This is a genomic window from Lentzea atacamensis, assembly GCF_003269295.1.
In the GTDB taxonomy this organism is placed as follows: domain Bacteria; phylum Actinomycetota; class Actinomycetes; order Mycobacteriales; family Pseudonocardiaceae; genus Lentzea; species Lentzea atacamensis.
In genome coordinates this window covers 113,945-569,527 of record NZ_QLTT01000002.1, presented here as the reverse complement: position 1 = coordinate 569,527, position 455,583 = coordinate 113,945, and the positions used below count along the sequence as shown (strand labels likewise).

Sequence of the window (455,583 nt, the reverse complement as noted above, 5' to 3'; positions counted from 1 at the left end):
ACACGCTTCAGAACAGCACGTTGGCCACCGTGTAGATCACGAGGCCGGCGAGCGCGCCGACCACCGTGCCGTTGATGCGGATGAACTGCAGGTCCCTGCCGACCTGCAGCTCGATCTTGCGCGAGGTCTCCTCGGCGTCCCAGCGCTCGACCGTGTCCGTGATCAGCGTGGTGATCTCCGCGCGGTAGTTCTGCACGACGTACCCGGCGGCCTGCTCCAGCCAGCCGTCGACCTTGGCGCGCAGCGACTCGTCGCTCGTCAGGTTCGTGCCGAGCGTGATCAGCCCCTGGGTGACGCGCTTGCGCAGCTCGCTGGACGGATCCTCGGCCGCGTCGATGAGCATCTTCTTCGCCGTGCCCCACGCGCTGCTGATGAGCTTCTGCACGTCCGGGTGGTTGATCATCTGCTGCTTGACCTGCTCGGCCCGCTGCATCGTGGCCGGGTCGGTCTGCATGTCACTGGAGAACTCGAGCAGGAACTGGTCCACCGCGAGGCGCATGGGGTGGTTGACGTCGGTCTTGACCGCCCACGCGAAGTTGACCAGCTCGGTGTAGACCTTGTCACCGAGCAGAGAGTCGACGAACTTGGGCGACCACGTGGGCGCGCGGTCCGTGACGATCAGGGTCACCTTGTCGTAGTTGTCCCGCACCCACTCGTAGGCCCGGTCGCACATCAGGTCGACGAGCTTGTGGTGCGCGCCGTCCGTGAGCACCTGGTTGAGCAGCTTGCCCAGCGGCGGTCCCCAGGGCTGGTCGGTGAGCCGTTTGACGATCGCGTGCTCCAGGACGGCCTGGACCTCTTCGTCCTTCAGGACCGTGATCGCGCCCTTGATGACGTTCGCGAGCTCGTTGGTGACGCGCTGGGCGTTCTCCGGCTCCTTGATCCAGGCACCGGCCCGCTCCGCGATGCCCGCCCGCCGCAGCTTGTCCTGAACCACCGCGGGACTCAGGAAGTTGACGCCCACGAAGTCGCCGAGCGTCTTGCCGAACATGTTCTTGCGGGTGGGGATGATCGCCGTGTGCGGGATCGGCAGCCCCAACGGCCGCCGGAACAGGGCCGTCACGGCGAACCAGTCGGCGAGCGCGCCGACCATGCCGGCCTCGGCGGCGGCTCTGACGTAGCCGACCCAGGGCCCCTCGAACGCGTGTGTGGCGAAGAAGATGACCGTCGCGCCGACGAGGAAGCTCGTCGCGACGAGCTTCATCTTGCGCAGGTCTGTGCGCTTCTGCTGGTCAGCGGCGGTCAGTTGCTCCACACAGCCATTGTCCGTCAACTTCTCGACCTTGAGGTTGAGTCGCAGCTCAAACTCCTTCAAGCCGGGTCGCGTTCTCCGCACGCCACTGGCTGTGGCGGACAGGCCGCATCAACCGTCCGCCTTCAAGCGACAGGTCCGGGCACGTTGACAGGTACCCACACTGAGCGTGCGCGGTTGCGCACGTTGATCCCAGCGACGTGGTCGGCTGGCCCAGCGAGGCCGCACATGCGACAACGAAAGCCTGCGAAGACGACGGGTTGCCGATTTGGTATGCCGAGTCTTCAGCTCGGCGCGCTTTCGAGCCTGCCAACGCCGACAGCGTCGCAACCTGCCGCCCTGGAAGTTCATCCCGCGGCGTCGTACTGCCACGAGAGCATGCGATCGTCAAAAGGCTGTGCCGCGTTCTCCCGGAACCTGATCGGTTTGCCTTCAGCCTTGGCTCGTCGCAGCCCGGTCAGGTTCCCGGTTCGGACACTCGCCCGCAGGCTGGCGTAAGCGTCAACGACCTTCTTCACCCGTGCGCACTGCGGCCAGAGCCCCCAGCCCAGATTCCCGCATCTCGCCGTAGACCAACTTCTGCAGGTCATTGCGCGAACGCACGTCTCGTTCGAACGCCACTCGCGACGCGCGGTCCGCGGCCGAGTTGCACATGTGCAGAGTCGCAGCCATCGCTGCCGCCTGTGCCTCATTCGCCAGCAAGCGCATCTGCACAACGACCTTGACCACGATCACGGTAGAACATGCGTTCGATTCAAGGCTCGCCGGGCACCCGACGACGTGGACTTCACGAGCTCCAAAGGATCAGACTTCCCTAGACACGAGATTCAGGTGAAGATCCTGCCTTGTGCGGGTACCAGCGCTAGTCCCCCGGTTGCAGCCGTTCACGTCGACCATCTTCGCGGAGATGACGGCGCTGGCCGTGCAGCACGACGCAGTCAACCTCGGTCAGGGCTTCCCAGACACCGACGGCCCCGAGTCGATGCTGGAAGCCGCGCGTTCGGCGATCTCGTCGGGCGTGAACCAGTACCCGCCCGGCCCCGGCATGCCGGTGCTGCGCAGGGCGATCGCGGCGCACCGCTCGCGGTACGGGATGTCGTACGACCCGGACACCGAGATCCTGGTGACGGTCGGCGCCACCGAGGCCATCGCGGCTTCGCTGCTGGCGCTGGTCGAAGCCGGCGACGAAGTGATCCTCATCGAGCCCTACTACGACTCCTACGCCGCCTCCGTGGCAATGGCCGGGGCCACGCGCGTGACCGTGGGCCTCCGCGAGGACGCTTCCGGACGGCTGGCTCTGGACGTCGACGCTCTGCGCGCCGCGGTCACGCCGCGGACTCGTGCCATCTTGGTCAACTCGCCGCACAATCCGACCGGGACCGTCTTCCGGTTGGAGGAGCTGCAGGCCATCGCCGCGCTCTGCGTCGAGCACGACCTGCTCGCGATCACCGACGAGGTGTACGAGCACCTGGTGTTCGACGGTCTGATGCACATCCCGCTGGCCTCGCTGCCCGGGATGGCCGCGCGGACGTTGTCGATCTCTGGCGCGGGCAAGACGTTCAACTGCACGGGCTGGAAGATCGGCTGGGTGTGCGGGCCCGCCGAGCTGGTGTCCGCGGTGCGGGCGGCCAAGCAGTTCATGACCTTCGTGGGCGGGGCACCGTTCCAGCCCGCCGTCGCGCACGCGCTGACCGCCGAGCTGGACTGGGTCACGTCGTTGCGGGACTCGTTGGCCTCGAAGCGCGCGCGTCTGGCCGAGGGGCTGCGTGCGGCCGGTTTCGAGGTGCGGTCGTCGGAGGGCACGTACTTCATCTGCGCTGACGTCCGCCCGCTCGGCTACACCGACGGCTGGGCGCTGTGCCGCGACCTCCCGGCCCGGATCGGTGTCGCCGCGGTGCCGGTCCAGGTGTTCACGGACCACCCGGCGGACTGGCAGCACCTGATCCGTTTCGCCTTCTGCAAGCAGGACGCGGTGATCGACGAAGCGGTGGAGCGCCTCCACAAGCTGTAGTTGTCCACAGGTGTGGATGAGTTTCTCCACAACTGTGGACAACCCTCTTTCGGGTGAGGCATGGAGCCTTGACGCGCGGGTTCGACTCCAAATGGCATGGACTCGAACACTGAGGTTCTCGCGGGGTGGCGTTCCGGTGTGTGCGGCTGGGACGCCTTGGTCGAACGCTATTCGCGCCTGGTCTGGTCGGTGCCCAGATCCTTCCGCCTGAGCCACGCCGACGCTGCCGACGTCTACCAGTGCACCTGGCTCTGCCTGGCGGAACACCTGACACGCATCCGCCAACCCGAGGCGCTCGGGGTGTGGCTGGTCCGTACCGCCACCCACCAGTCGATCGCGGTGCTCCGTGCCCGCGGGCGTGAGGTTTCGCTCGACCGGTGGGAGCCGGAGTCTTCGCTGCCGACGCCGGACGAGGTCGCTGTCGCCAACGATCGCCAGCGGCGGTTGTGGACGGCGTTGATGACCTTGAACGAGCGGTGCCAGCGGTTGCTGTGGATCGCTGCCCACAGCCCTGAGCTGAGTTGTGCACAGGTTGCCGAAGCCCTGGGGATGAAGGTGTCGAGCGTGGGGCGGACCCGCGCCCGGTGCCTGACGGCGCTGCGCCGGAAGCTGGAGGCGCTGCGATGAGGGATCCGCTGCTCGACGAGATCGCCGACCTGTTCAGCGCGGACGTGCCGCCGCCCGCCCTGACGCCGCGCCCGACCGGCCTGGCACCGATGAAGGCCGTGGACGAGCCGGTCAGGGGCCCTTCCCGCCAGCTCGTGTTCCACGTCGGGGCCGGCCGGATGTACCTGCAGCTCGACGCTGCTCAGGCCGGGCTCCGGCTGACCGGCGTGCTCGACGACAAGGGCGTCTCCGTCGAGGTCCGGTCGCCCGACTCCGCTCAGGCGCTCCGCCCCGACGCCGAGGGCTGGTTCCGCGCCGACGTCGCGCCTGGCCCGTTGTGCGTGACCGTCCCCGAGCTGGGGCTGACGACGGGGTGGTTCGTCGCATGAGCGCGAGCGCCGATCCACGGGCCACCATCGACAGCACCGAGGTGCGCGGCACCAAGGCCCAGCGTGCCGATGCCCTGCACGACCTCAGCATCGCCCACGTCGAGCTCGGGCGCCTCGACGTCGCCGCCCGGTTCGCCCGGCGCGGGTTGCGGCTCACCGGTGAGGCCCGGTTTCACCTGACGCTCGCGTGGATCGACCTGGATCGGGGGCGCCGGAAGCAGAGCCTGCAGCATCTCGACCTCGCGACGCCGCACCTGCGGGGCCGGGAGCTGGCGAGGGCGCGATGCCTGCGTGGGCTCCACCTCTGCCACTCGGCCGAACCGCGGCTGGCGATCGCGGAGCTGACCGCGGTCATCAGGGAGTTGCGGCGGTACGGCGATCAGCGGTGGCTCGCCAACGCGCTCGTCGGCCGCGGGATTGCCCGGTGCAACGCCACTCAGCTGGCCAAAGCGGATGCCGACTTCACGTCCGCGCAAACGTTGCTGCACGCCATCGGCGAACCTGGACGTGCGGCGATGTGCCTGCACAACCGGGGGTTCGTGGCGATGCTCGCCGGTGATCTGCCGCTGGCTCTGCGGCGCTACGAGGACGCGGCGAAGGCCGGCCTCGACTCGACGAGCCGGCCGGAGGCCCTGGTCGACCGGGCTGAGGCCCTGCTCGCCGCCGGGCTCACGGCGGAGGCGCGGCGAGTGCTGGCTCCGGCGTTGGAACTGCTGCGGAGGTGCAACCGGCACGTGCCGGAACTGGCGGTGCTGAGTGCGCGCTGCGCGTTGCGCGACGGGGATCCGGCGCCCGCCTTGCGAGTGGGCGGCTCGGACGTTGAGTTCATGCTCGCCGCTGGAAAGCTGGATGCTGTTGCCGCGCACCGGTTTCGCGGACCGGCGCAGACGCGGGCGCTCGGCTGGCTCGCGCACGCACGCCGGTCGGACCGGCGTGGCGCGCTGGTGGCTTGCCGGGCCGGGCTCAAGGTGCTCGACGAGCACCTCGGCGACTGGCCACGTCGCGAACTGACCGGACACGCACTGGGGCTCGCCAGGACGGCGCGCGAGGTGTTGCACTGGTCGGAGCAGCATCGCGCGTCGGTTCCCTTGCCTCCCAAGGAACCTGAGCTCGCGCAGGCACTCGCGCGACTGAGGCGGGCCAGGGCGTTCGGGCTGCCGTTGGACGCGCTGGAGCGGGACGTGCGCAGGCTGACGCTGGCCACTCCGCCGCGATCTCAGCGCGCCGGGTCGGCACTTCCCGATCTTCCGCTGGTCAGCTTCACCTTCCACAACGGACGGATGCTCGCCGTCACTGTCATCGACGGCCGCGCTCGCCGGAGGGAGGTCGGGGATGCCGCCTGCCTGGTGCAGTCAGCAAGGCTTGCTGTTGCCGCGGGCAAGGAACTTCCGGGACGAGAGCAGCTCGTTCCGGCCGCAGATGAAGTGGTCGTGATACCCGACGGAGTGCTGCACTCCATGCCGTGGGCGGCTTTCGGAGGCCGGGTGCACGTCATCCCGTCGCTCAGGCATTGGCGCACACCGGGCAGGGGGAGAGGGCGGGTGTGGATCACGGGACCACGGCTTCTTCGCGATGAAGTGCCCGCCCTGCAACAAGAACACGGTGGCCGCCGCGTCAGACCGGTCGCCGACGACGTGCTGGCCGCGATGGAAGGCGCCCACATCGTGCACATCGCCGCGCACGGCGAGGTGAACGTGGACAACCCGTTGTTCTCCTACCTGGAACTGGCAGACGGTCCGCTCTACGGCTACGACATCGCCCGCATCGAGAACCCACCGGAGATCGTGGTCCTGTCGGCCTGCGAGTCAGGACTGGCTTGCGCGTTCCTCGACGCCGGAACCAGAGCCGTGATCGCCAGCGTGTTGCCCGTGCCGGATGCGCAGGTGAGCGAGGCCATGGCCGAGGTTCACCGCCTCCTCGACCACCCTGCCGAGGCCGCGGCGGCCGTCGCGCACCTCGGTTTCAGCTGCTACGGCAACGGCACACCCGCACGCGCCGGCTAAGGCACCGGGACCAAAGTGGCTGCGTGCAGGGCCGCGGCGAACGAGGTACCGGTGCACAGCGCCTGTCTTGAGCCCACCGTGGCAGGCACGTCCACACCATCGACCACGACGTTCACCCACGAGCCGCGACCCGAGAAGGAAGCCGAGGCACCCACCGCGATCACCGCGGGCAGGGCGGCCGGCCACCAGGGGCGTGAGGAGGCACCGTTACCCGCCGACGCCACCACGTTGCGACCGGCGGCGGCCAGGACCGGCGGGCATTCGTCGTTGAACGAGTAGGCGCCGGACGCGACCAGCACGACGGGCAGCGAACGGGTGGCGCGCAACGCGGCGGCGAGGGTCAGGTCGTCGCCGAAGCCCGAGGCGGTCAGCACGGGGAACGGGCGCACCAGGGCGCCGTGGTGGCGCAGGACGCCGGCCACCAGCGCGCCGTGCGGGGCGTCCAGCGGGGTGTCGAGCAACGCGACGGTGCCCTCGCCGAGGAGGTCGGGGATGTGGCCGCCCACCACCGGGCGGGAGGTGCCGATCATGATCGGGCAGGCGAGGTGCACGTGGTTCGGGGTGGCGCCGACCTCGCGGGCGATGTCAACGACACGGAGGCGATCTGGAGCTTTCGTGTACATCCGGATGGCTCCGGTGGCGATCTCCTCGTGGGAGTAGACACCTCGCAAGCGTTTGCGCACAGTGGGTGCGTCTGCCGGGAGGACGATCAGTTCCCCCGAACGGACCAAGCACTCGTTTGGGCCCTCCGGGTCGTGGGCATGCACCGGACCCAGGGCCGCGGAGGCGTGATCGGCCAGCTCAGAAAGGCTGTTGACCTGCTTTGGCGCGTCCACATCGGACACCATCCCCCGGCGCGACACGGTCCACAGGGGAGCGAGGCGCAATGTCACTCGATCCGATGACGACACAGACGGTGTTCATGCCTGATCAGGGCAACCCGGACAGCCGCACGCGAACGCCCTTCCGAGTGTTTTGTGCCGAGTTGGTTCGCAAACTCACTCACCAGTGCTAGACATAGCTCAACGTCGACCTCCGACGGCGCTGTGCGTTGGCGGTGACCTGAACGGTGGACGGTGGTGATCCTGTGGCTGGTGGTGGAGCTGGTGCACTGCTGCTGCGGGCCGCTGCGCTCGGCGGGTTGACCGCCGCCGCCTGGTTGCTGGGCGGGACCGACGCGTCCGCCAGCCCGGAGGAACCGCCGGCCGCCGAGATCACGATCGAAGCCCCCCGCCTGCTCGAAGACCCCCGCCTGCTCGAAGACCCCCGCCTGATCGAAGCCCCCCGCCTGCTCGAAGACCCGGCGGGCTGGGCGAAGGCGCTCACGAGCATCGTGCTCGAACGGCACCAGCCGGCCAGGGTCATGCCCCCGCCCGCGGTGACGAAGCCGGAGGAACCGGAAGAAGAGCCCGAGGACGAAGGTCCGGTGCTCGACTTCACCGGTGGCTCGCAGACCAACACGCGTTCCGGCACGGTGACGAACCAGGCGCCGCCCGAGGTGATGCAGGCGAAGGCTCAGGCCCGCGCCGCCGCCAAGGCCGCGAGGGCCGCAGCGCAAGCGCCGCCGCCGCCTCCCCCACCTCCCCCTCCTCCCGCGCCGCCCGTCGTTCCGGTCAAGAAGGTCGTGCCGCAACTGCACGATTTGCCCGTACCGCCCCCCGTCAAGACCGAGCCGGCGCCGACGAGCGACTACAACTGGACCGCACCCGGACCTGACATGCCGCTGCCCGCACCGCAGCAGGCCCCCGTGGTCGCGACGGCCTCAGCGTCGTCCGGTCACTCCGACAACTCAGGCGGCACGCGCGGCGTGCTCGCCGTCCTGACGTCGCACAACTCGCTGTTCCCGCCCTCCACGTGGTCGGTGGGGGAACGCCGCGACGGTCGTTCGCCGGGCAGTCTTCCCGGCCTGCCGAGCACGTCACCCGACTGAGTCAGACGGGACAGCTCTGCCCTCTGCGCGATTTGTGACCCTCTAGTTCCGTCGCGCGCATAACTCCTCCTCGCATTTCCCGTTGTACGCAAGGAACCCAGTCTTCCTGACCTGCCAACCGCGCCCTGGCAGGTCGGGTCTGGTCCGAGTGCCGCGCTGCCCCCGCAGCCTCGGACCGCACGGGAAACCTGCGGACGGGGGACGTCAATCCCTGGGACGTTCCCCGTCCGCAGGCCACCCGGTGGCAAGTTCGTCGGCCCGGTCTCCACCGCTGCGGGAGACCGGGCCGACGTGTCTCACGCGACCGGCACCGAGACGTCGGCATCCGCCGGAAACCCTGTTCCTGCAACGGATGCAGCCACCACACCCAAACGGCCGATCGCTTCGCGCAGCACTTCGGGCGACTGCGTGTACGGCACTCGGAGCATCTGCTCACACCCTCCGTGCACCGCGAACCGAGGGCCCGGCACGAGCCGCAGGCCGTGGTTCTGCGCCACGACGGCGATTCGCGTGCTCACCGGCCCGTCGAGCGCGCACCACACGCCGAGCCCGCCGGAAGGCACCGAGAAGCTCCACTGTGGACAGTGCGCGCGCAGAGCCTCGACGGCCACGTCCCGCTGCTCCAGAGCTTCCGCACGTCGTTGCCGCAGAACGGCTTCCGGATTCTCCAGCAACGACGCGAGCACCAGCTGCTCGAACACCGGCGTGCCCAGGTCGATCGCCGCCCGCGTCGACAGGAGCCGGTGCACGATGTCGAGAGACGCCCTGATCCACCCGATCCGCAGACCGCCCCAGTGCGACTTGCTCGCGGAGCCCAGCGTCACCACGGAATCCCCGCCGAACGCGGCCATCGGCAACGGCGGCGCGGGAACGTCCAGCCCGAGCTCCACCAACGTCTCGTCGACGACCACGGGCGTGCGGGCCTTGCGCAGCACCGTGGAAAGCGTTTCCCGTTGCGATGAAGACATCAGCAACCCGGTCGGGTTCTGGAAGTCCGGGATCAGATAGGCCAATCGGGGGCCCGCCTGACGCAACGCGGCGTCATACCCGTCCACGTCCCAGCCATCGCCCAGCATCGGCACCGGCACGGGAATTCCGAACGACGCCCGCACGGCCTCCAACGCGTTGGGATAGCTCGGCTGCTCCACGAGGACACGGTCACCGGGGCCGACGAACAGCCGCAGCACCAACGCCCACGCGTGCTGTGCCCCCGAGGTCACCACGATCTGGTCAGGTGACGTCGGCAGCCCTCGCGCCGCGTACCGGTCCGCGATCCGCTGCCGCAGCAACAACAACCCGCGCTCGTCGTACCCGTGCGACGCCAGGTGCTCCGGCATTTGGGTGAGAGCGACCTCCATCGCCGCCCGCACCGACGGCAACGCGGGCGGCGCGGCCCGGGACAGGTCGATCAACGTGTCGTCGAACCCGGTGATGCCACCACCGGTACCGACCGGTCCGTTGATCCACGACCCGGCCCCGCGCCGCGACTCCACCACTCCCTCGGTACGCAGCTGGTCGAGGGCCGCGGTGATCGTCGTCCGGCTCACCGGCAGCGAGTCGGTGAGCTCGCGCTCGGACGGCAGCCGGGTGCCGACGGGCAGCCGGCCGTCCATGACCAGCAGTTTCAGAGCAGCCGCGAGATCAGCCGAGCTCTGCCGCGCACCACCCCGGCGCCACGACCCGAGCAGCCGGGCCAGCCGAGGTCCCGATATACGTCCACCTGGTGGGAGCATGAGGCCAATTATCCTGAATTGGCTATGGATTGCCAGGCCAATCACAACCCAGTATGGCCACATGGCCACATTGACCGCACTCCACCAGGTCCCCGTGAGGATCGCTCCCATCCGTCGTCTCTCCCAGCTCTTCGCAGGTCTGTGGCTCTACGGCGCGAGCATGGGCATGCACATCCGTTCGACGCTCGGCCTCGATCCCTGGGACGTGCTCCACGAGGGCCTGGCCAGACGCACCGGCCTGAGCTTCGGCCTGATCACCGCGATCACCGGCGTGCTGGTGCTGCTCGTGTGGATCCCGCTGAAGCAGAAGCCCGGCGTCGGCACCATCGCCAACGTGGTGGTGATCGCGATCAGCGTCGACGTGACGCTCGCGATCATCCCCGCACCGCAGGAACTCCTGCCCAGAATCGTGCTGCTCGTGCTGGGCATCGTGCTGAACGCGGTCGCGTTCGCCGCGTACGTCGGGTCACGCCTCGGACCGGGCCCGCGCGACGGCATGGTCACCGGGTTCTGCCGCCGCACGGGTGTTTCGCTGCGCCTCACCCGCACCGTCGTCGAACTCCTCGTGCTCGGCACCGGCTGGCTGCTCGGCGGCACGGTCGGCATCGGCACGATCCTCTACGCCGTGAGCATCGGCCCGCTCGCGCAGCTGTTCCTGCCAGCACTCACCTGGCGCGAGCGCTCGCAGCCCGCTTCCTGATCTCGCCGTAGGTGACCCCGCGTTCGTTCAGCACCTCGGCCACGATTCCCTTGCTCTGCAACAAAGCCAGCACGATGTGCTCGTTGCCGAGGTAGCTGTGGCCGAGGTCGCGGGCTTCACGCAACGAGTTCTCCAGCGTCTTCTTGAACGCCGGCTCCAACGGCAGGCCGAACCACCGCCGGCGCGGTCCCGGCCGCAGCACGCCGGACCCGAGCGACTGCTCCACCGAGTCGATCACCTGGTCGACGTCGATGCCCAAGCCCCGCAACGCCTCCGCGTCGGCCTTGGTGAGCCCGCCCTTGCGCCGGTAGTCGCGGAACGCCGCCTCCAGCTCCTCGCGCGGCAGGTCGAACCCGGCCAGCACCGGCGCGTCGAGCAACGCCAGCAGCAGATACTCCACGCCGACCTCGCCCGCGTGGACCCGTTCCGCGTCCCGCACCGCAGCCTTCACGGCCTCGCGGGCCTCCTTGGTGAACCGTTCCGCGATCATCATCGCCCCCCGTGCTTCTTGTGCACCGCCTGGCGAGACACTCCGAGCTCCGCCGCGATGTCCTGCCACGACCAGCCCTGAGCCCGCGCACTGCGGACCTGGACGGCCTCCAGATGTTCCAAAAGTCGCCGCAGCGCGCTGACGGCCCGCAACCCGACCTTCGGGTCGCGATCTCCAGCCGCCGTGGCGAGATCAGTCGCTTCAGTCATGTTGTCAACGTACGTTGACAACATGAGGATGTCAACGCAAGTTGACACGTACGGTGAGATCGTGAGGATCGAGACCGCTGAGCAGGGGGCTCCCGGGCGAGTCACCGAGGATCGGATCCGCGTGCTGCCGAACGCCGTCGTGGTGCTCGACGGCGTCACCTCACGGACCAGGCCACCGAATCGCAACGGCGGCTGGTACGCCACACAGCTCGCCGACGAGCTCGCCCGGTTGATCAACGACACGGATCCGCTCGCGGACCTGCTCGCCCTGGCCATCGCAAACCTCGTGCGGCAGCACGCCCTCGTGCCAGGCGACTCCCCGTCCTCGACCGCCGCGATCGTGCGGTGGACCGAGGACACGATCGACGCACTCGTCCTCTGCGACACCCCGGTGGTCGCGTTCGGACACTCGACGCACGTGCTCGAAGACACCCGGCTCGAAGATCTGCGACCGGACCCGGACATCCTCAGGTGGAAGAACAGGCCGGGCGGCTACTGGGTCGCCGAGGCCGAACCCGTTGCGGCACACCAGGCCCTGACCGCGAGCTGGCCACGGGCGGAGATCGGCAAAGTGATCGTGGCCACGGACGGCGTCTCATGTGGAGTGTCCGAGTACGAGCTCTTCACGTGGGAGGAGCTCGCACAAATGCCGTTGGGCGAAGCGCTCGACCTAATCCGTGAAGCCGAACGCGGTGATTCGGAACACAAGCGTTGGCCGCGCTTCAAAACGCATGACGACCAGGCCATCACCCGGCTCACCACATGACGAAAAAAGCCCCGCAGCGTTCTGCGGGGCTTCTTTCGAAGAAGGATGGCCAGGGGCGGGGTCGAACCGCCGACCTACCGCTTTTCAGGCGGTCGCTCGTACCAACTGAGCTACCTGGCCATGAAACTTAAGGAAGCGACCCAGACGGGACTCGAACCCGCGACCTTCGCCGTGACAGGGCGACGCGCTAACCAACTGCGCCACTGGGCCTTGCTCTTGCAGATCTTACTGTACTACGTGCCCCCAACGGGATTCGAACCCGCGCGACCGCCTTGAAAGGGCGGGATCCTAGGCCGCTAGATGATGGGGACTAGCTGGTCTCTGGAAGCATCGTAAGCATATGGCATAGGTCCACGCACCTCCAAAACGGGGGTCCCACTTATGCCCTGACCTGCCCAAACCACCTCCGGTCCCGAAGCGGTCAGATCGACAAATGCCTGCTCACGCCTCCGTGACCCCGTCAGCGGTGTTTTGTGATCCAGACAACTTCCACTCGGGAGACGCGACGCAGGGCAGCACGTAGCCCAGAACCTCGCGGATCCGACCCGGGAAGTCCGCACACGCCGTCGTCGCCGACGAGATCAGCCGGGCACCGAGGGCGGCACCGCACAACGTCCGTGCCACCGCGTCAGGATCGACGCCGGGACGCAGATCCCCGCGCTCACCCGCCTCCACGACGTACGAAGCGATCAGCTTCTCCCACATGATGTGCGTGGAGGGCACGCCCGGATAGCCGATCTCGCGATCGGCGGCGAGCCGGACGCCCGCGCGCAGCACGACGTCGGCCGCCATCCGGTCGGCGGACTCGGCGAACATGCCGTGCAGAGCGCTCAGCGGGTCGACGCCGCGTGCCCGCCACGTCTCCCTGACCTGCGTCCACAGCTCGCTCTGGCGGTCGATCAACGCACTGGCGACCGCTTCCTTGGAAGCGAAGTGGAAGTAGAAGGCGCCCTTGGTGAGCCCGGCGCGAGCGAGCACGGCGGTCAGCGACGTGCGCTCGTAGCCGAGCCGGTCGAACTCCTCCGCCGCGGCGTGGAGTATCGCCTCGCGGGTCGCATACGCCCGGTCCTGCTGGGGCATGGGTGAAGGTTAGCCGTTGCCGGTAAAGAGACCCGTGGGTATGTTTCGAGATGCGGCCCTGTTCTGCAGACGCGCTCCGGGGGGTGCGCGTCTGGAGTCAGGGCCGCAACCGCGTTCGCATCACGTCACCGCTGTACGGGAGGCGCACCGCCGTCCTCGCCCGGTGACAGGCCCAGCATGTCGAGCAGCATCCTGCAGTCCTCGGTACCCAGGGCGCTCCGTGCGACGGCGAGCCTGGCCCGGTGGACCTGATCGTCGGAGATCCGCGAGGGTTCTCCGCTGCGCTGGGCCGGCACGTTCGGCCCACCCTGCCTCGACATGCCGTCGTCTTGTGTGAACAGGAACTTCCGTACTTCCAGCGACCCGCTCATGAGCGCCCTCCCCGACTTGAGATTGGCGCGAGGCTAAGCGACCTGGGACAACGGCCGCAGCCCCCCGCAGAGTGATTCCACCGCCACCGAGCGTTACTTTCCGTACAGGTGCGGTGCTTGCCGCGTGGGGATCTCGCCAAGGGAAGATGGACCGATGACTGATCCCACGCCGGAGCCTTCCCCCGATGCAGAGGGCCAAAACGCGGAACAGATACCGCCCGCGGTCGACCCGCAGGAGATCCTGAAGGCCATCAGCGGCATCAACCTGGACACCATCGACGCCGACATCGAGTCCGCGTTCGGCTCCAGGATGGCCGAGCTCGACAAGATGCTCGAAGGCCTCGACGACCTGGTCAACAAGATCGAACAGGACATCCAGAACCTGGACCAGCCGAAACCCGACGGTCCTCAGTAGACGCTTTACCCCAGGGGGGTATGATCGGTGTCCCGTAGAGAAGAAGGGACCCCGATGTCTGTCACTGCCACCTACACCGTCACCGGCATGACCTGTGGCCACTGCGTCAGCTCGGTCAAGGAGGAGCTGGGCGAGGTCGCCGGCGTCACCGGCGTCGACGTCACCCTGGAGACCGGCGCGGTGACCGTGACCAGCGACCGCGAACTGGACCGCGCCGAGGTCGTCGCCGCCGTCACCGAGGCCGGGTACCAGGTCGCCTGATGACCACGACCGAGCCGCGCCACGTCGAGCTCAGCATCAGCGGCATGACCTGCGCCTCGTGTGCGCGGCGCATCGAACGCAAGCTGAACAAGCTCGACGGCGTCTCCGCCACGGTGAACTACGCGACCGAGAAGGCCAGCGTCCAGTTCCCGGACAACCTGCGCGTGGACGACCTGGTGTCGACCGTGCGCGCGGCCGGTTACGACGCCGAGGAGCCCGCACCCGAGGCTCACGACGATGACGAGGCCGGTGAGCTGCGGCTGAGGTTCGGCCTCGCCGCGGCGCTCGGCGTGCCGGTGATCGCGTTCTCGATGATCCCGGCACTGCAGTTCCCCGCCTGGCAGTGGGTGTCGCTGGCGCTGGCCAGCGTGGTCGTGTGGGTGTGCGGCTGGCCGTTCCACCGTGCGGCCGCCATCAACGCACGTCACGGCGCCAGCACGATGGACACCCTCGTGTCGATGGGCGTCACGGTCTCGTACCTGTGGTCGCTCTACGCGCTGGTGTTCGGCGAAGCCGGGATGATCGGCATGCGGCACGAGTTCAGCCTGCTGCCGCGTCCCACCACCTCCGGTGACATCTACCTGGAGGTCGCGGTCGGCGTGACCGTGTTCCTGCTGCTCGGGCGATGGCTGGAGGCCAGGTCGAAGCGCAGCGCGGGTGCCGCCCTGCGCTCACTGCTCGCTCTGGGCGCCAAGGACGTCTCCGTGCTGCGGGACGGCGTGGAGACGCGGATCCCGGTGGCGGCGCTCCAGGTCGGCGAACAGTTCGTGGTCCGTCCGGGTGGGCGGATCGCCACTGACGGCCTAGTGGTCGAGGGCAGCTCGGCCGTGGACCGCTCGATGGTCACGGGTGAGTCCGTCCCGGTCGAGGTCGGCGCCGGCGACCAGGTCGTCGGCGGCACGGTCAACGCGGGCGGCCGGCTGGTCGTCTCCGCCACCTCCGTCGGCGCGGACACTCAGCTCGCCCGCATGGCGCGGCTCGTGGAGCATGCCCAGGCAGGCAAGGCCGAGGTGCAGCGCCTGGCCGACCGGGTGTCGTCCGTCTTCGTCCCCGTCGTAGTGGTGATCGCACTGGTGGCGTTCGGGGCCTGGCTGCTCGCCGGGCGGCCGCTGGAGTTCGCGGTGACGACGGCGGTGGCCGTGCTCGTGATCGCGTGCCCGTGCGCGCTGGGGCTGGCGACGCCGACGGCGTTGCTCGTGGGCACCGGGCGCGGCGCCCAGCTCGGGATCCTGGTGAAGGGTCCTGAGGTGCTGGAGTCGACGCGGCGCGTGGACACCGTCGTGCTGGACAAGACGGGCACCGTGACGACCGGCCGGTTGACGCTGGTCGACGTGATCCCCGCGGACGGCGTGTCGCGCGAGGAGGTGCTGCGGTTCGCTGCGGCCGTCGAGAACGCTTCCGAGCACCCGATCGCCGCGGCGATCGTCCGCGAGGTTCCGGAACTCCTGCCGGTGTCGGACTTCGTTTCCACGGACGGTGTTGGCGTCAGCGGTGTGGTCGAAGGTCGACGCGTTGTCGTCGGCCGGTTGCGGAACGTTTCTCTTCCGATGGAATTGACCGAGGCCGCGGTTGCACAGGGCACGGTGGTCGCAGTTTCCTTTGATGACAAGGTTGTCGGACTCGTCGTCGTGTCGGACGTCGTGAAACCCACGTCGGCACAAGCGATTCGCTCGCTGCGCGAACTGGGGCTGCGTCCGGTGCTGCTGACCGGCGACAACGCCGAAGTGGCCGCCTCCGTGGCCGCCGAGGTCGACGTCGACGAGGTCATCGCCGACGTCCTGCCGGCCGGCAAAGTCGACGCCATCCGGAATCTTCAGGCACAGGGCCGAGTTGTCGCGATGGTCGGCGACGGCGTGAACGACGCGCCGGCGCTCGCCGCCGCGGATCTGGGGCTGGCCATGGGAACCGGCACCGACGTCGCCATCGAGGCGAGCGACCTGACGCTCGTGCGCGGCGACCTGCGCGTGGCAGCGGATGCAATTCGCTTGTCCCGCAAGACTTTGGGCACGATCAAGGGGAATCTCTTCTGGGCGTTCGCCTACAACGTCGCTGGACTTCCACTCGCGGCGCTGGGGCTGCTGAACCCCATGATCGCGGGGGCCGCGATGGCCTTCAGCAGCGTGTTCGTTGTTACCAACAGCTTGCGACTACGGGGATTCCGTCCATCGGCAGCTTAAGAATCTCCCTGGGACCTCTCCCCAATCGCCTTGTGCGCGTGCAACAATCCGAAGTAGCTGACACACCCCCGGTCAGCGCCTGTGGAGATCCCCTCCGGCCCCCGCGTTCCTCCCCCTGGCGCGGGGGCCTCCGCAGCTCTGCGCCGCAGTTACACGTTGGGGTGACTCAGGTCACAGGTGTTTGGCTTCCGTGTCCGAACCGTTATCGTGTTCCGGTGCCTATCGGATCCCTCGGACGCTCCAAGTCCGGCCGTCACCGCCCAGCGGACGAACCGCAGGAGACGTTGCCCGACGAGGAGCTGACCTCTTACCTCGCAGCGCTGGCCCCGGACTCGGACAACGAGACCACCGCCTCCGGCTTCGGCAACGCGCAGGTTTACCAGCTGCGACTGCAGCTCATGGCGAACGAACAGCTCAAGGAGCTCGCTGCGGAGCGCCAGACGTCCCCGCAGGCGCTCGCCACGGAGTGGGTCATGCAGCGACTGGAGTGGGAAGCGCGTCAGCGCGGCCACTAGAAAGCCCGTGAACCAAGAAGGACCCTCGGCCGAGCCCGGCCGAGGGTCCTTCTCACGTGCGACTAGATTTGCGGCGAATCAGATCGCACGGACGTTCTGAGCCTGCGGACCCTTGGTGCCCTGTCCGACCTCGAACTCCACGCGCTGGTTCTCTTCCAGGGTGCGGAAGCCCTGACCCTGGATCTCCGAGTAGTGGACGAAGACGTCTGCGCCGCCGTTGTCCTGGGCGATGAAGCCGAAGCCCTTCTCGGAGTTGAACCACTTGACAGTGCCCTGTGCCATGTACCTGCCTCCATCGCAGGAAAGCTTGGGGCTGCACCGTGCAACCCCGGCCGTCCCGGGGGCGTTCAGCTCGCTCGGTGAGAGCGCACAGCACGCCCGCGTGTCGTTCCGCGAGCGTGTGAAGCACGAACACAGAAACCACGGCCTGCGCGGGTCAGCCTAACGTGTGATGCGTCATAGCACTACAGGTCATTACTGGCCAGTTCGGTGCCTCAATAGGAGGAAACCGCTGGTCCGGGTGGGTGATCGCGTTCTCCCATGCAACGTGTCTGTACCCCTGCGCGTCTCTTGTGCGTTGACCGAGGGGATCTTGGGGAGAGAGCGTGTTCCGGCCACTGGCTTTGGCTTTACTACTGGGGTTGACCGCCTGCAGCACCGCGCCTGACGTTCCGGCGCCGCCCGCTGCGCAGGCCGTGGAGAACAAGGCGAAGGCGGTGCTGACCGTGACGCCCGCGTCGGGCGAGGGGATCAGCCCGGCCGGTCCGTTCGAGGTTGGCGTGACCGGAGGTTCGCTGACCGCCGTCAAGCTCACGGGCGCGAACGGCACGGTGGTCAAGGGGGAGCTGACCGCCGGCAAGTGGGTCGCCACCGAGGACCTGGGCTACGACAAGGTTTACACGTGGTCCGGGTCGGCGAAGGGCGAGGACGGCGCGGAGGTGCCCGTCAGCGGGTCGTTCCGCACGCTCAAGCCGCAGCGGCTCACGAACGTGTCGGCGAACGTCGGTGACAACGAGACCTACGGCATCGCGATGCCGATCAAGATGACGTTCAGCGCGCCGGTGCAGGACAAGGCCGCCGTGCAGAAAGCCATGACCGTCACGACTTCCGTGCCCACCGAGGGTGCGTGGGCGTGGCTGTCCGACACCGAGGCGCACTGGCGGCCGCGCGAGTACTGGAAGCCGAACACCGAGGTTTCCGTTGACGTCAACGTGTACGGGGTGCCGTTCGGGGGCGGCGCCTACGGTGCTGCCGACCTGCACGTGAAGTTCAAGATCGCGAATCGCGCGCTGGTGGCGAAGGCCAACACGCAGACGCACCGGTTCCAGATCTACCGCGACAACGTGCTGCTGCACGACTTCCCGGCGTCGTACGGCGCGGAGAACGACCAGCGCACGATCAGCCGGTCCGGCATCCACGTGGTGCAGGCGAAGTGGGCCGAGCGGCCGATGGTGAGCCAGGTCTTCGGGTACAACGTCCGGGTCACGTGGGCGGTGCAGATCTCCGGGAACGGCGAGTTCGTGCACGAGAACAACAAGACGATCCCCTCGCAGGGCAAGGAGAACGTCTCGCACGGCTGCGCGAACCTGTCCGGCCCCAACGCGAAGATCTTCTACGACCTCACGATCGCGGGCGACCCGGTCGAGGTCGTCGGGTCCTCGATCCCGCTCGGGCAGCAGGACCTCGACTACTGGGACTGGACGCTGGACTGGGCGGCCTGGACCGCCAAGTCCGCGGTCCGGGGCTAGGACTTCTCCGTGATCTGGGGCGGCGCTGGGATCTCGTAGCCCGACGGGCCGACGTTGCGTTCCAGCGCCCGCTTCCACTCACCGCTCGAAATCATCTTCTCGATGGCCTCGTTGACGGCGTCACGCGACTTGTTGTCACCCTTGGCCACACCGATGCCGTAGCGCTCCTTGGAGAACGTCTTGCCGACGAGCTTCAGCAGCTCGGGGTTCTCCGCGGCGAACCCGGCCAGGATGACCTCGTCGGTCGTGACGGCGTCGACGTTGCCGGCCATCAGTGCGATGACGCAGTCGGAGTACTGGCCGTACTCGACGATCTGCACGCCCTGGGCGTAGTCGGTCTTCACCTTCTGCGCGGACGTGGAACCTTTGACCGAGCACAGCTTGCGACCGTTCAGGGTCTCCGGACCCTGGATGGACTGCTCGGTGAAGCGGACCAGCATGCCCTGGCCGGTCTCGAAGTACGGCCCGGCGAACGCGACCTTCTCCTTGCGGGCGTCGGTGATCGAGTAGGAGGCGACGATCAGGTCGGCCTCGCGGTTCTCGAGCATCGACTCGCGGGCGGCGCCGCGGGCCTCCTTGAACGTGATACCGCTTTCCGGCACGCCGAGCTCGTTCGCGACGTACTTGGCGACGTCGACGTCGAAGCCGACATACCGCCCGTCGAGGCGCCTCTGACTCATGCCCGGCTGGTCGTAGCGGATGCCGATGGTCAGCTTGCCGGACTCGGCACGCCCGATGACTGTGCTCGTGTCACCGCTCCCACAGGCGGTGGCAAGCACCGCTACGGCGGTCAGGAGCGCAGCACGACGGATCACGACAGGCCTTCCGGAGGGGTTGTTCGATATTCGTGCGCAATGCTACGTACCTGCGGCGATGATCGACTGTGATGTGTGACAACTACGGCAGGCGAGCCTTACTTGGTGTCACATGCCGGCCCTCACGCGCAATGGCTCGGCGGATGTGTCCAGGGGGAACCAAACGGCGCAGGCCAGGCGGGATGAGCAGGGCTGTTCGGCGCAGCATCCGCAGCCGAAGGGTCGCGTTCCGGTACGGGGCGTGACCGTGCAGATCTATTGCCCAATCGGGCAGCACCGAGTACGCCAGGTGCCCCACCAGCACCCGGTAGATCGGCATGCCGTGGCGGAGAACACCCTGCGTGGCCGGGCCGTGCAGGAAGTTGTAGATCAGCTCGGAGTCCTGCGTCCTGGCGAGAGCAGGCCGGACTTCCTCGAAGTACTCCGCCATCTCGCGGCGCGAACCAGGTACCTCGTCGGCGTGCAGGCCGACGAGCGCGGCCGCGAACCGTTGCTCTGCGTAGTACCGGTCCTTCTGCCGGTCCGTCAACCCATAACCGGCACGGTCGAGAACGGTCTCGAAGCTGTAGACCTCCGAGCAATGCACCCAGAGCAGCAACTCGGGCTCGTCCACCCGGAACGTCCTGCCGTCCACGACCCCGCGCAGCTCGCGGTGCGTGGCGCGCACCCGCGCCGCAGCAGCGGAAATGGCCTCGTCGGTGCCGTACACGCCGAGTCCCACGAAGTCCGCCGTGCGCCGCAGCCGTCCGAACGGGTCGGTCTTGAAGTTGGAGTTCTGCACGACGCCCGCGACCGCTTTCGGGTGCAGCGACTGCAGGTAGAGGCTGGAGATTCCCGCGACCCACATCATCGGGTCGGCGTACATCTGCCAGCTCACGGAGTTCGGGTCGTTCGGCGCGAGCATGCGAACATCGTCCCGTCTCGCGAAGATGATGGCCATGGACCTGGACCAGGCACGGGAAGTGCTCCGCAGTCAGCACCGCGCGGTGTTCTGCGCGTTGAAGTCGGACGGCACGCCGGCGATGTCACCGGTGCTCGTCGCGCTGGACGACAACGGTGATGTGCTCGTCTCCACGCGAGCAACGGCCTACAAGACCAAGCAGGTCCAGCGCGATCCGAACGTCGCGCTGTGCGTGCTACCGGACAGCTTCTTCGGGCGGTGGATCCAGATCAACGGGACGGCGACGATCATTCCGCTGCCGGAGGCGATGGATCTGCTGGTGAAGTACTACCGGACGGTCTCCGGCGAGCACGACGACTGGAACGACTACCGGGCCGCGATGGAACGCGAGCAACGGGTGATCCTGCGCATTTCGCTGACCGGCGCGGGGCCGGACAAGACAGGTTGAGCCAAACCCGTAACACCGTTAGCGGGCGCAACGATTCCACGGGGACGGCGGCTACCGGGCAGGCGGAACCTGGGGAGCGAAAGCGATGACTCGTGTCAGACGCCGCGGCTACTTGGCAGCCGCGGTGGCGGTGATGGGCGCTGCCCTGGTCGCGGCGTTGTTCGCGGCCCCTCCGGACAAACCGGTGGACATCCGGCTGGTGGCTCCGCCACCCCTGCCACCGGAGACCATCACCGCCACCGCCACCACGACCGTCTCCGCCGTCGGTCCTGTGGTGGTCACCACCACCGCACCGCCACCTCCTCCGGTGGCCGCCAAACCGCTTCCCCGGCAGAAGCCGGCGCCCACCTCGTCTGTGCCGACGACGACGTCGCGGCCACATGACGTCTTCGACCTGCTGCGGTGCGACTACAAGCACTTCGAGCGCTGCCTGCCGTGGCCGCTCACGCCGAAGGAGCTGTGCGAGTACGTCGAGAACCACCACCTGATCGATTTTCGCGACCACAAGGGCCGCGAGCTCGACGAGCTGGACTTCGACTGCGATTAGCTCTTCAACTCGGCCAGTCGGCGGAGGTTCTCCTCCGCTCGGGTGCCGAGCAGCTGGGCCTCGCCGAGGTAGTGGTCGTCGATCAACGCCTCGACCTCGTCGTCGTTCATCGCCGGGACGATCCTGGCCGCCATCCGGTTCATGTTGCGATAGCTGCCCTGCAACAGGAACGAGCCACCGCTCGCCGCCGACGCGATGTACTCCTGGTTGACCTTGAGCACGACCTCCTGGATCCGCTGCAGCTTCCGCACCACGGACAGCATCCGTTCCAGCTCGACGGTCTCGTGCTCGTGGCGGACGCTCTCGCCGTTCGCCAGTCGCACCAACGGTTCCACGTCGACGCCGTTCAGCGTCGGGTTGGCGGCGGACGCGTTCTCCAGGTAGCTCAACGCAAACAGGGCGTCGCGACCGGACAGCACGTCGCCGAGGTTCCACACGTCCGCGCGGTTCGCGAGCATGTCCGGAACGCGGAAGGCGCGGCCCGTCTCGGTGTACGGGTTCCCTGCCATCGACACCGCGAACCGCTTGCCCCGCAGGTCGAACGTGCGTGCCTCGCCGTCCCACACGCCGTCAACGCGTCGTTGTGCGTCGCACAGCGAGATGAACTTCTGCAGCAGCTCAGGCGATGTGTGCTGGATGTCGTCGAGGTGCAGCAGAACGTTGCTGCCCAGGGCGAACGCGAAGTTGATCCGCTCGACCTCCTGACGGGCCGTGGCATTCGGTGCCTCCTCCGGGTCGAGTGACGTGACGCCGCTGCCCAGTGCGGGGCCGTTGACCTTGACGAACACCATGCCCAGGCGGTTCGCGACGTACTCCATCAGCGTCGTCTTGCCGTAGCCGGGCGGGGAGATCAGCATCAGCAGGCCCGTGCCGTCGTTCAGCTGCTTGGCGAGGTTGTCGCCGATCAACGGCAGGTAGACCTCGTTCAGCAACCGGTTGCGCACGAACGTGTTCAGCACCGCCGGGCGGTAGTCGTCGAGCCGGAGCCGGCGGCGTTCCTGTGCGATGAGCTCGTCGCGTTGCCGCTGGTAGGCGCGGAACGCGGGGACCTGTTCGCGGTGGAAGTGGCGCAGCCTGGTCAGGGTCTCGTCCAGGCGGAGCTCCATCGACTGGCCTTCGATCCTGGGATGCGTGCCGAGCAGGCCGGTGACCGGCTCGGTCAGCGCGGCGCTGGAGTCGTAGCGCGGAAGGTCGGTGAGGAGGACGGCGACGACCTCGGGGAACTCCGGGCAGTCCTCGTCTCCGAGGAACGCCCGCAGCCACGCCTCGATCAGGTCGCGATCGGACAGGTCCTCGGTCACCACCGCGCGGAACCTGTCGATCACCGCGCGGGCGGCCTTGCTGGTGACGAATCCCTTCGGCTCGCAGGCGAGTTCCTCGAACAGGTACTCGGAAGCCAGTTCGTCCAGGCCGAACTGCCTTGTCAGCTCCGGAATGCCATGGGTGCCACCGAAAATCATGCGCGCACGGGCCAGTGACTCGGCCTTGCGCGCCCACACCGCCCGCTGGTCTTCCGGCTGTTCGGACCAGAAGATCTGCGCTGCCGCACGGGTCGCCGGCGGATACCTCAGGAGTCCGGCACCGGCGTGAAGTCGTTGCAGGACCGCGAGAATCTTCGCGGCGTCGTGGTCGTGGACGCCCTTCTCGTAACCCTCGTCGTAGCGTTCGGCAGCAGCGTTGGCGACGTCGGTGCGGCCTTCGGCGAGCAGGCAGGCGGCGAGGTGCTCGGACCGGTAGACGTCCTGCGTTTCCGAGACCAGCAGCTGGTCCCAGAACCTCTTCGTCCCTGCGAACTCCGGGTCGGTGACCTCGCTGCGGTAGTCGGTGCCGGTGACCGCGTAGAACAGCCGGCCGTCGCGCGGCACCAGGGTGAGGTTCATCGGCTCGGTCGTCACCGGGAAGCGGTGACGACCGAGCACGATCGACGCGCCGTCGTACAGATCGGCCCGGTCCCGCAGTGCCCGGCCTCCCTCTTGCCGGGCATCGCGCAGACTCGCGTCGAGCTCGTCCGCCCGCACGTCGCCGAGCCGGCGCAGCTCGTTCGCGACGTTGCGGACCTTGGCGACCATGGGATCGCCGGCGAAGTATGTATTGATCTCGTCGGTCGAGGTGAGCTTCCCGACGCGACGGCGGATCGTACCGAGTACGCGTTCGGCCGACTGCACGAGTCTGTCGGCCTTGCGCGCCCGTTCGTCGAGCAGCGTCTGCTTGCGGGCGGAGAAGGCCTCGTAGACGTCCGTCCGCCTGGAGCCGATCTGGGCGAGGAAGTCGTCGAACTCGCCGAACCGCGACTCCAGGTTCTCCAGCTGCAGCAGCAACCGGCCGAGCTGGTCGTCGCAGCGCTGCGGACTGTCCGCGGCCGCGAGCGCGCCGGTGATGGCCTGGCCGAGCAGTGCGAACTCGGCGGCGAACTCCGCCCGGCCCTCCGCGGAGGCGAGATGAGCCCTGCGACCGTCCACTGTGGCGCGTGCGCGGTTCACCGCGGCCAGGACCTCGCCGATGCTCGCGAGGATCGTCGTGCGGGTGGTCGTGTCGGCGGCGTCGAGCGTGCTGACGACCTCGGTCAGCACCTCCAGGCCGGCCTGCTGCTGCGCGAGCCGTTCGCGCAGCGGCTTCGCCTCGGCGGCGGTCTTCAGCTCCGCGGCCGCGATCTGGTCGATCTCCTCGTGGTACTGGGTGAACGCGCCCTCGCCGCTGAGGAACGCGACGGCGCGGCGTGCTGACGCGCCCAGTTCCTCGACGAGCTCGGCTTCGCGGCGGTCGATCTCGCCGAGGTCGACGTACCTGAGGTCCTTGAGGGTGATCAGGCGGCCCTGGGCGGACCGCAGGTCGGCCAGCAGCCGGACCCACTCGTCGGCACTTCTCGGCGCCGCAGACCTGGCCCGCCGGACCAGCGAGGCGAGCTTCTCGGAAGCGGTGCGGAGCTGCTCGGCGGCGTGCTCGGTGAGCTTGCGGACGGCCTCGAACTCGTCCAGCACCTGTTCCGCGGTGGCGCGGACGGCCAGGACGTCTTCCCTCAGCCCCAGCTCAGCCAGCCAGTGGACGCTGTCGATCACCCTGGTGCACAGGGCGATCAGGCCCTCGAACACCGGCGCGTTCGGGGTCATCTCGGCGGCCATGCGCGTGATGCTCAGGCAGTCCGAGATGCCGCGGACGAGTTCGGCGTTGCCGATGCGGGCGAGGGGGCCTGCCTGCTCGGGCAGCACCTCGTCCTGCAGGAACGGCGTGCGCCAGACCTGCATCGGGTGCACGCGCACGGGTTCGGAGCCGGTCTCGCGGAAGATCACCAGCGTGCCGTCGGCGAAGAGCGAGTAGCCGTGGCACACCAACGGGGTGGCGACCTCCTTGCGGATCACGTTGTAGGGCAACAACAAGCTGCGACCCTCGCGGCGGGCGTGGTAGACGAACAGCACGTCCTCGCCGTTCGCCGACCGGATGACCCGCTCGAACTCCAGGTCGTCCGTGTCGATGTCGAACGTTTTGTCCGCACCTGTGACGAGGTAGTAGCCGCCGGGGAAGATGATCCCCTGGTCCTCCGGCAGCCGCTGGCACGCCTGGCCGATGCCGTCGAGCCTCGCCACCGCCTTGGTGCGGGTGTTGAAGACCAGGTGCCGCCACACCGTCTCGTTGTACGGGCGGATGCGCAGCAGGATCAGGGGACCGACGCGGGCGTAGTGCACGTCCGCGTCCGCGAGGCTCTGCAGCGGCTCGTCGACGGGCTCCTCGTAGACGCCCTCGCCGGTCTCGGTGTTGTTCTCGATCTTGACGGTCAGCGTGCCGCCGACCGTCTCGACGAAGACCTCGTTCTCGATCGCGATGTGCGGGTGGCGGCCGAGCACGTGCTGCTCACGGGTGGTCTCGACCCACGTGACGTCGTGCGACGGCGGGAACACGTGGTCGCGGTCGCCGCGGTTGTCGAGATAGGTGACCGTGCCGTCGACCGCGATGTCCCAGCGCAGCACGCGGATGTCCTCGATCCGCGCACCGGTCTGGAACACCGCGAGCAGCCGTGACTCGACGATCCGCAGCTGGAGCAGCCGTGTGTCGCGGTAGTACCGGTAGAGCTCGGCGAAGTCGTTGCGGAACTTGGGATCGTTCAGGAACTCCGCTTCGACCGCGCCGAAGTCCTTGCCGTGGACCGCGAAGACGTCGTTGACCGTCGTCTCGGGCTTGAGGCCCATGAACACGTTGTAGCCGAACAGCATCAGGTCACCGAGAGGCACGATGTCGCGCGGTACGCAGTTGTTCTCGGTGCGAATCCGTTCGGTGGCAACGAGTTCGAGCGCTGTGCTGCCGAACGTCTCGACGCGCCGGTCGTTCAGCGCCTCGGTGCTCCTGGCGAGCCCGGTGGCCTGCTCGGCCAGCCGGGCCCGCAGCACCTCGTAGGTGCCGGCGTCGAGTTGCGTCATGCGTTCTGCCCGTTGACCTTGGCCATCTGGGTCAGGGCCAACGCGGCCGCGAGGTTCTGCGCGTCACCGGTGGTGAACGAGCTTAGGATCCTGGTCAGGTCCTCGGGGAAGCTCTGCGACCCGTCCATCCACTTGGCACCGAGCGCCTGCACGACGTCCGAGCTGCCGACGAACCCGTCGACCTGCTTGCCGGCGGTGATCGCACTGGCGATCTTGTCGAAGAACATCGTGTCGCCGCCGACGATGTCGATGTCGGCCTTCTCCAGCCCGGCGGCCAGCACCATCGCCTGCGCCTCGGCGATCTGGCGCTGCACGTCGATGCCCCTGAGCCTGATCTCCTTCTCGGCCTCCAGGCGCAGGCGGTACTCCTCGTGCTCGCGGGTCGCGGTGTCGAGCGCGGCCATCGCCTCCGCCTTGTGCGACAGGCCTTCCGCCTCGCCCTTGAGGCGTTCCTTGATGCCCTCGGCGTCGGCCAGGGCCTTCTCCCGGTCGACGACGGCCTCGGCGCGGCCGACCTTCTCGATGGCCTCGGCGTCGCGTTCCCTGACCTGGACGTTCGCGAGGCCGGCCGCGGCGGTCTCGGCCTGGATGCCCTCGGCGAGCCGGATCTTGGCGCGGGCGTCGAGATCCGCGGCCTGCTGGCGGGACTCGGCGAGCACGACGACCTCGCGAGCCTTGTGCTGCGCGGCCTGTTCCGCGGCCTCTGCGGCCTTGATGTCCTTGACCAGCGACTGCTGCGCCTCGGCCTCCGCCATGATCACGATCTGCTGCCGCTCGCGCTCGGCCTCCTCGACCGCGCGCAGCCGCTTGATGTTCTCCTCCTGCTCGGCCACGGTCTTCTCGACCGCGACCCGCTCGCGCACCAGGTCGGCGATGGCGCGGCGCTCGTGCTCGAGCTCCTTGTCCTTCTCGATCATGCGCAGCGACGTCTCGCGTTCGCGCGCGATGACCTCCAGCAGGCGGTCCTTCTCGATGCGCTCGGTCTCGACGGCGATCACGCGCTCGCGGTTCTTCTCCGCCACGGCGATCTCGCGTGCCTTGTTCTCGGCCTGGATGCCGAGCTGCTCCTCCGTGCGGATGAACGCCGTGTTGGCCTTGAGGCGTTCCTCTGCCTGGACCTTCTGGGTCTCCGCCTCCTGCTGCGCGCGGGCGGTTTCGATCTCGCGCTTCTGCCTGATCTCCGCGTCCGCCTGGCGCCGTTCGAGCTCGAGGATCGCCTCACGCGCGCTGACGTTCTGGCGCGTGATCTCCTTCTCCTCGTTGCGGGTGAACTCGTTGGTCTTGACGTGCTCGATCGCGGTCAGCTCGGTGATCTTGCGAATGCCCTGCGCGTCCAGGATGTTCGCCGGGTCCAGCTGCTTGAGCGGCGTCTGCTCCAGGTAGTCGATGGCCGCGTCCTCGAGGCTGTAGCCGTTGAGGTCGGTGCCGATGACCTGGACGATCCGGTCGCGGAACTCGTCGCGGTGGGTGTAGAGGTCCACGAAGTCGAGCTGCTTGCCGACGGTCTTGAGCGCCTCGGAGAACTTGGCGTTGAACAGCTCCTGCAGTGTCGCCTCGTGGCTCGCGCGTTCGGTGCCGATCGCCTGCGCGACCTTGATGACGTCCTCGACGGTCTTGTTGACCCGCACGAAGAACGTGATGCGGATGTCCGCGCGGATGTTGTCGCGGCAGATCAGGCCCTCGTTGCCGGCCCTGCGGATCTCGATGGTCTTCACCGATATGTCCATCGTCTCGCATCTGTGCAACACCGGTAGCACGACCGTGCCGGTGAAGGTCACGTCGACCTTGCGCATCTTCGAGACGATCAGCGCCTTGCCCTGCTCACACTTCTTGAACAGCCTGCTCAGCGTGATCATCGCCAAGATCAGCACGACGACGATCACCGCGATCAGCACGAGCAGCCCCGTTGAAATCGCACCCATGTCAGCCCCCTGTGGTGATGTCCACGACCCAGAAGAACTCGCCTTCCGCGTCGTAGTCGAAGATCAGCGCGGTTTCGCCCGCTTTCAGTTCGGTGCTGCTCGCGGCTCGCACCTGCACGACAGCCGTTCCGCCGTCGTCGGCGGTGACCTCTGCCTGGCCGTAGTTCTCGGTGACCCGCGTCGTCTTCACGATCGCCGTGCGGCCCACGAAGTCGTTGCGAGAGGCGGGTTTCTCCGGCTTCGCCCAGTTCCGGACCGGGATCAGGACGATCTTGGTGAGGAGCGCGCCCACCAGAAGCGCGCCGGCGAGGACGGCGTAGCGGAGCTTGCCCTCCGGCGTCAGCACCGTGCCGACCAGCGCGGCGAACCACGTGATCACGACGAAGACCGAGATCGAGATCGGCAGCACCGGGGCGTCGAAGTCCAAACCCACCAACGCGACGGTGAGCCAGTACGCCAGCACCACGAGCACCAGCAAGCTGAACAGCACCGTCGGAAAAGCCAGCGCGGCAGCCACGAACTCGGTCATCATCGCCCCCTTCTTGCTGACTCAATGCCTCGTGAGGCGGATTTGTTGAGTCCGGGGGAATGACCGGCGTCACCATCGCGTTGAAGTGATCATGGACATGGGGGTTCAGGGACTGAACATGGGCGACACGATCGCCCCCGCCGAAACGCTCCGCCTGGCGGAGCTGGTGGAACAGCTCGGCTACCGGTCGTGGTGGACGTCCGAGCACGTCGTGCTGCCGAGCCCGCGGGTCGACCCGTCGCCGTCGGAGCCGGACACGCCGCTGCTCGACCCGCTGGTCAGCCTGGGTTTCGTGGCCGCGGCCACGACCCGGCTCGAGCTGGGCACCGGCATCGTGATCCTCCCGCAGCGCAACCCGGTCGTGCTCGCGAAGCAGGTGGCGTCGCTCGACGTGCTGAGCAACGGCCGGTTCACGCTCGGCGTCGGCGCGGGCTACCTGCCCCAGGAGTTCGCCGCGGTCGGCGTGCCGTTCGCTGGCCGCGGCCAGCGCACCGACGAGTACATCGACGCGATGCGGGCGTTGTGGCACTCACCCGAGCCGGCCTTCGAGGGCAAGCACGTGTCGTTCAGCGGCATCGACGCCCACCCGCGGCCCTCCAACGTCAGGATCGCCGTCGGCGGAGCTTCCGACGGGGCCTTGCGACGTGCACTGACGCGCGGAAACGCGTGGATCGGCATCGGCACCCCCGAGGAGACCGCGGCGAACCTGAAGCGCATCCGCCGGCTCTCCGCGGTCACCGAACGACCGGACGAACTCGGCGCACTGGCCATCAACATCGTCGCGACAGCTCCGCTGGACGCGTCGGTGGTGCGGCAGTACGAGGACCTCGGCGTGGACCAGCTGATCGTGTTCCCCGCGGCGACCGACATGCCGCTGGACGAGGCACTGGCGAAGCTGATCGCGCTGCGGTAGGTAGCCTGGACGGCCGTGATCCCCGTCGTAGTGCTCGCCGGCTTCCTCGGTTCCGGCAAGACCACCCTGCTCAACCACCTGCTGCGCACGTCAGGCGGCACGCGGATCGGCGTCGTGGTGAACGACTTCGGGCGGATCAACATCGACGCGCTCGCGGTGTCGGCGCAGGTCGACTCGATGGTGTCGCTGTCGAACGGCTGCCTGTGCTGCGCGGTGGACGGCACCGAGCTGGACGCCATGCTGGTGAAGCTGGCCTCGGCGGACCTCGACGTCATCGTGATCGAGGCGTCCGGCCTTGCCGAGCCGTCGACGCTGATCAGGATGGTGCTGCAGGCGCCAGGCGTCGAGTACGGCGGGCTGATCTACGTGGTCGACGCCGTCGAGCTCGGCGCCGTGCCGCATCTGGACCGCGATCTCGCGCTGGCGGATCTGGTGGTGCTGAACAAGGTCGACCGGGTCGACTCGTTGCCGTCGCTGCCTTGCGAGGCGCCGGTGCTGCCCGTGTCGTACGGGCGGATCGACCCTGCGTTGCTGTTCGAGGTGCGGCCACCGGACATGGGCCCGCGCCAGCTGTCGTTCGACGATCTGGACGACCACTCGACGCACGCGCACGCTTCCTACGACAGCGTGACGTTCGAGTCCTCGGAGTTCCTGCATCCCAAGCTGTTCATGGACTTCCTGCAGGCGCGGCCCGAGGGGTTGTTCCGCGCCAAGGGCTTCGCCCGGTTCGAGCACGGCACGTTCATGCTGCACGTCGTCGGCGGGTACATCTCGTTCACCCGAGTCGACGACGCCCCGACTCAGCTGGTGCTGATCGGGGCGGGCATCGATCCGGACTCGCTGACGGACTGGCTTTGGGCGTGCATCGCGGACGGACCGGTCACCGAGCAGGACATGCTCTGGGTGCTCCGGTACGCCCGCGAGTGATCATTTCTTGCAGAGCGCGGTGTCCATGACCTGGACGATCTGCTGGTACGTCCTGGCCGGATCCTTGCCGAACGTGCCGGGCAGCGCGGTGAGCGTGACCGCGGCACTGCGTCCGTTGTCGGTGGCGGCACCGAGCGACGCCCAGCCGTGGATCGCTCCGCCGTGCCCCCACGAGACCCCGCCGCAGCTCAGCTTGGTGCTCTCCAGGCCGAGTCCGTAGCCGCTCTTCTCGTCGACGGCGACGGTCCTGCGCATCTCGTCGAGCTGCTTCGCAGGCAGCAGACCACCCTTGAGCAGCGTCTCGTAGAACTTGGCGACATCGGCGGGCGTGGAGACCATCGCACCGGACGCCCAGGCGACGGACGGGTCGAACTCGGTGGCGTCGACGACTTCCGACTTCGGGTCCTGCAGGTCGCTCAACGCGTACGCGCGGGCGTGCCTGCCCCGGATCCGTTGCTCGCCCTGGTTCGGCCAGTACGTGTGGTCGAGTCCGGCCTCGCTGATGACGGCCTGGATCGCCTCGCCGACCGGCCGCCCGCTCACCTTCTGGATCAGGAGGCCGGCGACGACGTAGTTCGTGTTGCTGTACTCGTACTTCTCGCCGGGCTGGAACGACGGTTGTTGCTTCAGCCCCGCGTCCAGCAGTTCGTGCGGCTCGAAGTGCACGTTCCGCACGTCACCGATCTTGGCTACACCAAGTGCCCGCGTGTAGTCCGGCAATCCGCTGGTGTGCTGCAGAACCTGGCGCACGGTGACGCGACTGTCCTTGACCTGCGGCACGTACTTGTTCACCGGCCCGTCGAGCTCGACCTTGCCGTCGGCCACGAGCTGCAGGGTCGCCACCGCCACGAACGACTTGGTGATGCTGCCGATCCGCACCCTGCCGTTGACCGGCGCGTTGCCCGCGGCGAAGTTGCGGCCGTTGGCGTGCGCCTCCACGCCGGGCGTGCCCTCCTGGACGATCTGGTCCAGCTGCTGGGGAATCGCCAGCGACAGGGCTGTCAGTGCCGCTACGAACATCATTTCGCACCGCACAGAGCACTGTCCACAGTGGCCAGGACCGCATCGTGCGCCTGCGCCGCTTCTTCCGGCGTGTCCAAGAACGTGCCGGGCAATGCCGTGACGGCAACGGCGAACGCCCTGCCCTGCTCAGTCACACCACCCCGCGTCTCGTACCCGTGGATGTCGCCGCCGTGACCCCAGTACTGGCCACCGCACGTGAGCGAGAAGCTGGCGATGCCGAGCCCGTACCTGACACCCGGCCACATCTCTCCCGCGGTGTCGACGGTCTTGCGCATCTCGTCGAGTTCCTTCTGCGGCAACAGATCACCCTTGAGCAGGCCGCGGTAGAAGGCGTTGAGGTCCTTGGTCGTCGAGATGATCTGCCCGGCCGCCCAGCCCCACGAGGGGTCGAGCTCGGTGACGTCCTCGACACCGTTGCCGGTCTTGGCATATCCGTGCGGGTGCTTGCCGTTGATGTCCTGCTCGCCGACGCCGGGCCAGTAGGTGTCGCGGAGGTTGAGCTTCCTGACGATCCGCTGGTCGACGTTCTCCGCCACCGGCCGGCCGGTGAGCTTCTGGATGAGCAAGCCCAGCAGCACGTAGTTCGTGTTGCTGTACTTGAACTTCGCACCGGGCTCGTGGGTGGGCGGGTGCGCGTTGCCGATGTCCAGCAACTCGCGCGGCTCGAAGTACCGGTGCCGAAGCTCCTCGAACTTGTCGAGCCCCATGTACTGCGTGTAGTTCGCGAGCCCGCTGGTGTGGTTGAGCAGCTGCCGGACGGTGATCCGCTCGTCCTTGATCGCGCCGGGCAGGTACTTCGTGACCGGCGCGTCCAGCTCGACCTTCTTCTCCGCGACGAGCTGCATGACCACGGCGGCGACGAACGCCTTGGTGTTGGACCCGACCCGCACCTGCCCGTTCCTGGGCACCGGCACGTTCTTGCCCAGCTCGGCCGTGCCCGACGTGTACGCGGTCGTCCTGCCGTTGCCTTCGGTGGTGGTCGCGAGCGCAGCCGGAAACTCGTGCTGCTTGGTGAGCCCGTCAAGCTGCTTCTGCACCGTGGTCGCAGGCGCGGCCATGGCCGTTCCCGTGAACAGCATGGCCGCTGCCAGCACTCCTACCAGCGTCTTCTTCATCCTGTGCCTCCCCTTTTCGGCTTGAACACAGGTTTCCAACTGCGGGCTTCTCGCACAGTCACGTGCGCTGCCGTTGATCAGGTGGAGCAGGCTCTACCTCAGTAGCGAACGCTGCTCTGGAGCAACGGCGGGTAGACGCCCGACGCCTCGCCGTCCACCGTCGTGCCGGCGAACTGCAACATGGCCCTGAGCTCGCCGTGCAGCGGCGCGGGGTAGTTGAGGTCAGGCGCGGAGACGTCGTTGAGCACATCGATCTGCTCCTGGCTGAGCGTGACCTCCTCGAGGTTGCTCTCCAGGTGCTCGAGCTTGCGCGCGCCGATGATCGGCACCACCGTGCCCTCCCGCGCCCGGAGCCAGGCCAGCGACACAGCCGCTTCAGTGGTGCCGTGCTGCTCGGCGATCGCGGTGACCACGTCGATGACCTTGAAGTCGTCCTCGGTGGGCGCATTGACGAACTTGGCCCTCGTCGAGTCGCTGACCTGCACGTTCCTCTTGTACTTGCCGCTGAGGAACCCGTTCTTGAGCGGACTCCACGGCACCAGCGCCATCCCCGTGTCCCGCGCCATCGGCGCAATCTCGCCCTCCACCGTCCGCGCCAGCAACGAGTACTCGACCTGCAACGCGATCAACGGCGTCCACCGGTTCAGCTCGGCCATCGTCTGCGCCCTGGCCGTCACCCAGGCCGGCACGTTGGAGAACCCGATGTACCGCACCTTGCCCGATCCCACCAGATCGTCGAGGGCCCTCATGGTCTCCTCGATCGGGGTGTTCCGGTCCCAGTTGTGCAGCCAGTAGAGGTCCAGGTAGTCCGTCCGCAGCCGCCGCAACGTCTCGTCGAGCTGCTTGCGGATGGCACTCCGCCCGGCCCCGCCGCCGTTGGGATCGCCGGGGTGCATGTTGAAGAAGAACTTGGAGGCGAGCACGACCCGGTCGCGGTTGCCGCGCCTGCGGAAGTAGTCGCCGAGGATCTTCTCGGAGTGGCCGTTGGTGTAGAAGTTGGCGGTGTCGATGAAGTTTCCGCCGCGGTCGAGGTAGGCGGTGAGGATCTTCCCGGACTCCTCGACGCTGCAGCCGGCTGATCCCGGGTCCTCGCCGAAGGTCATGGCGCCCAGTGCGAGCGGGCTTACTCGGAGGCCGGATCGGCCCAGGGTGACGTAGTGGTTGAGCGGCATGTGCTGGCTCCTCGGAGTCGGTGTTCTGACGTACTCCGATGGAAGCCGGTTCTGAGTGGTCAGCGGTACTTGGATCCGCTCTCGCTCTTGCCCAATCCTCCCACTGCCGCTCTCGTGATCGTTTGGGTTGGCGAGATCCGTCAAGCGTGAGGTTGGCAACCCGTGCGACACCCGCCGACCACGATCGGTAGGCTGTCGCGGCGAGGGCTGCTAGCTCAATTGGCAGAGCAGGAGACTTTTAATCCACAGGCTTTTGCCACTCCAAAGTGGATAGTCAGATAGATCAACATTGCTTTCACCTGCACAGACACCCGCCCACAGACTCACTCGTTCTGGTGTTCGAATGGATCTTGTCCTGCCGTTTGTCCTGTAAATCCGGCGTACCGTGCCTGTTCATGGGCAGGAAGAAGCTGGTCAAGGACCTCACCGGCATCCGCAAGCGCGGCAACACCTACCAGGTGCGCGTGTACGGCCTCGGACAGGACAAGGTCACGGGCAAGGACATCGTCCTGTCAGGTCAGGCCCCCACTGAGGACGAGGCGATCGAGCTGCGTGACAGCTTCCGCGCGCAGATCGCCACGAAGAAGACCAGCCGCAGCAATGCCAAATTCGGCGAAGTCCTGGATGAATGGCTATCCGGCCACGACATCGAAGAAACCACTCTCAGCGGATACAAGATGTACGTCCGCAGATATCTCCGTCCTGCATTCGGCGACGTAACGCTGACTCGCCTCCTCCAGCTCGGGCCGAAAGCCTTCGAGGACTTCGCCACCGACGTGAAGCGATGCCGCCGTCGCTGCAAGCCACGGATGAAGCTGATCGATCACCGCACCGAGAGGGACCACAATTGCGATGACCGGTGCAAGCCGCACTCTTGCAAGCCGCTCGGTCCATCGTCTATCCGCCAGATTCACGCTGTGATGTCCGGTGCGCTGAACGCAGCTGTACGTTGGAACTGGATCGCCTTCAACCCTGTGGACGCCGCAAAGAAGCCTAGGGCACCTCGACCGAATCCCGATCCTCCGACTCCCGAGCAGGCTGCACTCCTCGTCAACAAGGCGTGGGAAGAAGACGAACAGTGGGGCACCCTGGTTTGGCTCACAATGGTCACTGGGCTTCGCCGTGGCGAGCTGCTCGCACTCCGCTTGCCACGGGTCGTCTTCGACCATGCCAAGCCCGATCCGCACAATTGCGAGACTGAAGGATGTCGCGCTGTTGTGGAAGCGCGCACCAACATCGTGATTCGCGACGGGAAACTGATCGAAAAAGAAACCAAGTCGCACCAGATTCGGCGGATCAGCGTTGATCCAACCACAACCGACCTGCTCGCCACGTGGATTGAGCGTGTACGCGCTCGCTGCGAAGCAGCAGGCGTCCCAGTTACGAACGAGACTTTTCTTTTCTCCTATGCCGCTGGACACGACCGGCACGCAGACCCCGACGGCGTCACACATCGGTATTCGCGGATGGCCGCAGGTCTGGACTTGAAAACCCATCTGCACGAACTCCGGCATTACAGCGCGACAGAGTTGCTCACGGCCGGCGTGGACCTCCGAACCGTCGCCGGTCGCCTCGGCCACGGTGGCGGCGGTGCAACAACACTGCGCGTCTACGCGGCGTGGGTTCCAAGCGCAGATAAGCAGGCAGCGGACCTGCTGGCGTCCAGAATGCCTAGCCGACCACGGCGAGACGGTCAGTAGCCGAGGCTCTGCTGCATAACAGCGAGGCGCTTTCCTTGACGCACCGATCCAATCTGGGCAGCAAGCAGCCGCGCACGCTCCGCATGTGCGGCTGCTTCTTCTTTCTCGTCATTAACCGCCAGGACCTGAACGAGGTCGACCCTGAGTGCCGTCTCGGCTCGCGCGAATGTCGGATCAAGTCGACGCAGGACGTCGGTTAGTACATCGATCGCTTCCCGTGCGCCGAGGCGAGCGAGCGCATTGCCTCGCCACCGCGCCAGGTGGGTTGAGTCAAAGACCAGATACGGCGTGTCGGAGTTGTCCACCGTATCCGATATTGAGTGCAACGCCTCATCGAACACTCGTATGCATGTCTGTTTCTCTCCGTCTGCCGCGCAGGCTTCACCGTAGCCCGCGGTCAGCCATGAATAGAGAAGCTTGGGCACTCGCCCCTTCGCGATTGTTCGGGCGTATTCAGTGAGTTCGACGGCTGCTCGTGTTTCTCCAATGTCGAGCAGTACGACAGCTTGCCCTGCGCAGGCGTACGCCTCCAATGCGTACGAGCCTGCTTCGCGTGCCGCCATTCTCGCAGTGTTGTAGTGCTCCCACGAGTCCTCGACCAGACCTTGATCTAGTGACTGCCATCCGGCGAGTGCGGACGCGTCGACCAGAACTTCTGCAAGTTCTGAACGGACCTGTTGATTCAGTACGTCGCACAACACGCGCTCGATCTGAGCGATTTGGCCGCGAAGCTCGCCGAGTAGTGCCGATGCTCCGAGTCGGCGATCAATAACTCGGGTTATGTCGAGTTTGCGCCGAAGCAAGGAGACAGTCTCGGTATCGAGGTTTCGCCCTGCTGCAATCCTCGCACGCAATCCAAGATCTTCTTCGGTGGGATGTCGCCAGTTCTTCTCTGACTTCCGCACCGGCTCAAGTAGTCGGGCAATGGGGACCCCGAGCATTTCCTCAAGCAGTCGGCGCGTCGACTGGTGCACGCTCCGGACTGGCCGCCCCTCAGACGTGACGCCGGACGCGAGGCGCTGCACATGGCGCGGGCTGAGCGTTGCGTCCAGGCCATGTTCACGCGCGAAAGTCTCGGCCTGCTCGCTGAACTCCTGCGCGGTCTGTCGCCGCTGCCGGAGCAGCTCACCGAACAACGTGCGTGGCTGCCCGTTCCGAGGTGAGGAACTCATCGGCCGACCCCTCCGTCTCGCTAATGTCAGCGCCGATGAGTGTAGGTCGCGAGAAGTCGCTTTAGGTCTCTGCCTGGTCATTTACACCCGATCTGCCGTCCAAGAAGCTGATGTCGGCGGATCTGAGGCCTACGGAGGCGGTGACGCATGGTGTGGGACGCAACGGGGATCTTTCTGTTCCTCCTCTGGCTGGTGCTGCCTCCGCTCTACGTCGTGCTGCTCGGCAGGCACTACCTCCGTCGCTGCACTGACGCCGCACAGAAGGCTGTGTGGGCGCGTGAAGAGCTGCGCATGGCACTCGAAGGCGTCCGGGCCATTCTCCGAACCAGCGCGAGGAACTAGACACATGCCAAAGAGGACTTCCACCGCGTGTGGACGGGAGTTCGGCGCCGGCGTCCGTGCGGCCATCGCGGGTGCAGGCCTGACCTCGCGCGCGGTCGCCGAAATCGTGGACTGGGACGAGGCCAAGCTCTCGGATGTGGTGAACGGCAAAGGCGGAGCGAGTCAGATCGAAATCGCGACGTTGCTGGGCGCCTGTCGAGCCAAGGCCGCTGAAGTCGCCCACCTGCTGTCGCTGTATCCGGTAGCGCACGTCAAGGGGTGGTGGCAGCAACACGGCACCTGTGCGCCGGTCTGGCTTCGCACCGCCGTCGAAAACCTGGCGGTGGCCGAGACGCTGACGAGCTGGCACACGCACGCGGTGCCGCTGCTTCTTCAGACGGTCGACTACATGCGTGAGGTGCTACTCACTTCCTCCACGGTGCCGGAGTCCGAGCTGCAAGATCGGGTGAAGGCGCAGCTTGCGATGCAGGAGCTCCTTCGCGGCGGCAAGAAGTGCACGTTCTTCATCCACGAGTTGGCGCTGAACCTGTGCGTCGGTGGCGCCGAAGTGCACGCCGGACAGCTGCTCCATCTCCTGCTCATGGCGAAGTGGGCGAACACGACGATCCGGATCGTGCCCGCTGCTCTTGGCGCGCATCCGGGCATGGCGGGGCCGTTCACTCACATGACCTTTGCGAAGTACGAACCGCTGGTGTGGGTGGATACGGAGAACTCCAGTCTCTTTGCCGAAGCGAAGGACGCGATCAGGGGCTACGAGAAGGTCATTCGCGCGCTTGACGCGAGAAGCTTGGACGAGGCCGCTTCCAAAGCGCTGATTGTCCGTCTGTACGACGCCATATGTCCTCCCGGCGACGAAACGGCAAGACGTAAGTCTGTCTCTTGAGGACACAAAGCCGCCAGCCTCCGGACTCCGTCTCACACAACCGGGGTTGGCAAGGGGAGCTGACGCGGTGTGCGGCACCGCGTCAGCTTCACAACTTACCGAGCGAGCCGACTATGCCCAAGAACTTCAAATCCAACCTTCAGAACCGCGCGGTTGGTCGTGCACTTGCGTTGTGGCGCAAGGAAAGCGACTTGAGCCTGGCGGAGGTAGGCGAGCGTGTGGGTTGGTCGTCGGCCAAGACGTCCATGATGCAGAACGCGCTTGTCCCGATCGTTGACGTTGACGTCGTCGCGCTTGCTCTGGTGTATAAGGTCAGCGACGAACGACGGAAGCCCGTCGTACTGGGAGCGCAGCGCGCACGTGATCCTCTGAGGTTCGATCTGCTGTCCGGTGATGCCTCGTCCTGCGTCGGGTGGACACACGCCGAAGTTGAGGCCGAAGCGAGCTACGTGCAGGTGGTCGGGCTCGACGTGTTGCCCCCGGTCGTCTGGACATCGGAGTACGAGGCTGCGTTGCGCGGCGTCCAGGTGGACGCGGTGTCAGAGCAGGGTCACCGCCACTACGGCGACGCTTACCGCAAGCGCGCGGCCCTCCACCTCAGCAAAGGGCCGTCGCTGCGACTGGATCTCGTGGTGGGAGAGGCGGTTCTGCGGCGGCCGGTTGGCGGTGCGCTCGTGATGGCGGATCAGTTGCTGCGCTTGGCTGCGTTCGCTGAGCTTCCGGGCGTACGGGTGTGGCTGGTACCGGATGAGCTGGGCGCGTTCGCGGGCATGACGTCGTTCACCCTGCTGTCGTTCCGTGAGGACGAGTTCGAGGACGTGGTGTACCTCGACAGCCTGCACGGCGGGACGTGGCTGGAGGCGGAGCGCGAGCGGCGGCCGTACGCCGAGACCTTCGAGCGGCTGGTGACCGAAGCATTTCCTGCCGACGACACCATCGGGCGACTGATCGAGGCCGCGCAGTCCCTGAAAGACACCGCCGACCAACTTTCGTGACGCGTTTCGTGACGTCCCCTGCTACGCTCGGCGTGCGTCACGAAACTTGTCACGAATCGGGTGGTGCGTCGTGGACTGTGCGGGATGCGGGCAACCGTTGTCGCTGGGGGCGAAGCGTGGGCGACCGGCGCGTTACCACAACGCGACGTGTCGGCAGCGTGCCCGCCGTGCGCGACTGGTCACGGACCACGGTGACGTGCTGGCGGCCGTGGCCGCAGTGGAGGCGGCGGCTGCCGAGGTACGCCACGCCGTACTGGCGAACAGTGACACGGAGCAGGCCGCGAGTCGACTTGCGGATGCCGCTGCCGAACTCGCCCGGCTCGTGACGCCAGCCCCCGCCATCCCGGCGGACGAGCCGCCCGCACCGCCTGTCACGAAACCCGTCACGCAAGACAAGCCGCGAACGAGCCGCGCGAAGCCCCCTGCGCGGACTGCGCCGCTGGATCTGGATACGGTCCGGCTTGAGCGGTCGTCAGACCCGACCCGAACCGGGTGGCGGGTGCTGGCAGGTGCTGAGGACGCTCCGGTCCTGGTGGGGTTCCTGGAACCGATGTTGTCTGTGACCGGTCGGCGTAGCAGTCGCTGGGAGGCGCAGACCGCGAGCCTGATGCGCGTGCATGGCGGTCCGTGGCGAAACCGGACGGAAGCGCTGGCCCGGCTCGTGGACGACTACCAGCGTGCCGCGTCGCGGCCACGGCGGCGCACGATCACGTAGTGACGGGTCGGCCGTGTGCCGCGCCTGTGTCGAGATGGCGCGGCACACGGCCGTTTTCCTGCGGTTGTGACGGGTCATCCGTCACGCGTCACACCCGTCACGGTGGCCCGTTTCCACTGGTGAGTACCGGTTTGGTACCCGTCACAGGATGTGTGACGGGTGACGGGTCCGATGGGACGGGTTGTGACGGGTCAGTGATCATCGTCGATCACCTCTGCCTCGATCACTGCGGCGTCGCGGGCACGCCGGATCGCCGCCCGGATGTCGGCGACGGCGTAGCCGCGTACCTGCTTCACGCCGTCCTCGGTGGGCACGCGGTCACGGGTGGGACTACAGCCGAACTCGGCCATGTCGAGCCCGAACCCCTTCGGCTCGACTCCCAACGCGTCCACGAGTTCGGCCGTGGGTACGAAGTCCCGTCCGTTGTCGCTGCCGAGATCATCGGAGAGGTAGTCCGCAACGGACGCCAGCGGTTCCGCTAGCTCGATTTCGTCCACGCGTTCGGCGGCAGCGGGTGCGGCTGCCCCGCCGCCAATGGCCTTCGCCACGGCCGCGTGGTCGAGCACCGGTTGCGATGCCTGCCCCGCCGCGTGTCCGGTGAGCGTGCCTTCCGCCTCGCGCAACGCTCGCCCTCGTTGGCAGATCTCCCTCCAGTCCTCGTTGGGCATGTAGAACGTGCGCACGGTCAGCGCGAGCACATCCGCGCCGGCTTGGGTCTCTCCGTCGGGTCGCAGGATGCCCACGCCCTTGTGGGAGGGCAGGAGACGACTGGAGTCGTACCCGCGTGTGTTCATCTGTTCCCCGAGGATGATGTTGCTGTCGCGCCAGTCCATCACCCGCAACGCGAACCGCGACCCGAGCACGGCGCGCAGGCTGGACGGGATGGTCTTGCTGTCCGGCCGTTGCGTCGCGAGTACCAGGATCACTCCGGCGGCCGGCGCCTTCTTCGCCAGCCAGGTCAGCAACTCGCCGATGTACTCGCCAGCGGTGAGCTTCTTCCCTTGCACCTCAACGGGAGTACGGTCCTCCAACGGAATCTGAACCTCATCCACGACCAGGGCCGTGATCGGCATGTCCAGCGCTGGATCACGGGACATGTCCGGCGTCACCTTCGACTCCGGGCACGTCAGGTCATCGAGATCCTGCATCCGCCGGTAGCGGCCCTGGACATCGGCGACCAGTTCCACGAGCCAGTCCAGGAACGTCAGCACGTGCTCGCTGCCGTCGCCGGACATGAACCGGTGCGCGACTTGCTCGGCTGCCTTCCAGTCCTTGCCGTTCTTGAAGTCCGCCACGTACAGCCTGGTGTGCGGGTCTAAGATCAAGCCCGCGGCCGCCAACCGTTCAGCCATTGTCTTGCCCTGCCTAGGAATCGCGCCGATCAGAACCGACGTCCACACCAACGGCAGGTCGATCCGGCGTCCGCGTGCGTCGGTGCCGAACGGCACCGGCCGCCACGCGTCCCACCGATGCACCGCCAGCAATGGTGTCCGGATGGGTGGCTTGGCGTAGGGGTCCTCATCGGCCACCCACATCGCCACCCGTCCGGCGTGCCCGCCGTTGCCGCGCACCCGCTCCACACTGAGCTGGATCTCATCCACCGCGAGCGCGGAGGCGAGCGCTTCCCTGTGCTTGACGACGTCGGCCGCCTTGCGGGTGGCGGGCAGGTCGACGGTGACCGCCCATCCTTCGCCCCTGCGCGTGGCCCGGTCGACCAGGCGCAGCGTCTCGTCCTTCCCGATGAGCTTGGCGTCCCGGAACGCGTCCACGAGCACCTGAGGGTCCATCGTCCACGTCAGTGTGCGCGGACCGGCGAGCACCGCCTTACGTCCAGGGCTGCCATCCTTCCGGCGACCGAGGATCGCCAGCGCCACCGCGCAGATACCTCCGGCGATCCACAGCATCCGGTGCCCGTACACGAGATCGAGCACCGCGAGCACGACCGCCACCGTGACCACCGTGGCCCCGGTGACCTTCCACCGGAACAACGTCAGCTCCCGAATGTCGGTGAACTTGTCCGCGAGCTTCTCCGACTGCTCGGCAGCCTCCCGGTAGTCCCGCACAGTGACCCACGAACGCCACCACCGGACCGCGACCACCAGGCCGCGCACGACCGCGCCCATGAACCGGAACGGTGAACGCAGCAAGGCCACCACGAGATCCTTCACGGCCTGCACCGCGTGAACGCGATCCTTCGCCCACAACGGCACACGCGGTGAACGCCGCCACCAGTTCACGGCCCGCCCACGCCACGACGTCCGCTCGACCGGCGGGACGTCGTTCACGAACTCGCCTTCGAGCACCGCCCGCACAGGCAGGGAGGAGTCCACGCCGACGAGTTCTCCATCGCGCTCACTCATCGCCGTCACCACCCTGCACCTCGGCCGCGAGGGTGGCCGCCAACCGCGACGACAGCCCGCGCGAGCAGCCAGTGACACCGCGCACCCACGCCGGACTCACCACGACACCAGGCGACCACGCTTCACGTGCCATCGTCAGATACTCGGAGAACGACACTCGACTCTGCGGACGCTTGTTGTTGCGCTGCTTGGGTTTCACGGGTTCATGAACGGCCTTCGTGGGCAAGTCCGCGGTGACTGGCACCGTGCGCCTGGACGCTTCCGTGAACGCCGCCGCAACCGCCTCGGTCAGCTTGTCGCGCAGATCCGTGACCGCTTCAGCGGCGACGAACACCACCAGCGGCGGAACCGAGTGCAGCACCACGCCCGACACCGACCCTGCCGCCCACGAGTGCCACGTGTTCATCACGTACGTGGCCGCGAGCGTGAACCACTTCGCCCGACGCGTCCACGCACCCGTGCGCACCTGGTACCGCGCGGTCACCTGCTCGGCTCGCAGGATGGCCAGCAGCACCAGCGACACCGTGGGATCGAGCAACCACGCCGCCAGCCACGGCAACGACCACGCCGGCGTACCCGCCGCCGCGAACGACTGCACGTTGGTCATCGTGAACCCGAGACCGAGCACGATCCCGACCCAACACAAGCGGTCCACCTGAGCGCGCACCCGCTCGACCCGCAACGCGATCACGTCCGGATGCGTTGCGTACGCGCGCAGTTCCGCCGCTTCCGCCGCATCGGCGGCTAGCTTCGCCGCCGGGGCGGGTGGCCGCCCGAAGGCGGCCGCCCCTTCCCGAACCTTCTGCAGTGCCGTCCTCATCGCCGGTCACCCCGGCTACGAGGACTCTCGTACGAGGTGATCGTGAGTGCTTTCGTGAGCGTGTATGCCGCGAACAACGCCGGCAGTCCGAGCACCACCAGCAACAACACCGTGTCGCCCCGATGCGTGATCACCAGCCACTGCACGCCCACGATCACTCCGGCCATCACCAGCACTCGGCCAGTCAGCGACAGCAGTCGTGCACCAGCACGCGCCGCGTTCGCCGCCGCCTTCGCCCGCCGGGCGCTTGCCCGCCAGACCCACAGCAGCACCACGACCACACCCAGCACAGCGAGGATCTGCGTCGGAGTCAGATTGATCGTCACGACGGCCCACCGCCTTCACGGCGGGCACGCCACGCCCGGTAGACCAGGCGGCGGTCCTCTTGCGACAGACCACCCCACACACCCACGGTGTCCTCACCGGCCGTACGCAACTCCAGCTCCAAGCACACGCCACGGATCGGGCAATCCGCACACAACCGCGCGGCAGCCTCCCTGTCGCTGATCTCCTCCTCCCACTCCGGGCCGTCCTCGTTGGCCCACAACCACATGCACGCACCGTCCCGCGTCACGATCTCCAGCAGGACCTCATCCGGCACCTTCGCGTAGCGGTCGAGCTCCGCCGCCACGAGCTCGTAGTAGTTCTCCTGGTTCACCACACACCGCCGATCCGCTGCTGGTACTCGCGGAACTCGCGCTGTTCGGCGGCCCACTTCGCGACGTCGACCACGCCGCCGGTGTCGGATGCCTGCTTGGCCAGCTCCTCCACTGCTCGGGCGGGCACCACGTATCGCGTCCGCAACCGGATCGCAGGGAACGAGTTCTCCCTGATGGCCCGGTAGATGGTCGCTGCATCCACTCGCAAGATCTGTGCCGCTTCGGGCACTGTGTAGAAGGTGGGCGGGGAAGCCCCCGCGCCCGTTGCTGTACTCATCAGAGTGTGCCTTTCGGAAGACTGATTTCTTCGTCGAAGGCGCTGACATTGGCGTCAATAGCTGCCGATTCTCCGCTGATGTCTGCGCTAAGTCCGCTTTCCGCCTGCAAGCCGCGCTAATGTCGGCGCCGAGGCGGAGCACGGAGGCACACGTGACGGAGGATTGGTCGGCGGTCGCGGAGGCAATCAATGCCCGCGCGAACGAGCTGACTCTGAAGCAAAAGGAAATCGCCGAGAGATCCGGCGTGTCCCTCGCGATCGTTCGCGAGATTCAGCAGGACCGGATTCAGCGCCGGCGGAGTCCACGCACCCTCGAAGCGCTGTCGATCGCGCTCGACTGGCACCCGGAGCACCTGTCGGCTGTGCTGCAAGGGAAGCGACCGCCTGAGATCGGTCCCCCTGCCGAGACCTTCGACCCAGTGGTTCCGCTGTTGCAGACGATCATTCGCGAACTCCGGGGACTTCGCGCCCAAGTCGGAACGCTGGCAAGTCGCATTGACGATGGGAGCCGTCAAAAGGACTAGCCGGAATTCGCTAATCGGATTCGGTGTCGCTGTCATGGGAACAGCAGACCGTTTAGGGAGGGTGAAGATAATTGCCCGCAGTTAGCAAGCGGGCTGTTAGGAGGAGTTAAGTTCGCAGGTCACGGCCGTTAGGAACGGGGGAACGTGACGAGAAGAAAACGCGGCGAACCGCCGCGAACGCGGTTGCAGGCGGTTCGCGAAGAGCTGGGACACACGCAGGACCACGTAGCCAGGTACTTCCTGAAGCGTGGCCCTCAGATAGGCGTTGCGGTGGCGTCTCCATCAGCGCTGGGCATCATGATCTCGCGCTGGGAGAACGGCCACGTCGAAGTCACGGAGCCCGGCTACCAGCGACTGTTCCGTGAGGTCTACGGCCGTTCAAACGAGGAACTCGGCTTCCCACCCGAGGTGACGAGCCAGTCTGCCGAGGAGCTGCGTGATCGCCTTGTCGTGGCGCGCAACATCGACACGGCGATGCTTGATCTGTTCCAACGCCAGGTGAACGACCTACGCAGCTCAGACCGCCACTTCGGCGCGCAGGTCGTCCTCGACCAATTGAACAACCTCGTCCGCCAGATCGAAGACGTACGGGTGTTCAGCGTCAGCTCCAAGCATCGCGAGCGCCTTGCCGCGATCCTCACCGACGCACGAACGCTTGCCGGGTGGACGGCACTCGATCGAGGCTCGCAGCTCCAAGCGTGGCAGTACCACGAGGACGCGAAAGTCTCTGCGAGAGAAGCGGATTCGCCGCAATTGCTCGCACACGCCACCGCACAGCAGGCCGTCATCCTGCTCGACATCGGAGAGCCGGCCGCAGCGGTCGAACTGCTGGAGTACGCGCGCTACGTGGCGGAGAACCGGGCGCCGTCGCTGTTGCAGAGCTGGCTCGCCGCCGCGCACGGCGAAGGCCTTGCGGCTGCTGGCCACCGTGACGCCTCGCTCCGCGCCTTCGATGACGCAAGCTCTTTGCTGCCAGCGAATCCGGTTGATCCCGAGATGCCGTTCCTTCTCCTCAACGATGGCCAACTCGTGCGATGGCGCGGCAACGCTCTTCTCCGGCTTGGAGATCCGGACGCGATCACGCAGCTTGAAGCCGCCGTTGCGGACCTCGTCCGGCCAGAGCGGTCAGCGGTACGTGGTCTGACGAACACGTACGTCGATCTCGCATTCGCGTACGCCGCCGCCGGCGACGGCCGAGGAGCGCTTGAGTACGCGCGCAAGGCACGGCAACTCGCAACGCGCATCGGCTCTGATCGCCAGCGGCAGCGGCTCGCGAACCTGGAGCTACCTGTCCCCAGGGGTGGTCGCGACATTGCGTGAAGCCAAGTAGTACAGCAGCGGAATGATCGCGCCGGAGCCAAGGACTTCGCCGCGTTGCACCAGTTCGAGAACGCGGCTGACCGGAATCCACTCGATCCGAGCGGCTTCCTCCGCGTCTGTGGGCTCTCCCACCTTCTCTGCAGTCCTCCACACGTACGCGTCTACGGGTGCGTCGATGATGCCGGGCAGGGGCTGGAAGGTGCCGATGTGCTCAGGCTCGCCGATCGGACGCCAGCCGGTCTCTTCTTCCGCTTCGCGTGCGGCCGTGGCCGCTGGCTCCTCGCCTTCCTCCACCAGGCCGCCAATCAGCTCATAGCCCCACTGGTCCACTGCGAACCTGTAGCGCCAGAGCGTCAGCACTTCCTCGTTGTCGTTCACGAGGAGCGCCACCGCCACGTGGTCAAGTCTCACGACGTGGTGCTCGAACCGGCTCCCGTCTGGCGGCTCCACGTCAACAAGGTCAACCTTTACCCAACGATTGTCATAAACGACCCTCGAACCATGGACTTTCCACTTCAATTCCTCCGGATGCTCCGTCACGCAAACAGCATACGAGACCGAGACATGCACTGCCTACACATCCGGCTCAACGACCATTTCAGGAAAGCCCCCGAGTAGAGCAATCTTGACGTTAGGTAGCATGTCTGCGATTTTGGGTCGAAGCGCATTACTGCTAGCATTAATGAGGACATGCCGCAACGAGGTTAGTCCACGAAAGAACTCGATACTCTCCAGCGGATCCCCATCAATGGTCAACACCCTCAAATTTGAAAGACTCCCTAGAGGAGTCAGGTCCAACCCGCTTGCAAACGTAAGGGACAATGCCTCCAGGGATTCAGCCCAACGCGCCAGACCTGAAACATTCTCCAATGAAGCACAGCGCTTCAACGCGATCGACTCTGGCTTATCAAGAAAGAACAGCTGATCTACACTCCGCAGATCTTCTGCCGCCTCAAGACGCAAGGAACTTAGCGCCCAGTTCGGCTCAATCTTGGCAAGGTCATCCGCCTTCACTCCTCGCGCCACGCCAATAGACTTCAGATTTGGAAGCAACCGAAGAGAGTTAAAGTTTGCAACCTCAACAAAACCGAAGAACTCCAAAGCCTTCAGGCTTTTCAGACCAGTAAACTCACTAGCGTCAAGCACCAAAGAGTGGGTGTTACCGAGTAGCCAGAGTGAAAGCTCCTCGACAAGCGGAGGAAGAAGCCCCATTGGAAATCTAACCCTGGGGTCAAGAGACAAGGTAAGGCTGCGAACTTTCTGCATCCTCTCCAGTGCCACCACTTTAACAGGATCGTCGATATACATCCACGTGGGCGTCATTTCCGAGATGATCGCCTGGGCGTAGATTTCTTCATCGAACCTTCTCCAGGAGCGAAACAATTCGTCCTGCACGCTCTTACGGGCATCGCGAATGAAGCGCTTAAGCAGAGGAATTGCTTCGTCAGACCCCGTCTCAACAATTGCTCGGATAGTATTAACGGTTTCCTTAGCCGTCTCAGGGCGAGATCTTGCCAACAGATCGAGCACGAAAGCACCAGCGGATGCAAATGATTTAGCGGCCGTTAGCGTCTTAGGCGGAAGAAGTGCGGCCGCTCGTTTGTGGATCGTGGACCGCAGTTCCGCACTCAACGTCGGCGCAGTTTCCAAAGATGCCAAAGCCAGCAGCACAAGGGTGTCGTGCTTTTCGGGTTCCGAATCGGCTCGCTCCAGAAGTCCAGAAAGTAGTTCCTCTCTCTGCTGACTGGACGCGTGTCCTACAGCCATAACAACGACTTCATGCCATTGATCAACATGCGCATTGGCTACCAAGGTTCCGACATCGTCAGAATCCAGAACAGCACTGCGCGCGCAGAGGTATTCCTGGAAGGTGCGATGAATGAAGTCAACTCTTCCGTGAACCGGTTCCCTGAGAAGACCGGATCTTTCGAGAAGGTTTCGATATACGTCACCTGCATTGTGCTTGACCTGCGGCATCAAGACGAGTTGCCGCCTCAACTGCTCTATGGCTCGCTCAGTCTCAATGTCGCTGCGACCGTTACGGATAAGCCAATATGCGAGATGCCCCAAGAGAAGCGTCTTAGCCGTCCTACTGAATCCTTCGAGCCCGGAAATTTGCCGCTCCAGGTCTCGCCGTTCAAGCATCATTTGCATCGCGACGTCGTATAGCTCGATCCGATTTTCAGGCAAGACCGCTCGACGATCCTTATGCAGCGCGCAAATAAGAGCGCATAGCAGCGGGTAGCCAGCCAGCCTTCTCAGATGACTGTTCGTTTCTAGCTTGTCCAGGAGCCCGTCTTTATACGCTTCGATCTCAGATTTATACTCTTCATCCACACTCAAGGAGCGCATCGCATCGTGCCAACGCTCGATAAATACTCGCACATCTCGAACTGCCATCGGCTCGAGGTCGAGGACATTAAACTCTTGGTCACTTAGCCACTCAGGTGCCGCAGCACCTGGACGAGAGGTGACGATGAATCGCGCTGCGGGAAACTGCTCAACAATATCCTTCAGCCAATTTCGTACTTCGAGTCTCCTGGCAGAGGGAAGCTCGTCTACACCATCAACTAGCACGACCGCCCTGCCGCTTCGCAACAGTCCTTGAACCCACCCCTTAGGCATCTCATCAGCAATGTGCCTGCCAACTTCGTCGAGAAAACGTTCGGGCGCCGGAAAGTCTTTGTCGACATACCGCCTAAGAGGGATGAGAAACGGAATAGTCTCATTCCATTGGGCGAGCACTTCGGGGAAGTCTCGTAGGGCACTGCGAACTGCGATCCAATAGAGCAAGGTCGTCTTGCCGAGACCCGCTTCACCACGAATGAAAAGACGTTTATTACTTACGAGCAGTTCTTCGATTCGGGTACTTGGATTCGATCCCTCGTCTACATCACTGCGGGAAGCAGTCAGGCTGATGTACGCGACTGTGAGGGGGTACCTTCGGCTCGCATCCGTCAGTGTCACCCCGAACATTTCGATATTGTCTAGCTTGCGAGCAACCAACTGGCGATAGTCGTAATCAAACCCAAAGGATCGATCCCTTTGCGGAAGGCGGGACAGAACTTCCCGAATTCCATCTATTATCTCACGGTCACGACGCAAAAGCTCCGTCAGCGCACTAGAGGAAAACTGTGGTAGGCCGCGGGATATCTCAATTACATACCCGCAACTCTCCCTCAGGAGCAAATTGTAGAAGCTGGTCCCGTCGCTCGAAAGGAGGCCGACTTGATTGCTAGCGCGTTTGCGAATTGCTCGATCTAGGTGACCGGCATCCAAGTCTGCAGCAAACAGATCACTGTCGACTATAGGAGCTTCCTCAAAGGTTGCACGTACTGCTTCGATCGCAGCAAGCTTTTCGTTATCAGGGAGGCTCCGAAACTCTACTTCGACCAGCGGTTCCAGACGCTCAGCGATCGCTTCAGCAAAGTCATCCATGAGCCGACTGAACTTGCGCTTGTCTCGATGCTTCGTTAGCCGTGCGGACGCAACGTCGACCGCACTTGCGGTCACTTCTGCGGCGACTTTCTGATCACCTAGCCAAAGCTTGGCTGCCGTCCGAACTGCGACGGTGCCGAGCTGGATAAGTGCGGCTTCGAGCGACATCGCACCATCTAAGCGCAGCACACAGGCTCTTGCGCAGAGTTCGCCCCAAACGGAGTATTCAGGCGAACCTTCGCGACCGTCATGCGAAGGTCAGGCTTCTCCGCCTGCTAAGTGGGCCGCCAGGGACTCGAACCCTGAACCCGATGATTAAAAGTCACCTGCTCTGCCAATTGAGCTAGCAGCCCTTGGGGCACAGCCTACCGACCCCCGCATCCGAGTTCAGCAGGGTGGTCCGTCTAGGGCTGTGGCGGCGCCCACACACGCCCGTCGGCGCTGCCGGCAGGCCCCGTACACTGAGGGACGAGGTGCAGGTCAGACCGAGTGGATCTTGTCCTGCCGTTTGTCCTGTAACCGAGGTCGTGAGGGGCACCTGGTGCCTGTCCAGGACACCTGCGGAGCCTCAAAGTAGCTGGTAGGCGTGCTCCGATGGAGTGAACTTCGGTCTTTTAATCTTCGGGTTCAGGGTTCGAGTCCCTGGCGGCCCACCAAACCCCCAGGTCACAGGCCTGGGGGTTTCGTACTTCACGGGGCCTGCCACACCATTGCCGCACTTTTCGCCCTGACTTTCAATCTGCATCCTCGTCGGGTTCGTCCTGGTCAGGCCTCTTCAGGACGTCTTCCAAGGCCTCCGCCGCCCTCTTGTCGATCGCCTTCCGGGCGAAGTAGACGTCCTGCGTCATGGACGGCCGAGCGTGCCCGAGCTGGTCCGCGACCAGACGCGGCGTGAGCCCTGCCTCATCGAGGATGGTCGCCGCCGTCTTTCGGAAAACGTGCGAAGTCACCCAGGCGAACTCTTCCCCGCCCCTCGCTTTCCGGAGGTCCCTCCGCGTGTTCGACGGGTCGCGCAGGCCGCCGAGGGCATTCGGGAAGATCGGCCCGTTCGGGAAGCTGGTCGTGGCGTGTCGCCGCTTCAACATGTCCAGCGCCCAGTTGGGCAGCGGAAGCGTGCGCTCTCCCGCCTCGGTCTTCGTGGACTTCCGGATGAGCCCGACACCCTTGGCCCGGATCACCGTGTAGTTCACGGCGACCGTGCCGGCTTCGAAGTCGACGTCCTCCCAGTAGACGGCCAGCGCCTCACCGATCCGGACGCCCGTGGCCATCATGAAGCGCGACAGGTCAGGAAGGTCCCGCTTCACGGCCTGCTCGTCCGACTCCAGCATCTCCAGCCACAGGAGCCGTTCTTCCAGCGTGAGCGCCCGCGGACTCTTCTTCCGCCCGCTCTCCAACGGGTCGGTGTCTCGCACGGGGTTCGTGTCCAGCGCCTTGTGAGGAACGCATCGATCCTGGCGACCGTCATCTCACGTATCCGCAGCTCGCCAAGGCCCTTCACCACATGGCGGTCCAGGACGCTGCGGTAGGTGTCGAGGCTGGACGGCGACCGCTTGCCCATGTCGACCATCTTTTGGAACTTCGCGAGCCAGAGCGCCAGCGCTTCGTTGAACCGGCTATCTGGCGTGAGCGAGTCGCCGCGAGGCCCCTTGCGCTCGGTCAGAGCCTTCTTGAGGTTCCTCTCGGCTACCGCCTTGGTCTTGCCACGTCGCTCCACCGGCCGCGTCTTGCCGTCGTAGTCGCGAAACTTCGTCGTGGCACGCCAGCCAGAAGCCGTTTGATAGCAACGAATCGAGCCGTAAGTGCCGATATCAAGCGGTGGGCGAGGCATCACGCCACCCCTTCATGCAGATGCTCGAACCAGCCGCGGACTTCCGAAGGCAGGTACCGCAGGTGCTTGCCAACCCTCCGAGCAGGCGGACCGTAGTTCTTCGTTCGCCACCCGTAGACCGTGTGGACCGGGACGTTCAAGAAGGCCGCAACATCGCCGACTGTCCACAACGGCTCGAACTGGTGTGTCTCCATGGTTGTTCTCCCCCTAGATCACGCAGCTTGCGGAGTTACCGAACTCCCCGGAGGTCCGGCAGACGCGAGCAGCGCAGCTGTGTATTCGGCCTTCCACCTGCGGCGCTCTGCGACAGCGCTCAGAAGCAGATGAGCCCTTGGCGGCACGCTGGGATCACCGGGCTGGAGGTTGTTCCAGACCAGCCGCTTTGGTTCCTCGTCCGGTTTGATCCCGACGTCCGCGAGCAGTTGCCGAACGAACGTCCTCCGGTCGTGCTTGTGGTCCGCGAGCGACTTCCCCGACCACTTCCGCGACACGAGCACCCGCCGCCCAGCAACGCCGAGCGTGGTTCGCTTGTGCGCCTTCCCCTTGCACTTGCCCGGCACTGTCGACAACCGAGCCCCGCGAGGCTGGACGCCGTAGAGCAGCCACACCGCACACTGCGGCGAACAGGGAGTCACCGCGAGCTCAGCGCACAGCCGTTCGGCGTGGTCTTCCTGCCGGGCGGTCCGTGCCTCGAAGCACTCATCGATGCTCTTCGTGAGGTACTTCGTCAGGTAGCCGATGTGACGGCCGGCTTCCTCCGTCCCGCCGAGGATGCCCTTGGAGTGCACCTGCACCCCGAACCGCGCCACGTGAGCCGGACGCTCGACCTGGTCCAACGCTTCGTCCCAGGTAGGCAAGGCCCTTCGCGTCTGCGGGTCGACGAACCCGTTGGCCCGGACATCCCACACCGGCAGGTTGTCACCGCTGTACTTGATCTCGTCATGCTCAGGCCACCAGACCTGGTGGTACGTGGCCTCAGCGACCGCCCGCAGCTCAGCGCGGGAGATGCTGCCCCGGACGGCTGCGTGCCAGTGCGGAGCCAACCGGCGCTGCGGCTCGACCGTCGAGAAGTACTGGACGTCCCAGCCCACGCAGCGCCGGAGGTTCTGCACGAACCGGTCCAGGAGCGCCGCGAAGTGCACCGCATCTCGAGCAGCCCGCCGGTAGTTGTATGTCGCCGGATCAACCGGAGTGCCGTCGCTGCGCACCTTGCCGTAGGTGTCGAGCGTCAGCGTGAGGAACGTCGAGGGCTGGTATTTGCCCCCGAACACCTTGCCGACCGTGCGCTTGCTGACCGGCCGCCGAGGCAGGTTCGGCGCGTCCTGCCGCCGCCTGGTCGACCTCTTCCGTGCCGCCTTGAGCGGAGCTTCCAAGGAGGGAAGCGAACCGCGGACTCCGAGTTGCCGAAGTTCGGCGTCGACCTCCGCGACCTCGTCCCGCACCTCTTCCGCGCCGACCTCGTCACCCTCATCGAGGGCCAGGCGGTAGGCCTTGACCAGGTCAGCCCGGTACGCGGTCAGCTCCCGCTGATCGTTCGTCGGCATGTCCGGCGTGAAGTCGGGTTCCTCGGTGAGGTGCCATCCCTCGCGGCACTGCGCCATCCGCAGACGCCGGTTCTTCTCGGCGCAGGTCGGGCACACACTCGCGACAGTCGAGCCGCACGGCACGGGCACGATGTCCACGCGTCCGGTGTCGAGGTCGATTCGTTCTTTGGCCAGCGGCCGGACGCACACGCCGTGTTCTTCGGCGACAGCGCGAGCGACGTCGAGCGCGGCCGGCTGCTTCATCCGCTCCGAGCGAGTCAGGTACTCGGTCACGCCGCCGCACTCCCTTCAGTCCTTTCGGGGAACTCGTGCACCGTGGCCGGGGCGAGGTAAACGCCCAGCTCAACCAGGTCCGCATCCGTGACGTGGAAGGCCCTCGCACGCTCCGGTTCGCGCTGTCCGTCCTCCTTGAGCCAGGCAACACCGGGCGTGTTCTCGCTGATCTCATGAGCCGCCGCGCCGCGTTGCCGAACGCCGTCGCCCAGGACCATGTCCACCTGCACCGGCTCGTCCAGGCGCAGTGCCACCCGCGTGGTGAACAGGTGCCGGAAGCTCACGACCTCCTTGCGCGGGTCCTGGACCAGGCCCACGACGGCGTAGCCGGGTGCACGTCCCTGCGAGGTGATCGTTTGCACGGCACGCGTGGCGCGTTCGCGGAGGTTCCGGTCTGGCTGATAGGCGATCAGGTCCGCCAGCTCATCCACGATCAGCACCGTGAACGGTTCCCCCGTGCTCCGCGCCCAGAGCCGCCGAATGCCCCTGTAACGAGCCGCGCGTTCCTTGACCTCAGCGACGATTTCTTCAAGCAGGGCAACAGCTTCTGGCCCGTTGTCATAGATGACCTTCTCGAATGCGTCCGGGCACTGGCCCAGCTCCATACCGCCCTTGGGATCGATGCCGACGAGCCGGACGAGCCCAGCCTTGATCGCCGGGGCGAGCTGCCACACGATCGACCACAACACCGAGCCCTTGCCCGCACCAGGCACGCCGACCACGAGGACCTGAGAGCCGAGCAGCTTCAGCCGCCAGGGCTTACCGGTCTCGGTACGCCCGACGATCACGCGCTTGAGGTCGACCTCTCCGACGTCGGCGAGCGATGGCACAACAACCGGCCGCGACAGCGGGTCGGAGTGGATGAAGTCGAGTTCGAGCACGCGCGGCTTGAGCACCCGCACCCGGCAGGATCGGGCGTTGAACGAGTGCGCCAGGTTGTCCCGCCGCGCTTCCCACTGCTCCGGCGACTGCGCCGGGATCATCCGCACCCGGACCTTGTCCCGCCAGCCCTCAGACCGGACGCGACGCAGCTTCGGCCGGTACTCCCGTCCCCGGTTGTCCTTGGTCAGCTCCGCCAGCCGCATCACCGTGCGCCACTGCGGCACGTAGACCGTGGGCCGACGCCACTCCGTCAGCAGCCGATACCAGCCGTGCCGCAGGAACGAGTCCCGATCGAGGCCGTACCAGACGGTCAGCGCACACACGAGCGACAGCAAGGCCAAGACCAGCGGAGACAGCCCGAACTGCCGGTAGCCGGCATAGCCACCGAGGCCGAGCATGACCGTCAGCGGGTAACGCACGGCGAGAACCGCGAGCTTCACCACCAGGCGGACAGCCAGCCACAGCAGCGCAAACGGCGCGAGCACGACCTTGACCCAGCCAGGAAGCCATACCCACCAAGGAAACTGCGGACGTGCGCCCTCGAAGGGCGCGGGGTCGATCCACCGGTTGCCCTTCATCGCGCACCGCCCAAGCACGCGATGCACTGAAAGACACTGCCAACGCTCGGAATGCGTCCAACAGGCTGGAAAGCTCCAGCACCGTTCGAGCACTGCGCCTTACAGGTCAGGCACTCGAAGCCCTCGGCCTGCGCGGCGGTGAGTTCCAGCGTCTCCACGGTGCCCCCGTCGAGAACCACGACGTAAGTGGAGATGGTTTGCTTGCCGGAGATCATCCGATCCCACAGCAGTTGCTTGGTAGTCCCGTCTAGCGCACGACTGCGCTCAGGCTCTACGCTCATCGTTGTTCACTCCCAGTTGGGTGAGCAACGCAGGAGCGGCGAGGTTGGTAGCCGGTTTCCGCTCCTGCGTCTCAGGTTCTCGTTACGCCGCAACAAGGCGTGCGGCATCGCCGCGTGACCCCGCAGAGTCACGCGCTCTATCCAAACAGGACTGATCTAGCGCTTGCGAGTCTTGATCGCCTCGCCCTTCTCGCGCTCACGGTTGGCCCAGTAGAGGGCTTCGTGGTGGTGAGCCCGATCGATCTCGGCGACCCGCGCGTACACCTCCGCAGAGCGCAGGTAGTAGTCCTTCAGCACCTGCGGTTTGGACCTTGGATTGGGCAGGAGCTTGCTCAGCACGTCGTGCGCTTCGCTCAGCGTCGTGACCTGGTCAGCCATGCCCCAGTGCACGACCTCAGCCGCGGGCATCCTGTTCTCCCTCCGCGAGCGCGTGACGCCCTTCCTGGCTGCCGAGGTGATCGGCCAGCTTGGATGCCTCGCGCGACAGCTCCCGGCAGAACCGCATCAGTACGTCGGACCCGCCGGGGAAGGGCGGGAGTTGGATCGCGATGTTGACCGGGTCCAGGTAGATCACCAGCGCGGGAACCTGCGGCGTAACTCGAACCATCGCGGCAGCAGCGTCACGCCCAGGCGTGCAGGTGGCGTTGAACCCCATCACTCTCCGCCTTCCTGCCGCGCCGCCGAGGCCTGAAGCGCCTTCCATCCCTCCGCCAGGACTTCCTGGAGTCGCGGCACCGCGTCGCGGTCGATCACGAGCACGGCCGGGAAGGCCTTGCCGAACCGCACTTCGACCCGGTCGGCGAACGGCATTGCGAGGGGACGCATCGGGAGATCGGCGGTCACGTGGACCCGCACCATGTCCGGCATCACGCGGCCTTGGCGGCTGGCTTAGCACCGACCGGCTTCATGCCCGACGCGCGCAGGCTGTATCCGAGCTTCGCGCGGCACCGGTGACGCTCGCCCGCGTGCACTCCACGGCAGCCCTTGTCATCGATCCATGGAGTGACCGTCAGTCCCTCGAAGACCACCGGCCGCACATCGGTGCCGGGAATCGCCTCCGGCGGGACCGGCTGGTGAGGCGCGGAGATCTTGACCGTGACGACCGCGTCCGTCTTGCGCTCGGCCGCCTGGTCAATCACCAGGACCGACCACACCAGGAGGCCGGTCTCCTTGTCCTTCTCCTGTTCCGGCGGCAGCCCCTTCGCCCGTTCCTCAGCGCTCTGGAACTTCAGCACCGGCTCGACGCCCATCACGAGCGCGCCCCTCGGGAACACGAAGTCGTGACCCGCCGGGAGCCTGCTCCCACCTGTGATCGCCATCGTCTTGCTCCTGTCGTCTGTGCCGCCTGACCTGCTGTCAGCCGTTCTCGACACCTACGACTTTCGGCGAAATGCGAGGACGCAAGCACCGCATAGCAGGACATCTCAGGACGTCTCTGTTAGGTTGAAGACGTCCCTAGTCATCCCTCGGGAGGCCCAATGGCCAACGACCGCCTACGCGAAGCCCTGCTACGCAACGGCTTGAGCCTCGACCACGTGGCCCGCGCGACCGGTGTCGACCCGAAGACCGTCGAACGCTGGATCACTAAGGGCCGCATCCCCTACCCGCGCCACCGCAACGCCATCGCCTCGATGGTCCGCGAGACCGAGCACTACCTCTGGCCCGACGCGGTAGCCGCGGAACGCAAGGCCGAGATCGCCGAGTCCGAGGTCGTCAAGGTCTACCCGCACCGCAACAACATCCCCGCGGAGCTGTGGGACCGGCTGCTCAGCGACGCCACCGAGCACATCGAGTGCCTGTCGCTCGCGGCGCTGTTCATCGTCGAGCGGCCGATGTTCGCGAAGGAACTGCGCGCGAAGGCCGAGAACGGGGCGAAGGTCCGCCTTCTGTTCGGAGACCCGGCCGGCCGCGAGGCGTCCCGGCGGTCCGAGGAAGAGCAGCTAGGCAAGGGCACCGTAGCCGCACGCATCCGCAACGCCCTGGCGTTCGTCCGGCCGCTGGTCGACGTGCCCAACATCGAGATCCGCCTGCACAAGACCACGCTCTACAACTCGGTCTTCCGCTTCGACGACGAGATGATCGTCAACACCCACGTCTACGGGTTCCCCGGTGCCCATGCGCCCGCGCTGCACCTGCGTCGGTTGTCGGCCGGGGACTTGTTCGAGACCTACTCCGAGAGCCTGGAGACCGTCTGGGCTTCCGCCAAGCGCGCGACGTTCTGAGGAGCCGCACTGTGGCCCGCACCGACTACTACCACGATCCGAACGCCCCGAAGGCGACCAACATCGTCGTCGCGGTGAGCGCGTTCGTGCAAGACGAGCACGGCCGACTGCTGATGATCCGGCGCACTGACAACGACCTCTACTCGATCCCCGGCGGAGCACAGGACGTCGGCGAGACCATCGGCCAGACCGTCGTCCGCGAGGTCAAAGAAGAGACCGGAATCGACGTCGAGCCCATCGACATCGTCGGCGTCTATTCCGACCCCAAGCACATCATCGCCTACACCGATGGCGAGGTGCGGCAGCAGTTCTCCATCTGTTTCCGGGCGCGACCGATCGGCGGCAAGCTGCGGACGAGCAACGAGTCGAGCGAAGTCCATTGGGTCAACCGGGAAGACCTCGACACCCTGAATATCCACCCATCGATTCGGCTCCGAGTCGGGCACGGGTTCGAGGACCGATCGACGCCCTACTTTGCGGTTTAACTGAGCCCCGCCGACCGGAGACGGACTTCTGTGCGCTCGACGGCAGCGATCAACTCAGGCTTGGCTTGCCGAGTGAAGAAGGTAACGAGGTCCTCCGGCCCATAGCGGCCTTGGATCTCCTCGATCCGGTCGTGCACATTGGTTCGACTGCCATCCGGTGTCGTCGTCATGTCCGCCCACCAGAGAGCGTCTCGTAGAGGCGTCTCCTCGTCTCTCCACTCGGCAAGTTCTCCAGACAACCCGCGGAGCTCTGCTTCCCGATAGGCACAAGAGTGGTGTGCGACCAGGGCACACAGCCGTTCCGGTGCGCGCTGTGCCGCCAGGTATCTGGCTCCGTCCAACGCATGAAATCCGGTCACCTTCACAGACGGTGCGTAGCCGATGTCGTGCAAGATGGCAGCTGCAAGCAGCAGATCTGCCTCCGCTTGCCCGAAGAGCGGGGCAGCTAGGCTAGCCCGGCCGCGCACGCCTTTGACATGCAGCCACCGCTGCGGCAGCTGCACAGCGAGTGCGCCCTCGGCCAGCTCCGCCGCCCACCGAACTACATTGGCCTCCACCGTCTACACGGTAGCCGGGCGTGCGCCACGGATGCCGTCTGCCAGCTGTAACTCTCCCGCATCCGTCTGCGACTAACGGATACACGGCACGAGGCAAGGGCGGACGGATGAGACTGATTCAGGCGGTAAGGATTGAAAACTTTCGATCAATCCGCTTCACAGAGGTAAAGGATGTCGACGAATACAATCCGATTGTAGGACTCAACAGCTCAGGAAAATCAAACCTCCTACGCGCCCTAAACCTCTTCTTTAATTCCGTCGTAGATGAACGTTACCCTAACCTGAGCATGGTCCGCGACTTCTCGTCCTACGCACCGGCCGGCAAGAAGAAGTACGTGTCAGTTTCAGTTCAGCTCGATCTAACCAAAAACTTCAAAGTTCGAAAGCAAGACGACTTTCTCGAAAAACATCAGCTCAGCGACAGTATCGCGATCCAGCGGACCTGGACCATTGACGCTCAGACGCAAAGCGTAGTAGAGGCGTTCTCATTCGGTCCCGATCTGGACAACCTGACCCCAGCCGACAGTTCGAACGTGCCGAACCTACTACTCTTTATTCGGGCGATCAAATTTCGCTACATACCTAACCACACCCAGCCGTCAGATCTAATCAGAGAATACGCCCAGCCTCTGCGCAGCGAATTGATCAGGCGACTACAGGGAACGCAGGAGTACAAGCAAGGCGAGGTCGAACACCTGATGCGGGCACTAGCGCGCACGGGCGATCAGATGTTTACAGAAGTGTCCAAAAATGTCGGATCGGGAATATCGAGTCTTTCGGTCAGCCCCGCCTTGCCAACAGACTTCGCCGAACTCGCGTTCGACGTGGCAATCCAATCCGTCTCAAACGGCTCGGGCCGCTCACCAGAGTTTGAGGGCTCTGGAGCACAAGCGTTTATCCTGCTCCACTTCCTTGATTTGGTCGATCGCGTTTCAAGGGGGCGCGCATTTGGCTGGGTACAAGCAAGTATTTGGGCACTAGAAGAGCCAGAGTCATTTCTTCATGCTGGCCTCCGGAATCGATTCGCCCAAGATCTATTCATCTATGCAGCCGACAGTAGACGACAAGTTTTCCTCACGACGCATCAGGACGAGTTTGTGCGCGTTGCATCAAACGCATGGATGGCAACTCAGACTGATACGGGAACACGCATCGACGACATGCCGGCCAAAGCGGCGCTTACGCGATCCGCGCGGCTCGCCATCACGACCTACCGCCATCCGCTACTGGAGTATCCGGATCAGCCTATGGTCGTGGTCGAAGGAGCATTTGATGAGGTGCATATCGGCGCTGCCGCACGCGAGGCAGGGATTCGACCGCGGTGGCGACTCGTGTCGCCAGATTCCACCTTCGGAGCAGGAACAGCCGGAGATGCACTCAAACAGTATCTGAAGTACAACCAGACGGCACTTGCTTCCCGTCCGAGCGCAGCGCCAGTTCTCATCGTGCGAGACTGGGAAAGTAAGGACATTAACAGCTACAAGACGCTGACCGCAATTCATGGATACTCAGAAGCTATGATCGCACCACAGCATCTATTGAACCCAGCGCTTGGCCCCTCGTTTGCAGGCGTTGAACGATACCTTTCTACAAGCCTGATTGAATCAACTATCGAGGGTGACCACTTGCTCGTAAGCAAAGGCGCAAAAGGAACTATCGAGATCCGAAAGGAGTCACTTTCAGACGCGAAGAAGAAGCTTGCGACTGCCGTTCAAGATGGCGCAGCGGTAGGAACCCACGCGGTCCAGCTAGCAAAGTGGGTTGATACGCAGGTCTCCTCACTTATAGCAAAGATCCCGGCGAGCGAGTTCTTTATTTAATACCTAGTTCTCAACTCCGGCTTGCCCATGATCAACGGCAACACTTGCATCCGCAACATGGGCGCCAGCAAGGTCGTCTCGCATCGCTTCCACAAGCTTGCCCCACTTCATGCGAACAGACAGGGCAGTTTTGTGACCCTCTTTAACATGCCACTCAAAGCGTAAACTGAAGCTAGATGAACTTCGCCATAAATAAAGCCAACGACTTCAACTACACGACCTGTGCACAGAAGCCGAATTCGTTGCGTCAACAGGTTTGCCTGTTCGGCCGATCTGACAACAGCCTCATGGTTATTTTCCATTGCCCAGACTGTTATGTCACCCGGAATACCGCCTGCTTGCCCCTCCAACACTTCCGCAAGGTATGAGCACATCGTCTCAATCTCGTCACGCCAAGATCCGACGAGAGCGAGAAACTCCGCAAACGTTTTCCTCTTTTCCTCCGCGAACCTGTAGTAATCGTCCCGCTTCCACATCTCACGGTCTCGACTTCGCTGCTGTTTCCATTGCAGTTCGTCACGCTCACGTTCCTGCTGCCATCGCGTTCGTTCCCGCCGCGATTGCCACAACTGCGTCAGCCCAACTCCGCTCAATGCGGCGCCTGCTGAAATGATAGCCGTCCACGCATCAGCCATAGAGGCATGCTACAAGTAGTTTCGTCTGGGTCCGCATGCAGATCAGCCTGTCGAACTGCATGCACATTGCCGAATTCGGCTCTAAAGGATCAAGGCGCCGCCGCTGGCGGCGCGTGCGGTCTGTCGCTGCACCAGCACCCATCCCGGCACTCCCGGCATCCGCTTCGCTGCGCCGGTCGGCCGGGCGGCGCTCCGCGCCGGACCTCAGGCACCAGCTGACGGTCCCACCCGATCCGAGCCTGATTCGTCCCCGGATTCCCACGAGCGCCAGCGCAGTCACCACTGGTCGGCTGTGCACGGCGCTCGACTGCCGCGACGGCTGCGCCGCCTTGCCACCGATCAGGCCCCGGACGAAGCCGCGGGAACGCTCACCGAGCACCAGGCCGAGCCACCCCGACGCCGCGAGCATGACAACGGCCGGCGACGCTGCGTCAAGGCTGGAACGAGTACCTTGACCCAACGCCACCGGCCGTGTTCGAGGCCCAGTGTCGGGATAGTGGCAGGGGTGTGGGCGGGTCTAGAAGACCAAGATCAACCCACACTTAACTCTCACAAAACGACGACAGACGTCGAGAAGCGACTGTCCACAGTGCTCAGATCAAGAGTACATCCACACAGGTAGTGAGCATTGTCGAGGAAGATCGACGAACAACGCCAAGCGAAGGCTCTTACTCTTCGGGTTCAGGGTTCGAGTCCCTGGCGGCCCACCAAACCCCCAGGTCACAGGCCTGGGGGTTTCGCATTGGTAGAGCGCTGATACGCCTTTGATGCGCTTTAGTCTCTGACTCTCAATCTGCAGGGCCGGCGGTTCGCCCTGCTCAGCCCGGTCGAGCGCCCGTTCCAATGCGCCTGCGGCCTTCCGATCCACCGCCTTCCGGGCCAGGTAGGTGTCCTGGGTCATCGACGGCCGGGCGTGCCCGAGCTGGTCTGCGACGACCCGAGCGGAGAGCCCCGCCTCATCGAGAATCGTTGCCGCCGTCTTCCGGAAGACGTGCGAGGTCACCCAGGCGAACTCATCCCCTCCACGGGCCTTCCGGATGTCCCTCCGGGTGTTCGACGGGTCCCGCAGGCCACCGAGGCTGTTCGGGAAGACCGGCCCGTTCGGGAACAGCGTGACCTCACGTCGCCGCCGCAACATGTCGAGCGCCCACCTGGGCAGCGGTAGCGTCCGTTCACCCGCTTCTGGCGGTCCAGCGGATGCGAGCAGCGCGGCGGTGTATTCGGCCTTCCGCCTCCGCCGCTCAGCGACAGCGCTCAACAGCAGTAATTGCAGTATCACGGCACTGGATCCGGAACAGCACGATCGAACACGTATATCAAGGATATCGAGTCGATATCTCAAACATGATGAAGCCCCGACACGGCCTTTCACATGGGACGCAGCACGCGCAAGTTGAAGCACGCGCAACGATGATCACCTTGATCCTGCCCATAACTACGGCTCAATTGGAGAGTTTCTGCTCGCTCGTCCTACCGTGAGTGATCCCCCGTGGATAGACCTCCTACTTGGAGATCTATATAACCTTGCATGTCTGATATCTCCGTAGCTGCACCACGCTAGTAGCCATAGATCTCAACGTCACAGCGCTCTCAACTGTCGCTCTCAACTGTCGTGTTTCGGCTGATGCGTGACACGTTGGCTTCACCTGATGCTTGACACCGCCGGTTACAGGCTCCGTCGCCGCTCTGGCGGTTGGTCTCCGGCCTGCGTCGACACGGCGGGAAGTGGTCAGTCCAGTACGCCACCGCTTTGAGGTGCCCGCCCGGCCAGCACGATCCACCGCTTCACAGCGGCGACAGGATCGTCTGCCGCAGCCACCATCTCGACGCATAGCGGCGTCGTCGCTGCACGGAGCCTGCCGTCATTTGCATAGCCCAAGACCAAGCAGCGCAACCGCCGCCCTACCTCGGGCCACGGCTCGCCCGGCTGATCCGTGACGTACGAGCTGTCCACGAAGCCACGCTCGCCGTCCTCAGATTCGATCAGGAGCCCGTACTGAACATGCCCGATCACCAGGCAGTGAACGACGTCGTACCTGTTGCGCGCCTGAGACTTCATGACTCCCCCGCATCCCCATCGCTCGCCTGATGTACCAACGTAGACACGTTCGACCGCAGAGCACGACAAGCTGCCGCTGCATCGACTCGACCAGGCCGGATGTCAAGGATCAGGTGAAGCCGAACCGTCAAGCATCTCCTGAAGCTCGACAACTGTCGCTCTCAACTGTCGCTCTCAACTGACTGCCGAATTTGGCTCTACAGGATCAAGGTCGCCGCTGGCGGCACGCTCCGCGCGTACAGCGAACACCTTCCATCCCGGCACTCCCGGCATCCGCTTCGCTGCGCCGGTCGGCCGGGCGGCGCTGCGCGCCGTCCTCCGGCCTTGCCCCAACCGACGGGCTCACCCGTAGAGCCATACCGGCCAGCAGCTCCCTACGAGCGCCAGCACGGTCACCACAGGCTGCTGGGCACGGCGCTCGACTGCCGCGACGGCTGCGCCGCCTTGCCATCGGCTGAGGGCTAGGACGAAGGCGCGCAAAGCTTCAACGAGCGCGAGGCCAGGTACCCGACGCAGCGAGGGACAGCGGCCATTTATTCCTGCCAGATACGCTCCCGCTTACAGCCATCTGTACGGACAGTGACGCTGTCCAGCTTCCGCTGAGCCTCCGCAGCGGGCACTGAGGGCACGGGCGGGGGTATTTTCACCGGATGACGGACGTCCGCAACTTCCGGCACGCCTGTTACGAGGCTGCCTGTCGCACCGGCGGCACTGTGACCGAGTTTCGCCTCGCTGGCGACGTGACACCCAATTTCCACCAGGGGCTTATTGCCTACCGCGAGCGTACGGTCGCCGTGGCCTGTACGCGCGAATCAGCGGTGCTGGCTCTCGCAGAGCCCAGGACCATAAGCTTTGTCGACGGCGTCCAGGAGTCGGGCCCACTGACGTTTGTCGACGCCCCTGAACTGGTAGCTGTACTGGCCGCGCTGTTGCCGGGGTCTCAGGTGCTCACCCCGTCCGAGCTGAACGGCCCGTTCGACGCCACAACTTGGCCCCACATCTCGTCAAACGACATCACGTACTGGCGGCCCGCCAGCCTCGGCGAAGCGCTCTTCAACTACTGGGACTGAGGAACGCCGAACCTCACACGCTCCGATTGCCGTCATGCACCGCGCTCACACTGCGGTCAGATAGCTCCCCGCTAGGCGACCACTAGCGGGGAATCCGAAGTGGCCACCGACAACGCGAGCATGACAACGGCCAGCGACGCCACGTCAAAGCTGAAACGAGTGCCTCGACTCAACGCCACCGGCCGCGTCTAGGCTCAGCGTCGGGGATGGTGGCAGAGCTGCGGGCGATCAGAGGACAAGATCGACGGCACACTTTAGCCTCAGAAAACGACGGCAAGCGTCGAGAAGCGATTGTCCACAGTGCTCAGATCAAGACCGTATCCGCGCAGGTAGCGAGCACTGTCGGCGAAGATCAGCGAACAACGCCGAACGACTTCCGCAAATCTTCGGGTTCAGGGTTCGAGTCCCTGGCGGCCCACCAACCCCCCAGGTCCTGGACCTGGGGGGTTTCGCTCTGTCTACGCATTCTGTGTGAGCTGCGAGCGTCAGCCGTACGCAATCTCCGTCTCGAACCTGCTGACTCCCGCCGCTGCGGCCAGCTGAAATCGCGTGCAGGCACGGCTTTTCAGTGAGTAGGGTGCGCGAGACCAAAGGGGGGTGCGGCATGACGAAGCTGAACCAAATCATCGCGGTGGAGAAGAGTGTCAAGGGAGGCACGCTTCGGGACCTCACCGACGCGCATCACGGGCTGCAGAAGCCCGCGTTGCTGGCCGGTATCTCCCGGACGTACCAGCCCAAGGACGAGGACGGCGAGGTGCTGCCGCCGGAGTCCACTCGCGTGCAGGTCAAGGCTGAGGACGTGCTGCGGAGGACCGCCGCTGTGATGACTCGGCTCTTCGACGTCACGGCGACCAAGGACTGGGCCAACTGCGTTGCGAAGGCTGATGTCGTGGTCGACGGGCAGACGTTGCTTCGCGACGTGCCCGTGTCGTACCTGCTCTTTCTCGAGAAGCAGCTGACCGACTTGCACACCTTCGTGAAGAAGCTGCCGCTGCTGGACGCGGCCGAGGACTGGAACTTCGACGAGTCCGCCGACTACTGGCGCACTGAGCAGGTTCGGACCATCCGCACCAAGAAGGTGCCGCGCAACCACGTCAAGGCCGAAGCCACGGAGAAGCACCCGGCGCAGGTCGAGGTGTACTACGAGGACATTCCGGTGGGTTACTGGACCACGGTGAAGTTCTCGGGTGCTCTGCCTGCCCGGCGGGTGAACGAGCTCGTCGACCGGGTGGAGAAGCTGCAGCACGCGGTGAAGTTCGCCCGGGAGGAAGCCAACAGCCTGGAGATCACCGACCAGCGTGTTGGTGGCGTGGTCTTCGACTACCTGTTCCGATAGCGTCCACAGACTCCCCCGCTGGAGCGCGGGGGTGCGCTCCCGAGGGGAGCGTGAAAGCTGAAACTGAAACGTCAGCCTGAACCACTCGGTCACAAGTGGGGGTTCGAATCCCTCTCCCGGCACCACCACGCCGGGGTAGCCCAATTGGCAGAGGCAGCCGGGATCAAGCTCAGACTCTCGCTCCAGATTCAGCATTACCGCCGAACGCCAGATCGCCTGAGACCGGACAAGACTCGCTGAGGTGCAGGTTCGAATCCTGCTGGCCGCTCCACCATGCGGCCGTAGCTCAACGGAAGAGCGCGGCGACCTAAGGACTGATCCGACTCTTAAATGCCGCTGGTGTGCGCAAATGGGCGGACAATCGGGGCCCTGGACGGGACATGTCCAGGGCCCCACCTGCGTTCAGGCCACTGGGCGGGTCGTGATCTCAGGACACGCCGACACCGGCCAACGCCGCACGGAGCTAGGTGTTGGCCTCCAGCCAGGGGACGATCGCGGAGATGAAGCCGTCGGGGCTGGTCATGGGGCGGCCGTTCATCGTGGCGACCAGGTGCTCGACGCCGAACAGGGCGTCCCAGGTGCGGGCGCGGTGGTAGGTGGTGGCGGGGACGGCGCGGCGGACGTTTTCCCAGCCGTGCCAGGCCATCTGGGCGGCGTCGATGGCCGGGTCGGCGGGCATGGCCGTGTCCCAGTCGAGGATGCCGAGCAGTTTGCCGTCTGCTGACCAGTGCACGTTGGCGCCGTTGAGGTCGCCGTGCACCAGGGCGTCGGGAACGGGCTCCAGGGCCAGGGCGGCGTCCAGGCGGCGCCGGCCCTCGGACTGCCAGCGCTGGGGCAGGCGGGGGAGGATCTCCTCGGCGGTGATCGTCGACCACGACGGACCCAGCGCCCGGCCGTCCACGGCTGCCAGCAGCGAGTCGTCGAGCGGCACGGAGCGCACGGCTTCCAGGACCTCGGCCACCTGCGACGGGTCGCCGACGCCCTGTGGCAAGGCCACGCCGTCGATCCACGACACGGCGACGGCGGCCCGCTCGTCGAACATCGTCACGGGGGTCAGCGGCTCCGGCACCTGGAACGGCAGGCCGGCGGAAGCCAGGTGCCGCAACACCTCCGCGTGGCGGGGCATCGACGCGGCGGCCAGCGGTCGCCTGCTGACGCGGACGGCGGCTACGCCTGGGATCAGCAGCACGTCGTGGATGTTGCCGTCCGCCGCGGTGAAGGCGTTGTCCAGCCGTACGCCGGGCAGCAGTGCGGAGGTGATCGCCAGCAGGTCCGGGGCGGCCTTGAGCATGCCGGAAACCTACCTTCGGTGTGACAGCACAAAGCCTCCCGTTGGGGCGCGTGGGCCCGAACGGGAGGCTTGCGGGTTGGTTCAGGCCTCGACGGCCTCGGTGCCTTCGGCGGTTTCGGTGACCCGGCTCGGCAGCATGGCCGCGATCGCGATCGTTGCCACGGCGAGCACGGTCGCGACCACGAAGGCCAGCTTCATACCGCTCAGCTGTGCCGCGGAGGTGGCGGCGCCGTCGGCGACCAGTTGGCCGGTGCGCGCGGACATCACGGTTACGACGAGGGCGGTGCCGAGGGCTGCGGCTACCTGCTGCAGGGTGCCGAGCATCGAGCTGCCGTGCGGATACATGTTGGGCGGGAGGGCGCCCATGCCCAGCGTGAAGATGGGCGTGAAGGTTGCGGCCAGGCTCACCATCAGCAGGGCGTGCAGGGCCAGGATCTGCCAGTACGGCATCGTCATGGAGACCTGGGTGAAGCCGGCCAGGGAGAGCACGATGCCGATGGAGCCCGGCAGGATCAGGGGGCGGCCGCCGAGGCGGTCGTAGAGCTTGCCCACGGTCGGGCCCAGCAAACCCATGGCCAGGCCGCCCGGCATCAGGAGCAGGCCGGTTTGCAACGGGGTCAGGCCGCGCAGGTTCTGCAGGTAGAGGGGCAGCAGGATCATCGAGCCCATCATGGCCAGGAAGGCGATGCACATCAGGGCCAGCGACAGGGCGTAGGTGCGGTGGCTGAGGGTTCGCAGGTCCATCAGCGGGGCGCCGGTGCGCTGCAGCTTGAGCTGGCGGAAGACGAAGATTGCGATGGTGGCAACGCCGGCGATCACGATGCCGATGCTCGGGCCCAGACTGCCGCCGCCTTCGCCGAAGAGGCTCAGGCCGTAGACCAGGCCGCCGAAGCCCAGGGTCGCGACGGCTGCGCTGAACCAGTCGATGGAGCTGACCTGGGGTTCGCCGATGTTGCTCATCTGGCGCAGGCCGAAGTAGGTCACGGCGCCCGCGATCGGCAGGACGGCCACGAAGAGCAGGCGCCAGGAGCCCAGTTGCAGGATCAGGCCGGACACGGCTGGGCCCAGGGCGGGCGCGACGGAGATCGCCAGCGTCACGTTGCCCATCACGCGGCCCCGGTCCTGCTCTGGCACCACGGTCATCAGCATGGTCATCAGCAGCGGCATCATCACGGCCGTGCCCGCGGCCTGCACGATCCGGCCGACGAGCAGCACCGTGAAGGACGGCGCGATGGCGGAGAGTGCGGTGCCCGCGAGGAAGACGCCCATGGCGATCGCGTAGCCCTGGCGGGTGGTCACGCGCTGGAGGAACCAGCCGGTCACCGGGATCACGGCGGCCATGGTGAGCATGAAGGCGGTGGAGACCCACTGGGCCGCGTGCTCGGTGACGTGCAGGGACTCCATCAGACGCGGGATCGCGTTGATCATGAGCGTCTCGTTGAGGATCACCACGAACGTGGCCAGCACCAGGAGGCGCACCACCAGCGGTGTTCGGCCCGCTTGCGTGGTCGGACGGTCTTGGATCGCAGCAGGCATGTCAGGCCCTCACTAGGTTGCTGGCACAGTCGTGTTGCGGCCAAGGCCGCCGGTATCGATGTTCGTGACACCGGTGGAGACCGGCAGGTCTGACGAAACTCATCGGTTTGCCCGAGTCTTCCTCATCGCCGTGCCCGTCTCACCCGAATTTCGCCGTTGGCGGACTCGGGTGCTTGTCCGTCTACCCACTCGTCGAACGGCGTCGGCGCGAATCGACACGTGGGCCGCAAAAATCTGGGACCCGGTCGGTCGTGCCAGACCGGTAGCGCTCGGACTGTGGTCTGAGGGTGCGGGTCGGCCCGTGGGCCGATCTGGCGCGGCGGTCGCGCTGGCAGCGTGACCGGGCATGGGGTTCAAGTTTCCGAACGGGTGGATTGGCGGGGCTGCGCTGGTGCTCGGGCCGGTGTTGCTCCTCGCCGGCACGTTGCTGCGGGCGCCGTTCAACTTCTTCTTTCCGGACCAGCTGCGGGCGGTGGCCGAGCATCCGGCGCTCATGACCGCGGCGTACACGGCGTTCCTGGCCGGGAACGTGGTCATGTGGGCCGCGGTGGCCTTCCTCGTTCCGCTGATCGGGACGAGGTGGGCGGCCTGGGCCGGGGTGCTGGTGACGGTGGGGCTGTTCGAGCGGACGTTTCACGCCGGGGTGGACCATGCGGCGTTCAGCGCCACGAAGCATCTGGGGGCCTACGGGGCCACGGAGCTCGTGGCCGCGGGGTATCAGGAGCTGCACCTGTTCAGCTTCCTGTCGTTCACGGTGATGTTCGGCTGGTTCGTGCTGGCGGTCGCGGCCTACCGCGGACGCGTGCTCGGACCGGTCAGGGCCGTGGCGTTGGCGGCCATGGGGTTGCTGCCGCTCGGGGTGTTGAAGGGCACCGAGGCGCTGTCGGTCGTGGGGACCGTCGGGCTGTGCGTTGCGTTGGTGCCGTTGGGGATTCGGGTGATCCGGCGGCAGCCCAGGCCTACCAGGCGCAACGTCCTGACAGTGGTGCCGGTGGCGGTCGGGCTAGGGGCGCTCGCGGTTCTGAGCACGCTTGGATGAGGCGTACGGCAACGCGAACCAGAGGCCGGAGAAGATGGCGAAGGCGAGCACGCCCACCACGATCGAAGCCCAGTCCTGGCCGATGATGACTTCGGCCAGCAGGAGGACCGTGCCGGTCATGGCCAGCGCCAGGAAGGCCAGGCCGACGAGGGCGAAGGTGTTGCCCGAGTCCACCACGTCCTCGCGGCGGCCCTGGCGGAACAGGACGCGGTGCCACGCGGCCGGAGCGGTGAGGAACGCTACGGCGACCGCGGCGCACAGCACCGTGACCAGGTGGGTGACCCGGATGTAGGTGCTGACCGAGGAGTACTTCTCGGTGAAGGCGATGGAGAGCAGGAATCCGAAGAGGATCTGCACGCCTGCCTGGGCGACGCGGAGTTCCTGGAGCAGCTCGTTGACGTTGCGGGCGAGTCTGCGTTGGTCGGATTCCTCGGCTTCACTCACTTCAGACACCTACCCGGAACCCGCCGGTTGAAACGCCGGTCTCGTCTCAAAACGGCGGGGACAAGGCCGTCCTAGATGTGCTGCTGACGCTGGTCGTTGACAACCTGGGCGTGGGTGGGGGTCTTCTGTAGCAGCCTCTCATACGGAGTCTGGCCGCCAAGGCCGCCGTGTGGGCGGTGGTAGTTGTAGTAGTCCTCCCACTCCTTGAGGCGTTCGTTGAACACGCCGGCGTCACCGATCACGACGCCGTCAAGCAGCCGATAGAACTCTTCGGCGTCGATGCGGTGGGAGCGCTCGACTTTCCCGTTGAGCCGCCCGGCTGGTCAGTGAGTGGCTCGACGAACTTGACGTCGATCTGCAGCTGGTGGCCGGGACGCTGCTTCTCATAGCGCTTCCACCGCTGCTCGCGGCGCTTGTATCGCTGCGACGCCGGTAGCCGGCTCATACCCAGGCGTTTGAGGATGCGATAGATCGTCGAGTGCCCGATCTGCACGTCGTGGTAGCGGCGCAGGTACATCTCGATTTTCAGCGGCCCGAAGTGGTAGTGCTGCCGTAAGTGGATGATCTTCCCGACGACCTCGGGATGAGTGAGGTTCGGGCAGTGCAACGGAGCGCTGGAGCGGTCTTTGAGCCCGTCGAGTCCTTCCTCCTCATAGCGACGCTTCCAGCGGTAGAACACCGTCCTGCTGATGCCGTAGTAGCGGCAGGTCGAGGCCACATTGCCGCTGACCTCGTCGACGTGTTGCAACACGGCCAGGCGCCGACGAGCACGCCTGGCCAGGTCCTTCTCGCTCCATACCCGCTCAGACATGGGCCTCCTCCGGTTCAGGAGCCCAGACTGTCAACAACCTCAGTCAGTTTTAGACCTAGAACCGGTTGATGACGAAGAAGTCGGTCACGAACGCGACCGGATCGCCCGCGGTGTTGCGGCCGACCCAGGTCGGGTAGACGCCGTCACCCCAGCCGGTCGAGAACGCCACGACGTTCAGTCCGGACTGCGGGTCGGCGACGTTGGCGGGGCCGCGGCCGCCACCCACCTTGCCGAGGGCGTCGATGAGGTCGCAGTTGCCCGCCTCGTCGTCGCTCGCCAGCCGGTCGACGGCGGGAGCGGCGGCCAGGTCGAAGAACGCGCCGGTGCTCGACTTCACCTCGTAGCCGAACTCCTCATGCATCGGCACGAGCTGGCCCGGCAGCACGGCGGGCGTCCACGAGTACGCGGGCTCGTCCTGCACCGTCACCTTCGCGGCGGCGACGCGGTAGCCCTGGCGGAGGTCGGGGAAGCCGTCGCTGTCCACCCACGAGACCAGCGAGACGGACACCGGGTACGTGCCGGGCTCGACCGTCGTGGTGAACGCCTCGGCGTCCTCCGGCCAGACCACGAACGGGTCTGCCGCCACGAGTCTGCCCGTCGGCAGTGCCAGCTCACCCACCTGTTGCACGGCAACGACCTGCTGTTCGCCACCGCCGGTCGGCTTGCCGACCGGCCCGTCGACGAAGAACCGCTCGAACCCGGACCTGATCAGTTGAACCGCCCCCACGCGTAGGCCACCTCCAGGGGCATGTTGGCAGAAGGCCCCGACGCCCGATCGGGGCACCGGTGGGTAACGCGTAGTGCCTGCGGTGAAGCGGCAGCCGGTGCCATTTTCTGGCATGGGGCTGATTGAAGTGGTGATGGGCGACAGCACGGCCTGGGATGCGACCGCCATGGAGGCCACCGACGAACAGACACTCGAGGACTACTACGTGAACTCGCTGCTCACGGCCGAAGAGCAGGAGCGGGACGACGTCGCGATCCCCGTCATCAGCACCGGCTTTCCGACGGAACGGGCGGTGCAGATCGCGGCGACCACGATCCGTTCGCTGGCGATCATCGACCGGATCCGGCTGGTCGCCTTCGACGACGAGACCCACCGGTCGAGGAACGCTGGCCGGCGTGCGGCGCAAGGGCGGTCCCGATCGCTCACGGCGCGTGGAACGACCGCAACACGGCGGCGAGGGACGCCGGGCTGGTGTCGCTCGGCGGCTGCCTGCGGGTGGGCGACGGCACGGATCCGCAGTGGGAGTGCACCGCGGACGGCGAGCACCGGTGGACCAACGGTGAACGTGACGAACGTCGCAGCCAGGTAGCGGTTCTGGACGCCCTGGCGGTGCCGCTCGGCGAAGATCGTGGCAGGTCAGTGCCGTAACCTGAGGGGCGTGTCCGTTCCAGCCACCCTCAAAATCGGCCCGTTCGCCGTCGATCCGCCCGTTGTGCTGGCGCCCATGGCCGGCATCACCAACGTGGCGTTCCGGCAGCTGTGTCGTCGGTACGGGGCCGGGCTGTACGTGTGCGAGATGATCACGGCGCGGGCGTTGGTCGAGCGCGACGCGATGACCATGCACATGATCACGTTCGACGAGGACGAGCACCCGCGGTCGATGCAGCTCTACGGCGTGGACCCGAAGAACGTCGGTGAGGCCACGAAGATGATCGTGGACGAGAACCTCGCCGACCACATGGACATGAACTTCGGCTGCCCGGTGCCCAAGGTGACGCGCAAGGGCGGCGGGGCGGCGTTGCCGTACAAGCGGGAGCTGTTCCGGCAGATCGTGCGCGCTGCCGTGCGCAACGCCGGAGACATGCCGGTCACCGTGAAGTTCCGCATCGGCATCGACGACGAGCACCTCACGTACCTCGACGCGGGACGCATCGCGCAGGACGAGGGTGCACAGGCCGTGGCACTGCACGCGCGCACGGCGTCGCAGCGCTACTCCGGCAAGGCGGACTGGACGGCCATCGCGCGGCTCAAGGAAGCCGTCACGAGCATTCCGGTGCTGGGCAACGGCGACATCTTCAGCGCACAGGACGCGCTCGACATGGTTGCCGAGACCGGCTGCGACGGCGTCGTCGTCGGGCGCGGATGCCTTGGCAGGCCGTGGTTGTTCCGCGACCTGCAGGCGGCGTTCAGGGGCGAGGAGATCCCCGAGGGGCCGACCCTCGGGGAGGTCGCGAACGTCCTGCGCACGCACGCCGAGCTCCTCGCCGCGCACTACGGCGAGGACAAGGGATTGCGCGATCTCCGCAAGCACATGGCCTGGTACTGGCACGGCTTCCCGGTCGGCGGCGACACGCGCAGGGCGTTCGCCATGGTGTCGAGTCTGCAGCAGCTGGACGACCTGATCGGGCAGCTCGACCCCGCGGTGCCGTTCCCCGAGCACGCCGAGGGACCGCGCGGCAGGCAGGGATCCGCTGCCAAGGTCGTGCTGCCGGAGGGCTGGCTCGACGACCCCGAGGACGCAACGGTTCCCGCCGGCGCGGACGTGATGCACTCCGGTGGCTGAACGCGTCGCGGTTCTCTTCGCCTCGCTCGCGCTCCTCGCGGGCTGTGCCGGTCCGATCGCGGGCACGGCGCGGCCGGTCCAGCTGACCGACGGCCACCGCGCCAAGTTGAAGGAGTTCTACGAACGCCTCAACAAGGCGGGTGACGAGGGTCCGTCCCAGCAGCAGAAGTTGCTGCAGGACACCCAGCACCCGGACTTCCGGCAGAAGACGTGCGATCTTCGCGGTGCGACGATCAAGGTCGAGCCGACCTGGTCGACGCTTCGGACGGACGCCGACTGGGCACCCCCCGGCGAGAAAGCACATCCGCGCGGGGAGGTCTACGTCGTGGCGGTCACCGTCACGCTGCGCCAAGAGGACACGGTGATCGGCAGCCAGATCGGATCGCTGCACGTCGTGCTGCTGGACGACGAGGTGTTCGGGTTCGCGCCCTGCCTCGGTGGCTGAGCGGATTGTTGATCACTTTGGCTCACTGGATCGGAGCAGCGAACGGTCAACCGGACGGGGGAAATCCCACCTCCACGCGTCCTTCTAGCTCAAGCGTCGCCTCTTCAGAGACGACACCTGGCAGGTAAGGAGGTGACCGCGATGACCGCACTGCGACCTGAAATCGCAGAGACCCCGCAGGCCGGCGAGACCGCGACGGGCGACCAGCAGGGCCCGGGACTGGTGGGGCTGCACGAGTCCATCGCGGCGTTGCTCGCCTCCCGCGGTCAGTGGCGCCAGGCGTACCAGCACCTGCGCTCCGCTCTCGATCTCGTCTACGCCGACCAGGTCGAGGAACCGCAAGTTCCGGAACAGCTGCGCCGCGAGGTCGACAGGCTGCGCCGGGAGCACGCGGAGGCACGCGAGCAGAGCCTGCGCGACAGCCTCACCGACTCCTACAACCGCCGCTACCTCGACCAGCGGCTGATGGATCTGCTGGCCGAGCACGGCGCGTGCCGGCACGGGCTCGCCATCGCACTCATCGACCTCGACTGGTTCAAGCAGGTCAACGACTCCTTCGGGCATCTGCTCGGCGACCGGGTGCTGCAGCGCGTGGTGGAACTGCTGCAGCAGGGCCTTCCCGAGGGCGCCTTCTGCGCCCGCTACGGCGGCGAGGAGTTCGTGCTCGTGCTGCCGCGGGTGGACGCCGCGACGGCCGTGGAGATCGCCGAGAAGGCCAGGGAACGTGTCGAGCGTCACCCGTGGCAGGAGATCGCGGACGGGCTGCGCGTGACGGTCAGCGCCGGCCTGGCGTACGAACCGCCCGCGGACGAGGCTCCGGAACGCCCCGCGGTCAGCGCCGAGCAGCAGCTGCTCCGCGCCGACAGCCTCCTGTACACGGCCAAGCAGTCGGGTCGCAACGCGGTGGCGTACCGTGCCGACGGACGGGTCCGCCTCGCAGGCGCGGCGGCAGGTAGGCGTGCTATCACCGAGACACGTGTTCTCGGTTACTACTGAGTGAGCTGGCTCACCCGTTCAGCGCAGACGGACTGCGCATAATCGCGTACAGATCGAATCCGTATCACCCGGAGTGGTCGTCAGAAGTCGGCTACATCCGTAGTATCGCGGGCGCAACTGACACGCCCGGTGATGCAACCCTTGTGTCCCGGTCGTCGTCATCTCGTAATGACGAACCGCTATTAGCTTCTGACCCAGAAGGGAGATTGGGTGCCCGACGACCCCCGACGTGGCGGCCCCTCTTCCCGCGGTGATCAGGATCCCCAGCACCACGACCAGCCGACCGGCCGTAGACGTCGCTCGATGGAAGGCTCTGGGGGCCTGAGCGTCTCGGACCTCATCGAGCAGCACAGCAGGACGAACATCCCCCGACCCGTCCCGCCAGGCTCGCCCGACACTCCCACGACAGGCAGGCGTGCCCTGCCGGACCCACCCGCTACGGGCAGGCGTGCGCTGCCCGACCCGCCTGTGCAGCAGCCACAGCAACCGCGGCAGCAGCCGCCCGTCCCTCACCGGCCTGGTGAGCAGACGGGTACGCGCCCGCGGCCGCCGATGGCAGACCAGGCACCACCGCAGAACTTCACCGGTGAGCAGACGGGCAGGCGCCGCCTCCCCGACGCCCCCGCGGAGCCGAACGGAGCCCGCGCCCACGTCGCGGAGCAGACCGGAACGCGGCCGCGGCCCGGTGAGCAGACCGGCGCCCGGCCCAGGCCTGCGAACGGCGCCTATCCGCCTCCTGGTGAGCAGACCGGAACACGCCCGCGTCCCGACGCGACCGGCATGCAGCGTCGTCCGGTCCCCGGTGAGCGGCGCGGCGAGATGGGTCCCAACGCCCGCAGCGCACCGCCCTCGAACGGCGTCCAGCGGCCCCAGGCACCTGCGGACGCGACGGCCAACGGCATGCCACGCCCGCCGGCGCCCGTCGACCCGCGCCGGATGCCTCCCGGTGACGCGCCTTCGTCCAACGGCATCCCCCGGCGTCCCGCGCCGAACGGGGTCACCGAGGCGAACGGCATGCCCAGCGGCACGATCCGCCGCCCGGCACCCGACGTCAACGGCGCACCACCGCGCAGGCCCGGTCCCGGCGACGCACCGTCGTCGAACGGGATCGCACGCCCGCCCGCACCAGGCGACGCGACGTCCAACGGCATGCCGCGCAAGCCCGCACCCGGCGACGTGACCTCCAACGGCATGCCACGCAAGCCCGCACCCGGCGACGTGACCTCCAACGGCATGCCACGCAAGCCCGCACCCGGCGACGTGACCTCCAACGGCATGCCACGCCCGCCCGCACCCGGCGATGTGCCGCGCCCCGGCGCGGCACCGGACGGTCCCGAGCCCGGCGCGCCCCGCCGTCTCCTCGGCGGCGACGCGCCGTCGACCAACGCCCCGCGCCCCCCCGCGCCCCCGAACGGGCCGATACCGGCCCGCGCGGAGTCCAGCGGACCCCGGCCGATGCCCCCCAGGGCAGAGTCGAACGGCCCCCGTCCCATGCCGGGCGGTCCCGCCGTCTCCAACCGGCTCGGCGCTGCAGCCCAGCCAGGCCCCGCGGTCAACGGCGCACCGGCGCAGCCGGAAGAGCCCAAGGCCGACGCACCAGAACCGGAAGCCACCCAGATCGCCTCGGCGGCGGGCGTGGCCAAGGTCGAGACCCGCGACGAGATCGACCCGGCCTGTCTCACCACCGAGATGGAGGCCATCGGCGACGACGTGAAGAAGCGTCGCGAGGTCGACCACACCCTCGCGCGGTTCTCCGCGGTGCACGACGAACTCCTCGAGCAGGAGCGCCAGCGCAAGGAACGGCGCGCCAAGCTCATGCCGTGGGTCAAGGACGAGGACGACCTCGAGGAGGCGACCCAGTTCGCCGACCCGGTCACGCTCGGCGAGACCGAGGAGGACGGCGAGCAGAAGGTCGTCGGCCGCACGCCGCAGCAGCGCAGGATGATGCGCGCCGCCAGGATCGGGGCGATCGCCGCCGCGGCCGTGGTGTTCGCGTCGACCGGCATCGGCTGGGCCGCGATGAAGTGGGCCGACTCGAAGATCCCGAAGATCGACGCGCTCGGCGGCAACTCGCAGGCCGTGCAGCAGGCCGAGAAGCAGCTCGGTGACGAGAACTTCCTGCTGGTCGGCTCGGACACCAGGGCGGGCGCGAAGCCCGAGGACAACGTCGGCACCCAGGCCAAGGAGGGTGGCGCGCGGTCTGACGTGATCATGCTCGCGCACATCCCCGCGGACCGGAAGCGCATGGTCGTCGTCTCGCTGCCGCGTGACGTGCGGGTCGACCGGCCCGCGTGCCGCAGCTGGAACCCGGACAACGGCCAGTACGGCGGACCTCTGGCTCCGGCGAAAGAGGTCATGGCGAACTCCGTCTACAACGACGGTGGGCCCGAGTGCGTCGTCAACCTGATGACCCAGCTGTCCGGCCTCAAGATCAACCACTTCGTGAGCATCGACTTCGTGGGCTTCCGCGAGATGTCCACGGCGATCGGCGGCGTGGAGATCTGCACCCCCACGGCGATCAAGGACGGCGAGCTCGGCGTCGTGATCGACAAGCCCGGCAAGCACCTCCTCAAGGGCGACCAGGCGCTGCAGTACGTGCGGGCGCGCTACGTCCAGGGCGACGACGCGTCCGACTTCGCCCGCATCAAGCGTCAGCAGCAGTTCCTGTCGGCGATGCTGCGGCAGGCGCTGTCCAACGAGGTGTTGCTGAGCCCGACCAAGCTCAACAACTTCATCAACGCGCTCACGAAGACCACGGTCGGCGACAACATCGACGTGGCGTCGCTGCTGGAGCTCGCGAACTCGTTGCAGAGCCTCGACGCCGGCCGCGTCTCGTTCGTGACGATGCCGCACTGGACCGACGAGGGCCGGACGAAGTCGAACGACGACAACATCGAGCGGCTGCGGGACGAGGACGTCAGGAAGCTGTTCCAGACGATCATCGACGGAACTCCGCTCCCGCAGGAGAAGCCCGCCGAGCCGACCCCCGGCGACGCCAACACCCCGGTCCAGCCCGGCACGGTGATCGACCCCAAGGAAGTCTCCGTCCAGGTGCTGAACGGCGACCCGACCAACGCCGGTGCGGTGGCCAGGACGGCGAACGCGTTGCAGCAGCACGGGTTCAAGATCACTCGTCGCGGTGACGCGCCGAAGCAGGCGAAGACCACCATCAAGTACGCCAAGGGCCAGGAGAACCGGGCAGCAACGGTCAAGGCTTCGGTCCAAAAGGCGGAGTTGGTGGAGTCACCGGACATGGGCGGGGCGATCCTGCTGACGCTCGGCGAGGACTTCGACGACAAGGTCGTGGCACCGCAGCCGGGCACCCAGCCCGGCACTCAGAGTCAGGGCCAGGGGCAGACCAGCACGAAGCTGGACGTCGTGAACGCGGCGCAGGACCCCTGCGCGAAGTGATTCGCCTGGGGTTCACCTGCGGTTCATGCTGGAATGTCGCTGCGGCGGTGGTCGGGACGTAGGCTGAGCGCCATGCGCGAGGCCTACCATGACCAGCTAGAACAGCTCGCCGACCGACTGGCCGACATGACCGGCATGGTCGCCGAGGCGATGGAGAACGCGACCGCCGCCCTGCTGCAGGCCGACCTCGGCCTCGCGGAACAGGTCATCAGCGGTGACCAGAAGGTCGACGACGTCCGCTCCAGCATCGAGGAGCAGTCGTACGCGCTGCTCGCGCTGCAGGCACCGGTCGCGACCGACCTGCGCACCGTGCTCGCGGTCATCCACGCCGCCGAGAGCGTCGAGCGCATGGGCGACCTCGCCCTGCACGTCGCGAAGGCCGCACGGCGCCGGCACCCGGCGTCGGCCGTGCCCGACGACGTCCAGCCGTACTTCGCCGAGATGGGTCAGATCGCGGTCAAGCTCGCCCGCGAGGCCGCGGAGATCATCCGCCACAAGGACGTCGACCGCGCACGCAACCTCGAGGACGAGGACGACGCGATGGACGACATCCACCGCCACCTGTTCTCGGTGATCATGGACAAGGAGTGGCAGCACGGCGTCGCGTCCGCTGTGGACACGACGCTGCTCGGCCGCTTCTACGAGCGCTACGGCGACCACGCCGTGTCGGTCGCCAAGCGCACGGTCTTCGTCGTCACCGGCCGGATGCCCGGCTACGGTGGCGACGAGAACCTCTAAGCGCGGCGACCACCAGCCTTTGCCCGCTCTTTCGACGTTCAGACGGGTGCATCGCAGTGCTGGGCACCGAAAGAGACGGTGAAGGTTGGTGGTCGCCCCGCTCCCTTCCTAGCGGAACTGCCCATCGCGTTCGGCCGCGAGCTCCGGATCGGCGTAAGCCTCGGAGAACTCGGCGAGCACGGTGGGCAGTTCTTCGTCCCACGCCGCCCGCGCCTCGTCACGCGGCAGATCCCGTGCGTCGGCGGTGAAGTACGCCCACGCCCGCACGATGTCCGGCAGCAGCGCCAGATCCGCGTCCGAGACGTGCAGCCGCGCTGCCACGTTGAGGATCAGCACAGCGGTGAGCGACGCCGGCCCGTACACGACCGGATCGCGGTTCTGCTCCACCGCGGCACCTGCGACGATGCGCGCGAACGCCCGCGCGGCCTCGACGTCGGCGATCCCGTGCTCTGACGCCAGAAACGCCTCGACGACCTCGTCCGTCCTCTCCGGACTGACGACGGGAATCTCGTGGTCGTCGGTCACCAGCGCGCTCACGCGCGCGTCGGCGAGGGCGATCAGCTGGATCGGGTGCCGCACGTCCTCGGAGCCGATCAGCCCTTCCTCGGCCTCCTCGTCGGGGCCGTCCTCCCAGAACTGCTCGACGTCCGGCCACACCCGGTCGAACGCCTCGGCGGCGCTCAGCGGCGTGATCAGGTCGCGGAACGCCTCGGGCGTGGAGGCGATCATGTCCTCCAGCAACGCGGTCGTGCCCTCGTCCGGCGTGGCGAACAGCTCGATGGCGGTGGCCCCGAGCACGGGCTGACGCATGAACAGCACGGTCTCGCGAGCCGAAGCGCGTTCCTGGGTGATCGCGACGACTTCCACGTCTCCCAGCAGGTTCGTGACGAGGAACGCCTCGCGGAACTCCAGCGCAGCGCCCGGCACGTACCAGGACGGCTCGGCAACACCCCGTGCCGCAACGGTTTCCGCGGCCGCCGCGGCAGCTGCGCGGGTTTCCTCGTCGCCCACGCCGGACAACGCGCGCAACGCGGTGAGCGCCGCCGGGTCGTCCATCGCAGCGAGTGCCTCGATCATCTGTGAGCGGCCGGATCCGGCGAGCCAGAGCGTGGCGTACAGCTCGCTCGCCCAGGCGTCCGCGAGCAACCAGGACTCGGAACGCAGCGCGGCCGCCGACTCGAGCAACGCCCCGTACGGGGACTGCTGCTGGGGCCGGCGGCCGGGCGCCTTGCCTTGCTTCTTCTTGCGGGGCTTGCTCTGCGGGCTCACCCGCAGGAATCTAGTGGCACGTCCACAGTCCTCGCCAACCTGGTTCACACTCAGCAGGGCACCAGGCCGACGAGGATCAGTGGACGCACCACTAGCCGAATCGGCCGGAGATGTAGTCCTCGGTCGCCTTCTGGCCGGGGTTGGAGAAGATCTTCTCGGTGTCGTCCACCTCGATCAGCTGCCCCGGCTGACCGACACCCAGCAGGTTGAAGAACGCGGTCTGGTCGGACACACGCGCGGCCTGCTGCATGTTGTGAGTCACGATGACGATCGTGTACTCCTTCTTCAGCTCCGTGATCAGGTCCTCGATCGCCAGCGTGGAGATCGGGTCCAGGGCGGAGCAGGGCTCGTCCATCAGCAGCACGTCCGGCTGCACCGCGATCGCACGTGCGATGCACAGACGCTGCTGCTGACCACCGGAGAGGCCACCGCCCGGCCGGTCGAGCCGGTCCTTGACCTCGTTCCAGAGGTTGGCGCCGCGCAGCGAGCGCTCGGCGACCTCGTCGAGCTCCCGCTTGTTCTTCATGCCCGCGAGCTTCAGACCCGCCACCACGTTGTCGCGAATGGACATCGTGGGGAACGGGTTGGGCCGCTGGAACACCATGCCGATGGTGCGGCGCACCTCGACCGGGTCCACAGTGGACGCGTAGATGTCCTCGCCGTCGAGCAGCACCTTGCCCTCGACGCGCGCGCCGGGGGCGACCTCGTGCATGCGGTTCAGCGACCGCAGCACGGTCGACTTGCCGCAGCCGGAGGGACCGATGAACGCGGTCACGTTCTTCGGCGGCACCGCGAGCGAGACGTTCTCGACGGCGTGGAACTTGCCGTAGAAGAGGTTCAGGTCCTTGATGTCGAGTCGCTTGGCCATGTCCCGCTCACTTCGTCTTCGGCGCCAGCGCCCGCGAGATCACGGTCGCCAGCAGGTTGAACAGGGTGATGATCAGCACGAGCGTGATCGCCGCGCCCCAGATGCGCTCGAAGCCCGCAGGCGTCGGGTTGTTGCGCTCGTTCGTCATCATCAACGGCAACGACGCCATCGGGCCGTCGAAGAGGTTGTAGTTGATGAACGGCGCGTACGACGCGAGCACCAGCACCGGTGCGGTCTCACCCATGACGCGGGCGAGAGCCAGCATGATGCCGGTCAGGATGCCGGACAGCGCGGTGGGAATGACGATCTTGACGATCGTCTTCCACTTCGGGATGCCCAGCGCGTACGAGGCCTCGCGCAGCTCGTCCGGGACGATCTTGAGCATCTCCTCGGTCGTGCGCACCACGACCGGCACCATCAGCAGCACCAGGGCGAGCGACACGGCGAACGCGCTGCGGCCGAAGCCGAAGTACGTGATCCACACCGTGTAGACGAACAGCGCCGCGACGATCGACGGGACACCGGTGAGGATGTCGACCATGAACGTCGTGGCCTTCGACAGCTTCGAGCGGCCGCCGTACTCGACGAGGTAGATCGCGATCATGATGCCGATGGGCACCGAGATGATGCCGCAGACCAGGCCTTGGACCAGGGTGCCGTAGATCGCGTGGTACGCGCCGCCGCCCTGCTGGCGGGCGAGCAGGCCGGACAGCGACTTCTGCCACCAGTCACCGTCGAGGATGACAGGGAAACCGCGCTGCACCACGGTGTAGAGCACCCACACCAGCGGGATGATCGCGACCAGGAAGGCGCCCCACACGAGCGTGGTGGCGAAACCGTTCTTGATCCGGCGAGCGAGGCTGACCGCCTGGAAGGTCGGCGGCGTCGCGAGGCGCGTGGGATCCGCGAGGTTCGTGCTCACTCGTACTCCTTGTGGCCGGCGACGATCGAGCGCGCGATGGCGTTCACGACGAAGGTCAGCACGAACAGCACGAGACCGGCCGCGATGTAGGCACCGGCCGAGCGCGGGTCGTTGAACTCCGGTGCGGCCAGGGCGATCTTCGAAGCGAAGGTGGCACCACCGTCGAAGAGAGACCAGCCGAACGCCGCCGACGTGGTGCTCAGAATGATCATGACCGCGATGGTCTCGCCGAGCGCGCGGCCGAGGCCGAGCATGGACGCGCTGACGTAACCCGCCTTGCCGAACGGCAGCACCGTCGTCCGCACGACCTCCCACTTGGTCGCGCCGAGTGCGATCGCGCCCTCGATGTGCATCGTGGGCGTGCGTTCGAAGACCTCGCGGGTGACGGCGGTGATGATCGGCAGGATCATCACGGCGACGACGATGCCCGCGGTGAAGATGGTGCCGCCGAGCTGCACGTTGACGTTGCCCTTGGCGAAGATCGGGATCCAGCCGAGGTTCTCGATCAGCCACTCGGAGAACGGGAACAGCACGGGCCCGAGCACGAACAGGCCCCACAGACCGAAGACGATCGAGGGGACGGCCGCGAGCAGGTCGATGACGTACGCGAACGGCCGGGCGAGGTTGCGCGGCGCGTACTGCGTGAGGAACAGGGCGATGCCCAGCGCGATCGGCATGGCGATCAGCAGCGCCACCACCGAGATGACGATGGTGACGAGCAGCAGGTCCAGGATGCCGAACCGCAGGTTGGCAGGGTCCGTGGTGTTCCACTCGCGACTGGTCAGGAAGTTGACGTTGTTCAGCCCGAGCGACGGGATCGCCTGAATGATCAGGAACAGGCCGATCGCGCCGATGAGCGCGACGATGAAGACGCCCGAGCCGGTCGCCAGGCCGCGGAAGATCCGGTCACCGGGACGAACGTGCGGTGTCTTGGTTGCTACTGGAGCTTCCGGCGTCGGGGGAATCGGAGCCTCCGGGGCGGTGGGAGCAGCCGCAACGCCCCGCGCGGCTCCGGGGTCACCGGAGCCGGCGGGGCGCTTGGCCGCGACGGGATCGTTCATCGCGTCAGCGTTGGTCGCAGTCTCGCATCAACCTCAGGCGATCGCCTTCACAGCGGTGAGCAGCTTCTCCTGGAACGCCTTCGGCAGCGGCACGTAGCCGGCCTCGGTGAGCTGCTGCTGGCCGGTGGTCGCGGCGACGGTGAGGAACGCCTTCACGGCCTTCGCGGTGTCGGCGTCGTAGCCCTTCGAGCAGACGATCTCGTAGGTCGCGAGCAGGAGCGGGTACGCACCGGCGGCCTTGTTGCCGTAGATCGAGTCGAGGTCGAGGACCAGGTCGTTGCCCTCGCCCTTGATCTTGGCGGAGTCGATGGCCTTACCGGCGGACTCGGCGTTCAGCTCGACGGCGCCGGCACCGGAGTCGATCTTGGCGATCGAGAGCTTGTTGTCCTGCGCGAACGACCACTCGACGTAGGTGATCGCACCGTCGATGGAGCCGACGGCCTGCGCGACGCCGGCGGACTTCTCCTTGCCCTCGCCGACGCCACCCTTGAACTGCTTGCCGTCACCCTTGGTCCAGCCACCGGCGACCTTCAGGTACTTCTGGAAGTTGTCGGTGGTGCCCGACTCGTCCGAGCGGTAGATGACCGCGATGTCCTTGTCCGGCAGGTTCGCGGAGCCGTTCAGCGCCTTGATGGCCGGGTCGTTCCACTTCTTGACCGCACCGCTGAAGATCGCGGCCGTGGTCTTGGCGTCCAGCACGAGGCTGTCCACACCGGAGACCTTGTAGCCGATCGCGACCGGGCCGAACACGAGCGGGAGGTTCCACGCCGGGTTGCCCTGGCAGCGCTTGGCGGCCGCCTCGGTCTCGGCGCCTTCCTTCAGCGCGGAGTCGGAGCCACCGAAGTCGACCTGGCCGGCGGTGAAGTTCTTGACGCCCGCACCGGAGCCGGAGGGGTTGTACGCGAGGTCGGTGCCGGGGCAGGCAGCCTGGTACGCCTGGACGAACGCGTCGACCGCGTTCTTCTGGGCAGAGGAGCCCTCGGCGTTCAGCTTGGTCTTGCCACCACACTCGACACCGGACGCAGCGGGCGTGTTGGTGCCACCCGCGCCCGCGTTGTTGTCGGAGCCACACGCACTGAGAAGAAGCGCACTGGCCGCGACGAGGCCGAGCACGGCGCCGTGCCGCTGGATCTTCACCTTGGTCCTCCACCTTGCGGAAGCGTTAGCGGTTTCGCGACGGACGTCGCCGCTCGCTTCGGAAGGTAGGTATCCATGGTGGACAGCCCACCTAGTCGGGGTGAACGGCAGGTGAACACCGAACGGGAAGTGACGGGTCACACGGCCGAAAGAGTGACGCCGTGACCAGCGCGTATGCGTTTTGTGACGGTCTGTTGACTACTTGCCGTACTGGACGTCGGCGTCCCAGAGCGTGAAGCCGAGCTTCGTGTACACGCGCACGGCCGCCGCGTTGTCCGACTCGACGTACAGCATGACCTCCTTGACCTGCTGTTTCCGCAGGTGCTGGAGACCGGCGAGGGTCAGCGCCTTGCCCAGGCCGCCACCCTGACGGTCCGGGTCGACGCCCACCACGTACACCTCGCCCAGCTCCGGCGTGTGCACCTTGGTCCAGTGGAAGCCCGCCAGCCGGTCGTCGGCGTCGAACGCGAGCAGGAAGCCGGCCGGGTCGAACCACGGCTCTTCCTCCTTGGCGCGGACGTCCTCGATCGACATGGAGCCCTGCTCGGGGTGCCAGTCGAACGCGCGGTGGTTCACGTAGACGACCGCGGCCTCGTCCTTGCCGGGGACGAACGGCCGGATGGTGATGCCCTCGGGCAGCTGGGGCTCCGGCAGGTCGCTGTCGACCCGCAGCCGCATCCGCAGCAGCTCGCGGACCTTGCGGAAGCCGAGCTTCTCGGCGAGCTTCTCCGCGTCCGGGTGGCCGCCGTGCGCCCAGACCCGCAGCGAACCGTCCTGCGGGAGGGCCTTGACCAGCGCCTCGCCGACACCCTGATGGCGGTACTTCGGGTGCACGGCGAACTCGGCGACCTTGTGGCCGCCGGAGTCACCGATCATGTCGACGTGCGCGTACCCGGCGAGCTCGCCGTTCAGGTGCGCGAGGAGGTGCCTGCTGCCGGTGGCGCCGGGGCGCATCCGCAGCCGGACGGCCTCACCGACCGGCGCGACGCCGTCGGTGTGCTCCGCAGCCGTCAGCAGCTCCCCGACTTCGGCAGCCTGGTCGGTCGTCAGCTCGTCGTACCAGCTCAGTTGCGCCACACAGGCGAACCTACCGCGCGATCAGATGCTCATCCAGGACACGGACCGAGTCATCCAGCTCGGTCACCTCGGCCGGACGACGGGACGAGCCCGGACGCGGCGGGCGGACGAACTTGTAGCCCACGTTGCGCACGGTGCCGATCAACGCCTCGTGCTCGGGGCCGAGCTTGGCGCGCAGCCGTCGCACGTGGACGTCGACGGTGCGGGTGCCACCGAAGAAGTCGTAGCCCCAGACCTCCTGCAGCAGCTGCGCGCGGGTGAACACCCGGCCTGCGTGCTGCGCGAGGTACTTGAGCAGCTCGAACTCCTTGTAGGTGAGGTCGAGCGGGCGGCCCTTGAGGCGCGCGGTGTAGGTGGCCTCGTCGATCACGAGGTCGCCGAGCTGCAGCGCGCCGTCGCCACCGGGCTGGGTGGCACCGCGGCGCGAGCGGACCAGGCGCAGGCGGGCGTCGACCTCGGCGGGGCCGGAGGTCGGCAGCAGGATCTCGTCGACCGACCAGTCCGAGTTCACGGCGACCAGACCGCCCTCTGTGACCACGGCCACCACGGGCACGTCCACGCCGGACGAGTCGAGCAGGCGGCACAGCGAGCGGGCGCCGACGAGATCGGTGCGGGCGTCGACCAGCACGATGTCGTGGGGACCTGCTTCGAGAAGCGCGGAGACCTCGGGACGCAGCGGTCGCACGGCGTGCGGGAGCAGTGCCAGCGCGGGCAGCACGGCCTCCGGGTCCTGGTCTGTCGTCAACAGCAGCACGTCGATGCTCATCGCGGCGCCCTCCTAATCGGCCGTGGTCAGGTCACCTCGACCAGACCAGCGGCGTACGGTGACCGGGCCCCGTTGCCTGCGGATGACGGAGACAATACCGGTGCACCCCCAGAAAGTCCCAGGTCAAGAAGCCGTGCTCACAGTTGTTTCCACAAGCGTCACGCCTGTTACATCCATGTCACATGACGGCGTACGTCTGCACGGCGTCCACTACAAGGGTGAAAGCGACCTCGCTTTCGTTGTGGGGCATGGATTCACGAACAACGTGCAGAAACCGTACGTCGCTCGGCTGCTTGCCCGATTGGCCACGCACGCCGGTGTCGTCGCGTTCGACTTCCGCGGTCACGGACGCTCCGAAGGACGGTCCACGGTCGGCGCGGACGAGGTCCACGACATCGAGGCCGCGGTCCTCAAAGCTCGCGAGCTCGGTTACTCGAAGATCGCCACCATCGGGTTCTCCATGGGCGCTTCGATCGTCATCCGGCACGCCGCACTGGGTCAGACCAGGCCGGACGCCGTGGTCGCCGTGAGCGCTCCCGCAAGGTGGTGGTCGCGTGAGACCGCGCCAATGCGGCGGGTGCACTGGTTGCTGGAGCAGCCGCACGGCAAGCTCGCGGCACGGGCGATCGGGGTTCGGCTCGGCGACAGCTGGGTACAACCGCCCGAGAGTCCGCTGGAGGTGGTGGCGCGCATCACGCCCACCCCACTGCTGATCGTGCACGGTGACCTGGATCACTATTTCGGTCCGGAGCACGCCATGTCACTGCACCGCGCGTCCTTGGGACATGCCGAGTTGTGGATCGAGACCGGCATGCGGCACGCGGAATCAGCCGCGACTCCAGACCTGGTAGACCGGATGGCGGCATGGATCGCCGGCAACGTCGAGGACGAGGAATGACTGCGCACACTCCGACCCACCCACGGCCGAAGAAGAAGTCGCGGCGCGGCAAGTTCCTCATCATCACGGTGCTCGTGCTCGGCGTGCTGCTGGTGGCCGCCGACTTCGCGCTGGCCGCGGCCGGCGAGTACCAGATCGCCCAGCGCATGCGGGAGAAGCTGCAGCTCAACGAGGACCCGTCGGTGCGCATCAACGGCTTCCCGTTCATGCTGCAGGCGGTCCGCGGCGACTACAAGCACGTGCGGATCGACGCGAACGGCGTGCCGATCAGGAACGAGCAGCAGGGCCTCGACCTGCGCGACCTCGACATCTCGGCCGACCTGCGGCACACCCGCGTCGAACTCGCCGACCTGCTCGCGGGCAACGTCTCCAAGGCGACCATCGACCAGGTCGACGGCAGCATCAAGATCAAGGCGCTCGACCTGAACCGGCTCGCGAACCAGGTCACGCCGTTCGACAAGCTCTCGATCGAGCCGGACAACCGCCTCGCGACGCCCACCCCGGCCGCCGGCGCCACCACCACCGCGCCCAAGACGACCGCGGCGATCAAGCTCTCCGGCCAGACCAACGTCGCAGGCAAGGTCGTCACGCTCACCGCGTACGGCCAGATCGCACTGGCCAGCGGCGCCATCCAGATCACCGTCGACGACATCGAGCTCGAGGACGCCTCGCTCAAGCAGATCATCCCGCAGCTGCGCCAGGCCCTCGCGATCAAGATCGACCCCGGCACGCTGCCGTTCGGCGCGACGCCCACCGCCGTTGAGGTGGAAAGCGGTGCGTTCATCCTCCGCGGTGTGATCACGGATGTACCGTTGGTCCAGCGATGACTGGTGTGTGGGCGCTGCTGGGCGCGCTGGCCGTGGCCGGTGCGATCGGCGTGCTGCTCAAGGCCAGGGAGGGCCGCATCTCTCGCAACGAGTCCGTCGACCTGCCGGCTCCCGTGCGCGACCTGCTCGCGCCGGGAGTGACCCTGGTCCAGCTCTCCACCACGTTCTGCGCGCCGTGCCGGCACGCGAAGGTGATCCTCTCCGATCTCGCCGACCGCACCGACGGCCTCACCCACGCCGAGCTCGACGTGACGAACCTGCCGGACGTCGCAGCCGCCCTGGGCGTGATGCGCACGCCGACCACACTGGCCCTGACCGACGACGGCACCGAGGTGTTGCGAGTCGGTGGCGTGCCGAAACGCGACACACTCCTGGCTGCTTTGCAACCACATCTGCGGTAATCCGGTCGAGTGAACCTGAGTTGTTCCACCTGATGGACATGACTCCCGGACCGAGGGATCGAGTACTACCCTCGCTGGCATGACCATGCTGCTCACGAAGCGACGCGCGGTTGACCTGTGCCGCGTGCGCAGCAGCCTGTGTCGCACGACGAGCTGATTGGGCCGCTTGACGCCCAACAGCCACCTCTGACGGACTGAATTCTCCTCGTCCGAATGTCCGGAGGTCGTCGTGCCCAAAGATGCCCCAGTAGACCCGCGCGGACCGCGCTTCTCCGCCTGGATGACCACCGTCGTCCTGGCCATCGTCCTGCTCACCGGCTGGTGGCGCCTGCTCGCCGCCCAGACGGTGCTCTTCGCGATGTGCGCGTTCATCTCGCTGAAGCTCAACCCGTGGGGGCACGTCTACCGCTTCGCCGTCCAGCCCCGCCTGACCCCGACCACCGAACGCGAAGAAGCGGCCCCGCTGCGCTTCGCCCAGGGCGTCGGTTTCGTCTTCGCACTGATCGGCACCCTCGGCTACGCCACCGGCCTGACCGCGCTGGGCACCGTGGCCACGAGCCTCGCACTGGTGGCAGCACTGCTCAACGCCGCGTTTGGCCTGTGCCTCGGGTGCGAGGTGTACCTGCTGCTGCGCCGGTACGCACCCGCGCTCGCACGTCCGCAATAAAACACGCACTACTACAGGAGCAACTTCCCATGAGCCGTGAGAACGTGCTGGTCTCGGCCGCCTGGTCCGAGGAGAACCTCCAGACGCCCGGCGTCGTGTTCGCGGAGGTCGACGAGGACACCACCGCGTACGACGGCGGGCACATCCCCGGCGCCGTCAAGATCGACTGGAAGAACGAGCTGCAGGACCCGATCCGCCGCGACTTCGTCGACCGCGAGGGCTTCGAGAAGCTGCTCTCGGCCAAGGGCATCTCCAACGACGACACCGTCATCCTCTACGGCGGCAACAACAACTGGTTCGCCGCCTACGCCTACTGGTACTTCAAGCTCTACGGCCACAACGACGTCAAGCTTCTCGACGGCGGCCGCAAGAAGTGGGAGCTCGACGGCCGCCCCCTGGACAAGGAAGAGGTCACCCGCGAGGCGACCTCCTACAAGGCCCAGGAGCAGGACCTCACGATCCGTGCCTTCCGCGACGAGGTCGTGGACGCCATCGGCAAGAAGAACCTCGTCGACGTCCGCTCCCCCGACGAGTTCTCCGGCAAGCTCCTCGCCCCGGCCCACCTCCCGCAGGAGCAGGCCCAGCGCGCAGGCCACATCCCCTCGGCCGTGAACGTGCCGTGGAGCAAGGCCGCGAACGAGGACGGCACCTTCAAGTCCAACGACGAACTCCGCGAGATCTACGCCGAGGCAGGCTTCGACGGCTCCCGCAAGACCATCGCCTACTGCCGCATCGGCGAGCGCTCCTCGCACACCTGGTTCGCCCTGCGCGAGCTGCTCGGCCACGAAGACGTCAAGAACTACGACGGTTCTTGGACGGAGTACGGCTCGCTCGTCGGCGTGCCGATCGAACTCGGTTCCGGCAAGGAGGCCTGATCATCATGAGTGATTCCTGCGGCGCGCCCGTCCAGGGCGGCACGGTGGAGGTCTCCACCACGGAGACGGTCCTGCAGGGCAAGGTCGTGTCCGGCGGCGCCCCCGTCGGCGGCGCCTACGTCCGCCTGCTCGACTCGACCGGCGAGTTCACCGCCGAGGTCGTCTCCTCCCCGGAGGGTGACTTCCGGTTCTTCGCGGCGCCGGGCAGCTGGACCGTCCGTGCCCTGCACCGCACGGGCAACGGCCAGGCCGACGTGTCGGCCGAGGGTCCTGGCGTCCACGCGGTGGAGATCGCGGTCGCCTGACACGCTTGGTCGGTGTGACGAACGCCCCGGCGGTGCACCACCGCCGGGGCCTTCCACGTGTTGGCGGTGGTCGGACACCATCACCAGCACGCGGGCCTCTCGGCGCCTCGTGTCCTGCACCACCACAACAGTGCACGTCAGACCACGCGAGATATCCTCTCCCGGTGGAACACATCTTCACCGGACTCCTGGTACTAGTGACGATCGCGGTCATGTGGTTCGCGGGCTACGTCGTCTACCGCCTCTACTCCGACCAGCGATGACGACTCCGATCCCTGGCAGCGGCGACGAGGCCATCCGCCTGGCGGAAGAGCGTGCCGCCGCCACGAGAGCCCGCAACCTCCCGCAGTTCACGGACATGCCCGTCCCGGGCGACACCGCGAACCTGCGCGAAGGCGCCAACCTGAACGACGCCCTTTTGAGCGTCCTTCCGCTGGTGGGCGTGTGGCGAGGCGAAGGAGAGATCGTCTACCCGACGATCGACGGCCCGTTCCGCTTCGGCCAGCAGATCACGTTCGCCCACGACGGCCGTCCGTTCCTCGTCTACGAGGCCAGGTCGTGGCTGCTCAACGAGGTCGGCGAGGTCATCCGCCCGGCGGCTCGCGAGCAGGGTTTCTGGCGTCCCCAGCCCGACGACACGATCGAGCTGCTGCTGACCCACAACACGGGCATCGTCGAGCTGTACTACGGCAAGCCGCGCACCCAGACGTCGTGGGAGTTCGAGACGGACGCGGTCATCCGCACCGCGAGCGCGAAGGACGTCACGGCCTCGCAGCGCCTGTACGGCATCGTCAACAACGGCGACCTCGCGTACGTCGAGGAGCGGGCGATGGTCGGGCAGAAGTTGCAGCCGCACGCGTCCGCGCACCTCAAGCGCGTCGTCGGCTGAAAGACACGCGATTTCGGGTCGTGGGATTGTTCAACAATCCCACGATTCCCCGTAGCATGTGTTTATGTTGCTGCGGCGCTGCGGAACTGATGCGCTCCTCGTCGAGGTCGACTCGCTGACCGAGGTCGCGGCCGTACGTGCGGCGCTGCAGCACCTCGACGGTGTCGAAGAGCTGGTTCCCGCCGCCAGGACAGTGCTGGTCAAGGGCGCCCTCCCGCAGGTCAGGGAGGTGCTGGCCACCGTCGACCTCAGCCACGCACCGGAGACCCGGTCCCGCGAGGTCACCATCCCGGTCACCTACGACGGCCCCGACCTGGACCTCGTCGCCGAGACGGCGGACATCACCCCGGACGAGGTCGTCAGACTCCACTCCGCAGCCACCTACGAGGTCGCGTTCTGCGGTTTCGCGCCCGGCTTCGGCTACCTGACCGGCCTGCCGGAAGTCCTCCAGCAGCCGAGACTCGACTCCCCGCGCACGAAGGTCCCGGCGGGTAGCGTCGGCATCGCGGGCGAGTTCACCGCTGCCTACCCCAGAGCCACACCGGGCGGCTGGCGGCTGATCGGCCGGACGGAGATCACGCTCTTCGACCCGAAGGCCGAGACGCCCGCGCTCCTCCAGCCCGGCGACAGCGTCAGGTTCGTGGTCGCGTGAAGCGCAGCGTCACGGTCATCCGCACCGGCCCGCAGGCCCTGGTCCAGGACCTCGGCCGGCCCGGTCACGCCCACCTCGGCGTCCCGCCGTCCGGCGCGGTCGACCCGGACTCCCTCAAGCTCGCCAACCGCCTCGTCGGCAACCGGGAGACCGCCGCCGGGCTCGAGCTCCTGCTGGGCGGCGCGCGCATCACGGCCGAGGCGTCCTGCACGATCGCGGTGACCGGACCGGCGGTGCGGGTCTGGATCGACGGCAAGCTCGCCGACTCGCACCAGCCGGTGCACCTCGCCAAGGGGTCGACGCTGGAGATCGGCACCCCGGACACCGGCCTGCGCAACTACCTCGCCATCTCCGGCGGCATCGACACGCCAGAAGAACTGGGCAGCCGCTCCACCGACCTGCTCTCCGGGATCGGTCCAGACCCGTTGCGGGACCACGACGTTCTCGAACTCGGTTCGCCGGGCCCGGCAGCCGGCGCCGACGTCGTGCCACCGCTGCGAGCGCCGCAGGAGCTCCACGTGCCCATCAGGCTCGGCCCCAGGGACGACTGGTTCGACGACGCGGAAACCCAGCTGCGGCAAGGGTTTTGGACGGTGTCCGACCGCAGCAACCGGGTCGGCGTGCGACTCGGCGGCACGAAGCTGAATCGTCGTGACGGCGAGATTCCCAGCGAGGGCATGATCACCGGCGCGGTCCAGGTGCCACCGGACGGGCAGCCCGTGGTCTTCCTGAACGACCACCCGACGACGGGCGGCTATCCGGTCATCGGCGTCGTCGACCGTGATCACCTGCGGTTCCTCGGGCAGGCGCGGCCGGGGACGAGCGTGCGGTTCCGCCCGATCGGCTGAGGACCGCGGCGTTGACGCCAGTGGTCCAGACCAAATACCGTAACCGTCAGGCCGCCGCGGACCTCTACCAACCTGGAGTTCCGCATGCGCCGAATCCCTGCACTGCTGGCTGTTCTGGTCGCTGTACTCGCCCTGGCGGTCCCTGCACACGCCGGCACGGGCATCACCGCGACCTTCTCCCGCACCGGTACGACCGGCAAGTTCGTGGTCGCCAACGCGAGCACGACCGCGCTCAACGGGTGGTCGATCAAGTTCGACCTGCCCGCCGGTGTCACGGTGAGCAACGTCCAGAACGCCACGACCACCCAGAACGGCACGAGAGTGACGCTCACTCCTGCCTTCTACATCAACAACATCCCGGCCGGGCGCAACACCGAGCCCTACAGCCCGGCGTTCACGCTGAGCGCCGCAGCCGACCCGACCACCTGCACGATCAACAACATGGCGTGCGACGGCAGCGGTGACCCCGCGCCGGCACCGACCGGCGTCACGGCCGACTACTCGGTCGCCGGTGGCACGGCGAAGTTCATCGTGCGCAACCACACCACCGCCGCGATCAGCGACTGGTCGATCGTCTTCACGCTGCCCTACGGCGTGACGGTCAGCAACGGTCAGAACGGCACGGTCAGCCAGAGCGGCAACCAGGTCACCGTCGCCCCTGCCCACTACAACAAGACGGTCGCGGCGGGCGGGAGCACCGAGCCGTACAGCCCGACGTTCTCGATCAGCTCGAACGCCGACCCGGTGACCTGCCGGATCAACAACACGAACTGCGACGGCAGCGCGGACACACCACCAAGCACCCCAACGGGTCTGACGTCACCGACCAAGACCACGCGCACGGTGACGCTGCAGTGGAACGCCTCCACCGCGGGCTCGCTGCCGATCGCCGGCTACGAGATCTACAACGGCGCGGCGCTGGCGACCACGAGCACCACGACGTCCGCGATCGTCACCGGCCTGAACCCGAACACCGCCTACTCGTTCACGGTGAAGGCCAAGGACACCAAGGGAACGCTGAGCGCACCGAGCGGCGTGCTGAGCGTCACGACCAACAACCCCGCCGACGACACCACGCCTCCGACCGCACCGGGCAACCTGCGCGTCACGGCGAAGGACGCTGGCAGCATCTCGTTGGCGTGGAACGCATCCACGGACAACCGCGGTGTCGCGAACTACGACGTCCACGTGGGCACGGCCGTGAAGATGACGGTCTCCGGCACCACGGCGACGGTCACCGGCCTCGCGCCGTCGACGAGCTACACGTTCACGGTCAGGGCAAGGGACATCTACGACAACCTGTCGTCGCCGAGCAACGCGCTGACCGAGAGCACAAGTGACATCGTCGGCGGATACGCCCGTGTCGGGTACTTCGTGCAGTGGGGCATCTACGGGCGCCAGTACTTCGTGAAGGACATGGACGCCGCGAAGCTGACTCACATCAACTACGCGTTCGGCAACATCGATCCCGTCAACCTGACGTGCCTGCACGGCGTTACGAAGGGCACCACGCCGAACCCGCAGGACCCGAACCAGGGCGACGGCGCGGGTGACGCGGAAGCCGACTACAGCAGGCCGATGAGCGCGGCGCAGTCCGTCGACGGTGTGGCGGACTCCGGCTGGGAGCCGTTGCGCGGAAACTACAACCAGCTCAAGAAGCTCAAGGCGAGGTTCCCGCACCTCAAGGTGCTGATCTCACTCGGCGGCTGGACGTACTCGAAGTACTTCTCCGACGTCGCGGCCACGGACGCGGCGCGCAAGAAGTTCGTATCGTCGTGCCTGGACATCTACATCAAGGGCAACCTGCCCGTGTACAACGGCGCTGGTGGTCCCGGCACAGCGGCGGGCATCTTCGACGGCATCGACCTCGACTGGGAGTGGCCGGGCGCCGAGGGACACCCCGGCAACCACTGGGGCCCGCAGGACAAGGTGAACAACTCGCTGCTGATCGAGGAGTTCCGCCGTCAGCTCGACGCGCTGGGCGCCTCGACCGGCAAGCGCTACCAGCTCACCGCGTTCACCCCGGCCGACCCCGCCAAGATCGCGGCGGGGTGGGAGCTCGGCCGGGTCGCGCAGTCGATGGACATCTTCAACGTCCAGGGCTACGACTTCCACGGCGCGGGCAGCGACAACTCGTGGGAGCCGAACCGGACGGGCCACCAGGGCAACCTGTACGCCGACGCGGACGACCCGTACCCGTTCCACTTCAGCGTGGAGAGCGCGGTCCAGCAGTACCTCGACGCCGGTGTGCCGCCACGCAAGATCACCGTCGGGCTCGCGTTCTACGGCCGCGGCTGGCAGAACGTGACGGCCGGCGGCAAGAACGGTGAGTGGCAGGCGGCGGGTGGCGCGGCTCCCGGCCAGTTCGCCGAGGAAGCGGGCACGCGTGGGTACAGCAATCTCATGGCCAGCGTCCCGAACTGCACCGTCCACCACGACGAGCAGGCAGTGGCGACGTACTGCTACACCGGCAACCAGTGGTGGACCTTCGACGACGCGTGGTCGATCCAGCGCAAGACCGCGTGGCTCAAGTCGAAGAACCTGCTGGGAGCGATGATCTGGGAGATGTCGGGCGACCGCGGCCCGTTGATGACCGCGGTCGATTCCGGACTCCGTTAGTGCTCAGTGCTCAGTACTCGGACTCGTACAGGCCCTGCAGCTCGGTCAGCAGGGCCGACGAGTCGGGCAGCTGCTTGCCGTCCAGCACGTTCACCCGCGTGATCTTGCGGACGCTGGACGCGAGGAACACGCCCTCGGCGTCGTAGAGCTCGCCGGTCTGGATCGGCTCCACGAGCACGGTCCAGCCGGCGCGCTCGGCGGCGCGGAACAACGCGTACTGCGTGGTGCCGGGCAGGATGCCGAGCTTCGACGGTGGCGTGACCAGCGTCTTGCCGCGCACGAGGATCACGGTCGAGGTCGGGCCCTCCAGCACGGAACCGTCCGACGTCGTGAAGATGACCTCGGCGGCACCGCGGCGCTCGGCCTCGCGGATGGCGGCCATGTTGATCGCGTACGACAGCGACTTGGCGCCCAGCAGCAGCCACGGCGCGCGGTCGGCGAGGTCCGCGTCGATGCCGCGGTCCAGCGTCACCGCGGACAGGCCCTCCGCGCGCTGCTTGAGCACCTTCGCGCCGATCTCCATGCCGAGCGCGAAACCGGTGGGCGTGCCGTCGCCGCCCTCGACACCGCGGGTGTAGACGAGCTTGAGTGCGAACTCCCTGCTGCCGGTCCAGTTGCCGAGAACCAGCTCGACAGCGCGTTCGAACTCGGCGCGCGGCGGCGGAAGCATGTCGAGCATCGCGGCGGACCGGTCGAGCCGGTCCAGGTGCGGCGTGAGTTCGCGGGGCTTCCCGTCGACCACGAGGATCGTTTCGAACACGCCGTCGCCACGCATGAGTCCGAGGTCGTCGACGCGGATCTGCGGCGAGTCGGGGTCAGCGAGGGTTCCGTCGAGCAGTGCCAGCACGCGCATGAGTCGGAGCCTACTAACATCGGTGCTGTGGAGACCGCAAGAGGCCTGCGCAAAACGCTGCACGACCGCGGCATGCGGATGACGCCGCAGCGCCAGCTCGTGCTGGACGCGGTCCGCTCGCTCGGGCACGCGACGCCGGAGCAGATCTGTCAGCGCGTCCAGGAGACGGCGCCGACGGTCAACATCACGACGATCTACCGCACGCTCGACCTGCTCGACCGGCTCGGGCTGGTGCGGCACACGCACCTCGGCCACGGCGCGCCGAGCTACTCGGTCGACGAGCACCAGCACGTGCATCTGGTGTGTCACGCCTGCGGGCGGATCGACGAGATCCCGTGTGAGCTGCTCGACCCGTTGGTCGGAACATTGCGGGAGCGCGACGGGTTCGAACTTGATGCAAGCCATCTCGCGCTGTCCGGCACGTGCCGCGACTGTTTGAAGCAGGAGCAGGAGACCGAGTGACCCTCCCAGGAGCCGTCCCACCGCCCGACGATTCCACCGACGCAGGCGTTGCCTGGCACTACGGCGACCCGTTCGCCGAGCAACGTTCGGCCGCGCGTTCGGTCGTCGTGGTGGACCGCTCGAACCGCGGTGTGATCGCGGTTCCGGGTGAGGACCGGCTCACGTGGCTGCACCAGCTGACGAGCCAGCACTTCGAGCAGCTCGGTGAGGGTGCCTCGACCGAGGCGCTGATCCTCGACGCGCAGGGCAGGCTCGAGCACCACATGGTCGTCGCGAACGTCGGCGGCACGGTCTTCCTAGACGTCGAGAAGGTCGACGACCTGCTGGCGTACCTGAAGAAGATGGTCTTCTGGTCGAAGGTCGAGCCGCGGGACGCGACGGCGGAGTTCGCGCTGCTGTCGATCGTCGGACCGGACACGGCCGCGCTGCTCGAGAAGCTGGGCATCCCGGTGCCTTCGGACGTGGAGGCGCTCGGCGAGGGCTTCGTGCGCCGCATGTCGTGGCCGGGTCAGGACGCGGCCGACCTGCTGGTTCCGCGCGCCGAGCTGGCGCAGTGGTGGCAGCGGATCACCGACGCCGGTGCGCGCCCGGCCGGCAGCTTCGCGTTCGAGGCGCTTCGGGTCGAGGCACTGCGACCGCGCGTGGGCATCGACACCGACGAGCGCACGATCCCGCACGAGGTCAACCTGATCGACCCGGCCGTGCACCTGAACAAGGGCTGCTACCGCGGTCAGGAGACGGTCGCCAAGGTCCACAACGTGGGCCGTCCGCCGCGCCGGATGCTCCTACTCCACCTGGATGGTTCTGCCGACGCGCAGCCGGAGACCGGTGACCCGGTGACGCTCGACGGGCGAGTGGTCGGCCGGGTGGGCAGCGTCGCACTGCACCACGAGCTGGGCCCGGTCGCGTTGGCGCTGGTCAAGCGGTCTGTTTCGGTCGATTCCGACCTCGTCGCCGGTACCCCCGAGAGGGAGTGCCAGGCCAGGATCGACCCCGACTCGGTGCCGCCGGACACCCCGGGACTCGGCCGGGAAGCCGTTCGCAACCTGCGGGGATGACCCCCTAGAGTCCTGCGCATGTCCCAGGGCACGCTCATCACGGTCGCTCCCACCGGAGCGGAACACGCGAAAGCCGACGTCCCGCAGCTTCCAGTGACCCTGGAAGAGCTGGTCGCGACGGCCCAGAGCTGCGAGCAGGTCGGCGCGGCGATGATCCACGTCCACATTCGCGGCGAGGACGCCAAACCGACTCTGGACCTCGGCCGCCTCAAGGCGACCGTCGAGGCCCTGCGCTCGGAGACCAGCCTGGTCGTCCAGCTCTCGACCGGCGGGTCGGTGCACGACCCCGAGTCGGACCGGCTGCGCGTGCTCGAGGCGATGCCGGACTCTGCGTCCTGCACGATGGGCACGGTCAACTTCGGCGACGACGTGTTCATGAACCGCTGGGAGTTCATCGTCGCGCTGCACAAGGGCATGCAGGAACGCGGCATCGTGCCGGAGTACGAGATCTTCGACATCGGCCAGCTCGCGTCGTTGAAGCGCCTGCTGGACCAGCACGGCCTGCCCGCGGGTGGTCACGTGCACGTGGACTTCGTCATGGGAGTGCCCGGCGGTATGCCGGGTGACGCCGCCACGCTGGTCGCGGCGGTCAACGCTCTGCCGGATGGGGCAACGTTTTCCGCCACCGGGATCGGCAGGACCACGATTCCGGTGATGTTCACCGCACTGGGTGCGGGTGGCCACCTTCGAGTGGGTATGGAAGACACGATCAGCTACTCGCGTGGCGTGCCGGTGCGGGACAACGCACAGCTCGTAGCACGCGCGGCGGGTCTGGCGAAGATCGCGCAACGACCGGCTTTGTCACCAGATGAGACGCGAAAGCTCCTGGGCGTGCACATTTGAGACAAGTTTGGTGCATGGGATGTGTTGGCGGGTGAGGAGGATCTACCGCAGGATGGACACGTGATCGAGGTGCGTCCTGGCGGGCGCCGCCGAATCGACCGGGTGCTCGCCCCCGACTACACGGAGGGCGTCGAGCAGCGCCCGCTCGTCGAGGTGCGCGAACTCCGCGACGAGGCAGCGCAGGAAGAGACCGACCTGTCCTACCTGCGGCGGCTGCTTCACGCGCGCATCGACATCGTGCGCGCGGAACAGGAACGCCGCAGCTCCGGCGGTTCGGCGGTGGTCGAGCAGCTGGCGACGATCCTGTCCACGAACGCCGTCGGTCCGGCGACCGGTCTCGGCCGGTACCAGACCCACGAGCCGTCACGTGCTGATGCGCATCAACGGCACGTCGAGGCGCTCATCTCCGACGTGGACCTCTCCGACGTGAGCTCGTTGTCCGACGCCCGCCTCGGCGAGGTGCTGGAGACGCTCATCTCGGAAGAGGCCTCGGTGTCGGTGCGGCGGCGTGAGGTGCAGGTGGTCGTGGACAAGCTCAACGCCGAGATCGCCTCGCGCTACCAGCGCGGCAGTGCGTCGGTGGACGAGTTGCTGGCAGCGGAGCGAGGGCACCACCACCGTCCCAAGAGATAAGACAGGCGTTCCACTTTCTGAGCTGCGGACCTAGCGTGCCCTCATGGGGTACCGCTGGGTCGTGCTGTCCGTCGGTGCGCTGGCGCAGGGCACGAACGCGGCGGTGTTCCTCGGTCTGCCGGCGATCAGCCCGCAGCTGCAGCAGCACTTCTCCCTCTCGTTGCCCCAGGTCGGGCTACTTCTCGGGGCCGTCAACCTCGGCACGATGATCGCTCTCGTGCCGTGGGGAGTCGTCGCGGATCGGCGCGGCGAACGGCTCGTCATGACCATCGGTGGTCTCGGAGCCGCCGGATGCCTGCTGTCGGTCGCCTTGGGCAACGCCTGGGTCGCCGGTCTCGCGCTGCTCGGTGCCGGACTCTTCGGGGCCAGCGTCAACGCGGCGAGCGGCCGTGCGGTGATGTCGTGGTTCAGCAGCGGGTCCCGCGGGCTCGCGATGGGTGTCCGGCAGACGGCGACCCCGCTCGGTGCCGCGCTCACCGCCGCGTTCCTGCCCGGCATCGCGATCTCGGCCGGGGTGCCCGCGGCATTCGTGGCTTTGGCGGGCGTCACGGCGTTCGTGGCGGTCGCGGTCGCCTTGCTGGTGCGGGAACCACCGGGCGCGGTCAGAGCGAGCTCCGACCACGGGCTGGTGCTCAAGGACCCCCGGCTGCTGCGGCTGTCGCTCGCGAGTGGGCTGCTGGTGGTGCCTCAGTTCACGGCCACCGCCCTGCTGGTGCCTCTCCTGCACGATCACCGCGGCACGAGCGTGACCGCGGCCGCTGCCGTGTTCGGTGTCGCCCAGGCGATCGGCGGGGCCGGACGGCTGGCCGTGGGGGTGTGGTCGGACCGGGTGCGCAGCCGGATCGGACCGCTGAAGATCGTCTCGGTGCTCACCGCGATCGGGTTCGTGCTGGTCGCGGTGCTGGATCAAGCCCCGTTGCCACTGCTGGTGGCGGTCCTGGTGCCGACGAGCGTGCTCGCGCTGTGCTGGAACGGCCTGGCGGTCACCGAGGCGGGTGAGCTCGCGCCGGACGGCCGCAGCGCCACCGCGATCGCCATGCAGAACTCGGCGAACTACCTCTTCGCCGCCGTGACGCCCTTCGTCGCGAGCTTCGTCGCGGTGCACGTGGCGTGGCCCGCGGCGATGGTGCTGGCCGCCGTGGCGGCCGTGACCGCTCGGGTGCTGCTTCAGCCGTGGCGTTCCCTGCGGGCCAGCTCGCTCCAGAACTCGCGCAGCGTCTCGTAGCGCAGCGCGACCTCCTCGGCGTCGCCCGTCTCCAGCGCGTCGACGATCGCGTTGACGTCGACCGCCGAGGTGTCCTCGAGCAGGTCCTTGTCGTTCAGCAGCTGCACCAGGCCGCCGTAGTCGAGCTCGACGGCCGAGAGCGGGTGGAAGTGCTCCAGCCACCGGCCGGTGTCGGCGAGGACCTTGGCCGGCCCCTCGTCACCCAGCGAGGCCTTCACGACCTTCAGCGCCCGTGCGATGCGGCGGCGGGCGTCCGCCATCGCGACCCGCCACGACACCTGTCGTTCCGGGTCGTCCTGGGCGCTCGCCAGCACCACGCGGCGCTGGGCGGGGTCGACGAGGGCGAACCACGGCAGCGGCACCGTCCACGTCGTGGAGATCACGTGAACCGCTCCCGCCGCGAGCTCCGCCATGACGGCCGAGGCACGAGACCGGACGGTCTCCGCGGCCACGTCGAGTGCCGCGTCCTGCAGGATCGGCTGAGAAGAGGCCAGGAAGCCCACCAGAGCCGCCGCGGACCGCGCCCTGAGGTCGAGAGGACAGACCAGGGGACCGGGGCCCACACGGGCGGTGTCAGAGGTCGGCACCTCGGCGGGACTGATCGTCATCACGTCGAACGACTCGCCCGGAAGCAGCTTTTTCCTCAACTGTGATCGCAACCACAGTTCCCGTTCCCGGTCGCCTACCTCCGCACGGGGCATCGGGCCGGTTTCCAGGGCTTTTCGGACCTTGGCCGCTAGCGGTGCGTCCAACTCCGATAACGGTTCGTACACCCGTAGGTAGGCGACGAACGGTCTGGGCACCTGTGCATCCTTCCACGCGAGGGCGGCCGCGAGATTTGGCGGTACGTGTCACGCCTACCGCGTCGCGAGGAACCCCATCGGCACGGTACGGTAGTTACCAGGAACTAGTTGTCGAGACGAGTGGGGCCGCCGTTCCCCCGGCCGCCCCCGTCCCTGTGCGAGGGGGTCGAGCCATGGGGCGCGGCCGAGCGAAGGCCAAGCAGACGAAGGTCGCCAGGGAGCTCAAGTACAGCTCTCATGAGACCGACTTCGCTGCGCTGCAGCGCGAGCTGTCTGGTGGCGACACGTCGCCGAACGGGAGTGGTGGCGAAGAGCGCCACGACGACCCGTACGACGACTACGACGACTACCGTCGCTGAATTCAGCCTGAAGAGTTCAAGGGTTGGGCAACCGGATCATCGGTGCCCAGCCCTTGAACTCTGAGGGCGCTTTCAGAACGCCCTGGCGTACTGCCTCGGTGCCTTGACCTCCGCACCCAGCTGCCGTGCCGCGTGCAACGGCCAGTACGGGTCGCGGAGCATCTCGCGCGCGAGCAGCACCAGGTCAGCGGAACCGTCGTTCAACACCTGTTCGGCCTGCGTCGCCTCGGTGATCAGGCCGACCGCACCCGTGGGCACGTCTGCCTTGCGTCGCACCGCCTCGGCGAGCGGCACCTGGTAGCCGGGCCCGATCGGGATGTCCGCCTGCGCGGTGTTGCCACCGCTGGACACGTCGATCAGGTCCGCACCCGCGGCCTTGAGCGCCTGTGCCAGCACAACGCTGTCGTCGGCGGTCCAGCCGTCCTGCACCCAGTCGGTGCCCGAGATCCGCACGAGCACCGGCACGTCCGGGCCGACCGCTGCCCTCACCGCGGCGGTGACCTCGACGGGAACGGCGATGCGTTCTTCGAGGCTGCCCTCGTTCGTGAGCGGCGAGTAGAACTCGTGGAGCAGGTAGCCGTGGGCGGCGTGGATCTCGATGACCTCGAAGCCCGCTTCCACGGCTTTGATGGCGCCTTCGACGAACGCCCTGACGATGCTTCCGTGGTGTTCGAGCTTCTCCGGGGGGTTCAGGCCGGGGAACGGCTCGGTGGTCGGCGCGACCGGAACCCAGTCGCCGAACGCCTTGCGCCCGGCGTGCGCGAGCTGGATGCCGGGGACCGAGCCCTGCGCCTTGATGAACCTCGTGATCGGTTGCCAGGCCTTGACCTGCTCGTCGTTCCAGATGCCGACGTCTTCCGGGGAGATGCGGCCGCGCGGCTCTACCGCGGTGGCCTCGGCGATGACCAGGCCGGCGCCACCTACGGCGCGGGAGCCCAGGTGGACCAGGTGCCAGTCGTTCGGGATGCCGTCGGTCGCCGAGTACTGGCACATCGGGCTCACCGCGATGCGGTTGGACAGGGTGACCGAGCGCAGGGTCAGCGGGGAGAACAGCAAGCTCACGGGAAGCTCCCTTGAACGGTTCGTAGGCCTACGAACCGTTCAAGGAGGCGTTGGCGGCGTGTTGTTCCCCGAGGTGAGGTCGTCTCAGTCACCGGGAGGTGACGCTCAGCTCAGGTAGCGGACCTGCCTGGCCTTGCCCTCCAGCACTTCCTCCCGAGCCGCCGCGATCTCCGGCCGGTGCGAGGTCTCCGGCACGCCGACCTCCCACCACGCCCCGGCCTCGGTCCACGACGACGGGTGCGTGCGGATCACCACGACGGCCGGCCGCTTCTCGCCGACCGCCACCTCGCGGGCCTTGCGGTAGGCGCCTTCGAGCTCACCCAACGACTCCACCGGGAAGACCGCGCAGCCCATCGCGGCGGCGTGACCGGCGAAGTCGGTGCGCGGGGGTTCGGCGTGGGTGGAGAGGCAGTCGCCGTACAAGTTGTTGAAGCCCGCGCCGCCCTGGCCCGTTTGCAGGCGGTGGATCACCGCGTAGCCGTCGTTGTCGCAGACGACGGCCACGAAGCCGTGGCCCGCGAAGGCCGCCGAGAACAGTTCGGAGTTCAGCATCAGGTACGAGCCGTCGCCGAGCAGGGTCGTGACCACGCCGTCGGTGTGCGCGATCGCGGCGCCCCAGGCACCGGCCAGTTCGTAGCCCATGCAGGAGAAGCCGTACTCGACGTCCATCGTGGCCTCGCCGGACGCGCGCCAGCCGCCGATCAGCTCGCCCGGCAGGCCGCCGGACGCGGTCATGACGTAGTCGGTCGGGCCGCTGACGTCGTTCACCACGCCGACCACCTGCGCGTAGGTCGGGAGGCCCGCGGACGGCTTGCGCAGGGCGGTGATGTGCTCGTCCCACTTCGCGCGTTCGGTCAGGGCGCGCCGGGCCCAGTCCGGCGGGGCCTGCCAGGAGCCCAGGACGTCGGTGAGTTCGCGCAGGCCCTCGTCGGCGTCGGCGACCAGGGCGGTCGAACCGTGCTTCACCGCGTCGAAGCGGGCGGCGTTCAACGAGATCATCCGCACGTCTGGCGAGAAGACGGTCCACGAGGCGGTGGTGAAGTCCTGCAGGCGGGTGCCCACCGCGATGACCAGGTCGGCCTCGCCCGCCAGGACGTTGGCCGAGGTCGAGCCGGTGATGCCGAGCGGGCCGGCGTGCAGCGGGTGGTCGTGCGGGACGAGCGTGCGGCCCGCGGTGGTCTCGGTGATCGGGATGTTGTGCTGCTCGGCGAAACGCAGAGCGCGTCCGGCGGCACCTGAGTAGCGGACGCCGCCGCCGAGCACCAGCAGGGGGCGGGAGGCACCTCGGACTGCCCTGGCGGCCTCGGCCAGCGAGTGCAGGTCGGGGCGTTGACGCAACGGGCGGTGGACGACCTCGGCGAACAAGGACTCCGGGAAGTCGTAGGACTCGGCCTGGACGTCCTGCGGCAGAGCCAGGATCACGGGTCCGCAGTCGGCCGGGTCGGTCAGGATCCGCGCCACCTGCGGAAGGGTCGACAGCAGCTGCTCGGGGCGGGTGATGCGGTCGAAGTAGCGGCTGACCGCGCGGAAGGCGTCGTTCACCGTCGTGGTCGGGTCGTGGAAGTGCTCGACCTGCTGCAGCACGGGGTCGGGGGCGCGGCCGGTGAAGGTGTCGCCCGGCAGCAGCAGCAACGGCAACCGGTTGGCGTGGGCGACGCCCGCGGCGGTGACCATGTTCAACGCGCCGGGGCCGATCGACGACGTGGCGACGCCGACCTGGCGGCGGTGCGAGGCCTTGCCGATGCCGACGGCGGCCAGCGCCATGCCCTGTTCGTTGTGGCCGCGCCACACCGGCATGCGGTCGCGGACCTCCTCCAGCGCGTTGCCGAGACTCAGCACGTTGCCGTGGCCGAAGATCGCGAACACGCCGGGGAACAGCGGCGCGTGCGAGCCGTCGAAGAGTTCGGTGCGCTGGGCCAGCATCCAGCGGACCAGTGCCTGCGCGGTCGTGAGCTTCACTTGACCCGCCCCTCAGCAGTCGTGACCGGGCAACGGGGATCGAGTTCCTGCGTCGCCCAGCTGTCGCGGACCCACGTGTGCGCCGGGTCGTCGCAGAAGGCCATCGAGCGCTCGGCACCCGGTCCGGCGAGAACGTTCAGGTAGTACATGGGATATCCCGGCGCCGCGACGCACGGACCGTGGTAGCCGCGCGGGATCAGGAACACGTCACCGTCGCGCACGGTCACGTCCTCGTCGATCGTGCCGTCGTCGGTGTACGTGCGGTGGAAGCCGAAGCCGGTGCGGGAAGGCGTCACGCCGTCGCGGTCGGCGATGCGGAAGTAGTAGATCTCCTCGTTGTTCACCTCGCACGGCTCCGAAGAGTCGTGCTTGTGCGGCGGGTACGAGGACCAGTTGCCGTCCGGGGTGATCAGCTCGCACGCGTTGAGCTTGTCCGCGTGGTCCCACACGCCCGGCACACCGAAGTTGGTCACCTGTCGGGTGGCGTTGCCGGAACCGCGCACCTCGACCGGAACCGCGTCGGCCGGGCCGTACTTCGGAGCAAGACGCCGGGTGCACCGAGCCATCGGCAAAGCCACTTCACAACCGTCTGCAGAGGACAGAGCGACCGAGGCGTCGCGCGGAACGTAAGCGAAGTCCGTGACACGAGTGAACACCGAGTCACGGCCCTGCAGTTCGTAACGCTCGGAATCGACTTCAACCGTCAAGGACCCGGCCAGCGGCAGCACGAACGCCTCGAACTCGCCGGTCTCGACGATGCGCGACCCACCGGCCTCGATCCGCAGCACGCGAAGTCCCGTGTACGCCCAACCCGCGTCCTCCGGCGTCAGCGAAATGACGTCCGAGGAAGTCGAGAGCGTCCCCTGTGGACGGTGCAACGTCATACCGTGACTCCCTTTGCGGTACGCAGGATTTCGGCAGCGGCGGCAACGGCGGCGGCGACATCACCGTCCGGCGGGTAGAGCAACGCACGGCCGACGACCAGGCCGCGCACGGTCGGGTGGCGCAGCGAACGGCCCCACGATGCGAGGTCGTCCTCGGGATTCGCCGACGGCACGCCGCCGAGTACCAGAGCGGGCAGCGCCGTGGTGTCCAGCACGATCTCCGGCTCGTCCGGCGCGGGCAGCTTCAACCAGGTGTACGCGGAGGTCGCTCCCAAGCCCGCAGCCACGGCCGATGCCCGCGACAAGGCCGCGGAATCCTTCTGCAGCACCAGCTTGTCGTTGTGATCGCGCTTGTAGGGCAACGGCTCGACCATCGCCATCAGGCCGTGTTCAGCGAGTTCGGTGACGGCTCGCGCGCAGCCTTCCAGGGTCGGGATCGTGCCGGGGTCCGAGTCGACCAGGCGCAGCAGCATCTTGCCGCCGTCCAGCCCGAACGTCGCGATGGACGCCGCGTCGTAGGCGGTGAACCTGTCGTCGATCTCCCAGTCCGCACCGGCCAGGCCACCGCGGTTCATCGAGCCGATGACCACGCGCTCGTTGAGGCCGTCGAGCAGCAGCAGGTCCTCGATCACGTCCGGTGTGCCGAGCACACCGTCGACCTCCGGATTCGCCAGCGCTGTCAGCAACCGGGCGAGCAGCGACCGTCGGTCGGCCATCGCCAGCGGATCACCGCCGACGCCCAGCGCGCCCCGCGCCGGGTGGTCCGCCGCGACCAGGAACAGCGTGGACTTGCCGTTCAGCAACGAATTGCGCCGCTTGCGCGACTGGTACGCCCGCCTGATCGAGCCGGGGTCCTCAGCCCGCCGCCACAGCAGTTCGCGCCACTGCCCATCAGTGATCACAGCAGCTCCTCGATCTCTTTCTGGTCCGGCATCGCGTCGGCGCAGGCCAGCCGGGACGCCACGATCGCCCCGGCCGCGTTGGCGTAGCGGGCGATCTTCACCGGGTCCCAGCCCGACAGCAGGCCGTGCACCAGCGACCCGCCGAACGCGTCACCGGCTCCCAGCCCGCAGACCACCTCGACCGGGTTGGGCTCGACGGTCCACCTGCCCTCCGGCGTGGCCACGAGAACGCCCTCTGCGCCCTTCTTGACCAGTGCCAGCGACAGTCCGCGGGCCAGCAGGCGGTCCGCGGCCTCGTCGGGGTCGGACGTGCCGACCGCGACCTCGACCTCGGTCCGGTTGCCGACGGCGACCGTGACGTGGTCGAGCATCCAGCCGATCTCGGCGCGCGCGGTCTTGACGTCCGGCCAGAACATCGGCCGGTAGTCGAGGTCGAGCACCGTGTGCGACTTGCGGTTCCGGCTGGCGAGCATCATGCGCTGGGTGCCACGGGCGGGTTCGGCGGAAACGCCGGTGCCCGTCACCCACAGCAGCGGGACGTCGCGCACGAGGGACCACGGCACGTCGTCCTCGTTCAACGTCAGGTCCGGCGCGGTCGGCAGCCGGTAGAACAGCAGCGGCGGGTCAGCCGGCGGGTTGAGCTCGCAGAACACCACCGGGGTCAGCAGGTCCGGAGAGGTGCCGACGTGCTCCGACGACACCCCGAAGCCCTCGAGCGCCTGGCGGACGTAGGTTCCGAAGCCGTCAGGACCGACCTTGGTGAGGACGCCGGCCCTGCGCCCCAGCCGCGCGGCGGCGACCGCGACGTTGGTCGCGGTGCCGCCGAGCGACTTGGCGAAGGTGCTGACCTCGGCCAGCGGCACCCCCGACTGCTCGGGGTAGAGGTCGACGCCGACCCTGCCGACGGTCAGCACTTCCAGAGACGACGTCACGCCTCGACACTCCTCAGCTCGTGCGCGAGGGCTTCGAGTTCGGCGCCACCGGCCATCTGGCGCGTGAGCTCCTCGATGCCGATCTCCGACTTCTCGTAGCTGCCCAGCGCGCGGCCGCGCTTGAGCAGCAGGAACCGGTTGGCGACCGGGTAGGCGTGGTGCGGGTTGTGCGTGATCAGCACGACGCCGAGGCCGCGATCACGGGCCTGGGCGACGTACTTCAGCACGACACCGGCCTGCTTCACGCCGAGAGCCGCGGTCGGTTCGTCCAGGATCAGCACCTTGGCACCGAAGTGCACCGCGCGGGCGATGGCGACGCACTGCCGTTCACCACCCGACAGCGTGCCGACCGGCTGTTCCACGTCGCGCAGGTCGATGCCCATGTCGGACAACGCCTTCTTGGTGATCTCCCGGCCCTTCCTGCGGTCCAGGAAGCCGAAGCGGGTGGTCGGCTCGGAACCCAGGAAGAAGTTGCGCCACACCGACATCAGCGGCACGACCGCGAGATCCTGGTACACGGTCGCGATGCCGCGGTCCAGCGCCTCGCGCGGCGACGAGAACCTGACCTCGTCGCCCTCGACCTTGAACGAGCCCTGGTCGTGCTGATGGACTCCGGCCAGGATCTTGATCAGCGTCGACTTGCCGGCGCCGTTGTCGCCGAGCACGCAGGTGACCTCACCCGCGTTGACCACAGTGGACACATCGCTCAGCGCGATGACGCTGCCGTAGGTCTTGCCGATGTTCTCGACCTCGATGAGTGACGTCATCGCTTCACCCTTTCCGCCCGACGGCGAAGCATGTTGTTCACCAGCACGGCCGCCAGCAGCATCACGCCGAGGAACAGCTGGAACCAGTCGCTGTTCCAGCCCGCGTAGACGATGCCCTGCCGCGCCATGCCGAAGATCAGCGCGCCGATCGCCGCGCCCACCGCGGAACCGAAGCCACCGGTCAGCAGACAGCCGCCGATCACCGCCGCGATGATGTACTGGAACTCCAGGCCGATGCCCTGGTTCGCCTGCACGCTCGCGTACCGCAGGATGTTGATCGAGCCGACGAGCCACGCGGCGAACGCCGTCGTCATGAACAGCAGGATCTTCGACCGCACGACCGGCACACCGACCGCGCGCGAGCTCTGCGCGGCACCACCGATCGCGAAGATCCAGTTGCCGAACTTGGTGCGCACCAGCACGGTCGAGGCGATGACCGTGAACAGGACCCACCAGATGATCGACACGTAGAAGCTGGCGCCACCGATCTGGAACGTCGAGGCGAACAGGAAACCCGCCGACTCGTAGCCCTCGGTGGCACGCATGCCCGACACCTGCACGCTGCCGGTGACCAGGCGGGTGACGCCGAGGTTGAGGCCCTGCAACGCGAGGAAGCTGCCCAGCGTCACGATGAAGCTCGGCAGGCCCGTGCGCATCACGAGCCAGCCGTTCAACGCGCCCACCGACAACGCGAAAGCGAGCGACACCAGCAGTGCCAGCCAGACGTTGAGGCCCAGCTGGGTGGCGAGGAGAGCAGTGACGAGCGCGGTGGACGCGGTCATGACACCGGCGGACAGGTCGAACTCGCCACCGATCATGAGCAGCGCCACCGCGACCGCCATGATGCCGAGCATGGAGGCGTCGTCCAGCCACGTGGCCGCGCCGCCCAGGCTCAGGAACTGCTCGGTGACCACGGAGAAGAACAGGAACACGAGCAGTGCGCCGAGCATGGCGCCGATCTCCGGACGCACGACCAACTGGTCGAGCAGCCTGGGCTTGCTCAGCCGTTCGTCGGCAGCCGGTGGAGCCTTGGCCGTCACGGTCATCTCCCCGCTCACTCCCTACCGCTTGCCGTTCTTGGCGTACTCCGCGACCTTGTCCACATTGGACTTGTCGACGAAGCCGGGACCGGTCAGGACGGGCTTGCCACCGCCGAGCGTGTTGGCGTTGTCCTTGAACAGCTTCAGCATCACGATCGGCAGGTAGCCCTGCTGGTACTGCTGCTGGTCGACGGCGAAGAGCACCTCGCCCGCCTTGATCGAGTTGACCACGTCCGCGTTCAGGTCGAACGTCGCGACCTGCGCCTTCGAGCCCGCACCCTTGATGGCGGACGCCGCGTTCACGGCTACCTGCGGGTTCAGCGTGAGCACGCCGTCAACCGCGGTGTCGGACTGCAGCTTGGCCTTGATGCGGGCCTCGATGTCGGTCGGGTTGCTGATGTCGACCTGCAGGTTCTCCACCGCGCCGCCGAAACCGGTGCGGGCACCGTCGCAGCGCTGGTTGAGACCCGTGTTGCCGGCCTCGTGGATCACGCACAGCAGCTTGGTCCGGCCGGCCGCCTTGAGCTTCTTGCCGGCTTCCTCGCCTGCGATCGACTCCTCCTGGCCGACGTGCGCCATGGCACCGAACTCGGCGCTCTTCGCGCCGCCGGAGTTGATCGTGATGACCGGGATGCCCGCCTTCACCGCGTTCTCGATGGAGGTCTTCAACGCGTCCGGGTTCGCCATCGACACCACGATGCCGCCGACCTTCTGCGACACGGCGTTGTCGATCAGCTTGGCCTGGGCGCCGGGGTCGCCGTCGGAGTTGTAGGTGACGCCGACGCCGAGCTGCTTGCCCGCGTCCTCCGCACCGACCTTCACCACGCTCCAGAACGCGTCACCCGCGGTGCCGTGCGTGACGACGGCGACCTTGAGATCACCGCTCGCCGGCGCGCTGTTGTTCTGCGTGTTCTGGGTGTTGGTTCCCGTGGGACCGCTACAAGCGGCGAGTAGAGCAACTGCGAGTACGGTGCTTACTGCACCCGCGCGGATGACCAAGCGAGACTTCATCGTCTCCAGTCCCTTCAGAGGATCTTGCTGAGGTGCGCGAGGCTGCGCGCGGTGTCCTTCAGTGGCTTGTCCACTGGACTTCCGTCCTTGAGCCGCGTGTCCTGCTCAAGCACGAACCATCCGGTGTAGCCCGCCTCTTGAACGAGCTTCACCAGCGCTTCCACGTCCACGTCGCCGTCCCCGAGCGGCACGTAGATGCCCTGTTCCACGGCATCGGTGTAACTGAACTCGCCGCTGCGCACCTTCGCCGCGATCTCGTCACGCACGTCCTTGAGGTGCACGTGACCGATCCGGTCCGGGTAGCGGCGCGCCAGCTCGACCGGGTCCGTGCCACCGATGAGGAGGTGGCCGGTGTCCAGGCAGAGCTGGAGATCGGAGTCCGCGAGGAACCTCTCGACCTCCGCCTCCCGCTCGACGTGGGTGCCCACGTGCGGGTGCAGCACGGTCTTGAGACCGTGCCCGGCGGCGATCTCACGGATCTTCGCGCAGGTGTCGACGAGGGTGGTCCACTCGTCGTCGGTGAGCTGGGGGCGCTCGTCGTAGCCGTCGAGCCCGGTCGCGGCGGCGAGCACGAGCACCTCGGCCCCGCCGGCCCGGAGGATCCCGGCCACGCGGTCGGCTTCGTCCAGACTGGACTGCACGTCCGTGTGGAGCGTGACCGCGAGGAAGCCGCCGACCAGCGTCAGCTCGAACTCGCTGAGCATCGCCTTCAGTGCACCGGGGTCAGCCGGCAGGTAGTCGGGCGGGCCGAGCTCGGTGGCCGACAGCCCCAGTTCGTTCATCTCGGTGAGCACCGTCGTCGCGGGCAGGACGTTGCCCCAGCCGGGAACCTCGCACACGCCCCACGAGATCGGTGCTCCAGCGATCTTCGCCATGCTCTCAGTTCCCCTCGATCCGCACCGGTGCGCCCGTGCGGCGCGACCGCTCACACGCTTCAGCCAGACGGAGGCTGATCAGACTCTCCCGCGCCGGTGACGGGTTCGCGACTTCGCCCGTGATGACCTGCGTGAACAGGTTCATCTCGTTGACGTACGCACGGTGGAAGCGCTCGGGGAAGCCGGGGTAGGCGTCCGGTCCGGCCACGTGGCCACCGGGCTCCAGCGAGTTCAGCGGGGTGCGCGGGTCGACGCCCGCGACCAGCGAGTCCTTGCTGCCGAGCACCTCGATGCGGTGGTCGTAACCGACCGGATCGTGGCGGCCACCGGCCAGCGTCGCGTGCGCACCGCCCGCGAACTTCAGCATCACGACCGCGTTGTCCACGTCGTCGGCGTCCGCGAACGCCTGGTGCACCAGCACCGAACCGCTCGCGTAGACCTCGACGACGGGCTCGCCGACCAGCCACGGCACGCAGTCCAGGTCGTGGATCAGCAGGTCGCGGAAGATGCCACCGGACGCGGGCAGGTAGGAGAAGTCGGGCGGGTTGGCGTCGTTGCCGACCGCCCTGACCAGGCAGATGTCGCCGACCTCGCCCGCGCGGATGCGGCGGTTCAGCTCGTAGATGGCCGGGTCGAACCGGCGCTGGAAGCCCACGAGGACCTCGACCCCGAACTTCTCGACGTCCTCGACCAGCGCGGTCATCTCGGCGAGGTCGCTCGCGATCGGCTTCTCGCACAGCGTGGGGACACCCTGGGCGATCGCCGCACGCAGCATCTCCGGGTGGGTGTTCGTCGGGGTGGCGAGCAGCACGCCGTCGACGTTGCCGAGCAACGTGTCGAGGTCGTCCACCGCCTTGGTTCCGCTCAGCTCAGCCGACGCCTGCGCAGCGCGACCGGGCACCGGGTCGAAGAGGAGCACCTCGTCGACTCGATCCAGTGCGGCGAGGTTGGTCGCGTGCATGGTGCCGATCCTGCCGACACCCGCTACTCCGATCCGCATCGCAGGTTTCCCCTGTTCTCGGCCGTGATGTATTAGAGCGCTCTATTGGTTGGAGCGCTCTAATGCTGTAACTTCGGCCACAGGGTGTCAAGAGGGGAGGTGGTTCCAGATGGTCAGACCGACGATGGAAGACGTCGCTCTGCGCGCGGGCGTCTCCCGTGCACTGGTGTCACTGGTGATGCGCGGCTCACCCAAGGTGAGCGAGATGCGACGCACTGCTGTGCTGAAAGCCGCGGAGGAACTGGGGTACTCGCCGCACGCGATGGCGCGGTCGCTGGCTTCACGCACGTCGACGGTGCTCGGCGTGATGGTGTCCGACCTGCACAACGCGTTCTTCGCCGAGGTCGTCGACGGCATCGACGAGGTCGCACGCGAGCAGGGGTTCGACATCATCATCAACACCGGCGGCCGCTCGCCCGCCCGCGAACGCCGCGCGCTGGAGTCACTGCTCTCCTTCCGCCCCGCCGGGCTGATCCTGCTGTCGCCCGTCGTCCCGGCGACGGCGATCGGCAAGGCCGCTGAACAGCTGCCGATCGTGCTCGTGGCCCGATCTTCGCGCGTGTCCACAGTGGACACCGTGAACGACGATGGCGAGCAGGGCGCCCGATTGGCCGTTGATCACCTGGTATCGCTGGGGCACAAGAGAATTGCCCATTTGGACGGCGGTGAAGGCACCCAGGCCGGACCTCGCAGGCGCGGCTACATCGCGGCCATTGAGGCGCATGGGCTCACGCCGCAGGTCGTGTCGTCGGAGTACACCGATGCGGCCGGTGCGCGGGCGATCCGTTCGTTGCTCTCGGACGGCGCCCTGCCCACGGCCATCCTGTCCTGCAACGACTTCAACGCCGTCGGCGCCATCTCGGCGCTGGAGGACGCCGGGTTGCGCGTGCCTCAGGACGTTTCCGTCGTGGGGTACGACAACACTTCGCTGGCGGCACTCCGCCACGTCTCGCTGACCACGATCGACCAGCCCCGTGCCGAGTTCGGCCGGCTGGCCGCGGTCGCCCTGCTGCAGCGGGTCCGCGAAGAGCGCACCGAACCCGTGCGCCACCTCCTCAATCCCTCTCTCGTCGTCCGCAACACGACCGCTCCTCCAGCGACTTCGCGTCGGTCGTCCGGTCCCCTCCTCTCGTCAACCGCCGCAGGCGATTCGGCGGGAAGCGGGGACACGACGGCCGACTCACAGGCGAGGTCGCCGGAGCGGCGAAGCCGCGACCAATAACACGGAGGCGCAAGTTGAGCACCATCCCCCACTGGATCGACGGCGCCCGCACCACTGGGGTGTCGTCCCGGACGTCCGACGTCTTCAACCCGGCCACCGGAGAGGTCGCCGCGCAGGTCGTGCTGGCCGAGCAGGCCGACGTCGACCTCGCGGTGTCGTCCTCGCTGAAGGCCGCGCAGTCCTGGTCCGAGTCGTCCCTGTCGACCCGCAGCCGGATCCTGTTCGCCTACCGGCACCTGCTGCACGAGGCGCGCGACGAGCTCGCCGCGATCATCACGTCCGAGCACGGCAAGGTGCTGTCCGACGCCGCCGGCGAGGTGCAGCGCGGTCTCGAGGTCGTCGAGTTCGCGTGCGGCATCCCGCAACTGCTGAAGGGCGAGCACTCCGAGCAGGTTTCGCGCGGGGTCGACGCGTACTCGCTGCGCCAGCCGCTCGGTGTGGTCGCGGGCATCACGCCGTTCAACTTCCCCGTGATGGTGCCGATGTGGATGTTCCCCATCGCCATCGCGACCGGGAACACGTTCGTCCTCAAGCCTTCCGAGCGCGACCCGTCCGCGTCGATCCGCCTGGCCGAGCTCTTCCAGGAGGCGGGCCTGCCCGACGGTGTGCTCAACGTGCTGCAGGGCGATGCCTTCGCGGTCAACGCGTTGCTGGACCACCCGGACGTCTCCGCCGCCTCGTTCGTCGGCTCGACCCCGATCGCGAAGCACGTCTACTCGCGCGGCACCGCGGCCGGCAAGCGCGTTCAGGCCCTGGGCGGTGCGAAGAACCACATGGTCGTGCTGCCGGACGCCGACCTGGACGTCGCCGCAGACGCCGCCGTCTCCGCCGGTTACGGCTCGGCGGGCGAACGCTGCATGGCGATCTCGGTCGTCGTCGCCGTGGGCGAGACGGGTGACGCGCTCGTCGAGAAGATCGCCGCGAGGACCCGCGACCTGCACCCGTCGGTGCTGCCCGGCACGGATCCGTCCGCCCAGATGGGCCCACTGGTCACCGGCGTGCACCGGGACAAGGTCCGTTCCTACGTGGACGCGGGCGAAGCTGCCGGCGCGACGCTCGTCGTCGACGGCCGCGGTTACGCGCCGGAGGGTGCGGAGAACGGTTTCTGGCTCGCCCCAACGCTCTTCGACCACGTCACCCGCGACATGACGATCTACACCGACGAGATCTTCGGGCCGGTGCTGTCGGTCGTGCGCGCCGACACGTTCGAGGACGCCGTGGAACTGGTGAACGCCAACCAGTACGGCAACGGCACGGCCATCTACACCGGTGACGGGCTGGCCGCGCGCGAGTACCAGCGACGCGTGCACGTCGGCATGGTCGGCATCAACGTGCCGATCCCCGTGCCGATGGCCTACTACTCGTTCGGCGGCTGGAAGGACTCGCTGTTCGGCGACACGCACGTGCACGGCGCCGAGGGCGTCAAGTTCTACACCCGCGCGAAGGCGATCACGGCTCGGTGGCCGCAGCAGCACGGCGTGAACCTGGGCTTCCCGACGCACGGCTGATCCGTTCGGCCCAACGGTGGCCCTGTCCGCATTCAGCGAACAGGGCCACCGTTTGTATTTGGTACGAACCAATTCACACACCCGCGACCCGCTGATCTGGGCCGACGAACTAAGCGAACGATTGTCCTGCTGCAAATTTCCGAAGTTCGCTGATCATGGAATATTCCGACACAGCTCGTCCGTTCGACAAAGGTGCTGGACACGGCGGTAGGATCCGCGCTCACACAGCCGAACAACGCTTCCTTTCTCGCGGGCGCGATCCCGTTCGTTACAGCGCTTGCGGGAAAGGAAGAAGAACGCCGCAGCAGGAGGACCGAACACGATGTCGCCCAGCGAGGACGACAGTCCGTTCGCGACAGCACGCCGCGCCACCACATGTACCGAGTTCATCTGCGCGCTGAACCAGCTGCGCCTGGCGAGAGGTTTGTCGTACCAGCAGGTGTCGGACAGCGCAGGTACCGGAGTGCTGCCGAAGAGCAGCGCTCACGCGCTGTGCACCTTCCGGTTCCCGAAGCGGGAAGACCAGCTCCGGGTCTTTCTGACCGGGTGCGGAGAGCCGGCCGACGCACGCGACGAGTGGGTGGAGCAGTGGCGGCGCGTGGCGGCCTCCCGCGCCAACAGGAGGCCGCACCCCGCTGCTCAGCTGGTCCAAAGCTCGGCCAGGGGTTTCTCACCACCGGAATGAGCATTCCGGCACGTTCGCGAGCCTAACGGCCCGCAACGGTGCCCACCAGACTGTTGGACGGCATTGGACGTGGTCAATACGACCAATTGCCCACCGCATGGTCAAGGCCACCGGAAAAAGTGACAAAAACTGGTCAGTTGGACTTCGTTGGACGATGCCGGACGCCGTTGCACGGGACATGAAAAACCTGGACGGAGATTCGGTTGGCAATCACCCGTGTGAGTGACAGGATCGTGGTCGAGCCGTTATGTCGCGGAGTTTCTGCAGCAACGCCAATTGCCCGCACGGACGCTTTCCGCACATCCGGCTTCTCTCTGTTCCGCCAACCCAGCTGGTCCGCCCGGCGCACGGTGCCGCCCTGCGCCGGGTCCCCCCATCCAGGAGTTCGCATGACCACCACCCCGTACCACGGGGCACTGCACCCGCGGCGAAAGTGCACCACCTCCACCGCCAGCACCGTCCTGCTGGCCGCGACCGCGTTCGTCTTCACCGGCTGGATGCTCGCGCAGGGTCACTCGCCGGTCGTCGCCGTCGCCACGACGAGCGCAGTTCTGGCCGTGACCACCACGGTGAGCCGCAGCCGGTTGTTCAGCGCCAGGTTCGGCCCGCTGCCGCCGGCCAACCCGATGGTGATCTGGCAGGGCGAAGAGCGATGACCTACCCGGAGGGCGATCCGCTCGAACGCCTGAACCGGCTCTGGTCGCAGCTCCTGCTCGGACTGTCCAGGCCTGGCAGGCGGGCCGAGGCGCTGGCGGCGTACCGCGAGGTGCGCGTGATCCTCAGGGCCGAGCTCGGCATCGACCCCGAGCCTGCGTTGCCGTTGGTCGCGACGTCGACCGCCGAGCTGCGGGCGGCGACGGCGGCCGAGTTCATCGAGCTGCTGAGGACGATCCACGTGCGGTCCGGGTTGACCCTGCCGGAGGTTTCCCGGCGGGCGGGCCAGGTGCTGCCGCGCAGCCAGGTCTACTCGTTGCTCAAGCGCGGCAAGCTGCCGACGAAACCCGAGCAGGTGCAGGCGTTCGTCACGATCTGCGGGCTGCCGGAGCCACAGGTGGCGCGTGTGATGGAGCTGTGGGCGACGTTGCGGGAGCAGACCGAGTTGGCGGTCAGCGCCACGGAGGACGACAAACCGTTCGCGATCCTGATCGTGCGCAGTGCTTGACGCACGCGGGGCCCGGCGTTCCCAGAAGGAAACGCCGGGCCCCCGCCTGCCGTTTTCAGGCGTCGACCTTCTCGCGCTCCGGAGTGGGAGCGGCAGGAGGCGTCGGCTTCGGCAGGAACTTCCTGATCAGCGGGAAGAACACGATCACCAGCACGACGATGTAGACGATGACCGCCATCGGGCTGTTGACCAGGCCGGTCAGCGAGCCGTCCGAGAGCTGCAGCGAACGGCGCATCTGCTGTTCCGCGGCCGGGCCGAGGATCACGCCGATGATCGCGGGCAGCACCGGCAGGCCGTAGCGGCGCATCCCGAAGCCCAGCAGGCCGATCACGAACATCAGCAGCAGGTCGAAGATGTCCGCGTTCACCGCGTAGGCGCCGACCGAGGCGAAGAACAGGATGCCCGCGTAGAGGTACGGACGCGGGATGCGCAGCAGCTTCGCCCACAACGGCGCCAGCGGCAGGTTCAGCACCAGCAGCAGCGTCAGGCCGATGAACAGCGACGCGATCAGCGCCCACACCAGGCCGGACTCCCGCTGGAACAGCAGCGGGCCCGGCTGGATGCCGTACTGCTGGAACGCCGCGAGCATCACGGCCGCGGTGGCCGTCGTCGGCAGGCCCAGGGTCAGCATCGTGACCAGTGTGCCCGCGGCGGAGGCGGAGGCCGTGGACTCCGGGCCCGCGACGCCTTCGATGGCGCCCTTGCCGAACTCGTCCTTGTGCTTGGAGAGCCGCTTCTCCGTCACGTACGACAGGAAGGTAGGGATCTCCGCGCCACCGGCGGGGATCGCGCCGAACGGGAAGCCGATCGCCGGGCCGCGCAGCCACGGCTTCCAGGTGCGCTTCAGGTCCGCACGGGACAACCACGGCCGCCCCACCGGGATCGGCTCGAACGGCTTGCGCCGCAGGTGAGCCGCGACCCACAGTGCCTCGCCGACCGCGAACAGCGCCACGGCCACCACGACGATGTCGATGCCGTCGGCCAGGTGCAGCGAGCCGAACGTGAGGCGCTGCTGGCCCGTCATCTCGTCGAGGCCGACCAGGCCGAGGGTCAGGCCGATGAGCAACGACGCCACACCGCGGATGCGTGAGGAACCGAGCACCGAGGTCACCGCGATGAACGCGAGCACCATGATCGCGAACAGGTCCGGCGCGCCGATGTCGACGGCGTGCTTGGCCACGAACGGTGCCAGCAGCACGATCAGGAGCGTGCCGATGATGCCGCCGGTGAAGTGGCCGATGGCAGCTGCTGCAAGCGCTTGCGCACCACGTCCCTTGCGGGCCATGGGATTGCCTTCGAACGCGGCGACCACCGCCGCGCTCTCACCCGGTGTGTTCAGCAGGATCGACGTCGTCGAGCCGCCGAACATGCCGCCGTAGTAGATGCCGGCGAACATGATGAACGCGCCGGTCGGCTCCATGCCGTAGGTGACGGGCAGCAGCAGGGCCACCGCCATCGCCGGGCCGATGCCGGGGAGGACACCGATCGCGGTGCCCAGCAGCACGCCGATGGCGGCGAGCAGCAGGTGTGTCGGCGTCAGCGCGGTCGCGAAGCCGTCGAGCAGTTGTTCCACCTAGAACACCTCCATCAACGGGCCACCGGGGAGCGGGACGCCGAGCAGGTTGTTGAAGATCACGAACGTGAGGATGGAGAGACCGGCTGCGATCAGCGGGTCCCGCACGTACGCCCTGCTGCCGAGCGCGTAGGCCGCGCCCCAGAACAGGATCGCGCCGGAGATCGGGAAGCCGACCACGCCGATCAGCGCGGCGTTCGCGAGGAAGGCACCGCACAGCAGCAGAACCGTGCGCCAGTCGGCGGGTGCGGACAGGTCGACGTCCTCGCCGGCCTCCGCCTCGCCACGACCGCCGCGCAGCACGTCACGGGCAAGCAGCGCCGCGACGAGCAGGAGCAACGAGCCGACGAGGATCGGCACCGCCTTCGGGCCGACCGGGCCGCGCTGGGCGAAGTCGGTGGGGATGCGCAGCGCGTCGGTCAGCACCAGCACGCCGAGCACGACCAGCAGGGCGCAGATGCCCAGCTCAGAGCGTTCTCGCAACCAACTCTTAGTCGCTGTCATGCCAGCCCCAAGTCCTTCAGCACCGTTGCCACCCGCTTGTTCTCGTTTTCCAGGAAGGTCTTGAACTGGTCTCCCGGTGCGAACGCGTCGGTCCAGCCGTTGCGCTGCAAGGCCTCTGTCCACTGCGGCGTCTTCTGCAGCCGCGCGAACACGTCGACCAGCTTGTCGCGGTCGGTCTGCGTGATGCCGGGCGGCGCCACGATGCCGCGCCAGTTGGTGAACTCGACGTCCACACCGGCTTCCTTGAGCGTCGGCGCGTCGATGCCGCTGATGCGCTTCGCGCTCGTCACCGCGAGCACCCGCAGGGTGCCGGCCTGGATCTGGTCGCGGTACTCGCCGATGCCGGAGACGCCGAACGCGACCTTGCCGCCGAGCACCGACGCCAGCAGCTCGCCACCGCCGTCGAACGGGATGTAGTTGACGCTCTTGGGCGCCAGCCCGACGCCCTTGGCCATCAGCATCGGGGCCAGGTGGTCGGGTCCGCCCGGTGCCGAACCGCCGCCGACCGTGACGGTGCCGGGGTTGGCCTTCCACGCGTCCACGAGTTGTTGCAGCGATGTGTACGGCGAGTCCTTCGAGACCACGACGATGTCCGGTTCCTCGATCAGCCTCGCGATCGGGGTGGTGTCGAGCAGCGAGTTCGGCGACTTGTTCGTGTACACCGCGCCCACGACACCCAGGCCCATCGACATGATCAGCTTGCCGTTGCCGCGCTCACCGACCGTGCGCCCCAGTCCGACCGTGCCGCCAGCGCCGGGGAGGTTGAACACCTCGGCGTTGCGCAGCAGGTCAGCGTCCTCCATGGCCTTCGCCGCGGTGCGGGCCGTGATGTCGTAACCGCCACCCGGCTGGTTCGGCACCAGCACGCGCAGTGACCGCACCTGGCTGGTCTCGCCGCTGTCCGCACCCGGCGTCAGCAGCGGTGGCACCAGCAGGACGGCGAGCAACGCCGTCGCCACCGCCACCCACACCTTCACCGACACTGTGATCCCCGCCTCTCGTCTGCGTGGTTCGACATGTTGCTCTGGTGTAAACCTTGATGTCGCTCTTGCGCTTCTAAGGTTTCTTTCGGTCTTTCTGGTCACGGGAGGTCTCATGCGCCGCCGCCGTTCCCTGGCCAGCCAGCTCCTAGTGTGGCAACTCGTCGTCGTCACGTTGCTACTGTGCGCGGTCGGCGCGCTGACGGTCGTCCAGACGGGCAGCAACTTTCGCTCCAACGAGGAACGCCGGATGCTGTCCGTCGCGGAGACGGTGGCGGCCAACTCGCTGGTCCAGGAGCAGATGGGCAACTGGCGTCTGCTGTCCGCGCCCGCCGAGACGGCCCGCAGCCTGTCCGGCGCCTCCTACGTGCTGATCCTCGACGACCGGCGGCTCGTGATCGCCTCGCCGGACCCGGCCCAGATCGGGTCCACTCTGGACACCAGGACCACCGCGCTGGAAGGCAGGTCGTGGACGGGGACGGTCGGCGACTCGATCGAGGCGCACGTGCCGGTGTTCGATCCGGTCAGCCGCAAGGTCAACGGCATGGTGATCGCGGGCGCCGAGGAACCGGGGATCTTCGCGGGTGCGCTGTCCCAGCCGGTCGACGTGCTGCGCTACCTGGCGATCGCGCTGGTCATCGGCGTGACCGGGTCGCTGCTGCTGGCCCGCCGCGTGAAGAACCAGACGCTCGGGCTGGAGCCGCACGAGATCACCGCGCTGGTGGAGAACCGCGAGGCGTTGCTGCACGGCATCAGGGAGGGCGTCGTCGGACTCGACGCCCAGAACCGGATCACGCTGGTCAACGACCACGCGAGCGATCTGCTGGCACTGCCGGACGACGCGCTCGGCCGCTCTGTCGAGGAGCTGGAGCTCAACGACCGGCTGCGCGACGTGCTGACCGGACGCGCGACCGGTGTCGACCAGCTGGTGCTGCGGCAGGGTGTCGTGCTCACGCTGAACCGCATGCCGATCGAGGGCGCCGGCGCGGTCGTGACGTTGCGAGATCGCACGGAACTGCTTGCGCTGCAACACGAACTGGACGCGTCGCAGCACGCGACGGACACGTTGCGGGCGCAGGCGCACGAGTTCGCGAACCGGCTGCACACGATCGCCGGCCTGATCGCGCTGAAGGAGTACGACGAGGTCACCAACTACATTCACCAGATCAGCTCGGCCCAGGACCAGTGGAGGGCCGAGGTCAGCGCGTGCATCGGCGACCCGGCCGTGGCCGCGTTGCTGATCGCCAAGGCCTCGCTGGCCGCCGAGCGCGGCACGGCGCTGCGGATGGAACCGGACAGCGTGCTGGGGCGCGTGGACGAGGCGTTGTCGGCGGATCTGGTGATGGTGCTGGGAAATCTCGTCGACAACGCGTTGGATGCACTGAGTTCGCTGAGCGCCGACGGAGCTCAGAAGTGGATCGAGGTGGGTGTGATGCAGTTGGACGACGAGGTCCAGGTCGTCGTGCGCGACTCCGGCCCCGGTGTGGCGCCGGAACTGGCGGAAGAGGTGTTCCGGCACGGGTTCACGACCAAGGCGGCATCGCACGGCGAGCGCGGCATCGGCCTCGCGTTGATCAGACGGGCGTGCCTGCGGCGCGGTGGCTCGGTGAACGTGTCGGGCTCGGTCTTCACCGCAAGGCTGCCCTGGTGATCCGGGTGCTCGTCGTCGACGACGACTTCATGGTGGCCAAGGTGCACAGCGGCTACGTCGCGCGCACCGAGGGTTTCGAGGTGGCCGGGGTCGCGCACACCGGCGGGGACGCGTTGCGGCTGGTGGCATCGTTGAAGCCGGATCTGGTGCTGCTCGACATCTACCTGCCGGACCAGAGCGGCCTGGATGTGCTGAAGTCGTTGCGCGCCAACGAGGACGTGGACGTCATCGTGATCACCGCCGCGACCGACGTGGACACCGTGCGCAGTGCGATGCGCGGTGGCGTGCTGCACTACCTGATCAAGCCGTTCGACTACTCGGCACTGCGCGACCAGCTCGCGCACTTCGCGTCGTTGCGGGACAAGCTGCACCGGCTGGACACGGCGGGACAGGCGGACGTGGACCAGGTGTTCGGGGCACGACCCACCTCGAAACCGTTGCTGCCCAAGGGTTTGACACCGGAGACAGCGCGGCTCGTGGAGAACGCCCTGCGCTCGCACCCGGACGGGCTGTCGGCGTCGGAGTGCGCGTCGTCGACCGGCGTCGCGCGGGTGAGCGCGCGCCGGTATCTGGAGCACTTCGTGAGCACTGGACGGGCCGAGGTTCGGTTGCGGTACGGCGGAACCGGTCGGCCGGAACGGATCTACGGGCTAGTCCCAGGAGCCTGAGCGGCCGCGCTTGGTCTCCGCGCGCCGCTTCTTGCCGGCGATGCGGCGTTCCTTCGAGCCCTTGCTGGGCTTGGTCGGCTTGCGCATCGGCGGCGGCGGAGCGGCCGCCGCCCTGAGGATCGCGGCGAGGCGTTCCCGTGCGGCTGCGCGGTTCTGCAGCTGCGCACGGTGCTCGGACGCGGCGATCGTGAGGACGCCGTCGACCAACCTGTTCTCCAGGCGATCGAGCATCCGGCCCTTGAGGTGCTCGGGGACCGACGGCGAGGCAGCCAGGTCGAACGAGAGCTCCACGCGGCTGTCCGCAGTGTTCACTCCCTGCCCGCCCGGCCCACCTGACCTGGAAAAACGTTCGCGCAACTCAGACGCCGGGATCACCAGCGTCCGAGTCACGGTCACGTCGTTCATGCCTCCAGGCTAATAGGTGAGGCCCGGCAGAGTCGCGATCTTTATCAGCTCCTCGCGGTCCAGCACCGGTTCCGGCCGCTGCGCGGCACCGAGCAGGTCGGCCTTCCCCCAGAACCTGGAGTCGAACCTGCCGACGTTGTCGCTGGTGACCTGGATGTGCGTGCCGTCCGGGCGCCACGCCTCAGCCAGCAGCACCTTCTGGTTCGTCATCCCCGGCAGGGTCATCAGCGCGATGGTGACCTTGATGCCGTTGCGCTCGTACACGTGACATTCGTTGATGGTGTCGTTGCAGTCGCCGGTGCTGAGCCGGGGTTCCCGGTCGAGCCAGATCGTGACGCCACCGACACCCTGCGCGTCTCGCAGCCGTGCCACGGCCCAGCGCTTGCTGTCGCGGTCGCGGAACTCGAACGCCGTCGCCCGGATCTCCGCGACGTCCTCCACCGCGAAACCGGTCGGGATGACGTCGGCGGTGCGCAGGATCTGGGTCAGCACCACGTTGCGGTCGACGGATCCGGACGCCGCCGACACCCCCTCGTCCTTCATCGTCACCTGCGACTGCAGCACATAGCCTGTCGAGCCCAGGCCGACCAGCAAGACCATCGACAGCGCGCCCGCGATGGCCGTGCGCCTGCGGGTGAGCTTGGCCCTGCCCTTGCGGATGACCTCCGAGCGGTAGATCCGCAGCTGCGGCTCATCCTCCAGCAGGTCGCGCAACGCGGCGAGCCCCTTGGCCGCCTGACTCTTCACCGTGCCCTCCGTCCTGCCGAGGATGCGGGCGGTCTCGGTGATGCTCAAGTCCTCCCAGTACCGCAGCACGACGACGGCGCGCTGGCCCGGCGGCAGGGCGTCCAGCGCCAGGCGCAGGTCGAAGTCCGCCGAGTTGTCTGTCACCGCGGGCTCCGGCACGGCGTCAACCGTGCGTTCACGCTGGAAGAATCCGCGCCTGGACTCGTCGACGGCGGTGCGCACCAGCACCTTGCGCGCGTAGGCGTCGACGCTGTCCTTGCGCACGCGTGACCAGGCCACGTAGAGCTTGATCAGCGCGGTCTGGACGATGTCCTCGGCGCGGTGCCAGTCGCCGCACAGCAGGTACGCCGTGCGGCGCATGACGAGAGCGCGTGCGTCGACGAACTCCCCGAACTCGCGGTCGCGATCCAAGTGCCCCCTCCTCGGTCGCCGCTTAGTACGCAACGACGACCGTAGGGGGTTGCCTCAGAACCGAGGATGGTCGCCGACGACTTCGGCGCCGCCCACCTCGGACTTGGTGACCTCGCCGAGCACCCACGCCGGGACATGGCGAGCGGTGAGCACGGCCAGCGCGCGGTCGACGTCCTCGGGCGCGACGACGGCGACCATGCCGACGCCCATGTTGAACGCCTTCTCCATCTCCTCGCGCTCCACCCGGCCGCGCTGGGCGATCAGCTGGAACACTGCGGGCGGCGTCCAGGTGCCCCGGTCGAGCTTCGCGTGCATGCCCTCCGGCAGCACACGGGCGAGGTTCGCGGCCAGGCCACCACCGGTGACGTGCGAGAACCCGCGGACCTCCGTCTCGGCGATCAGCGCGAGGCAGTCCTTGGCGTAGATCTTGGTCGGCTCCAGCATCTCCTCGCCGAGGGTGCGGCCGAACTCCTCGACGTGGCCCTCGAGCGGCATCCGCGCGATCTCCAGCAGCACGTGCCTGGCGAGCGAGTAGCCGTTGGAGTGCAGGCCGGACGAGCCCATGGCGATCACGACGTCGCCGTCGCGGACCCGGTCCGGGCCGAGCAGCTTGGACTGCTCGACCACGCCGACGCCGGTGCCGGAGATGTCGTAGTCGTCGTCGCCCATCAGGCCGGGGTGCTCGGCCGTCTCGCCGCCGAGCAGCGCGCAACCGGCCTGGACACAGCCCTCGGCGATGCCCTTGACCAGCGCCGCGATCTTGTCCGGCACGACCTTGCCGACCGCGATGTAGTCCTGCACGAACAGCGGCTCGGCACCGCAGACGACCAGGTCGTCGACGATCATGGCGACCAGGTCGATGCCGATCGTGTCGTGCTTGTCCAGCGCCTGCGCGATCGCGATCTTGGTGCCGACGCCGTCCGTCGACGACGCGAGGATCGGCTCCTTCCAGCGGTCGAGCTTGAGCTGGAACAGGCCGGCGAAGCCACCGATGCCACCGAGCACCTCTGGCCGGTGCGCCTTGGCCGCCCACGGCTTGAGCTTCTCCACCGCCTCGTCACCTGCGGCGATACTGACTCCGGCGGCGGCGTAGGTGGCCTTGGCGCTGTCGGTCACGTCAACTTCTTCCACTTGGATCTGTCAGCTCAGGGACGACGCAAGGCGTCTTCGGCACCATAGCCGTTCGGCAGAACAGGAGCGGCCGAGCCCGACACGCCCTTGAGTCCCTCGAGCAGGTGCTTGCCGATGAGCGCGTCCGGCGGCAGCTCGATCGGGTACTCGCCGTCGAAGCACGCCGAGCACAGCCGCGTCTTGGGCTGCTCGGTCGCGGCGACGAGCTGTTCGAGCGACACGTAGCCGAGCGAGTCGGCGCCGACCGAGCGGCGGATGCCGTCGTCGTCCAGCCCGTTCGCGATGAGCTCCGCCCGCGAGGCGAAGTCGATGCCGTAGAAGCACGGCCACTTGACCGGCGGCGACGCGATCCGCACGTGCACCTCGAGCGCACCGGCCTCGCGGAGCATGCGCACGAGCGCGCGCTGGGTGTTGCCGCGCACGATCGAGTCGTCCACGACGACCAGCCGCTTGCCGCGGATGACGTCGCGCAGCGGGTTGAGCTTCAGCCGGATGCCCAGCTGGCGGATGGTCTGCGACGGCTGGATGAACGTCCGGCCGACGTAGGCGTTCTTGACCAGGCCCGACCCGTACGGGATACCGCTGGCCTGGGCGTAGCCGATCGCGGCCGGGGTGCCGGACTCCGGCACCGGGATCACCAGGTCGGCCTCGACCGGGTGCTCCTTGGCCAGGCGGCGGCCGATCTCGACGCGGGTGGCGTGGACGGACCGTCCGGAGATCGTCGTGTCCGGCCGCGCCAGGTAGACGTACTCGAAGATGCAGCCCTTGGGCTCAGGCGTCGCGAACCGGCTGGACCGCAGCCCGTCGCCGTCGATCGCGATGAGCTCACCCGGCTCGACCTCGCGCACGAAGCTCGCGCCGACGATGTCGAGCGCCGCGGTCTCGCTCGCCACGACCCAGCCGCGCTCCAGCCGGCCGAGCACCAGCGGACGCACACCGTGCGGGTCACGTGCCGCGTAGAGCGTGGACTCGTCGGAGAACGTCAGGCAGTAGGCGCCTTTCACGGTGGGCAGGAGCTCCAGCGCAGCCTGTTCGATGCCCTTGTCGGCCGCCGCGTGGGCGAGCAGGCCGCAGAGGATGTCCGAGTCGGTGGTCGCGCCGTTGCGCTCGACGATGCCGAGCTCCTTGGCCTTGTCGAGCAGCTCGGCGGTGTTCACCAGGTTGCCGTTGTGGCCGAGGCTCAGGCCCGATCCGGCAGCGGTGGTGCGGAACGTCGGCTGCGCGTTCTCCCAGGTCGTGGACCCGGTGGTGGAGTAACGGCAGTGCCCGACGGCCACGTGGCCCTTGAGCGACTGCAGGACCTGCTCGTCGAAGACCTGGCTGACGAGACCGAGGTCCTTGAAGACGACGACCTGCGCTCCGTCTCCGACCGAGATGCCGGCGGCCTCCTGGCCGCGGTGCTGCAGGGCGTAGAGCCCGTAGTAGGTCAGCTTCGAGACGTCCTCACCTGGAGCCCAGACGCCGAAGACGCCGCACTCCTCACGGGGTTCCTGTTCGGACTGGGACTGGTCGGCGACCACCGAGTGGCTCCCTCACGACGGGGCTGGCTACTTCCCGAGTGTAAGTGGAGCAGGGGGCCAACTACCCCCTCCGAACCCCTGGTGAGGTGACCAAACTCATGCCTTCAGACGCAGAAACGGCCCGGTGGAGATCGAGTTGGCGTGTCAGGCCTTCTTGCACCCGCTGAGCCTGGTCTGCATGGTTCCCGTCTGGATCGGCCCGTCCTTCTCCTGCCGGGCGGTGCAGGTGAGCTCATCACCGACCTTGACCTCGCCGCCCGAGACCTCGGCCAGAGCCACGCCGAAGCCGTCCCAGTTCTCCTTGCTCAGCGCGTCATCAGGGATCGAACCGACCAGCTCGAGACGCGCCTTCTTCTCGACCGGGCTGTCCTGCGAGAACTGGTAGTCGTTGATCTCGGTGACCTTGAACTTCAGGTCGGCCTGCCAGCTGGAGGCGCAGCCGGCCAGCACAAGGCAGCCGAGCAGAGCAGCTGTGATCCTGCGCATCAGTGGCCCTTTCCGACCTGGAGCACCTGCAGCAACTGGGGATCGCCGGACGCGGTGTTGATCGTCATCCGGTTCCACAGCCAGTAGTAGAGCAGCTCGGCCTCACCGCTGACGGAGGCGTCGCCCTCCTCACCGGGCGCGGCGGCACGCACCTCGGGCACCTCGCCAGGACTGAAGGCGACGTGCCACGACTCGGGCACATCGGCCGGCCGCACGACGGCCACACCAGAAGCCGTGTTGGGCACGTCGCTGTCGAGCTTCGCCGCGACGATCGTGGTGAGCACCTCGTCGATGCCGTCGGCCGCGAGGTCCGGACTGGTCGGGACGAGCTGGCGCAGCGTCGCCTGGACGTCGAACCGGCGCAGCGTCATCTCGTGCGCGATCCGCCGGTGCCACACCCACGCGAGGTCCGGTGCGGCGGGCGAGAACGTCCACACGGGCCGGTTGCCCGGCACGGCGGGCATGATCTCGTTCGCCGCGGTGAGCTGAAGATCGAGGTATTCCAACGGGGACAGGCTGCCGGGGACGGGAGGCGGTCCCATCTGAACGCGGCTGCCGGTGCGCAGGTAGCCCGTCGCGGTCTCCAGGAACCGGGCGACGTGCACGACGAGGTCCTGCAGCGTCCAGCCGACACGGGTCGACACGGCCGTGGTCAGGTCGGCGTCACCGACCGCCTTGCGGAACATGTCGGCCTGCTCCGCGAACACCGCGGTCCAGCGCTGCGCGGTCCATCCTGTCTGCACCATGCGCGACATCGTGCCCGAAACGGATCACGAGTGCGGGTGGAACCGTCCATGATGTGACTGCGTCGCAGGATCAAGAACCAGACAGTGGGGGGTGGCGATGTTCCGCGTTGAGCCGGAGCAGCTGCGCAACGCGTCCAAGGAGTTCGGCAACGGCTCCGACGCGGTGCGCGAGGCGGCGGAGATGATCTCGATGCTCAAGCTCGACGCGGGTGCGCTCGGCGAGGTCGACGCGGCTGCGGAGTTCGCGGACGCCCTGTCGAAGTTCGTCGGCACGCACGCGCAGGACCTCCAGCGCGGTTCCGCCTGGATCACCGACGCGGCGGAGGGTCTCGTGTCGAACGCCGAGGCCTACCAGCGCACGGACGACGACCACGCGACCGCGCTGACGAAGCTCATGCAGGGACTTGGGGGCGGCAAGTGAGCTACACGGATCCGGAGAGCCTGTACGGCAAGCTCGCGGCCGGGGACGCCGGCCGGATCGCCGCGGCCGCCGACCCCATCACCGGTGCGATCAGCGCGGTCGGCCGGGCGGGCGAGCTGGTCGCCAAGGGCGGCAAGACGGCGGTCAGCAGCTGGAGCGGCGAAACCGCGACGAAGTTCACCGCACGCGCCGACCTCTCCGCGACCGCCGCCAAGGCCGCCGGTGAACGGCTCGGTGCGGGTGCCGAGATCGTCCGAGCCGCGTCCCAGGCCTACGGCCAGATGCGCACCGCCGCCGACCAGGCGATCGGCGTGTGGCGCAGCCGTCCGCCCGGCCTGGACGAGGAGCAGACCCGCACGCTCGCCAACCAGGTCAACGACTCGCTGAGCAAGGTCAAGTCGGGTTACGAGAACGTTCTGCGTTCCTACGCGGGCGCGCTCACCAAGATCCCGCCGGGCTTCGAGGAGTCCGCCCGCACCGACTGCGGCTGGGGCCGCGCCGCATCGGGTGGAGCCACCGGACCGCAGATTCCGGGCCCGAACACGGATCCGAAGGCCGTCGCCGAGTGGTGGAAGTCGCTGACGCCGGAACAGCAGCAGGCGTTGCTGGGCGACCGGTTCCAGGAGCTCGGCAAGCTGCGCGGTCCTCCGTCGGACGTGCTCGACACGGCCAACCGCAGGCGCATCAACGACGACCTCAGCAAGGCCAACGCCACGATCGACCAGTCCACGAAGGCGATCAACGAGCGGGCCGCTCAGCTCGGGCTCGACCCGAACAACGAAGCCGCGCTGCGCAACAGCAACGATCCGCAGCTGGCGAAGCTGCTGGACGAACGGCTCGCTGCCACGAACGTCAAGGAAAACTGCGAGAAGGCCAAGAACAGCCTGATCGAGGCCGACGAGACGTCGCGGGACAAGTTCAACGGCGAAAACGCCCGTGTCATGGCGTGGGACCCCACCGGCCCCCGCGGCGACGCGCAGATCGCGGTGGCGTTCGGCAATCCGGACACCGCGAAGAACCTCGCGGTGTGTGTGCCGGGCACCGGCTCCGACGTGGGTGCTTTCAGCTGGAACCAGGCGGCCAACCTGCGTGAGGAAATGGGCGGTGGCAAGGACAACGCCACCATCCAGTGGCTCGGCTACGACGCGCCCGGCTGGTCTCCCGGCGAGGTGGACAACCCGGCTCAGGCCCGTGAAGGCGGCCAGAACCTGGTGAAGGACGTCGACGGCTACCGCGCCGCCGGTCCCGACGGCCAGCACCTGACCGTGATCGGCCACAGCTACGGCAGCGCCACCGTCGGCTACGCGGGCATGAACGGCCTGAAGGCGGACGACATCGCGTTCGTCGGTTCGCCCGGCGTCGGCGCGTCGAACGTCAACCAGCTCTCGGCCGGCCCCGGCCACGTGTACGTCGGTGGCACCGAACACGACCCGGTCGTGCAGGGCACCAGCTCGAACTGGTTCACCGAGGACGGCTCGTCCACCGGCCCGTACGACAAGGAGTTCGGCGGCACGCACTTCGGCACCACGTCGTCGAAGGGCATCGCCGAAGCCCACTCCGCCTACTACGACGAGAACAGCGAGTCGCTCGACAACCTCGCCAAGATCGCGACCGGTCGCGGCAACGAGGTCAGCAGCGACCCGTGGTACGACCGCCCGACCTCGCCGAACCTGCCCGGCTCCGACCTCCCAGTGGTCGGCCCGGTGCTCGACTGGGGCAGCGGTGTCGTCAAGGAGGGCGTCGACATGGCGGGCGACGCCTACCAGGGCGGCAAGCAGGTGGTCGGCGACATCAGCCGCGGCGACTGGGGCGCGGCGGGCGGCCACGCCTGGGACACCGCGAAGGAGGTCGGCAGCGACGCTCTGGACGCCACCGTGGACACCGTCGGCAAGGCCACCGAGCTCGGGCGTGACGTCTACGAGGGCGGCAAGGCCGCTGGTGGCGCGATCGTGGACGGCGCGAAGTCGGCCTACGACAACACGATCGGCCGGATTTTCTAGAACTTCACGACCGGCAGCAGGTGGGAGAGATCGGCTCGGGTCCCCGACGCGGTGACCCGAGCACCGTCCAGGGCTTCGTCCCACGCCAGCGCTCCGGTCGCCAGCTCCAGCCACGTGCGGGGGTCGGTCTCGATCACGTTCGGGGGCGTGCCTCGGGTGTGGCGCGGGCCCTCGACGCACTGCACGGCGGCGAACGGCGGGACGCGGACCTCGACGCTGCGGCCCGGCGCGATCTGTTCCAGGGCGCGCAGGCTCAGGCGGACCGCGCTGGCCAGCACCGGGCGTTCCGGCTGGTCGGCCTCGCCGCGCAACCAGGGTAGAACCGCCTGCACCGCGGCTCGCATTTCGGCGGGGTCGACGGCTTTGGCTGGCACGTCGCCCACATTAGCGAAGGGGCAGCGGCGTTCCCCCGGCTGTTGGTATATCTGGACGGTGATCAGGAACTTCGCCGTCGTCGGTCCCTGGCAGGCGGCCAGGGACCGGTTGACGGCGGCTCTCGCGGCCGCGCCGGACATGGCCGTCTACCGGATCGGGCGTGGTGCCGACCCGTTGCCGGTGTCGGCGACCTTCGACCCGTCCGACCAGCCGGGGTGCCGGAGTCTGCTGGACTGGTTCGAGCGCGGTGCACCGTCCGGTGCGGTGTTGCTGGTGGACGACTGGAGGCTGTGCTTCGAGCAGGACCCCGGCCTCGACCGGGTGGTCGAGTGGATAGCGGCGTTCGGGCCGTCGCGGGGCGTGCAGGTCGTCGTCACGGCTCGGGACTGGAATGACCTGCCGGACCGGTTGCGGCGGCAGCTGCACGGCGAGGCGACGGACTTCCTCGCGCTGCATGGTGTCGACACCGATCTCGGCAACAAGTACCAGCGTCACGATCTGAAGGCCGCGGTCGGTGTCGACGAGCGCGGATGGCCGGTGTACCTGGACATCAGCGTGGACGGCGACGGGCTGACGGGTACCTATCTGGGGCCACACCGTGGTCAGAAGCTGCTCAGTGCGTTGCTGGGACTGATGGTCACGCATTCGCCGGAGGACCTGAACTTCGGCTTCTTCGACATGAGGAGCACCGGGATCTTCGACGGCCTGAGCGCCGCGCCGCACGTCTCGTTCGCGCTGAAGAGCGAGGACGAGGACGAGTTGTTCGAGCGGTTCCAGGAGGGCCTGGCCGGCGAGCTCGACCGGCGTCAGCAGCTCGTGCACACCAAGGGCCGGTGCCGGAACTTCACCGACTACCAGGAGAGGCTCGACGCCGGCGACGACCTCGACCCGCTGGCAGCCCTGCTGATCTGCGTGGACAGCGCCGAGGTGCTGATAGAACGGCACCCCGGCTTCCAGAACGTCCTGGAGGCGCTCACCCGAGCAGGCCGCGTTCTCGGCATCCACCTGTTGTACTCCGGCGACGCGTTCCCGGCGCAGCTGCCGTTCAAGATCCCCGAGTGGCCGTCGGCGACACCGCCGTACGACTTCGCAGAATGGGCGGAAATGCTGCCGCACGCGCTGGCAGGTTCCGCACCACCCGCCCACCAGATCGTGTTGCCACCGCTGCACAAGAGCTACGCCGACCTCACGCTGGAGATGCTGCCTCCCGGCGCCCTCGGCCTCGTGGACAAGCCGTTCGAGCAACGCCGCGACGTCCTCGTCCCCGGCTTCACCGAGGAGCTCCGGCACGGCGCCATCGTCGGCAAACCCGGCACCGGCAAGAGCACGACGCTGCGCACCCTGGCGACCGTCCTCGGCGACGACCTGGCGCGCTGCCAGCTCCTCGACGGCCCCGGTGAACCGCTCGACCCGCAACGCCACATCGTCGTCACGGCCCGCTCGTGGGACCAGGTGCCCCCGTTCATCAGGAACAGCCTGGCGTTCGGCATCGAGTTCCGGCTCGACGACCCGGCGACGTCACTCGTCGACGCCCGCCAGGCCGCGCGCGTGCCGGACAGGCCGGGCTTCTGCCTGTCCGTTCCCCACCGCCTCCACGCCCAGATCGCGCTTCCGTGACCCATCTCGCCCTCGTCGGCCCATCGCACCTCACCGCACCGCGAATCCCTGCGGCGCCAGGCATCTACCGCATCGGCCAGGGCCCCCCGCCCACTCCGGTCGCCGTCAGCTTCGAGCCCTCCGACCGGCGGCGCTGCGAGAACCTGCTGACGTGGTTCGAACGCGGCGGCGAACCCGGCGCGACGCTGCTGGTCGACGACTGGAAGCTGTGCGCGGAAAGCGATCCAGGGCTCGCCGAGTCGATCCGGTGGATCACCGTCGCGACACCGGCCCGAGTGATCATCACGGCCCGGTCGCTCGATCACCTCCCTGAGCGCGTGCGGCTGCGCGTCGAGGTGCTGGACTTCCTCGCGCTGCACGGCCTGAGCACCTTCACCAAGGCCCTCGCGTGGAAAGGCCGGTGGTGGAAGGTTCCGGTAGGCACCGACGCCCACGGCAGGCCGGTGGTCGCCGAGCTCACCCACCTCGCCGACGGCAAGTGGAGGACGGGATCGCACCTCGGCGTCACAGCACCGGAGACCTTGCGGAGCCTGGTGCTGGGGCTGATGACGACACACTCGCCCAAGCTGTTCCAAGCGGTCTTCGTCGACGCGCACGACTCGGACGTGTTCGCCGGGTTGGACCAGGCCCCGCACGTGCAGACGCATCATCGTGGCGTGGCAAGGGATCCCGCGTTGATCCGGCACGTCGCCGACGCACTGCTGGCCGAGTCGGAACGCCGGCTCGAAGTCGTGGGCAACACCTGGACGATCTTCCACCACCGCGGCTTCGACCAGGTGCTGCCGCAGCTTCTGGTCTGCGTCCACGGTCTCGACGCCATCGTCGCGGCGGAACCGGAGTTCGCGACGACCCTCGCCACCATCGCCCATGACGTCGGCAAGTCCGGTGTGCAGCTGCTGCTCGACAGCCCGCACGACGTGGTGACGCGGCAGATCGACGACTGCACCGTGCCCGCGAATCTCGACGAGGCGACGAAGTCGTTGCCACAGCTGATGTGCCAGGCCGAGCCCGCGCCCGGATTCTTCGACCTGCACGAGGTGCCGAACAGGTTCGACCGGTCGCACGCGTGGCGCCCGCGGCCGGTCAAGATGCAGTACCGGGTCGCGGTCGGCACCGACGAGCACGGCCAGCCGGTCGAGATCGACCTCAAGTCGGGCACCCTGCAGGACGGAATGGGGCCGCACGGCGAGATCGTGGCGCCGCCGGAACGACGTGCGGAAGGCCTCCGCGCGCTGATCCTCGGCCAAATGCTGCGGCACTCACCGGACGAGCTCCAGGTCGTGCTCATCGACTTCCACGGCACCGGGGTGTTCGCGGGTCTCGACAGCGCACCGCACGTGCAGCCCGCGCTCGCGGAAGCGCTGATGGACGACCACGAGCGGCGCATCAGGATGTTGGTGGACAGCGGCAACTACCGAACCACCTGGGACTACCGCACAGCACGGTCCAACGGCGCACAGCTCGGCCCGCTGCCGGAGCTGCTCGTCTGCGTGGACGGCGTGCACGGCCTGGTCGAGGCACGCCCGGACTTTCTGCAGGTCCTGCAGACCCTCGGACGCACCGGGCGCAGCTACGGCCAGCACCTGCTGCTGTCCGACGCCACACCGCCCAGTGACCTGCAGGGCAACGACTTCATGTCGTACCGCCTGGAGCTCACCGGCAACGGCTGGGCACGACGAATCGGCAGATCGGTGGAGAGCTTCACACTCCCCACCGATCTCGACTCGGTGGCGTGGTCGCTGCCGCAGGCGATGCGGGCTACCTCATGACCGGCGGCGCAACCGCCTCTGCGCGTCGTAGAGGTTGCGAGGCGTCACGTCGGTGGTGCCGTAGAGCTCCAGCCGGGAGTTCAACGGGCCGGTGAAGTCCGGCTTGTCGATCTGGCCGAAGTCGCGGACCTCGGAGATCGCGACGGTGGCACTGCACGGCGCGACCTGGTCGATGCGCACGTTGCCCGCGCGCTGGTTCGTGACCGTCACGTTCCAGTGCGTGAAACGGGCGCCGTACAACGGTCCCGCGTTGGCACTGCCGCCGTGGGCACCGACGTTGTTGATGGTGATCTCGGTGCGGACGTTGGCGAACGGCAGACCGCGGTGGGTGTCGAAGACGTCGTGGTCCATGCGCCCGCGCGTCCAGACGTTGCCGCAGGACAGGCCCTCGACGTTCAGGCCGTGGTTGCCCGCGCCCGCCTGCGAAGGCTCGGAAGGCGCCTCGATGGCGAACCCGTCGGTCAGGTTGTCGTGCGACTGCTCGCGGGTCGCGTAGGCGTGATGGTGACCGCGGCCGGACACACGCGTGTTCAGCAGCGAGATTCCCTTTGAGGACACCAGGAGGAACCCGTTGTCGACGTCCTGGACGTGCACGTCGTCAGCCCAGCAGTCCCACGCGCACTGGAACGCCAGACCGTTGTAACCCTTGTCCTGCAGGTGCTTCGGCGTCGGGACCTTGAACATCTCGATCTTGATGCCTTCGACGCCCGCGCCGGTGATGACCGGAGCCATGGTGGTCAGGCGCGGCTTCCACTCGGGCCGGATCTCCAGCGGCAACGGCTGGGCGAGCTTGACCCTGTTGCCACGCACCCACTCCACGCGCACCGGCCACAGGAACGGGAAGTACGACAGGAGCTTGTCCTTGTCGTCCCACTTGTACGTGGCGGTGCCGGGGACGTCGCCGCACATGTGCTTGGGCAGTGAGTACTTGTCGTCGTCCAGCCGCAGCAGCACGCGCTGCCCGGCGCGCAGCCTGCGTCCATTCTCGACGGTCACGACGAACGAACCACGAGCTGCAGAGCCGGTGATCGCCGCCAGGTTCTCGCCGAGCTCCAGCTCGTTGCCCGTCCAGCCCTCGAACGGCCACCTGCGCGCCTTGATCGCGTCGACCAGCGCCTTGTACCGGTCGCGGTGGCAGACCCACACCAGACCGCCCGACCAGCTCCACGCCGAGTTCTCCGAGCCGTAGCGGCTGCGGTTGATGCCGACGATCTCCTCCAGCGACCGGGTCGCGCAGAACGTCGTCTTCGCACTGCCCGCGCCGCGCAGCACCACGTTGTCGTAGCCGATGTGGATGATGTCGTCGATCCGGTAGCGGCCGGGCGGCACGAAGACGGTGCCGCCACCCAGTTTGCCGACGAACTCGATCGCCTTGTTGATCGCGGCCGACGCGTCCGCCGAGCCGTCGCGGCGGGCTCCGAAGAACAGCACGTTCGCCAGCACCGGCCGGCGAGGAGGCCGCTCACCGGTCCGGTAGCCGGCGTAGGCGATGTTCGGGATCTGCGGGTGGTTGTACGGGTTCGCCACGAACTCTTGCCACAACGAAGCGGAGGACGCGGCGGCTGCCGTCCCCGTCATCGCTGACGTTCCGACCAACGCAACACCTGTAGCCAGCAGGAATTGCCGTCTGTCGATGCTCATTTCGCCGTCTCCAAGGGGTCTTGGCCACGGCGGCGGTGGTCAGATCAAACCAGACATCAGGCGCTCGCGGAACGAACCGCTTCCGAGATCAGCTCGTCCACCTGGTGCATCAGCCGGCGGGCGTCGGTCGGCGTGAACGTGCTCCACGGCGGCTGACCGTTCGACGAACGGCGTTGCTGCAGGTAGCGGCCTTCTTCGGTGTCGAAGAACGCGACCACGCGCTCGGGCCGCCAGCGCTTGCCGTACTTGTCCCTGGCGGCCGCGCCGAAGTTCCCGGTGTGCACCAGGCCGGTGAACATCTGCACCAGCGCCTTGGCGTCGGCCTCGCGCAGGCCGACGCCGCGGAACGCGGCCTCCATCGACTTGGGCGACCCGTCGGTCTGGGAGATCGCCTTCTCGATGTCCTCGCTGGGCAACGTCACCGAAAGACCGGTTCCGGCCGGGTGCGAGGGCAGCACGGACAGCACCGCAGAGGCGAGCCCGGAGCCCGCCCACGGCTGGAACGTCAGCTGGTCGTCCCTCAGCGTCGCGAGCGCGCCCCAGTCGCCGTTCGCGACGGCGAGAACGCGCAGGCTGTGGCCGATCCAGAGGCGGCCGTCCGCCTCCCGCTCCGGCTTGACGAACATGCGCAGCAGTCCGTCCAGTTCGGACGAAAGACCGCGCGAGTTGCCCAGGCGGCGGTGGTCCAACTGCTGGTAGACGCGGTTCTCGAGCTTGATCCGCTCGTCGCGCGTCTTACCGGGTGAGGGAACCTTCAGCACGAGCGGCATCGGTCCGACGTTCATCCGTTCCCACACCACGTCGAACTCCTCGGCGGAGAGAGTGATCGGCTCCCTCTCCGCCGGACCGCCGAACAGGCTCACTCCGAGAAGCCACCGATGACCGGCGGCGCGACCATGCGCTCGTCGCCGAACACGTCGTCGGTCTCGACCAGGTAGTCGGCCGACTTGTGCTCGAGGTCTTCCTCGCCCTCGCCCTTCTGGCCGTGCGCGCCACCAGCGCCCATGCCCGCACCCGCGGCACCGCCCTTGCCCGCGGCACCGGCGCCGGCACCCATGGCACCGCCGCGCATCGCGTCGGGCCCGGCACCCGTGCCGGGCATCATGCCGCCGGGCTTCATCGAGCCCTGGCCGGACGCACCGAGCGAGCCGGACATCGGCCCGAACGCCTTGCCGCCACCGAGCTGACCACCGCGAAGGCCACCGGAACCACCGCCGGGCACGCCCGTGGTCGGCCGGGTGAACACCGGGCCGGTCGTCACAGGAGGCTGCTGCGTGGGAGCCGGCGTCGGCTGCGGCAGGTGCGGCGGCGGAGTCGTCTGCACCGGGGGCGTCGTCGGAGGCTGCGTCCACGACGTGTGCGTGGTGCCGTCACCGGGAGGAGTCCACGGCTGCGCCACGTGCTGCTGGGTCGCCGGAGGCGTCCACGCCGGCGTGGTGTTGGTGCCGGTGGTGCCGGACGGCGAGTACGGGCCGGTCGAGGTGTAGCCGACGCGCGTGTTGGCGGTGCCGGACTCGCCAGGAGGCGGCGTGTCGATCACGACCTGCGGCGGCTGCGGGAACTCGCCGAGCGTCGAGGCGTTCCAGCGGCTGTCGGACTGGTAGTCCTCCATGACCTTGACGGCCTGGGCAGCGGCGTTGTCCGCGGCGGCTTCCTGCCGCTCGTGGTCCATCTGCTGTCCGACGACGTGCGCCATGCCGACCGGCCCGGTGAGCACGCCACCGGCGATGTCGAGGAAGCCGGGCTTCTCGGTCGTGACCGGGACGACCTCGGGCATCTTCTTGCGCGCGTCGGCGATGAACTCGCCCTGCAGCCGCGCGGAACTCTCCATCGTGGTCGCGCCGGTGTTCGCGTAGCCGGCCCACTGGGCGAGTGGCGACAGGGCGCCCTGAGCGGCCTCGGACGCGTCGGACTCCCAGTCCACGCCCATCTTGGTCAGCGAGGTGTGGAGATCCTCGTCGATCTGGGCGAGCGTGTCCGCGATGGTCTTCCAGCCCTGTTCCACCGGGATCGAGGCGGCGACGCCGGGACCGGAGTTGATCATCTTGTACAGCTCGGGGTGGCTGTACCCCTGGTAACGGTGCTCAGTCATCGGTCAGCCCCCTCTCAGCCCAGGTCCCGCTGGTGCTTGCCCCACATGGCCGTGTTGTCGCCCTCGACCTGGCGGTACTGCTCCTCGATCATCTTCAGCTGGTCGATCACGCCGACGAGCTGCTGCTTGTAGTACCGCAGCGCGGCCAGCGCCTTCCCCGAGGTCTGCTCGTTGAACGCCTTCGACGTCTCACTGCTGATCGGGTCGCCCGCCCACGGCTTGGTGGGCAAGTCGTCGACCGCTCGTTCGATCTTGTTCTCGAACTCCGCCAGCGCCTGCTCGAAAGCCTTCCTCGCCTGTGGAATGGCATGTGGTTCGACCCTCAGCTTGCGCTGACCGAACTCGGGTGGCAGCGACGAGCTACCTCCACCATCCGCGAGATGCACGGCACACCCTCCTCAGTACGGCCCACAGGGGACGGGCCGCGTGTGCTTTTGGGACGACTTTAGCTCTGATGCATTCCGCAGTTGACCGGTTCCCGGTAAAAGCGGAGTAGTTCTACTCAACCTTCACTTGGTCGCGAGGGCCGCACCAGCCGCGTTGGCGAGGGCCTTGGCCCGCTCGCACGCACCGTCCACAGTGGCGCTGCTGTCGCCGAACCCGGCAACTCCGTCCACCAGCAACAACTGCCCGTCGTTCGCGTCGATGTAGACCTCACAGGCACCGGCCGATCCCGGCGAATCCCGCTGGGTGAGGTAAGCGGGATACCCGGCGATCTGCAGGGAGGTGAGCTTGGCCTCACCAGTCGTCTGCTTGAGCCTGTCCACTCCGCCGTTCACCAGCGTGTGGATGTTGGCGATGTACTTGCGGTCCTCATAAGTCAGGTTGCAACGCTTGCTGCCCTCGCCGTACTCGGGCAGCGGGTTGCCCGGCTCGACAATGCGCAGGCCGAGGGTGGCCTTGGTCTCCGCGGTGATCAGCGAGCACGGGTCGAGCGTCTTGAGGTCGACGGCCTTCGGCCTGTTCACCGGGGCAGTTCCGGCCGAAGTTCCGGCCGTCGGCGTGCCACCGGTCTGGTTCCCCGCGGAAGGCGTGCCGGGTTCCTTCGCAGAACACCCGGTCAGGACCGCTGCCAGCACGAACGTGACGGCAAGTCGAAGCATGAAGGCCAACGTATCGGATCGGTGCGCACGGAGTGTTGCGGACGGTGTGTCTCGCGTCACCCGTAAGGCGCATTGCCGCTGACCTCACAAAAAGGAAACCTTCTTTACGATACCCCGAAGCGCCGCCGCCCCGATGCGTCGAGGAGCGACATGCTGCGCAACCGACCGCTGCCGACACTGGTCGTGGCCGCGGTGGGCCTGGCCCTGCTCGTGCCAGGCACCTCAGCCAACGCGGGGCCCGTGCCCGGCACGGGAGCGGCGCTGAACGTCGCCGCCAGCCCCGCAACGACCTCCACCGTCCCCGACTGGCGCCTGCAGAGCAGCGCGAAGGCGACGCAGGCCGGTGACGTGATCTCCGCTCCGGCCTATTCGGACACCGGGTGGATGACGGTGCCCGCGCGCTCCACCGTGATGGCCGGTCTGATCGCCAACAACAAGTACCCGGACGTCCGCTACTCGGAGAACCTCAAGCAGGTCAACGCCAACGACTTCAAGGTCCCCTGGTGGTACCGCAAGGTGTTCACCGCCGACCCGCAGCCGGGGGTCAACACGTTCCTCAAGCTCAACGGCGGCATCATCTCGCGCGGCGAGATCTGGTTGAACGGCACGAAGGTCGCGGGCACCGACCAGATCGTCGGCGCCTACCCGACGCACGAGTTCAACGTGACCTCGTTGCTGCGCAAGGGCGACAACGCCATCGCGATCAAGGCGTCGTCCTCCGACCCGCAGAACGACCTGCTGATCCACTTCATCGACTGGGCGCAGCTGCCGCCCGACCGCAACCAGGGCATCTTCCGCGACGTCCAGTTCGCCCAGAGCGGCCCGGTCTCGTTGCGCAACCCGCGGGTCGACTCCGACCTGCCGCTGCCGAGCCTGAGCAGCGCGAGGATCACCACGAAGGTCGACGCGCGCAACAACACGGGGCAGCCGGTGAACGCCGAGGTCACCGCCACCGTCGCGGGCCAGGTGTTCAAGCAGCAGGTGCAGCTGAACGCGAACCAGACCAAGACCGTCACGTTCACCCAGGACCTGCGGAACCCGCAGGTGTGGTGGCCGTTCCAGATGGGCGCGCAGCCGCTCTACCTGGCCACGCTCGCCGCGAACGTCGGCACCGCCGAGTCCGACACCGCGAAGACGACCTTCGGCGTCCGCGAGGTCACGTCGAGCATCCGCGGCAGCGGCAGGCAGTTCACGATCAACGGCAAGCCGTTCCTCGTCCGCGGCGGTGGCTGGGCGTCCGACCTGTTCCTGCGCACCGATCTCCGCTACATCGAGGACCAGCTCGACCTCGTCAAGGCGATGGGCATGAACACCATCCGCCTGGAGGGCAAGCCCGAGAACGACGAGCTCTACGACCTGGCGGACCGCAAGGGCATCATGCTGCTCACCGGCTGGGAGTGCTGCTCCAAGTGGGAGAAGTACGACTCGTTCGACGCCGAGGACAACCGCGTCGCCGGTCAGTCCGCGGAGAGCGAGGCCAAGCGCATCCGCAACCACCCGAGCATGATCGGGTTCATGATCGGATCCGACGCCGCACCCGGCGCGGGCCTGGAGAAGATCTACCTCGACGCGCTCAAGCGGGCCGAGTGGAACCTTCCGGTCATCTCGTCGGCGAAGAACCTCAGCTCGCCGCAGCTCGGCAACCCCGGCATGAAGATGGACGGCCCGTACTGGTGGGAGCCGCCGGTCTACTGGTTCAACAAGCAGAAGGGCGGCGCGGCCGGCTTCGCCTCCGAGATCGGCCCCGGCCCGACCATCCCCGAGATGGACGAGCTGAAGAAGTTCCTGTCCCAGGGCGAGATCGACAAGCTGACGAACTACAACGCGACGCAGTACCACCTGTCGCCGTCGTCGACGTTCAACAAGCTGACCTTCTGGGGCACGGCTCTCGACAACCGCTACGGCAAGCCGTCGAACGTCGAGGACCTCGTCCGCAAGGCGCAGCTCGCGAACTACGAGACGAACCGCGCGCAGTTCGAGGCGTTCGGCGACAACTTCAACGACGCCAGCAACCCGTCCACGGGTGTCATCTACTGGATGCTCAACAACGCGTGGCCGACGTTGTACTGGCACCTGTACGACTACTACCTCGCCACGGCGGGCTCGTACTTCGGCGCCAAGACCGGCATGCGGCCGTTGCACGCCCAGTACTCCTACGACGACAAGTCGCTGGCCGTGATGAACACCAGTCTGCAGAACGCCAACAACCACAAGCTGCAGATCACGCTGTTCAACCTCGACGGCACGCAGAAGGCCGACGAGACGCGCAACGTGAACGCCGCGGCCAACGGACCGACCAAGGTGGGCTCGCTGCCGCAGCCGTCCGGGCTGTCGACGACCTACTTCGTGCGCCTGCTGCTCAAGGACGCGGCCGGCAACGTGGTCGACCGCAACGTCTACTGGCTGTCCACCAAGGCCGACACGCTGAACTACGGCAGCTCCACCTGGTACCACACGCCGCAGTCCGGTTACGCGGACCTGAAGGGCCTCAACACGTTGAAGCCCGGCACGGTGTCCTCCACCGTGTCGACCGCGCCCGCCGGTGACGACAAGCAGGTCACCACGGTGACGCTGAAGAACACCGGCAGCACCGTGGCGTTCTTCGTGCGGGCGTCGCTGCGCAAGGGCCAGGGCGGTGCCGAGGTGCTGCCGACGCAGTGGAGCGACAACTACGTGACGCTGTGGCCGGGCGAGACCCTCACGCTGAAGGCCGAGTACCGGTCTTCGTCGCTCGGATCCGCCCAGCCCGTCGTGGAGATCTCCGGCCACAACGTGGCGAAGAAGTCCTTCAGCTGAGGTAGCGCTGCACGACGACGGACGGCCGCTCGACCGGTTCACCCCGGTCGAGCGACCACGCCAACCGCACGTACTGCGCGTGCGTCCAGGCGAGTGGGGTGGCCGAGGTGGTGCCGCGGCCACCCCACACCTGTTCCGGCAGCATGAGGCCGCTGTTGGCGGTCGCCGCGATCTCTTGCAAACGCTTGGCGGCACTGACCTTGTCACCGTTGAGCAGCTCGTACTCGCCGCGTTCACCTGACAGCAACGGCCACAGCCGCCCGTAGGTGCGCGTGGGTGTCGGCCAGTTGATGTTCCACGGCCTGCCGTCCGCGGTCTCGCCGTACCCGTCCTGCGTGAACCGGTGCCAGTAGCCCTGTTCCTTCAGCTGCCGGTCCACGACCCGCACGGTGTTGCGGATGACCGGGTCGCCGGCGCGCTTGAGGCCGAGCCGCACCAGTTCGAGGAAGCTCGGGTCGACGACCGCGCGCTGGTCGATGTCGTCCGGGTTGTTGTCGCCGAGGTTGTACCTGGTGCCCTCGTCCGGCTTGCCGTCCTTGGTGAGCCGCAGGTAGTACGGCTTGGGCTCGTACGGGCCGGTGCGCGTCGCGGTCCAGCCCTCCACCTTCCGCTGCCACTCGTCGGCGGCGGCGAGATACCTCTCGGCGTTCTCCCCGTTGCGCTGCAACAGGTCCGCGAAGCAGACGAGCCCGGCGACGACCGAGGCGATCGTGGCGGGCGAGTAGCCGCTCTGGTTCTCCCACCGCTCCTGCTCGCTGAACGGAGCGTTCGGGTAGCTCAGCAGGTAGTCGGCCGCCCTGCGGAGAGAGTCCACAGTGGACTTGTCCCGCCGGTCCAGGTGCCAGGCGAGCAACAGCGGTGCAGCGGTCTCGTCGAGCTGAACGCTGGTCCACACCGGCGTGCCGTCGACTCGCGTGTTCTGCGGCAGATGGCCGTCCGGCCGCTGCTGCTCACGCAGCATGAAGTCCAGTGAGCGCTCGGCGAAGCCGCGATCTCCCGCGGCGATCATGGCCGTCGACACGTGGTACAGGTCGCGCGGCCACACCAGCGCGTACGGTCCGAGCTCCGGTGCCAGTTCGCGGTCGAACCCGAAGGCCCACGGGAAGCTCGGTGACGCGATCGAGGCACCGGGGTTCGCCTTGTCCTCGGTCGCCGCCAGCACCATCACGGACATGTCGTAGAGCCGCCGGTCCGCGGACTTCGGCCGCTTCAGCCCGTCCAGGTACGCGCGCCAGCCCTGCGCGTACTCACGTTTCACCACGCCGAATCCACGATCCAGCGCGGCCTGGGCGACGCCCTCGCCGAACCCGACCGCGAACATCCCGTGAGCACGCCGCACCGGTTCGGTGGGCAACGTGCTGACGATCGTGCCGGCACCCTTCATCGGCACGTGCTCGACCGACAGCCGGACCGGTCGCTGCGCCGTGACCCGCACGTCCGCGAGCACGGCGGCGCGCTGCGGATCGGTGACGTAGGTGATCTCCGCCTGCCACCCGTCTCCGCGCAGCCGCTGCCGGAAGGTCAACGACCGGTCGTCGGCGGGCTCGGTGCGGGCCTGACCGGGTTTGCCGTCGACCAGCAGCCGCGTCTCACGGGTCGCCGGCGTGCTCAGGTCGGGGTGGAAGATCTCCGACAGGCCCTGGTGGCCCAGCGTGAACCAGACCGGGCTCGCCGCGGATCTGGCGGTGCCGAAAGCCTGTTTGTCGGCGGGCAGGGGAACGACGTCGGCGGCAGCGCGGACGACCGGTGTCATCACGACGAGCAGGAGCACGACCAAGGCCAATGACTTCATGGCCTTGGGAGTTCCCTGACCTAGAGATCACCACGCAGGAGGCTGTCGATGTCCTCCGGCGGTCCTGGCCGGGCGAAGAACCAGCCCTGACCGGTGTCGCAACCCAGCCTCAGCAGCCGCGCGGCCTGGGCCGGCGTCTCAACACCCTCCGCCGTGACGCCCAACGACAGCGCGTGCGCCAGCTGCACCAGCGTGGCGACGATCTGCGAGTCGACCGGGTCTTCCTCGGTCTCGGCCCGCAGCCCTTCCATGAACGAGCCGGCGATCTTCAGCTCGTGCACGGGCAGGTGCTTCAGGTAGGCCAGGTTCGAGTAACCGGTGCCGAAGTCGTCGATCGCGATGCGCACACCCATGTCGCACAACGCCCGCAGCGCCTCGAGCGGCTCGTCGGCGGTACCCATGATCGCCGACTCGGTCAGCTCCAGCTGCAGGTGGTGCGGCGGCAGCGCGCACTCGTCGAGGATCCGCTTGACGTCGCGGACCAGCTCGGGGTCGCGGGACTGGCGCACGGCGAGGTTCACCGACACGAACGGCGCCGCGTCGCCGAACTCCTCCAGCCAGCGCCGCGCCTCCTCGCAGGCCTTGCGCAGCACCCACCGTCCTAAGGGGACGATGAGGCCGGTCTCCTCCGCCAGCTCGATGAACCGGTCCGGCGCGAGCCGCCCGAACTCCGGGTGCTGCCAGCGCACCAGCGCCTCGACGCCGACGACCGTCGAGTCCTCCAGCCGCACCAGCGGCTGGTACTCGACGTAGAACTCGCCGCGTTCCAGGGCCCGCGGCATCGTCGCGGACAGCGTGAACCTGGCGACCTCGCGGGCGTTGCGCTCCGGGTCGTACAACGCCCAGCGCGCCTTGCCGTCCGCCTTCGCCCAGTACAGCGTGATGTCCGCGTCGCGCATCAGGTCAGCCGACGTCGTGCCGGACAGCTGGCGCTCGACGATGCCGATCGACGCCGAGACCGACAGCTCGTGGCCGGCGATGCGGATCGGTGCCTCCAGCTCGGTCAGCACCCGGTCCGCCACGTCGACGATGTCCTGCTCACCGGCCGAGCCCTCGACCAGGATCACGAACTCGTCGCCGCCCATGCGCGCGACCAGCTTGCCCTCGCCGGACACCGAGTGGTCGAGCCGACGGCCGACCTCGACCAGCAGCTGGTCTCCCGTGTCGTGACCGAGCGAGTCGTTGATGACCTTGAAGCCGTCCAGGTCGAGGTAGCAGAGGCCGGCGCGGACGTGCTTGGCGCGGTTGTTGAAGACGCGCCCGAGCCGTTCGAGGAACAGCGCCCGGTTCGGCAGCCCGGTCAGCGGGTCGTGCAGCGCCTGGTAGCGCAGACGGTTCTGCAGCAGGTGGCGATCGGTGACGTCCTCGATCATCGCGACCTGGTACTGCGGCTCGCCGTGGTCGTCGCGGACCAGCGACAGCGTCAGGTGCGTCCACACCTGCTCGCCGTCGGCGCGGTGAAAGCGCTTCTCGGCGCGGTAGTGGTCGCACTCGCCCGCGATGAGCTGGTCGTAGAGCCGCCACACGCTGCCCGCGTCCTCGGGGTGCATGAGGTCGCGCACGTTGTACTGGCGCATCTCCTCGACGCTGAACCCGAGCATGTCCTGCAGGGCCTGGTTGACGTCCAGTATCCGGCCCTCGATGTCGGCGATGCCGATGCCGATCGCGGCCTCGGTGAACATCGCGCGGAACCGGGCCTCCGACGCCCGCAGCATCGCCTCCGCCTGGTCACGGGCGTCCAGGACGGCCGCCCTGATCGCCTCCTGCTCGGCGAGCGTGCGTTCCCGCAGCGCGCGGGCGTAGCCGGCGGCCAGCGCGCCCTGCAGGGCGGCGAGACGGGACTGCAGGCGGTCGTCACCCGCGGAGCCCAGCTCGGCCAGCAGGTCGTCGCCGAGCAGCTGGATCGTGCGGCCCAGCGTGTCGGTGCCGGTGAAGTGCGCGTCGACCAGACGCGAGCCGACCTCGTAACCGGGTGCCGTGCGGAACGGGCTCGCGAACAGCGCCTCGACGAGCATCTCGGTGAGGTCCTGGAGGTGCTGCGCGACCTCGGCACGGGTCATCGGCACGTAACTCGAACCGATCACGGCCGTGGCCCAGCTACGCGCGAACGACTCGGCACCGGCCAAAACGGCCGGGTCCAAAGGAGAGCGGTCGTCACGCACCCGGTGGTCAACCCGTTCGGTCATCTGTTCGGCCCTAACGCCACGAACGCGCAGCATACGGGCGGTCGCCGTATGGAGTCACCTCTACACCTTCCGGCCTACCGCCCCGAAGGCGGGAAACGGCCTCTCGAACTCATCGAGGTCGTCCGGTGACTCAGGGTGCCAGGCGGGTAAGCGCACCACTCCGGGCTCGACCAGTTCGAAGCCGTCGAGCAGACGGCTGAACTCGGCCTTGTTGCGGTACGTCATCTGGGTGACGCTGCGGTCGTACATCGCTCGCGCCGCCCGGTAGGAACCCGTCTCCTCGTCGGCCTCGTAGCCAGCGTGCGAGACGGCGATGAAGCTGCCGGGAGCGAGCCGGTCGCGGTAGCCGCCGATGATGACCGCCGGCTTCTCCTCATCCGAGACGAAATGCAGCAGGGCGATCATCAGCACCGCGATCGGCTCGTCGAAGTCGAGCAGGCCGTTCACCTCGGGCGAGGCGAGCACCGCCGCGGGGTCGCGCACGTCCGCCTGCAACACGTTCACCCGATCGTTGCCGGTGAGCAGCGACCGGCTGTGCGCGACGGCGACCGGGTCGATGTCGACGTAGACGATCTTCGTGGCCGGGTCGGCGGCCTGGGCGATCTCGTGCACGTTCCCCACGGTCGGAATGCCGGAGCCGAGGTCGAGGAACTGCCGGACACCCTGGCCGAGCAGGTACCGGACGCTCCGGCGGAGGAAAGAGCGGTGGTTCAGGATGACGTTGCGCAGCTCCGGCATGAACTCCAGAGCCTTCTGCCCCACCGCGCGGTCGGCGGCGAAGTTGTGCGCGCCGCCCAGCCAGTAGTCGTACACCCGTGCGACGCTCGGCCGTTCCAGGTCGATGTCTCCCGGCGCCCAGTTCGGCCGCTCCACCTGCTCACCTCAGTTCGCGTTCGGACCCGTTCCAGCCCATCATGCACGGCCTGCTTGGCAGAATGCCGACCTCGTGAGGTTCCTGTGGGGCAACGGCGAACGCAAGCACCGCCGACAGAAAAATTTGCTGCTACCGACCGTTCTCGGGTCGCTTGGAGCGTTTGCGCTGGTCGGGGGCCTGCTGCTACTCGTCGATCCCGGCGCGCCGAAACACGAGGCCATCAAGACCGGTGGGCTTGCGGGCGGCGCGATCGTGGCGCTCTACGCGTTGTGGCTCAACGACCGGCGACGGCGGGTCGAGGAGGCCCGGCAGGACCTCGAGAGCCAGCGCATCGACCACGACGGGTCCCGTGTGGCCGACGAACGGTTCGCGCGCGCTGTGGAGCTGCTGGGACACGACGCGGCACAGGTCCGCGTGGGCGCGATGCACGCGCTCGCCGGCCTCGCCAAGTCCCGGACGGAGTACACGCAGACCGTGCTGGACATCCTCTGCGCCTACCTGCGCCGGCCGTTCAAGCGCAACGACGATGACGAGGACCCCTACAGCGAGGAGCAGAACGAGATCGAGCTGGAGGTCAGGCTGACCTCGCAGCGGCTGATCGAGGACCTGCTGCCGCGCGCCGAGGAGAAAGACCCGGTCCACTACGACCTCAACCTCACCAAGGCGCACCTGCACTACATGGACCTGTCGTACCGGCAGGTCGGCGACCTGGTGCTGCGAGTCGCGCACCTGAACGAGTCCAACGCGTTCCACCACATGGTGATCCACGGCAACGTGTACTTCACCGAGGCCGAGGTGAACGGCCGGTTCTACATGCACCACACCGAGTGCCGCCGCAAGGCCTGGTTCAGCCGGTTCAGGGCGCGCGGGCTCGCGGTGTTCACCGACACGAAGTTCCTGGGCGAGACCAAGTTCAAGGACTCGGAGTGGGCGGACGTGAAGGCCGACGGCTGTACGTTCGCGGTGGAGGCCGAGCTGCCAGAGGCGTGGAGGAACTGAGCGTGAAGAGGTTCTGGGAGCGCAATCCCTGGCTGACGGCCGTCGTGATGGCACTGGTCGTCACCGCGGGCACCGGCGTGGCGCTGAGGCTCGCGAAGACGCCGGCGATCGAGATCGTGAAGACCGCCGGGGTGGCGGGCGGTGCGATCGTCGCGCTGTACGCGTTGTGGCTCAACGACCGGCGCCGCCGCGTGGAGGAGGCACGGCACAGCCTGGAGAGCGAGAAGGTCGCCGACGAACGGTTCGCGCGTTCGGTCGAGCTGCTGGGCAACGATGCCGACCAGGTGCGCGTGGGTGCAATGCACGCGTTGGCGTGGCTGGCGAGGTCGACCCCTCGCTACCGGCAGACCGTGCTCGACGTCCTGTGCGCTTACCTGCGCCGGCCCTTCCACCACCCGTCGTGGGACGCAAACGAAGCAGATCCCGACACGGTGTTCCTGGAGGAGGCGCCGAGCACGGAGGTGCAACAGGAGCAGCAGGTCCGACGCACCGCCCAGCGGTTGATCAAGGACACGCTGTCGTGGGGCGACAAGGACGACCACGACCACCTCGACCTGGACCTGACCGGCGCGAGCCTCGAGTACTTCTCGCTGGACGGCAGGCACGTCAACCGGTTCGTCGCCCGGCGGGCGCAGTTCTACGGCATCACGAACCTGCGGAACATGCACGTGCAGAGCGTCACGCTGTTCTCCGGAGGCGCCTTCCACGGCAGGTTGCAGCTGTCCAACTCGAAGTTCGACCGCGGGGTCTCGTTCCAGGAGGTCACCTTCGGCGGTGAGGTCGAGCTGAGCGCCCCGAAGCTCGGCACTGCCGAGCTCGGCGTCTTCTTCCACCCGTCCAACCAGCCGCCCGCACACCAGACCGGTGAGCTGAAGATCCGTCCGAAGACGGAGTTCCGCCTGCCCGCAACGGGTTGGCAGCTAACCGGCAGCACGGAGGCGGCCGGACTTGGCCTCCGCGACCATGTCGAGCAGGACGCTCGCGGCGGCGCTGACGGTGTTGCCGGTGACGACCACGGTCTCGGCAACGGGCGCGTCCCCGCGAAGGCCGACGAAGTGCGCACGGGTGGACTTGACGGCGAAGGACTGCGGGACTAGCGCGACACCGAGCCCGAACCCCACGAAGTCGAGCAGTGAGTGCACGTCGTTGACCTCGACGGCGACGTGCCGCTCCACGCCTGCCGCGGTGAGCGTGCGATCGACCTCGTCCCGCGTGCCCCAGTCGGCGTTGAAGTCGACGAACGGCTGACCGTCCAGTTCGGACAGCTCGATGGAATCCCTGGTGGCGAACGGACTTTCCGGCGCACACGCGAGCACGAGCGGTTCACTGGCCAAAGTGGACACCCGCAGGTCGTCGGCCATCTTCGGCTGACGCGTGACGAACGCGAGGTCGAGCCGTCCCGCGCGGACCTCCTCGACCAGCTCGGCGTTGCCGGACTGGCGCATCCTGAGCTCCACGCCGGGGTGGATCTCGTGGAACCGCGCCAGCACCGCGGGCAGGTGCACCACGTGCAGGCACTGCAGGCTGCCGACGGACAACGTGCCGCGCAGCAGCCCCTGCACCGCGGCGACCGCGTCCTTGGCCGACTCGACGCTGCCGAGCGCACGCCGGGCCTCCGGCAGCAGGGCCCGTCCGGCCTGGGTCAGCTCGACCTGGCGGGTGGTGCGCAGGAACAGCGGCGCGCCGAGCTCGACCTCCAGCGCGCGGATCGACGCCGAGAGGCCCGACTGCGAGACGTGCATCCGGCGGGCGGCCCTGGTGAAGTGGCACTCGTCGGCGACCGCGAGGAAGTGCTCCAGCTGTCTGAGTTCCATGATTCATCACCCACAGTGCTCAATGGGATCACTTCTCTGCGTTGGACAGCTTAATCGAGGTGGTCCAGAGTGGAGTTCATGCAGAAGCGTCGTATCGGAGAAGTGGAAGTCAGCGCCATCGGCCTGGGCGGCATGCCCGTCTCCATCCAGGGGAGGCCGGACCGCGCGCAGGCGATCGAGACCATTCACGCCGCGCTCGACGCGGGCGTGACGTTCATCGACACCGCCGACGCCTACTCGCTCGACGACAGCGACTTCGGCCACAACGAGGAGCTGATCGCCGAGGCGTTGCGCGGCAGGCCGGAGGAGGTGTTCGTCGCGACGAAGGGCGGTCACACCCGCGAGCCGGGCGGTGGCTGGGGCCTCGACGGGCGGCCCGAGTACCTGCGCAAGGCCGTCGACGGGTCGTTGCGGCGGCTCGGCGTCGACCAGATCTTCCTGTACCAGTTCCACCGGCCGGACCCGCAGGTGCCGATCGCCGAGTCCGTCGGCGCGCTGAAGGAGCTGCTGGACAACGGCAAGATCCGGTACGCGGGTGTCTCCAACTTCAACCCCGACGAGATCGTGCTGGCCAACGACATCCTGGGCGGGCGGCTCGCGGCCGTGCAGAACCAGTTCTCGCCGTCGTTCCGGTCGAGCGAGCCGGAGCTGGAGCTGTGCGACAAGCTCGGCATCGCGTTCCTGCCGTGGAGCCCGTTCGGTGGCATCAGCAAGGCGGGCGCGTTGAGCGGTCCGTTCAAGGAGGTCGGCGACGCGCACGGCGTGAGCGCGCACCAGGCCTGCCTCGCGTGGATGCTGGCGAAGTCAGAAGTGGTAGTCCCCATTCCGGGTGCTTCGCGACCGGCGAGCATCCGCGATTCCGCAGCGGCCACCCACCTGGAGTTGACCGCGGAGGAGCTGGCCCGCCTGGACGGGTGATGCCGGTGGCCGATTGGTCCAGATGGTCGGACCATCTACTCCATGCGGACCTTGATCAGCATCGTGGCGATCGTCGCCGGCATCACGCCGGCTCCCGCGTCCGCGGCGCCCTTGCCAGAGGGCTCCGCGGACCACTTCGCGGGTTCTCAGATACTCAAACACGAAGGTGCAGGCGATCTGCGAACAGCGGAGTCGCCACCGACAGACGGCAAAGTGCCCGGCATGGACGTCAGCAGCCACCAGGGTGACGTCGACTGGAAGTCCTCGTGGGGCAAAGGAGCCCGGTTCGCCTACGTCAAGGCGACCGAGGGAACCCACTACCGGAACCCGAAGTTCACCCAGCAGTACAACGGTTCCTACGACGTCGGCATGATCCGCGGCGCGTACCACTTCGCGCTGCCGGACCGGTCCGACGGGGCCAAGCAGGCGAACTTCTTCGTGGACAACGGCGGTGGCTGGTCACCGGACGGCAGGACGCTGCCGCCGGCGTTGGACATGGAGTACAACCCGTACGGCGACACCTGCTACAAGATGAGCCAGGAGGCGATGACCGCCTGGGTGAAGGCGTTCAGCGACACGGTCTTCGCGCGCACCAAGCGGCATCCGATGATCTACACGTCCACGAGCTGGTGGAACAAGTGCGTCGGCGGCTCGGTGAAGTTCGGCGACAACAACCCGTTGTGGGTCGCGCACTACAACTCGAAGCTCGGGCCGTTGCCGATGGGTTTCGAGTTCCACACGATCTGGCAGTGGCAGGCCGCCGGGCTCTTCCCCGGCGACCAGAACCTGTTCAACGGCAAGTTCGAGCAGCTGCAGCGGATCGCCGCGAGCTGACCGCGTCTGCAAGTACCACCAGCCCGCGGTTGGTGGTACTTGCAGACGCTCATACAGCTAGTCGAACAGTGCCGGGAGGGTGCCCTCCCAGGCCTCGCGGAGCTCGTCGAGCGGGAGCTCACCGAGGCCCTGGATCTCCAGGGCGTTCGACTCCGGGTCGACGACGCCGACCTTGCGCCACGGCAGAGCGCGCGCGGTGCACATGTCGGTGAAGCGCTGCTCCTCGGTCCGCGGCACGGCGACCAGCACGCGGCCGGCGGACTCGCTGAACAGCGCGGTGAACAGGTCGCCCTCGAGGAAGACCCGCGCACCCGTCTCGCCGATCAGGCACGTCTCGACCAGCGCCTGGGCCAGACCGCCCTCCGAGAGGTCGTGCGCGGCCGAGACCATGCCGTCACGGGAACCCGCGACGAGGACCTGGCCGAGCAGCTTCTCGCGTTGCAGGTCGACCTTCGGCGGCAGACCGCCGAGGTGGCCGTGGACGTGGTGCGCCCACTCCGACCCGCCGAACTCCTCACGCGTCTCGCCGAGCAGCAGCAGCGTCTCGCCGGCCTCTGCCCCGATCCCGGTGGGGATGCGGCGCCGCACGTCGTCGATCACGCCCAGCACGCCCACGACCGGCGTCGGCAGGATCGCCGTGGAACCGGTCTGGTTGTAGAAGCTGACGTTGCCGCCGGTCACCGGGATGCCCAGCTCCGCGCAGCCGTCCGCGAGGCCCTTCACGGCCTGCTCGAACTGCCACATGACACCGGGGTCCTCCGGCGAGCCGAAGTTGAGGCAGTTGGTGACGGCGACCGGCGTGGCACCGGTGGCCGCGACGTTGCGGTAGGCCTCGGCGAGCGCGAGTTTGGCGCCCTCGTACGGGTCGAGCTTGGTGTAGCGGCCGTTGCAGTCCGTCGAGAGGGCGACGCCGCGGTGCGTCTCCTCGTCGATCCGGATCATGCCGCCGTCGCTGGGCTGCGCGAGGACCGTGTTGCCCCGCACGTACCGGTCGTACTGCTGCGTGACCCACTTCTTGGAGGCCAGGTTGGGGCTGGCCGCCATGGTCTTGACGAGCTCCAGCAGGTTCTCCGGCCTCGGCAGGCTGTCCGGCGTGTTGGCCTGCAGCTCGTCCTGGTCGGCCGGGCGCTGGATCGGCCGGTGGTAGACCGGGCCCTCGTGGGCGACGGTGCGCGGCGGCACGTCCACGACGACCTCGCCGTGGTACGTGATCACCAGGCGGTCGCCGTCGGTCACCTCACCGATCTCGGTGGCGATGACGTCCCACTTCCGGCAGACCTCCATGAACGCCTCGACGTTGCCCGGCTCGACGACCGCGCACATGCGTTCCTGGGACTCGCTGGAGAGGATCTCCGCGGGGGTCATGCCGGTGGCCCGCAGCGGGACGCGTTCCAGGTAGACGTGCATGCCACCGTCACCGGCGGACGCCAGCTCACTCGTCGCGCAGGACAGTCCCGCGCCGCCGAGGTCCTGGATGCCGACGACGATGCCCTTCTCGAAGAGCTCCAGCGAGCACTCGATCAGCACCTTCTCCGTGAACGGGTCGCCCACCTGGACGCTCGGCAGCTTCTTGCGCTTGCCGGCGCTGTCGTCGAACGTCTCGCTCGCCAGGACACTCACGCCACCGATGCCGTCGAGGCCGGTGCGCGCGCCGTAGAGGATGACCTTGTTGCCGGTGCCCGACGCGTGCGCGAGGTGCAGGTCCTCCACGCGCATCGCACCCACGCACAGGGCGTTGACCAGCGGGTTGCCCTGGTACGACTCGTCGAAGACAACCTCGCCGCCGATGTTCGGCAGACCGAGGCAGTTCCCGTAACCGCCGACACCCGCGACGATGCCGGGCAGCACGCGCCTGGTGTCCGCCGCGTCGGGCCTGCCGAACCGCAGCGGGTCCATGACCGCGAGCGGACGCGCACCCATGGCGAGGATGTCGCGCACGATGCCGCCGACCCCCGTGGCCGCGCCCTGGTAGGGCTCGACGTACGACGGGTGGTTGTGGCTCTCGACCTTGAACGTGACCGCCCAGCCGTCACCGACGTCGACGACGCCGGCGTTCTCGCCGATGCCCGCGAGCATCTTGCTGCGCATCTCGTCGGTCGTGGTCTCGCCGAAGTACTTCAGGTGCACCTTGGACGACTTGTAGGAGCAGTGCTCACTCCACATGACCGAGTACATCGCGAGCTCGGCGTCCGTCGGGCGGCGCTGGAGGATCTCCCTGATGCGCGCGTACTCGTCGTCCTTCAGGCCCAGCTCCCTGTAGGGCTGCTCCTGGTCGGGCGTGTTCTCCGCGTTCTTGACGGTGTCGATCATCAGGCCTTCACCACCGTGTCGAGCAGGGACAGGAACATGCCCAGCCCGTCGTCGGTCGGGCCGGTGAGCGCGTCGATGGCGTGCTCGGGGTGCGGCATGAGGCCGACGACGTTGCCCTTGGCGTTGGTGATGCCCGCGATGTTGTTGCGGCTGCCGTTCGGGTTCTCGCCGACGTACCGGAAGACGACCCTGCCGTTGTCCTCGAGCTCGTCGAGGGTCTTCTGATCGGCCTGGTAACCGCCCTCGCCGGACTTCAGCGGCACGAGGATCTCGGCCTTTTCGTCGTAGCGGGTCGTCCAGGCGGTCGTGTTGTTCTCGACGCTGAGCCACTGGTCGCGGCAGACGAAGTGCAGCTTGTGGTTGCGGACCAGCGCACCCGGCAGCAGGTGGGCCTCGGCGAGGATCTGGAAGCCGTTGCAGATGCCGAGCACCGGCATCCCCTTGTTCGCGGCCTCGATCACTTCCTGCATGACCGGCGCGAACCGCGCGATGGCACCACACCGCAGGTAGTCGCCGTACGAGAAGCCACCGGGCACAACCACCGCGTCGACGCCCTTGAGGTCGTGATCACCGTGCCACAGCGGCACAGCTTCCCCGTCGGCGTACCTCACGGCCCTCTGCGCGTCGACGTCGTCGAGCGTGCCGGGGAAGGTGATGACGCCGACCCTCATGCCTCGACCCTGCGCACGGTCCAGTCCTCGATCACCGGGTTGGCGAGGAAGGTCTCCGCGATCTTGGCGAGCGTGGCGTCGTCGACGTCGTCGGCGACCTCCAGCTCGAAGTGCTTGCCCTGGCGGACGGCGGTGATGCCGTCAAACCCGAGGCGCGGCAGCGCGTTCGCCACCGCCTGTCCTTGGGGATCGAGAATTTCGGGCTTCGGCATGACGTCGACGACGACTCGGGCCACGACAGACTGCTCCCGTGTTCGAGGGGCTGGCGGTACTTCGGGAGCCTACCTGACCTGCGTGTTCATCAACTCGACACGTGTTCGGCGGCACATCCGCGCGGGGCTGCACCATCGAGTGCTGACCATGTGCTCGTAGCTGAGTTGCGACTTCGTGGCTTCTTGCCCAGCACACCGCGAATGGTGCGCACGTCGTGAATGTCGCGGTCTTCACGCGTGTCCAACGCGAGGCAGATCTCCCGGATCAACGTGGACAGCGGCCAGCAGGTACGTGTTGTTTCGCCGGGACTCGTCGACGAAGGCGTGCAGACTCACGAAACGTTCATCGACCGGGACCGAACGATACTTCCGCGAGTCCAGCCGATCGAGCTGTTACGCCGAAAGCAGAGAACGCTGGCACTTCCGCCGGATCGGACGGAAGCTGGAGATCATGAAGATCCTGGTGCTCGGCGGAACCGTGTTCCTCAGCAAGGCGATCACGGCGGAGGCCGTCCGCCGCGGCCACGACGTCGTGTGCGCGGCCCGCGGTGCCTCTGGCGCTGTGCCGGAAGGGGCACGCCTGGTCTCGGTCGACAGAAACAAACCCGGTGCGTTCGACCAGCTCGCCGGGGAGCAGTTCGACTCGGTGATCGACGTGGCCAAGTACTCGGTGAACTGGGTTCGGGACGCGTTGGAGGCGTTCGGGCCGACGACGCCGCACTGGACCTTCGTGTCGAGCATCTCGGTCTACGCCGATCACTCGACGGGCAGCGACGAGCTCCTCCCGCCCCTCGAGGACGACCCGGCGGCCGAGTTCACGGCGGAGCGGTACGGCAGCATCAAGGTGGCGAGTGAGAACGCGGTCAAGGAGGCCGTGCGAGGCCGCGAGTTCATCGTCAGGGCCGGACTGATCACCGGGCCGGGCGACCCCAGCGACAGGTTCGGGTACTGGCCCGCGCGGCTCAGCAAGGGCGGGCGGGTGGCTGTGCCGGACAGTCCCGATCTGGGGGTCCAGCACATCGACGTGCGGGATCTGGCGCAGTGGATCGTCTTCGCGGCCGAGGAGCGGGTGACGGGCACGTACGACTCGACCGGGCCGGTGATGCCGTTCCAGATGGCGATCGGGGAGATCGCGGGGGCCACCGCGCCTCCCGGCACCCAGCTCGTCCCGGTGCCGGAGAGCGTGCTGGAGGAGCTGCAGATCAACCCGTGGTCCGGGCCGCGGTCCATTCCGCTGTGGCTGCCGCGGGAGTGGGCCAGGATGACCGGTCGCGATGTCAGCAACGCGCTGGCGAACGGGCTCAGGACCAGGCCGCTGGCCGAGACCGCGCTCGACTCGCTGGAGTACGAGCGCGGCCTCGGGCTGGATCGGCCTCGCAAGGCCGGGCTGACCCCAGCCGAGGAGGAGGAAATCCTTACAGCAGTGGGTTGATCTGCGCGGCGACGAGGTCGATGCGCACGCCCTGGTTCGGGCAGCCGCCGAAGTGGTGGAGCCCGATCACCTTGTGCGTGCGCCTCGACAGCACCGGCGAGCCGGACGAGCCGCCTTCGGTGTCGCACATGTAGCTGATGTCGGACTGCGACGAGCTGCCGTTCACGCGCACCGCGCGCACGACGCAGTAGCCGCCGCCGTTGTTGTTGTCGCGCAACGACAACTTCTTCAGCTTCCCGGCCGGGTGGCCGATGATGTACATCTCTTCACCCACGGCCGGAACGCGCGCGTCCAGTTCGAGGTAACCGAACGAGGTGATGGTCTCGAAGTTCCTCACGCTGAAGAGCGTGTAGTCGAGGCCGGCGTTGGTCTTCAGCACGCGGTCCGCCATCACCTTGGTAACGGTGGCCGAAGTGGTGCCGCCGCAGGTCGGGCACTGGTAGTTGAACCAGACCTCGATGCCGTTCGTGCTGGTGAAGCAGTGGTTGTTGGTGAGCATGTGGTTCTTCGGGCCGACTCGCCACCCAGTGCACAGAGAGCTGCCGTTGCGCAGCAGCTTCGCGACCGACGCGGTCTTGCCGAACTCTGTCGGGTTGCTGGACCGGTAGCAGACCGCGTCCTTGTAGTCGTTCGTGCCGCAGATGCTCTGCACGGACGGCTGCGAGGACATCTCGGCCTCGGTGTAGCCGCGCGTGATCTTGTCGATCCGCACCCGGCTGAGCGGGTTGTTCACCGACACCACGGCCTTGTCGCCGGTGATCGACATGGCCCAGAAGCCGGACCTGTCGATCGTGGCGGTCAGGGAGGCCTTCAGATCCCGCGTGTACGTGTACTTCTCGGTGCCGTCAGGGTTCGACACCGTGAGCACGTCGCCCGGCAGGATTCTCACGTCGGTGAAGTGGATCTTGACGTAACCGGATCCAGGCCGTTCGATCATGGTTGAACGGGACTTTCCACCCACGCGGACCGAGAGCGACTCCTCGGTGCCGATCTCCTGCGACTGAGGCGCCTGCGATTGGGGCGCCAGAGCCTGAGCAGGTGTAGAGGTGGTGGTTGCAGGGACAAAGGACGTCATCGGCAGGGCGAGCGCCAGTGCCGTGAGGAGCTGCAGGGTTTTCCTCATGCTCTTTGATACTTCCGACGTCACCTGACCGTGTCAGCCCGCCGAACGTCGGTAATGGAGGAATCCATGCGAGTTGTCCACTTCGGTCATGCCTGTGTGTTGCTGGACACCGGGTCGACGCGCATCCTGATCGACCCCGGCACGTTCTCCGCCGGGTTCGAGGACGTGAAGGACCTGGACGCGGTGCTGATCACGCACCAGCACTTCGATCACCTGGACACCGAGAAGCTGCCCGCGCTGCTCAGGGCCAACCCGCAGGCGCAGCTGATCGTCGACGAGGGGTCGGCGCCCAGCGTCGAAAATCCGACGGTCGCCCGGCCGGGTGACGTGCTGAAGGTCGGCGACACGACGGTCAAGGTCGTCGGCGGTCAGCACGCCGTGATCCACGAGGACATCCCGATCGTGCCGAACACCGGTTACGTGATCGGCGACGGCGCGTTCTACCACCCCGGCGACGCGCTCTTCGTGCCAGACGAGGACGTCGACGTGCTGGGCCTGCCCTCCGGCGCGCCGTGGATGCGCACCGGCGAGGCGGTCGACTTCATGCGCGCGATCAAGCCGCGCGTGGCCGTGCCGATCCACGAGGCGGTCCTCGCGATGCCGGAGATGGCCTACCGGCACTTCGAGAACCTCAAGCCGGCGGGAACCGAGGTCAGGCCGCTGCCTCGTGGCGAGGAGACGGCAGTCTGACGTACGTGGTCGGCGCGGCGTCGTGGGCGAGCGCGATGTCCACGGCGTCGAGCACGGCCTGCCGCGCGCCGGGCCGGTGCAGGTCGCGGGCGTCCACGGTGATCCGGGTCAGCCCACCGCGCCGCGCGGACCGTGCCGTCGCGTAGACCAGCGCCAGCGACCGCAGCTCACCGAAGCTGCTGCGTTCGGTCAGCGCGTGCAACCGGCCGATGGTCGCGAGCCCGGTGCCGAGGTCGCGGACGGCGTGGGCGTCGGCGCAGCGGTTGAACCGGTGCTTGGCCAGCGCGATCAACGTCCCGGGCGACGCCACACAACGCCGTGGCGCGAACGTGTCGGCGTTGAGCCCGATGGCTTCCATCTGCACACGCGCGCCCGTGAGCAGCAGGCCTGCCTCGTATGCGGGCAGCCGCCGCTGGCCGAGACCGTGCAGCACGATGGCGTCGCCGAGCGCGGCACGTTGCCGCACCCATTCCTGCGCCACGCCGAGCTCGCGGGGTACCACGAGCAGCGACAACGGCACCTTCCGCGGGTCGAGTGCCGCGGCGAGATCAGCGCATCGGTCGAGTGTCTGCGGACCGATGCCGGACAGTGAGACCACGAGCTGTGAGTGCACGTTCTGAGTGCGCCACGCCGTGGTGACATCCGCGTGAAACCAGAGCTAACTCACGCGAGCCAGTCAGCGAAAGACCGGCCAGTAAGACGCTCGTACGCCTCGACGTACCGGTTCCGGGTGGCCTCGACGACATCGGCGGGCAGCGGAGGCGGCGGCGTGTCCGACTTCCGGTCCCAGCCGGAGGCGTCGGACGTCAGCCAGTCGCGCACGTACTGCTTGTCGAACGACGGCTGCACGCGACCAGGCTCGTAGCCCTCGGCCGGCCAGTACCGCGACGAGTCCGGCGTGAACACCTCGTCGGCCAGGACCAGTTCGCCCGAGGCGTCCAGGCCGAACTCGAACTTCGTGTCCGCCAGGATCAGGCCGCGGGTCAACGCGTACGCGCGCGCCTCGCTGTACAGCTCGATCGTGCGGTCACGCAGCTTCGACGCCAGCTCCTCACCGTGCTTCGCGGCGATGACGTCGAACGACACGTTCTCGTCGTGCGCGCCGATCTCGGCCTTCGACGCGGGCGTGAAGATCGGCGGGTCCAGTTCGGACGCCTCGACCAGCCCGACCGGCAGCTCGATGCCGCACACCGCCCCGGTCGCCTGGTAGTCGGCCATGCCGGAGCCCGTCAGGTACCCGCGCGCCACGCACTCGACGTCGACCATCTGCAGCTTGCGCACCAGCAGCGCCCGGCCTCGGACCTCGGCGGGAATGCGCGGGTCGTCGAACGCGACCAGGTGGTTCGGAGTGAGCCGCTCGAACCAGAACACGCTCATCGCGGTGAGCACCCGGCCCTTGTCCGGGATCTCGCTGCTCAGGATGTGGTCGTAGGCCGAGATGCGATCGGACGCGACGAACAGCAACAACTCGTCGTCGACGTCGTACAGATCGCGAACCTTGCCGCGGGCGACGTGCTGGTAGTCAGCGAGCGTAGGCACGCTGGTCAGCGTACGTGCACGGGAACCGGGAACCGACGTACACCCCTTCACCCCTACAGATCAAGGACGAAGAGCCTTAAGGTGCACCCCGTGCTCACCCGAAAGGCGCTGTGGATCCCGGCATTGGCCAGCCTGGGACTGCTCATCGTGCTGGGCGTGGCCGGGTGGAGCATCGACTCCAGCCCCGTCTCGTCCCCGTCGCCAGGCTCGCAGCCCACCAGCACGACCCAGTCGGTCAGCGTCGTGCCGACCCCGGACGTTGCCGAGATCACGGTCAAGACCACGACGTCGACGACGACCACGACCACGACCACCACCACGACGACGCAGCCGAAGCCGCCGCCTGTGCAGGCACCGCCGCCCGCCCGGACCACGACGACCACCGAGCCGCCGCAACAGGGTCTCTTCGTCCGCGAGGGCGCGTCCTGCCGGCCGGAGGGCGCGATCGGTCTCAGCCCTCGGGGCGAGCCACTGATCTGCCGCAAGGACGGTGGCCGCAACGACCGCCTGCGCTGGCAGAAAGCCTAGGAGCGCCACTCCAGGACGTCGATCTTGTCGCCGACCGCGATCGTGCCGGTGCGCACGACCTGGGCCTTCATCCCGAAGGTCACGCCGCCGTCCACGGTGCGCCGGTAGGCCGCCAGCGAACGGATCGGCTCGGGACCGGCCTTGATCCCGGTCTCCTGATCGACCATCGGCACCGCGCAACGCACGCAGTCCTTGGCGTAGGCCAGTTCCACGTCGCCGATCGCCGCGCGCCGCACCCTGTCCTCGGTGTGCGGCTCCGCCCAGCCGGACACGACCACGTTGGGACGGAACCGGTTCATCGGCACCGGTTCCCCGCCGCGTTCCAGGATCCGCTCGTTCAGTCCGTTCAAGGAGGACAGCGAGAGCATCAGCAACGCGTTGCCGTCGGCGTAGCCGACCAGGCCGGTGGTCTCCCCGGTCGTCTCCCGGCGCAGGTCCGGCGGCGTCCGCGCGAGCCGCACCGGCATGCCGAGCGCGTCGGAGAAGTACGCGGCCGCGGCGGCGCCCTGGTCCACCCCGAAGCCGTGCCAGGTGTGGACGACGACCGGAACCCGCGGCCCGTCGGCGACAACGGGGAACGACTCCCCGCCGATCACCAGCGAGGAGTCCGCGAGCGACGGGCGCAGGGCGGCCATCTGCGGCACCTTGCGCTGCGACAGGAAGACACCCTCGTCGTCGACCAGCATCATCATCCGGTCGTCCCGCAACCCCGTGAGGTCGACGGCCGAGGACGCGACGGAGCACCCGCCGCAGCCCTTGATCGGATAGACGTGCAGGCCGGAAACGATCACAGAATCGGCTCCGGCTCGTAGGCCGGGTACTTGTCGACGACCGCGGCGACCTGCTCGACGACGGACGCGACCTGCGCCGACGCCACGCCGGTGAACGACAGGCGGTCGGCCAGCAGCGCGTCGAGCGCGGCGCGGTCCAGCGGCAGGCGGTCGTCCGCGGCCAGCCGGTCCAGCAGGTCGTTCTGCGCGAGGCCCTGCTCGCGCATCGCCAGCGCGACGGCCACCGCGTTCTCCTTGATGGCCTCGTGCGCGGTCTCCCGGCCGACACCCGCGCGCACGGCCGCCATCAGCACCTTGGTCGTACCGAGGAACGGCAGGTAGCGGTCCAGTTCACGCGCGACCACGGCCGGGTAGGCGCCGAACTCGTCCAGCACCGTCAGGAACGTCTCCAGCAGCCCGTCGAACGCGAAGAAGGCGTCGGGCAGCGCGACCCGGCGGACCACCGAGCACGACACGTCGCCCTCGTTCCACTGGTCGCCCGCGAGCTCGCCGACCATCGACAGGTAGCCGCGCAGGATCACCGCGAAGCCGTTCACGCGCTCGCACGAGCGGGTGTTCATCTTGTGCGGCATGGCGCTGGAGCCGACCTGGCCGGGCTTGAAACCCTCGGTCACCAGCTCGTGGCCCGCCATCAGGCGGATGGTCTTCGCCAGCGACGACGGCGCCGCCGCGAGCTGCACGAGCGTCGACACCACGTCGAAGTCGAGCGAGCGCGGGTACACCTGGCCGACCGACGTCAGCACACGCTCGAAGCCGAGGTGGCCCGCGACCGTGCGCTCCAGCTCCTCCAGCTTCTCCGGCGTGCCGAGCAGGTCGAGCATGTCCTGGGCGGTGCCGACCGGGCCCTTGATGCCGCGCAACGGGTACCGCGCGATCAGCTCGTCCAGCCGCCCGAACGCGACCAGCAGCTCGTCCGCCGAGGTCGCGAACCGCTTGCCGAGCGTCGTGGCCTGCGCGGCCACGTTGTGCGAGCGGCCGGCCATCACCAGGTCGGTGTGCTCTGCCGCGAGCCGCGCGAGGCGGCCGAGGACCGCCGCGACCTTGCTGCGGATGAGCTCCAGCGAGCGCAGGACCTGCAGCTGCTCGACGTTCTCGGTCAGGTCGCGCGAGGTCATGCCCTTGTGGACCTGCTCGTGGCCCGCGAGCGCGTTGAACTCCTCGATGCGCGCCTTCACGTCGTGCCGCGTCACCCGCTCACGCGCGGCGATCGACTCCAGGTCGACCTGCTCCAGCACGCGCTCGTAGTCGGCGATCGCGGCAGCCGGCACGTCGATGCCGGCGGCCGCCTGGGCCTGCAGCACCGCGAGCCACAGCTGGCGCTCCAGCACGATCTTGTGCTCGGCCGACCAGAGCGTCGCGAGCGACGTGGAGGCGTAGCGACCTGCGAGGACGTTGGCGATGCGCGGCTTGCTCACACCGCCAGATTAGTGCACGTCGGACTCACTCCCAGTTGATGCTCGAGTCCGTCACCAGCTCTGTGAGCACCCCCACGCGCACCGGCACGGTCTGACGCAGACCGCTGCCCGACGCGGGGTTGTAGTTGAAGCTCTGAATCTGCGCGACGTACCCGCTCTTGAACTTGCGCACCGACACCGACCTGGTGATCTCCTGTGCGCCCTCGGCGTACTCGGCCTCGGTGACGACAGACCCGTCGCTGCGCGTCGAGCTATGGCAGTAGACCGCGCCGGAGCAGAGGTCCAGTTCGTACGGCAGTTTGCCGCCGGTGACCCGCAGTGCGGTCGGCCCGATGCCGTCGGTCAGGTGCACGTAGCCGTGCAGATCGGGGTCGTCGGCCGCGTTGCGCTGGCCGGACGGCGAGTTGGGGCTCGAGGTCGTCGAGACAGTGCGGAAGTCCGAGTAGACCTCCTTGAAGTTCGTCATCCTCACCCCGAGCGTCTCGGCCAGCCTCTCGCCGATGCGCTGAGCCTTCTTCTCCGCGGACTCGCTCGGGGGCGCCGAGGAGCTCGGCGGGGTCTCGGAACCGAGCTGGCTGTCCCGGTCGCGCGGCAGCAGTCCGGGCAGCGCGAACGACGCCACGGCGATCACCGCCGTAGCCACGCCCACACCGACCAGCGCTCGCCGTCGACTTTTTTTCTGCTCCACCCGCCTGATCAGGGCGTCCGGGTCGAAGTCGAGCGGCGGCTCGTCCCAGACGGCCAGCAGCATTCCCTCGCGGATCTCCTGCTCACTCACGACGCGACCCTCCCCGAACTGTTGTCGAGCTTCTCCACGATGGTGCGCAGTGTCGCGAGACCACGCGCCGTCTGGCTTTTGACCGTTCCCTCGGTACAACCCATGGCCACCGCCACCTCGGCGACCGACAGGTCTTCGAAATAACGCAGCACGAGCACCGCTCGTTGCCTCGGCGGCACCTGCAGCAACGCGGTGTGCACCAGCTCACGCGCCCACAGCTTCGCGCTGGTGTTGTCGGGATCGACTGTCGCGTCGGCGGTGTCCGGCAGCTCCCCGTCGCGCTGCTCGGCTCTGCGCCACGGCCTGCGCTTCTCGTCCAGCCACGTGCGCAGCAGCACCTTGCGGGCGTACGCGATCAGGTTGTCGAGGTCCTTGATGCGCTTCCAGGCCATGTACATCTTCATCAGGCTCGACTGCATCAGGTCTTCAGCCGTGTGCCAGTCACCACAGAACAGATAGGCGGTGCGTCGCAAAGACGCGGCATTGGCTGCCGCGAATTCGCGAAAGCCCTGCTCATCGGCCTTGCGCATGCGATCCCCTCTCGCGTCCTCAACCAGGGGAACGCATCAGGAGAACGCGAGGTTGCATCACTCGTGACGCGAAAGGGCCGTTCGGAGCATCCTGGCCGCGACACCGCGTGGATCCGGCTTCAGCTCGATGAACGCGTTCACCATCGCGCCGTCCACCAGCGCGATCAGCTCCTCGACCCGGTCCGGCGCGATGTCACGGCCGGAGCGGGTGAAGATGTCGGCGATCAGCTCATGCAGCTCCGTGGACAGCACGCGCATCAACGGCCGCAGGTACGGACGGCGGCCGGTCGCGACGAGGCGTTCGTAGCGCAGCAGCATCGTCTCGGTGTCGGTCACGTCCTGGCCGACCAGGAGGTCGAGGATCAGCTCGATCAGCACGTCGTCGTCGGACAGCTGCTCCGACAGACCGGCCAGCCGCTCCCGGCAGCTCGCGAGCTCCGCCCTGCCGTGGAACTCGACCGCGGCGGTGATCAGCTCGTCGAGCGAGTCGAAGTAGTACGTGGTCGACGCGAGCGGCAGACCTGCGCGTTCGGCGACCGCGCGGTGCCTGACCGCGTCGAAGCCGCCCTCCACGAGCAGTCCGGACGCGGCCTCGACGAGCGCCTGCCGCCTGCGCTCACCCTTCGGGGTTGCTGCCGTCATAGTCGAGCCAGAGTACTGGGCGGCAGATCAGAACCTCGGCGCCAGTGCGTCCGCGAAGCGCTTGGCCTGGCCTTTCAGCTCGCCGTCGCCCTGCGTGAACACGTAGAGCTCCTGGCCCTTGGTGGTCGTGACCTTCTGCGCGCCCGCGGGTGCCTCGAACGGCTGCGGCGTGACGATCGCGGTGATGGTGAGTCCATCGATCTTGAACGCGGCCGCGCGGGAGTCAGGCGGGCACGTCACGGTCGGCGGTTGCGCGAGGTCCGGTGAGACCGAAAGCTCTCCGGCGAGGGCGTCGGCGAGCTCTCGGTCCACACCCGCGCAGCCCTGCACTGCGCGTTCACTGGTCAAAAGACCAGTGCTTCCCGGCGTGGCCCCGTCCCCCTGCGTGGACGGGTCGCCAGGGAAGTTCTTCTGGGCCGGAGGCTGGGCCTCCAGCTCGGTCATCGGTCCGGTCTCGGGAGATTGTGCCCCGTTGTCCCGCTCCTGCCCAGAACCCAAGGTGCTCGAAGCACCCCTGTCCTGGTCGATCCAGTTGGTACCCGCCACGACACCACCGAAACCGAGCACCACGGCCAGCGTGGTGCCGGCGGCGATCGAGTTGCGCCTGCGCAGCGTGGCGCGGCGCGAAGCGGTACGGACGTCGCTCGCGTCGAAGGACGCCGGTGGCGCGTCGTGTGCCGCGTCGCGGAACAGGTCCGCGAGCTTCTGCTCGTCCATCTACGTCCTCCTCTCGCTGTTCACCACGCTGTTCACGATGCCGGTCGCAGGTCGTCGATGGCGTCGCCGAGAGCTTCCCGCAACGCCGTCAGCCCGCGGGCGGTCTGACTCTTCACAGTTCCTTCCGAGCACTTCAGCACTTCGGCCGTGGCCGTTACATCGAGGCCTTCGAGGAACCGCAGCACCAGCACGGCCCGTTGCCGCGGCGGGACTCTGCGCAGGCCCTTCATCAACGCCTCACGCGTCGCCACCGTGTCGCCGATCTCGTGATCGGGCGTCGGAGACTCCGGCAGCTCGTCGGTGAACTTCTCGCGCCGCCACGGACGGCGCGACTCGTCGATCACCGCGCGCACGAGCGTGCGCCGGACGTAGGCGTCGAGAGCCTGCTTGTCCCGGATCTTCCGCCACCTCCTGTGCACCGCCACGAACGCTGTCTGCGCGAAGTCGTCAGCGCGGTGCCAGTCGCCGCACAGCAGGTATGCCGTTCGGCGCACGGCCTCACGGCGAGCCACGAAGTACTCCGCGAACTCCTGCTCGTCGCGCTGATCCACGCGGACTGCTCTCCGCTCGTTCCTCGAGTTGCACTTACCGGACGGAATCTGAGGCAACAACGGTTGCACGAACCTCCAGCGAGAGCTACATCACCCCCTCGGTCGTTCACCGGATGTGATGTGATCGCCCTCGTGACCCCCATCGACCTGCGCTCGGACACCGTCACCCAGCCGGATGAGGAGATGCGCCGCGCGATGGCGTCGGCAGAGGTCGGCGACGACGTGCTGGACCACGACCCGACCATGGCGGCGCTGGAGGAGCGGGTCGCCGAGCTGCTCGGCGTCGAGGCGGCTCTCTGGGTTCCCTCCGGATCGATGGGCAACCTGATCGCGTTGTTCCTGCACCTTCAGCGCGGGGACCGGTTCCTGGCCCCGCTCGGCGCGCACGTGCTGGACGCCGAGCTCGGGACCGCCGCGTGGCTGGCGGGCGGGATGCCGCACGGGCTTCCCGTTCTCTCCCCGGAGGCGATCTTCGCCGCCGGTGGTGGTGAGTCTCCTTATTACGGGCTGCGGACGACGTTGTTGTGTTTGGAGAACACGCACAACGCGTCCGGCGGCACGTTGACCGCGCCGGACGAGCACGCGCTGCTGGTGTCCGCGGCGCGGTCCGTCGGGCTGGCGGTGCACCTGGACGGGGCTCGGCTGTGGAACGCGTCGGTGGCTCTCGGCGTGCCACCCGCCGCGCTGACGGTCGGAGCGGACACCGTGCAGGTGTGTCTGTCGAAGGGGCTCGGGGCACCGGTCGGGTCTCTGGTGGCCGGGTCGTCCTCCTTCGTGGTCGAGGCCCGTCGTGTCCGGAAGATGCTCGGCGGCGGGGTCCGGCAGGGTGGCGTGCTGGCTGCCGCCGGTCTGGTCGCGCTGGACCGGATCTCCCGGCTGGCCGACGATCACGCGAACGCTTCCGCACTGGCCGCTGGGCTGCGCTCGCTGGGGTGGGACGTGCCCGAGCCCGCCACGAACATCGTCCTGGCGTCGGTGCCGGACCTGGACAAGACGCTGACGTCGTTGCGCGATGTCGGGGTTTTCGCCAGTCCGATGTCCGGCAAGGTTCGGTTCGTGACACACGGCGACGTGGACTCGTCCGACATCGCCGAGGTGCTGCGCCGGCTGCGAGAGGACGCCTGAGATGCGCTGGATCGTGTTCGACTTCGGTGAGGTCATCAGCCGGCGGAACCCGGCGGTGCCGTTCATGGCCGAGCGGCTCGGGGTGTCGCTGGAGCGCTTCGAGGCCGTGTACTGGGACCGCGACGCCTACGACCGCGGCGGGTCGGACGCGGAATACTGGTCGCTGATCGGGTCGTCGCTCGGGCTGTCGCTCGACGAAGCCGCCGTGCGTGAGATGACCGCGATGGACAACGCGGGCTGGCTGGACGATCCGGTGGCGGAAACCGTCGCGCTGATTGATGATCTGGCCTCGTCGGGCGTGCCGCTGGCACTGCTGTCGAACGCGCCGGTGACCTTCGCGCGGCTGGCCGAGAAGCTGCCGTGGGCCAAGCGGTTCCGGCACCTGATCTTCTCCGGCGACCTCGGGTACGCGAAGCCGGATGCCGCGATCTGGCAGCACCTCAAGGACGTCGTCGGCAGCTCCGACCTGGTCTTCTACGACGACCGCCAGGCCAACGTCGACGGCGCCCTGGCCGCGGGGATCGACGCGCGGTTGTGGACGTCAGCTGCTGCTGCGCGTCTTGAGCTCCGCGCGGAGCTCGGCGATCTCGGCGCGTAGGTTCCGCAGTTCCTTCGCGGTCTCCAGCTCGGCTTCCTCGACCCCGCGCAGCTTCTCCACGAGCCAGCTGGCGATCGTGCCGGTGATGACACCGAGCAGCGCGATGCCGCCGACCATGAGCAGGCCCGCGACCAGCCGTCCTTCCACCGTGACGGGGTAATGGTCGCCGTACCCGACCGTCGACATGGTGGTGAGCGTCCACCACAGCGCGTCGCCGAACGTGGTGATGCTGGCGCCTTCCGCGTGCCTTTCCGCGTCGAGCACCGCGAGGCTCGCGCAGAACACGACGAGAACCGTCACTCCGCCGACATAAATGCTCACGCGTTGTCGGATCTTGTCCTGGAACTTCTTGTTCAGCAGCGTGAGGACCGTGATCAACCTGAAGACGCGCAATTGCCGCACCATCGGCAGCACGACCGCGGCAAGATCGAAGAGGTGCGTCTTGAGGAATTGGACCTTGTTCTGCGCGAGGGTCAGCCTGGTGACGTAGTCGGCCGCGAACACGGCCCAGACCAGCCACAACACGATCTCCAACGGGAAGTGCATGACCCCGTCGTCGTCGAACACCTGCCACGCGTAGACGACGAGGAACAGCACGGCGAGGGCCGTCAGCGGCCACTCGACCTTTTTCTCCCACCGCTCGAGGCGAGCCTCGTTGGACTGCAACACCGCTTCATGGTGAGTGGTGTGTCCCGTTTAGACCAGGGGTCATCGCCTGGATTTGACCGCACCGTAAGCCGCGGTGCCTGCGAGGAGTAGCACTCCGATCACAGCGAGCCAGAAAAGGCCCTTCACGACGGCTCCGACGACGGCCAGCACGATCCAGACCGCCACCAGCCACCCGATGATCGCCCACATGGATTCCTCCCCTTCTCCGTCCTGTGAACGTCCGGCGAGCCCGCTTTGTTGCGATCTACAGCCAGACCTTGAGGCGGCGCAGAGCCTCCTCGATGTCCTGGGTGGCACCCGCGAACGACATCCGCACGAAGTGGTGCCCGTCGACCGGGTCGAAGTCGATGCCGGGCACGATCGCCACGCCGGTGTCGTCCAGGAACCGGCGGCAGAACGCCATCGAGTCGTCCGTCAGGTGCCGGATGTCCGCGTAGACGTAGAACGCGCCGTCGGCCGGTGCGAGCTTGTCGATCCCGAGGTTCGTCAGGCCTTCCAGGAGGAGGTCCCGGTTGGTCTTGTACCGCTGCAGGTGCTGTGCCGTTTCGGCGTAGGCGTCGGGGTGAAACGCCTCGACCGCGGCGTACTGGGCCAGAGCGGGTGGGCACAGCGTGAAGTTGCCGGTCAGGCAGTCCACGGCCCTGCGGAGTCGTTCAGGCAGCAGCATCCAGCCGAGCCGCCAGCCCGTCATCGCGAACGCCTTGGAGAACGAGTTGACGACGATCGCCTCCCTGGACGTCTCCCAGGCGCAGTGCAGCGGCTCGCCGTAGCTGATGCCGTGGTAGATCTCGTCGCTGACCAGCTGCACGCCGTTGGTCTCGCACCACCGGGCGATCGGGCCGACGTCCACCACGGTGCCGGTGGGATTGGCCGGGCTGGCGACGATCACACCCTTGAGATCCTCGTCGAGCATGTCGACCGTGGGCTGGAAACGCGTGTCCGGCCCGCACGGCAGTTCGACGACCTCGCACCCCAGTGCTTTCAGGATGTTGCGGTAGGCGGGGTAGCCGGGCCGCGCCAGCGCGACCCGGTCGCCGGCGTCGAACGCGGCCAGGAACGCGAGCGTGAACGCGCCCGACGACCCGGTGGTGACCACCACGTCGTCGGCCGCCACGTCGAGGTCGTACTGGCGCCGGTAGTGCCCGGCGATGGCCCGCCGGAGCTCGGGAATCCCGAGCTGCTCGGTGTATCCCAGCGCGTGCTGGCTCAGGGCTTCCGCCGCGGCGTCGCGCACCGGCCGCGGCGCCGGGCTCGAGGGCTGCCCGGCGGCCAGCGAGATCACGTCGCCGTGCGTCCGCTGCCGTTGCGCGGCAGCGGAAAGCACGTCCATGACGTGGAAGGGCGGTACGTCGGCACGGGCAGCCACGGTCAGCATGCCGTCAGGCTAACCCCTAGTAGCCCTGGTAACCGCCGCCCTGAGCCATCGCCTTGAGACCGGGGTGGCCCTCGAACCCGCCGTAGCGCGAGAACGTGTACCGGACACCGGCGATGATGTTGTCGACCGGGTTCCAGATGTCGTCGTGGCCGGGCAGCTTGTGGGCGTTGAACGTCGAGTCGATGCACTGCATCAGGCCCTTGGACGGCGTGCCCTTCTGGGCGTTCGAGTCCCAGAGGTTGATGGCGTGCGGGTTGCCGCTCGACTCCTTCTCGATGATCTTCCAGATCTCGTCGATGTTCTCGTCGGTGACCGGGATGCCGTTGGCCTGCAGGATCTTGATGGCCTCGCGGATCCACTGCTCGACGTTGCCGGGAGGCGGGCTGCCGGACGGCGGGCCGCCGCTCGGGCCGAGACCGCCGCCTCCGCCGCCACCGCCACCGCCACCGCTGCTGCCGCTGCTGCCGCTGCTGCCGCTTGGAGTGTCGCCACCGCCGCCGCCTTGGGGCTGGGCCGGGGTCTGCTTCGGCTGCGGGTCCGAAGAGGACGGTCTGGTCGAGTCGTCGGGCGGCGGGGTCGGTGCCCACTGGATCGGCTTGCCCGGCGCGGGCGTGAACGACTGCGCGTTCGGGTCCTCAATGGACGAGAACTTCGGCGACAACGCGCCGGGACGGCCTCTGAGGGTGCCCGCGGCGGCGTTCACGGCGTTCTCCGCCTGGGAGATCACGGGTTTGGCGTCACCCGTGGCCTCCGCGCAGTAGCCGCGGATGATGCTGTCGACGTCTTCCTGCGGCTGGTTGCGCAGCTGCTGGCGCGTCTGCCGGGCGCGGCTCAGCAGGTTCTCGCAGATGCTCGTCATCGAGGACTTCGCGCTTTCCAACGCGTTCGCGGCCGCCTCCAGGTCGGCCGCGGCACCGTTGAGCGCGTCGGTCATCGAGGTGCCGGCCTTCATGACGTTGCCCATGTAGGCGACGAAGGCGTCGGCCGACTTGCCCTCCCAGGCGCCGTCGAGCTGGCTGACCGACTTCTGCATGCCGTTGGTCTGGTCGCCGCACTTGCCGGCCGCCTGCTTCCAGCGGTTCGCGATGTCGCGCACTGCCAGCGGTTGCGCGGTTTCGATCTTGTCAGCGAGCGCAGCCAGCTCAGCCCCACCGGGCAGTGCCGCGACCTCGTCCATCGCGCTCACGTCACACCGCCTTCAGCGTGTTCTTGTTGGCCTCTTCGGTGTCCTGGACGTTGGTCTGGATCGCGTCGAGCGCGCTCTCGACCTTGCGCAGCACCTTCTCCGCGGCCTCGAACTCCTGCGAGCCGGCCTGGTCCATTGCCGTCACCGCGCCCGAAAGCGCACCGGAAGCACCGAGTTTCCCGAAAATGTCCGGATTGCCGTACTGATTGGAAAAGCCGTCACCGATCGCGCCGAATTGCCCGGCCTGGCTGCTCACGGTCGTGCGGCACTGTTCCATGGCTTCGGTGTTGAACTTCGCCACAGCCATGCGCACCTACCCCCTAAGTCTCCTCACCGACCTTAGAACGAATTGCTTCGCACAGTCGGGTGATTGTTGGGACGCAGGGCTCGGCTTTCCCGTTCCGCTCAGACCTCTTGCAGAAGCTCCCAGACGGCCCCGGCAAGTCGATGGTTGTCCACGGGCGTGATCGTGCACCACTGCCGCCCGTCGCTGCTGGGCTTGAGCTGCCGCAGATACCGCCCGTTGTGCGTGTCGTGGAAGGAAACCACTCGCTTGGCACGCTGCCCGTTGCGCTGAACCCCGAACTGCCCACGCGTGGACGTCCCGTCCAGCATCCCGGCAAGCTCCTGCGCGTCGCCGAGCCGCATCCCCTGCCGCTCCAGCATGGTGATCAACCGCTGAGCGTCCTGCCCGACATCCTTGGCCGCGGCGACGAGATCGTCGTAGGGCAGGCTGATCGACCGCCCGTACCCGGCAGGCATCTCGCCGGCCACCGACACCGCAGCCTCGGCGAGCGCGGTCCCGCGGGCCTCGATCAACCACATCTCGTCCCGATCCTGCACCGCCAGGATCGCCTCGTCCCCGATGGCCGCAGCGAGCCCGCTGATCTGCCGATCGGCCCAGATCCACAGGTCGATCGACGTGGTCGCGTTGGCCAGCAAGGCAAACCCGTCAGCCAACTCGGGCACGACCCGGCCGTGGCCGGCCAGGCCGCGCGCCTCCAACGACTCCCAGGCCCGCTTCACCACCTCGGCTTTCTCGGTGTGGGTGATGGAGGGAATCCGCGTGTCCAACGCGACGTGCGCGGCCGGGAGGCGCTGAGCCTCCCAGACCACGGCGAACTCCACTGTGGACAAAACCACGGAACCTGGTGAGCTCAATGCCTTACTTGTCCTTCGGGTCTTCGCCGATGACGGACTGCACCACCATGCGCTCGTCGCCGAACACGTCGTCGGAGTCGACGCCGTACTTGCGCACGTGCTCGCCGTCCTCCTCGCCCTCACCCTTGGCCGCACCGGCCGCAGGCGACATGAGCGACCCAGCGCCGCCCTTACCCGCAACGCCACCCTTGGCCGCGGTGGCACCGGGCCGGTTCGCCTCAGGCCCAACGCCCGTCGCACCGCCAGGCGTCATCGCGCCGCCGGGGCCCTTGCCCGCGACGCCGGTGCCACCTGGAGTGCCGGGGCCGCCAGGACCACCGGGACCACCGCCGGGGCCGCCCTTGCCCGCGCCGATCGTGCTCGGGGCACCCTTCGGGCCCGTGGGGGCGATCGGGGTCTTCGGGGCCTGGCTGGGGCCGCGTCCGCCGCCGACCACCTGGGCGCCGCGTGCCGTCGTGGCTGCGCCTGCCAGGCCCGTTGCGGCTGCGCCTGCCGCGGCGATGCCGATCGGGAGGGCGGACGGGAACGGCTTGGGGAGACCGGTGCCGGCTGCGATGGGGTTGGTCGTGGTGCCGGGCATGACGCCCGTGGTGTTGCCGGGGATGCTCGGGGTGGGGCCGACCGGGACACCTGGAGAGCCCGGGCTGCCCGTGCCGGTGAAGCCGGGGCCGCCGTGGATGCCCGGGGTGCCGGCGCCCGTGCCTGGAACTGCCGGGCCGACCGCGGTGGGCGCGGCGGCGCTGGCAACGACGATGTCCGGCGGCTGGTTCGGCGTGCGGAACGAGTCGATCGCGCTCTGGCTGTTCTCCTTGTAGCCGTTGAGACTGTCGATCGCCTGCTGGCGAGCCCGGTTCGTGGCCTCGACCTCTGCCGCGTGATCGGTTTCGATACCGACCAGACCCACGCCCTTGTCGAAAAGGTTCTTCTCGGTGTCGCCGCGGAGAGTCTCGGAGTTGGGCGAGTTGTGCCGCGCTGTGGTGGTGCTCTCGCCCTGCCGAGCCATCGCGTCCGAGTTCCCGACGGTTGCCTGGCCCGCGTCGTCGAAGCCCTCCGCGGTGACCTTGGTCGTCTCCTGGCCCTTCTCGCCGGCCGCGCCGCCCCAGTCGATGCCCAACGCCTTCAGCTGCTCCCGGAGCACCTTGTCGACGTCCTGCAAGCTGCCTGCGAGATCCCGGAGGACATCAGAGGCCGATGCGAACTGCCGGGCGAGTTCACCACTACCGGTAGTGAGCTTCTGAACCTCGTCTGCCAGCTTCTCGTTGGACCAGCCTTCGAAGTACCAGTCAGTGAGCTGTCCACCCGACATAGCTCCCCCTCACTTCAAGGTCTTGAGAGTCTCGACCGCGAGCGCGGCGGCCTTGTTGACCTTGCTGCACAGTTGTTCCTGCGAATCGCCCTTTTCAGTGACAGGCGAGTACATGAAGTTCAGCTGTTGACCTTCTGCAACATCGACAGCAACGGAACAGTTGACGCCTTCAGTACCGATGAGCGTGATCTGGGCCGCACCGTACCCGGCCACGTCCACGACCTTGGCCTCCGTGTTTCCGGAACCACTGAGCCAGAACGACGCACCCTTGTTCGTGATGAGGGCGACCGAGTAGGTGTACTTGAGGCCGTTCTCGTAGAAGCAGCCGGGCGCTTCCCCGAGCCCGGCCGTCTCGAGCTTTTGCGGCGACGTTTTCGTCACCTTGATCTGCGCCATCTGCGCCTCGGTGAGCAACTTGCACGGGTCAACACCATCAAGTTTCAAATCAGCCGGACGCTTCGGCAGTTCTGCTGCAGATCCGGAAGACCCTGAAGTGGGGGAAGCACCCGACGTGGGGTTGGGCTTGCCCTTCTCCCCGCTGCTCGTGCATGCCGTGATGGCCAGCAGCAACGTTGCCGCGACGATGATCTCGAGGGGAGCCTTGCTCACGTCGTCTTTCCGAACACAGTAGTGATCTCTTCCTCAGTGAAACCGTACTGCTTGGCAGATTCCTTCAGCTGCTGCGCCAACTTTTCCAGGCTTGTAACGTAGTCCGCGATTCGACCAACGTATGAATCTTTGTCCGTCGTCAAGCGACGATTCCACAAAGCTGCGATATTCGCACTCACTTCGCCGGCCGATTTCTCGTCGACATGGACGAGAAGGTTGCGTTGCGCAGCTACGAGTGCCTGCCCCAACACTTCGGCCTGGTCTTGGATGACCGCGCCGGCCTTGAGGACGTTGTCCTTGTTGACGTGAAAGCTCTGTGTCGACGGGCCTGACGTCAGGCCGTCCAGAAAGGCCGATGCCGTGTGGAACGCGCTGACCGCGGCCCCGATCACGCCACCGGCCACACCCGCGACGGCACTGAGAGCGGCATCCGCCCCCGCGCTCTCCTGTGTCACGACGTCCTACCCCCGTACGGTTGGTAACGGTTCGGTCCCGCTTCGCAGGCTACCAACGCCTGCGTAAGACGTACCTGTGGTTGGACGAAGACCACCCCTCGTTGGTTCCGCCGCCTTTCATCCGACACGTGGGGCGATTCAGCCCGCGACGCACGGTGACCATCGCTACGGTGAGCTGGTGCTGACAGTGTGGGGGCTGACCAAGGCCTACGAAGGCCGCACGGTCGTCGATCAGGTGGGCTTCGAGCTCCAGCCCGGCACCGTGACGGCCTTTCTCGGCCCCAACGGTGCGGGCAAGTCGACGACGCTGCGGATGATCACTGGGCTGACTCGGCCGGACCGCGGGCAGGCGACGATCGCGGGCCGTCCGTTCTCCGCGTGGCCCAACCCTTCGCACGTGGCCGGGGTGCTCCTGGATGCGGCCGCTGTCCATCCCGGGCGCAGCGGCCGCGGGCACCTGCGCATGGCCGCGACGCTGGCCGGCGTGCCCGGCCGCCGGGCGGACGAGGTGCTGGAGATGCTGGGGCTGGCCGACGCCGCCACGCGCAAGATCGGCAAGTACAGCCTCGGCATGCGTCAGCGCTTGGGCATCGCACACGCGTTGCTCACCAACCCGCCGCTGCTGGTGCTCGACGAGCCCATCAACGGGCTCGATCCGGAGGGAATCCGCGCCGTGCGCAACCTGTTGCGGGGGCATGCCGCCAGAGGTGGCACGGTGCTGCTGTCCAGCCACGTGCTGTCCGAAGTGGACCAGACCGCCGACAGGGTGCTGGTGATCGGCAACGGCCGGGTGGTGGCCGATGGGCCGCTCGCCAGCCTGACCACGTCGTCCCGGTCTCTGGTGCGTGCCAAGGACATGAACCGGCTGGCCGAGGCCCTGCAGCGGGGTGGCATCGCCATCCAGCCGGCGCCGGACGGCTTCATCGCCGCGCACGCGCCGGTCGAGCAGGTTTCCAGCGTCACCTTTGCCGCGGGCATTCCGCTGCTGGGGCTGCGTGAGGAGCAGATGAGCCTGGAAGACCTCTTCTTCCGCCTCACCGGTGGAGGCCGGGTATGACCATCGGACACCCGCCAGCACATCCCGCCGTCCAGGCGCCGCTGGTGAACGTTCCGTGGGCCGTCCGCGCGAGCCGGGCCTCGTCGTTCTGGCGGCTGGTCGCGGTCGAGGCGCGCAAGCTCGTCGGCTCGCGGTCGGACAAGATCGTGATGGCCTTCGCCCCGCTCTTCCTGATCGGCGTGATGCTGCTCTTCACGCTTCCGCAGTCGAACCTGGCCAGCGCGGGGAGGCAGCTCCAGCCGATGCTCGTCGTGGTCCAGCTGGGTCTTCTGCTGGTCTTCGCGACCGTGATCAAGCTCGTCGCCGGCGAGTGGCAGTACAAGAGCGTGCAGCCGACGCTGCTGGTGCAGCCCTCCCGGATGCGCTATCTGGTGGCGCAGGCCACGGTGCTCCTCGGCGTGTGGCTGGTGTGCACGCTGTTCACGTTCGTCCTGTACCCGGTGCTGATCGAGATGGCCGCGGACGGGATCAACCACGACTACCTGCTCGGCCACCGGCAGGGCTGGGTGCTCGGCGTGACCATGCTGTCGACCGCGCTGGTGCTGCTCACGGCGTTGATCGTCTCGCTGCTCATTCCCAACACGGGCGGCTCGCTGACGGTGTTCTTCATCGTGGTGCCGCTGCTGGCACTCGCCCGCATGCTGCTGCCCGAGGTCTTCGGGCTGATCTACCCGCTCGAAGCGGCCTGGCACCTGGCGGGCGGCGGTACGGGGTGGGTGCAGACCATCTCGTCGCTGGTCGTGTGGCTGACGCTGCTGGGCGTCTCGCTGGTCGTGCTCAGCCGGCGTGACGCGGGCTGAGCGGCTCCGCTCAGCGCGCCCGGCTGCCGCCGTTCTCGTCGATCAGCGGCAGCACCTTCTCCGCCGCCTCCGTCGCTTTGGGACAGAAGTCGCGCAGGGCCCGGTCGATCGGCTGGTCGACGTCCTGGGCCCGCAGCGCCACGGCCTCGTCGAAGTTCATCGCGGCCTCTACCTCGAACGGGCGCTCGGAACCGGTGTCGACCGTGACGGTGCAGTACTCGTTCACCTCGCCGGTGATCACGGTGGTCGCGTAGTAGCGGTCGAGCAGGATCGACCGGTGGAAGTAGCGGCCGGCGCCGCGATCCCCGTTCCAGACGTCGACGAAGTGCTGGGCCTTCGACTTCCGCGCGGCGCCGGGGCTGAACAGCCCGATGGAGAGACGGCCCCAGTCCTCCTGCACGTGACAGCCGCCACCGGCACCGGTGTTCGGCTTCTTCCCGAGGCCGAGCAGCGACTGGAGGTCGGACGGCAGGGTCTCGCACGTGTTGTCGAAGACCTCCGGCCGCGAGCGGTTGAAGTCGAGGTTGTCGTAGGCGATCGCCTCCGCGTCCAGCTTCGGGCCCGGCGAGGCCATCGGCGGCTCCGGCGGTGTGGTGCAGGCCGCGAGGGTCACGACGGTGGCCAGGAGCGAGGTCAGGCGAAGTGCGTGCGTGCCCATGTCAGGTAGTTCAGCACATCCGCGCTGCACGGATACCGATGAACGACCGGAAACCGACCGAACAGGGCACAGGAAGTCGGGTGCGAACCCTCGAGCCCCAATAGCGTTGGGAACGTGTTGGAGCGACTCAACCAGGCCATGGCCCACATCGAGCAGAACCTCGACGACGAGGTCGACGTGAGGCACCTCGCGCGGATCGCCGGTACGAGTGAGTACCACCTCAGAAGGATGTTCAGCGCGCTCGCCGGGATTCCGCTGAGCGAGTACATCCGGCGCAGGAGGCTCACGAAGGCGGCCAACGAGGTCCTCAGTGGACACGACTCGTTGCTGGACATCGCCATCCGGTGGGGCTACGGGTCCAACGAGGCCTTCGCCAGGGCGTTCAAGGCCATGCACGGGGTCGGGCCGCAGGAGGCTCGAGCCGGCAAGAAACCGTTGCAGTCGCAGCAGATTCTCACGTTCAAGCTGATTGTCGAAGGGAGTACGAGCATGGAGTACCGGATCGTCGAGAAGGACGCGTTCCAGGTCGTTGGCCGGGGGACGCGGGTGCCGTTGGTGCACCTCGGGATGAACCCCGCGATCGTGGAGTTCATCAAGGGCATCGGGATGCCGACGCTGGAACGGCTGAAACAGCTCAGCGACGGGGAGCCCGAAGGCCTCGTGGCGCTCACCGGCAACCAGGAAGGCAACGAGGAGGGCGACCGCCTCGACTACTTCCACGGCGTGGTGACCAGCAAGGAGGCGCCGGAGGACATGGAGATCATCACCGTGCCGAAGAACACGTGGGCCGTGTTCAAGGCGGAAGGGCCGTACCCCGAGACCATTCAGCACATGTGGCGGGACGTCTACACGCAGTGGTTCCCGTCCAACAGCTACCAGAGTGTCGAAGGGCCGTCGATGTTGCACACGCAGATCGACGGGGACACGGCCAAGGCCGAGTTGTGGATTCCCGTCACCAGCTGAGAGCCAGGCGCTCGGCAACGTCTCGCAGCTCGAGCACGGCGAGCCACGACTCGGGGATGACGGCCACGCCGTCACGGGCCCCCAGGATGTTGCCGCAGATGGAGCCCGTCGAGTCGCTGTCGCCCGAGTGGTTGACGGCGACGCGTACGGCGGTGGGGAAGTCGGGGGCCACCAGGGCGGCGTGCAGGCCGATGGCCAGGGCCTCTTCGCCGACCCAGCCCCCGCCCAGTTCGGATTCGATCTGTTCTGGCGTGAGCGGGCCGAGGCCCATCACCTTGTCCAGCAACGAGGTCTGTTCCTCGTGGCCGTCCCAGCGGACCAGTTCGGCGCGTGCGACTGCCACCGCCGACGGCAGGTCCGTGCCGCCCAGCAGGGCCTGCACCATCACCGCCAGCACGCCTGCCGACAGGTAGCCGCTCGGGTGGTGGTGGGTCAGGCGCGCCGTCTCCGCCGCCAACGTGAACACCTCGCGCACGTCGCGGGACCACACGGCGACGGGGGCGGCGCGCATCACGCCGCCGCAGCCCTTCGAGTTGTTCTTCTCGTTGTGCTGCAAGGCGGTGATGCACGTGTGGCCCGGCGCCCTGCGTGAATGCAGACGCTGGTCCGCCATCAACCAGCCGTCGGACGCCACGACCGGGCCGCCCTGGGTGTGGAGCCAGCGGCCGTACGCCGCGCGCACGGACAGCACGGGGTCGATGCCGTGCTGCCGCGCGAGCAGCAGACCCTCCAAGGTGAACAGCAGCATCTGGGTGTCGTCGGTGATCTCCAGGACAGGAAGGTCGACGACACCGGAAGGGCCGTACTGACGGCGGATCACGTCGATCGAGGAGAACTCGATCGGCGCGCCGAGGCCGTCGCCCACGGCCCCGCCGAGCACGCACCCGAGCAGGCTCACGGCACCGTGATCTTGCCGTCGACCGCCTTCAGCGCGATGTCCGAACGGTGGTGCGAGCCGGTGAGGTGGATGTCCGCGATCTTCTTGTAGGCGCGCTCGCGTGCCTTCGACAGCGACTTGCCGGTGCCCACGACGGACAGCACGCGGCCGCCGGCGGAGACCACGGCGCCGTCCTCACGACGACGCGTACCGGCGTGCAGCACGCCCTCGGACTCGGAGCCGGTGATCACGTCACCCGTGCGCGGCCGGCCGGGGTAGCCCTCCGCGGCGACGACCACGGTCACGGCGTAGCCGTTCTCCCACTCCAGCGGGGGCAGCTCGGCCAGCGCACCGGTCGACGCCGCGAGGAACAGGGAGGAGATCGGCGACTTCAGCAGTGCGAGCACCGACTGGGTCTCCGGGTCACCGAAGCGGCAGTTGAACTCGATCACCTGCACGCCGGACGACGTCAGCGCCAGACCCGCGTAGAGCAGACCGACGAACGGCGTCTCGCGCGCCCGCAGCTCGTCGACCACGGGCTGCACGCACCGCGAAACGATCTCCGCGACAAGACCTTCAGGCGCCCACGGCAGCGGAGCGTAAGCGCCCATGCCACCGGTGTTCGGGCCGTGGTCTCCGTCACCCACGCGCTTGAAGTCCTGCGCCGGGATCAGCGGCACGACGGAAACACCGTCGGTGACGCAGAACAGCGACACCTCCGGACCGTCCAGGAAGGACTCCAGCAGCACCGGGTGCCCGCCGTCGAGCAACGTCATCGCGTGCGCCCGCGCGGCCGCCAGGTCCGACGTCACGACGACGCCCTTGCCCGCGGCCAGGCCGTCGTCCTTCACGACCCACGTGGGGCCGAACCGCCCCAGCGCGGCGTCCAGGCGGGCCGGGTTGTCGACGACCTCGCTGTGCGCGGTCGGCACACCCGCCGCGTTCATGACGTCCTTCGCGAACGCCTTGGAGCCCTCGATCCGAGCTGCGGCCTTGGACGGGCCGAAGCACGGGATGCCGAGGGCCCTGACCGCGTCAGCGGCCCCGACGACCAGCGGTTGTTCGGGGCCGACGACGACGAGGTCGGCCTTCCACTCCTTCGCGAGGGTGGCGACCGCCGAAGCATCTGCGACGTCCACGCCGTAGATCTCGGCGTGTCCCGCGATGCCTGCGTTGCCCGGCGCGCACGCCAAGGCAGTCAGTTGCGGATCGCGCGACAACGCGAGGACAAGGGCATGCTCACGGGCTCCAGACCCGATGACCAGGACGCGCACGATGCTCCAGCGTAGTTCAGCCGAGTGCCTGCTTCGCCCCAGGGTGCAGCGGGACGGGGTCGGAGGCGCCGGCCTTGGCCTTGTCGATGTCCTTCACGGCCGGGTGCACCTTCTCCAGGTCAGCCTTCTTGTCGAAGATCAGCTTGGTCACCGCGCACGCGTTGTTGGCCGCGAAGTCCTCGCGAACGAGGAGCAGGTTCGGTACGACGATCGTCGGAACTTCCGAGGTCCCGTACGTCGCAGCCGGGATCGTCCCGGTGTCGTAGACGGGGCTGATCTTCTTCATCTCCGGCAGCAGCGGAGTGATGTCGATGAACTTCACCCGGTCCTTCAACGACGTCGTGATGTCCGTGATCTGCGGCGTCGGCAGACCGCCCGACCAGATCAGGCCGTCGATGCTGCCGTCCTTCATCCCGTCTGCGGTCTTGGTCAGGTCGAGGCGCTGGGCGGCGACGTCGGAGTCGATGTTCAGCCCCGCCGACTTCAGCAGCCGTCCGGCGATCACCTCGGTGCCGGACTTCGGCGACCCGGTCGAGATCCGCTTGCCCTTCATGTCCGCGACGGAGTTGATGCCGGAGTCGGCGCGGACGAGCACCTGCGTGTAGTTCGGGTAGATCCGCGACAGCGCCGCGATCTTCTCCTTCTTGCCGTTGAACGCGCCGGTGCCGTTCACCGCGTCCGCCGCCGTGTCGGCGAGCGAGAACGCGATGTCGTACGTGCCGCCGACGAGCTGCTGGATGTTCTGCACGGAGGCGCCGGTCTCCGCGGAGGACGCCTTCAGCTTCGAGTTGTCGGAGATCAGCTTCGCGAGGCCACCGCCGACCACGAAGTACACGCCACCGGAGTTGCCGGTCGCGATGGTGATCCGGCCGTCGGACGCCTCGCACGACGCGTTGCCACCCGACGCGTCCGGCGTCGTGGGCGTGCGCTTGCCGCCACACCCGGAAACCACGAGCGCCAAAGCGATCGCACCGATCGCGTACTTACGCAGCATCACGAACCCTCCCACGAGTAACCAGGTGGACCGCCACGGCCACCACGAGGAACCCGGCCCCGATGGCGATCGTCAACGGTTGCAGATAGAGCAGGAACAACGCCGCCGGCACGCACAGCACGCGCTCCGGCCAGCGCGCGGGACCGAACAGCCAGCCGCCCGTGAGAACGGCCAGGGCAGCCACTCCCAGGGCGGACGCGCCGAACGTCCACACCGAATCCAGCAACGGCCCGCGCAACAGCAGCCCGGCGCCGGAGTCGGTCAGCACGAACGCCAGCGGCACCAGGAACGCCGGGAGCGTGTACTTCCACGTCTGCCACATCGTCTTCATGACGTCGCCGCCGGTCAGCGCGGCAGCAGCCACGGCGGCGAGCGCCGTTGGCGGCGTGACCTCGGACAACACCGCGTAGTAGAAGATGAACATCGCGGTCTCGGCCGGCTCGACGCCCAGCGTGATCAACGCCGGGCCGATGACGACCCACGAGATGATGAACGACGCCGTCACCGGCACGGCCAGGCCGAGCACCGACACCGCGACGGCCGCGAACACCGCCGTCAGCATCAGGATCACGGTCTCGGACGAGCTCAGCGCCGAAGCCAGGTCCACCAGCGACCCCGCAAGCGCTTGCCCCAGTCCGGTCTTCGTGATCGTCGACGTGATCACGCCCGCAGCCGCGCACACCGCGATCACCGGCAACGCCGAGCGCACCCCGGTCGAGAGCGCGTCGGCCACCAGCCGGAACCAGTCGCGCCGGTGGTTGATCAACGCGAACAGCGCCGCCACCCCCGTCGCGTACACGACCGCGCGGTAGACGGGGATGTCCAGCGCGAGGAAGACGATGATGATCCCGAGCGACAGGAAGTGGTACCAGCCGAGCTTCAGCACGTCCCAGAACCGCGGCGCGCCCACGTCGACCGGCTTCGCCCCGAACCGCCGGGCGTCGGCCTCCACGGCCAGCGCGATGCCCAGGTAGTAGAGCAGCGTCGGGATGATCGCCCAGATCAGCACCGACAGGTACGACACCTGCAGGTACTCGGCGATGATGAACGCGGCGGCTCCCAGCGTGGGCGGCGACAGGATCGCGCCGATGCCCGACGCCGCGAGCAGACCGCCCGCGTTCTCCTTGGGATACCCGGCCTTCTGCAGCATCGGCCACGTCACCGCACCCAGCGACACGGTCGTCGCCGTGCCCGACCCGGAGACCGTGCCCAGCAGGAAGCCGGCGGTCGCCGCGGTGCGGCCGGGGGCCGTCCGCGACTTCCGGAAGGCCGCGAAGCTGATGTCGACGAAGAACTTCCCGGCGCCGGACGCGTTCAGGACAGCGCCGTAGATCGTGAACAGCACGATGTAGGTCGCCGCGACGTCCAGAGGTGTCCCGTAGAACCCGCTGGCGTCGTTGAAGAACCCGTTGATGATCTGCGCGAAGTCGACGCCGGAGTGCGAGATCGACCACGACGGCGGCAGGAACCCGCCGTAGTAGGCGTAGGCGATGAACGCCACGCACACCACGGGCAGCACCCACCCGGTCGTGCGTCGGCACGCCTCCAGGATCAGCACGAGCAACACCGCGCCCGCTGCCACGTCGAGCGGCGTGAGCTGCCCCTGCCGGTTCAGGAACTCGTCAAAGCCCCCGAACAGCGGGTACGAGCCGGCGACGAACGCCAGCGCGGCCAGTACCCAGTCGACGACCTTGGGTGAGTGCCCGCGGCCGTACGACAGGTACACGAGCGGCAGCGTCACCGCCAGGAAGATGATCAGGTAGTACTGGCTTCCCTTGGCGAACGGGAAGAACACCTGCTTGAGCACCAGCAGTGCGATCAGCAGGCCGGCGATCCACAGCGCCCGCTCCCACCGTGGTGAGAGCGACCGCGACGGCATCTCCTCGTCGTGCTCCGCGACGATGCGGGCGAGGTCGGGGTTGGCCACGCTCGAACCGTACTGTGGGGCCGATCACAGCGTTAGACGATCAATCCAAAGGGATTGCAAAGAAGCGCCGTGGCGCTTACACGACCGCACTGTCCACATAGCACCAGCGCCAGTCCTCGCCCGGCTCGAACGAGCGCATGACTGGATGCTGGGACGACTTGTAGTGCGCGGTCGCGTGCTTGCCCGGGCTCGAGTCGCAGCACGCCACGTGCCCGCAGGAAAGGCACATCCGCAGGTGAGCCCAGTTGCGCTCACCCTCAGCAAGGCAGTCGACACAGCCCTCGGCCGACTCCGGCGCCACCGAAGCGGGCAGCGCTCCCACGTGCGAACAGGTCATGGGGTCCATCTTTACGCAGAATGAGCGACATGCACGGGCCTGAACTTCTGCTGCTGTTGCTCGGGGCGCTGGTCGTGACGTCCATCGCCCGCCGGCTGAACTGGTCGGCACCACTGGTGCTGGTCGCGGTCGGGCTCGTGGTCTCGTTCATCCCCGGCGTGCCGGAGTTCGAGCTGGACCCGCACCTGATCCTGGTGCTGGTCCTGCCGCCGCTGCTCTACAGCGCCGCGCTGGACAGCTCGTACCTGAACATCCGCGCGAACCTGCGGCCGATCGGCCTGCTCGCGGTCGGGTTGGTGCTGTTCACGACGTTCGTCGTCGGTGTCACGGCGAAGCTGGTCTTCCCCGAACTGCCGTTCGCCGCCGCGCTGGTCCTCGGCGCGGTGGTCGCCCCGCCTGACGCCGTCGCGGCCGTCGCGATCGGGCGCAAGCTCGGCCTGCAACGCCGGGCGATGACACTGCTGGTCGGCGAGAGCCTCATCAACGACGCCACGGCGCTGACCGCGTTCAAGGTCGCGGTGGCGGCCGCGGCGGGAGCGGCCATGCACCCCGCCGAGAGCGTCGGGATGTTCCTGCTCGTCACGGCGGGCGGCATCGCGATCGGCCTGCTGGTGGGCGTGCTGGTCAGGTTCCTGCGCAAACGGCTCTGCGAGGGTGTGCTGGAGAGCGCGCTCGGTCTGCTCGTGCCGTTCGGCGCCTACCTGCTCGCCGAGGAGGCCGCGCACGTCTCCGGTGTGCTCGCGGTCGTCGTCGCGGGCCTCTACGTCGGCCACCACTCGCCGCGCGGCACCTACACGACCCGGCTGCAGGACGCGGCGGTGTGGCGGTCGGTGGACGTGCTGCTGGAGTCGTTCGTCTTCGCGCTCATCGGCCTGCAGGTGTCGGCGATCATCAGCGACGTCGACCTCGACGTGACGCTGCTGCTCGGTGCCGGGGCGGTGCTGCTGGCGACGATCCTCGCGCGGTTCGTCTGGATGTACCCCGCCTCGTACGTGCCGTTGTACCTGTCCAAACGCTTGCGAGAACGCGAGCGCTGGCCGCATCTGGGCCAGGTCACGGTGATCGCGTGGGCGGGCATGCGCGGGGTGGTGACGCTCGCCGCGGCGGCCGCGATCCCGCAGGACGTCCCGGGCAGGGAGATCATCGTCTTCTGCGCCTTCGTCGTCACGGTCTCCACCCTGCTGCTGCAGGGCACGACGCTGCCCTGGGTGATCAACAAGATCGGCTTCGAGGGCGACGACGCGCGCAAGGACGCGCTGGCAGAGGCGCAGATCCAGCACCGCGCGGCGCAGGCGGCGGTCGACCGGCTCGACCAGGAGATCGAGGACGTCCCCGACCACGTGCGTGACCAGCTGCGGGCGCTCGCCGAGCACCGGGGCAACGCCGCCTGGGAACGGCTCGGCCGTCAGGAGGAGGAGAGTCCAGCGGCCGCGTATCGACGACTGCGCAGGATGATGCTGAGCGCGGAACGTGACGAGTTCATCAAGGCGCGCGACGTCGGCGAGATCGACGACGAGGTCCTGTTCCGGGTGCTGCGCGAACTGGACTTGGAGGAAGCCGCGCTTTCCCGTGAGTAACCGTTCACCTGCATTTCGTGTTGCGATGCTTGGGTGCGCTCTCAACACGAACTGGGAGGTCGAACGATGTACCGGAGAGGTCTAGCCGCCGCAGTCCTCGTTTTCGCGGGTGCGGTGGTGGCGTCCCTGCCCTCCGCGTCGGCACACGACGACAAGGGCCCGATCGTGATCGGGCACCGCGGCGCGTCGGCGTACCGGCCGGAGCACACGCTCGCGGCATACGAGCTCGCCGCCCGCACGGGCGCCGACTACATCGAGCCGGACCTGGTGTCCACGAAGGACGGCAAGCTGGTCGCCAGGCACGAGAACGAGATCGGCGGCACCACCGACGTCTCGGCCAAGCCGCAGTTCGCCGACCGCAAGAAGACCAAGGTCATCGACGGTACGCCGGTCACCGGCTGGTTCACGGAGGACTTCACGCTCGCCGAGCTGAAGACGTTGCGCGCCAAGGAACGCATCCCGGCGATCCGCCCGCGCAACACACTCTACGACGGCCGCTTCGAGGTGCCGACGCTGCAGGAGGTCATCGACCTCACCAAGCGCCTGTCCCGCGAGCTGCACCGCGAGATCGGAATCTACCCGGAGACCAAACACCCGACGTACTTCCAGTCGATCGGTCTCGCGCTGGAGCCGAAGCTCGTCGACGTGCTCAACCGCAACGGCCTGAACCGCCGCAGCGCCAAGGTCTACGTGCAGTCGTTCGAGGTCGCGAACCTCAAGGAGCTGAACAAGTCTCTACGGGTGCCGCTCGTGCAGCTGGTCAACGCTTCCGGCGCGCCGTACGACTTCATCGTGGCCGGTGACAAGCGCACCTACGCCGACCTGGTCACCCCGGCGGGTCTGCGCGAGATCCGCGGTTACGCGGACGGTGTCGGCCTGCACAAGGACCTGATCATCCCGCGGGACGCCGCCGGCTTCCTCAAGGCGCCGACGAACGTCGTGAAGGACGCGCACAAGGTCGGCCTGGTCGTCCACTCGTGGACGTTCCGCAACGAGAACTCGTTCCTGCCCGCCGACTTCAGGTCCTCGACCGACCCGGCCGCGTACGGCCGGGCCTTCGAGGAGTACGACGTGTTCTTCAAGACCGGCATCGACGGCGTGTTCGCGGACAACCCCGACACGGCCGTGGAGGCCAAGGTCAAGCGCTAGCGAGTGCGAGCGTGCGGTCCCCGTCGAGCAACCCGCGTTGCTTCAGCAGGGGCCGCACGCCCTCGCCGAACCAGTAGCCTCTTCCAGGTGGGGATAGCCGGAGAGGACGAACTCGCTGATCCCGATGGAGTGGTACTCCTCGACGAGGTCGGCGACCTCCGCGTGGGAGCCGACGAGAGCAGTGCCCGCGCCGCCTCGAACGAGCCCGACGCCCGCCCACAGGTTCGGGTAGATCTCCAGGCCGCGCACGCCACGGCCGAGGTCGCCGCCGTGCAACGCCAGCATCCGTTGCCGGCCAACGGATTCCGATGCCCGCAGCTGCTCCTGCGCCTTCGCCACCGCGGCCGGATCCAGCGCGTCGAGCAGTCGTGACGCCGCCGCCCACGCTTCCGCCGACGAGTCGCGGCTGATCGTGTGCAGGCGGATGCCGAACCGGATCCGCCGGTCCGTCAGCTCCCACACCCGCGCGATCTTCGCCGCCACGTCCTGCGGCGGTTCGCCCCAGGTCAGGTACACGTCGGCGGTCCGAGCCGCCACCGGCAGGGCAGCGTCGGACGAACCACCGAAGTAGATCGGCGGCACCGGATCGGGTGCGGCCAGCACAGTCGCGTCCTGCACCCGGTAATGCTCGCCCTGGAACGAGTACGGCTGTGCCGCAAACCCTGGTGAGACTGCGGATCGCGCTCGGCACCGCGTGGCTGTCGCTGATCGTCGGCGAGCAGATCAACGCCGACGCCGGTCTCGGCTTCCTGATCAACAACGCCCGTGAGTTCCTCCGCACCGACGTCGTGGTCGTCGGCCTCGTGGTCTACGCGCTGCTCGGTCTGACCCGGCGCGGACGGCAGCACGACGTGCACGACCCGTTCGATCCGGCGGTAGCCCAGGACTTTCGCTCTGCCGGATGCCGGCGTGCAGGTTGAGGTAGAGCGGGAACGCCACCCGGCCGCGACCAGCGCGAGCTTGGGTTCCTCGCCGATGCCGAACCACAGGATGAACAGCGGGATCAGGCCGAGGTGCGGGAGCGTCCGCAGCATCTGGACCGGTGGATCCGCAATGTCTCGCCCCACCGGGAAAGACCGGAAACCAGCCCGAGCACGACACCGACCGTGCCGCCGATGAGAAATGCGAAGAAAACGCGGCCCAGTGAAACGAGAAATGCGTCGATCAATTGGCCGTCCGCGATGAGCTCAGCGGCGGACTGTGCGACCGTCAGCGGCGATGCCAGTTTCTCGGGCGCGAGCACACCCGTTGAACTGGCCAGTTGCCACAGCAGAACCAGTGCGACCGGGCTGATCCACCGCACCGGTAGCGTCGGTTTCGAACAAGAGAAAGGGCCACGGCGCTGAATTGCAGGCGAGCCGCGGCCCTTCGTCAACGACGCCCAAATCGTGAAAAAGCGTCACACTTCGAGATGGGTCGGTATCAGCCGAGAACGTCGTGGCGGACGATCGTCTGGTCGCGGCCGGGGCCGACGCCGATCGCCGACACGCGGGCGCCGATGATGCTCTCCAGGTACTCGACGTACGCCTTGGCGTTGGCCGGCAGCTGGTCGAACTCGCGGCAGTGGGAGATGTCCTCGAACCAGCCGGGCAGCTCCTCGTAGACCGGCACGGCGTGGTGCACGTCGGTCTGCGTCATCGGCATCTCGTCGACACGGCGACCGTCCACTTCGTACGCGACGCAGACCGGCACCTTCTCCAGGCCGGACAACACGTCGAGCTTGGTGAGGAAGTAGTCGGTGATGCCGTTGACGCGCGAGGCGTAGCGGGCGATCACGGCGTCGAACCAGCCGGTGCGGCGCGAACGCCCGGTGGTGACACCGAACTCACCGCCCTGCTTGCGCAGGTACTCGCCCATGTCGTCGTGCAGCTCGGTCGGGAACGGACCGGAGCCCACGCGGGTCGTGTAGGCCTTCAGGATGCCGATCACGGTGCTGATGCGGGTCGGCCCGACGCCGGAGCCCACCGTCGCGCCACCCGAGGTCGGGTTGGACGACGTGACGAACGGGTAGGTGCCGTGGTCGACGTCGAGCAGCGTGCCCTGCGAGCCCTCCAGCACCACGATCTCGTCGCGGTCCAGCGCCTGGTTGAGCAGCAGGCGGGTGTCCGCGATGCGGTGCACGAAGTGCTGACCGCGCTCCAGCACCTGGTCGACGACCTGGTCGGGGTCGAGCGCCTTGCGGTTGTAGACCTTGACCAGCACCTGGTTCTTGAAGTCGAGCGCGGCCTCGACCTTCTGCCGGAGGATCTTCTCGTCCAGCAGGTCCTGCACGCGCACGCCGACGCGAGCCAGTTTGTCCTGGTAGGCGGGGCCGATGCCGCGGCCGGTGGTGCCGATCTTCGCCTTGCCCAGGTAGCGTTCGGTCACCTTGTCGATGGCCACGTGGTACGGCATGATCAAGTGCGCGTCCGACGAGATCAGCAGGCCGCTGGTGTCGACGCCCTTCTCCTCCAGGCCCGCGAGCTCCTCGAGCAGGACGCCGGGGTCGACGACGACACCGTTGCCGATGACGTTCTTCACACCGGGCGTGAGGATGCCGGACGGGATGAGGTGCAGGGCGAACTTCTGACCGTCCGGGAGGACCACGGTGTGACCCGCGTTGTTGCCACCCTGGTAGCGGACGATCCACTGGACACGCTCACCGAGGATGTCGGTGGCCTTGCCCTTGCCCTCATCGCCCCACTGGGCACCGATCAGCACGACGGCCGGCATGTGAAACTCCAAGCGCTTGGACTGGTTCGAGCGAATGCCGGTAAGCGAGCGTAGACCAGGAGATGACCGTGCGCGGAATCGTGTTGGCCTGCGGAAACACGCAGTTGCCAATGATCACTCAACGTGACGGGGTGCAGGCCGTTCCCGCCCGTCCCGGCAAGGACCACGTAGATCAACACCTGGACGCGGAACGGCTCATCGTCGTGGGCACGGACGCCGACCTCGCCGCCGTGGCGTTGCGGTTGCTGCGCAAGGAGAAGCTCGGCTCGGTAGCGCTCGGTTACGTCCCCGTGGGCGATTCGCGCGTCGCCGCGCTGTGGGGCCTCTCGACGGACCCCGCCCGCGCACTCGACATCGCCCTGAACGGTGACGTAGATCCCGTCCCGTTCGTGCGCGACGACGTGGGCGGCGTGCTGATGGGCCTCGGCGTCTTGTCACCGGTTCGTGGCGTTGGTTACAGCGACGCCGACAACGTGCTGCGCGGCCAGGCCTCACGCATCGAGTGCACACCGGACACCGAGGGCGGCTTGGGCCTGGTGGTGCGAATTGTCAACAAACGCCTCCTCGGCTCTCGCGTCCGGGAAAGCCGCCCACGCGCGTTCCAGCTCGGCTGCCTGCCCACAACGGCCGTTTTGGACGGTCACAAGCATCCGCGCCCGGTCGACAAGTGGACCTGGTACCGCCACACCGAGGACTTGCGCCTGGTCCGTGGCGTCTAGCCGTGCGTCTGTAGTTCACTTGAGTGTCACCCAAAGGCATTGCCTAATTCCGCAATGTGACTAAGGGTGGTTCCCGATCACTTCCAACAAGGAAGGTCGGGACAATGTCAAAAGTTAACCGAATCATTGGTGTCCCAGTTGCCGCACTGGCACTCACCTTTGGTTCTGTTTCCCCTGCACTTGCGACCCCGGACAACATCCCCACCCTCACGGAGGCCCGCACGCACCTGGCGGCTCTGACCGTCCGCGCGGAAGGCTCGATGACGGGCTATTCACGCGACAAGTTCCCTCACTGGATCGCCAAGGAGGGAACCTGCAACACCCGTGAGTACGTCCTCAAGCGCGACGGCACGAACGTCGTGACCGACTCCAGCTGCGCCGCCACCTCGGGCCGCTGGTTCTCGCCCTACGACGGCGCGACCTGGACGGCGGCCTCCGACGTGGACATCGACCACATCGTGGCCCTGGCAGAGGCCTGGCGCTCCGGTGCCTCGTCCTGGACCCAGTCCAGGCGTCAGTCCTTCGCCAACGACACGACCCGCCCGCAGCTGATCGCAGTGACGGACAACGTCAACCAGGCCAAAGGCGACCAGGACCCGTCGACCTGGCAGCCGCCTCTGCAGTCCTACAGGTGCACGTACGCCAAGATGTGGGTACGTACCAAGGACTACTACGACCTGACCGTGCAGCAAAGCGAGAAGGACGCGTTGACGACGATGCTGGGAACCTGCAACGGATGACCACACTCTCCTCGCTTTTCGCAGCGGCCCCTGGTGGCGTGATGACCGACGAGGTCGGCGTCATCACCGGCGACCTGGAACTGTGCACGGAACTCTCCGACGACGGAAAGCTGCGCGCACTGGTCCGCTACGAGGGCGCGGAGGAGTGGTACGCCATCACGGGCGCTTCGTGCGTCCTGGCTGATCCTCGCGATCACGAGCAGGTCCACTCGCTTCTGCACGGCCTCCTGCATCGGCCGGAGGGCTGAGCGGCGGCAACGCCTCCATGGCCTCACTCCGGCTGAGCCCGGTCGACTGCAACAGATCCACCGCGACACTCCGGATCTGCGCCAGCACGACCTTGGACGAGAACCCGTCCCCGCCGAGACGCCGCGCGGTCAGATGCCGCGCGGCGTTCCGCACGGCCTCCCGCGTCTGCTTGGGAGTCTTGCCCTTCTCCAGTTCGGCCTTGAGGCAGTCAACGGCGTCCGCGTAGTCCTTCAGCACATCCGGCACCCCGTCCGGAATCTGCTCGGAGGCCTTGAGCGCGGCCATGGCCCGCCGCGCCAGCACCCGCGTGTTCCTGATCGCGTAGTCCACGGGCCCGGCCGCCGTCTGATACCTGGTGAGCTCATCCTTGGACCGCCATCGAATCGGCGCGATCCTCGCGATCTCACTCCCGGTCTGCAGCGCAGCCTTGTAGTCGTCGATGGTGCTCTGACTGGTCCGCAACTCCGCGAGCACCCCGGCCGCCTTGACCGCGTCCTTCTCCGCAAGGGCCTCGGCGAGGTTCCGCAGCGCACTGCTGAGGGTGTTGGTGAGCGCCTTGAGCTGCCGCTGCGCCACCGTGACGGGGTTCGCAGGAAGAAGCGCCGCCACAGCAAGCCCCACCAGCCCACCGGTCAACGCGTCGATCATCCGGTCGAACCCACCACCCGCGCTGGGCGGCAGCAACGTCGCCACGAGAACCGCGCTGCTCCCCGCCTGCAACGCGATGACCGACCCACCGTCCAGCAACACCGCCGCCGACATGGCAAGCCCGACCACGAGCGCGATCTGCCACGGCCCGCTGCCGATAAAGCTGATCAGCGCGTCACCCACTCCGACGCCAACCGACACGCCGACCACGAGCTCGCTGACGCGCCGCAGCCGTTGTCCCAGCGAAACCCCGAGACACACAACCGCGGCGATCGGCGCGAAGAACGGGTGCTGGTGCCCGACGACAAGCGTCGCCACGACCCAGGCAAGGCCGGCGGACAGAGCAGTTTGGACGATCACCAACGCGGCCCTGCGCCACCGCGTCAGCGCACGCCCGACAGCTTCCTTGACCGCACCCACACGCACTCCACCGCTAGTTCGACCTGCAGCCGCCAGTCTTCGTCCAACGACCACCAGGCACAACCTGCGGGTGAGCGGTTTCGATCTCGCGGGCGAGCAGCCTCACACCGGCGGGAGGTACGCGGCCACCTCGGCGATCGCGTCCAGCGTCTCGTGGTCGAAGCCGTTGCCCGTGGCGTTCTCCGCCTCCGCTGCGGTGACCCTCTTGCCGTCGCGGTCGCTGCCGTAGCGCAGACCGGTGAACTGGATGTCGGCCAGGCCCAGCACAGCCGACCCGAGTGGACGGATGTCGCCGCTGCCGTGGCGGTCCATCAAGGTGCGGAACTTCCGGGCATCGCCATCACTCGGCAATCCCACCCAGACAACGGAAACCGCGGCCACGTTGCCCGCGCCGTCCGTCACCGCGAACAGGACGCGTTCCAAGGAGGTGCAGCGGGTGCGCGTGAAGAACTCGCGAACCTCGCCGAAGGACACGGCCAGGCACTCCGCCTGCTGCCGAGCGGTCCGGCGCAGCTGGCGCAGCCCCATGCGCTGCCAGGCCGCGTTCGCATCGCCCTTCCGCGCCGCCTTCTGGCCGTCCGACTTGCGGGCGCGCAACTGCGTGGACGACGTGCCACCGCCGGCCGGAGCCGCCCCGCCGGCACCGCCGCCGATCGAGGCAACGCCTCCCGACGACCCGACAACACCCAACGCCAACGCACCGGCCACGACGTAGCTGGTGCCCTTCCCCCGAATCGGCCTGACCCGTCCCTGCGGGTCCGTGTAGAAGCCCGGCATGTCCACCCCTCTGGTCCGTCACAGCGAGACTGCTCCGCTTGACGCAAACGTCGAAAGGGGCCGAACGTGTTGAGTTGGTGTCGGCAGGCCGGACAACCTGCCGACGCACCCGATTCAGATCAGGCCAGCCCGAGCGCAGCCGGCGCCTTGGGATCGGAGTCGGCCAAGAACTGAGAGCACCGCTCCCACTCCTCGTCCTCCCCGATCTCCCGAGCAGCCCGAGCCAACGCCCCGAGCGCCCGCAAGAATCCCTGATTGGGCCGGTGGTCCCACGGAACCGGCCCAAAGCCCTTCCACCCGGCCCGCCGCAACTGATCCAGCCCGCGGTGGTACCCGGTCCGCGCATACGCATAGGCGGCCACCGGGTCTCCAGCGTGCAACGCCCGTTCAGCCAGCAGCGCCCAAGCCTCCGAGAAGTCCGGGTAGGCCCGCACGATCTTGCCGGGATCCGTGCCACCGTCAGCAGCGGCCTGCGCCTCAGGACGGTCGGGAAGACGAGTCGGCTCTGGCCCGAGGAGGTTCTCAACCATGCGGCCCATCGTGCCGCACGAACCGACTTTACGAGATGAAGACCCTCATGACCGCGGCCACAACGGCCAGCAGCAGAGCGGTGACGAGCACTCCAGCGATGATCTTCTTGCTCATGGCCGCATGGTTGCGCGCTGGGCCGAACAGATCAATGCCGTTCACCCGAACGTGCATACGAAATGGAAACATCAGGGTAAAACCAGGGTGCGTTTCGCTTCCAGCACACCAACCGGCAGCTCATGATGTTCGGATGATTCAGGGGGTAAGGCAGTTCCGGGACCAGTACTGGGAGCGGGGCGAGCCCGGCAGAGAGACACCGGCGACGCTCACGAAGCAGCTCTACCAGCTGTGGCTCCTAGGTCTGCTCCTCAAGCTGATCGGGTCGTCGTGGGACGTCTCGTGGCACTTCAAGTGGTTGCGCGACGACCTGGCGCCGCCGCACCTGATCAACACCGTGGGCACGGTGATCGTGGTCGGGCTGACGTTGTTCCACACGTTCACCGGGTACGGGGCCGACAAGCTCACCGTCAGGCTGATGCAGGTCGGCTGTGGGATCTTCCTCGTCGCCCTGCCGATCGACGTAATCAACCACCGCATCAACGGACTCGACATCACGAGCTGGTCCGGGTCGCACGCGCTGCTCTACCTGGGCACGGCCGTCATGCTGGCCGGCGCGATCCGCGGGTGGATGAAGTACTTCCCCGCGGGGAACGCGAGGACGTTCGGCCTGGTCGCGCTGTGGTTCTTCTTCCTGGAGAACGTCTGGTTCCCCAACCAGCACCAGGAGTACGGCGTGCGCGCGCTGCAGGCCTACGACAACGGTAGGCCCGAGGCCGAGCCGATTCTGCTGCAGTTCGCCGCCGACCAGCTCGGGGTTCCGATCGGGCGCGAGGCCGTCGTGAACTTCGCGCTGCCGATCGCGGACTGGGTCTACCCGGTGTGGGGGCTCGTGGCGGCGGCCATCGTGCTGGTGATCGCACGGCGCACGATCGGCAAGCCGTGGGCGGCCACGGCCGTCGCGGGTGGTTATGTCGCGTACCGGTGCCTGATCTGGCCGATGCTCGCGGGCATCGACTTCCCGAAGTCGGCCGTGCCGCTGTTCCTGGTCCTCGTCGGGCTCGCGATCGACGCGGCGCACGTCGTCAGGATGCCCACGCCGGCTGCGGCCGTGCTGGGGTCGGCGGCCGTCACGACGGTCGGGTACGTCGGCATCTGGTTCCAGCAGGAGTACCTGTGGGGGCCGCCGATCTCGTTCTCGTCGGCCGCGGTCACCGCCGTGCTGCTGGCCGTGCTGTGGACGGCAGGGGACATGGCGATCCGCCGGCCGGAGACGCAGATGATCGCCTCACGACTGAAACCCAGCTGAACGAGAAGGGCCCCGGCAAGCGCCGGGGCCCTTCTCACGTGCAGTGGTCAGCCCGCGATCATGCGGCCCGACGACTTGAGGTGCTCGCACGCCTGGGCGATGCGTGCGGCCATGGCCTGCTCAGCGGCCTTGAGGTAGCTGCGCGGGTCGTAGGTCTTCTTGTTGCCGACCTCGCCGTCGATCTTCAGCACACCGTCGTAGTTCTGGAACATGTGCGCCGCGATCGGGCGGGTGAAGGCGTACTGCGTGTCCGTGTCGATGTTCATCTTGATGACGCCGTACGACACGGCCTCGTGGATCTCCTCCAGCAGCGAGCCGGAGCCGCCGTGGAAGACGAGGTCGAACGGCTTCGAGCCGGCCGGGAGGCCCAGCTTCTCGGCCGCCACGTCCTGGCCCTGCTTGAGGATCTCCGGACGCAGCTTGACGTTGCCCGGCTTGTACACGCCGTGCACGTTGCCGAACGTCGCGGCGAGCAGGTAGCGGCCCTTCTCACCGGCGCCGAGCGCGTCGACGGTCTTCAGGTAGTCCTCTGGCGTCGTGTAGAGCTTGTCGTTGATCTCGTTGTCGACGCCGTCCTCCTCGCCGCCCACGACGCCGACCTCGATCTCGAGGACGATCTTCGCCTTGGCGGAGAGGTCGAGCAGCTCGCTCGCGATCTGGAGGTTCTCCTCCAGAGGCACGGCCGAGCCGTCCCACATGTGCGACTGGAAGAGCGGGTTGCCGCCCTTGTCCACCCGCTCCTGGCTGATCGCGATCAGCGGACGCACGTACCCGTCGAGCTTGTCCTTCGGGCAGTGGTCGGTGTGCAGCGCGATGTTCACCGGGTACTTCGCCGCGACGACGTGCGCGAACTCGGCGAGCGCCACAGCGCCGGTCACCATGTCCTTGACCTTGGTGCCCGAGGCGAACTCGGCACCACCGGTCGAGATCTGGATGATGCCGTCGCTTTCGGCCTCGGCGAATCCGCGCAGAGCCGCGTTGAGAGTCTCCGACGAGGTGACGTTGATCGCGGGATAGGCGAACTCGTTCGCCTTGGCCCGGTCCAGCATCTCCGCGTAGACCTCGGGGGTTGCGATGGGCATCGGTCGTCCTCCTCAGGTGCCCTGAACGCCGTGTCGACCGCATCCTACGAGCACGTGTCACGGGGCCAGCGCGGCGGCCAACTCGGCGTACCTGCCGTTCAGCGACTGGATGGCCACGTGGTCGGCTCCCGCGTCCAGGTGCGCCCGCAGCTTCGCAGCCACCTGATCGGGGCTACCCCACGCGACCAGCGCGTCAATCAGCCGGTCAGAGCCGGGAGCGGCGACCTCGTCGGCGGAGAATCCCCACCTCATCCAGTTGTTCGTGTAGTTCGTCAGCGTGAAGTAGTACCCCAGTTGCTCACGTGCGATCGCTCGCGCAGCTTCCGGGTCCTCCTCCACGACGACGGTGACCTCCGGCGCGAGGATCTTGCCGCCGAGCACCTCCCTGGCCTCGGCGGTGTGCTCCACCGGGACCAGGTACGGGTGGGCACCGGCGGTCCGGTCGGCCGCGAGCTTCAGCACCTTCGGGCCGAGTGCCGCCAGCAGCAGCCGGTCGGCCGGCACGTCCAGCCGGTCCAGGTACGACACCAGCTTGGGGTAGGGCTTCTCGTAGGCCTGGTCGATCTGCTTGTGGCCGACACCGACGCCGAGCACCAGCCGGTCGCTGCCGATCCGGTGGAAGGAGCGGGAGACGTCCTCCGGCTCCGTCTGCCACACGTTGATGATGCCGGTGGCGATCGTCATCGACTTCGTGACACCGAGCAGCCGCTCCGGCAGTGCCAGGTCCGACTCGGGCGAGCTGCCGAGCCAGAACGTGCCGAAGCCGAGCGACTCCAGCTCGGCCACCTCGTCGATCCGGTCCGCCCACTGGAACCGCGAACCCCAGACACCGAACTTCCCAAGAGTCGTCATGTGCGTTGACAACGCGGACTAGGTTCGCGATATGCCGATCTTGAGCACCACAGATCTGAACGTCTCCCGGCTCTGCCTGGGTGGCAACGTCTTCGGCTGGACCGCCGACGAGGACCAGTCGTTCGCCGTGCTCGACGCCTACACCGCGGCGGGCGGGAACTTCCTCGACACCGCCGACGTGTACTCGGCCTGGGCGGAGGGCAACTCAGGCGGTGAGTCGGAGACGATCATCGGCAGGTGGCTGGCCAAGCGCGACCGCGACCAGATCGTGGTGGCGACGAAGGTCGGCATGCTCGCCGGGTTCAACAACCAGAAGCGCGACACGATCCGGACCAGCGCCGAGCGGTCGCTGAAGCGGCTCGGCATCGACCACATCGACCTCTACTACAACCACCTCGACGACCAGAACACGCCGCTCGAGGAGACGCTGGCCGCCTACGACCAGCTCGTGAAGGACGGCAAGGTCCGCTACATCGCGGCGTCGAACTTCAGCGCCGAACGGCTGGCGAAGGCGCTCGAGATCCAGGAACGCGAGGGCTTCGCGAAGTTCGTGGCGCTGCAGCCCGAGTACAACCTGGTCAGCCGCGACCGGTTCGAGGGCGGCCTGCAGGACGTCGTCGCGAAGAACAACCTGGCCACCGTGCCGTACTGGTCGCTCGCCAAGGGCTTCCTGACCGGCAAGTACCGGCCGGGTGTCGAGGTCCGGAGCGCGCGGGCGACCGCCGCCTCGAAGTACCTCGACGAGCACGGCCTGCAGGTGCTCGAGGTGCTCGACGAACTGGCCGAGACGCACGAGACGACGGTCGCCGCCGTGGCTCTCGCGTGGCTCGCCCAGCAGCCCACGGTGGCCGCGCCGATCGCGTCGGCCCGGACGTTGGAGCAGCTCAACGACTTGACGCCGGTCCTCGATCTCGAGCTCACCCAGGCGGAGGTCGACCGCCTCAGCGCAATTTAACTTGCCAGTAGCTTACTGGGAGTAGGTTGAGTTACCGTGGCGGCATGGACGTCACGGGCAAGGTGGTACTGATCACCGGCGCGGCCAGGGGAATCGGCGCCGAGGTGGCGAGGCAACTGGCCGCGCGCGGGGCACGTCTCGCGCTCGTCGGGCTCGAGAAGGCCCAGCTCGAAGAGGTCGCGCGGCAGACCGGCGGCAAGGCTTGGGAAGCCGATGTCACCGACTGGGACGTGCTCGAACGCGTCACGAACGAGATCGCCGAGCACTTCGGCGGCATCGACGTCGTCATCGCCAACGCGGGCATCGCAGCCACCGGGTTCGTGCGCTCCATGGACCCGAAGGCGTTCGAACGGGTCGTCGAGGTCAATCTGCTCGGTGTGTGGCGCACGGTCCGCACGGCGCTGCCGCATCTGATCAAGAGCCGTGGCTACTGCCTCGTCGTGTCGTCACTGGCCGCCATCGTGCACATCCCCGGCAACGCGGCCTACTCGGCGGCGAAGGCCGGCTGCGAGGCGTTCGCGGACAGCCTGCGCGCGGAGGTCAGGCACCTCGGCGTCGACGTCGGCACCGCGTACTTCTCGTGGATCTCCACGGACATGGTGAACAGCGCCGACGAGCACCCGGTGTTCGGCAAGCTCCGCCAGGGCATGCCCGGCCTGGCCGGCAAGAAGTACCCCGTCCGCAACGTCGGCAAGGCCGTCGTCAGGGGTGTCGAGAAGCGGGCGAAGGCGGTCCACGTCCCCGGCTGGGTGGGCGCGCTGAAGTACTTCCGCGCGTTCACACCGATGGTCGTGGACCGCCAGGCGGTCGACGAGGTGGCCGACGCCGACCGGCAGATGGCCGCGAGCGACACATCGGGCCTGGTCGGGCCGGGCGGTCGAGCCGCTAGTCGGTGAGCCAGGAACCGAGCAGGGCGTTCCAGACGCGGATCTCCCACTTGGTGATCACGTTCGCCGGGGTGTACGGGTCCGCGGAGATGATCTCCTTCAACGTCGTCTCGTCCGGAGCGTCGTAGATGATCAACGCGCCGGTGTCGTCCGCGTACGGACCGGCGGCGAGGACCACGCCCTTCTCGGCGAGGGAGGCGATGTACTCGCGGTGTGCCGGGCGCACCGCGAGACGCTTCTCGCGATCCGGACCGAACACCAATTCGACTGCAAAGCGGGCCATGCGACCACCGTAGCGACGGTGACCGGTACCGTCCTACCTTGTGGTTGGCGACGAAACCCCGCGCACCGTGCAGGACACCCTGACCAACCTGCGGATCCAGGACGGCGTCGCAGGACCTCCCACAGGGCCTCTCACGCTCGAAGACCTGTACAAGCAGCACCGCATGCGCCTCATCCGGCTCGCGCTGCTGCTGGTCGACGAGCCCGCGACGGCAGAGGACGTGGTGCAGGAGGCCTTCACGGGCCTGCACCGCAACTGGAAGGGCCTGCGCGACGCACAGGCAGCCGTGGGCTACCTCCGCACGGCCGTGGTCAACGGCTCGCGCAGCGTGCTGCGCCGGCGCAAGACCGCGCGCGACTACACCCCGCCGCACGTGGCGAACGCGCGGTCGGCCGAGTCGCTCGCGATGCTGACCGCCGAGCACCAGGCCGTGGTCAAGGCCCTGCAGCAGCTGCCGCCGCGCCAGCGCGAGGTCCTCGTGCTGCGCTACTACGGCGACCTGTCCGAGGCCGAGATCGCCGAGGCGACCGGCATCTCGAAGGGCACCGTGAAGTCGACGGCGTCCAGGGCCCTGGACGCACTCCAGAAGATCATGGCCGGTTGATCACGGGCGTTTTGCCCGGTGAGAGCGATTCCGGTGCGTAGGAACACGCCCCCAATCCGGTACTTGGTATAGACCAATAGGGCTTTGATGCCGCAGGATCAGTCCTCGTGGCACGCAGACACGTGGTCGCCGTCGACATCGGTGGCACCGAAACCAAGGCGGCGCTGGTCACCGGTACCTCGGAGGTGGTGGCGGCGCAGAAGCACGCCCGCCGGGCGACTCCGGCCGAGCTGGAGCCCCTCCTCGCCGTGATCGCCGAGCTCGTCGACGAGCTCAGGCAGGCCTCCGAGCACGAGATCGACGCCGTCGGGATCGTGGCGCCGGGCATCGTGGACGAGGCCAACGGCGTCGGCGTGTACACGACCAACCTGCCGTGGAGCCAGTTCCCGTTCAGCACAGTCCTCACGGAACGGCTGGGCGTTCCCGTCACGTTCGGCCACGACGTCCGCGCCGCCGGGCTCGCCGAGTGCCGGATGGGTGCCGCGAAGGGGCTGCGCAACGCGGTGGTCCTGCCCATCGGCACCGGTATCGCCGGCGCGCTGCTGCTCGACGGGAAGATCTTCAGCGGCGACGGCTACGCGGGTGAGATCGGACATGTGAACGTCGGCCACGGCGTGCCCTGCGCGTGTGGCCAGATCGGCTGCGTGGAGACAGTGGCGTCCTCCGCGGCGATCGCCCGCCGGTACACCGCACGTACCGGCACCCCCGTCAACGGCGCCGCCGAGGTCGCACGCAGGGTGAAGGACGGGGAGCAGGACGCAGTCGCCGTGTGGCACGAGGCCGTCGACGCGCTCGCCAGGGGGATCCTGGTGTTGGCGACGCTGCTCGGCCCGGAGGCCGTCGTGCTCGGTGGCGGGCTCGCACTGGCAGGAGACCTGCTGGTGGAGCCGTTGCGGGACAGGCTGGACGGGCTGATCGCCTTCCAGCGCCGACCGGAGCTGCGGCTCGCGGCGCTCGGCGACGAGGCGGGCTTCCTCGGCGCGGCGCTGCTGGCCATCGACATGCTGGAGGCGTCATGAGCACGTGGGGTGGACCTGTCGACGTGACCCTGACCAATGGTCGGGTCGTCACGCCGGACAGGGTGCTCGAGAACGGGTGGGTCAGCGTCGGAGACGGCCGGATCGTCGCGGTGGGCGAGGGCGCGCCGCCCGACGGCCCGACGACCGACGTCGGTGGCGGCACGATCGTGCCCGGCTTCGTCGACATCCACTGCCACGGCGGCGGCGGTGACGCGTTCACCAGCAAGGACCCGCAGAAGGTCCGCAAGGCGGCGGCCGCGCACCGCAGGCACGGCACCACGACGTTGCTCGCGTCGCTCGTCTCGCGCCCGGTCCCGGAGCTGGCCGACCAGGTGTCCGCACTGGCCGAGCTGGTGCAGGAGGGTGTCGTCGCGGGCATCCACCTCGAGGGCCCGTTCCTGTCCGCCGCCCGCTGCGGCGCGCACGACCCGGCGATCCTGTGCCCGCCGGAGCAGACCGCGGTGACGAAGCTGCTCGACGCGGGCAAGGGCACCGTCCGGATGATCACCATCGCGCCTGAGCTGGAGGGTGCCGTCAGCGCCGTGCGGCAGCTCGTGGACGCGGGCGTCCTCGCCGCCATCGGCCACACCGACGCGACCGAGGCGCAGGTCCGCCCCGCCGTCGACGCCGGCGCCACCGTGGCGACGCACCTGTTCAACGGCATGCGCCCGCTGCACCACCGCGAGCCCGGCCCGATCGGCGCGCTGCTGGACGACGACCGCGTCACCGTCGAGCTCATCTGCGACCTCGTGCACCTGCACCCGACGGCGGTCCGCCTGGCCGCGCGTCACGCCGGCCTCAAGCGCACGGTCCTCATCACCGACGCCATCGCGGCCGCCGGTGTGGGCGACGGCGTGTACGACGTCGGCGGGCTCGAAGTCCGCGTGGTCGACGGCGTGCCGACGCTGGCGGGCGGTGCCGCGCTGGCCGGCAGCACGCTGACGATGGACATGGCGTTCCGCAACGCCGTCAACTCCTGTGGACTGTCGCTCGTGGAGGCTGCGTACGCCACCGCGACCCGTGGCGCGGAGCTGCTCGGCATCGACACCGGAAAGCTCCAGCCCGGATGTGCGGCCGACCTCGTCGTGCTGGATGCAGAATTGAAGCCGAGGGACGTGATGGTCAAGGGCGAGTGGGTCAAGGACTAGGTGGATGGCGGACGATCCGGAGCGGTTGGTGACCGACGCGTTGCGAGCGCAGGCGACCAGCACGAACGCCGGATTTGCCGTACCTGTACCGGTTCCTGAGGAACGCCCCGCGCCGATGCCGGTGTGGCTGGTGCTGGGCCTCGCGCTGCTGTTGGGCCTGGCAGCAGGCACGGTGGCCGCAGTGATCACGCTGAGCTGACCTGTACCGTTGTGCCCGTGACGATTGCATTGGGCCCTGACTGGCTGGATCCCGAAAAACTGCTGACGATGCTCGGCCCGTGGATGCTCGTCGGGCTGTGCTTGATCGTCTTCGCCGAGTGCGGGCTGCTCGTCGGGTTCTTCCTGCCGGGCGACTCGCTGCTGTTCACGGCGGGTCTCTTCGTTGCGGCAGGGCACATCTCGACCCCGCTCTGGGTTGTCTGCATCCTGCTGACGGTGTGCGCCTTCGTGGGCAACGTCGTCGGCTACTACATCGGCCACAAAGCCGGTCCGGCGTTGTTCAACAAGCCGGAGTCGAAGATCTTCAAGAAGGAGTACGTCGACAAGACGCAGGAGTTCTTCGACAAGTACGGCCCGCGCGCCATCGTCCTCGCGCGGTTCGTGCCGATCGTCCGCACGTTCATCACGGCCATGGCCGGTGTCGGGCGGATGGACCCCAAGAAGTACTTCACGTACTCCGCGATCGGCGGCGTGGCGTGGGCGGCCGGCCTGACCGTGCTCGGCTACTACCTCGGCCAGATCTCCCTCATCAAGGAGAACCTCGAGGTCACCCTGCTCGCCATCGTCTTCCTGTCGATCGTGCCGATCATCATCGAGGTGATCAAGGCGCGCAGGGAGAAGAAGTCGCTCGTGCAGGAAGAGGCCGACGACATCACGCAGATCATGGACGCCCAGCTCCACCAGGACGACTCGACGCAGATCATCCCGCGCGTCGAGCGCTGACCAGCGACTGAGCCCGCCTGTTCGCGCAGGCGGGCTTTTTGCCGGCGCAATTTGAATACAGGGCTGTACTGTATTCGTATGGTCACTGTTGCAGGGGCGGGCCCGACCGGCATGGCGCTGGCGTGCGGGCTCAGGCAGTTCGGGGTGGACGTGCGGATCGTGGACGCGGCTTCCGGGCCCGCCACGACGTCGAGGGCACTGGGGTTGCAGCCACGGGGAGCGGAGGTGCTGGCCCGGCTGGGTGCACTGGGCGACCTGCCGGAGAAGGCGGTGCGACTGCGGTCGCTGCGCATCAACGGCGCGGTGGCGCTGGACATGAGCTTCCTGCGCGACGCCGGTCAGCTGATCGTCTCGCAGGCGTGGGTCGAGGAACGGCTGCGCGACCGGCTGTCCGCGCTGGGCGTGGAGATCGAGTGGAACACGCCGGTCTCGGCCGTCGAGGGGTGGGACTGGCTCGTCGGCTGCGACGGCGCGCACTCGGCGGTGCGGAAGATGGCGGGGATCGCGTTCGAGGGCGAGCCGGTGATGGAGAACTTCCTCCTGCGCGACGTCCACGCGGACTGGGACCTCGACCGCGAGTCGATCCACCTGTTCGTCGACGGACCGTCGATGACGACCCTGTTCCCGTTGCCCGGCGGCATCTGGCGGGTGATGTCACCGGACGGCGGGAGGTGGACGCCGGGTCCGATCGGCTCGGTCGAGTGGGAGTCGACGTTCCGGATCCACCGGAGGCAGGCCGCCACCTATCGGCGCGGCGACATCCTGCTGGCGGGCGACGCCGCGCACATCCACAGCCCGCTGGGCGGTCAGGGCATGAACACCGGCCTCGGCGACGCGGAGAACCTCGCGTGGAAGCTCGCACTGGTCGTGCAGGGCAAGGCGGCTCCCACGTTGCTGGACACCTACGAGGCCGAACGTCGCCCGGTCGCCGCCCGCGTGCTGGCCGCGACCACGCCGGCGACCCGGATCGCGATGGGGCCGGGCGTGCTGGCGCGGACGACCCGGGATCTGATGTGGCCGTTGCTGAACCTTCCGGTCGTGCAGCGGCAGATGATCCGCGCGACCTCGCAGCTCGGCCTGAAGTACTCGGGGTCGCTCGCGACCGGGCGGCGCGGTGGCGAGCGGGTGCCGCTGTTCGCGCGGACCGGGAGGTGGGTGCTCGCGGGACCGCCGACGTGCCTGGAGGTGGCACGGGAGCGGCTCGGCGACGTCGTGCACCATGAACGCGCCGGCGACACGCTGCTGGTACGTCCGGACGGACACCTGGCGTGGCGCGGCCCGACGAACCCCGAAAGGCTTGCCGCGTGGCTGAACGAAGTGCTGGGCGTCCCCGCGACCCCGAGGCGGACAACGCGATCCTGACCGCGGCCTTCGAGCTGTTCCTGGAACGCGGCCTCGACGGCACGTCGATCGAGCAGGTGGCCAAGCGCGCGGGCGTGACCCGCGCGACGGTCTACCGCCGGTTCGCCACCAAGGAGGAACTCCTGTTCAGCGTGATCGAGCTGCCGCGCACCGTCGCGGCGCTCGATCCCGGACGGATGGCCGTCGCACCGCCGGAGGAGACGCTGAAGGGGTGGGCGGCACTGATGTCGACCCCGCAGTCGGTTCAGCTGCTGCGCCGGATCGTGGGGGCGTCCGCGGACAACTTCGAGCTGATGCGGCGGTACTGGGAGCTGTTCATCGCGCCGCGCCGGACCGTGCTCTACGACGTCATCCGTCCCGGTTTCCCGCCCGGCACCGACCTCTCGCTCGTCGTGGACATGGTCGGAGGTGCGCTTTTCTACCGCACCCTCACCCGTCCGGAGCACAACACGGAGGAGGAACTGGAAACTTACCTTCTCAAAGTGTTGCACCAGGTCGGATATCGCCCCTAGGTTGCTGTGGTCTGGACCATTGGAGGCCACTGATGTCGTTGTTCCGCAAGGGATTGGCGGCCGCACTGGCCGCACTTTCCGTCTCAGTTGGCGTCGTCGCGGCGGAGGCCGCGCCGCGCAAGATCGTCGGTGCCTACTACGGCAACTGGTACAGCGCCAGCAAGCCGATCTCGTCGATCCCGGCCAACACCCCGATCACGCACCTGTTCTACGCGTTCGCGCTCATCGAGAACGGCAAGTGCGTGATGCCGGCGACGACCGCGGCCAAGGACTTCGCGGACATCCGCGACCTCAAGAAGCGCAAGCCGTCCTTGAAGGCGCTGATCTCGCTGGGCGGCTGGGGTGCGGGCGGTTTCTCCGACGCGGCGCTGACCGCAGAGTCGAGGAAGACGCTCGTGCAGTCCTGTGTGGACCTGTTCTTCACGGACAGCACGTTCGACGGCATCGACATCGACTGGGAGTTCCCGGTCTACGGCGGCCCGACCGAGATCAGGGACCGGCCTGAGGACAGGCGCAACATGACGCTGCTGACGCGCGACTTCCGCAGGGCGCTGGGGAAGAAGCTCGTCACCGCCGCGCTGCCCACCGGCCGTCTGCAGACCGACGGCCCGTACGACCCGGCGAAGTCGTTCAAGCTCCGCGAGCTGTCGCAGATCATGGACTTCATCAACGTCATGACCTACGACATGGGTACCGGTTTCTCGCCCGTGGCCACGTTCAACGCGCCGTTCCGCGAGGTCGCCAACGACCCGATGCCGCCGGCCGACCGCAAGTGGAACAACGTCGTCGGCGCCATCAACTACTACCAGCGGCACGGTGTCTCCCCGCGCAAGATGGTGCTGGGCACCCCGTTCTACGGCCGGGGCTTCAACGTGAAGTCCGAAGGCCCGCAGCACGGCCTTTACCAGGCGTACGACAGCGCGTTCTGGGTCGACGGGTACGAGGAGGCGTTGCGCCTCAAGAACACGCCGGGCTGGCGGGAGTACTGGCACCCGGTCGCGCAGTCGCCGTGGCTCTACAACGCGGCCGAGAAGAAGTTCGTCTCCTACGAGAACCCGAGGTCGATCGGCATCCGCGCGGACTTCGCCCGGTCCCGCGGCCTGCTCGGCACGTTCATGTGGGAGCTCGGGCACGACGACGCCCAGTACTCGTTGCTGAAGGCGATGTCGCGCTGAGCCATGCACCAGCAGGCAGAAGACCGCATCGCACTGCTGCGCCGGGCACTGACCAGCCGGGACGCGTGGCAGGTGGCGGCGGCGCTGAAGTACGTCGCCGAGAAGCTGGAACCCGAGCACCGCGCGGCGCTGATGCCGGAGCTCGTCGAGCTCAGCACGAGTCCGCTCTGGGCGTCCAGCGCGAGTGAGGTGCTGGAAAGGATTTGAGTCTGACGCAACGTCAAGGTGTTGGTTGAACAGCATGACTGACACGACTCGACGTGAAGTGCTGGGGTGGCTGGCCGGGCTCGGTGCGGCAGCGGGCACGGGCCTGTTCGCACCGGGCAGGGCCGGCGCCTCGGTCGATGTCACCGGCGGCGTCACCGCACTGCGCGGCGTCACGCTCGTCGACTCCTCACGCGTTCGCTCCAACACCACGATCGTGCTGACGGACAACAGGATTCTCGCGATCGGCACGCACGACCTGCCGTTGCCGCGCGGCGCCACCGTGCTGGACCTGCCCGGCAAGTTCGTCATCCCCGGCCTGTGGGACATGCACGTGCACGGCGCGTACCTGGAGCGGATCACGTTGCCGCTGTGCCTGGTCAACGGCGTGACCGGCATCCGCGAGATGTGGGGCGTGGCAGCGATCTACGAGCTGCGCGAACGGATCGAGCGCGGCGAGGTCCTCGGACCACGGCTCGTCGTCGCCAGCACGATCATCGACGGCCCGCACTCCACACTGCCCTTCGCGCTGGTCGTCAGCACGCCGGACGAGGGACGGCAGGCCGTGCGCGACGCCAAGGCCCAGGGCGCCGACTTCGTGAAGGTGTACTCGTACCTGGACCGGGCGACGCTCGCGGCCATCGCGGACGAGTGCGCGCGGCACGACCTCACGTTCGCCGGGCACTGCTCGAACCACGTGGCGCTGGGCGACGCGAGCGACCTCGGGCAGCGCACGTTCGAGCACATGTACGGCCTGTCCCTCGCGACGAGCACGCGGGAAGACGAACTGCGCCAACGGATCGCGAACCTGCCGCTCGACCCGGCGAACTCGTTCGCCTGGTTCAAACAGGTGCTGGAGCTCGAACGTGAGGCGGCCTCGTCGCACAGCCGGAGCAAGGCGGTGCGACTCGCGAAACTGCTGCGCCGCAACGGTTCCGCGCTGTGCCCGACGATGGTCGCGATGCGCGTGCTCTCGAGCCCGGCTGACAAGTTCGCGAACGATCCGCGGTTGAAGTACATGCCGGTGTCCTACCGGGACTACTGGCGCGACGGCCTGAAGAACTGGGCCCCCGTGACCGAGCAGGAGACCAGGCAGCAGGCCGAGTTCCTCAAGCGCCGCATGGAACAGGTCGCGGAGATGCACGACCACGGCGTGGACGTGCTGGTCGGCACGGACGCCGGCAACCCGTACGTGTTCTCCGGCTTCTCGGTGCACGACGAGCTGGAGCTGCTGGTGCAGGCCGGTCTGTCGCCAGAAGCCGCCCTGAGGGCAGGTACCCGTGGCACGCGGCTCGTGCCCGGCGGTGAGGCGAACCTCGTCGTGCTGGACGGAAACCCGCTCAAGGACATCCGCAACACGCAACGGATCCACACCGTGCTGACCAGAGGCAGGGTCCTCGGACCGGCGGAACGGCAGCGGATGCTCGCGGACGTCGAAAAAGCAGCTCAGGAGCCGATTGGCGCTGTTCAGGCGAGGTGCTGCTGACCTCAGAGACTGAACATCGAACCGGGGTTGAACAGGTTCTCCGGGTCCAGCGCACGTTTGATGTCGCGGTGGACCCGGAGGCCGACCGGGCCGATCTCCTTCGCCAGCCACTCACGCTTGATCTTGCCGATGCCGTGCTCGCCGGTGACCGTCCCGCCCAGCGCGAGCCCGATCGCGAGGATGTCGTCGAACGCCTTCTGGGCGCGGGCGAACTGGTCGGCGTCGGTGGGGTCGTAGACGATCGTCGGGTGCATGTTGCCGTCGCCCGCGTGGCCGACGACGGCGATCTTGAGGTCGACCTCCTTCGAGACGTCCTCGCAGCCCTGGATGAGCTCGGCGATGCGGGTGCGCGGGACGCACACGTCGTCGGTCAGCCAGGAGCCGTAGACCTCCAACGCGGTCAGCACGGCCCGGCGGGCGGTCAGCAGGTCGCGGCCCTCGTTGACGTCGTGCGTGGCGTAGACGAGGTCGGCCTCCGCGCAGATGGTCTCGATCTGCTGCAGTTCGTGGCGGGCCTGCTCGCCGCCCGCGTCGGACTGGCAGATCAGCAGCGCCGCGCAGCCGGGACCGGCGCCGAGCTCCGTCTTCAGGTACTGCTCGACGGCCTCGATCGAGGTGCGGTCCATGATCTCCATCAGCGACGGCACCAGGCCCTCGCGGACGATCCGGCTGACCGCGGCACCCGCGGTGGCGGTGCTGCTGAACGCGGCCACCAGCGTCGCGGGAGCCTGCGGGAGGGGCTTCAACGCGAGAGTGGCCCTGGTGATCACGCCCAGGGTGCCCTCCGAGCCGATGAAGAGCTTGGTGAGGTCGTAGCCCGCGACGCCCTTGACGGTGCGGCGGCCGGTCCTGAGCACCTCGCCGTCGGCCAGGACGACCTCCAGGCCCAGCACCGAGTCGGTGGTCACGCCGTACTTCACGCAGCACAGGCCGCCGGCGTTGGTGGAGAGGTTGCCGCCGATCGTGCACCAGTCGTAGCTGCTCGGGTCCGGCGGGTAGAACAGGCCGTGCTTCTCGACGGCTCCGCGCAGGTCGAGGTTGATCACACCCGGCTCGACGACGGCGAGGCGGTTGTCGGCGTCGATCTCGACGATGGCGTCCATCTTGGTGGTGACTAGGACGACGCAGCCGTCGACGGCGTTCGCGGCACCGGAGAGGCCGCTGCCCGCGCCGCGAGGGACAATGGGGACACGGTGGCGCGCGCAAGCCCGCACCACCGCCTGGACCTGCTCGGTGTTCAGCGGGAACACCACCGCCGACGGGCTGCCGTGCGGTGCCAACGGCATCATGTCTCGCTGGTAGCTCGCGGTGACATCGGCGTCGGTCAGCACGCCCGAGTCACCCAGTGCGGAACGGAGTTCTGCGAGCAAGGTCTCCATGTCCCACACGCTAGTCCGATTCGGCTGGTTCACTCGAAGGATCTCGACCGAAGGGGGTTCACGTGGTGACCGGGTGTGCTCAACCCACATTTCGTCGTCCTGTCAGACCGATGTCGCCGTGCCGGCGGCGCAGCACGACGTAGGCTGGGTCACCGTGGCGCATGCTTTCGCCTCGCTGGAGACCGCAGGTCCGGTGGCCGTGTGGCTCATCGTGCTGAGCTTCATCTTCTTCGAGTGCGCTTTCATCTTCGGGTTGTTCCTCCCCGGTGACTCGTTGCTGTTCGCCGCCGGCGTGGTGCTGGCGCAACACGGCAACGAGCTGTCGGCGTGGGGTCTTTCAGGTGCGGCTCTGGTCGTGGCCGTCGTCGGCAACCAGCTCGGGTACTACATCGGCAGGCACACCGGCACGCGCGTGCTCGCGCGCAAGGGCGGCAAGGTGCTGAACCGGAAGAACCTCGAGAAGGCCGGCGACTTCCTCGACCGCCGCGGGTTCTGGGCCGTCGTGCTCGCCCGCTGGCTGCCGTGGGTTCGCACGCTGGCGCCCATGATCGCCGGCGCGGCCCGCATGGACGCGCGCAAGTTCATGCTGGCCACGACCATCGGTGCCATCGCGTGGGTGCCGACGCTGGTCCTGGCGGGCTACTACGGCGCGGGCATCCTGCAGAAGGTTCCGTGGCTGGAGACGGCAGCGCTGATCATCAGCGTCGCGTTCTTCGTCATCGGCACCGGCTGGGGCATCTGGCGCTACCGGCAGGAGATGCACAAGCCCATCGACGAGACCAGCGAGGACCTGGAACACCTCAGCCACCCGCACGCCCGCTGAACGACGTAACGACAAATCGCACGAGAAATGTCATCCTTTCCCAAAACGGGAAGGGGAGTCCTGTCATGCGATTGCTGAGCGCATTTGCCGCTTTAATTGCACTGTTCGGCGCAGTAACACCCGCCCAGGCAGAAGCGATGCCACAATGCGGTCAAGTTCTCACCACGAACTTCACACTCATGGACGATTGGGACTGCGGCAATGGACCCGCTTTGATCGTTGGTGCCAACGGGGTGAAAATCAACCTCAACGGACACACGCTGAGCGGCACTCCCGCGATCAGCATGACCGACGTCGACGGCACCACGATCCGCAACGGCACCATCCCCAGCAACATCGTCGCGGACAACGCGACCAACACCAGGTTCGTCGACATGGCCATCGGCCAGCCGAGCCCGAACGCGACCTATCTGTGGAACGGCACGACGTCGGTCACGTTCGTGCGCAGCAAGCTCGACATGTGGCGGTTCAACTGCGGCGCACGATGCCACCTGCTGCGCAGCAAGTTCTCGATGAACCAGATCGGTGCGAAGACCCTCGTCATCCAGGGTGACCAGGGGCAGCCGAACCTGGTCAACTTCGTCGGCGCCGTCGAGGCCGACGTCGTCAACACCAGGCTGAACGCCTTCTCGATCGGCGGGTCCGAGCGGCTGACCATCCGCGACAGCGAGCTCGACGGGTTCGAGGTGATCGCGACCGGCCGGCTCGAACTGCTGCGCAACACGTTCAGCGGTGGCAACTGGGTCGGCGTCCACCGGCCGGTCAACGGCGTCATCCGCGGCAACAGGTTCGAGAAGATGCGCTCGGCCGGCCTGTTCGTCGATCCAAAGGAAACGCTCACCGGCCCGTTGGTGATCGAACGCAACACCTTCGCCGAAAACGTCGGGGACGGCCTGCGCATCGACGTTCCCGTTCCACTCGACATCACCGTTCGCAAGAACACGAGTGAGAACAACGGTCAATTCGGAATGTGGGCGACAGCAGGCACCGTGACGGACGGCGGCAAGAACGTCTCGAACAACGACGCACTGGGGTGTTACACCATCGTCTGCGCTTAAAGCACTTCGGTGATCAGCAGATCCGCTGATCCCTTCGACGAGTTCACCATCAGCGCGTTGACGTGATCCGTGCCGTGCAGCACGCGTTCCTCCGCCTCCGACAGGGTGCGCCCGTACCGCAGGTGGCGGTCGATCAGCCGCTGCACGCGCACGTCCTCGTCGATGAACAGGAACCACGCCTCGTCCAGGATGATCCGGACGCGCTTCCACTTGTCGTAGTTGAGCAGCAGGTAGTTGCCCTCGGTCACGACGAGCGGGACGTCCGGGTGCACCGGCACCGCGCAGGCGATCGGCTCCTCGATCTCGCGGCGGAACTCCGGCGCGTAGATCATGTCCGGCCCGCACGCCTTGATCCGGCCGAGCAGGTCGACGTAACCGGGGATGTCGAACGTGTCCGGCGCACCCTTGCGTTCGACCAGCCGCAGCCGTTCCAGCTCGCTCTGCGCAAGGTGGAAGCCGTCCATCTCGACGAGCACCGCCTGACCGTCGAGCGCCTCGACGATCCTGCGCGCGAGTGTCGACTTGCCCGAACCGGGTGCCCCGCCGATCCCGAGGATCTTGCGCTCGCCGAGATCGGTGAGCGCTCGGGCCCTCTCTAGCAGCTCCTCGAACCTGACCTGCTGTCCTGCCACCGTGCCAGCCTCTCAACCCAGTCCTCGACCGCACCGACCCGAACAGCTGCCGCCTCCGACGCGAAGCCGATGGCGGCGACCGGGTCCTCACCCGACGCCAGCGCGTAGGCGTACGCGCCGTGCCAGACGTCACCGGCACCGTTCGTGTCCTTCACCTCCACCGCCGGCACGGGCACCTCTCCAGACGAGCCGTTCCGCGACCAGGTCACCGGCTTCGCACCGTGGGTGCGAATGACCAGCGGCACCCCGTACGAGTGCACCTCGGCCTCGGACCGCTCGAAACCCGAACTGCAGGCGGCCACGTCCACCAGCGGCAACAGGTGATCGAGGACAGGTTTCCAGCTCCCGGCGTCGAGCACCACAGGCAATCCCATCGCTTTCGCCTGCTGGGACACGGGGATCGCCAGGCCGTCATGGTGTCCGTCCAAGAGCACCACGTCCGCGGCGGCGAGCAGGCCGGACAAATCCGGCGCGGTGACCGGCACCGAGGCGTTGCGGGAAACGACGGTGCGCTCCCCATCTGCGTCTCTGACGACGACCATGCTCACGGGCGTCGTGCCCGGTACCGCGGTGACTTGGACCGGGTCCAAGGACGCACGGACAAATTCACCCAGTGCGTCGGCACCCAACGCGGTGAGCAGTGACGACTTTCCGCCGAGTGCCGCGACCGCACGCGCCGCGTTGGCGGCCGGACCGCCGGGAGACAGCGCGGCGTGGAGCGAGCGGACCTTCTCGCCCGGAGCCGGGAAGGCGTCCACCCGTTGAGTCACGTCGAGAGTTGCGAGCCCGACACACAGCACGGCTGCCATCTGGGCTTCCTCCAAACGGGTAAGGTCCCGGCCATGGTCACCATGCGGGATGTCGCGGCTCTCGCGGGGGTCTCCATCACCACGGTGTCACACGTGATCAACGAGACCAGGCCGGTCGCCGGTGACACGCGAGAGCGCGTCCAGAAGGCTATCGACGAGACCGGGTACACGGGTGACGCCATCGCGAGATCGCTGGTCATGGGCGGCACCAAGTCCCTGGGCCTCGCGGTGTCGCTGGTCTCCCACCCGTACTTCGCCGAGCTGATCGCCGCCATCGAGTCGGAAGCGACCCGCAACGGCTACACGCTCGTGCTGATCGACACGCGGGACACCCCCGAATCCGAGCAGACCGCGGTCAGAATGCTGCGCTCACGACGGGTCGACGGCCTGCTGCTGACCCCGTCGGCGGGCGGCGGCAGCCTCGTGCTGCCGGAACTCAAACGGCTGGGCATCCCGACGGTGCTCGTCGACCGGCTGACCGTCGCCAAGGACATCGACCAGGTCGGGCCGGAGAACGTCCAGGCCACGTCTGGTCTGGTGAAGCACCTCGCGGAACTGGGACACCGGCGGATCGGCATCGTCTGCGGCAAGACGGGCGTGGCGACGACCGAGGAACGCATCCTGGGTTACCGGCTCGGTCTCGGCCGTGCGGGCCTGAAGTGGGACGAGGCGCTGGTGTCGCAGAGCGGCTGGCTCGCGCCGCTGCTCGACCAGGAAGACCCGGCGACCGCGGTCGTGGCGGCTGACCACCTCGTCACGATCGGCATGCTGCACGAGGCACGCGCCCGCGGCCTGAAGCTCGGCACGGATCTCGCCGTCGTCGCCTACGACGAGGTCGAGTGGGCGACGTTGATCGAACCGCCGCTCACCACGCTGGCCCAGCCGGTCGAGGAGATCGGCAGGACCGCCGTGAAGCTGCTGCTGAACAGGATCGCCGACCCGGCCAGGCCGCCGGAGACGATCCGGCTGGCGCCCTCGCTCATGCACAGGCAGTCCTGCGGATGCTGATCCCCGGCCTCGTCTCGGTGACGTTCCGGCAGCTGTCGGTCGAGGAGATCGGTGAGCTGGCACTGGAGTGCGGGCTGCAGGCCGTGGAGTGGGGCGGCGACGTGCACGTGCCGCCCGGCGACTTCGCGGCGGCACGGCGGGCGCTCGACACCGGGCTCAAGGTGGCCGCGTACGGGTCGTACTACCGGGCCGGCGTGTCCGACCGCGGTGAGCTGGCGGCGATCCTGGAGACCGCGGCCGAGCTGGACGCACCGCTCGTGCGGGTCTGGGCGGGCACGTCCGGATCGGCGGAGTGCCCCGACCGCGGGCCGGTGATCGAGGCGCTGCAGCACGCCGTCGAGCACGCGGACGCGATGGGAACGCGGATCGCGTTGGAGTACCACCGGAACACGCTGACGGACACGCTGGAGTCCGCGGTCCAGCTGCTGGACGAGGTCGACGGCGTGGTGCCGTACTGGCAGCCGAGCGGTGGCCAGGACGTGTTCTCCGCCGTGCACGAGGTGCGGACGCTGGAACCGGTGACCGCACACGTCTTCTCGTGGGGCCCCGGCGGGTACCAGGACCGGTTGCCGCTCGCGGCGCGCCGCGACCTGTGGAAGCCGGTGCTGACCGAGCTCGCGCGCGACGGCATCGACCGCAACGCGTTGCTGGAGTTCGTGATCGACGACTCGCCGGAGCAGTTCCGCGAGGACGCCAAGACGCTGCTGAGCTACGTCAAGGGGTAGCGACGTTCAGGCCGTGCCGCTCCAGCAGCGCCGCGGCCTCCAGGCACATCCAGCCGCCGAGCTGGACGGACAGGTCGCGGCCCTCCCGCTGGTCCGCCGGGACCGTCCACTCCGGACCGAACAGGGGGCCGCTCACCGCCGTCACGCGGTTGAGCCACGCCGCTTCCGCCGACTGGATCACGAGTTCCCTGGCCAGGTCCGCGGTTTCCTGGCGGTCCGGGTCGAGCTCGGGGATCGTCAGCGCGGCCTGCGCGAGGTAGCGGGTGAGGATGCCGGCGAACAGACCGCCGTCACCGCCGCCCTGACCCTTGATCACGCCGTTGACGGCCAGATCGTCGTGCACCGCGGTGATCGTGCGGGCGGCCTTTTCGAGCCACCTCTCCTGCTGGCCGTGCTTGGCCAGCTCGACGCACGCGCCGATCAGAACCCCTTGGCAGTACGTGTAGATGTTCTTCTCGTACTCCCGGATCTCGCCGTTCGGGTGGACGTGCAGGCCGTCCCACGCGAGTCCGCTGCTCTCGTCGACCAGGTTGTCCTCGACCCAGTCCACGATGGAGCGCGCACGGGCGAGGTCGGTGCGGTCGCCCCGGCGAGCCAGGAAGATCGCGGCGGGACCGTTGGCGGGCACGTTCTTGAAGTCGTCCTTGCGCTTCCACCAGATGCCGCCGCCGGCGTGGTCGGTCCAGCCGTCCCGCAACTGTTCCGCGATGGCGGCCAGCGCCTTGGGCTTCGCGACGCCGACGATCTTCTCGGCGCGCTGCAGGGCGAGGCCGAGCCACGCGATGTCGTCGTAGAAGTCGTTGGTCCAGCCGAGGACGTTGCGCACCCGAATGCCCCGCACGACCTTGGTGATGGCCGTCTTCCGCAGCTCGCTGGGCGAGCGCTCGTAGCCGTCCACCATGCAGTCGAGCAGGTGGGCCTGCCACCAGTAGTTGAAGCTCGTGTGGAGCTTGTCCCGCAGCAACGGGGGCCACGCCCGCGCACCGAGCAGCGTGCCCGGCACACCCCAGACCCGCCGCAGGTGCCTGGAGTACACCGCGCGCTCCGCGACGCCCGCGCGCGCCGCCAGCAGTTTCGCGATCACCACTGCGTCATCGTGAGTGCTTGACCGGTCAAGAAGCGCGGTGAATCACCCAGTGGTAGAGGCCCATCGCCACAGAAGTTGTCAGGTTGTAACTGCTGACCTTCTCGCGCATCGGCAGCCGGACGATCCTCGTGGCCTTCGCACGGACCTCCTGCGAGAGGCCGTGGCGCTCCGAACCGAACGCCAGCACGGCGTTGTCGGGGATCGGACCGGTCAGGAGATCGCCGTCCGCGTCGAACGCGATGAGCTCACCGGCGAAGTCGAGGCTCTCGGCCTTGGCGACCGGCAGGGCGAAGTGCAGGCCCGCCGAACCCCGTAGAACGTTGGGGTGCCACGGATCCACGTCACCGGTGGAGATCACGCCGCCCGCGTCGAGGCCCGCCGCCACCCGGATGGTGGCGCCGAAGTTGCCGAGATTGCGCGGGTTGTCGAGCAGGACGACCGGGGCGTCGCGGTCGAACGGCAGGTCCGGCCTCTCGGCGAACCCCGCCACCCCGGTCGGATGGAGGCGGCCCGCGCGGAGGACGAACCCGGCCTTGTCGATCTCGGTCGCGTCCTGGAACCGCCCGACCAGATCGGGCGCGTGCGTCTCGGCGAGGCTGATCGCGGCGCTGAGGTCCGTCGTGATCAACGGATGCACGTCGGCGCCGAAGCGCAACGCGTGCTTAACAGCGTGAAAGCCTTCGAGCAGCACGGCCGCCAGCATAGAAGCCGGCCCACGAGACCAGGACGATCGCCCCGAGAACCAGCTGCACGAGCGTCGTCGCGCTCTGCGGGTACCAGACGCCGTCGATGTAGTGGTCGATGAACCCGGTCTCCAGCAACGGCATGCCCGCGAGCCCGCGGAGGTCGTTCTCCAGCACGGTCAGCGGGCAGGTGAGGTCGATCGTCACGCTGAGGATCGCCCACACACCGGCGACCAGATGCGCGTAGATGACACCCCGCCAGCGCCACGCGAGGAACCCTCCCAGCGCGATGAACGCCAGAAAGGCAAAGTGCAGAACCACGACCGCTTCGACGAGCACCCTGGCCATTCGCACCACCCCGTCCTCCAGACTAGGACGGGGTAGCTCGAATCGCTCTCGATAAAACGAGTGAACGTCAGGCGAGCCCGAGATCGTTCAGATCCAGCAGGTACCGGTACTGCAGCCCCTCCGCCTCGATGGCCTCCTTGGCACCCGTGCCGCGGTCGACGACGGTGGCGACACCGACCACCTCGGCACCGTGCTCGCGCAGCGCCGTGACGGCCGTGAGGACCGAACCACCGGTGGTGGAGGTGTCCTCGACGGCGAGCACGCGCTGGCCGCGCACGTCGATGCCTTCGATCTGCCGCTGCATGCCGTGGGCCTTGCTGGCCTTGCGCACGACGAAGGCGTCGAGCACGTCACCGGCCGCCGCGGCGGAGTGCATCATCGCGTAGGCGACGGGGTCGGCACCGAGCGTGAGACCACCGACGGCGACGAAGTCCCAGTCGCTGGTGAGCTGCCGCAGCAGCTTGCCGATCAACGGCGCCGCCGCGTGGTGCAGCGTCGCGCGGCGCAGGTCGACGTAGTAGTCGGCTTCCTTGCCGCTGGAGAGGGTCACCTTGCCGTGCACCACGGCCAATTCGCTCACCAGACGAGCGAGTTCCGACTTCGCGTTCGCGTCCAAGACCGTTTCAGTTCGCACAGGTCGCTAGCTTCGCACACGCGGGCGTTCGGTGCCGCATACCCTGCATCACCGTGAGCACCCTCTTCGTCGAACAGCCGTGGACCGCGATGAGCCTGTTGTTCCGGCCGCAGTACCGGGTGGACGTGTTCGACGAGCGCGACTCGCCGATCGCGGTCGTCAGGGAGCGCGGCGGACCCGGGCTGCAGCGGCCGCTGCGGTACACGGGGTTCTCCGGCTGGACGACGTTCGACCTCGACGTCGTGGCGCCGCACGGCCAGCCGATCATGCACATCGGCAAGCGGTTCGGGCGGCGGCCCCACGTGAGCGTCAGCACGCCGCAGGGGCAGTTGATCGGGACGATCAAGACGCACAGCGCGTGGAAGCAGTCGTTGCACGACGCGAACGGTCAGCAGATCTGCTTCTTCGGTGACATCGCTCGCATCGAGACCGGCGGGCGCGCCAAGCGCAACGGCAGGCGCGTCCGCCGGGACGTCGTGCGGATCAACCCCGGTGTGGCCGAGCCGCTGCGCTCACTGGCGACCGCCTGCGCGGTCGCCTTCGACGTCGTACGGGGAACCGGGACCAGCCACGTGAGCAGTGGCGGTGTGGACTGGTCTGCCTAGTGCTGTGACCGTCGGCCTTTGCCCCGTATTTCGACGGTCAGACGGGTGCATCGCGGTGCCGGCCCCCGCCCCTCATATCGGGCATATGGGGGGCGGGGGCCGGTGCCGCGAGGTGCCCTGCTGAGCGCCGGAAGACGCGGTGAAGGTCGGCGGTCACAGCACTAGCTACCAGGCGTCCTCGCGGAACTGGCTCGGACCGTCGTCCTCGTCGTCGTCATCACGGCGCGGCCGCTGAGGCGTCGGGGTGCCCGAGGCGATGATGTCGTCGATGTCCTGGCCCTCTTCGATCGCGCGATAGGCGCGTTGGAGGTCCGGAACGCCGACGGCTAGTGCCTTCTGCACACCCTCGTCGTCCAACGCGCGTCCCGCGGCGACATCGGCCCACGACATCTCACCGGCCTCGACGCGCCGCTGGAGGTCCTTGAGCTCCTGCGGCGCGCCCGGCGACTTCGCGAACCGCTCGATCTCGGCGAGGTCCTGCTCGGAGAGCCCTCGCGAACGGCGCTGCACCTGCGAGGCGGCCGTCGCGACCTTCCCGAGGTCGTCGATCCGGGAGTCCACCTCGGAGAACAGCGCCTGCAGCCGCGCCTGGTCGTACGGAAACGTCACTGCTGACCACCACTGCTCGGAACCGGGGCGGGAGCGGGGGCACCGGAGCCACCACCCGAGCCGGAGCCGCCGGTGCCGGAGCCGTACCGGCCCGAGGCCGCGGAACCGGCCTTGCCGAGACTGTAGGCACCGAGGCCGACGCCGATCGCACCGGACTTCGCCGCGGACACGCCGTTGTCGTACTTCTGCTTGCCGTCCTGCACGCCGTCGACCACGTCGAGGAAGTCGTTGACGTCCTTGACGTCCTTGAGCTTCATCAGCGCCGTGCCCATCGCGACGATGCCGTCGACCATGCCCTTGACGCCCTCGATCAGCGTCATGATCGACTGGATGATCTTGCGGATCGCGTCGACGATCTGGATCGCGTCGTAGACCATCCACACCGCGCGGCCCCAGCCGACGACCGGGATCACCGCGGTCATCGCGGCCTCGAGCAGCATCGTGCAGAGCTTGTCGAGCAGGAACAGGGCGACCTTCGTGGCCGAACGGCACGCGTTCGCCATGGACTGGAACTTGTTGCCGATGATCCGGGCGACCTGGGAGTCCGCCTCGATCGCGATGACCCACATGGTGTCCATGCGGCGCTCGAACGCCTGCGCGGCGTCACCGTTCCAGTGCGGGTTGAGCTGACCGACGCCGTCGCCGACGTTGTGCCGCACGGCGTCCAGCGCCTTGGCGACCTGGTCCCACGCGTTGGCGTTGGCGTCGATCTTCTCGAAGTCGCCGACCAACGGGTTGATCAGCGCCTCGATCAGGTTCTCGCCGGTGACCTTCTCGTAGATCCAGTTGACGCCCTGCAGCTTCCAGCCGGCGGCTTCGATCAGTTCCTTGGTGGTCTGCCGGCCGGGACGGTTCTCGGCGGCCGCGTTGAGCGCGACCGACGGGTCCTGGACGTCCGCGTACGCGGTCATCGGCCACCTCCGGCCTGCTGCACCAGCTTGACGCCGTGCTGGTCGGCCTTCTCGTAGGTTTCAGCGGTCTTCTTGAGCGCGGCGGAGTCCTTGACCATCATCTTGTTCGCGAAGTCCAACGTCTCCCCGTAGAGGTTCGCGACGCCCGTCACGACGGGGTGCAGCAACGTCAGCAGGCCGGTGAACCCGCTGGTGTCGCCGCCCTTCGAAATCGCGTGATCCTTGATGGTCAGGAAGTGCTGGGCGTTGCGGTCCAGCAGCTCGCTGTACCCGCGCAGCTCGTCCGGCACGACACGGAACTGTTCACTCACGAGGACTCCGACGCTCGATCCACCTGGACGGTTCCGCTCACGTCCGGCCGCGGCCGCCGGCGAAGCGGGACGCCATCCTGCGCACCAAGGCCCGCGGCAGGACCTTCGTGACGCTCACGATCGCCTTGTACTGGGCGCCGGGGATCGACAGCACCTTGCCACGGCGCAGGTCGCGCAGCGCCTCGTGGACCAGCCGGTCGGCGTCGACGTAGAGCCAGTCCGGCGTCTTGGACATGTCGATCTTGGCGCGCTGGTGGAACTCGGTCTTCACGAAACCGGGGCACAGCGCCATGATCCGCACGCCGGAGTGTCCGACCGCGAGGGACATGCCCTCGGAGAACGACGTCACCCACGCCTTGTCGGCGCTGTAGCTCGTGCCGCGGCCGGGCAGGAAGCTGGCCACGCTGGACACGTTGATCACGTCGCCCTTGCCGCGCGCCATCATGCCGGGGATCGCGGCCCTGCAGAGCCGCAGCACCGTGGCGACGTTGACGTCCAGCTGAGCCTGCAGCTTCTCGACGTCGGCGGCGAAGAACTCGCCGGTGTTGGCGAAGCCCGCGTTGTTGACGAGCAGGTCGACGGGCGACTCGGCCAGCCGGGACTCGACCTTGGCACGCTCGCCCTGGTCGCTGAGGTCCGCGGGCAGCACGTCGACGTGCACACCGTGCCGCTCGTGCAGTTGCTGGGCGAGCTCCTCGAGGGCGGACGCGGTGCGCGCGACCAGTACGAGGTCGTATCCCTCTGCCGCGAGCCTGCGGGCGAAGGCGGCCCCGATCCCGACGGTCGATCCGGTCACCAGTGCGGTTGGCATGCCATCGCACGGTAGTCGGAGCTGGGCCGGGGTCGGAAGCGCGCCGATGATCACGCTCCGTTCTTCGCCGGACGACGAAGAACGAACAGACGCAGTGCGAGGCCCGAAACGACCAGAGCGACTCCGCCGAACAGCATCCAACCGACCGATGCACCCGTGTTGGCAAGCGTCACCACGGACGCTGTACCCGCCACAGCTGCGGGCGGAACTACCTTTCCTCCGTACATCGTGATTCCCTCCGGGGGGTTCGGGGACACGACGCCTTACGCACGGAGTATCTGAATCACCTTCCGATGTTTTACACAGAGTGAAGTGTGACGTAGCTCACAACACTTTGGTTACGGCGTGGAATACCGCTGGTGAGTGATCAATGACGCACGGTAGGCCGACCACCGGCTCACCCGGAGTTACGGCTGCTTGCGGCCGAACGAGGGGCGGTAGACCTCGCCACCCTCGTCGTCCTCCGCCACCGGCTCTTCGCGCTCCGAGGGATCCGGGTCGAAGGGGTCGATCACGTCCGCGAGCTCGCCGATGTCGCGCAGCAGACGCTCCAGGCGCGCGGGCGACGAGTTCGGCGGTGCCGCGGCCAGCACCCAGTCGTTCTCCAGCCAGACCACGGTGACGTCGCCACCGATCTCCTCGGCGGCGTCGATCAGGTCAGGCGTGATGATCTTGCGGGCGGCCGGGACGTCGGTGACGAAGGCGTAGCGCGAGCCGACCGGGCCGAGGAGGTCCGGCATCGGCATCTTGTCGTTGTCGCGCTGGAACGGGACCGTCGACAGCCAGAGTTCGATCACCACCGACAACGCCCTGCGGCAGCGCACGCCGACCAGCACCGAGTTGACCTTGCCGCCGGTCTCGTGGTCGAGCACGTAGACCTGGCGCCTGCCGTCGGCGGTGAAGGTCGAGCCCGCGACCACGTCACGGGCGAGCCCGGTGCCGTAGTACGCGATGGCGCCCGCCTCCCAGCGAGTCGGCAGTACGTGGTCTGTTTCCTCGAACTGCCAGCCGCGCAGTGCAGCCCAACGGCGCCGTTCACGATTACGCGCGGTTCGTTGCGCCCGGTCGGTCGCGAGCAGGGCAAACCCCGCCACGCCCGCCACCGCGGCGACGGTGAACCAGACCCACGCCGGTATGCCCACAGCTGAAGCGTAGTGGGTCGGGCCCGAGGAACGAAGATCACTTCCGCGCGTCGTGCACCTCGTCCGCCGATTCAGGCCGGTTGGAACAGCTCCACGGGGTTGCCGGACGGGTCGTCGAGGACGATCTGCTGTCCTCCCGGCCCCTTCACGACGTCGCTGCGGAACCGGATCCCCCGCTCCCGCAGCCTCGCCACCTCGGCGTCGATGTCCGGGACGATCAGGTGGATGCGGTTCCAGCCACCGGGGCCGGGCTTGGTGCCGTCCGGCATCTCCCGTCCCGCCGAACTGGCGGGGCCGCTGAGCAGCAAGCGCAGGTTGCCGCGGACGACGTCGGCGAAGGCCGGGGCGAAGTTCGTTCGCACCTCGAACCCGAGGTTCTCGGTGTAGAAGGCGAGCGAAGCGTCCACGTCGTCGACGAGGTAACGCACGCTCACGAGATCGGTGGTCATGTCAGACCTCCAGAGGGACTGGCAGGAATCGGATCCGGCCGTCGAGCTCGGCGGCGGTGCGCCGGAAGGCGTCGAACCCGCCTTCGGCCGCGGGGTCGGCGAGGCTCCAGTGGATCAGCCGCGGACGGCCGGGAAAGCTCGGCAGAACCTCGCGAACCCGGTCGCACAGGCTGATCACGAGGTCGAACCGGCCACGACGCACGACGTCCAGGTGAGTGGGTTCGTGCGCCAGGGCGGCGCCGTACTCCGCAACGGCCCTGACGGCGTCGGGATGCAGGGCCTTCGGGTGGCTGCCGGCGCTCGCCACCGCGACGCGGTTCCCGGACCGGTGCCGCAGCAGGGCCTCGGCCATGGGCGAGCGGCCGCTGTTTCCCGTGCAGACGAACAGCACCTTCGTCGCACTCGGCGTTGGCGTGGCCGTGGCGGCCGGATGCAGAGCCGCGCCCGCCCACGCCTCGGCACACCGCGCCAGGTCCAGGTGGTAGTAGGTGTCGCGGCCGTCGAAGTTGCTGCGCCTGGCCGTCACGAGACCCGCGTCGCGCAGCTGTTTGAGGTGGTAGGAGACCAGGTTCTGCGGTTCTCCCACCGCGGACACCAGCTCGCGTACCCGGCGGTCACCGGCGGCCAGCTCACACGCCAGCCGCCAGCGCAGCGGGTCCGCCATCAGCCGCAGGAACAGCGGCAACGTCCTGGGTGCGTCGCTGGACACACCCAGGACAATACATCAATCCAGCTTGATGTACCCCTCAGACCTCGCGGCCCACGATCAGGCCGGTGTTGTCGTCCAGCACGTCGACCCTGACCGTGTCGCCGTCCCGCACCTCACCGGCCAGCAACTCCTTCGCCAGCTGGTCACCGATCGCCGACTGCACCAGCCGCCGCAGCGGCCGGGCCCCGTACACCGGGTCGAAGCCGTTCAGCGCCAGCCAGTCGCGAGCGGAAGCCGTGACGTCCAAGGTCAGCCGCCGGGCGGCGAGCCGGTCCGCGAGCCTGGCGATCTGGATGTCCACAATGGACGTCAGCTCCTCGGTCGCCAGCGCGTGGAACACCACGACGTCGTCGAGCCGGTTCAGGAACTCCGGCTTGAAGTGCCGCTGCACCACCGCCATGACGGCGTCGCGGCGCTCCACCTCCGTCAGCGACGGGTTGGCGATCGCGGTGGACCCCAGGTTCGAGGTCAGCACCAGGATCGTGTTGCGGAAGTCCACGGTCCGGCCCTGGCCGTCGGTCAGGCGGCCGTCGTCCAGCACCTGCAGCAGCACGTCGAACACGTCCGGGTGCGCCTTCTCGACCTCGTCCAGCAGCACCACGGAGTACGGGCGGCGGCGCACCGACTCGGTCAGCTGGCCGCCCTGGTCGTAGCCGACGTAGCCGGGAGGCGCTCCGACCAGGCGGGCCACCGAGTGCTTCTCGGAGTACTCGCTCATGTCGATGCGGATCATCGCCCGCTCGTCGTCGAACAGGAACGCGGCCAGCGCCTTGGCCAGCTCGGTCTTGCCGACGCCGGTGGGGCCGAGGAACAGGAACGAACCCGTCGGGCGGTCCGGGTCGGCGACACCGGCACGGGTGCGGCGCACGGCGTCCGAGACGACCCGCACGGCCTCGGCCTGGCCGACGACGCGGCGGCTGAGCTCGTCCTCCATCCGCAGCAGCTTGGCGGTCTCGCCCTCCAGCAGGCGACCGGCCGGAATGCCGGTCCACGCCGACACGACGTCGGCGACGTCGTCCGGGCCGACTTCCTCCTTGAGCATCGCGGCGTCCTGAGTGGACGCTTCGGAGGCCGCCTCGAGTTCCTTCTCCAGCGCGGGAATCCGGCCGTACCGGAGCTCGGCCGCACGACCCAGGTCGCCGTCGCGCTCGGCGCGTTCGGACTCGCCGCGCAACGACTCCAGCTGTTCCTTCAGCGTCCGGACCTTGTCGATCGAGCCCTTCTCGTTCTGCCACCTCGCGGTCAGCGCGGACAGCTCCTCGCGCTTCTCCGCCAGCTCGGCGCGCAGGGCGGAGAGCCGTTCCAGCGAGGCCGCGTCCGACTCCTTGGACAGCGCCATCTCCTCGATCTCGAGACGGCGGACGGCACGCTCCACCGTGTCGATCTCGACGGGGCGCGAGTCGATCTCCATGCGGAGCCGGGACGCGGCCTCGTCGACGAGGTCGATCGCCTTGTCCGGCAGGAAGCGCGCGGTGATGTAGCGGTCCGACAACGTGGCCGCGGCGACGAGGGCGGCGTCGGTGATGCGCACGCCGTGGTGCACCTCGTACCGCTCCTTGAGGCCGCGCAGGATGCCGACCGTGTCCTCCACCGACGGCTCGCCGACCAGCACCTGCTGGAAGCGGCGTTCCAGGGCGGCGTCCTTCTCGATGTGCTCGCGGTACTCGTCCAGGGTCGTGGCACCGACCATGCGCAGTTCACCGCGGGCCAGCATCGGCTTGATCATGTTGCCGGCGTCCATGGCGGACTCGCCGGTCGCGCCGGCGCCGACGATCGTGTGCAGCTCGTCGATGAACGTGATGACCTGGCCGGCCGAGTCGGTGATCTCCTTCAGGACGGCCTTGAGCCGCTCCTCGAACTCACCGCGGTACTTGGCGCCCGCGACCATCGAGCCGAGGTCGAGCGCCACGACGCGCTTGCCGCGCAGCGACTCCGGCACGTCGCCGGCCACCACTCGCTGCGCCAGGCCCTCGACGATCGCCGTCTTGCCGACGCCGGGCTCGCCGATCAGCACGGGGTTGTTCTTGGTGCGCCGCGACAGCACCTGGACGACCCTGCGGATCTCGGCGTCACGGCCGATCACCGGGTCGAGCTCGCCCTTGCGGGCGCGTTCGGTCAGGTCGACGCCGTACTTCTCGAGCGCCTTGTACGTACCCTCGGGGTCGGGCGAGGTGACGCGGGCCGACCCGCGCACCTTCTCGAACGCGTCCTTCAACGCGTCCGGCGTCGCACCGTGCCGGCGGAGCAGGTCGGCGACCTGGCCGCCGTGCTGCGCCAGCCCGACGAGCAGGTGCTCGGTGGACACGTACTCGTCGCCCATCTCGGTGGCGAGCTCCTGCGCCTTGCCGAGCACCCGCACGGCGTCGCGCGAGAACTGCGGCGCGGAGACGGTCGAGCCGGAGGCGCTGGGCAGCGAGCGGGAGAGCTGCTCGAGCTCCTTGCGCACCAGCGTCGGGTCGGCGCCCACCGCTGAGAGCAACGGCGCGGTCAACCCGTCCGTCTGCGCCAGCAGGGCGCCGAGCAGGTGCGCCGACCCCACGTCCGGGTTGCCGTTGAGGGTGGCTGCCTGCACAGCTGCGGAAACAGCCTGCTGAGTCTTCGTCGTCGGGTTGAAAGCGTCCATTCCTCCACCTCGTGGTCAGCCTCCAGCATGGACCATCATCCCGCACAACGTCAGAAAAGTTGAGTCTGTTCCGCTCAACTACGAGAACGTGACGGTCGTCCCGAAAACGCACGGCGATCCAAGCCCGTTGAGCGAAGATCAGCACCATGACTTCAACGGTCCACAACGTCACCGTCGACGCCAGGAACGCCTACGAGCAGGCCTCGTGGTGGAGCCGGGTGCTCGGCCTGCCGATCCATCCCGACGACAACCCCGGCGACCCGGAGTGCCTGGTCACGCTGCCGAGCGGCATCCAGTACCTCTTCATCGAGGTGCCCGAGCCCAAGACGGTCAAGAACCGCGTCCACATCTGCCTGCAACCGACGGACGGCACCCGCGACGAGGAGGTCGAACGCCTGCTCGGCATCGGTGCGACGATCTACGAGGATCACCGCAGGCCGGACGGCACCGGCTGGGTCACCATGCACGACCCCGAGGGCAACGAGTTCTGTGTGGAACGCAGCGCAGCCGAACGCGCCGCGACCTCTTGATCGACGTCACTCGAAAGCACCAACAGCTTGTCCACAGCGGAGGTCGAGTTATCCACAATCCGCTGTTCAGTATCCACAGGTGAATCAGGTTCAGTGGCGACCGTCTGTGCACCAGAACCCGTTGGGGTGACATCCACCGAGTCACGCAGCGGTTGCTCCTTGATCAGCAGAACCGCGATCACCGTGAAGACCGCGAGACCGGCGGCGATCAGGAACAGCTCGCCCATCGCATCGCCGTAGGAGTCCCGCACGACTGGGGAGAGGGAGCCGCGGTCGAGCGTCTTGGTGCTCACGTGGGCGGCGAGGACCGCGCCCAGCACCGAGACCCCGGCCGTCCCTCCCAGCGACCGCAGGAAGGTGGCGGTCGAACTCGCGGCGCCCAGGTCGGCCATGCCCACACCGTTCTGGACGGCCAGGACCAGGTTCTGCATGGTCAGCCCCACCCCGACGCCGACGAGCAGCAGGTACGCGCTCATCAGGGTCAGGTTCGTGGTGTGGTCGATCGTGCCCAGCAACGCCAGCCCGATGACCAGCGAGAACGCGCCCCAGACCAGGTAACCCTTCCACTTGCCGCTCCTGGCGATGAGCTGCCCGCTGACCGTGGACGAGATGCTCAGGCCGAGAACCAACGGCACCGTGAGCAGCCCTGCCTTCGTGGGCGAGAACCCGCGCGCGATCTGGAAGTACTGCCCCATGAACACCGATGCGCCGAACATCGCAGTACCCACCGCGATGCCACCGAGCATCGCCAGCACCACCGTCCGGTTCCTGAACAGGTGCAACGGGATGACCGGGGAGCTCGCCCGGCGCTCGACGAAGTAGGCGGTGACGAGGGCGAGCAGGGCACCACCTGCGAAGAGCGCGCTCTCCCTGCTCAGCCAGGCGAAGTCCTTGCCGGCGAACGACACCCACATCAGCACCAGGCTCACGCCACCGGTGATCAGCGTGGCACCCAGGTAGTCGATCTTGACGTGCCGCCTCTCGCCGGGCAGGTGCAGCGTCTTGTGCAACACGGCCAGCGCCACGAGCGCCAGCGGCACGCAGACGAAGAAGCACCAGCGCCAGCCGGGCCAGTCGACGAGGAACCCGCCGACGAGCGGCCCGCCGACCGTGCCCGCGGAGATCACCATGCCGGTGTAGCCGCTGTAGCGGCCGCGTTCCCGCGGGCTCAGCAACGCGCCGACCACGACCTGGCCGAGCGCCTGCACGCCACCCATGCCCAGGCCCTGGACGACCCGGAACGCGATGAGCTGCTCCATGTTCTGGCTCAGCCCCGACAGGACCGAGCCGACGACGAACAGCACGATGCTCGTCTGCAGCAGCATCTTCTTGTCGAAGAGGTCCGAGAGCTTGCCCCACAGCGGTGTACTGGCCGTGGAGGCGAGCAGCATCGACGTGATGACCCAGGTGTACTGGGTCTGGGTGCCCTTGAGCTCGGCCAGGATCGTCGGGAGAGCGTTCGAGACGATGGTGGAGCTGAGGATCGCGACGAGCAGCGCCACCCAGATGCCGGACAGCGCTTCGAGGATCTCCCCATGCGACGAGGGCCGGTTCAAGCACACCTCCAGTAATTAGTTGATGCTACGCAACTATATCTGGAGATAGTTAGCTAGAACAACTAGTTCGGCCGTCTACTGCGTCACGCATCGCCTGGCCAGATCGCCTCCGAGCTGCTTTCCCGAGGGCTCCGGCCAGGCGAAGCACTCGTCGTCCTCTCAGTGCAGCACGACGTGAAAGTGCAGGTGAGCGACGCTCTGCCCGGAACCGGGCCCACTCGCGTCGAGCACGCACACCCCGGACGCACCGAGCGCGGCCTTCATCGCCCGCGCCACACGCTGGACCATCAGCCGGCCGCCGTGAAGGCCGCCGGAGTCGCGTCGTGCACCCCCACCGAGTGCTCACGCGGCACCACCAGCGTGTGACCGGGAGCTGGAGCACTGGTGGGGAACGGCAGGAACGCGACGGCGTCCGGCGCCCGCGCCACCCACCGGGCGGACAGGTCGCCGGACATGATCGAGCAGAAGACACACGGCATGCCGCCGTGCGACCAGATCAGCGGGTCACTCCGCGGTCTTGCCCGCCTTGACCCCGAAGTAGTCGCCGCCCTTGCGCTTCACGTCGTCGGTGCCCCAGTCACGCACCCGGTCGACCGGGATCATCCGCGGGATGTGCTTGCGGCAGTGGATGTAGGCCTCCTTCACCTCGACCACCACCCACCGCTCCACCTTCTTGTCCTCGGTGGGGATCTCCTCGCGCGGCGCGATCCGGGCGCGGCCGTTCACGTGCAGCCCGATCAGGTCGTCGGTGAAGTCCACCATCAGCATCCCGACGTGCGGGTTCTCCATGATGTTGCCCAGGGACGCCATCACGCCGTTGCCGCGGTACTCGGGGTACGCGACGGTCCGGGAGTCGATCACCTGGATGAACCCCGCCGGCCCGGCCCGCAGGGTGGAGTCGCACTCCCCGTCGGCATCAGCGGTCGAGATGAAGGCCATCTCCATCCGGCCGACGAACTCGGCCATCGCGGGGTTGAGGTGGTCCAGGACCTGGTCCGAGTAGAAGCGTGTGGCGCGGTCCGAGGTCTCCAGGGCACATTGGAGGAAGTGCTCTCCACGGGAGCCGGGTAGCTCAACACGGTCGGGTGAGGTGGTTTCAGTCAACTCAGGCGGGGACACGTGCCACACCGTTGCACGCAAGCGAGCAAGCCGGTACAGACGGATGCCCAGATTCACACTGTTGCGGTAACAACTAGTTGCGTACGGTAATCACACTTCGCTCGAAGGTGGCATCAAGGAACCAAACCCACCAATCAGGGGTTACTGTCCACCCTGTCGGGGGACGGATGCTTGACGAGGACTACCGCGCCTTGCTGGCGCCAATGAGAACGTGGAGACTGCGCGCGGACCATGACTGCGAACGCTGTGCTGAGCCCCATCCCTACCCCGCCCCACCGAGAACCCCCGCCCGGCGTCACCGCGATGGTGCGGATGATCCGGGAGAGCTTCGCGGTGGTGGAGCCGCACGCCGAAGAAGTGGCGAAGTTCTTCTACGGCATGCTCTTCTCGCTCTCGCCTGCCACACGCGAGATGTTCCCCGCGAACATGGAGGTGCAGCGGAGCCGTCTGCTGCGCGCCCTCGTGCATGTGGTGCAGATGGTCGACCGCCCGGACGACCTCATCCCCTTCCTCCGCCAGCTGGGCCGTGACCACCGCAAGTTCGGTGTCATCAACGTCCACTACGAGGCTGTCGGCACGGCGCTGCTGTCCGCGGTGAAGAAGTTCGCGGGCGCTGCGTGGACGCCGAAGGTCGAGATGGCGTGGGCAGAGGCCTACACGTTGATGGCGCGGGCCATGCAGGAGGCGGCCGACGCCGACAACGGCCCCGCCTACTGGCACGCCACGGTGCTGGAGCACCAGCGCGTCTCGTGGGACCTGGCCGTCGTCCGGCTGCAACCGGACCACCCGGTCAACTACCGCGCCGGTCAGTACGTCAGCGTGGAGACGCCGCAGCGCAAGCGCCTGTGGCGGTACTACTCGCCGGCGAACGCACCACGCGAGGACGGCGTCATCGAGTTCCACATCCGGTCCGTCGACGGCGGCTGGGTGTCACGCTCGGTGGTCGGTCACACCCAAGCCGGTGACACGTGGCGCATCGGACCGCCCATGGGACGTCTGCAGGTCGACCGCACGGCCGGGTCGGACATCCTCATGGTCGCCGGCGGCACGGGCGTGGCGCCGATGCACGCGATCATCGACGAGATGGCGCAGTGGGGCGACAACCCCCGAGTGCACCTGTTCTACGGCGGCCGCACCCGCGAGGACCTCTACGACCTCGACAACCTGCAGCGCATCGCGACCACGAACCCGTGGCTCACGGTCGTGCCGGTGCTCGAGTCGGACCCCGGCCTCCGCGGTGTCGAGCAGGGCACCCTGGCCGACGTGGTCACCCGCTACGGCGCGTGGGAGGACCGTGACGTCCTGGTCTGCGGCAGCCCGGCCATGATCAGGTCGACCGTGTCCCGCATGCTGGTCGCCGGAACACCGCTCGACCGGATCAAGTACGACCCGTTCACCCTGGACTAAGCTCGGCACGTCGAAGCGACTGGCGTGCCGAGGGTGGAACTGACCACCGGGAAGCGACGGCCGAGCGCACCGAACGCCTGGGTGCCCGGCACGGAGATGCGCCGTGCTCTCTAACGTTGATCCCGAAATCGCCGCCCTGATCCAGGCAGAAGCCACGCGGCAGTCCCGCAAGCTGCGCATGATCGCGTCCGAGAACGACGTCTCGGCTGCCGTGCTTGAAGCAACAGGCTCGGTGCTGACGAACAAGTACTCCGAGGGCTACCCCGGCAAGCGTTACTACGAGGGCCAGCAGATCATCGACCAGGTCGAGCAGCTGGCGATCGACCGCGCCCGCGCCCTGTTCGGCGTGGACCACGCCAACGTGCAGCCGCTGTCCGGCGCCCCGGCGAACCTCGCCGTGTACCTGGCGTTCCTGCAGCCGGGCGACACCGTGATGGGCATGTCGCTCCCCATGGGCGGCCACCTCACCCACGGCTGGAGCGTCTCCGCCACCGGCAAGTGGTTCCGCGCGGTCCAGTACGACGTCCGCAAGGACACCGGCGTGGTGGACATGGACGAGGTCCGCTCGCTGGCACTGGCCGAACGCCCGAAGGTCATCTTCTGCGGTGGCACGGCGATCCCGCGCACGATCGACTTCCCGGCCTTCGCCGCGATCGCCAGGGAGATCGACGCGGTCCTGGTGGCCGACATCGCCCACATCGCCGGTCTGGTGGCCGGTGGCGCGCATCCGTCCCCGGCAGGCCACGCCCAGGTGATCACCACGACCACGCACAAGACCCTGCGCGGCCCGCGCGGCGCCATGATCCTTTGCGATGCCGAGTACGCGAAGGTGATCGACAGGGCGGTGTTCCCCGGCCTGCAGGGCGGTCCGCACGACCACACGACCGCCGCGATCGCCGTGGCGCTGCACGAGGCCGCCCAGCCGGAGTTCCGCGAGTACGCGCACACCGTCGTCGCGAACGCGAAAGCGCTGGCGGACGCGTTGCTGGAGCGCGGTTTCGACCTGGTGTCCGGCGGCACGGACAACCACCTGATCCTGATCGACCTCACGTCGAAGGCGATCGCCGGCAAGCCCGCGGCGCAGGCGCTGGACCGCGCGAACATCGAGCTGAACTACAACGCGGTGCCGTTCGACCCGCGCAAGCCCTTCGACCCGTCGGGCATCCGGCTCGGCACGGCAGGGATCACCACGCGCGGCCTCAAGCCGGAGCAGATGCCGTTGATCGCGGACTGGATCGACCGGGTGATCGCCGCTCACGACAACGACCAGGCACTGGACCGCATCGCCGCCGAGGTCGAGGAACTACTCGGCACGCTCTAGTGCCGCAGCGGTCGCACTGACCTCCTCGAGCGCCCGGCGGGCGACTTCCGCGAAGTCCCCGCCGGCCTCGAGCCATCGGCTGTAAGCGCGGCGCAGCGCCAGCACACCCAGTTCGGCGGCAACCTCCGCGCCGAGCTCGGACACGCCGCGCCGCTTCAACGCGTCGACCATCGCGGCGGCGAACCCGGTCATCTTCAACGCGTCCCGCTCGCGCAGCTCGTCGTTGCTCGCGATCACCGCCAGCCGCCGCGGCCCGTTCGCCCGGCGCTCCTCCGTGAACGTGACGGCGATCGCCACGAGCGCGGCCTCGACCGCCACCAGCGCTCCTGCGGACGCGGGTGCGCCGGCGATCCCGCCGGCGAGCAGTTCGAGAATCTCGTCCTGGCCGCCGAACAACACCTCGCGCTTGTCCCGGAAGTGCCGGAAGTACGTGCTCTTCGTGAGCCCCGCCCGTTCGGCGATCTGCGCGACCGCGGTGTTCTCGTACCCCTGCTCGCTGAACAGGTCGAGTGCGGCGCGCACCAACCGATCCCGCGCGTCCGGTTCCCATCGACCCATGACGCCATCCTAAGTGATGCGACCTAGTCCCATCACTCTGCTACGGTTGATGAGACCAAGTCCCATCACTTGAGGATGTGCTCATGAAGGTCTTCGTCACGGGTGGCAGCGGCCATGTCGGGTCCGCGCTGGTCCCGGAACTCCTGCAGGCCGGCCACCAGGTCGTCGGGCTGGCCCGCTCGGACGCCTCCGCCGCCAAGCTCACCGACCTCGGCGCGGCGGTCCAGCGCGGCGACCTCGACGACCTGGACGGCCTGCGCAAGGGCGCGGCCGAGGCCGACGCGGTGATCCACCTGGCGTTCAAGCACGAGGAGATGTTCGCGGGCGACTACGCCGGTGCGTCCGCCGCCGATCTCGCGGTGGTCCGTGCGTTCATCGACGAGCTGTCCGGCACCGGCAAGGCGCTGATCGGCACCGCCGGCACGCTGTCGTACTCCGGCCTGGGCCGCACCGTCACCGAAGACGAACGGGTCCCGGACGACCACAGCCGCGGCACCGCCCGCAACCTGATCATCGACGCGGCCGGCGTGCGCGGCGCGGTCGCCGTGCTGCCACCAACCGTCCACAGTGCACTGGACACGGCCGGCTTCATCCCGCTGCTGGTGAAGGTCGCACGCACCACGGGGATCTCCGGCTACCCCGGCGACGGCACCAACCGCTGGTCGGCCACGCACACGCTGGACGTGGCGCGGCTCTACCGGCTGGCCGTGGAGAAGGCTCCCGCCGGCTCGGTGCTGCACGCGGTCGCCGAGGAAACGGTGCCGCTGCGGGAGATCGCCGAGGTGATCGGACGAAAGCTGAACGTGCCGGTGGAAAGCATCCCCGCCGAACGTGCGGTGGAGCACTTCGGCCCGCTCGCGAACATGGTCGCGCGTGACGCACCCACGTCCAGTGCGCGCACGAAAGCGTTGCTGGGCTGGGAAACGAAGGAAGCCGGCCTTCTCGCGGATCTGGAGGCCGGGTTCTACTTCGAGCAGCGGTGAGTCAGCGCCAGGCTTCGAGCGCCAGGTGCGCCTCGGAGAGCTCGCCGTCGGGATCGGGGCCGGTCAGCGCGGCTTCTTCGAGCACGGCAAGGGCTTCCGGCCCGCGCAGCCACTCGGCGAGCCGTCCGGCGCGGTCGAGGCGATCCGCGCACTCCCGCACGAGGCCGGCCAGGGCTCGCGGCGCCGCCTCGTAGTACTCCTCGATCGCTCGCTGCTCCTGCGGATCACCCTTCTGGTGAGCCGAGTTCGCGAGTCCCAGCCAGAAGAAGTCCGCGTCGAGCGCGCCCTCGGCGATCAGCTCCAGCACGCGCGGAAGCAGGTACCGCACAAAGGTCTCGTCGCCGATCGTGCCCGAGCGCAACCAGTACTTCTCGACGTGGCCGGCAGTCAGGTCGCGCAACGGCACGGTGGTGAAGGGGGCGACGTCCGCCGGGTCCACGCAGTGATCGCAATGGTCGACCCCTGCGGGGCGCGGCGCCGCGAACACCTCGTAGAGACGCTCGATCACTTGCGGGGCTTGGGCTTCCACACGACGAGCGACGTCTCCTGCCGGATGGGGACGAGGTCCCGCCGGTAGGAGGCGTGCACCGCGGCAGCCGCGGAGTCCGCCGCCGCCAACGCCTGAGCCAGCTCCTGGGTCAGCTCGTTGACCCGTGCCCGCAGTGCGTCGACCTGGTTCTCCAGCTCGATGATCCGCTTGATCCCGGCGAGGTTCACGCCCTCCTCCTGGGAGAGCCGCTGGACCTCGCGCAGCAGCACGATGTCGCGCATCGAGTAGCGGCGGCCACCGCCCGAAGTGCGGCCGGGCGACACCAGACCCATCCGGTCGTAGGACCGCAGCGTCTGGGCGTGCAGACCGGACAGCTGCGCCGCCACTGAGATCACGAAGAAAGGTGTGTCCTCGTCAGTTCCAGGAGGGAACGGAAAACCCACGGAACTCACCGCCCTTCGAGAAGTGCGTTCAGATCACCACGGGGATCGTGGTCCTTCGTGACGTCGGCGTACGCCTCGAGCGCCTTGCGGGCCTCGGACGACAGGTTGTTCGGCACCGCGACCTCCAGGGTGATCAGGAGATCACCGGAGGTGCCGTCGCGCTTGGTGATCCCCTTGCCCCGAGCCCGCAGCACCCGCCCGGAGGCGGTGCCGGCGGGCACCTTCAAGGTCACCTTGCCGTCCAGCGTCGGGACGGTCAACGTCGTGCCCAGAGCCAGCTCCGGGAAGGTCATCGGCGCCGTGAGCGTCAGATCGTTGCCCTGGCGCCCGAAGACGCTGTGCGGGTTGACGTGCACGCGCACGAACAGGTCGCCGGCGGGGCCACCGTTGCGGCCGGGTTCGCCTTGTCCCGCAAGGCGAATGCGCTGGCCGTCGTCGACGCCCGACGGGATTCGCACGGTCAGCGTGCGGGTGCGGGTGCTGACGCCGTCGCCACCGCACTCGGGGCACGGGTCGTCGATGATCCGGCCGGTGCCGCGGCAGTCGCGGCACGGCTCGCTGAACGCGAACGCGCCCTGCGAGCGAGTCACCAGACCGGAACCCGAACAGGTCGCACAGGCGTGCGGCGTCGTGCCCGGCTTGGCGCCGGAGCCGCCACACTTCGTGCAGGCGGCGGGGGACGACAGGCGCAGCGGCACCGTCGCTCCCTTCACCGCCTCGGTGAAGTCGATGCGGACGTCGGTCTCGACGTCCTCGCCACGGCGCGGGCGCGTGGCGGAGGCCGCCCCGCCACCACCGCGCCGGTTGAACAGGCCGCCGAGCAGGTCGCCCAGGCCGCCGCCACCGGTGCCCTGCGCGGCACGGCCGAACAGGTCGTTGACGTCGAAGCCACCCCCGCCGCCGAAGCCGCCGGGAAAGCCACCGCCGCCCGCGAACAGGCGCCGGGCCTCGTCGTACTGCTTGCGCTTGGCCGGGTCCGACAGCACGCCATAAGCCTCGGAGACCGCCTTGAAGCGGGCCTCGGCCTTGGCGTCGCCGGGGTTCGCGTCGGGGTGCAGCTCGCGCGCGAGCTTGCGGTACGACTTCTTGATCTCGTCCGCCGACGCGTCGGAGGAGACGCCCAGCTCGCGGTAGAAGTCCTTTTCGATCCAGTCCCTAGCACTCACCGGACGTCTCCTCCCTTCCGTCAGCTCTCTTCGGCCTGCGGTGCGGCGGCGGGCTCGTGGTCGGTCACCGCGACGAGCGCGGGCCGGACGAGCTTGTCGCCGAACCGGTAGCCACGGCGCAGGACTGCCGTGACGGTCGGGCCGTCGACGTCCCGGGACGTGCTGTGCTGCACGGCCTCGTGCACCGACGGGTCGAACGCCTCACCCTCGTGCGCGAACGGCTCCAGGCCGGTCTTCTGCAGAGTGGACACGAGCTTGTCCGCCACCGCCTTGAACGCGCCGGTCAGGTCGCCGTGCGCGGCGGCCCGTTCGACGTCGTCCAGCACGGAGAGCAGCTCCGCGGCCACGGACGCCTTCGCGTTGTTGATCACCGCTTCGCGATCGCGTTCCACCCGCTTGCGGTAGTTCGCGTACTCGGCGGTGAGCCGCTGCAGGTCGGCGGTGCGCTCGTCGAGCTGGGTCTTCAGCTCGGCGGCCACCTCGTCCACGATCTCCGCAACGACCGGAGCGTCTTCCACCGGAGCAGCGCCTTCTTCCTCGGTGGTCGCGTCGGCCGACGCCCGGACCTCCCCCGTTTCGGGGTCGATCCGGCGCCGGTCGTTCACGACTACCTGAGGCTGCTCCTCGTCAGGGGCGGCGTGCCTCGGCTCGGTCACTTCTTCTCGTCCTCGTCCACGATCTCGGCGTCGACGACGTCGTCCTGGCCGGCCTTGGCACCCGCACCGGCACCCGGCGCGTCCGCACCAGGAGCCTCGGCACCGGCGGCACCCGGAGCGTTGGCGTAGATCGCCTGACCGATGGCCTGGGACTCGGTCGCGAGCTTCTCCACCGCGGCCTTGATGGCGTTGATGTCGGTGCCCTTGAGCGCCTCGTTCGCCTCGGCGATCGCGGCGGTGACCTTCTCCTTGATGTCGGACGGGAGCTTGTCGTCGTTCTCCTTGACGACCTTCTCCGTCTGGTACACGAGCGTCTCGGCCTGGTTGCGGACCTCGGCCTCCTCGCGGCGGCGCTTGTCCTCCTCCGCGTGGGCCTCAGCGTCCTTGACCATGCGGTCGATGTCCTCCTTCGGCAGCGCGGAGCCACCGGTGATGGTCATCGACTGTTCCTTGCCAGTGCCCAGGTCCTTCGCGAAGACGTGCACGATGCCGTTCGCGTCGATGTCGAAGGTGACCTCGATCTGCGGCACGCCGCGCGGGGCCGGGGGCAGGCCGGTCAGCTCGAACATGCCGAGCTTCTTGTTGTGCGCCGCGATCTCGCGCTCGCCCTGGAAGACCTGGATCTGCACGGACGGCTGGTTGTCGTCGGCCGTCGTGAAGGTCTCCGAGCGCTTGGTCGGGATCGTGGTGTTGCGCTCGATCAGCTTGGTCATGATGCCGCCCTTGGTCTCGATGCCGAGGGACAGCGGGGTGACGTCGAGCAGCAGGACGTCCTTGACCTCGCCCTTGAGGACACCGGCCTGCAGGGCGGCGCCGACGGCGACGACCTCGTCCGGGTTCACGCCCTTGTTGGGCTCGCGGCCGCCGGTCAGCTCCTTCACGAGCTCCGCGACGGCGGGCATGCGGGTCGAGCCACCGACGAGCACGACGTGGTCGATGTCGCCGACGGAGATGCCGGCGTCCTTGATCACGTTGTTGAACGGCGCACGGGTGCGGTCGAGCAGGTCGGACGTGATCCGCTGGAACTCGGCGCGCGACAGCGTCTCGTCGAGGAACAGCGGGTTCTTGTCCGCGTCGACCGTGATGTACGGCAGGTTGATGCTCGCGGTGCTGGAGCTGGACAGCTCGATCTTGGCCTTCTCCGCAGCCTCACGGATGCGCTGCAGGGCCATCTTGTCCTTGGTCAGGTCGATGCCGTTGGCCTGCTTGAAGCGGTCCACCAGCCAGTCGACGACGCGCTGGTCCCAGTCGTCGCCACCGAGGTGGTTGTCACCACTCGTGGCACGAACCTCGACCACGCCGTCACCGAGCTCGAGCAGCGAGACGTCGAACGTGCCGCCACCGAGGTCGAAGACCAGGATGGTCTGCTCCTTCTCGCCCTTGTCGAGGCCGTAGGCCAGCGCGGCCGACGTCGGCTCGTTGACGATGCGGAGCACGTTGAGGCCCGCGATCTGGCCGGCCTCCTTGGTGGCCTGGCGCTGCGCGTCCTCGAAGTAGGCGGGGACGGTGATGACGGCGTCGGTGATCTCCTCGCCCAGGTACGCCTCGGCGTCGCGCTTGAGCTTCATCAGCACGCGCGCGCTGATCTCCTGCGAGGTGTACTGCTTGCCGTCGATCTCATCGGTCTTCCAGTTGGTGCCGATGTGCCGCTTCACCGAGCGGATGGTGCGGTCGACGTTCGTGACAGCCTGGTTCTTCGCGGGCTGACCCACGAGAACCTCGCCGTTCTTGGCGAACGCGACGATGGACGGGGTCGTCCTCGAGCCCTCCGAGTTGGCGATGACCGTCGGCTCACCGCCTTCGAGGACGGCGACGACGGAGTTGGTCGTCCCGAGGTCGATGCCGACTGCACGCGCCATTGGAGTTCCTTCCGCTAGTACTTGTTGAGCGTTGCTGGCTCAAGTTTGCCATCTTGCCCAACGTTGAGCCTACTCGACTCAAGCTTTCTGACTGAACCAACGGCTGGCCAGATCTGGTTGTTCCCTCAGAACGCGCCGAGGACCACCCCTTGTGGAGTGGCCCTCGACACATTCGCCCTGGTTCGGCAGGCCTCACACGGCCAGCACCTTCACGTTCCCCGAGTCGGCCGTCAGCTTGAGCTCGTACTTCGCCGCCGGGTCGGTCGGCACGTCGACCCTGCGATCCCCTCTGCCGGACTCGGCGGTGACCCGGTACGGGCCGGCGGAACTCGGCACCCGCACCGTCAGGTTGCCCGAGCCCGTGACGACGCGGACCGTGCGTGCCGAGACGAAGTTCAGCTCCACGTTGCCGGAGTCGGCGTCCGCGGTCACGTCGTTGTCCAGCGCGGTGCCGCTGATGTTGCCCGAGCCCGTGTTGGCCAGGACCTTGCCCTGCAGCTGGTCCAGCGTGATGTTGCCGGAGCCCAGGTCGGCGGTGACGCTGCCCTTGACCTTGGAGGCCCCGAACTTGCCGGAGCTCGTGATGGCCTTGACGTCGCCGGTGATGTCACGAACGTCGACGTCGCCGGAACCGCTGGTGATCTGGACGTTGCCCGCGATGTTCCTGGCGTTGAAGTCGCCGGAGCCCGTCTTGTAGTCCACCGACGCGAGGCCCTCGATCGTGGCGTTCCCCGACCCCACGTCGCCCTGCACGGTGATCTCCGCAGAGGGCACCTGGACGTCGTAGTTGATGTCGCAGTCCCGGCCGCAGTCGTCCAGCACCAGGGTGTCGCCCTCGACGCGGTGCGCGACTCCCGTCGGCCTGTTGTCCTTGTTGTGCTCCACCTTGCGGTGGATCTTCGTCTCGGACAGTCCCGGCACGTGCCGGATCGAGACTTCGCCGCCGCTGGTGCGCACCCGCACCGACGTGTACTTCTCCGCGACCGTGTGGTCGTCGCTGAACTCGTACTTCACGATGCGGATGCCACAGGCCGTGAGCACCGCCCCCACCAGCAACGCCACCAGCGCTGTCCTCATCATGAGCACAAAACTAGAGGTGGCCGTGCTCGGCTACACGGCAGTCAGCCCCCTAAGGCGGGGTGGGGTTGTCCCTACCCCAAATGATCCAACACTGTCAGACGAGGTCTTCCAGCACCGCACGCAACGCCGGCGCGGTGCGGGCCGGGTCGTTCAGGAACCTGGTCGAGGCCAGCACGTGCGCGGGTCCGATCCGCTCCCACAGCAGGCCTTCGACGGGCACCTCGGCGATGTGCAGCTCCACGCTCTGGGCCCACCGGCCGATCCGCGACTCGATGCCGCGCAGCACATCGCCGATCGGCAACGCCACCGGCGCCTGCACCCGGTGCAGCTGTTCGATGCCGGACTTCAGCGCCAGCACCGCGTCGAGGCAGGCCGGCCTCGTCAGCAACGCCTCGGCGTTCTCCGGTGCGATCGGCTCCGCGCCTCGGATGCACGCGTCCAGCGCGTCGGCCCACCAGCCCGGCCACTCGCGGGTCACGGCGGCACGGTCGACGCCCGCGGGCACCTGCACCGGCAGCGACGGCTCCAGGCCTGCCACGTGCGGCTCGACGTCGACGGACAACGCCAGTGAGTCGCGGACGTAGAGCGCTGCCAGCAGCCCCAGGCTCACCCCGTGGCTGATGCCGGACACCTCTCGCGCGAACTTCATGGCTTCATTGTTCCCGCGTCGCGGGGGTGGAATCGTCGCGGCCGCAGATCAAGAAGGACACGATTGGCTCCAGGTCGTCCTCATTCGGAGCAACATCGGCGGTCAGACCCTGGATGAGCAGCCCGTCGACGGCCGCGAGGAACGCGCGGAACGCCACCGGGTCCGCCGGCCGCGCCGTTTCCACGGCGAGGTCGAGCCACCGGTGTGCGGCGGCCTTCAGCTCGGGACGACGACCCGCCAACAGGTACAGCTCGTATTCGGCGAGTGTGCGCGCACGGTTCTCGTTGACCGCACGCGCGAGCGAGCGGGCGATCTCGCGCGGTGTGCCGCCGCTCGCGACGATCTGCAGCATGTCGTCGCACACCTCCTCGGCGACCCACAGCAGCGTGGCGATCAACAGGTCGTCGAGCGTCGCGAAGTAGTAGGTGGACGCTGTGGTGGGCACGCCGGCTTCACGGGCGACACTGCGATGCGTCACGCCGGCAACCCCGTCGCGCTCGATCACTCGCAGCGTGGCCTCGACGATGGCGCGCCGCTTCTTCTCGCCGCGCGCCTTGCGCCCGTCAATCACCGCGGTCAGTGCGTCCTCCCGAGTTCGAGTGTCACCACGCCCCCGATGATCAAAACCAGCCCGACGACCATCGTGGGGTTGAGGGTCTCGCCCAGGAACTTCCATCCGATCAACGCGACGGCTGCGACGCCGATGGCGGACCACACGGCGTAGGCGACGCCCACGGGCATACCCAACTTCAACGCGCGCGAAAGAGCTGTGAAGGCGATCGCATAACCGACGACGACCACAGCTGACGGCCACGGTCTGCTGAAGCCCTCGGACAGCTTCAACGACACGGTGGCGGCGATCTCGCCCACGATCGCCGCAGCGAGATACAGGTAAAGCACGGCGACCTCCGGGTGCCCAGAAGGAGACACAATGGAACTACTTGAACGATTGTTCCATAAGTTTTTGATCAATTTCCGGGTACTTGACCGGTCCGTGAGGAGACACCGGCCACGTCCAAGTGGTTACTCACCAGTAACGTGGCCTAGACTCCCGCCATGACCCTCCAGCTGGTTCTCGGACTCGTCGCCGTAGCGGTGAGCGTCGTCGCCTGGGGCGTGTTCGTCGCTGGCGTGTGGAAGATGATCAAGATCATCCGGCTCGGCCAGCCGGACACGACGCGCAACGGGCCGTTCTGGCCGCGACTGAAGACGCTGATCGTCGAGTTCGTCGCGCACACCAGGATGGCCAAGTTCCGCTCGGTCGCCCCGTGGCACTGGATGGTGATGTGGGGCTTCCTCATCGGCTCCGCGGTGCTGTTCGAGGCCTACGGCGAGGTGTTCGACCCGCACTTCCACTGGCCGATCATCGGCACGTGGTCGATCTGGCTGCTGCTCATCGAGCTGCTCGGCCTCGGCACCGTCGTCGGCGGTGTGGCGCTCGCGATCATCCGCCAGCGCAACCACCCGCGCCGCGCCGACCGGGTCTCCCGCTTCGCGGGCTCGGACTTCAAGGCCGCGTACTTCGTCGAGGCCGTCGTGATCATCGAGGGTGTCGGCATCCTCATGGTGAAGGCGTTCAAGCAGTCGAGCGGCCTGGAGGTCGCGCCGCTGTGGACGTCGTTCGTGACGCAGCCGCTGGCGCAGATCCTGCCCGCCGCGCCGATCTGGGTCTCCGTGATGGCGCTGATCAAGCTGCTGTCCGGCATGATCTGGCTGGTCGTGGTCGGCCGCAAGCTGACGATGGGTGTTGCCTGGCACCGGTTCTCGGCGTTCTTCAACATCTACTTCAAGCGCGAGGACGACGGTGGCGTCGCACTGGGCGCGCTGAAGCCGATGATGTCCGGCGGCAAGGTCCTGGACCTGGAGGAGGCCGACCCGGACAAGGACGTGTTCGGCGTCGGCAAGGTCGAGGACTTCAGCTGGAAGGGCTGGCTCGACTTCTCCACCTGCACCGAGTGCGGCCGCTGCCAGTCGCAGTGCCCCGCCTGGAACACCGGCAAGCCGTTGTCCCCCAAGCTGGTCATCACGCAGCTGCGCGACCACGCCTTCGCCAAGGCGCCGTACCTGCTGGCCGGCGGCTCGCGCGACATGGCCGGTGACGAGGTCGGCCTGGTCGAGGACAAGTACGAGGACTACAAGAAGCGCCTCGAGTCCATCGACGTGCTGGCGATGGCCGAGTCGGAGCGCCCGCTGGTCGGCGGCCCCGACGAGCTGGGCGTCATCGACCCCGAGGTGCTGTGGTCCTGCACGACCTGCGGCGCGTGCGTCGAGCAGTGCCCGGTCGACATCGAGCACGTCGACCACATCGTCGACATGCGCCGCTACCAGGTGCTGATCGAGTCGAACTTCCCGACCGAGCTCGGCGGCATGTTCAAGAACCTCGAGAACAAGGGCAACCCCTGGGGCCAGAACGCCAAGGACCGCCTGGCGTGGACCGAGGGCCTGGAGTTCGAGGTGCCGGTGTTCGACGGCGAGCTGGGCGACGCCGAGTACCTGTTCTGGGTCGGCTGCGCCGGCGCCTTCGAGGACCGCGCGAAGAAGACCACCCGCGCCGTGGCCGAGCTGCTGCACACCGCGGGCGTCAAGTACACGGTGCTCGGCCCGGAGGAGACCTGCACCGGTGACCCGGCCCGCCGCGCCGGCAACGAGTTCCTCTTCCAGATGCTCGCGCAGCAGAACGTCGAGGTCCTCAACTCGGTCTTCGAGGACCGGCCGGTCGGCCAGCGCAAGATCGTCGTGACGTGTGCGCACTGCTTCAACACGCTCGCGAACGAGTACCCGCAGGTCGGTGGCACGTACGAGGTCGTGCACCACACGCAGCTGCTGAACAAGCTGGTGCGTGAGCGTCGCCTGGTGCCGGTCGCGCCGGTCACCGAGGACGTCACCTACCACGACCCGTGCTACCTGGGCCGCCACAACAAGGTCTACGAGGCACCGCGTGAGCTCATCGGTGCGTCCGGCGCGAAGCTGCGCGAGATGCCGCGCCACGAAGAGCGCTCCATGTGCTGCGGTGCCGGTGGCGCCCGCATGTGGATGGAGGAGCGGATCGGCAAGCGCATCAACGTCGACCGCGTCGACGAGGCGCTGTCCACCGCGCCGTCGAAGATCGCGACCGGCTGCCCGTTCTGCCGCGTGATGCTCACCGACGGTGTGACGGCACGTCAGTCCGACGGCCTGGCGGGCGCGCACGTCGAGGTCGTGGACGTGGCGCAGATGCTGCTCGAGTCGGTACGGCGCGGCACGGAGAAAAAGGACACCCCGACCGACGAGGTTCCGACCGGCACACCGCTGCCAGATCAGGACAAGTCGAAGGTCTGACACGCGAAGATGCCCCGGTCCGATGTGGACCGGGGCATCTTTCGTCGCTGGGGTCAGTCCTTGTCGGTGATCTTGTCGTAGATGACGTTCAGCACCCAACCGGTCAGGGCGACGATGATCGCGCCCCAGAACGCGGGCCAGAAGCCGTCGACGCGGAACGGCAGGTCCAGCTGCTCGGCCAGCCAGCCGGTGAGCATGAACAGCAGCGCGTTCACCACGAGCCCGATCAGGCCGAGCGTGAGCAGGTAGAACAAGCAGCCGAAGAACTTCACGAGCGGCTTCACGACCGCGTTCACCAGGCCGAAGATCACCGCGACGCCGAGCAGCGTGAGGATTCTCGAGCCGGTGGTGCCCTCGCCCAGGTCGATGCCCGGAAGAGCGGTCGACACCCAGACCGCCACGGCAGTCAGCAGCACATGCACCAAGATGCCCATGCCGCAGGATAGTGCGTCGACCACAGCCCTCGCCGGTCGCCTCCGGTGATCAGCAAGGCAACCTCGCGGTACCGGCCCCACGCCCCCATATGTCCGATATGAGGGCGTGGGGCCGGCACCGCGATGCACCCGTCTGACCATCGAACGCGCGCGACGACGACTGTGGTCGACGCACTAACCGTGACGGGTCCTATGTGGTCAGGAGCGTCGGCGGCGCGCCACGAAGAACACGCTCAGACCGGCCGCGAGCAGGACCCCACCGAGAGCCAGGAAACCCAGCGGCGACGCACCCGTCGACGCGAGACCGGTCTTGTTGCCCGCCTTCGCCACGGCCGGCGTGGTCGTGGTGGTCGGTGCAGTGGTCTCGGACGGAGAGGCCGACGTCGGTGGCGTGGTGGTGCTCTTCTCCACGACGTTGATCGTCTTCTTGATCGCCGTACCCTGGTTGGTGCGGTCGACGTCCTTGTGACCGCCGACGAACGGGTCCGCGAACGGCCAGATCTCGATGGCACCGGCCTTGGTGAGCTCGAACTTCAGCTCGACCGTGACCGACTCACCCGGCAGCACCTTCGCCACCGTCGCGAAGTCACCGTTGGCCCCGGTGACGTTGCCGCTGTGCGACAGGAGCTTCGCGTCCGGGCCGAACATGACGAACCTGAGCCCACCGGGAACGTCGCCCTTGTTCGCGAGCTTGAACCTGACGTCGATCTGCTCGCCGACGGTGTAGGTGTCCTTGGCCGGCGCGACCGCGAGGTCCTCGACGGCGGAGTCGGCCTTGGGCTCGAAGTAGCGCGCGTCGATCCGCGTGTTCCTCTGGTCGGCCTTCGCCTGGCCCGTCAGCCAGTCGATGTCGTTCGCGCCCAGCGGCTTGGCCAGCGCGAGGCCCTGCCGCACGAGATCCGGAGCGGTGACCGTGTAGGCGCCGACCGGCAGCTCGAAGCGGAACGAACCGTCGGCACCCGGCGTGGCGGCCACGTCGACCTGGGCACCGCCCTGGGTCTTTCCGCTGACCTTGATCTCACCGGTGGTGGCCTTCTCCTCGGCCTGCTTCACGCCGTCACCGTTGGTGTCGACGAAGCTGAAGCCGTCGATGAAACGACCCCACAGCGGGAAGTCGAGGGTCAGGTCCTTGTCGGTGGGCCGGGCGCCCCAAGGGAGCTCGAACCCGTCCTTGTCCTGGTTGATCACCATGTACCGCGGGCCCTTGGGCAGCACGGCGCGGTACCGGCCGTTCGCGTCGGTGCGGAACTCGGCGACCTTCTCGTTGGTGTCGAGGTTCGTCACCCACACGCCGGGGCCGTTCGCGCGGACCGTCTCACCCGCGTCGTAGGCCTCGTTGCCGTTGCGGTCGAGGAAGATGACGCCCTCGACCGTGATCGTCTCGTCCTGGGCCGAGGCGGGCAGAGCCGCCCCGGCCAGCAGGAAGGCGGCCGTCATCGCGACGGCGCACTGCTTCTTCACTTGTTCCCCCAGGGATAGATGTTGTTCAGGAACGACGGCGGCGCGCCACGAAGAACGCACCGGTACCGGCGGCGAGCAGCAGCCCGCCGAGGGCCAGGAAGCCCAGCGGCGAGGCGCCGGTGGACGCCAGCCCATCGTTCGTGGAGGCACCGGCAGGAGCCGGGGCCGGGGTCGAGCTGCTGCTCGGCGCGGGCGTGGTCGTGCTCTCCGACGGCGGGGTCGACGGCTGACCCACGACGGGCGGGTCGAGGGTGATGTCGACCTGCACCTCGTTGTTCTTCTCGTCGGCGTCCGCGAACTGGTCGCCGCGCTGGACGAAGGCGCGCACGAACTCCGGCGAGTCCCAGCTGAACGTGAAGTTCACGTCGACCTTGGCGGTCGCACCCGGAGCGAGCGGCTCCTTGAGCGACATGATGTTGCCCTCGACCCGGACGGCGTTGTCGCCGACGGAGTCGACGTTGGTGTTGCGCCCGTCGAGGATGAACTTGATCTTCTCGGCGAAGTTGCCCTTGTTCGCGACCTCGATGACGGCCTTCGCCTTCTCGCCGCTGCGGTACGTGTCCTTCGCCGGCACGAGGGTCAGACCGGTCAGCGCCGGGTCGGACTTCGCCGCGAAGTAGCGCAGGTCGACCCGCACCTGCCCGTCCTGGAAGGCGTCGAGCTTCCGCGTGCGGGTCGCCGGGTCGATGCCGGCGCCGTTGGGGTCGACCAGGAAACCGCGCCAGGCCCAGTCCGACGCGTGCAGCGTGAGGTCGCTGTTGATGGGCAGGTCTTCGATGCTGTAGGTGCCGTCGGCCGCGGTGGGTCCCGCGAGGACGTTGACCGGCTGTCCGTCGGCCGTGGTGCCCGTCACCCACGCCCGTCCGCTGATGTTGCCGTTGGTGAAGGGCAGCTTCTGCTCTCCCGGCCCGAACACGCGGTCGCCGTTCGAGTCCACGAAGGAGTAGCCGAAGACCCGGTTGCCACGCAGCGGGAAGTCGCCGTTGGCCAGCGTCTCGCTGGTGTTGTACCCGGTCACGGTGGACGTGTAGTTGAACAGGTCCCAGTTGTGGATCTCGTACTTCGGGCCCTTGGGCAGCTCCGCGCGGTACCGGCCGTCCGCACCGGTGCGGAACTCGCCGACGGTCTCGCGGGTGTCCGCGTTGACGATGCGGACGCCAGGCCCGTTCTTCCGGACGGCGTCACCCTCGTCATGGACCTTGTTGCCGTTGCGGTCGAAGTAGAACAGACCTTCAACGGTGATCTTCTCGTCCTGCGCGAGAGCGGGAGCGCCCATCGTGGTCAGCACGAGAGCTGCCGTCGTGGCGACGGCGAGCTGCTTCTTCACTTGTCCCCCAGGATTCCAATTACTCCATATGGGTAATCGGAATCCCGGGGTCCGCGTGTTGCGTGATCTCAATCACTCCGACAGCGGATAGCCACCCATGTCGCACCCCTCCCTCTCGCGCCAGTTAGCACGATATCGGATAGTACGAGTTCGTAGCAATTACTCCTTGCCGTCGAGCGCGAGCCTCGTGCGGCGGTGGGCAGGCCCCAGTTCGCCCGCGAGCACCTCCATGACCTGCCGCAACAGGTCACGCAGGTTCTCCAGGTCGCTGCCCGGCAACGCGGTGAAGAGGTCCTTCTCCCGTTGCGCCTGGCCGGCGACGATCTCCAGGAAGATCGCGCGGCCTGCGTCGGTCAGCGTCGCGGGCAACGACCGGCGGTCGCTCGGGTCGAGCTCGCGGACCACGAGACCCGCCTTCTCCAGCCGGTCGAGGCGGCTCGTGATCGTGGTGGCCGGACTCAGCGTGCCGTTCGCGAGCTGCTTGGGCGTGAGGCGGTGCGGCGGCCCGATCCAGAACAGCCTGGCGAGGATCTCGTAGTCGGCGCGGTTCAGCCCGTGCGGCGCGGCGATCTCCGTGGCGAGGAAGTCGAGGTACTTGCTGATCTGGTGGACGCGGTCGACCACGCCTTCGACCACCGGATCAATCGCCGGAACCATGGCCCTCCACGACTCGACCTCGGCATCGGTGTCGTCCGCACCACGCTTGCCCATCCCACGATGGTAGTTGCGTCGGGAAACAGAACCGCCCGTGTCCATCCAGGACACGGGCGGCGCTGCGGTTTTCGTCAGCCGAGGACGGTGACGTGCCCGCGGTGGGCGTTGTTCGCGGGGTTGGAGTCGCCCTCGATGCCGGCCGGGGAGCTGAAGTCGACGCTCAGCTCACCGGGAGCGGTCGCGACGAACGTGGCGAGCACGAAGTTCGGCTCGGCCGAGCTCGGTGCGACCGCGCCGAGCAACGTGGTGACCTCGTTGTCCCAGACGTGGTGGACGTTGCCGGTGATGCTCTCCAGCTTCAGCCCGGTCCCCCAGCGGGCGTCGAGCTGGATCTGGTCCGCGACGTTGCCGACGTTGCCGTAGAACACCTTGAACGTGACCCGCTCGCCGACGGCGATCGTGGCGCGGTCCGCCTCGACGATGCCGACGCTCCGGTCGTGGTTCGCCTTGCGGTAACCGGCGTCCACACGCTGCCGGGAACCGTGCTGGACGGTGACGGTGTGCCTGCCGCTCCTCAGCCAGTCGACGTCGGAGTCACGGCCGGGCACGGTGAGGCCGTGGTCCACCGGCTGGTTGAACTCGATCTCGTACGTGCCGTCGGCGAGCCCGGTGAAGCGGTAGCGGCCGCGCTCGTCGGTGGTGGCGTTGGCGGGCTTGCCCGGCAGGCCGACCACGACGCCGGCCAGCGGCGGCTCCTCGGCCTGGCGGACGCCGTCCTCGTTGACGTCGAGCCAGATCTCGCCGTTGATGGTGTTCGGCCGCTCGGCGATGGCCGGCGACACTGCGAGCAGGGCGGCCGCGGCCGCGACGAGCCCCACGGTGAACTTGCGCATTTTCATCCCCCAGGAACTTTGTGATGTCCGGAAGCCCTCCCCAGGGCTTCCGAAGACTAGGTCGCACTAGCGTGCCGACGGTTGCAGCCGGTGATCAGATCGTGATGCTTTCCTTGCCCTGCAAGGAAAGCGGAACGGCCCGCGTCTCTCCCGGACGCGGGCCGTTCCGTCTTACCCCCTGGTGATCAGCGTCCCCCCGGAGCAGATCCCAGCCTTAAGACACCGCAGGGCTCCAGGATGTTGCCCTCGCCCGCGAATGTCACTCGAATGCACTAACGATCACGCACCCTTGCCGACCTCGACCACGTGTTGGCAAGGTTCGGGTCGACGTAGCCGACCTCGTACTTGCCTGGCGCGCGCTTGATGAGCCGGCGATCAGGGACGGCGCGACCGTGACGGCTGCTGCGCGAATCTTGAAGCCCATTTTCCTGCCCCCAGGACTTTTGTTCAGCACAAATACAGCCGCACATTTTCCGTGGATTTCCCGGCGCGCTCCAGCTCCGGTCGCTATCGAGTCGTTCGGGAGGGGCGCCTGGTCGCCACCCCGAGATGGAACCGGGATTTTCGCCGGTCAACGCCTAGTGTCAGCACCGCGAGCGAGCGCCTCGAGGCCTAGAGTGATCGTCATGAGCGAGAAGCCGTCGGGTTCGGGCGAAAGCACTCTCACCGTAGTTCTGGCTTTGCTGGTGAATCTGGCGATCGCGATCACCAAGGCCATTGCAGGCGTTTTGACCGGTTCCGCCGCAATCCTCTCCGAAGCCGCGCACTCGGTCGCCGACACGTTCACCGAAGCGCTGCTGCTGACCGCACTGCGCCGGTCGGACCGCCCAGCTGACCGCCGCCACCCGTTCGGCTACGGCAAGGAGCGCTACTTCTGGTCGCTGCTGGCAGCCGTCTCGATCTTCGCCTCGGGCGCGATGTTCGCGTTCTACGAGGGCTTCCGCACGGTCTTCGGCGAGCCCGAGGAACAGACCCGGCCGCTGGTCGGCTACGTCGTGCTCGGCCTGGCGTTCGTCCTGGAGTCCGTGTCGTGGACCCAGGCGTTCCGGCAGGTGCGCTCCGAGGCCGCCACGCACGGCCGCGGGTTCTGGGACTTCCTGCGCATGTCCGACGACCCGACCGTGAAGACCGTGTTCCTGGAGGACTCCGCGGCCCTGATCGGCCTGGTGCTGGCGTTCTCCGGCCTCGGCCTGCACCAGCTGACCGGCTCGTCCCTGTGGGACGGCCTGGCGTCGCTGGCGATCGGCCTGCTGCTGGCGCTGGTCGCCTACGTCCTGGCGCGCACCAACCGCGGCCTGTTGATCGGCAGGCAGGCCGACCCGGTGATGGTGAAGGCGATCTGGCGCCGCCTGTCCGAGGTGCCCGAGGTCGACGCCGTCGTGGACGTGCTGACGATGCTGATCGGCACCGACCGCGTCCTGCTGTGCGCCCGGCTCGACTTCACCGACTCGCTGACGGCCTTCGAACTGGAGAACGCCTGCGTGCGCATCTCCGCCGAACTGCGTGCGGAGTTCCCCGACCTCGACGAGATCTTCCTGGAGCCGGTGCCTCGTACCGATCCCGATCTACGGCGCCGGGTGCTCGACCGCTACGGCTTCTAGCGGCGCGTGTCGGTGCGGTGGAAGTTGAGGTAGGCCCGGCTCGGCGTGGGCCCGCGCTGCCCCTGGTACCGGCTGCCGGCCTGCTTCGAGCCGTACGGGTGCTCCGCCGGGCTCGACAGCTTGAACAGGCAGAGCTGCCCGATCTTCATGCCGGGGTGCAACGTGATCGGCAGGTTCGCGACGTTGGACAGCTCCAGCGTGATGTGGCCGGAGAAGCCGGGGTCGATGAAGCCGGCCGTCGAGTGCGTGAGCAACCCTAGCCGCCCGAGACTGGACTTGCCCTCGAGACGACCGGCGAGGTCGTCCGGCAGCGTCACCATCTCGTACGTCGAGCCCAGGACGAACTCACCGGGGTGCAGCACGAACGGCTCGTTCTCCGGCGCCTCGACCAGGCTCGTCAGGTCGTCCTGCTGCTGCGCCGGGTCGATGTGGGTGTAGCGGGTGTTGTTGAAGACCCGGAAGAACCGGTCCAGCCGTACGTCGATGCTCGACGGCTGAACCATCTCGACGTCGAACGGGTCGAGCAGCAGACGGCCCGACTCGACCTCTTTGCGCAGATCCTGGTCACTCAGCAGCACCGGGACAGGCTAACCGAGACTCCGGGACGGGGCGTTGCCGCGCTGTGTATGATCGGCGACGAGCTTGCTCGTGCGGGTGTAGTTCATTGGTAGAACGACAGCTTCCCAAGCTGTAGAGGCGGGTTCGATTCCCGTCACCCGCTCCACGTCGAAGGCCCAGGCGAGTCACCACCGACTCGCCTGGGCCTTCGCTTTCGGCCTGGAATCAGTCGACCGGTAGGCCCCACGGGCGGCGGTCCAGCTCCACCCAGCCACCGCCACGAGCCAGTGCGGCGCGCACACCCGCAACGTGCTGGGCGAACGACGCGAGGTCGCCGTGCAGCAGTTCGGCGCGTTCGACGTCCAGCGGGTGGGTGTCGTCGTGCCACAGGTCGACCGGGAACGACGCCACGAACGGCATGGACTGCAGGAGCTGCAGCAGGCCGGCTGAGGGCTGGGAGGTCTCGGCGAGGTAGTCCAGCCGGATCGACTCGCAGGCCGCCAGGAGCTCGCGGACCTGGCGGATGGCGTCGGCCGGAGTGCCGTCCCACGACGGGTCCGGGTAGACGCGGTCGCTCAGCTCCAGCCAGAGCCGCCAACCCGCGGTCAGTTCCGCGTCATCTGCAGGAAACCACGCACCCATGGCATCCACTGTGCATGCGCCACGGCGCACGAGTCTCGTGACGATGACGCACGCCACGGCAACCATCGAGTGATGTGTGCGTCTTGAAGCGCATGACGCGTGTGTGGCAAGGGCGAACCGTGCTGCTCAGTCTCACGATCGGGCTCGCGACGGGCGTGCTGCTGACGTTGCTCGCGGTGCCGGCGCTCAAGTACGAGGTCGTCGAGCACGCCAACCTCCTGACGAGGGTGCTGGCCTACGGCTTCCTGCTCGTGCCCATCGCGGTCTTCACCGTCCTGAAGAGCCCCTTCCCGGTCACGCACACGACCGGGCTCGTCGTGGGGGCCACGGTGGTGCTGGCTACGACGGCCGAGTCGTACACCGGCACGCCGATGCCCTACATCTGGCTCGCGGCGGCGACCCTGTTCGGGTGCGCCGCCGCGAGGATCATGAAGAACGAACGCGCTACGCCTTGACCGGCTCCACGTCGGGAGCGTCGGACCTGAGCGAGTCGATCAGCGCGTCGCGCTCGGCCGACGGTTCGGGCTTCGCGAAGCCGATCACCAGGTAGAGGAACAGGGAGACCAGCAGCGGCGTCGAGACGATCAGTGCCTGCGAGACGGCGAAGTCCTTCAGGAACTGCTGTTCGACGTAGAGGAACACCCAGGTCGAGAGGCCGCCGATGGTCGACGTCAGCGCGGCCGTCGGGCCGACCTTGCGGAACCACGGGAGCAGGCCGAGCATCAGCGGGATCGCGATCGGGCCCATTGTGGCTGCCACGAGGGCGATCACCACCTTGAGCACGAAGCCCTTGGTGTCCGCGGTCAGTGCGATGGTCATCGACAGGCCGATGAACGCGAACGTCGTGATGCGCGCCAGTTTCAGCTGCGCCTCGGCCGTCATCCGCAGGGCGCCCTTCCAGATGCGCGGAAGGATGTCACGGGTGATGACGGCGGTGATGACGTTGGCGTCGGAGGAGACCATCGCCATCGTGTGCGAGAAGAAGCCGGCGAGGACGAGGCCCACCATGCCCGCGGGGAGCATGGCCTTGCCCATCTCGACGTAGGCCTGTTCGGCGTTGGCCCCCATACCCGGCACGATCAGAGGGGCGGCCCACATCGGGAAGAACAGCACGAGCGGCCACACCAGCCACAGGAACGCGGACAGCAGGGCCGAGCGCTTGGCGGCGAAGCCCGACGGGGCGGCCATGTAGCGCTGGGCCAGGTTCCACATGCCGCCGTTGTACTCGAGCGTCTTGATCAGGAAGAGCGCCATGAAGAACGTCAGGGTGTAGGGGCCGGTCAGCGGTTCGCTGTGGCTCGCGGGGAGCTTGTCCCAGATCGTCCACATGAAGTTGATGCCACCGAAGTGCGACGCGACCGCGAAGAACATCGCGAAGCCCGCGAGGCCCTGGATGATGAACTGGCCGAAGTCCGTCAGGGCGTCCGCCCAGAGGCCGCCGAGCACCGAGTAGATCATCGTGACGACGCCGACGAGGGCGATGCCCCAGAAGATCGGCACGCCGGCGAAGCCCTGCAGCAGCAGCGCGACGGCGACCCACTTGGCCGCGATGTCGACGACCTTCAGGCCCGCACCCGCCCACGCCATGACCTGCTGGGTCGGCACGTTGTAGCGGATGGCCAGGTACTCGAGCGGTGACTTCACGTCGTGCTTGGACCGCAGCCGGTTCCACGCGGGCGCCCACAGGAACGCGCCGATGCCGACACCGATACCGATCGTCAGCGACCACCAGATGTAGACCGTGAGGCCGAGCCGGTACGCCTCCGCCGCGAACGCGACGAACATGACGGCGCTGTAACCGGACATGTGGTGGGAGATTCCCGACAACCACCAGGGCATCTTGCCGCCGGCGGTGAAGAAGTCGGCGATGTTGTTGATCCGCCCTCGGGACCAGAGCCCGATGCCGACCATCACCACGAAGTAACCGGCGACCACGATCCAATCGAGGGTGCCCATGTGACCTCCTTGCGTGCACACACGTGTGCCCGCGAGAGCACCAGGCCTCATGGCGGCGGGAACCTGGCACATCCGCACGGGATATGTGACGTAGGTCTTACGAGACTGTTGCCGTGGGACGGAAGACCTTCAGCAGTCTTGAATCACATTCGTGACCCTTGTTCATACACGTGAACCGGCTGTTCCGCGTCATGACTCCGAGGGAACGACGTCTCACCTCCGGACGTACGAACGGAGGTGCTGATGCTCCCGCCAGGCCGGCCTGCTCCCGGCGTCGCGCTGATCGACCCCGTACCGCTCTACCGCGAGGGCCTGTCCGGCCTGATCAGGCGGACGCCCGGCCTGCGCTGGCTCGGCTCGACGGGCGATCTGCACGCCGCAGTTCGGCTGCACGAACGACTGCGGCCCGACGTGCTGCTCGTCGACTCCGTGCTCGACCCCGTCGGCCACCTGGCCAGGCTGCTGGTCGAACGTGATCCCACACTGCTGGTCATCGGTCTGGTCCGCGACGCGCACTCGCACGCGAACTACGTGACGACCGCACTGGAAGCAGGGGTGCGTGGCGTCGTGCCGCGCTCGGCACAGCCCGAGCAGATCGTGCGGGTCATCGCGGAGACGTTCCGTTCACGCGGTTACGTACATCCCGACCTGCGCCCCAACGAACGGCCGACGCTGACGCGGCGCGAGTACGAGGTGCTCACGCTCATCGCGGACGGCCTGGAGAACCAGCAGGTCGCGAACGAGCTCATCGTGTCCGTGGAGACCGTGCGGACCCACGTGAAGGGCATCCTGCGCAAGCTGAGCGCGCGCGACCGGACGCACGCGGTCTCGCTCGCCTACCGGTCAGGGCTGCTGATCGGCCGCCCAGCCGTGCTCGAGTAGCCCGAACAACTCCTCCGCAGCCTTCTCCCGGTCCTGGCGCCCGAAGATCACGTCACGGGCCTCCAGCGCGAACCGGGCCAGTCCCGCGCACCTCACGTCGTCCAGCGGCGCGCCGATGTCCTCGGCAATGGCGTGCGCCAGCGCGGTCTCGTGCCGGATCCACATGGTGCGCTGATACGCGCGCAACGACGGTGTGCTCTCGACCAGCCGGAGGAACGGCCCGAACAGCGGATGGTCGGCGTGACCCGCCGCGGCACCCACGAAGTGGTTCTTCAGCGCCTGCGGGATCGACTGCCCGGCCGGCCGGTCGCGCACGGCCGCGACCAGCGCGGACTCCATCTCGGCGTCCTCGTCGAAGAGCAGCGCCTCCTTGCTCGGGAAGTGCTTGAACAGCGTCGTCACCGACACGTCCGCCCGGTCGGCGATCTCCTTCACGCCCACGTCGTCGAACCCGCGCGCCAGGAACAGGTCAAGCGCCGCATCGGCGATCGACTGGCGGGTCTGCAGTTTCTTGCGCTCACGGCGGCCGAGTTCGGTCACCACTCGATCGTACCGTGCGAGTTGAGCCACTTCAAAAGTGTAGTGGTTGCACTTTTGTAGTCGATAGGCTTTCATCGACGACATGACCACACCACGCATCGCCATCGCAGGGGCCGGACTCGGCGGCCTGACCTGCGCCCGTGTTCTCCAGCTGCACGGCTTCGAGAACGTCACGGTCTTCGAGCGCGAGAGCTCGCCGGAGGCCCGCCAGCAGGGCGGCACCGTCGACCTGCACGCCGACAGCGGCCAGGAGGCCATCCGCGCCGCCGGCCTGTTCGACGAGTGGCGCGCTCTCGCCCGCTTCGAGGGTCAGGAGCAGCGCAAGGTCGACCACGCCACGGCCGCGTTGGTCGAACACGAGCCACCAGAAGGCGACTTCCGCCCGGAGATCGACCGCGGCCAGCTCAGGAAGCTGCTGCTCGGCTCACTCACACCGGGAACCGTCACGTGGGGGCTCGGCATCGGCTCCGCAACACCAGGTGAAGTCACCTTCCTGGACGGCTCCACCGCGCCGTTCGACCTGGTCATCGGCGCGGACGGCGCCTGGTCACGGGTGCGGCGGGCCGTCTCGCCCGCCCAGCCCGAGTACACCGGCGTGATGTTCGTCGAGACCAGGCACGACAACGACGAGCTGCTCCTCTACCTCACCGGCCAGGGCACGATGGTCGCCGACCACGAAGGCCTGATGCTGTGGGCTCAGCGCAACAGCGGCGATCACATCCGCGCGTACGCGTGCATGCGCGCGCGTGAAGATTGGAAGCCCTCCAACGCCGACCTGTTGGAGTTGTACACCGGCTGGCACCCGTCGCTGCAGGCGTTCCTCGCCGGCGAGCTGATCCACCGGCCGCTGTACGCGCTGCCCGTGCCCCACACGTGGGAGCACACGCCCGGTGTGACGCTGCTCGGCGACGCGGCCCACCTGATGCCCCCGCTGGGCGTCGGCGCGAACCTCGCCATGCAGGACGCGGCCGATCTGGCGCTCGCGATCGCCGCGCACGGTGTCCGTCAAGGTGCCCAGACCTACGAATCTGTCATGTTGCCGCGCGCGATCGAGGCCCAGAAGCTCACGAACGCGGGACTGCTCGACATGGTCCCCGAGCGCCCCATACGCGTCTGACCGGCTCTCATGCCCGATTCAGGCGGGTTGCGGGACTGTCTACTTCACCACCAGTGGGTGGTCGCTCTTGCCGGGGTTACTGTCGGGTAATACTCTGTTGTTACCGGTCAGTAGGCGACCCCGCCGCGACCCTGAGGAGTGAGCTGACGAGATGGGCCACTACAAGAGCAACGTCCGGGATCTCGAATTCAACCTGTTCGAGGTCTTCAACGTGCAGGACCACCTCGGCAAGGGGCCGTTCGAGCAGTCCGACGAGGACACCGCGCGCGGCGTTCTGGCCGAGATGAAGACCCTGGCGGAGGGTCCGCTCGCGGACTCGTTCGCCGACGCCGACCGCAACCCGCCGGTGTTCGACCCGGCGACGCACTCGGCCACCCTGCCGGAGTCGCTGAAGAAGTCGTACCAGGCCGTGTGGGACGGCGAGTGGTACCGCATGTTCCTGCCGGAGGAGCTGGGCGGCTTCGGCACCCCTCCGTCGGTCGCCTGGGCCGCGTCCGAGCTGATCCTCGGTGCCAACCCGCCGATCTACATGTACCTGGCGGGCCCGAGCTTCGCGACGGTCGTCTACAACAACGGCACCGAGCGCGACAAGCACTGGGCGCAGATCATGATCGACCGCGGCTGGGGCGCCACGATGGTGCTGACCGAGCCGGACGCCGGTTCCGACGTCGGTGCCGGCCGCACCAAGGCGATCAAGCAGGACGACGGTTCCTGGCACATCGAGGGCGTGAAGCGCTTCATCACGTCCGCGGACCAGGACCTGACCGAGAACATCATGCACCTGGTGCTGGCGCGCCCCGAGGGTGAAGGCATCGAGGCCAAGCCGGGCACCAAGGGCCTGTCGCTGTTCCTCGTGCCGAAGTTCCACTTCGACCCGCAGACCGGTGACCTGGGCGAGCGCAACGGCGCCTTCGTGACCAACGTCGAGCACAAGATGGGCATCAAGGCGTCCACCACGTGCGAGCTGACGTTCGGCCAGCACGGCGTCCCGGCCAAGGGCTGGCTGCTGGGCGAGGTGCACGACGGCATCGCGCAGATGTTCGACGTCATCGAGTACGCCCGCATGATGGTCGGCACCAAGGCCATCGCGACGCTGTCGACCGGCTACCTGAACGCGCTGTCCTACGCCAAGGAGCGCGTCCAGTCCGCCGACCTGACCCGCATGACGGACAAGACCGCCCCGCGCGTCACCATCACCAACCACCCGGACGTCCGCCGCAGCCTGATGCTGCAGAAGGCGTACGCCGAGGGCCTGCGCGCCGTGTACCTGTACACCGCGACGTTCCAGGACAAGGTGATGCTCGGCGGCGAGGACGCGGAGCTCGCGACGAAGGTCAACGACCTGCTGCTGCCGATCGTCAAGGGCGTCGGCTCGGAGCGTGCGTACGAGCAGCTGGCGCAGTCGCTGCAGACGCTGGGCGGCTCGGGCTTCCTGCAGGAGTACCCGATCGAGCAGTACATCCGGGACTCGAAGATCGACTCGCTGTACGAGGGCACCACGGCCATCCAGTCGCTGGACTTCTTCTTCCGGAAGATCATCCGCGACAAGGGCCAGGCGCTCGCGTTCATCAACGGCGAGATCCAGAAGTTCCTCGACAACGAGGGTGGCAACGGCCGCCTGAAGGAGGAGCGCGCGCTCCTGAAGCAGGGTCTCGAGGACCTGCAGGGCATGCTCGGCGCGCTGGTCGGCTTCCTGACCTCGTCGCAGGAGGACGTTCGCAACCTCTACAAGGTCGGCCAGAACTCGGTCCGCCTGCTGATGACCGCGGGTGACGTGCTCGTCGGCTGGCTGCTGCTGCGTCAGGCCGAGGTCGCGCTGGAGAAGCTGGGCGGCACGCCGTCGGCCAAGGACAAGGCGTTCTACGAGGGCAAGGTCGCCGTGGCGTCGTTCTTCGCGAAGAGCGTGCTGCCGGAGCTCACCGCCCGCCGCAAGATCGCCGAGTCGACCGACAACGCGCTGATGGACATCGACGAGAGCGTCTTCTAAGACACTCCGCGGACAACGGGTCCTCCCACCTCCTGCCCGAGGTGCGAGGACCCGTTTTCATTGCGTCAGAAGGAGAGCGCCATCGCCAGCGGGCCGATGACGGCGCCGATGTTGAGGGCGGCGGTCGCGTAGGAGCCGGCCATGGTGGGCGCGCCTGCCGCGTGGTGCAGGACACGCGCGATCAGGGTGCTGCCCACCGCGAACGACAGGACACCCAGCAAAAAGACCAGTACCAGCAACGCGATCGGCTCCCTGCCGAGGACGTCGAGACTCGACCAGCCGGCGAGCAGCAGAGGTCCGCCGAGCACCACGACCGGCCGCGGTGACGAGTCGGCCAGTCTGCCGCCGAGAGTGACGCCGAGGAACGCGCCCACGCCGAAAAGCACCAGCACGACCGGTACCCACCACTCGCTCAACCCGGCGACATCCGTCACGACCGGAGCGAGGAACGTGAAGTGGCCGAACGTCACGGCGTTCACCAGCACCGCGAGCAGGATCACCAGCACCAGCCGCGGTTTGCCGAGCTCGGCCAGCTCAGGTCGCAGCGCCGGCGGTGCGGTGCGAACCCGGCGCACCGGAGTCCCGGCCAGAACGCCGATCGCCGCGGGCACGCAGAGGACGGCGACCGCGACGAACGTGGCGCGCCAGCCCAGTGCTGTGCCGAGGAGCGAGCCTCCTGGCACACCGGCGATCGTCGCCACCGTCGTGCCCGACAGCAGCACGGCAAGCGCCTGTCCACGCCGTTGCGGTGAGACCAGCGCGGCCGCCGTTGTGAGTGCCACGGCGAGAAACCCGGCGTTCGCCAGTGCTGCGACCAACCTCGACATCAGCAGCACGGCGAAGTCCGCGGTGGCGGCACCGACCAGATGTGCGATCAGGAAGACGACGACGAACGCGAACAAGCTTGAGCGTGGCAACCAGTTGCGGGCGATCACCGCCATCAACGGGGCGCCGACGACCATGCCGGCGGCGAAGGCCGAGGTGAGCAGGCCGGCGGTGCCCACCGGCACGCCGACGTCGCCCGCGATGGCGGGCAGCAGACCGGCGAGCATGAACTCGGAGGTGCCCATGGCGAACACGGCCAGGGCGAGCAGGTACAGCGAAAGAGGCACAGAAGTACTCCGGAGGCAAAGGGTTGTCGGGGCTGACGGTTAGACCGCAGCCCCGGCCCTGGATGCCTCCGGAGTCGACATGACCGGCACGCTAGCGCGCCCGCACCACGGCACGCATCCGGTTTTCAGCCCTTGAAAGCGCGCGCAGCGACGAAGCAATAGACGCCGAACGCAGCGATGCCGATCGCGACGGCAGCGAGGAGATACGGACCGAACGGTTGTGCGGCGACGGTTTTCAGCGCCTTGTCCATGCCGCCTGACTGCTGCGGGTCCGCAGTGATCGCCGCCAGGCCGATGAGGACACCGATCACGCCGTACGCGAAACCCTTGCCGATCCAGCCGATCCGGCCGACCGGTTCGATCCACGACGGCGCCCGGCTCATGTCCAGATCCTTCTCGAAGGACTTCTTGAATCCCTTGTAGGCGATCACACCCGCAGTGATCAGCACGCCGATCGCGACCGCGCCGACGAGCCACTGACCGCCCGGCCACGCGAGCACCTGCGCGGTCAGTTCCTGTTGCTGCTGCGTGGTGTCCTCGGCGGCGCCGCTCGTCGCGTACTTGAAGGCGCCCAACGCGATCGCGCTCGCGGTGATGGCACGGGCGGCGGAGCCGATGCGCTTGGAGATCCGCTTGCGCTTCTTGGCAACGTAGGAGTAGCCGACGAAGGCCAGAATCAGCTGCCAGATGGCGAAGAAGACCAAACCGATGCCCACTGTCCACAGCAGCCAGGCACCGTTCTCGGCGAGCTCGCTCAGCGCGCCCTTCGAATCCGTCCGCTCGGCGCCTCCGCCGAACGCGACCTGGAGCGCCAGCCACGCAATCAGCACGTGGACCGCTCCGTACACAACCATCCCCACCCGCCCCAGCGTCTGGACGATGGGATGTCTTCGCGCCTCATGCGCAACAGTGGCCACGAACGGGTGAATACCCGCGCGTGGCCACTGCAAATCTCTCCGGGAGCCGGAAGAGGGCTCAGCCGCCGGGTGGCGGCTCACAGATGATCTTGAACTGCGGGTCATAGCGGACGGTGCGCGACTCGGTGCGGGACTGGCCGGTGCGGCGGTCCTTTATCGTGCGGGTGTCCGTCACGGAGAAGCCGGGGGCGCCGTTGCTCGGCGTGCACCCCTCCTTGTTGATCTTCTTCTCCTGCGGCTGGGTGGGGTTGAACTCACCGCTGGTGGAACCGGTGACGTCGTAGTTCTTCGTGCCCCACAGCCTGATGGTGATCGAGGACGGGGTCCAGATCGTCTGGATGGCGACGCCCGTGTCGTCCGGGTTCGTGAACGCGATGTCGATCAGGCTGTTGCCCGCGCCGTCCATGAACACGGTGGCCTCACGGCCCTTCGGGTACCGCGTGATCCAGTAGCTGTGCTCCTTGTGGCCCGCGTCCTTCATGCCCGCGTAGTAGTACGCGTTGTAGAGCGTGGTCGCGAACTGCGAGATGCCGCCACCGACCGCTTTGCCGGGGATGCCGTTCTCGATGATGCCCGCCTCGACGTAGCCCTGCGCGGTGCCGCGGGGGCCCGTGTACTTGTTGAGGCTGAACGTCTCCTTGGGCTTCACGATCGCGCCGTTGACCTTTTCGGCCACGACCCGGATGTTGACACCCGAGGCGGGAGCGAAGCCACCGGTCTGGAACTCACCGATGACCTCCTTGATGCCCATCTTGTTCGCCTGCTCGGTGGTGACCTTGGCGGGCGTGTGCTTGTACTCGAACTTGATCTCGCGCGCGTCGGTCTTCTTCAGCGTGTCGAAGTACGGCTGGAGGTTCTTGTCCCAGTCGAGGTCGAGGCCGTCCACCGACTCCTTGACGGTCGGCTTGCCGCCCTCGAAGACGATCTGGGCGTCCTTGCCCTCTCGGACCGTGTCCTTGAGCTGCGGGAGGGCCGCCTCGACCAGCTTGTCCTTGTTCGGCTTGACGTTGAGAGCGCCGCCGTCGCCGGGCTCGAACACCAGCGTGTTGAAGATCTGCTCCGGTGTGAGGTTCGCGTCCTTGCCCTCACCCTTGATCTTGACCGGCCCGGACACCGCGGTCTTGACGATGTCGTTGAGCGCCTGCTCGACGCCCTCCTTGGTCGTCTTGACCGGGGTGAAGTCCATCGGGACCTCGACGGGGTTGCCGGAGGCCCAGTTCGAGACGATGACGTTGACGGCCTCCTCGGCCTTCAGCTTCTGACCGTTGTGCGGCTCGACGGCGACAGCGTTGCCGCCCTCGAACTTGATGGTGCCCTCGGTCGGCTCGTGGTCGAGCTTCGGCCGCATGGCCTCCAGCGCGCTGCCGACCTTCGCGTCGTCCGCCTTCGTCGCGACACCGACCTCGCGGCTGGTGAAGAACGAGGTGACGCGCGTGATCGGGCTGAGCGGCTGGCTGCCGGCACGATCGACCGTCGCGTTCCAGTCGAGCTCCAGACCCGCCGTCCTGGGGTCGAGCTCCGCGGTGACGTCGCCCGCCTTCAGCGCGACCGGCTTGCTCAGGCGCGGGCCGATCTCGTCGCGCAGCTTCTTCTCGGCCTCGTCGTGGCCCATGCCGCCGACGTCGACGCCGGCCACCGTGACTCCGCGCGGCACGTTGCCGCTGGAGACGAGGATGTCGAGGCCGTAGAGCAGGCCGAACGCGCCGACGACGGCCGCGGCCACGATCAGGGCCTTCTTCTTGCCGTTGCGCGGCTGTTCCTCGTCCTCGCCCGGCTCGATCATCACCGGCCCGTAGACGCCGGAGTCCTCTGGCTGCTGCTGCGGCGGCGCCACCGGCTGCATGAACTCCGTGGCGTCCTCACCGGCGGGAAAGCCGACGCCTGGCACGGCCGCGGTGACGGTCGGCTCGTTGTCCGGTTCCTCGGACGGCCACGCATCCGTGGACGCGTTCGCGTTCACGGGCGAAATCTTCGTCGTCTGCTCGGAGGCCGTGCCTCCAGGGTTGACCGGCGGCATCGCTCTCGTCTTGTCAGCGTCGTACGGCACAGCTCTCCCCGTTGCCCTGTCTCCTGAGGCGGCAAATGTGTGTAGCTATCAGGCGCAGATCACTAACCGGCGGCTCATAGGTACAAACCAGTACCGTGCTCGGTGAGTTCGCTGGCCACAGCGTGCAGATCACGTTCCCTCATCACGAGATACGTGGTGCCCTGCACCTCGACCTCAAGCTGATCTTCCGGGTTGAACAGAACCCGGTCGCCCACCTTCACGTGACGCACGCTGGTACCGACCCCGAACACATCACCCCACGCCAACCGCTTCGCCATCTGGGCGGTAGCGGGGATCACGATGCCTCCGCTGGAACGCCGCTCGCCGTCCTCCGGCGAGATTCGCACCATGACACGGTCGTACAGCATCTGGATCTCGAGCTTGACATCAGGCACCAGCAGAGTCTACGTGGCCTGTTGAGGTGCCTCGTCCATGCCGCCCATGAGCAGCGGCAGCCGGGTAGGTGCATCGGCAACCACTTGAACCGGCACCCCCCAATCCTGCCTGGTCAGACGGCAGACCGGGTGTTCGTCGGCAGGATCGTTGCTGCAACTGGCCGCCTGCGCCACCACGTGCAACACGCCGTTCGTGACCTGATCGTTGATCCGCAACGCCCGTACCAGTTCGGTGCCGACGCCGGCACCCTCCAAGATCAGCTCCGGCGGCGAGCTGGTGATCTCCAGCCGCGTCGAGGGGCCGTACCTGTCGTCGAGCTTGGTGCCCGTCGGCGGGGTGAAGATGACAGCCAGTTCGATCTCCCCGGCCGCGATGTCGGTGCTCGGACGCTTCACCTCGTGGGCTTCACCGTCGATCTTCGTGGCTTCCTTGGTGAACCGCTCGAGCCGGTGGGCGGCGCTGGCCACCACCACGAGCTCGTCGTCGACCAGGAGAGCGTCGGACGGCTCGGCGATGTCCGTCGCGATGGTGGTGAGCGCGTTGGTCTCGGGGTCGTAGCGCCTGATCGCGTTGTTGTAGGTGTCCGAAATGGCGATCGAGTGGTCTTTGAGGACGGTGACGCCGAGCGGGTGCTGAAGGAGAGCTTCTTCAGCGTCGCCGTCCTTGTGGCCGAACGCGAACAGGCCCTTGCCGACGACGGTGCGGACCTCGCCGTTCTCGAGGTAGCGCAGTGCGCTGGTCTCGGAGTCGACCATCCACAGCCGGTCGCCGTCCGCGGCCAGACCGGAGGTTTGGGCAAAGAAAGCTTCTTCTTTGGGACCGTCGTTGATGCCTTCGACCGTGGTGCCCGCGAGCCGGCTCGTGGTGTTGGTCTCGGGGTCGAAGAAGCCCAGCGTGTGGTTGCCGGCCATGGCGATGGCCACGCCGCCGCTCCACCACGCGACGTCCCACGGACTGGTCAGGTCGATCTTGTCGGCGGGTCCGTCGGTCTCGCCGTCACGCCACTGCTCTCCGGTGCCGGCGAGGGTCGTGACCTCGCCGGTTTCGAGGTTGAGGCCGCGCAGCAGGTGGTTGACGGTGTCCGCAATGACGACGTCGTAGCCGTGGGTGTTGGGGACGAGCGTGAGGCCCGCGGGCTCGGAGAAGGTGGGGCTCGTGCCGTCCCGCCTGCCCCGCTCGCCGGTGCCGATGCGGCGGATGACGGTCTCGCCGTCGGCCTCGAGCTCGACGATGCTGTGGTGCGCGGAGTCGCTGACCAGGATCGTGTTGCTCGGGGTGACGATCGCCTTGGCGGGGAACCGCAGCGTGGTGTCCTGGGGCTCCGGTGCGACGTACGGGCCGTTGCCGCGATGCAGCGTGCCCTTCTGCTGATGCTCTTCCTCGAGTTCCCTGATGATCGTTTTGAGGGCTTCGACGTGGCCTTCACCAGCGGCGACGTGGACGATGTAGCCCTCGGGGTCGATCAGGACGAGGGTGGGCCACGCCTTGACGGCGTAGTTCTGCCAGGTGGTCAGCTCCGGGTCGTCGAGGACGGGGTGGTGCACCTCGTAGCGCTCGACGGCGGCCTTCAGCGCGTCGGCGTCGGCCTCGTGGACGAACTTCGGCGAGTGGACGCCGATGGTGACCAGGACGTCCTCGTGCTCCTTCTCGAGGGGGCGCAGCTCGTCGAGGACGTGCAGGCAGTTGATGCAGCAGAACGTCCAGAAGTCGAGCAGCACGATCTTGCCGCGCAGGTCCTTGAGGCTGACCGTGGTGTCACCCGTGTTGAGCCAGCCGCGTCCGACCAGTTCGGGGGCGCGGACACGGGCGCGGCGCTTCGCAGTCGTCACGGCCGTATCCAACACTGTGGACGGTCGGGCTGTTCCGGCGTCCATCATGTGGACGGGGTCAACACCTCGCGAGCGTTTTCCGCGGCGGTGCGCACGTGCGGCCAGCGCGGGTGACGCAGGTGAGCGGGGTCGGGCGCGACGGGGTCGAGCTGGTCCAGAACGCCCAGCAGCGGAACCGGCACCGCTCTGATCGCCGCGACCTCGTGCTCGTCCCTCAGCGTCCAACCGACCGACTCGGCCACGTCCCGCCGGCCCCGGACGGTGTCGTCGACCAGCCGGTGAACGGCCTCGGTGAGGCCTGGCCACCGCTCGACCGCTTCCGGAACGAGAGTCGCGAGCACTTCGAGGGCGGCGATGACGTCGGCACGCATTCCGGGCGATCTGAGCTCTGTCATGGTCACCGCTCTCAAGCCTGCGCTTCGGGAGGTGGATGCCGGAGAAGTCCGCGGACCTCAGCACCGCGCGCACGAGGTCGAAGTCGTGCCCCTGCCAGCTCACCGGTGCGCCGTCGCGGAGATGTCGGGCGATCACGTTGGTGATCGACAGCCGGATTTCGGACTCGGTGTCGTGGTACCACTCCGATTCCAGCGAGGTCGAGCCGGGCCGTCGGTGCCGTCGGAAAGCCGAGCGCTGCCCACAGAAGCGCGGCGGCCGCCGCAAAGACGGTTGGACCGATCAGCACAACCAGGCTGATGTGCTTTCTGATTGACCAGAGAAGCCCGGATTCCACGATGATGGGAGGTAACCGCCCACCTGAACCTTTGCGCCGTGTTTGGCGTAGAGGATCCCGGGAGGTGCGCGATGGTGGAGTACCTGGTGGTCGGTGCGGGTCCTGCGGGGCTGCAGATGGGGCGTTTCCTGCACCAGGCGGGCCGCGACTACGTGATTCTGGAGGCCGAGCCGGGGCCGGCGAGTTTCTTCCGCAGGTTTCCCCGGCACCGGGTGCTGGCGACGGACGACAACTCGCTGTTCGAGGGGGTGCCGTTCGCGCGGTACAGCAAGCGGGCGTTTCCCGGCGCGGACGATCTGGTGCGGTATCTGGAGGACTTCGCGCGGCCGTTGAACATCCGGTACAACACGCGGGTCACGCACGCGGACCAGTACGAGGCGCGGCACGTCATCCTCGCCACCGGCCAGAAGCCTCACGTGCCGGGCATTCCGGGGATCGAGCATGCCGAGACGTATGCCAGCGCCAGCACCGATCCGACCGAGTACGCGGGGAAGCGGGTGCTGATCGTCGGGCGCGGGCACAGCGCGTTCGAGACGGCCGACCACATCGCGGCCACGGCTCGGCTCACGCACACCGTCGGGCGGACGGTGCAGCGGATCGTCAAGGACGGCAACGGGTTCGTCGCAACGATCGACGGCAGCGGGGAGCTGCGGTACGACAAGGTCGTCGTGTGCACGGGCTTCCGCAGGGACACCAGTCTCGACGTGCCGCACGCGCACGTCGTCACGGGCGACTCGATCAAGGCGATCCGGCATGCCGCACGGGCGTTGCACCGGACGTTGGAGGCCGAGCACCACGGGGTGCCCTGGCCGCACCGGAAGATGCGCAACCGGCCCGACTCGCTGGCTGCCACCGTCGCCGTCCGGGCGAGGCAGATTCCCGAGGGACTGGCGGATGTCGTTGTGCCCCAAGGCGGGCACGCACTGATCTACGACGAGATGCCCACGACCGAACGCAACGGGTTCGTGGTCACGCGCACTCAGGTCCGGCACTACCGGCGCAACGAGCTGATCGCGGTCGAGTGCCGGTTGCACCGCAAGCCGCTGGAGAGGTTCTTCTCGCAGCAGCTCGCGGTGCCCTGCATCTCCTAGGCCGGCAGCGTGCGCGCGAGGAATGCCGCGGTCAGGTCCCAGGCGCGGTCGGCGGCGTCCTTGTCGTACCAGGGGCCGAGGTGGTTGAGGTACGCGTGGCCCGCGGCCTCGAGGTGGATCTCGGCGCCGTCGTGCGCGGCCACCGCGTCCACGACCTTCTGGTACTCGGTGATGAACGCGTCCTCGGTGCCGAAGTGGAACAGGATGGGACAGGACACCTGGTCCAGCGTGCTGATCTGGTCGGGTACGCCGGAGCCGTAGAACGACACTGCGGTGTCCGGGTCGGAGGCGACGGCCGCCGCGTACGCCAGGGTGCCGCCGAGGCAGAAGCCGAGCACGCCGACGCCGCCGGTGACCTCCGGCAGGTCGCGCAGGTACTTGACCGACGCGACGACGTCCTGGACGGCCAGCGGGAAGTCGAGATTGCCGACGACCTCCATCGACTTCTGGATGCCGGCCTCGTCGTGCTCACCCACCCAGCCCGGCTGGAAGCGGTGGAACAGCTCGGGCACGGCCACGACGTAACCGAGCGCGGCCAGCTTCTCGGCGACGCCGCGCAGGTAACCGTCCAGGCCGAAGATCTCCTGGATCAGCACGATGCCGGGGCCGGACCCGGACTCGGGGAGCCAGACGGGCAACGGCATGTCGTCAACTCGATGGGTCATAAGACGATCCTGCCCGAGGATCGTGGCAGCACCTGCGCCGTGGGCAGGCCTGTGAGCCGGTCGACACCGTCGAGGCGTTGGGATGCCAAGTGCGCCGCGCACGGAGACGATGCGTACGGGATCTGCCCCTCCAGAGGACCATGTCTGTTTGTTCAGTTCATTCCGGCAGGCCCGGATTCCTTCTCCGGCCGAAAAGAAGCCCTGTTCGCCGTGGCGGCGAACAGGGCTTCGACATTCCGCTCGTCGACACCATGCGTCTGTCCGGCCAGGACAGAGCAAGGTTCAGGCAGCCAGCCCCGAAGATCCGGCCAACTCAGCGGTCAACAAAGACGGAGAAACGTTCCCGACGTTTCTTGCAAGCGCAAGCAAGAATGTCCGGCCTGGACGGATGGATGTCGCCCGAACCCTCGGAGGCGACATCCATCCGTCACTTTCGGAGTGTGGCTTCGGTCTTGAGCAGACCGGGCCTCATCAGCCGAGCAGGCTGCCCTTGACGGCCGCGTCCTGCTGGTAGACCGGAGCATTGCTGCAGGCGTTGTAGTCCGAACCCAGCAGACCACCCTGCTGCCACGGAGCGGGGCACGGGATGTTCACGTTGACCAGCGGCGCACCGACGGTGCCCACGAGCTGGTTGATCGAACCGTTGTTGTACACCGGAGCGGCAGCGGTCTGGCCGAAGCCGGTCGGCTGGTCCGCCCAGGTCCGCTCGGTGCCGACGAGGTCACCGGCCACCGGCGCGCCCTGCTGGAAGACCGCGGCGTTGTTGCAGGCGTTGTAGTCGGCGCCGGCCACGCCACCCTGGTTCCAGGGGGCGATGCACGGAGCGTTCACGTTGACCAGCGGCGCACCGACGGTACCGACGAGCTGGTCGATCGAACCTTCGTTGTACACCGGAGCAGCGGCGGTCTGACCGAAGTCCTCGTTGCGGGCGTCGGCCTCGCCACCACCCAGGTCACCGGCCACCAGCGCGTCCTGCTGGTAGACCGGAGCGTTGTTGCAGGCGTTGTAGTCGGAGCCGGACACGCCACCCTGCTGCCACGGAGCGGGGCACGGGATGTTCACGTTGACCAGCGGCGCACCGACGGTGCCCACGATCTGGTTGATCGAACCGTTGTTGTACACCGGAGCGGCTGCGACCTGGCTGAAGTCAGACGCCTTCACGTCGTCCTCGCCTGCCGAGGCGACAGCCGACGATGCCAGAACGGAACCGACCGCGAGGGTGGCCGCCACAGTCCCAAGGACCGTCCGACGCAGGGCGTCCAAATTGAACATGGATGCTTCTCCGTTTCCTACAAGATAGGGACCGCTCAGATTGCGTCCTGCCCAGGTCCGGGAGGAATGCACGCGGTGAATCGAGTGCCGCCACATTAGCTCCGACTCCGGCCGTAGCAAGTGGACATCCGCACTTCGTGCTCCTACTTCACCCAAAAGTGTTCTGGTTCCACGTCTGGACACACACCCCCTGAATGGGCACGCCCCGAGGTTTCCCCGAAAAAATCACACGATCCCATTGGTAAGCCACCAACCGATATTCGAAACCGCAGGGTCTCGCACGGCGGCACGCCAGGACAGTCGTAACGTCACAACAGGCGGCGCCACCGGCAGGAGCCTTCGACCGGCTCGACGTGGCGAAACACGTTCGTGTGCAAGACGATGCGGCCCGATAATCGGGCGATGATCAGGCTGATCGCGACCGACCTCGACGGCACGCTGCTCCATCCCGGCGGGGTGCTGAGCGACCGCACCCGCGCCACGCTCGAGGCCGTCGACGCCGATGTCGTGGTCGTCACCGCCCGGCCGCCGCGATACGTGGAGGACCTGGCGCTCACCGGCACGGCGATCTGCGCCAACGGGGCGATGATCTACGACCTGGCGAACCGGGAGGTCCTGGAGGCGCAGACGGTGCCGCTCGACATCGTGCGGAAGGTGGCCGAGGCGCTGGCCGAGGTGATCCCCGACGTCGGCATCGCGGTCGAGACCGGCCTGGAAGTGCTGGGAGAGCCGCGCTTCCAGGGCTTCGGACCGAACAATCCACACAGGACACTGGAGCTGCTCGACCACGTCTTCGACGAAGCGCACCAGGTCGTGCAGATGCTCGCGTGGGCGCCGGATGCCGAGGCCGATCATCTGATGGAGATCGCCGCAGAGGCGGTCGGGCAGCACGTGACGGTCACGCACTCCGGCGGTATCGGCCTCCTGGACATCAGCCCGCCCGGCGTCTCGAAGGCGTCGGCGCTCGAATCCCTGTGCAGAGCAAGGGGAATCAGCAAAGAGGAAGTCATCGCGTTCGGTGACATGCCGAACGATCTGTCGGTGCTCGGATGGGCCGGCACGGCGTACGCGATGGGCAACGCGCATCCGCGCGTCAAGCAGGCCTGCAGCAACCACGCGCCGCCGAACACCGAGGACGGCGTCGCCCAGATCATCGAGCAGCTCTTCCGGCTCTAACGGCGCGGCACCGAGGTGGGTCCGGCCACCTCGGCACCCAGAGCTGTCACGCGCCGCCGCAGCTCGCGATCCGCGGTCACCACGGTCACCGGCCGGTCGGTGCCTTCCGACCGCACGACCTCGACGATCTTGTCGTCGCCGGAGCCGTCAGCGGCGACGACCCGGACGCCGTCGACGCTGGAGATGTTGCGCGCCTTGCCTTCCACGACGAGGACCACCTCCTCGTCGCGACCCTGCAGGGCGTCGCGGAGGCGTTCGGCCGCGCCCGCTCTGTCGCGCCACCACCCGTCGGGCACCGAACCCACGACGTTGGCTGCGTCGACCACGAGCAACGGCTTCACGCCTCTCAGACTGCCTCAGCCCCGGCGCGCCCGCAGCGCGTCGAGCGAGTCCGGGCCTTCGTCAGCGTCGGACAGCGCGACGGACGCGGAGACTCCGGCCCAACGCAGCACGGCCGCTGTCGCAGCAGCACGTTCCCTCTCCGGCAGCTTCGCGATGTTTGCGCCGTGGTTGCCTCCTGGCACCACGAACGACAACGAGTCGCGCGTACCCGGACCGAGGCGGAACGGTTCCGCGCTCCACGGGTCGTTCTGGCCGTTCACGAACAGCAGCCGCGAGCCCTGGTGGCGCACCCAGCGGTCGATGTCCTTCATCGCGTGGCGGTCGAAGCGGGGGAACTCGATCGAGGCGGGCACCATCGTGCGCGGCACGCTGACGCCGGGGTGGCGCAACAGGTCGCGCACCGCAGACTCGTCGGCTTCCGGCCAGCCGAGCTGCGTGCCCGCCTGGTAGTAGTAGGTCTCGTAAGGCGCGACGCCGGCATCGGTGTAGAGGTCCCAGCCAACGGTCTTGTCGACGAACGTCCAGAGGTCGTCGACCGAAGCACCCGAACCGGGAACCAGAACGCACTGGTCCTGGGTTCCGTATTGCCAGAACGTGAACGGTGTGTCCAGGACGAGGACTTCCAGCGCCCGGTGCGCGCCGCCGAACTGCTTGTAGGTGTAGCCCTTGGCCTCGAGGCGAGAAACGATCGCGTCGCGGTGCTGCAGGATCTGCCTCTGCACACCTTCCAGCCGCCGGTTGCACGTCGGGTCGTTGCCGACGTTGCGGATGAACTCGCCGTAGACGTCGCGGTCGTTCACCACGTCGTTCGGCGCCACGTACGCGATGGTCGCGTCGACGTCGCGCGGGAAGAACCGGCGGTGGTAGACCGACGTCATGCCGCCCTTGCTGGCACCCGTCGAGAGCCAGCGGGCGCCGTAGATCTTCTTGAACGCGGCGACGATCCGGTGGTGGTCGCTTGCCGCCTGCCAGATGTTCAGGTCGTCCCAGTCCGCCGGCGACGGGCGGGACGGCGTGAAGAACCGCTGCTCCACGCTGATCTGGTTGCCGTCGACGAGCCGGGCCGGCTCGGACGCGCTGATCGTGCCGGACAGGTGGTAGCCGGAGGTGTGCAGCACCATCGGCTTGGTCTCCGCCTTGTGCAGCAACGAGAACCGCTGCTCGAACCGGACGCCGCGCGGCTTGCGGTGGTCCGCGGGCTGCTGCATGCCGAGGACGAACGTCCGCGCGGTGCCGGACGCCCCCTCGCTGATGATCCGCACACCGGGGATGGCGGCGATGCGGTCCTTGATGTCGGGAGCGGCGGATGCGACCGAGGCGACGCCCATGACCTGTGTAGATGCCAGGCCGAACGCCAGCAGGGAGCGTACGAGTCTGTTCACCAGGCCAAGCTATTGAGCCCGCACGCCCAGAAGGACCGGCCGATCGTCGCCTATTCGAAGCTGGCGTAGTACGACGCGGCCATGTCCTCGTCGCCGTGGCCCTTCGTGACAGCGCGGTTGAGCCGCGCACTCGACGCCTGCGCCACGTCGAGGTGAACGTTGGCGCGCACCGCGGCCTCGTTCACCAGCAAGGCGTCCTTCAACGCGTTCTGCACGGTGAACGACGGCGGGAAGGACCGCTCGATGATCGCGTTGCCCTTCATCTGCAGGTACGCGCAGTCCGTCGCACCGCCGGAAACGGCTTCCAGGAACAGCTTCGGGTCCAGCCCGGATGCCTCGGCCAGCGACACAGCCTCACCCACCGCGGCGGTCAGCGCGAGCACCCAGCTGTTCGCGACGAGCTTCAACCGGGACGACGCACCGGTCTCACCGACCCACATCGTGCGAGCACCGATGACGTCGAAGATCGGCTGGACGCGCTCGCGCAGTTCGGGAGCACCGGAGGCGAGCACGACGAGATTGCCTTCGGCCGCCGGTTTCACGCTGCCCAGCACCGGTGCGTCGACGAACTCCAGCCCGAGGGAGCGGGCGAGCGCGATGTGGTCCTCGGTGGCCGAGATTCCGACAGTGGACGCCTGGATCCACACCGCGTCGTGCGGCAGCGAAGGAGCGGCGTCCTGCATGGCCGCGGTGACCGTGGCGCCGTCGTTGAGCATCGTCAGCACGATCTCCACGTCCTCGACGGCCTGAGCAGACGTGTCGGCGACCGTGACGCCCTTCTCGGCGAGCGGTTCGGCTTTGGCGCGCGTGCGGTTCCAGACCCGGACGTCGTGTCCGGCAGCGGCGAGGTTGGCTGCGATGGGGGCACCCATGAGGCCGGTGCCGAGCACGGCGATCTTCATGTCCCCCAGCAAACAAGAAACCTCGCGGTGCTGCCAGGTCGGGGGTCCGACAGCACCGCGAGGTCAACCGTGACATCGGCGGACCGACGTGCACTGTTACAGAGCCATCATACTGTGGCATGGATCACGTTTAACAGATTGAAGCCCCTGGAGCGCGGGAGGTGCTCCAGGGGCTTCCGTTTGGGGAGGCACTCGCGACGGGGCGCCGTCGAGCGAGTGCCGGGTCGAGTCAGCGCAGGGTGGTGACCTGAGCCTGGGCGATGGCCATCAGCTCGTGACGCATGGCCGGGGTGGTGGCCATGTCGATCGCGCGAGCCACGGCCTTCCGGTTGCGCGCCTCGGCACGACGGGCGCGGAGCTTCGCTGCGAAGTTCATCGGGGTCTGCACTTCCCTACTCGGAGGTCTGTTTGGTTGGTGACTTAAGTATGCACCCCCAGACCTGCGACCGCACGCGATTGTCCGGTGAGTTGGGGCACACGCCGATGAATCATCGGCTGACAACGTGAATGGCCGGACAACATCACTAGTCCTCTCGGCCCAGCAGGAACCTCCCGAAGTGCGGCACGGTGAAGGCGATCTGTCCCCGTTCCGCGCTGTAGACCAGGCCTTTCTTGATGAGCGAGTCCCGCGCGGGCGACAGCGACGAGGGCTTGCGGCCCAGGTGGTCGGCCACCTGGGCCGTGTTGACTCCCGCATCCTTTCCGTCGGTCAACTCGGCCATCGCCCGGAGATACTCGCGTTCAGCGGGCGTCGCACGCTCGTATCGGGAGCCGAAGAAGCCCACGGCCAGCTCCGCGTCGGCCTCGGGAGCGGCCACGGAGACGTCCAGCGCGGAGATCGGATCGGCCGGCGCGGCGTCCCAGGCGGCCTTGCCGTAGGCCTGGATGAAGTACGGATAACCACCCGACGCGTCGAACAACGCGTCCAACGCCTCGTCCGTGATGCCGCGTCCTCCCGCTCGACCGGCGCGAGCACCGCGCGGTCGGCGTCCTCCCGGCTGAGCCGGTCGATGCGGACGTAGCGGAAGAGCCGTTCCGAGTACGACTTGCTGGCCGACAGCACCGCGGGAAGGTGCGGCAGACCCGCTCCGACGACCACAAGAGGCGCGCCGAGCTGCGACAACTCGTGACACGCCGCGCACAACGCGCTGATGTCGTCCGGCTTGAGGTCCTGCATCTCGTCGATGAGCAGCGCGACGCCCGTGCCCACGTCCTGGGCGAGCTCGGCGACGTCGGTGAACAGCTCGACCAGGTCGATCTCGATGTCACCGGAGTCCGCACGCCCCTGCGCGGCCGGCACGTCGATGCCCGGCTGCCAGCGATCGCGCAGCTTGGCGCCGTCGGGTGCCGCTCTCAGCGCGAACGCCTTGAGGATGCCGAGGATCGCCTCGACCCGGTCCGGCGCGCGGTGCCGGACCGCGAGGTCGCGGATCGCCCGGTGCAGCGCGGCGGAGAGCGGCCGGCGGAGGTCGGCGTCCGGCCGTGCCTCGACCTTGCCGGCACCCCACCCGCGTTTGACGGCCATGGACCGCAGCTCGCCGAGCAGCACCGTCTTGCCGACACCTCGCAGGCCCGTCAGCACGAGGCTGCGTTCGGGACGGCCGCGGGCCACGCGTTCGAGCACCACCTCGAAGGCGGAGACCTCCTTGTCCCGGCCGGCGAGCTCAGGAGGCCGCTGGCCTGCACCGGGAGCGAACGGATTGCGCACCGGGTCCATGCCTCGCACCGTATCGGCGTTTCTAGTGCCCGAAGTAGAGACGCGCAGACGAACCACGACTGGATCTGTATTCGACTTTCTAGTGATTGAGCAATACTGCTGAATAGTTGCGGATGGACCTGGGCACGGGTTGGCTGGGCGACGTGGCTGAAGTCGTGACGAAGGGGACCGGTGAGGTCGAGCGAACCGCTGACCGCGCCCAGGTGGACGTGACGTTCGAGGCTGTCGGTGCCGAACGCTCCGAGGCGGTGAGCACGCTCAACCAGCGCATTTCCGCCGTCGAACCGCTGCTCGAGAACTTCGAGGTGCGGTCGCGGCAGCTGTCCGTGCACGACAACTGGGACAACAACCAGCGCGTCGGCAGCCGCGCGTCGCAGCAGTACGTGATCTGGGTGAGCGACCTGGACCGGCTCGACGGGCTGCTGGCCGAGCTCGTGCAGGCCGAACCGTCGTGGATCAACGGACCGTCGTGGACGCTCGTCGACGACACCGAGGCCATCCGGGAGGCGCAGAGGGAAGCCGTCGCGGACGCGCTCCGCCGGGCCGAGGGCTACGCGACGGCGCTGGGGCGGCGGCTCGGGCCGTTGTTGCGCATCGGCGACACCGAAGGCGGGCACTACTCGCCGATGGCCCGTTCGGCGAGCTTCGAGATGGCCGGGGCCGCGGGGATGGTGGACCAGCTGAACCTCAAGGCGCAGCAGATCACCGTGACCGCCACGTGCACAGCAGCTTGGTCGCTGCTCGACTAACTGGCCTGCAGGGCCACCATCGCGGCATGCACCGCCGCCGCGTCGCGGTCGCCCGGCTTGGCCTCGCGCCAGTTCGTCAGCCACACGTCACGGCGTGCGGCCGCGGCGGCCAGCGTCAGCACGACGTAGGCGCGGCGGTCCCAGCTGCGTGCCGACGCCATCGCGTCGGCGGCCGGTCTCCACTCGTCGCGGAGGGTGCCGCTGAGCGCGCGGGCCAGCACCGGATCCTGCACGGGATCAACGTACGACTCCAGCATGCGCCTACCCCCAGGTCCGCATCATCGCGGTTCAGAGAGTCTGCATGGCACTCAGCCAGAAATCACGCATGACGAGCGGCGAGGTGGGGCTCGTCATCACGGTTCGGGTGAGCAGGATCGTGATCAGGCCCTGCGACGGGATCACGTGGGCCGCTGTGCCGGAACCACCGACCCAGCCGTAGCGGCCCGCGACGTTCCACGGGTCGATCTCCGCGACGTCGACGCTGCCGCCGATGCCCCAGCCCTGACCCTCCAGGAAGATCCGCGCGGCCTCGCGCTCCGATGCCGTCATCGTGTCGACCGCCAGCTCCGCGAGCAGGTCACCCTCCAGCAAGAACCTGTTGAACGCCAGCAGGTCGTCCGCGGTGGACCGCAGGCCACCGGCGCCGGACGGGAAGGTCTCGCTGGTGAAGCCCGTGTTCGTCATGCCCAGAGGCACGTAGAAGCGTTCGGCCAGGAAGTCCGGGAGTGAGCCCGTGACGCGGTGGACCAGCAGTCCGAGCACGTCGTAGGACGTGTTGTAGAGCCAGCCGTCGCCCGGCTGGTGCAGCAGCGGCACCCCGGCGAGCTGTTTCAGCCACTCGTCCGGCGGCGGCGGGTCGTGCGGGGGCACGTCTTCGAGGAGCTTCTGCGTGACGGGCAACGAGAAGTCCGCCGTGAAGCCCCAGCCGCAGCGGGACGTCAGCAGATGTCGGACGGTGATCGCGTTCGTCACGGGGACGACGTCGTCGACCGGGCCGCCCGGCGTGCGCACCACCACCGGTTTCGCGAGCTCCGGCAGCCAGGTCGCGATCGGGTCGTCGAGCCCGATCCGGCCGTCCCGCACCAGGAGCATCGCGGCGGTGGCCACGATCGGCTTGGTGACCGAGGCGATCGGGAAGACCGACTCGCGGGTTTCCTCGCCGATCGCCGCGTACTCGATGTCGTCGCCTCTGGCGACCAGCGCGACCGCGGACGGCGTGGTCTCGCGGTGCGCCTCCAGAACTTCCTGCAGCGTCATGAACGGTTCGACTTCAGGAGTCCGCGAAACTCATCGCTCCAGGATCGCGGTGATGCCCTGACCGCCGGCGGCGCAGATCGACACGAACCCGCGCCCGCTGCCCTTCTGGTGCAGCAGCTTGGCCAGCGTCGCGACGATCCGGGCGCCGGTGGCGGCGAACGGGTGCCCCGCGGCCAGCGAGGATCCGTTGACGTTGAGCTTCGCGCGGTCGATCTCGCCGAGGTCGGTCTCCCAGGCCTTCAGCGTCGCCAGCACCTGCGATGCGAACGCCTCGTGCACCTCGTAGAAGTCGAACTCCTGCAGCTTCAGGCCCGCCTTGTCGAGCATGCGCGGCGCGGCGTGCACCGGGGCCATGAGCAGGCCCTCGTCGCTGTGCACGTAGTCGACGGCGGCGGTCTCGGCGAAGGTCAGGTAGGCGAGCACGGGCAGGTTGCGCTGTTTCGCCCACTCCTCGGTGGCCAGCAGGACCGCGGAGGCGCCGTCGGAGAGCGGGGTCGAGTTGCCGGCGGTCATCGTGTCGCCGAAGACCGGCTTGAGCTTGGCGAGCTTCTCGACGCTGCTGTCCGGGCGGAGGTTCTGGTCGCGGGTCAGGCCGAGGTACGGCGTGACGAGGTCGTCGAAGAAGCCCTCGTCGTACGCGCGGGCGAGGTTGTGGTGGCTGCGCGCGGTGAGCTCGTCCTGGTCCTCACGCGTGATGCCGTACTTGGCGGCGGTGACGGCCGCGTGCTCGCCCATCGACATGCCGGTGCGCGGCTCGCCGTTGCGGGGCAGGTGCGGCACGACGTGGCTGGGGCGCAGCTTGGCCAGCAGGCTGATCTTGCGGGTGCGGTTGAACTCCAGCAGGAGCTTGCGGAAGTTCTCGTTCACGCCGATCGGGGCGTCGCTGGTGGTGTCGACGCCGCCCGCGATGCCCGCCTCGATCTGGCCGAGCGCGATCTTGTTGGCCACCGCGATGATCGCCTGGAGGCCGGTGCCGCACGCCTGCTGCAGGTCGTACGCGGGCGTTGCGGGACTGAGCTTGCTGCCCAGGACCGACTCGCGGACGAGGTTGAAGTCGCGCGAGTGCTTGAGCACGGCGCCCGCGACCACCTCGCCGAGGCGTTCTCCCTGCAGGTTGAAGCGGCTGACCAGCCCGTCGAGGACCGCGGTGAACATGTCCTGGTTCGACGCGGTCGCGTACGGACCGTTCGAGCGGGCGAACGGGATGCGGTTGCCGCCGATGATCGCTACTCGCATACCGGCATACTACCTACTAGCGAGTAGACTTACTAGCGGGTAGGTTGTGTGCCGTGGACAGGTACCAGAAGTTCGCATCGTCGGGACTCGGTCGCCAGCTCGTGCGCAGGCTCGGCCTGCCGAACCCGTATCCACTGCGCCGCGACGCCGCCCTGGCCACGCCGGTGCTGGTCGGTGGCGCCGGTCGGCTGCCCTTCCTGAAGCAGCTCGAAACAGGTTCCGCTCCTTATGGCGCGTTGGTGTTCGACGCGTCCGACATCGCTTCTGTCGCTGATCTGCGGCAGCTGCACGACTTCTTCCACCCGGTGATCACACAGCTCGGGCCGTGCGGGCGGGTGATCGTCATCGGACGGTCGCCGGACTCCGTGGCGCAGCGGGCTCTCGAAGGCTTCGTCCGCTCGGTCGGCAAGGAGCTGCGGCGGGGTGGCACGGCAAACCTGGTCCACGTGGCGGACGGCGCCGAGGACGGTGTCGAGTCCACGCTGCGATTCCTGTTGTCCGGGCGCTCGGCGTACGTGTCCGGACAGGTCATCCACGTTTCCGGGGATGCTTCTCCCGGGTCGCTCGAGGGCAAGGTCGCGCTGGTCACGGGTGCTTCGCGAGGCATCGGTGAAGCGATCGCCACGACGCTGGGACGCGACGGCGCGCACGTGATCTGCCTGGACGTTCCCGCTGCCGGCGACGAGCTGTCGAAGGTCGCGAACGCCGTCGGCGGGTCGGCGTTGCAGCTCGACATCACAGGAGACCCCGCCCGGCTGACCTCCTACCTGCTCGAACGGCACGGCGGTGTGGACATCGTCGTGCACAACGCGGGCATCACGCGCGACAAGACGTTGGCGCGCATGGACTCCTCACTGTGGGACGCGGTGCTGGAGGTCAACCTCGCCTGTCAGGAGCGGATCAACGCCGCGCTGCTCGAAGGCGACGTGCTGCGCGCGGGCGGGCGGATCGTCGGGGTGTCGTCGATCGCGGGCATCGCGGGCAACGTCGGCCAGACCAACTACGCCACCTCGAAGGCGGGCGTGATCGGGATGGTCAACTCGCTGGCGCCGGTCCTGGCTGCTCGCGGGGCCACGATCAACGCCGTCGCGCCCGGTTTCATCGAGACGAAGATGACCGCGGCCGTGCCGTTGATGACACGTGAGGTCGGGCGGCGGATGAACAGCCTTTCGCAGGGCGGGCTGCCGGTCGACGTGGCGGAGACGGTGGCCTGGTTCGCCTCACCGGGTTCTGGCGGCGTGAACGGCAACGTCGTGCGCGTGTGCGGCCAGATGCTGCTGGGGGCGTGATGTTGCTGCGTGCCGCCCTGACGTCGTTCCGGCGTGGGGAAACCCTGGCCGCCGAGCCGGTCTTGGCCACGTTCGACGTCTCGCTGAAGCACCTGACGGCCTACAACGCGGTGTGCGGGTTCGGGCTGCGGGACGCGTTGCCGCTGACCTACCCGCACGTGCTGGGCTTTCCGTTGCAGATGAAGCTGATGACCGGCTCGGGGTTCCCGTTCCCGTTGCCGGGCCTGGTGCACGTCGCGAACCGGATCACGCAGTCGCGGCCGCTGGCGCTGTGCGAACCGCTGGAGATCACGGTGTCCGCACGCGATCTCCGTCCCCATCCGCAGGGGACGCAGGTCGACGTCGTGACGTCGGTTTCCGGTGTCTGGGAAGGGGTTTCGACCTACCTGCGGCGAACCGGTTCCGGGTCGTCGTCCGGTGAGGAGCTGCGACGGCCGATCGGGTCGGCGGTGTGGCGGGTGCCTGCGGACATCGGGCGGCGGTACGCGGCCGTGTCAGGTGACCGGAACCCGATTCACCTGTACCCGTTGAGCGCCAAGCTGTTCGGGTTCAAGCGGACGATCGCGCACGGGATGTGGACGAAGGCGCGCTGCCTGGCCGCGCTCGAAGGCCGGCTGCCAGAGGCGGTGACCGTGGACGTCCGCTTCAAGAAGCCGCTGCTGATCCCCGGTCGCGTCGAGTTCTCGGCGGCAGAGACGGACGGCTGGGAGTTCGCGGTGTGGGGCAAAGGACCCCACCTGCTGGGTTCCGCCCACGACCTAACGCCGTGACGGCGGGTGCCAGACGTTGCCCTCGACGAGGTCGCCGAAGCCCATCCAGACGAGGTTCATGAGGCGCGCGGCGACGACACCGGCGGGCTCCTCGGGGTGGTCGAGCCACCACTCCGCCAGTGACTCGCCGGCTCCGACCAGCGCGGCGGCCAGCGACTCCGCCTCGAGCTTGGTCGCAGGAGCCTTCGTCGACTGGGTGAGCAGCGCCGCGACCAGCGACACCGCCCTGCCGCGCATGTCCGCGAGCTCGGCGGCGAACGGTCCGCCCTGGGTCGACGCCTGCCGGTGCAGCACCTGCCAGCTCGCCCGGTTCTCACCGACGAAGCCGAAGAAGGCCCTGAGGCCGCTCCACAGCTGCACGTCGGGTTCCTGTTCGGGCTCGACGCCGGTCGCGATGGCCTCCATCATCCGGGTGGCCTCGCGCCGGATGCAGGTCGCGAAGAGCTCCTCCTTCGAACCGAGATAGGCGTAGAGCATCGGCTTGGAGATGCCCGCGACCTCGGAGATCTCGTCCATCGAAGCCGCGTGGAAGCCGAGCCGCGAGAACACGTCGACGGCAGCATCCATGATCTGCCGCTCACGCACCGCGCGTGGCAAGCGCTTGGCTCGACCTTCTGTGCGCATCACTACCCCTCAGTTCGGAGGAACAAGATTATCCGATCGGCTTGCCGCGCTATCTACTCACCAGTAGTCTTACTCGCGAGTAGGTACCAGGAGGTGTGTCAATGACGCTCGACCTCACCACCGAGGCGATCGCGAAGCTCAGCCCGGCTGAGCTGATCAGCACGCTGCAGCAGATCTCACCGGACGATCCGGCGCTCGCCGATGTGAACATCGACGTCATCGCCCGCGGCATCGACCCCAAGAAGCTGGGCAAGGACGACTTCGCGGCACTGCTGACCGCGTTGGGCAAGCTCGCCGACGGCGGCGCGGACCTCGATCTGTCGAAGATGGACCCGTCCAACTTCGCGAGGATCATCTCGCGCGCCTCGAAGGACCAGATCGAGGGTGTCGTTTCCGATCCCGCTCTTCGCGTCCGGGTGCTCGACGAGGTGTTCCGCCGCATGGAGGCCCACTTCCGCGCGGACCGGGCCGGCGCCACCCGTGCCGTCGTGCACTTCCACGTGCTGGAAGACGTCTACGAGGCCATCATCGAAGACGCGACCTGCACGATCAACAAGGGCGTGACGCGCGAGGCCCGTGCCATCGTCACGCTGACGCCCGCCGACTTCCTGAAGCTCGCGACCGGCAACGCCTCCGCCCCCGTGCTGTTCATGACGGGCAAGCTGAAGGTGAAGGGCGACCTGGGGTTCGCGGCCGGGTTCATGAGCCTGTTCAACATCCCGAAGGCCTAGGAGAAAACACAGTGGGTGGCTTCTCGCTCGAGCTGAACGAAGACCAGACGGACCTGCGCGACTGGGTGCACGGCTTCGCGAAGGACGTGATCAGGCCAGCGGCCTCCGAGTGGGACGAGCGCGAGGAGACGCCGTGGCCGGTGATCCAGGAAGCCGCGAAGATCGGCCTCTACGGCTTCGAGGCCCTCGCGACCTGGTTCGCGGACCCGATCGGGCTGTCGCTGCCCATCGCGACCGAAGAGCTGTTCTGGGGTGACGCCGGCATCGCGTTGTCGCTGATGGGCACCGGTCTGGCCGTCGCAGGCATCTTCGCGTCCGGCGAGCCCGAGCAGCTGGCCGAGTGGGTGCCCGAGTGCTTCGGCGACGAGAACGAGCCGAAGCTGGCCGCGTTCTGCGCCTCCGAGCCCCAGGCCGGTTCGGACGTCGCCGGGTACCGCACGCGGGCGCGCTACGACGAGGCCACCGACGAGTGGGTGATCAACGGCCAGAAGGCGTGGGCCACCAACGGCGGCATCGCGAACGTGCACGTCGTGACGGCCGTCGTCGACCCCGAACTGGGCTCGCGCGGCCAGGCCGGCTTCATCATCCCGCCGGGCACGCCGGGCCTGTCGTCGCCGGGCAAGATCAAGAAGCACGGCATGCGCGCCTCGCACACCGCCGACGTGTTCCTCGACGACGTCCGGGTGCCGGGCCGGTGCGTGCTGGGCGGTCGCGAACGCCTGGAGGCCCGCCTGGCTCGTGCCCGCGAAGGCCAGAAGGCCGGCGGGCAGGCCGCGATGGCGACGTTCGAGACCACGCGCCCGACCGTGGGCGCCATGGCCGTCGGTGTCGCACGCGCCGCCTACGAGTACGCGCTGGACTACGCCAAGGACCGCGAGGCGTTCGGGCGGAAGATCATCGAGAACCAGTCGATCGCGTTCGACCTGGCGAACATGCGGATGGAAATCGACGCGGCGCGGCTGCTGGTGTGGCGCGCGGCGTGGATGGGGCGCAACAACGTGCCGTTCACCGCTGGCGAGGGCTCGATGTCGAAGCTCAAGGCGTCCGAGGTGTCGGTGTGGGCGACGGAGCGGGCGATCCACGTGCTGGGTGGAGCCGGGTACACGCGGGAGCACCCGGTGGAGCGGATGCACCGCGACTCGAAGATCTTCACCATCTTCGAGGGGACGTCGGAGATCCAGCGGCTCGTGGTGTCGCGGGCGATCTCCGGGATGCAGATCAGGTGACGTGGGCGGGCGGCTTTCGGGCCGCCCGCTCTCGTTTCGTCAGCAGGACCGACCGCTGCGCCCCTCAAGGGAGGCGCCGTCGTGAGTCACGGTGGCCACGGCCATCGTGCACATGTCGTTCATCATCCTGCTGAACGTCCACACGTCGCGTTGGTTCGGTTCGCCGATCGTCGGCACGGTGGACACGGTGTCCGCCCTCAGCCGGACCGCCGCGCGGAACGGGGTCGTGGCCTGCACGCGGACGTGGCCGTACTTGCCGCCACAGCCCTCGTACTGCGTGATCGTGGCGACGGTCGTGGCGCCTCGCTTCAGGACGCCGGCCGAGCCGATTTTCACCGCGCTCGAGCAGTTCGGCGGCTTCGGCACCACTGGTACCTCCGCTGCTTGTGCGGTGCCCCCGAGGAACAGGGCTACGCCGGTCGTGACGATTCCCAGTTTGATCAGCACGTACGTGAACGTAAGTCGCGTTGGTTGGCCGACGGTAAATCCGCGAACGCGTGGAGTAACACCGGGTTCCACTGCTCCGATCAGCCCAGTAGATCGGCGTTAGGGGGATCGAGATGCTCCCGAATGTGTACCTCATGGCTGCCGCGGTTCTGGCCGGTGCCGCGGGCAGTGCCTACGTCGTGACGGTCGTGGACCGCCCGAAGCCCGTTGTGGTCAGTCACGTCGTGCGGGTGGTCGACGCGGAGACGGTCGAAGTGCGCGAGGGCGATCGCGTCGCGGTGGTGCGGCTCGTGAACGTCGACGCGCCCGGTGCGGGCGAGTGTCTGCATCTGGAGTCCCGGAAGCGGCTGATCGAGCTGCTGCCCGAGGGGACTCCGGTCACCGTGGTCGGGGAAGGACAGTTCGCGGCGCTGTCCAAGCAGGACGGAACGTTCGTCAACGCCGCGCTCATCGCGGACGGGCTGGCGGTGCCGGTGGTCAACGGCACGCGTTATCTGGGCAGCGTGAAGGAGGCGAACACCTCGGCCGCCGCGCAGCGGAAGGGGTTGCATTCGCCTGAGGTGCCGTGCACGTTGCCGGGGCAGGTCAGGGCGATCACCGAGGCGGCGGCCGTGGTCGAGGCACAGCCGCTCAAGGCCAGCAAGGCCGAGCTGACGGTGGCGGCGGACACGGCCAAGACCGCCATCGGGCTGGTCGACCAGCTGAGCAAGCCCGGCGGGTTGACGTGGGACGCGGTGGCGCCGGTGGACCAGACGGTGTTGCTGGCGAAGGTCACCAAGGCGGTGCCGACGCTGTACCGCAAGGAGGCCGAGCTGCGGAACGTCGTCAAAGGACTCAGGTAGCCGTCACGCTCGCAGCTTGCGGTTTGGGGCGTTTGATAGCCTCCGGGGCGCCCCGCGGTCTGGGCGATCCCATCTTGGAGGAGCGTCGTGCGCACGTTGACCCATGCCGAGTTCATGGCGATGCGGCGCTTTCCCGCGCTGGACGGCCTGCGCGCGTTCGCGGCCGTCATCGTGGTGTTCTTCCACTTCGGAGGCGCCGAGTGGAAGTGGCTCTCCGGGTGGGTCGGCGTCTACCTCTTCTTCGTGCTGTCCGGCTTCCTGATCACCACGCTGCTGCTGCGTGAGCAGGACACCAAGGGCCGGATCTCGTTGAAGAACTTCTACATCCGGCGCGTGTTCCGGATCATGCCGCCGTACTTCGTGATCTTCGCGTTCATCATGGCGTTCTTCTACCTGCGCGGCGACTTCTTCACGATCCGGTACCCGGAGACGCTGAAGTACTACCTGACGTTCATGAACGAGTTCCTGCCCGAGGGCATGAAGGGCGCTCCGAACGACTACTTCTCCGGCTCGTGGACGCTCGGCATCGAACAGAAGTTCTACCTGGTGTGGCCCGCGCTGATGGTCTTCGCGGGAGTGGCCGCGGCCCGGCGCCGTGTCTACATCGCACTGGGTGCGATGGCCGTGCTGATCGCCTGCATCCCGCTGACCGCCGGCTGGTACACCGCCTACTCGATCACCGCGCTCTACACCTCGACCGTGCACTACGTGGTGCTGCTGGTGGGCGCGCTGCTGGCGATCGTCATGAACAGCAAGCGCCTGTACAGGTTCGTCCAGCCGCTGACCCACCCGTTGTTCGCGCTGGTGGCGATCATCGGCTTCACCGCGCTGCACGTGAACATGGAGACCCTCTGGCACTCCACCAGCAACGCCGTGGTGCTGCTGCTGGCCTACGCGGTGCTGACGGCGATGCTGATCGTGTCGCTGATGGGCCGCAACCCGATGACGTGGCTGCTGTCGACCAGCCCGATGCGCTTCGTCGGCGACCGCTCCTACTCGCTGTACCTGTTCCAGGGCATCGCCGCCTTCATGGTCGGCGCGCTGCTGCCTCGTTTCCAGGTCTACGGCACGCTCACGGCCGTGGTGGTCACCCTGGTGTCGCTGTTGCTCGCCGACGTGGTGTTCCGCTGGGTCGAGCACCCGGCGATCGAGCTCGGCCGCCGCATCATCGCCCGCCGCGCGAAGAAGCCCGCGGCCAACCCTCCCGCGAAGGAGATGCAACCGGTCCCGGTCGGCGCCTGACCTGCCATGAAGCTGTTGCCGGTGCAGGCCGCCGCCGCGGTCGTGGGTGCGGTCAGCGCGATCGTCCTCACCGCGACGGTCGTGCTGGGAGCGGCGCTGTTGCCGGAGTGGGCCAACTTCGCGCTCATCGTGGCGACCGTCGGGCTCATCGTGTTGATGGTGGCGCGCTTCCGGCGCACGCGACTGCGGACCGACGGCCTCAAAGGACTGTTCCGGACGCTGCGCGCGGCGATGCCGGCGTTCGCGATCGTGCTGGCCGCCCTCGCGTTCTACGGAGGCTGGCTCATCGCGCTCGTCACCATGGTGAGCGGCAGCACGGCGGGCAACCTCAAGTACGAGAACGGCCAGTACACGACCACACACCGCAAGACCGTCACCGTGCTCACCAAGGAGCAGTACGAGGACGCTCAGGCGGCGAACCAGCGGCTGGTCAGCGCGATCTGCCTCGCGATGTCCGGTGGTGTGTTCGCACTCAGCGGCGTGGCTGAGCGCATCAGGGATCCCCGCTAGTCAGGCAGCGGCAGGATAGCGCCCACGCGCTTGAGCTCGCGGCGGTGCACGGCGAGCAGAACCGTGTCGTCCGCGCGGCGGAAGTGCAGCACCACGAAGTTCGGATGCGGCGGCTCGTGGTCGGTGATCAGCTCGACCCGGCCCTCCTCGGGGCTGAACACGATCCGCTCGGCCCAGACGATCTTCGTGGGACCGAAGAACAGCTCGCCCTCTTCCCAGCGGCCGTCCAGGAACACGTCCCCGTCGCCGCGGCTGTCGTCGCCGGACGGGCCGAACATCTCCCCGAGAACGCCCCCGAGCACCTCGAACAACGCAGACATCACGACCCCCTTCGTTGCTACGGGAACGAGCTGGGCGCCCAGCTGGTTCCCGTTGCGAGGTGGTCTAGCCGAACGGCTGGCCGGCGGCGCGCAGCCAGGCGCGCTCACGCGAGTGGTCCGGCATGGCGGGCCACCCGTTGATCTTCGCGATCAACACCCAGTACCGCTCGGCACGCGGGTCGGCGAAGTCGGAGAACGTGCGCAGCCGCTCGACGAGGTTCTCGTCGTTCGGCAGGCCCATCGCCTCCGCCCACTTGGCGTTCACGCGCTCCACGACCTCGCGAGCGGCGTCCGACTCCGGCGCGACACCGGCATCGAGAGCCTCACGGGCCTGGACGATCGCGAAGTTGAACGCCTCCATCTGGCCTTCCGACCGCGGCCCCATGTCCTCACCGTTGCGGCGGAACTCCTCGTGCTGCTGGGACATCCGCTTGACCGACGCGCGGAAGTCGGGGTCCTGCACGAGCTTCGCGAGCTCGACCCACGCCTCCAGCTGCTCGGTCGACGGGTCGTCCGGCAGCTCGACCCGCACGGATCGCATGCGCTGCTCGAACTGCGGATCCAGCTCGTAGGGCCCGAACACCTCCTCGAAGAAGTCGTCGAGGATGCGCTGGCGCTCCTCGTCCGACATCCGTGCCAACTCGTTCATCAGTTCCATCTCCCCTCCTTTGGCGACGGCGCGCAGGACGGCACGGCGCAGCCGCAACGTCTTCATCTGCGCGTCGATCGCTTCCGCATGTGCACGCGCCACGTCGGTGACCGACACCTCGCGGGCCAGCACGCGGCCGGCGGTCGGCAGGTCCACGCCCAGATCCCTCAGGGTGCGGACAAGCTTCAGCCTGGCCACCGCTTCTGCGTCGTAGGTGCGGTAGCCGCCGGCGGTTCTGTCCGTGGGCGGGATGAGGCCCGAGTCGGAGTAGAACCTGATGGTCCGGACTGTGAGTCCGGTCATCTTGGCGAGCTCGCCGATCTGGTAGCGCGTCACGGGGACAACTCTGCAGTCTCCAGTAGCTGGAGGGTCAAACCGAATAACCGGACGGGTGGCGCGAACACGCTCCGGCTGGACTGAACGACCTGGCGACACAGCCGCGTGACCTGCGAAAACGTTGATCGCATCGGTATCGCCCTGGTGCCGTCAACGACGGTTCTGGGGGGAATCAATGCGTTCTCTTTCGCATGCGCTGAAGGCTGCTGTTGGCTGTGTCGGGCTCGTTGCCGCGCTGCTCGGTGCTGTGGCCGCGCCGGCGAACGCCGAGACGTCCGGCTCCGGCTCGAGGCGCTCCGGGTCGTCGCTACGGGCACGGGCGGTGTGACCTGCGTACAGGCACACGTTCAGGACGAGAGCTGGATGGGCGAAAAGTGTGAGCCGACGGGCGAGACCACCGTCGTCGGCATCGCGAGCCTGCGCCTGCGAACGGAAGCCGTCCAGGGCAGGTCGACTGGAGGCCGGAAACGAGGTCGTGGGTGTTTCCTCCACCAGGAAGGAAACACCCACGACCTGTTCTCAGTAGGTCATCGCGAAGCCGGGGTCGGCCAGCAACGCGCCGACGTCGGCCAGGAACTGCGAGCCCTGCTGGCCGTCGACCACGCGGTGGTCGAACGACAGCGCGAGCTGGCAGATCTTGCGGATCTTGATCTCGCCGTCGACCACCCACGGCATGTCGCGGATCGCCCCGAGGGCGAGGATCGCGGACTCACCGGGGTTGAGGATCGGCGTGCCGGTGTCGACGCCGAAGACGCCGACGTTCGTGATCGTGATCGTGCCGTTCATCATGTCGGCCGGCGACGTCTTGCCGTCACGGGCGACCGTCGCGAGCTCGTCCAGTGCGACCGCGAGCTCCTTCAACGACATCCGGTCGGCGTCGCGGACCTTCGGCACCACCAGGCCGCGCGGCGTTGCGGCCGCGATGCCCAGGTGGACGTAGTCCTTGTAGACGATCTCGTTCGCCGCGCTGTCCCACGTCGCGTTGACGTCCGGCGTGCGGCGCGTGGCCAGTACGACGGCCTTGGCGCAGAACGCGAGCGGCGTCAGCTTCACACCGCGGAACTCCGGGTGGTTCTTCAGCCGCGCGCGCAGTTCCATCATCGGCGTCACGTCGACCGTCAGGAACTCGGTGACGTGCGGTGCGGTGAACGCACTGTCCACCATCGCCTGCGCGGTCGCCTTGCGGACGCCCTTGATCGGCACGCGACGTTCGCGCGAGCCGTTGTCCACAAAGGACTGCGTGGCGACGGGAGACGGTGCGGAGACAGCGCTTTCGACGTCCTCACGCGTGATCACGCCGTCGGGGCCGGAGCCCGTGAGCGCGTACAGGTCGACGCCGAGGTCCTTGGCCAGCTTGCGGACCGGCGGCTTGGCCAGCGGCACGTAGCCACCGGGAGCCTGCACCGGAGCAGGCACCGCAACGGGTTCCGGCACCACGACAGGCGCAGGAGCAGGTGCGGCGGCAACGGCGGCTGCCGGAGCCGGCGCGCTGTCCTTGCGCGCGCGGCGCTTGGCCGTGCCGGACTTCGGGCCGTAGCCGACGAGCGTCGCGATGCGCCCGCCCGGCATCTCCTCGCCGATCTTGCCGGACGAGGTGCCGTTCGACTCGGCCGCGGCAGGTGCCGGCGCGGGTGCGGCGGCGCCACCGGGGTCGGTGTCGATCGTGATGATCGGGACGCCGACCTCGACGGTCTGACCGGGCTCCGCGTGCAGCTCGGTCACGACGCCGGCCCACGGGCACGGCAGCTCGACCGCGGCCTTGGCCGTTTCGATCTCGACGATGATCTGGTTGACCGTGACGGTGTCACCGGGCTTGACGTGCCAGGTGAGGATCTCGGCCTCGGTCAGCCCCTCAGCCGTGTCAGGCAGGGGGAATTGCTTGTACTGCGGCATTTCCGTTGTTCCCCTTACCAGGCGAGAGAGCGGTCGACGGCGTGCAGCACCCGGTCGAGGTCGGGGAGGAACTCCTCCTCGAGCTTCGACGGCGGGTACGGGGTGTCGAAGCCGGTCACCCGCAGCACCGGTGCCTGCAACGAGTAGAAGCACTCCTGCTGGACCTTGGCTGCAATCTCGCTGGCGATCGAGGACTCGGACGGCGCCTCGGACACGACGACCAGCCGGCCGGTGCGGCGCACCGACTCGAACACCGGCACGAGGTCCAGCGGCGACAGCGTGCGCAGGTCGATGACCTCCAGCGACGTGCCGTCCTCGGCAGCCGCGGTGGCGGCGTCGAGAGCCGTGCGGACCATCGGGCCGTACGCGACGAGCGTCGCGTCCGTGCCGGTGCGCAGAACCCGCGACTGGAACAGCGGGCCGGGCTGGGCCGTGGTGTCGACCTCGCCCTTCTCGTAGTAGCGGCGCTTGGGCTCGAAGAACAGCACCGGGTCGTCGCAGTCGATCGCCTGCTGGATCATCCAGTACGCGTCGGCCGGGTTCGAGCACGAGACGACCTTGAGGCCGGCGGTGTGCGCGAAGTACGACTCTGGCGACTCCGAGTGGTGCTCGACGGCGCCGATGCCACCGCCGAACGGCACGCGGATCACGATGGGCAGCTTGATCTTGCCCTGCGTGCGGTAGTGCAGCTTCGCGACCTGCGACACGATCTGGTCGAAGCCGGGGAAGATGAAGCCGTCGAACTGGATCTCGCACACCGGGCGGTAGCCGCGGATCGCGAGGCCGACGGCGGTGCCGATGATGCCGGACTCCGCGAGCGGCGTGTCGAGCACGCGCTGCTCACCGAAGTCCTTCTGCAGACCGTCGGTGATCCGGAAGACACCGCCGAGCTTGCCGATGTCCTCGCCCATCATGATGACCTTGGGGTTGGCCTCCATGGAGGCCCGCAGGCCCATGTTGAGCGCCTTGGAGATCGTGAGCGTCTGCACCGGGGTCGCCGGGGCAGCGGTCGTGGATCGGTCCATGGTCGGAGCAGCCATCAGTGCTCACCTCCAGCAAAACCCGAGACGTAGTCGAGGAATTCGTCGCGCTGCGCTTCGAGGTTGGGGTTGCCCTCGGCGTAGACGTTGCTGAAGATCCGTTCGGCGGGCGGATCCGGCATGTTGACGCAGAACTCGCGCAGGTTCTCGGCGAGCTCGTCCGCCTCCGCCTCGACGCCCGCGAAGAACTCCTGGTCAGCCCACTGCTGCCGGACCAGGTAGACCTTGACCCGCTCGATCGGGTCCTTGAGCTTCCACAGCTCCAGCTCGTCCGACAGCCGGTAGCGCGTCGGGTCGTCGGAGGTGGTGTGCGCGTCCATCCGGTAGGTGAACGCCTCGATCAGGATCGGGCCGTTGCCGTGGCGGCACTCGTCCAACGCCCAGCGCGTGACCGCGAGCGTGGCGAGCACGTCGTTGCCGTCGACGCGGATGCCGGGGAAGCCGTAGCCGCGGGCGCGCTGGTACAGCGGCAGGCGCGACTGGCGCTCGGTGGGCTCGGAGATGGCCCACTGGTTGTTCTGGCAGAAGAAGACGAGCGGAGCGTCGTAGACCGCGGCCCACACGAAGCCCTCGTGCACGTCACCCTGCGAGGTCGCGCCGTCGCCGAAGAACACCATGGTGGCTTCGCCGTCGTCGTCGCCGACCTTGCCGTCGAACTTCTGCCCCATCGCGTACCCGGCCGCGTTGAGGACCTGGTTGCCGATGACGATCGTGTACGGGTGGAAGCGCTTCTCGACCGGGTCCCACGTGCCCTGGTCGGTGCCGCGGAAGATGCCGAGCAGCTCCGTCGGGTGCACGCCGCGGGTCCACGCGATGCCGTGCTCGCGGTAGCTCGGGAACGCCATGTCGGTCGGACGCATCGCGCGGCCGGCGCCGATCTGCGCCGCCTCCTGGCCGAGCAACGGCACCCAGATGCCGAGCTGGCCCTTGCGCTGCAACGCGTTCGCCTCGCGGTCGACCCGGCGGATCAGGACCATGTCGCGGTACAGGCCGCGCAGCTCCTCCGCCGAGATGTCGATGTCGAAGTCGGGGTGCGTGACTCGCTCACCCTCGGGGGTGAGGAGCTGCACCAGGTCGGCGCCGCCCTCGTCTGTTGCTCGCAAGCCTGCGATCACCTGTTCCGCTGTCGGTTTTGCGGCAGTGGCGGCCGGCGCTGCGTCCGGCTCAGGGTGCGTCCATTGCTCAGGGGACGACATGCGCCTTCTCCTCTGTCTCTCCGACCGCCCGATCGCTCGTGACGACCTCGTGCGGCGACGCCGGCGGTCACCGCCAACCCTGTGGGGCCGGAGGCAGCCGTCGGCGTTGACGGTGGCTTACGACCACATCCTGACACGCCCTCACCCGTGTTGGTGAGACCCGTCCCACTTCGTAACACACGAGTCAACGTTCTGATCAGCGACAACAGTCGGAGGTTCGACTTTTTGTCCTCCGACTAGGCCGTTCGATTACCGGACGCAGCTGTCCCGGTTACCGATCGTTAACTTTGCCAGAGGCCTCCGGGGATGAGCTTAGGGACGCGAGCAGAGGCGGAGTCGTGACAGGATCGAGAGGTGGACCGTTCAGTTGTGACCAGCACCGTCCGGACGCTGTGGGACGACGACATCGTCCCGAGCCTGTCTCAGCTCGTCGCCGTGCCGGCGATCTCGCCCGCGTTCGACCCGGCCTGGGACGAACACGGCGAACTGGCCGCCGCGATCGAGCACGTGCGCGCGTGGATCTCCGCCCGCGAGCTGCCCGGCGTGACTCTCGAAGTCGTCCAACTGGCGGGACGCACGCCACTTCTCGTGGTCGACGTGCCCGCGTTCGGTAACGCGGGCGACGACACGGTGTTGCTCTACGGACACCTCGACAAGCAGCCGCCGGTGGGCGGCTGGAGCGACGGACTCGGCCCGTGGACCCCGGTACTGCGTGACGGACGTCTCTACGGCCGCGGCGCGGCGGATGACGGTTACTCCGGATATGCCGCAATCGCCGCGATCGAGGCCGTGCGCGCGGCAGGCGGCTCGCACTCGCGTTGTGTCGTGCTGCTGGAGACCGGCGAGGAGTCGGGTTCGCCCGACCTGCCCGCCTACCTCTCGCACCTCTCTTCTCGTCTGGGCCGTGTGTCTCTGGTGGTCTGCCTGGACTCCGGCGGCTCGGACTACGAACGCATGTGGCTGACCACGTCGCTGCGCGGCCTGGTGCAGGTCACGATGACCGTGCGGGTGCTGGAGGGCGGCCTGCACTCGGGCATGGCGTCCGGCATGGTGCCGTCGTCGTTCCGCATCGCGCGAGTGCTGCTGGACCGTCTCGAGGACTCCGCGACCGGCGAGATCCTGGTGCCGGAGATGCACGTCGAGATCCCCGCGCACCGGCTGGCCGAGGTCCGCGAGGCCGTGGAGGCCGCGCCCGGCGCCTTGTGGGGTCCCGTGCCGCGTGTTGGCGACCTGCAGCCGATGTCTTCGGACGAGGTTGAGCAGGCTCTGGGCACCGGGTGGCGGCCGACCCTGTCGGTCACCGGTGCGGACGGGCTGCCGTCGCCGGACGACGCGGGCAACGTGCTGCGGCCGTTCACCACGCTGGTGCTCTCGTTCCGGTTGCCGCCGACCGCTGACTCCTCGGCGGCCCTGGAGGCTGTGCGTGAGCGGCTGACCACGGACGTGCCTTACAACGCGACCGTGGAGCTCTCGCGGGTCGAGGCCGCTGACGGGTGGAACGCTCCTGCTTTGGCGCCCTGGTTGTCGGCTGTTCTGGACGATGCCGGCAAGGAGGTCTTCGGGGCGCCGTGGCGGACCGTGTCGCTCGGTGGGTCGATTCCGTTCATGGGGCTGCTGCACGAGGCTTACCCCGAGGCGCAGTTCCTCGTGACCGGTGCTGTTGGGCCTGACTCGAACTGCCACGTGCCGGACGAGTGGCTGCACCTGGCGCACGCGGCCCGGGTCACTGAGGCCGTGGCGTTGGTGCTGGACGCGCAGTCGTCTCAGCGCTGAATCCTCCAACAACGCAAGACCTGTCGCCGGGTTGACCCCGCGTATCTTCGCGCTCTCGCCAGCGCGTTGACCTGCGCGGGGCCGCCTCGGCCAGGTCGTTCGTGAGTCGTCGCGCACCACTGCCGGGAACTCGATCCGCGCTGCTGCTAGGTCGCGCAGGTTTCTGATGGCGGCGTCCTCACCGTCGTAGGCGGCCTGAATCGGCCGTTCAGGTCACGCTCCACCCCGCTTTTAGTGAGGAAACACTCAGACCAGACGTGGGCCCGACCAGGCATCCGACCCCGTGTCCCACACTGGGCCGATGGGCGAACATGCGGAACGGGCGCGCCTCGCGGAGTCGGAGAACCCGACTTCGCCGTGGCGGCTGTGGGGGCCGTACCTCTCGGGTCGCCAGTGGGGCACCGTGCGGGAGGACTACTCGCCCGAAGGGGATGCGTGGGCGTCGTTCCCTTTTGACCACGCGCGTGCCCGCGCCTACCGGTGGGGTGAGGACGGCATCGCCGGCATTTGCGACGTGCACGGGTTTCTCAACCTGGCGGTCGCGCTGTGGAACGGCAACGACCCCATTCTCAAGGAGCGGTACTTCGGCCTCACCAACAGCGAGGGCAACCACGGTGAGGACGTCAAGGAGCACTGGTGGGTGACCGATGGGACGCCCACGCACTCGTGGATGCAGGTGGTCTACCGGTATCCGCAGAAGGAGTTTCCGTACGGCGAGCTCCGGGAGATGGCGCGGAATGCCGGGCGGGAGAACCGCGAGCCCGAGCTGGCCGATACCGGGGTGCTCGACGAGAACCGGTTCTTCGACGTCCAGGTCACCTACGCGAAGGCCGACACCGACGACATCTGCGTCGAGATCAGCGCTACCAACCACGGGCCTGATGACGCGCCGTTGCACCTGTTGCCGCAGCTGTGGTTTCGCAACACGTGGGCGTGGGGGCGGGATCAGCGGCCCTGTCAGCTGGTGGCGAGCACGTCGACAGGGCGCAAGGTGACGGCTGACCACGGCAACCTCGGGCGGTACACGCTGCACCTCGACGGGGCGCCGTCGATGTTGATGACGGACAACGAGAGCAACGAGATGTCGCTCTTCGGGGCCGAGCGCAACCCGTCGCCGTGGACGAAGGACGGCATCTGCAACTACGTGGTGCACGGCAGCACGTCCACGTGTCAGGTGGCCGGGCCGGACGACGCGGGGGTGGCGGGTACGAAGTTCGCGGCCTGGTACTCGTTCGACCCCGTGGAGCCGGGTGAGACGGTGACGATCCGGCTGAGGCTCGTCGGTGGTGACGGGCACGTGGATCCGTTCGGGCCGAGCTTCGGCGAGACCGTGCAGGCTCGCAAGCAGGAGGCGGACGAGTTCCACGACGCCATCGCGCCGGAAACGAGCCCAGAAGAGAAGCACGTGCTGCGGCGGGCGCTGGCCGGGTTGATGTGGACGAAGCAGCACTACCGGTTCCGGACGCGCGACTGGCTCGACGGCGACCCGACCAAGCCGGAGGCACCGTCGAGCAGGCGGACGCCCGAGGCGCGCAACGTGCACTGGCGGCACCTCGACGTCGCGGACGTCATCTCCATGCCGGACGAGTGGGAGTACCCGTGGTTCGCGGCGTGGGACCTCGCGTTCCACACGATTCCGTTCACGCTGGTCGACCCGGCGCTCGCGAAGGAGCAGCTGCTGCTGTTCTGCCGTGAGTGGATGATGCACCCGAACGGCCAGATTCCCGCCTACGAGTGGGAGTTCGGCGACGTCAACCCGCCTGTGCACGCCTGGGCGGCGTTGCAGGTCTACCGGGCGGACGGGAGCCAGGACCGGCAGTTCCTCGCGAAGATCTTCCACAAGCTGCTGCTCAACTTCTCGTGGTGGGTGAACCGCAAGGACGCCGACGGCAGTTACCTGTTCGAGGGCGGCTTCCTCGGCATGGACAACATCGGGCCGGTCAACAGGTCCGAGCCGATGCTGGGCGAGTGGCGGCTGGAGCAGTCCGACGCCACGTCGTGGATGGCCGCGTACAGCCTGCACCTGATGCAGATCGCGCTGGAGCTGGCCCGCGAGGACGAGTCCTACGAGGACGTGGCGACGAAGTTCGTCGAGCACTTCCTGTCGATCGCGGAGGCGTTCACGCACTTCGGGTCGTCGGGCAGCGGGATCTGGCACGAGGAGGACGGCTTCTGCTACGACCGGGTCTCGCGCCGCCGCCCGGACGGCAGCGTCGAGTCGGAGCCCTTGCGGGTGCGGTCGATGGTCGGCCTCATCCCGCTCCTGGCGTCAGCGGTCCTCGAACCGTGGGTGCTCAGCGAGCTGCACGGCTTCACCAGCCGGTTGGAGCACCTGCTCAAACGCCGGCCGGAGCTGCGGCAGTTCATCACGTTCCACTACGAGCGCGGCGCGTTCGTGTCGTTGCTGGACGAGCACAAGCTGCGCCGCGTGCTGCACCGGATGCTCGACGAGCACGAGTTCCTCTCGCCGCACGGGATCCGCTCGCTGAGTGCCGCCCACCGCGAGGGCCTGGAGGTCAACGTCGCGGGCCAGGAGCACCGGATGGGCTACGAACCCGGCGAGTCGACCACGCCGATGTTCGGCGGCAACTCGAACTGGCGCGGCCCGATCTGGTTGCCCACCAACGCGCTGCTGGTCGAAGCGCTCAGGACGGTCTGCGCGTTCCACGACGGCACGTTCCAGGTCGAGATGCCGACGCACTCCGGCCGCCACCTCACCGCCGGGCAGGTCGCGGACGAGCTGAGCGACCGGCTCGTCGGGTTGTTCCTGCCGGACCACGACGGGCGCCGGCCGTCGGACGGCAAGCGGATCGAGGCTTCCGAGTCACCGCTTTGGCGCAACCACGTCACGTTCAGCGAGTACTTCGACGGTGACACGGGCGAAGGCCTCGGCGCGACCCATCAGACCGGGTGGACGGCGTTGGTGGCTGGTCTGTTGACCGAACGCACGCGCTGAGCAGCATCATCGTGATCAAATCCTGATCAAGGACGCGCTCGCAGATGGTTACCATTCGGGTGCAATACGTGCAGACGTTGTGTGATCTAGGCTATTTCACGCAAGATTCTGCGGCTCACGAGCCCATTTGACGCAAACTTGTTGCAAGGCAGTGGCCTGTAACACGCACGTGCTGTCCACCACGGCACCTGGGTGGCAGGATCCCGTTCACTCGTCCGCAACAGTTACGAGGAGTGACGCAGTGGCTCGTCGAACCAGGCAGTTGATGGCCATGATCCCGGCATTGGGGCTGGCCGTGATGGCAGCTTCGGGCTGCGCGACTCCGGTGAACCAGGGTTCGGGCGGTTCGAACATCTCGCTGGTGCAGGCCGGCAAGCTCGTCACCTGCACCCACCTCAGCTACAAGCCCTTCCAGTTCAGCCAGGGCGACAAGACCGTCGGCTTCGACGTCGACCTCGTCGACCTGATCGCCAAGGACCTGGGTGTCACCCAGCAGATCTTCGACACCCCGTTCGAGACGATCACCTCGGGCACGTCGTTCAACGCGAACCAGTGCGACCTGGCCGCGGCTGGCATGACTATCACCGACGAGCGCAAGCAGGCGATCGACTTCTCGGACCCGTACTTCGAGGCCTCGCAGGCACTGCTGGTCAAGAAGGGTTCCGGATACAAGGACCTCGCCTCGTTGAAGGGCAAGAAGCTCGGCGTCCAGCAGGACACGACAGGTGAGAAGTACGCGAACGACAACGCGGCCGCGAACGGCTACACCGTCGTCCAGTTCGAGGACCTCCCGCTGATGGAGACCGCCGTGCGCACCGGCGCGGTCGACGCGGCGATCAACGACAACGGCGTGCTCTACGACTACGCCAAGGAGTTCCCGGACACCGAGGTCACCACCGAGTTCGCCACCGGTGAGCAGTACGGCATCGGCGTGAAGAAGGGCAACACCGCCCTCCTCACGAAGATCAACGACGTGCTGAAGAAGGCCAAGGAGAGCGGCGAGTACGACAAGATCTACGAGAAGTGGTTCGGCAAGAAGCCGGAGAAGAAGTAACGGCTTTCCACGGGGCCGGTGCACGCACGACGCGCCGGCCCCGCCGCTTGTCCGAACCACATCGCTAGGAGCCCAAATGGCACTGTCCAGGCGCAAGCGGGCCCAGTACATCCGCTATGTGCAGTACGGCGTGCTGATCGTCGTAGTCCTGCTGGTCGCGTTCCTCGCCGACTGGGGCCAGATCCGGCGCGCGTTCCTGAACCCCGAGATCGCCGCGTCGATGTTCCCGAACGTGATCACGGTGGCGTTGAAGAACACCATCGTCTACACCGCGCTCGGATTCGGGTTCGGTCTCGCGCTCGGGCTCGTGCTGGCGCTGATGAAGCTGTCGTCGGTCGCTCCGTACCGCTGGATCGCCACCGTCTACATCGAGTTCTTCCGCGGCGTGCCCGCGCTGCTGGTCTTCATCGGCATCTACTACGGCGTGCCGATCGCGTTCCAGATGCAGTTCCCGCCGCTGACCACGGTCATGCTGGCGCTCGGTGGCGTCGGCGCCGCCTACATGGCGGAGACGATCCGCGCCGGCCTCCAGGCGGTGCCCAAGGGGCAGGTCGAGGCCGCGCGTTCGCTCGGCATGTCCAGTGGCCGCGCCATGATCACGATCGTGATCCCGCAGGCGTTCCGGATCATCCTGCCGCCGCTCACGAACGAGCTGATCCTGCTGACCAAGGACTCCTCGCTCATCTACATCCTCGGCCTGTTCCGCGAGCAGTACGAGCTCACGAAGTTCGGCCGCGAGACGCTGAGCCGCAGCCCGTCGCTGACGCCGATCCTCATCGCGGGCCTCTGTTACCTGATCATCACGCTGCCGCTCGGCTACCTGTCGCGGTACCTGGAGAAGCGCACGGGCGGGAAGAAGGTGTCCGTCGTATGAGCGAGATCTGCGTGGAGATCTCCGGGCTGAAGAAGTCGTTCGGCCCGCTGGAAGTTCTCAAGAACATCGACCTCAGCGTCAACCGCGGGGACGTCGTCTGCATCATCGGGCCGTCCGGCTCCGGCAAGTCGACGTTGCTGCGGTGCGTGAACCTGCTGGAGGAGCCGAACGGCGGCAAGATCACCGTCAACGGCACGGAGCTCACCGACCCGGACGTCGACATCGACCGGGCGCGCACGAAGATCGGCATGGTCTTCCAGGGCTTCAACCTGTTCTCGCACCTCAACGTGCTGAACAACCTCATGGTCGCGCAGCGCAAGGTGCTCAAGCGCTCGGAGCGCGAAGCCCGCGAGGTCGCCCTGCGCAACCTGGACCGCGTGGGCCTGCGCGACAAGGTCGCCGCGATGCCCGCGCAGCTCTCCGGTGGCCAGCAGCAGCGTGCGGCGATCGCCCGCGCGCTGTCGATGGACCCCGAGGTCATGCTGTTCGACGAGCCGACCTCGGCGCTCGATCCCGAGCTCGTCGGTGACGTGCTCGGCGTGATGCGCCAGCTCGCCGACGAGGGCATGACGATGCTGGTCGTGACGCACGAGATGCAGTTCGCCCGCGAGGTCGCCGACAAGGTGATCTTCATGGACGGCGGCTACATCGTCGAGGAGGGTCCGGCTGCCGAGGTGATCGGCAACCCGCAGGAGGAGCGCACCAAGTCGTTCCTGGCTCGCGTGCTCGACCCGACGCACCACGGTCCGAGCGACCCGGACTAGCCACGTGGCCAGGGGGAGGGTCACCGCGGCGGAGGTGTTGCGGGGACTGTTGGGGGAGAACGACAACTCAGGTGGTGGCGGGTGGCGGTTACCTCGGCGCAAGCCGAGCACCCCACCCGTCATCCGCGTGGTGGACCGCGTGGTCACCGATGTGCTCGACCTGCGCGCGGTCGAGGTGCCGTACGTGCTCGAGTTCGAGCGCTGCCAGTTCGAGTCGGCACCCGACCTGCGGCAGGCGAACCTCGCCGGCATCTCGTTCAGCGACTGCGATCTGCCGGGTCTCGAAGCGCGCAACCTCAGCAGCAGCAACGACGTCTCGTTGCTCGGCTGCCGGGTCTCCGATCTGGTCGACCTGACCGATGCCGAGATCGCGGGCTCGGTTCTGTTGCGCGACAGCAGGTTCAGCGTGCCGGGCGGGCTGTGCGTGCACGGCGACCGGCTGACCGTTGCGGGCGCGCTGCTCGCGTTCGGCATCCACACCGAGGGCGAGATGCGGCTCGCGGGCGCGCGCATCGGCGGCAACGTCAACCTCGGCAGCGCGATCCTGCAGAACGCCAACGGCTTCACGTTGAACGGCAACGGCATGCAGGTCGGCGGCAACCTGCTCGGCGCGTTCACCTCGCACGGAGTGGTGTTCCTCTCCAACGCCCGGATCAGCTCCACGCTGTCGCTGAGCCGCGCCAAGCTCTCGCGCGGTGACGTGTTCGAGGAGACCACCGACCCGCACGCCGACCCCTCGGCGACGCTGATCCTCGACCGCGTCGACGTGTCCGGCGACCTGGAGCTCGACCGCGACTTCACGAGCCTCGGCACGGTCCGCGCCGTGAACGCCCGCGTCGGCGGCACGTTGTCGCTGGCAGACGCTGTGCTGGACGCCGTGTCGCCACCGGCGGTGGGCACCGACCCGACCGGATCGGGCCGCGCGCTGCACGTCGACGGTGCCGAGATCGGCGGCGACATCGTCGGGCGCGGTGTGCGGATCAAGGGCCAGCTGCGCATGGTCGACACGCACGTGCGCGGCAGCATCACGATCGAACGGGCCGTTGTGGACAATCCGGCCGCGGACGCCCTGCTGACCAACCGCTCGCAGATCGGCAGCAACTTCGTGGTGCGCGAGTCGGAGATCTCCGGTGGTCTGGAGCTGCGCGGCATCACCGTGGGCGCGAACCTCGACCTGCGCGGCAGCCGCCTGATCAAGCCGGGCACGTACCGCCACCAGCCGCGCGAGAAGCCGTCGCTCGACATCGGCGGCGCCACGATCGGCCGCGACCTCATCTGCGCGCGCGGCGAGAAGGAGTTCGTCGCGCACGGCGGCGTGCGGTGCCGTCGCGCGACCATCGGCCGCATGGCGAACTTCAACGGCGCCGTGCTCGGCTACAAGCTCGACAGCCACGCGTTGAACGCCATGGGCATGCAGGTCCAGGAGCTGATGGTCAACGTCGTGTCGCCGCCGAAAGGCCTCGTGACACTGCGGCAGGCGCGCTGCACCTCGTTGGACGACAACGAGAACTTCTGGAACGCCACCGGTTTCATCGACCTCGACGACTTCCGCTACGACTCGCTCGCCCACCCGATCCACCTGCGCGACGACGCCCAGGTCGAGCAACGGCTGCGCTGGCTTCGGCAGGCCATGCGCCGCAGCTACCACCCGCGCCCGTACGACCAGTTCGCCGAGATGCTGACGGCGTCCGGCAACGAGGAGCACGCCTCGACCGTGCTGATCGAGAAGCAACGCCTGCGGTACCGCGCGGTCGCCGAGGGCATGCGGTTCCTGGGACCGCTGGTGCTGGTGTGGAGCTTCCTGCAGCGCTCGATGGTCGGTTACGGCTACCGCCCGGCGCGCGCACTCGGGTGGCTGATCGCGGCGTGGGTCGTGGGCAGCATGTGGTTCCAGTTCAAGGGACCGCTGGTGGTGATCAACGACGACGACCACCTGCCGTGGAACGCGTGGCTCTACACGATCGACCTGGTGGTGCCGATCGTCGACTTCGGCAACAAGAACCGCTGGCAGACCCCCGGTGCGTCGCAGTGGATCGCGTCCGGGCTCATCGTGACGGGCTGGATTCTGGCGACCACGGTGGCTGCGGGCCTCACGCGGATGCTCAGGAGATAACGCCACCATCGGGTTATTTCATCTGGTGCTGAACGATGGTGCGATCGTTCGGTGATCTCCGCCGAGTCCACCGAGCTGTTCGTCGGGCCTCGGACCGCGCTGCTGCAGGTGGTGCGCGTGACTGTGCCTGCGTCCGGGCCTGCGTTGGCCGGACCGGTGCACGCGCACGTCTCCGGTCCGGGCCTGCACTCGGCGCGGCACGGCGGTTCGCTCGTACCAGGACCGTTCGGTTACGAGATCGCGGTCGACGTCTCCGAGCACTCCCCCGGCTCCGTGGTGCCCGCCCAGGCCGTCGTGCGGTCGGCCTCTGGCGAGGACTCGTGCTCGTTTTCGCTGGTCGTCGGCTCGCCCGGGTGGACAGTGCACCTGGTCGGGCACGTGGCGGCGGACGCGCCCTTCCCGGTGCTGCGGGCGCATCTGGACCTGGCGCTGACCGATCCCGCCTACCGGTTCGCCGTGACGTCCGTGGAGTTGCTGCAGCCGTACTGGGACACGTTCCCGCAGCACCGTTCGCTGCTGTTGCGGCTGATCTCCGAGGGCCGGGTCGAGGTCGTCGGCTCTCAGTCCAATGTGGTCGGTGTGTCACCGTTGCTGTCCTCGCTGCCGACCGGGACGGCGTTGGAGGCGTCTTCACTGGGTGAGGCCGAGCGGTCGGTCTACTCGTCGTTCCTGGCGCTGCGGTCCTCGGCGTCGTCGCCGCACGTGATGCTGCCGATCGGACCGCCGCGTTCGATGCCCTCGCCGTGGATGACCGCGATCCACCACGACTGGAGCGCGCGCTACACGTGGCCGCGGATCATCTGCTCGTTGCCGCGCGACTACTACGTGCGCGGGTCCGTGCCGGTGCCGCCTGCTCCGCTCGACGACTCACCGGCAGCGGTGTTCGCATCGCATGCCGCCCGGCTCACCGGGGCGACCTATCCGACTGCCGCTCTTGAGCGTGCTGCTGTGGCGCATCCTCGTGAGGCCTTCGACCTGCACTCGGACATCATCGCGCGGTCGCTTTCGGCATTGACGTCCACAATGGACTCGTCGGTCGTCGTCTGGAACCCGCTGGACGTGCCGTGCACCGATGTCGTGTCCGTACATCTTCCGTCCCCTCGGAACGTGCATGTGGCGCACGGCGATGAAGTGCTGCCGACGTTGGTGGACGGGACCACCGTGACGTTCCTGGCCAGAGACGTACCGGCACACGGGTGGCGAACGTGTTCGCTCGTCGAGGACAACGTCGACCACGGGTGGAAGCGCGGCTTCGGCAACGAGATCGCGTCCACTCACCACGTGCTCTCCTACGACCCGATCGCTTCGTTGGTCGCGGTTGACGGCCCAGCGTTGGAGCCTCCCCAGCTGACCGGACCGGTGACGGTCTGGCACAGCGAGGTCGGCGAGAAGATGGTCGGGTCCTCGACCTTCACGTTGTGGCACGAGGTCGACCACCTCGGACCTTCCCCGCTCGTGGGCGTCCTGGGATCGCGCTCGCCGGCGGAGGGCTCGCTGCCTTCGGTGGCGCCGCGGCTGTCGGTGGCAGGGCCACCCCTCGGTCCCGTGTCGCCCGCCGTCACGCCGGTGTTCGCGCGGTACTGGTTGCACGAGCCCGCTCCGTTGGGAGGGCTTGCCGCGAACGTGCACCTGGAGGTGCTCAGCCCGACCCGGCTGCGGGTGGTCGCGGTGTCCGACGGTGATCCGTTCGAGGGTGTGGTCCGGCTGTCGCTGCCGGACGGCTGGTCGGCTTCCTGGGACACGCTGCCGGTGTCGCTGCCCGCCGGTGGCCACACCTCGGCCGAGGTGCGACTGGTCCCGCCGCGGACTCCCGGCTGCCACCCGGTGCGGGCCACGTTGGAAGGGCTGCCGTTCGAGGTCTACGACGTGGTGCTGCTGACCGTGCCGGAGTGGGACTTCGAGGATCCGGTCGAGGTGCTGTGGGTGGCGTCGGCGCCTTCGGTGGTGTCCGTCGCGCCCGGCTCGTCCGCGGTGCTGCGGGTCGTGCTGGCTTCCAGCGCGCACGGTGACCTGCCGGTGCAAGCACGGATTCTGTCGCCGCGAGAGACGTGGGAGTTGGTCGGGCCGTTCTGCGTTTCCGGTCTCCTGCCCGCTCGGGGACGGGTGGCGCTCGACTTCACGGTCTCGGCACCGGCGTGGGCGTCTGCCGGGTCGTGGCCGGCGGTGGTGAAGGTGGCGGCCGGTGAGCTGGTCAGGGCCACCGCGGTGATCCGCCTCGAAGTCGCTGGTTAGCATGGATCACCGTGACTGATCTGGTGCTGGCACTGGACTTCGGCGGCACCAAGATCGCTGCCGCTCTGGTTGATCCCTCGGGCTCCGTGGTGCGGTCGTCGCGGGTGCCCACGCCCGCCTCCGATCCCTGGGACGCTGTCGTGTCCGTGGTGTCGTCGGTGGTGGCGGGCTCTGCCGTTTCGGGCGTGGGGATCGCCTCTGCCGGGCCCGTGGACACCGTCGCCGGCACCGTTTCACCGATCAACGTGCCCTCGTGGCAGGCCTTCCCGCTGCGCGCCGCGGTGTCGTCGTTGTTCCCCGGTGTCCGGGTCGAGCTCGCCGGCGACGGGGTGTGCATGGCGCTGGGCGAGCACTGGCGCGGGGCCGGGCAGGGCAGCACGTTCATGGTCGGGCTGGTCGTGTCGACCGGTGTCGGTGGCGGGCTGGTGCTGGACGGACGGCCGTTCGGAGGCCGGACCGGGAACGCCGGGCACATCGGTCACATCGTCGTCGAGCCGGACGGCGAACCGTGCACGTGCGGTGGGCGCGGGTGCGTCGAGACCGTGGCCGGTGGGCCTCGGATGGTGGCCTGGGCCCGGCGTGCCGGGTGGCAGGCTCCTGATGACGCGGACGCGGCTGTGCTGGCCGCGGCGGCGCTGGCAGGAGAAGAGATTCCGCTGGAGGCGTTCGACCGGGCCGGACTGGCGGTCGGGGTGGCGATCGCCGGGGCTGCCGCCGTGTGCGACCTGGACCTGGCCGTGATCGGCGGTGGCGTGGCCCAGGCCGGGGAGTTGCTGTTCGAGCCGGTGCGGCGGGCGTTGAAGACGCACGCCGGGTTGTCCTACCTGGCCGGGCTCGAGGTGCGGGCCGCGCAGCTGGGCGGGGAGGCCGGGCTGGTGGGCGCGGCCGCCCTCGTTCGTTAGCTGACCTGGCGCGTGTGGCGGAGCGGGGACTCCACCCGCGCCACCGCGACGCCTGCCGCGTCCAGGGCCGCGCGCACCGTGCGGGCGATCTCCACGGCGTTGGGGGTGTCGCCGTGCACGCAGATCGAGTCGGCCGCGATGCGCACCGGACGTCCGCTGACGCTGCGCACCCAGCCCTCCGTCGCCAGCTGGACGCACCTCGCCGCGATCTCCGCCGGGTCCCGCAGGACGGCGCCCGGCTCGCCGCGCGGTACGAGCGTTCCCGCCGAGGTGTAGGCGCGGTCGGCGAACGCCTCGTGCCACACCCGCAGGCCGGCCACCGAGGCGCGCTTCAGCCACACGGCGCCTGGTGGGCCCAGCACCGCCAGTGCCGGATCGAACAGCCGGACGGCGTCCACCACGGCATCCGCCTGGGCCTCATGGCGGACCAGGGCGTTGTAGAGCGCGCCGTGCGGCTTCACGTAGGACACACGGGTGCCGGCTGCACGGGCGAAGACCGACAGGGCGCCCAGCTGGGCCAGCACCTCGTTGGTCAGGGTGTCCGGTGCTACGTCGATGAACCGGCGACCGAAGCCCGCCAGGTCCCGGTAGCCGACGTGCGCTCCCACCGCGACACCGGCCTCCGCGGCCTGGGCGCACACCTCGCGCATCGTGTCGGCGTCGCCGGCGTGGTAGCCGCAGGCGACGTTTGCGCTGGTCACCACGGACAGGAGCGCTCGATCATCGCCCAGCGTCCAGTGGCCGAAGCCCTCGCCGAGATCTGCGTTCAGGTCCATGGCGGTCCTCCAACGCTTGCAGGTTTGTTGGATCGTTGGATTGTTGAACGATTCTACGATACTGCAATAGAACGATCCTGCAATAGACTTGGCAGGTGACGGAGACGTGGGTGTCGACGCTGGCGCAGGGAAAAGCCGGCCTGGAGCGGGCCAGTACCGCGCAGAAGGTCGCGGACATGCTGCGCGAGCGGGTGCTCGACGGTGAACTCGCACCTGGCCTGCGACTCAGCGAGGAAGCCATCGGCGGCGCGCTGGGGGTCAGCCGCAACACGCTGCGGGAGGCGTTCCGGCTGCTCACCCGCGACCGGCTGCTGGTGCACGAGCACAGCCGGGGCGTGTTCGTCCGCAGGCCCACCGGTGACGACGTGCGTGACCTCTACGCCGCGCGCAGGGTGATCGAGTGCGGCGCCCTGCGGCTGTGGAACGGCGTGACGGACGCGCAGCGCGAGGCCGTCCGGGCTCCCGTCCGCCAGGCCGTCGCCAGGGCCGAGAAGAACGACTGGACGAAGGCCGGGTCGGCGAACATCCAGTTCCACCGCGGCATCGTCGGGCTGGCGGGCAGCACACGGCTGAGCGACGAGTCCGACCGCCTCTTCGCCGAGCTCATGCTCGCCTTCCGGGTGGCTCAGGAGATCAACGACTTCTACCAGACGTACGTGCCGTGGAATCGTCGGATTGTCGAATTGTTGAACAACAGCGAGATCGACGAGGCGGTCGACCAGCTCAACGAGTACTTCGACGCCGCGGAAGAGGACCTTGTCCAGCGTCTCGAAGCGAATTAGTCCAAAGAGAACGTTAAGACGAGTGCAACGATTCCGATCACGGAGCTGACGGCACGTCTCATCAGGCCTAACATCCGCGCAACACCGCGTACACGGAGGGCCCACCATGCCGTCGGATCCCAAGACCGGCTTGCGCTGGAGCAACTGGAACCTGCTGCTGATAGTTCCGCTGCTCATGCTCATCACGCCGTGGTTCAACTTCGACCAGCCCCGGCTGTTCGGGATGCCGTTCTTCTACTGGTACCAGTTCGCGTTCGTGCCTCTCGGCGTGCTGTGCGTCGCCGTGGTCTACATCAAGACCAAGGACGCGCCCGCCGTCACCGGCAAGCCGGACAAGCTGGGCGTTGACGACCTCGACGAGGGAGCGAAGTGATGCAGTGGACTGAGCTGATCGTTTTCAGCGCCCTCTTCCTGCTCGTCACGGTCATGGGCTTCGTGGCGGCGCGGTGGCAGAAGGGCGACACCCTCGACCACCTCGACGAGTGGGGCCTCGGCGGCCGCAAGTTCGGCAGCTGGATCACGTGGTTCCTGGTCGGCGGCGACCTCTACACCGCCTACACGTTCGTGGCGGTGCCGGCGCTGATGTTCGGCGCGGGCGCGACCGGGTTCTTCGCGTTGCCGTACACGGTCATCCTCTACCCGATCGTGTTCCTGCCGCTGGTGCGCATGTGGTCGGTCAGCCGCGTGCACGGCTACGTCACGCCGGCGGACTTCGTGAAGGGCCGCTACGGCTCGCACTGGCTGGCGCTGCTCATCGCGATCACCGGCATCGTCGCGACCATGCCGTACATCGCGCTGCAGCTGGTCGGTCTCGAGGCCGTGCTGCGCAGCATGGGCCTGAACGGCTCCGGCATCCTCGGCCACCTGCCGCTGTTCATCGCGTTCGTGATCCTGGCGCTGTACACCTACCAGTCGGGTCTGCGGGCGCCGGCGCTGATCGCGTTCGTCAAGGACATCCTGATCTACCTGGTCATCCTCGTCGCGATCATCTACCTGCCGTCCAAGTTCGGCGGCTGGGGCGAGATCTTCAACGACGCGCAGGCCAAGTTCGACGCGACGCCGGCCAAGACCGACGGCATCCTGCTCAACAGCAACAACCAGCTGCAGTACGCCACGCTGGCGCTGGGCAGCGCACTCGCGCTGTTCCTCTACCCGCACTCGCTGACCGGCATCCTGGCGAGCCGCGGCCGCAACGTCATCAAGCGCAACATGGTCGCGCTGCCGGCGTACTCGCTGGTGCTGGGCCTGCTGGCGCTGCTGGGCTACGTCGCGATCAGCGCGGGCACCAAGCCGATCGTCAACCAGGCGACCGGCCGGCCCGACACCAACACGATCGTGCCCGAACTCTTCGGCGCGAACTTCCCGTCGTGGTTCGCGGGCATCGCGTTCGCGGCCATCGGCATCGGCGCGCTGGTGCCGGCGGCGATCATGTCGATCGCGGCGGCGAACCTGTGGACGCGCAACGTCTACAAGGAGTACATCCACAAGCGCGCCACCCCGGCGCAGGAGGCCAAGCAGGCCAAGCTCGCCTCGCTGGTCGTGAAGTTCGGCGCCGTGGCGTTCATCGTGTTCGTCGACCCGCAGTTCTCCATCGACCTGCAGCTCATCGGCGGCGTGATGATCCTGCAGACGCTGCCGGCGGTCGCGATCGCGCTCTACACCCGCTGGTTCCACGTCTACGGCCTGGTCGCGGGCTGGGTCGCGGGTATGGGCTACGGCATGTGGCTGCTCTACAACATCGGCAACCCGGCCATCGGCAAGGCGCACTTCGCCGGTTCGGCACTGCCGATGGGCCAGCTGTCGCTCTTCGGCTGGCACCCGTTCGGCGGCTCCACGCTGACGATCTACGTCGGTGTGCCGGCGCTGGCGGCGAACCTGCTGGTCGCCGTGGTCGTCACGCTGATCGCCAAGAAGATGCGCGTCTTCAACGGCACGGACCAGACCGATCCGTCCGACTACCACGTCGACGAGGACAGCCCGCGGGTCAAGCCCGTCGCCGCCCACTGAGACGCAGCAGTTAACGGTATGGGCCACCCGCCGGTTTCGACGGGTGGCCCTTTCCGTTGAGATCAGTGACGTGAAAATCATCGCCGGACTCGTCATCGCGGCAGGCCTCACGGTCGTGCCGGGCGTCGCCCACGCCCAGGACGCCCCCTGTTACGACACCACCGTCCCGTCGACCGTCGAGGAACAGCGGCTCGACGACACACTCGTTCCCGGCGGCCCCGCCGTCGGGCCCTCTCTCGTGAAGCTCGCCGGGTTCGACGGCCGCGTCACGGACTTCACCTCCAAGCTCTGCCGGCAGGTCGCGCAGAAGCAGGCTCAGCAGTTCGTGGAACGCGAGGGCAACGCGCTGTGGAAGGCCGCTGTCGCCCGCGCCCAGAGCGCCCAGCCGTTGCCGCACGACGCTCACGACGACCGCCCGCTGTACTGGGCACGCCTGCAGCTCACCACCGCGCTGCGCCAGTGGAAGCCGCGGTTCTCCCTTTCGGTGCACGACCGCGCGAAGTTGGTCCAGCGGTTCGACTGGGCCTCGCGCGGGTTGAGCGACTCAGCGTTCCCCGCCAGGCCCGGCGTGCGCAAGGTCGCGGTGACCGGCTTCGACCCGTTCCAGCTCACCGGAACCAACGTGCGGCGCGCCAACCCGGCCGGTGCGGCGGCGCTGCAGCTCGACGGCCGTGAGATCAGCACTCCGTCCGGCAAGGTCGTGCTGCAGGCGGCCGTGCTGCCGGTGCTGTGGGGCGGGTTCGACGAGGGGATCGTCGAGCAGTTCTACGGATCCGCGCTGGAGCAGAAGCCCGACGCGTTCGTGACGGTCAGCCAGGGCCGGCCCGGCCGCTTCGACATCGAGCGGTGGGCGGCGCGCTGGCGTGGCGGTTCGCCGGACAACAACAACGTCGGTTCGTACGGCAGCGTCCCCAACGCCGCGGGCTGGCCGCAGCCGTCTCACGAGTTCATCGAGACCTCGCTGCCGTCCCAGAAGATGATCGACGCGGGCACCGGCCCGTTCCCCGTGGTGCTGAACCGGAGCTTCTGCGAGTGGGTCGTCGTCGGTGCCACGCAGGACTGCCGGACGGACGAGCCGACGCCGGGCCGTGTCGCGGCCGTCGGCGGTGGAGGCAACTACCTCTCCAACGAGAGCATGTACCGGGCCAATCGCGTGCGGATCGGTTACGGCGCAACGAGTGTCCTCGGCGGACACCTCCACACGCCGGTGCTGGGCCAGCCCGCAGACCCGGCCGCGCTGACGGACTCGGCGTTCGAAAAACAGCGTCGGGACATCGCCGATCAGGTCAAGGCCCTAGTCTCTGTGGTGTGACTCGTGTGCGGCTGGCGGTGGCAATCATCCTGAGCGCGGTGGGGCTGAGTGCCTGCGCCATCCAGGTCGGAGGCCAGGCCGTCCCGGGCCCGATGCCGTCCACCGCCGCCGCGGACACGCCGACGCTGCCCAAGGTGGGGCAGTGCATGAACTCCTCGGAGCTCAAGGCGATCGACTGCGCCGCGAGCCACGACGCCGAGGTGATGGCGGTCGGCGAGATGTCCGGCATGCCCTCGGCCTACCCGGACACCCAGGCGCTGCGCAAAGCCGCGCTGCCCCCGTGCTACGCGACGATCAACGACTACCTCGGCAGCCAGGACGCGGGCGCGACCAGGCTGCAGGTCTGGGCGTTCTGGCCGAACGAGGCGAGCTGGAAGAAGGGCGAGCGCTGGCGGCTGTGCACCGTCGTCGAGCTCGCCCCCGAAGGAAAAGCCCTGGCACGCAAGGGTTCCCTGAAGGGCGTCCTCAAGGGGTCGAGCTTCAACACGTACCAGATCTGCCTCGCCGGCTCGCCGTCGAAGGACTCGGACGTGAAGCCGACGGCCTGCAACGGGCCGCACATGGCAGAGGCCGTGCCCGCCGGCATCGTGCCGCTGGGCAAGTACAACGACCCCACGCCGTCCAAGGACCAGATGAGCGCCATCGCCAAGGACAAGTGCACCAAGGCCGTGCACGACTACGTCGGTTCGGACAAGCGCACCGACGTGTTCCCGGCGTGGCGCATGCCCGGATCCCAGGGCTGGTCAGAGGGTTGGACCTACGCGATCTGCTACGCGGAGGCCACCAAGACCTTCAACGGCACTCTCCTCGGCCTCCGCGACAACCCGCTCCCGAACTGATCCGGCGATCACGACCATCAGCACGGCGGCCAGGGACAGCACCAGCATCGCGATTCCTGCGATCCCCACGGCACACCTCCCCTTCCTCCGGTGACGATCTTTGTGACCGTCATCACGTAACTAAGACGTTCCCGGAAGGGGCCGGGTTCATTCCTGGAGCAAGACCATTTGCAGAACCTGTGGAGAAGTCCCCAGGGCTGTCCACAGCTATCCACAACATGTGCACAGAGCCGTCCACACCTGTGGACAACTTCGTCTCAAATGGACGGTGAGCTGCACTGATTCAGAGAAAATTGCTGCACAGGACCACGCCAGCGGCGGTACCGATCGCTAAACCGAGGACGAACACGAGCGTGTAGCGCCACCACGGCGTGCGGGCCGGCGGTGCGGGCGGCACCGGGTAGTAGCGCACGATGCCCTTGGCCGGTCCCACCTCGACGTCGCGACTGGTGCCGTCGTAGTGGAGCCCGCCGAGGAAGTCCTCGTCCTGCGTCACACCACTAGTAGTACCTCAAAAAGGTGACCCAGCGGTCGCCGTTGACCGCTGGGTCACCAAACACCTGAGAACGATCAGCCCAGGCGCTGCTTCAGGGCCGCCAGCTCGTCGCGGAGCGTGGTGGGCACCTTCTCGCCGATCTTCTCGAACCACTCCTCGACCAGCGGGATCTCGGCACGCCACTCGTCGGCGTCGACCGCGAGCGCGGCCTCGATGTCCTCGCGCGGCGCGTCCAGGCCCTCGAGGTCCAGGTCGTCCGCCGTCGGCACGTAGCCGATCGGCGTCTCCTGGGCGGCGGCCTTGCCCTCGATGCGCTCGATCGCCCACTTCAGGACGCGCGAGTTCTCGCCGAACCCGGGCCACAGGAAGCGCCCGGGCTTGTCAGACACAGTGTCGCCGCGGCGGAACCAGTTCACATAGAAGATCTTCGGCAGCTTGTCGGCGTCGGCGCGCTTGCCCAGGTCGACCCAGTGCTGGAAGTAGTCACCGGCGTTGTAGCCGATGAACGGCAGCATCGCCATCGGGTCGCGGCGCACGATGCCGGTCTTGCCGACCGCGGCGGCCGTGGTCTCCGACGACAGCGTGGCGCCCATGTAGGTGCCGTGCTGCCAGTCGCGCGACTCGGTGACCAGCGGGATCGTCGTGGCGCGGCGGCCACCGAAGAAGATCGCCGAGATCGGCACGCCCTTGGGGTCGTCCCACTCCGGCGCCTTGATGTCGCACTGCTCGATCGGCGTGCAATAGCGCGAGTTCGGGTGCGACGACAGCTCGTCGCTGTCCGGCGTCCAGTCCTGGTGCTTCCACGAGGTCAGGTGGGCCGGGGGCTCGCCCATGCCCTCCCACCAGATGTCGCCGTCGTCGGTCAGCGCGACGTTGGTGAAGAGCGAGTTGCCCTTGGCGATGGTGCGCATCGCGTTCGGGTTCGTGTGGTAGTCCGTGCCGGGCGCGACGCCGAAGAAGCCGTTCTCCGGGTTCACCGCGTAGAGGCGGCCGTCCTCGCCGAAGCGCATCCACGCGATGTCGTCACCGAGCGTCTCGACCTTCCAGCCGGGGATGGTCGGCTCGAGCATCGCGAGGTTGGTCTTCCCACAGGCCGACGGGAACGCGGCGGCGATGTAGTACGCCTTGTTCTCCGGCGAGGTGAGCTTGAGGATCAGCATGTGCTCGGCGAGCCAGCCCTCGTCGCGCGCCATCACGGACGCGATGCGCAGCGAGTAGCACTTCTTGCCGAGCAGGGCGTTGCCGCCGTAACCGGAGCCGAAGCTCCAGATCTCGCGGGTCTCCGGGAAGTGCGAGATGTACTTGGTGTCGTTGCACGGCCAGGCGACGTCCTGCTGGCCCGCCTCGAGCGGCGCGCCGAGCGAGTGCAGCGCCGGGACGAAGTCCGCGTCCTCACCGAAGAGCGCGAGAGCCTTGGTGCCCATGCGGGTCATGATGTGCATCGAGACGACGACGTACTCCGAGTCGGTGATCTCCACACCGAGCATCGGCTTCTCCGCGTCCAGCGGGCCCATGCAGAACGGGATCACGTACATCGTGCGGCCACGCATGCAACCGCGGTACAGCTCGGTCATGATGGCCTTCATCTCGGAAGGGTCCATCCAGTTGTTCGTCGGGCCCGCGTCCACTTCGCGCACCGAACAGATGTACGTGCGCTCTTCGACGCGTGCGACGTCGCTCGGGTCCGAGGCAGCCCAGAACGAGTTCTGCTTCTTCTTCAGCGGCACGAACGTGCCGGCGTCGACGAGCTTCTGCGTGAGACGGTCCCATTCGCCCTGGGACCCGTCAGCCCAAACAACCTCGTCGGGGCAGGTCAGCTCAGCGACTTCCTGAACCCATGCGAGCAAGCGCGCGTGGTTGGTAGGTGCGTGTTCGAGACCGGGAATGGTCACTGCCGTCATCTCGTCTCGTCTCCTGACTGAACGCCTCGGCTGCCCGAGGACGCGGTGGGCCGTCCGGTGTGGGGACTTCGTCGTCCTCGGGAATAGCTCCAGACGCCCGGTGGGGCCGGGCGTGCGTGGAAGGGGATGGATCGAGGTTAGCCCGGTGAATGGCAGGTAACGCACCCCCAGCCTGTCGCTTCTCTCACAAAACCGATTCTGGAATCGATTCAGCACTCGGACGGCGGTTAAGGCGCGCTTGAGGTCGGAAAAACACAAGAGGCCCCGGTGCGGTTCTCACCACACCGGGGCCTGTGACCTGCGCTTCAGTTCGGGCTGATCCACTGCCCGGTGGTGGAATCGATTCGGACGACGCCCTCGAACCGTTCTTCCTCGAACCAGTCGTCCGACTCGTCCAGAATGCCGCTCTTGGAGTCCGTCACGTACCGGCCGTCGGCCTCGATGTGCCCGTGCTCGACCTCGACCCAGTCGTCACCGCGGTGCTCGGACATGGTGACCTCGCCCGATCGTGTGATCTCGGTCGCCACGTCGGCCCGCCCGTCGCCGTTCTTGTCGGTGAACAGCCAGGTGTCGCCGTCGTCGTCGCGAACCACCGCGGTGTCGGCCTTGCCGTCGCCGTCGGTGTCCTCGGTCGCCTGGCCGACGTTTCGATCGCCTTCGTCGGTGTGCACGACAATGGTCTGCTGAGGCGCGGAATTTGTTTTCTGTTGCTGAGTGTCGTTCGGGTCGACGGCAACCCACTCACCCGAATTCTCCTCGAACCGAGCCTGGCTGAGAAGTTTGCCGTCCTTGTCGAACGTGCTCATCAGATCCGCGTCGCCGTCACCGTTCGTGTCGGTGAACGCGAGGTGGCCACCGTCGTCCGTCTCGACCACGGCGGAGTCGTTCACGCCGTCGTCGTCGAGGTCGAAGGTGACGTCGGCGGTGTACTCCTCGTCCTCGACGGTCACCTTCAGCTCGGCGTCGGCCGCACCGTTCTCGTCGATGTACACCGGGACACACCTCCTGCGCTCTTGCGTACCGGTATGACCCACGTTATGCCGGTTTGGTTCCCTCGCCAACCTCGTGCCGGTCCGGGCGGGAACCGATCATCAGCAGGCACAGCGTGGTCACGGCGGCGACGAGGCCCGCCAGCAGCAACACGGGTGGCAACGTCGGCGAGGTGGCGGCTGCCGGACGGGCGGCGGTGGCGGAGCCTGCGCTGTCGTCTCCTGGGCAAGCACGACGATCTGCGCCCGCATGTCCGGGTGGACCGAGCAGATGTAGTCGAACGCGCCCGGCTGGGTGAAGGTGAACGACCACGACTGCCCTTCGGCGAGCATCGGCGACCGGAACGTGCCGCCCGCGACATCGTGTGCCGCCTCGTCCTGGTTCGTCCAGGTCACGACATCGCCCACACACACGGTCATCGTGGCGGGGGCGTAGGCGTAGCGCGTGATCGGGATCTGGTGGGCTCGGCTTTCTTCGTCCCGCCGGGCAGTTCGGTCACGACCGGCAGGTCGTCGCCGAGCAACGACAGCAAACCCAGTTGCCGCAACAGCTTCGTGATCGCACCCGCGTCGCAGGGTGCGTCGGGCGGTGTGGTGGGAGGCGTGGTCACCGGGGGTCGCGTCGTGGCAGGGGGTGTGCTCGGGTGCGGGTGTTCCGGAGCCGGAACGTGCGGCCCCGCCGGAAGATGCGGAACCGGCGCGGGGTTGTGCGCCACCGGCTGCGGCACGTGAGCGGGACACGACCGATGCCGGACGCGAACCCGAGCACGACGACCACGGTGCCCACCAGGGTCGCCGCCACCACCTGGTCTCGCTGCAGCTTCATGCTTCAAAAGCGAATCAGCGTCGAATTAACCGGCATTCCCGATTCTGACGGATCGGTGAACTCATATCTGCCACAAATGTTTTGTACCAGTACACGTACGGACACTTGCACTTAAGTTGCCCCGGCAACATCGCTCTGAGCAGCCAAAATGAGCATTGCTCGATTAAGCTTGCACGATCTCACCGGCGACCCGTAACCCGTGTGCGGGCCGCTCGTTGATGGCCTTTCAGGCCCTGTCGCGAACCGATCGAATTCGTGCCAGCAACTCTTCCGCCTTCGATCGGCCCGACTCCACCTCGGCCAGTTGCCGGGTCACCGACTGCAGCTCGCGCCCACGTTCACCGGCCTCCATCCGCAGCGCCTTGTCGACCTCGCGGAGTTCCACCTCGATGGCCTCGATGCGCTTGGCGAGGGCCTCGTCCAAAGCCAGTGACAAGGCCTGCTCGGCCTCGATCAGCTGCTCGGCGGCGATCTGGTCCACCGTGGAGCGTGCGTCGGCGATGGCGTCGGACAGCCATTGCTTGACGTGCTGCTTCTCGGCCGTGTGGGTCCGGGTGCGGGCCATCCACCAGCCGGCGCCGAGGCCCAGGGCGATGGTCACCGGCAGGACGATCGGGTTCAGCACCGCGATGCCGAGGCCGGCCAGGGGCATCACGGCGAGCTTGCCGGCGCCCAGGCCACCGGACACGCCCATGAAGACGAGGAGCTTGTCCTCGGCTGTCGGTGGGCGCTTCTCCTTGGGGCGCAACACGACCGGGGGCTGCTCGCCGCGGGCGAACTGGCCGCGGATCAACGTCAGTTCGTCGGCGCTGAACATCGTCGCCAGCACCACGTCGGTCACCTGGGAGAGGCGCACCGACAGGGCGGTGGAGATGCGGCGCGACACCACCTGCAGGGCCGTGTCGACCTGTTGGGGCAGCACGGCCAGGGCGGCGCGGTCGGCGATGTCGATGGCCTGCCGGTACCAGGTCTGGAGGTCACGCATCTGGCGGGAGATCTCGTGGGAGTTCTCCACTCGGGCGCGCTGGATCTCGCCGCGCAGGCGGACCTGCCAGCCTCGGGTGGACGAACGGCGTTCGGTCTGCAGTTCCTCGCGGCGGGCGCGCAGGACAACTGCCTCGTCCTCACCCACGGACAGAGCGCGCTTCTCGTGCTCAAGGCGAACCACGAGCTCGTCCAGAACGGTCGAGAGAGCGCGCAGAGCGTTGGCCTCGGCCAGCATTCCGGAGCGACCGGCCACCAGCTCCTGCAGGAAGGTCTGCAGAGAGGCGATGCCGGAGCGTTCGCGAAGCATGGCGGCGGCGTCCGGGTTCGGGGCCTGGGCCGCCAGGTCGAACATGCGGGACGACACGGGGTGGAAAGGGGCGTCGGCGAAGCGCGGGGCGTGCTCGGCCAGCAGGGCGCGGTCGGCGTCGAGGACCTGGCGCCAGCCGCGGTACTGGTCGGTCTTGGTCAGGGCGAAGACGACGGTCTCGACGCGGTCGCCGACCCGCTTGAGGAAGTCCAGCTCGCCTCGGGTGAAGGGGGACGAGGCGTCGACCACGAAGACGAGGGCGGTGGCCGAGGTGACGGCTTCCAGCGCCAGCTCGCCGTGCACCGACTCGAGTCCGCCGACGCCCGGAGTGTCCACAACGGACATGCGTTCCAGCAGCGGGATCGGCGCGTCCACCTCGACGTAGCGCGGGGGCAGCTCGCCCTCCGGCAGTTCGTGGGCGGCGGAGACCCAGTTGATCAGCGCGGGCAGCGGGAACGTTACCGGTGCGAGCAGGCCCGGGTAGCAGGCGCGGGCGGCCCAGTCGGGTCCGTGCTGGAAGACCAGGTAGGTCGACGTGGCCACGTCTGCGTCCACCGGAGACAGGCCAGGAGTGGCCAGCAGAGCGTTGACGAGTGACGACTTGCCGCGGTTGGTCTCGCCGACGATCACGACGGATGACACCTCCGGCGCGGAACGCCTGGTGACCCAGTCGGCCATGGACGGGTCGAGCTCGCGCACGAGAGAGGTGAGACGTTCGCGCGTCTGCCGGACGGTCTGTGGAAGTGTGCTCATCGGGCCGTGTAGACCGTCACGATCGGAGCCCGCAGGACACGCCCGCGGTCGCAGAAGCCCGGCACCTCGGTCTCGGCGACCAGGCCCTGCAACGAGGCGTCGTCGGTCGGCACCGTGCCGCCCGCCTCGTGCAACGACGGGTCGAAGCGCTCTCCGTCGGCACGCACGGCCACGACCCCTATGGTCGACAGGCCTTCCTCGATGCGCTGGACCACACCCGCACTGGCGCGGTCCAGCGCGTACAGGCACAGCTGGACCAGCGCGCGGCGTTCGGCCAGCGCCTGGTCGAGCAGCTCGTCGGCAATGGTCTCCACACCGTCGTCCGACGCCAGACCGGTGGGATCGGTTCCACTCACGCTCATCGGTGCCCCCCAGCACGCAGTTGCTGCCAGATGAGGAAATACGCCCTGTGGACGACGTGCGCCACCCGAGCCTGCGCCGGCGTCGCGCCGAACGAGGCGAACGAACGCCACCAACCGGCGCGTTCCAGTGCGTGTGCGACCAGTTCAGGCAGGGGCCGGCCGGTCAGGCCCAGCTGACCGGCCACGTCCGGAGTGCTGCCGACACGCAGAACCTCCTCCGTCAGGTCCGGTGCCAGCGTCACCGCGCCGGACGACACCAGCGTCAGCGCCTCCAGGAGCCGCAGCTGGTGCGCCTCCGGCCGGGCCAGCAGCACTTCGATCGCGTCGTGCACCCGCTGCCGTTCACCGGGGTCGCCCGAGGCCAGCGAGGTGACCGACGCCAGCGCGGCCGCCGCCTTGATGCCGTCGGCCCGCGCCCGGAACACCGCGTCCAGCCGTCCGCGCACCGCGGCGAACCCGGAGGCGTCGAACAGGACGCGACGCAACGCGCCGGCGGTCAGCGCGGGCTCGGCGTCCAACGCCTCCAGAGCGCGGCCGATGCCGTAGAGGTCGAGCTTCTCGAGCAGCCTCGACCGCACGCCCGCCGCGACGTCGCAGTCCCACGAGGTGAAGAGGTCGCCGGACATCAGCATCATCGTGCGGGTGTCCGCGTCCAGCGCCGCGATCTGACGCAACGCCTCCGCGTCCGCGGACGTGAACTCGCCGGTCTCCGCGGACTCGGCGAGCAGGCTGATCACGGGCAGCACGTCGGCGACCCGCGGCTTCAGCAGCGCGGCCTGCTTGCCCGCGAGGATCTCCGCGGCCCGCCAGACGTCGCCGTCCGACCCCTCCACGGTTTCCGGCGCCACGGCGTCGACCTTGTTCAACGCGGCGATGGCGTTGACCGGCCCCGCCTCGCGAGAAGCTGTCGCGGCGGTGAAGGCGGCCAGCGTCGAGTGGTCGTCCGCGCGCACGCCCTGCGTCACGACGTAGAGAACTGCCTCCGCACCCGCGACGGCGTTGCGGGACACGGGATCCAGCAGTTCCTCGGTGCGGGCGACCGAAGCCGCGTCCAGCGACCCGAGACCTGGCGTGTCGATGACGGTGAAGTCGCGCAGCACCGCGTTCGTCAGGTACGCCTCGATGTGCGAAATGCCTTCCACGCCAAGAGACGCGGGGATCATGCCGTTGGCGTCGAACGGCAGTACCTGCCGTCGGCCGTCTCGCAACACCACTTCGATGCGGTCGACCGTTCCGTACTGATAGCGCGTCACGAGCCGTGTGCACTCGCCGACGTCGGTGGGCGCGACCCGGCGTCCGATCAGCGCGTTGACCAACGTCGACTTTCCGGACTTGATCCGTCCCGCCACCGCCACCTGCAACGGCGCGTGCAGACGCCGCAACACTTCCTGGAATCCACGAGCGGTCTGCTGGGAAACCTGTGGTTGCAAAGCAACACACAAGTTGGCCACCGCCGCGCACAGCGGTCCGGCCAGCTGTTGTCCCTGCAACGCCGTCACGAGCACTGATCGTGCCACGGTTTGTAGGTGTGCGTGCGCGGGTAGCCACAGCCCATGGAAGACAGCTACGTGACGTTCCTAGTGCTGGGGATCGTCCTGGTCGTCGTTGACGGCCAGCTGATCTACCACAGCGGCAAGGGATACCTGAGGCGCGCGTACGACGACGAGCAGGCCGGAGCCATGATGCGGCTGACGGCTGTGCTGTTCCACCTCGTCGTGCTCGGGCTCCTGGCGCTGGTGTCGATCATCAACGTCGAGACCGGCGACCCGGTGAAGAACGTGGTCGTGAAGCTGGGTGTGGTGCTGTTGCTGCTGGCACTGGCTCACGGCGTCACGATGGCGATCCTGTCCAGGATTCGGGACCGCCAGATCCAGCAGCAGCTCGCGGACCAGATGGCCGAGGAGCACCGCATCTACGAGGAACGCCACGCACACATCGGCGAACCGCGACCCGCGCCCAAGATCGAGTCGCCTTACTCAGCCACGTAGTGGGCACGCACGGCGTCCAGCGCCTCCCCCTCGCTGGCGCCGAGTGACCGAGCGACGGCGACGAACTCCGCCGCGGCGGCGGAGAGCGGGTCCGGTGCATGCGAGGGCAGGGCGGCCACCACGGTGCCCTGCCTTCGTCCTGTCGTGAGCACGCCCTCGGTCTCCAGCTCGCGGTACGCCCGCGCGACCGTGCCGGCCGCGAGGCCGAGGTCGGCGGCGAGCTGCCGGATGGTCGGCAACCGCGAGCCGACGCGCAGCACGCCACCGCTGATCAGCCGCGCGAGCTGGTCGCGGACCTGACGCCAGGGCGCGACGCCGTTCTCGACGTCGACGACGATTCGTGGAGCACTCACTTCGCGATCTTCGCCGGTTGCGGTGTCGTGTTCGCCATCGAGATCCACATGAGCAGGCCGAGCACGCCGACCCAGGGATGGACCAGCCCGCCCACCATCGCCGCACCGAGCCCCGCCGCGACGTGCACGCTGCGGGTGCGCAACGCCAGGTCGACGACCTGGTCACCGCCCGCCGGGCGGGCGACGGCCGTCCAGATGATCACCCCGACCGCGAGCACCGACGCCGCGAGCCACGCGAGCGCGGTCCACCGCGGGTGGATCACGAGGTAGATCGCGGCACCCAGCACGAACACCGCGTACGGGAACACCACCCACTTCGACGCGAAGTCGAACAGCCCACGTGGTGTGAGGATCGCCTCCCGACGGGCGCCACGACGCGGACGCAGTGCCAGCAGCTCCGCGAGCAGCGTGCCCGCCAGCACGACGACCACGATCTGGTCGACGTCGTCGCCCCACTTCGGCACGAACCAGAGCACCGCGTAGAGCCACGGGTAGAGCAGCCGCCGGCGCCTGAGGTAGAGCAGCCCTTCCTGTGCCTGCGCGGCCGTCGGCTCGGCCACCCCCCACTTCTTCAGCAGACGCTCACCGTTCGCCGCCGTCGGCCACAGGATGCCGAGTATCAGCAGTCCGGTGGCGACGAACGCGGCCAGCGCGATCCACGGGTTGATCTCGAGCACGGCTCCCCCGATCTTTGTATCGACCCCTTGACACAATAACTCACACTGGAGTCGTACGCAGCGTCATTCCGTGGCGCGACGCGCAGAAGTTCGGCCCGCACCTAACCTTGTCCGGTGCGGCGGTTCAGCCTGTGGATGAAGGCTCACCCGGCGTTCGGGGACTCCCTGATCGCCGGGCTTTTGCTGATCTTCGACCTCGGTATCGGGGTCACCACGGTGGATCTCGGGGTGTCGTTCTCGGCGTTCCTCGCCGTCACGTTGCTGATGCTCGGACCGCTGCCGTTCCGCCGCTACCACCCGGCCGGTTCCAGCTACCTGATCCTCGCGGGCGCGTTCCTGCAGCTCTTCACGCACGGCGGCGAGACCGGCGGCATACCGGTGCGGATGTCGGACTTCGCGCTGGCCATCGCGCTGTACACGCTGGTGGCGTACATCGGCCGCAAGTCCGCGTTGATCTACTCGTGCTGGCTGTTCGCCGGCACGATGCTGTGGGCGATCTTCCAGATCGGCGACCTCCAGGCCGTGTTCCTGGTGTTCATGGTCTTCGTGATCTTCGGCTTCAGCTGGGCGATGGGCGAGTTCGTCGGCGCCCGCCGCGCGTACCAGAGCGAGCTGGAGCAACGCCTCAAGCTGCTGGAGACCGAACGCGACCAGCAGGCCAAGATCGCGGTCGGCGAGGAGCGCTCCCGGATCGCCCGTGAGCTGCACGACGTGGTCGCGCACGCGGTCAGCGTGATGATCGTCCACGCGGACGGTGCCGCTTACACGATCAGGTCACAGCCCGAGGTCGCGGAGAACGCGGTCCGCACGATCGCGGAGACCGGCCGGCTCGCGCTGACCGAGATGCGGCGGCTGCTGGGCGTGCTGCGCAGCGAGGACGCCGAGACGCAGTGGGCTCCGCAGCCCGACGCGAGAGGCGTGGTCGAGCTCGCCGAGAACGCCCGCGCGGCCGGGGTGCCGGTCCGCCTGGAGATCACCGGTGACGTGGACGACCTGCCCGCCGGTGTCGGCCTGAGCATCTACCGGATCGTGCAGGAAGCGCTGACGAACACCATCAAGCACGCCAGCGCGGGCTCGACCGCGTTGGTGCGCCTGGCCCGCACACCGGAAGAGCTGCGGCTCGAGGTGATCGACAACGGCTTCGGCACGCCGCACGACGTGGTCAAGGTGTCCGGTGGCAACGGACTGATCGGCATGAGGGAAAGGGCCGCGGTGCTGGGTGGCGAGTTCGAGGCGGGCCCCAACCCCGGCGGTGGCTGGCGCGTGCGCGCGAGCTTCCCGCTCGCCGCATAGGGTGATCACGTGATTCGAGTGCTGCTGGTCGACGACCAGGAACTCATGCGCATGGGCTTCCGCATGGTGCTGGGAGCGCAGGAGGACATCGACGTCATCGGCGAGGCCGCCGACGGTCTCGACGCGGTGCAGATGGCCGACAAACTGCGCCCCGACGTCGTGCTGATGGACGTCCGCATGCCGGTGCTGGACGGCGTGGAGGCGACCAAGCGCATCACCGAGGCCAACACGGCCAAGGTGCTGGTCATGACCACGTTCGACATGGACGAGTACGCCCTGTCGGCGTTGCGCAACGGCGCCAGCGGGTTCCTGCTGAAGGACACGCCGCCGTCCGATCTGGTGTCGGCACTGCGCGCGGTCGCGTCGGGCGACGCGGTGGTCTCGCCGTCGGTCACCAAGCGGCTGCTGGGGCGGTTCCTCGGCGACGGCGGCGGTGAGCTGCGCGACGCCACCGTGCTGGACGTGCTGACCGAACGCGAGCGCGAGGTGCTCGTGCTGATCGCGAAGGGGCTCTCGAACACCGAGATCGCCCGGAAGCTCTTCCTGTCGGAGGCGACCGTGAAGACGCACGTCGGACGGATCCTCGCGAAGCTGGAGCTGCGAGACCGGGTGCAGGCCGTGGTGCTCGCCTACGAGACCGGTCTCGTCCGCCCCGGCGACGCCTAGCGGTACTGCTCGGGGTCGGCGTCCACGGTGATGCCGGCCATCCTCGGCTTCACCACCTCGTCGTACCACCGGCCCCAGTCCGGTTTCGAGCCGTCGAGGTCGGTGAACCCGTACTCGCGCATGAGCCGCCACGACGACAGGCACTGCCCGGAGAACCTCCTGCGGTCGGAGTCCGCGGCGAGGTGCGCGAGACCGCGCCCGAGGTAGTGCGGCGTCTCGGACAACGCGTAGTCCGGCACCTTCTCGATCGCGTCCCGCCAGTTCTCCTCGGTGACGCCGAAGCCCTCCAGCATCTGCTCGGACCGCAGGAAACCCGGCGTGGCCGCGAGCGCAGTCACGTTCGGGTGATCCTTGAGGTCCTTCGCGAGCACCTCACCGAACCGCCGCACGGAGCTCTTCACCGCGTCGTAGGTGAGGTTCACGAAGTACGCCTCGCCGTCCTCGCCGTCGGTCACCTCGACCACGAGCCCGTCGTCGGACTGAATCACGAGCGGCATCAGCTTGTGGATCGCCACGAGGTGCGACTCGACGCCGTTGCGCCACATGCGAAGTTGCTTTTCGAGGTCGTGCTCCCAGAACTTGCCCCACTCGACGAGGTTCTCGCCGCCCCACACGTCGTTGACGAAGATGTCGAGCCGGTCGATCCGTGCGGCGAAAGCGTCCACATCGGACGGATCGGTGAAGTCGCACCGCACGGCGATCCCCTTGCCACCGGCGGCGTCCACCAGCTCGGCGGTTTCCTCGATCGTCTCGGAACGACCGACCTCCGACTGCTGCGTGCGCGTTGTGCGTCCGCCGACGAAGACCGTCGCACCGGCCGCGCCCAGCTCGACCGCGATCGCCCGGCCGGCACCCCTCGTGGCGCCCGTGACGACGGCGACCTTGCCGCTCAGATCCGGCTCACTTCTTCGTGACACGGCGAGTTCCCCTTCCCTCGTGCCAGGACAGGACAACCATCTCGTCGCCCTCGACGGTGAGCTGCACGACCTCGGTGACGTCCATCCGGAAGAGGTCGATCTCCTCCGGCTTCGGCTGCCAGCCCGTGCGGTCGAACAGATCCTTCAGGTAGACGTCCTTGTCTGCCCAGAACTCGGCCGTCCCGCTGATCTTCGCGTCGCCCGCCTCCGTCATCGAGGCGGTCGTGGTCATGCAGTGCAGCGCGAACCTCGGGTCCCGGCGCAGGTCACGGGACTTCAGCGAGTCGGGCATCATGCCCGCCCACAGCTCGCCGCGCGTGAAGTCCGGTTCCACACCGCTGATCCGCGGTGAGCCGTCCTTGCGCAGGGTCGCGATCAGCGCGTGCCGGTCCGCCGCGAACCTGCTCTGCACGAACGCCGCCATGTCGGGCTGTTCTGCCGCGAACTCCGCCCAGGTAGCCATCAGCGCATCCCCTCCAGCACCAGATCTATGTCCTCCGCCATGCGTTCCAGCAGGTCCCCGCGTGGTCGAACCGACCAGTCCATCGAGATCCCGTACACCAGCGCGGCCAGCACGCGAGCCGCGTTCGGCGGCAACCCCTCGGCTGCGCACAGGACCTCCAGCTCCGACTCCATCACCGCGTAGTGCCGAGCCAGCAACGCCCTCAGTTCGGGGTCGATGAGGTCGACGCCCAGCTGCGCCAGGTTGTTGGTCGCGACCACCGGATCAGCCAGCCGGTCGAACCAGGTCAGCAACGCCTCGCGCACGGTGCCGGCCTCCCGCATCCGGCGGGCGACCTCTTCCGTTCCCGCTCGGGTCAGCGCCTGCAGCAGACCGCTCTTCGACCCGAACCGCTTCGCCACCGCGCCGACCGAGACCCCGGCCTCCGCTGCCACGTCCGCCACCGTGAAGTCCGGTCCGCGCCGGTCGATGACCGTCGCGGTTGCACTGAGAATCCGCTCGTCGGTGATGGTGCGAGGCCGTGCCACCCCATTAGTGAACCACAATTCACTAACCTTCGCATAGGGTGGCTTCACGTGAACTGGAGACCGCGCCTGGTCGCGTTGGACATCGACGGAACCCTGACCCCAGTCGGCTCGCACGACATCTCACCCGCCGTGAAGGCGGCCGTCACGCGCGTGACCGAGCACGGTGGAGTGGTGGTGCTCTGCACCGGCCGCAGCCTCATCGGCACCACGCCGATCGCGCCACAACTGCCCACGTCGCTGGCGCTGTGCTCGAACGGAGCGGTGTGGTGGAACCCGGTCAGCGACGAGATCATCAAGCACACGACGTTCGACGCCGGCCCGACGATCAAGACGCTGCAGGCGCTCCTGCCCGGCGCGGTGTTCGCGGTCGAGCAGACCGGCGTGGGCAGCCTGTCGCTCGGCGAGTTCCTGCCGGGCGACCTCTGGGGCGTGACCACTCAGGCCACGTTCGACGAGATCGCGGCGACACCGACGGCCAGGCTCGTCATGCGCTGGCTCGGCCACACACCGGCCGAGCTCGCCTTCGCGGTGCGGGAACTGGAGCTGCCCGGCGTCTCGTGGCACGTCGACCACACCGAGGCGTGGCTGACCGTGGTGCCGCCCGACGTCACGAAGGGCTGGGCGCTGGAGGAGCTCAGGGTGTCGTTGGGCATCAGCGCCGAGGACACGCTCGCGATCGGTGACGGGACCAACGACCTGGAGATGCTCCGGTGGGCCGCGTGCGGCATCGCGATGGGTCAGGCGCCGGCGACCGTGCAGGCAGCCGCCGACGCGGTGACCGGCACCGTGCTGGAAGACGGTGCCGCTCAGGCGCTGGCCCGGTTCTTCCCCGCCTAGTCGGCGACGTTGACCTTGGCGACGACCTTGTCGACCTTGACCCGGACCACCATCTCGCCGGGCACGCCGTTGCGATCGGCGTAGTGGTCGGCCTGGTCGTCGCCCATGTACCGGGCGGCGGTGCGGCCGGCCCAGTACTTCAGCTGGTCGGGGTCCTCGTCCACCTGGGCGCGACCCGTGATCGTCACGAAGTTGAAGGGCGGGATTTCGTCGTCGAAGCAGAGGGCGACGCGGCCGTCGCGCAGGATGGACTTGCCCTTGATGGTGTCGCGGGAGGTCAGGAAGACGACGTCCGGGCCGTCGAGGTCCACCCACACCGGGGCGATGTGCGGGCTGCCGTCCTTGCGGGTGACGGCGAGCTTGCCGGTGCGGGCGGGCTTGGCCAGCACGAACTCGCGCCACCAGCCTTCTGGAGCTTCGGTGTAACCCATGAGAAGCATTCAACTACGACTGAGGTAGCGGCACAGGACGACTGAAGTTGACGGTGGTCGCAGACCGCTGGGCGATGTGGGTGGACCCCTCGGAGCGGGAGAGTTGTCCCCAACACCGAGAGGGGACAGCTGATGATCGAGGCAATCGGCCTCACCAAGAGATACGGCAGGACGGTCGCGGTCGACGACCTGTCGTTCACCGTCCAACCTGGACGGGTGACCGGGTTCCTCGGTCCGAACGGCGCCGGCAAGTCCACCACCATGCGGATGATTCTGGGGCTCGACCGACCGACGGCAGGCCGCGTGCTGATCGACGGGAAGCCCTACGACCAGCTGCACCGTCCACTGCAGACGGTGGGCGCGCTGCTCGACGCCAAGTGGGTTCACCCGAACCGGTCGGCACGAGCGCATCTGCGCTGGCTCGCCAAGTCCAACGGGTTGCCGGGCAAGCGCGTGGACGCCGTGCTCGACGCGGTCGGCCTCACGCAGGTGGCAGGCAAGAAGGCCGGCGGGTTCTCGCTCGGCATGTCGCAGCGGCTGGGGATCGCCGCGGCACTGCTCGGCGATCCGAAGGTGCTGCTGTTCGACGAGCCCGTCAACGGCCTGGACCCCGAGGGCATCCTCTGGATCCGCACGTTCATGCAGAACCTCGCCGCCGAGGGCCGCACGGTCCTGGTGTCGAGCCACCTGCTGTCCGAAATGGCGCTGACGGCGAGCGAGCTCGTGGTGATCGGCAGGGGGAAGCTGATCTCGCAGAGCAGCACCGCCGAGTTCGTCGACCGCTCGACGGGGAACTCCGTGCTGGTGCGCAGCCCTCAGCTCTTCAAGCTCGGCCCGCTTCTGGTGGACAAGGGCTTCACGGTTCGTGACGGCGCGGACGGGGCATTGTCCGTATCGGGTGCCACGAGTGACCAGATCGGGGACATCGCCGCAGCCAACGGTGTCGTTCTGCACGAACTGAGCCCGCAGCGCGGCTCGCTCGAAGAGGCGTTCATGCAGCTGACCGGCGATGCTGTCGAGTACCACGCAGAGATCGGGAAGTGAGTCTGATGACCCTGTTGGCAGTTGAGAGAATCAAGCTCTTCTCGACCCGTTCGCCCTACTGGTGCACGGCACTCGCCCTGGTCCTGGGTGTCGGTCTCACCGCGATCATCGCGGGCACGACCGAGAACGGCCAGATGTCCGTCGGCCTGACCCAGTTCGGCAGCAGCCAGCTCGCGCTCGCCGTCGTGCTGGTGATGTCGGCGCTCGCGGTCACCACCGAGTACCGCTTCAACACCATCCGCGCCACGTTCCTCGCGGTACCGAGCCGCACGTCCGCGCTGGTCGCGAAGACCGCCGTGGTCGCGTTCATCGCCGCTGTCCTCGGCGAGATCATCGCGTTCGGGTCGTGGGGCCTCGCGAAGGTGATGTCGCCCGCCTCGGACCTGGCGATCAACACGGGCGCCGAGTGGCGGCACATCGCGGGTGTCGGCCTGCTGTACGGGATCGGCGCGGTGCTCGCGATCGCGGTGGGCATCCTGGTCCGCCAGACCGCCGGTGCCGTGGCCATCCTGCTCGTGTGGAACATGCTGCTCGAAGGCCTGATCGGGATCATCCCGAAGGTCGGCGTGAAGATCCAGGCGTGGCTGCCGTTCCAGAACGCCAACAACTTCCTGGCGCTCGGCGGCGGCAACCCCGCGGAGCAACCGGGAGCGGGCATCGACTTCAAGCTGAGCCAGTGGGGATCGCTGGCCTACTTCGCCGGCATCGCGATCGCTCTGCTGGTGGTCGCGCTGGTCGTCGCGAAGCGCCGCGACGCGTGACCGGTTCCGAATAAGGGGGAGCGGGACGTGGGTCATCCATCGGGGGGATGACCCACGTCCCGATCAGTTCTTCGAGCGAACGGGAGAGGCCATGATCGAAGCAGTGCGGTTGCGCAAGCATTACGGCCGGACGAAGGCCGTGGACGACCTGTCGTTCATCGTCAAGCCGGGTCGCGTCACGGGCTTCCTCGGCCCGAACGGCGCCGGCAAGTCCACGACCATGCGGATGATCCTCGGCCTCGACACCCCCACCAGCGGGGACGTCACGATCGACGGGAAGCACTACACCGAGCTCAAGCAGCCGTTGCGCAAGGTCGGCGCGCTGCTCGACGCGAAGTGGGTGCACCCGAACCGTTCCGCGCGCTCGCACCTCAAGTGGATGGCGGTGTCGAACAAGATCCCGGTCAGCCGCGTCGACGAGGTGCTGGAGATCGTCGGGCTCACCGAGGTCGCGAACAAGAAGGCGGGCGGGTTCTCGCTCGGCATGTCCCAGCGGCTCGGCATCGCGGGCGCGCTGCTCGGCGACCCCGAGGTGCTGCTGTTCGACGAGCCGGTCAACGGCCTCGACCCCGAGGGCATCCTCTGGATCCGGCAGTTCATGCACCGGCTCGCGGACGAGGGCCGGACGGTGTTCGTGTCGAGCCACCTGCTCTCGGAGATGGCGCAGACCGCCCAGGACCTCATCGTGATCGGCAAGGGCCAGCTGATCGCCCAGACCACCACGGAGCAGTTCATCAGCGACGCCACCCAGGACCACGTCCGGGTGCGCTCACCCCACGCCGTGAAGCTGCGCGAGATTCTCGTGGCCGACGCGACGGTCACCGAGGACGCGGTGGACGGAGCCCTTGTGGTGCACGGGCTTCCGGCGGCCCGCATCGGTGAGATCGCCGCGGACAACCAAATCGTGCTGCACGAGCTCAGCCCTCAGCGCGGTTCGCTGGAGGACGCCTTCATGCAGCTCACCAAGGAATCGGTGGAGTATCACGCGCACTGACCGGTTCCGGTCGTCGTGACCTGATGGCGGGCAAGGCGATCAGCAGCGCCGTCATCACCGCGGTTCCACCCGCGACGGCGGCGATGAACGGCAGCCGGTCGGAGATCTCGTCGGCCGGCTGCGCGGAGGGCTGGGCGGCGAGCGTCGGAGTCGGTTGCGCGGTCGACGGTTTCGGCGGCGGCAGCAGCGGATTCCGTTCCACCGGCGGCAACTGCGCGGTGAGCGCGCCCATCGGGTCGATCAGGCCGAACCCGGTCGCCTCGTCCCTGCCGGGTTCCGCCAGGTCCTTCGCGGTCTTGATCAACACGTTGACGACGTCCTTGGCCGGCAGCTGCGGGTGCTTCGCGCGCACCAGCGCCGCCACGCCGGCCACGATCGCCGACGCCGCGCTCGTGCCGTCCATCTCGGCGTACCCGCTGGAGTAGACGCTGGTCGGCGCCGCGGTGACGATGCCCTCCGCCGGGGCCGCGAGCACGGTGTCCGCACCGACGTTGGACGACTTCCACGGCTTGCCCTCGCGGTTGGTGCCCGCGACCGCGATCACGCCGCCGATGTTGGCGGGCGCGGAGACCTCCTTGCCCTCGTTGCCGGTCGCGGCGACGAGGACGACGTCCTTCTCGATCGCGTAGTTCACGGCCCTGACCAGGCTCGGCGTCATCGAGCTGGAGAAACCCAGCGACAGGTTGACGACCTTGGCGCCGTGGTCGGCGGCCCACCTGATGCTCTCCGCGACGACGTCGAGCGTGAACTGCTCCTTCTCGGCGCTCGCGATCGGGAGGATCTTGGCACCGGGCGCGATGCCGAGCGCTCCGCCGTCGCGGCCGGTCGCGGCGATGATCGCGGCCATGCCCGTGCCGTGACCGTCGGTGTCGGTCGTGCCGTCGGTGCCCTTGGAGCTGCCGAAGCCGGTGCCGGGCAAGACCCGTCCGGCGAGGTCGGGGTGCTTGGCGTCCACTCCGGAGTCGATCACCGCGACGATCACGCCGTCACCGCGCGCCTGCTCCTGCGCCGAGTAGATGTCGAGCGCGTCGAGATGCCACTCCTGCTCCTCGATCGACTGCGCGGCGAGCAGCAACGGCAGCGCGACGGCGAGCGCGGAGAGCAGAGGCACGTCCCCTACATCGTGTTTCCACGCCAAGGCGCAACGTGCCTGGGGTCACACGTTGAGTAAGAGCGCTGTTAACAAGCCGTGAAAAGCCGCTTTCTGGACAACACCGGCGTTTGGATTCGCGTTCAATTGGGCTATCCCCGCTGCGGAGGTGGCCAGTGGTCCGTGTCGAAGCAATGCTCGGCCTCGAGTGGGCAAGTGCGCTCGAAGCTCCCAACCCCGCCGAAATCGCCCTCACCCCTGCAGAAGCGCGTCGTTCCTGGGTGAACCGCGCGAACGAGAACGAAGTGCTCGCGATGTACCGCACCGTGCGCGCCGTGGAGGACGCACCCGCGCCCTGGTGGTTGCGGGCTTTGGACCGCGGCCGGCTGCGTTCCCGTGCCGAAGGTCACGCCGTCGAGGACGCGGTGACCGAGTTGCTCTCGTCACGTCCTGGCTGGGTGTTCGTCCCCTGGGTCGACCTCGGCGAGGTCGGGTACTGGGAGTACGTGCCGTCCGAGAGCGGTGTCTACGGACCCGCCACCCCGACAACCGTGCAGTTCACGGATCGTCACAAGGGCTTCGTCGACCTCGTTCCGGCACACCGCGGGCGCGGCCACGCCCAGCCCATCGACTTCACGGTCGCCGACCTCCGTGCACAAATCGAGGACATCGAGCTCATCGCCTAGTGCCCGATCGCTAACCCCGCCGACGGCTCGCGCGCTCGGACGGGTGCCCGAGCCGCCGGTGGGGATTGCGATCGGGGCACTAGGCTGTCCGGTCGTGACCAGGCCTGAGTTCCACCGTTCCATCGTCAGCTTCGTCCAGCGCGGCGAGCGCATGACCGTGGGACAGGAGCGTGCCTGGGACACGTACTGGGAGAAGATGGGCAACGACGTGAAGTCCTTGCCCGAGGGCCCGCTGGACTTCACGTCGTGGTTCGGTCGTTCCGCGCCCGTGCTGCTGGAGATCGGCTCCGGCATGGGCGAGACGACCTCGCAGCTCGTGGCCGCCGCGCCCGAGCTGAACTACGTGGCCGTCGAGGTCTACAAGCCAGGCCTGGCCCAGTTGCTGCTGCGGGCCGAGCACCTCGGCGGGCTCGACAACCTGCGCGTGCTGCGCGGTGACGCCGTCGACCTGCTGACCGACCACGTCGCGCCCGCGTCGTTGCACGGTGTGCGGATCTTCTTCCCGGACCCGTGGCCGAAGAAGAAGCACCACAAGCGCCGGCTCGTGCAGCCGGAGTTCGTGGCGCTGCTCGCGTCACGGCTGGAGCCGGGCGGCGTGCTGCACCTCGCGACGGACTGGGAGCACTACGCGGAGCAGATGCTCGAAGTGTGCTCCGGAGAGCGTTTGCTCACGAACATTTACGACGGCTGGGCGCCTCGGCCGGACTGGCGGCCCGTCACGAAGTTCGAGCAGCGTGCTGTGAACGAGGGCCGTGTTTCCCACGATCTGATGTTCAAGCGGAACGACCTCACCTGATCGAGGTCTCAAGCCGATCGGGTGAACACCCAGGGTCTAGCGTTCACTCGTTGGAGTGGCCGGTGTTGATCACCCGAAATGCCCCGAGTGGCAGTGACGCGTGAGGCTGTTCCGGCCTTAGGTTCTCGCTCCGTGACCCCCGACGTCCTCCCCGTCGCGGAGGAGTTCATCCGCATGTTCCACGCGGCGCACTCCGACGCTGGCTCGCTGTCCGCCCGCATCGCCCAGGTGCGCGCGGAGATCGCCGAGACCGGAACCTACCGCCACACCACCAACGAGCTCGCGTACGGCGCGCGGATCGCGTTGCGAGATTCCGGTTGGTGCACTTCCGGTGTTCCGTGGCGACGACTGAAAGTCCGCGATCTGCGCGGCTATCGCAACGCCGCCGCTGTCGCCGGCGAATGCGTGGAACACCTGCGGCTCGCGATGAACGGCGGCGAGATTCGGCCGCTGGTAACGGTTTTCGCGCCGGACGCGCCCGGATCGCCTGGGCCGGTGATCTGGAACGAACAGCTGATCCGGTACGCCGGGTACGCCGACGGGATGGGGGACCGTCGCTACACCCAGTTCACCGAAACCATGCAGGGCATGGGATGGCGGCCGCCCGCGCGACGGTCGCGCTTCGACCTGCTGCCGCTGGTGGTGGAGACGCAGCACGAGGGACCGCGGCTGTTCACGCTGCCGTCCGAGATCGTGCACGAGGTTCCGCTGGAGCACCCGACTCTGCCGTGGTTCGGCGAAATGGGCCTGCGTTGGCACGCGGTTCCGGTCATCTCCAACATGCGGCTGTCGATCGGCGGCGTGAACTATCCGGCGGCGCCGTTCAACTCCTGGTTCGTGGGCGCCGAGATCGGCACTCGTTCACTGGCCGAAGAAGGCGCTTACGGTGTGGCGCGCGAGGTCGCCGAGGCGTTGGGTCTGGACACGTCGTCCGAACGCACGTTGTGGCGGGATTTCGCGACCGTTCACCTGAACGCCGCAGTGCTGCACTCGTTCGACAAGGCGTCCGTCACCATCACGGACCACCACGCGGAAGCCTTGCACCGCCTTGCGTGGCTGCGCTCTCGCCAGCGTCCTTCTGCTGCGCGTCCGGCATTCCGGTTGGACACCGCAGCCGCGGCGCGCGCACGGACCGGTACTCCGGCGCGCTTCACGGCCGCGTTGGACGAGACCCGTCCCCAACCGACGAGCAGGCTGGCGGAGCTGCTCCGCCAGCAGAATTCCCTGACCAGCGTCTGACTTCCCCATCACACGCTGGCTCTGCGGTTCTTACCTCTGAGAGTCGATCATCACGCCCGACAGGGCCATCAGCGCAAGGACCAACAGGCCGACCACAGCGGCGGCCCAAGTGAACACAACTGACAACATGGCGTCCTCCGTATCCCCGACTTTCGCTCCTCCAGAGTCCGTGACCAGGGCGTGATCCGGCATCCGCCGTGAGGGTATTTCCGCAGGTCGCCCACTCAGCCTTCTGGCTGATGCCGGGTTAGCCTGCGGTCGGACGCGGAATCAGTCTTCCGGCTTTACCGTGTACCGGGTGGAGAGCACGGATCTGAACTGGCGGCTGCTCGCCAAACGCCAATGGCCGCTGGCGCTCTCGCTCACGGGCATCGTCATCGCGGAAGCCGGTGCGCTCAGCGGGCTCGGCTGGTGGCAGGTGCCCGGCGTGCTGGTGATCTGCGCGATCGCCGTGCTCGCACCCCGCCGTCCGTTCGACGCGGCACTGGCACTGGCGTTCGCGATCGTCTGCGTGGCGCTTTCCCTGCGGTTTCTCGGCGTTGCGATCGAGCCGCACTTCTTCATCAGCGGTGCCAACGTGTCGATGACCGGCGCGGCGATGGCGACCATCTCGGTTCTCGTGCGAGAAGACACCCGCTGGCGCGCGATGGTCGGCACGGCGCTGGTGATGGCCGCGATGGCGACCACCGAGGTCCTGGGGTGGCCGATCGTCGCCCCGGTCGAGTACCGCGACTGGGCCCCGGATCCCACGTCCTACCTGTTCGGCGCGACACTGCTGCTCATCCTGTCGGTGGGCAGTGGACTGTACTTCCGGGCGAGGGACAACGAACGTGCGTCTCAGCTCGCGGCTTCCGTTGCCGCGGCCCAGAACGCCGAGCGGATGGCGTTGGCTCGCGAGCTGCACGACGTGGTCGCGCACTACGTCACCGCGATCGTCGTGCACGCTCAGGCAGGTCAGCTGAGTCGCGAGACCGCCGAGCAGGTGCTGCCGACCATCGAGGCGTCCGGCTACGAGGCGCTGACCGCGATGCGCCGTCTGGTCGGGACGTTGCGCGATGGCGAGTCGTCCGGGCCGGCCGCGTCTTCGTCCTTGGTGGACGACGTGCGCGCGTTGGCAACGGAATCCGGTCTGCCGGTGCGGCTTTCGTTCGACCTGCAGGACGCGGTGCCGCAGGAGCTGGCGCGCTCCGTGCTGCGCTTGGTCCAGGAATCTCTGACGAACACCCAGAAACACGCTTCCGCCGTGTCCTCAGTGGACGTCGCACTGACCTCGAGCGAGGGCGCGCTGCGACTGTCGATCACCGACGACGGCGTCGCGTCGGGCGTTCCCGTTGGTGGCTCGGGTGGTTACGGGCTCGTGGGCATGCGCGAGCGCGTCGAACTGCTGGGTGGCACGTTCTCCGCAGGCCGACGCGAACCGACTGGATGGACGGTCCGCGCCGAACTGCCGCTGGCGTAAGTCAGCGGTCGTCGCGGATGACGTCGAACTCCTGCGTCATCTCGACATCGCTGAACTGGTCGTCGTTCTGAGGGTCGATGTCGGCCACTGATGCCTCCGCATGATCACGCCCGTACCCGTGCAGTCGTGATCATGCCAACTCAGCGCCGAGTCGGCGGTTTGGGGGTGGCGGGCTTCTGCGCGCGCCGGAAGTGTCCACTGGACGTGCACGGCTTCTTCGACATGATCATGTGACGTCGTCCCCGTCGGTCAGGTTGCCTCGAATGCACAAAGGGCCCGCCGGATAGTGCTCGACGGGCCCCCTGGTTGGGGAGAAGTTCTGGTCGGGGCGGACCCTGGGGGTCGGCCCGCACCCGACGGAGCCAGGATTCCCAGTTGCCCCTGACCTATGCATGCTTGTGACTGGCATCACAGTGGCAGGATTCTCCGCATGTCACTGCGCTTGCACGCCCCGGTGGTCCTGCCCTGCGACTCGTCCTGCTCCGTGTTGCGCGACGCGGTCGTGGACGTGGTCGACGGTCGAATCACCTACGTGGGTGGTGCTGCCGAGGCTCCCGCGTTCGACGGCGAGATCCGGCGGCTGTCGGGGATCCTGCTGCCCGGCCTGGTGAACACCCACGCGCACAGCCCGATGACGGTGCTGCGCGGCCTGGGTTCGGACCTGCCGCTGCTGCGGTGGCTGCAGGAGCAGATGTGGCCCAACGAGGCACGGATGACCGCGGCCGACGTCGGCACGGGCATGCTGCTGGGCGCGGTGGAGATGTTGCGGCACGGCGTCACCACCTCGGCCGAGATGTACTTCCACGGCCCCGAACTGGTGTCTTCTGTGCTGGCCGCCGGGTCGCGCGTGGTGTTCGGCGCGGCGATCCTCGACGTGCCGGGGATGTCGTGGCGGTCGATGACCGACGAGATCTCGGCGTGGATCGACGCGGACGGGCTGCAGTTCGCGGACGGCCGGGTCGAGCTCGCCTACGGGCCGCACTCCGCCTACACGCTTTCTCCTGCTCAGCTGACCTCGATCGCCGGGGAGGCGCGGGCCCGCGGGGCGCTGCTCATGGTGCACGTCGCCGAGTCGCCGTTCGAGGACGAGGCGCAGCGGGCGGAGTTCGGGTCGGTGCCCGCCCTGCTGAAGGCTTCGGACGTGCTGGGTGGGCGGGTTCTGTCCGCGCACTCCGTGCATCTGTCCGATGACGACATTGCTTTGTACGCGTCGTTCGGTGTTGGTGTGGCGCACTGCCCCGGGTCCAACGCGAAGCTCGCGTCCGGGATCGCGCGGGTGCCGGAGATGCTGGCTGCCGGAGTCCCGGTCGGGTTGGGAACGGACGGGCCGGCGTCCAACGACGACCTGGACCTGTTCGAGGAGGCGCGGCTGGCCGGGCTGTTCGCTCGCGTTTCCAAGATGGACGCCACGGTGCTCGGTGCGGCGCAGGCGTTGTTGATGGCGACTCGGGGTGGAGCCGCGGCTCTCGGCCGGGACGACATCGGGGCGCTGGAAGCTGGGCGTTGGGGCGATGTCGTGCACGTCGACGCTGACGACCCGGCGTTCGCCACCGGGTTGGACGCGCCGGACTCGCAGCTGCTGGCGAACCTGGTCTGGGCTTCCGGAGCTCGGCGGATCACCGACGTGTGGGTGGGCGGCGAGCACGTCGTCGCCGGCGGGGAGTCCACCCGGGTGGATCGGCAGGAAGCCCAGGCAGGCGTGACCGCGGTGGCTCAGCGGCTGCGGAACACCTGATCAACGCGGTTGCGGCCGCACCACGATCTCGGTGATGTGCGCGTCCGGCGTCGCCAGCACGGCCGACGCCACGGCGCGCCCCACCGAGGCCGGGTCGAGGTACTGCGTGGCGTCGTACTCGCCACCCTCCTGGCGGCGCACCTCGCGCTGCATCGGCGTGTCCGTCCGTCCGGGGAACACCGAGGTCACGCGCAACGACGGCTCGTCGGCGCGGAGGGCGTCGGCGTAGGCGCGGAGAGCGAACTTCGAGGCCGCGTACACGCCCCAGCCCGGGTTGGCGCGCAGGCCGGCACCTGAGTTGATCAGCACCACCTGACCGGACGCGGCGCGGAGCTGGGGCAGCAGCAGACGGGTCAGCTCGGCGACCGCCACGACGTTGACCTCGAGGGTCTGGCGCCACATGTCCACAGAGGCCTCGGACAACGGGCCGAGCAGGGCCACGCCGGCGCTGTGCACCACCACGTCGAGGCGCGCGATGTGGGCCGTGTCCGCCGAGGCGAGGTTCGTCAGGTCGAAGGGCCAGGCCTCCGCGCCGGGAAGTTCCGCAGCGAGCAGGGACAGGGACGTTTCGTCGCGTCCGCCTAGCAGGAGATCGTGAGTTGGGGCCAGACTGCGGGCGATGGCCGAGCCGATTCCACTGGATGCCCCGGTGACGAGGGCGACCGGACGATCACTCATGGGGGAACCGTAACGTGCCGCGGAAGTTGATCCTTCCCTATCTCTGCCTGCTGTACTTCATCAACTACCTGGACCGGGTCAACATCGGGTTCGCCGGGCCGAACGGGATGTCGGAGGAGCTCAAGCTCTCGGCGACGGTGTTCGGGTTCGCCTCCGGGGTGTTCTTCATCGGGTACCTGATCCTGGAGGTGCCGAGCAACCTGGCACTGCACAGGTTCGGGGCGCGCAGGTGGATCGCGCGGATCATGGTCAGCTGGGGGATCGTCGCCACGGCCATGGCGTTCGTGCCCAACGGGACGGTGCTGATCGTCCTGCGGTTCCTGCTGGGTGTGGCGGAGGCCGGGTTCTTTCCCGGCATCATCCTCTACCTGACGTACTGGTTCCCGGAGAAGGACCGGGCGCGGATCGTCGCGCTGTTCATGGTCGCGGTGCCGATCTCCACCGCCCTCGGGGCGACGCTCAGCGGGTTGCTGATCCAGTGGACCGACTGGCGCACCATGTTCCTGATCGAGGGGTTGCCCGCGATCGCGCTGGCGTTCGTGACGTGGTTCTGGTTGCCGGACAAGCCGGAACAGGTGATCGAAGAGCCGCAGAAGGAGCACTGGCCGCTCAGGAAGGCGCTCACGCACCCGCGGATCCTGGCGTTGAGCTTCGTGTACTTCGGGATCGTGTACGGGCTGTACACGCTGGGGTTCTTCCTGCCGACGATCATCAAGGGGCTCGCGCCGGGAGCGGGCATCGTCGAGCGCGGGCTGATCAACGCGATTCCGTACGCGCTCGGCGCGGTCGCCATGATCCTGTGGGCCAGGCACGGCGACCGCACCGGAGAACGGAAGTGGCACGTTGCCGCGCCGATGCTGCTCGGTGGAGCGGCCATCCCGGTCGCGCTCTACCTGGACAACCCCATCGCGGCGATGGTCGCGGTCTCGGTCTGCGCGATCGGTGTGTGTGCCGCCCTGCCCACGTTCTGGGCGCTTCCCACGAGTTTTCTGGGCGGTACGGCTGCTGCGGGCGGTATTGCGTTGATCAACTCGCTGGGCAACGTGAGCGGGTTCGCCGCGCCCTACGTCACCGGGTGGCTGCACGATCTCACCGGAACCCAGAAAACCGGTCTCTGGGTCGTCGGCGTCACGATGATCAGCGCGGCCGTGGTGGCGCTGGTTCAGCGGGCGGGTGCGGAAAAGGTGTAGAGCGCCTCGTAGCGCACGGAAGTCTGGGCACCTTCAGCGCAACCACCCGACGGCGCGAGGCCGCCCTTGGTCGCGAGGCGCTGCACGTAGCTGACGCCGGCGAACACGCCCGCGCCCCTGGTCGTCTTGGCCTTCAGCAGGAGCTCCGGAACCGCTCCGGGAACCTCGTTCCTGGCGCCGTCGACCGGGGCGGCCTCTACGGCGCTTCCGTCTGTTGTGGACACCCAGATCGGACCGCGCGAGTGCAGGCCGACTGCCCTGCCCAGCCGGTCCGCCAGGGTGGCGGCGGGTTCCAGGAGCTTCCACGCTCCCGTCGTGCAGGTGTAGGTCTGCACGCCCTTGGCGTAGAACTTGGCGACGAGCTTGTTGCCTGCGGGAACTTGCACGGCGGGTGCAACCTGCGCGTCAGGTCCGTTGATGGCCGCCGGGGTCGGCGCGGCGGTGGAGGCGGCGCCGCCTGCCACGACGCCGAGTAGGGCTGTTGTGACGAACACGAGCCGAGCTCGTTTCATGACTCACTCCTATGTGGACAGACAGTGCGACGTGTCTTCGTTGTCCGCGGTGCAGCCGTCAGGGCATACGGCCCGACGGCCGCACCGGTTCAAACGACTTCGAGGAGTGAGCGGGCGAGCACCCTCAGCCGCAGATGCGGCGACGGTCCTTGCGCCACACGACCGCAACGGACGGACGCGGCTGCGAGGTGCCACCGTCCGGCCAGTGCGACGCCGGGTTGCTCGCCGAGGCGCCGTCGATCTCACCGGGGTGCTGCACGGACACCAGGACGAAGTCGTCGGTGATGACCGGGCCGCACGTCTCCGCACCGAGCGGCACGGTGAGGAACTGCTTCACCTGGCCGCGGCGCTTGCCCTCGACCGGCACCGCGAACAGGCCGTCGTTGGACTTCAGGGCGTTGCCGTCGGTGGAGATCCACAGGTTGCCGCGCGGGTCGAACGCGACGTTGTCCGGGCAGGAGATCGGGCTGACCTGCTTCTTGTCGAAACCGCCGAAGTACGTGCTCGGGTCGTTGGGGTCACCGCAGACCAGCAGCAGCTTCCACGAGAACGTGGTCGCCGTGTTGTCACCACGGCGCTCCTCGAGCTCGAGCACCTGACCGTGCTTGTTGCCGAGCCGCGGCGCGACCTCGGTGGCGCCTTCCTTGCCGGGCTTGCCGCGGTCGGTGTTGTTGGTGAGCGCGGCGTAGACCCGGCGGTTGCGCGGGTTCGGCTCGACGTCCTCGGGGCGGTCCATCTTCGTGGCACCGACCTTGTCGGCCGCGAGGCGCGTGAAGATGTAGACCTCGTCGGCGGTGAAGCCCTCGACGAACGACTTGTCGTTGTGCGCCAGCGGAATCCACTGACCGGAGCCGTCGAACTCACCGTCGGACGGCAGCTTGCCGGTGCCGTCGATCTCGGCGGCCGGGCTGTCACCGGTGAACTTCGCGACGTAGAGCGTGCCGGAGTCGAGCAGGCGCTTGTTGTGCTCGCGGGCGCGCTTCGAGTCGCCCTTCTGGTAGCAGCCGTCGGTGACGAACTTGTACATGTAGTCGAAGCGCTCGTCGTCACCCATGTACGCGACGACGCGGCCGTCGCGGGCGACGATGACGTTCGCACCCTCGTGCTTGAAGCGGCCGAGCGCGGTGTGCTTGACCGGCGTCGACGTCGGGTCGAGCGGGTCGATCTCGACGATCCAGCCGAAGCGGTTGGCCTCGTTGGGCTCCTGCGCGAGGTCGAAGCGCTTGTCGAACCGCTCCCACTTGCGCGTGGTGGCACCACCGGACATGCCGTAGCGGGCGAGGCGCGCCTTCGTGGTGGCGTCGGCGACCTGGCCGCCGTTGGCGAAGTACTGGTTGAAGTTCTCCTCGCCGGACAGGATCGTGCCCCACGGCGTGACGCCACCGGCGCAGTTGTTCTGCGTGCCCAGCACGACCTTGCCGGACGCGTCGGCCGACGTCTTGAGGTGCTTCGAACCGGCAGCCGGGCCACGCATCTCGAACTTCGTGGTCAGCGTGATGCGGCGGTTGTACTTGCGGCGGTCCTTGGACGGCACGAGCTTGCCGGTGCGGTGGTCGCGCTCGACCTGCACGACCGACAGGCCGTGCGCGGCCCAGGCGATCTTGACCTGCTCCTCGGTCGGGTTGTTCGCGTCCCAGTTCCTGAACATGAACTCTTCGGACGTGTACTCGTGGTTGCTCACCATGAGCCAGCGGTCCCAGCCCGGCAGTGGCACGAGGCCGCAGAAGTCGTTGTTGAAGCCGAACTGCTTCGCCTGGGCGGCAGCGGTCTGCTTGTCGAAGTCGAACGCGGGCGCGTCCGGCAGCACCGGGTCGCCCCAGCGGATCACGACGTCGGACTGGTAGCCCTTCGGCACCACGAGCGCATCGAGGGTGTTGGGCTGCACCGGCTCGAAGTTGAGTCCGTCGCGGTCGTGACCGAACTTCAGGTCCAGGTCCAGGTCCAGGTCGAGGTCGGCGTGCGCCGGGGCAGCGGCGGCCGCTCCGGAGAAGGCGAGCGCACCGGCGCCGGCGGCGGCGACGACCGCACCGGCCTTCAGCATGCCGCGGCGGCTCACGACCTCCTTGACGACGTCACCGAAGTACGCGTTGTCCGAGGTGTTGGGAGCGTCGTGCGAGCAGGCATTGCCGCAGCGGTACTGGCAGGTGACTGCCTGGCGCCCGAGCGGGTGGTTCGTCGGGAGCAGGGGCAGCAGGCGGCGGCCCCGATCGGTGGGTGAGGACACGCAGGCCTCCGAGATCGGTCAGTGTGGGAACTGGCCGAAACTAAGAGCCGAACGAGATCGCCCGCCGTCCACGAGATGAACGGCAGGCGAACACCCGCTACACCCGAACGATCACAGCACGCAGGGTGATCAACCGATTTCACCCAGCTGACGGCGGCCCTTGCGCCACACCGCGACGACCGACGGACGGGGTCGGGAGGTGCCCCGGTCCGGCCAGTTGGAGACGGGCTTGTCGGCACTCGCGCCGTCCACCTCGCCGGGGTGCTGGACGCACACGGTGATCACCCGCTCGCCGATCACGGGACCGCAGGTCTCGCCACCGCGCGGCACCGTGAGGAACAGCTTGAGGTGACCGCGTTCCGGCCCTTCCAGCGGCACGCCGTAGAGGCCGTCGTTCAGCCCGTCCAGCTTGCCGTCGGCGTCCGTGGAGATCCACAGGTTGCCGTACCGGTCGAACGCCACGTTGTCCGGACTGGAGATCGGGCTGACCTGCGACTTGTCGTAGCCGCCGAAGTAGGTGTTCGGGTCGTCGGGGAACCCGCACACCATGAACAGGCCCCAGTTGAACGTCAGCGCGAGCGCGTCGCCCCGTCGTTCGGTGAGCTCCAGGACCTGGCCGTGGCGGTTGTTGATCCGCGGGTTCGGCTCGGTCGGGCCTTCCTTGCCAGGGGTGACGCCGCGCTCGACGTTGTTGCTGAGCGCGCAGTAGACCGTGCCGGTGCGCGGGTGGCACTGGATGTCCTCAGGACGGTCCATTTTGGTCGCACCGACCTTGTCGGCCGCGATCCGCGTGAAGACGTACACCTCTTCCGCGGTCATGCCCGGCACGAACGACTTGTTGCCCGCTGCCAACGGGATCCACTCGCCGGTGCCGTCGAACTTCCCGTCGCTGGGCAGCTTTCCGGTGCCGTCGATCTCGCTCGCCGGGCTGTCGCCCTTGAACCGCGCGACGTAGAGCGTGCCGTCGTCGAGCAGCGTCATGTTGTGACGGCGTGCGGCTTTGCTGTTGCCGCGCTTCATCTTCCCGTTCGAGATGAACTTGTAGATGTACTCGAACCGCTCGTCGTCACCGGAGTACGCGACCACCCGGCCGTCGTCGGCGACGCGCACGTTGGCGGTCTCGTGCTTGAACCGGCCGAGCGCGGTGTGCTTGATCGGAGTGGAGTCCGGGTCGTGGGGGTCGAGCTCGATGATCCAGCCGAACCTGTTGACCTCGTTGGGTTCCTGGGCGAGGTCCCAGCGCTTGTCGAAGCGCTCCCACTTGCGCGTGGTCGCGTTGCCGGTGACGCCGTACCTCGTGAGCTTCGGGTCGTTGCGGCCGGCGGCGTTGGCGAAGTACTGGTTGAAGTTCTCCTCGCCGGACAGGATCGTGCCCCACGGCGTGACGCCGCCCGCGCAGTTGTTGATCGTGCCGAGGACCTTCTTGCCCGTGGGGTCGGCGGACGTCTTCAGCAGGTCGCTGCCCGCGGCCGGACCGCGCACCTCGAACGGCGTGTGCAGGGTGATGCGGCGGTTGTACTTGCTGAACTTCGCCTTGTAGTGGCCGGAGAACAACGAGCGTTTGATCATGAACACCGACAGGCCGTGCGCGGCCCAGCCGATCTTCACCTGCTCCTCGGTGGGGTTGTTCGGGTCGTAGCCGCGGAACATGAACGTCTCGCTGGTGTACTCGTGGTTCGTGACCATGATTCCGGTCAGTTCCAGCGGGTCCAGCGGCAGGATCGCGGCGAAGTCGCAGTTGAAGCCGAACTGCTTGGCCTGCTTCGCGGCGGTCTGGTTGTCGAAGTCGAACTCGGGGACGCCGGGGAAGAGCGGGTCACCCCAGCGGATCACGATCCCCTGCTCGTACCCCTCGGGGACGACGACCTCGTCCTTGGTGTTGACCTCGACGGGCTTGAAGTCGAGCCCCTTCGGCGGCCGGTGACCCTTGGCCTCGGGCTCAGCGGCCGCGGCGGTCGTGGGCAGTGCGACCGTCGCGGCGGCGGCGACCACGGCACCGGCTTTGAGCGCGGTGCGACGGCTCACCAGGTCGCCGAAGTAGGGGTTGTCAGAGGTGTTCGGGACGTCGTGGAAGCACGCGTCCCCGCAGCGGTACTCGCATGTCACCGCTGCTCTGCCGACGCGGTGGTTGACGAGCGGCAGAGGGATCATGGTGGTGGCCTCCTACGGTCGGTGCGGGAACCACGACAGACCGTATGCGGCCGTTCATGCTTTGTTAACCCACAAGTTGTTCACCTGCCAGGACAGCCTCTGACGGAACGTCCCTTGTGTCCGTTCGGTTGAACGTCAGCAGTCCGGCCGCCACGAGACAGAGGGCCGCTGCGACGACGAACGGTTGCGCCAAGTGGCTCACGAACGTCGCCGCCAGCGCACCGCCGAGCCAGCGCAGGAAGTTGTAGCCCGCGCTCGCGACGGGCCGGGGCGCGTCGCTGACGCTCATGGCGGCACCAGTGAACAGCGTGTTCAGCAGACCGCTGACCAGCCCGCTCACGATCACGGCGACCACCAGCAACGGCTTGCTCGGCACCGCCATCACCAACATGAGCAGCGCGAACGCGAGAACCGACCCGATGATCGCGTTCGTCTCGCCGACGCGGTCCGCGAGCCGAGGCGCGAGGAAGACGCTGGAGACGGCGACGCACACACCCCAGCCGAAGAAGATCAGCCCGATCTCGACGGCGCCCCACCGCAGGACGAACGGCGACCACGCGAGCACAGTGAAGAACGCGGCCGTGTAGAGCGCGGCACCGATCGACGTCCGCAGCAGAACCGGGTGCTTGAGCGCCTTGAGCGGATCGAGCAGGCCGATCTTCGAGCGTCCCTGGTGGGAGTCCCTGGCCAGGAACTTTGCGCAAAGTATCAGTGCGAGGGCCATGAGGATCGCGGTGCCGAGGAACGGACCGCGCCACGAGATGCTGCCGAGCAGGGCCCCGAGCAGCGGCCCGACGCTCAGCCCGAGCCCGAGCGCGGCCTCGTAGAGCAGGATCGCGCCCTTCTGCCCACCACTCGCCGCGCCGACGATGACGCTGAGCGCGGTGGCGATGAAGAAGGCGTTGCCGAGCCCCCACACGGCCCGCAGTCCCACGAGCTGGCCGATGCTCCCCGCCGCCGAGCACGCCAGCGTGGCGATGACGATCAGCGCGAGCCCGCCGACGAGCGTGCGCTTGGCCCCGAACCGCGCCGTCGCGGCACCGGTGAAGAGCATCGCCACGACCTGGACGCCGAGGTAGGAGGAGAAGAGGAGGGTGACCTGCGCGGGTGTCGCGTGCAGACCCTCCGCGATGGACAACAGGATCGGGTCCACGAGCCCGATCCCCATGAAGGCGATGACCGCGGCGAACGCCGTGATCCACACCTGCTTGGGCTGAGCCTGGAAATTCACTTAGCTAACCTAACAGATTTTGGTTAGCATGGCGAAATACTATGGGTCACAAGGTACGGTTCCGGTGTGGAAGCGGTGATCTTCGACCTCGACGGCGTGCTGATCGACTCCGAGCAGGTGTGGGACGAGGTGCGCCAGGACTTCGCGGCGCGCCACGGCGGCGTCTGGACCCCCACCGCCACACGGGACATGCAGGGGATGTCGACGCCCGAGTGGGGCGCGTACCTGGTGTCTGCCGTTGGTGTGGCGTTGACGCCCGAGGAGGCTTCCGCCGGTGTGATCGCCGAGATGGAGAAGGCGTACGCGGCGCACCTGCCGGTGATTCCGGGCGCGGTCGAGGCTGTCCGGGAGGTGGCGTCGCGGTTCCCCGTGGCCATCGCTTCGTCAGCACCCGCCGTGCTGATCAAGGTGTTCCTGGACGTGACCGGACTGCCGGTGCCCGTCGCGGTGTCGTCGGAGGAGTGCGCCGCCGGCAAGCCGTCGCCGGACGTCTACCTGCTGGCAGCGTCACGGCTCGGGGTCGCGGCCACCTCTTGCTACGCCGTCGAGGACTCGACGAACGGGTTGAAGGCCGCGCTTGCCGCGGGGATGACCGTGCTGGCCGTGCCGAACCCGCACTTCCCGCCCGCCGCGGACGTGCTCGCTCAGGTGCGGGTGCTGTCCTCGATCGCCGACCTGCCGGGTGCGCTGACGTAGCTGGTCGCGGCCATGCCGATCGCGAGGCAGGTGCAGGCGAGAACGCCCTTCGGCCAGTAGATGTGGCTGCTGAGGAACAGGTAGCTGCCGAACACCAGGAAGACCGCTCCCGGGATGGCCTTGACCTTGCTGTTGATCAGCGCGCACACCGCGATCGCCACGCTGGCCGCGAAGAAGCACCAGGCGCCGACGGTTCCGAGCTGGTTGCCGATCTTGAAGATCGGGGCGTCGGCGGGCGAGCGGCCACCGTTCGCCATGGCCAGCGCGCCGCCACCGATGCCGGCCAGCGCGTCCAGTGCGCCGTAGAAGACGACGTAGCCGAACGCGGCGATGCGGGCCGGGTAGCGCACGAGCTTCGGGGTGTCCGCGAGCAGAACCCATTGCGCGGCGCCGAGGAGCGGGAAGACCACAGCCAGGATGATGTGCATGTCGCGCCACCACTGGGCGGTGGTCGCGTCGAGGTGGTGCGGGTGGGTCAGGCCGATGCCGGCGAGGAGCAGGCCGGGGAGGGCGATGAGCAGTGTGCGCACCGCGCTGAAGTTAGCGGAAGCAGGCCTTTCGCTGAGACTCCGAACACACGAACGTGTCTGTCGCTGAACAGCGGCACTTACCTAGCCTCGCGCTCATGACGCAACGAGTTGCTGTGGTCACCGGCACGGCGCAGGGCATGGGCCTGCGGATCGCCGACGTGCTGCGCGAGGACGGGTTCGCCGTCGTCGGGTTCGACCTGCAGGAGAGCAAGGACGGGATCGTCGGCAACGTCGCGAGCGCCGCGGACGTCCAGCGCCTGACCGACCACGTGATGAGCACCCATCAGCGGGTGGACGTGCTGGTCAACAACGCGGGAATCGCCGGCATCGTGCCGTTCGAGGACACGACGCTCGAGCAGTGGGAACGGATCATGGCGGTCAACCTGACCGGGCCGTTCCTGCTCACGCAGGCGCTGGGCAAGGTGATGCTCGATCAGGGCAGTGGCTGCGTCGTCAACATCGCGTCGGTCGCCGGGCTGCAGGGTGTGGCGGACCGGGCCGCCTACAACACGACCAAGCACGGGCTGATCGGGCTGACCCGGACGCTTGCCGTCGAGTGGGGTGGGCGCGGGATCAGGGTCAACGCCGTGTGCCCCGGCTGGGTCAAGACCGAGATGGACGTCGAGTCGCAGGCCGGTGGCTACTACGTCGACGAGGACATCACCGACCACGTGCCGGCCGGGCGGTTCGCGGTGCCGGACGACATCGCGCAGGCCGTGCGGTTCCTGGCCAGTGACAACGCGCGGTACATCAACGGTGTGGCACTGCCCGTCGACGGCGGGTGGACCGCGGACGGGAGCTGGCAGAAGCTGCGGCTCTCGAAGCGCTGACGAGAAGGGCCGCCCTCCCGGACGGAGAGGGCGGCCCCCGCAGATCAGTCCTCGCCGCGGATGAAGGCCTCGACGGCCGCGTGGGCCTCGGCATCCGAGTACTGCACGGGCGGCGACTTCATGAAGTAGGACGACGCCGAGAGGATCGGGCCGCCGATGCCGCGGTCCAGGGCGATCTTCGCCGCGCGGACCGCGTCGATGATGATGCCCGCGGAGTTCGGGGAGTCCCAGACCTCGAGCTTGTACTCGAGGTTCAGCGGCACGTCGCCGAACGCGCGGCCCTCCAGGCGCACGTAGGCCCACTTGCGGTCGTCGAGCCACGCCACGTAGTCCGAGGGGCCGATGTGGACGTTGTCCTTGCCGATGTCGCGGCTGAGCTGCGACGTCACGGACTGCGTCTTGGAGACCTTCTTGGACTCCAGGCGCTCCAGCTCCTTCATGTTCAGGAAGTCCATGTTGCCGCCCACGTTCAGCTGCATGGTGCGGTCGAGCTGGACGCCCCGGTCCTCGAAGAGCTTGGCCAGCACGCGGTGCGTGATGGTGGCGCCGACCTGGGACTTGATGTCGTCACCGACGATCGGCACGCCGGCCGCGCGGAACTTCTCCGCCCACTCCGGGTCCGACGCGATGAAGACCGGCAGGGCGTTGACGAACGCCACACCGGCGTCGATGGCGCACTGGGCGTAGAAGCGGTCGGCCTCTTCCGAGCCCACCGGCAGGTACGACACGAGCACGTCGACCTCGGCCTCGCGCAGCGCGGCGACGACGTCGACCGGCTCGAAGTCCGACTCCTCGATCGTCTCGCGGTAGAACCGGCCGAGACCGTCGAGGGTGTGCCCACGCTGCACGACGACGCCCAGCGGCGGCACGTCCGCGATCTTGATCGTGTTGTTCTCGCTGGCCACGATGGCCTCTGCCAGGTCGACACCGACCTTCTTGGCATCGACGTCGAACGCCGCGACGAACTCGACATCACGCACGTGGTAGTCACCGAACTGCACGTGCATCAGGCCGGGCACGCGGGTGCTCGGGTCGGCGTCCTTGTAGTAGTGGACGCCCTGCACCAGCGACGCCGCGCAGTTGCCAACCCCGACGATGGCCACTCGAACGGTGCGGCGATTTCCGCCCATTGCCGAGTCCTCCTTGATCAAAGATGAGTACTACTCGTCCTGCTCGGACTTTTCGTGCGCGATGAGCTCGTTGAGCCACCGCACTTCGCGCTCGGTGCTTTCCAGGCCCTGCCTGTGCAGCTCACGGGTGTAGCGGTCGATCTGCTCACCCGTGCGCGTGAGCCGCTCGCGGAGTCCCTCCCTGCGTTCCTCGACACACCGTCGCCGACCTTCCAGGATGCGCATCCTGACGTCGGCCGGCGTGCGTGAGAAGAACGCCAGGTGGACTCCGAACGAGTCGTCGTCCCAGGTCTGCGGCCCCGCGTTGGCCAGGAGTTCGGCGAACCGCTCCTTGCCTTCCGGAGTCAGCTTGTAGACCTTGCGAGCCCGACGTCCCCAAGAAAGAGCCGACTCCTCCGGCCCCTCCTCCACGATCAGGCCCGCACGTTGGAGTCGCCGCAATGTTGGGTACAGCGATCCGTAGGAGAACGCGCGAAACGCTCCGAGCAGGTCGTGCAAGCGCTTGCGCAGCTCGTAGCCGTGCATGGGCGCCTCGTGCAGCAGGCCGAGCAGCGCGAACTCGAACACGAGTCACCTCCTCGCACCCGCACCGATAGGTGAGGTGATTATATCGCCGCGATACATCGTTCGCCCCTCTTCAGTGTGGGATGTGGCACACCGTCATATCGCCTCGGCTTGCGATGCCCTGAACGGCCCACCGGTGGCGAGCGGGCGGCACGTACTCTGGTCACGTGTTGACCCAACGGCAGGTGGTGGACTACTCGCTGCAGCGGCGTGCGCTGCTGGCGGAGGTCTACGCCGGCCGCACGGGCACCATGGAGGTCTGCGACGCGTCCCCGTACCTGCTGCGAGCTGCGAAGTTCCACGGAACGGCGACCGAAGTGCCATGCCCGGTGTGCCGGAAGGAACCCCTCACGCACGTGTCGTGGGTTTACGGCGACGAGCTCAAGCACGCGACCGGTTCTGCGCGGACACCTGAAGAACTGGTGAAGATGGCAACCCTCTTCGACGAGTTCACCGTGTACGTGGTTGAAGTCTGTCGCACGTGCAGTTGGAACCACCTGGTGCAGTCATACGTCCTGGGGAAGCGTGGACTGGAAAAGCCACGCAGGAGGACTGCGGCGGAATGACCCACAGGTGACACTGCTCCGGATGAAGTACGACCACCGAACCGTGTGCTGATGCACGCCGGTCTGGGAGGCCTTTTCACGTGAACGACCAGCATGATGACAGGCAGCGCGGAGGCGAGCCGCAATGGCCGACCGGCGATGACCCGGACGGCGGCGGTACGAGGCGCGATGTCCCGAGTCAGCCACGACCGGGCACCCCGCCCGGCGGTTTCGCGCGCCCTCCCCAGGGTGGCACGCCACCCGGCGGTTTCCCACAGCAGCAGCCCCCACGCCGCCCGAACGGACCAGGCGGTCCCCAGGGCGGCCCGGGGCGTCCACCGGGGCCCGTGAACGGTCCCGGCGGCCCTCAGGGCGGTCCTGGCGGCCGTCCCCCCACACCTCCAGGAGGCATGCCCATGGCACCGCCTCCTCCCGGCGGTCGTCGCCCCGGTGGCCCGAACGGTCCGGGTGGCCCTCAGGGCGGCCCTGGCGGTCCCGGCCGTCCCGTCGTGCCTCCGCGCAGTCCGGGCGAGGAACGGACCACGCAGCTGCCGCCCGTCAACCGGCCGACGCAGCGCGAGCCCGACCTGCTGACGCACCGCGAGCCCGAGGACGAGTTCCTGCTCGCGGGTGGCATGGACGACGACGATTACTACGACGACGACGAGCCGGAGCTCACCGAAGAGGAGGAGCGCCGCCTGCGTAAGAAGAAGATCTGGAAGCGCATCCGAATCGGCGCTTTCGTCGCACTCGGCCTGATGATCCTCGGTCCTGTGATCGCGGTCGCCGTCGCGTACCCGCTGGTCGACTGGCCGAAGCCGGAGCAGATCGCGGCGGAGCAGAACAAGACGATCACGCTGCAGTACGCCGACGGCAGCGAGATGACCAAGATCACCGCTCCCGGTGAGAACCGGACGATGCTGACGTACGAGGAGATTCCCGACAACGTCAAGCACGCGGTGCTCGCGGCCGAGGACAAGAACTTCTACGACAACCCCGGCTTCGACTACCGGGCGATCATTCGCGCGGTCTGGATCCAGGCGACCGGCGGCAACAGTGGTGGTTCCGGTCTGACGCAGCAGTACATCAAGAAGGCGACGCGCAACGAGGAAGCGACGCTGACTCGTAAGTTCACCGAGCTCGTCAAGGCCTACAAGATGAGCAACGAGTCGGACCACAACACGATCCTCACCGCGTACCTCAACACCGTGTACTTCGGCCGCGGCGCGAACGGCTTCAAGGCCGCGGCGCAGGTCTACTACAAGAAGGAGATGAAGGACCTCACTCCTTCCGAGGCCGCGCTGATCGCCGCGATGATCCAGACGCCGTCCTGGTCCGAGGACAAGGAGCACTCCCAGAAGCAGTGGAAGTACGTGATGGGCCAGATGCTCCAGAAGAACTGGATCGACCAGGCCTACTACGACTCCCAGGAGTGGCCGAAGCCGCTGCCCTTCGCCGAGACCCAGCCGAAGTCGCTCGACGGCCCGCGCGGCCTGATCGTCGACCAGGTTCAGCAGGCTCTCGACGAGGAGAAGACCGACGTCACGTTCGAGCAGGCGCAGAAGACCGGCGTCACGATCCAGACGACGATCGACCCGAAGATGCAGACTGCGGCCGAGGAGGCCGTGGACGAGGTCATGATCAAGGGCGGTCAGCCGGAGGCGTTGAAGACGTCGCTGACGGCGATCGACCCGGCCACGGGTGCGGTCCGCGCGTACTGGGGCGGCCGTGACGGCCGTGGTTCCTTCGACTACGCCAAGGGCACGCTGCAGGAACCCGGCTCGTCGTTCAAGCCGTTCGACCTGGTCGCGGCACTGCAGAACGGTCGCGGCCTGGGCACGACCTATGACGGCACGTCGCCGCGCAGGTTCCCCGGCGTCCCGAACCCGATCAAGAACTCCGGGAACGACAACTCGTGCGGCAAGGAGTGCCCGGTCCGCACCGCCATGATCAAGTCGTTGAACACCGTGTTCTACGACATGGTCCTGAACGACATCGGCATCCGCCCGACCGTCAAGGCGGCGCACCAGGCCGGCATCCCCGAGCAGGTCAACATCGGCAACGGTCCGAAGAAGCTGCTGGTCGGTGAGGACGGCGGTAACCCGAACGCCGGTATCGCACTCGGTGGTGACCAGGCAGTCGTCCGGCCGTTCGACATGGCGTCGGCGTACGCGACGTTCGCCGCGCGGGGTGTCTACCGCGCGCCGTTCTTCATCGTGAAGATCACCGGCCCGGACGGCGGGGTGCTCTACCAGCACGCGGACAAGCCGATCTCGGCGTTCGACCCTGACCAGACCAAGAGCCAGGACATCGCCGACAACGTCACCGACGTGCTGAAGGAGATTCCGAAGAGCTCCTCGATCCCGTGTGCGGGTGGTCGCGACTGCGCCGGCAAGACCGGTACCCACGAACTGTCCGAGAGCGCGGGCCAGGGTGCCGGCCTCAACTCGAAGGCGTGGATGGTCGGCTACACACCGTCGCTCTCTGCCTCTGTGTGGGTCGGCCGCAACGAGGGCAACCTGCCCATCCGCGACAAGTCCGGCGCGAACATCTTCGGTTCGGGTGTGCCGGGCAAGATCTGGCAGGCGTTCATGAACAAGGCGCTGGCCGGCACGCAGATGGAGAAGTTCCCGAAGGCCAAGCCGTTGGGGCCGTACAACCCGCCGTCGAAGTCGAACCCGCCGTCGTCGAGCCAGGCGCCCTCCTCTGAGCCGCAGAGGTCGACCGAGCCGACGAGGCCGAGCCAGACCAGGCCGACGGAGCCGGAGGAGCCCTGCCAGGGCTTCCTGTGCCCCAACCCGACGGGCGTCCCGAAGCCGAGCACGAGCACGAAGCCCGGTCCTGGTGATGGCCGAAATCCCGGGGACACGTAGTACCCAAGACAGCTGAGAGGGCCTGGTGCATTGCGCACCAGGCCCTCTTCGCACGTCTGGAGCCCCGACCAACGGAGAAAAGGACGATGTCGTCGAAACCGGGCCGCGTGGCCTGCTGGTCGCTCTCGGTGCCCGACATCGAAGAGGTGTGCCACGGTACAACCAGCCCTGGGAGTTCGACCCCGACCACAGGGAGTCGCTGTTCCCGCTCTCGAATCCCTGCAACCCGTCCTACGACCTCGTCCCGCCCTATGTGAACCCGATGTTCTTCGCCCTCCTGGCGTCAACGGTCGTGTTCACCGTCATCGCAGTCGTGCAGAGAGTTCGCAGGGAGAAGACATGACGTGCACACCGTCGGTCCGGGGATGTTGACCACGGCGAAACGGTCTTGGCCGTAACATCCGCGACGTGCCCAGCAGCCCTGCCGAGCTTCCCGCCGAGGACACCGACTCGCTCACTCACGAGGATCGGGTCGCCCCCACCTGGACCGAGTCGCTCGCCCGCACCCTGAGCAGACCGTTCGGCGGTCCGCTCGGCGAGCACGCGCAGGTCGGCAGGAACTACTTCTGGACGGCGCTGCGGGTGATCCTGCTGCTCGCCGTGCTGACGTTGCTGGCGGGCTGGGTGCAGAAGTCGCCGTGCATCCAGCAGTACGTCGACGAAAAGGGCCAGGTTCAGCTGGACTGGCGGGGGAGCAGGCAGTTCACCGCGCTCTGCTACTCGGACACCGTGCCGCTCTACACCGCGGAACGGCTCGACCAGCGCGGATCCTTCCCGTACATCACGTCGTGGAAGGACGACGAGGGCAAGCCGACCGAGCACGTCCGGTACATGGAGTACCCGGTCGTCACCGGCATCTTCCAGTGGCTCAACGCGCGCGTGGCCCAGGGCCTGGTGGCGTTGGTGCCGGGCCTGCCGATGACGGTGATCGTCTACTTCAACGTCACGGCGTTCTGGCTCGCCGTGGCGTGGCTCGTGACAGTGTTCTCCGTTGCGCGCATCGCCCGGCGGAGAATGTGGGACGCCGCGATCGCCGCGGTGTCGCCGTTGGTCATCGTCCACGCGTTCACGAACTTCGACACGATCGCGACGGCGTTCGCCACGGCCGGTCTGCTGGCGTGGGCGCGGAAGAAACCGGTGCTCGCCGGTGTGCTGCTGGGCCTGGGTGGCGCGGCGAAGCTCTACCCGTTGTTCCTGCTCGGGCCGTTGCTGCTGCTGTGCTGGCGTTCTGGCCGGGTGAAGGCCGGACTCACCACCACTGCGTCAGCCATCGGGGCGTGGGCGCTCGTCAACGCGCCGATCGCGTTGAACCCGGCCTCGCACACGGGGTGGAAGGAGTTCTTCCGCCTCAACACCGAGCGCAACGCCGACCCGGACACGATCTACAACGTTCTGACGCAGTGGACGGGGTGGCAGGGCTTCGACCCCGGACTGACGCAGGGGCAGGCGCCGACGGTCCTCAACACCGTCAGCTCGGTGCTGTTCCTCGTCTGTTGTGCCGGCATCGCCTACGTCGCACTGAGCGCGCCGACCAGGCCGCGGCTCGCGCAGCTCGGGTTCCTCGTCGTGGCGGCGTTCCTGCTGACGAACAAGGTGTGGAGCCCGCAGTACTCGCTGTGGCTGGTGCCGCTGGCGGTGCTCGCGTTGCCGCGCTGGAAGCTGTTGCTGGCGTGGATGGCGCTCGACGCGCTCGTGTGGGTGCCGCGGATGTACTTCTACCTCGGCACGGACAACAAGGGACTGCCGATCGACTGGTTCCTCGGCGCCGTGCTGCTGCGAGACGCGGCGGTCATCGGGCTGTGCGTGATCATCCTGAAGGAGATCTACCACCCGGAGCGCGACCTCGTCCGGGCGTCGGGCGAGGAGGACCCGCTGGCCGGCGTCCTGGCCGACGCACCGGACCGGCAGATCGTCACACCCGCACGACGCGAGCCATTGCACCGTATGCGGCCCCGTTCGGATGCAGGTGATCACCGGAGTCGAACTCCGGACGCAGTCTGAGCGGGTCGGCGGGGTCGCGCAGGACGGCGTCGAAGTCGATCGCGTCGGGGAAGGTGGCGCGGATCCAGTCGTTCGTCCGCTGGCGCTGCCGTTCCCGCTCCTCGGTCCAGTTCACCCAGCCGCGCCACGGGGTGAGCGTGCCGACGAGCACCTGCACGCCCTCGTTGCGGCACCGCAGCACGATGGTGCGGATGCCCGCGATGACGTTCTCCGCGCTGACGCCGTTCTGGATGTCGTTGATGCCGCCCAGCAGGACGACCTTGCGGACCTCGTCGCTGTAGAGGACGTCGCGGTAGACGCGAGTGATCATCGGGGCGTCGCCGAACACGACGCCGTTGCCGCTGATGCCCGCGTTCAGCACGGCGTGGTCGCTCTTCACCAGCGACGGCCAGGTGCCCTCCCAGTCGCCCTCGGTGATCGAGTCTCCGAACATCACCGCTGCGCCCGGCGCCGTGAAGCCCGCGACCTCGACCGCGGACACGAGGCAGACGTGCGAGCGCGCGGACGTGATCGTGCGGTACGCGCGCGCCTGGCAGGGCGTGCCGGCCGGGGTGTACGTGCTGATCTCCAGCGTGGTCGTCACGGTCAGCTGCACGGCGTCGCTGTAGACCTCGTCGCGCGGCCTGATCGTGACGCCGCGGGAGCGTCCGAACGTCAGCTGCCGCGACTCGCCGTTCGCGGTGACGGTGACCTGCTCGACGCGGACCGGCCTGATGCCCATGAGGTTCGACAGGCGGATGCGGACGGACGTGCCGCCCGCGCTGAGGTCGACCGTCGTGCGCACGCTCTGGTCCGGCACGGAGGCGGAGAGCGTCGGCACGGCCTGCCACACGGGCAGCCAGCGGATCGCCTCCGACCGCTCGTGCGATCCGGAGGCGCCGCAGACCAGCAGCAGCGTCAGGACGATGATCACCCTCACGCGTGAAGTCTGCGGCGAGTCAGCTCTTCGCTGCTACAGCTCCGCGGATGAAATTCGTGTCGTCGTGGTCGTCCTCGGTGACGTCACGAGCCTTGAGGAACACCACGAACAGCGCCACGAGCAGTGCTGCCCGGCCCCACACGCCGATCATGACGGCCTGTGCGGAGAAGCTGTCGTAGATCCCGGCCGGCTGACCGAACTCGATCGCCCAGAACCAGCGGAAGATCCCGATGCCCATCGCCAGGTCGACCGCGAAGTACGCGAACGCCCACATCAGCCGCACGCGCAGCAGCACCAGGAACGGCACCAGCCACAGCGTGTACTGCGGTGAGTGGACCTTGTGCAGCAACATGAAGCCGCACAGCATCGCGCCCGACACCGCGATCCACGGGTAGCTGCCCTCGCGCCGGAACCGCAGCCAGCCGTAGCCGGCCGCGATCGCGAACGAGATCAGGATCGTGATCGGCGAGATGACGCCGACCAGCGACTGCATCGCGTCGTCGCCGATGAACGGCCGCAGGCCCCAGTACCAGATCGAGTTCGTGGTGATGTCGACCCGGCGCAGCTGCTGGAACTCGAACGACGCGAGCCAGCCGTCGTAGCCGGCGACCGCGAACGGCAGGTTCACCAGCACGACCGTGATGATCGAGGCGAGCCCAACCTTGATCGCGCCGGCGATGTCGGCCTTCTTGCCCTCCGGCAGTTCCCGGCCGCGCCAGCCACCGGTGGCGACGAAGAGCATCAGCGGCAGCACGAAGGCGGCCGGGTAGACCTTGAACGCGAACCCCAGGCCCAGCAGGACGGATGCGACGGTCGCCCGATCGACCAGTGGCCGGTTCCAGCGGTGCACGACGTAGACCGCAGCCGCCGAACACAGCACGACCGGCAGGTCCCAGTTGTGGAACGCGTAGAGGATCAGCGGTGGCCCGATCGCCCACAGCAACGCGCGCCAGCGGGCGAGCTTGCCCAGGATCCAGCCCGTGAGCAGGCCGAACGGCGCCATCAGCAGCGAGGAGAAGAGCAGGTACTCCGCGTCGTTGTGCGCGAAGATCGCTCCCGCCCAGATCACCAGGCCGGTGAGCACCGGGTACTCGACGGAGCCGCCGACGAGGATGCCCTTGTCGTTGATGCCGCCGTCGACGTACGGGAAGACGTGCCGGTCGATGTCGCGCCCGATCCAGAGGTGCTGGATGTCGGAGTAGCAGACCTCTTGCTTGTTGCGCTCGTCGTAGTCGGGCTGCGTGCGGCCCCACTGGTCGAACGCGGGACCGGTGCAGCGGTCCTTGTTGATGAAGCCCAGCAGCAGCGTGAGCCCGCACAGCAGCACGAGCACGGCGGCGGCCGGCCTGCCGAAGCGGTTCGCGAAACGCCCCGCGTCGTCACGCTCGGGCGTCACGCTCACCACCTCGTGCACGGTCTTCACCGGCCGGCGTGATCGCGCAGGTACGCGATGTCGGCGGCCTGGCCCTCGTCCGGTGTCTCCACCACGACCGGGCATCCTGCGCTCGCGGCGACGGCCACGAGCTGATCGGCGTCGATGGTGCCAGTCTTGATGTTGTCGTGCCGATCGCGCGAGGAACCGAACTCGTCGCGTGAGCTGTTGAGGTGCACCAGGTCGATGCGACCGGTGATCGCTTTCACCCGGTCGACGATGCCGACGAGGTCCTCACCCGCGGCGAACGCGTGGCAGGTGTCGAGGCAGAAGCCCGCGCCGAACTCGCCGACCGCGTCCCACAGCATCTTGAGGGAGTCGAAGGTGCGGGCCATGGCGTTGTCGCCGCCCGCGGTGTTCTCGATCAGGATCGGGACCGCGAAGCCGCCCTCGGCGACCTGCCGCTCGAAGAACTTGCGCCAGTTCGCGAAGCCGTCCGCCAGGTCCTCGCCCTTGGTGACGTGGCCGCCGTGCACGATCAGGCCCTTCGCGCCCACCGTCGCGGCGGCCTCGGCGTGCTGGATCACGTTCTTCCTGGACGGAATCCGGATCTTGTTGTTCAGCGACGCAATATTGATCATGTACGGGGCGTGGATGAACACCTCCAGATCGGAGGTGAGCAGTGCCTCCGTCTGCGGGTGCGGCTTCGGCTTCTTCCAGCCCTGCGGATCGGACAGGAAGAACTGGACGACCTCGGCCCCGCGTTCGGCCGCGGCGCCGACCGGGTCGTCGTCGCGAACATGGGCCCCGATGCGCATGGACTAGGAGGGTAGTCGTCGTCCATAACGACATCGCAGCCGCCGCCGATAGGAGTAATTGCGAAAACTGGGGATGGCCTGCGTCACGACCAGGACCTACGGTCGTTACTACTACAGAGTAGGAAAGGAGTTCACATGCGACTGCTGAGCGTCACCGCCGCGACGCTGCTGGCGCTGACCTCCGCCTCCGTGGGCGTGGTTCCGGCCACCGCAGCCGAGCCCATCGTCGTGGGCAGTTGTGCCACGAGCGTGCAGGGCACGCCGGGAACTCCGGTCTCGCTCAGTCCCAACGCGGTGCTCCAGCCGGTGACCGACCTCGTGCGCGCTGTGCCGTTGCTCGGCCCGCCGCTCGTCGAGCCGTTCAAGCAGGCGTTCTCGCAGGTCAAGCCCATGCCGATCGGTGCGGTGCAGACCGGTACGACGACCATCAGCGGTGCCACGATCGCGAACGCCGTGATGGCCGAACTGGTGAAGATCCCGCTGCTCGGACCGATCATCGGGACGCTCGACAAGACCGTTCGCGCGACGCTGACCAGCGGTTGCCAGGTCGTCGTGACGGGGGTGAACCAGGTCGCGGCGCCGGTCCAGGACGGCAGCAAGGCGATCGCGGACGCCTCGCAGCAGGCGGTCGGCGGCATCCAGGCCCCGAAGCCGCCCGCCGGGCAGCCCCAGCCGCAGCCGGGCACGCCGCCCGGTCAGCCGGGTGTGAGTCCCGGCACACCGGGAACGCCGCAGGGCGCCCCGAACAACCGCGACTTCTCCCTCTACCCGCTCGGCACGAACTTCGGCCGCGTGCCTCTGTTCAGCTACGGCTCGCTGCCGTTCGCGATGCCCGGCCTCTACTCGCCGTCGCCCGGCGTGCGGTACGGCTCGCAGGTTCCCCGCGCCTCCAACGGAAACGGCCTCGACGGCGACCCGGTCCAGGCCGCCGGTCGCGCGACCGCGCTGCCCCGGCTCGGCGGACCGGGTGGCGTCGGCGTCCCGGTGCTGCTCGCGGTGCTGATGCTGGCCTGCGTGACGGGCGCGCTGGTGCGGACCTGGGTGCTCCGCCGCACCCCTGCGTAGTCGCCGGACGCGCTCTGTTACCCTTCTTCAGTTGCTGACGCGACGACCCTCCTGCCACGGAGAGCCCGTGGCCGCGAGTCCACAGGAGGTGAGTGGTCCTCATGCGTCATTACGAAGTGATGGTCATCCTCGACCCCAGCCTTGACGAGCGCACGATCGCGCCGTCTCTCGACACGTTCCTCAACGTCATCCGCACCACTGGCGGCAACGTTGAGAAGGTCGAGGTGTGGGGCAAGCGCCGGCTGAGCTTTGAGATCAACAAGAACACCGAGGGTATCTACGCGGTGCTCGACCTGACCTCGACTCCCGACGCGGTGAAGGAACTGGACCGCCAGCTCGGTCTGCAGGAGACGGTGCTCCGGACGAAGGTCCTGCGCCGCGAGCCCGCCAAGTCGGCCGTCAAGGCCTGACGAACCTCAATCAGGGGAGCCCCCAAGACATGGCTGGTGAGACGACGATCACGGTGGTCGGGAACCTGACCGCCGACCCGGAACTTCGCTTCACCCAGAGCGGTGCCGCGGTGGCGTCCTTCACGGTCGCCTCCACGCCCCGCACCTTCGACCGCCAGTCCGGCGAGTGGAAGGACGGCGAAGCGCTGTTCCTGCGGTGCAACGTGTGGCGGCAGGTCGCCGAGAACGTGGCCGAGTCGCTCACCCGCGGTTCGCGCGTGCTCGTCTCCGGACGGCTGCGCCAGCGTTCCTTCGAGACGAAGGAAGGCGAGAAGCGCACCGTCGTGGAGCTTGAGGTCGACGAGATCGGCCCCTCGCTGCGCTACGCGACCGCGAAGGTCAACAAGGTCAGCCGTGGAGACGGCGGCGGTGGCGGCGGCTTCGGCGGCGGTCCCTCGCAGTCTCGTGGCGGTGGCGCCCCCGCTGACGACCCGTGGGGTTCCGCCCCGCCGGCCGGCTCGGGTGGCGGCTTCGCCGACGAGCCCCCCTTCTAGACCGCTGCACCGGTCATCCAGAACCTGATCACTGCGTATTCCAGGAGTTAGAGACACATGGCCAAGCCGCCTGTGCGCAAGCCCAAGAAGAAGGTTTGCGCCTTCTGCAAGGACAAGAGCGCGAGCCTGATCGACTACAAGGACACGACGCTGCTTCGGAAGTTCATCTCCGACCGCGGCAAGATCCGTGCCCGCCGTGTCACCGGCAACTGCTCGCAGCACCAGCGCGACGTCGCTGTTGCCGTGAAGAACGCCCGTGAGATGGCCCTGCTGCCCTACACCTCGACCGCTCGCTAAGGAAAGGGGACTCAACGATGAAGCTCATCCTCACCGCTGACGTTTCCGGCCTTGGCGCTCCCGGCGACATCGTCGAGGTCAAGGACGGCTACGGCCGCAACTACCTGCTCCCGCGCGGTCTCGCGATCGTCGCGACCCGCGGTGCGCAGAAGCAGATCCAGGTCATCCAGCGCGCGCAGGACACCCGTCGCGTGCGCGACCTGGACCACGCCAAGGAGCTCAAGGCCAAGCTCGAGGGCCTGGGTGGCGTGACGCTGACCGCGAAGGCTGCGGCCGGCTCGAACAAGCTGTTCGGTTCGATCACCACCGCCGACGTCGCGGCGGCTGTGAAGAAGACCGCGGGCGGTCTCGTCCTGGACAAGCGCGCCATTGAGCTGCCGGGTCACATCAAGACCACCGGCAAGCACTCGGTGACGGTTCGCCTCCACCCCGAGGTCACCGTCGCGCTGCCGCTCGTCGTTACCGCTGCCGAGTAACTCCCGCAACGCGAACCGCGTGTCGTGACCCCCTCGGGGGCATTTCACGCTGGTTGCGATTGCTGAGGCGCCACCTACCCGGAATGCTCCGAGTAGGTGGCGCTTTCGCTCGTTCGGCCCAGCACCGCCCTGTCCACGTCCTGTGGATAACCGATGTGCCCGGCCTGGTCGCGACACGCCGAAGAGGCGGATTCTCGCGACACGCCGAGGGTGTGGCGCACAACTTTTTCCACAAGTTGTTCACAGCGTCTGAGCTGCGGTTATTTCCGTCACCCTACCGGTTGTCAACAGGTTGTCCCCAGCGGCTCCACCCCTGTGGGCAACCATCCACAGGTTGTCCCCCAGTTGTCCACAGGGCGATCCACACGCTGGTTTGCTTGCTCCGGACGGGTCCCTCTAGCGTCGCGACTCGGGCGATCACCATCGCACAGCGTGGCCGCCCGGAATTGTCGGTGTCGCGCTGTACAACTAGGGGACAGACACCGGCTCTCGACTCTTCGCAGGGGTGATTTGGCAGTGGCGCTGGTGGACGACCGGGGTATGGCGGAACCCGGATTCGAGCGTCAGCCGCCGCAGGACCTCGCAGCCGAGCAGTCGGTGCTGGGCGGCATGCTGCTGTCCAAGGACGCCATCGCGGACGTCATCGAGGCCCTCGCGCCCAACGACTTCTACCGCCCGGCACACCAGGCGATCTACGACTGCATCCTCGACCTGTACGGCCGCGGCGAGCCCGCCGACCCGATCACCATCTCCGCCGAGCTCGAGCGCCGCGGCGAACTGCTGCGCGTGGGTGGCGCCCCGTACCTGCACACGTTGATCGCGACGGTGCCGACGGCCGCGAACGCCGGCTACTACGCCGAGATCGTGGCCGAGAAGGCGGTGCTGCGCCGTCTGGTGGAGGCGGGCACGCGCATCGTGCAGCTCGGCTACAACGGTGCCGAGGGCGCGGACGTCGACGAGGTGGTCGACCGCGCACAGGCGGCGATCTACGAGGTCACCGACCGCCGCACGACCGAGGACTACGTGGCGCTGGAAGACCTGCTCCAGCCGACGATGGACGAGATCGACGCGATCGCGTCGCGCGGCGGCATCTCGCAGGGCATCCCGACCGGCTTCGCCGACCTCGACGAGCTGACGAACGGCCTGCACGGCGGCCAGATGATCATCGTCGCCGCCCGTCCCGGTGTCGGCAAGGCGCTGGCCCTCGACACCCCGCTGCCCACGCCCTCGGGCTGGACCACCATGGGTTCGGTCTCGGTCGGCGACTTCCTGATGGGCGCGGACGGCCGCCCGACGCGCGTGGTCGCCGCGACCGAGGTGATGACCGGCCGCCCGTGCTTCGAGGTCGAGTTCTCCGACGGCGCGGTGATCGTGGCCGACGCCGAGCACCAGTGGCTCACGGAGTCGTGCAGCGAGACCGGCGGCTTCTGGGCGATCCGCACCACCGCGCAGCTGTTCCAGCGCGTCGGCGTGTGCCGCGTGTTCGTGCGCATGTCGGCGGCGTGGGAGCTGCCCACCGCCTCGTTGCCGCTGTCCCCGCGCGCGCTCGGTCGTTTCCTGTCCGGCCTGGGCGACCTGGAGCTGACCGACGAAGAGCTGCGCGTGGCCAAGGACCTGGACCTGGCCGACGACCCGCACATCCCCGCCGCGTACCTGCGGGCCTCCCGCAAGCAGCGCGAGGAACTGCTGGCGGCACTGCAGATCGACGGCCGGTTCGCCCGCCTGCGCCGCGACGTCGACGAGCTGATCGCGGGCCTGGGCCGGCACGACCAGGTGGAGATCGTCGCGGTACGCCCCGTCGCGTCCGTGCCGGTGCGGTGCGTGGAGGTCGACAACCACGACCACCTCTACCTCGCGGGCAAGACGATGATCCCGACCCACAACTCGACGCTGGGCCTCGACTTCGCCCGCTCGTGCTCGGTGAAGCACGGCCTGACCAGCGCCATCTTCAGCCTGGAGATGAGCCGCACCGAGATCGTCATGCGCATGCTCTCCGCCGAGGCCCGCATCCGCCTCGGCGACATGCGAGGCGGCAAGATGAGCGACGACGACTGGACCCGCCTGGCCCGCCGCATGAGCGAGATCAGCGAGGCGCCGCTGTTCGTCGACGACAGCCCGAACCTGACCATGATGGAGATCCGCGCCAAGGCCCGCCGCCTCAAGCAGCGCCACGATCTCAAGCTGATGGTCGTCGACTACCTCCAGCTGATGAGCTCAGGCAAGAAGTCCGAGTCCCGCCAGCAGGAAGTCTCGGAGTTCTCCCGCTCGCTGAAGCTGATCGCCAAGGAGCTCCACGTCCCGGTCATCGCGATCTCCCAGCTGAACCGCGGCCCCGAGCAACGAACCGACAAGCGCCCGATGCTGTCCGACCTCCGCGAGTCCGGCTCCCTCGAACAGGACGCCGACATGGTCATCCTGATCAACCGCCCGGACGCGTGGGAACGCGACGACCCGCGCGCGGGCGAGGCCGACCTGATCATCGCCAAGCACCGTGCCGGCCCGACCGCGACCATCACCGTGGCGCACCAGCTGCACTACAGCCGCTTCACCGACCTGGCCCAGGCCTAGCGCTCAGGCGCGTGGCACGAACCTGGCGACCCCGTCGCCGACAGCGACGTGCCAGTGCAGGTGCTTGTTGTGCTGTTCGTCGCCCAGCGTGGTGAGCACCTGGCAGCCCCCGTGCTGGTCGACAGCCAGCGCGGCGACATTCTTGACCGTGGAGAGCAGCTCGATTGTCAGGTCGTCGTCCAGGTCGAGCAACGACGAGACGTGTCGTGTGGGGATCACGATGATGTGATCGGTGCCGAAGCCGGGCAGAGGTGGGCGGAAGGCGAGCGTGTTCTCGGTCCGGACGAGCACCTCCACCTTCACCGTGCCTGGAACGACCTCGTCGCAGTACCGGTCCGGCCCCATGACCCGACCGATCCTGTGCGCCTTCAGTCCTGCACCTCTTCCGTGAAGAACTCCGGCGGAGCCTGCAGGTCGTGAGCGCGGAACAGAACGGCGTGCTCGACGCCCATCGCCTTGCCGCTCATCGCCGCGAACTTCGGGATGAAGTCAGCCGGCGCCGGGTGGTCCGGGAGCGCGGCCAGGTACTCCGCGTGCGCCTCCAGCGAGGCGATGCCGCGTCGCAGCGGTTCGCCCGTGACGTCGACGCCGTGGGTCGCGCCGTGACCGGGGAGTCCGGGAACGATGTACCAGCGCGCGGAGTGCGGTTCGAGGCCCTCGTCGTCGATCTGCTCCGGGAAGATCCAGCGGTTGCCCGCGTCGCGCAGCGCGTCGAGCGTTGCGAGGCCGGCGGCGCGGTGGTCGGCCTGGTCGAAGCCGAACGGCGTTTCGATCTCATAGCCGGTGCCGAGCACGACGTCCGGTTTGAACCGGCGGATCTCACGGCAGATGTCACGGCGCAGGTCGAGGCCATGGACGAGGACGCCGTCCGGGTGTTCGAGGACGGTCAGGTGCTTGACGCCCACGACGGCGCAGGCGGCCTGCTGCTCGGCCACGCGCAGGCGTGCCGTTTCCTCCGGCGGGTTCGGCATGCCGGCCTCGCCGCGGGTGAGCAGGAGATAGCCGACCTCGATGCCGCGGGCGGTCCAGCGGGCGACGGCCGCGGACACGCCGTACTCCATGTCGTCCGGGTGTGCGACGACGCAGAGCACGCGCTGGAAGGACTCCTCGGGGAGGGCAGGCAGGGTCATGCGGCCATCCTTCCGGCTTTCCGGGCTTCGCGTGGATCATGAGTGAGGTGAGCCCTCACCTCCGACCGGCCGAGCGCGGGGATGTGCCCGCCCTCGTCCGGCTGCGCCTGGCCAACGCCGAACGCCACGTCCAGCTCGACCCCGACGTCTTTCGCGTTCCCGATGCCGCCGCTGTGCAGCGGCACTTCGAGGAGGTCGTCGGCTCTGCGCTGATCTCGGTCGCCGAGGTGGCGGGCGAGGTGGTCGGCATGGCGGAGGTGGTGTTGCTGCCACCGCCGCCCGACCACCAGATCCTGGTGCCGCGCCGCGGAGCCGACGTCCACACCGTGGTGCTGGACGGCTTTCGCGGACAGGGCGTCGGTGCGGCGCTGGTCCAGGAGGCGGAGAAGGTGGCTGCGGCTCACGGCGCTTCGGTCGTGTTCGCGGGCATCTTCGCCACCAACGAGGACGCCGTCGGCTTCTACTCGGCGTCGGGGTTCGGGCCGCGCGAGATCCTGTTGAGCAAGTCGTGCGGCTGACGGTTCTCGGCAGCTGCGGCGCCTACCCGGAGCCGGGGCGGGCGTGCAGCGGGTTCGCCGTCGAGGAGTCCGGCTTCCGGGTCGTCCTGGACCTGGGCTACGGCACGCTGCCCCGGTTGCTGGAGCTGTGGCCGGAGGGGCCGGATGCTGTGGTGATCACGCACGAGCATCCCGATCACTGCGCTGACCTGCACGGCTTGTTCCGGATGCAGCACTACGGACGGCGTGGGCGGTTGCCGTTGTACTGCCCGCCGGGGGTGCTCGGCACCGTGCAGGGCCTCGAACCGGACGTGCCACTGGACGAGGTCTTCGACGTCTTCGAGCTGCCGGGCTCGTGGGATGTCGGACCGTTCAGGCTGACCGGGGTCGACCTGCCGCACTTCGTCCCGAACGCGGGCGTCCGGCTGGAGTCGTCCCGTGTCCTCGCCTACACCGGTGACACCGGTCCTTCGCCGGCGTTGGCCGCGCTGGGCGGGGACGCGGACCTGTTCATCGTCGAGGCGACCGACCGGCCCGGCGACACCTCCGGCCTGCTGATGACGTCGGCGGCAGCGGGAGCGTGGGCGCGGCAGGCCGGGGCCCGTCGTCTGATGCTCACGCACTTCTGGCCGGGCAACGACCGGTTCGCGGCCGTGGCCGCAGCGCGCGCAGAGTTCACCGGAGAGATCTTCGCCGCCTCCGAAGGTGACGTTTACGCACTTGGCTGACGTCAGTCCACGTTGACGACGCACGTTTGTCAGTCTAGCCTGACAAACGTGGACGAGCTCACGCGTCAGATCAACTCCGTCGATCCCGCGACCAGCCTGCGCGCCGTCGGGGCACTGCGCCGCCTCGCCGAACACGTCGAGGCGGTCTCCGTGGCCCGCGCCAGGGAACAGGGCTGGTCGTGGGAACAGATCGGTGACGCGCTGGGCATGTCCCGTCAGTCCGTGCACGCCAAGTACAGGGGGACGACGTGAAACAGGTGCGCACTCGCGTGATCATGGCCGCGCAGGCCGAGGCCCGACGCAGAGGCGACCGCCGCCTCTCCACCGAACACCTGCTCCTCGGCCTGCTGCACGAGCCGGCCGCCGTCACCGCACTCGGCGTCGATCTGGCCACCGCCCGTGCAGGCCTGGAAGGCCTCGACCGAGCCGCGCTCACCGCGATCGGCATCGACACCGGCGAGTTCGCCGCGACCGTCGTGCCCGCCGCGACCAAACGCCCGCCCCTGACCACGGCCGCCCGCGCCACCCTGCTCCGCGCGATCAAACCGACCCCGCGAAGCAGGGCCGTCCATCCGACCGCCGAACAGTTCGTCCTGGCTCTGCTCGCCAACGACCGGCCGGACCCGGCCGCCGACCTGCTGGCTCACCTCGGCGTCGACACGGCCGCCGTGCGCGCCCGTCTGTCGTGAACCGCCTGGCGCTCTGCGGCGTGATCGCGGGCCCGCTCTTCGTCCTGACGTTCCTGATCAACGGCGCCCTGGTCCCGGACTACTCGCCCCTGCGCCACCCGGTCAGCTCGCTGCAGCTGGCGAGCTGGGTCCAGACCGCGAACTTCATCGTGGCCGGCACGCTCGTGGTGGCGTTCGCCATCGGCACCCGCATCGGGTTCTGGGGATCGCTGCTCATCGGCGCCGTCGGCATCGGCCTGATCGGCTCCGGCATCTTCACGACCGACCCGGTCAGCGGCTATCCGCCGGGAAGCCCTGCCCTGTCCGAGTACACCTGGCACGGCCTGGTGCACGACCTGTTCGCCATACCGACGTTCGTGGGCTGGCCGCTCGCCTGCTTCGTTCTCGCTCGCCGCTTCCGCCCGTGGTTCTCGATCACGTCGGGCGTGGCGTTCATCGCGATGTTCCTCCTGAGCAGCGCCGCCTTCGCCCAGACACCGAGCCTGGTGGAGTTCGGCGGGCTCTTCCAACGCCTCACCGTCGCCATCGGCTTCACCTGGCTGACTGTCTTCGGCGCGGCAATGCTGGTCAACCGGCGTGACCTCGGCTAGACACGGTCTGTGCTGCACGACCCGCTCACAGGCCTGCCCGGACACGCACTGCTGCTCGACCGCCTTGAGCAGTCGCTGATCCGCGCCCGCACGCGCGGCACCCTCGTGACCCTCGTCCTGATCACGAGTCCGGACTCCCTGCTGGACGCGGCCCGCGCACTGCGGGCGGGCCTGCGCCCGGACTTCACCGTCGCCCGCTACGGCGACGCGGTCCTGGCCGTGCTCGCCGAACACGACTTCGGCGACGGCTCGCCGATCTCGTCGCTGATCAGGCAGCTCGTCGGGGACAGCCCGCAGATCCACTGGGTGACGAGCGACGGTGACGCCGCTCCGGACGACATGATCGCCACCGCAGAGAACCGCTGAACGCGAAAGTCCCCCGGACGGCACCGAGCCCCGGCGACACCGTCGTGTCGCCGGGGCTCAGCTTCTTACCGGAGGAGGGTGTTACAACTGCGGGGTGTTACAGCGAGCCGGTCACCGTCTGGAACAGGTTGGCCGGGTCGATCATGGCCAGCGCCGGGGTGTCCAGCGGCAGCTGCGGGAGCGAGCGCTCCTCGGCCTTCGGGGCCAGGCCCTGGGTCGGGTTCAGGTTGATACCCGAGAGGGAGGCCGGGCCGTCCAGCGGCAGAGCGGGCAGCGAGCGCTCGGTCGGCAGAGCGGGCAGCTGCACCGGCACCGGCAGGGCCGGGGCGGTCACCGGGAGGGACGGCAGCGAACGCTCGGCGGCGGCACCGGGGAGCAGGCCCTTGGCGGCCTCCAGCACCTGGCCCAGGGGCAGACCCTGGACGTTCGGGTTCAGGTTCGCCACGCCACCGAGGCCGGTCGGCAGCTCGGTGCGCTCCTGAGCGACACCGGGCAGCGCCGGGGTGGGCAGCTGGCCGGCCATCGCGGACAGGCCGTCAACGCTCGGCAGGCTGTTCACCGGCAGCTGGTCGATGCCGTGGAACGCCGGAACCTCGTTGGCCTTGAGCAGGCTGTCCACGCCCTTGGGCAGCTCGAGGCCCTTGAGCTGGGTGGCACGCAGGGTGCCCTGGTCCTCGCCGGTGAGCTGCGTGTCGTCGCTCGTGCCCGCGGTGGTCGCCTGGCCGAGGACCTCGACGGGAATCCGCGCGACCTTGGCAGCCGCCTCGACGGGGACGGTCATCTCGCGGGCGGTCAGCGGGCCGCTGCCGTCCGTCTCCATGTCGCCACCGGCCTGGGTGTGCGAGACCTTGTCGGTGACCGTGTTGGCCTGGCCCGCAGCCGCGATCGCGTTCGCGTAGAAGCCGGCGATGGCGTTCGCGGGGACGTGGATCAGGTTGCCGGAGACCGAGGCGTCCTCGGCGGTGGAGGTGCTGTCGCCACCCGCCACGGTGTTGGTGTCGGTAAACGTGTCGGAGTTGGTGATGCCCGCCGCGGAGACCGAGTTGCCGGGCACCGGGACGAACGGGGTGGCCTGCGCACCGATGAGGTTGCCGGACACCGAACCGCCGTCAGCGCTGCTGTCGACGTTGCCGCCAGCGACCGAGTCGAGGTCGTTGGTGACGATGGAGTCGACGTTGCTGCCGCCGCCGACCGCCCAGCCCTGGACCTGCGTGGCGGACGCGACCGGAGCCGACACGACGTTGCCCGCGATCGAGCCCGCGTCACCCTCGGTGTGGGCGGGGCCACCCGCCTTCATGTCGGTGGCGTTGTCACCGTTGGTCGAGTTGTTGCCGACCAGGGTGACGCCGTCGCCGAAGACCTGGGCCGGCGTCGAGGTCGGGGCCTGGACGATGTTGCCGGACACCGAGCTCTTCTTGCCGGTGGCCTTCGGGTCCCCGCCGGCGGTGACCGACGTGTCGTTCGAGGTGTCGGACTCGGTGTTGCCCACGAGACCGGCGGTAACCGCGAAGACCTGCGCCGCGGCCGCGGTGGGGGCGGTCACGACGTTGCTCGAGACCGTGCCCTTGTCGTCGACCGTGTTCGGCTGACCGCCGGAGCGGACGTCCTTGGTCTCGTCCGCCGAACCCGTGGCGGAACCGGCGGCCGCGCTGGCCAGGCCGTAGGCCTCGGCCGGAGCGGCCAGCGGGGTCTGCACCACGTTGCCGGAGACGACCGAGTCGTTGCCGGTCGTGCCCACGTAGCCCGAGGTACCCGACTTGACGTCGTTCTCGCAGGTGCCGGCCGCCTGGCCGGCGCCGGCGGCACCGTTGCCGCACACGTCCACGGCCGTGGCCGGGGGAGCGTCGACGATGTTGCCGGACAGGACCGAGTTGTCGCCCAGGGTGTAGCCGGGGCCACCCGCGGTCGACGTCGCCTCGTTCGTGTGGTCGGTCAGCGCGTTGCCGATGACCGCGGCACCGTTGCCACCCACGGCGGTGGGCAGCGAGATCGGCGCGTCGGCGATGTTGCCGGACCCCGTGGCGTCCGCACCGTTGGTGTTCTTCTGGCCACCCGCGATCGACTCGTTGGTCGTGTCGCTGATCGCCGTGGCGTTGCCACCACCGGCGACCGCGTTGTCGTCGACCGTGATCGGGCCGGCGAGCGCGGGCTCGACGATGTTGCCTGCGAGCGTGGCGGGGTTGCCGTCGGTCGCCGTGTTGCCACCGGCGTACGCGGTACCGGTCTGCGTCGACTGGGTGGCGGCGTTGGCCGCACCGCCGACCGCGTTGCCGTTCACCTCGAACAGCGGAGCCAGCGGGATCGGCACGGCGTTGCCGGAGATCGAGCTGTCATTGCCGCTGGTGGCGACGTCGCCCTCGGAGGAGGCGAACGTGTCGGCGGTGGAGTTGGCCTCGGCGATGCCGACCGCGCCCACACCGTTGCCGGTGATCTGGATCGGCGTCGCGCCCTGCTCGGCCACGACGTTGCCGGAGACCGCGCCCTTGTCACCGTCGGTGGTGATGGGGCCGCCGGTCGTCGACACCTGCGAAGCGTCGGTCGCCGTGATGGCGTTGCCGCCCGCCGCGATCGCGTTGCCGGTGAGCTGGATCGGCAGGATGTGGTTGACGGCGACGACGTTGCCGGCGAGAGCCTGGCCTTCGCCGTCGGTGACGATGCTGCCGTCGCGGTGCGTCACCTGGTCGCAGTCGCCGACCGCCTCGGCGTTGCCGAGGACCGCGATCGCGTTGCCGCAGATGTGGATCGGCACATCGACGTGTGCCTGGACCGTGTTGCCGCGGAGCAGGCCCTGCGCGGCAGCCAGCTGCACGCGGTCGGTGGCCTGCTTGATCAGCGGGTGGGCGACGGGCGCAGCCGTGCGGACTGGCACCGCGCTGGTGACGCGGTCCGTGCTGATCGTGCGGTCGATCTTGGGAACGTTCAGGTTCTTGGCGGGGGTGCCCAGGTTGTTCTGGTCCACCTTCACCGGAACCGAAACGCCCACGTCAACGGGCGACGGTGCCGAGTCGGGGTTGACGTTCTCCTGGGCAGAAGCGATGCCCGTACCGAGCATCAGCAAACCACCAGTGACAAACGCGGACTGGATTCCGCGCTTTGCCCAGGTCTGCATTGGGTCTCCTTCCAAATGTCCCGTCTCGACGACGGGGGTTCTGGGGGTGGGGCCGGACGCGCTTGGGGAAGGCGCGTCATCACCGGGGGAGGCGCACGCGGTGAGCGACCGGAAGGAGCGCAAGAAAAAGCGCGACGGTCGACTTCCGGACAGCCGGGGAGGTGGCTGCCGCGGACCGCGCGCTGGAATCAGTCGGGGTTGATACCGGGCTGCTTGCCCGGCGTGACGGTCACCTCGTCGGTGGACGGCGCGAGAGCGCGCGTCACCGAGGTGCCGTGGGTGCCGGACGCAGCCAGAGCAGCGGACTTGCCGCCGTTCGCGGAACCAGAACCGTCGGAGCACGAAGTGCACTGCACCGGCGCGGGGGCCGGGACGGGCAGCTTCGGGAACGGGTTGCTGGGCAGGGACGGACGCTGCTCGACGGGCACGACGAAGTCGCCCGACTCCAGCAGATCCGTCCACGTGGCACCGGAGGGACCGGTGAACTGCGAGACCACCGGGGCCGGCGACTGTCCGGCATCGGCGGGGGGAGCCGGGATCTCCGGGAACGTCACGTCCATCGACCGCGCCGTGGCGGGGGCGTGGGACTGACCGATCCTGGTGACCTGCGGCAGGATCCGCTCGGCGATCTTTTCGACCGTCGTCTGGACCTGCACGTCCGGCAGGGCGGCGCGAGCCTTCTGCTGCTCGGCGCGCAGCGTTTCGTCGATCTTGTGCACTGCGGCGGCAGCGGGGACGACGACCGGCAGCTTCTCGTCCACAGAGACGATCTTGGTGACGGCGTCGAACTGCTGCACGTCTTCCGCAGCGTGCGCGGAAGACGTGGTCAGCGCCCAGGCAACGGCCGTACCCGCGATCGCACCACCGACAGCGAGCAGCGCTCGGGTGGCGAACCGGCGGATGCCGTTCGCTCCCGTCTTCGCTCGCAGATCGGCGGAGAACAACGCAGGAAACCTCGCTACTCGGTGGCGCTCAAGGGATTCGCCGACGATCAACGTGATCAAGTCGACGTCGGCGACTCTGCCAGTCCCGGCACCCCGAATGCACGCCCAGAGCACTCGGTTAACTACATCGTGTGAACGCACCGCCCAAGATCAAACCCGTTTCAGCACGCGAGCCGCGCCGGCCGCCGCGGTCGAGGCCAGCACCCAGCCCACGGCGACGAGCAGGGACGAGATCCACTGTGACGCGCCCGTGAACTGCCACTTCCCGTCGTGGCCGAAGTCGATGATCGGGATCAGCAGGTCCAGTGCGAGGAGCCAGGCGTTCCACACCGGGTCCTCGTCCTTGTTGAGCCTGACCATCGGGTGCCAGTTGAACCAGAGCGCGCCGCCCAGCCAGAACACGCCGAGCCAGCAGATCGCGAGCCACGGCCGGTAGCCGTAACCGACTGTCCACCGCTGCACCGCGCCCCAGACCCGCCCGGCCTTGCCGAGCTCGGAGTAGCGGCGGCGTTGCTTCTCCAGCTGGACCTTCTGCGCGAGCTCTTCCTCACCACCCTGCTGGTAGACGGCGGCGAGCTGCTCGTACGGTCCTGGAGCGAAGTCCGGCTGCACCTTGAGCAGCCACCTCAGCCGGGTCTCCACCGGCACGTCGGGATCAGCGGTGATGCCGGCGAACTCGAAGTCGTCGACGGCCACGCCGCCTTCCGCATCCCACAGACCCGGTCCGTCGGTGACCGACACCGCCTTCAACCGGCTCAGCACGACCTTGCCCTTGGGCTGCTGGCCTGCGGGGATGTGCAGGCGGAACTGGTGCACGGTGAGGCCGTACGCGTTGAGCGCGATGTCCGCGGTGCTCGAGCCGAGGTGCGAGTCGCTGAACGTCGCCATCTTGCCGACCTCGCCCAGCCGGATCCGCACACCGCCGACCGCGGTGAACCCGCGGCTGCACAGCAGGTCCTTGCCGATCGTGATGGCGCGGGCGTCGAGCGACGGCTTCTGCGTCTTGTTGGCGCGCAACCGGGGCAGGGTCAGCTCGGCGCCGGAGAGGTCCAGCGTGGAGCCGATGTTCGCGTTCTGCAGGCGGATCGAGCCCTTGGCCCTGAGCTCGCGCAGGAAGAGCGTGCCGCCGATCTGCAGGCGGTCGGCGAACAGGACGTCGATGCCGGGCCCGTGCAGCGACACCCCGGACATGCTGGCGCTGCCCTGGATCTGCGCGTTCGACAGCCGCACCTGGCCGTAGGTCTGCAACGGCAGTGATCGGATGCCCGCGCCGTTGACCGCGCTGCGGGCCTCGACGTCGCCGCGGACCTGCATGCCGTCCGCGTGCAGTGCGACGGGAATGCGGTTGGTGACGTCACCTGCGAGCTCCTCTGCGACGTCGCGCGGCCCGATCACCGCGCCGGACAGCCGGAGGTAGCCGCCGATGATCGCGTTGGGCAGCCGGACCGTGCCGGTGCTGGTGAAGCCGTCGTCCAGTTCGACGTTGCCCTCGACCCGGATGCGGTCGCCCACCAGCGTCGCCGCCTCGTCGGCCAGTCCGTGCGGCAGCACCAGCACCTGGTTCTCGACGCGGTGGGTGGAGTTCAGCCTGGCGCCGGTGAACTCGAGGTTGCCGCCGACCCGCGCGCCGTCGAACAGCACCCGGCCGTCCGCGGTGAACCTGCCACCCTCGGCGTTGCAGAAGATGTTGCCCGCGACGACGATGCCGGACGCCTCCAGCGCGTCCCTGCCTGTGTTGATCAGCCGCGCGCCGCCCAGGTGGACGCTGCCGCCGATCGTCGCGCCCCTCAGCCGGACCTCGCCGTTGGCGCGCATCGCGATGGCCTGGACGGATCCGCTCACCCGGAGACGAGCACCGAGGAAAGCGTGGGACGTCTCGCTCCTCAGCACCGCGCCGGCCAGCCGGAGGGTGCCGTCGACGGCGGCGTCGGTGAGGTCGACCGTGCCGGTGCAGGTGAAGCCGGCTTCGAGGACCAGGTCGCTGAAGACGCGGAGGTTGCGGCCCTGCAGGCCGGGGACGCGGGTGCCGCGGAGCCGGAGCCCGATGAGCCTCGCCATCCGGAGGTCCAGCGGTTCCTCGAACGTGCAGTGGGTGAGGTCGATGACCCGCGTCACACGGGTGCCTTCGAGCTCGAAGCTGCCGGTGATCCGCGCGTTTCGCAGTCGGAGCGCGGGCAATCCCTTGCGCGGTACGCGGTACATGCCGGTCAGCAACCCGGTGAGCACCTCACCGCGGACGCTCTGTCCGGTCAGGTCGATCTCGGTGCCGCCCGCATAGGATCCGGCGACCTGGCGTTCGATCTCGGTCAAGTCTTCCGGCTTGATCACTTTCGTCCTCCCCTGACGAACGGATCATCCCCATCAGGTTCCGCGTCCGCCAGGGTCCGAACAGTTAACGTGAGGCACGTGAGCGCACCGGAGTCGGAGATCAGCAGCCGCGTTCCACTGCTGCTGCGGGTAAGTGCCGCGTTGAGCTGGCGGTTCGTCGTTGTGGTGGCCGCGTTGTACGTGGTCGCGTACGTGTTGGGCTTCCTCGCTTCGATCGTGATCCCCGTCGCAATCGCGCTCCTGCTCGCCGCCCTGCTCTCGCCCGGCGTGGCGAAGCTCGTCGAGTGGCGGGTGCCGCGCGGCGTGGCGACGACCGTGATGATGATCATCGGTATCGGCGTGCTCGGCGGTGTGCTGACGTTCGTGATCAGTGAGTTCTCCCGCGGTCTGCCCGAGCTGCAGACGCAGGTGGGCGCTTCGCTCGACACGATCCAGAAGTGGCTGAAGGACGGGCCGGCGCACCTGTCGGACGCGCAGCTGCAGAACTACATCGACGAGATCGTGAAGACGATCAAGGAGAACCAGGCCGAGATCACGTCCGGTGCGCTGACCACCGCCGCGACGCTGGGCGAGGTGCTGACCGGGCTGTTGCTCGCCCTGTTCACGCTCATCTTCTTCTTGCACGACGGTGACGGGATCTGGCGGTTCGTGACCCGTGCGGTGCCTCGCGATGTGCGCAAGCGTGTCGACGTGGCCGGCCGCCGCGGGTTCAGCTCTCTCGTTTCTTATGTGCGTGCCACGGCAGCGGTCGCGGTCGTCGACGCCGTTGGTGTCGGTATCGGTCTGGCGATCATCGGTGTCCCGCTGGTGGTGCCGCTGTCGGCGTTGGTGTTCCTCGGTGCGTTCATCCCGATCATCGGTGCGGTCTTCACGGGCGCCGTGGCGGTTTTGATCGCGTTGGTGACCAACGGGCCGATCGCCGCGCTGGTGGTCCTCGCGGTGCTCATCGGTGTGATGCAGCTGGAGTCGCACGTGCTGCAGCCGCTGTTGCTGGGGCGCGCGGTGAAGCTGCACCCGTTGGCGGTGGTGATCGCCATCGCCGTCGGGTTGGTCGTGGGTGGCATCGCCGGCGCGCTGCTCGCGGTGCCGTTGCTGGCGGTGCTGAACTCCGGGATCCGGTCGCTGGTGTCGGACGCGGACGCGCAGGAGGACCCGGAGAAGGTGGACGTGCTCAACCCGCAGGACACCGCGCCGAAGGACGACAAGAGCGAGCGGGTCGAAGAGCTCTAGTGCCGTGGCAGGCGGCCTTTGCCCCGTGTTCGGCGGTCAGCGGTGAAGACGCGGTGAAGGTTGGCTGTCGGCACTAGGCCATCGAGACCAGGTTGCGGCCGTACGCCTTGGCCGCGAGCAACGCGGCATCGGCCGCCACCAACAGGTCCGGCAGCTCGTAGCCGAACCGCGTCGTGGTGGCGACACCGATCGACACGGTCAGCCCACGCAGCTCGTGCGGCTTCCCGTCCGTCGCCATCGTCGGCACGCGAAGCGCTGCCACGGCCTTGCGCACCCGTTCCGCCACCGACTCGGCCTCGTCCGGCGTGGCCTCGGGCAGCAGGACGACGAACTCCTCGCCGCCGAACCGGCCTACGAGATCACCACGGCGAACGGTGCCGCGCAGCAACAACGAGATGGCGGCGAGAGCGGCGTCGCCGGCGAGGTGGCCCACCTCGTCGTTGACCTTCTTGAAGTGGTCGAGGTCGAGCAGCATCACGGCCATCGGACGGGCGCGGGCCGAGGCCTTGGTCAGCTCGTAGCGGGCGCGACTGTCCCAGTGCACGGCGTTGGCGAGGCCGGTCTTGGCGTCGCGCTGGGCCGAGCGGCGCCACTGCGGGAGCTGGGCTGCGCGTTCCAGCAGGAGCAGGGGCGGGCCCGCGATCAGTGCGTGGACGGCGTTGGACTCCGCGACGCAGCCCATGAGGCCACCGATGGACACCGCGACAATGCCGAGGACCACGTCGATGGGTTCGCCGACGTTCTCCTCGAAGGTCGCGGCCGGACGGCGGAGCTTCAGGCCGACCGAGATCAGGGCCGCGCGCAGGGCCAGGAGCACGGTGGCTCCCAAGACCATGATCAGCAGGCTCGCGTGCGAGTCCGCCCAGCCGAGCAGGTAGCGGGTGGCGAAGACGGCGAGGGTCGTGGCGCTGAGCGTGAACAACCAGCGGTACATCTCCGGGCGTTGCGCCAGCAGGCAGTGCAGCGCGGGGCCGAAGAGCAGCAGGACCATCAGGTTCGGGGGCAGCGCGAGGATGCCCGCCGTCAGGTAGGAGAGGTGCGCTGCCCACGGGTTGCGCTCGGTCTCACCCAGGCGGTGGCTGTAGATCGAACTGGCGATGATCACGGCGCCCGCGGTGCCGGCGATGGCGGCGAAACGGCCGATTTCGGAAGGTGACGGGGTGGGCGTGGAGATGATCACGTAGGTGACGAGGACCAGAGCGGCCAGGTCGATGATCAACCAGTAACAGAGCGCGGGCCGCCGCAAAGTCCACACCGGCCAGTCCCGCACCTGTATTGCCCTCCCCCCAACCGGGAGCGCTGCCCCGAACCCGGAGAGCGTCGCACATTCCTCCGTTCGGCAGAAGACGGCCACCTGGGGGTTAGCCAGCGCACGTTCACGCGGCAGGATGGTGTCCGAAAGGAGCACAGAGTGCCCAATCTGCCTGCCGAACGTGTGACGAAGGTGATCGACGACCCGGCCACGCCGCTGTGGCGCGGGACGATTGCGCTACGCATAGTCACATTTCTCTTCGCGGCGGCGAACGTGATCGCGAACCAATCCGGTTACATCCGCCCCTGGCTCGCGTGGACGACGCTCGGAGTGATGGCGCTGTGGTCCGTTTTCACCAGCCGCGCCTACAGCACCACCTGGGGCAGGCGGTGGCCGGTCGTGCTGATCGACCTCGCGCTGACCTGCGGGCTCATGTCGCTGTCGCCGCTGATCATGTCCGACCACCAGCTGCTGACCCTGAACGTGCCGCTGATCACCACGATCTGGGCGTGCGTGCCCGCGGTGGCGCTGGGCGCGCTCGGCGGGTCGTTCGCCGGTTTCGCGGGCGGCATGACGGTCGGCCTCTTCACCTATCTGTCCAAGGGTGTGCCGAGTCTCGACCTGCTGCGCGACGTGGTGCTGCTGGCGGGCGCCGGCATGGTCGTCGGCATGGCGTCGGCGACGGCACGGCGTTCGGCGGTGCGGCTGGCCCAGGCGTTGCGCACGGAAGCGGCGACGGCGGAACGCGAACGGCTCGCGCGCTCGATCCACGACAGCGTCCTGCAGGTGCTCGCCCGCGTCCGCAAGCGTGGACTGGAAGTCGGTGGTGAGGCCGCGGAACTGGCCAAGCTCGCGGGCGAACAAGAGGTGGCGCTCCGCAACCTGGTGGCCGCCGCACCCACCGACTCCACTGTGGATGGAGAGATCGACCTGCGTCCCGGCCTGCAGCTCCTCGCCACACCGAAGATCCAGGTGTCCACTCCGGCCACTCAGGTCATGCTCACCGCGACGACCGCGGTCGAGCTCACCTCGCTGGTCCGCGAAGCACTGTCCAACGTGGACAAGCACGCGGGTGAGGACGCTCGGGCGTGGGTGCTGCTCGAGGACCTCGGAGAGGAAATCGTGCTGAGCGTCAGGGACGATGGTCCTGGCATCCCGGAAGGCCGGATCGCGTCCGCTGCCGCGGAAGGCAGGATGGGAATCGAAAAGTCGATCAAGGGCCGGGTGGAATCGCTGGGCGGCACGCTGGAACTCCAGACCGGGCCGGGGGAGGGCACGGAATGGGAGGTTCGGGTGTTCAGGAAGGGGGCGGCAAGATGACGGTCACGGTGATGGTCGTGGACGACCACCCGATGTGGCGCGAAGGCGTCGCACGGGATCTGGCGGAGCGGGGCTTCGAGATCGTCGCGACCGCGGGTGACGCCGCCTCGGCAGTGCGCATCGCGAAGGCGGTGCGGCCCAACGTGGTGCTGATGGACCTCAACCTCGGCGAGCTCTCCGGCGTCGACGCCACCCTGCTGATCACCGGCGAGCTGCCGGACACGCGCGTGCTCGTCCTGTCCGCGTCCGGCGAGCACGACGACGTGCTGCAGGCAGTGAAGGCGGGCGCGTCCGGCTACCTCGTGAAGTCGGCGTCCGCGGACGAGCTGGTCGAGGCCGTGACCCGCACCGCGGCCGGCGACGCCGTGTTCACCGCGGGGCTGGCCGGGCTGGTACTCGGCGAGTACCGGCGGATGGCCGCCGCGCCGGACGACTCCGACGAGAAGCCGCAGCTCACCGACCGGGAGACCGAGGTGCTGCGACTCGTGGCGAAGGGTCTGACCGCACGTCAGATCGCGAACCGCCTGGTGATCTCCCACCGCACGGTCGAGAACCACGTGCAGTCGACCCTGCGCAAACTGCAACTGCACAACCGGGTGGAGCTGGCGCGTTATGCCATCGAGCACGGTCTCGACAGCGAACCGGAGGCAGAGAAATGACAGGCCCGAGAGACTTACGCGTGTCCGACGCGGAACGTGAGCACGTCGTCAGCCTGCTGAACAAGGCGGTGGGCCGCGGCATGATCACTCTCGACGAGTTCACGACGCGCACGGACACCGCTCTCGCCGCGGTGACCAGGGCGGATCTGAACGCCGTGCTGGTCGACCTGCCCGGCATGGTCAACAGTGAGGGCGGCCATGCCCGCACCGAGCTGAAGAACTCGTTCGGCACCACGGTGCGCAAGGGTCACTGGGTCGTGCCGCGCGAACTGGTCATCCGCAACACGCTCGGCTCGACGAACCTCGACTTCACCGAGGCGGACGTGCCACCGCTGGTCGACGTCGAGCTGGACGTGTCCGTGGGGTCGGTGAAGCTCGTGCTGCCGCCCACCGCCTCCGTGAACATCGACGCCGTCGAGATCCAGGCGGGCGAGATCAAGGACAAGGTCCGCAACGGTGTCGGCAACCCGCACTTCCACGTGCGCGGGTACGTCCGCGGCGGATCAGTGGTGATCAAGCGCAAGCGCTGATCTGCACTCACCCGTCGTGGCGCGCAGGATCGGGGCATGCGGTGTCTCGTGACCGGCGCGACCGGGTACCTCGGCGGACGGCTCGTGCCCAGGCTGCTGGCCGAAGGGCACCAGGTGCGCTGCCTGGTGCGCTCGCCGGAGAAGCTGCGCGACGTCCCGTGGGCCACCGACGTCGAGATCGTGCGCGGTGACGTGCTCGACGATCTCGGCGAGGCCATGCGGGACGTCGAGGTCGTGCACTACCTCGTGCACTCGTTGCACTCGAAGGACTTCGCGGACGCCGACCGGGAGGCAGCTGAGAACACCGCTCGCGCAGCCGCATGTGCGGGCGTTCGCCGGATCGTCTACCTGGGCGGGCTGCACCCCGAAGGCGTGCCGCTCTCCCCGCACCTGGCCTCCCGCAAGGAGGTCGGCGAGGTCTTCCTGCGGTCGCCGGTGCCCGCGGTGGTGCTGCAGGCGGCGGTGATCATCGGGTCCGGGTCGGCGTCGTTCGAGATGCTGCGGTACCTGACCGAACGGCTGCCGGTCATGGTCACGCCGCGGTGGGTGCACAACCGGATCCAGCCGATCGCGGTCAGGGACGTGCTGCGGTACCTGGTCGACGCGACGAGCCTCGACGCGAACCGGACGTTCGACGTCGGCGGGCCGGACGTGCTCACGTACCTGGAGATGATGCTGCGGTACGCGCGGGTGGCCGGGCTGCCCAAGCGTCGCGTCCTGCCCGTGCCCGTGCTGACGCCGGGTCTGTCCTCGCACTGGGTCAACCTCGTCACGCCCGTCCCGCGGTCGATCGCGAAGCCGTTGATCGAGTCGCTGGTGCACGAGGTGGTGTGCCGCGAGAACGACATCCGTGAACTGCTGCCCGGTGAGAACGCCGGCTACGACAAGGCGGTCGAGCTCGCACTGGCCAAGAGCCGTGACGCCGACGTCGAGACCCGCTGGTCGGGAGCCTCCACGCCGGGCGCCCCGAGCGAACCTCTCCCGACCGACCCCGACTGGTCCGGCGGCTCCGTCTACACCGACGAACGCGAGCGACGGACCCAAGCGACGCCCGAACGACTGTGGGAAGTCGTCGAAGGCATCGGCGGCGAACGCGGCTGGTACTCGTTTCCGCTGGCCTGGGCGATCAGGGGGTGGCTCGATCGACTCGTCGGCGGGGTCGGGCTGAGACGAGGCAGGCGTGATCCACACCGGTTGCACGTGGGCGAGGCGCTCGACTTCTGGCGGGTCGAGGAGGTCGAACGCGGCCGGCTGCTTCGGTTGCGCGCGGAGATGAAGGTGCCGGGCAAGGCCTGGCTGGAACTTCGAGTGGCGGAGGGTGAGCGGGGCGGGTCCACTTACCGCCAACGCGCCGTGTTCGTGCCCAAAGGGCTCGCCGGACACCTCTACTGGGCGGTGGTCTGGCCGTTCCACGGCGTGGTGTTCGGCGGCATGGTGCGCAACATCGCCAATGAAGCTGAGCTGCACAAGAACTTCAGAAAGTCCTGATGGACTGCACAAGCAGCAAAGGGTGAGACTTCCCGCATGAAGGCTCTCGTCAAGGTCGCCGCTGGGCCTGGCCTCGAACTGACCGACGTTCCGGACCCCACGCCGGGGCCGGCCGACGTGGTCGTGAGAGTGCTGCGGACCGGCATCTGCGGTACCGACCTGCATATCGACTCGTGGGACGACTGGGCGGCCCAGAACATCAAGGCGCCGCTGGTCCTCGGGCACGAGTTCGTCGGCGAGGTCGTGGAAACGGGCGCCTCGGTCACCGGCGTCAAGATCGGTGACCTGGTCAGCGGCGAGGGCCACCTCGTGTGCGGGACGTGCCGCAACTGCAAGGCGGGCCGCCGGCACCTGTGCGCCAACACGCGTGGTCTCGGCGTGCACTCCGACGGGGCGTTCGCGCAGTACGTCGTGCTGCCCGAACAGAACGCGTGGGTGCACCGCACGGCGGTCGACCTGGACGTGGCCGCGATCTTCGACCCGTTCGGCAACGCCGTGCACACCGCGTTGAGCTTTCCCGTCATCGGCGAGGACGTGATCATCACGGGCGCCGGGCCGATCGGGATCATGGCCGCCGCCGTCGCGAAGCACGCGGGTGCGCGCAACGTCGTGATCACCGACGTGTCCGAGCACCGGCTGGACCTCGCGCGCAAGGTCGGCGTCGACCTCGCGGTGAACGTCGCAGAGAAGACGATCGAAGACGCTCAGCGGGAACTCGGCATGGCCGAGGGATTCGACGTCGGCATGGAGATGTCCGGCAAGCCCACGGCGATGCGGGACATGATCGCGAACATGGCGCACGGCGGTCGCATCGCGATGCTGGGGCTGCCCGCGGAGGAGTTCCCCGTCGACTGGAGCAGCGTCGTGCTGAAGATGCTGCACATCAAGGGGATCTACGGCCGCGAGATGTTCGAGACCTGGTACTCGATGACCGTGCTGCTGCAGCGCGGCCTCGACCTCGCACCGGTCATCACGCACCGGTACGACCACACGCAGCACGCGGAGGCGTTCGCCACCGCGCGCGAAGGCAAGTGCGGCAAGGTCATCCTCGACTGGACGGGAGCCTGATGTACGGCGAGCTGAAGAACGACCTCCGCAAGACGATCGACGAGATCAGGGAGGCCGGGCTCTACAAGGCCGAGCGCGTGATCGGCACCCCGCAGAACGCCGCCGTCCGGGTCGGGCAGGGCGACGAGGTGCTGAACTTCTGCGCCAACAACTATCTCGGTCTCGCCGACCACCCGCGCCTGATCGAGGCCGCGAAGACCGCGCTCGACGAGTGGGGCTTCGGCATGGCGTCCGTGCGGTTCATCTGCGGCACCCAGGAGCCGCACAAGGAACTGGAGCGCAAGGTCTCCGAGTTCCTCGCGACCGACGACACGATCCTCTACAGCTCGTGCTTCGACGCGAACGGCGGCCTGTTCGAGACGCTGCTCGGCGCCGAGGACGCGATCATCTCCGACGAGCTGAACCACGCGTCGATCATCGACGGCGTGCGGCTGTCCAAGGCTCGCCGCTACCGCTACAAGAACCGCGACATGGACGACCTGGAGCGCCAGCTCAAGGACTCCGCCGACGCCCGCTACCGGCTGATCGCGACCGACGGCGTCTTCTCGATGGACGGCTACCTCGCGCCGCTGGACGAGATCTGCGACCTGGCCGAGCGGTACAACGCGCTGGTCATGGTCGACGACTCGCACGCCGTCGGCTTCACCGGCCCGACCGGCCGCGGCACCCCGGAGCTCTTCGGCGTGCAGGACCGCGTCGACATCGTGACCGGCACGCTCGGCAAGGCGCTGGGCGGTGCGTCCGGCGGCTACACGTCCGGTCGCGCGGAGATCGTCGAACTGCTGCGGCAGCGCTCACGCCCGTACCTGTTCTCGAACTCGCTCGCGCCGTCGATCACCGCGGCCGCGATCGCCGCGCTGGACATGCTCTCCAGCTCGTCCGAGCTGCTCACCCAGCTGCGGTCGAACACCGAGCTCTTCCGCCGGCGCATGACCGAGGAGGGCTTCGACCTGCTGCCCGGTGAGCACCCGATCATCCCGGTGATGATCGGTGACGCGGCCGAGGCGGCCAGGCTGGCCGACCTGCTGCTGGAGCAGGGCATCTACGTGATCGGCTTCTCGTACCCGGTGGTGCCGCACGGCAAGGCGCGCATTCGCACGCAGATGTCGGCCGCGCACACCACGCAGGACGTGAACCGGGCGGTCGACGCGTTCGTCGCCGCACGAGCGAAGATGTGATCCGGGACACAGTGCTGTAAGAATCCTGACGATTCGCGGAGGACATCACCAGCGAGACCTTCACGATCGCCTGGCGCAAACTCGACCAGATGCCCGCCGACGCGTTGCCGTGGCTGCTCGGCATCGCCCGCAACCTGGTGCGCGAGGCCCGCAGGCAGGCGCGGCACGCCGAGCTCGTCGACGCTCCGGCCGGGGACGACTACGCGGTGGTCGAGCTGCGTGAGGCTCTCACCGGGCTGGCACCGGCGGACCAAGAGGTGCTCACGCTCATCGCGTGGCACGGGCTGTCCGCGGCCGAGGCGGCGCAGCTGCCGGGCTGCTCCACCGCGACGTTCTTCGTGCGGCTGCATCGCGCACGGCGACGACTGCGGCGTTCTCTCTCCTCATCGACCACCGACCGAGTGAGGGAGTCATGGGGGACTTGCTGAAGGACCTCGCCCGGATCACCTCACTGCCCAGGCCACGCGACTGGGCGGGGGCGCCTTCCTTCACGCGACGGTTCGGGCCGGTGCTGGTCGCGTTCGCCGCGGTGGTGTTGCTCGTGCTCGCGATCCTGCCGTCCGACCGCACCGGGCAGTTCGCCGATCCGCAGCCGTGGTGGCACGTGCTGACGCGGAACACCTCGTTGCTGCTCGTCGGTGACCCGGCGAACCCGTACGTCATGCGGATGGTTTCCGACACCGACGAGTGGTTCGCGCCGGACCGGCACGTGAAGGTCAGCCGGCTGAGCGGCATGGTCGCCCCGAAGTCGGCAAACGACGACGCCCGGTGGGTGACAGCCGGTGCACCGATGGTGGTGCCGATCGTGGGCATGAACCACAACTTGCGCGTCGGCCAGATGCGGCCGGGTGCGTGGAAAGACGACATCTCGACATTCGGAACCATCCCCTACGAGGAGATCGGCAACCTCTTCACGGACGTCAGCGCCTCGGGCTCCGGGGTCAGGCCTCCTCGGGAACCCGGCCAGATGATGCGGCTCGCGATCGCCCCGCTGCGCGACGACCAGCGACAGGCGCTGCTCGCACTGCTCAGGACCTCGGCGAGGGACCTCGGCAGGGTGACCCAGCCGGACGGCCGGGTGGGAGTGGGCGCGGCACTGGCACCTGTGGAGTCGCAGTTCGGCACCGTGGAGGAACAACTGGTCGTCGACGAGCGGACCGCGCAACCGATCGTCCACCAGCAGGTGCTGACCACCTCCAGGTGCGGGCTCCCCGCGGGCACCCCGATCTGGTCCGAGGAGTACCTCCACCTCGGCCTGGCCGACGGCGCGACAGGCCCGCCCGACGTGAACGCGATCGGCGAGCCGGTGCCCCCATCGTGAAGCGGTGAGCTTCCGAGATCTGCGGAAAGTCTTGCTACTACCCGATCGTCGTGCTCGTGCCGCCTATAGCTTGCCGCTCGTGAGACTGTCGCTCCGCATGGCCACCCTCGCTGCAAGGGCCGCGTTGAGCCTGCCCGACCCGGTCATCCGCGCGATCCTCGGCGCACCCGTCGAGGTCGAGGGTGCGCAGCTGAGTCCCACGGCTCAGCTGCTGATCGCGCTGGAACGGCTCGTGCCGAGGAAAGAACCTCAGGCGGTTCCGGATCTGGAGGCGGCGCGCAAGGACTACGACATCGTGTCTTCCGTGATGCACGCCGGCGTCGCACGTGACGTGCAGGTGCGCGACACCGTCGTGGCCGGCGCACGGGGACCGGTTCCGGCGCGGGTGTACAGCCCTGCCGACGCCTCCGGTCCGCTTCCCCTGCTGGTGTTCTTCCACGGCGGCGGTTTCGTGGTCGGCAGTGTGGCCAGCCACGACGGCATCTGCCGCTTCCTCAGCCGGCATGGCGGCGTGCGGATCGTGTCCGTCGAGTACGCACTCGCGCCGGAACACCCGTATCCGGCCGCGGTCGACGACGCTTATGCCGCGTACCTGCACGTCGTCGCGAACTTGAACCACTTCGGCGTTGCCTGCGGCACGGTGGGCGTCGGGGGTGACAGCGCAGGCGGAGCGCTCTCGGCCGTTGTGGCGCAACGGTGTGTCGATGACGGGGTCGCGGTGCCGGCCTTCAACCTGATGCTCTACCCGGCCGTCGACGGGATGGGGGAGCATCCGGCGCGTCAGCTCTTCGGGCGCGGCTACTTCATCGAGACCGACATGATCGACTGGTACCGGTCCTGCTACTCACCGGATCTCGAGCGGCTGTTCGAGCCGTACGCCTCACCGTTGCGCGCTCCCGGTTTCGGCGGGCTGCCGCGGACCTGTGTGGTCACGGCGGGCTTCGACCCGCTGCGGGACGAGGGAACCGAGTACGCGGAACGGCTGAGGGCCGCCGCGGTGCCGGTGACACACCTGCACTGCGACGGGTTGGTGCACGGGTTCGCTTCGTTCCTGTCCTGCGACCGGCACGCTCGGCGCGCGATGCTGAAAGTCGCGGCGGAACTGCGTTGCATGGCTGCGGCGGCCATCATGAGCGGGTGATCGACCCACGACGGCTCCGCGTGCTGCGCGCACTCGCCGACCACGGCACCGTGACGGCTGCAGCTTCCGCGTTGCATCTCACGCCGTCAGCGGTGTCGCAGCAGCTCGCGGCACTGGAGTCCGAGGCAGGACATCCGTTGCTGCTCCGGAAAGGACGACGGGTCTCGCTCACGCCCGCCGGTGAGTTGCTCGTCGCACACGCACATGTCGTTGCGGCAGAACTGGAACGCGCACAGGCCACTTTGGACGCTCTTACCTCCGGAACCGCCGGACGGGTGGCGGTGGCCGCGTTCGCGTCGGCGATCACGCAGGTGGTCGCTCCCGCGCTGGCGACGTTGAAGGAACGGTCGATCGAGCTGTCCGTGCGGGATGCCGAGGGACACGAGAGTGTTCGGTTGTTGCTGGACGGTGAGATCGACGTGGCGATCACCGAGGAACACCGCTCGACGGACCGCTTCACCACGTTTCCGCTCTACACCGAGCCTTTCGACGTGGTGCTGCCGCCGGACCACCCGCTCGGGGGCGGGCCGGTCGAACTGGCGGCGCTGGCCGACGAGGACTGGGTCGTGACGCTGCCGGGGAACCCGCTGCGGGACGTCGTGGAGATGGCGTGTGCGCAAGCCGGGTTCGCGCCGCGGATCCGCCACACGTCTGACGACTTCCGGGCCATCGAGGCGTTGGTGGCGGCCAGGGGCGGGGTGGCGTTGGCGCCGCGGAACGCCGTCGGTGGGGTGCGCATGGCAGCCGTGCGTCAGGTGGTGGCCGGTGTGGCGCCATTGCGGCGAGTGGTGGCGGCTGTGCGCAGAGGGTCAGAAGACCATCCGTTGATTCGCGTCGTGATTGATGAGCTGTGTACTGCGCACCTCTGAACAACGCCTACCGCAGCGCCCGTAACCGGGCGAGGTTGTCGGCGAGATAGCTGCGGCAGAACGCGAGGTGTTCCGCGTTGTCGTAGCCGCGGGGCCCGAACTCGATGATGAGCAGCAGGCTCAGGTAGAGCTGGTACAGGGCCAGGCGGTGCTGGAAGGCGGGCGTGAAGTCGAGAACGCCGCCGGCTTCGGTGTAGCCGCGGACCAGGTCGCTGTCCGGGCCGGTGTCGCCGCCGAACACCAGCGAGACCAGTTCGGCCGCCGGGTCACCCCAGAACGCCCGCTCGTGGTCGATGAGCCCGACGATGCGGGACCCGTCGATGAAGATGTTGCCCGGCCAGAGGTCGAAGTGGATCAGGGCGGGCTTGGTGACCTCGTCGAGGGCGTAACCGCCGTCGGCGACCAGGGTCCGGATCTCACCGGGTGTCACGCCCAGTTCGGACTGCCATCGTGCGGCGTCTTCCAGCAGCGCGTCCACCATGGCGGTGAAGGCCGTCCGCCAGTCCGGAGAGGACAGCGCCGCCTCCTCGGCCGGGTAGCCGAACCGCCCGTCCTCCGAGGTCAGGGTGTGCAGACGCGCGGTGATCGCGCCGAGTTCGCGCCGCAACGCCCGCTGGGGGGCCTCCGGCAGGTCGCCCGCCTTGTCCCACGTGGTGCCCTCGAGGACGGAGACGGCGAGGAAGTCCTTGCCCGCGTGGAGGAGTTCGGGTGCCGGTACGCCCGGCAGGGTCGCGAGCCGCCGGTAGACCATGGCCTCCGTCGCCATGATGCCGCGCTCGTACCGCAGAACCGGGACCTCGGCCGGTGGTGCGAGCTTGACGACGGCGGCCCGGCCGTCGTCCAGCCGGACGCGGTAGGCCGTGTTGAACCAGCCGTCGGTCAGCTCGGCTTCCACCCGGCACCCGATGCCGGCAGAGCCGGACATCAGGGCGTCGAGTTCTTCCGGAGACAGGCGGCGCTTGGTCTGGCTCTGCACCAGCCCCAGGTTAGTGCGGTGCGCGTGCCGCGAGCTTCGCCGTCGCCGGGTCGCCCGCAGCCAGCGCCCCACGGGCGGCGAGCTGGCAGATGTCCATGCTCGAGGTGGCGAGCTTGGCGCCGACGTCGGCCAGCGCCGTGTGGTTCATCGACAGCGATGTCACGCCCATGCCGATCAACACGCACGCGAGCAACGGGTCTGCCGCGGCCTCACCGCACACGCCGATCGGCTTGCCCGCGGCCGTGGCCGCCTCACCGACCTGCGCGATCAGGCGCAGCAACGCCGGCTGCCACGGGTCGTTCAGCGCTGCCACACCACCGAGCTGGCGGTCGGCGGCGAAGACGTACTGGGCCAGGTCGTTGGTGCCGATGGAAATGAAGTCGACGACCTGCAGGATCTCCCGCGCCGACAGGGCGGCGGACGGTACCTCGACCATCACGCCGGCCCGCTGGATCCCCGCCTGACGGGCACGCGCGACGAACCACGAGGCCTCGGCGGCGGTGGCGACCATCGGGGCCATGACCGAGACCTCGGCGCCGGACGACGCGGCCGCGGCGGCGATGGCTTCGAGCTGGCGGTCCAGCACGTCCGGACGGTCGAAGGCGACACGCAGGCCGCGGACGCCCAGCGCCGGGTTGGGCTCGGGGTCCGGGCTCAGAAACGCCAGCGGCTTGTCCGCACCCGCGTCGAGGGTGCGCACCACAACCGGCTTGCCCTTGAACGGCGCCAGCACAGCCTCATATGCAGCAGTCTGCTCAGCAACGGTCGGCTCCTCCGCGGCGTCGAGGAAGCAGAACTCGGTGCGGAAGAGGCCCACACCCTCTGCTCCGGCGGCGGCTGCAGCGGCGGCGTCCGCGGGAGAACCCACGTTGCCGAGGACCTTCACGCGGTGACCGTCCTTCAGCACACCCACGCCGTTCCACGAGGCCTTCCTGCCCGTACCCGCGGCTCGGACCTTGCCGTCCGACTCGCGGACCTGACCGGTGTCGCCGTCGACCTCCAGAGCGGGGACCTCCAGAGCGAGCACGCCACGGCACGCGACGACAGCCGGGATGCCCAGCGAACGAGCCAGGATCGCGGTGTGCGAGGTGGGGCCACCCTCCTCGGTGACCAGCGCGAGGACCTTCGACGGGTCGAGGCCCGCCGTGTCGGCCGGCGCGAGGTCGCGCGCCACGAGCACCGACGGCGCCACGAGGTCGGGGACGCCGGGTGCGGGCAGGCCCAGGAGCTCGGCGACCACCCGGTCGCGGACGTCCTGGACGTCGCGGGCGCGTTCGGCCATGTAGCCGCCGGCCGCCTGCAGGGCCGTGACGAACTTCTGCGCGGCCTGGTGCACCGCGCGGGCCGCCGGCAGCGACTCCTCGACGACGAGCTTCTCGGCGGACTTGATCAGGGACGGGTCGCCCGCCATCGCCGCCGTCGTTTCCAGCACGGCGCGGGCCTCGCCCTCGACGGTCTTCGCGCGCTCCATCAGGCGCTGCGCCACGACCTCGGTCGCCGGGCGGATGCGGGACGCCTCTTCCTTCGTATCCGCAGGTCGCGGACCCAGCGGAGGTTCTGGCAGGGTCTCGGCGACCCTGACCACTGGGCCGGAAGCCCGGCCGCTGCTGACACCGACACCGCTCAGCCGCGCGCTCGACATGGTCTAGACCATACCCTTCCACCGGGAACCGACGACAGCTCAGTGTGACTAATTCAAGGGCGGGATGCGGAAAGCGGCTGAGCTGGTCGTCGTGGCGTAACGCAAAAGTGCGTCGCCCTCGGTCATCCGATACATCGTGTTCACAAACGTCTTCAGCTCGCGCTGGTAGGAGATGAAGAGCAGACCCTCGGCGTAGTTGTAGGAGCGCCGCAGCATCAGGCCCGCACCCGCCGTCAACGGGTGTGCCCGCCGGACGTGCGCGTCGGCCGGGATGACGTACTCGCCGTCGGGGGTCTTTGCCGACAAATCGACCTCGTCGCCGCCGGACAACGGCACCGCGTCGCGCTTCCGCCGCCCGAAGATCCGCTCCTGCTCACCCACCGGCAGAGCGGCGAACCCGGCGACGTCGAGCTTGATCCGGCGCACGACCGCGATGGTCGACCCGTCCGGCCGCCAGACCTCCTGCTCGAACTCCGCCGGGGTCTTCGGCACGACGATGCCGTCCCTGAACCCCAGCACGTTGGTGCGGTCGGAGTTGCAGAACCCCTGCTCACGCCAGCGCAACCGACCCTCCGGCCGCAGCCGGGCGGCCGCGTCCCGCACAGCGCCGGCGTCGTCCCCGCAGATCTGCAGGAACAGCTTCCCGCCCAGGTCCTGCGGCCGGACCGCGTCACCGGGGAACTCCGGCAGCCCGTCGATCCCGTGCCCCCACGTCACCGTGACCGACGAGCTGACCTGCACAGACGGCAGTGTGTGCGCGTCCCACACGGAGATGTCGGCGTGCATCTGCTGCGGCGTGACGACACCTGGCTGTCGTTCGGGCGTGCCACAGCCACCCAGTAGTCCAATAGCAGCAGCACCGTACAGCAGACGGCGGCGCGATAGTTGACCCACAGGGCCAGTGTGGCACTAGGCTGAACGGCGCAGTACGGTGACCGGCTGTGCGCGCTCCGTACACGTTTGTTGCACTGCTCCTGGTCGCCGGGTGCTCACCGGCGGCGCAACCGAAGCTCGGCCCCGAGATCAACGTCCCGGCGCAGCTGAACACCATCCAGGCTGCGGTGGACGCAGCACAGGAAGGCGCCACCATCGTCGTCGCACCCGGCGTCTACAAGGAGTCCGTGCAGGTCAGAACCAAGGGCCTCACGATCAGGGGAACCCAGCGCAGCAGCGTGATCATCGACGGGGAGGTCAAGCGCGCCAACGGGATCGTGGTCACCGCACCGGACGTCTCGGTGCAGAACCTGACGGTCCGCAACCACACGCTGAACGGCGTTCTCATCACCGGATTGAGTGAGAACGGCGGGATGGGCCGCGGCAGCAACGGCTACACCAAGCTGGACACGCAGAAGTTCCCGCCGCTGCAGGGCTTCCGCGTCTCGTACGTGACGGCCAGCAACAACGCGCTGTACGGCATCTACGCGTTCGACGCCCAGCACGGCGTGATCGAGCAGAGCTACGCGAGCGGCAGCGCCGACTCCGGCTTCTACGTCGGGCAGTGCAAGCCGTGCGACATCGTCGTGCGCGACAACGTGGCCGAGCGCAACGCCGTCGGTTACGAGGGCACGAACGCGTCCGGCCAGATGTACGTGCTGGGCAACAGGTTCAGCGGCAACCGCGTCGGCATGACCTCGAACTCCGACTACCAGGAGGCGTTCGTGCCCCAGGAGGACGCCACGTTCGTCGGCAACCTCGTGTCGGAGAACGCCGAGGCGCTCTCACCCGCGCAGGCCGACGGCGCGTTCGGGCTCGGCATGGGCATCGCGGGCGGCACGAAGAACCTGGTGTCCCGCAACCTGATCACCGGCAACCCCGGGACCGGTGTCGCGATCGGGTCCAGTGAGGACCTGGCGCCGCTGGACAACCGGTTCGACGACAACGTGCTGACCCGCAACGGCCAGGACGTGCTGTACGTGGCCACGCAACGGGCGCCCGGCAGGAACAACTGCTTCGACGACGGCCACTGCTACGGCGGTGTCGGCGCCCCGTTGCCGAAACCCGCCGCGCCGCGCGGAATCCCGTTCAACCAAGTCGCCGCGCCGCCGAACCAGCCGGACATGCCTAGCGGCCCGTTGCCGGACAAGGCACCGAACGTCGAGAAGTACGGCGTGCCGACCGAGGACCTGTTCGTCGACCGGGCGACGGTGCGGTCGTGAAGAAGACCGTCCTCGCCCTCGCGCTCCTGATGACCGCCTGCAGCACGGCGCCGCACCCGCGGCCGCTCTCGATCCCGGAGGCGGAACGCCTGGCACTGGTCCGGTTCTCCAACTACACGACCGGCGTCAGCACGTTCACCGCGTCCGTCCCGTCGCCCGGCGGAAAGCTCGTGCTGGACGGCCGGGTCGACTTCGTGAACCACCTCGGCTACGCGGGCATGCGCACGGACGGCCGCGACGACGAGTTCTCCAAGGGCCTGGTGCAGTGGAACCTCGGCCGCATGGCGTTCGGGACGACGCCGTCCACCAAGCCGGTCGACCCGGTGCCGGCGATCGACTGGCAGGTGAGAGAACTGCGGGAACGCGGCTCCGAACTGGACGGCGCGCTCAGGCTGCTGGTGAACCTCGGCTCAGACCGGCCGGAGAACGCCCAGCTGCTGCTGCAGAGCTCGGCGCGCTGGCTGCGATCGGACAAGATCGGCGACACGGCCGTGGACGTCTTCGAGGGACCGAAGCAGAAGAACGCGGCGGACGCACGGCTGCACTACTGGCTCGACGCGGACGGCAAGCTCCGCCGGCTGGAAGCCAAGCTGGGCAACCAGGAGGAGCTCGCCGTCTTCGACTTCACCGGATCGGGTGAGCCGGTGAAGGTCATCCCACCGCTGGCGAGCTGACCTCGGCGGCCGTCGGATAGGACGGCTGCGCACCGGCCTTCGTGACGGACAGGGCGGCGACCTTCGCGGCGTACTTCGCGGCGTCGACGAGCGTGTCGCCCTCAGCGAGCCGGGCGGACAGCGCACCCGCGAACGCGTCACCGGCGCCGGTCGTGTCCACGACCTCGGCGACCTCGATCGACGGCACTTCGGTGATGCCTTCCTCTGTCACCACGGCGGCACCGCGCGCGCCGAGCGTGACGACCGCGGACTTCGGGCCGAGCTGCAGCAGGCCGTCGAAGCCGGGGGCGAGCTGCGCGGCCTCGTGCTCGTTCACGATCAGCACGGTGAGCTGCCGCAACGTCTCCGCGGGCAGCTCGGCGACCGGCGACAGGTTCAGCACGGTCCGCACACCGGCCTTCGAGGCCACGCCGATCGCGTGGACCACCGTCTCCAGCGGCACTTCCAGCGAGCACGTCAGAACCTGCGCACCGTCGAACGACACGGCGTCCACATCGGACGATGAGACGTCGGCGTTGGCACCGGGCGAGACGACGATGGAGTTCTCACCGTCCGGCGTCACGGTGATGTAGGCGATGCCGGTCGGCCGCGCGGAGGTCTTCACCAGTTTCGTGTCGACACCGGACGACTCCAGCGACTCACGCAGCAGCGAGCCGTACCCGTCGCCACCGACAGCACCGATCAGTGCGACGGAAGCACCGACGCGAGCGGCGGCAACGGCGGTGTTCGCGCCTTTGCCGCCGGGCAGCACGACGGTGTCGCCGCCGAGCACGGTCTCACCGCCGGCGGGCCGCCTGCCGACCTCGACCACGAGGTCGGCGTTGGCGGACCCGAGGACAAGCAGAGGATTCGTCACTTGATGAACTCTGCCACGTTCTGCTTCGTGATGACCTTCACCTCGACGTCCACGACCTGCTGAACGGGCTCGCCCTTGGCGGCCTTGACCGCCTGCTCGACGGCCTTGGAGCCGAGCTGCTTCGGCTGCTGCGCGATGGTCGCGACGAGCGTGCCGTCCTGGATCGCCTTCAGGCCGTCCGGCGTGCCGTCGAAGCCGACGACCATGACGTCCTTGCCCGCACGGGCGCCGAGGGCCTTGATCGCACCGAGCGCCATCTCGTCGTTCTCGGCGAAGATGCCCTTGATGTTCGGGTGACCCTGCAGCAGGTTCGTGGTCTCGTTGAGGCCCTTGGCGCGGTCGAAGTCCGCGACGGCGGTGGCGACGACCTTGATGTTTCCGCTGTTCAGGCCCTGCTCGAAGCCCTGGCCGCGGTCACGCGACGCCGACGCGCCGGAGATGCCCCGCAGGTGCGCGACCTCGCCGGAGGTGGCGCGGCCGAGCTCGATGGCCGCGAGGCTGCCGCCCGACACGTTGTTCGAGGCGACCTCGGCGGCGACCTTGCCCTCGACCGAGCGGTCGACCGAGATCAGCGGGATGTTCGCCATCTCGGCGGCCTTGGCGGCCGGCGCGGACTGCTTGGAGTCGACCGGGTTCAGGATGATCGCCTTGACGCCCTGGGTCACCAGCGTCTGCACCTGGTTGACCTGGTTCGTCGCGTCGTTCTGCGCGTCCATCACGGTCAGCTTGGCGCCGAGCTGGTCCGCCATCGCCTGCGCACCCTGCTGCAGTTCCACGAAGAACGGGTTGTTCAAAGTGGACACCGCGAGGCCGATCGTGATGCCGCTACCTCCGGACGCCCCAGTACCGCTGCACCCGGTCGCCAGCAGAGCGGCGGCGCCGAGGGTCAGCGCGATCCGTCGGGTCACCTTCATTGGTGTCTTCCTCACGTGTTCGGGATATCTCAGCGACGGCGAAGTGAGTCGAGCAACGCGGCAAGAGCGATCACCGCGCCAATGACGACCTGCTGCCAGAACGGCGGCACTTGCAGCAGGTTGAGGCCGTTGCGCAGGACGGCGAGCACAAGTGCGCCGACCAACGTCCCGGTGGCGCGGCCAACGCCACCGGACAGCGACGCACCACCGATGACAACCGCGGCGATGGCGTCGAGCTCGTAGCCGGCCGCTGCCTGCGGACCGGCGGACCCGAGCCGTCCCGCGAGCACGAGGCCCGCGGCGGCGGCGAACAGGCCGGAAAGGGCGTAGATCCAGAGCTTCTGCTTGCGCACGTCGATGCCGCTGAGCTTCGCGGCTTCCTCGTTGCCGCCGATCGCGTACATGCGGCGGCCGAGGTTCGTGCGGGTGAGGATCAGGCCGGTGATGCCGAAGAACAGCAGCATCAGCAGCAGCGGCAACGGCACCATCGGCGCGAGGTTCGAGCCGAGGAACGTCACCACGGCGTCGGTCTCGTGCGGCTGACCTTCGGAGATCACCAGCGTGAGACCGCGCGCGACGCTGAGCATGGCCAGCGTCGCGATGAACGGCGGCAGCTTGCCGTAGCTGATCAACGCGCCGTTGACGAGACCGCACAGAGCGCCGACGACGAGGCCGACCGGGCCGGCCGTGAGTGCGCCGACCATGGCGGCCAGTGCGGCGATGCTGCCGACGGACAGGTCGATGCCACCGGCGACGACCACGAACGTCATGCCGAACGCCATGATCGCGATGACCGCGGCCTGGACGCCGACGTTGACCAGGTTCTGCGCGGAGAGGAACGTCGGCTGCATGATCGCGATCACCAGCGCGAGCAGCAAAAGCCCGGCCAACGCTCCGTTCTCAGCGATGAACTTTTGGGGCGTACGGCGACTGCTGCTGATCGTGGTCATGCGGAGATCTCCTGCACGGCGAGTGCCATCACCTGGTCTTGGGTCGCGTCCTTCGGCAGCTCACCGGCCACCCGGCCGTGTGCCATCACGACGACGCGGTCACTCATCCCGATCACCTCGGGCAGGTCGCTGGACACGAGCAGCACGGCCCGGCCCTGCGCGGTCATGCGGTTGATGAGCTCGTAGATCTCGACCTTGGCGCCGACGTCGACGCCGCGCGTTGGCTCGTCGAGGATCAACACCTTGGGGTCGGCCAGCAGCCACTTGCCGATGACGACCTTCTGCTGGTTGCCGCCGGAGAGCTCCTTCACCGGCTGCTCGACGCGGCCCTTGATCCGGAGCTTGCCCGCGATGTCGTGCAGGCGCTTCTCGTCGCGGTTCGCCAGCGTTGCCAGTTCGAGGTTCTGGCCGACGGTCGCGGTGAGCACGAGGCCCTGGCCCTTGCGGTCCTCGGGGACGAGGCCGAGGCCTGCCTTGATCGCGGCCTGGACGTTGTTGCGGGGCAACGGCTTCCCGTCGACCTCGACACTGCCGTAGTCGTAGTCGTCCACGCCGAACGCCGCCCGTGCGACCTCGGTGCGTCCGGCGCCGACCAGGCCGGCGATGCCGACGACCTCACCCGCGTGGACCTCGATGTTGATGTCGCGGAAGACGCCTCGCCTGGTGAAGTTCGAGATGCGCAGGAGCGGCTTGCCGCGACGCTGCCGGGCGCGCGGGTACTGCTCCTCGATCGGGCGGCCGACCATCAGCTCGATCATGTGCTGGGTGGTGGCGCGCGGGCCGAGGACTCCGACGCTGCGCCCGTCGCGCAGGACCGTGATGCGGTCGGCGATGCGCTGGATCTCGTCCAGGTGGTGGGTGATGAAGACGAGGCCGACGCCGTTGTCGCGCAGCTGAGCCATGATCTGCAGCAGCCGGTCGGTCTCGGTGTCGGTGAGGACCGCGGTCGGCTCGTCGAGGATCAGCACGCCGGCGTCCTTGTCGAGCGCGCGGGCGATCTCGATCATCTGCTGCTGGGCGATGCCCAGGTCCTTGACCTTGGCGTTCGGGTCGACGTTCAGACCGACCCGGTCGAGCAGCTCGGGTGCACGGCGGCGCATCTCGGCGCGGTCGACGAAGCCGAACTTCCTGGGCAACCGGTTGAGGAACAGGTTCTCCGCGACGCTCAGCTCCGGGACGAGCGCGAGCTCCTGGTGGATGACGGCGAGGCTGGCCTCGCCCTCGATCGTGCCCTCGTCGTGGCTGTGGATGCCCGCGAGGACCTTGACCAGGGTGGACTTGCCGGCGCCGTTCTCGCCGAGCAGGACGTGGACCTCTCCGGCGTTGATGTCGAGGTCGACACCGTCCAACGCCCTGGTGGCACCGAACTGCTTGGTGATGCCGCGGGCGGTGATGAGCGCTTTCACAGCTCAGCCTCCCCGCACGAACCGCGCAGCACGAGCTTCGCGGAGAGGCGGACGTCGTCGGGTTGCTGACCGTTGATCAGCGCCAGCAGGCTGCGGGCGGCCGCGCGGCCCATCTCAACGGTCGGCTGGGCGATGACCGTGATCGGCGGGTCGAGCAGCGGGAACCACGGCTGGTCGTCGAACACCGCGATCGCAATGTCGTGCGGAATCCGCAGACCGCGGGCCTTGATCTCGCCCAGTGCGCCGAGGCCCATGAGGTTGTCCATCGCGACCAGCGCGGTGACACCGTCGTCGATCAGCTTCGCGGCGGCCTGGCTGCCGCTCTCCTGCCGGAAGTCGCCGTGCACGATCTGCGCCGCGCCACCGAGCGCTCCGGTGAACACGTCGCTGCGTTCTCTCCCGGTGGAGGTGTCCGGCGGGCCCGCGATCACGCCGATGCGGGAGTGGCCGGCGCCGACGAGCCGCCGGGCGAGCGCGGTCAATGCCTCGCTGCCGTCGGCGCGGACGACGGGGCATGTGGCGCCCCTGACCGTCCGGTCGAGCAGGACGAGCGGTACGCCGCCTGCGCTCACTTCGCGAACCAGGCTCGGGTCGTCGGTCGCGGGGCACAGCAGGAGGCCGTCCACCCGGCGGTCGAGCAGGGTGCGCACGTAGGTGGCCTCCTGCTCGGCGCTCTCGTCGGCGTTCCCGATCACGACGCAGTAGCCGTGTGACCGGGCTTCGTCCTCGACCGCTCTGGCGATCTCGGCGAAGAACGGGTTCAGCAGGTCGCTGATGACCAGACCCAGGGTCTGGGTGCTGGTGGTCCTGAGGGATCGCGCGAGGGCGTTGGGCCGGTAGCCGAGTTCCTCGATCGCGGCGAGCACCCGCTCGCGGGTCTCGGGGGTCGGCGCGGCATGGCCGTTGAGCACGCGCGACACGGTGGCCGTGGAGACGCCTGCGTGCTGCGCGACGTCCTTCATGGTCGTCACGGACGAGAAGTTAATCGATTACACGGCTGTCCAGTCAAGCCGGATGAGTAGGTGTACGGATGTCACCGGCCGTGTCCTGCCTCACCCTGATGCCATGAACGGACATGACCGCCTCGGGTACGAGCAGCGCCTCGCGCTGGAGCTCGCGGCCATCGGGCAGCGGCTGGTGACGATCAGCTCGGAGATGCGGTCGGCCTCCGTGGCCTCTGCCGCCACTGCCGTGGCCGAGGTCGTCGCGCCGCCGCCGACTCCTCAGGCACCGGTCTCGGTGCCGCTGCCGCCCGACCCGTGGTCGCAGCAGGGCGCCATGCCGGTGCCGCCGCCGGTGCCGCAGCAGCAGTGGCCGCAGCAGCAGTGGCCGCAGCCACCGCAGCAGTGGCCCGCTCCGCAACCGCGCGAGTCCCTGCTCGAGAAGCTCGGCAAGGACGGCGCAGGCTCGAAGCTGCTGGCCTGGGTCGGTGGCGCGATCACCGTGCTCGGCTTCGTCCTGCTGCTGATCCTCGCCATCCAGCGGGGCTGGCTCGGCCCGATGCCGCGCGTCATCGGCGGCGCGGTCTTCAGCGGTGCGCTCGTGGGCATCGGCATCTGGCTGCACCGCAATCCCACCGGCCGCACGGGGGCGTTCGCGCTGGCCGCGACCGGTTTCGCGGGCCTGTACCTCGATGTCATCGCCGCCACGAGCCTGTACGAGTACCTGCCACCGCCGGTGGGCCTCGTCGTCGGGCTCGGCGTCGCGGCGACCGGTGTCGTGCTCGCGCTGCGCTGGGACTCGCAAACGCTCGCGGTCGGCGTCGTCGCAGCGTGCGCCATCTGCTCGCCGGTCTTGACCGAGGGCTTCACGGTCCTGCTGGTCGGGTTCCTGCTGGTGCTGAAGATGGCCAGCACGCCGGTGCAGATCCAGCGCAACTGGCCTGGACTCGCCATCGCCGGTGGCTTCCCGCCGATCATCGCCTCGCTGCTCACCACGGCGAACGCCATCCCTCGCGACTACGAGTGGACCGTTGTCGGGGTCGCCGCCGCCACGACCGTCGTCGGCATCGTGGTCGCGCTGCTGACCACCCGGAAGCGGCCGGACGACATCGTCGCGGTCGCGCTGGTGGCGGGCTCCGCGCTGCCGGCGATGTTCGCCACCACGCTCCTGAGCGACCCGGCCAACTCCGTGCTGGCGGGTGCGGTCGCCGCGGTGCTGCTGGCGATCTGGATGGTGCCGGACCTGCCGCGCTCGTTCACGACGGCGGCCGGTGCGACGGGCATGCTCGCGTTGTTCCAGACGACGGTGATCGCGCTCGACGGCAACGTCCGCACGGCGATCGTGCTGGCCGAGGCGGTGCTGCTGGCGTTCCTCGCGGCGCGGCTCAACAAGAAGAGCGCACTGGTGGGGTCGATCGTGTTCGGTGCCGTCGGATTCCTGATGACGGTCAGCCAGGCCGTGCCGATCACGTGGCTGCTGGAGGAACCGCGGTACGTCATCGCCGGCTCCGGCGACTACGCGGCGGGCCTCGTCACGGCGGTGGTGCTGGGTGTCTTCGCGGCCACCGCACCGTGGGCCGCGTTGAAGATGCAGGTGCTGCGCGAGCCGGCGAAGCACCCGTTCCCGTGGATCATCGCCGGGCTCGTGCTGCTCTACGGCGCGGCGGGTGCGGTGCTGTGCGCGGCGCTGCTGGTGTCGCCGGACGAGAGCGGATTCCTATTCGGACACTCGATGGTCACCGTGTCGTGGACGGTCGCCGCGTTGTTCTTGCTGGTCAGGGGGATCAACAACAAGGCGCTGCGGATCTCCGGGCTGATCCTGGTCGGCGCGGCGGTGGTCAAGCTGGTGACGTTCGACCTGGGCGCGCTCGACGGTGTCGCCCGCGTGCTGGCGTTCCTCGGCGCCGGACTGGTGCTGCTGACCGCCGGCACCCGCTACGCCAAACTGGTGGCGAGCGCGAAAAACCCGGATTCATATGAATCCAAACCAGCTGCTCCTCCGTCTCACTAGGTACACGGCTGTCGCCCGCGCCGCCGTCGCGGGCGACGGTCGTACTACGACCGGGCAAAGATTTCCCTCTGACGGGTGACAGAAGTAGATCGAAAGCACCCAGAAGTGGTCCCATCGGGCGTATGGCAAAGCCACGCCTCGTGGCCGCGGTTCTAGCGCTCTCAGCGGCCATCGCGGCGATGGGTGTCGAGCAACGGCACGACTACACGACCACCTCAGCAGCAGCGGTTCCGCGTGCGTACGTGGTGGGCAAAACCGGTCTCGTCCAGGTCGTCGACACCAGAACCGGCGCGGTGCTCGCGCACGCCGACACGGCGGGTCGCGCGACGGGTGTCGCCGTGTCGCCGGACGGGCAGCGCGTCTACGTGGTCAACGGGTGGACGGGCGCGATCACCGAAGTCGACCCGAACACGGGCGCGGTCGTCGACCGGCTCTTCACCCAGGTCCAGCTCACGCATGCGGCGATGCGCCCGGACGGCAAACGTCTGTACGTCTCCGCCAGCGGTGGCGTGGCCGTGGTGGACCCGGAGAACTTCCGGCTGGTCGCCGCGGTCAAGGTGCCCGGCCAGCCGCAGGGCCTCGCCGTCCACCCGAACAACCAGGTCCTCTACGTCGCCAACGCGCAGGACGGCACTGTCGGCCTGGTCGACACGGCGACCGCGTTCCAGACCTCGACGGTGCAGGTCGGCGGCATGCCGCAGCACCTGGCGATCTCACCGGACGGCAAGCGCCTCTACGTGAGCAGCATGCGGCTGGGCGAGCAGACGCCGGGCACGCTGTCGGTGATCGACACGACCACGAACCGGGTCGTCGGCACGATGAGCGTCGGCAGGGGAGCGGGCAGTCTCGCCGTCACCCCGGACGGCGCCACCGTGTACCTCGCGCTGACGAAGGAAGGGTCGGTCGCGGTCGTCGACGCGGCGACCATGACGTTGCGCGAACGCTTGCCCATCAACGCACCGAGCGTCGCCATCGCGCCGGGGGACCCGAGGGTCTTCCTCGCGACCGGCACGACGACGACGGTGCTGGACAGCTCGAACGCGGTGCTCGCCACGTACCGGATGAAGCTGGGCGAGCTGCGGGACACGAGGCCGCGCCAGTTCGACGCGGCCATGATCGCCTTCCCTCCCGGTCAGCCGACCGCCACGGGCTCGCGGACCTCGTCGTCGAAGTCGTCGTCCACCGGCTCGTCGTGAAGTGCGAGACGTTCCTGGATCCGCTTGAGCGGACCGGGTGACCACCACGCGGCGTTGCCGAGCAGCTTGAGCACGGCCGGCACGAGCAGCATCCGGACCACGGTGGCGTCGAGCACCAGCGCGAGGATCATCCCGACACCGACGAACCGCATCATCGCGACCTGCGAGAACGCGAACGCACCTGTCACCACGACCAGCAGGAGAGCCGCCGAGGTGATCACACGGCCGGTCTTGGCCAGGCCGGTGGTCACCGCCTCTTCGGTCGTGGCGCCCTGACCACGTGCCTCGACCATGCGCGAGAGCAGGAAGACCTCGTAGTCCGTCGAAAGGCCGAACACGATGGCGGCCATCAGCACGACGATGCCTGACTCGAGCGGACCCGGTGTGATGCCGAGCAGGTCGGCACCGTGGCCCTCCTGGAAGACCCAGACCAGCACGCCGAACGTCGCGGACAACGACAGCGCGCTCATGACGACGGCCTTGATCGGCAGCAGGACCGAGCCGAACGCCAGGAACATCAGGATCAGCGTCGCGCCGACCAGCAGCGCGATCATCAACGGCAGCTTGTCCGCGATGGCGTCCAGCGAGTCGCTGACCATGGCGGTGTTGCCGCCGACCAGCACCTCGGCGCCGGCCGGCGGGGCGAGCGCCCTGACGTCCTTGAGCGCCTGCTTCGACTCGTCGCTCAGCGCGTCCTGCTCCAGCCCGGCGGAAGCGGAGGTGACGCCCTTGTCCGAGCCGAGCGGCTGGACGTCGCCGACACCCTTGATGTCCTTGACCCTGCCCAGGTAGTCCTGGACCGCAGCCTGGTCACCACCCTTGACGACGATCTTGAAGCCGGTGTTGGAGAGCGCGGAGAAGTTCTGGTTGATGTTCTCGGTGGCCACGCGCACGGTGTTGCCCTCCGGCAGCACCTTCTCGGTCACCTGGCCGAACTGGACACCGAGGAACGGCGCGCCGAGCGCGACCAGGACACCGATGATCGGCACCGCGACCAGGACGGGCCGCTTCATGACCTTGCCGCTCAGCCTGCGCCAGCCGCGCTCGCTGGGCTCCTTCTTGCGCCACGGCATGGCGAGCTTGTCGACCCGGTGACCGAGCACGCCGAGCAGCGCGGGCAGCAGCGTCAGCGAGACCAGTGCGGCGATCGCGACCGACGACATGCCGCCGTACGCGAGGGACTTCAGGAAGCCGTGCGGGAAGAGCAGCAGCCCGGCCAGTGCGATGACCAGCAGCGTCGCGCTGAACATGACGGTACGGCCGGCGCTCGCGACCGTGCGCCCCACCGCCTGCTCGGTCGTCCGCCCAGCCGCGAGCTCCTCGCGGAACCGTCCGACCATGAACAGCCCGTAGTCGATCGCCATGCCCAGGCCGAGCAGCGACGCGACGTTGACCGCGAACGAGTTGACCTCGGTGAAGATCGCGACACCGTGCAGCACACCGAGCGCGCCCATGATCGCGAGCCCGCCGACGACAACGGGGAGCGACGCCGCCACCAGACCGCCGAAGATGATCACGAGCAGCAGCAGGACCAGCGGCAGCGAGAACATCTCCGCGCGCGTCAGGTCTGCCTGCGACATGTCGTTGATGGCCTTCTGGGTGGGCACGAGCCCACCGACCTGCTGGCTGAAGCCGTCCACCGCGAGCTGCTTCTGGACGTCCTCGAACTGCTTGATCTGCTCGTTCGAGTCCCCGCTGGTCAGCGTGATGGCGACCAGGGCCTGCCGCTTGTCGTCGGACGGCACAGGCCCGACGGTCTTGAGCACGTCGTCCTTGGGAAAGCCGCTGATGTGGTCGGCGATCTTCTTGAGCTCGAGCTGGTTCGCGAAATCGCCCCGATAAATGACGATCACATCACCGTTCTGCCGCCCGAACGCCTCCTCGGCTACCTTGTCGGCCCGCGCCGCCTCGCTGGAAGGAGCTTCGTAACCACCCTGGCTGAGCTTGTCGAACACGCCGATGCCCCACACGCCGCCCACCACGGCGAGCAGTACGGTCGCGATCAACACCACCCACCGGCGGCGATATGCGACAGATCCCCACTTCGCGAACATCGACGACGGCCTCCTGGGTTACCGTGCTGTTAATCCCGTGAACTCTTGTAAACACCGTTCACCAAAACCGTACGGGCGGTGGACGAGGTCTACAACCCGATGGAGTGACATATGACCGAGGCCACTCGCCGAGAACGGCTCCGCGCAGAAACCGAGCGTGAGATTCGGCAGGCGGCCCGCGCCCTTTTGGTGGAACGCGGCCGCGACGCAGTGACCCTGCGTGCGATCGCACGCGAGCTGGGCATCACCGCGCCAGCCCTGTACCGCTACTACGACTCCCACGACGCGCTGTTGCGGCAGCTCTGCGACGACATCTGCGCCGACATGGCCGCCGTCCTGTACGCAGACCTCGCCGCGGACACGTCAGGACAGGTGGGATGCCAGGTCAGGGCGGTGTGCCGGGGCTTCCGGCGCTGGGCGCTGGCCCACCCGCAGGAGTTCGCGCTGGTCTTCGCCTCGCCACGGGATCCGCTGGGCGCCGACCAGTTCGGCGCGGTGTTCCTGCAGCTGGCCGGACGGCTGATCGCCTCGAACCTGGTCGTCAAGCACGCGGACGACGAGGTGCCCGAGGTGCTGCACGAGGACCTGGCCAGGTTCCAACAGGTACTGATGGACGCGGTGTCGGTGCACGGGGTCACGGTCGAGGACGACGTGCTCAACCTGGGCAAGATCTACCACGTCGTGCAGTCGTGGGTGCGGCTGTACGGGCACGTGGCGCTGGAGGTGTTCGGGAGGTTCCCGTTCGCGGTGAGCAACCCGGAGCCGATGTTCGACAGCATGCTGGACCAGATGCTGTCGGACATCGGATTCCAGGAGGACGACTCGGCGGTTCGCTGAGTCGAGCGGACGGAAATGGCAGGCTGGTCGGCAGTAGCAGGTACGCACGACTTCGCGGTACCAGACAGGACGAGCGCCGCGGCGCTCGCCAAGGCACTGGCCGAACACGGCTTCGCGATGGTTGTCGCTAGTCCGGGCGGACCTGAGGGGCTGGATCGTCAGTGCGCTCGACGAGGGGCCGTATCCGGTCAGCGCTCAGGGACACCGCACCATCGACGCGGTGGGCAAAGCCGCCGCTGTTGTGGCGCGTGCGCACGGCGGATACCGGAACGGGGTGCGACTGGCTCGACGTACCCGATGTCGTCGGCGCGCTGAAGGCAGGAAACGTGCTCGCCGAAGGCGCGTTGCGGGTCGCAAGCACCACGGCATAGCACGAGAGAGCCGGCGCAGCCGTAGCCGCGCCGGCCCTTCCCGTTGCTACAGAACGACGTTCACCAGGCGACCGGGGACGACGATCACCTTGCGCGGCTCGCCACCCGCGACCAGCTCGGCGATCTTCTCCTCGGCCAGCGCCGCCGCCTTGATCTCGTCCTGCGACGCGGACGCCGCGACGACGACCCGCGAGCGGACCTTGCCGTTGACCTGGATCGGGTACTCGACGGTGTCCTCGACCAGGTACTGCTCGTCGGCGACCGGGAACGGCCCGTGCGCCAGCGAGTCGGTCTTGCCCAGCTTCGCCCACAGCTCCTCGGCCACGTGCGGGGCCTGCGGAGCCAGCATCAGCACCAGCGGCTCGGCCAGCGCCCGCGGCGTGCCGGACGCGTAATGCTTGGTGACGTAGTTGTTCAGCTCGATCAGCTTCGCGCCCGCCGTGTTGTAGCGCAGGTTGGCGTAGTCGTCGTGGACGCCGGCGATGGTCTTGTGCAGCAACCGCAGTGCCTCGACCGAAGGCTCCTCGTCCGTGACGCGCAGGGAGCCGTCGGCCTCGTTGACCAGGTTGCGCCACAGACGCTGCAGGAACCGTTGTGCGCCTACGACGTCCTTGGTCGCCCACGGGCGGGAGACGTCCATCGGGCCCATGGACATCTCGTAGAACCGGAAGGTGTCTGCGCCGTAGGTCTCGCACATCTGGTCCGGCGTGACGACGTTGTTCAGGCTCTTGCCCATCTTGCCGTACTCGCGGTTGACCTCCTGGCCGTTGTAGAAGAACTTGCCGTTCTCCTCGACGACCTCGGCCGCGGGCACGTAGACGCCGCGGTCGTCGGTGTACGCGTACGCCTGGATGTAGCCCTGGTTGAACAGGCGGCGGTACGGCTCGTCACCGGTCAGGTGGCCCAGGTCGAACAGGACCTTCTGCCAGAAGCGCGAGTACAGCAGGTGCAGCACCGCATGTTCGACGCCGCCGATGTACAGGTCGACGCCGCCGGGGTCGGTCGGGCCGTGCTCGGCCGTGCGCGGGCCCAGCCAGTACTTCTCGTTCTCCGGGTTGACGAACCGCTCGGTCTCGACCGGGTCGACGTAGCGCAGCTGGTACCAGCACGAACCCGCCCAGTTCGGCATGGTGTTCGTGTCGCGGCGGTAGGTGCGGACGCCGTCGCCCAGGTCCAGCTCGACCGTCCTCCACTCGGTGGCGCGCGACAGCGGCGGCGACGGCTCGGTGTCCGCGTCCTCCGGGTCGAAGGTGCGCGGCGAGTAGTCGTCGACGTCGGGCAGCTCGACCGGCAGCATCGACTCCGGCAGCGCGATCGCGGTGCCGTTCTCGTCGTAGACGACCGGGAACGGCTCGCCCCAGTAGCGCTGGCGGCTGAACAGCCAGTCGCGCAGCTTGAACTGGACGGTGCCGTGGCCGTGGCCGTTCTCCTCCAGCCACCCGATGATCGTCTTCTTGGCGTCGTCGATCAGCATTCCGTCCAAGAACCCGGAGTTGATCGCGGGTCCCTCGCCGGTGTACGCCTCGCCCTCGAAGCCTTCCGACGGCTGGACGGTGCGGATGATCGGCAGGTCGAACTTCTTCGCGAAGTCCCAGTCGCGCTGGTCCTGGCCGGGGACGGCCATGATCGCGCCGGTGCCGTAGCCCATCAGCACGTAGTCGGCGATGTAGACGGGGATCTGCTGGCCGTTCACCGGGTTCGTCGCGTACGCGCCGGTGAAGACGCCGGTCTTCTCCTTGTTCTCCTGACGGTCCAGTTCGGACTTCAGGGACGCTTGCCGCCGGTACGCCGCGATGTCTGCCACGCGATCGGGCGTCGCAATCTGGTCCACCAGCTCGTGTTCCGGTGCCAGGACCATGTAGGTCGCGCCGAACAACGTGTCCGGGCGGGTCGTGAAGACCTCAATGTTCTCGTCTCCCACCGCAAATCGGACACGGGCACCATGCGAGCGCCCGATCCAGTTGCGCTGCATGGCCTTGACCTTGTCCGGCCAGTCCAGCCGGTCCAGATCATCGATCAGCCGGTCCGAGTACGCGGTGATGCGCATCATCCACTGGCGCAGGTTTTTCCTGAACACCGGGAAGTTGCCACGCTCACTGCGACCGTCCGCGGTGACCTCTTCGTTCGCCAGCACAGTACCCAGTCCGGGACACCAGTTGACGGGCGCCTCCGACAAGTAGGCCAGCCGGAATTCGCCCAAGATCCTTTGCTGGTCGGCAAAAGACAGCTCAGACCACTTGCGACCGCCCGGAACGTCCCGCTCGCCAGACTCGAACTGGGAGACCAGCTCGGCGATCGGACGCGCCTTGCGGGCGTCCGGGTCGTACCAGGAGTTGAAGATCTGCAAGAAGATCCACTGGGTCCACTTGTAGTACTCCGGGTCGATCGTCGAGATGCGACGCCGCTCGTCGTGGCCCAGCCCCAGCCTGCGGATCTGGCGCAGGTACGTGTTGATGTTCTCTTCGGTGGTCTTGCGCGGGTGCTGACCGGTCTTCACCGCGTACTGCTCGGCGGGCAGGCCGAACGCGTCGAAGCCCATGGTGTGCAGGACGTTGCGACCGTTCATGCGGTGGTAGCGCGCGAACACGTCCGTGCCGATGAAGCCCAGCGGGTGCCCGACGTGCAGGCCGGCGCCGCTCGGGTACGGGAACATGTCCTGCACGAACAGCTTGTCCGCGGGCACGTCACCCTTGAGCGCGCCAACCGGGTTCGGCGCGTGGTAGGTGCCGTGCTCTTCCCAGTACTGCTGCCACCGCTGCTCGATCTGGTTCGCCAGCTCGGCGGTGTAGCGGTAGGCGGGGATCTCCGCCGCGTCCGTGCTCATGTTGATGAGTCCCTCTCCATCGATCCTGCCCCTGACATGACGAAACCCCCCAGCCCAGATGGGCATGGAGGGCTGCCGCGCCGACCGTCTTTCGATCAGGTCGTCGCGGCTAACTAAGGAGCAGGCGGGCCGTGCTCATGTCGTCAACGGTATCAGCGCACCGCAAGGCCGATGAACTGGGTGACCTGCGAGGAGGAGAAGTTGTCGTCGGAGACCAGCCACAACGTGCCGTCCGGGCCCCAGGCCATGCCTTCGAGGTTGTCGACCCTGCCCACCGGGAAGGTGCCGATGTCGGCCAGGAACCGCTTCTTCAGCGTCGTGCCCTGCGACCTGGCCTCGAACAGCCGGACCTTGTTGCCCAGCTGCTGGTGGAAGGACCGTTCCAGCACCAGGTAGACGCCCGGGGACTTCTCCAGTATCGCCGTGACGCCGGTGCTCGCGCCCGTGGCGAACAGCGGTTCCTGCTGGTAGCGGTACTGGGCGACGACCTGCCCCTGCCGCGTCTGGACGATCATCCTGCTGACGGCGCCCCTGGTCTCGTCGGCCGGCGGGCCGTCCTGCAGGAGCGGTCCTTCGACGGCGGTGACGACCAGGGTGCCGCCGAGCGCGAAGGTCAGTCCTTCCAGCGCCTCGTTGCGCCTCGGGCCGGACTCCGGCTTCATCTTGACGTCCTCAGGCGTGGGCAACGCCCGGTGGAACGCTCCGTCACGCTTGCTGAACTGCACGGACGGGTCGATGAGCGTCGTGGGCGTGCGGTCACCCTCCTGGCTCCACAGCAGGTCACCGGTCCAGCGATCCACCCGGACGTCCTCGGGATCGACGGTGCCGGGCGCGTACGGACCGTTAGGACCGACGAGAGAGTGCACGTCGGTGAACTCGACGCCCTTGCGCGAGAGCTTGCCCTCGTAGAACCGGGGCGCCACCCGGTCGTCGCTGATCAGGACCCACCTGCCGGTGCGCCGGTCGTAGTCCAGGCCGGAGAGGCCGCCGACCGTCGTACCGCCCACGACCAGGCCTTTCGGTACGACGTGTGCGGCGATGAAGCGGACTTCGGGGTTGTGCGCCTGCGCGGGAGTCGCGCACAGACCGAGGAGCACCGGGACGAGCAACAGTCGTCTCAACATGGCGTGCAGCACACCCGACCGGGGTGACTTTCAGGTGAACCGCTGTTCGGGCCTACCCTCATGGACGTGAACATCGTGCTGTCGGTCGTCCTGGGTGTGCTCGGCGTCGCTCTCGGCGCGGTCGGTCTGCTGGGTCTGCAGGGCAAGCTGCGGCGCAACCGGTTCGTCGGGGTGCGCACGGCGGCGGCGCTGCGTGACGACGAGGCGTTCGTGCTGGCCAACCGCATTGCCGGGGTGCCGAACGTCGCGGCCGGTGTCGTGGCGATCGTGTCGGGCGCGATGGCGTTCGTCATGGCCGAGCTCGCCGTCACCGCTGGGATCATCGGACTGGTGGGCGCGCTCGCCATCGCTGTGGCCGGTGGACTGATGGGGCACCGCGCGGCCGAAGCGCTGCCGGAGCCGGTCAAGCCCAAGGGCTGCGGTGGCTGCGCCTGCGGTGGTGGCGGTTGCTCGCCGCTCGCCGGGCTGTAACCCGAAGTTTCACGTGAATCAGTTGTTGCGGACGTCGGTCGGATAGGTCGACAGCAGCGCCAGCGGCATGCCCTGGCGGCGCAGCACCCGGCCCCACAGGTCGACGTTCGCGCCGACCAGCACGTCGTCGGCGAGGCCGGTCACCACGATCCAGTCGCCGCGATCTATCTCGTTCGCGAGCTGTCCCTCGCCCCAGCCCGCGTAGCCCGCGAACACGCGCAGGCCGCGCACCAGCGGCATCAGGTCGTCCGGCTCGGCGTCGAGGTCGATCAACGCCACCGGGCCCTGCACGCCGACCAGGCCCTCCACCTTGGACGGATCGGTGCCCGCCTTCAGGGCCGCCAGGCACAGCGCCGTCTTCTGCTCGACCGGGCCACCGATGTAGATGCACTGCGGCTTGGTGACGTGCGGGCCCCACGGCGGTAGGACGTCGTGCACTGCCACCTCGGAGGGGCGGTTCAGCACGACGCCGAGGGTCCCCTCTGGACGTTGATCGATGATGTAGACGACGGTGCGCGTGAAGTTCGGGTCGTTCAGGCTCGGGGCGGCAACCAACAGGGAGCCTGGCTCGACCTCGGCATCGGGACGCACGTCACCATGAAATCATCCGTGATCGCCGGAACAACTCAGGGCCGCGCCCCGTTAGACTCAGGTGTCGGATGTCTTTGTGTCCCCCGGGCTCAACAGACAACCGCCTTCGCGGAATACCGTACGGCTGGAGCCGCGTAGTGCATCGCGCCGTGAGGCGACCTGGCATCCGATCCAGGGGAGCCGGACCGAGAGGTCCGGCTTTCGTGGTTTTCACCCGTACGCGCATAGAGTGCAACGGTGACAACGCTTGCGGTGGAGAAGCACCACTGGGGATCACGCCGGTTCCTCGGCATCCCGGAGTTCCGCAGGCTTCTCGCCACTCGCCTCACCTCGCAGTGGGGTGACGGTCTCTTCCAGGCCGGGCTCGCCGGCGCTGTGCTCTTCAACCCCGAGCGGCACGCCGATCCCGCGGCCATCGCGGCCGGGTTCGCCGTGCTCCTGCTGCCCTACTCGATCGTCGGGCCGTTCACGGGCGCGTTGCTCGACCGGTGGGACCGCAAGAAGGTCATCGTCGTGGCGAACATCACGCGCGCGGTGTTCGTCCTGCTCACCGCCCTGGCGGTCGGCGCGGGGCTGAGCGGGCTGCCGCTCTACATCTCCGCGCTCATCGTGATGGGCATCGGCCGGTTCGTCGGCTCCGGGCTGTCGGCCTCGCTGCCGCACGTCGTCGACGAAGATCACCTGGTCGAGGCGAACGCACTGGCCACGACGGCGGGTGCGATCACCGCTGTGGTCGGCGCGGCTTGTGCGATCGGCTTCCGCACGTTCCTCGGCGCCGGTGACGGCGGTTCGGCGTGGACCACCAGCATCGCCGTCGTCGGCATGCTGACCAGCGCGTTCATCGCCAGCAGGTTCCGGGCGGGCGTGCTCGGGCCGGACGAGGTCGACGAGCCGCACAACGCGTTCAAGGCCGTCGCCCGCGGTCTGCTGGACGGCGCCAAGGCCACCTGGCACACCCCCAACGTCACGGCAGCGCTGGCAGCTCTGCTCGCGCACCGGGCCGCGTTCGGCGTGAGCCTCATGGTCACGCTGCTGCTGATGCGCTACAGCCTGGAGGACGTCGGCATCCTCAAGGCGGGCATCGGCGGGCTCGGTGAGGTCGCCGTCGCGGGCGGCGCCGGCATTCTGCTCGCCGGCGTGCTCACCGACCGGATCGTCGACAGGTTCGGCACCAAGCGCACGATCTGCGGCGCCCTGATCCTCACCGGCGCCGCCCAGATCGGTCTCGGGCTGCCGATGACGCTGGTGACCATCCTCGCCGCCAGCTTCGTGATCATCTTCGCCGGTCAGATCGTCAAGCTCTGCGTGGACACCGCGGTGCAGCACGACGTCGGTGACGAAGTGCGTGGCCGGGTGTTCGCCCTGTACGACACGCTCTTCAACGTCACACAGGTCACCGCGGTGTCCATCACCGCGACGGTGGTCCCCCTGGACGGGCGTTCGCCCGGCCTCATCATCACCGCCGCGAGCCTCTACCTGGTCGGTCTGGCCGCCTACCTGCTCCTGCTAGCGCGGAAACGGCAGGTGCAACATCCCGGCCTCGTGCGCGAAGACGACGGCAGCCACCCGATCGGGTAGGTCCAGGCGCCGCAGGATCTCGGCCACCTCGTCGGCCACCCGCTGTTGCCCGATGCCGAGCACGCGCGCGATCTCGTGGTCCGCGTGGCCACGCGCGAGACACCGCAGCACCGCTCGTTGGTCGTCGGTCAGCACTTCCAGGTCGTGTACCGCCGGACCTGCGGAAAATCCCCAAGTGAACATCTGCACCACCCCCATGCGCGCTCCTAGCGCACCTCCATGGTGCAACCCCGCGCTGTCAGTTCACTAACGCGGGGATTTCATGCGCTCACTATGAGTCACGCAGATGGCGGAGTGATGCCCTGTTCGCGCGCCCAGTCGAGCAGTGCCGCCTCTGCCTCGTCGCGGTCCATCGGTCCCCGGTCGAGCCGCAGCTCCTTGAGGAACTTCCAGGCAGCACCCACCTGCGGGCCCGGCGGCAGCCCGAGCAGCTTCATGATCTCGTTGCCGTCGAGGTCCGGCCGCACGCGCGCGAGATCTTCCTCGGCCGCGATGCGGGCGATGCGCTCCTCAAGAGAGTCGTAGGTGCGACGCAGCAGGTTCGCCTTGCGCTTGTTGCGGGTCGTGCAGTCCGCGCGGACGAGCTTGTGCAGCCGCGTCAGCAGGTGCCCGGCGTCGGTCACGTACCGGCGCACGGCCGAGTCGGTCCACTCGCCGTTGCCGTAGCCGTGGAAGCGCAGGTGCAGGTAGACGAGCTTGGCGACGTCCTCGGTGATCTCCTTCGAGTACCGCAACGCCCGCAAGCGCTTGCGGACCATCTTCGCGCCCACGACCTCGTGGTGGTGGAACGAGACACCGCCGCCTGGCTCGAACTTGCGCGTGGCCGGTTTGCCGATGTCGTGCAGCAGCGCCGCGATCCTCAACACCAGATCGGGGGATTGATCAACATCTTCAAGATCAATCGCCTGTTCCAGCACAACCAGCGAGTGGTCGAAGACGTCCTTGTGCTGATGGTGTTCGTCGATTTCCAGCTTCATGGCCGTGAGCTCTGGCAACACGATGTCCGCCAGGCCGGTCTCGACCATGAGCTCGATGCCGCGGCGCGGGTGCGCGCCGCACAGGAGCTTCGAGAGCTCCACCTGCACGCGCTCCGGCGTGATGCGGGCGATCTCGCCTGCCATCGAACGCATCGCCTCGATCACCCGCGGCGCGGCGGTGAAGCCCAGCTGGGAGACGAACCGAGCCGCCCGCAGCATCCGCAACGGGTCGTCACCGAACGACTCCTGCGGGGTCGCCGGTGTGTCCAGCACGCCGTCGCGGGCCGCCTGAAGACCTCCGGTCGGGTCCACGAACGTCCTGGACGCCACGTCGAACGCCATGGCGTTGACCGTGAAGTCGCGGCGGGCCAGGTCGCCGTCGATGCTGTCGCCGAAGGTCACCTCGGGGTTGCGGGTGACGCCGTCGTAGACGTCCGCGCGGAAGGTCGTGATCTCGAGGATCTCGCCCTTCTTCGAGGCGCCGACCGTGCCGAACGCGATCCCGGTGTCCCACTGGGCCTCCGCCCAGCCGGTCAGAATCCGCTGGATCTCGGCAGGGCGCGCGTCCGTGGTGAAGTCGAAGTCGTTCGTCGGGCGCCCCAGCACGGCGTCGCGCACGCTCCCACCCACGAGGTAGAGGTGCTTTCCCTCGGCTGCGAACCGAGCGGCGAGCTCTGCGACGACTGGTGTGATGGCGGGCTGTTCCACCACCGCATTCTGCTGGAGCGATCGAGACACGAGAAACCAGCGTACTTAAGGTTCCTAAGTACGATCGGCCGTATGCCCCCGTCAGCCGCACGATCCGGAGGTGGTCCCAAGCCGGGACGCCGGAAGCGACGCCGGGGCCGGAGGCTGAAGACCGTCGACGAGACGTCGGCTGGTGGCCTGGTGCTCGACGGTGAGCAACGGGCCGCGGTGATCGGCAGACTTGACCGGCGGGGCCGGTTGCTGTGGTCTTTGCCGAAGGGTCACATCGAGGCCGGCGAGACCGCGGAACAGACCGCGGTGCGCGAGGTCGCCGAGGAGACCGGTATTCATAGCAAGGTGCTGCGCCCGTTGGGGTCGATCGACTACTGGTTCGTCGCTGACGACCGCCGGGTGCACAAGACGGTTCACCACTTCCTCCTCGAAGCGCTGGGGGGAGAGCTTTCCGACGAAGACGTGGAGGTCACCGAGGTGGCGTGGGTGCCACTCGGCGAGCTGGACGAGCGACTCGCGTATGCCGATGAGCGCCGTCTGGTCCGCCGAGCCGCCGAACTGCTCGCCGACCGCTGCCGGAACGGGGCGGAGTCGGCGTGAGCGCGAGGAAGCTCTTCTGCACAGCCGCGGTCGCCGCGTTCCTGGCGGTGCTCGCGCCGCCCGCAGGCGCCGTGGAGCAGGCACAGCCCGACGACGTCGACGCGCTGCCGTTCATGCCGGCCCCAGCCGCCACCCAGGTGTGGGCGACCAGATCCCTCTCCGCGCAGCCCGGCCAACAGCAGCAGCAGTTCCTGCGGCTCGACATCGGCCAGCTGACCCCCCGGTTCGTGACGAGTGACTCCCCGGCCACCGTCAAGATCACCGGCAAGATCGTCAACGTCGGCGACCGCAAGGTCTCCGACATCGTGCTGCGCCTGGAGCGCGGCGAGCCGCTCGACTCGGAAGACGACCTGCGCAAGGCGCTGCGGGAGCCCGCGGCCGCGGAGTTCATCCAGCCGAAGTTCACCGAGGTCGCCCGCGAGCTGCAGCCCGGCCAGCAGCAGGACTTCACGCTCGAGGTGCCGTTGCGCGGGTCCGCGCCCACCTCGCTCGCGATCGACCAGCCCGGCATCTACCCGATCCTCGCCAACATCAACGGCAAGCCGGACTACGGCGGCCAGGCGCGGCTAGCGGCGCTCTCGACGCTGCTCCCCGTGCTGGGCGTGCCCGGCGGGGAGACCAAGGGCAAGCCGGGCGCTCCCGCCAAGCTCACCGTCCTGTGGCCCATCGCGGACCAGCCCAGGCTGGTCAGGGCCGGTGGCGAGGGCCAGTCCGAGCTGGTCGACGACGAGCTGGCCTCGTCGCTCGCCACCACCGGGCGGCTGTACGGCCTGCTGCAGGCCTACGAGCAGTTCATCGCGTCCATGAGCACCTCCATGTGCCTGGCGATCGACCCGGACCTGCTGCGCACGGTCCAGGCCATGAGCACCGGCTACAAGATCCGGGGCGGCATCGAGGGCAGGGGCAAGGCGGAGGCCAAGCTCTGGCTGGACCGGCTCAAGCTCGCCGTGAGGGGCCGTTGCGTCGTCGCGCTGCCGTACGCCGACGCCGACCTCGTGGCGCTGAACAGGGCGAAGCTCACCAACATGCGCACCCTCGCGCTGACCGACGGCCCCAAGCTCATCCAGCAGATCCTCGGCGTGCAGCCGCTGCCTGACTTCGTCTGGCCTGAGGACGGCGTGCTGGACCAGCAGACGTTCGACGAGCTGGTCACGCCGCTGCCCGAGCAGAAGTACACCGGCATGAAGTCGGTCCTGCTCGACCCGGCGGGCCTCGCCGACGCGCCGGGCACCGGACCTGTCGGCATCGCCGGCCAGCACCCGGTGACCGCCGTGAAGATCGACTCGATGGTCTCGGACGCGCTGCAGGGCAGTGCGTCCCGGCCGCGCACCCTGTCCGGGGTGACCACGCCGGTCGAGAACCAGCCGGTGTCGGTGCAGAACGCGCTGTCGGTGCTGGTCTTCCGCGCCGGTTGGCAGGGCGACGGCCGCAACGTGCTCGTCACGCCGCCGCGCCGGTGGAACGCGCCGCTGACGGAGATGACCGAGTTCCTGAGCGCCGCCCAGCGGTTGCTCGCCAGCGGCTACGTGACGCAGACCGGCCTGGAGGAGCTGACCACGGCCACGCCTCCGGTGGCGACCGCCAAGATCGCGTACCCGCCGGAGGCCGGTGCGCGCGAGATCTCCTCCACCGTCGCCGACGAGGTGACCAGGCAGAGCGCCCAGCTGAACGGCCTGGTCGCGTCCATGCAGCAGGAGGACAGCGAGCACGCGGCACCCGCCGACCTCGCCGACCCGCTGTGGCTCGGCCTCCTGCGGGCGATGTCCGGCGCGTGGCGGTCGAACGAGGACGGCGCGCGGTCCGCCGCCAACATCAGCCAGGCCGAGCTGAACTCGCTGACCGGCATGGTCGGCGTCACACCGCCGGCCAGCCCGATCCTGCTGGGCTCCGGCGACAGCCCGATCCCGGTCACGATCACGAACAAGCTCGACGTCCGCGTCACCGTGCGGATCGTGCTGGCCGACACCCCGGGCATCCGCAAGCTCGACCTCGCTGACCAGGTGCTTCCCGCCCGCGGCGAACGCGTCGTGCGGGTGCCGGTCGAGGTGCTTCGCTCCGGCCGGTTCCCGGTCAACGTCCGGCTGACCACTCCGGAGGGCGTCGCTCTCGGCGACACTGTCAAGCTGGAGGTGTCGTCGTCCGCCTACGGCACCATCACGGTGATCGTCACCGTGATCGCCGCGATCGCGCTCGTCCTGCTTTCCGGACGACGCATCTACAAGCGGGTCCGCGCTCGCAACGGCGAGGGCGGCGGCGATGCACCGTCCATCGAGAACGTGACACCGGAGAAGTCGAGCGCGTGAGCGAGTCAGCCACGACCACCGAACCAGAGCAGCAGAAGCAGGCACCATCGGTAGCCAGAGCCAGTGGCTCGATGGCGATCGCGACGATCGTCAGCCGGGTCACGGGCCTGCTGTCGAAGGTCTTGCTGATCGCGGTGATCGGCGCCGAGACGCTCGGCGACTCGTACCAGGCGGCCTCGACGCTGCCGACCATGATCAACGAGCTGCTTCTCGGCGGCGTGCTGACCAGCGTGGCGATCCCGCTGCTGGTCCGTGCCGAGAAGGAGGACAGCGATGGCGGTGAGTCGTACGCCCAGTGGCTGATCACCATGGGCACGCTGATCCTCGGTGTCGGCACGGTCGTCGCGATGGCCTGCGCGCCGTTGCTCACCGACGTCTACATCTCGGATTCCCAGGACGCCAACCCCGAACTGGTCACCGCGTTCGCGTACCTGGTGCTGCCGGGCATCGTCTTCTACGGCCTGACCGCGCTGCTCAGCGCGGTGCTGAACGCACGACACGTGTTCGGCCTGCCCACGTGGGCGCCGGTTCTGAACAACCTCGTCGTGATCGTCGTGCTGGTCGTCTACGCGATGCTGCCGGGCGAGCTCACGCTCAACCCGGTTCACATGACCGACACGCACCTGCTGGTGCTCGGTCTGGGCACCGCGCTCGGCGTGGCGGTGCAGGCGTCCGTGCTGGTTCCGGCGCTGAAGAAGACGGGCTTCCAGTTCAAGTGGCGGTTCGGCTGGGACTCGCGCCTGTCGGAGTTCGGCAGCCTCGCGTTCTGGGTGCTGCTCTACGTGGGCCTCGGCCTGGCCAGCATGACGGTCCTGACGAACGTCGCGACGAGCGCCACGGGCACGCTCACGGCGTTCAACTACCAGTGGCTGATCGCCCAGGTGCCCTACGGCGTGCTCGGCGTCTCTCTGCTCACCGCGCTGATGCCGAAGATGAGCCGGGCGGCCGCGCACAACGACAACGACGCGATCGTGCGCGACCTGCTGTTCGGCAACCGCATGTCGGCGATCCTGCTGATGCCGTTCAGCGCGCTGATGACGGTGTCCGGCCTGGCGATCGGTCTCGCAGCGTTCGCGTGGGGCAACTCGGGCGTCGAGGGCGGCACGAGGATCGGTCTCGCGCTCGCCCTGTCCGCGTTCGGTCTCGTGCCCTATGCCGTCACGCTGCTGCAGCTGCGGGTCTTCTACGCGATGAAGGACGCCCGCACGCCGACGTTGATCCAGGCGTTGATCGTGGCTGTCCGCATCGGCCTGCTCTACCTGTTCCTCGCGGTGTCGGAGCCGGGCAACGCCGGGCAGCTCGCCGTCGGCGTGTCGCTCGCGATGTCGCTCAGCTTCGTCTTCGGCGCGATCGTCGGTCAGGTGTGGCTGCGGGTCCGGCTCGGCCGCCTCCGCACGGGCTTCACCATCTGGACCGTCTGCCTGACCGTGGTGGCGTCGTCGCTCGCGTTCGCGGTGGCCAAGGGCGCGAACGCGCTGGTCCAGAGCTTGATCGGGATCGGGAATCCCGTTGTAGCCGCATGGGTCGAGGTCATTCTGGTGACGTTGATCGGTTTGCCGCTCGCGTTCGGCCTTTTGGCGGCGTTCCGGGTACCCGAGATGAAGCCCGCGATCGACAAGATCAACCGTTTGGTGCGGCGACGGTGACCCCTGAGGGTGAGCGTCGTCCCGTACCCTCGTGCCCGTGAGTAGCGGAGTTCACGCCGCCCTGGTTCCCGGCGGCGTCATCGGCAACGGCCGCTACCGCCTGCTCGCGAAATCCGGAGCGGACGACAGGTCGAACGCGGAACTGTGGCGCGCGCGGGACGGTCAGCTCAACCGCGACGTCGCACTGACGGTGCTGCTGGGCGACCTGGCCGACAACGACGCCGCCGCCCGTGCCCGCCGGACCGTCGAACGAGCGATGCATGCGGCGTCGTTCACGCACCCCGGTGTCTCCAGGGTCATCGACGTGCTCACGCCGGGCACCGGCATCCGGCCGGACGAGGGCATCCTCGGCATGGTCGTGGCCGAGTGGACCCAGGGCACCGACCTGATGGACCTCATCGCGGAGGGCCCGCTGCCGGCGGGCGCCGCGACCCGCCTGCTCGAACCGCTGGGCGCCGCCATCGAGGGCGCGCACCACGCCGGACTCGTGCTGGGCGCCGACCACCCGCAGCGCATCCGGGTCACCTCGGACGGCCGCCTGCGCCTCGCGTTCCCCGGCCCGCGGCCGGACGCGATCGCGCGCGACGACGTCAAGGGCCTCGGCGCGATCCTGTACCTGCTGCTCACCGGCCGGTGGGCGCTGCCTGGCGGTCCCAGCGGCGTACCGGTCGCCCCGACCGGGCCGGACGGCACCGTCGTGGCACCGAGCGCGTTGCACCCGTACCTGCCGCACGAACTGTCGTCCGTCGCCGTGCGGTCCCTAGAGGACACGAGCGTCGGAGGCATCCGCACGTCCGCGGCGATCCTGCAGGTCCTCGACCAGATCGCGGCGGAAGAGGCCGAGACCGCGCTGATCCCCGCAGTGGCGTCGTCGTCCCGCAATGACGACCAGGTCGTGTGGACGACGCAACGTCCGGTGCAGGACAAGCAGCAGAAGAAGAAGCTGTGGATCAGCGTCGCGGTGCTCGCCATCGCCACGCTGGCCGTGATCGTGTGGCTGAGCGTGCAGATCGTCGGGTTCTTCAGCGACGAGCCCTCGCGCGGCGGCGGTCCGACCGTGGTGGTCGGCCAGCCGGGATCGAACGGCCAGACCGCGCCGACACCCACGCCGGCCGGACCGGTGCAGCCGGGCCAGATCGGCGTCTACGACGTGACGAACCAGCCGGACAACGCCAACCAGGCGAGCCGGGCGGTCGACAACAACGCGAACACGTTCTGGCGGACCGACAACTACTTCCAGCAGTTCCCGGCGCTGAAGCCGGGCATCGGGCTGATGGCGTCGTTCGCCGAGCCGGTGCGGCTGGCCTCGGTCACGATCACCTCGCCGAGTGAGAAGACGCACGTGCAGATCCGGGTGGCGTCGTCACTGGACGCGCCGCTCGAGGAGACGAAGATCATCGGTGAGGGCGACCTGTCCAACGGGCAGACGCAGATCCAGCTGGGCGAGCACGAACCGACCGGTCACGTGCTGATCTGGATCACGCAGCTGACCAACGCCGGCGGGGGCAAGAACCAGTCGGAGATCAGGGAGATCCTGTACACCAGGGCGCAGTAGCCCTGTCCGGATGACGCGAGGCCACGATCTCCGGAGGAGCGGCAGACAACGCAGTGATCAGCCTCGCTATCCTCCGTTCGTGACCGCCGCAGCCAGCTCGGACGCCGATCTCATCTCGGCCCACGCCGCAGGTGACCCCTACGCGTTTTCGGAGCTGGTCAAACGGCACCGCGACCGGATGTGGGCGGTGGCGTTGCGGACGCTGCGGGACCCGGAGGAGGCCGCGGACGCGCTGCAGGAGGCGTTCATCTCGGCCTTCCGCGCCGCGTCGTCGTTCCGCGCTGAGTCACAGGTCACCACCTGGCTTCACCGGATCGTGGTGAACGCGTGCCTCGACCGGATGAGGCGACGACAAACAAGACCGACAGTGCCGCTGCCCGAGGCCGGTCCCGGCGAGCCCGCCGCGCCCCGTGACGCGATGAGCGACCGCGAGACCAGCCTGATGGTGCAGGAAGCGTTGATGGCGCTGCCGGAGGAGCAGCGGGCACCCATCGTGCTCGTCGACGTCGAGGGCTATTCCGTTGCCGAAACGGCGCAGCTCCTGGGCATCGCGGAAGGCACGGTCAAGAGCCGGTGCGCGCGGGGTCGCGCCAAGCTCGCCAAAGTTCTCGGGCACCTCAGGAACCGAATCGCAGATGCGAACGTCCCAGCTGACGGTGTGAATGTGCAAGAGCAACGTCAGTGGGAGGGCCGATGACCGGCATGGAGCGCGTGCCGATGGGTCCGCCGTGGTCGGTAGACCTCATCGCGGATCTGCACGCGGGCGTGCTGCCCCCTGAGGTCGCCGCACAGCTGCGCCCGAGGGTGGAGGCGGACCCTGAGGCCAGGGAGATCCTCCAGGCGCTGGACGCCACGCTGGAGGACCTGCACGCGTTGCCGCCGATCCCCATGCCCGACCACGTCGCGGCGCGGATCGACGCGGCTCTCGCTGCCGAGGCCCGTCCCGCCGCACCGGTCGTGTCGCTGGACGAGGCCCGCAAGCGTCGAAACCGCAGGCTGGGCCTCGGTGGAGGCGTGCTGGTGGCCGCCGCGGCCGCGTTCGGCATCGTGCTCGCCGTGTCGCCCGGCACGCAGCAGCCCTCGAACGACGCCAAGCCCGCACCGACGACGTCCAGCGCGAACACCGCCCCGCCGCTCGCGCTGAAGCGCGACGAGCTGGGCTCCGCGGTCGGTGACGTGCTCAAGGCGCAGAACTTCGGCCCGCTGGAGACCCCGGACCGCCTCGCCGGATGCCTGAGGGGCGGTGGCATCACCAGCTCGGGCAACCCGCTCGGCATCAGCCCGATCACCCTGGACGGCAAGGACGCGGTGATGGCGATCCTGCCCGCCGGTCTCGGGCAGTACCGGCTGGTCGTGCTGGATCCGGAGACCTGCGGACCGGACAAGCCGGAGGGTGTCCTGGCGGACACCACCATCAAGCCGAGGTAGTCGCTCAAGTCACGGAATTACCGACACCTACGATCCGTTGAGCCAGTCAGACGACGAGATCGAGGAGTTGCTGGGGCCGTGAGCGTGCGCAACGTGATCATCATCGGATCGGGGCCTGCGGGCTACACCGCGGCGGTCTACGCCGCCCGCGCGCAGCTCGAGCCCCTGGTCTTCGAGGGTTCGCAGTACGGCGGCGCCCTGATGACGACCACCGAGGTGGAGAACTACCCCGGCTTCCGCGACGGCATCATGGGCCCCGAGCTCATGGAGCAGATGCGCGAGCAGGCGCAGCGCTTCGGTGCCGAGCTGCGGGCGGAGGACGTCGAGTCCGTCGAGCTGACCGGCGAGATCAAGAAGGTCGTCGCCAACGGTGTCGAGTACCACGCCAGGGCGGTCATCCTCGCCATGGGCGCTGCTGCCCGTTACCTGAACATCCCCGGTGAGCAGGAGCTGCTCGGCCGCGGTGTGTCGGCGTGCGCGACGTGCGACGGGTTCTTCTTCCGCGACCACGACATCGCGGTCGTCGGCGGTGGCGACACGGCGATGGAGGAGGCGACGTTCCTCACGCGCTTCGCCAAGTCCGTGACGGTCATCCACCGCCGCGAGGAGTTCCGCGCCTCCAAGGTCATGCTCGAGCGCGCCCGCGCCAACGAGAAGATCAAGTGGCAGCTGAACACGCAGGTCACCGACGTGCTGGGTGACGGCACCGTGTCGAGCATCAAAGTCAAGGACACCGTCACCGGCGCCGAGTCCGAGCTGCCCGTCACCGGCTTCTTCCTGGCGATCGGCCACGACCCGCGCTCGGCGCTGGTCAAGGGCCAGGTCGACCTGGACGAGGAGGGCTACGTCGTGACCAGGGGCAAGACCTCCTACACCAACCTGGACGGCGTGTTCGCGGCCGGCGACCTGGTTGACCACGAGTACCGCCAGGCCATCACCGCCGCCGGCTCCGGTTGCAGTGCCGCGATCGACGCGGAACGGTGGCTCGCCGAGCACGGCGAAGAGCACGCCGAGATCGCCGCGGAGGCGGTCGGTGGCGGCTACGGCAAGAGCAACTGAAGTTTCTTCACGGCTTTAGGGAGAGAACATGGCAGGCGCCACCGTCACGGTGACCGACAAGTCGTTCGCGGACGACGTGCTGACCAGCGAGAAGCCCGTGCTGGTCGACTTCTGGGCGACCTGGTGCGGACCGTGCAAGATGGTTGCGCCGGTGCTGGAGGAGATCGCAGCCGAGCACGGCGAGAAGCTCACCATCGCCAAGGTCGACATCGACGCCAACCCGTCGATCGCCCGTGACTACCAGATCATGTCAGTGCCGACGCTGATCCTGTTCCAGGGCGGCCGTCCGGTGAAGCAGATCGTCGGCGCGAAGCCCAAGGCTGCGCTGCTCAACGACCTGCAGGACGTCATCGGCTGAGCAAAAACTTGCATCGGCTAAACAAGTCGCTTGCAACGCGCAACGTGACCCGCCCGTCTACCGATAAGACGGGCGGGTCATGTTCGTTTCGTACCGGGACGTGATCTCGGAACGACTGTGAGTAGCCCTGCATCGATCACTTTGCGGAGCAGGGCACAATAAGGACTTCCCACCTACCGCGCCGACGACGATCGGCGCCCTAGTCGAGCGAGGGTGCATGCAGCTGCTCCGCCGCGGGGACGTCGGAAGTGATGTTGCCGAGATCCGGTCGACCCTGACCAGGCTCGGACTGCTTCCGCCGACCGACCCCCAGGCGCCGCCGGTGTTCGACCAGCAGGTCGAGCACGCCGTGCGCGCGTTCCAACAGCAGCGGGGGCTGATCATCGACGGCATCGTCGGCCCGGCGACCTACCGTGCGCTGCGTGACGCGACGTTCCGGTTGGGGGACCGGCCGCTCGCGTACCTGATGTCGCAGCCGACCACCGGCGACGACGTGCTGATGCTGCAGGAACGCCTGCTGGAGCTCGGCTACGACGCCGGCCGCGCGAACGGCGTGTTCGGCCAGCAGACCGAGCAGGCGCTGAAGAACTTCCAGCGGGACTACGGCCTGATCGTGGACGGCATGTGCGGCCCGGACACCGTGCGCGCACTGCGTCAGCTCCAGCCGAAGGTCCGCGGTGGCCGTCCCGTGCTGCTGCGTGAGCAGGAACGGGTCCGCAACGCCGGTTCGCGGCTGTCCGGCAAGCGGATCGTCATCGACCCCGGTCACGGCGGCCAGGACCGCGGCGTGATCGTGGACGGTGTCTCCGAGGCCGACCTGATGCTGGACCTGGCCCGCCGGCTGGAGGGCAAGATGGCCGCCACCGGCATGGAGGCGTTGCTCACCCGCGGGCCGAACAACTGCCCGGACGAGGCGGAGCGCGCCCGGTTCGCCAACGAGGCAGGCGCCGACCTGATCCTGTCGCTGCACAGCGACGGCAACTCGTCGCCGAACGCGCAGGGCGTGGCCACGTTCCACTACGGCACCGGCAACGGCACGTCGTCGACCGTGGGTGAGGCGCTCGCCGGGTTCATCCAGCGCGAGGTCAGCGCCCGCACGTCGATGCGGAACTGCGGCACGCACCCGAAGACGTGGGATCTGCTGCGGCTCACCCGCTGCACGGCCGTCCGCGTCGAGGTCGGCTACCTGACGAACGCGGAGGACCGCGGACGCCTGGCGACGCCTGGTTTCCGCGACATCGTGGCCGAGGGCATCCTCGTGGCCGTGAAGCGTCTCTACCTGCTCGGCAAGGACGACCAGCCGACGGGCACGTTCACGTTCAACGACCTGCTGCGCTACGAGATGGCCAAGGGCTGATTTCCCGCATGACGAAAAAGGGCCCCTTCGAGGGGCCCTTTTTCGTGTGGTCAGACGGGACGGAAGCTGGGTTCCGCCGTCGAGACGGTGACGCTGTTGAGGAGGCGTTCGAGGGCGGCCTCGACGTCTTCCTTCCACGTGATGGCGCTGCGCAGCTCCAGGCGCAACCGGGGCCAGCGCGGGTGCGGCCGCACGGTTTTGAAACCGACGCTCGTGAGGAACTCCGCAGGCGTGACGCAACTGCGCTCTTCCTCGTCCGGACGCATGTCACCGAACGCCTCGACGGCCTTCACGCCACGACGCGTCAGATCCTTCGCCACGGCCTGGACGAGCACTCGCCCGAGTCCTCCCCCTCGGAACTCCGGAAGGACCTCCAGCGACGTCATGAGGACGGCGTCCGGGCTGACCGGGGACGTGGGGAAGGCGGCACTGCGCGGAACAGCGGCAGGTGGTGCGTAGAAGACCGAACCGGCGGGAATGCCGTCGCAGTAGATGAGACGACCGCACGAACCCCATTCGAGCAGGACGCTGGAGACCCAGGCTTCCTTCTCGAATTCGGTGTCGCCGTATTCCTCGGCCTGTTCACGCAGGTGAGGGGCCAACTCCCAAAAGACGCACGTCCTGCTGTGCTTGGAGAGATGCTCCAGGTTGTCCAGCGTGACGCCCACAACGCGTCGCGACACCCCGACCTCCACCCCTCGGCACGCACAGTTCAACCCGTACGAGGGTAGGCGAATGTGACGGAACCCGGAAGGTACGTGCCCTGAACGGGACGACGGTTACACTCGCTCGGGACATTTCCCATTCAGGAGTCCCCCATGACGATGCCCGGACAGCCGGCCAAGCAGGGCCCCAGAAGCCTTGACCCCCACCTCCGCCGCTACGCAGCGCGCACGGCAGGGATGACGGCATCGGAGATCCGGGCACTTTTCGCAGTCGCATCGCGTCCTGAGGTCGTGTCGCTGGCCGGCGGCATGCCGCACCTGGCCGCGCTGCCGCTGGAGTCGCTGTCCGCGGAGATCGGTCAGCTCGTCGCCACCGAGGGTCTCGTCGCTCTGCAGTACGGCTCGGCGCACGGTGTTCCGTTGCTGCGCGAGCAGATCTGCGACGTGATGGCGATGGAGGGCATCAACGGCCACCCGGACGACGTGGTGGTGACCGTCGGCTCGCAGATGGGCCTCGACATGGTCACCCGGATCTTCTGCGACCCCGGTGACGTGGTGATCGCCGAAGGTCCGTCCTACGTGGGCGCTCTCGGGTCGTTCACTGCGTACCAGGCGCACGTCGTGCACGTGGCGATGGACGCAGAGGGGCTCGTGCCGTCGTTGCTGCGAGAAGCCCTCGAGGCCTGCAAACGAGCAGGCCAGCGGGTCAAGTTCCTTTACACGATCCCGAACTTCCACAACCCGGCCGGCGTGACGCTGGCGGTGTCGCGGCGCGCCGAGATCCTGGAGATCTGCCGGTCGTACGGCGTGCTGGTCGTGGAGGACAACCCGTACGGCCTGCTCGGTTTCGACGGGCAGACGTACCCGGCGCTGCGGTCGATGGACCCGGACAACGTGGTGTACCTCGGGTCGTTCTCCAAGACGTTCGCCGCCGGCCTGCGGGTCGGCTGGGTGCTGGCGCCCCACGCCGTGCGCGAGAAGCTGGTGCTGGCGGCCGAGTCGGCCACGCTGTGCCCGCCGACGCTGAACCAGATGATCGTGTCTCGCTACCTGGCCACCCAGGACTGGAAGGGTCAGATCAAGACGTACCGCGAGGCGTACCGGGAGCGCCGGGACGCGGCTGTGTCCGCCCTGGAGCAGCACATGCCGCAAGGTTCCACGTGGAACATTCCCGACGGCGGCTTCTACGTCTGGGTGACGGTGCCCGAGGGCATCGACACGAAGGCGATGCTGCCCCGCGCCGTGACGGCCCGTGTGGCGTACGCGTCCGGCACCGGTTTCTACGCGGACGGCTTCGGTTCTCGCCAGCTGCGAATCTCGTACTGCTACCCGACGCCGGAGCGCATCCGGGAGGGCGTCCGCCGCCTGGCGAACGTCATCGAGGATGAGATGCAGCTGCACGCGACGTTCGGGGCGACGCCCGGCCGTCAGCTGTCCGGCCCGCAGACCCCGTCGCCCGACACCGCCTGATCCTTGGAGTTTTGCTGTGGCTGACCGCATGGTCGCTGTGCTGTCCGGTGGGCTCTCCCACGAACGCGAGGTCTCGATCCGCTCCGGTCGCCGGCTGTCGGCTGCCCTGCGGTCGTCGGGCGTGACCGTGGAGGAGTGGGACGCCGACGCCTCGCTGCTGACGCGTCTTCGCGACCACCGTCCGGATGCCGTCGTCGTCGCTCTGCACGGCGGCGAGGGTGAGAACGGTTCGGTGCAGGCGATCCTGGAGATGCTCGGCGTGCCGTACGTGGGCACCGACTCGCGCGCGTGCCGTCGCGCGTGGGACAAGCCGACCGCGAAGGCCGAGCTGGCTCGTGCCGGGCTGACGACGCCGGAATGGGTCGTGCTGCCGCACGCCACGTTCCGGGAGCTGGGTGCCCAGCCGGTGCTCGACGCGATGGTCTCGACGCTGGGGCTGCCGTTGATGCTGAAGCCGGACCAGGGCGGCTCGGCACTCGGCGCTCAGGTGGTGCGGGACGCCGCCGAACTCCCGGCCGCGATGGTGGGCTGTCTCGCGTACGGCGACACCGTGCTGGCCGAGCAGTTCATCTCGGGCGTCGAGGTGGCGGTCACCGTGGTCGACGGTCCGGACGGCCCGACGGCGCTGCCCGCTGTCGAGATCGTTCCGGAGACCGGCGTGTACGACTACACCGCTCGGTACACCGCGGGGCTGACCGACTTCCACGCGCCGGCTCGGTTGGACGCGGTGGCGGCCAAGGCGGTCGGAGAGCTCGCGGTGGCGGCACACCGGTTGCTCGGGCTGCGGGACGTGTCGCGCACCGACGCGGTGGTGGCCGAGGACGGCACCGTCTACTTCCTCGAAGTGAACGTGTCGCCGGGACTGACCGAGACGTCGCTTCTGCCGATGGCGGTCGAGGCGGCCGGGCGGTCGTTGGGTGAGATCTACGCGGGCTTGATCGAGCGGGCTGTCGCTCGCTGACTCACGACGAAGAAGCGCGGCATCGGACGTCTCCGGTGCCGCGCTTTTTGTGCGTCGACTGATCCAGAACATGGTTACGCCCCGCAACTTTGATGTTGCGGGGCGTCATCGTCACCGTGACATAAGGCCCGTGGGTGATCCTATGGACCTACTCCGATGTCCGAATTGTCGCTTCTGGGCTCATCAGTCCGATGATCCGTTCAAGATCGTCAACTGACCCGAACTCGACGACGATCCGGCCCTTTCGCTGCCCGAGTTCGACCTTCACGCGGGTGTCGAAGTTGTCGGAGAGACGCTCGGCGAGCTCCTGCAGACCGGGTGCGTGCATCTGCTTGCGGGGAGCGGCCTTCTCCTTCTTGGGCTTCTCGTTCTTGGCGAGCGTCACCGCTTCCTCTGTCGCCCGGACCGACATGCCCTCAGCGACGATCTTCGCCGCGAGGTCCTCCTGCATGCCGGCGTCGTCCAAGCCGAGCAGCGCACGAGCATGGCCGGCACTCAGCACGCCCGCCGCCACCCGTCGCTGCACGGGAAGGGGGAGCTTCAGCAGCCGGATGGTGTTCGTGACGACCGGGCGGCTGCGTCCGATGCGGTCCGCGAGCTGCTCGTGCGTGACGCCGAACTCCTCCAGCAGCTGCTGGTACGCCGCCGCTTCTTCGAGCGGGTTGAGCTGGACGCGGTGGATGTTCTCCAGCAACGCGTCGCGCAGCATCACGTCGTCGCCGGTCTGCCGCACGATCGCCGGGATGGTCTTGAGCCCGGCCTGCTGGGTTGCCCGCCACCGCCGCTCGCCCATGACGAGCTCGTAGGCGTCGCCGCCGAGCTCGCGGACCACGATCGGCTGCATGAGCCCGAACTCCTTGATGGAGAACGACAGCTCGTCGATCGCGTCCTGGTCGAACACCTGGCGCGGCTGCTTGGGGTTTGTCTTGATCGCGGTGACCGCGATCTCCCGGTAGACCGCTCCCGCGACCTCACCCACCGGCTGCGGCTTGGTGCTCGAGCCGTTGCCGGCCGCGGCGGGCCGGATGGTGCTGGGCGCACCGGGCGGAGGACCCTGCGGGATCAATGCGGCCAGGCCGCGCCCGAGTCCGCCCTTGCGCTGCTCCGTCATGCGCCCTCCTCCTTGGCCCCACGCACGGCGATCTCCTTGGCGGCGTCGAGGTAGCTCATCGACCCGCGCGAGCCCGGGTCGTACGTCAGCACCGTCTGACCGAATCCTGGCGCCTCGGAGACCTTCACGCTGCGTGGAATGACGGTCTTCAGGACCGTGTCGCCGAAGTGACTGCGCACCTCGCTGGTCACCTGGTCGGCGAGCTTGGTGCGGCCGTCGTACATCGTGAGGAGGATCGTCGAGATGCCGAGGTCCGGATTGAGGTGCTGCTGCACGAGCTCGATGTTGCGCAGCAGCTGGCTCAGACCCTCCAGCGCGTAGTACTCGCACTGGATCGGGATCAGCACCTCCTGGGCCGCGACCATCGCGTTGACGGTCAGCAGGCCGAGGCTGGGCGGACAGTCGATGAAGACGTAGTCGGGCTGCAGCTGGTCGAGCGCCTCGGGGGAGAGCGCCTCCTTGAGCCGCGACTCGCGGGCCACCATCGAAACGAGTTCGATCTCGGCGCCGGCGAGGTCGATCGTCGCGGGCACGCAGAAGAGGTTCGGGGACGTCGGGCTGACCTGAGCCGCCTCGGCGATGGAGATCTCGCCGATGAGCACCTCGTAGACCGACGGCGTGCCGGAGCGGTGCTCAACGGCGAGCGCCGTGCTGGCGTTGCCCTGCGGGTCGAGGTCGATCACCAGGGTCTTGAGCCCGTGGATCGCGAGGGCCGCAGCGAGGTTCACCGTGCTCGTCGTCTTGCCGACGCCGCCCTTCTGGTTCGCGACCGTGATCACCCGGCGGTGTGTAGGTCGGGGGAGCAGTGACTCGTCGGGGTGCAGCACGCTTGCCGCACGAGCCGCCTCTTCTGCAATCGGGGTCCACACCACGGCGCTGTCATCTCCGTTGTTGGTCGGCTTCGGCTTCTGCTGGGGTTCGGTTTCACGTGGAACATCGGCTGCTTGAAACTCCGGGTACACGCTCACCGATCCCTTCTCGTCTGGCGCTCGACGATCAGCACCGTCGTCGGCACCTCAAGTACGTCCGCTCCCACGACGACGACCCTGCCGTTGACGCCCCCAGCGCGTTCCACGGCGACCCCGTCGCGGTCCAGTTCCTCCTGCGCGCGCTCACCCTTGAGCGCCACCATCCGCCCACCACCCTTGAGGAGCGGAAGGCACCACTTCGCGAGCTTCTCCAACGGAGCCACCGCCCGGGCGGTCACCACGTCGCAGTTCTTCAGCTGTGCACGGATCGGCCCTTCCTCGGCTCGCCCGCGGACCACTGTCACGTTGTCGAGCTCGAGGCGGTCTGTGACCTCCTCCAGCCACGCGACGCGGCGCGCCATCGGCTCCAGGAGGGTGATCCTCAGGTCGGGCCGCGCGATCGCCAGCGGCACACCCGGAAGCCCCGCTCCCGAACCCACGTCGACCACGCGCTCGTTCCGCTGGAACAGCTCCTCGATCACCGCCGAGTTGAGCACGTGCCGATCCCAAATCTTGTCGACTTCGCGGGGACCGATGAGTCCGCGCTCGACGCCGTGCTCCTCCAGGAGCCTGACGAACCCGGCGGCACGGTCAACGTGCTCACCGAAGACGAGCTTCGCGCTGTCGGGCAACTCCCCGGCCATGTTCTCCGTCCGTGAGCGTTTCACGTGAAACCACGCGGCGGCGGCGTTTCGGCGGCCGGGTGGAAAAGCTGGCGAATGCCAGGGCACCATCATGACGGATCGACCGTGCGCTCCGCCAAATCCTGAGCGCCGTTTCACGTGAAACTTGGGGGAAAGTTGCGTCCGACCATCTACACGGTCTCTCATCCGGGCCCTGGGACCGTCTCGACGATGTCTCACCCGCCAGGCGGCGCTCTCCTGGAGCCCTACGTTCGCGGGCTGCGCCGGCTCGGGGTCGACGTCCTCGTGTCCGCTCAGACCGACCCCGAGCGAGCCGAGTGTGAGCTGGAGGAGCAGGCGGCTGTCGTCACCGCGGCGGGGCTGTCGTTCGTGTGCGTGCCGATCGAGGACCGCACGGCACCGCTCGGACTGGAAGTGGTCGAGCCGGTGGCGGCCCTCTACTCGCAGTACCGGCGCGGGGCGCACGTGGTGTTCCACTGCTGGGCCGGGATCGGACGGTCGTCGTTGCTGGCGGCTCTGCTGCTCGGAATGGACGGAGTCGAGCCGGAGTCGGCCTGGGCGTTGATCTCAGCGGCTCGCGGGTTCCCGGTGCCGGACACGGGGGACCAGGAGACGTGGCTGGCTTCGTGGTGGGCGTCTCGGGATGGACGGTTTCACGTGGAACAGTGACGCCCTGACGTCATGTCGACAAGTCGGCACTCCCGGACAAAGCGAACGGCCCCTTGGTTCCCATCGGAACCAAGGGGCCGTTCGAAAAAGCAGAGCCCGTCAGGGCTTGGGGAAGATGATGACCCGTCGCTGCGGCTCCTCACCCTCGCTCTCGCTGTGCACACCCGCGATCGCGGCGACGGCGTCGTGCACGACCTTGCGCTCGAACGGCGTCATCGGGTGCAGCCGAGCGCGCTCACCAGAGGCCAGCACCTTCTCGGCGGTCGAGCGCCCGAGCTCGGCCAGCTCCGCGCGACGGCCCGCACGCCACTGCGCGATGTCGAGCATCAGGCGGGAGCGAACGCCCGTCTCCTGCTGCACGGCCAGGCGGGTGAGCTCCTGGAGCGATTCGAGGACGTTTCCGCGGGGGCCTACGAGCTTGGACAGGTCCTCGCCGCCGTCGATGCTGACGACCGCGCGACCACCCTCGACGTCCAGGTCGATGTCGCCGTCGTAGTCGAGCAGGTCCAGCAGACGCTCGAGGTAGTCACCCGCGATGTCGCCTTCCTGGACGAGCAGGTCCTCGGTCTTGCTCTGCGACTGCGGCTCGGCCTCGTCCGACGACGACGCCTCCACGTCGGTCGCCTGCAAGGTCTCCGACACGATGTCTCCTCTCCGGGGCAAACGCCCGAAATCAGCGGCGCTTCTTGCTGCCCGGCTTCTTGCTGGTGGATCGGCCTGGGGTCAGGCCGGGAATCTCGGTGTTGGAGCTGCCGTTGGCGCCGTCCGACGACGACGAAGAGCCACCGGGGCCCGCGGTCGGCATGCGCTTGGCTCCGTTGGCGGGCTTGGCGCCAGGCGCCGGCTTCTTCGGGTTGACCGGCTTCGCGCCCGGCTTCGGCGCGAGCGCCTGGCGGGTGGTCGCGGTCGTCGTCTTCTTCTCTTCTTCCTCGGCGTCGATGCGCTTGTAGACGATGTGCTGCTGGCCGAGCGTCCAGGCGTTGTTGGAAAGCCAGTACAGCAGGATCGCGACGGGGAAGAAGAAGCCACCGACGAGGACACCCACCGGGAAGATCCAGAGCGTCAGCTTGTTCATGATGGCCGTCTGCGGGTTGTCCAGCGCGGCCTGGTTCTGACGGGCGACCGAGTGGCGGGCCGTGAAGTGGGTCGCGATGGACGCCACGATCATCAGTGGCACCGACAGCAGGATGACGTTCAGGCGCTCAGTGCCGTACTGGGCCAGCTGGTCGGCGGGCATCGTGATGAACGTCGAGAGGTTCGTGCCGAAGAGCTTGGCGTTGACGAACGAGTCGACGCCCTGCTTGTCGAAGAAGTAGACCTCGCCCCAGCCGGGCTTGAACGAGCGCAGCACGTGGAACAGACCGATGAACACCGGGATCTGCACCAGCATCGGCAGGCAGCCGCCGAGTGGGTTCACGCCGTGCTCGGACTGCAGCTTCTGCATCTCCTGCGCCTGGCGCTGGCGGTCGTTCGGGAACTTCTTCTTGATCTTCTGCATCTCCGGCGCGAACTCCTGCATCTTCCGCATGGAGCGCACCTGGCCGACGAACGGCTTGAAGAGGATGGCGCGGAGGGTGAAGACCAGGAAGATCACGGCCAGTGCCCAGGCGAAGCCGCTCGACTCACCGAAGACCTTGCCGAACACCCAGTGCCAACACCACAAGATGAAGGACACCGGGTAGTAGATGAAGTTGAGCACGGAGCTACTCCTCGGTGGATACGTCGGGGACCTGCCGCTTGGGCGGAACGGGGTCCAGGCCTCCAGGGTGCCAGGGTCCGCAGCGCAGCAACCGGCGGATCGTCAGCCAGGTTCCACGCAGCGCACCGTGGACGGTCAGGGCTTCCACCGCGTACGCGCTGCAGCTGGGGTAGAAGCGGCACGTGGGCGGCAGCAGCGGTGAGATGAAGCGCCGGTAGAAGTGCACCGGCAGCAGCGCGACCTTCGCGGGCAACGTGGTCATCGCAGCACCTTGCGCAGAGCGGAGGAGAAGTCGGCGGCGAGCTCCGAGCTCGACGCCTCGGCTGCCGGTGCCAACGCTCGTACGACGACGAGAGTTCCCGGCGGTAGCGATTCGAGCTGAGCGCGCACGACGTGGCGCAGTCGCCGGGACACGCGGTGGCGGACCACCGAGTTGCCAACTGTCTTGCTCACGACGAAGCCCACCTTGGACGAATCCAAGGTGGGCACGTCTGGCGTCAAGGCGTGGACGACCAACCGGGGTCGTCCGGCGCGGCGGCCTCGGCGGACCACCAGGCCGAAGTCCTGGCTGCGGGTGAGCCGGGCGGCCGGTGGTAGCACGACGACGCTGCGCTTACCAGCCGCGATCAGGCGGACAGGCGGGCACGGCCCTTGCTACGGCGCGCCGCCAGAATGGCGCGGCCGGCGCGGCTGCGCATGCGCAGCCGGAAGCCGTGCGTCTTCGCGCGGCGGCGGTTGTTGGGCTGGAAGGTGCGCTTACCCTTGCTCACGGTCGGTTCTCCCGGTGCTTCACTGCTTACAAAGCCTGGTGGTTGTCCCCGACGGCAGTGGACGTAGGCGCGCGAAAGGCGCCCGTCGCAAGCGGGAGACTCGTACGAGAGTACGCACGCCCGGGTGCCACGACCAAATCGGGGTGGCCGATGCCACGTCTTGTGAGGCGTGGCAGGCCTTGTTACCGTTCTTCCCTCGCGCATGCCGGAGCTGGCGTGGGAGCCGCCACCGTACCGGTAACACAACGCACCGTTTAGTGCACAGTTGTGGATAACTCTGTGGATGCCTCTATTCTCCGTGTCCACATGTGGAGTCTTGGGCTCCGGCGGAGGGGAGGGGAGCGCGGAGGTGTCGAACCAGCAGGTCGACCTTGGTCTCGTGTGGGCCGAAGTGGTGCAGGAGCTCGCCACGAGCCACCTGTCCCCTCAGCAACGCGCGTGGATGAGGGTCACCCGTCCCATCGGATTGCTGGACGGGACCGCCCTGCTCGCGGCTCCGAGCGACTTCGCGAAAGAGGCGATCGAACGCGCACTGCGCGACCCGATCACCGACGCCCTGTCCCGCAGGCTCGGCCGCACGGTCTCGCTCGCGGTGAAGGTCGACTCGCCGGAACCGGTGAGCCCGCCCACCACGCCCATCCCGGTGCAGGCGGTGCCGGGCATCCCCAACGGTGACGCGGCCGTTCCGGTGCTCACCGAAGAAACCACCGACCAGGCCGCGGAAGGCGACTCGGACGAGGTCGACGAAGCCGGCGACGCGCTCGCCGCCGTCACCGAGATCTGGCCGACCTTCAACTCTGCGAACACCGCCGCCGGCGCGCCTGCCAACGTCGGCACCCCGTTCACCAGGCCGGCCAACCCGTCGCCGTCGCAGACCAGGCTGAACGAGAAGTACAACTTCGACACGTTCGTCATCGGCGCCTCCAACCGGTTCGCGCACGCCGCCGCCGTCGCGGTGGCCGAAGCGCCCGCCCGCGCCTACAACCCGCTCTTCATCTGGGGTGAGAGCGGCCTCGGCAAGACGCACCTGCTGCACGCCGTCGGGCACTACGCCCAGCGCCTGTTCCCCGGCATGCGCGTGCGGTACGTGTCGACCGAGGAGTTCACCAACGACTTCATCAACTCGCTGCGCGACGACCGCAAGGTCGCCTTCCAGCGCCGCTACCGGGACATCGACGTGCTGCTCGTCGACGACATCCAGTTCCTGGAGGGCAAGGAAGGTACGCAGGAGGAGTTCTTCCACACGTTCAACACGCTCCACAACACGAACAAGCAGATCGTGGTGTCGAGCGACCGGCCGCCCAAGCGGCTGGAGACGCTGGAGGACCGCCTGCGCACGCGGTTCGAGTGGGGCCTGATCACGGACATCCAGCCGCCAGAGCTGGAGACCCGGATCGCGATCCTCCGCAAGAAGGCGGCGCAGGACCGGCTCGCGGCCCCGGCCGAGGTGCTGGAGTTCATCGCCGCCCGCATCGAGCGGAACATCCGCGAGCTCGAGGGCGCGCTCATCCGCGTCACGGCGTTCGCGTCGCTCAACCGCCAGCCGGTCGACGTCCAGCTCGCCGAGATCGTCCTGCGCGACCTGATCCCCGACTCGCACGCGCCGGAGATCACCGCGCCGACGATCATGGCGGTCACCGCCGAGTTCTTCGGCGTCACGATCGACGACCTCTGCGGCCCGGGTAAGACGAAGGCGCTCGCCCAGGCGCGGCAGATCTCCATGTACCTGTGCCGCGAGCTGACCGACCTGTCGCTGCCGAAGATCGGGCAGACGTTCGGCGGCCGCGACCACACGACGGTGATGCACGCGGACAAGAAGATCCGCAAGGAGATGGCGGAGCGCCGGCGGATCTACGACCAGGTCCAGGAGCTGACGTCCCGGATCAAGCAGCGCGCCCGCCACGCTCCCTGATCCAACCCGGGTACGACGAGGGGTCGTCCACCGCGGAGGGCCCCTTTTTTCGTTCGTGCGCAACGGGTCCCCACGGCACGCAACCGCCGCACGGCCCGTACGCGCGCGCTCGAACCCAGGTGGAATCGAGCCTGCCCGGACACGTGGAGGGGCTTACTGCTCGCCCACCGCACTCGAAGGGGTGGGGACAACCAGAAAAGTTTGAGACCCAGGCCACGATCTGGCCACAGAAGCCTGTTGAACACCCGGGTACAACTGGCCCGCACCCGGGGACGCACCCGGGGACAACTGTGGACGATCTGTGGATCGAGAGGTGTGCACAACCGGCTGTCCCCGGGTGCGCCGATCTGTCCCCGGGTGCCATCCCCCCTTAGTCCACATGGACGATGGTGTCCCGACCTGCGCGTTTAACGGCAGTCCACACAATCCACAGCCCTTACTGTTACTGCTGTTTGATCTCTTCCTAGAAGAACTTCAAAGCAAAACAGCGGGGGACAGCTCCCGGGGATCGGTGCCCGAACCCCGAAGTGACGGGAAGGGCCAGGACGCTCTAACGTGGTTGCTCCGCACCTCGGGTCAGCCGAGGCGAGGCTCCCTAACCCCCACTGGCGTGTTGTCGTGGTTGGGCTTGTCGACTGTCGAGGAAAGGACGCCTCATGAAGATCCGCGTCGAACGCGACGGCCTCGCCGACGCTGTCGCCTGGGTCGCCCGCAGCCTTCCGTCCCGCCCGCCGGTCCCCGTGCTGGGCGGCGTGCTGCTCGACGCGGAGTCGGACGACTCGCTGACGGTCTCCGGATTCGACTACGAGGTCTCGGCCCAGGTCGGTGTTCCGGCGACGATCGCCGACGGTGGCCGTGCGCTGGTCTCCGGCCGGTTGCTCGCCGACATCACCAAGGCGCTCCCGAACCACCCGGTCGAGATCGCGGTCGACGGCGCTCGCATGATGATCAGCTGTGGCAGCGCGAGGTTCAGCCTCCCGACGATGCCGGTCGAGGACTACCCGGCGCTGCCGTCGATGCCGCAGCTCATCGGTGAGCTTCCCGGCGAGGTCTTCGGTGAGGCCGTCTCCCAGGTCGCCGTCGCGGCCGGCAAGGACGACACGCTCCCGATGCTGACCGGTGTGCGCGTCGAGATCGGCGAAGGCAAGCTGACCCTCGTCGCCACCGACCGGTTCCGGCTCGCGATGCGCGAGTTCCCGTGGGAGCCGGACGCCACCCTCGGCGAGGTCGCGGTGCTCGTCCCGGCCCGCACGCTCGGCGACGCGGCCAAGACGCTCGGCTCGTCCGGCGGCAAGGTCGAGATGTCGCTCGCGGCGAACGACGGTCTGCTGGGTCTGTCCGGTTCCGGCAAGCGCACCACGACCCGCCTGCTCGACGCGGACTTCCCGAAGTACCGCCAGCTGCTGCCGAGCGAGCACTCGGCTGCGGCGATCATCGACATCGACGCGCTGACGCAGGCGATCAAGCGCGTCTCGCTCGTCGCCGAGCGCGGCACGCAGGTGCGCCTCGAGTTCGTGGACGGCGGCCTGCGCCTGTCCGCCGGTGGCGACGACGAGGGTTCGGCCGAGGAAGAGCTGCCGGTCGAGTACACCGGCGACCCGGTGACGATCGCGTTCAACCCCGGGTACCTCCTCGACGGTCTCGGCGCGGTCCGCACTCCCCGTGTCCACTTGTCCTTCACCACACCCAGCCGACCGGCACTCCTCAAGCCGGTGGACGAGGATGGGAACGTGGCGCCGGGCTACCTGTACCTCCTGATGCCCGTTCGCCTGCCCGGCTAAAACTCTTACCGGGTAACGAGAAAACGTTTAGGGGAGAACACCGTGCAGCTCGGACTCGTCGGCCTCGGCAAGATGGGTTTCAACATGCGCGAGCGGGTGCGTCGAGCCGGTCACGAGGTGATCGGCTACGACCGCAACCCGGAGGTCAGCGACTCGGAGTCGTTGGCGGACATGGTTTCCAAGCTCGAGGCGCCGCGCGTGGTGTGGGTCATGGTGCCCGCGGGCGACATCACCCGTAACACGGTGAAGGAGCTGTCCGAGCTGCTGGAGCCCGGCGACCTGGTGATCGACGGCGGCAACTCCAAGTTCACCGACGACCGCATCCACGCGGACCTGTTGGCGGAGAAGGAGATCGGCTACCTCGACTGCGGCGTGTCCGGTGGCGTGTGGGGTCTCGACAACGGCTACGCGCTGATGGTCGGTGGCGACGCGACGCACGTCGAGCAGGCGATGCCGATCTTCGACGCGCTGCGTCCGGAGGGTCCGCGCGAGGAAGGCTTCGCGCACGCGGGCAAGGTCGGCGCCGGCCACTACTCGAAGATGGTGCACAACGGCATCGAGTACGGCCTGATGCAGGCGTACGCCGAGGGCTTCGAACTGCTCGACAAGACCGACGTCGTGGACAACGTGCCCGCAGTGATCTCGGCGTGGCAGCGCGGAACCGTTGTGCGGTCGTGGCTTCTCGACCTGTTGGTGCGCGCGCTCAAGTCGGACCCGGAGCTCGACGATCTTCGCGGTTACGTCGAGGACTCCGGTGAGGGCCGGTGGACCGTCGAGGAGGGCATCAACAACGCGGTGCCGCTCCCGGTGATCTCCGCCGCGCTGTTCGCCCGGTTCACCTCCCGCCAGGAGGACTCGCCGGCGATGCGTGCCGTTGCCGCGCTGCGCAACCAGTTCGGTGGCCACTCGGTGCACCTCGCAGGTCCGTCGTCCGGTTCGGGCAGCACCCAGGGCTAGCGGGTGCACGTCAGACATCTCCAGGTCAGCGACTTCCGGTCGTGGGAGCTCGCGGACCTGGCGTTCGAGCCCGGCGTCTCGGTGCTCGTCGGGCGCAACGGCCAGGGCAAGACGAACCTGGTCGAGGCGATCGGGTACGTGGCGACGCTGGGCTCGCACCGCGTCGCCACGGACGCACCGCTGATCCGGCACGGTGCTCAGCGCGCCGTCGTGCGGACGGCCGTGGTCAACGACGACCGCGAGCTGCTCGTCGAGCTCGAGATCACCGCGGGCAAGTCGAACCGGGCGCGGATCAACCGCGGTCCGGTCCCACGTCCGCGTGACGTGCTCGGGATTCTGCGCACTGTGTTGTTCGCACCGGAGGACCTCTCTCTTGTGCGAGGCGATCCGGGTGACCGGCGGCGGTTCCTCGACGAGATGCTGGTGTTGCGCGCGCCGCGGTTCGCCGGCGTTCGCAGCGACTACGACCGTGTCCTGAAGCAGCGCAGCGCGTTGTTGAAGACGGTGAAGCATTCACGATCGGCGGATCTGTCGACGCTCGACGTGTGGGACGGGCACCTCGCCAAGCACGGCGCGGAGCTGCTGGCCGCGCGGATGAAGCTGGTCCGCGACATGGCGGACCACGTGACCTCGGCGTACGCGGAGGTTGCTCCGGAGTCACGGCCGGCGCTCATCTCGTACCGGTCGAGCGTCGGTGAACTGCCGGAGGACAAGGAGAGCATCGAGGACCTGTTGCTCGCCGAGCTCGACAGGGTGCGGCGGCAGGAGATCGAACGCGGCGTGTGCCTCGTCGGCCCGCACCGCGACGACCTCGACCTCACGCTCGGCGAACTTCCCGCGAAGGGGTACGCCAGTCACGGAGAGTCATGGTCGTTCGCGCTCGCGCTGAGGCTCGGCGGGTACGAGTTGATGCGTGTCGACGGCATCGAACCGGTCCTCGTGCTGGACGATGTCTTCGCGGAGCTCGACCGCGGCCGGCGGCAGCAGCTGGCGAAGGTCGCGGCCGCCGCCGAGCAGGTGCTGATCACCGCGGCGGTGGCGGAGGACGTTCCCGAGGAGCTGAGCGGTGCCCGGTTCGAGGTGCACGGCGGGGAGGTACGACGTGTCTGACTCACAGGCTTCAGATCCCCAACATGTAGCTCGATCGGGTGTGTCCGCCCACACATCTGGGGACAAGTCTGTGGATGGTGTGGATAACTCCGTCACAAATCCGGACTTGTCCACAGGTTCATTCACACCTGAGGGTGAGCCACTGAAGGGTTCTGACCTCGCACGAGCCGCTCTCGAAGCCGCGAAGGCGAGCGCGAAGGCCCGCGGACGCACCCCCGGCAGCAAGTCGAAGGGCCGTCCGGTCAACCGCCGCCGGCGCCGCTGGTCGGGTCCGGGCCCCGACGACCGCGACCCCCAGACGATCGGGCGGATCGCGTCGCGGATCGCCGCCGACCGGGGCTGGGTCGAGCAACTTCAGGGTGGCCAGGTCTTCGGCCGATGGGCAAAATTAGTGGGAGAGGACGTCGCCGAGCACGCGAAACCGATCGCGCTCAGTGACGGGGAACTGACGGTCCAGGCGTCGTCGACGGCGTGGGCCACTCAGCTGCGCCTGCTGCAGCGCGACCTGCTCAAGCGGATCGCCGCAGGGGTGGGTCACGGCGTCGTCAAACGGCTCAAGATCAAGGGTCCGGACGCTCCGAACTGGCGACACGGCCCCAGGCACGTTCCTGGGCGCGGTCCGCGTGACACCTACGGGTGAGGTCCTGTCAAGGCCTCAGCGGCGATTCTGCGGCTCAATGAGCGTTCACCTGCGGATTTGAACCCCCGTTTCAGCCGTCCGCACCCATCTGGGGCGAGTTGAGGGCGTCTGTGACCGAATCAAAGGTGTCCTTGGCCCCGTTCTGTCGGGGTGCCCCGGTAGAATCACGGGGAGCGTCACCCATCATCGTGCGGGTTCTGCCCGCATCAGCGAGGAGACTCCAGGCCCGTGTCAGCTAAGAAGAATGAGTACGGCGCGTCCTCGATCACCGTCCTCGAAGGCCTCGAGGCAGTGCGCAAGAGGCCGGGCATGTACATCGGCTCGACCGGCGAGCGCGGTCTGCACCACCTGGTCCAGGAGGTCGTGGACAACTCGGTCGACGAAGCGATGGCCGGTTACGCGACGACAGTCGACGTCACCCTGCTGGCCAACGGCGGCGTCCGGGTGATCGACGACGGTCGTGGTATCCCGACCGACATCCACCCGGTCGAGGGCATCCCGACCGTCGAGGTCGTCATGACCAAGCTGCACGCGGGCGGCAAGTTCGACAGCGACTCGTACGCGGTGTCCGGCGGTCTGCACGGCGTCGGCATCTCGGTGGTCAACGCGCTGTCCACGGCTGTCGACCTGGAGATCAGGCACAAGGGTTTCACCTGGACCCAGCGCTACGAGAACGCCAAGCCGACGCCGCTCGAGAAGGGCGCGCCGACGACCGAGACGGGCACCTCGGTCACGTTCTGGGCCGACCCCGAGATCTTCGAGACCACCGAGTACAACGTCGAGACGATCGCGCGCCGCCTGCAGGAGATGGCGTTCCTCAACAAGGGGATCACGATCATCCTGCGTGACGAGCGGGTCTCGGACGAGGACGAGGAAGCCGACGCCGAGGGCCACAAGGCCGCCGTGAAGGAGCGCGTCTTCCACTACCCCGGTGGTCTGGAGGACTTCGTCCGCCACATCAACCACACGCGCGAGGCCGTGCACCAGAAGGTGATCGGCTTCGAGGCGCAGGGCGAGGACCTCCAGGTCGAGGTCGCGATGCAGTGGAACACCGGCTACACGGCCTCGGTCTACACCTTCGCGAACACGATCAACACGCACGAGGGCGGCACGCACGAGGAGGGCTTCCGCGCCGCGCTGACGCGAGTCGTCAACGAGTACGCGCGCGAGAAGAAGCTCCTCAAGGAGAAGGACGCGAACCTCACCGGTGACGACATCCGCGAGGGTCTCGCGGCGATCATCTCGGTGAAGCTCAAGGAGCCCCAGTTCGAGGGCCAGACGAAGACCAAGCTGGGCAACAGCGAGGCGAAGTCGTTCGTGCAGAAGTCGACGAACGAGCACCTGGCCGACTGGTTCGAGCGTCACCCCAACGAGGCCAAGGCCATCGTCACCAAGTCGGTGTCGTCGGCGCAGGCCCGCATCGCCGCGCGCAAGGCCCGCGAGCTGGTGCGCCGCAAGGGCGCGCTCGACATCGGCGGCCTGCCCGGCAAGCTCAAGGACTGCCGTTCGACCGAGCCGGAGCGCTGCGAGCTCTACATCGTCGAGGGTGACTCCGCCGGCGGGTCAGCCAAGGAGGGGCGGGACTCGATGTACCAGGCGATCCTGCCGATCCGCGGCAAGATCATCAACGTCGAGAAGGCCCGCATCGACCGTGTTCTGAAGAACACCGAGGTCCAGTCGCTGATCACGGCGCTCGGCACCGGCATCCACGACGAGTTCGACCTGTCGAAGCTGCGCTACCACAAGATCGTGCTGATGGCCGACGCCGACGTCGACGGCCAGCACATCCGCACGCTGCTGCTCACGCTGCTGTTCCGCTTCATGCAGCCGCTCATCGAGCACAACCACGTCTACCTCGCGCAGCCGCCGCTCTACAAGATCAAGTGGCAGCGGGCAGAGCCCGAGTACGCCTACTCCGACCGCGAGCGCGACGCCGTGATCAAGGACGGCCTCGCGTCCGGCAAGAGGCTCGGCAAGGAAGACAACATCCAGCGGTACAAGGGTCTCGGCGAGATGAACGCCGAGGAGCTGTGGGAGACCACGATGGACCCGGCCAACCGGATCCTGCGCCAGGTCACCATGGACGACGCAGCCACCGCCGACGAGCTGTTCAGCGTGCTCATGGGCGAGGACGTCGAGGCACGCCGTTCGTTCATCACCCGCAACGCCAAGAGCATCAAGTTCCTGGACATCTGAGTCCGGTCTTGGCTTCTAGGCACCCTGGCGTTTCTGGCGAGAAGGAAAGAGAACAGTGACCGAGACGACTCTGCCGCCGGAGCACGACCGCATCGAGCCGGTCGAGATCCAGCAGGAGATGCAGAACTCGTACATCAACTACGCGATGTCCGTCATCGTGGGTCGCGCGCTGCCGGACGTGCGCGACGGGTTGAAGCCCGTGCACGTGCGGGTGCTGTACTCGATGTTCGACTCCGGTTTCCGTCCCGACCGCGGCTACAACAAGTGCGCTCGTGTCGTCGGCGACGTGATGGGCAACTACCACCCGCACGGTGACTCGGCGATCTACGACGCGTTGGTGCGTCTCGCCCAGCCGTGGGCGCTGCGCTACCCGTTGATCGACGGCCAGGGCAACTTCGGCTCGCCGGGCAACGACCCCGCCGCCGCCATGCGGTACACGGAGTGCCGGCTCTCCCCGCTGGCCATGCACATGCTGGCCGACATCGAGGAAGAGACCGTCGACTTCCGCGACAACTACGACGGCCGCATCCAGGAACCGGTCGTCCTCCCGTCGCGCATCCCGAACCTCCTGATCAACGGCAGCTCGGGCATCGCGGTCGGCATGGCGACCAACATCCCGCCGCACAACCTGCGCGAGGTCGCGGACGCGGTGGTGTGGGCGCTGGACAACCACGAGGCCTCCGACGAGGAGACCCTCGAGGCCACGATCGCGCGGATCAAGGGGCCGGACTTCCCGACGTACGGCCAGATCCTCGGCACCTCCGGCATCGAGGACGCGTACCGCACCGGCCGCGGCTCGGTCCGCATGCGCGCCGTCGTCGAGGTGGACGAGGACGCCAAGGGCCGCACGATCCTGGTCGTCACCGAACTGCCGTACCAGGTCAACCCGGACAACCTGGTCGAGAACATCGCCGCGCTGGTCCGCGACGCCAAGCTCACCGGCATCGCGAACATCGCGGACGAGTCGAACCGCCGCATCGGCATGCGCATCGTGATCACGCTCAAGCGCGACGCGGTGGCGAAGGTCGTGCTGAACAACCTCTACAAGCACACCCAGCTGCAGTACTCGTTCGGCGTCAACATGCTGGCGCTGGTCGACGGCGTGCCGCGCACGTTGCGGATCGACCAGATGATCCGCCACTACGTGAAGCACCAGATCGAGGTCATCCAGCGGCGCACCAGGTTCCGCCTGCGCAAGGCCGAAGAGCGCGCGCACATCTTGCGCGGCTTGGTGAAGGCGCTCGACCAGCTCGACGCCGTGATCGCGTTGATCCGCCGGTCCGAGACGCCGGACATCGCGCGCACGGGCCTGATGGAGCTCCTCGACGTCGACGAGGTCCAGGCCAACGCGATCCTGGAGATGCAGCTCCGCCGCCTGGCCGCCCTGGAGCGCCAGAAGATCATCGACCAGCTGGCCGAGATCGAGCTGGAGATCGCGGACCTCAAGGACATCCTCGAAAAGCCGGAGCGGCAGCGCGCCATCGTGCGCGAGGAGCTCCTGGCGATCGTGGAGAAGCACGGCGACGACCGCCGCACGAAGATCATCCCGTTCGACGGCGACGTGTCCATGGAGGACCTGATCGCGGTCGAGGACGTGGTCGTCACGATCACGCGCACCGGCTACGCCAAGCGCACCAAGACCGACCTCTACCGGGCGCAGAAGCGCGGCGGCAAGGGCGTCCAGGGCGCACAGCTCAAGCAGGACGACATCGTCGCGCACTTCTTCGTGTGTTCGACGCACGACTGGATCCTGTTCTTCACGAACAAGGGCCGCGTGTACCGCACGAAGGCGTACGAGCTGCCGGAAGCCAACCGGAATGCACGCGGTCAGCACGTCGCGAACCTCCTCGCGTTCCAGCCGGACGAGGAGATCGCGCAGGTCATCCAGATCAAGAACTACGAGGTGTCGCCGTACCTCGTGCTCGCCACCCGCAAGGGTCTGGTGAAGAAGTCGAAGCTTTCCGACTTCGATTCCAACCGATCAGGTGGTCTTATCGGCATCAACCTGCGCGAGGACGACGAGCTGGTCGGAGCCGTGCTCTGCTCGGCGGACGACGACCTGCTGATGGTGTCCGCGGACGGCCAGTCGATCCGCTTCCACGCGACCGACGACGTGCTGCGCCCGATGGGTCGAGCCACGTCAGGCGTGCAGGGCATGCGGTTCAACGCCGACGACGAGCTGCTCTCGGTGGGCGTCGTCCAAGAAGGACTCTTCGTTTTGGTCGCAACCGACGGTGGGTACTCGAAGCGAACGCCGATCGAGGACTACCCGGTCCAAGGTCGGGGCGGCAAGGGTGTGCTGACCATTCAGCACGACCGCCGACGTGGCAGGCTGGTGGGCGCGCTCATCGTCGACGTCGACGACGAGCTCTACGCCATCACCTCGAGCGGCGGGGTCATCAGGACCCGAGCCGAGCAGGTGCGCAAGGCTGGACGGCAGACGAAGGGCGTGCGGCTGATGAACCTCGGCGAAAGCACCACTTTGATCGCCGTCGCACGCAACGCGGACGAGCCCAGCGACGTCACTAACGGTGAGACGTCTGCCGCGGAGGACTCTGCCGCCGACCAGGCAGTCACCCCCACCGACTCGGCTGAGTAGTCGGAACTTGCTAGCGAGAGGCTAAGGACAGCTCGTGACTCCACCCGAGAACCGCGAAGGTCGGGACGCGGACAAGACCGCGGTGATCACCAAGCCGGCTTCGCAGACCGACGCGAAGAAGGCGGACTCGGCCGCGCCGGCGGCCTCCGGTTCCTCGGGTGGGAACGCGCAGGACAAGACGAAGCCGGTGTCGGCGGAGAAGGCGGCAGAGGTCGCCGCGCCCGCTGAAAAGCCTGCTCCGACGCCTGCCGAGGAGAAAACCGTCTCGGTGGAGACGCCTGCTTCCGCGCCTGCTCCGACGCCTGCCGCTGAGCCGGTCGCGCCTGTCGCCGAGGAGCCGGTCGTCGCCTCCGCGCCGCCGCCCTGGCAGCGCGTGACGAACGACACGGAAGCCACCCAGCAGGACTCGACCCAGGCGTACGTGGCTCCGGCCGCGCCGCCCGTTCCGTCCTCCGAGCCGGCGTTCCCGTCGACCGACCCGGACACCGTCAAGGTGCAGAAGCCCGTGGTCACGGGCTCGGCCGTGCCGGCGGGCCTGGGCAGCAGCCGCACGTCGGTGAACCTCGGCAACGGGGGAGCCCGTCCCGCCGCGGCCACCCCGTCGGCCCGCCGCCCCGGTCGCGGCCCGCGCCGCGCCTCCCTCCAGGTGAAGCGCGTCGACCCGTGGTCGGTGCTCAAGCTCGCCCTGGTGCTCGGCGTCGCGCTGTTCTTCGTCTGGCTGGTGGCGGTCGGTGTGCTCTACGGCGTGCTGCACGGCATGGGCGTGTGGGACAAGATCAACAGCACCGCGAACGACCTGCTCCAGGCCAACGAGCCGGGCGAGCCGCTGATCAGTGCCGGCCGCGTGTTCGGCGTCTCGGCGATCATCGGCGCGGTCAACATCGTGCTCTTCACCGCCCTCGCGACCGTCGGCGCGTTCGTCTACAACGTGTCCGCGGACTTGGCCGGTGGCTTGGAGTTGACGCTCTCCGAGCGGGAGTGACCCCCTGATTTGGGGCAGCGAAGGACGATCCTGTAAGGTCTTCCTCGTTGCCCCAAGGGGTGATGATCGAGGGCCTATAGCTCAGGCGGTTAGAGCGCTTCACTGATAATGAAGAGGTCGGAGGTTCAAGTCCTCCTAGGCCCACTCGATTTACTTTCGAATCATCATCGTTCTGTCTGGGATGCATCCCAGAGCCCCGGCCCAAGTCTCGCAAAGCCTGTAGGCTGGTGCGGTAGGTCGGGGCATTAACAGTCTTGGAGGGGTTTCCAGTGGCTAAGAAGATCATCGCACTCGTCGTGGTTGCCGGTGCGGTCCTGTTCTTCGTGAAGCGCAACCGTTCGGCGAAGGCCGACGCGGACCTCTGGCGCGAGGCCACCGCCCCCACTGACTGATCTCGCGGGCGGCTTGCCGCCCCGGATCTTCGGGGACGTAGCTCAATTGGCAGAGCACCGCCTTTGCAAGGCGGGGGTTAGGGGTTCGATTCCCCTCGTCTCCATTCGTCCCTCGGACCGAGGAGTGTCTGCAGAAAGCGCAGACCTCCTCGGTCCGAAGTGTTTTCTGGGGGCCGAGCCCCCAGACCCCAGCCGGGGGCGAGCCCCCGGACCCCCGGACCCCCGGACCGCCTCGCCCTTCGGCTTCGGCAGGCCTCATCTGAGCTTGAACGCTCTTGAGCGCTGCTGGACGCTCGTGAATCCTCTGGGATGCTCACCGCCACCGCTCACCGCCACCGCTGCCGCTGCCTGCCGCGGCGATGAAGCTGTAGCTGAAGGTGAAGCCCTGTTCGCTGGGTTGCGAACAGGGCTTCTGGGTGTGGCTGGTCAGGCGTTGGCCAAGGATTTTTTGGACGACTCGCGGAGCTTGTCGATGCTCCAGGCGCCGGCGCCTGTGAACACGAGGAGCAGGAACGCCCAGGAGTAGACGGCCGCCAGCTCGCCGCCGTTCTGGATCGGCAGCAGGCCGCGCGGCTGGTGCACCACGAAGTAGGCGTAGGCCATGGCGCCGGAACTGATCAGCGCCGCCCAGCGTGTCCACAACCCGATCACGATCAGGGCACCGCCGATCAGCTCGATGAGGCTGGCGGGGCCTGACGGCCAGGAGAGCAGCGACGCACCCTTGAGGAGCTTCTGCACGCCGTGGATCAGGAAGAAGACGCCGATCACAATCCGGAACAGGGCCAAAGCCTGGTCTCGTCGTTGCTCAAGAAACTGCATGGCGAGTGGTCCTTCCGGGCAGGGATGAAGAAGTTGATCAATCACCTAGTCTGCCGCTCAAGGCACTTTCGCGGTCTGGTTGACTGTTGCTCCTATGAAACGAGCACTGTTGCTGCCCCTGCTCGGCGTCCTCGCCGCGTGCGGCCCTGATGTCGCCCAGAACGTGCCGGTTCCGACGACTCAGACCCAGCAGGTCACGACCACTACCAGCGCGGCTCCGACAGTGCCGCCCGCGCCGCAGCCCGAGAAGGACGGCGCCTGCCCGTACCTCGCGACGAGCTTCGTTGCCGAGGCGAACGGGCAGCGCGTACCGAAAGTGAAACTGTCAACGGACGCGCCTCATCCAGCGTGCTTCTTCTACGCCAATGCGACGGAAGTCCAGTTGACCGTTCGGGTGTACGTCGGTGACGCGCGTATCGCCAAGACGATCGTGAACGAGGCCGCGCCGGACGGTTCACAGCCCGCGACCTCACCCGCCGGGTGGACCGGAGGCTACGTCAGCAACGACACCGGTGTCGTCTACGCCGTCTCGAAAGGTGGCGCCGCGGTGGTCGTGACGAGCAACCAGAAGCAGTCGATCAAGGCTCGTCGCATCGCCGAGACCGCGATCACCAACCTCAAGATCTGAAATTTGGTCACCCTTTGTGGTGATCAATGCGTTTTCGGTAACGCGTTGGGCCGTTCGGTGTACATACTGTAGATCAACAACTGATCTGCAGTGAGGGTTTGGTGCACGCCGAAGACCGGCAACTGGAGAAGGACAGCCGCCTACCGCGGCTCCTTCGCCGTGCGCTGCTGGTCGTCGGAGGCGCCATCGCCGCAGCGGTGATCACGTCCGCGCCCGCGTGGGCCGACGTGGTCGAGGACGGCGTGACCGTCACCGCCACGACAACCTCCGCTGTGGTCAGTTCGGTCACCGACGCGACGAAGGCCGACGAACTGCCGAGCCGTGTGCTCGACGCGGGACGTGGCCTCGTGCCGGCTCCTGTCGTGCCGATCTCGCTGGACACCGGCCTCGCGCTGCTCCACGAGTTCGCCACCGAACTGCCGCTCGCGTCGCCGGCCGCTCTTCGGCAGGGCGACGTCGTCGCACCCGCTTCTTCCCGTCTGGGCCTCGTCGAGGACCACTCGGGATCACCGGCGTCGAGCACGCCGGTGGCCCGGTTCAGCACCGAACCGGTTCCTCCCTCCGCCACTTCCGACGTCATCGTGTCGGAGGTGGCTTCGACGCTGCCGTCGTCGAACGTCACCAGCAGGCAGCAGAACGACACTTCGCCTGTCGTTCCTCGCCGGGGTGAGCTCAACGGCACTTGCCACGCCATGCGCACGACCGAACCCGGTCAGCTGGTGTGCCGGACCTGGACGTCTGTCGTCCGCGTCATGTCGGTGCGGGTCGGGAAACAGCCCGGCCGCACCCCCGACTGATCCGAGCGCGCGGTTCGCGGAAGCCTGCTGAGGCTTCGCCGCCCCCTCGGTCAGCGTTGTGCCCAGCGCCGTCGAACCGCGCATTTGCGAACCCTCGCACCGAGAAATCCCCGAACAGGAGTAGCAATGCGCATCTGGGCCAAGCGCGGTATCCAAGCCGCACTGGTTACCGGAGGAATGATCGCCCTCGGTACCGGCGTCGCGAACGCCGCTGGCTGCGACGCGACCTGTCCGCCACAGCCGCACGGCACCGTCGACGGTTCGGCGCCGGCCGGCCTGCTGAGCGGGCCCGGCGTGGACGTTCCGATCCACGCGGCGAACAACAAGATCGGCACCCCGCTCGGTGAGATCGCGCCCCAGCCGATCCACAACGAGCAGATCAAGACCGGTCCGCTGGGCGAGCTGGTCCCGGCCGTCAACGTGCTCCCGCCCAGTCACCCGCTGAGTGGCACCACCATCCCCGTCGACGGCATGGTTCCGATCGACATCTCGGGCAACGCGATCGCCCTCCTCGGCGACGTCGAGACGACGAACGAGTCCGAGTACTGGTACCACCGCCCGAACGCCGTGACCACCAACGGCGACAACGGCACCCTGACCGGCATCATCGCCGGCATCACCGGGTACGTGCCCACCCAGATCACCGGCAACGCCATCGGCGTCGGCGCCTCCGCGAAGACGCAGAACAGCGCGCTCATGGTGGTTCACGGCGGCGGCGACTGGGAGACCAGCGGACGCAAGGGCACGGCGAACGGCATCATCGCCGCGATCCGCCAGTCCCTGCCGGTCGGCTTCAACAACAACGCCATCGCAGGCCTCGGCATCGCCGAGACCGACGGCTGCAGCACCGACATCGGCCGCATCGACGGTGGCCTCAAGTCCGACGGCACGGAGAGCGTCGCCGGCGGCAGCATCGTCGACTTCTCGCACGGCCACCCGGTCGGCCTGAACACCGGTGCCTACAGCGCCGCGGGCAACGCGACGTCGCACTCGCACGACACCGGCATCGCCGAGGTCGGCACCCCGCTGCCCTCCCGCACCGGTGGCGAGTACGTCCTCACCGAAGGCCGCCGCGGCGTGCTGTCCGGCCTGGTCGCGCAGCCGACGCTGGCCATGCCCTGCGAGCTGTGCGGTGACGCCGTCACCGTCGGCGGCAACGCGGACGCGAGCGGTTCGAAGACCAAGCTGTCGACCGCGAGCCCCGGCCCGATCAAGACCGGTGGCGCCGAGAGCGCCGGCTCCGGCCAGGTCGTGCAGGTGCCTGTCACGCTGCCGCACGGTCTGTCCAGCACCTCCGCAGCCGGCCTCGGCAACGCGTCTGCCCAGTACGACGAGACCAACACGATGATCTCGGGCGGCCCCGTCCAGACCACCGGTGAGGACAGCACGCTCGGCGGCAACATCGTGTCCGCTCCGGTCGCGCTGCTCGCCGAGGCGTTCTCGAACGCGTTCTCGGTGGGCGGCCAGGCGTACTCGAACGCCTCCAGCGAGCAGCACATCACCGCCGGTGGACCGCTGGAGACCAAGGGCACGGGCTCGGTACTGGGCGGCAACATCGCCCAGGCGCCGGTCATCGCGGCCGCGAACGCCGTCGGCCAGGCCTACACCGTGGGCGGCATGGCGACCGCCAAGGCCCCGACCTCGATCAAGTACGTCACGGTCGGTGGAGACACCGTCGCCGGAACGCCGGACGGCACGCCCGAGGGCAGCACCGCCGCGAGCAACATCGTCAACGCGCCGGTCGTCGCGTCGTTCCTGATGGCCGACAACGCTCTGTCCGGCCTTGGTCTCGCCGAGGCCGAGGGCACCCAGCTCGCGAACTTCGTCGCCGGTGGCGACGCCGTCTCCAACGGCAACCGCGGCTCGCTCTCCGGCAACCTCGTCGAGGGCGCCGTGACCCAGCCCCTGGTGAACCCGGCGGGTGTCGCCGGCACCGTCGGCGGTCACGCGTACACCGAGCACGAGGGCGTCGTGAACCACGTCGCCGGTGGTGAGCAGACCACCGACGGCACGGACGGGTCGCTCTCCGGCAACATCGTCCCGGTCGCCTGGGCCGGTGTGGCCGAGGTCTTCGGTGTGGCTGCGGCCGCGCCCGGCATCGCCGAGTCGCATGCGGCCGTCGACACCTTCTCCGGTGCCGGTGGTGCGCGCGAGACCCACGGCGACGGTGGTTCGGTCGCCGGCAACATCGTCCGCGCCGACGCCGCGCCGGTCGTGCAGGTCGTGTCCCTCGCGGGCACGCTGGGCGGCCAGGCGCTGGTGTGCGCTCACGACAAGACCGTCGCGATGGCGGGCGGCGACGACACCACGACCTCCGAGGGCGGTTCGGTCGCGGGCAACAGCATCGGCGCCCACGTGCCGGCCATCGTCAAGACCGTCAGCGTCGCGGTCGCGGCTGCGGGCAACGCCACCGCCACCGCCGAGACGTTCACCGCCGCGGTCGCCAGTGGTGAGCACTCCACGGCTCCCGCGGGCAGCGGCCTGTCGGGCCAGATCATGGACGTCCCGCTCGCGGGCAACGTGCTGATCTACGACCTGCCGGTCGAGCTGCTGGGCCAGGCGGTCACCGACGTGACCTACCTGGACCCGAGCGAGGGCGAAGAGGCACAGGCCCGCGCGCTGCCGCTGGACCTGTCGTTCGCGGACGGCCTGATGGGCGCCACCGAGGTGCCGACGTTCAACCTGTTCAACAACCTCGGTTCGATGACCGGCCAGCTGCTGTTGGCGGTCTGACCGGTTAGCCAACCGAACTCACGCGAACGGGTGGTCTTCCAGACGGAAGACCACCCGTTCTGCTGTTCCGCGTCCTACTTGACGGGTTCCTTCTGGGTCGGCACCTGTCCGTTGAGGACGGGCTCCGGCAGCGGGGCCTGCTCCTCGTCGTCCTGCAGGTGGACCTCTTCCGGCCTGCGCGTCAACGCGATGTAGCCGGCTACCGCAGCGGCGATCAGAAGACCCATCACCCACGGCCAGCGGCGACGCTTCGGGGCATCGGCGCCGATCTTGGCCGCTGCCTTGCGAATTTCCTTGGCGCGCACCTTGGCGTCCTTGCGGGCGTGCTTGGCCGCCTTCTTGACTTCCTTGCGCACTTCTTCGGCCTTGCTCATGAGGTCGGCGCGCGTCTTCGCGCTCTTCTTGGCGAGGCGCTTGCGGGAGCGGCGCGTCTGCTTCTCCCAGTCCTCCGCCTTGCCCATGAGCTGGTCGGCTCGCTCGACGAGCGCGCCGCGCACCTGGTCAGCCGTGATGCCACGCTCCGCAAACTTCACCTCAGCGGCGTGACCAGCGCGAACGACACCCTGACGCGCGGCCTTCAGACCGGTGCCGACAGCCTTGCCAACGTTCTCGCCGGCACGGGTCATGACGTCCACCTCGTCCATTCTGTGCTCCACACGTTGTCGTCCGGTGATGTCATGCAGATACCCCATGGTGCCCCTTCCTGAACATCAGCGCCCGTGGATGGCACGATGGGGTGGTGGCTGACAGCAACGAATCCTTCGTCGGGACCAAGGTGACGGCGACCCTGCACACCACGCAGGGCGACATCCGTCTCAACCTGTTCCCCGACCACGCCCCCAAGACGGTGGCGAACTTCGTCGGGCTCGCCGAGGGCACCAAGGACTACACCGAGGCGAACGCGAGCGGCACGAAATCGGGCCCGTTCTACGACGGGACCCTGTTCCACCGCGTCATCGCCGGCTTCATGCTCCAGACCGGTGACCCGACCGGCACCGGGCGCGGCGGCCCCGGCTACCGCTTCGCGGACGAGTTCCACTCGGAACTGCAGTTCAACAAGCCCTACCTGCTCGCGATGGCGAACGCCGGGCCCAACACCAACGGTTCGCAGTTCTTCATCACCGTGGCGCCGACGACGTGGCTGAACTTCAAGCACACGATCTTCGGCGAGGTCTCCGACCAGGAGTCGCGTGATGTCGTCGACGCGATCGGCAACACCACGACCGGCGCCGGCGACCGCCCCGTCAACGACATCAAGATCGAGCGGATCACGATCGAACGCGCGTGAGCGACGCACTCGTGCCACCGGAAGGGCCGATCGGAGCGGAGCCGGAAACCCCGGTCTGCGCACGTCATTCCGATCGGCCCACCCGGCTGCGCTGCACCAGGTGCGACCGTCCGGCCTGTCCGGACTGTCTGCGCGACGCCGCGGTCGGCATGCAGTGCGTCGACTGCGTGAACGAGGGCAAGCGCTCGGTGCGCAGTGCCCGCACGCTCGTGGGTGCCGAGGTGACGGACCGCGTGATCATCACGCCGGTGCTGATCGCGCTCAACGTGCTCGCGTACGTGGTCACGGTCTTCCAGTCCGGCAGCCCGATGAACAACGACAGGTCGCCGCTCTTCCTGTTGACGTCGATGATCCCCGGCCCCACCGCGAACGGTGAGTGGTGGCGGATCCTCACGTCGGGCTTCATGCACTTCGGGCTGATTCACCTGGCACTCAACATGGCGGTGCTCTACGTCGTCGGCCAGCACGTCGAGAGGGAGCTCGGCAGGCTGAGGTTCTGCGCCGTGTACTTCCTGTCGCTGTTCGGCGGCAGCGCGGCGGCGTTCTACTTCGGCACCGTCTGCCAGCAGCTCGCCGGTGCGTCCGGTGCCGTGTTCGGCCTGATGGGCGCGTTGCTCATCCTGTGGAAGCGGCAGCGGCGGGACATTTCGACGATCGTCGTGGTCGTGGGCATCAACCTGGTGTCGAACCTCTTCACCAACGCCTCACTGCTCGGGCACCTCGGCGGGTTCGTCATCGGCGGCCTGCTGACGCTCGCGATGGTCAGGGCGCCGCGGCAGAACCGCAACCTGTACCAAATCGCGGCTGTCGTGGCGGCGGTGGTGTTGCTCGGCGGCATGTTCGTGTTGCGCGCCTCCGAGCTCGACACGGCGGCCGAATACGCCATCGAGTACGCCAGGACGTGCCGCTGACCTGATTACGGGCGCAGCGCGTGCAGGACGCCCGCGACTTCTTCCGGATCGGCGCCGAGGTCCAGTTTCGTGAGCACCACGAGACGGTCGTCGGCGTCGAGTTCCAATGTCTGCTGTTCCCTGCCGAGCCGGCGGGTGGTCTGCAGCTTGACCTTCACCTCGTGCCACGGCAGGTGGGTGGTGCTCGCGAACCCGCGCACAGCGAGCCCGTTCGCGTCGGCCGACAGGCGCGGCCGCGCGATCGTCGCGAACGCCGCGAGGTACGTGACCAGCAGCGTTGCCAGTCCGACGAGGAGACGGCCCGCGTTGTCGTCGGCGATGATCGCGGCGAAGGCGAGCAGGAGAGCGAGCACCCACGCGCCGGCGACGAGCGGGGCGGGAGTGGACCAGGTGCGAGTCACACCGTCGAGTGTCCCGCATGAAATGTGGACCGCTGAACGGCGCCGCGTGAGGGGAAACGGCCGCTTGTGCATTTTCTCGCAAAGTTGTCCACAGGACTTGTCCCCAATGGGGATGACTTACAGCCGTGTGCTTCGGTGACGCTCAGATGAACCAGGTGAACCCGGTGATAACAAAGGTCGGCCCGGACGTGTGACGTCCGGGCCGACCTCGACGAACAGTGATGAGCTGAGGGCTACGAGTGGCTAGCGCCAGCGCATCGTCATCAACAGACCGATGATCATCAGCGCGAAGCCGATGGCGAAGTTCCACGCGCCCAGCTCGAGCATGAACGGGATCTTCTCGGCCGCGATGTAGTTGACGACCAGCCACGCGAGGCCCAGCAGCATGAAGCCGAGCATGACAACGACGTAGACCGGGTGAGACGGTCCCGCTGCCTTGACCTTGACCGGCGTGCGGCGGTCAGTGGGTGCGGTGTAGACCGCCTTCTTCCGGACCTTGGACTTGGGCATGCTGTCCTCGCCTGACGTGGATATCCCTGAATGACGCAAGTTTACGTGCACTACTCGGGGAACACGTTAACGTAGCGAAGGTGGTCAGCGAACCACCTGGCAGACGCAGTTGTTTTCAGTTCACAGTCCGCGCGGAGGTTCTCAGGTGAACTCGGGTCCGCAGCAGCCGCCTCCACGGCGTCCTGCACCCCGTCGTGACGACCTGCAGCACGTGCGGGCCGCACCTTCACCGCGCCCGCTGCCCCCGCCCGACGCAACCCAGTTCACCAGCGCTTTCTCCGGAAGCCTGCCCCCGTCGGGCAGCCCGCCGCGTCACCAGCAGGTCCCGCCGCCGGGCACTCCTCCGCGCGGGATGCCGCAAGGACCGCCACCGGGAACGCCGCCGCGCGGCATGCCTCCCGGCCCGCCTGTCGGCCTGCCTCCCGGTCCACCCCCGGGGACGCCGCCGAGAGGAACTCCTCCGCAGGGAATGCCCGCGCAGGGAATGCCGCGTCCGCCTCGTCCCCGCCCGGTCGATCCGCCCACCGAGGTGATCCCGCGCGTCGAGGACGATTACGACGACGAGTACTACGACGATGACGAGTACTACGACGGGGAGGACGACAAGCCGGCCCCGCCGCCGGACAGCTTCGCGCGCAAGGCCGTGCGCGGCTTCGGCGAGGCTCTCATCACGATGGGCCTGGTCGTGCTGCTCTTCGTCGTCTACGAGGTCTACGTGACCGACCTGCTCTCCGCGGAGAAGCAGCAGGAGGCCACCGCCGCGCTCGACTCCGAATGGGGCTCGAACGTCGTCACGCCGCCCCCGTCCGACCCGAACCGCCAGACGAAGCTGAACCTCATCGAAGGCAAGGCCTTCGCGAAGATGTACATCCCGGTCTTCGGCAACGACTGGAAGTTCTCGGTGGTCGAGGGCACCACGGACAAGCACCTGGAGATCGGCCCCGGCCACTACAAGGACACCGCCCAGCCGGGCGAGCCGGGCAACTTCTCCATCGCAGGTCACCGCGTGGGCAAGGGCGCCCCGTTCAACGACCTCGACCTGCTCCAGTCCTGCAACGCCATCGTCGTGCAGACCCAGACCCAGTGGTTCGTCTACCGGGTGCTCCCCATGCGCAACGAGGTGGCGGGCTGGGCCTCGGACCCGAAGTCGAAGCAGCCGGCCTGCGCCGGAGTGGCACCGCTGTCCACGACCCTCGGCGACGCCTACGCCAAGACCGTGGGCCAGGAGATCGTGGCGCCGACCCAGGGCGAGGTCATCGCCCCGATCCCGCACCAGGTCAACGCCACGGTGCCGCCCGACAAGCAGGCCCGCCTGCTCACCCTGACGACCTGCCACCCGCGCTTCTCCGACAAGCAGCGCCTGATCGTGCACGCCATCGAGACCAAGAGCTACCCGGTGGCCGACGGCTTCGTGCCGCCAGAGATGACGGAGGGCTGATGTACGGCTGGATCTGGCGACACCTGCCGGGCCCGCTGTTCCTGCGGATCATCCAGGCCGTCGTGCTGGTCGCGGGCATCGTGGCGCTGCTGATGTTCGTGGTGTTCCCGTGGGCGGAGCCGAAGCTGCCGTTCAACAACGTCACCACCGAGTGAGCACACCGGTTCAGGGGGTCAGGGCAGCCACACCCTGAGCCGCTCATCCGCGATCCGCACGAACTCGCGGGCGTACTCGAGGACGTCCTCCGACACCTCGGCAGGGTCGTGCACAGCCACCGCCCGAAACGTGTCGAGGTCGTCCCCTCGCCAGAACCGCCCGAGCGGCCAGATGCAGCACGCCCAGTGCTCGGGCGCGAGCTCGCCGCTGATGACGTCCAGCGCCAGCTCACGGCACTCCACCAGCTCCACCTGCTCGCGGTTGAGCCGTGGAATGCCCAGCTCCGCCAGCACCCGGTCGGCGAGCAGCTCGGCGTCGTCCGCCAGCAGCCCTGCCGGCGACTCCCCGGCCAGCTCGACCACCGCCGGCGTCCCGATACCGGCGACCAGCAGGTCGCACGCCAGCCACACGGCCTGCGACGGCAGAAGCCGATCCGCGTTCAAGTGCAGCAGGCGGGAGCGCAGCTCGGGGTTCACGGTGTGACCGCTCCAGACTGTTCGTCGGCAAGCCGCAGGTATTCGCGCACGAAGCCGCGAAACGGCTCGGGGTCGGTGTCGTGGTTCGCCAGCGCCGCGAAGACCTCGTCGCCGTCGCCGGCCAGCTTCAGGGTGATGCGCCAGGTCTCGTCAGCCCACTCGGCGCTTGGTGCGCCATCGAGAATTCGCAGCGCTGCCTCGCGGCCGAGGAACCAGTCGGCCTCCTCGTAGGACAGCGGCGGGATGCCGAGTTCCTCGAGCACTCGCCGGAGAAGGTCTCGGGCTTCCCACTTGTCGAGCCGCGTCGGCGACTCGCCGGCCAGCTCGCAGAGCGCGGGGGTGTCGACGCCGTCGAGCAGGAGGTCGCACGCGAGCCACACCGCCCGGTCCGGCTCGATGTCGAGGGCGGCGAACTCCCGCGTTCAGGCGTTCCAGGCGGGAGCGAAGCGACGGGTCCACGGACCACGTGTCCGCACGAGAGCCACCGAAATAGGTGAAACCGCCATCGCGCCCACACGCGATGGCGGCTTCATCGGGGAACGACCGGGAACGGCACTGCGTCAATCGCCATTCTGGCCGTTCGAGATCGCGGTCATCTCCTCGCGCGACACGACCTTCACGCGCTCACGGCCCTCGGCGGCACCCAGCGCCATCTCGTGGAGGTCGAGCTTGCGCCAGCCCTCGTTGGTCACGAACGGCACGCCGCGCTGCTCCAGGAACTGGACGATCGCGTCCGGGGAGGGCGCGCTGCGGCGGGGGAGTGCCGAGGCGTCCTCGAGGAGGCTGGTGATGGTCTCCAGCGCGTCGCCCTTGGTGTGGCCGATGAGGCCGATCGGGCCGCGCTTGATCCACCCGGTCACGTACACGCCGGGCATCGGCACCTCGTCGAGGTCCAGCACTCGGCCGGCGAGGTGCGGGATCGTGCCCGAGACGTGGTCGAACGGGATGTCGGCCAGGTGGGTGGAGAGGTAGCCGACGGCGCGGTAGACGGCCTGGACCTCCCAGTCGGTGAAGACGCCCGTGCCGCGGACGTTGCCGTCGCCGGTCAACTCCTGGGTTTCGGTGCGCAGGCCTGTGACGTGGTCGGTGCCGAGGACCTCGACCGGGGCTTCCAGGAAGTGCAGGTGCAGGCGGCGCGGGCGGGAGCCCACGTCGCGGATCGCCCATTCCTGGAGGGTCTTCACGATCATCTCGACCTGCTTGTTGGTCCTGATCGCGTGCATCGAGGCCTCGTCGAACTCGATGCCCTCGGCGTGGACGATCACCTCGACGTTCGGCGAGTGGTCGAGCTCGCGCAGTTCGAGCGGCGTGAACTTCGCCTGGGCCGGGCCGCGGCGGCCGAACACGTGCACGTCGGTGACCGGTGAGGACGCCAGGCCCTCGTACACGTTGGCGGGGATCTCGGTGACCAGGAGCTCGTCCGCGGTCTTGGCCAGGATGCGCGCGACGTCCAGCGCGACGTTGCCGACGCCCAGCACCGCGACCGAGGTGGCGGTCAGAGGCCAGGTGCGCGGCACGTCCGGGTGGCCGTCGTACCAGGACACGAAGTCCGCGGCGCCGTAGCTGCCCGGCAGGTCGATACCCGGCACGTCGAGCGGGCGGTCGGCGGACGCGCCCGTGGAGAAGATGACCGCGTCGTAGAACTGGCGCAGGTCGTCGAGCTTGAGGTCGACGCCGTACTCGACGTTGCCGAAGAAGCGGACCGATGGCTTGTCGAGCACCTTCTGCAGTGCGCCGACGATGCCCTTGATGCGGGGGTGGTCGGGTGCGACGCCGTAGCGCACGAGGCCGTAGGGCGCCGGCAGCTTCTCGAAGAGGTCGATCTGCACGTCGACGTCGGACTTGGTCAGGATGTCGGCCGCGTACACACCGGCCGGTCCAGCGCCGACGACCGCGACGCGCAAGGGGCGACTCATGACACCTATTTTAGGTTAGCCTAACCTCGTCGATGACGAGAGCTAACTCACTCGACGCGACCGACTAGGCTTCGTACATGCGCGTGCTCGTGGTCGACAACTACGACAGCTTCGTCTACAACCTCGTCCAGTACCTCGCCCAGCTCGGGGCCGAGTGCGTCGTGCGGCGCAACGACGAGGTGGACCTCGACGAGATCGCGAAGGTCGACGGGGTGCTCGTCAGCCCAGGGCCCGGTACGCCGGAGCGGGCAGGCGCGAGCATCGACGTCATCAAGCGGTGTGCCGACACCGGCAAGCCGGTCTTCGGCGTGTGTCTCGGTCATCAGGCGATCGGTGTGGTGTGGGGCGGCACGGTCGACCGCGCGCCCGAACTGCTGCACGGCAAGACGAGCATCGTCTTCCACGAGGGCAAGGGTGTGCTCGACGGCGTGCCGAAGCCGTTCATCGCGACCCGCTACCACTCGCTCACGGTGCTGCCGGAGACGATCCCCGCGGAGTTCGAGGTCACCGGCAAGACCGAGACCGGCATCGTCATGGCCATGCGGCACAAGGAGCTCCCGGTCGAGGGTGTGCAGTTCCACCCCGAGTCGGTGCTGACCGACGGCGGCCACCGGATGCTCGCCAACTGGCTCAAGGTCTGCGGCTACGAGGTTCCCGAGGCGACGGTCGCGCAGCTCGAGAACGGCATGCGCACGCTCGCCGCAGCAGCTCGCCAGTGATGAAAAGGGGCGGCTCCCCGAAGGGAAGCCGCCCCGGCAATGCACGAACCTAGGTCGTCACGATCCCGAACTTGCCGACGGTGATCGTCACCGACGCGCCCTTGGTGATCGTTGAGCCCTTGGCCGGGTTCTGCGAGAGCACGGTCTTGTCCTGGGACGGACTGTTGACCTGCTGCTGCTGAACGTTCAGGTTTCCGTTCCAGCCCAGCGACCTCAGCTTCTCCGTGGCTTCCTTCTCGGTCATCCCGGAGAGGTCCGGCATCTCGATCTGGTTGCCCTTCGACACGCGCAGCGTGACGGTCGTGTCCTTGGCCACCTTGCTGTTCCCGACGGGGTTCTGCGAGATGACCTGACCCTCTTGCTTCGCGCTGTCGACCTGCTCGATGTTCACCTTGAAGCCGGAGCCCTCGAGCGTCTGGCGGGCATCGTTCACATCACTGCCCACGACGTTCGGCACGTTCTGCTTGTCCGGTGCCTTGCCGAGCTGGATGTTGATCGTGCCGCCCTTCTTCAGCTTCAGGCCGGCCTCGGGGTTCTGCGTCGCGACCTTGCCCTGCAGCTTGGCGTCGTCGACCTCGACGGACTCGGCGCTCTGCGCGAGCTTGAAGCCGCCGGGGTCCTTGTCGATGATCGCCTGAGCCTCCTGCGGGGACTTGCCCTTCAGGTCCGGCACGGTGGCCTCACCGGGAGGCGCGCCGACGAAGATCGTGACCTGCGAACCCCTCTGCACCCGGCTGCCGTCCGGCGGGTCCGTCCTGATCACCTTGGAGATCTGGTCGGTCGTGCACGGGGCCGGTGCACCGTTCGCGCCCGGCTCGCAGGCGACGTCCTGCTGCAGCGGCACGAGGCCGGCCTTCGTGACGAGCTCCTTGGCCTCCAGGGGGCTCCGGCCGACGATCGACGGTACGGAGGACTGCTCGGTGTTCTGGCTGCCGGCCTTCATGATGTTGTTGGTGATCCAGGCGGCGAGGCCGAGCACGGCGATGCACAGGATCACCACCAGCGTGATCATGATGGCTTTCTTGCGCCTGGCGCGCCGTTCCTCTTCCTCGTCGGCGATCGGGTCGTAGTCGTCTGCCGGCTCCGACCTCAACGCCGCCGGGCGGTGTCTGCCACCACCGGACATCACCTGGGTGCGAGGAGCGCGCGCCTGCTCGTTCATCACGGCGGTGCGGTCCTCGGCCGTCATCACGGCCGGCGCGGACGGACGCTGACCCGAGAGCACGCGCACCAGGTCGGCACGCATCTCCGCCGCTGACTGGTAGCGGTTCGCCGGGCCCTTCGACATCGCCTTCAGCACGATCGCGTCGAGCTGCGGCGACACCTTCGGGTTCAGCGACGACGGCGGCTTCGGGTCCTCCCGCACGTGCTGGTACGCGACGGCGACGGGGGAGTCGCCGGTGAACGGCGGCTCGCCCGTCAGCAGCTCGAACAGCACGCAGCCGGCCGCGTAGACGTCGGAACGGGCGTCGACGGACTCACCGCGCGCCTGCTCGGGCGACAGGTACTGGGCCGTGCCGATCACCGCGGCGGTCTGGGTGACCGCGGCCTGGCCATCGTGTATCGCACGGGCGATGCCGAAGTCCATCACCTTCACGGCGCCGGACTTGGTGATCATCACGTTGGCCGGCTTCACGTCGCGGTGGACGATGCCGTGCCGGTGGCTGAAGTCGAGCGCGGCCGAGACGTCGGCCATGACCTCCATCGCGCGCTTGCCCGACAGCGGGCCCTGCGTCTTCACGATGTCGCGCAGCGTTCGCCCGTCGACGAACTCCATCACGATGTACGGCAGCGGGCCGTACTCGGTCTGCGTCTCGCCGGTGTCGTAGACGGCGACGATCGCCGGGTGGTTCAGGGCGGCGGAGTTCTGCGCTTCACGCCGGAAGCGTTCCTGGAACTGGGTGTCACGGGCGAGGTCAGCGCGCAGCACCTTGATCGCCACGTCTCTGCCGAGGCGGACGTCCCGCCCCTTGTGGACCTCGGACATGCCGCCGTACCCGAGGGTCTCACCCAGTTCGTAGCGGTTTGAGAGCAGTCGCGGAGTGCTCATCGGTGCTTCGTCCCGCTCCTCGTCGACGGTGTTCCCAACTCGGTTCTGGTCTTGCTCATGGCGCGCACGTCACCTTCACCTGCGAGCCAGCCGCCACGTCGCCTGTCGGCGCGATGGCGGTGACCCGGCACTTCTTCAGGTCGCCCGGCGCTGTGCCCTGCGGGCTCTGCACCCTGGGCTCCAAGCCGTGGTCGATCAGCTCGGTCCTGACCTCGTCGCCGGAACGACCGATGTAGTCGTCCACGTCGATCCGCTTCGCCGCGTTCCCCGGTATCCGGTCGGCGGAGTCGGGCTGCGCCTGTCCGTTCGCCGGCGGGTTCGCCGAGCTCGAGGTGATCTGCAGGCCACCTTGCCCGCTGCCGGCGTTCGGCTTCAAGGTCCACTTCCACAGGACGACCACGCCGAGCACCAGCAGCACGGTCACCAGGAGAGCGACCATAACCCAGACGACGGTCCGGTTTCTCCCGGGTGGCGTCGGCATTGGTGCGAACGTCCCGGTCTGATGCGCTGGTCGCATGCCCGGATGGGTGCCCGGACGACCTGGTCCCGTCGGATGGTGTGCCATTTGCGGCGGAACCGGGAGTGGCTGCGAAACCTGCGGAGGCGGAGGCGGCAGCGGTGCCATCTGCTGCGGCACCAGCTGGGGCATCGTGAACCCGGACGGTGTCGGCAGCGGCTGGCCCACCCGCACCGCGCTCACGGCGGCGGCGAACTCGCCACCTGTCCGGTAGCGCTGCCGGGGGTCCTTCACCAGCGTCGCCTCGATCAACGCCCGCGCACCCGGCGGCACGTCCGGTGGCAACGGTGGCGCGATGTCGCGGATGTGCATCATGGCGACGGTCACCGCGTTGTCCGACAGGTAAGGCCGGTGTCCTGCAAGGCATTCGTAACCACACACAGCCAACGAGTAAACGTCGCTCGCCGGTTCGGCCTCACCGCCAAGAGCTTGCTCCGGTGCGATGTAGTGCGCAGTTCCCATGACCATGCCGGACCGCGTCACGGGTGCCGCGTCCACGGCCTTCGCGATGCCGAAGTCGGTGATCTTCACCTTCCCCGACGGCGTGACCATGATGTTGCCCGGCTTCACGTCCCGGTGCACGAGTCCGCGCTCATGGGCCGCCTGCAGCGCGTTTCCGGTCTGCTCCAGCAGATCCAGCGTCACCTCGGCGGTCAGCCGGCCGCGGGAGATGATCGTCGCGAGCGGTTCACCCTCGACGAGCTCCATCACGAGGTACGCCGTGTCCTCCGGTCCGTCCGTGATGGACGCCGTCTCGCCGTAGTCGTGCACCGACGCGATGCCGGGGTGGTTGAGCGACGCGGTCATCCGCGCCTCGGTGCGGAAGCGGTGCAGGAACTCGGGGTCGCCGGACAGCTCGGCCTTGAGGACCTTCACGGCCACCCTGCGGTCGAGCCGCTCGTCGGCGCCTTCCCAGACCTCGCCCATGCCACCGACCGCGATCCGCCTGGTGAGGCGGTAGCGGTCGGCGAGGAGCTGGCCCGTGGTCAGCATCAGCGACCCGCCAGGTACGCGTTCATCACGGCGCGCCCGATCGGGGCGGCGACCTTGCCACCGGTGGCACCCAGACCGCGGTCGCCACCGTCCTCCACGATCACCGCGATCGCGATCTCCGGCTTCTGCGCCGGCGCGAACGCGATGTACCAGGCGTGCGGCTTGTTCTCCGACGCCTTCTCACCGTGCTCCGCGGTACCGGTCTTCGACGCCACCTGGACGTTCGACAGACGACCCTCGCCGCCGGTGTTGAGCTCCGACTGGATCATCATGTCGCGCAGCACGTTCGCGTTCGCCGTGCTCATGGCGGTGTCGACCTGGTCAGGCTCGGTCTCGTCGATCGGCTTCAGGTCCGGCCCCAGCACCTTCGACACCAGGTATGGCTGCATCCTCTTGCCGCCGTTGGCGATCGTCGCCGCGACCATCGCGTTCTGCAGCGGCGTGACGCGCACGTCGCGCTGGCCGATGCCGCTCTGGTAGAGCGCCGCCTCGTCCTGGATCGCGCCGAGGGTCGAGGTCTCGACCGCCAGCGGCACCTGGAGGTCCGAGTCGTTGAAGCCGAACTTGTTCGACTGCGTCGTCAGCTTGGACTTGCCGACCTGCGCCGCCATCTCGCCGAACGCCGTGTTGCACGACTTGGCGAGCGCGAGCTCCATCGACGCCGTCTGGCCACCGCCGCACGGCTGGCCGTTGAAGTTCGGGAACGGCGCGTTCGACGTGCCGGGCAGGTTGATCGTGCCCGCCGCGGTGTACTGGGAGTCCTTGGTCTTGCCGTCGGCGAGCGCCGCGGCCGCCACGACCACCTTGTACGTCGAGCCGGGCGGGTAGAGGCCCTGCGTCGCGCGGTTGATCAGCGGGTTGCCGTTGCCCTTGGCGGTGAGCTCCTTCCACGCCGTCTGCTGCTCCGTCCCGTCGTGGCTCGCGAGCCGGTTCGGGTCGTAGGACGGCGTGCTCACCATCGCGAGGATCTCGCCGGTGTCCGGCTTGATCGCGACGACGGAGCCGGTGAAGCCCTTCGCGGTCAGCTGGTCGTACGCGACCTGCTGCACCTTCGAGTCCAGCGTGAGCTGGACGTTGCCGCCGACCGGGTCGCGGCCGGTGATCAGCGCGGAGACCCTGCGGGCGAACAGCCGGTCGTCAGAGCCGTTAAGCAGGTCGTTCTCCGCGCGCTCCATGCCGGAGGTGCCGTAGGTGACCGACAGGTACCCCGTCACCGGCGCGTACACCGGGCCGTTGTTGTAGGTGCGCAGATACCGGAGACGGTCAGTCGTCTCCTTGACGTCCGCGATCACCGTGCCGTCGGCGACCGTGATCAGGCCGCGCTTGCGGGCGTACTCGTCGAGCAGCACCCGCCTGTTGTAGGGGTTCTTGCGCCACTCGTCGGCGTTGATCACCTGGACCCAGGTCGCGTTGCCCAGGAGCAAGATGATCATCACCATCATGGCCATGCCGACGCGGCGGAGCGGTGTGTTCATTTGGGACGCTCCACCATCACAGTGTGCTGGTCGGCGATTGCCGGTTGTTGCGGTTTCGGCTTGGGAGCCCGCTGCGGGGCCCTCGCTGCGGCAGAAATTCGCAGTAGCAACGCGACCAGGATGTAGTTCGCGAGAAGGGACGAACCACCGTAGGACAGGAACGGCGCGGTGATACCCGTCATCGGGATCAGCTTGGTGACACCGCCGACGACGATGAACACCTGGAAGCACACCGCGAAGGCCAGACCGCCGCCGAGCAGCTTGCCGAAGCTGTCGCGCACGGCGATGGCGCTGCGCAGGCCGCGCAGGGCGAAGATCATGTAGATCAGCAGCAGTGCCGCGAAACCGACGAACCCGAGCTCTTCGCCGATCACGGCGGTGATGAAGTCGGTGTTCGCCTCGGGGATCATCTCCGGGCGGCCGGCGCCGAGTCCGGCACCACCGATGCCGCCGGTCGCGAGCCCGAAGAGCGACTGGGAGATCTGGTAGCCGCCGCCGATGAGGTCGTAGCGCGAGATCGGGTCCTGCCAGTTCGCCACGCGCTGCTGCACGTGCGTGAAGAGCTTCCACGCGATGATCGCGCCACCGGTGAACAGACCGAGGCCGAGCACGACCCAGGCCGCGCGTTCGGTGGCGACGTAGAGCAGCACCAGCACGATGCCGAAGAACAGCAGCGAGGAACCGAGGTCCTTCTGCAGCACCATGACCGCGACCGTGACGCCCCACGCGGCGAACAACGGGCCGAGGTCGCGGGCGCGCGGCAGGTCCATGCCGAGGAACCGGCGACCGGCGGTGGTGAAGAGGTCCCGCTTCGACACCAGGAACGCGGCGAAGAAGACCATCAGGAGGATCTTGGCGAACTCACCCGGCTGAATGGACAGCGGGCCGATTCGCAGCCAGATCTTCGCGCCGTTGATCTCCGGCGCGATGAACCCCGGCAGCACACCGGGCAGCATCAGCGCGACCAGTCCGACGAGGCCGAACGTGTAGCCGAACCGCGCCAGCGTGCGGTGGTCCGAAAGGAACTTCAGCGTGGCCGCGAACAGCAACAACCCGATGGCGGTCCAGATGACCTGCTTGAACGCCACCGGATCCCAGGTCGAGCCGTCCGGGAAGACGGTGCCTTCCAGCGCGAGGTCGATCCGGTGGATCACCACCAGGCCCAGCCCGTTGAGCAGGGCGACGCACGGCAGGATCGCGGGGTCGGCGTAGGGCGCCCACCTGCGCACGGCGAGGTGGGCACAGGCGAAGAGACCGAGGTAGGCGAGACCGAGGTAGAGGATCCTCAGGCTCAGCGACCGCTCCTGGTTGAGTTCCACCAGGATCAGCGCCAGCGTCACGAGACCGGCTGCGAACGCGAGCATCACCAGTTCGGTGCCGCGCCGCGTCGGCGCTCGCAGTCCTGGCGACGTGCTCGTCGCCACCGACGCGCCTGGTGAGCCTTCCCCGACGGGGACGGGCGAGCCCATCAACTACGGACCCTCCCGGCATTCCACACCCGGCTTCTGCTGGGAGGGGGTGAGTGAAGGCTCGGTCGCGCCGGTCTCCGGGTTCGGCGAACCGTTCGCCGGCGGAGTGCTGGTCGGGCTCGTGGGCGTCGTCGTCGTGCTGTTCGACGTCGACGACGTGTCTTTGCACAACGGCAGCATGTGCTCCGTGCGCAGCAGCCTGACCGCGGCGCGGGCGCCGTCGATCCCGTTGTCGCTGCGGATACCCGCGGTGATGGTCTTGCGACCGGCTTCCTGCAGGTCCTTCAGCGTGATCGGGGTGCACCCCGTCGATCCCGGCGGGCACGAGTCCTCGACCTTGGACGACAGCTTGAAGCCGAGCACGGTGCCGTTGAGGCCGCGGAAGATCGCGACCTGGCCGTCCTCGGTGGCGCCGACGTAGTACTGGGTGTTGAGCCACAGCTTGCCGCCGACCGCCACGACACCGGTCAGCAGGAGCAGCACGAAGATGATCGCGAACGCCTTGATCGCGTTGCGCTTCTTGCGCTTCGGGTCCTGCGGCGGTGGCGGCGGTGCCTCCATGCGCTGCGGCATCGGCGGGCGCTGCTGCGTGAGCGCGCTCGCTCGCGACGCCGCGGAGTCCGGCGGGGTGTTGTGCTCCTCGCTGCCGTCACCGGCCGCGCCGCCGACGATCGGGTAGTCGTCGCCGAAGTCGACGTCCTCGACGTCCGCCACGATCACCGTGACGTTGTCGGGTCCGCCGCCCTTGAGCGCGAGCTCGATCATCCGGTCCGCGCAGGCCTGCGGGTCGGGGATGCGGATCGCCTCGTCCAGCGTCTCCTGCGAGACGACCCCGGACAGACCGTCCGAGCAGAGCAGGAACCTGTCGCCGGCGCGTGCCTCGCGCACGGTGAGGCTCGGCTCGAAGTCGTGGCCGGTGAGGGCACGCAGCAGCAGTGAACGCTGCGGGTGGCTCGCGGCCTCGTCCGGCGTGATCCGGCCCTCGTCGATCAACGACTGGACGAACGTGTCGTCGTGCGTGATCTGCGCGAACATGCCCTCCCTGAGGAGGTACGCGCGCGAGTCGCCGATGTGCACGAGCCCGAGCCTGTTGCCCGCGAACAGGATGGCCGTGAGCGTGGTGCCCATGCCCTCCAGGTCCGGGTCGCTCGTGACCAGTTCGGAAATGGCGCCGTTGCCGGCCGCGACCGCGTCGCGGAGCTTGCCGAGGAGGTCGTCGCCCGGCTCGTCGTCGTCGACGTGGGCCAGCGAGGCGATGACCACCTTGCTCGCGACTTCACCGGCGGCGTGGCCACCCATGCCGTCGGCGACTGCGAGCAGGCGGGGGCCCGCGTACACGGAGTCCTGGTTGTTGGAGCGAACCAGGCCCCTGTCGCTGCGGGCCGCGTATCGAAGAACCAAGGTCATGAGCGCAGCTCGATCACCGTTTTGCCAATGCGGATCGGGGTGCCGAGAGGTACTCGCAGGGGTGCGGTGACCTTGGCTCGGTCTAGGTAGGTGCCGTTCGTGGAGCCGAGGTCCTCCACGTACCAGTCGGTTCCGCGCATGGACAGCCTCGCGTGCCTGGTCGACGCGAAGTCGTCGTCCAGGACGAGAGTGGAGTCGTCAGCGCGGCCGATCAGGATCGGCCTGCCGTCGAGCGAGATGCGGGTGCCTGTCAGCGCCCCGTGGGTGACCACGAGTTGCCGAGGCGCCTTGCTTCCCCTCGCCGACTTCTCGGACCTCCGGAATCCGGGCAGACCTGACGCCCGGAGCCCTGAGGCTGCGTAGAGATCAGAGCGGACCACACGTAGGGCGGCCAGCACAAAGAGCCAGAGGAGCACGAGAAAGCCCGCTCTGGTCAGCTGCATCACCAGCTCTGGCACCGGTTGTAACCGCTCCTGCCTTGAGTTGCTTACCGACGCCCGTATCGACCTCAGCCCGCGGTGCGGAAGACCAGTGACGAGTGGCCGATGCGGACGACGTCGCCCTCCGCGAGCTGCCAAGTCTGCACTGGCGTGCCGTTCACCGTGGTGCCGTTGGTCGAACCGAGATCAGCGAGCATCGCATTCTGCCCGTCCCAGGAGATTTCCAGGTGGCGCCTGGAGACACCCGTGTCCGGGAGGCGGAAGTCGGCTTCCTGCCCACGTCCTACGACGTTTCCACCCTGCTTGAGGTTGTACGTGCGGTTGGAACCGTCGTCGAGGTGCAGGGTCGCGTTGAGCTGGCGGTTGGCGCCCTGGGTGGCCGGAGGGGCGTATCCGCCCTGGTTGTAGCCCTGGTCGTAGCCGCCGGGCTGGCCGTAGGCCGGCTGCTGGCCGTAACCCTGGTCATATCCGCCGGCCGGCTGGCCGTACCCCTGGTCGTAGCCACCGCCCTGCTGGCCGTAACCCTGGTCGTAGCCCTGCTGGCCGTACCCCTGCTGCTGGCCGTAGCCCTGGTCGTAGCCGCCGCCCTGCTGGCCGCCGCCGTAACCCTGGTCGTAGCCCTGCTGCTGGCCGTAGCCCTGGTCATAGCCCTGCTGGCCGCCGCCGTAGCCGCCGCCCTGCTGGCCGTAGCCCTGGTCGTAGCCGCCTTGCTGGCCGTAGCCCTGGTCGTACCCCTGCTGGCCGTAGCCCTGTTGCTGGCCGTAGGCCTGCTGGTCGTAGCCCTGCTGGCCGTAGCCGCCCTGACCATAAGGGTCCTGGCCGGGCTGGCCCTGTCCTTGTCCGTAGCCGGGTGGCTGGCTCATGGATCGGTCTCCTGCGGTGCGAGGTGGTGCTGACCGTCGGCTGGCCGCTTTCACGTCGGGGTCGACGGACGAGCTGGTTCGGAACTGTCCGGTGTGCAGCGCCTCGGAGCGCTCCAGGGAGACTACGACGTCACCATAGGTATCCCATCCGGACTCGGCCAGGTGCTCTCGCAGGCCCTCTGCGAGAAGCTGGGTGATGCGTAGTTCATCCTGCTCATCGCCCGCAAGACGCTCGTGGTCCTGAGGTCCGAGCAACACTTTGTAGTGGTTGGGGGCTAGCAGTCTGCCACCCGCGAGCTCACGGATGTTGCTCTCACCCTCCCGTTGCAGCGCCTGTGCCACCTCTTGGGGCACGACACTGCCGCCGAACACGCGCGCGAAGGTGTTGCCGATCAGACCTTCCAGCTTGCGCTCGAAGCGTTGCAGGCCCACGTCAACTCCTTCCGCTCGGACGGGCTCCTGTACCGATCGTATCCGGGTACGACCCGGCCTACAGGGGGCGATTAGGAACCTGGTTTGGACGCGTGCTAGTGTTCTCCACGTCTCCAGGGGCAAGTGGCGGAATGGCAGACGCGCACGGTTCAGGTCCGTGTGTCCGAAAGGACGTGGGGGTTCAACTCCCCCCTTGCCCATCGAAAGACAGATGGAACCCCTCTCGCGGAATCGCGAGAGGGGTTCTTTCGTTGATCTGCGGTATCAGATTCCTTGATCCAACAGGTGATGTCTGTCACTCGTTCGGGGGTCGGCATGTGGGCGATAGCGGCAGCGGACTTCGGCGCGGAACTCGAACTGGTGGAGCTTCCCGAGCCGGAGGCGGGCCCGAACGAGTTGAAGGTGCGCTTGTTCGCGGCGAGCGTGAACCCGTTCGACCGGAAAGTCGTCGACGGCATGCTTCGCGGTTCTGGTGAACACCGGTTCCCGTTGGTTCCGGGAACTGATGGGGCTGGTGAGGTCGTCGGTTCCGGAGAGAGGATTTTCGGCACCTTCTTCCACCGTCCCGTCGGCGTCGGTACATACGCCGAGTACGTCACAGTTCCGGCCGGGAACGCGTTGGCTCCGTTGCCGGAAGATCTCGATCCCGCCGTTGCCGCCGCATTGCCGACCGCGGGTATGACTGCGTTGCAGTTGGTCGAGTCACTGGGGTCCGCGGAATCCGTGCTGATCATCGGACCGAACGGTGGCGTCGGATCGTTCGCCGTCCAGATCGCCCGTGCGGCCGGCAAGCGGGTCATCCCCGTCGGCCGCGGTGACTCTCCCGTCGAGGCCGACGCTCTCATCGACCTCGTGAGCGCCGACCGTTCGTCGTTCGAGGCCAACGCGCGCTACGCGCCGTTGGCCTTCAACACAAACTACGTCTCCAGCGATCCGGCCCAGAACTTCGGCATGAAGGGGTCGCGAGAAACGCTCGTGCGCCTCGCGTCGATGGTGCAGGCGGGAGACCTTTCCGTGCCGATCGCCCGCCGGGTGCCGCTGCGCGAGGCGACTGACGTTTTCGCAGGTCACGGGCCTGGCAAGACAGTGATCATCATGTAGGTGGTCGTTCTGGCGCGGTGAACGGTC

At 68.0% G+C, this 455,583-nt stretch carries 457 protein-coding genes, 8 tRNA genes, 6 pseudogenes and 1 riboswitch (1 of these 472 running past the window's edge); of the genes and pseudogenes, 216 read left to right on the top strand and 255 right to left on the bottom strand.

The window, feature by feature from the left end; translation table 11 throughout:
* A protein-coding gene (locus tag C8D87_RS11585) for a CGNR zinc finger domain-containing protein (protein WP_233439096.1) crosses the window boundary here: on the top strand, positions 1-35 show its end. The gene continues 463 nt to the left of window position 1, outside the view; the window shows 35 of its 498 coding nt (coding positions 464-498); the start codon falls outside the window, past its left edge; it ends in the stop codon at positions 33-35.
* Here the strand turns inward: C8D87_RS11585 and C8D87_RS11580 are convergent.
* Both C8D87_RS11580 and C8D87_RS46850 read right to left on the bottom strand, forming a co-directional pair.
* Positions 8-1,204 (bottom strand): DUF445 domain-containing protein, encoded by a 1,197-nt coding sequence (locus C8D87_RS11580; RefSeq protein ID WP_112227043.1) that lies wholly within the window; start codon positions 1,202-1,204, stop codon positions 8-10. The two genes, C8D87_RS11585 and C8D87_RS11580, sit on opposite strands and share 28 nt — an antisense overlap.
* 549 nt (positions 1,205-1,753) lie before the next feature.
* Complete coding sequence (locus tag C8D87_RS46850; RefSeq protein WP_112226647.1) at positions 1,754-1,987, bottom strand: hypothetical protein; 234 nt, start codon at positions 1,985-1,987, stop codon at positions 1,754-1,756.
* Positions 1,988-2,099: 112 nt separating this feature from the next.
* On the opposite strand from C8D87_RS46850, the gene C8D87_RS11565 reads away from it, so the two are divergent.
* The 4 genes from C8D87_RS11565 to C8D87_RS11550 all read left to right on the top strand — a co-directional run bounded on the left by C8D87_RS11565 (position 2,100) and on the right by C8D87_RS11550 (position 6,261).
* Positions 2,100-3,263: a pyridoxal phosphate-dependent aminotransferase gene (locus C8D87_RS11565; RefSeq protein ID WP_112226646.1), complete on the top strand. Its 1,164-nt coding sequence runs from the start codon at positions 2,100-2,102 to the stop codon at positions 3,261-3,263.
* Between the two features lie 96 nt (positions 3,264-3,359).
* Complete coding sequence (locus tag C8D87_RS11560; RefSeq protein ID WP_112226645.1) at positions 3,360-3,890, top strand: RNA polymerase sigma factor; 531 nt, start codon at positions 3,360-3,362, stop codon at positions 3,888-3,890.
* The gene (locus C8D87_RS11555) at positions 3,887-4,258 is read left to right on the top strand and encodes a hypothetical protein (RefSeq protein ID WP_109629131.1); all 372 of its coding nucleotides are present in this window, start codon (positions 3,887-3,889) and stop codon (positions 4,256-4,258) included. Before C8D87_RS11560 ends, C8D87_RS11555 begins: the two co-directional genes overlap by 4 nt.
* A complete protein-coding gene (locus C8D87_RS11550) occupies positions 4,255-6,261 on the top strand; it encodes a CHAT domain-containing protein (protein WP_112226644.1) in 2,007 nt (668 codons plus the stop codon). The genes C8D87_RS11555 and C8D87_RS11550 overlap by 4 nt, the downstream gene beginning before the upstream one ends.
* On the opposite strand, the gene C8D87_RS11545 is transcribed toward C8D87_RS11550, so the two are convergent.
* The gene (locus C8D87_RS11545) at positions 6,258-6,944 is read right to left on the bottom strand and encodes a S8/S53 family peptidase (RefSeq protein ID WP_146231341.1); all 687 of its coding nucleotides are present in this window, start codon (positions 6,942-6,944) and stop codon (positions 6,258-6,260) included. The genes C8D87_RS11550 and C8D87_RS11545 overlap by 4 nt on opposite strands.
* Positions 6,945-7,348: 404 nt before the next feature.
* Here C8D87_RS11545 and C8D87_RS11540 point away from each other — a divergent pair, with 404 nt between their 5' ends.
* Complete coding sequence (locus tag C8D87_RS11540; RefSeq protein ID WP_146771683.1) at positions 7,349-8,191, top strand: hypothetical protein; 843 nt, start codon at positions 7,349-7,351, stop codon at positions 8,189-8,191.
* Positions 8,192-8,487: 296 nt separating this feature from the next.
* On the opposite strand, the gene yczR is transcribed toward C8D87_RS11540, so the two are convergent.
* Positions 8,488-9,924, bottom strand: coding sequence for a MocR-like transcription factor YczR (gene yczR, locus C8D87_RS11535; RefSeq protein ID WP_112226641.1), 1,437 nt, complete (start codon positions 9,922-9,924; stop codon positions 8,488-8,490).
* A gap of 61 nt (positions 9,925-9,985) precedes the next feature.
* Here yczR and yczE point away from each other — a divergent pair, with 61 nt between their 5' ends.
* Positions 9,986-10,624, top strand: coding sequence for a membrane protein YczE (yczE, locus tag C8D87_RS45835; RefSeq protein WP_215732287.1), 639 nt, complete (start codon positions 9,986-9,988; stop codon positions 10,622-10,624).
* Here the strand turns inward: yczE and C8D87_RS11525 are convergent.
* Complete coding sequence (locus tag C8D87_RS11525; RefSeq protein WP_233442038.1) at positions 10,590-11,117, bottom strand: Clp protease N-terminal domain-containing protein; 528 nt, start codon at positions 11,115-11,117, stop codon at positions 10,590-10,592. The genes yczE and C8D87_RS11525 overlap by 35 nt on opposite strands.
* Positions 11,114-11,323, bottom strand: a complete 210-nt coding sequence (locus C8D87_RS11520) for a helix-turn-helix domain-containing protein (protein WP_112227042.1) — start codon at positions 11,321-11,323, stop codon at positions 11,114-11,116. Before C8D87_RS11520 ends, C8D87_RS11525 begins: the two co-directional genes overlap by 4 nt.
* 61 nt (positions 11,324-11,384) lie before the next feature.
* Between C8D87_RS11520 and C8D87_RS11515 the strand changes: the two genes are divergently transcribed.
* On the top strand, positions 11,385-12,089 hold the full coding sequence (locus C8D87_RS11515; RefSeq protein WP_325049655.1) for a protein phosphatase 2C domain-containing protein: 705 nt from the start codon (positions 11,385-11,387) through the stop codon (positions 12,087-12,089).
* A 46-nt stretch (positions 12,090-12,135) separates the two neighbouring features.
* Here C8D87_RS11515 and C8D87_RS11510 read toward each other — a convergent pair.
* From C8D87_RS11510 to C8D87_RS11490, 5 genes are all read right to left on the bottom strand, one after another.
* Positions 12,136-12,209 (bottom strand) — tRNA-Phe (locus C8D87_RS11510).
* A gap of 16 nt (positions 12,210-12,225) precedes the next feature.
* Positions 12,226-12,299 (bottom strand) — tRNA-Asp (locus C8D87_RS11505).
* Between the two features lie 28 nt (positions 12,300-12,327).
* Positions 12,328-12,400, bottom strand: a tRNA-Glu gene (locus tag C8D87_RS11500).
* A 130-nt stretch (positions 12,401-12,530) separates the two neighbouring features.
* Complete coding sequence (locus C8D87_RS11495) at positions 12,531-13,169, bottom strand: ScbR family autoregulator-binding transcription factor (protein WP_112226638.1); 639 nt, start codon at positions 13,167-13,169, stop codon at positions 12,531-12,533.
* A 125-nt stretch (positions 13,170-13,294) separates the two neighbouring features.
* Positions 13,295-13,540, bottom strand: a complete 246-nt coding sequence (locus C8D87_RS11490) for a hypothetical protein (protein WP_109629149.1) — start codon at positions 13,538-13,540, stop codon at positions 13,295-13,297.
* Between the two features lie 154 nt (positions 13,541-13,694).
* On the opposite strand from C8D87_RS11490, the gene C8D87_RS11485 reads away from it, so the two are divergent.
* The 4 genes from C8D87_RS11485 to C8D87_RS11470 all read left to right on the top strand — a co-directional run bounded on the left by C8D87_RS11485 (position 13,695) and on the right by C8D87_RS11470 (position 16,908).
* The gene (locus C8D87_RS11485) at positions 13,695-13,955 is read left to right on the top strand and encodes a hypothetical protein (protein ID WP_109629151.1); all 261 of its coding nucleotides are present in this window, start codon (positions 13,695-13,697) and stop codon (positions 13,953-13,955) included.
* A gap of 54 nt (positions 13,956-14,009) precedes the next feature.
* On the top strand, positions 14,010-14,216 hold the full coding sequence (locus C8D87_RS11480) for a heavy-metal-associated domain-containing protein (protein ID WP_109629154.1): 207 nt from the start codon (positions 14,010-14,012) through the stop codon (positions 14,214-14,216).
* Entirely contained in the window at positions 14,216-16,393 is a 2,178-nt protein-coding gene (locus C8D87_RS11475) for a heavy metal translocating P-type ATPase (protein ID WP_112226637.1), read from the top strand. The genes C8D87_RS11480 and C8D87_RS11475 overlap by 1 nt, the downstream gene beginning before the upstream one ends.
* 215 nt (positions 16,394-16,608) lie before the next feature.
* On the top strand, positions 16,609-16,908 hold the full coding sequence (locus C8D87_RS11470; RefSeq protein WP_109629158.1) for a hypothetical protein: 300 nt from the start codon (positions 16,609-16,611) through the stop codon (positions 16,906-16,908).
* 78 nt (positions 16,909-16,986) lie between these two features.
* On the opposite strand, the gene C8D87_RS11465 is transcribed toward C8D87_RS11470, so the two are convergent.
* Positions 16,987-17,190 carry a cold-shock protein gene (locus tag C8D87_RS11465; protein WP_030473173.1) on the bottom strand — a complete coding sequence of 68 codons (204 nt, stop codon included), beginning with the start codon at positions 17,188-17,190 and terminating at the stop codon, positions 16,987-16,989.
* Between the two features lie 323 nt (positions 17,191-17,513).
* On the opposite strand from C8D87_RS11465, the gene C8D87_RS11460 reads away from it, so the two are divergent.
* The gene (locus C8D87_RS11460; RefSeq protein ID WP_112226636.1) at positions 17,514-18,656 is read left to right on the top strand and encodes a L,D-transpeptidase; all 1,143 of its coding nucleotides are present in this window, start codon (positions 17,514-17,516) and stop codon (positions 18,654-18,656) included.
* On the opposite strand, the gene C8D87_RS11455 is transcribed toward C8D87_RS11460, so the two are convergent.
* Both C8D87_RS11455 and C8D87_RS11450 read right to left on the bottom strand, forming a co-directional pair.
* The gene (locus C8D87_RS11455; protein ID WP_109632850.1) at positions 18,653-19,468 is read right to left on the bottom strand and encodes a glutamate ABC transporter substrate-binding protein; all 816 of its coding nucleotides are present in this window, start codon (positions 19,466-19,468) and stop codon (positions 18,653-18,655) included. The two genes, C8D87_RS11460 and C8D87_RS11455, sit on opposite strands and share 4 nt — an antisense overlap.
* An 85-nt stretch (positions 19,469-19,553) precedes the next feature.
* Positions 19,554-20,375 (bottom strand): oxygenase MpaB family protein, encoded by an 822-nt coding sequence (locus C8D87_RS11450; protein WP_109632852.1) that lies wholly within the window; start codon positions 20,373-20,375, stop codon positions 19,554-19,556.
* Between C8D87_RS11450 and C8D87_RS11445 the strand changes: the two genes are divergently transcribed.
* The gene (locus C8D87_RS11445) at positions 20,374-20,820 is read left to right on the top strand and encodes a PPOX class F420-dependent oxidoreductase (RefSeq protein WP_233442037.1); all 447 of its coding nucleotides are present in this window, start codon (positions 20,374-20,376) and stop codon (positions 20,818-20,820) included. The two genes, C8D87_RS11450 and C8D87_RS11445, sit on opposite strands and share 2 nt — an antisense overlap.
* Before the next feature lie 85 nt (positions 20,821-20,905).
* Positions 20,906-21,367 carry a hypothetical protein gene (locus tag C8D87_RS11440; RefSeq protein ID WP_146231342.1) on the top strand — a complete coding sequence of 154 codons (462 nt, stop codon included), beginning with the start codon at positions 20,906-20,908 and terminating at the stop codon, positions 21,365-21,367.
* Here the strand turns inward: C8D87_RS11440 and C8D87_RS11435 are convergent.
* Genes C8D87_RS11435 through C8D87_RS11425 form a run of 3 tightly spaced genes read right to left on the bottom strand, consistent with a single transcriptional unit; the run spans position 21,364 to position 28,230 of the window.
* On the bottom strand, positions 21,364-25,776 hold the full coding sequence (locus C8D87_RS11435; protein ID WP_112226635.1) for a DNA repair ATPase: 4,413 nt from the start codon (positions 25,774-25,776) through the stop codon (positions 21,364-21,366). The two genes, C8D87_RS11440 and C8D87_RS11435, sit on opposite strands and share 4 nt — an antisense overlap.
* Positions 25,773-27,698: a flotillin family protein gene (locus C8D87_RS11430; protein WP_233439098.1), complete on the bottom strand. Its 1,926-nt coding sequence runs from the start codon at positions 27,696-27,698 to the stop codon at positions 25,773-25,775. The genes C8D87_RS11435 and C8D87_RS11430 overlap by 4 nt, the downstream gene beginning before the upstream one ends.
* A 1-nt stretch (position 27,699) precedes the next feature.
* Positions 27,700-28,230: a hypothetical protein gene (locus tag C8D87_RS11425; RefSeq protein ID WP_233442036.1), complete on the bottom strand. Its 531-nt coding sequence runs from the start codon at positions 28,228-28,230 to the stop codon at positions 27,700-27,702.
* A 115-nt stretch (positions 28,231-28,345) separates the two neighbouring features.
* On the opposite strand from C8D87_RS11425, the gene C8D87_RS11420 reads away from it, so the two are divergent.
* Both C8D87_RS11420 and C8D87_RS11415 read left to right on the top strand, forming a co-directional pair.
* Positions 28,346-29,140, top strand: a complete 795-nt coding sequence (locus tag C8D87_RS11420; protein ID WP_170166396.1) for an LLM class F420-dependent oxidoreductase — start codon at positions 28,346-28,348, stop codon at positions 29,138-29,140.
* A 15-nt stretch (positions 29,141-29,155) separates the two neighbouring features.
* A complete protein-coding gene (locus C8D87_RS11415) occupies positions 29,156-30,067 on the top strand; it encodes a CobW family GTP-binding protein (protein ID WP_112226633.1) in 912 nt (303 codons plus the stop codon).
* Here the strand turns inward: C8D87_RS11415 and C8D87_RS11410 are convergent, their stop codons facing one another.
* From C8D87_RS11410 to C8D87_RS11400, 3 genes are all read right to left on the bottom strand, one after another.
* Positions 30,068-31,090 carry a serine hydrolase domain-containing protein gene (locus C8D87_RS11410; RefSeq protein ID WP_112226632.1) on the bottom strand — a complete coding sequence of 341 codons (1,023 nt, stop codon included), beginning with the start codon at positions 31,088-31,090 and terminating at the stop codon, positions 30,068-30,070. It abuts the gene before it with no gap.
* Entirely contained in the window at positions 31,087-32,205 is a 1,119-nt protein-coding gene (locus C8D87_RS11405; protein ID WP_112226631.1) for a serine hydrolase domain-containing protein, read from the bottom strand. The genes C8D87_RS11410 and C8D87_RS11405 overlap by 4 nt, the downstream gene beginning before the upstream one ends.
* A 98-nt stretch (positions 32,206-32,303) precedes the next feature.
* The gene (locus C8D87_RS11400; protein WP_112226630.1) at positions 32,304-33,377 is read right to left on the bottom strand and encodes an aldo/keto reductase; all 1,074 of its coding nucleotides are present in this window, start codon (positions 33,375-33,377) and stop codon (positions 32,304-32,306) included.
* A 395-nt stretch (positions 33,378-33,772) separates the two neighbouring features.
* On the opposite strand from C8D87_RS11400, the gene C8D87_RS11395 reads away from it, so the two are divergent.
* Positions 33,773-35,077, top strand: coding sequence for a tyrosine-type recombinase/integrase (locus C8D87_RS11395; RefSeq protein WP_112226629.1), 1,305 nt, complete (start codon positions 33,773-33,775; stop codon positions 35,075-35,077).
* On the opposite strand, the gene C8D87_RS45075 is transcribed toward C8D87_RS11395, so the two are convergent.
* On the bottom strand, positions 35,071-36,213 hold the full coding sequence (locus C8D87_RS45075) for a hypothetical protein (RefSeq protein ID WP_146771682.1): 1,143 nt from the start codon (positions 36,211-36,213) through the stop codon (positions 35,071-35,073). The two genes, C8D87_RS11395 and C8D87_RS45075, sit on opposite strands and share 7 nt — an antisense overlap.
* Before the next feature lie 183 nt (positions 36,214-36,396).
* Here C8D87_RS45075 and C8D87_RS11390 point away from each other — a divergent pair, with 183 nt between their 5' ends.
* The 4 genes from C8D87_RS11390 to C8D87_RS45070 all read left to right on the top strand — a co-directional run bounded on the left by C8D87_RS11390 (position 36,397) and on the right by C8D87_RS45070 (position 39,184).
* Positions 36,397-36,591 (top strand): hypothetical protein, encoded by a 195-nt coding sequence (locus C8D87_RS11390; protein WP_112226628.1) that lies wholly within the window; start codon positions 36,397-36,399, stop codon positions 36,589-36,591.
* 4 nt (positions 36,592-36,595) lie between these two features.
* A complete protein-coding gene (locus C8D87_RS11385) occupies positions 36,596-37,474 on the top strand; it encodes a DUF5753 domain-containing protein (protein WP_112226627.1) in 879 nt (292 codons plus the stop codon).
* A 113-nt stretch (positions 37,475-37,587) separates the two neighbouring features.
* Positions 37,588-38,469, top strand: coding sequence for a DUF5753 domain-containing protein (locus C8D87_RS11380; RefSeq protein ID WP_146771681.1), 882 nt, complete (start codon positions 37,588-37,590; stop codon positions 38,467-38,469).
* A 196-nt stretch (positions 38,470-38,665) separates the two neighbouring features.
* Positions 38,666-39,184 (top strand): hypothetical protein, encoded by a 519-nt coding sequence (locus tag C8D87_RS45070; RefSeq protein ID WP_146771680.1) that lies wholly within the window; start codon positions 38,666-38,668, stop codon positions 39,182-39,184.
* 191 nt (positions 39,185-39,375) lie between these two features.
* Here C8D87_RS45070 and C8D87_RS11370 read toward each other — a convergent pair whose 3' ends face one another.
* From C8D87_RS11370 to C8D87_RS11350, 5 genes are read right to left on the bottom strand one after another with little or no spacing between them, the layout of a single operon-like run.
* Positions 39,376-41,544 (bottom strand): FtsK/SpoIIIE domain-containing protein, encoded by a 2,169-nt coding sequence (locus C8D87_RS11370; RefSeq protein ID WP_112227040.1) that lies wholly within the window; start codon positions 41,542-41,544, stop codon positions 39,376-39,378.
* On the bottom strand, positions 41,537-42,364 hold the full coding sequence (locus tag C8D87_RS11365; RefSeq protein WP_233442035.1) for a hypothetical protein: 828 nt from the start codon (positions 42,362-42,364) through the stop codon (positions 41,537-41,539). The genes C8D87_RS11370 and C8D87_RS11365 overlap by 8 nt, the downstream gene beginning before the upstream one ends.
* Positions 42,361-42,690: a hypothetical protein gene (locus C8D87_RS11360; protein WP_112226624.1), complete on the bottom strand. Its 330-nt coding sequence runs from the start codon at positions 42,688-42,690 to the stop codon at positions 42,361-42,363. The genes C8D87_RS11365 and C8D87_RS11360 overlap by 4 nt, the downstream gene beginning before the upstream one ends.
* Positions 42,687-43,022 carry a WhiB family transcriptional regulator gene (locus tag C8D87_RS11355; RefSeq protein WP_325049654.1) on the bottom strand — a complete coding sequence of 112 codons (336 nt, stop codon included), beginning with the start codon at positions 43,020-43,022 and terminating at the stop codon, positions 42,687-42,689. The genes C8D87_RS11360 and C8D87_RS11355 overlap by 4 nt, the downstream gene beginning before the upstream one ends.
* Entirely contained in the window at positions 43,019-43,300 is a 282-nt protein-coding gene (locus C8D87_RS11350; protein ID WP_112226623.1) for a helix-turn-helix domain-containing protein, read from the bottom strand. The genes C8D87_RS11355 and C8D87_RS11350 overlap by 4 nt, the downstream gene beginning before the upstream one ends.
* Before the next feature lie 152 nt (positions 43,301-43,452).
* Here C8D87_RS11350 and C8D87_RS11345 point away from each other — a divergent pair, with 152 nt between their 5' ends.
* The gene (locus C8D87_RS11345; RefSeq protein ID WP_112226622.1) at positions 43,453-43,824 is read left to right on the top strand and encodes a hypothetical protein; all 372 of its coding nucleotides are present in this window, start codon (positions 43,453-43,455) and stop codon (positions 43,822-43,824) included.
* Between the two features lie 297 nt (positions 43,825-44,121).
* The gene (locus C8D87_RS11340) at positions 44,122-45,144 is read left to right on the top strand and encodes a tetratricopeptide repeat protein (RefSeq protein ID WP_233442032.1); all 1,023 of its coding nucleotides are present in this window, start codon (positions 44,122-44,124) and stop codon (positions 45,142-45,144) included.
* On the opposite strand, the gene C8D87_RS11335 is transcribed toward C8D87_RS11340, so the two are convergent.
* The 12 genes from C8D87_RS11335 to C8D87_RS11280 form a co-directional block, all read right to left on the bottom strand.
* Positions 45,109-45,684 carry an NUDIX domain-containing protein gene (locus C8D87_RS11335; protein WP_215732286.1) on the bottom strand — a complete coding sequence of 192 codons (576 nt, stop codon included), beginning with the start codon at positions 45,682-45,684 and terminating at the stop codon, positions 45,109-45,111. The genes C8D87_RS11340 and C8D87_RS11335 overlap by 36 nt on opposite strands.
* Before the next feature lie 33 nt (positions 45,685-45,717).
* Positions 45,718-48,771 carry an NACHT domain-containing protein gene (locus tag C8D87_RS11330; RefSeq protein WP_146771679.1) on the bottom strand — a complete coding sequence of 1,018 codons (3,054 nt, stop codon included), beginning with the start codon at positions 48,769-48,771 and terminating at the stop codon, positions 45,718-45,720.
* Positions 48,772-48,862: 91 nt separating this feature from the next.
* Positions 48,863-48,935, bottom strand: a tRNA-Lys gene (locus C8D87_RS11325).
* Positions 48,936-49,316: 381 nt separating this feature from the next.
* Positions 49,317-49,994 carry a site-specific integrase gene (locus tag C8D87_RS48860; protein WP_325049653.1) on the bottom strand — a complete coding sequence of 226 codons (678 nt, stop codon included), beginning with the start codon at positions 49,992-49,994 and terminating at the stop codon, positions 49,317-49,319.
* 415 nt (positions 49,995-50,409) lie between these two features.
* A complete protein-coding gene (locus tag C8D87_RS11315) occupies positions 50,410-50,604 on the bottom strand; it encodes a helix-turn-helix domain-containing protein (RefSeq protein ID WP_112226619.1) in 195 nt (64 codons plus the stop codon).
* 18 nt (positions 50,605-50,622) lie between these two features.
* Complete coding sequence (locus C8D87_RS11310; protein WP_112227036.1) at positions 50,623-52,197, bottom strand: replication initiator; 1,575 nt, start codon at positions 52,195-52,197, stop codon at positions 50,623-50,625.
* Positions 52,198-52,223: 26 nt separating this feature from the next.
* The gene (locus C8D87_RS11305) at positions 52,224-53,594 is read right to left on the bottom strand and encodes an FtsK/SpoIIIE domain-containing protein (RefSeq protein ID WP_325049652.1); all 1,371 of its coding nucleotides are present in this window, start codon (positions 53,592-53,594) and stop codon (positions 52,224-52,226) included.
* Between the two features lie 89 nt (positions 53,595-53,683).
* Positions 53,684-53,902: a hypothetical protein gene (locus tag C8D87_RS11300; protein WP_146771678.1), complete on the bottom strand. Its 219-nt coding sequence runs from the start codon at positions 53,900-53,902 to the stop codon at positions 53,684-53,686.
* A gap of 222 nt (positions 53,903-54,124) precedes the next feature.
* On the bottom strand, positions 54,125-54,376 hold the full coding sequence (locus tag C8D87_RS11295; RefSeq protein ID WP_233442031.1) for an AMED_5909 family protein: 252 nt from the start codon (positions 54,374-54,376) through the stop codon (positions 54,125-54,127).
* The gene (locus C8D87_RS11290; RefSeq protein WP_146771677.1) at positions 54,363-54,623 is read right to left on the bottom strand and encodes a hypothetical protein; all 261 of its coding nucleotides are present in this window, start codon (positions 54,621-54,623) and stop codon (positions 54,363-54,365) included. Before C8D87_RS11290 ends, C8D87_RS11295 begins: the two co-directional genes overlap by 14 nt.
* Complete coding sequence (locus tag C8D87_RS11285) at positions 54,623-54,835, bottom strand: hypothetical protein (protein ID WP_112227034.1); 213 nt, start codon at positions 54,833-54,835, stop codon at positions 54,623-54,625. The genes C8D87_RS11290 and C8D87_RS11285 overlap by 1 nt, the downstream gene beginning before the upstream one ends.
* Positions 54,835-55,287: a hypothetical protein gene (locus C8D87_RS11280; protein ID WP_112226615.1), complete on the bottom strand. Its 453-nt coding sequence runs from the start codon at positions 55,285-55,287 to the stop codon at positions 54,835-54,837. The genes C8D87_RS11285 and C8D87_RS11280 overlap by 1 nt, the downstream gene beginning before the upstream one ends.
* 159 nt (positions 55,288-55,446) lie before the next feature.
* On the opposite strand from C8D87_RS11280, the gene C8D87_RS11275 reads away from it, so the two are divergent.
* Entirely contained in the window at positions 55,447-56,190 is a 744-nt protein-coding gene (locus tag C8D87_RS11275; protein ID WP_112226614.1) for a DUF5919 domain-containing protein, read from the top strand.
* 11 nt (positions 56,191-56,201) lie between these two features.
* Positions 56,202-56,675 carry an NUDIX hydrolase gene (locus C8D87_RS11270; RefSeq protein ID WP_112226613.1) on the top strand — a complete coding sequence of 158 codons (474 nt, stop codon included), beginning with the start codon at positions 56,202-56,204 and terminating at the stop codon, positions 56,673-56,675.
* On the opposite strand, the gene C8D87_RS11265 is transcribed toward C8D87_RS11270, so the two are convergent.
* Positions 56,672-57,232 (bottom strand): HD domain-containing protein, encoded by a 561-nt coding sequence (locus tag C8D87_RS11265; RefSeq protein ID WP_112226612.1) that lies wholly within the window; start codon positions 57,230-57,232, stop codon positions 56,672-56,674. The genes C8D87_RS11270 and C8D87_RS11265 overlap by 4 nt on opposite strands.
* A gap of 107 nt (positions 57,233-57,339) precedes the next feature.
* Here C8D87_RS11265 and C8D87_RS11260 point away from each other — a divergent pair, with 107 nt between their 5' ends.
* Complete coding sequence (locus C8D87_RS11260) at positions 57,340-59,052, top strand: ATP-dependent nuclease (protein ID WP_112226611.1); 1,713 nt, start codon at positions 57,340-57,342, stop codon at positions 59,050-59,052.
* A gap of 107 nt (positions 59,053-59,159) precedes the next feature.
* Here the strand turns inward: C8D87_RS11260 and C8D87_RS45065 are convergent, their stop codons facing one another.
* The 3 genes from C8D87_RS45065 to C8D87_RS11245 form a co-directional block, all read right to left on the bottom strand.
* Positions 59,160-59,687, bottom strand: a complete 528-nt coding sequence (locus C8D87_RS45065) for a hypothetical protein (RefSeq protein WP_146771676.1) — start codon at positions 59,685-59,687, stop codon at positions 59,160-59,162.
* Between the two features lie 598 nt (positions 59,688-60,285).
* The gene (locus C8D87_RS48855; protein WP_325049670.1) at positions 60,286-60,966 is read right to left on the bottom strand and encodes a site-specific integrase; all 681 of its coding nucleotides are present in this window, start codon (positions 60,964-60,966) and stop codon (positions 60,286-60,288) included.
* Between the two features lie 450 nt (positions 60,967-61,416).
* A complete protein-coding gene (locus C8D87_RS11245; RefSeq protein WP_112226608.1) occupies positions 61,417-61,746 on the bottom strand; it encodes a S1 domain-containing protein in 330 nt (109 codons plus the stop codon).
* A 650-nt stretch (positions 61,747-62,396) separates the two neighbouring features.
* On the opposite strand from C8D87_RS11245, the gene C8D87_RS11240 reads away from it, so the two are divergent.
* Positions 62,397-62,816, top strand: a complete 420-nt coding sequence (locus C8D87_RS11240; RefSeq protein WP_112226607.1) for a hypothetical protein — start codon at positions 62,397-62,399, stop codon at positions 62,814-62,816.
* Positions 62,817-63,420: 604 nt separating this feature from the next.
* Positions 63,421-64,152, top strand: a complete 732-nt coding sequence (locus tag C8D87_RS11235) for a DUF7873 family protein (protein ID WP_112226606.1) — start codon at positions 63,421-63,423, stop codon at positions 64,150-64,152.
* A gap of 463 nt (positions 64,153-64,615) precedes the next feature.
* Here C8D87_RS11235 and C8D87_RS11230 read toward each other — a convergent pair whose 3' ends face one another.
* Together C8D87_RS11230 and C8D87_RS11225 are read right to left on the bottom strand one after the other, a co-directional pair.
* On the bottom strand, positions 64,616-65,443 hold the full coding sequence (locus tag C8D87_RS11230; RefSeq protein ID WP_112226605.1) for an aminoglycoside phosphotransferase family protein: 828 nt from the start codon (positions 65,441-65,443) through the stop codon (positions 64,616-64,618).
* An 81-nt stretch (positions 65,444-65,524) separates the two neighbouring features.
* Positions 65,525-66,910 carry a DHA2 family efflux MFS transporter permease subunit gene (locus C8D87_RS11225; RefSeq protein ID WP_233442030.1) on the bottom strand — a complete coding sequence of 462 codons (1,386 nt, stop codon included), beginning with the start codon at positions 66,908-66,910 and terminating at the stop codon, positions 65,525-65,527.
* A 415-nt stretch (positions 66,911-67,325) separates the two neighbouring features.
* Here C8D87_RS11225 and C8D87_RS46845 point away from each other — a divergent pair, with 415 nt between their 5' ends.
* Positions 67,326-68,018, top strand: a complete 693-nt coding sequence (locus C8D87_RS46845) for a hypothetical protein (protein WP_215732285.1) — start codon at positions 67,326-67,328, stop codon at positions 68,016-68,018.
* Here the strand turns inward: C8D87_RS46845 and C8D87_RS11215 are convergent.
* The 4 genes from C8D87_RS11215 to C8D87_RS11205 all read right to left on the bottom strand — a co-directional run bounded on the left by C8D87_RS11215 (position 67,983) and on the right by C8D87_RS11205 (position 70,000).
* Complete coding sequence (locus C8D87_RS11215; protein ID WP_112226603.1) at positions 67,983-68,462, bottom strand: DUF6328 family protein; 480 nt, start codon at positions 68,460-68,462, stop codon at positions 67,983-67,985. The genes C8D87_RS46845 and C8D87_RS11215 overlap by 36 nt on opposite strands.
* A 71-nt stretch (positions 68,463-68,533) precedes the next feature.
* Positions 68,534-68,719: an integrase core domain-containing protein gene (locus tag C8D87_RS49120; protein ID WP_411711375.1), complete on the bottom strand. Its 186-nt coding sequence runs from the start codon at positions 68,717-68,719 to the stop codon at positions 68,534-68,536.
* Complete coding sequence (locus C8D87_RS11210) at positions 68,701-69,273, bottom strand: helix-turn-helix domain-containing protein (RefSeq protein WP_411711356.1); 573 nt, start codon at positions 69,271-69,273, stop codon at positions 68,701-68,703. The genes C8D87_RS49120 and C8D87_RS11210 overlap by 19 nt, the downstream gene beginning before the upstream one ends.
* A 55-nt stretch (positions 69,274-69,328) precedes the next feature.
* The gene (locus C8D87_RS11205) at positions 69,329-70,000 is read right to left on the bottom strand and encodes a DUF4241 domain-containing protein (protein WP_170166394.1); all 672 of its coding nucleotides are present in this window, start codon (positions 69,998-70,000) and stop codon (positions 69,329-69,331) included.
* An 82-nt stretch (positions 70,001-70,082) separates the two neighbouring features.
* Between C8D87_RS11205 and C8D87_RS11200 the strand changes: the two genes are divergently transcribed.
* The 6 genes from C8D87_RS11200 (at position 70,083) to phoU (ending at position 77,373) form a co-directional block, all read left to right on the top strand.
* On the top strand, positions 70,083-70,589 hold the full coding sequence (locus tag C8D87_RS11200) for a macro domain-containing protein (protein ID WP_215732283.1): 507 nt from the start codon (positions 70,083-70,085) through the stop codon (positions 70,587-70,589).
* A gap of 69 nt (positions 70,590-70,658) precedes the next feature.
* Positions 70,659-71,783 carry a tRNA dihydrouridine synthase DusB gene (gene dusB / locus C8D87_RS11195; protein ID WP_233442029.1) on the top strand — a complete coding sequence of 375 codons (1,125 nt, stop codon included), beginning with the start codon at positions 70,659-70,661 and terminating at the stop codon, positions 71,781-71,783.
* A complete protein-coding gene (locus tag C8D87_RS11190; RefSeq protein WP_112226601.1) occupies positions 71,776-72,228 on the top strand; it encodes a hypothetical protein in 453 nt (150 codons plus the stop codon). Before dusB ends, C8D87_RS11190 begins: the two co-directional genes overlap by 8 nt.
* Positions 72,229-72,369: 141 nt before the next feature.
* On the top strand, positions 72,370-73,224 hold the full coding sequence (locus tag C8D87_RS11185) for a GGDEF domain-containing protein (RefSeq protein ID WP_112227030.1): 855 nt from the start codon (positions 72,370-72,372) through the stop codon (positions 73,222-73,224).
* Positions 73,225-73,776: 552 nt separating this feature from the next.
* Entirely contained in the window at positions 73,777-76,635 is a 2,859-nt protein-coding gene (locus C8D87_RS48530) for an LCP family protein (protein WP_112226600.1), read from the top strand.
* 72 nt (positions 76,636-76,707) lie between these two features.
* Entirely contained in the window at positions 76,708-77,373 is a 666-nt protein-coding gene (gene phoU / locus C8D87_RS11175) for a phosphate signaling complex protein PhoU (RefSeq protein ID WP_109629260.1), read from the top strand.
* A 108-nt stretch (positions 77,374-77,481) separates the two neighbouring features.
* Here phoU and C8D87_RS45830 read toward each other — a convergent pair whose 3' ends face one another.
* The 7 genes from C8D87_RS45830 to C8D87_RS11140 form a co-directional block, all read right to left on the bottom strand.
* Positions 77,482-78,642 (bottom strand): hypothetical protein, encoded by a 1,161-nt coding sequence (locus C8D87_RS45830; RefSeq protein WP_170166393.1) that lies wholly within the window; start codon positions 78,640-78,642, stop codon positions 77,482-77,484.
* A gap of 91 nt (positions 78,643-78,733) precedes the next feature.
* Positions 78,734-79,510, bottom strand: a complete 777-nt coding sequence (gene pstB, locus C8D87_RS11165) for a phosphate ABC transporter ATP-binding protein PstB (RefSeq protein ID WP_109629264.1) — start codon at positions 79,508-79,510, stop codon at positions 78,734-78,736.
* 7 nt (positions 79,511-79,517) lie between these two features.
* Positions 79,518-80,432, bottom strand: a complete 915-nt coding sequence (pstA, locus tag C8D87_RS11160) for a phosphate ABC transporter permease PstA (RefSeq protein WP_109629266.1) — start codon at positions 80,430-80,432, stop codon at positions 79,518-79,520.
* On the bottom strand, positions 80,429-81,493 hold the full coding sequence (pstC, locus tag C8D87_RS11155; RefSeq protein ID WP_112226599.1) for a phosphate ABC transporter permease subunit PstC: 1,065 nt from the start codon (positions 81,491-81,493) through the stop codon (positions 80,429-80,431). The genes pstA and pstC overlap by 4 nt, the downstream gene beginning before the upstream one ends.
* Before the next feature lie 33 nt (positions 81,494-81,526).
* Positions 81,527-82,630: a phosphate ABC transporter substrate-binding protein PstS gene (pstS, locus tag C8D87_RS11150; RefSeq protein WP_112226598.1), complete on the bottom strand. Its 1,104-nt coding sequence runs from the start codon at positions 82,628-82,630 to the stop codon at positions 81,527-81,529.
* 198 nt (positions 82,631-82,828) lie between these two features.
* Positions 82,829-83,707, bottom strand: a complete 879-nt coding sequence (gene mshD, locus C8D87_RS11145; RefSeq protein ID WP_112226597.1) for a mycothiol synthase — start codon at positions 83,705-83,707, stop codon at positions 82,829-82,831.
* A gap of 10 nt (positions 83,708-83,717) precedes the next feature.
* A complete protein-coding gene (locus tag C8D87_RS11140; protein WP_233439102.1) occupies positions 83,718-84,473 on the bottom strand; it encodes a response regulator transcription factor in 756 nt (251 codons plus the stop codon).
* Between the two features lie 175 nt (positions 84,474-84,648).
* Here C8D87_RS11140 and C8D87_RS11135 point away from each other — a divergent pair, with 175 nt between their 5' ends.
* From C8D87_RS11135 to C8D87_RS11090, 11 genes are all read left to right on the top strand, one after another.
* Positions 84,649-85,371, top strand: coding sequence for an alpha/beta hydrolase (locus C8D87_RS11135; protein WP_267899850.1), 723 nt, complete (start codon positions 84,649-84,651; stop codon positions 85,369-85,371).
* The gene (locus C8D87_RS11130) at positions 85,368-86,198 is read left to right on the top strand and encodes an LmeA family phospholipid-binding protein (RefSeq protein WP_109629276.1); all 831 of its coding nucleotides are present in this window, start codon (positions 85,368-85,370) and stop codon (positions 86,196-86,198) included. Before C8D87_RS11135 ends, C8D87_RS11130 begins: the two co-directional genes overlap by 4 nt.
* Positions 86,195-86,599: a thioredoxin family protein gene (locus C8D87_RS11125; protein ID WP_112226595.1), complete on the top strand. Its 405-nt coding sequence runs from the start codon at positions 86,195-86,197 to the stop codon at positions 86,597-86,599. The genes C8D87_RS11130 and C8D87_RS11125 overlap by 4 nt, the downstream gene beginning before the upstream one ends.
* Positions 86,600-86,678: 79 nt before the next feature.
* Entirely contained in the window at positions 86,679-86,756 is a 78-nt protein-coding gene (locus C8D87_RS49115; protein WP_352235731.1) for a putative leader peptide, read from the top strand.
* Between the two features lie 72 nt (positions 86,757-86,828).
* Positions 86,829-87,266, top strand: a complete 438-nt coding sequence (locus tag C8D87_RS11120) for a DUF4395 domain-containing protein (RefSeq protein WP_112226594.1) — start codon at positions 86,829-86,831, stop codon at positions 87,264-87,266.
* Between the two features lie 29 nt (positions 87,267-87,295).
* The gene (locus tag C8D87_RS11115; RefSeq protein WP_112226593.1) at positions 87,296-88,141 is read left to right on the top strand and encodes a sulfurtransferase; all 846 of its coding nucleotides are present in this window, start codon (positions 87,296-87,298) and stop codon (positions 88,139-88,141) included.
* Between the two features lie 5 nt (positions 88,142-88,146).
* A complete protein-coding gene (locus C8D87_RS11110; protein ID WP_109629284.1) occupies positions 88,147-88,446 on the top strand; it encodes a DUF1416 domain-containing protein in 300 nt (99 codons plus the stop codon).
* A 259-nt stretch (positions 88,447-88,705) separates the two neighbouring features.
* Complete coding sequence (locus tag C8D87_RS11105) at positions 88,706-89,335, top strand: heme-binding beta-barrel domain-containing protein (RefSeq protein ID WP_411711355.1); 630 nt, start codon at positions 88,706-88,708, stop codon at positions 89,333-89,335.
* 64 nt (positions 89,336-89,399) lie between these two features.
* Positions 89,400-89,987 carry a 5-oxoprolinase subunit PxpB gene (gene pxpB, locus C8D87_RS11100; protein ID WP_112226592.1) on the top strand — a complete coding sequence of 196 codons (588 nt, stop codon included), beginning with the start codon at positions 89,400-89,402 and terminating at the stop codon, positions 89,985-89,987.
* Positions 89,984-90,835, top strand: coding sequence for a 5-oxoprolinase subunit C family protein (locus tag C8D87_RS11095; RefSeq protein ID WP_112226591.1), 852 nt, complete (start codon positions 89,984-89,986; stop codon positions 90,833-90,835). Before pxpB ends, C8D87_RS11095 begins: the two co-directional genes overlap by 4 nt.
* An 84-nt stretch (positions 90,836-90,919) precedes the next feature.
* A complete protein-coding gene (locus C8D87_RS11090) occupies positions 90,920-93,454 on the top strand; it encodes a glycosyl hydrolase family 18 protein (protein WP_112226590.1) in 2,535 nt (844 codons plus the stop codon).
* Positions 93,455-93,464: 10 nt separating this feature from the next.
* Here the strand turns inward: C8D87_RS11090 and C8D87_RS11085 are convergent, their stop codons facing one another.
* Positions 93,465-94,307, bottom strand: coding sequence for an aminodeoxychorismate lyase (locus C8D87_RS11085; protein WP_109629291.1), 843 nt, complete (start codon positions 94,305-94,307; stop codon positions 93,465-93,467).
* 72 nt (positions 94,308-94,379) lie between these two features.
* Here C8D87_RS11085 and C8D87_RS11080 point away from each other — a divergent pair, with 72 nt between their 5' ends.
* Genes C8D87_RS11080 through C8D87_RS11060 form a run of 5 tightly spaced genes read left to right on the top strand, consistent with a single transcriptional unit; the run spans position 94,380 to position 98,528 of the window.
* Positions 94,380-94,769: a Fur family transcriptional regulator gene (locus C8D87_RS11080; RefSeq protein ID WP_170154767.1), complete on the top strand. Its 390-nt coding sequence runs from the start codon at positions 94,380-94,382 to the stop codon at positions 94,767-94,769.
* Positions 94,766-95,827 (top strand): CAF17-like 4Fe-4S cluster assembly/insertion protein YgfZ, encoded by a 1,062-nt coding sequence (gene ygfZ / locus C8D87_RS11075; RefSeq protein WP_112226589.1) that lies wholly within the window; start codon positions 94,766-94,768, stop codon positions 95,825-95,827. The genes C8D87_RS11080 and ygfZ overlap by 4 nt, the downstream gene beginning before the upstream one ends.
* 18 nt (positions 95,828-95,845) lie before the next feature.
* On the top strand, positions 95,846-96,670 hold the full coding sequence (locus C8D87_RS11070; RefSeq protein ID WP_109629297.1) for a beta-keto acid cleavage family enzyme: 825 nt from the start codon (positions 95,846-95,848) through the stop codon (positions 96,668-96,670).
* Between the two features lie 60 nt (positions 96,671-96,730).
* A complete protein-coding gene (locus C8D87_RS11065) occupies positions 96,731-97,303 on the top strand; it encodes an RsiG family protein (protein WP_109629299.1) in 573 nt (190 codons plus the stop codon).
* A 43-nt stretch (positions 97,304-97,346) separates the two neighbouring features.
* Entirely contained in the window at positions 97,347-98,528 is a 1,182-nt protein-coding gene (locus C8D87_RS11060; RefSeq protein ID WP_112226588.1) for an MFS transporter, read from the top strand.
* Here the strand turns inward: C8D87_RS11060 and C8D87_RS11055 are convergent.
* Positions 98,471-99,331: a hypothetical protein gene (locus tag C8D87_RS11055; RefSeq protein ID WP_112226587.1), complete on the bottom strand. Its 861-nt coding sequence runs from the start codon at positions 99,329-99,331 to the stop codon at positions 98,471-98,473. The two genes, C8D87_RS11060 and C8D87_RS11055, sit on opposite strands and share 58 nt — an antisense overlap.
* 173 nt (positions 99,332-99,504) lie before the next feature.
* On the opposite strand from C8D87_RS11055, the gene C8D87_RS11050 reads away from it, so the two are divergent.
* Complete coding sequence (locus tag C8D87_RS11050; protein ID WP_109629306.1) at positions 99,505-99,690, top strand: DUF3073 domain-containing protein; 186 nt, start codon at positions 99,505-99,507, stop codon at positions 99,688-99,690.
* 72 nt (positions 99,691-99,762) lie between these two features.
* Here C8D87_RS11050 and C8D87_RS11045 read toward each other — a convergent pair whose 3' ends face one another.
* The 10 genes from C8D87_RS11045 to C8D87_RS11000 all read right to left on the bottom strand — a co-directional run bounded on the left by C8D87_RS11045 (position 99,763) and on the right by C8D87_RS11000 (position 110,122).
* Positions 99,763-100,752 (bottom strand): NADH:flavin oxidoreductase/NADH oxidase, encoded by a 990-nt coding sequence (locus C8D87_RS11045; protein WP_112226586.1) that lies wholly within the window; start codon positions 100,750-100,752, stop codon positions 99,763-99,765.
* Between the two features lie 105 nt (positions 100,753-100,857).
* Positions 100,858-102,711, bottom strand: a complete 1,854-nt coding sequence (gene iolD, locus C8D87_RS11040; protein WP_112226585.1) for a 3D-(3,5/4)-trihydroxycyclohexane-1,2-dione acylhydrolase (decyclizing) — start codon at positions 102,709-102,711, stop codon at positions 100,858-100,860.
* Positions 102,708-103,595 (bottom strand): 5-deoxy-glucuronate isomerase, encoded by an 888-nt coding sequence (gene iolB, locus C8D87_RS11035; RefSeq protein ID WP_112226584.1) that lies wholly within the window; start codon positions 103,593-103,595, stop codon positions 102,708-102,710. Before iolB ends, iolD begins: the two co-directional genes overlap by 4 nt.
* Positions 103,592-104,497, bottom strand: coding sequence for a Cgl0159 family (beta/alpha)8-fold protein (locus C8D87_RS11030; RefSeq protein WP_109629316.1), 906 nt, complete (start codon positions 104,495-104,497; stop codon positions 103,592-103,594). The genes iolB and C8D87_RS11030 overlap by 4 nt, the downstream gene beginning before the upstream one ends.
* Positions 104,494-105,429, bottom strand: coding sequence for a 5-dehydro-2-deoxygluconokinase (gene iolC, locus C8D87_RS11025; protein ID WP_112226583.1), 936 nt, complete (start codon positions 105,427-105,429; stop codon positions 104,494-104,496). Before iolC ends, C8D87_RS11030 begins: the two co-directional genes overlap by 4 nt.
* Entirely contained in the window at positions 105,426-106,196 is a 771-nt protein-coding gene (locus tag C8D87_RS11020; RefSeq protein ID WP_109629321.1) for an ATP-binding cassette domain-containing protein, read from the bottom strand. Before C8D87_RS11020 ends, iolC begins: the two co-directional genes overlap by 4 nt.
* Positions 106,193-107,242, bottom strand: coding sequence for an ABC transporter permease (locus C8D87_RS11015; RefSeq protein WP_112226582.1), 1,050 nt, complete (start codon positions 107,240-107,242; stop codon positions 106,193-106,195). Before C8D87_RS11015 ends, C8D87_RS11020 begins: the two co-directional genes overlap by 4 nt.
* 15 nt (positions 107,243-107,257) lie before the next feature.
* Complete coding sequence (locus C8D87_RS11010; protein ID WP_109629325.1) at positions 107,258-108,247, bottom strand: sugar ABC transporter substrate-binding protein; 990 nt, start codon at positions 108,245-108,247, stop codon at positions 107,258-107,260.
* Between the two features lie 14 nt (positions 108,248-108,261).
* A complete protein-coding gene (locus C8D87_RS11005) occupies positions 108,262-109,122 on the bottom strand; it encodes a TIM barrel protein (protein WP_112226581.1) in 861 nt (286 codons plus the stop codon).
* 4 nt (positions 109,123-109,126) lie between these two features.
* Positions 109,127-110,122, bottom strand: coding sequence for a Gfo/Idh/MocA family protein (locus C8D87_RS11000; RefSeq protein WP_112226580.1), 996 nt, complete (start codon positions 110,120-110,122; stop codon positions 109,127-109,129).
* Between the two features lie 109 nt (positions 110,123-110,231).
* On the opposite strand from C8D87_RS11000, the gene C8D87_RS10995 reads away from it, so the two are divergent.
* The 5 genes from C8D87_RS10995 (at position 110,232) to C8D87_RS47550 (ending at position 114,699) form a co-directional block, all read left to right on the top strand.
* Complete coding sequence (locus tag C8D87_RS10995; RefSeq protein WP_112226579.1) at positions 110,232-111,344, top strand: LacI family DNA-binding transcriptional regulator; 1,113 nt, start codon at positions 110,232-110,234, stop codon at positions 111,342-111,344.
* A gap of 14 nt (positions 111,345-111,358) precedes the next feature.
* The gene (locus C8D87_RS10990; RefSeq protein ID WP_112226578.1) at positions 111,359-112,852 is read left to right on the top strand and encodes a CoA-acylating methylmalonate-semialdehyde dehydrogenase; all 1,494 of its coding nucleotides are present in this window, start codon (positions 111,359-111,361) and stop codon (positions 112,850-112,852) included.
* A gap of 322 nt (positions 112,853-113,174) precedes the next feature.
* Positions 113,175-113,537, top strand: coding sequence for a hypothetical protein (locus tag C8D87_RS10985; RefSeq protein WP_112226577.1), 363 nt, complete (start codon positions 113,175-113,177; stop codon positions 113,535-113,537).
* A 389-nt stretch (positions 113,538-113,926) separates the two neighbouring features.
* Positions 113,927-114,193 (top strand): hypothetical protein, encoded by a 267-nt coding sequence (locus C8D87_RS47555; protein WP_233442026.1) that lies wholly within the window; start codon positions 113,927-113,929, stop codon positions 114,191-114,193.
* On the top strand, positions 114,190-114,699 hold the full coding sequence (locus C8D87_RS47550; protein WP_233442025.1) for a BTAD domain-containing putative transcriptional regulator: 510 nt from the start codon (positions 114,190-114,192) through the stop codon (positions 114,697-114,699). The genes C8D87_RS47555 and C8D87_RS47550 overlap by 4 nt, the downstream gene beginning before the upstream one ends.
* A gap of 55 nt (positions 114,700-114,754) precedes the next feature.
* Here the strand turns inward: C8D87_RS47550 and C8D87_RS10975 are convergent, their stop codons facing one another.
* The 3 genes from C8D87_RS10975 to C8D87_RS10965 are packed head-to-tail and all read right to left on the bottom strand — an operon-like array spanning position 114,755 to position 117,741.
* Entirely contained in the window at positions 114,755-116,272 is a 1,518-nt protein-coding gene (locus tag C8D87_RS10975; RefSeq protein WP_112226575.1) for a tripartite tricarboxylate transporter permease, read from the bottom strand.
* The gene (locus tag C8D87_RS10970; RefSeq protein ID WP_109629345.1) at positions 116,273-116,776 is read right to left on the bottom strand and encodes a tripartite tricarboxylate transporter TctB family protein; all 504 of its coding nucleotides are present in this window, start codon (positions 116,774-116,776) and stop codon (positions 116,273-116,275) included.
* Positions 116,773-117,741, bottom strand: a complete 969-nt coding sequence (locus C8D87_RS10965) for a Bug family tripartite tricarboxylate transporter substrate binding protein (protein ID WP_233439236.1) — start codon at positions 117,739-117,741, stop codon at positions 116,773-116,775. Before C8D87_RS10965 ends, C8D87_RS10970 begins: the two co-directional genes overlap by 4 nt.
* Positions 117,742-117,871: 130 nt before the next feature.
* On the opposite strand from C8D87_RS10965, the gene C8D87_RS10960 reads away from it, so the two are divergent.
* Together C8D87_RS10960 and C8D87_RS10955 are read left to right on the top strand one after the other, a co-directional pair.
* Positions 117,872-119,407, top strand: coding sequence for a sensor histidine kinase (locus tag C8D87_RS10960; RefSeq protein ID WP_112226573.1), 1,536 nt, complete (start codon positions 117,872-117,874; stop codon positions 119,405-119,407).
* Positions 119,404-120,075 (top strand): response regulator, encoded by a 672-nt coding sequence (locus tag C8D87_RS10955; RefSeq protein WP_112227028.1) that lies wholly within the window; start codon positions 119,404-119,406, stop codon positions 120,073-120,075. Before C8D87_RS10960 ends, C8D87_RS10955 begins: the two co-directional genes overlap by 4 nt.
* On the opposite strand, the gene arfB is transcribed toward C8D87_RS10955, so the two are convergent.
* The 6 genes and pseudogenes from arfB to C8D87_RS10925 form a co-directional block, all read right to left on the bottom strand.
* The gene (gene arfB, locus C8D87_RS10950; RefSeq protein WP_109629351.1) at positions 120,058-120,480 is read right to left on the bottom strand and encodes an alternative ribosome rescue aminoacyl-tRNA hydrolase ArfB; all 423 of its coding nucleotides are present in this window, start codon (positions 120,478-120,480) and stop codon (positions 120,058-120,060) included. The two genes, C8D87_RS10955 and arfB, sit on opposite strands and share 18 nt — an antisense overlap.
* A gap of 699 nt (positions 120,481-121,179) precedes the next feature.
* Positions 121,180-121,638 (bottom strand): annotated as a pseudogene (locus C8D87_RS47545) (SigE family RNA polymerase sigma factor); the annotation flags it as partial.
* A gap of 54 nt (positions 121,639-121,692) precedes the next feature.
* A complete protein-coding gene (gene purM, locus C8D87_RS10940; RefSeq protein ID WP_112226571.1) occupies positions 121,693-122,754 on the bottom strand; it encodes a phosphoribosylformylglycinamidine cyclo-ligase in 1,062 nt (353 codons plus the stop codon).
* A gap of 29 nt (positions 122,755-122,783) precedes the next feature.
* On the bottom strand, positions 122,784-124,289 hold the full coding sequence (gene purF / locus C8D87_RS10935) for an amidophosphoribosyltransferase (protein ID WP_109629357.1): 1,506 nt from the start codon (positions 124,287-124,289) through the stop codon (positions 122,784-122,786).
* Positions 124,290-124,433: 144 nt separating this feature from the next.
* On the bottom strand, positions 124,434-124,775 hold the full coding sequence (locus tag C8D87_RS10930; protein ID WP_146231353.1) for a putative periplasmic lipoprotein: 342 nt from the start codon (positions 124,773-124,775) through the stop codon (positions 124,434-124,436).
* Positions 124,775-125,521 (bottom strand): maleylpyruvate isomerase N-terminal domain-containing protein, encoded by a 747-nt coding sequence (locus C8D87_RS10925; protein ID WP_233439105.1) that lies wholly within the window; start codon positions 125,519-125,521, stop codon positions 124,775-124,777. Before C8D87_RS10925 ends, C8D87_RS10930 begins: the two co-directional genes overlap by 1 nt.
* Positions 125,522-125,618: 97 nt before the next feature.
* On the opposite strand from C8D87_RS10925, the gene C8D87_RS10920 reads away from it, so the two are divergent.
* The gene (locus tag C8D87_RS10920) at positions 125,619-125,942 is read left to right on the top strand and encodes a type VII secretion target (RefSeq protein ID WP_109632882.1); all 324 of its coding nucleotides are present in this window, start codon (positions 125,619-125,621) and stop codon (positions 125,940-125,942) included.
* Positions 125,939-127,942, top strand: coding sequence for an alpha/beta hydrolase (locus C8D87_RS10915; RefSeq protein WP_112226570.1), 2,004 nt, complete (start codon positions 125,939-125,941; stop codon positions 127,940-127,942). The genes C8D87_RS10920 and C8D87_RS10915 overlap by 4 nt, the downstream gene beginning before the upstream one ends.
* Here C8D87_RS10915 and C8D87_RS10910 read toward each other — a convergent pair.
* Positions 127,939-128,286, bottom strand: coding sequence for a sterol carrier family protein (locus C8D87_RS10910; RefSeq protein WP_215732304.1), 348 nt, complete (start codon positions 128,284-128,286; stop codon positions 127,939-127,941). The genes C8D87_RS10915 and C8D87_RS10910 overlap by 4 nt on opposite strands.
* 88 nt (positions 128,287-128,374) lie before the next feature.
* Here C8D87_RS10910 and C8D87_RS10905 point away from each other — a divergent pair, with 88 nt between their 5' ends.
* Both C8D87_RS10905 and C8D87_RS10900 read left to right on the top strand, forming a co-directional pair.
* Positions 128,375-129,934, top strand: coding sequence for a type VII secretion protein EccC (locus C8D87_RS10905; RefSeq protein ID WP_112226569.1), 1,560 nt, complete (start codon positions 128,375-128,377; stop codon positions 129,932-129,934).
* Positions 129,931-131,703 carry an FtsK/SpoIIIE domain-containing protein gene (locus tag C8D87_RS10900; RefSeq protein ID WP_112226568.1) on the top strand — a complete coding sequence of 591 codons (1,773 nt, stop codon included), beginning with the start codon at positions 129,931-129,933 and terminating at the stop codon, positions 131,701-131,703. Before C8D87_RS10905 ends, C8D87_RS10900 begins: the two co-directional genes overlap by 4 nt.
* Here C8D87_RS10900 and C8D87_RS10895 read toward each other — a convergent pair.
* The 5 genes from C8D87_RS10895 to C8D87_RS10875 all read right to left on the bottom strand — a co-directional run bounded on the left by C8D87_RS10895 (position 131,698) and on the right by C8D87_RS10875 (position 136,539).
* The gene (locus C8D87_RS10895) at positions 131,698-133,281 is read right to left on the bottom strand and encodes a glycosyl hydrolase family 28-related protein (protein WP_211337107.1); all 1,584 of its coding nucleotides are present in this window, start codon (positions 133,279-133,281) and stop codon (positions 131,698-131,700) included. The two genes, C8D87_RS10900 and C8D87_RS10895, sit on opposite strands and share 6 nt — an antisense overlap.
* Before the next feature lie 119 nt (positions 133,282-133,400).
* Positions 133,401-134,207, bottom strand: a complete 807-nt coding sequence (locus C8D87_RS10890; RefSeq protein WP_109629369.1) for an ESX secretion-associated protein EspG — start codon at positions 134,205-134,207, stop codon at positions 133,401-133,403.
* Positions 134,204-135,436 carry a PPE domain-containing protein gene (locus tag C8D87_RS10885; RefSeq protein WP_112226567.1) on the bottom strand — a complete coding sequence of 411 codons (1,233 nt, stop codon included), beginning with the start codon at positions 135,434-135,436 and terminating at the stop codon, positions 134,204-134,206. Before C8D87_RS10885 ends, C8D87_RS10890 begins: the two co-directional genes overlap by 4 nt.
* A gap of 14 nt (positions 135,437-135,450) precedes the next feature.
* The gene (locus C8D87_RS10880; protein ID WP_112226566.1) at positions 135,451-135,822 is read right to left on the bottom strand and encodes a transcriptional regulator; all 372 of its coding nucleotides are present in this window, start codon (positions 135,820-135,822) and stop codon (positions 135,451-135,453) included.
* Positions 135,823-135,945: 123 nt separating this feature from the next.
* Positions 135,946-136,539, bottom strand: a complete 594-nt coding sequence (locus tag C8D87_RS10875) for a DUF3558 domain-containing protein (RefSeq protein ID WP_112226565.1) — start codon at positions 136,537-136,539, stop codon at positions 135,946-135,948.
* Positions 136,540-136,689: 150 nt separating this feature from the next.
* On the opposite strand from C8D87_RS10875, the gene C8D87_RS10870 reads away from it, so the two are divergent.
* Positions 136,690-139,335: a glycoside hydrolase family 2 protein gene (locus C8D87_RS10870; RefSeq protein WP_112226564.1), complete on the top strand. Its 2,646-nt coding sequence runs from the start codon at positions 136,690-136,692 to the stop codon at positions 139,333-139,335.
* Here the strand turns inward: C8D87_RS10870 and C8D87_RS10865 are convergent.
* From C8D87_RS10865 to C8D87_RS10855, 3 genes are read right to left on the bottom strand one after another with little or no spacing between them, the layout of a single operon-like run.
* A complete protein-coding gene (locus C8D87_RS10865) occupies positions 139,328-141,127 on the bottom strand; it encodes a glycoside hydrolase family 15 protein (protein ID WP_112226563.1) in 1,800 nt (599 codons plus the stop codon). The genes C8D87_RS10870 and C8D87_RS10865 overlap by 8 nt on opposite strands.
* 20 nt (positions 141,128-141,147) lie before the next feature.
* Positions 141,148-143,313 (bottom strand): putative bifunctional diguanylate cyclase/phosphodiesterase, encoded by a 2,166-nt coding sequence (locus C8D87_RS10860; RefSeq protein ID WP_215732282.1) that lies wholly within the window; start codon positions 143,311-143,313, stop codon positions 141,148-141,150.
* 60 nt (positions 143,314-143,373) lie between these two features.
* On the bottom strand, positions 143,374-144,186 hold the full coding sequence (locus C8D87_RS10855) for an SAM-dependent methyltransferase (protein WP_109629382.1): 813 nt from the start codon (positions 144,184-144,186) through the stop codon (positions 143,374-143,376).
* A 73-nt stretch (positions 144,187-144,259) separates the two neighbouring features.
* Between C8D87_RS10855 and C8D87_RS10850 the strand changes: the two genes are divergently transcribed.
* A complete protein-coding gene (locus C8D87_RS10850; protein ID WP_233442024.1) occupies positions 144,260-145,186 on the top strand; it encodes a pentapeptide repeat-containing protein in 927 nt (308 codons plus the stop codon).
* A 920-nt stretch (positions 145,187-146,106) separates the two neighbouring features.
* Here the strand turns inward: C8D87_RS10850 and C8D87_RS10840 are convergent.
* The gene (locus C8D87_RS10840) at positions 146,107-147,000 is read right to left on the bottom strand and encodes a LysR family transcriptional regulator (protein ID WP_109629384.1); all 894 of its coding nucleotides are present in this window, start codon (positions 146,998-147,000) and stop codon (positions 146,107-146,109) included.
* Positions 147,001-147,078: 78 nt separating this feature from the next.
* Between C8D87_RS10840 and C8D87_RS10835 the strand changes: the two genes are divergently transcribed.
* Together C8D87_RS10835 and C8D87_RS10830 are read left to right on the top strand one after the other, a co-directional pair.
* Entirely contained in the window at positions 147,079-147,918 is an 840-nt protein-coding gene (locus C8D87_RS10835) for an aldo/keto reductase (protein ID WP_112227024.1), read from the top strand.
* A gap of 42 nt (positions 147,919-147,960) precedes the next feature.
* The gene (locus C8D87_RS10830) at positions 147,961-148,752 is read left to right on the top strand and encodes a lysozyme (RefSeq protein ID WP_112226562.1); all 792 of its coding nucleotides are present in this window, start codon (positions 147,961-147,963) and stop codon (positions 148,750-148,752) included.
* 57 nt (positions 148,753-148,809) lie between these two features.
* Here the strand turns inward: C8D87_RS10830 and purL are convergent, their stop codons facing one another.
* From purL to purS, 3 genes are read right to left on the bottom strand one after another with little or no spacing between them, the layout of a single operon-like run.
* Positions 148,810-151,062 (bottom strand): phosphoribosylformylglycinamidine synthase subunit PurL, encoded by a 2,253-nt coding sequence (purL, locus tag C8D87_RS10825; RefSeq protein ID WP_109629388.1) that lies wholly within the window; start codon positions 151,060-151,062, stop codon positions 148,810-148,812.
* Complete coding sequence (gene purQ, locus C8D87_RS10820; protein WP_112226561.1) at positions 151,062-151,733, bottom strand: phosphoribosylformylglycinamidine synthase subunit PurQ; 672 nt, start codon at positions 151,731-151,733, stop codon at positions 151,062-151,064. Before purQ ends, purL begins: the two co-directional genes overlap by 1 nt.
* On the bottom strand, positions 151,730-151,969 hold the full coding sequence (gene purS / locus C8D87_RS10815) for a phosphoribosylformylglycinamidine synthase subunit PurS (protein ID WP_030465889.1): 240 nt from the start codon (positions 151,967-151,969) through the stop codon (positions 151,730-151,732). Before purS ends, purQ begins: the two co-directional genes overlap by 4 nt.
* A 427-nt stretch (positions 151,970-152,396) precedes the next feature.
* Between purS and C8D87_RS10810 the strand changes: the two genes are divergently transcribed.
* Positions 152,397-153,377, top strand: a complete 981-nt coding sequence (locus C8D87_RS10810) for an NAD-dependent epimerase/dehydratase family protein (RefSeq protein ID WP_112227023.1) — start codon at positions 152,397-152,399, stop codon at positions 153,375-153,377.
* On the opposite strand, the gene C8D87_RS10805 is transcribed toward C8D87_RS10810, so the two are convergent.
* Positions 153,361-154,314, bottom strand: a complete 954-nt coding sequence (locus tag C8D87_RS10805) for a trypsin-like serine peptidase (protein WP_170166391.1) — start codon at positions 154,312-154,314, stop codon at positions 153,361-153,363. The genes C8D87_RS10810 and C8D87_RS10805 overlap by 17 nt on opposite strands.
* A gap of 252 nt (positions 154,315-154,566) precedes the next feature.
* Between C8D87_RS10805 and C8D87_RS10800 the strand changes: the two genes are divergently transcribed.
* Entirely contained in the window at positions 154,567-155,190 is a 624-nt protein-coding gene (locus tag C8D87_RS10800; RefSeq protein ID WP_112226559.1) for an MBL fold metallo-hydrolase, read from the top strand.
* On the opposite strand, the gene C8D87_RS10795 is transcribed toward C8D87_RS10800, so the two are convergent.
* A complete protein-coding gene (locus tag C8D87_RS10795; RefSeq protein WP_112226558.1) occupies positions 155,153-155,803 on the bottom strand; it encodes a polysaccharide deacetylase family protein in 651 nt (216 codons plus the stop codon). The two genes, C8D87_RS10800 and C8D87_RS10795, sit on opposite strands and share 38 nt — an antisense overlap.
* A 50-nt stretch (positions 155,804-155,853) precedes the next feature.
* Positions 155,854-156,729, bottom strand: coding sequence for a phosphoribosylaminoimidazolesuccinocarboxamide synthase (locus C8D87_RS10790; RefSeq protein WP_109629396.1), 876 nt, complete (start codon positions 156,727-156,729; stop codon positions 155,854-155,856).
* A 90-nt stretch (positions 156,730-156,819) separates the two neighbouring features.
* Between C8D87_RS10790 and C8D87_RS10785 the strand changes: the two genes are divergently transcribed.
* Positions 156,820-157,257, top strand: coding sequence for a hypothetical protein (locus C8D87_RS10785; RefSeq protein ID WP_146231354.1), 438 nt, complete (start codon positions 156,820-156,822; stop codon positions 157,255-157,257).
* Here the strand turns inward: C8D87_RS10785 and C8D87_RS10780 are convergent.
* The 7 genes from C8D87_RS10780 to C8D87_RS10750 are packed head-to-tail and all read right to left on the bottom strand — an operon-like array spanning position 157,254 to position 162,681.
* Entirely contained in the window at positions 157,254-158,048 is a 795-nt protein-coding gene (locus tag C8D87_RS10780) for an MOSC domain-containing protein (RefSeq protein ID WP_112226557.1), read from the bottom strand. The genes C8D87_RS10785 and C8D87_RS10780 overlap by 4 nt on opposite strands.
* Positions 158,045-159,463: an adenylosuccinate lyase gene (gene purB, locus C8D87_RS10775; RefSeq protein ID WP_112226556.1), complete on the bottom strand. Its 1,419-nt coding sequence runs from the start codon at positions 159,461-159,463 to the stop codon at positions 158,045-158,047. The genes C8D87_RS10780 and purB overlap by 4 nt, the downstream gene beginning before the upstream one ends.
* Positions 159,464-159,488: 25 nt before the next feature.
* Positions 159,489-160,241: a hypothetical protein gene (locus C8D87_RS10770; RefSeq protein ID WP_112226555.1), complete on the bottom strand. Its 753-nt coding sequence runs from the start codon at positions 160,239-160,241 to the stop codon at positions 159,489-159,491.
* A complete protein-coding gene (locus C8D87_RS10765) occupies positions 160,238-160,771 on the bottom strand; it encodes a SigE family RNA polymerase sigma factor (protein ID WP_109629410.1) in 534 nt (177 codons plus the stop codon). Before C8D87_RS10765 ends, C8D87_RS10770 begins: the two co-directional genes overlap by 4 nt.
* A 57-nt stretch (positions 160,772-160,828) precedes the next feature.
* A complete protein-coding gene (locus C8D87_RS10760; RefSeq protein WP_109629412.1) occupies positions 160,829-161,413 on the bottom strand; it encodes a TetR/AcrR family transcriptional regulator in 585 nt (194 codons plus the stop codon).
* Positions 161,414-161,440: 27 nt separating this feature from the next.
* The gene (locus tag C8D87_RS10755; protein ID WP_112226554.1) at positions 161,441-162,130 is read right to left on the bottom strand and encodes a hypothetical protein; all 690 of its coding nucleotides are present in this window, start codon (positions 162,128-162,130) and stop codon (positions 161,441-161,443) included.
* A gap of 32 nt (positions 162,131-162,162) precedes the next feature.
* Positions 162,163-162,681: a SigE family RNA polymerase sigma factor gene (locus tag C8D87_RS10750; protein WP_109629419.1), complete on the bottom strand. Its 519-nt coding sequence runs from the start codon at positions 162,679-162,681 to the stop codon at positions 162,163-162,165.
* Positions 162,682-162,804: 123 nt separating this feature from the next.
* On the opposite strand from C8D87_RS10750, the gene C8D87_RS10745 reads away from it, so the two are divergent.
* Together C8D87_RS10745 and C8D87_RS10740 are read left to right on the top strand one after the other, a co-directional pair.
* Positions 162,805-163,806, top strand: coding sequence for a threonine aldolase family protein (locus C8D87_RS10745; RefSeq protein WP_112227022.1), 1,002 nt, complete (start codon positions 162,805-162,807; stop codon positions 163,804-163,806).
* A gap of 1 nt (position 163,807) precedes the next feature.
* On the top strand, positions 163,808-164,404 hold the full coding sequence (locus C8D87_RS10740) for an HAD-IA family hydrolase (RefSeq protein WP_112226553.1): 597 nt from the start codon (positions 163,808-163,810) through the stop codon (positions 164,402-164,404).
* Here C8D87_RS10740 and C8D87_RS10735 read toward each other — a convergent pair.
* The 9 genes from C8D87_RS10735 to C8D87_RS10700 all read right to left on the bottom strand — a co-directional run bounded on the left by C8D87_RS10735 (position 164,348) and on the right by C8D87_RS10700 (position 171,165).
* Positions 164,348-165,073 carry a potassium channel family protein gene (locus C8D87_RS10735; protein ID WP_112226552.1) on the bottom strand — a complete coding sequence of 242 codons (726 nt, stop codon included), beginning with the start codon at positions 165,071-165,073 and terminating at the stop codon, positions 164,348-164,350. The genes C8D87_RS10740 and C8D87_RS10735 overlap by 57 nt on opposite strands.
* 39 nt (positions 165,074-165,112) lie before the next feature.
* The gene (locus tag C8D87_RS45825) at positions 165,113-165,262 is read right to left on the bottom strand and encodes a hypothetical protein (protein WP_170166390.1); all 150 of its coding nucleotides are present in this window, start codon (positions 165,260-165,262) and stop codon (positions 165,113-165,115) included.
* Between the two features lie 55 nt (positions 165,263-165,317).
* Positions 165,318-166,448, bottom strand: a complete 1,131-nt coding sequence (locus C8D87_RS10730; RefSeq protein ID WP_112226551.1) for a pyridoxal phosphate-dependent aminotransferase — start codon at positions 166,446-166,448, stop codon at positions 165,318-165,320.
* A 16-nt stretch (positions 166,449-166,464) separates the two neighbouring features.
* Entirely contained in the window at positions 166,465-167,634 is a 1,170-nt protein-coding gene (locus C8D87_RS10725) for a WXG100 family type VII secretion target (protein WP_233442023.1), read from the bottom strand.
* 1 nt (position 167,635) lies between these two features.
* Positions 167,636-167,941, bottom strand: coding sequence for a hypothetical protein (locus tag C8D87_RS10720; protein ID WP_112226550.1), 306 nt, complete (start codon positions 167,939-167,941; stop codon positions 167,636-167,638).
* A 98-nt stretch (positions 167,942-168,039) separates the two neighbouring features.
* Positions 168,040-168,777, bottom strand: a complete 738-nt coding sequence (locus C8D87_RS10715) for an ESX secretion-associated protein EspG (RefSeq protein ID WP_233442022.1) — start codon at positions 168,775-168,777, stop codon at positions 168,040-168,042.
* A gap of 22 nt (positions 168,778-168,799) precedes the next feature.
* Positions 168,800-170,101, bottom strand: coding sequence for a hypothetical protein (locus C8D87_RS10710; RefSeq protein WP_112226548.1), 1,302 nt, complete (start codon positions 170,099-170,101; stop codon positions 168,800-168,802).
* Positions 170,102-170,110: 9 nt separating this feature from the next.
* Positions 170,111-170,710: a DUF3558 domain-containing protein gene (locus C8D87_RS10705; RefSeq protein WP_112226547.1), complete on the bottom strand. Its 600-nt coding sequence runs from the start codon at positions 170,708-170,710 to the stop codon at positions 170,111-170,113.
* Positions 170,707-171,165 (bottom strand): hypothetical protein, encoded by a 459-nt coding sequence (locus tag C8D87_RS10700; protein WP_112226546.1) that lies wholly within the window; start codon positions 171,163-171,165, stop codon positions 170,707-170,709. The genes C8D87_RS10705 and C8D87_RS10700 overlap by 4 nt, the downstream gene beginning before the upstream one ends.
* Positions 171,166-171,343: 178 nt before the next feature.
* Between C8D87_RS10700 and C8D87_RS10695 the strand changes: the two genes are divergently transcribed.
* Both C8D87_RS10695 and C8D87_RS10690 read left to right on the top strand, forming a co-directional pair.
* Positions 171,344-172,222 (top strand): ABC transporter ATP-binding protein, encoded by an 879-nt coding sequence (locus tag C8D87_RS10695; protein ID WP_112226545.1) that lies wholly within the window; start codon positions 171,344-171,346, stop codon positions 172,220-172,222.
* Positions 172,219-173,022, top strand: coding sequence for a hypothetical protein (locus tag C8D87_RS10690; RefSeq protein ID WP_112226544.1), 804 nt, complete (start codon positions 172,219-172,221; stop codon positions 173,020-173,022). Before C8D87_RS10695 ends, C8D87_RS10690 begins: the two co-directional genes overlap by 4 nt.
* Positions 173,023-173,032: 10 nt before the next feature.
* Here C8D87_RS10690 and C8D87_RS10685 read toward each other — a convergent pair whose 3' ends face one another.
* Positions 173,033-173,680, bottom strand: coding sequence for a DUF3558 domain-containing protein (locus tag C8D87_RS10685; RefSeq protein WP_109629451.1), 648 nt, complete (start codon positions 173,678-173,680; stop codon positions 173,033-173,035).
* 114 nt (positions 173,681-173,794) lie between these two features.
* On the opposite strand from C8D87_RS10685, the gene C8D87_RS10680 reads away from it, so the two are divergent.
* Positions 173,795-174,643 (top strand): AraC family transcriptional regulator, encoded by an 849-nt coding sequence (locus tag C8D87_RS10680; protein WP_112226543.1) that lies wholly within the window; start codon positions 173,795-173,797, stop codon positions 174,641-174,643.
* On the opposite strand, the gene C8D87_RS10675 is transcribed toward C8D87_RS10680, so the two are convergent.
* From C8D87_RS10675 to C8D87_RS10655, 5 genes are all read right to left on the bottom strand, one after another.
* Complete coding sequence (locus tag C8D87_RS10675) at positions 174,633-175,541, bottom strand: ADP-ribosylglycohydrolase family protein (protein ID WP_112226542.1); 909 nt, start codon at positions 175,539-175,541, stop codon at positions 174,633-174,635. The two genes, C8D87_RS10680 and C8D87_RS10675, sit on opposite strands and share 11 nt — an antisense overlap.
* Entirely contained in the window at positions 175,538-176,794 is a 1,257-nt protein-coding gene (purD, locus tag C8D87_RS10670) for a phosphoribosylamine--glycine ligase (RefSeq protein WP_112226541.1), read from the bottom strand. Before purD ends, C8D87_RS10675 begins: the two co-directional genes overlap by 4 nt.
* 16 nt (positions 176,795-176,810) lie before the next feature.
* Positions 176,811-177,788, bottom strand: coding sequence for a TAXI family TRAP transporter solute-binding subunit (locus C8D87_RS10665; RefSeq protein ID WP_112227019.1), 978 nt, complete (start codon positions 177,786-177,788; stop codon positions 176,811-176,813).
* Complete coding sequence (locus C8D87_RS10660; RefSeq protein WP_112227020.1) at positions 177,778-179,667, bottom strand: TRAP transporter permease; 1,890 nt, start codon at positions 179,665-179,667, stop codon at positions 177,778-177,780. Before C8D87_RS10660 ends, C8D87_RS10665 begins: the two co-directional genes overlap by 11 nt.
* A gap of 124 nt (positions 179,668-179,791) precedes the next feature.
* Entirely contained in the window at positions 179,792-180,052 is a 261-nt protein-coding gene (locus C8D87_RS10655) for a UBP-type zinc finger domain-containing protein (RefSeq protein ID WP_109629464.1), read from the bottom strand.
* 20 nt (positions 180,053-180,072) lie between these two features.
* Here C8D87_RS10655 and C8D87_RS10650 point away from each other — a divergent pair, with 20 nt between their 5' ends.
* Positions 180,073-181,629, top strand: a complete 1,557-nt coding sequence (locus C8D87_RS10650) for a Na+/H+ antiporter (RefSeq protein ID WP_325049651.1) — start codon at positions 180,073-180,075, stop codon at positions 181,627-181,629.
* A gap of 66 nt (positions 181,630-181,695) precedes the next feature.
* Positions 181,696-182,778, top strand: coding sequence for a glycerophosphodiester phosphodiesterase (locus C8D87_RS10645; protein WP_112226539.1), 1,083 nt, complete (start codon positions 181,696-181,698; stop codon positions 182,776-182,778).
* Here the strand turns inward: C8D87_RS10645 and C8D87_RS10640 are convergent.
* A pseudogene (locus C8D87_RS10640) lies at positions 182,768-183,420 on the bottom strand (LLM class flavin-dependent oxidoreductase); the annotation flags it as partial. The gene C8D87_RS10645 and the pseudogene C8D87_RS10640 sit on opposite strands and share 11 nt — an antisense overlap.
* Before the next feature lie 5 nt (positions 183,421-183,425).
* On the opposite strand from C8D87_RS10640, the pseudogene C8D87_RS10635 reads away from it, so the two are divergent.
* Positions 183,426-183,698: pseudogene (locus C8D87_RS10635) on the top strand (hypothetical protein); the annotation flags it as partial.
* Between the two features lie 83 nt (positions 183,699-183,781).
* Here the strand turns inward: C8D87_RS10635 and C8D87_RS46840 are convergent.
* Positions 183,782-184,153 (bottom strand): ABC transporter permease, encoded by a 372-nt coding sequence (locus C8D87_RS46840; RefSeq protein WP_215732281.1) that lies wholly within the window; start codon positions 184,151-184,153, stop codon positions 183,782-183,784.
* A gap of 47 nt (positions 184,154-184,200) precedes the next feature.
* Entirely contained in the window at positions 184,201-185,490 is a 1,290-nt protein-coding gene (locus C8D87_RS10625) for an adenylosuccinate synthase (protein ID WP_112226538.1), read from the bottom strand.
* 110 nt (positions 185,491-185,600) lie between these two features.
* On the opposite strand from C8D87_RS10625, the gene C8D87_RS10620 reads away from it, so the two are divergent.
* A complete protein-coding gene (locus C8D87_RS10620) occupies positions 185,601-186,209 on the top strand; it encodes a hypothetical protein (RefSeq protein ID WP_233442021.1) in 609 nt (202 codons plus the stop codon).
* A gap of 104 nt (positions 186,210-186,313) precedes the next feature.
* The gene (locus C8D87_RS10615) at positions 186,314-186,949 is read left to right on the top strand and encodes an HNH endonuclease family protein (RefSeq protein ID WP_112226537.1); all 636 of its coding nucleotides are present in this window, start codon (positions 186,314-186,316) and stop codon (positions 186,947-186,949) included.
* A gap of 156 nt (positions 186,950-187,105) precedes the next feature.
* On the opposite strand, the gene C8D87_RS10605 is transcribed toward C8D87_RS10615, so the two are convergent.
* From C8D87_RS10605 to C8D87_RS48525, 4 genes are all read right to left on the bottom strand, one after another.
* The gene (locus tag C8D87_RS10605; protein WP_109632910.1) at positions 187,106-188,266 is read right to left on the bottom strand and encodes an FUSC family protein; all 1,161 of its coding nucleotides are present in this window, start codon (positions 188,264-188,266) and stop codon (positions 187,106-187,108) included.
* A gap of 102 nt (positions 188,267-188,368) precedes the next feature.
* A complete protein-coding gene (locus C8D87_RS10600; protein WP_146231356.1) occupies positions 188,369-189,043 on the bottom strand; it encodes a hypothetical protein in 675 nt (224 codons plus the stop codon).
* Between the two features lie 119 nt (positions 189,044-189,162).
* Positions 189,163-189,573: a DUF3151 domain-containing protein gene (locus tag C8D87_RS10595; RefSeq protein ID WP_170154690.1), complete on the bottom strand. Its 411-nt coding sequence runs from the start codon at positions 189,571-189,573 to the stop codon at positions 189,163-189,165.
* Between the two features lie 28 nt (positions 189,574-189,601).
* On the bottom strand, positions 189,602-189,733 hold the full coding sequence (locus C8D87_RS48525; RefSeq protein ID WP_267899849.1) for a hypothetical protein: 132 nt from the start codon (positions 189,731-189,733) through the stop codon (positions 189,602-189,604).
* A gap of 88 nt (positions 189,734-189,821) precedes the next feature.
* Here C8D87_RS48525 and C8D87_RS10590 point away from each other — a divergent pair, with 88 nt between their 5' ends.
* Positions 189,822-190,937 (top strand): hypothetical protein, encoded by a 1,116-nt coding sequence (locus C8D87_RS10590; RefSeq protein ID WP_109629488.1) that lies wholly within the window; start codon positions 189,822-189,824, stop codon positions 190,935-190,937.
* Positions 190,938-190,984: 47 nt separating this feature from the next.
* On the opposite strand, the gene fbaA is transcribed toward C8D87_RS10590, so the two are convergent.
* Together fbaA and C8D87_RS10580 are read right to left on the bottom strand one after the other, a co-directional pair.
* Positions 190,985-192,019, bottom strand: a complete 1,035-nt coding sequence (gene fbaA / locus C8D87_RS10585) for a class II fructose-bisphosphate aldolase (protein WP_109629491.1) — start codon at positions 192,017-192,019, stop codon at positions 190,985-190,987.
* A 57-nt stretch (positions 192,020-192,076) separates the two neighbouring features.
* Entirely contained in the window at positions 192,077-192,871 is a 795-nt protein-coding gene (locus tag C8D87_RS10580; protein WP_109629494.1) for an LLM class F420-dependent oxidoreductase, read from the bottom strand.
* Positions 192,872-192,902: 31 nt separating this feature from the next.
* Between C8D87_RS10580 and C8D87_RS10575 the strand changes: the two genes are divergently transcribed.
* Together C8D87_RS10575 and C8D87_RS10570 are read left to right on the top strand one after the other, a co-directional pair.
* On the top strand, positions 192,903-193,826 hold the full coding sequence (locus C8D87_RS10575) for an aldo/keto reductase (protein ID WP_112226535.1): 924 nt from the start codon (positions 192,903-192,905) through the stop codon (positions 193,824-193,826).
* 44 nt (positions 193,827-193,870) lie between these two features.
* Positions 193,871-194,722, top strand: a complete 852-nt coding sequence (locus tag C8D87_RS10570; RefSeq protein WP_112226534.1) for an SDR family oxidoreductase — start codon at positions 193,871-193,873, stop codon at positions 194,720-194,722.
* Here the strand turns inward: C8D87_RS10570 and C8D87_RS10565 are convergent.
* Positions 194,712-194,996 carry a YciI family protein gene (locus C8D87_RS10565; RefSeq protein WP_109629507.1) on the bottom strand — a complete coding sequence of 95 codons (285 nt, stop codon included), beginning with the start codon at positions 194,994-194,996 and terminating at the stop codon, positions 194,712-194,714. The two genes, C8D87_RS10570 and C8D87_RS10565, sit on opposite strands and share 11 nt — an antisense overlap.
* A gap of 40 nt (positions 194,997-195,036) precedes the next feature.
* Here C8D87_RS10565 and C8D87_RS10560 point away from each other — a divergent pair, with 40 nt between their 5' ends.
* From C8D87_RS10560 to C8D87_RS10515, 10 genes are all read left to right on the top strand, one after another.
* On the top strand, positions 195,037-195,600 hold the full coding sequence (locus C8D87_RS10560) for a SigE family RNA polymerase sigma factor (protein ID WP_109629511.1): 564 nt from the start codon (positions 195,037-195,039) through the stop codon (positions 195,598-195,600).
* A 107-nt stretch (positions 195,601-195,707) separates the two neighbouring features.
* Positions 195,708-196,619, top strand: a complete 912-nt coding sequence (locus C8D87_RS10555; protein WP_233439110.1) for an ROK family protein — start codon at positions 195,708-195,710, stop codon at positions 196,617-196,619.
* Positions 196,616-197,767, top strand: a complete 1,152-nt coding sequence (gene nagA / locus C8D87_RS10550) for an N-acetylglucosamine-6-phosphate deacetylase (protein WP_109629517.1) — start codon at positions 196,616-196,618, stop codon at positions 197,765-197,767. Before C8D87_RS10555 ends, nagA begins: the two co-directional genes overlap by 4 nt.
* A 4-nt stretch (positions 197,768-197,771) precedes the next feature.
* Positions 197,772-197,966 (top strand): hypothetical protein, encoded by a 195-nt coding sequence (locus C8D87_RS10545; protein WP_109629520.1) that lies wholly within the window; start codon positions 197,772-197,774, stop codon positions 197,964-197,966.
* A gap of 68 nt (positions 197,967-198,034) precedes the next feature.
* Positions 198,035-198,709, top strand: coding sequence for a DedA family protein (locus C8D87_RS10540; protein WP_109632912.1), 675 nt, complete (start codon positions 198,035-198,037; stop codon positions 198,707-198,709).
* Positions 198,710-198,787: 78 nt separating this feature from the next.
* The gene (locus C8D87_RS10535) at positions 198,788-200,071 is read left to right on the top strand and encodes an FAD-dependent monooxygenase (protein WP_109629524.1); all 1,284 of its coding nucleotides are present in this window, start codon (positions 198,788-198,790) and stop codon (positions 200,069-200,071) included.
* Positions 200,014-200,583, top strand: a complete 570-nt coding sequence (locus C8D87_RS48520; protein ID WP_170166388.1) for a TetR/AcrR family transcriptional regulator — start codon at positions 200,014-200,016, stop codon at positions 200,581-200,583. The genes C8D87_RS10535 and C8D87_RS48520 overlap by 58 nt, the downstream gene beginning before the upstream one ends.
* Positions 200,584-200,615: 32 nt before the next feature.
* Positions 200,616-201,758 carry a glycoside hydrolase family 18 protein gene (locus C8D87_RS10525; RefSeq protein ID WP_112226532.1) on the top strand — a complete coding sequence of 381 codons (1,143 nt, stop codon included), beginning with the start codon at positions 200,616-200,618 and terminating at the stop codon, positions 201,756-201,758.
* A 3-nt stretch (positions 201,759-201,761) separates the two neighbouring features.
* On the top strand, positions 201,762-201,965 hold the full coding sequence (locus tag C8D87_RS10520) for a hypothetical protein (RefSeq protein WP_109629530.1): 204 nt from the start codon (positions 201,762-201,764) through the stop codon (positions 201,963-201,965).
* Positions 201,966-201,999: 34 nt separating this feature from the next.
* On the top strand, positions 202,000-203,448 hold the full coding sequence (locus C8D87_RS10515) for an amidohydrolase family protein (RefSeq protein WP_112226531.1): 1,449 nt from the start codon (positions 202,000-202,002) through the stop codon (positions 203,446-203,448).
* Positions 203,449-203,450: 2 nt separating this feature from the next.
* On the opposite strand, the gene C8D87_RS10510 is transcribed toward C8D87_RS10515, so the two are convergent.
* Complete coding sequence (locus C8D87_RS10510) at positions 203,451-204,827, bottom strand: FAD-binding oxidoreductase (RefSeq protein ID WP_112226530.1); 1,377 nt, start codon at positions 204,825-204,827, stop codon at positions 203,451-203,453.
* A gap of 154 nt (positions 204,828-204,981) precedes the next feature.
* On the opposite strand from C8D87_RS10510, the gene C8D87_RS10505 reads away from it, so the two are divergent.
* Both C8D87_RS10505 and C8D87_RS10500 read left to right on the top strand, forming a co-directional pair.
* Complete coding sequence (locus C8D87_RS10505) at positions 204,982-205,650, top strand: DedA family protein (RefSeq protein WP_233439111.1); 669 nt, start codon at positions 204,982-204,984, stop codon at positions 205,648-205,650.
* A 65-nt stretch (positions 205,651-205,715) separates the two neighbouring features.
* The gene (locus C8D87_RS10500; RefSeq protein ID WP_112226529.1) at positions 205,716-206,708 is read left to right on the top strand and encodes a right-handed parallel beta-helix repeat-containing protein; all 993 of its coding nucleotides are present in this window, start codon (positions 205,716-205,718) and stop codon (positions 206,706-206,708) included.
* On the opposite strand, the gene C8D87_RS10495 is transcribed toward C8D87_RS10500, so the two are convergent.
* Both C8D87_RS10495 and C8D87_RS10490 read right to left on the bottom strand, forming a co-directional pair.
* On the bottom strand, positions 206,705-207,340 hold the full coding sequence (locus C8D87_RS10495; RefSeq protein ID WP_109629547.1) for a nucleoside/nucleotide kinase family protein: 636 nt from the start codon (positions 207,338-207,340) through the stop codon (positions 206,705-206,707). The genes C8D87_RS10500 and C8D87_RS10495 overlap by 4 nt on opposite strands.
* Positions 207,304-208,149, bottom strand: coding sequence for a PfkB family carbohydrate kinase (locus C8D87_RS10490; RefSeq protein WP_112226528.1), 846 nt, complete (start codon positions 208,147-208,149; stop codon positions 207,304-207,306). Before C8D87_RS10490 ends, C8D87_RS10495 begins: the two co-directional genes overlap by 37 nt.
* Before the next feature lie 33 nt (positions 208,150-208,182).
* On the opposite strand from C8D87_RS10490, the gene C8D87_RS10485 reads away from it, so the two are divergent.
* Positions 208,183-209,157, top strand: coding sequence for a LacI family DNA-binding transcriptional regulator (locus tag C8D87_RS10485; protein WP_112226527.1), 975 nt, complete (start codon positions 208,183-208,185; stop codon positions 209,155-209,157).
* Positions 209,151-209,882 carry a sugar phosphate isomerase/epimerase family protein gene (locus C8D87_RS10480; protein WP_112226526.1) on the top strand — a complete coding sequence of 244 codons (732 nt, stop codon included), beginning with the start codon at positions 209,151-209,153 and terminating at the stop codon, positions 209,880-209,882. The genes C8D87_RS10485 and C8D87_RS10480 overlap by 7 nt, the downstream gene beginning before the upstream one ends.
* Here the strand turns inward: C8D87_RS10480 and C8D87_RS10475 are convergent.
* The 4 genes from C8D87_RS10475 to pyrE form a co-directional block, all read right to left on the bottom strand.
* Positions 209,872-210,969: a glycoside hydrolase family 76 protein gene (locus C8D87_RS10475; protein WP_112226525.1), complete on the bottom strand. Its 1,098-nt coding sequence runs from the start codon at positions 210,967-210,969 to the stop codon at positions 209,872-209,874. The two genes, C8D87_RS10480 and C8D87_RS10475, sit on opposite strands and share 11 nt — an antisense overlap.
* A 25-nt stretch (positions 210,970-210,994) precedes the next feature.
* A complete protein-coding gene (locus C8D87_RS10470) occupies positions 210,995-211,660 on the bottom strand; it encodes a TrmH family RNA methyltransferase (protein WP_233442020.1) in 666 nt (221 codons plus the stop codon).
* Positions 211,632-212,000, bottom strand: a complete 369-nt coding sequence (locus C8D87_RS10465; protein ID WP_109629565.1) for a DUF2784 domain-containing protein — start codon at positions 211,998-212,000, stop codon at positions 211,632-211,634. The genes C8D87_RS10470 and C8D87_RS10465 overlap by 29 nt, the downstream gene beginning before the upstream one ends.
* Before the next feature lie 67 nt (positions 212,001-212,067).
* Entirely contained in the window at positions 212,068-212,616 is a 549-nt protein-coding gene (gene pyrE / locus C8D87_RS10460) for an orotate phosphoribosyltransferase (protein WP_411711372.1), read from the bottom strand.
* A 71-nt stretch (positions 212,617-212,687) separates the two neighbouring features.
* Here pyrE and C8D87_RS10455 point away from each other — a divergent pair, with 71 nt between their 5' ends.
* Positions 212,688-213,239: a hypothetical protein gene (locus tag C8D87_RS10455; RefSeq protein ID WP_112226522.1), complete on the top strand. Its 552-nt coding sequence runs from the start codon at positions 212,688-212,690 to the stop codon at positions 213,237-213,239.
* A 165-nt stretch (positions 213,240-213,404) separates the two neighbouring features.
* Here C8D87_RS10455 and C8D87_RS10450 read toward each other — a convergent pair whose 3' ends face one another.
* From C8D87_RS10450 to clpB, 8 genes are all read right to left on the bottom strand, one after another.
* Complete coding sequence (locus C8D87_RS10450) at positions 213,405-213,848, bottom strand: hypothetical protein (RefSeq protein WP_112226521.1); 444 nt, start codon at positions 213,846-213,848, stop codon at positions 213,405-213,407.
* Positions 213,845-214,759, bottom strand: coding sequence for a WXG100 family type VII secretion target (locus C8D87_RS10445; RefSeq protein ID WP_112226520.1), 915 nt, complete (start codon positions 214,757-214,759; stop codon positions 213,845-213,847). The genes C8D87_RS10450 and C8D87_RS10445 overlap by 4 nt, the downstream gene beginning before the upstream one ends.
* Complete coding sequence (locus C8D87_RS10440) at positions 214,756-215,070, bottom strand: hypothetical protein (protein WP_112226519.1); 315 nt, start codon at positions 215,068-215,070, stop codon at positions 214,756-214,758. Before C8D87_RS10440 ends, C8D87_RS10445 begins: the two co-directional genes overlap by 4 nt.
* A 37-nt stretch (positions 215,071-215,107) precedes the next feature.
* The gene (locus tag C8D87_RS10435; protein WP_112227017.1) at positions 215,108-215,881 is read right to left on the bottom strand and encodes an SDR family NAD(P)-dependent oxidoreductase; all 774 of its coding nucleotides are present in this window, start codon (positions 215,879-215,881) and stop codon (positions 215,108-215,110) included.
* Between the two features lie 407 nt (positions 215,882-216,288).
* Entirely contained in the window at positions 216,289-217,023 is a 735-nt protein-coding gene (locus C8D87_RS10425; protein ID WP_112226517.1) for a type III secretion system chaperone family protein, read from the bottom strand.
* Between the two features lie 71 nt (positions 217,024-217,094).
* Complete coding sequence (locus tag C8D87_RS10420; protein WP_109629591.1) at positions 217,095-217,472, bottom strand: VOC family protein; 378 nt, start codon at positions 217,470-217,472, stop codon at positions 217,095-217,097.
* A gap of 1 nt (position 217,473) precedes the next feature.
* Positions 217,474-218,136, bottom strand: a complete 663-nt coding sequence (locus C8D87_RS10415) for an arsenate reductase/protein-tyrosine-phosphatase family protein (protein WP_112227016.1) — start codon at positions 218,134-218,136, stop codon at positions 217,474-217,476.
* 82 nt (positions 218,137-218,218) lie between these two features.
* Positions 218,219-220,804 (bottom strand): ATP-dependent chaperone ClpB, encoded by a 2,586-nt coding sequence (clpB, locus tag C8D87_RS10410; RefSeq protein ID WP_112226516.1) that lies wholly within the window; start codon positions 220,802-220,804, stop codon positions 218,219-218,221.
* A 146-nt stretch (positions 220,805-220,950) separates the two neighbouring features.
* Here clpB and C8D87_RS10405 point away from each other — a divergent pair, with 146 nt between their 5' ends.
* Complete coding sequence (locus C8D87_RS10405) at positions 220,951-221,334, top strand: VOC family protein (RefSeq protein ID WP_112226515.1); 384 nt, start codon at positions 220,951-220,953, stop codon at positions 221,332-221,334.
* On the opposite strand, the gene C8D87_RS10400 is transcribed toward C8D87_RS10405, so the two are convergent.
* The 4 genes from C8D87_RS10400 to C8D87_RS10385 form a co-directional block, all read right to left on the bottom strand.
* Positions 221,232-222,890, bottom strand: coding sequence for an MDR family MFS transporter (locus C8D87_RS10400; RefSeq protein ID WP_233442019.1), 1,659 nt, complete (start codon positions 222,888-222,890; stop codon positions 221,232-221,234). The genes C8D87_RS10405 and C8D87_RS10400 overlap by 103 nt on opposite strands.
* Positions 222,891-223,049: 159 nt before the next feature.
* Positions 223,050-223,178, bottom strand: coding sequence for an HIT domain-containing protein (locus C8D87_RS10395; RefSeq protein WP_112226513.1), 129 nt, complete (start codon positions 223,176-223,178; stop codon positions 223,050-223,052).
* The gene (locus C8D87_RS10390; protein WP_170166387.1) at positions 223,178-223,345 is read right to left on the bottom strand and encodes an HIT domain-containing protein; all 168 of its coding nucleotides are present in this window, start codon (positions 223,343-223,345) and stop codon (positions 223,178-223,180) included. Before C8D87_RS10390 ends, C8D87_RS10395 begins: the two co-directional genes overlap by 1 nt.
* A gap of 49 nt (positions 223,346-223,394) precedes the next feature.
* Positions 223,395-224,018 (bottom strand): pyridoxamine 5'-phosphate oxidase family protein, encoded by a 624-nt coding sequence (locus tag C8D87_RS10385; RefSeq protein ID WP_233442018.1) that lies wholly within the window; start codon positions 224,016-224,018, stop codon positions 223,395-223,397.
* 294 nt (positions 224,019-224,312) lie between these two features.
* Here C8D87_RS10385 and C8D87_RS10380 point away from each other — a divergent pair, with 294 nt between their 5' ends.
* Both C8D87_RS10380 and C8D87_RS10375 read left to right on the top strand, forming a co-directional pair.
* Entirely contained in the window at positions 224,313-225,416 is a 1,104-nt protein-coding gene (locus tag C8D87_RS10380) for an FAD-binding oxidoreductase (RefSeq protein WP_109629607.1), read from the top strand.
* Between the two features lie 5 nt (positions 225,417-225,421).
* A riboswitch (ZMP/ZTP riboswitch) is annotated at positions 225,422-225,506 on the top strand.
* 13 nt (positions 225,507-225,519) lie between these two features.
* Positions 225,520-226,737 (top strand): serine hydroxymethyltransferase, encoded by a 1,218-nt coding sequence (locus C8D87_RS10375; protein ID WP_112226510.1) that lies wholly within the window; start codon positions 225,520-225,522, stop codon positions 226,735-226,737.
* On the opposite strand, the gene C8D87_RS10370 is transcribed toward C8D87_RS10375, so the two are convergent.
* The gene (locus C8D87_RS10370; protein WP_109629613.1) at positions 226,720-227,295 is read right to left on the bottom strand and encodes a TetR/AcrR family transcriptional regulator; all 576 of its coding nucleotides are present in this window, start codon (positions 227,293-227,295) and stop codon (positions 226,720-226,722) included. The genes C8D87_RS10375 and C8D87_RS10370 overlap by 18 nt on opposite strands.
* An 83-nt stretch (positions 227,296-227,378) precedes the next feature.
* Between C8D87_RS10370 and C8D87_RS10365 the strand changes: the two genes are divergently transcribed.
* Entirely contained in the window at positions 227,379-228,278 is a 900-nt protein-coding gene (locus C8D87_RS10365; RefSeq protein WP_112226509.1) for an SDR family oxidoreductase, read from the top strand.
* Between the two features lies 1 nt (position 228,279).
* On the opposite strand, the gene C8D87_RS10360 is transcribed toward C8D87_RS10365, so the two are convergent.
* The 9 genes from C8D87_RS10360 to C8D87_RS10320 form a co-directional block, all read right to left on the bottom strand.
* The gene (locus tag C8D87_RS10360; RefSeq protein WP_112226508.1) at positions 228,280-228,786 is read right to left on the bottom strand and encodes a hypothetical protein; all 507 of its coding nucleotides are present in this window, start codon (positions 228,784-228,786) and stop codon (positions 228,280-228,282) included.
* Positions 228,783-229,211: a heat shock protein transcriptional repressor HspR gene (locus C8D87_RS10355; protein ID WP_109632918.1), complete on the bottom strand. Its 429-nt coding sequence runs from the start codon at positions 229,209-229,211 to the stop codon at positions 228,783-228,785. The genes C8D87_RS10360 and C8D87_RS10355 overlap by 4 nt, the downstream gene beginning before the upstream one ends.
* Positions 229,212-229,216: 5 nt before the next feature.
* Positions 229,217-230,377, bottom strand: coding sequence for a molecular chaperone DnaJ (gene dnaJ / locus C8D87_RS10350; protein WP_109629623.1), 1,161 nt, complete (start codon positions 230,375-230,377; stop codon positions 229,217-229,219).
* 20 nt (positions 230,378-230,397) lie between these two features.
* Positions 230,398-231,033: a nucleotide exchange factor GrpE gene (gene grpE / locus C8D87_RS10345; protein WP_112226507.1), complete on the bottom strand. Its 636-nt coding sequence runs from the start codon at positions 231,031-231,033 to the stop codon at positions 230,398-230,400.
* A complete protein-coding gene (dnaK, locus tag C8D87_RS10340; protein ID WP_109629629.1) occupies positions 231,030-232,892 on the bottom strand; it encodes a molecular chaperone DnaK in 1,863 nt (620 codons plus the stop codon). Before dnaK ends, grpE (C8D87_RS10345) begins: the two co-directional genes overlap by 4 nt.
* Before the next feature lie 192 nt (positions 232,893-233,084).
* The gene (locus tag C8D87_RS10335) at positions 233,085-233,972 is read right to left on the bottom strand and encodes a DUF4097 family beta strand repeat-containing protein (protein WP_146771675.1); all 888 of its coding nucleotides are present in this window, start codon (positions 233,970-233,972) and stop codon (positions 233,085-233,087) included.
* Between the two features lie 94 nt (positions 233,973-234,066).
* Positions 234,067-234,621 (bottom strand): hypothetical protein, encoded by a 555-nt coding sequence (locus C8D87_RS10330; RefSeq protein ID WP_109629636.1) that lies wholly within the window; start codon positions 234,619-234,621, stop codon positions 234,067-234,069.
* Positions 234,622-234,625: 4 nt separating this feature from the next.
* Complete coding sequence (locus C8D87_RS10325; RefSeq protein ID WP_109632919.1) at positions 234,626-235,201, bottom strand: TetR/AcrR family transcriptional regulator; 576 nt, start codon at positions 235,199-235,201, stop codon at positions 234,626-234,628.
* Complete coding sequence (locus C8D87_RS10320) at positions 235,198-235,521, bottom strand: DMT family transporter (RefSeq protein WP_109629639.1); 324 nt, start codon at positions 235,519-235,521, stop codon at positions 235,198-235,200. Before C8D87_RS10320 ends, C8D87_RS10325 begins: the two co-directional genes overlap by 4 nt.
* 156 nt (positions 235,522-235,677) lie before the next feature.
* Between C8D87_RS10320 and C8D87_RS10315 the strand changes: the two genes are divergently transcribed.
* Positions 235,678-237,939 (top strand): (Fe-S)-binding protein, encoded by a 2,262-nt coding sequence (locus tag C8D87_RS10315; protein WP_112226505.1) that lies wholly within the window; start codon positions 235,678-235,680, stop codon positions 237,937-237,939.
* A gap of 53 nt (positions 237,940-237,992) precedes the next feature.
* On the opposite strand, the gene C8D87_RS10310 is transcribed toward C8D87_RS10315, so the two are convergent.
* The 5 genes from C8D87_RS10310 to C8D87_RS10290 form a co-directional block, all read right to left on the bottom strand.
* Positions 237,993-238,373 carry a phage holin family protein gene (locus C8D87_RS10310; RefSeq protein WP_109629646.1) on the bottom strand — a complete coding sequence of 127 codons (381 nt, stop codon included), beginning with the start codon at positions 238,371-238,373 and terminating at the stop codon, positions 237,993-237,995.
* Positions 238,374-238,571: 198 nt separating this feature from the next.
* The gene (locus tag C8D87_RS10305) at positions 238,572-239,834 is read right to left on the bottom strand and encodes an LPXTG cell wall anchor domain-containing protein (protein ID WP_112226504.1); all 1,263 of its coding nucleotides are present in this window, start codon (positions 239,832-239,834) and stop codon (positions 238,572-238,574) included.
* A gap of 25 nt (positions 239,835-239,859) precedes the next feature.
* A complete protein-coding gene (locus C8D87_RS10300) occupies positions 239,860-241,161 on the bottom strand; it encodes an LPXTG cell wall anchor domain-containing protein (protein WP_112226503.1) in 1,302 nt (433 codons plus the stop codon).
* A 159-nt stretch (positions 241,162-241,320) separates the two neighbouring features.
* Entirely contained in the window at positions 241,321-241,872 is a 552-nt protein-coding gene (locus C8D87_RS10295; protein WP_109629655.1) for a MarR family winged helix-turn-helix transcriptional regulator, read from the bottom strand.
* 74 nt (positions 241,873-241,946) lie between these two features.
* On the bottom strand, positions 241,947-242,708 hold the full coding sequence (locus tag C8D87_RS10290) for an SdrD B-like domain-containing protein (RefSeq protein WP_170166386.1): 762 nt from the start codon (positions 242,706-242,708) through the stop codon (positions 241,947-241,949).
* Between the two features lie 626 nt (positions 242,709-243,334).
* Between C8D87_RS10290 and C8D87_RS10285 the strand changes: the two genes are divergently transcribed.
* Positions 243,335-244,309 carry a cation diffusion facilitator family transporter gene (locus C8D87_RS10285; protein WP_112227015.1) on the top strand — a complete coding sequence of 325 codons (975 nt, stop codon included), beginning with the start codon at positions 243,335-243,337 and terminating at the stop codon, positions 244,307-244,309.
* Here C8D87_RS10285 and dcd read toward each other — a convergent pair.
* Positions 244,306-244,887, bottom strand: a complete 582-nt coding sequence (dcd, locus tag C8D87_RS10280; protein WP_109629662.1) for a dCTP deaminase — start codon at positions 244,885-244,887, stop codon at positions 244,306-244,308. The two genes, C8D87_RS10285 and dcd, sit on opposite strands and share 4 nt — an antisense overlap.
* A 72-nt stretch (positions 244,888-244,959) precedes the next feature.
* Here dcd and C8D87_RS10275 point away from each other — a divergent pair.
* Positions 244,960-245,033, top strand: a tRNA-Gly gene (locus tag C8D87_RS10275).
* Between the two features lie 59 nt (positions 245,034-245,092).
* Here the strand turns inward: C8D87_RS10275 and C8D87_RS10270 are convergent.
* On the bottom strand, positions 245,093-245,509 hold the full coding sequence (locus tag C8D87_RS10270; RefSeq protein WP_109629665.1) for a hypothetical protein: 417 nt from the start codon (positions 245,507-245,509) through the stop codon (positions 245,093-245,095).
* A gap of 92 nt (positions 245,510-245,601) precedes the next feature.
* Between C8D87_RS10270 and C8D87_RS10265 the strand changes: the two genes are divergently transcribed.
* The gene (locus C8D87_RS10265; protein ID WP_170154694.1) at positions 245,602-245,964 is read left to right on the top strand and encodes a hypothetical protein; all 363 of its coding nucleotides are present in this window, start codon (positions 245,602-245,604) and stop codon (positions 245,962-245,964) included.
* Here C8D87_RS10265 and C8D87_RS10260 read toward each other — a convergent pair.
* Positions 245,954-247,465, bottom strand: coding sequence for a sodium:solute symporter family protein (locus C8D87_RS10260; RefSeq protein WP_109629672.1), 1,512 nt, complete (start codon positions 247,463-247,465; stop codon positions 245,954-245,956). The two genes, C8D87_RS10265 and C8D87_RS10260, sit on opposite strands and share 11 nt — an antisense overlap.
* Positions 247,466-247,708: 243 nt before the next feature.
* Between C8D87_RS10260 and C8D87_RS10255 the strand changes: the two genes are divergently transcribed.
* Complete coding sequence (locus tag C8D87_RS10255) at positions 247,709-248,347, top strand: LuxR C-terminal-related transcriptional regulator (protein WP_112227014.1); 639 nt, start codon at positions 247,709-247,711, stop codon at positions 248,345-248,347.
* On the opposite strand, the gene C8D87_RS10250 is transcribed toward C8D87_RS10255, so the two are convergent.
* Positions 248,309-248,887: a TetR/AcrR family transcriptional regulator gene (locus C8D87_RS10250; RefSeq protein WP_211337111.1), complete on the bottom strand. Its 579-nt coding sequence runs from the start codon at positions 248,885-248,887 to the stop codon at positions 248,309-248,311. The two genes, C8D87_RS10255 and C8D87_RS10250, sit on opposite strands and share 39 nt — an antisense overlap.
* An 82-nt stretch (positions 248,888-248,969) precedes the next feature.
* Between C8D87_RS10250 and C8D87_RS10245 the strand changes: the two genes are divergently transcribed.
* Together C8D87_RS10245 and C8D87_RS10240 are read left to right on the top strand one after the other, a co-directional pair.
* The gene (locus tag C8D87_RS10245; RefSeq protein WP_112226499.1) at positions 248,970-250,004 is read left to right on the top strand and encodes an FAD-dependent oxidoreductase; all 1,035 of its coding nucleotides are present in this window, start codon (positions 248,970-248,972) and stop codon (positions 250,002-250,004) included.
* Between the two features lie 151 nt (positions 250,005-250,155).
* Positions 250,156-251,991: an acyl-CoA dehydrogenase gene (locus C8D87_RS10240; RefSeq protein WP_109629678.1), complete on the top strand. Its 1,836-nt coding sequence runs from the start codon at positions 250,156-250,158 to the stop codon at positions 251,989-251,991.
* Positions 251,992-252,068: 77 nt separating this feature from the next.
* Here C8D87_RS10240 and C8D87_RS10235 read toward each other — a convergent pair.
* From C8D87_RS10235 to C8D87_RS10210, 6 genes and pseudogenes are all read right to left on the bottom strand, one after another.
* Positions 252,069-253,103 (bottom strand): annotated as a pseudogene (locus C8D87_RS10235) (Cmx/CmrA family chloramphenicol efflux MFS transporter); the annotation flags it as partial.
* A gap of 125 nt (positions 253,104-253,228) precedes the next feature.
* Positions 253,229-254,020 carry a DUF1206 domain-containing protein gene (locus C8D87_RS10230; RefSeq protein ID WP_233439115.1) on the bottom strand — a complete coding sequence of 264 codons (792 nt, stop codon included), beginning with the start codon at positions 254,018-254,020 and terminating at the stop codon, positions 253,229-253,231.
* Positions 254,021-254,078: 58 nt separating this feature from the next.
* Positions 254,079-255,863 (bottom strand): VanW family protein, encoded by a 1,785-nt coding sequence (locus tag C8D87_RS10225; RefSeq protein ID WP_407656866.1) that lies wholly within the window; start codon positions 255,861-255,863, stop codon positions 254,079-254,081.
* A gap of 278 nt (positions 255,864-256,141) precedes the next feature.
* The gene (locus C8D87_RS10220; RefSeq protein ID WP_109632928.1) at positions 256,142-256,435 is read right to left on the bottom strand and encodes a GroES family chaperonin; all 294 of its coding nucleotides are present in this window, start codon (positions 256,433-256,435) and stop codon (positions 256,142-256,144) included.
* A 36-nt stretch (positions 256,436-256,471) separates the two neighbouring features.
* On the bottom strand, positions 256,472-258,337 hold the full coding sequence (locus C8D87_RS10215) for an NHL domain-containing thioredoxin family protein (protein WP_112226497.1): 1,866 nt from the start codon (positions 258,335-258,337) through the stop codon (positions 256,472-256,474).
* Positions 258,337-258,687, bottom strand: a complete 351-nt coding sequence (locus C8D87_RS10210; protein ID WP_146231359.1) for an SCO4402 family protein — start codon at positions 258,685-258,687, stop codon at positions 258,337-258,339. The genes C8D87_RS10215 and C8D87_RS10210 overlap by 1 nt, the downstream gene beginning before the upstream one ends.
* A 406-nt stretch (positions 258,688-259,093) precedes the next feature.
* Between C8D87_RS10210 and C8D87_RS10205 the strand changes: the two genes are divergently transcribed.
* Entirely contained in the window at positions 259,094-260,113 is a 1,020-nt protein-coding gene (locus tag C8D87_RS10205) for an NAD(P)-binding domain-containing protein (RefSeq protein ID WP_112226496.1), read from the top strand.
* Here C8D87_RS10205 and C8D87_RS10200 read toward each other — a convergent pair.
* On the bottom strand, positions 260,110-260,778 hold the full coding sequence (locus C8D87_RS10200) for a dienelactone hydrolase family protein (protein ID WP_109629697.1): 669 nt from the start codon (positions 260,776-260,778) through the stop codon (positions 260,110-260,112). The two genes, C8D87_RS10205 and C8D87_RS10200, sit on opposite strands and share 4 nt — an antisense overlap.
* A gap of 471 nt (positions 260,779-261,249) precedes the next feature.
* Entirely contained in the window at positions 261,250-262,008 is a 759-nt protein-coding gene (locus C8D87_RS10195) for a hypothetical protein (RefSeq protein ID WP_112226495.1), read from the bottom strand.
* A 444-nt stretch (positions 262,009-262,452) separates the two neighbouring features.
* Here C8D87_RS10195 and C8D87_RS10190 point away from each other — a divergent pair, with 444 nt between their 5' ends.
* On the top strand, positions 262,453-263,226 hold the full coding sequence (locus tag C8D87_RS10190) for a Cof-type HAD-IIB family hydrolase (RefSeq protein ID WP_215732280.1): 774 nt from the start codon (positions 262,453-262,455) through the stop codon (positions 263,224-263,226).
* Here the strand turns inward: C8D87_RS10190 and C8D87_RS10185 are convergent.
* The 5 genes and pseudogenes from C8D87_RS10185 to C8D87_RS10170 all read right to left on the bottom strand — a co-directional run bounded on the left by C8D87_RS10185 (position 263,223) and on the right by C8D87_RS10170 (position 267,569).
* The gene (locus C8D87_RS10185; RefSeq protein ID WP_211337113.1) at positions 263,223-263,567 is read right to left on the bottom strand and encodes a PIN domain-containing protein; all 345 of its coding nucleotides are present in this window, start codon (positions 263,565-263,567) and stop codon (positions 263,223-263,225) included. The genes C8D87_RS10190 and C8D87_RS10185 overlap by 4 nt on opposite strands.
* Before the next feature lie 15 nt (positions 263,568-263,582).
* Positions 263,583-264,950, bottom strand: coding sequence for a S28 family serine protease (locus tag C8D87_RS10180; protein ID WP_146771672.1), 1,368 nt, complete (start codon positions 264,948-264,950; stop codon positions 263,583-263,585).
* Positions 264,951-265,000: 50 nt separating this feature from the next.
* Entirely contained in the window at positions 265,001-265,852 is an 852-nt protein-coding gene (locus tag C8D87_RS10175; protein WP_215732279.1) for an NAD(P)-dependent oxidoreductase, read from the bottom strand.
* Between the two features lie 229 nt (positions 265,853-266,081).
* Positions 266,082-266,228 carry a hypothetical protein gene (locus C8D87_RS45820; RefSeq protein ID WP_167969512.1) on the bottom strand — a complete coding sequence of 49 codons (147 nt, stop codon included), beginning with the start codon at positions 266,226-266,228 and terminating at the stop codon, positions 266,082-266,084.
* Between the two features lie 148 nt (positions 266,229-266,376).
* Positions 266,377-267,569: pseudogene (locus C8D87_RS10170) on the bottom strand (AAA family ATPase).
* Positions 267,570-267,712: 143 nt separating this feature from the next.
* Here C8D87_RS10170 and C8D87_RS10165 point away from each other — a divergent pair.
* On the top strand, positions 267,713-268,318 hold the full coding sequence (locus C8D87_RS10165; protein WP_109632932.1) for an SIMPL domain-containing protein: 606 nt from the start codon (positions 267,713-267,715) through the stop codon (positions 268,316-268,318).
* On the opposite strand, the gene C8D87_RS10160 is transcribed toward C8D87_RS10165, so the two are convergent.
* Genes C8D87_RS10160 through C8D87_RS10150 form a run of 3 tightly spaced genes read right to left on the bottom strand, consistent with a single transcriptional unit; the run spans position 268,315 to position 270,811 of the window.
* Positions 268,315-268,575 carry a hypothetical protein gene (locus C8D87_RS10160; RefSeq protein ID WP_112226492.1) on the bottom strand — a complete coding sequence of 87 codons (261 nt, stop codon included), beginning with the start codon at positions 268,573-268,575 and terminating at the stop codon, positions 268,315-268,317. The two genes, C8D87_RS10165 and C8D87_RS10160, sit on opposite strands and share 4 nt — an antisense overlap.
* A 31-nt stretch (positions 268,576-268,606) precedes the next feature.
* Positions 268,607-269,575, bottom strand: coding sequence for a serine hydrolase domain-containing protein (locus C8D87_RS10155; protein ID WP_112226491.1), 969 nt, complete (start codon positions 269,573-269,575; stop codon positions 268,607-268,609).
* Positions 269,576-269,605: 30 nt separating this feature from the next.
* A complete protein-coding gene (locus tag C8D87_RS10150; protein ID WP_112226490.1) occupies positions 269,606-270,811 on the bottom strand; it encodes an acetyl-CoA C-acetyltransferase in 1,206 nt (401 codons plus the stop codon).
* Between the two features lie 53 nt (positions 270,812-270,864).
* Here C8D87_RS10150 and C8D87_RS10145 point away from each other — a divergent pair, with 53 nt between their 5' ends.
* The gene (locus C8D87_RS10145) at positions 270,865-272,100 is read left to right on the top strand and encodes a 3-oxoacyl-ACP reductase (protein ID WP_112226489.1); all 1,236 of its coding nucleotides are present in this window, start codon (positions 270,865-270,867) and stop codon (positions 272,098-272,100) included.
* Positions 272,100-272,870 (top strand): MaoC family dehydratase, encoded by a 771-nt coding sequence (locus tag C8D87_RS10140; RefSeq protein ID WP_112226488.1) that lies wholly within the window; start codon positions 272,100-272,102, stop codon positions 272,868-272,870. The genes C8D87_RS10145 and C8D87_RS10140 overlap by 1 nt, the downstream gene beginning before the upstream one ends.
* Here the strand turns inward: C8D87_RS10140 and C8D87_RS10135 are convergent.
* Positions 272,859-273,494 (bottom strand): TetR/AcrR family transcriptional regulator, encoded by a 636-nt coding sequence (locus C8D87_RS10135; RefSeq protein WP_109632935.1) that lies wholly within the window; start codon positions 273,492-273,494, stop codon positions 272,859-272,861. The genes C8D87_RS10140 and C8D87_RS10135 overlap by 12 nt on opposite strands.
* Before the next feature lie 101 nt (positions 273,495-273,595).
* Here C8D87_RS10135 and C8D87_RS10130 point away from each other — a divergent pair, with 101 nt between their 5' ends.
* Together C8D87_RS10130 and C8D87_RS10125 are read left to right on the top strand one after the other, a co-directional pair.
* Entirely contained in the window at positions 273,596-274,225 is a 630-nt protein-coding gene (locus C8D87_RS10130; protein WP_109629722.1) for an SCP2 sterol-binding domain-containing protein, read from the top strand.
* Positions 274,226-274,236: 11 nt separating this feature from the next.
* The gene (locus C8D87_RS10125; protein WP_109629725.1) at positions 274,237-275,451 is read left to right on the top strand and encodes an acyl-CoA dehydrogenase family protein; all 1,215 of its coding nucleotides are present in this window, start codon (positions 274,237-274,239) and stop codon (positions 275,449-275,451) included.
* Positions 275,452-275,490: 39 nt separating this feature from the next.
* Here C8D87_RS10125 and C8D87_RS10120 read toward each other — a convergent pair whose 3' ends face one another.
* A complete protein-coding gene (locus tag C8D87_RS10120; protein ID WP_146771671.1) occupies positions 275,491-275,898 on the bottom strand; it encodes a hypothetical protein in 408 nt (135 codons plus the stop codon).
* A gap of 134 nt (positions 275,899-276,032) precedes the next feature.
* Here C8D87_RS10120 and C8D87_RS10115 point away from each other — a divergent pair, with 134 nt between their 5' ends.
* The 3 genes from C8D87_RS10115 to C8D87_RS10105 all read left to right on the top strand — a co-directional run bounded on the left by C8D87_RS10115 (position 276,033) and on the right by C8D87_RS10105 (position 278,492).
* Positions 276,033-276,740 carry a thermonuclease family protein gene (locus C8D87_RS10115; protein ID WP_146771670.1) on the top strand — a complete coding sequence of 236 codons (708 nt, stop codon included), beginning with the start codon at positions 276,033-276,035 and terminating at the stop codon, positions 276,738-276,740.
* Positions 276,741-276,827: 87 nt separating this feature from the next.
* Positions 276,828-277,982, top strand: coding sequence for an acyltransferase family protein (locus C8D87_RS10110; RefSeq protein WP_112226485.1), 1,155 nt, complete (start codon positions 276,828-276,830; stop codon positions 277,980-277,982).
* 6 nt (positions 277,983-277,988) lie between these two features.
* A complete protein-coding gene (locus C8D87_RS10105) occupies positions 277,989-278,492 on the top strand; it encodes a hypothetical protein (RefSeq protein ID WP_112226484.1) in 504 nt (167 codons plus the stop codon).
* Here the strand turns inward: C8D87_RS10105 and C8D87_RS10100 are convergent.
* The 5 genes from C8D87_RS10100 to pdhA all read right to left on the bottom strand — a co-directional run bounded on the left by C8D87_RS10100 (position 278,489) and on the right by pdhA (position 283,926).
* On the bottom strand, positions 278,489-278,812 hold the full coding sequence (locus C8D87_RS10100; protein ID WP_112226483.1) for a hypothetical protein: 324 nt from the start codon (positions 278,810-278,812) through the stop codon (positions 278,489-278,491). The genes C8D87_RS10105 and C8D87_RS10100 overlap by 4 nt on opposite strands.
* Positions 278,813-278,876: 64 nt before the next feature.
* Positions 278,877-279,797, bottom strand: a complete 921-nt coding sequence (locus C8D87_RS10095) for a helix-turn-helix domain-containing protein (RefSeq protein ID WP_112226482.1) — start codon at positions 279,795-279,797, stop codon at positions 278,877-278,879.
* A 519-nt stretch (positions 279,798-280,316) separates the two neighbouring features.
* A complete protein-coding gene (locus C8D87_RS10090; protein ID WP_112226481.1) occupies positions 280,317-281,690 on the bottom strand; it encodes a dihydrolipoamide acetyltransferase family protein in 1,374 nt (457 codons plus the stop codon).
* Positions 281,691-281,704: 14 nt separating this feature from the next.
* A complete protein-coding gene (locus C8D87_RS10085) occupies positions 281,705-282,730 on the bottom strand; it encodes an alpha-ketoacid dehydrogenase subunit beta (protein ID WP_112226480.1) in 1,026 nt (341 codons plus the stop codon).
* Positions 282,730-283,926 carry a pyruvate dehydrogenase (acetyl-transferring) E1 component subunit alpha gene (gene pdhA, locus C8D87_RS10080; RefSeq protein ID WP_112226479.1) on the bottom strand — a complete coding sequence of 399 codons (1,197 nt, stop codon included), beginning with the start codon at positions 283,924-283,926 and terminating at the stop codon, positions 282,730-282,732. Before pdhA ends, C8D87_RS10085 begins: the two co-directional genes overlap by 1 nt.
* A 354-nt stretch (positions 283,927-284,280) precedes the next feature.
* Here pdhA and C8D87_RS10075 point away from each other — a divergent pair, with 354 nt between their 5' ends.
* The 8 genes from C8D87_RS10075 (at position 284,281) to C8D87_RS10040 (ending at position 296,594) form a co-directional block, all read left to right on the top strand.
* Positions 284,281-285,699 (top strand): M20/M25/M40 family metallo-hydrolase, encoded by a 1,419-nt coding sequence (locus tag C8D87_RS10075; protein ID WP_112226478.1) that lies wholly within the window; start codon positions 284,281-284,283, stop codon positions 285,697-285,699.
* Positions 285,700-286,000: 301 nt separating this feature from the next.
* Positions 286,001-288,655, top strand: coding sequence for an MGH1-like glycoside hydrolase domain-containing protein (locus C8D87_RS10070; protein ID WP_112226477.1), 2,655 nt, complete (start codon positions 286,001-286,003; stop codon positions 288,653-288,655).
* A 241-nt stretch (positions 288,656-288,896) separates the two neighbouring features.
* Positions 288,897-289,709: a basic amino acid ABC transporter substrate-binding protein gene (locus tag C8D87_RS10065; RefSeq protein ID WP_112226476.1), complete on the top strand. Its 813-nt coding sequence runs from the start codon at positions 288,897-288,899 to the stop codon at positions 289,707-289,709.
* 76 nt (positions 289,710-289,785) lie between these two features.
* Positions 289,786-290,583, top strand: coding sequence for an amino acid ABC transporter permease (locus C8D87_RS10060; RefSeq protein ID WP_109629767.1), 798 nt, complete (start codon positions 289,786-289,788; stop codon positions 290,581-290,583).
* Complete coding sequence (locus tag C8D87_RS10055; RefSeq protein WP_109629770.1) at positions 290,580-291,347, top strand: amino acid ABC transporter ATP-binding protein; 768 nt, start codon at positions 290,580-290,582, stop codon at positions 291,345-291,347. The genes C8D87_RS10060 and C8D87_RS10055 overlap by 4 nt, the downstream gene beginning before the upstream one ends.
* A 4-nt stretch (positions 291,348-291,351) precedes the next feature.
* Positions 291,352-293,460, top strand: coding sequence for a hypothetical protein (locus C8D87_RS10050; protein ID WP_112226475.1), 2,109 nt, complete (start codon positions 291,352-291,354; stop codon positions 293,458-293,460).
* Positions 293,461-293,511: 51 nt separating this feature from the next.
* Positions 293,512-295,692 (top strand): NEW3 domain-containing protein, encoded by a 2,181-nt coding sequence (locus C8D87_RS10045; protein ID WP_112226474.1) that lies wholly within the window; start codon positions 293,512-293,514, stop codon positions 295,690-295,692.
* 11 nt (positions 295,693-295,703) lie between these two features.
* Positions 295,704-296,594: an ROK family protein gene (locus C8D87_RS10040; protein WP_112226473.1), complete on the top strand. Its 891-nt coding sequence runs from the start codon at positions 295,704-295,706 to the stop codon at positions 296,592-296,594.
* Here the strand turns inward: C8D87_RS10040 and C8D87_RS10035 are convergent.
* Positions 296,591-297,370 carry a LamB/YcsF family protein gene (locus tag C8D87_RS10035; protein ID WP_112226472.1) on the bottom strand — a complete coding sequence of 260 codons (780 nt, stop codon included), beginning with the start codon at positions 297,368-297,370 and terminating at the stop codon, positions 296,591-296,593. The genes C8D87_RS10040 and C8D87_RS10035 overlap by 4 nt on opposite strands.
* Before the next feature lie 95 nt (positions 297,371-297,465).
* On the opposite strand from C8D87_RS10035, the gene C8D87_RS10030 reads away from it, so the two are divergent.
* The 5 genes from C8D87_RS10030 to C8D87_RS45810 all read left to right on the top strand — a co-directional run bounded on the left by C8D87_RS10030 (position 297,466) and on the right by C8D87_RS45810 (position 302,310).
* Complete coding sequence (locus C8D87_RS10030; protein WP_215732277.1) at positions 297,466-298,152, top strand: GntR family transcriptional regulator; 687 nt, start codon at positions 297,466-297,468, stop codon at positions 298,150-298,152.
* Positions 298,153-298,258: 106 nt separating this feature from the next.
* Positions 298,259-298,525, top strand: coding sequence for a DUF3311 domain-containing protein (locus C8D87_RS10025; RefSeq protein ID WP_112226471.1), 267 nt, complete (start codon positions 298,259-298,261; stop codon positions 298,523-298,525).
* The gene (mctP, locus tag C8D87_RS10020) at positions 298,525-300,159 is read left to right on the top strand and encodes a monocarboxylate uptake permease MctP (protein ID WP_112227010.1); all 1,635 of its coding nucleotides are present in this window, start codon (positions 298,525-298,527) and stop codon (positions 300,157-300,159) included. Before C8D87_RS10025 ends, mctP begins: the two co-directional genes overlap by 1 nt.
* A gap of 70 nt (positions 300,160-300,229) precedes the next feature.
* Positions 300,230-301,471, top strand: a complete 1,242-nt coding sequence (locus tag C8D87_RS45815; protein WP_170166384.1) for a C15 family peptidase — start codon at positions 300,230-300,232, stop codon at positions 301,469-301,471.
* Positions 301,468-302,310 (top strand): septum formation family protein, encoded by an 843-nt coding sequence (locus tag C8D87_RS45810; RefSeq protein WP_170166383.1) that lies wholly within the window; start codon positions 301,468-301,470, stop codon positions 302,308-302,310. Before C8D87_RS45815 ends, C8D87_RS45810 begins: the two co-directional genes overlap by 4 nt.
* A 283-nt stretch (positions 302,311-302,593) precedes the next feature.
* Here C8D87_RS45810 and C8D87_RS10010 read toward each other — a convergent pair whose 3' ends face one another.
* The 8 genes from C8D87_RS10010 to C8D87_RS09980 all read right to left on the bottom strand — a co-directional run bounded on the left by C8D87_RS10010 (position 302,594) and on the right by C8D87_RS09980 (position 310,430).
* Complete coding sequence (locus tag C8D87_RS10010; RefSeq protein ID WP_112226470.1) at positions 302,594-302,806, bottom strand: hypothetical protein; 213 nt, start codon at positions 302,804-302,806, stop codon at positions 302,594-302,596.
* Positions 302,807-302,880: 74 nt separating this feature from the next.
* Positions 302,881-304,707, bottom strand: a complete 1,827-nt coding sequence (locus tag C8D87_RS10005) for a phosphoenolpyruvate carboxykinase (GTP) (RefSeq protein WP_112226469.1) — start codon at positions 304,705-304,707, stop codon at positions 302,881-302,883.
* Between the two features lie 305 nt (positions 304,708-305,012).
* Positions 305,013-305,699, bottom strand: a complete 687-nt coding sequence (locus C8D87_RS10000) for a hypothetical protein (protein WP_109629796.1) — start codon at positions 305,697-305,699, stop codon at positions 305,013-305,015.
* Positions 305,700-305,816: 117 nt separating this feature from the next.
* Positions 305,817-306,104 carry a plastocyanin/azurin family copper-binding protein gene (locus C8D87_RS47525; protein ID WP_325049648.1) on the bottom strand — a complete coding sequence of 96 codons (288 nt, stop codon included), beginning with the start codon at positions 306,102-306,104 and terminating at the stop codon, positions 305,817-305,819.
* 199 nt (positions 306,105-306,303) lie between these two features.
* Positions 306,304-306,522, bottom strand: coding sequence for a hypothetical protein (locus C8D87_RS45805; protein ID WP_170166376.1), 219 nt, complete (start codon positions 306,520-306,522; stop codon positions 306,304-306,306).
* Positions 306,523-306,748: 226 nt separating this feature from the next.
* Entirely contained in the window at positions 306,749-308,569 is a 1,821-nt protein-coding gene (locus C8D87_RS09990) for a dynamin family protein (protein WP_112226468.1), read from the bottom strand.
* Positions 308,566-308,931, bottom strand: coding sequence for a nucleotide exchange factor GrpE (gene grpE / locus C8D87_RS09985; RefSeq protein ID WP_109629805.1), 366 nt, complete (start codon positions 308,929-308,931; stop codon positions 308,566-308,568). Before grpE (C8D87_RS09985) ends, C8D87_RS09990 begins: the two co-directional genes overlap by 4 nt.
* Positions 308,928-310,430: a dynamin family protein gene (locus C8D87_RS09980; protein WP_109632946.1), complete on the bottom strand. Its 1,503-nt coding sequence runs from the start codon at positions 310,428-310,430 to the stop codon at positions 308,928-308,930. Before C8D87_RS09980 ends, grpE (C8D87_RS09985) begins: the two co-directional genes overlap by 4 nt.
* 54 nt (positions 310,431-310,484) lie before the next feature.
* Between C8D87_RS09980 and C8D87_RS09975 the strand changes: the two genes are divergently transcribed.
* Positions 310,485-310,919, top strand: a complete 435-nt coding sequence (locus tag C8D87_RS09975) for a hypothetical protein (RefSeq protein WP_109629808.1) — start codon at positions 310,485-310,487, stop codon at positions 310,917-310,919.
* On the opposite strand, the gene C8D87_RS09970 is transcribed toward C8D87_RS09975, so the two are convergent.
* Both C8D87_RS09970 and C8D87_RS09965 read right to left on the bottom strand, forming a co-directional pair.
* The gene (locus C8D87_RS09970) at positions 310,904-311,272 is read right to left on the bottom strand and encodes a GntR family transcriptional regulator (protein ID WP_109629811.1); all 369 of its coding nucleotides are present in this window, start codon (positions 311,270-311,272) and stop codon (positions 310,904-310,906) included. The genes C8D87_RS09975 and C8D87_RS09970 overlap by 16 nt on opposite strands.
* Entirely contained in the window at positions 311,269-311,949 is a 681-nt protein-coding gene (locus C8D87_RS09965) for a hypothetical protein (protein ID WP_112226467.1), read from the bottom strand. Before C8D87_RS09965 ends, C8D87_RS09970 begins: the two co-directional genes overlap by 4 nt.
* 114 nt (positions 311,950-312,063) lie before the next feature.
* On the opposite strand from C8D87_RS09965, the gene C8D87_RS09960 reads away from it, so the two are divergent.
* The gene (locus tag C8D87_RS09960; RefSeq protein ID WP_325049647.1) at positions 312,064-313,242 is read left to right on the top strand and encodes a sensor histidine kinase; all 1,179 of its coding nucleotides are present in this window, start codon (positions 312,064-312,066) and stop codon (positions 313,240-313,242) included.
* Between the two features lie 9 nt (positions 313,243-313,251).
* Complete coding sequence (locus tag C8D87_RS09955; RefSeq protein WP_109629817.1) at positions 313,252-313,908, top strand: response regulator; 657 nt, start codon at positions 313,252-313,254, stop codon at positions 313,906-313,908.
* Here C8D87_RS09955 and C8D87_RS09950 read toward each other — a convergent pair.
* From C8D87_RS09950 to C8D87_RS09940, 3 genes are read right to left on the bottom strand one after another with little or no spacing between them, the layout of a single operon-like run.
* The gene (locus C8D87_RS09950) at positions 313,905-314,825 is read right to left on the bottom strand and encodes an SDR family oxidoreductase (RefSeq protein ID WP_233442016.1); all 921 of its coding nucleotides are present in this window, start codon (positions 314,823-314,825) and stop codon (positions 313,905-313,907) included. The genes C8D87_RS09955 and C8D87_RS09950 overlap by 4 nt on opposite strands.
* Positions 314,809-315,288, bottom strand: coding sequence for a pyridoxamine 5'-phosphate oxidase family protein (locus tag C8D87_RS09945; RefSeq protein WP_109629820.1), 480 nt, complete (start codon positions 315,286-315,288; stop codon positions 314,809-314,811). Before C8D87_RS09945 ends, C8D87_RS09950 begins: the two co-directional genes overlap by 17 nt.
* Positions 315,288-315,815, bottom strand: coding sequence for a TetR/AcrR family transcriptional regulator (locus C8D87_RS09940; protein WP_109629823.1), 528 nt, complete (start codon positions 315,813-315,815; stop codon positions 315,288-315,290). The genes C8D87_RS09945 and C8D87_RS09940 overlap by 1 nt, the downstream gene beginning before the upstream one ends.
* A 48-nt stretch (positions 315,816-315,863) precedes the next feature.
* On the opposite strand from C8D87_RS09940, the gene C8D87_RS09935 reads away from it, so the two are divergent.
* Entirely contained in the window at positions 315,864-316,652 is a 789-nt protein-coding gene (locus C8D87_RS09935) for an HAD family hydrolase (protein WP_112226466.1), read from the top strand.
* Here the strand turns inward: C8D87_RS09935 and C8D87_RS09930 are convergent.
* Entirely contained in the window at positions 316,649-317,083 is a 435-nt protein-coding gene (locus C8D87_RS09930; RefSeq protein ID WP_112226465.1) for a PPOX class F420-dependent oxidoreductase, read from the bottom strand. The genes C8D87_RS09935 and C8D87_RS09930 overlap by 4 nt on opposite strands.
* A 132-nt stretch (positions 317,084-317,215) precedes the next feature.
* On the opposite strand from C8D87_RS09930, the gene C8D87_RS09925 reads away from it, so the two are divergent.
* The 3 genes from C8D87_RS09925 to C8D87_RS09915 all read left to right on the top strand — a co-directional run bounded on the left by C8D87_RS09925 (position 317,216) and on the right by C8D87_RS09915 (position 319,882).
* Positions 317,216-318,127 (top strand): ABC transporter ATP-binding protein, encoded by a 912-nt coding sequence (locus tag C8D87_RS09925; protein WP_109629833.1) that lies wholly within the window; start codon positions 317,216-317,218, stop codon positions 318,125-318,127.
* A 5-nt stretch (positions 318,128-318,132) separates the two neighbouring features.
* Positions 318,133-318,888: a hypothetical protein gene (locus tag C8D87_RS09920; protein WP_112226464.1), complete on the top strand. Its 756-nt coding sequence runs from the start codon at positions 318,133-318,135 to the stop codon at positions 318,886-318,888.
* Between the two features lie 91 nt (positions 318,889-318,979).
* Positions 318,980-319,882: an ABC transporter ATP-binding protein gene (locus tag C8D87_RS09915; RefSeq protein ID WP_112226463.1), complete on the top strand. Its 903-nt coding sequence runs from the start codon at positions 318,980-318,982 to the stop codon at positions 319,880-319,882.
* Here C8D87_RS09915 and mycP read toward each other — a convergent pair.
* Positions 319,848-320,993: a type VII secretion-associated serine protease mycosin gene (mycP, locus tag C8D87_RS09910; protein WP_233442015.1), complete on the bottom strand. Its 1,146-nt coding sequence runs from the start codon at positions 320,991-320,993 to the stop codon at positions 319,848-319,850. The genes C8D87_RS09915 and mycP overlap by 35 nt on opposite strands.
* A gap of 155 nt (positions 320,994-321,148) precedes the next feature.
* On the opposite strand from mycP, the gene C8D87_RS09905 reads away from it, so the two are divergent.
* The 5 genes from C8D87_RS09905 to C8D87_RS09885 all read left to right on the top strand — a co-directional run bounded on the left by C8D87_RS09905 (position 321,149) and on the right by C8D87_RS09885 (position 326,887).
* Positions 321,149-321,658 carry a hypothetical protein gene (locus C8D87_RS09905; RefSeq protein WP_211337116.1) on the top strand — a complete coding sequence of 170 codons (510 nt, stop codon included), beginning with the start codon at positions 321,149-321,151 and terminating at the stop codon, positions 321,656-321,658.
* 151 nt (positions 321,659-321,809) lie between these two features.
* Positions 321,810-322,454, top strand: coding sequence for a tRNA (guanosine(46)-N7)-methyltransferase TrmB (trmB, locus tag C8D87_RS09900; protein ID WP_215732301.1), 645 nt, complete (start codon positions 321,810-321,812; stop codon positions 322,452-322,454).
* Between the two features lie 132 nt (positions 322,455-322,586).
* Positions 322,587-323,693: a nitric oxide synthase oxygenase gene (locus tag C8D87_RS09895; RefSeq protein WP_267899848.1), complete on the top strand. Its 1,107-nt coding sequence runs from the start codon at positions 322,587-322,589 to the stop codon at positions 323,691-323,693.
* 298 nt (positions 323,694-323,991) lie between these two features.
* Complete coding sequence (locus C8D87_RS09890; protein ID WP_112227006.1) at positions 323,992-325,152, top strand: sensor histidine kinase; 1,161 nt, start codon at positions 323,992-323,994, stop codon at positions 325,150-325,152.
* A 430-nt stretch (positions 325,153-325,582) separates the two neighbouring features.
* Positions 325,583-326,887, top strand: a complete 1,305-nt coding sequence (locus C8D87_RS09885; RefSeq protein ID WP_109629854.1) for an amidohydrolase family protein — start codon at positions 325,583-325,585, stop codon at positions 326,885-326,887.
* On the opposite strand, the gene C8D87_RS09880 is transcribed toward C8D87_RS09885, so the two are convergent.
* A complete protein-coding gene (locus tag C8D87_RS09880; RefSeq protein WP_112226460.1) occupies positions 326,888-327,565 on the bottom strand; it encodes an SDR family oxidoreductase in 678 nt (225 codons plus the stop codon). It abuts the gene before it with no gap.
* Positions 327,566-327,579: 14 nt separating this feature from the next.
* Between C8D87_RS09880 and C8D87_RS09875 the strand changes: the two genes are divergently transcribed.
* Complete coding sequence (locus C8D87_RS09875; protein ID WP_112226459.1) at positions 327,580-328,755, top strand: MFS transporter; 1,176 nt, start codon at positions 327,580-327,582, stop codon at positions 328,753-328,755.
* On the opposite strand, the gene C8D87_RS09870 is transcribed toward C8D87_RS09875, so the two are convergent.
* From C8D87_RS09870 to C8D87_RS09855, 4 genes are all read right to left on the bottom strand, one after another.
* Positions 328,728-329,267: a DUF3455 domain-containing protein gene (locus C8D87_RS09870; protein ID WP_112226458.1), complete on the bottom strand. Its 540-nt coding sequence runs from the start codon at positions 329,265-329,267 to the stop codon at positions 328,728-328,730. The two genes, C8D87_RS09875 and C8D87_RS09870, sit on opposite strands and share 28 nt — an antisense overlap.
* A gap of 124 nt (positions 329,268-329,391) precedes the next feature.
* Positions 329,392-331,491 carry a PhoX family protein gene (locus C8D87_RS09865; RefSeq protein ID WP_112226457.1) on the bottom strand — a complete coding sequence of 700 codons (2,100 nt, stop codon included), beginning with the start codon at positions 331,489-331,491 and terminating at the stop codon, positions 329,392-329,394.
* 129 nt (positions 331,492-331,620) lie between these two features.
* Positions 331,621-333,642 carry a PhoX family protein gene (locus C8D87_RS09860; protein ID WP_211337117.1) on the bottom strand — a complete coding sequence of 674 codons (2,022 nt, stop codon included), beginning with the start codon at positions 333,640-333,642 and terminating at the stop codon, positions 331,621-331,623.
* A gap of 64 nt (positions 333,643-333,706) precedes the next feature.
* On the bottom strand, positions 333,707-334,873 hold the full coding sequence (locus tag C8D87_RS09855; protein WP_112226456.1) for an MFS transporter: 1,167 nt from the start codon (positions 334,871-334,873) through the stop codon (positions 333,707-333,709).
* Positions 334,874-334,939: 66 nt separating this feature from the next.
* On the opposite strand from C8D87_RS09855, the gene C8D87_RS09850 reads away from it, so the two are divergent.
* The gene (locus C8D87_RS09850) at positions 334,940-335,569 is read left to right on the top strand and encodes an HAD family hydrolase (protein WP_109629872.1); all 630 of its coding nucleotides are present in this window, start codon (positions 334,940-334,942) and stop codon (positions 335,567-335,569) included.
* Here C8D87_RS09850 and C8D87_RS09845 read toward each other — a convergent pair.
* Complete coding sequence (locus tag C8D87_RS09845) at positions 335,518-336,099, bottom strand: hypothetical protein (RefSeq protein ID WP_109629876.1); 582 nt, start codon at positions 336,097-336,099, stop codon at positions 335,518-335,520. The genes C8D87_RS09850 and C8D87_RS09845 overlap by 52 nt on opposite strands.
* A gap of 95 nt (positions 336,100-336,194) precedes the next feature.
* Here C8D87_RS09845 and C8D87_RS09840 point away from each other — a divergent pair, with 95 nt between their 5' ends.
* A complete protein-coding gene (locus tag C8D87_RS09840; RefSeq protein ID WP_109629880.1) occupies positions 336,195-336,929 on the top strand; it encodes an SDR family NAD(P)-dependent oxidoreductase in 735 nt (244 codons plus the stop codon).
* A 44-nt stretch (positions 336,930-336,973) separates the two neighbouring features.
* Here the strand turns inward: C8D87_RS09840 and C8D87_RS09835 are convergent, their stop codons facing one another.
* Together C8D87_RS09835 and C8D87_RS09830 are read right to left on the bottom strand one after the other, a co-directional pair.
* Positions 336,974-338,059, bottom strand: a complete 1,086-nt coding sequence (locus tag C8D87_RS09835) for an inositol-3-phosphate synthase (protein ID WP_109629883.1) — start codon at positions 338,057-338,059, stop codon at positions 336,974-336,976.
* 30 nt (positions 338,060-338,089) lie between these two features.
* A complete protein-coding gene (locus C8D87_RS09830) occupies positions 338,090-338,626 on the bottom strand; it encodes a PadR family transcriptional regulator (RefSeq protein WP_109629886.1) in 537 nt (178 codons plus the stop codon).
* A 164-nt stretch (positions 338,627-338,790) separates the two neighbouring features.
* Here C8D87_RS09830 and C8D87_RS09825 point away from each other — a divergent pair, with 164 nt between their 5' ends.
* The 4 genes from C8D87_RS09825 (at position 338,791) to C8D87_RS09810 (ending at position 344,042) form a co-directional block, all read left to right on the top strand.
* Positions 338,791-339,189, top strand: coding sequence for a DUF5318 domain-containing protein (locus tag C8D87_RS09825; protein ID WP_170154698.1), 399 nt, complete (start codon positions 338,791-338,793; stop codon positions 339,187-339,189).
* 395 nt (positions 339,190-339,584) lie between these two features.
* Positions 339,585-342,041: a transglycosylase domain-containing protein gene (locus C8D87_RS09820; RefSeq protein WP_109629889.1), complete on the top strand. Its 2,457-nt coding sequence runs from the start codon at positions 339,585-339,587 to the stop codon at positions 342,039-342,041.
* A gap of 148 nt (positions 342,042-342,189) precedes the next feature.
* A complete protein-coding gene (locus C8D87_RS09815; RefSeq protein ID WP_112226455.1) occupies positions 342,190-342,384 on the top strand; it encodes a hypothetical protein in 195 nt (64 codons plus the stop codon).
* 65 nt (positions 342,385-342,449) lie between these two features.
* Complete coding sequence (locus tag C8D87_RS09810) at positions 342,450-344,042, top strand: glycosyltransferase family 87 protein (protein WP_112226454.1); 1,593 nt, start codon at positions 342,450-342,452, stop codon at positions 344,040-344,042.
* Here the strand turns inward: C8D87_RS09810 and C8D87_RS09805 are convergent.
* Genes C8D87_RS09805 through C8D87_RS09795 form a run of 3 tightly spaced genes read right to left on the bottom strand, consistent with a single transcriptional unit; the run spans position 343,954 to position 347,151 of the window.
* Positions 343,954-344,961: a GDSL-type esterase/lipase family protein gene (locus C8D87_RS09805; RefSeq protein WP_112226453.1), complete on the bottom strand. Its 1,008-nt coding sequence runs from the start codon at positions 344,959-344,961 to the stop codon at positions 343,954-343,956. The two genes, C8D87_RS09810 and C8D87_RS09805, sit on opposite strands and share 89 nt — an antisense overlap.
* 19 nt (positions 344,962-344,980) lie before the next feature.
* On the bottom strand, positions 344,981-346,357 hold the full coding sequence (locus C8D87_RS09800) for a glycosyltransferase family 87 protein (protein ID WP_233439119.1): 1,377 nt from the start codon (positions 346,355-346,357) through the stop codon (positions 344,981-344,983).
* Between the two features lie 23 nt (positions 346,358-346,380).
* Positions 346,381-347,151, bottom strand: coding sequence for a deoxyribonuclease IV (locus tag C8D87_RS09795; protein ID WP_112226452.1), 771 nt, complete (start codon positions 347,149-347,151; stop codon positions 346,381-346,383).
* Positions 347,152-347,286: 135 nt separating this feature from the next.
* Here C8D87_RS09795 and C8D87_RS09790 point away from each other — a divergent pair, with 135 nt between their 5' ends.
* From C8D87_RS09790 to dnaB, 6 genes are all read left to right on the top strand, one after another.
* Positions 347,287-348,216, top strand: coding sequence for a hypothetical protein (locus C8D87_RS09790; RefSeq protein ID WP_112226451.1), 930 nt, complete (start codon positions 347,287-347,289; stop codon positions 348,214-348,216).
* 101 nt (positions 348,217-348,317) lie between these two features.
* Positions 348,318-348,626 (top strand): 30S ribosomal protein S6, encoded by a 309-nt coding sequence (rpsF, locus tag C8D87_RS09785; RefSeq protein ID WP_081901884.1) that lies wholly within the window; start codon positions 348,318-348,320, stop codon positions 348,624-348,626.
* A 29-nt stretch (positions 348,627-348,655) separates the two neighbouring features.
* The gene (locus C8D87_RS09780) at positions 348,656-349,159 is read left to right on the top strand and encodes a single-stranded DNA-binding protein (RefSeq protein WP_109629911.1); all 504 of its coding nucleotides are present in this window, start codon (positions 348,656-348,658) and stop codon (positions 349,157-349,159) included.
* A gap of 57 nt (positions 349,160-349,216) precedes the next feature.
* Positions 349,217-349,456, top strand: coding sequence for a 30S ribosomal protein S18 (gene rpsR / locus C8D87_RS09775; RefSeq protein ID WP_030480165.1), 240 nt, complete (start codon positions 349,217-349,219; stop codon positions 349,454-349,456).
* A 17-nt stretch (positions 349,457-349,473) separates the two neighbouring features.
* The gene (gene rplI, locus C8D87_RS09770; protein ID WP_109629914.1) at positions 349,474-349,932 is read left to right on the top strand and encodes a 50S ribosomal protein L9; all 459 of its coding nucleotides are present in this window, start codon (positions 349,474-349,476) and stop codon (positions 349,930-349,932) included.
* 153 nt (positions 349,933-350,085) lie between these two features.
* A complete protein-coding gene (gene dnaB / locus C8D87_RS09765) occupies positions 350,086-352,500 on the top strand; it encodes a replicative DNA helicase (RefSeq protein WP_325049646.1) in 2,415 nt (804 codons plus the stop codon).
* A 3-nt stretch (positions 352,501-352,503) separates the two neighbouring features.
* On the opposite strand, the gene C8D87_RS09760 is transcribed toward dnaB, so the two are convergent.
* On the bottom strand, positions 352,504-352,845 hold the full coding sequence (locus tag C8D87_RS09760; RefSeq protein WP_109629919.1) for an HIT domain-containing protein: 342 nt from the start codon (positions 352,843-352,845) through the stop codon (positions 352,504-352,506).
* A gap of 23 nt (positions 352,846-352,868) precedes the next feature.
* Positions 352,869-353,630 (bottom strand): PIG-L deacetylase family protein, encoded by a 762-nt coding sequence (locus C8D87_RS09755; RefSeq protein ID WP_112226450.1) that lies wholly within the window; start codon positions 353,628-353,630, stop codon positions 352,869-352,871.
* A gap of 47 nt (positions 353,631-353,677) precedes the next feature.
* Between C8D87_RS09755 and C8D87_RS09750 the strand changes: the two genes are divergently transcribed.
* Genes C8D87_RS09750 through C8D87_RS09725 form a run of 6 tightly spaced genes read left to right on the top strand, consistent with a single transcriptional unit; the run spans position 353,678 to position 356,500 of the window.
* A complete protein-coding gene (locus C8D87_RS09750; RefSeq protein ID WP_170166382.1) occupies positions 353,678-354,148 on the top strand; it encodes a GNAT family N-acetyltransferase in 471 nt (156 codons plus the stop codon).
* Positions 354,139-354,855: an MBL fold metallo-hydrolase gene (locus tag C8D87_RS09745; RefSeq protein WP_112226448.1), complete on the top strand. Its 717-nt coding sequence runs from the start codon at positions 354,139-354,141 to the stop codon at positions 354,853-354,855. Before C8D87_RS09750 ends, C8D87_RS09745 begins: the two co-directional genes overlap by 10 nt.
* 39 nt (positions 354,856-354,894) lie before the next feature.
* Positions 354,895-355,107 (top strand): helix-turn-helix domain-containing protein, encoded by a 213-nt coding sequence (locus C8D87_RS09740; protein ID WP_211337179.1) that lies wholly within the window; start codon positions 354,895-354,897, stop codon positions 355,105-355,107.
* A gap of 5 nt (positions 355,108-355,112) precedes the next feature.
* Complete coding sequence (locus C8D87_RS09735) at positions 355,113-355,544, top strand: Clp protease N-terminal domain-containing protein (protein WP_233442014.1); 432 nt, start codon at positions 355,113-355,115, stop codon at positions 355,542-355,544.
* Positions 355,541-356,134 carry a DUF998 domain-containing protein gene (locus C8D87_RS09730; RefSeq protein WP_109629938.1) on the top strand — a complete coding sequence of 198 codons (594 nt, stop codon included), beginning with the start codon at positions 355,541-355,543 and terminating at the stop codon, positions 356,132-356,134. Before C8D87_RS09735 ends, C8D87_RS09730 begins: the two co-directional genes overlap by 4 nt.
* 9 nt (positions 356,135-356,143) lie before the next feature.
* A complete protein-coding gene (locus tag C8D87_RS09725) occupies positions 356,144-356,500 on the top strand; it encodes a nucleotidyl cyclase domain-containing protein (RefSeq protein ID WP_109629942.1) in 357 nt (118 codons plus the stop codon).
* A gap of 97 nt (positions 356,501-356,597) precedes the next feature.
* On the opposite strand, the gene C8D87_RS09720 is transcribed toward C8D87_RS09725, so the two are convergent.
* The 3 genes from C8D87_RS09720 to C8D87_RS09710 all read right to left on the bottom strand — a co-directional run bounded on the left by C8D87_RS09720 (position 356,598) and on the right by C8D87_RS09710 (position 362,881).
* Positions 356,598-359,609, bottom strand: coding sequence for a chaplin family protein (locus tag C8D87_RS09720; protein ID WP_112226447.1), 3,012 nt, complete (start codon positions 359,607-359,609; stop codon positions 356,598-356,600).
* Between the two features lie 188 nt (positions 359,610-359,797).
* A complete protein-coding gene (locus tag C8D87_RS09715) occupies positions 359,798-360,553 on the bottom strand; it encodes a hypothetical protein (RefSeq protein ID WP_109629950.1) in 756 nt (251 codons plus the stop codon).
* A 150-nt stretch (positions 360,554-360,703) separates the two neighbouring features.
* Entirely contained in the window at positions 360,704-362,881 is a 2,178-nt protein-coding gene (locus C8D87_RS09710; protein ID WP_109629955.1) for a translocation/assembly module TamB domain-containing protein, read from the bottom strand.
* Between the two features lie 78 nt (positions 362,882-362,959).
* Between C8D87_RS09710 and C8D87_RS09705 the strand changes: the two genes are divergently transcribed.
* The gene (locus tag C8D87_RS09705) at positions 362,960-364,111 is read left to right on the top strand and encodes an AI-2E family transporter (protein ID WP_109629958.1); all 1,152 of its coding nucleotides are present in this window, start codon (positions 362,960-362,962) and stop codon (positions 364,109-364,111) included.
* A 73-nt stretch (positions 364,112-364,184) separates the two neighbouring features.
* Here C8D87_RS09705 and C8D87_RS09700 read toward each other — a convergent pair whose 3' ends face one another.
* Positions 364,185-365,381, bottom strand: coding sequence for a GGDEF domain-containing protein (locus C8D87_RS09700; RefSeq protein ID WP_109629962.1), 1,197 nt, complete (start codon positions 365,379-365,381; stop codon positions 364,185-364,187).
* 141 nt (positions 365,382-365,522) lie between these two features.
* On the opposite strand from C8D87_RS09700, the gene macS reads away from it, so the two are divergent.
* The 10 genes from macS to C8D87_RS09650 all read left to right on the top strand — a co-directional run bounded on the left by macS (position 365,523) and on the right by C8D87_RS09650 (position 374,937).
* Entirely contained in the window at positions 365,523-366,683 is a 1,161-nt protein-coding gene (macS, locus tag C8D87_RS09695; protein WP_233442013.1) for a MacS family sensor histidine kinase, read from the top strand.
* The gene (locus C8D87_RS09690) at positions 366,680-367,342 is read left to right on the top strand and encodes a response regulator (protein ID WP_109629966.1); all 663 of its coding nucleotides are present in this window, start codon (positions 366,680-366,682) and stop codon (positions 367,340-367,342) included. Before macS ends, C8D87_RS09690 begins: the two co-directional genes overlap by 4 nt.
* Positions 367,343-367,362: 20 nt before the next feature.
* Positions 367,363-367,872, top strand: coding sequence for a DUF1707 SHOCT-like domain-containing protein (locus C8D87_RS09685; protein WP_325049645.1), 510 nt, complete (start codon positions 367,363-367,365; stop codon positions 367,870-367,872).
* A gap of 36 nt (positions 367,873-367,908) precedes the next feature.
* Positions 367,909-369,360 carry an SDR family oxidoreductase gene (locus C8D87_RS09680; RefSeq protein WP_112226445.1) on the top strand — a complete coding sequence of 484 codons (1,452 nt, stop codon included), beginning with the start codon at positions 367,909-367,911 and terminating at the stop codon, positions 369,358-369,360.
* A gap of 36 nt (positions 369,361-369,396) precedes the next feature.
* Positions 369,397-370,428 (top strand): L-threonine 3-dehydrogenase, encoded by a 1,032-nt coding sequence (gene tdh / locus C8D87_RS09675; RefSeq protein WP_112226444.1) that lies wholly within the window; start codon positions 369,397-369,399, stop codon positions 370,426-370,428.
* A complete protein-coding gene (locus C8D87_RS09670; RefSeq protein WP_112226443.1) occupies positions 370,428-371,606 on the top strand; it encodes a glycine C-acetyltransferase in 1,179 nt (392 codons plus the stop codon). The genes tdh and C8D87_RS09670 overlap by 1 nt, the downstream gene beginning before the upstream one ends.
* Before the next feature lie 89 nt (positions 371,607-371,695).
* Entirely contained in the window at positions 371,696-372,034 is a 339-nt protein-coding gene (locus C8D87_RS09665) for a sigma factor-like helix-turn-helix DNA-binding protein (RefSeq protein WP_215732276.1), read from the top strand.
* The gene (locus tag C8D87_RS09660; RefSeq protein WP_112226442.1) at positions 372,019-372,927 is read left to right on the top strand and encodes a hypothetical protein; all 909 of its coding nucleotides are present in this window, start codon (positions 372,019-372,021) and stop codon (positions 372,925-372,927) included. Before C8D87_RS09665 ends, C8D87_RS09660 begins: the two co-directional genes overlap by 16 nt.
* 79 nt (positions 372,928-373,006) lie before the next feature.
* Positions 373,007-374,068 carry an alpha/beta hydrolase gene (locus C8D87_RS09655; protein ID WP_146771669.1) on the top strand — a complete coding sequence of 354 codons (1,062 nt, stop codon included), beginning with the start codon at positions 373,007-373,009 and terminating at the stop codon, positions 374,066-374,068.
* Positions 374,065-374,937 (top strand): LysR family transcriptional regulator, encoded by an 873-nt coding sequence (locus C8D87_RS09650; protein ID WP_112226440.1) that lies wholly within the window; start codon positions 374,065-374,067, stop codon positions 374,935-374,937. The genes C8D87_RS09655 and C8D87_RS09650 overlap by 4 nt, the downstream gene beginning before the upstream one ends.
* A gap of 7 nt (positions 374,938-374,944) precedes the next feature.
* Here the strand turns inward: C8D87_RS09650 and C8D87_RS09645 are convergent, their stop codons facing one another.
* Genes C8D87_RS09645 through C8D87_RS09635 form a run of 3 tightly spaced genes read right to left on the bottom strand, consistent with a single transcriptional unit; the run spans position 374,945 to position 378,449 of the window.
* Positions 374,945-375,913 (bottom strand): phosphotransferase family protein, encoded by a 969-nt coding sequence (locus C8D87_RS09645; protein ID WP_112227003.1) that lies wholly within the window; start codon positions 375,911-375,913, stop codon positions 374,945-374,947.
* A gap of 10 nt (positions 375,914-375,923) precedes the next feature.
* A complete protein-coding gene (gene ptsP / locus C8D87_RS09640; RefSeq protein WP_112226439.1) occupies positions 375,924-377,555 on the bottom strand; it encodes a phosphoenolpyruvate--protein phosphotransferase in 1,632 nt (543 codons plus the stop codon).
* A gap of 48 nt (positions 377,556-377,603) precedes the next feature.
* Positions 377,604-378,449: a Dyp-type peroxidase gene (locus C8D87_RS09635; RefSeq protein WP_112226438.1), complete on the bottom strand. Its 846-nt coding sequence runs from the start codon at positions 378,447-378,449 to the stop codon at positions 377,604-377,606.
* A 47-nt stretch (positions 378,450-378,496) separates the two neighbouring features.
* Between C8D87_RS09635 and C8D87_RS09630 the strand changes: the two genes are divergently transcribed.
* Together C8D87_RS09630 and C8D87_RS09625 are read left to right on the top strand one after the other, a co-directional pair.
* Complete coding sequence (locus tag C8D87_RS09630) at positions 378,497-379,711, top strand: right-handed parallel beta-helix repeat-containing protein (RefSeq protein WP_233439122.1); 1,215 nt, start codon at positions 378,497-378,499, stop codon at positions 379,709-379,711.
* Positions 379,708-380,385, top strand: coding sequence for a hypothetical protein (locus tag C8D87_RS09625; protein WP_112226437.1), 678 nt, complete (start codon positions 379,708-379,710; stop codon positions 380,383-380,385). Before C8D87_RS09630 ends, C8D87_RS09625 begins: the two co-directional genes overlap by 4 nt.
* Here C8D87_RS09625 and C8D87_RS09620 read toward each other — a convergent pair.
* Genes C8D87_RS09620 through C8D87_RS09600 form a run of 5 tightly spaced genes read right to left on the bottom strand, consistent with a single transcriptional unit; the run spans position 380,363 to position 385,473 of the window.
* Complete coding sequence (locus C8D87_RS09620; protein ID WP_112226436.1) at positions 380,363-381,241, bottom strand: ribokinase; 879 nt, start codon at positions 381,239-381,241, stop codon at positions 380,363-380,365. The two genes, C8D87_RS09625 and C8D87_RS09620, sit on opposite strands and share 23 nt — an antisense overlap.
* Complete coding sequence (locus C8D87_RS09615) at positions 381,238-382,155, bottom strand: substrate-binding domain-containing protein (protein ID WP_109630017.1); 918 nt, start codon at positions 382,153-382,155, stop codon at positions 381,238-381,240. The genes C8D87_RS09620 and C8D87_RS09615 overlap by 4 nt, the downstream gene beginning before the upstream one ends.
* A 29-nt stretch (positions 382,156-382,184) precedes the next feature.
* On the bottom strand, positions 382,185-383,105 hold the full coding sequence (locus C8D87_RS09610; protein WP_112226435.1) for an ABC transporter permease: 921 nt from the start codon (positions 383,103-383,105) through the stop codon (positions 382,185-382,187).
* Positions 383,102-384,511, bottom strand: coding sequence for a sugar ABC transporter ATP-binding protein (locus C8D87_RS09605; protein WP_112226434.1), 1,410 nt, complete (start codon positions 384,509-384,511; stop codon positions 383,102-383,104). The genes C8D87_RS09610 and C8D87_RS09605 overlap by 4 nt, the downstream gene beginning before the upstream one ends.
* Entirely contained in the window at positions 384,508-385,473 is a 966-nt protein-coding gene (locus C8D87_RS09600) for a LacI family DNA-binding transcriptional regulator (RefSeq protein ID WP_233439241.1), read from the bottom strand. Before C8D87_RS09600 ends, C8D87_RS09605 begins: the two co-directional genes overlap by 4 nt.
* Before the next feature lie 103 nt (positions 385,474-385,576).
* Between C8D87_RS09600 and C8D87_RS09595 the strand changes: the two genes are divergently transcribed.
* Both C8D87_RS09595 and C8D87_RS09590 read left to right on the top strand, forming a co-directional pair.
* Positions 385,577-387,463, top strand: coding sequence for a DUF2339 domain-containing protein (locus C8D87_RS09595; protein WP_112226433.1), 1,887 nt, complete (start codon positions 385,577-385,579; stop codon positions 387,461-387,463).
* A 122-nt stretch (positions 387,464-387,585) separates the two neighbouring features.
* Entirely contained in the window at positions 387,586-388,659 is a 1,074-nt protein-coding gene (locus C8D87_RS09590) for a YncE family protein (RefSeq protein WP_112226432.1), read from the top strand.
* On the opposite strand, the gene C8D87_RS09585 is transcribed toward C8D87_RS09590, so the two are convergent.
* Complete coding sequence (locus C8D87_RS09585; protein WP_112226431.1) at positions 388,596-390,713, bottom strand: MMPL family transporter; 2,118 nt, start codon at positions 390,711-390,713, stop codon at positions 388,596-388,598. The two genes, C8D87_RS09590 and C8D87_RS09585, sit on opposite strands and share 64 nt — an antisense overlap.
* 111 nt (positions 390,714-390,824) lie before the next feature.
* Here C8D87_RS09585 and C8D87_RS09580 point away from each other — a divergent pair, with 111 nt between their 5' ends.
* Both C8D87_RS09580 and C8D87_RS48515 read left to right on the top strand, forming a co-directional pair.
* Positions 390,825-391,550 (top strand): TetR/AcrR family transcriptional regulator, encoded by a 726-nt coding sequence (locus tag C8D87_RS09580; protein ID WP_109630046.1) that lies wholly within the window; start codon positions 390,825-390,827, stop codon positions 391,548-391,550.
* A gap of 248 nt (positions 391,551-391,798) precedes the next feature.
* A complete protein-coding gene (locus tag C8D87_RS48515; protein WP_267899847.1) occupies positions 391,799-391,921 on the top strand; it encodes a hypothetical protein in 123 nt (40 codons plus the stop codon).
* Positions 391,922-391,967: 46 nt separating this feature from the next.
* Here the strand turns inward: C8D87_RS48515 and leuS are convergent, their stop codons facing one another.
* On the bottom strand, positions 391,968-394,745 hold the full coding sequence (gene leuS, locus C8D87_RS09575) for a leucine--tRNA ligase (protein WP_112226430.1): 2,778 nt from the start codon (positions 394,743-394,745) through the stop codon (positions 391,968-391,970).
* A 152-nt stretch (positions 394,746-394,897) separates the two neighbouring features.
* Positions 394,898-395,869, bottom strand: coding sequence for an esterase-like activity of phytase family protein (locus C8D87_RS09570; RefSeq protein WP_215732275.1), 972 nt, complete (start codon positions 395,867-395,869; stop codon positions 394,898-394,900).
* Positions 395,870-395,929: 60 nt separating this feature from the next.
* Here C8D87_RS09570 and C8D87_RS09565 point away from each other — a divergent pair, with 60 nt between their 5' ends.
* Positions 395,930-396,340 (top strand): SdpI family protein, encoded by a 411-nt coding sequence (locus tag C8D87_RS09565; protein ID WP_109630063.1) that lies wholly within the window; start codon positions 395,930-395,932, stop codon positions 396,338-396,340.
* Positions 396,341-396,358: 18 nt separating this feature from the next.
* Here the strand turns inward: C8D87_RS09565 and C8D87_RS09560 are convergent, their stop codons facing one another.
* Positions 396,359-396,931, bottom strand: coding sequence for a YqgE/AlgH family protein (locus C8D87_RS09560; RefSeq protein WP_109630066.1), 573 nt, complete (start codon positions 396,929-396,931; stop codon positions 396,359-396,361).
* Between the two features lie 237 nt (positions 396,932-397,168).
* On the opposite strand from C8D87_RS09560, the gene C8D87_RS09555 reads away from it, so the two are divergent.
* Positions 397,169-398,509 (top strand): MFS transporter, encoded by a 1,341-nt coding sequence (locus C8D87_RS09555; protein ID WP_233442012.1) that lies wholly within the window; start codon positions 397,169-397,171, stop codon positions 398,507-398,509.
* On the opposite strand, the gene C8D87_RS09550 is transcribed toward C8D87_RS09555, so the two are convergent.
* Both C8D87_RS09550 and C8D87_RS09545 read right to left on the bottom strand, forming a co-directional pair.
* Entirely contained in the window at positions 398,438-398,707 is a 270-nt protein-coding gene (locus C8D87_RS09550; RefSeq protein WP_112226427.1) for a response regulator transcription factor, read from the bottom strand. The genes C8D87_RS09555 and C8D87_RS09550 overlap by 72 nt on opposite strands.
* Positions 398,708-398,787: 80 nt before the next feature.
* Positions 398,788-400,224 carry a CCA tRNA nucleotidyltransferase gene (locus tag C8D87_RS09545; protein ID WP_109630075.1) on the bottom strand — a complete coding sequence of 479 codons (1,437 nt, stop codon included), beginning with the start codon at positions 400,222-400,224 and terminating at the stop codon, positions 398,788-398,790.
* Positions 400,225-400,266: 42 nt separating this feature from the next.
* Between C8D87_RS09545 and C8D87_RS09540 the strand changes: the two genes are divergently transcribed.
* The 9 genes from C8D87_RS09540 (at position 400,267) to C8D87_RS09500 (ending at position 410,491) form a co-directional block, all read left to right on the top strand.
* Positions 400,267-400,785 (top strand): NUDIX hydrolase, encoded by a 519-nt coding sequence (locus C8D87_RS09540; protein WP_112226426.1) that lies wholly within the window; start codon positions 400,267-400,269, stop codon positions 400,783-400,785.
* The gene (locus tag C8D87_RS09535) at positions 400,782-403,088 is read left to right on the top strand and encodes a DUF6049 family protein (RefSeq protein ID WP_112226425.1); all 2,307 of its coding nucleotides are present in this window, start codon (positions 400,782-400,784) and stop codon (positions 403,086-403,088) included. Before C8D87_RS09540 ends, C8D87_RS09535 begins: the two co-directional genes overlap by 4 nt.
* Positions 403,085-404,734 carry a murein biosynthesis integral membrane protein MurJ gene (murJ, locus tag C8D87_RS09530; protein ID WP_233442011.1) on the top strand — a complete coding sequence of 550 codons (1,650 nt, stop codon included), beginning with the start codon at positions 403,085-403,087 and terminating at the stop codon, positions 404,732-404,734. Before C8D87_RS09535 ends, murJ begins: the two co-directional genes overlap by 4 nt.
* A gap of 37 nt (positions 404,735-404,771) precedes the next feature.
* Positions 404,772-406,289 carry a protein kinase family protein gene (locus tag C8D87_RS09525; RefSeq protein WP_112227002.1) on the top strand — a complete coding sequence of 506 codons (1,518 nt, stop codon included), beginning with the start codon at positions 404,772-404,774 and terminating at the stop codon, positions 406,287-406,289.
* A 79-nt stretch (positions 406,290-406,368) separates the two neighbouring features.
* Positions 406,369-406,986 carry an RNA polymerase sigma factor SigM gene (gene sigM, locus C8D87_RS09520; RefSeq protein ID WP_112226423.1) on the top strand — a complete coding sequence of 206 codons (618 nt, stop codon included), beginning with the start codon at positions 406,369-406,371 and terminating at the stop codon, positions 406,984-406,986.
* Positions 406,983-407,717, top strand: a complete 735-nt coding sequence (locus C8D87_RS09515; RefSeq protein WP_233442010.1) for a hypothetical protein — start codon at positions 406,983-406,985, stop codon at positions 407,715-407,717. Before sigM ends, C8D87_RS09515 begins: the two co-directional genes overlap by 4 nt.
* Before the next feature lie 78 nt (positions 407,718-407,795).
* Entirely contained in the window at positions 407,796-408,776 is a 981-nt protein-coding gene (gene trxB, locus C8D87_RS09510) for a thioredoxin-disulfide reductase (protein ID WP_112226422.1), read from the top strand.
* A gap of 28 nt (positions 408,777-408,804) precedes the next feature.
* Positions 408,805-409,134, top strand: coding sequence for a thioredoxin (gene trxA / locus C8D87_RS09505; protein WP_030465632.1), 330 nt, complete (start codon positions 408,805-408,807; stop codon positions 409,132-409,134).
* A 217-nt stretch (positions 409,135-409,351) separates the two neighbouring features.
* Complete coding sequence (locus tag C8D87_RS09500; RefSeq protein WP_109630101.1) at positions 409,352-410,491, top strand: N-acetylmuramoyl-L-alanine amidase; 1,140 nt, start codon at positions 409,352-409,354, stop codon at positions 410,489-410,491.
* Between the two features lie 50 nt (positions 410,492-410,541).
* Here C8D87_RS09500 and C8D87_RS09495 read toward each other — a convergent pair whose 3' ends face one another.
* Positions 410,542-411,174, bottom strand: a complete 633-nt coding sequence (locus tag C8D87_RS09495; protein ID WP_109632971.1) for a GNAT family N-acetyltransferase — start codon at positions 411,172-411,174, stop codon at positions 410,542-410,544.
* A gap of 135 nt (positions 411,175-411,309) precedes the next feature.
* Between C8D87_RS09495 and C8D87_RS09490 the strand changes: the two genes are divergently transcribed.
* Entirely contained in the window at positions 411,310-412,626 is a 1,317-nt protein-coding gene (locus C8D87_RS09490) for an aminotransferase-like domain-containing protein (protein ID WP_112226421.1), read from the top strand.
* 16 nt (positions 412,627-412,642) lie between these two features.
* Positions 412,643-413,587, top strand: a complete 945-nt coding sequence (locus tag C8D87_RS09485) for a D-alanine--D-alanine ligase family protein (protein WP_112226420.1) — start codon at positions 412,643-412,645, stop codon at positions 413,585-413,587.
* 148 nt (positions 413,588-413,735) lie between these two features.
* Here C8D87_RS09485 and C8D87_RS09480 read toward each other — a convergent pair whose 3' ends face one another.
* From C8D87_RS09480 to rsmG, 3 genes are all read right to left on the bottom strand, one after another.
* Entirely contained in the window at positions 413,736-414,698 is a 963-nt protein-coding gene (locus C8D87_RS09480; protein WP_112226419.1) for a ParB/RepB/Spo0J family partition protein, read from the bottom strand.
* Positions 414,695-415,570, bottom strand: coding sequence for a ParA family protein (locus C8D87_RS09475; protein WP_233439242.1), 876 nt, complete (start codon positions 415,568-415,570; stop codon positions 414,695-414,697). Before C8D87_RS09475 ends, C8D87_RS09480 begins: the two co-directional genes overlap by 4 nt.
* A 92-nt stretch (positions 415,571-415,662) precedes the next feature.
* The gene (rsmG, locus tag C8D87_RS09470) at positions 415,663-416,310 is read right to left on the bottom strand and encodes a 16S rRNA (guanine(527)-N(7))-methyltransferase RsmG (protein WP_112227000.1); all 648 of its coding nucleotides are present in this window, start codon (positions 416,308-416,310) and stop codon (positions 415,663-415,665) included.
* Between the two features lie 210 nt (positions 416,311-416,520).
* On the opposite strand from rsmG, the gene C8D87_RS09465 reads away from it, so the two are divergent.
* Positions 416,521-416,979, top strand: a complete 459-nt coding sequence (locus tag C8D87_RS09465) for a protein-tyrosine phosphatase family protein (protein WP_211337120.1) — start codon at positions 416,521-416,523, stop codon at positions 416,977-416,979.
* 99 nt (positions 416,980-417,078) lie between these two features.
* Here C8D87_RS09465 and C8D87_RS09460 read toward each other — a convergent pair whose 3' ends face one another.
* Genes C8D87_RS09460 through rpmH form a run of 5 tightly spaced genes read right to left on the bottom strand, consistent with a single transcriptional unit; the run spans position 417,079 to position 419,448 of the window.
* Complete coding sequence (locus C8D87_RS09460) at positions 417,079-417,594, bottom strand: Jag family protein (RefSeq protein WP_370467649.1); 516 nt, start codon at positions 417,592-417,594, stop codon at positions 417,079-417,081.
* A 58-nt stretch (positions 417,595-417,652) separates the two neighbouring features.
* A complete protein-coding gene (gene yidC, locus C8D87_RS09455; RefSeq protein ID WP_109630128.1) occupies positions 417,653-418,678 on the bottom strand; it encodes a membrane protein insertase YidC in 1,026 nt (341 codons plus the stop codon).
* 4 nt (positions 418,679-418,682) lie between these two features.
* Positions 418,683-418,940 (bottom strand): membrane protein insertion efficiency factor YidD, encoded by a 258-nt coding sequence (gene yidD / locus C8D87_RS09450; RefSeq protein ID WP_109630131.1) that lies wholly within the window; start codon positions 418,938-418,940, stop codon positions 418,683-418,685.
* Positions 418,937-419,278, bottom strand: coding sequence for a ribonuclease P protein component (gene rnpA, locus C8D87_RS09445; RefSeq protein ID WP_109630135.1), 342 nt, complete (start codon positions 419,276-419,278; stop codon positions 418,937-418,939). Before rnpA ends, yidD begins: the two co-directional genes overlap by 4 nt.
* A 26-nt stretch (positions 419,279-419,304) precedes the next feature.
* Positions 419,305-419,448 (bottom strand): 50S ribosomal protein L34, encoded by a 144-nt coding sequence (gene rpmH, locus C8D87_RS09440; RefSeq protein ID WP_112226418.1) that lies wholly within the window; start codon positions 419,446-419,448, stop codon positions 419,305-419,307.
* Positions 419,449-419,797: 349 nt separating this feature from the next.
* Between rpmH and dnaA the strand changes: the two genes are divergently transcribed.
* The 11 genes and pseudogenes from dnaA (at position 419,798) to C8D87_RS09390 (ending at position 432,121) form a co-directional block, all read left to right on the top strand.
* A complete protein-coding gene (dnaA, locus tag C8D87_RS09435) occupies positions 419,798-421,360 on the top strand; it encodes a chromosomal replication initiator protein DnaA (RefSeq protein WP_109630139.1) in 1,563 nt (520 codons plus the stop codon).
* Positions 421,361-422,016: 656 nt separating this feature from the next.
* Complete coding sequence (dnaN, locus tag C8D87_RS09430; protein WP_109630142.1) at positions 422,017-423,141, top strand: DNA polymerase III subunit beta; 1,125 nt, start codon at positions 422,017-422,019, stop codon at positions 423,139-423,141.
* A gap of 42 nt (positions 423,142-423,183) precedes the next feature.
* A complete protein-coding gene (gnd, locus tag C8D87_RS09425) occupies positions 423,184-424,098 on the top strand; it encodes a phosphogluconate dehydrogenase (NAD(+)-dependent, decarboxylating) (RefSeq protein ID WP_112226417.1) in 915 nt (304 codons plus the stop codon).
* A 3-nt stretch (positions 424,099-424,101) separates the two neighbouring features.
* Positions 424,102-425,208, top strand: a complete 1,107-nt coding sequence (gene recF, locus C8D87_RS09420; RefSeq protein ID WP_109630150.1) for a DNA replication/repair protein RecF — start codon at positions 424,102-424,104, stop codon at positions 425,206-425,208.
* A 106-nt stretch (positions 425,209-425,314) separates the two neighbouring features.
* Positions 425,315-425,848, top strand: a complete 534-nt coding sequence (locus C8D87_RS09415) for a DciA family protein (protein WP_109630154.1) — start codon at positions 425,315-425,317, stop codon at positions 425,846-425,848.
* Between the two features lie 228 nt (positions 425,849-426,076).
* The gene (gyrB, locus tag C8D87_RS09410; protein WP_109630158.1) at positions 426,077-428,044 is read left to right on the top strand and encodes a DNA topoisomerase (ATP-hydrolyzing) subunit B; all 1,968 of its coding nucleotides are present in this window, start codon (positions 426,077-426,079) and stop codon (positions 428,042-428,044) included.
* Between the two features lie 55 nt (positions 428,045-428,099).
* The gene (gene gyrA, locus C8D87_RS09405; protein WP_109630162.1) at positions 428,100-430,643 is read left to right on the top strand and encodes a DNA gyrase subunit A; all 2,544 of its coding nucleotides are present in this window, start codon (positions 428,100-428,102) and stop codon (positions 430,641-430,643) included.
* A gap of 268 nt (positions 430,644-430,911) precedes the next feature.
* Positions 430,912-431,625 (top strand): DUF3566 domain-containing protein, encoded by a 714-nt coding sequence (locus C8D87_RS48850; protein ID WP_411711368.1) that lies wholly within the window; start codon positions 430,912-430,914, stop codon positions 431,623-431,625.
* A 70-nt stretch (positions 431,626-431,695) separates the two neighbouring features.
* Positions 431,696-431,769: transfer RNA gene (locus tag C8D87_RS09395), tRNA-Ile, on the top strand.
* Positions 431,770-431,894: 125 nt separating this feature from the next.
* Positions 431,895-432,014: pseudogene (locus C8D87_RS46835) on the top strand (DLW-39 family protein); the annotation flags it as partial.
* A gap of 34 nt (positions 432,015-432,048) precedes the next feature.
* Positions 432,049-432,121, top strand: a tRNA-Ala gene (locus C8D87_RS09390).
* 322 nt (positions 432,122-432,443) lie between these two features.
* On the opposite strand, the gene C8D87_RS09385 is transcribed toward C8D87_RS09390, so the two are convergent.
* Positions 432,444-432,836: a DoxX family protein gene (locus tag C8D87_RS09385; RefSeq protein ID WP_109630168.1), complete on the bottom strand. Its 393-nt coding sequence runs from the start codon at positions 432,834-432,836 to the stop codon at positions 432,444-432,446.
* Between the two features lie 94 nt (positions 432,837-432,930).
* Between C8D87_RS09385 and C8D87_RS09380 the strand changes: the two genes are divergently transcribed.
* The 3 genes from C8D87_RS09380 to C8D87_RS09370 all read left to right on the top strand — a co-directional run bounded on the left by C8D87_RS09380 (position 432,931) and on the right by C8D87_RS09370 (position 436,994).
* Entirely contained in the window at positions 432,931-433,464 is a 534-nt protein-coding gene (locus C8D87_RS09380; RefSeq protein ID WP_112226415.1) for a DUF2020 domain-containing protein, read from the top strand.
* Positions 433,465-433,565: 101 nt separating this feature from the next.
* A complete protein-coding gene (locus C8D87_RS09375) occupies positions 433,566-434,261 on the top strand; it encodes a hypothetical protein (RefSeq protein ID WP_112226414.1) in 696 nt (231 codons plus the stop codon).
* 126 nt (positions 434,262-434,387) lie between these two features.
* Positions 434,388-436,994, top strand: coding sequence for a hypothetical protein (locus C8D87_RS09370; protein WP_146771668.1), 2,607 nt, complete (start codon positions 434,388-434,390; stop codon positions 436,992-436,994).
* A 74-nt stretch (positions 436,995-437,068) separates the two neighbouring features.
* Here the strand turns inward: C8D87_RS09370 and C8D87_RS09365 are convergent, their stop codons facing one another.
* Entirely contained in the window at positions 437,069-437,638 is a 570-nt protein-coding gene (locus tag C8D87_RS09365; protein WP_109630181.1) for a hypothetical protein, read from the bottom strand.
* A 95-nt stretch (positions 437,639-437,733) separates the two neighbouring features.
* On the opposite strand from C8D87_RS09365, the gene C8D87_RS09360 reads away from it, so the two are divergent.
* Both C8D87_RS09360 and C8D87_RS09355 read left to right on the top strand, forming a co-directional pair.
* The gene (locus C8D87_RS09360) at positions 437,734-438,282 is read left to right on the top strand and encodes a peptidylprolyl isomerase (protein ID WP_109632974.1); all 549 of its coding nucleotides are present in this window, start codon (positions 437,734-437,736) and stop codon (positions 438,280-438,282) included.
* Positions 438,279-439,193, top strand: coding sequence for a rhomboid family intramembrane serine protease (locus C8D87_RS09355; protein WP_233439125.1), 915 nt, complete (start codon positions 438,279-438,281; stop codon positions 439,191-439,193). Before C8D87_RS09360 ends, C8D87_RS09355 begins: the two co-directional genes overlap by 4 nt.
* A gap of 5 nt (positions 439,194-439,198) precedes the next feature.
* Here the strand turns inward: C8D87_RS09355 and C8D87_RS09350 are convergent, their stop codons facing one another.
* The gene (locus C8D87_RS09350; RefSeq protein WP_233439126.1) at positions 439,199-439,594 is read right to left on the bottom strand and encodes a PH domain-containing protein; all 396 of its coding nucleotides are present in this window, start codon (positions 439,592-439,594) and stop codon (positions 439,199-439,201) included.
* Positions 439,595-439,837: 243 nt separating this feature from the next.
* Positions 439,838-440,104 (bottom strand): cell division protein CrgA, encoded by a 267-nt coding sequence (gene crgA / locus C8D87_RS09345; protein ID WP_030465604.1) that lies wholly within the window; start codon positions 440,102-440,104, stop codon positions 439,838-439,840.
* A gap of 469 nt (positions 440,105-440,573) precedes the next feature.
* Here crgA and C8D87_RS09340 point away from each other — a divergent pair, with 469 nt between their 5' ends.
* Positions 440,574-441,542 (top strand): class E sortase, encoded by a 969-nt coding sequence (locus C8D87_RS09340; protein WP_233439127.1) that lies wholly within the window; start codon positions 440,574-440,576, stop codon positions 441,540-441,542.
* Positions 441,542-441,697 carry a hypothetical protein gene (locus C8D87_RS45800; RefSeq protein ID WP_170154703.1) on the top strand — a complete coding sequence of 52 codons (156 nt, stop codon included), beginning with the start codon at positions 441,542-441,544 and terminating at the stop codon, positions 441,695-441,697. The genes C8D87_RS09340 and C8D87_RS45800 overlap by 1 nt, the downstream gene beginning before the upstream one ends.
* A gap of 18 nt (positions 441,698-441,715) precedes the next feature.
* On the opposite strand, the gene C8D87_RS09335 is transcribed toward C8D87_RS45800, so the two are convergent.
* From C8D87_RS09335 to C8D87_RS09325, 3 genes are all read right to left on the bottom strand, one after another.
* A complete protein-coding gene (locus tag C8D87_RS09335; protein ID WP_112226412.1) occupies positions 441,716-442,174 on the bottom strand; it encodes a hypothetical protein in 459 nt (152 codons plus the stop codon).
* On the bottom strand, positions 442,171-442,554 hold the full coding sequence (locus C8D87_RS09330) for a hypothetical protein (RefSeq protein WP_112226411.1): 384 nt from the start codon (positions 442,552-442,554) through the stop codon (positions 442,171-442,173). Before C8D87_RS09330 ends, C8D87_RS09335 begins: the two co-directional genes overlap by 4 nt.
* A 180-nt stretch (positions 442,555-442,734) precedes the next feature.
* Positions 442,735-444,090 (bottom strand): FAD-dependent oxidoreductase, encoded by a 1,356-nt coding sequence (locus tag C8D87_RS09325; protein WP_109630197.1) that lies wholly within the window; start codon positions 444,088-444,090, stop codon positions 442,735-442,737.
* Between the two features lie 77 nt (positions 444,091-444,167).
* Here C8D87_RS09325 and C8D87_RS09320 point away from each other — a divergent pair, with 77 nt between their 5' ends.
* The gene (locus tag C8D87_RS09320; protein WP_109630200.1) at positions 444,168-444,809 is read left to right on the top strand and encodes an aminodeoxychorismate/anthranilate synthase component II; all 642 of its coding nucleotides are present in this window, start codon (positions 444,168-444,170) and stop codon (positions 444,807-444,809) included.
* Positions 444,810-444,858: 49 nt separating this feature from the next.
* Here C8D87_RS09320 and pknB read toward each other — a convergent pair whose 3' ends face one another.
* From pknB to C8D87_RS09285, 7 genes are read right to left on the bottom strand one after another with little or no spacing between them, the layout of a single operon-like run.
* On the bottom strand, positions 444,859-446,859 hold the full coding sequence (gene pknB / locus C8D87_RS09315) for a Stk1 family PASTA domain-containing Ser/Thr kinase (protein ID WP_109630203.1): 2,001 nt from the start codon (positions 446,857-446,859) through the stop codon (positions 444,859-444,861).
* Positions 446,860-446,914: 55 nt separating this feature from the next.
* Positions 446,915-448,369, bottom strand: a complete 1,455-nt coding sequence (locus C8D87_RS09310) for a serine/threonine-protein kinase (protein ID WP_112226410.1) — start codon at positions 448,367-448,369, stop codon at positions 446,915-446,917.
* Positions 448,369-449,844 carry a peptidoglycan D,D-transpeptidase FtsI family protein gene (locus C8D87_RS09305; protein WP_109630211.1) on the bottom strand — a complete coding sequence of 492 codons (1,476 nt, stop codon included), beginning with the start codon at positions 449,842-449,844 and terminating at the stop codon, positions 448,369-448,371. Before C8D87_RS09305 ends, C8D87_RS09310 begins: the two co-directional genes overlap by 1 nt.
* A complete protein-coding gene (locus C8D87_RS09300) occupies positions 449,841-451,313 on the bottom strand; it encodes an FtsW/RodA/SpoVE family cell cycle protein (protein ID WP_109630215.1) in 1,473 nt (490 codons plus the stop codon). The genes C8D87_RS09305 and C8D87_RS09300 overlap by 4 nt, the downstream gene beginning before the upstream one ends.
* Before the next feature lie 3 nt (positions 451,314-451,316).
* A complete protein-coding gene (locus C8D87_RS09295) occupies positions 451,317-452,720 on the bottom strand; it encodes a PP2C family protein-serine/threonine phosphatase (protein WP_109630218.1) in 1,404 nt (467 codons plus the stop codon).
* The gene (locus C8D87_RS09290) at positions 452,717-453,178 is read right to left on the bottom strand and encodes an FHA domain-containing protein FhaB/FipA (protein WP_030465595.1); all 462 of its coding nucleotides are present in this window, start codon (positions 453,176-453,178) and stop codon (positions 452,717-452,719) included. Before C8D87_RS09290 ends, C8D87_RS09295 begins: the two co-directional genes overlap by 4 nt.
* A gap of 50 nt (positions 453,179-453,228) precedes the next feature.
* The gene (locus C8D87_RS09285) at positions 453,229-454,455 is read right to left on the bottom strand and encodes an FhaA domain-containing protein (RefSeq protein WP_109630221.1); all 1,227 of its coding nucleotides are present in this window, start codon (positions 454,453-454,455) and stop codon (positions 453,229-453,231) included.
* 117 nt (positions 454,456-454,572) lie between these two features.
* Here C8D87_RS09285 and C8D87_RS09280 point away from each other — a divergent pair.
* Positions 454,573-454,655: transfer RNA gene (locus C8D87_RS09280), tRNA-Leu, on the top strand.
* An 88-nt stretch (positions 454,656-454,743) separates the two neighbouring features.
* Positions 454,744-455,556, top strand: a complete 813-nt coding sequence (locus C8D87_RS09275; protein WP_146771667.1) for an NADP-dependent oxidoreductase — start codon at positions 454,744-454,746, stop codon at positions 455,554-455,556.
* The last annotated feature ends 27 nt before the right edge of the window (positions 455,557-455,583 follow it).

Coding starts and splice junctions, on each gene's coding strand:
- C8D87_RS10515 (WP_112226531.1), top strand. CDS start 202,000: ATGACTGACACGACTCGACGTGAAGTGCTGGGGTGGCTGGCCGGGCTC.
- C8D87_RS10875 (WP_112226565.1), bottom strand. CDS start 136,539: ATGCTTCGACTTGCCGTCACGTTCGTGCTGGCAGCGGTCCTGACCGGG.
- C8D87_RS10490 (WP_112226528.1), bottom strand. CDS start 208,149: ATGGCAGCCGTGCTGTGTGTCGGGCTCGCAACTCTCGACGTGACTCAA.
- C8D87_RS10895 (WP_211337107.1), bottom strand. CDS start 133,281: ATGACGGGGACGGCAGCCGCCGCGTCCTCCGCTTCGTTGTGGCAAGAG.
- C8D87_RS10265 (WP_170154694.1), top strand. CDS start 245,602: ATGACGCGTGTGTGGCAAGGGCGAACCGTGCTGCTCAGTCTCACGATC.
- C8D87_RS09990 (WP_112226468.1), bottom strand. CDS start 308,569: ATGAGCACACTTCCACAGACCGTCCGGCAGACGCGCGAACGTCTCACC.
- C8D87_RS10070 (WP_112226477.1), top strand. CDS start 286,001: ATGGGCGAACATGCGGAACGGGCGCGCCTCGCGGAGTCGGAGAACCCG.
- rsmG (WP_112227000.1), bottom strand. CDS start 416,310: ATGGCCGGGGAGTTGCCCGACAGCGCGAAGCTCGTCTTCGGTGAGCAC.
- C8D87_RS09680 (WP_112226445.1), top strand. CDS start 367,909: ATGCGGTGTCTCGTGACCGGCGCGACCGGGTACCTCGGCGGACGGCTC.
- C8D87_RS10370 (WP_109629613.1), bottom strand. CDS start 227,295: ATGGGTCGATGGGAACCGGACGCGCGGGATCGGTTGGTGCGCGCCGCA.
- C8D87_RS11005 (WP_112226581.1), bottom strand. CDS start 109,122: ATGGCGAAGATCGCTGGAGCACCGATCTCGTGGGGCGTGTGCGAGGTT.
- C8D87_RS11020 (WP_109629321.1), bottom strand. CDS start 106,196: ATGACGTCACTCATCGAGGTCGAGAACATCGGCAAGACCTACGGCAGC.
- C8D87_RS10295 (WP_109629655.1), bottom strand. CDS start 241,872: ATGGGCAAGCGTGGTGCGGACGACACCGATGCCGAGGTCGAGTCGTGG.
- purQ (WP_112226561.1), bottom strand. CDS start 151,733: ATGAGGGTCGGCGTCATCACCTTCCCCGGCACGCTCGACGACGTCGAC.
- rpsF (WP_081901884.1), top strand. CDS start 348,318: ATGCGTCATTACGAAGTGATGGTCATCCTCGACCCCAGCCTTGACGAG.
- C8D87_RS09870 (WP_112226458.1), bottom strand. CDS start 329,267: ATGAAACGAGCTCGGCTCGTGTTCGTCACAACAGCCCTACTCGGCGTC.
- C8D87_RS09540 (WP_112226426.1), top strand. CDS start 400,267: ATGCCCCCGTCAGCCGCACGATCCGGAGGTGGTCCCAAGCCGGGACGC.
- C8D87_RS10570 (WP_112226534.1), top strand. CDS start 193,871: ATGGACGTCACGGGCAAGGTGGTACTGATCACCGGCGCGGCCAGGGGA.
- C8D87_RS10830 (WP_112226562.1), top strand. CDS start 147,961: ATGCGGACCTTGATCAGCATCGTGGCGATCGTCGCCGGCATCACGCCG.
- C8D87_RS09720 (WP_112226447.1), bottom strand. CDS start 359,609: ATGCAGACCTGGGCAAAGCGCGGAATCCAGTCCGCGTTTGTCACTGGT.
- C8D87_RS10970 (WP_109629345.1), bottom strand. CDS start 116,776: ATGACAGCGACTAAGAGTTGGTTGCGAGAACGCTCTGAGCTGGGCATC.
- C8D87_RS09370 (WP_146771668.1), top strand. CDS start 434,388: ATGCGCATCTGGGCCAAGCGCGGTATCCAAGCCGCACTGGTTACCGGA.
- C8D87_RS09585 (WP_112226431.1), bottom strand. CDS start 390,713: ATGTTCGCGAAGTGGGGATCTGTCGCATATCGCCGCCGGTGGGTGGTG.
- C8D87_RS10225 (WP_407656866.1), bottom strand. CDS start 255,863: ATGCAGCCGGTGGCGCCGCCGCAGCAGCAGCCAGAGGACTCCGGCGTC.
- C8D87_RS09310 (WP_112226410.1), bottom strand. CDS start 448,369: ATGCTGACCACGGGCCAGCTCCTCGCCGACCGCTACCGCCTCACCAGG.
- C8D87_RS49115 (WP_352235731.1), top strand. CDS start 86,679: ATGACCATGCTGCTCACGAAGCGACGCGCGGTTGACCTGTGCCGCGTG.
- C8D87_RS47550 (WP_233442025.1), top strand. CDS start 114,190: ATGACCTACCCGGAGGGCGATCCGCTCGAACGCCTGAACCGGCTCTGG.
- C8D87_RS10005 (WP_112226469.1), bottom strand. CDS start 304,707: ATGACGGCAGTGACCATTCCCGGTCTCGAACACGCACCTACCAACCAC.
- C8D87_RS10365 (WP_112226509.1), top strand. CDS start 227,379: ATGAAGGTCTTCGTCACGGGTGGCAGCGGCCATGTCGGGTCCGCGCTG.
- C8D87_RS10330 (WP_109629636.1), bottom strand. CDS start 234,621: ATGAAGTTCGCGCGAGAGGTGTCCGGCATCAGCCACGGGGTGAGCCTG.
- C8D87_RS11070 (WP_109629297.1), top strand. CDS start 95,846: ATGTCCCAGGGCACGCTCATCACGGTCGCTCCCACCGGAGCGGAACAC.
- C8D87_RS10720 (WP_112226550.1), bottom strand. CDS start 167,941: ATGGCTGTGGCGAAGTTCAACACCGAAGCCATGGAACAGTGCCGCACG.
- C8D87_RS10525 (WP_112226532.1), top strand. CDS start 200,616: ATGTCGTTGTTCCGCAAGGGATTGGCGGCCGCACTGGCCGCACTTTCC.
- C8D87_RS11315 (WP_112226619.1), bottom strand. CDS start 50,604: ATGGAGACACACCAGTTCGAGCCGTTGTGGACAGTCGGCGATGTTGCG.
- C8D87_RS11385 (WP_112226627.1), top strand. CDS start 36,596: ATGCCAAAGAGGACTTCCACCGCGTGTGGACGGGAGTTCGGCGCCGGC.
- C8D87_RS09600 (WP_233439241.1), bottom strand. CDS start 385,473: ATGAAGGACGTCGCGCAGCACGCAGGCGTCTCCACGGCCACCGTGTCG.
- C8D87_RS11310 (WP_112227036.1), bottom strand. CDS start 52,197: ATGAAGCAGCCGGCCGCGCTCGACGTCGCTCGCGCTGTCGCCGAAGAA.
- C8D87_RS11480 (WP_109629154.1), top strand. CDS start 14,010: ATGTCTGTCACTGCCACCTACACCGTCACCGGCATGACCTGTGGCCAC.
- C8D87_RS09670 (WP_112226443.1), top strand. CDS start 370,428: ATGTACGGCGAGCTGAAGAACGACCTCCGCAAGACGATCGACGAGATC.
- yidD (WP_109630131.1), bottom strand. CDS start 418,940: ATGACCACGTTGCCCGCGAAGGTCGCGCTGCTGCCGGTGCACTTCTAC.
- C8D87_RS10420 (WP_109629591.1), bottom strand. CDS start 217,472: ATGACCACCGATCTCGTGAGCGTGCGTTACCTCGTCGACGACGTGGAC.
- C8D87_RS10395 (WP_112226513.1), bottom strand. CDS start 223,178: ATGGTCCAGCGTGTGGCGCGGGCGATGAAGGCCGCGCTCGGTGCGTCC.
- C8D87_RS10210 (WP_146231359.1), bottom strand. CDS start 258,687: ATGACAGAGCTCAGATCGCCCGGAATGCGTGCCGACGTCATCGCCGCC.
- C8D87_RS11245 (WP_112226608.1), bottom strand. CDS start 61,746: ATGAAGTCTCAGGCGCGCAACAGGTACGACGTCGTTCACTGCCTGGTG.
- C8D87_RS11550 (WP_112226644.1), top strand. CDS start 4,255: ATGAGCGCGAGCGCCGATCCACGGGCCACCATCGACAGCACCGAGGTG.
- C8D87_RS11350 (WP_112226623.1), bottom strand. CDS start 43,300: ATGAGTACAGCAACGGGCGCGGGGGCTTCCCCGCCCACCTTCTACACA.
- C8D87_RS10435 (WP_112227017.1), bottom strand. CDS start 215,881: ATGCCAACCGCACTGGTGACCGGATCGACCGTCGGGATCGGGGCCGCC.
- C8D87_RS10660 (WP_112227020.1), bottom strand. CDS start 179,667: ATGCCGTCGCGGTCGCTCTCACCACGGTGGGAGCGGGCGCTGTGGATC.
- C8D87_RS10270 (WP_109629665.1), bottom strand. CDS start 245,509: ATGGGTGCGTGGTTTCCTGCAGATGACGCGGAACTGACCGCGGGTTGG.
- C8D87_RS11140 (WP_233439102.1), bottom strand. CDS start 84,473: ATGAGCATCGACGTGCTGCTGTTGACGACAGACCAGGACCCGGAGGCC.
- C8D87_RS11210 (WP_411711356.1), bottom strand. CDS start 69,273: ATGTCTGAGCGGGTATGGAGCGAGAAGGACCTGGCCAGGCGTGCTCGT.
- dnaB (WP_325049646.1), top strand. CDS start 350,086: ATGTGCCCGGCCTGGTCGCGACACGCCGAAGAGGCGGATTCTCGCGAC.
- C8D87_RS11015 (WP_112226582.1), bottom strand. CDS start 107,242: ATGACCGTGACGGCCAAGGCTCCACCGGCTGCCGACGAACGGCTGAGC.
- C8D87_RS10260 (WP_109629672.1), bottom strand. CDS start 247,465: ATGGGCACCCTCGATTGGATCGTGGTCGCCGGTTACTTCGTGGTGATG.
- C8D87_RS10985 (WP_112226577.1), top strand. CDS start 113,175: ATGTCGCCCAGCGAGGACGACAGTCCGTTCGCGACAGCACGCCGCGCC.
- C8D87_RS10060 (WP_109629767.1), top strand. CDS start 289,786: ATGGCACTGTCCAGGCGCAAGCGGGCCCAGTACATCCGCTATGTGCAG.
- C8D87_RS10090 (WP_112226481.1), bottom strand. CDS start 281,690: ATGCCGCAGTACAAGCAATTCCCCCTGCCTGACACGGCTGAGGGGCTG.
- C8D87_RS10870 (WP_112226564.1), top strand. CDS start 136,690: ATGCTGCGCAACCGACCGCTGCCGACACTGGTCGTGGCCGCGGTGGGC.
- C8D87_RS45805 (WP_170166376.1), bottom strand. CDS start 306,522: ATGAAGCTGCAGCGAGACCAGGTGGTGGCGGCGACCCTGGTGGGCACC.
- C8D87_RS09835 (WP_109629883.1), bottom strand. CDS start 338,059: ATGGGCGGAAATCGCCGCACCGTTCGAGTGGCCATCGTCGGGGTTGGC.
- pdhA (WP_112226479.1), bottom strand. CDS start 283,926: ATGTCGTCCCCTGAGCAATGGACGCACCCTGAGCCGGACGCAGCGCCG.
- C8D87_RS11105 (WP_411711355.1), top strand. CDS start 88,706: ATGACGACTCCGATCCCTGGCAGCGGCGACGAGGCCATCCGCCTGGCG.
- C8D87_RS10760 (WP_109629412.1), bottom strand. CDS start 161,413: ATGACGGCAGCAACCCCGAAGGGTGAGCGCAGGCGGCAGGCGCTCGTC.
- C8D87_RS11435 (WP_112226635.1), bottom strand. CDS start 25,776: ATGACGCAACTCGACGCCGGCACCTACGAGGTGCTGCGGGCCCGGCTG.
- C8D87_RS10290 (WP_170166386.1), bottom strand. CDS start 242,708: ATGCGCAAGTTCACCGTGGGGCTCGTCGCGGCCGCGGCCGCCCTGCTC.
- C8D87_RS10100 (WP_112226483.1), bottom strand. CDS start 278,812: ATGTCTGCGTTGTTCGAGGTGCTCGGGGGCGTTCTCGGGGAGATGTTC.
- C8D87_RS11580 (WP_112227043.1), bottom strand. CDS start 1,204: ATGAAGCTCGTCGCGACGAGCTTCCTCGTCGGCGCGACGGTCATCTTC.
- C8D87_RS09780 (WP_109629911.1), top strand. CDS start 348,656: ATGGCTGGTGAGACGACGATCACGGTGGTCGGGAACCTGACCGCCGAC.
- C8D87_RS11135 (WP_267899850.1), top strand. CDS start 84,649: ATGTCACATGACGGCGTACGTCTGCACGGCGTCCACTACAAGGGTGAA.
- C8D87_RS09325 (WP_109630197.1), bottom strand. CDS start 444,090: ATGAGTCGCCCCTTGCGCGTCGCGGTCGTCGGCGCTGGACCGGCCGGT.
- trxA (WP_030465632.1), top strand. CDS start 408,805: ATGGCAGGCGCCACCGTCACGGTGACCGACAAGTCGTTCGCGGACGAC.
- pstC (WP_112226599.1), bottom strand. CDS start 81,493: ATGAACGATCCCGTCGCGGCCAAGCGCCCCGCCGGCTCCGGTGACCCC.
- C8D87_RS10765 (WP_109629410.1), bottom strand. CDS start 160,771: ATGCGCAAGGCCGATGAGCAGGGCTTTCGCGAATTCGCGGCAGCCAAT.
- C8D87_RS09480 (WP_112226419.1), bottom strand. CDS start 414,698: ATGACGGAGCAGCGCAAGGGCGGACTCGGGCGCGGCCTGGCCGCATTG.
- C8D87_RS10140 (WP_112226488.1), top strand. CDS start 272,100: ATGTTGCTGCGTGCCGCCCTGACGTCGTTCCGGCGTGGGGAAACCCTG.
- C8D87_RS09595 (WP_112226433.1), top strand. CDS start 385,577: ATGAACGGACATGACCGCCTCGGGTACGAGCAGCGCCTCGCGCTGGAG.
- C8D87_RS10415 (WP_112227016.1), bottom strand. CDS start 218,136: ATGGCGGACCCGCTGCGCTGGCGGCTGGCGTGTGAGCTGGCCGCCGGT.
- fbaA (WP_109629491.1), bottom strand. CDS start 192,019: ATGCCCATCGCAACCCCCGAGGTCTACGCGGAGATGCTGGACCGGGCC.
- iolB (WP_112226584.1), bottom strand. CDS start 103,595: ATGACGTTGCACCGTCCACAGGGGACGCTCTCGACTTCCTCGGACGTC.
- C8D87_RS11050 (WP_109629306.1), top strand. CDS start 99,505: ATGGGGCGCGGCCGAGCGAAGGCCAAGCAGACGAAGGTCGCCAGGGAG.
- C8D87_RS11110 (WP_109629284.1), top strand. CDS start 88,147: ATGAGTGATTCCTGCGGCGCGCCCGTCCAGGGCGGCACGGTGGAGGTC.
- C8D87_RS09515 (WP_233442010.1), top strand. CDS start 406,983: ATGACCGGCATGGAGCGCGTGCCGATGGGTCCGCCGTGGTCGGTAGAC.
- C8D87_RS10730 (WP_112226551.1), bottom strand. CDS start 166,448: ATGCTGACCGTGGCTGCCCGTGCCGACGTACCGCCCTTCCACGTCATG.
- trmB (WP_215732301.1), top strand. CDS start 321,810: ATGACCGTGGGACAGGAGCGTGCCTGGGACACGTACTGGGAGAAGATG.
- C8D87_RS10405 (WP_112226515.1), top strand. CDS start 220,951: ATGACTTCAACGGTCCACAACGTCACCGTCGACGCCAGGAACGCCTAC.
- C8D87_RS10575 (WP_112226535.1), top strand. CDS start 192,903: ATGCCGATCTTGAGCACCACAGATCTGAACGTCTCCCGGCTCTGCCTG.
- C8D87_RS09465 (WP_211337120.1), top strand. CDS start 416,521: ATGTCTCACCCGCCAGGCGGCGCTCTCCTGGAGCCCTACGTTCGCGGG.
- C8D87_RS11485 (WP_109629151.1), top strand. CDS start 13,695: ATGACTGATCCCACGCCGGAGCCTTCCCCCGATGCAGAGGGCCAAAAC.
- C8D87_RS11520 (WP_112227042.1), bottom strand. CDS start 11,323: ATGACTGAAGCGACTGATCTCGCCACGGCGGCTGGAGATCGCGACCCG.
- C8D87_RS11295 (WP_233442031.1), bottom strand. CDS start 54,376: ATGCCCGCGGCTGAGGTCGTGCACTGGGGCATGGCTGACCAGGTCACG.
- C8D87_RS47555 (WP_233442026.1), top strand. CDS start 113,927: ATGACCACCACCCCGTACCACGGGGCACTGCACCCGCGGCGAAAGTGC.
- C8D87_RS09565 (WP_109630063.1), top strand. CDS start 395,930: ATGGACGTGAACATCGTGCTGTCGGTCGTCCTGGGTGTGCTCGGCGTC.
- C8D87_RS11285 (WP_112227034.1), bottom strand. CDS start 54,835: ATGCCGGACATGGTGCGGGTCCACGTGACCGCCGATCTCCCGATGCGT.
- C8D87_RS11300 (WP_146771678.1), bottom strand. CDS start 53,902: ATGATCTCCGGCAAGCAAACCATCTCCACTTACGTCGTGGTTCTCGAC.
- C8D87_RS09300 (WP_109630215.1), bottom strand. CDS start 451,313: ATGGGCTCGCCCGTCCCCGTCGGGGAAGGCTCACCAGGCGCGTCGGTG.
- pxpB (WP_112226592.1), top strand. CDS start 89,400: ATGTTGCTGCGGCGCTGCGGAACTGATGCGCTCCTCGTCGAGGTCGAC.
- C8D87_RS11395 (WP_112226629.1), top strand. CDS start 33,773: ATGGGCAGGAAGAAGCTGGTCAAGGACCTCACCGGCATCCGCAAGCGC.
- C8D87_RS11495 (WP_112226638.1), bottom strand. CDS start 13,169: ATGCCCCAGCAGGACCGGGCGTATGCGACCCGCGAGGCGATACTCCAC.
- C8D87_RS10545 (WP_109629520.1), top strand. CDS start 197,772: ATGGCGGACGATCCGGAGCGGTTGGTGACCGACGCGTTGCGAGCGCAG.
- C8D87_RS09975 (WP_109629808.1), top strand. CDS start 310,485: ATGGAAGACAGCTACGTGACGTTCCTAGTGCTGGGGATCGTCCTGGTC.
- rplI (WP_109629914.1), top strand. CDS start 349,474: ATGAAGCTCATCCTCACCGCTGACGTTTCCGGCCTTGGCGCTCCCGGC.
- C8D87_RS10465 (WP_109629565.1), bottom strand. CDS start 212,000: ATGGCCAGGGTGCTCGTCGAAGCGGTCGTGGTTCTGCACTTTGCCTTT.
- C8D87_RS10800 (WP_112226559.1), top strand. CDS start 154,567: ATGCGAGTTGTCCACTTCGGTCATGCCTGTGTGTTGCTGGACACCGGG.
- C8D87_RS09615 (WP_109630017.1), bottom strand. CDS start 382,155: ATGAAGGTGACCCGACGGATCGCGCTGACCCTCGGCGCCGCCGCTCTG.
- C8D87_RS10315 (WP_112226505.1), top strand. CDS start 235,678: ATGACCCTCCAGCTGGTTCTCGGACTCGTCGCCGTAGCGGTGAGCGTC.
- C8D87_RS09275 (WP_146771667.1), top strand. CDS start 454,744: ATGTCTGTCACTCGTTCGGGGGTCGGCATGTGGGCGATAGCGGCAGCG.
- C8D87_RS10655 (WP_109629464.1), bottom strand. CDS start 180,052: ATGACCTGTTCGCACGTGGGAGCGCTGCCCGCTTCGGTGGCGCCGGAG.
- C8D87_RS11280 (WP_112226615.1), bottom strand. CDS start 55,287: ATGGCGATCACAGGTGGGAGCAGGCTCCCGGCGGGTCACGACTTCGTG.
- C8D87_RS10085 (WP_112226480.1), bottom strand. CDS start 282,730: ATGGCTGCTCCGACCATGGACCGATCCACGACCGCTGCCCCGGCGACC.
- C8D87_RS11525 (WP_233442038.1), bottom strand. CDS start 11,117: ATGATGATCGCGGAACGGTTCACCAAGGAGGCCCGCGAGGCCGTGAAG.
- crgA (WP_030465604.1), bottom strand. CDS start 440,104: ATGCCCAAGTCCAAGGTCCGGAAGAAGGCGGTCTACACCGCACCCACT.
- C8D87_RS09305 (WP_109630211.1), bottom strand. CDS start 449,844: ATGAACACACCGCTCCGCCGCGTCGGCATGGCCATGATGGTGATGATC.
- C8D87_RS10840 (WP_109629384.1), bottom strand. CDS start 147,000: ATGGAACTCAGACAGCTGGAGCACTTCCTCGCGGTCGCCGACGAGTGC.
- C8D87_RS09380 (WP_112226415.1), top strand. CDS start 432,931: ATGAAACGAGCACTGTTGCTGCCCCTGCTCGGCGTCCTCGCCGCGTGC.
- C8D87_RS10035 (WP_112226472.1), bottom strand. CDS start 297,370: ATGGACCTGAACGCAGATCTCGGCGAGGGCTTCGGCCACTGGACGCTG.
- C8D87_RS11260 (WP_112226611.1), top strand. CDS start 57,340: ATGAGACTGATTCAGGCGGTAAGGATTGAAAACTTTCGATCAATCCGC.
- grpE (WP_109629805.1), bottom strand. CDS start 308,931: ATGAGCGTGAGTGGAACCGATCCCACCGGTCTGGCGTCGGACGACGGT.
- C8D87_RS10920 (WP_109632882.1), top strand. CDS start 125,619: ATGTTCCGCGTTGAGCCGGAGCAGCTGCGCAACGCGTCCAAGGAGTTC.
- C8D87_RS10690 (WP_112226544.1), top strand. CDS start 172,219: ATGACCATCGGACACCCGCCAGCACATCCCGCCGTCCAGGCGCCGCTG.
- C8D87_RS10540 (WP_109632912.1), top strand. CDS start 198,035: ATGCTCGGCCCGTGGATGCTCGTCGGGCTGTGCTTGATCGTCTTCGCC.
- C8D87_RS11275 (WP_112226614.1), top strand. CDS start 55,447: ATGGCCAACGACCGCCTACGCGAAGCCCTGCTACGCAACGGCTTGAGC.
- C8D87_RS11380 (WP_146771681.1), top strand. CDS start 37,588: ATGCCCAAGAACTTCAAATCCAACCTTCAGAACCGCGCGGTTGGTCGT.
- C8D87_RS10390 (WP_170166387.1), bottom strand. CDS start 223,345: ATGTCCGGCGACCTGTCCGCCCGGTGGGTGGCGCGGGCGCCGGACGCC.
- C8D87_RS10960 (WP_112226573.1), top strand. CDS start 117,872: ATGCGCCGCCGCCGTTCCCTGGCCAGCCAGCTCCTAGTGTGGCAACTC.
- C8D87_RS09840 (WP_109629880.1), top strand. CDS start 336,195: ATGACGCAACGAGTTGCTGTGGTCACCGGCACGGCGCAGGGCATGGGC.
- C8D87_RS10930 (WP_146231353.1), bottom strand. CDS start 124,775: ATGCGCAGGATCACAGCTGCTCTGCTCGGCTGCCTTGTGCTGGCCGGC.
- pstB (WP_109629264.1), bottom strand. CDS start 79,510: ATGGCCAAGCGACTCGACATCAAGGACCTGAACCTCTTCTACGGCAAG.
- C8D87_RS11390 (WP_112226628.1), top strand. CDS start 36,397: ATGGTGTGGGACGCAACGGGGATCTTTCTGTTCCTCCTCTGGCTGGTG.
- C8D87_RS10810 (WP_112227023.1), top strand. CDS start 152,397: ATGAAGATCCTGGTGCTCGGCGGAACCGTGTTCCTCAGCAAGGCGATC.
- C8D87_RS11425 (WP_233442036.1), bottom strand. CDS start 28,230: ATGATGACCGAGTTCGTGGCTGCCGCGCTGGCTTTTCCGACGGTGCTG.
- arfB (WP_109629351.1), bottom strand. CDS start 120,480: ATGAACGACGTGACCGTGACTCGGACGCTGGTGATCCCGGCGTCTGAG.
- phoU (WP_109629260.1), top strand. CDS start 76,708: ATGCGCGAGGCCTACCATGACCAGCTAGAACAGCTCGCCGACCGACTG.
- C8D87_RS09820 (WP_109629889.1), top strand. CDS start 339,585: ATGGCACCGCCTCCTCCCGGCGGTCGTCGCCCCGGTGGCCCGAACGGT.
- C8D87_RS10710 (WP_112226548.1), bottom strand. CDS start 170,101: ATGTCGGGTGGACAGCTCACTGACTGGTACTTCGAAGGCTGGTCCAAC.
- C8D87_RS09915 (WP_112226463.1), top strand. CDS start 318,980: ATGATCGAAGCAGTGCGGTTGCGCAAGCATTACGGCCGGACGAAGGCC.
- C8D87_RS11000 (WP_112226580.1), bottom strand. CDS start 110,122: ATGCGGATCGGAGTAGCGGGTGTCGGCAGGATCGGCACCATGCACGCG.
- yczE (WP_215732287.1), top strand. CDS start 9,986: ATGGCCACATTGACCGCACTCCACCAGGTCCCCGTGAGGATCGCTCCC.
- C8D87_RS10595 (WP_170154690.1), bottom strand. CDS start 189,573: ATGGTTGAGAACCTCCTCGGGCCAGAGCCGACTCGTCTTCCCGACCGT.
- C8D87_RS11010 (WP_109629325.1), bottom strand. CDS start 108,247: ATGAAGTCTCGCTTGGTCATCCGCGCGGGTGCAGTAAGCACCGTACTC.
- C8D87_RS09760 (WP_109629919.1), bottom strand. CDS start 352,845: ATGGGGCCGGACCGGTACTGCGACGAGGTCGTTCCAGGCACGGTGAAG.
- C8D87_RS09570 (WP_215732275.1), bottom strand. CDS start 395,869: ATGTTGAGACGACTGTTGCTCGTCCCGGTGCTCCTCGGTCTGTGCGCG.
- C8D87_RS45820 (WP_167969512.1), bottom strand. CDS start 266,228: ATGAACTTCGCAGCGAAGCTCCGCGCCCGTCGTGCCGAGGCGCGCAAC.
- C8D87_RS11555 (WP_109629131.1), top strand. CDS start 3,887: ATGAGGGATCCGCTGCTCGACGAGATCGCCGACCTGTTCAGCGCGGAC.
- C8D87_RS10335 (WP_146771675.1), bottom strand. CDS start 233,972: ATGATGAGGACAGCGCTGGTGGCGTTGCTGGTGGGGGCGGTGCTCACG.
- C8D87_RS09885 (WP_109629854.1), top strand. CDS start 325,583: ATGTCACTGCGCTTGCACGCCCCGGTGGTCCTGCCCTGCGACTCGTCC.
- C8D87_RS10175 (WP_215732279.1), bottom strand. CDS start 265,852: ATGAAGATCGCCGTGCTCGGCACCGGCCTCATGGGTGCCCCCATCGCA.
- C8D87_RS10155 (WP_112226491.1), bottom strand. CDS start 269,575: ATGACGCTGCAGGAAGTTCTGGAGGCGCACCGCGAGACCACGCCGTCC.
- C8D87_RS10600 (WP_146231356.1), bottom strand. CDS start 189,043: ATGCCGGGCTTCTACACGGACCCGCAGGGACGGGTCAGGCCGATTCGG.
- C8D87_RS11235 (WP_112226606.1), top strand. CDS start 63,421: ATGACGAAGCTGAACCAAATCATCGCGGTGGAGAAGAGTGTCAAGGGA.
- C8D87_RS10885 (WP_112226567.1), bottom strand. CDS start 135,436: ATGACTGAGCACCGTTACCAGGGGTACAGCCACCCCGAGCTGTACAAG.
- C8D87_RS10205 (WP_112226496.1), top strand. CDS start 259,094: ATGGTGGAGTACCTGGTGGTCGGTGCGGGTCCTGCGGGGCTGCAGATG.
- C8D87_RS09755 (WP_112226450.1), bottom strand. CDS start 353,630: ATGACCCTGCCTGCCCTCCCCGAGGAGTCCTTCCAGCGCGTGCTCTGC.
- mctP (WP_112227010.1), top strand. CDS start 298,525: ATGCAGTGGACTGAGCTGATCGTTTTCAGCGCCCTCTTCCTGCTCGTC.
- ptsP (WP_112226439.1), bottom strand. CDS start 377,555: ATGTCGAGCGCGCGGCTGAGCGGTGTCGGTGTCAGCAGCGGCCGGGCT.
- C8D87_RS09945 (WP_109629820.1), bottom strand. CDS start 315,288: ATGGCTACCTGGGCGGAGTTCGCGGCAGAACAGCCCGACATGGCGGCG.
- C8D87_RS10535 (WP_109629524.1), top strand. CDS start 198,788: ATGGTCACTGTTGCAGGGGCGGGCCCGACCGGCATGGCGCTGGCGTGC.
- C8D87_RS09580 (WP_109630046.1), top strand. CDS start 390,825: ATGACCGAGGCCACTCGCCGAGAACGGCTCCGCGCAGAAACCGAGCGT.
- yczR (WP_112226641.1), bottom strand. CDS start 9,924: ATGCTCCCACCAGGTGGACGTATATCGGGACCTCGGCTGGCCCGGCTG.
- tdh (WP_112226444.1), top strand. CDS start 369,397: ATGAAGGCTCTCGTCAAGGTCGCCGCTGGGCCTGGCCTCGAACTGACC.
- C8D87_RS09490 (WP_112226421.1), top strand. CDS start 411,310: ATGACGATGCCCGGACAGCCGGCCAAGCAGGGCCCCAGAAGCCTTGAC.
- C8D87_RS11410 (WP_112226632.1), bottom strand. CDS start 31,090: ATGATGTTCGTAGCGGCACTGACAGCCCTGTCGCTGGCGATTCCCCAG.
- C8D87_RS10925 (WP_233439105.1), bottom strand. CDS start 125,521: ATGGTGCAGACAGGATGGACCGCGCAGCGCTGGACCGCGGTGTTCGCG.
- nagA (WP_109629517.1), top strand. CDS start 196,616: ATGAGCACGTGGGGTGGACCTGTCGACGTGACCCTGACCAATGGTCGG.
- C8D87_RS09920 (WP_112226464.1), top strand. CDS start 318,133: ATGACCCTGTTGGCAGTTGAGAGAATCAAGCTCTTCTCGACCCGTTCG.
- C8D87_RS09365 (WP_109630181.1), bottom strand. CDS start 437,638: ATGGACGAGGTGGACGTCATGACCCGTGCCGGCGAGAACGTTGGCAAG.
- C8D87_RS10255 (WP_112227014.1), top strand. CDS start 247,709: ATGCTCCCGCCAGGCCGGCCTGCTCCCGGCGTCGCGCTGATCGACCCC.
- C8D87_RS11230 (WP_112226605.1), bottom strand. CDS start 65,443: ATGCTCAAGGCCGCCCCGGACCTGCTGGCGATCACCTCCGCACTGCTG.
- C8D87_RS09930 (WP_112226465.1), bottom strand. CDS start 317,083: ATGGGTTACACCGAAGCTCCAGAAGGCTGGTGGCGCGAGTTCGTGCTG.
- C8D87_RS10685 (WP_109629451.1), bottom strand. CDS start 173,680: ATGGGCACGCACGCACTTCGCCTGACCTCGCTCCTGGCCACCGTCGTG.
- C8D87_RS10220 (WP_109632928.1), bottom strand. CDS start 256,435: ATGCTGTACGACCGTGTCATGGTGCGAATCTCGCCGGAGGACGGCGAG.
- C8D87_RS45065 (WP_146771676.1), bottom strand. CDS start 59,687: ATGGCTGATGCGTGGACGGCTATCATTTCAGCAGGCGCCGCATTGAGC.
- C8D87_RS10485 (WP_112226527.1), top strand. CDS start 208,183: ATGGTCACCATGCGGGATGTCGCGGCTCTCGCGGGGGTCTCCATCACC.
- C8D87_RS10480 (WP_112226526.1), top strand. CDS start 209,151: ATGCTGATCCCCGGCCTCGTCTCGGTGACGTTCCGGCAGCTGTCGGTC.
- C8D87_RS10500 (WP_112226529.1), top strand. CDS start 205,716: ATGCGATTGCTGAGCGCATTTGCCGCTTTAATTGCACTGTTCGGCGCA.
- C8D87_RS09665 (WP_215732276.1), top strand. CDS start 371,696: ATGCCCGCCGACGCGTTGCCGTGGCTGCTCGGCATCGCCCGCAACCTG.
- rpsR (WP_030480165.1), top strand. CDS start 349,217: ATGGCCAAGCCGCCTGTGCGCAAGCCCAAGAAGAAGGTTTGCGCCTTC.
- C8D87_RS10135 (WP_109632935.1), bottom strand. CDS start 273,494: ATGCGCACAGAAGGTCGAGCCAAGCGCTTGCCACGCGCGGTGCGTGAG.
- C8D87_RS09860 (WP_211337117.1), bottom strand. CDS start 333,642: ATGATCCCTCTGCCGCTCGTCAACCACCGCGTCGGCAGAGCAGCGGTG.
- C8D87_RS09925 (WP_109629833.1), top strand. CDS start 317,216: ATGATCGAGGCAATCGGCCTCACCAAGAGATACGGCAGGACGGTCGCG.
- C8D87_RS10740 (WP_112226553.1), top strand. CDS start 163,808: ATGCGCTGGATCGTGTTCGACTTCGGTGAGGTCATCAGCCGGCGGAAC.
- C8D87_RS11060 (WP_112226588.1), top strand. CDS start 97,347: ATGGGGTACCGCTGGGTCGTGCTGTCCGTCGGTGCGCTGGCGCAGGGC.
- C8D87_RS09610 (WP_112226435.1), bottom strand. CDS start 383,105: ATGACCACGATCAGCAGCAGTCGCCGTACGCCCCAAAAGTTCATCGCT.
- C8D87_RS11465 (WP_030473173.1), bottom strand. CDS start 17,190: ATGGCACAGGGCACTGTCAAGTGGTTCAACTCCGAGAAGGGCTTCGGC.
- C8D87_RS10665 (WP_112227019.1), bottom strand. CDS start 177,788: ATGCTGCGTAAGTACGCGATCGGTGCGATCGCTTTGGCGCTCGTGGTT.
- C8D87_RS10190 (WP_215732280.1), top strand. CDS start 262,453: ATGATCAGGCTGATCGCGACCGACCTCGACGGCACGCTGCTCCATCCC.
- C8D87_RS11185 (WP_112227030.1), top strand. CDS start 72,370: ATGACCGCACTGCGACCTGAAATCGCAGAGACCCCGCAGGCCGGCGAG.
- C8D87_RS11490 (WP_109629149.1), bottom strand. CDS start 13,540: ATGAGCGGGTCGCTGGAAGTACGGAAGTTCCTGTTCACACAAGACGAC.
- C8D87_RS10025 (WP_112226471.1), top strand. CDS start 298,259: ATGCCGTCGGATCCCAAGACCGGCTTGCGCTGGAGCAACTGGAACCTG.
- C8D87_RS11290 (WP_146771677.1), bottom strand. CDS start 54,623: ATGGGGTTCAACGCCACCTGCACGCCTGGGCGTGACGCTGCTGCCGCG.
- leuS (WP_112226430.1), bottom strand. CDS start 394,745: ATGAGCACGGACGCGGCGGAGATCCCCGCCTACCGCTACACCGCCGAG.
- C8D87_RS10310 (WP_109629646.1), bottom strand. CDS start 238,373: ATGGGCATCTTGGTGCATGTGCTGCTGACTGCCGTGGCGGTCTGGGTG.
- C8D87_RS11560 (WP_112226645.1), top strand. CDS start 3,360: ATGGACTCGAACACTGAGGTTCTCGCGGGGTGGCGTTCCGGTGTGTGC.
- C8D87_RS10625 (WP_112226538.1), bottom strand. CDS start 185,490: ATGCCGGCCGTCGTGCTGATCGGTGCCCAGTGGGGCGATGAGGGCAAG.
- C8D87_RS10835 (WP_112227024.1), top strand. CDS start 147,079: ATGCAGAAGCGTCGTATCGGAGAAGTGGAAGTCAGCGCCATCGGCCTG.
- C8D87_RS10755 (WP_112226554.1), bottom strand. CDS start 162,130: ATGGACGAGCAGAAGCTCGCGGACCTGTTCCGCGACGCGGCACACGAC.
- C8D87_RS11450 (WP_109632852.1), bottom strand. CDS start 20,375: ATGCTCGCGCCGAACGACCCGAACTCCGTGAGCTGGCAGATGTACGCC.
- C8D87_RS09880 (WP_112226460.1), bottom strand. CDS start 327,565: ATGAGTGATCGTCCGGTCGCCCTCGTCACCGGGGCATCCAGTGGAATC.
- C8D87_RS11365 (WP_233442035.1), bottom strand. CDS start 42,364: ATGAGGACGGCACTGCAGAAGGTTCGGGAAGGGGCGGCCGCCTTCGGG.
- C8D87_RS10805 (WP_170166391.1), bottom strand. CDS start 154,314: ATGATCGAACGGCCTGGATCCGGTTACGTCAAGATCCACTTCACCGAC.
- C8D87_RS09295 (WP_109630218.1), bottom strand. CDS start 452,720: ATGACCTTGGTTCTTCGATACGCGGCCCGCAGCGACAGGGGCCTGGTT.
- C8D87_RS11475 (WP_112226637.1), top strand. CDS start 14,216: ATGACCACGACCGAGCCGCGCCACGTCGAGCTCAGCATCAGCGGCATG.
- C8D87_RS09690 (WP_109629966.1), top strand. CDS start 366,680: ATGACGGTCACGGTGATGGTCGTGGACGACCACCCGATGTGGCGCGAA.
- C8D87_RS10380 (WP_109629607.1), top strand. CDS start 224,313: ATGGTGCGGATGATCCGGGAGAGCTTCGCGGTGGTGGAGCCGCACGCC.
- C8D87_RS11085 (WP_109629291.1), bottom strand. CDS start 94,307: ATGCGCGTGCTGGCACTGCTCGACGGAACCCTCGCTGACCCCGACTCG.
- C8D87_RS09385 (WP_109630168.1), bottom strand. CDS start 432,836: ATGCAGTTTCTTGAGCAACGACGAGACCAGGCTTTGGCCCTGTTCCGG.
- C8D87_RS11420 (WP_170166396.1), top strand. CDS start 28,346: ATGGGCGACACGATCGCCCCCGCCGAAACGCTCCGCCTGGCGGAGCTG.
- C8D87_RS10445 (WP_112226520.1), bottom strand. CDS start 214,759: ATGACCGCGTACGCGGACGTCCAGGACCCGTCGGTCGCGCTCAACGCG.
- C8D87_RS10615 (WP_112226537.1), top strand. CDS start 186,314: ATGTCAAAAGTTAACCGAATCATTGGTGTCCCAGTTGCCGCACTGGCA.
- C8D87_RS10105 (WP_112226484.1), top strand. CDS start 277,989: ATGAAGCTGTTGCCGGTGCAGGCCGCCGCCGCGGTCGTGGGTGCGGTC.
- C8D87_RS10620 (WP_233442021.1), top strand. CDS start 185,601: ATGATCACTCAACGTGACGGGGTGCAGGCCGTTCCCGCCCGTCCCGGC.
- C8D87_RS11115 (WP_112226593.1), top strand. CDS start 87,296: ATGAGCCGTGAGAACGTGCTGGTCTCGGCCGCCTGGTCCGAGGAGAAC.
- C8D87_RS10055 (WP_109629770.1), top strand. CDS start 290,580: ATGAGCGAGATCTGCGTGGAGATCTCCGGGCTGAAGAAGTCGTTCGGC.
- dnaN (WP_109630142.1), top strand. CDS start 422,017: ATGAAGATCCGCGTCGAACGCGACGGCCTCGCCGACGCTGTCGCCTGG.
- C8D87_RS10160 (WP_112226492.1), bottom strand. CDS start 268,575: ATGCTGGAGTCGTACGTTGATCCCGTGCAGGATCCGGTGCTGGCCCGC.
- C8D87_RS11240 (WP_112226607.1), top strand. CDS start 62,397: ATGACGGACGTCCGCAACTTCCGGCACGCCTGTTACGAGGCTGCCTGT.
- C8D87_RS11400 (WP_112226630.1), bottom strand. CDS start 33,377: ATGCCGCTCAACCACTACGTCACCCTGGGCCGATCCGGCCTCCGAGTA.
- C8D87_RS46845 (WP_215732285.1), top strand. CDS start 67,326: ATGGGGTTCAAGTTTCCGAACGGGTGGATTGGCGGGGCTGCGCTGGTG.
- C8D87_RS11445 (WP_233442037.1), top strand. CDS start 20,374: ATGCGAACATCGTCCCGTCTCGCGAAGATGATGGCCATGGACCTGGAC.
- C8D87_RS11370 (WP_112227040.1), bottom strand. CDS start 41,544: ATGAGTGAGCGCGATGGAGAACTCGTCGGCGTGGACTCCTCCCTGCCT.
- C8D87_RS09660 (WP_112226442.1), top strand. CDS start 372,019: ATGGGGGACTTGCTGAAGGACCTCGCCCGGATCACCTCACTGCCCAGG.
- C8D87_RS11430 (WP_233439098.1), bottom strand. CDS start 27,698: ATGGGTGCGATTTCAACGGGGCTGCTCGTGCTGATCGCGGTGATCGTC.
- C8D87_RS10580 (WP_109629494.1), bottom strand. CDS start 192,871: ATGACGACTCTTGGGAAGTTCGGTGTCTGGGGTTCGCGGTTCCAGTGG.
- C8D87_RS11440 (WP_146231342.1), top strand. CDS start 20,906: ATGACTCGTGTCAGACGCCGCGGCTACTTGGCAGCCGCGGTGGCGGTG.
- purL (WP_109629388.1), bottom strand. CDS start 151,062: ATGATCGACACCGTCAAGAACGCGGAGAACACGCCCGACCAGGAGCAG.
- C8D87_RS09790 (WP_112226451.1), top strand. CDS start 347,287: ATGCGACTGCTGAGCGTCACCGCCGCGACGCTGCTGGCGCTGACCTCC.
- C8D87_RS10215 (WP_112226497.1), bottom strand. CDS start 258,337: ATGGACGCCGGAACAGCCCGACCGTCCACAGTGTTGGATACGGCCGTG.
- C8D87_RS10650 (WP_325049651.1), top strand. CDS start 180,073: ATGAGCGACATGCACGGGCCTGAACTTCTGCTGCTGTTGCTCGGGGCG.
- C8D87_RS45800 (WP_170154703.1), top strand. CDS start 441,542: ATGTACGGCTGGATCTGGCGACACCTGCCGGGCCCGCTGTTCCTGCGG.
- C8D87_RS10245 (WP_112226499.1), top strand. CDS start 248,970: ATGACCACACCACGCATCGCCATCGCAGGGGCCGGACTCGGCGGCCTG.
- C8D87_RS09340 (WP_233439127.1), top strand. CDS start 440,574: ATGCCCGCGCAGGGAATGCCGCGTCCGCCTCGTCCCCGCCCGGTCGAT.
- C8D87_RS10240 (WP_109629678.1), top strand. CDS start 250,156: ATGGGCCACTACAAGAGCAACGTCCGGGATCTCGAATTCAACCTGTTC.
- C8D87_RS11340 (WP_233442032.1), top strand. CDS start 44,122: ATGATCTCGCGCTGGGAGAACGGCCACGTCGAAGTCACGGAGCCCGGC.
- C8D87_RS45825 (WP_170166390.1), bottom strand. CDS start 165,262: ATGTGGGCGATCATCGGGTGGCTGGTGGCGGTCTGGATCGTGCTGGCC.
- C8D87_RS10565 (WP_109629507.1), bottom strand. CDS start 194,996: ATGGCCCGCTTTGCAGTCGAATTGGTGTTCGGTCCGGATCGCGAGAAG.
- clpB (WP_112226516.1), bottom strand. CDS start 220,804: ATGGACGCTTTCAACCCGACGACGAAGACTCAGCAGGCTGTTTCCGCA.
- C8D87_RS09500 (WP_109630101.1), top strand. CDS start 409,352: ATGCAGCTGCTCCGCCGCGGGGACGTCGGAAGTGATGTTGCCGAGATC.
- C8D87_RS48530 (WP_112226600.1), top strand. CDS start 73,777: ATGGCAGACCAGGCACCACCGCAGAACTTCACCGGTGAGCAGACGGGC.
- C8D87_RS10995 (WP_112226579.1), top strand. CDS start 110,232: ATGGTCAGACCGACGATGGAAGACGTCGCTCTGCGCGCGGGCGTCTCC.
- C8D87_RS10150 (WP_112226490.1), bottom strand. CDS start 270,811: ATGCGAGTAGCGATCATCGGCGGCAACCGCATCCCGTTCGCCCGCTCG.
- C8D87_RS10200 (WP_109629697.1), bottom strand. CDS start 260,778: ATGACCCATCGAGTTGACGACATGCCGTTGCCCGTCTGGCTCCCCGAG.
- C8D87_RS10590 (WP_109629488.1), top strand. CDS start 189,822: ATGATTCAGGGGGTAAGGCAGTTCCGGGACCAGTACTGGGAGCGGGGC.
- C8D87_RS09795 (WP_112226452.1), bottom strand. CDS start 347,151: ATGCGCATCGGGGCCCATGTTCGCGACGACGACCCGGTCGGCGCCGCG.
- C8D87_RS09320 (WP_109630200.1), top strand. CDS start 444,168: ATGCGCGTGCTCGTGGTCGACAACTACGACAGCTTCGTCTACAACCTC.
- C8D87_RS10865 (WP_112226563.1), bottom strand. CDS start 141,127: ATGAAGTCATTGGCCTTGGTCGTGCTCCTGCTCGTCGTGATGACACCG.
- C8D87_RS10130 (WP_109629722.1), top strand. CDS start 273,596: ATGACGCTCGACCTCACCACCGAGGCGATCGCGAAGCTCAGCCCGGCT.
- C8D87_RS11125 (WP_112226595.1), top strand. CDS start 86,195: ATGACTGGTGTGTGGGCGCTGCTGGGCGCGCTGGCCGTGGCCGGTGCG.
- C8D87_RS10520 (WP_109629530.1), top strand. CDS start 201,762: ATGCACCAGCAGGCAGAAGACCGCATCGCACTGCTGCGCCGGGCACTG.
- C8D87_RS10910 (WP_215732304.1), bottom strand. CDS start 128,286: ATGCGAGCCGCGGTGCAGGCGGTTCTACCCTGGTTGCGCGGCGAGGCC.
- C8D87_RS11130 (WP_109629276.1), top strand. CDS start 85,368: ATGACTGCGCACACTCCGACCCACCCACGGCCGAAGAAGAAGTCGCGG.
- C8D87_RS10510 (WP_112226530.1), bottom strand. CDS start 204,827: ATGGAGACCTTGCTCGCAGAACTCCGTTCCGCACTGGGTGACTCGGGC.
- C8D87_RS11090 (WP_112226590.1), top strand. CDS start 90,920: ATGCGCCGAATCCCTGCACTGCTGGCTGTTCTGGTCGCTGTACTCGCC.
- C8D87_RS11080 (WP_170154767.1), top strand. CDS start 94,380: ATGCGGATGACGCCGCAGCGCCAGCTCGTGCTGGACGCGGTCCGCTCG.
- C8D87_RS09550 (WP_112226427.1), bottom strand. CDS start 398,707: ATGGGGGTGGTGCAGATGTTCACTTGGGGATTTTCCGCAGGTCCGGCG.
- C8D87_RS10115 (WP_146771670.1), top strand. CDS start 276,033: ATGGCTGCCGCGGTTCTGGCCGGTGCCGCGGGCAGTGCCTACGTCGTG.
- dnaK (WP_109629629.1), bottom strand. CDS start 232,892: ATGGCGCGTGCAGTCGGCATCGACCTCGGGACGACCAACTCCGTCGTC.
- pknB (WP_109630203.1), bottom strand. CDS start 446,859: ATGAGCACTCCGCGACTGCTCTCAAACCGCTACGAACTGGGTGAGACC.
- C8D87_RS09590 (WP_112226432.1), top strand. CDS start 387,586: ATGGCAAAGCCACGCCTCGTGGCCGCGGTTCTAGCGCTCTCAGCGGCC.
- C8D87_RS11405 (WP_112226631.1), bottom strand. CDS start 32,205: ATGAAGAAGACGCTGGTAGGAGTGCTGGCAGCGGCCATGCTGTTCACG.
- C8D87_RS10285 (WP_112227015.1), top strand. CDS start 243,335: ATGAGCGAGAAGCCGTCGGGTTCGGGCGAAAGCACTCTCACCGTAGTT.
- C8D87_RS10860 (WP_215732282.1), bottom strand. CDS start 143,313: ATGACCGAACGGGTTGACCACCGGGTGCGTGACGACCGCTCTCCTTTG.
- C8D87_RS10645 (WP_112226539.1), top strand. CDS start 181,696: ATGTACCGGAGAGGTCTAGCCGCCGCAGTCCTCGTTTTCGCGGGTGCG.